The organism is Bordetella sputigena (assembly GCF_965137885.1).
Lineage (GTDB): Bacteria > Pseudomonadota > Gammaproteobacteria > Burkholderiales > Burkholderiaceae_B > Bordetella_C > Bordetella_C sputigena.
In genome coordinates this window covers 56593-513835 of the sequence record NZ_CBCSCA010000004.1, presented here as the reverse complement: position 1 = coordinate 513835, position 457243 = coordinate 56593, and the positions used below count along the sequence as shown (strand labels likewise).

Here is a 457243-nt window from a genome sequence, read left to right as displayed (position 1 = left end):
TATGCCGATCTGCGAACGCTGCCTTTGGTTGTAGGCCAGCAGCGTATCGCCGTAGCCGTTGAAGTACTGCAGGTGCAAATAGCCGTTCATGTTCAGGAAAGTACGCTTCAGCGGCCACGCCAGGTCCAGCTGCGTGGTGCGGCGCGCACTGTCGCCCTGGCGGTACATCACCGATGCGATCAGGCCATTGTCCTGCGCCCACTTCAGGTGGTAATCGACCCAGCCCGTATAGTCGGTGTAGTCGCGGTTCTCATCGCCCAGCGCGAAATATCCCTTGATACGGGGCGCGAAGGTCAGCGTGCTGCCGCCGTCGAAGCGGTAGTTCAAGGCCGGCTGCACGAAGGCATCATTGACCGAACGCGAGTCGTCGCCGGCCTTGCCGTTCGACGCGTGCTCCACGCCGCTGGCCAGTCCGAGGCTCCAGTCGTTGTTCTTGGACCGCCACACGCTGTCCGACAGCCAGAACAGGCTGGGATTGAACGTCGTGTCGATGAAGGGTCGCGAATCGCCCTGCAGGTCCCACACCGACGTTTGCGTATAGCCCAGGTAAAGATGGTCCAGGAAGCCTGGCTGCTCGCCACGGTCTGGCGTGAACAGCCGGTATTTGAAGCTGAACTGGAACTTAGACGTGGTGCGATCGCGCGTGCGCAGATCGAAATAGGTCGGCTCGTATTCCGACAGACCGGCGCGCAGGCGGTCGAAGGCCGGATTGCCGGTGGAGCCGGGCGCCGTGGCGCTGGCAACCTGCGTCGGCGCGGGACCGGCGGTCGGCGACACGCCGCTGGCTTCGACCTCCGCCGAGGGCAGGGGCTTGCCGGTGCGCGCGTCCACCACCGGCACGTCGGCCGGCTTGCCGGCGATGGCCGCGATGCCGCTCGTGTCCAGGGCCATCAGGGCGGGCTCGCCTTCGATCGAGACGGCCTGCAGGCCGGTAGCGGTGGTCGGCACGACCGCCGTCCACGACATGCGCGCGAAATTGTTGACCGGCACGTTGACGTCAAGGTCGTCGCTGTCCGCTTGCGCCAGGCTGCGGACGACGGCGCCCGACGGCGACCGCCATTGCAATACCAGGTTGCGGGGCGGCTGCCAGCGGCCGCCCGCATCGCTGTCGTTGAAGTAAACCGCCTGAATGTGGACAGTGCCGCCGGGCGCCGCCGAGGCGCGGTCCAGCTTGTAGCTGATACCGGCGTGCGCGGTGCAGGCGAACGTCGATGCAAGCAGGGCGGTGATACCGCCCAGGTGCCGCGTAAAGTGAGGGTAGACGGTACGAGGCATGTTGATGATGGCCATGGATTCAGGGTCGTTGCACTCTAGCACCGACCTTGGAGGGGATTGAAACAACCTGTAATGTTGCTGCGGAGCTGGGCGGGCATGGCAATCGTGCGGCGGTGCGGAAATCCGCAAGGCAGCGCGATTTCTCCGTTTTTGAAAACCGTACGACTGGTTACCGCCGGCTGATATTGGATTACACAGTGCGTCCTCGCGACGACAGCAATCCGACTGATTCCATACGCATGCGGCCGGGGCCGGCGGCCGGACAGGGTAAAATCGCGGCGCCGCTGTCCGGGCGGCCATTCCCGGGACCAGGTTTCTTCCTGGCCGCCCTTAGCTCAGTTGGATAGAGCACTCGCCTTCTAAGCGAGCGGTCACACGTTCGAATCGTGTAGGGCGGGCCAATCGACGTTTCACCATCGTTATAGCGCCATCTTCCTCATCAGGTATGCCATTTGCCCACGGCGGGCCGACCTGCCGGCTTGCACGCCGACAGCCCGTCCACACACACGCGGCACGGCATCGCGACGAGGGAGACGCCAGGCATGGAAAGACACGCGGCCTCGCGCCGCCCGGAAGCGCGCCTGGAGCAATGGTTCGCCGCGCGCGGCTGGAAGCCGGCGCCTTTCCAGCGCGAAACCTGGCGTCGCTATCTGGGCGGCGAATCAGGCTTGCTCCACACTCCCACGGGCAGCGGCAAAACCCTGGCGGCTTTTGGCGGTCCCTTGCTGGAAGCGTTGGCGGCGCTTGACGATGCCGCCGAGGCGCGCCCGGCCGGCGGTGAAGGTCCCAAGGTGCTATGGGTCACGCCGCTGCGTGCGCTGGCCGTCGACACCACGCGAGCCTTGAACGAGATCACACAGGCGCTGCGGCTTCCCTGGACCGTGGCCCTGCGCACCGGCGACGCCAGCGCGCGCGATAAACGCCTGGCGCGCCAGGGCAAGGCGGATGTCCTGGTGATCACCCCCGAGTCGCTCGCGCTGCTGCTGTCGTATGCCGACACCGCGCCGCGTTTCCGCGCCTTGCGCTGTATCGTCGTGGACGAATGGCACGAACTGTTGGGAAACAAGCGCGGCGTGCTGCTGCAGCTATGTCTGGCGCGCCTGCGCCGCCTATCGCCCGGCGTGCGTATCTGGGGCCTGTCCGCCACCCTGGGCAATCTGGACGAAGCGCGTGACGTGCTGTTGCCGCATGCCCCGCGCAGCGCCCTTGTGGCGGGCGCTCGACCGCGCCGCATCCGTATCTCCACGCTGCTGCCGCCCAGCGATCGCGGCTTGCCCTGGGCCGGCTATCTGGGCCTGTCCCAGTTGCCGCGGGTGTTCAAGCGCCTGTTCGACGTGCGCGCGAGCCTGCTGTTCACCAACACGCGCGCGCAGGCCGAATTGTGGCACCGGGCCTTGGAGTCCATCTGGCCGGAAGATCCGTCCACGCTGGCGCTGCATCACGGATCGCTGGACGCCACGCTGCGCGCCGCCACCGAGCAAGGCCTGCGCGACGGCCGCATACGCTGTGTCGTGGCGACGTCCAGCCTGGACCTGGGCGTGGACTTTCCCGCGGTGGACCAGGTGCTGCAGATCGGCAGCCCCAAGGGCGTTGCCCGCCTGATGCAGCGCGCCGGCCGCGCCAGGCATAGGCCGGGCGAATCCGGCCAGGTCATCTGTGTGCCGGCGCAGGCGCTGGATCTGATCGAATACGCCGCCGCCCGGCAGGCGATCGAACGCGGCGAAATCGAGTCGCGCACGCCGCCGCGCGGCAGCCTGGACGTACTCGCGCAGCACGCCGTAACGCTGGCCTTGGGCGGCGGCTTCGACGCTGACGACCTGTACGCGGAAATCCGCGATACCCATGCCTATGCCGACCTGGACGCCGCCACGTGGCAGGCCGTGCTGGATTTCATCGTACAAGGGGGCAGGGCGCTGGGCAGCTATCCCGAGTTTCGCCGAGTCGAAATCGACGGCGATGGCAGATACCGCGTGCACGATCGCCGCATCGCGCTGCGTCATCGGCTGTCGATCGGCACCATCACCGCCGATGGCGCCGTCGCGGTCAAGTACCTGCGCGGCGGCGGCCTGGGGTCGGTGGAAGAAGGCTTTCTGGCGCGCCTGCGTCCCGGCGACCGCTTCCAGTTCGCCGGCCGCACGCTCCAGCTGGCGCGCCTGGAGGGGATGACGGCATATGTACGGCGGGCCAAGGGCGGCGATGGCCCCGTCGCGACATGGCAGGGCGGCCGCATGCCGTTGTCCACCCAGCTGGCGCATGAAGTGGAAGCCTTATACGAGCAAGCCGGCACGCAGGGCTCGGCGGCCGCGCCGGAAATGCGCGCCGTCGAACCTTTGCTGCGGATCCTGCGGCATCTCGGCGCGCTGCCGGGCAGGGGCCGCCTGGTGGCCGAGCAGCTGGGCACGCGGCGCGGCATGCATCTTTTTATCTATCCCTTCGCCGGCCGCTTCGTGCACGAGGGCCTGGCGGCGATGATGGCGCTGCGTTGGGGCAGGCTGCGGGCCAATACGTTTGCCTATACCGTCAACGACTACGGACTGATGCTGACGCTGGCGGAACCGGCGGAACTGGATGAGCCGTTGCTGCGGTACTTGCTGCGCGTCGACGGCATGGAAGACGACCTGAGCGCGGGTGTCAATCTGGGCGAGTTGGCGCGGCGGCAGTTTCGCGAAATCGCCCGCGTCGCGGGCCTGCTGACGCCTTCATTTCCCGGCAGGGAATTGCGTTCGCTGCGGCAGGTCCAGGCATCCAGCGGGCTGCTGTATGACGTGCTGCGACGCTACGATCCGGATCATGTGCTGCTGGCGCAGGCCGAACGCGAAGTCTTCGAAATCCAGCTGGAAGCGCCACGCTTGCTGGCCGCCCTGCAGGCGTGCGGGCGCCGATCGCTGGTCCTGCGGCAGCCGGGCGCCCTCAGCCCGCTGTCCTTCCCCTTGTGGATGGAAAGCCTGCGCGGCCAGCTCAGTACCGAAACCTGGCAGGAGCGCGTCAAGCGCGCCGCCGCGCAACTGGAGAAGCGTTATGCAAGAGCCGCCCAGGCCGACGCGGACTGACGAGGCCTTGCCGCTGATGCTGGCCGGCGAGCATGTGGTGATGCTGGGCGCCCGCGCCATGCACTGGCCCGCGCGGCGGCGATTGATCATCGCCGACCTGCATCTGGGCAAGGGCAATGTATTCCGCCAGGCCGGCATCGCCGTGCCCAGCGGCGCCACCGGCGATGACCTGCGGCGGCTCACGCGGCTGATCGCGCAGCTGGACGCGCGTGAACTCTGGATCGTCGGCGATGTGTTGCACGGCCCCGCGTCCCACGCCGCCTGGCGGGATGCCTGGGAGCGCTGGCGCCAGGCGCATGCCGGTGTGGACGTCGCGGCGGTGATCGGCAACCATGACCGCGCCCTGGGCGGCGCGTCGCTCGGCCTACGCCAACTGGGCGATGCCCAGCCCGATGGGCCTTTCCTATTCCGGCACCTGCCCGATCCCGATAGCGGCGGCCGTCACGTGATCGCGGGTCACGTGCACCCCAAGGCCCGGGTGCCGGGCGTGCCGCGCGCGTGGCCTGCGTTCTGGCTGCGCCGCGGTGTGACGGTGCTGCCGGCCTTCTCCGAATTCACCGGCGGCCACGCGGTCGATGCCGGGCAAGGGCAGGCGCTGGTTGCCTGCGTGGAAGGGCATGCTGTGCCATTGGGCCTGGACGACGCGCGCGGCCCGGGGGCGGCACCTGCTGGGCATGCCCCTTGCTGAACCTTGTGCATGCGCCAATTCCGGCGTTTTTTGAAGGAGTAGAGCGATGAACAAGGATCAAGTGAAGGGCGTGGGCGAACAGGTCAAGGGCAAGGTCAACGAAACCGTCGGCAAGGTGACCGGCAACAAGAGCCAGGAATTGAAGGGCGATGTCCAACAAGGCCTGGGCAAGGCACAAAAGGCCGCCGGCGACGTCCGCGAAGACATCAAGAAAAACGACCAGCCCTAAGGGCGATCAGGGGCAGGCGCCGCGGCTTCGCAGCCGCGGCATGCCAAGGGCGGCCTATCCCGGATAGGCCGCCCTCGTTTTATCCGCCTGCGGCGATGCCTGGCCGCTGCCGCCCCGAAGGCGGGCAGCGGCTCCCAGGGGTCAGGGCTTGGCGGGCTCGTCGTCCGTCAGCGCCTCTTCCAGATTTTCCAGTACCCGGCCCGTCTGTCCCTTGGCCTGCAAGGTAAACAGCAGCAGCGAACGGCCGGTCACCTGGTAAACATCCCCCGATCCGAAGCTGGGCAGCTCGGTTCGTACCGGCGCATTCGTGTCTATCATGCAAGTCCATTGATCGCTGCCCGGGATTTCCGGCACCGTGAAATCGACGACATCGTGGTGCGCATTGAACACCAGCATCAGAGTGGCGTCGGACGCGGGACGGCGTATGCCCGTGGCGCGCGCGCGGCCGTCGATGATCAGGCCGAAACACCGCATGGCGGGATCCGACCATTGATCGCCGGCGATATCCACGCCGGCGGGACTGATCCAGCGCACGTCGGCCACATCCAGCAGTTCATCGTAGGCGCCCGTCAGGAAGCGGCCGCGCCGCAGTACCGGCAGGGTATGCCGCAGCGTCGTCAGCTTGCGCGTGAACTCCATCAGCGCCTGGCCTTCCTCGTCGATATTCCAGTTGACCCAGCTGATTTCGTTGTCCTGGCAATAGGCGTTGTTGTTGCCTTGCTGGGTACGGCCGAATTCGTCGCCCGCCACGATCATGGGCGTGCCCTGGGAAAACAGCAGCGTGGCCAGCAGATTGCGCTTCTGCCGTTCGCGCAGGGTGCGGATATCCGGGTCGTCCGTCGGTCCTTCCGCGCCGCAATTCCAGGAGAGGTTGTCCGAATGCCCGTCGCGGTTGTCTTCGCCGTTGGCCTCGTTGTGCTTGTCGTTGTACGAGACCAGGTCGTGCAGCGTAAAACCGTCGTGAGCGGTGATGAAGTTCACGCTGGCCCACGGACGCCGCCCGTTGTGGTTGAACTTGTCGCCCGACGCGGTGATGCGGGCGGCCAGTTCCGCCACGATGCCTTCGTCGCCTTTCCAGTACGCGCGCACGCAGTCTCGGAAACGGTCGTTCCATTCGGCCCAACCGGGCGGGAAGCCGCCCACCTGATAGCCGCCGGGTCCGCAATCCCAGGGTTCGGCGATCAGCTTCACGCTGGACAGGATGGGATCCTGGCGGCAGGCCTTCAGGAAACCGCTCTCATAATCGAAGCCGCCCGGTTCGCGCGCAAGAATGGTCGCCAGGTCGAAGCGGAAGCCGTCGACGTTCATTTCCGTGACCCAGTAGCGCAGGCTGTCCATCACCATCTGCAGCACGCGCGGGTGCGACAGGTTCAGCGTGTTGCCCGTGCCGGTGTCGTTGATGTAGTAGCGCTTCTGGTCGGGCAGCAGCCGATAGTAGGATGCATTGTCGATGCCGCGGAAGGACAGCGTGGCGCCCAGCTCGCTGCCCTCGGCCGTATGGTTGTAGACCACGTCCAGGATGACTTCCAGATTGGCTTCGTGGAAGCGGTCGATCATCTGCTTCAGTTCGGTGATGTCGCTCGGGCCGCGCGCGAAATAGCGCGGGTCGGGGGCGAAAAAACCGATGGTGTTGTAGCCCCAATAATTCGTCAGCCCCTTGTCCAGCAAGTGGCTGTCGTTGACGAAGGCATGGATGGGCAGCAGTTCCACGGAGGTCACGCCCAGCGACTTGATATGGTCGATCACCGCCTTCTGCCCCAGGCCTTCGAATGTGCCGCGCATGGATTCCGGCACGGCGGGATGCAGCTTGGTGTAGCCGCGCACGTGGGTCTCGTAGAAGATCGTCTGTTCCCACGGCACGCGCACCCGGGTCGGATGTTCCCAGCTGAAGCGCTGGTCCACCACCTGGCACTTGGGCATGAAGGGCGCGCTGTCCCGTTCGTCGAAGCCCAGGTCGCCTTCCTCGCCCCCGATGGTGTAGCCGAACACCGCCGGGTCCCATTTCAGTTCGCCTACATAGGCCTTGGCATAGGGATCGAGCAGCAGCTTGTGGTGATTGAAACGATGGCCGTTCTCCGGATCGTAGGGGCCGTACACGCGATAGCCGTAGACCGCGCCCGGCTGCAGGCCGCGCACGTGAACATGCCAGACTTCGTCAGTGAATTCGGGTAGCTCGATACATTCGATTTGTTTCTGGCCCGTGGGGTCGAACAGGCAGACTTCGACCCGTGTGGCGTGCGCCGAGAACAAGGCGAAATTCACGCCTTCGCCATCCCAGGTGGCGCCCAGGGGGAATGGCGAGCCTTCGGTGATGCGTGGCTGGTGGGTCATGGTAATGCTCCGGGGGAATTTGCCGCCGTGGCAATGGATGAGCAGGCGGCGGGGTTATTTAGCAAGTTGCATGCCCGGCGCGGGAATGCCGATTGCACCGCTACCGCATGGCAAACGGAGACGGCAAATGAATACCCTGAAAGACACCATGCAAGGCTTGGCGATGGAGCTGGGCGTCGAATCGCCCCTGGACGCCAAGCAGGTTGAAAGCGGCGCGCCGGCGGCGCACCAGTTCGCCTTGTCGGCCACCGCGGGCCGGATCTACATCCAGAATGCCGCGGGCAAAGTGATCGAGGTGGGCGATCTGCTGGAGGAGCAGGGGCGGTATGGCTACCGGCTGGACCAGGGCGCCATCGTCGGTCGCGATCTGCCGGACCTGGGCAGCGCGCTCAAGCATCTGGCCGGGCAACTGACTTTTCTGTACGTCGATGGCTTGTTCCGGCAGTTGCCGGACAGCGCGGCCGAGGCGTCCACGCACTCCATGTCCGCGGCGCCGGTGTTCGTGACGCTGGCCGACGGTACGGACGAGCTGCGCGGGCCTGGCGGAGTCGAAACAGTGGATCGTTAGGCGCGCCGTTGCCGGGCCGATGGGGCAATGGGCAGGCCGGCGTGGCGGTCCGCCGCGGTCTTCCCGTTAAACCCCTTAAACCCGTTAAACCGCCGCGGCTCGCCGTGCGCGTGCGGCTTTCCCCTCGGCCTCGTCCCGGCGCGCCTCACGGACCAGCTTGGGGTAGACCGTCTTTGCGCCCGTCAGGAAGTTCTCGACCGCGTAGCGCACCTTGTCGTCGAACGTTACCTCCATCGGCGATTGATAGATGGTCTCGCGAATGGCGGTATAGAACAGGCCGTCGTGCAGCGTCCAGTAGAACTCGATCTCCTGTTCCGAGACCGGCGCATCATCCGGCACGCCGCAGTAATGGCGCAGCTCCTGGCAGCAAGGCGCCAGCAAATCCTTCTTGATCAACTGCAGATAGCGGCGGTTCAGGCCGCTGCTCTCCAGCCCGGCGAACATATAGATCCGTATCCATTCCGGCTGGTAGGTTGCCCGCGCGTATTCGCGGTAGAAGCGCACCAGTCTGTCCGGCAGCGGCACGGCACGGTCGCGCAGCAGCGCAACCCATTGCGGCTGCCAGCGTCCCATGAAGACGTGCAGGTAGACCTGATCGATCAGATCCTGCTTGGATTTGAAGTATCGATACAGCAGCGGCTGGGTAATGCCCAGGCGCTGGGATAGCTCGCGGGTGTGGCCGGCAAAGCCTTTCTCGGAAAAGTAGCGGATGGCGCCGTGCAGGATCTGCTGCTGGCGTTCGGCCGCGCGCAGGCGCGGCTTCTTTTCCGTGGATGCCGCGGCGGCGCCCGGCCCGCGCCCATGGGCGGGTTCGCGGACGGTCTTGCGGGCGGATTTCCGGGCCGGCGCGGTCTTGCCGGCGCGGGCGGAGGATGGCTTCGTACGCGGGTCGGGTCGCGCCGCGCGTGCGGATTTGGGCGTGGCAACCATGCTTACAGCGGGTCCCCCGTATCAGGCGTCAGGCCCGCGGCCTGTACCGCGGGGATCAGGCAGCATTCATCATTGTCGGAGGTGTCGCCGGAAATCCCGATGGAGCCGACCACATGCCCCGCCGCGTCGCGGATCAGCGCGCCGCCCGCCACGGGGGCCAGGCGGCCATCGGAGATCGCGTTGAGCGCGGCGAAGAAAGCCGGCGCGCCCTGCGCGCGCCGGGCCAGTTCGCGGCCGCCCAGGCCCATGCCGAGCACGCCCCAGGCCTTGGCCATGGCCAGCTGCGGCCGCATGATGCCCGAGTTGTCGGCGCGCTTCAGCACCACCAGATGCCCGCCGGCGTCCATCACGGCGACGGTCAGGGGCGCGAAGCCGCGCTCGCGGCCCTGCCTGAGCGCCTCATCCGCGATGCGGTCGGCCTGTTCCAGCAACACATTGCTCATTACCGATGCTCCGATTGCGGGCATGCGCGTTCAATCCACGCGTATGCCCTTGTCCTTGATGATTCTCGCGTACTTGTCGGTTTCGGCGCGGTTGAAGCGTACCAGTTCTTCCGGACTGGTATGCGTGGCGTCCACGCCCAGGTCATAGTAGAGCTTGACCAGCTTCGGTTCGGCCATGGCCTTGCCGATGGCGCGTTGATATTCCGCCACCACCGCCTTGGGCGTGTTCGCCGGCAGGTAGACGCCCCAGGAATTCAGCGCCACCATGCCAGGCAGGCCGCTTTCCGCGACCGTGGGGACGTCCGGCAACTGCGCCGAGCGTCGCGCGCTGGTGATGGCCAGCGGCCGCAGCCTGCCCGCCTTGATGTACTGCATGACCGCCTGCGTATCGGCGAAGATCATGTCGATCTGCCCGCCCATGACATCGTTGACCGCCGCCACGCCGCCTTTATAGGGCACGTGCTGCATCTTGATGCCGGCGGCCTCATCCAGCATTTCGCCGCTCAGATGGGCCAGGGTGCCGGCGCCTCCCGAGCCGAAATTCAGCGCGCCGGGCTTGGCCTTGGCGGCCTGGATGACATCGCGCAGGGTCTTGAACGGCGATTTCGGATTCACCACCAGCACCACCGGCCCGGTGGCCACGAGCGATACGGGTATGAAGTCGCGCGCCATGTCGTAGGGGACCTTGCTCAATAGGGGATTGACCAGGGTGGGGCCCATGTTTCCCATCATGAAGGTGTAGCCGTCGGCGGGTTGGCGGGCGGCGTACTCCGTGCCCAGCGAGCCGGCCGCCCCCGGCTTGTTGTCGACGATCACGGGCTGTTTCCAGACATCGGCCAACTGCTGGCCCAGGATCCGCGCCATCAGGTCGGATGCGCCGCCCGGCGGAAACGTGACAACGAGATGGACGGGGCGATCGGGGAAAGCTGCCGCGGCGACGCTCGCCCATAGGGCGAGCAGCACTGCCGCGACCACGCGGGTCGTGATTCGGCGGTACATTCGTTGTCTCCTGGTGGTATGCGGGCGGCACCGTTCTTTGCGGGGCCTTTGCGGATATACTATCGATCGATAAATTAGAAAGCAATCGCTAAATCTTCGAGCGGGAATAACTCATGGCGAATTTCAGCAGTCCCAGCCAGGCCGGCCGCGCCGACCAGACCCTGGCCCACAACATGAAACTGTTGGCCCAGCACGAGCTGGAAGGCTTTGGCGGGCTGGGCGAAGGGATCGCCATGCAGCAGACCGACGACGGGCGCCGCATCCTGTGGATGGCGCATGAGTCGGCTCCCAAGAATTTCACCGCGGTTGACGTGACCGATCCGCGCAATCCGAAAATGGTGGTGCAGACCGAGTTGCCGCACATGAAGGTGCGGTCCAACTCCCTGGACGTGTGCGGCAATATGATGGCGGTGGCTTATCAGGTGCAATCGCCCGGCATGAAGCCGGCGGGCTTCGACCTGTTCGACATTACCGTTCCCGAACAGCCCAAACTGATTTCGCATTTCGACTGCTCGGGTCCGTATTCGCGCGGCGTGCACGCGCTGTGGTTCGTCGACGGCAAGACCGTGCACATGGCCTCCGGCGCCCCGGACTTCCAGCCGCACGATCCCAAGGACGACCAGATCTACCGCATCGTCGACGTCAGCGATCCCGCCAGGCCGGTCGAAGCGGGCCGCTGGTGGTATCCCGGCACCCGCGTGGGCGACAAGGAGCCGCGCCCGCAGCGCCTGCCGGAAAAGTTCGATACGGGTTTCCGCGCGCACAATACCAACGTGTTTCCGCAGCGTCCCGACCGCGCCTATGTCGGCTATATCGACGGGGGCGCCTTCGTGCTGGACATCTCCGACAAGTCGAACATCAAGGTGGTGTCGAATTGGAACCATTCGCCGCCGAACAATGGGTTCACCCATACCGTGCTGCCCTTGTTCGAGCGCGACCTATGGATCGTCAGCGACGAATGCGTGCAGGATGACGGCGCGGACTGGCCCAAGCTGGTGTGGGTAGTGAATGCCAAGTCCGAAGCGCATCCGCTGCCCATCGGCACTTTCCCGATGCCGCCGGTGGAAGCCTTCGCCAAACGCGGCGGCCGCTTCGGCGCGCACAACCTGCATGAGAACCTGCCGCTGCCGGTATCCTTCCAGTCCGAAACCCTGATCGTGGGCACGTTCTTCAACGGCGGCGTGCGCGTCTACGACACCACCGATCCCTATCACGTGGAAGAGGTCGCCTACTATGTGCCTGGCGCGCCCAAGCTGTCGCCGGCCGGCGCGATCCAGTTGAACGACGTCTACGTGGACGACCGGCGCATCGTGTACACCATCGACCGTTTCTCCGGTGGCCTGTACATTCTGGAGCTGACGATCTGACGGGCGATTCTGCATGGCATACCAGCGCGATCCCCTGGCGGGCAAGCTTCCCGTCACGCTCATCACCGGTTTCCTGGGCAGCGGCAAGACCACGCTGATCCGGCGCCTGCTGACCCACCCGGACATGAACCGGGTGGCGGTGGTGATCAACGAGGTCGGCGAGATCGGCATCGACAACGACCTGGTCGTGATGTCCTCGGAAAACGTCAGCCTGCTGGCCAACGGCTGCCTGTGCTGCACCGTGCGTACCGACCTGCAGGAAACGCTGCGCGAATTGTTCGGCCAGCGTCGCGCCGGCCAGATCGCCGATTTCGATCGCGTGGTCATCGAAACGACGGGGCTGGCGGATCCGGCGCCGGTCATCCAGACGCTGGCCAGCGACACCATGCTGGGCGCGCAGTACCGCCTGGACGGCGTCGTGACGCTGGTTGACGCGGTGAACGGCCCCGACCAGTTGCGGACGCAGCCGGAAGCCGTCAAGCAGGCCGCGGTGGCGGACCTGCTGGTGATCACCAAGGAAGACCTGGCGCAGCCCGCCGGCGTGCAGGCGCTGATGGCCGCCCTGCGCGACATCAATGGCAATGCGGCGGTCCGGCATACCCGCATGGGCCAGATCGAACCCGCCGAACTGACCGGGCTGGGCTTGACCAGCGCGCGGTCGCGCGAAGGGGCATTGCGTTTTCTGGGTACGGCGTTCGATGACGCGGGCGCCGCGGGCGAGCAGGGCGGCTACCTGGGCGAGCGCGTGCCCTCGCGGCACGCCGGTATCGAGACCCTGGCCCTGCGGTTCGATGCGCCGTTCACCTGGGATGTGTTCGCCGCGGCGATGGACATGCTGATCGGCATGCGCGGCGTGGACCTGCTGCGCGTGAAGGGCATCGTCAATGTGGAGGGCAAGCCGGTGGTGGTGCAGGCGGTGCAGCACATCATGCATCCGCCCGTCACGCTGGACGAGTGGCCCAGCGAGGACCACGGATCCCGGCTGGTGTTCATTTCCCGCAATATCAAGGCGGCGGCGATAAAAGGGCTGTTCGACGCGGTCGGGGCGATACGGTCCTGAACGGACCTGGAGCGGGCGGCTACGTCCGCGGCGCCGACATCTTTTCCAGCACGTCGTACACCGCGGCCGTGTCGGACTCGGCGTGTCCCATCCCCATCGCGGCGTTGTAGACCGGGACGCAGGCACTGAACAGCGGCGCCGGGACATTGGCTTCCGCCAGCGCGGCCGCGATCAGCTTCATGTCTTTTTGCCAGATCGAGACCTTCATGGTCGCTTCATTCCAGGTGCCCGCCGCCATGGCCGGCCCGCGCACCTGCAGCATGCGCGAACCTCCCGCGCCGTCGGCCAGTACCTTGACCGCGAGTTCCATGTCTATGCCCATGCGCTGGCCCATCAGCAAGGCCTCCGCCGCGGAGATATTGTGGACGGCGACCAGCAGATTGGCCATCAGCTTCATGCGCATGCCGTTGCCGAAAGCGCCGATGTTGTAAGTGACGCGGGCAAAGCCATCGAAGACGTCCTTCATGGCCGCGATGGCCGCGGCGTCGCCGCTGGCGTAGACGGCCAGATCGCGGGTAACGGCCTGGGCGCCCGTGCCGGACAGCGGGCAGTCCAGCAGGACGATGCCGCGCGCCGCCAGCAGATCCGCCGCCTGCTGCTTGCCCGGAATGGGCAAGGTGCTGGTCTCCGCCACGATCAATCCTTCCGCGCCCGCCGCGGCGATCTGCCGTGATACGTCGCACAGCGCGGCATCGCTGGGCAGGCAGAGGATCAGGAACTCCGCCGCGCGTATGGCTTCCTCCGGCTTGGCGCAGGCCTTGCCGCCGGCGGCCGTCAGCGCGGCGCAGGCATCGGACCGGGGGTCGTGGCCGACTACCTGGAATCCCGCCTTGACGAGATTGGCCGAAATCGCCGACCCCATGATACCGAGCCCCAGCACGCCCACGGTGGCGCGGCGCGCGGGTGGGGAAGGGAGGGATGCGGATGATGCGTTCACGGCGTTTCCTTGTGCGTGGCCGGCCGCCCGATCGACGACCTTACAGTTGATCTATCGATAACTTACCGAGTATAACGCCGTTCGCCGCGACTCCCGCCGGCCCTGTGCCGCTGCTGGCCGGGACGCCGCGCGTGCGGGTGGCACCGCGCGTCTTCAGCCGCCGGGGGCGCCCTGCGTGTTGACGTACAAGGAATAGATCGACGTGCAGGACGCCATGAACAGGCGGTTGCGGTGCTTGCCGCCGAAGCACAGATTGGCGCAGCGCTCCGGCAGTTCGATGTGCCCGATGGCCTCGCCTTCCGGCGAGAATACGCGTACGCCATCCAGTTCCGGCGTGCCCATGCCCCAGCCGCACCACAGGTTGCCATGGATATCCACCCGGAAGCCGTCCGGCGTGCCGGGCCCGGCGTCCACCAGGATGCGGCTGTTCTTCAGCCAGGCCTGTCCGGCGCCGGGGGCGCCGGATGCGACGTCGAAGACGCGGATCGTGCGCGGCCGCGCGCGCGACTCGATGACGTACAGTCGGGATTCATCGGGGGAAAACGCCAGGCCGTTGGGACCGTTCACGTCATCGGCCACGACTTCCAGCCGCCCGGAATCCGGGTCCAGCCGGTAGACATTGGCGGGCAGCTCCTGTTCGGCCTTTTCGCCCTGGTAGTAGCCCACGATGCCGAAAGGCGGGTCGGTGAACCAGATCGATCCGTCGGACTTCACCACCACATCGTTCGGCGAGTTCAGCCGCTTGCCTTCGTACGAGTCGGCCAGGACGGTGATCCTGCCGTCATATTCGGTACGGGTGACGCGCCTGCCGCCGTGTTCGCAGGTGATCAGCCGGCCCTGCCGGTCACGCGTGTTGCCGTTCGCATTGTTCGACGGTCCGCGGAAAACGCCGACTTCTCCGGTGGCTTCGTCCCAGCGCATGATGCGGTCGTTGGGGATGTCGCTCCACAGCAGGTAGCGGCCGTCGCCGAACCACACCGGGCCTTCGGCCCAGCGGCTGCCGGTGGCGATGCGCTCCACCGCCGCCAGCGGCAGATGCAGCGCGTGGAATGCCGGCGTCAGGCTGCGCACGGCGGGGTCGGGATAGCGTTGCGTGGGTTCCCACATGATGATGAGGCTCCAGGCGGCGGGGCGGGCCCGCACGTAAGAGGTTGATCGTACGCGCGGCTGCCGCGGTTCGCGCTACATGCGTGCGCGGCCGGGCGCGGCCGCGGCGTCAGGCATACAGGCGGGCCGGGTTGTCCGTCAGCAGCGCACGGGCGGTGGCGGCATCGCCACAAGCGCGGCGAGCCAGGTCCAGCAGGGCGACATCGTTCGGGGCCGCGTACTTGATGTTCACGTGCGGGAAGTCGCTGCCCCAGAGAACACGGTCCGGCGCGGCCGCGATCAGCGCGCGCATCTGCTCGATGGCCTGCTCCGGCTGCCCCTGGGTGACGCGATCCGCGCCGGAAACCTTGATCCATACGTCCGTCGAACCCAGCCAGCGCAGCAGCGCCTGGCCGGCCCTGGTGCGCAGGCCGCCGTCCGCGGGCAGGCGCGCCATATGGTCCACGACCATGGGCACGCCGCAGCCGTCCAGGGCTTCCAGCACGGCGATGGTGTCGTCCGGGCCGGCATGGACCAGCACATGCCAGCCAAGGACGGCTACCCGCGCAATGGCCGCGCGCATGCGCCCGGCGTCGATGTGCGCCGCGCCGCCGCCCAGGTGCGCCAGCACGTTGAAGCGGATGCCGCGCACGCCGGCATCATGCATGATGCGCAGCGTGGCCTCCGGAATTTCCGGGTCGATAACCGCGATGCCGCGGTAGGCGCCCTGGCTGGCGGTCAAGGCGCCCAGCAGCGCGGAGTGATCGGCGCCGTAATTCGCGCCGTGGACGATGACGCCGCGCGTCACGCCCATGCGGGCGTGCAAGGCGCGCGTCGCGTCGAAGGGCGCTTCATCCGGGCGGTAGGAGGGGTTGGGCGGCAGGGGATACCGGTCCCAAGGCCCGAACACATGAAAATGGGTGTCCCAGATATCGTCGCCGTCCACATGCCGCGCGGCGTGCGTTGCCTGGTCTGGCTGCGTATTGGACCCGGTGCTTTGTTCTGCCATGGCGTGTCGCTCTTCGTCCGGTAGGCTCAGTCGCAGCGCACGCTCATGCCGCCGTCGACCACGATCTCCGCGCCGGTCACGAAGCGCGCTTCGTCGGAAGCCAGGAATAGCGCGGCGTTGGCGGTGTCGCGGCCGTCGCCCATGAAGTTCAGCGGGATCCGCGATTGGCGCTGTTGCAGCAGCGTTTCCACGTCGCCGCCGGCACGTTGCTTGGCCAGGCGCGCTTCCACCATCGGCGTGTGCATCTGCCCGGGAATCACGGTGTTCACGCGGATATTCTTCTTGGCGTACTCGACCGCGACGACCTTGGAGAACTGGATGACGCCGGCCTTGGCGGACGCATAGCCCACTTGCGCGGCGCCGGTCCAGCGGATGCCGGAAGTCGATGCGGTGTTGACGATGGCGCCGCCGCCCTGTGCTTCCATGATGGGCAGGACGTGTTTGCAGGTCAGGAAGACGCTTTTCAGGTTGAAAGCGATCTGCGCGTCCCAGGCTTCCTCCGACAGCGTCACGGGACCGCCCTTGGCGGACCCGCCGACATTGTTCACCAGGATGTCGACGCGGCCGTACTGCTTGCGGCACGCTTCCACCATTGCGGCGACTTCGTCGTCCTTGGTGACGTCGCAGGTCCAGGCGGTGACCTCGCCGCCTTCCGCGCGGACGCGCTCCAGCGTCTCCGTCATGGCGTCGGCGTTCTTGTCCACCGCGAAAATGCGCGCGCCTTCCTGCGCGAATCGCACGGCGACGGCGCGGCCATTGCCCCAGCCGGGGCCGACGCATCCCGCGCCGACCACGATCGCCACTTTGTCTTGCAGTCTTCCCGTCATGCCGAGTCTCCCTGGCTATCCTGTTATTTGGTCGTGGAGTTCTTGTGCAAGCCCATTTCGATGGGCTCGCCTTCCGGTGGCATGACCTCGAAGACGTTCAAAGTCATGGATACCAGCGAGTAATAGCCCGCGATGCCCACCAGATCGATGATGCCGGCCTCGCCCAGCACCATGGTGGCTTTTTCGTAAAGCGCATCGGGGATGTGGCGCTGCTCGTGCAGCGTGGTCAGGAATTCGTGGACCAGTATTTCGTCGTCATGGACGTAAGGGATGGGCTGGTCGTCGCGCAGCGCGTCGATCATGGATTCGGCCAGACCGGCCTTCAGGCCCAGTTGCTTGTGCGCCCACCATTCGAATTCGGAGCGCCAGTGCCTGGCCAGGATCAGGATCGCCCATTCGGAAAGGCGGGGCGGCAGGCTGGTCTCGTAGCGGCAGTAGCGGCCCAGCGCCTGCGCGGGCTCGGCCAGCGAGGGGCGGTGCAGCCATACGGCCAGCGGGCCGCGCACCCGGCCGCGAGGGCCACTGGCGATCAGATCATGAATGCGCTGTTGTTCGGCGTTCATCTGGCCGGGTTGCAGCGGTTGTATACGTGCCATGCGGGTCTCCGTTCGTTGTGCCTGCCATCGTGCATCGACGCGGTCCGGCTGGGATTCCGGGTCGGGCGGGGGGTGGTCTGGCCGAGATTCTGGAGGGGCCCGGCGTGTCCGGTCCAATATATTTTTTGGAACGCATCGATCCCAAAACAGAATCACCGCCGGCCGCAAAATTCCCGCCGCGGCATTTCACCGCGCCACCTTCAAGCCTCGGGCTCCGCCCAACCGCGTCGGAGTGCCAGCATACATCGCTACGCGCGGGTCCCGCGATGTGCGCTCCGCGAGTGGGCATGTGGAGGGGGCCGCTTACGATGGCGCCGCACACGGTGCCCGTGACGTGCCAGGCCGGGACTATGTGCCGGTGATACGGCTAGTGCGCCGTACGCGGTGTGCACCCGTGCAGCGTGCGCCGCGATAGCTTTAATGATGAGCTGGCGCCGGCCTGGGCCGTCTATGGCCCATCAATGGGCTCGGCGGGAGTCGCCGTCGCCGCCCGCCGGATGGCATGACGCTTGCGACCTTTGCGCCGTGCCCATCGTTATGCCGATGGGAAAACGGCTGTACACCACCGGGTATCCAGGGAGACTGTTATGGCACTTATCGTGGCCGCACGGTTCACCACCTTCGAGCAGGCCCAGGGCGCCGCAAGAGCATTGTTCGCCCAGGGCTTCGCCGAAGACGACGTGCACATTTTTTACGTGAATATGGCGGGTTCGCACGCCAAATATCCCATCGGGGGCGACCGGCAGGCGGATCCGGATACGGAAGGGACTTCCTATGGACTGCTGTTGGGCGGCGCGGGGCTGGCGCTGGTCGGCGCGGTCGTGGGCGGCTTGATCGGCGGGGCGTTCCAGCTCGCGCCGCTGGGCGTGCTGGCCGTGGCGGCGGTGGGCGCCTATATCGGTTCGCTGATGGGCGCGATGTGGGTGTCGGGGCGTCGCAAGCCCGGCGTGGCGCGCAATCGGGGGGCACCCGCGGACCACCCCGAAAACCGGCATGCCGGGGTGCTGCTGGCGCTGCATACGGATGGCTCTCGCGAGGCCGAGGCGTGCAAGCTGCTGCGGGATGCGGGTGGGATGGACGTGGAACGGGCGCAGGGACGCTGGCAGGAAGGCCGGTGGGTGGATTTCGATCCGCTCAAGCCGCCGGAGCGCGAACCGGAAGCGATGCTCCGCGGCGCCGCGCCCAATGTGCCGCCCGTCGCGCCGAACGTACCGCGCAATGGGCAGGTTACTCCCCGATAGCGCTCGCGAGGCCGGGGCAGTTCGCCAGCGAGGCGTGCACAAGACTGCTCAACACGGCCCGCGCTACGGCCCGCGCGGGGCGGCCGGGAACATCGCAGGAATACGCGTCCCTCGCGAATCGACAGCGTCGGATCGCGGGGATCCAGGAACGTAGAAGAGGACACGCCATGGCGCAATACCGTAACTTCGATATCGAAATGACCATCGTGCCGGACGCGGCGGGGCAGTACGAGGCGGCTTTTGTGCTGCAACAGGCACGCGAGGGCGCGGGTTCAGGCAAGGCGGGCAATGCCGAAGTTGGCCGTTATCAATTTCCGCCGGTGGGCAGCTATCTGACGCCCGATGATGCCCGCGAGCAGACGGAAGCCTGGGCACATAAATGGATAGACGCCAATTTCGGCAAATAGTGGTCCGCGGTGGGGCAGGCGTGGATGGAGCAAGGTACGACAGCCCGCGCGCACCGGGCGGGTCCGGTTCGGCCCGGCCCCGGTCTTTCCCGGCCCCGATCCCTCCCGGCCCAAGCCATGCCCGGCCAGGCCCGAAGGTCAGCTCTGGGCCAGCTCCGGCTCGGCCGGCTTCGCGTACCCGTGCTGGTAGTGATGGCTGAAGGTCTTCAGCGCTTGCAAGGCCTTGACGGGATCATGCCCGGGCTTCACCACGAAACTGTCGAAACCGCACCGCGCCTGGTAGTGGATCGTATCGATCAGCACATCGCCCACCGCCCGCAGCTCACCCTGCCAGCCATGATGGGTGCGCAGGATCTGCGCGATGGAATAGCCGCGGCCATCCGTATACAAGGGGAAGTTGACCGCGATATAGGCGATGCCGGCGGGATCCAGGGTCCGGGCGCCGTTTTCCAGCAGGTCGGCTGGCTCCGCATCCGGTTCGAGCAGGATGGCGACGGGGTGGCGCCGCGCACGCAGCGTGTCGCGCGCCTTCAGCCAGGTGGATAGCGGCACGATCCAATCCGGTTCGTCCGGCGGTGTGGACGTGGCGTCGTCGGTTTCGGCGGGCTCGTAGCGGCGCGCGGTATCCGCCTGCAGACGGCCGTAGCGGATCAGGTTGTCGGGGGAGGTCTGGTCAGGCATGGGCGGCCTCTCCGGTTTTCTGGCTCTTGGCGTCGCCGTACACGTCCGCCTTGAAAGGTTCTATCCCCACGCGGCCGACCACGTCGACGAAGCGTTCTTCTTCGCTGTCGCGCAGGCGCAGATAGGTGTGGATCAGGGTTTCGACCACGCCGGGTACTTCGTCGCGAGCGAAGGACGGGCCGATGATGCGGCCGATGGCGGCGCCGCCGGCGCGCAGCGGATCGACGTCATGCAGATTGTCGCCGGCGCCGTTCTGCCGCCCGCCTATCGTCACCTGGTACCACTCCTCGCCGGCCTTGTCGACGCCCAGGATGCCGATGTGCCCCACGTGATGATGCCCGCAGGCATTGATGCAGCCCGAGATGTTCAAGTCCAGTTCGCCGATTTCGAACAAATAGTCCAGGTCATCGAAGCGGCGCTGGATGGCATCCGCCACGGGAATGGAGACGGCGTTCGCCAGAGCGCAGAAGTCGCCCCCCGGACAGGCGATGATGTTGGTCAGCAGCCCGATGTTGGGCGTGGCCAGTTTTAGCGGCTTCAGGGCGTTCCACAACTCGTACAGGCGGCTGCGGCGCACGTCGGCCAGGATCAGGTTCTGTTCGTGGGAAACGCGCATCTCGCCGAAAGAGTAATCGTCGGCCAGCGCCGCGATGGCGTCCATCTGATCGGCGGTCACGTCGCCGGGCGGGGTGCCGGTGGGCTTGAGCGACAGCGTCACCGCGGCATAGCCGGCGACGCGGTGCGGCCGCACGTTCTTGCGCAGCCAGCGGCCGAAGGCCGGATCCGCCGCGGCCAGCGTATCGGTGGGGTCGTGTTCCCGCGCGGCGGCCGCGTCGTAGGTCGGCCAGGTGAACCGGTCGGCGATCTTGTCCAGATCGGCCTGGGTCAGCTTGTTCGGACCGTCCTTCAGATAGGTCCATTCCTCCTCCACCTGCCGGGCGAAGACTTCGGGCGTCAGGTCCTTGACCAGGATCTTGATGCGCGCCTTGTACTTGTTGTCGCGGCGGCCATGCAGGTTGTAGACCCGCAGGACGGCCTGCAGATAGGTCAGCAAGTCATACCAGGCGACGAAGGGGCGTATCAGTTTGCCGACGATGGGGGTGCGGCCCATGCCGCCACCAACCCAGACGCGGAAGCCCACGACGCCGTCCTGTTGCAGCGCCTGCAGGCCGATGTCATGCACGCCAACGGCCGCGCGGTCTTCGTGCGCGCCGCTGACGGCGATCTTGAATTTGCGGGGCAGGAAGGCGAATTCCGGGTGCAGCATCGACCATTGGCGGATGATCTCGCACCACACCAGCGGGTTGGTCACTTCATCGGGAGCGACGCCGGCGAAATGGTCGGTGGTGGTGTTGCGGATGCAATTGCCGCTGGTCTGGATGGCGTGCATCTGCACCGTGGCCAGCTGGGCCAGGATGTCGGGCACGTCTTCCAGCTTGGGCCAGTTGAACTGCATGTTCTGGCGCGTGCTGAAATGCCCGTAGCCGCGATCGTAGGTGCGGGCGATATGGCCCAGCATGCGCAGCTGGCGGGACGTCAGCATGCCATAGGGAATCGCGACGCGCAGCATGGGCGCGTGCCGCTGTATATAAAGGCCGTTCTGCAGGCGCAGCGTCCGGAAGTCGTCTTCCGAAAGCTGGCCGGCCAGAAAGCGTTGAGTCTGGTCGCGGAACTGGGCCACGCGTTCTTCGACCAGTTGCTGGTCTATGGGGTCATACACGTACATGTCTATGCGCCTCGGTACGCACGCCGGAAGCGGGTGCGGCGGCCCTTTGAATAGGCCGGAAAACGCCATCGTAGCCCGGAAGCGTGGTACCTGTCCCCGCTATTGACCGCAGGTTATTTGCTTAGAAAATCCGCTCATTAAGGGGCCGCCCGCGCCAGGCGGTCGCCCATAGAAAAACCCGCCTTGCGGCGGGTTTTCCGGTGTGACGCACCGCTTCGAAAGCACGCTGCCTTTAATGCATGCTTTTAAAGCTGGCTTCCGAAGTTGCCGCGGCCGAGGCCGCCGACTTCAGAACTTGCGCGGATTACTGCGCGGCGTCCTTCAGCTTCTTCAGCGGGCGGACCTTCACCTTGACCGAAGCGGGCTTGGCGGGGAACCAGCGCTCTTCGCCGGAGAAGGGATCCTTGCCGAAGCGCTTGGGCTTGGCGGGGACTTTTTGCACGCTGACCTTGAACAGGCCGGGCAACGTGAATTCGCCGGAGCCCTTCTTGTTCACGGAAGCCAGGACGGCGCCTTCCAGGCTGGCCAGCACGGCCTTGACCGACTTGGCTTCGACGCCGCTCTGTTCGACCACGTGGGCCACCAGTTGGCTTTTGTTCAGCGCGCTCTTCAGAGCGGTTACGGGCGCGGCGGCCTTCTTGGCCGGAGCGGACTTGGTCACAGCGGCCTTCTTGGCCACGGCTTTTTTGGCCGGGGCTTTCTTGGCAGCAGTCGTGGAGGCTTTCTTTGCAGGAGCTTTAGCTTTAGTGGCCATGGTCGAAAGAATGGTTGGGTTGAAATAGCACAAGGCTTCCGCCGTACGCCTGGCGACGGCTGAACGCGATGATACGTTAAGCCTAGCCGTTATGTACACGATTTGGCGTGTATTGCGCGCGAAAAAGCCTTGTAGAGGCGCTACAACAACGGTTATGCGCCTTCGGAGCCCTTAAAAAAGGGGTTTTTGGCGGCCCGGCGTGTCGCGGCCGTTGAAATCTCAGGCCGCCAGGGTCATGGCGGCGTGGCGCGGCAAGGCGTCTATCAGCGAGACGGCATGGCCGACAACGATAACGGCGGGGCTGGCCATGCCGGCTTCGGCGATGTCTTCGGCCATGCGATCCAGCCGCGTGACGATGTGGCGCTGCTCCGGGCAGGACACGCGGTGCGCCACGGCGACCGGGATATCCGCCGCGAAACCGGCTTCCCGCAGCTCGCGCGCCAGCGTGCCGGCATCGCGCATGCCCATGTAGCACACCAGCGTCAGGCCGCTGGCGGCCAGCGCGCGCCAATCCGGGCGGCTGTCGTCCATGGTGTGCGCGGTGACCAGCGCGACGCCGCGGCTCATGCCGCGATGGGTCAGCGGCAAGCCCAGTGCCGCGCCCACCGCGAGGCCGGCGGTGAGGCCGCCGACCGCTTCGGCGGCGATGCCGCGCGCCGCCAGCCACTGCATTTCCTCGCCGCCGCGGCCGAAAATAAAGGGATCGCCGCCTTTGACGCGGGCCACCATCCTGCCTTGGCGCGCATGGCGCGCCATCAGCCGCAGGATGAAATCCTGCGGCGTCGAGCGGCAACCGCCGCGCTTGCCTACCTTGACGATGCGCGCGCCGGGCGCGGCTAGCGCATGGATGCCGGGTCCGACCAGGTCATCGACCAGCCAGACTTCGGCTTCCCGCAGGATGCGCGCGGCCTTTACGGTCAGCAGATCCGGATCGCCCGGACCAGCGCCGACCAGCCACACCTTGCCATTGGGTTTGCCATCGAGGCGCGCCGCGCCGTGTGCGTCGTTCATTGTCGGGCTCCTTGATGGCTGTGCGCCTGTACCACCATGCGCGCGACCTCCGGACCGCAGGAGCCGCAGCCGGTCCCGCAGCGCAAGGTACGGCGCAGGCCGTCGGCATCGAGGCCGGCGGCGATGCCGGCGTAGATGGCGCGGTCGGTGACGCCGTGGCAGACGCAGATCGTGCGCGCCCGTGGCACCGGCGCCATGCGCCCCATCAGGAGCTGCGCCACGCTGGCGGGGCCGGCGCCGCCGTCAGCCCATGCCGATAGCGTGTCGAGAATGCGTGTGTCGCCGGCCAGCAGGAAGGCCGTGGGCCTGTCTTCGGACAGCGCGACGCGCCGCAGGACGCCGCGATGCGGGTCGTCATAGAAGGCCTGGGGCCGATGCAGCGTCATCGCGTGGCACAGGGCTTCCAATGTGCCTGTGTCCGGCGCTTGCGGCGCCGCCAGTGCGATGCGGATGCCGCCGCCGCCCAGGGCCGTGGGCAGTATGGCGGCATAGGGAAAGCGACGCAGCCAGGGCGCCAGGGCCTGGCGCAGCGCCGATGCATCGCCGCGTATCCACCCCGCGGCCTGCCAGGCGAGATTGGCGGGCCGCACCGCGATCGCGGCATGCTTCAGTTCGGGCTGCCGCGAGACGGGGTCGCGCGCGGGATTGGTCACGGCGTTGATGCCGTTGCCGGCGATGAAGGCGCTGCCCCAATGCATGGGCAGGAAGGCGTGGCCGGGCCGCAGGCCGTCGTCGGCGCGCACGGCGATGTACACGTCTCCGCGCCGGGACGCGACGCGCGCGAGCGCGCCTTCCGCGAGGCCGGCGCTGGCCATGTCGGCGGGATGCATGGATAGCCAGGGCTCTTCGACATGCCGGGTCAGCGCCGGCGATAGCGCGGTGCGCGCCATCGTGTGCCAGTGATCGCGCAGGCGTCCCGTCGTCAGGCGCAATGGGAAGTCGGCGGATACCGCTTCGGCGACCGGCTGGTAGGGGATATCGATGAAACGCGCGCGGCCGCTGGGCGTGGGGAAATGGCCGTCGACGTAAAGTCGTGCATCGGTCCGTGCCGCGGGCTGTTCATGGGCGCCGCTGGGACCGGGCCGATAGGGCCATTGCTGCGGACCGTCATGCTCCAGGACCGCGTACGTCAAGGCGCTGTAGTCCAGGTCGCGGCCCGCGGTGGTGCGCGCATGTTCGGCGAAAACCTCGCTTTCGCCGGCATAGGAAAATAGCCGCGCCTTGTCCGGCGCGATACGGCGGGCCAGCCGTACGGCGATGTCGGTGGCCAGCCGCCAATCGGGCCGGGCGTCGCCGGGCGGCGCGATGGCTGCGCGCACGCGGCTGATACGCCGTTCGGAATTGGTCACCGTGCCGTCCTTCTCCGGCCAGGTCGCGGCGGGCAGCACCAGATCGGCGTAGGCCAGGGTTTCGGTGCCGGCATAGGCATCCTGCACGATGACGAATTCGGCTTTTTCCAGCGCCGCGCGCACGCGGGCCTGGTCCGGCATCGATTGCGCGGGGTTGGTGGCGACGATCCACAATGCCTTGACGCGGCCGTCCAGTACGGCGTCGAACAGTTCCAGGGCAGGCAGGCCGGGTGACGCCGGCAGGCTGTCCACGCCCCACAGGGCCGCGACCTCCGCGCGGTCCGCCGCATTGCCGGGATCGCGATGGCCGGGCAGCAGCGTCGCCATGCCGCCGGCCTCGCGACCGCCCATGGCGTTGGGCTGGCCGGTCAGCGAGAAGGGACCGGCGCCGGGCTTGCCGATTTGTCCCGTCGCTAGATGCAGATGGATCAAGGCGGCATTCTTGGCCGTGCCGCTGCTGGACTGGTTCAGGCCCATGGTGTACAGCGATAGCGTGGCGGGGGATCGGGCGAACCAGCGCGCCGCCTGCACGATATCGGCGGCCGGCACGCCGCAGATCTCCTGCGCCGCCAGCGGCGTGAAATCGGCGATACGGCGTTCCAGGACGGCAAAGCCTTCGGTATGCCGTTCGATATAGTCGCGGTCGACCAGGGATTCGTCCACCATGACGCGCAGCATGGCGTGGAAGAGCGCCACATCCGTGCCCGGCAGGATGGGCAGGTGCAGATCGGCCATGGCGGCCGTATCGGTGCGGCGCGGATCGGCCACGATCACCCGCATGCGCGGGCGCGCCTGGCGGGCGGCTTCCAGGCGGCGAAACAGGACGGGATGCGCATATGCCACGTTGGCGCCGGCGATGAACACCGTATCGGCCAGCTCCAGATCGTCGTAGCAGGCCGGTGGCGCATCGGCCCCGAGCGTCTGCTTGTAGCCGGCCACCGCGCTGGACATGCACAGCCGCGAATTCGTGTCGACGTTGTTGGTGCCCACCAGGGCGCGCGCCAGCTTGTTGAAGACGCTGTAGTCCTCGGTCAGCAACTGGCCCGACAGATAGAAGCCGAGCGCGTCCGGCCCGTCGCGGCGGATGATGGCGGCCAGCCGCTCCGCCGCGATATCCAGCGCCTGGTCCAGCGGGACGTCCATCCTGGCCGCGGCTTTGCCGGCGCGCCACTGCGCCTTCAGCAGCCGGGCCGCGTCGCGACGGACCGTGTCCGCGAGCTGCATGCCCTTGCTGCACAGCCGGCCGCGGTTGGACGGATGGCTGTCGTCGCCGCTGACGGCGATCACGCGGTCGCCCAGGGCCTGGACCCGTACCCCGCAGCCCGTGCCGCAATAACAGCAGACCGACGAAACGGTGCGCGCGCCGTCCGGGGTTTCCAGGGCGGCGATGGCCGTGGGGCGGTAAGGGACGTCCATCTTCAGGATGCCCCCGTCGCCTCGGCTTCGCCATGCATCAGGCGGTCGCGCAACCCGCCCAGCGGCGTGCCTTCCCGAATGAGGCGGAAGTACCAGCCGCCGTCGGCGGTATCGCCGTACAGGCAGGCGCCGACCAGCTTGTCGTCCTTGACGACCAGTTTTTTGTAGACCCCTTCCGCCATGTCCGACAGCGTAATGGCTTGCGTGCCCGCGCCGCCGATGAAGTCGCCGGCGGAGAAAACGTCTATGCCGGTCACCTTGAGCTTCGTCGAGGTGACGCTGCCCGCATAGCGGCCGGTACCGCGCAGGGCCAGATGGTTGGCCGCGACGCGGGCCTGCTCGAACAGCGGCGCCACCAGCCCGTAGGCGATGCCGCGGTGGCTGACGCACTCGCCGACCGCGTAGATCAGCGGGTCGTAGGTCTGCATGGTGTCGCTGACGACGATGCCGCGATTGACGTAGAGCCCGGCGCGTTCGGCCAGCGCCGTATGCGGCCGGATGCCTACCGCCATGATGACGAGGTCGGTGGCGATCTCCTGGCCGTCGGCGAAGCGCAGCGCGCGCACGCGGCCGGCATCGTCGCCGAGGATTTCCGCCGTCTGGCGCGCCATCAGGAATTCGAGCCCGCGCGCTTCCAGGCTGCCGCGCAGCAGATCCGCCGCATGGCTGTCCAGCTGGCGGTCCAGCAGGGTAGTGCCCAGGTGGACGACGGACACCTCCATGCCGCGCGTGGCGAGCCCGTTGGCGGCCTCCAGGCCCAGCAGCCCGCCGCCGATGACGACCGCGCGCCGGTGCGTGGCGGCCGCTTCGATCATGCGATTGACGTCCTGGATGTCGCGGAAGGTCAGTACGCCCCGCAGGTCCTTGCCCGGCACCGGCAGGACGACGGGCGTGGAACCCGTGGCCAGCAGCAGCCTGTCGTAGGGCGCGACCGTGCCGTCCGCGGCATGGACCTGCCGGCGCGCCCGGTCGATGCGCGTGACGGCGCGGCCCAGCAACAGCCGTATGCCGCGGTCCGCATACCATTGCTCATCGTTCAGCACGATATCGCGCAAGGTTTGTTCGCCGGTCAGCACGGGCGACAGCATGATGCGGTTGTAGTTGGGATGCGGCTCGGCGCCGAATACCGTGATGTCGTACAGCCCGGGGTTCAGCGCGAGCAATTCTTCCAAGGCGCGGGTGCCGGCCATGCCGTTGCCCACCACCACCAGTTTCTGCCTTTCCATGTGCCGTTTCCCGCCTTGATCCCGTGTCAGGCGGCGTTGCGCGCCTGGACGGGTTCGAGCCCCGGCTGGGCGGCAAAGACCGCCGGCGTGCTTGCCGGCGCGGCGGCTTCGGCATGGGCCTGGGATTGCGCGGGATGCCCGTAGCGGCGATGCAGGAAATCCACCACGGCCGCGCGGCACGCCTGATAGCGGGCGTCTTCCGCCAGGGCGACGCGGTCGCGCGGGCGCGGCAGCGCGACTTCCTGGATCTGGCCGATGGTGGCGGCGGGGCCGTTGGTCAGCATGACCACGCGATCGGATAGCAGCACGGCCTCGTCGACGTCGTGCGTCACCATGATGGTGGTGGTGCGCGTCTTGGCGACGATCTTCAGCAGCTCGTCCTGCAGGTGCGCGCGGGTCAGTGCGTCCAGGGCGCCGAAGGGCTCGTCCATCAGCAGCACCTTGGGTTCGATGGCCAGGGCGCGGGCGATGCCCACGCGCTGCTTCATGCCGCCGGATATCTCGCGCGGCAGTTTGGATTGGGCGTGGGACAGCCCCACCAGCTCCAGCGCCGCGTGCACGCGTTCGGCCAGCCTGGCCTTGCTTTCGTGGCGGCCGAAGACCCTTTCCACCGCCAGGTGGACATTCTGGAAACAGCTCAGCCAGGGCAATAGCGAATGGTTCTGGAACACGACGGCGCGGTCCGGGCCGGGACCGGTGATCTCCTTTTCCGCGCACAACAGGACGCCGGAGGTGGGACGGGTCAGGCCCGCCACCAGGTTCAGCAGCGTGGACTTGCCGCAGCCGGAATGGCCGATCAAGGTGATGAACTCGCCTTGCGCGACGGTCAGTTCGATGTCGCGCAGGGCGATGAACGGGCCTTTGCGCGTGTCGAAGACCTGGCCGACGTTTTCGATCCGTACGAACTTTTCCATGGCTTATTCCTCGTAGGTGTAGCGCTTGGCCAGCTGCATCAGCAGCACGTCCAGCGTCAGGCCGACGATGCCGATCACGAAGATCGCGATCACGATGTGCTCGACCTTAAGGTTGTTCCATTCGTCCCACAGCCAGAAGCCGATGCCGGTGCCGCCGGTCAGCATCTCGGCCGCGACGATGACCAGCCAGGCCGTGCCGATGGACAGGCGCACGCCGGTCAGCACGTGCGGCAGGGCGGCCGGCAGCAGCACGCGCGTCAGGACTTTCCATTCCGACAGGTCCAGCACCCGCGCCACGTTCAGGTAGTCCTGCGGCACGCGCTGCACGCCGGCCGCGGTGTTCAGGATCATCGGCCAGATCGAGCAGATGAAAATGGTCCAGATGGCCGCGGGATTGGCGGCCTTGAACAGCAGCAGCCCCAGCGGCAGCCAGGCCAGCGGGGACACCGGCCGCAGCAGGCTGATGATGGGCGACGCCAGGGCATTCAGCGCCTTGAAGCGGCCGATGGCGAAACCCAGCGGGATGCCTACCAGCGCCGCCAGCCCGAAGCCGCCCGCCACGCGCAGCAGCGACGCCAGCACGTTCCAGCCTATGCCGCGATCGTTGGGACCGTTGTCATAGAAAGGGTGGGCGAACAGCTCGACCGCCGCGTCCCAGGTCTTGGCCGGCGTCGGAATGGCCGGCGCCAGCAGGGCGATGGTCTGCCACACCAGCACGAAGATGGCGAAGCCGGCCACCGGCCCGACGACGGCGCGCAGCATGTTGTCGAAGTGCTCGCGCCACGGCCAGGCGGGGCGGGGGCCGGTAATAGGTAGCGATCGGTCCATGGCGGTTGTCCTCAGGCTTTGACCTTGAAGCCGTCCGCATACGCGGCCGGATTGCTGCCGTCCCAGGCCACGCCGTCGATCAGCGTGGAGCTGCGCATCTCCTGCGCGGGCAGGGGGGCGCCGACCGCCGCGGCGGCCTGCTTGTAGACGTCGACGCGGTTGATCTGTTTGGCCACGGCCAGGTAATCGGGGTGGTCCTTCAGCAGGCCCCAGCGCTTGTGCTGCGTCAGGAACCACATGCCATCGCTCAGGTAGGGGAAGTTCACCGCGCCGTCGCCATAGAAGCGCATCGCGTGCTTGTCGTCCCAGGTCTTGCCCAGGCCGTTGTCATAGCGCCCCAGCATGCGGTCGACGATCACCGCCACGTCGGTATTCACATACGATTTGGCGGCCACCGTTTCCGCGGTCTTGCGGCGATTCTCGGGGGAGGCGTCGATCCACTTGCTGGCTTCCAGCACGGCGGCCGTCACGGCGCGCGCGGTGTTGGGATAGCGGGAGACGAACTCGGCGGATCCGCCGAGTACTTTTTCCGGATGGTCCTGCCAGATTTCCTGGGTCGTGACGGCCGTGAAGCCTACCTTGTCCAGGATGGCGCGCGCATTCCAGGGCTCGCCCACGCAGAAGCCGTCCATGTTGCCGATGCGCATATTGGCGACCATCTGCGGCGGCGGCACGGTGATGACCTTGGCATCGCGCATGGGGTTGATGCCGTTGGCGGCCAGCCAGTAATACAGCCACATCGCGTGCGTGCCGGTGGGAAAGGTTTGCGCGAAGGTGTATTCGCGTTTCTTTTCCGCCATGACGCGGGCCAGCGATGCGCCATCGGTGACGCCGGCATCCTTCAATTGCTGCGACAGCGTGATGGCCTGGCCGTTCTGGTTCAGCCCCATCAGCACGGCCATATCTTTCTTGGGTCCGCCTATGCCCAGGTGCACGCCGTACACCAGGCCGTACAGGACGTGGGCGACGTCCAGCTCGCCATTGATAAGCTTGTCGCGCACGCCCGCCCAGGAGGCTTCCTTGGACAGCACGAACTTCACGCCGTGCTTTTGATCGAGGCCCAGCACCGATGCCATGACGACCGACGAGCAATCGGTCAGCGGAATGAAGCCGATCTTGACTTCGGTCTTTTCCGGCGCGTCCGTGCCAGCCGCCCAGGCGCCGGCCCGCACGCGCGGGTCCACCATGCCCAGGATGCTCGCGCCCGCCAGGGTGCGGGTCGCCCACCGCATGAGCCGGCGGCGCTGGATATTGGCCGGCGGCGCCGCGAAGGTCGGATGCTGCGGATAGGTCTTGAGCTTCATTCGCTATGTCCTTCGAAGACAAAAAAAAACGTTCCGCGCGCCCAGGACTTATCCTGAGCACGCGGAACGTCGTTGTTCCGGTCGCCGCGCTTGCGGCACATGACGGCCGCCGTTGGCCGTCGCCTTGGTCAAAGCAATAGCTATGCCAATTCCGCGCGTCGCCCCGTCGGCGCGATTTCCGCCCGTGCTTTCAAGCACTTGGCGTTGTTATACGGGCGCGCCCGCGAACCCGATCGCGTTCGGCCGGTCGCGGCGCATGCCGCGAAATGGTGCGATGCGGCGAGGCCTTGCGCCATTGCGGTGCGCGCGGGCTCCGCATGGTGCGCGGCGGACGGTTCGCCCGCCGGCCCTCGCGCCGGGTCCGTGCGGCCGACGATGCCGGCGGGGTCATCGCGATGGCGTCATGGCGCTGAAAAAAATGGCATGCATTTTGCGTTGCACAAGGTGGAGGCGAGGATAGAAACATGCTCAGGGTGATGCTGATCAAGGATGGCGAAGGACGCGTGGCCGAACTCCGCAATACCCTGGAGCAGGGGGGTGTGCGGATCGTGGCGGAAGTCCTGCCGGGCGCCGACTTGCCCGCCGTGATCGCGCGCCATGCGCCCGATGTATTGCTGATCGACACCGACGCGCCGTCCCGCGATACGCTGGAAGGCGTTTGTGTCGCCAGCGCCCACAGCGACCGGCCGGTGGTCATGTTCACCGAGAGCAATGATCGCCAGACCATGCGCGCGGCCTTGCAGGCCGGCGTCGCGGCCTATGTGGTGGGCGAGGTGCCGGCGTCCCGCATCCGCACCCTGCTGGACGTTGCCATCGAACGCTACGCTCTGGATCGCGCGCGCCGCGAGGAGCTGACCGAGGCAAAGCTGCGCCTGGCCGAACGGCAGTCCGTCGAGAAGGCCAAGGGGCTGTTGATGAACCTGCGCGGCGTGTCGGAGGAAGAGGCCTATCGCATGCTGCGCGAACATGCCATGAAGAGCCAGAAGCGTATCGGGGAAGTCGCGCGAGCCATGGTGGAGGCGGCCGGCTGGCTCAAGAGTTGATTCCGGGTTGACCTCGCCTGGCGCGGCGTGGCCGGTCAAAGATACGGCGTCGCCAGCCAGATCACCTTGTTGCGCAGCCGCTTCAGGAAGGGGGTGGTTTCCAGCAGTTCCAAGGTCTGCCGCCTGGACGTCGCAATCGTCGCGTCGATGCGTTTGCCTATTTCCAGCGCAACCGCGCGATCGTAGATTTCCGTATCCAGCTCGAAATTCAGCCGCAGGCTGCGCGGATCCAGATTGGACGATCCGGCATAGGACCAGGCGTCATCCACCGTCATCAGTTTGGAGTGATCGAACATCCCCGTCGTGCGCCATACCCGGCAGCCGCAGCGGATGACCTGGTCCAGCTGCGCCGTCATGGCGTAGTCCACGAGGCGCAAGTTGTTCTTGCCCGGAATCACGATATCCACCCGCACGCCGCGCCGCGCCGCCGTGGCCAGCGCGCCGATCAGCGTCTGGTCCGGCAGGAAGTAGGGCGATTGGATGCGGACGTGGCGCTGGGCCACCGCGAGCGCGCCCAGCAGCATGTTGTGCGTGCTGCCGAGGGAGCGGTCGGGACCCGACGGCACGCAACGCACGGCCGCGGCGCCGGGCGCCGTTTCATCGGGCGTCGCCGCGCCGGGCGTCGCCACGCCGGCACTTGCCGCGTAGTTGAACCACAGGCTGCCCGCCAACGATTCCCCCGTCGTGAAATCCCAATCATGCGCGAATACCGAGAGCAGCTGGATCACCAGCGGACCTTCGAAGCGGAAATGCGTATCGCGATTGGTCTCCCGGCGAGCCAGGGCGCTGACGAAAGCCGCGCGGATGTTCATGCCGCCGGAAAACCCGATACGGCTATCGACGACCAATATCTTGCGGTGGCTGCGCAGGTTGGCGTACGGCATGCGCAGGAATCCCAGCGGATTGGTCATGAAGCGCGCCGTCGGCACGCCGCCTTTCTTCAGCATCCGGATGATGGGCGGACGCGAATAGCGCGCGCCCACCGCGTCTATCAGCACGCGCACCTGTACGCCGCGTGCCTGGGCCTCGATCAAGGCCTGCGCGAACTCGCGGCCGATGGGGTCGTTGTCGAAGATATAGCTTTGCAGCGCCACGGTGTAGCGGGCCTGGCGGATGGCCTGGATCATGGCCGGATACGCTTCATCTCCGCCATCCAGCATCCGCACCGAATTGCCGCCCACCAGCTGGAAGTGGCTGACCTTGTCGGCCAGGGTTTTCAGCGAGGCGAATTGCGGCGCGGACAGCGGCACCACGTCCAGCTCCACCGCCGACGGCTCCCTGGCATAGGCCACCATGGCGTCGTCGCGCTGCTGCGAGACGCGGGTGATGCGTATGCGGTTGACGCCCGCCACGAAGTAGGCCGCGGCGCCGAACAGCGGCGAAAACAGGGTGATGCCGACCCAACCGATGGCCGCCCGTACGTCGTTCTTGGTCATGGCGGCATGCACGGCCGCGCCGGCGCCGGCCACCAGGCTGACCGTGAAAACGATATGCGGCCAATAGGTTTGCAGAATCTGATGCAGTTCGCGCATGGTTCTTTGGTTTGTTGCCGGGCGATTTGCAAGAGCGACAGGCTGGCGCTCCCGCGGAGCAGCCTGCCCCGGAGGATACCAAGCCGCGGCGCGAAACTGTAACGATGGCGCCTTGGGCGTCCCGCTTCGCGTGGCCCGGAACAACACTTGAAATGGCCCAGGCAACTCGTGCTAGAATCTCGCTTCTTTGCTGCGGTGGCTGTAGCTCAGTTGGTAGAGTCCCGGATTGTGATTCCGGTTGTCGTGGGTTCGAGTCCCATCAGCCACCCCACCGAATCCTGTTGTTGCGCATAAGGCCTTGATTTCCTTGGGATTCAAGGCCTTATCGCTTAGAGGCTAAACCGCCGGTGCAACACGGTCTGTCACACAACCTCTGTGGAGCAGACCTTGAAGGCAATTTCCGAAGGCGTTTACGTCCGCGGCAAACATCGCACCTTTTATGTGCGTCGCCGCATCCCCGCCGCTCTCCGGGCCGCGTACCCCGCCCGTCAAGAGCACATCACCCGAAGCCTAAGTACGTCCGACTGGCGCGTGGCCAAGGAACTGGCGCGGGCCGAAAACGCGCGTATCGACGCCCAATTCCGACAGAAGCGCCAGGAGTTGGAGCTGAGTGAAGCTTCTTTGGCTCCCGAGCGCATCTCCAAGCTCGACGACGAGCAACTGCACGCGGTCGCCAAGTACTGGGTGCAGCAAGTGCTGCGGAACGACGAGCGTCGACGCCAGATGGGCCTTGACGATGATGAGTTCGAAGAGCTGGGCGAACAGCTAGCCACGCAACGAGGCGAATTCGGGCGCATGCTCGCCCAGGGCAACAGCCTGAGCATGTTCCCTGCACTGCGTAGCTTCCTCTCTCTCTGCGGGCTCGATTTCAATCCCAACGAGGATGAAGCCAAGCGGGCCAGTTACGCTTTCCTGCGCGCGGTCGTGGAAACGCTCGACTATCAGCTCACCAGGCAGCGCGGCGACATCGTCGACACGGACAAGGTCGTACCGGTGGCTCCCCACCCGCTGAAGGTCATCGCGCCGGAGCGCGCGGCGGAGAGCCCAGACCTGCCCACCTGGGATAAGGTGTTTGAGACGTGGCGCGACTATGTCGAGAACCGTCCGAAGCCAACGACCATCGCCTCGCAGATAGCCCGGCGCGACCTGAGGCGCTTTGCTGCTACCCCAGGGCGTGGATATGCCAGGCGCTGTGACTCCCGAGTTGATGACGGCCTTCGTGGAAGACATGCGACCTCGCCTCGGAGTGCCCACGCTCAACGAGCGAGTAACCAAAATCCGTGGCATCTATAAGATTGCGGTCGGGAAGCACGTCCTGCGCGTGAATCCGGCGGCCGGCACTCTCGGCGTCAAGGAAAGCGGCGCTAAGAAGCGCAAGAAGCGCCGGCTTCCTTTTGACTCAATCGACCTGCAAACGATTTTCGGCTCCGAGATCTTCACGCAGCACAAGCGGTCCAAGGGGCAATCGGGCGAGGCCAGCTACTGGACTCCGGTGCTGATGTACTACACGGGTGCTCGGCCCGAAGAACTGGCGGGCCTGGCGCTGAGCGACCTCGTGGACGACCCGAAGCTGGGGTGGTACCTGAACGTCGTCGACCGTCCCAGCGACGACGACCTCGACCTGTTCGACGACGTTCCGGAGTCCCACCGCCGTACACTCAAGAACGCGGTCTCCATCCGACGCGTGCCAGTGGCTAACGAGCTCATCGACCTCGGCTTGCTGCGTCACGTCGAGTGGTTGCGCGCCCACAAGGCGACGGTGTTCTTCCCAACTCTGAAGAAGGACTTCCACGGAAAGCTGTCGGGAGCGTTCTCAAAGTTCTTCGGGCGATACAAACGGTCGCTTGGCATCGCCGATAAACGTAAGGTGCTGTATTCGTTCCGCCACTGCATGAAGGACATGCTGGAAGCGGCGGGTGTTCCGTCTAAGTACCTGCAGCGCCTGTTGGGCCACACGGGTGACGGCAACGTGACGGACGGTTACGGCTCCGACCTGCCGTTCAATCGCATGGTTAGGTACTTCAAGCGCGTGGAGTTCGCGGCTATCCCGGCGAAGCCTTGGGAGCCGGGTCGCGGTTCCGTGAGCCTGAAGACCGGGGACTGACGTGGAAAGAACACGGGGCGCTCGCGAGCGCCCCGTGATTACCAAGACCTCTCCCGGCTGGGCGTCCGATGCAGGTCGAGCGCCGCATGCTTGATGTCCAGCCACGACATGGCCCGGGGCAGAAGCTCTCTGTCGTCGGTGTAGAGCGTGACACAGTGCCTGGCCCGGCTGATGGCCACGTAATACAGGCTTTGGTTGGCCATCGCCCCGCTTACATCCGCATCCACCAGCACCCGGTCGCACGTCTGGCCTTGCGCTGCGTGCACCGTGCTGCAGTAGGCATGGTCCATCCGCAGCGGCCGGTCCATGTTCAGCGTCAGCGTGCGCTCCGACCCCACATTGACCTTCAACTCGCGGGCAGCGATGTCGATGGAATCGACTGTGCCGGCTTGGCCGTTGACGACGCCGAGGCCATAGTCGTTCGCAGTGAACCGGATGCGGTCGCCGACTGCGACCTCGCGTTGCTCGGCCCGATGCACCGCCACGTGCGGCATGGCAGTCGGGCGCCACTGCACCAGTTGCCCATCCTGCCGGCGCAGGGTGATGCAACCAGGCGCGGTTTCGACCACCTCGGCCGTGTCGCCAGGCCGTAGCCCGATGCTTTTGTAGTGCCGTAGCGCTTCCACGATGTCGCCGGGCGCGTAGCTGAGCGAACTCTGCACTTGCGTCCGCGTGAGGTCGCGCCTTTCCAGCACGGTTACGGCGAAGCCGGTGCCCGCCAGCCCGAGCCGCTGACGCACGCGCTCGTTGATGGCATGCCGAGCGCGGTTTGTGCCGGCGACGGCCAGGGTTTGCAGCCGTTCCTCGAGCAGGCGCGACGCGTAGTCCCTGGCTATGCGTTCGTATCGCTCAGTCGCATGCGGCACCTCGGCAACCGTCGCGGAAAGCTTCTTCAACGAGTCCTCGACCTTGCCTTCCGCAGCATCCATCACGGCGGCCCGCAGCTTCTCATTTTGCTGACGCAGGATGTCGGCCATCCGAACCATCGCCATCCCTTGCTCCTGAAGCTGGCGGAACGGCGCGCCGGCTTCCACGGCTTTGAGCTGGCCGGTGTCGCCGACCAGCACCGCACGGGCGCCGGCTTCCTCCACCTTAGACGACAGCGCATGCATGTCGCGCAGGCTCACCATGCCGGCCTCGTCCACGACCACTACAGTCCGGTCGTCTAGGCGCCGGCCACTGGCAAGAAAGCCCGCGATGGTCATGGCCTCGAAACCGGCGGCAGAAAGCTCACGAGCCGCTGCCGCCGAGGGCGCCAGGCCGATGGCCTTGAACCCGTCCCCCAGGTTCTCGGAGACTGTGCGAAGCATCGCGGTCTTCCCGGTGCCTGCGAGCCCTTGCACGCCCACGATGCGGTTGCGGGTGGACAACACCAACTCCGCAGCCTGCCGCTGGCCTACCGTCAGGTGCTCACCAAGTGACGGCGCCGAGGTCGAGCTCGAATAGGGCGCGCTTGGGCAGCAGGTCTTCCGCGCCCTGCAGGATCTTCTTGTTGTCGTGCGTATCGTTCGAAGAGCCGCCCTTGCTTCGGTTCCCAGATGGCCATCGCCAGTACATCCCTGCCGCGCTGCTCGATGCCCAGAAGCTCCCGCTCCAGGGCCTGCGCGCTTGGTGTCGTAAGTCGCCGCCCATCGGCTGACGCCATCAGCTCGCCACTGGCCAGACGACGGTCGATATCGGCTTGCACGTCGTCTAGCCCCAGGCTGCCGGTGCTGTGCGCCAGCGCCTCTTGTGCAATGGCCAAGCGGCTGACGATGGCGCTGCGTTCGGTCAGGTGAGCCACCGCGAAGTCCACCGCCTCGCGGGTGCGCTCTTCGACCGCTGTATCTGCGCGCGATGCGGCGACCTGCAAGTCAGGCCTCCAGTCCACGCCGAGGCCCGCAGCCCGGGCGCCCCACGCCTCGCGCAGCTCGTCGCGCCGCACGCTGGCGTCCTTGGCTCGCCGCGTGCTTAGGCCTGCGACTTCGCGCATCTCGGCCGAGGCGGTAGCGCGACTCTCGCCCTTCGCGGCCAGCGCTGCGTCAATGGCGCGGCTGCGTGTGCTGAACGCCTCGACCTGCTCGCGCGTGATGTGCGCGAGCTCGAACCGGCCATCCTGGCGCGTGCGGCGAATGCGGTAGCCCAGTTCCTGCACACTCTTGGCCAGCTCGGCACGGTACAGGACGCCGAGCAATTTCTGCTGCTCATACAGCGCATGTGCGTCGAGTGCTCGCCATTGGCCGTCTGGCCGCTGCGTGAAGTTCAACAGGACGCAGTGTGTATGCACCTGCGGGTCCAGCGCCCGGCTCAGGTCGTGGTCGAACCGGGCGGCGACCACGTTCTGGCTGCGCACCGAAACCGTTTCGCCGTTCTGCGTGCTGCGGTACACCGCCAGTTCCTCTTGCACGTACCGCAGCGCGTGAGTGACGGCGTGTTGGTGGGCGTCGAGGAGCTCCGTGGAGCCGCCAATCAGCGCCTGCACGCTCAAGGACTTTGGCGCGCTGAACGTCAAGTCCAGGCCGGCGGTCCGACCTTCGCCGCCGCGATGCATCTCTGCCCCGTCGGGCAGTCGGCCGTCGAGCAGCGCCCGGAAGTCGGCGCTGTCCACCTCTCCGCGCAAACCCAATGCATCGGCTCCTGCGCCCCACCAGCATGAAGGTGCGCGGCCGTCCTCGCTGTAGTAGTCGTCGCTGCCCTCGTAGTAGCTCGCGGCGGACGCGGCCGAAACGACCTTTGCCAACGTCAGCATGCGTCCTCCGGCACGAACGCATCGGTCACGTCCTCGCGGGTTTGCGGCGTCAGGCGCAGCCTGCGCACCGGCTCGTCACCGGCCAGCGCGAGATAGCCGGTGAGGTTCGGCAGGCCGGCGATTTCACTGGCCATCACCAAGCGCTCCTGGGCATGCCGCAGGCTCTGGGACTCGCCCAGCCCGCTGGCCCCGTTGCTGCGGCTCAGCTCGTGCCGCAAAACCTCCCGTTCCCCGAGGGCGCGCGACAGTTCATCAGCGGTGGCCGGGTCGCTCTTGGCAATGGCCAGAACGACGAGGTTTCGGAAACAGGTGCGCAACACCGTCGCCGAATCCTTTCCATAGAGCCGATCAAGCTGTGCCGTGCTCTGCAGGCCGGCGATGACCGCGAGTCCATGCTTGCGGCCGAGCGTCAGCCCGGCCTCCAGTCCATTCAACTTCCCGAGCGCGGCCAACTCATCGAGCACGAGCCATACGCGCCGCGCCGGGTCGGGCGGCAGCGTCAGCACCGCGTTTGTGGTGATGTCCGCCCAAGTCGCCAGCAGCGGCGCAAGTGCCGCTTGCATATCGGCGCGCCACGTCAAGAACAGGCTGCCGCTTCCCTGTTCTAGCCAAGTCCGCAGGCTGAAGTTGCCGGGCTTGATGAATCGGTGAGGTGACAAATGGGCCGTCACGACGAACCGTGTGCTGGCCAGCGCTTTGTCCGCCCCGTCGTCAAAGAGCCCGGCGGCTGGCGTGCCCGCCAGCAGCGCGCCCAGCTCGCGTGCCGGCGCGCTGGTGCACCAGTGCAGCAGGCGCTCGGTAGTTGTGTCTCCACTTCGCACCAAGGCGCGCAGCACCTCGGCCAGCAGCACCTGGGCGTAGTGATGCCAGGGCGCCGACTCGCCATGACCGGCCGGAACGATGCTCGCGGCCAGACGGTCGGCGTCGAAATCCGCGCGCACCTCATTGAAGATGGTCCACCCTTCGCTGCGGGCATCGAACGGGTTCAAAAGCCGGTCGCCGTCCTGTGCGAAGCGGCGCAGATAGCCGCCATTGGGGTCGCAGACGATGGCGCGGTCACCGCGCGCTCCGATGCCGTCGAGCAGCTCTTCTATGAGGGTCGATTTGCCAGCGCCGGTGGTGCCGGCCGCCAGCAGGTGCAGAGTTTCCAATTCGGTGGGCCATGGCTGGCCGCCAAGTGTCAAGAGCCGATGTCCGCTCGCCATGGGCTCGGCGTTGCGCACTTGTGCTCGCCACGAGCAGAGCCGCTTCCACGCAGCGTGCATCATCGGTCGTCCTCCCACCGGACACCCCGAAGGCGCCTCATGTCGAGCTCCGCCCTGCGCTTCCAGCGCCGGAACAACCAGCCGCCGACCAACGTGGCACCCATGACCCCGACGAGAGTGCAGAGGACGAGCAATGTCAACGTCGTGCGGTTGGTCTCCCGCCCCAGCAGGGCGAGCCCGAGCACGCGCCAGCCGTCTAGTGCGGGCAGGCCAAGTCCGAGCGCCCAAACGGTGGCCCAGGTGACTGCCGACAGCACCACGGCGAGCACGGCCCAGACCCGTGCTCGGTCTATCGCACCAAGCAGGTGGCGGAGGAATGCGTCATGCGTTCTCATGCCGCACCTCCGCGCTCGTCAGCGTTACCTACGTGGGCTGCCAGCCGCGCACGAACGCGCGCGAGAATCTGCGCGTCGCGCGCTGCCGCTAGTTCACGCAGCAATAGCAGCATCTCGCGATGCTCGGTGCTCGTACCGTTGACCGGTGCGCCCGGCGCTAGCTTCACCTGCTGGCGCAATGCGGCCAGCTCGACGGCCACATCCAATGAATCGTGCACCGCCGTGACCGTGGCGCGAACGTGCTCCGACATCGTTACGCCCTGGGCATCGGCCCGTTGGCGCAGTGCCTTGTACTCGCCATCGCTGACGCGAACCTTGATGAACCTGCTGCGCGCGGTCATTCTTGGCTCTCCGTGCTCGACAGCGCAAACACTGGGCGGGCTGACTGGAGGGCCACGGAATGTGGACCGCTTCATTCAGGGCCGTGGACCCTGCCGAGCCAATATTGGCGCGGGTTTCCGGCAGTCGACGCCCGCTATCGCAGATTGCAGGGGTGTGTATCGTTCTCAGGACCTGCCTGGGCAGGATGGAAGGCTTCATTTCGGCTTCTCCAAAACGTTTATGGACAAAGCCGTATAGGCATGCGCTTTTTAGTCAGTGGGGGGCACCTGCGCGACCACAGTGGACTTTGAAACAAACTGTGTTACACGGTAAGCTTGTAGGATGCATCTGCCGGGGAGGGCCGCTTCCCAAAACCCCAAGAACAGCGAGCCGCAGGATGAATCAAGACCTAAAGAAAGCGCTGTGGGCCGCCGCCGACAAGCTGCGGTCCTCGATGGACGCCGCCGAGTACAAGCACATCGTGCTCGGATTGATATTTTTGAAGTACATCAGTGACGCCTTTGACGAGCGCCGAACCCAGCTGCTGTCCGCGTTCAAGGACGAGGCCGGCGACCTCTACCTGCCCGACGCGGCGGACCACGCCGAAGCGCTGGAAGAGCGCGACTACTACACGATGGCCAACGTGTTTTGGGTGCCGGCCTCGGCACGCTGGGAAGCCATCCGCGCCCAGGCCAAGCAGGCGGACATCGGCGTGCGCATCGACGCCGCGCTGGAAGCCATCGAGGCCGACAACCCGCGCCTGAAGGGCATCCTCGATAAGCGCTTCGGCCGCACCCAGCTCGAACCCGGTCGCCTGGGCGAGCTGGTGGACCTGGTGTCCACCATCGGCTTCGGCGAAGGCCACCATGCCAAGGACCTGCTCGGCGAGGTCTACGAGTACTTCCTCGGCCAGTTCGCCAGCGCCGAGGGCAAAAAGGGCGGCCAGTTCTACACGCCGGCCTCGGTGGTAAAGGTGCTGGTGGAAGTGCTGGCGCCGCACCAGGGTCGTGTCTACGACCCCGCCTGCGGCTCAGGCGGCATGTTCGTGCAGAGCGAGAAGTTCATCGAGGCGCACGGCGGCAAGGCCGACGACATCAGCATCTACGGCCAGGAGGCCAACCCTACCACCTGGCGTCTGGTGGCGATGAACCTGGCCATCCGGGGCTTCGCGGCCGACCTGGGCAAGGAGCCGGCCGACACCTTCCACCGCGACCAGCACCCCGACTTGCGCGCCGACTTCTGCCTGGCCAACCCGCCCTTCAACATCAGCGACTGGGGCGGCGAGCGGCTGCTGGAAGACCGGCGCTGGGCCTACGGCACGCCGCCGGCCGGCAACGCCAACTACGCCTGGCTGCAGCACATCCTGCACCACCTGGGCCCGCGCGGCCAGGCCGGCGTGGTGCTGGCCAACGGCAGCATGAGCAGCAACCAGAACAACGAAGGCGCCATCCGCCGCGCGATGGTCGAGGCCGACGTGGTGGACGTGATGGTGGCGCTGCCGCCGCAGCTGTTCTTCAACACGCAGATTCCGGCCTGCCTGTGGTTCCTGGCGCGGGACAAGAGCGGCGCGGCCGTTCCGGGCGGCAAGAAGGGGCGCGACCGGCGCGGGGAAGTGCTGTTCATCGACGCCCGCAAGCTCGGCCGCATGGCCACGCGCGTGAACCGCGTGTTCGACGACGCCGACGTGGCGCGCATCGCCGCCACAGTGCACCGCTGGCGCGCCGATGGCGAGGACGGGGCGGACGAGCCCTATGCCGATGTGGCCGGCTTCTGCCGCGCCGTGAAGCTCTCCGAGATTGCCGAGCACGGCCATGTGCTGACGCCGGGGCGATATGTCGGCGCCGAGGAAGCGGATGACGATGACGAGGCGTTCAACGAGAAGATTGAGCGGTTGACCGCACAGCTGGCCGAGCAGATGGTGAAGGGGGCAGAGCTGGATGCGGTGATTCGGGAGAAGCTGGGGGCGATGGGCTATGCGGTCTGAATGGCGAGCAGTGACCCTCGCGGAAGCAGGAGTGAGCCTCATCGACTGCGACCACCGCACTCCTCCAGCTGCTGACGAAGGCTACCCGTACATCGCCATACCGCAACTAAAGGACGGTCACGTTACGCTTGACGGCGTGAGGCGAATCAGCCGCGAACATTTCAACGAGTGGACCAAGAAGCTCAAGCCACGCGAACATGACGTCATCGTTGTGCGGCGTTGCAACTCAGGCGTTAGCGCAGTTGTCCCGCACGGCGCTGAGTGGGCAATTGGTCAGAACCTCGTGGTACTTCGAGCCGATGGGCGTCATGTACGCCCCGAGTTCCTGCGCTGGCTGGTCCGTGGCGAGGATTGGTGGGAGCAGGTTCGTAAGTACGTCAACGTGGGTGCGGTTTTCGACAGCTTGAAGTGCCGCGACATTCCGCACTTTGAAGTGCGTGTTCCGTCGTTGCACGAGCAGGACCGCATCTGCGAAGTACTCAATGCGATAGACCTTCGCATCGACCTCCTGCGCCAAACCAACGCCACCCTCGAATCCATCGCCCAAGCCCTGTTCAAGAGCTGGTTCATCGACTTCGGCCCGGTGCGCGCCAAAGCCGAGGGCCGCGAGCCCGAAGGCATGGACGCCGCCACGGCGGCGCTGTTCCCCACCGAGTTCGAGGAATCGGCGCTGGGGGCGATTCCAAAGGGGTGGCGCGCTTCAAAGGCAGGCGACGTCTTCCGCATCACGATGGGGCAATCACCTCCGGGTGAGACCTACAACCAAGAGGGTGCTGGTGTGCCCTTCTATCAGGGCCGCGCAGACTTCGGTTTCCGGTTCCCATCGGTCCGGGTCTATTGCACCGCACCAACTCGGCACGCAAGGGAAGGGGACGTGCTGGTGAGCGTTCGGGCGCCCGTTGGCGATGTAAACGTCGCACTTGAATCCTGCGCTGTTGGCCGAGGGGTCGCCGCCGTTGGTCTGGACAACGCTCAGTCCTTCGCCTTGTATTCGATGAAGTCGCTGCGGGACAGATTTGCCGAGTACGAGTCGCATGGGACGGTGTTCGGCTCGATTAACAAGAAGCAATTTGAAGCGTTGCCTTGCGTCATTCCCTCGCCTGAGGTGCTTGCCGCGTTCTCATGTACAGCGGGAGCGCTCGACGACCGCGTGCGTGTCAACGAACTTCAGGTCCGGTCGCTAACGGACCTGCGTGACTCGCTGCTCCCTCGCCTCATCTCCGGCAAGCTCCGCCTTCCCGAGGCACAAGCTCAACTCGAAGAGGCCATTGCATGAGCGGGGTCAGCGAGGACGCTGTCGAACAGGCGATGCTCGAATGGCTGGCCGGCCTGGGCTGGGCCACTGCCCATGGCCCCGACATCTCCCCACCCGATGCCCGCACGCCTGGGACCGAGCGCGCCAGCTACCGCGAGGTGGCGCTAGCCGGCCGGCTGCGCGACGCCATCGCGCGGCTGAACCCGCATATCCCGCCCGGCGCCCGCGACGACGCGCTGCGCCGCGTGCTCAGCCCCAACCTGCCGGGCCTTGTCAGCGCCAACCGCCAGATGCACCGCTGGCTGGTGGACGGCGTGCCCGTTGAGTTCCAGAAGGACGGCGAGACGCGCGGCGACCGCGTGCGCCTGCTGGACTTCGCTGACGTGGCGGCCAACGACTGGCTGGCCGTCAACCAGTTCAGCGTGCAGGGGCCGAAGCTGACGCGCCGGCCCGATGTGCTCCTGTTCGTCAACGGCCTGCCGCTGGTGCTGTTCGAGCTGAAGAACCCCGGGGACGAGGACGCCGACATTTGGGCGGCTTGGAACCAGCTCCAGACCTACCAGCAGGACATCCCCGACCTGTTCCATGCGAACGTGCTGCAGGTCATCAGCGACGGCATCCAGGCGCGCATGGGTTCGCTGACCAGCGACCGCGAGCGCTTCATGGCCTGGCGCACCATCGACGGCGTGTCCACCGACCCGCTGGGTGCGATGCGCGAGCTGGAGACGCTGGTGCTGGGCCTGTGCCAGCGCGAGCTGCTGCTGGAGTACCTGCGCCACTTCGTGCTGTTCGAGGACGACGGCCGGCTCGTCAAGAAAGCGGCCGGCTACCACCAGTTCCACGCGGTGCGGGCCGTGGTGCAGAGCGTGCTGGCGGCGTCGGCGCCGGGCGGCACGCGCAAGGGCGGCGTTGTCTGGCACACCCAGGGCGCCGGCAAGAGCATCGAGATGACCTGCCTGGCCGGCGCGTTGATGGCGCACCCCGACATGGGCAACCCGACGCTGGTGGTGGTGACCGACCGTAACGACCTGGACAACCAGCTCTTCGGCGTGTTCGCTGCCGCCAGCGAGATGCTGCGCGAGACGCCGGCCCAGGCCGACACGCGGCCCGAGCTGCGCCGCCTGCTGGCCAACCGCCCTTCGGGCGGCATCATCTTCACGACCATCCAGAAGTTCACGCCAGGCGAGGACGAAGACACTTTCCCCGTGCTCTCCGACCGGCGCAATATCGTCGTCATCTGCGATGAGGCGCACCGCACGCAGTACGGCTTCGAGGCGCGGCTGGTGAACGACAAGGGGCGGCCGGCCGAGCCGGCAGCCAATGACAGCCAGGCGCTGCAGGTGGCCGAGCCCCGCGCCGACTACCAAGCCACCAACGCCATGCGCTATGGCTACGCGCAGCATCTGCGCGATGCGCTGCCCGGCGCGACCTTCGTCGCCTTCACCGGCACGCCGGTGTCCCTGAGCGACCGCGACACCCGCGCCGTGTTCGGCGACTACGTCCACATCTACGACATCGAGCAGGCGGTGCGCGACGGCGCCACCGTGCCCATCTACTACGAGAGCCGGCTGGCCCGGCTGGAGCTGAAGGAGGCCGATGTCTCGCAGCTCGACAGCGAGGTGGACGAGCTGACCGAGGACGAGGAAGGCGACGCGGCCAAGGTGGCCCGGCTGCGCCGCTGGGCCGCGCTGGAGCAGCTGGTGGGCGCGCCGCCGCGCATCCAAAAGGTGGCGGCCGACATCGTGGCCCACTTCGAGAACCGGCTCACGGCGATGGAGGGCAAGGCGATGGTCGTGGCGATGAGCCGCGACATCTGCGTCTACCTCTACAACGCCATCGTAGCGCTGCGGCCCGACTGGCACAGCGACGACCCAATGCAGGGCGCCATCAAGGTGGTGATGACCGGCGCGGCCTCGGACAAGGCGCTGCTGAAGCCGCACATTTACCCCAAGAACGTGCGCAAGGACTTGGAGAAGCGCTTCAAGAAGCCGGCCGACCCGTTCAAGTTGGTCATCGTGCGAGACATGTGGCTGACCGGGTTCGACGCGCCCTGCCTGCACACGATGTACGTGGACAAGCCCATGCGTGGCCACAACCTGATGCAGGCCATCGCGCGGGTGAATCGTGTCTTCAAGGACAAGCCTGGCGGCCTGGTGGTGGACTACATCGGCATCGCCAACGAGCTGAAGGCGGCGCTAGCCGACTACACCCAAGCCCACGGGCGCGGCAAGCCAACCATCGACGCGCACGATGCGCTGGCCGTGCTGCAGGAACAGATGGACGTACTGCACAACATGCTGCATGGCGTCGAATACACCGACTTCCGCAGCAAGGCCTGGCAGTTGTTGCCGGCAGTGGCCAACCATGTGCTCGGGCTGGAGGACGGCAAGAAGCGCTTCGCCGACACGGTGCTGGCCGCCAGCAGGGCGTTCGCGCTGTGCTGCACGCTGGACGAGGCGCTGACCTACCGCGACGAACTGGCCTTCCTTCAGGCGGTCAAAGCAGCGCTGACCAAGCACGCCGGCACCGACAAGAAGCTGACCGACGAGCAGAAGGAGCACGCGCTGCGGCAAATCATCAGCCGCGCGGTGGTCAGCGATGAGGTCATCGACATCTTCTCGGCCGCCGGCCTGAAGCGGCCGGACATCGGCGTGCTGTCTGACGAGTTCCTGGAAGACGTGCGCCACATGAAAGAGCGCAACCTGGCCGTCGAGCTGCTGGAGCGCCTTCTGAAGGGCGAAATCAAGTCGCGCTTCAAGACCAATGTGGTGCAGAGCGCCAAGTTCTCCGAGCTCCTGCAGCAAAGCCTGACCCGCTACCGCAACCGGGCGGTCGAAACGGCCCAAGTCATCGAAGAGCTCATCGAGATGGCCAAGAAGTTCCAGGCCGCTGCGCAACGCGGAGAGAGCCTGGGGCTGAACCACGACGAGATGGCCTTCTACGACGCGCTGGCCATGAACGAGGCTGCGGTTCGCGACTTGGGCGACGAGACGCTGAAGAAGATTGCCGTCGAACTGACGCTGAGCCTGCGCAAGTCCGTCACTGTGGACTGGGCCAAGCGCGAGACAGTGCGGGCCAAGCTGCGCGTGATGGTGAAGACGCTACTGCGCCGCTACAAATACCCGCCTGACCGGCAGGAAGAGGCGACGGAGACGGTGCTGCGGCAGGCGGAGTCGTTGTCGGCGGAGTGGGTTGCGTAATGGCGACTGGAGCCACGACATACGCACCTGACCAGCTCATCAAGGATGCGGCGAAGCATGGCGAGTTGGTTGTCTTCGTCGGCGCGGGGGCCTCAATGCTCTGCGGAAGCCCCGATTGGCGTGGGTTCGCAAGCCAGGTCGTTGGCGCTCTCGAGAGGGGCAACGTGCTCGACTTCTTGGAGGCGGAGCAACTGCGCGGGCTTGGTGACCCACGCAGAACTCTGTCGATTGCGATGGCTCTTGCCAAGGAAAAGGGCATATCCATCGACTTTGATGGCATCTTGCACCCGGGGAAGCCTGCGGCGGTTGGAGAAGAGCTGTACAGATTGCTATCCGAGCTGAGGCCTGTCTTCGTCACGACAAACTATGACAAGTGGCTTGATGACGCCGGCCCGGAGGACCTGTCAACTGAGGTAAAGGAAGGTGGAGAGGCGGAGCCTCCGAAGGGGCCAGCCAAACGACCTAAGTACTACCTTCGCGAACACTTATCGCCTGCGCTTCTCGCTCAGAGAGGGGCTGTCATTCACCTCCATGGTTCCTACATGGACCCGAGCTCGATGGTGGTCTCGCTTAAGGATTACATCGAGCACTACGCCGATTCGAGAGTTCAGGAGTTTCTCGCGGCGATGTTCAAGAACCATACCGTTCTGTTCGTGGGCTACGGTCTTGCAGAACTGGAGGTTTTGGACCACATCATCCGGTCCAACGAGTCGATTCGGACCGGGGCAACGGAGCCCCGACACTTCCTGCTGTTCGCCGTTCGGTCGACGGAATCTGTCCAGACTCGATTCATCGAGCACTTCTTTCGCGACCAGTGTGGCGTCCAAGTTATTCCGTACTGCATCGACACGAAGGGCTACCGGGAACTCGTGGAGGTCTTTAAGGGCTGGGCACCGGAGCTGGATATACGTGGCCCAGCTACGTTGGACTTGCAGGCCCACCTAGACAGATATGTAGCATCGCCCACCGAAGTCAATCGACGCGCGGCGCTAAGCCTTATAGAGAGTCGGCCTGAGCTCGCCTCCTACTTGCTCAACTCTCTGAAGGACCCCGTGTGGTTTGGCGACCTCGATGGCGCGGGCTTCTTCAACCCGGAGGACAACCCGGAGGTGAGGCTCGTCGAAGGCGAACGCGGTACTGTGTATCAGGCGGATGGGTGGCCTGCTCTGCGGTACCTTGAGCAAATTGCCGCGTCAGTAACGGACGTACAGGCTGCCCGCATCGTCAACATAGTTCGAGCTATCAGCGCGGACGCCGACCGTCGCAGTATTGATAACTGGAGAACTTGGTGGTCTCTTGCGACGGTATTTTCGCAGTTGCCGCTGGATGTATTGACGGATGACGACATTGAGATGACTCGCCGATGGCTCGTTAGCCGCTTTGATGCAGACATGGTCGGGCACGAGCTCGGCGTGAAGCTCCTGCCGCGACTTTTGGATAGTCCTAAATCAGGGGACTGGCATAAGGCAACGCTGCTGGCCGATGTGCTCTCAATGGTTCGGCCAACCGGAGAAGCAACGTGAACGACAAGGCGGGAGTTCTGGGCAGCTACTACTTGGGTGAGGCCCTCAAGCCAGCCGCGAGGAAGCTTGGCGAACGTTGCGGTGCCGCCGCCGTCGCCATGCTGGCCCGGCGCCTGACCGAATACATTGGTTCGATAGATGATGACAGGCACTCGTATATCTGGCGCTCTGCAGTTGAGGAACACGAACAAGATGCACATAAGGACGGTTCGAGAGACGTACTTGTTGACGCTGTCCGCGATGCGGCCATAGGCGCCACGGGCACCGGCTCTTCAGCGGCGCTATCCGTCGCCAAGTCGCTCCTTGAATCACCCTACCCGACGCTGACTCGCATTGGAATTTATGTGTGTGGCGAGCACTACGGCACCGTTGGAACGGCCTTTTGGGAGTGCGCCAAAGCAAGGTGGTTCGTCGAGGTTTCCTATTGGCATGAGCTCTATTGGTTCATCAGCAAAGGCTTCTCAAAGTTTTCTTCCTCCCAGAGGGCGAAGTTTCTGGAGTTTGTGGAGCAGCTTAAGGGGGACTGGTCGGACGAGTCGCGGCAAGAGGAATGGGACGAGACTCAAAGGCGAGACCTCCTGCATCCTGCGTTCGGCCAAGGCGATGCGGATGTGGATACGAGGTATGAAGCGCTGGTGAAGCGATGGGGGCCAGTGCGGGACCACCCGGACTTCCACACCTACTCGACTGGCGGCTGGGTTGGAGACCGGAGCCCCATCCCATCCGACGCGCTCGTGGCGATGTCAGGAGAGGAACTGGTGACGTACTTGAGGGGCTTCACCCCGGAGGCCAGGAGTTGGGATGGCCCAACCTACAGAGGGCTCGCTTCGACGCTAAGTGCAGCAGTTAGGGCCAGCGAAGATGGCTTCGCAAGTCGAATCATGCTGTTCGTCGACCTAGCGAGGCCGTATCAGCACGGCGTGCTTCGTGGACTGAAGGAGCGGTGGTCCGACGACAAGCGGGACATCTCCTGGCCGACAACCCTGAAGCTGGTGCAGGCCCTTGTTTCGTCGCCCACCTTCCGAGCCGACTTGACTGCCGAGCAGACGGAGGGTTGGGAACCCTCGGTGCACTGGGTCGTTAGCGACATTGCCGACCTTGTGAAGAGTGCGTCCGAGACTAAGCGTCACATGCCGGCGGACCTCTACAAGCTGTGGCTCAAAGTTCTGTGCCACGTTCTTGAGGCGACGCCTGGTGAAGAAGAAGAATCGAGCGACGCGGTCTCTCACGCAATTAACTCTCCGAGGGGACGGACGTTGGAGGCGCTCATTCGCCTTGCCCTGGCCATGAAACGCGAGGAAGCCGCTGGCGACCCCGCGTCGGACGAGACTTGGATTGCGGTCGGGCCGGTGCTTGAAGCCGAACTCGCAACAAGCGAGGCGGGGCTGAATAACGACTTTGCGACGATGTGCGGGCTGTACTGCGCAAACTTTCACTATCTCAACGCAGACTGGACGGAAGGCAATTTCGACAGACTCTTCTCGTTAACCAACGAGTCGGCATGGAGGTGTGCGGCACAGGGGTTCGCTTACCAGAATCGCCTGTACCCGTGGCTGTACGAACGCCTTGATGCCGGCGGGCACCTGAGGCGAATGGTCTTCTCGGAGGACCTCCCCGACCGCGTGGCGGATAGAGCTCTACAGTTTCTGGGGCTCGCGTATCTCGAAGGCATCGAGAGCCTCGACGGTGACGGCCTGCTCAGCGAGCTCGTTGTCGGGTTAAAGGTCAAAGAACTGTCGGCGCTGTCCTGGTTCTTCTGGACGCTTCGAGGGCAGTTGGAACCGACTGCACGCACGTCGAGAGTGCTGGATTTCTGGATGACGGTGGCAGAGCGGATTCGGGCAACCGGCGCAGTCTTGCCTGGACTTCAGTCGGCCCTCACCCAGCTTGCAGCCTTCGTCCATGAACTCACACCGGCGACGAGCGCGGCATTGCTGGATGCGGCGCCCTACGCACAAGTCGGGCACCACGGCTACATGCTGGTCGAGAATTTGGTGCGGCTCGCGAGCCAGTACCCCAAGGAGGTAGCCGCCATCTTCCGGTCTGCCATGTCGGGCTTCTTGCCGGACTTTCGTCCAGAGGACGTGAAAGGCTGCGTTATTCGATTGGCCGAGGCGGGCCAGGTCGAGGAGGCTGAGTGGATTTGCAACGCGTATGCCGAGCGTGGCTCACCACTCCTGAAGGAGACGTATGAGGCGCTGCGCGCCATGCAACGGTCGGCGTCGGGTTCTGCCGGCGAGGCTGACGGCCGTGCTGGAGAGGGCGGTGCCGGCAACGGTGATGCCTGACCCTCAGCTTAAGAACACGGTGGTCTTGCGGTCGCCATCCGCCTGTTACAATCTGTACCTCAGACCCGTGTCGCACCGGCCGCAAAGCCGCGAAATCACTGGGGTTCCCAGGTGGCCAATTGTCTCCCATCAGCCACCCCACTAGAAATTTATAGATCAGGCGCTTAATGGACCTGGAATTCGTGGACCTGGAGTCCGGCCCGCGAATTCGGGAAACCTAAGCGCCTTTTTTATTTCCCGAAAAAAGGCGCTCCGCCGCTAGAAGCGCCACGCCACGTTGACGCTGCCGGCATTCTGCCGGTTGCCGCCGCCGAACTGGCCGTTGTAGGCCACGCCCACGCTGGTCGATTTCGTCACTCGCATGTCGATGCCCAATTCCATCACGGCGGCGTTCTGCGCGATGGGGGCGCCGGCCACCGTGAAAGGCACGCTGTCGCCGAAGGCCACGGTGGTGGTGGGATCGAGGTCCCCGAAGGCATGGCGCCAGCCGGCCATGGCATGCACGCGGCCCGGCATGCCGGCGGACTCGAAGCGAAACTCGCCGCGTAGTCCCAGCGTGGTGGTGGTGACGGCGCTGCGTTCGCTTTCGCCGTCGAGGGCTGCCACGCCGCCGGATTCGGAGAAACCCCGCACGCGCAGGTCGCTGTAATTGACGCCGGCGAAGGGCTGCAGCGCCATGCCGTCGCCCACCGGCAAGCGGTAGCCCAGTTCCGTGAAGACCTGCGCGGTGCCGGCGTGATAACCGGCCTTCAGCGTGTCGGGCAATCCCGCGGCGGCGGTATCGCGGCGCGTATCGATATCGTGCCAGGTGTAGGCCGCGCCCGCGGTCCATTCGATGTGTCCCGGTCCGGCCTGGAAGGCCTTGCCGCCGTATAGCGTGGCGCTGTAGCTGTCCACGTCCGCGGTGGAAGTGCGGTCGCGCAGGGACACATGGGTGTCGGTATAGCCCAGCGCCCCGCCCAGGCGCCAGCCGGCGCCCAAGGCGCGGTCGCCGCCCACGAACAGGCCGCCGTCCGATTGCCGCACGCGTCCCGCGTTGCCATTGCCGTCCAGCGTGCGCCAGCTGCCGAAGACCTCCGCCCAGAGCGGCTGCGCGGCCGAGCGGGGCAGGGCGATCGCGCCCGATGCCGGCGATCCCGCCTGCGCCGTGGGGGCGCCGGGCGTCTGGCCTGCGTATAGATTCGCGCGCAAGTGCGCCATCGGCAGGCTGGCTACTGTGTCGGCGACTTGACCCAGTGCCGCGATGGTGGTGGCGTGGACCTCACCGGACAATGCATCGAAGGCCGCCGGTGGCGCGCCCACTGGAAGATTCAGTACCTGGGAATAGACCGCGTTGTCCTGCGGCATGGTTTGTACCGCGTTGGCGACGGCGCGCTGGTTGCGGGTGTTCGCGGCGTCGGCAAAGCGGATCGGGCGCGTGCCCCCGCCGCCATTGCCACCACCATCGCCGCCGTTGCCACCACCACTGCTGTTGCCGTTACCACCATCGCCGCCACTGCCACCGTCGCCACCGTCGCCGCCATCGCCGCCATCGCCGCCATCGCCGCCATTGCCACCGTTGCCGCTGTTGCCACCATTGCCCGGCACCTGCTTCAACTGCATCCGCAGGGTGACGTCGTTGGCGCCGTAGCTCAGCTTGGGATCCAGGAAGGCGTAGTTGCTGGCGACGCTGTTGAATGTCCCTTGCAGCCCTCCCGCCGCCGACACGATGGTGTAGTCCCGCGCCAGGCTGAAATTGCCGTCCGGGCCCACGTGCACCACCGAACCCGCCAGCGTCGCCCTGCCGCCCGCCACGATGCGGTCGCTGGCCGAGGAGGCGGAATCCACCTCCACCTGATAGACCGCGCCGGGCGCCATGGTGAAGTCGCCGGTGACGTGCAGCGTGCCGATGGAGTTGCCCGGCGCCACGATGCCGCCGGCGCCGATCACGGCACCGCCGACCGTGCCCTGTCCGCCCAGCGTGGCGCCGTTGGCCACGGTCACGGTGGCCGGCAGAATGGCACCGGCGTGCGTGGCGTCGCCCACCACGAGCTTGCCTGCCTGCAGCGCGAATGCGCCCGTATACGTGCTGGCGCCATTCAGTGTCAGGGTGGCGGCGCCGGTCTTGGCCAGCGCGCCGCCGCCGGAGAGCGTGCCTTGCAGCGTCAGGGACTGCGGCGTGTCGAGGGTGCCCCCGCCCGCGTCCACCACGATGGCGCGCGCCGTATCGATCGCGGCGGTGTTGCGCAGCGTGCCGCCGTTGAACGTCAGGGCGCCGGCCACATCGCCCAGCACCGCGTCCGAGCCGATGGCCAGCGTGCCGGCGCTCACGGTCCACGGCGTGACGCCGGCGTTGACACCCGTCAAGGTCCAGGTGCTGGCGCCCGTTTTTTCGTAGCCATTGAAGCCCTGGTACTGCACCAGGCTGCCCACGGCGCCGATCTGGCCGACGTTGAAGGTGGTGCTGGCATCCGTCGTATCGCCGCCCAGGTCGAGGATATCCCCGCCCAGCGTCGTACCGCTGGTGCTGACGACGTTGCCCAGGATGGTGGACCCTGCCTGCAACGTCAGGCGATTGGCCCCGCCGCTCAATTCCACGGCATTGGCGCGGCCCGTGAAGCTGCCCACGCCGCCTACGATGGTGCCGCTATTGGCAATCGTGACGCCGCCTTGGGCGACCACGCCGGCCCCGCCGGCGGCAGGGATTGCGCCGCCCGGACTGCCCGCGATACCGCCAAAGATGGTTCCGGCGTTCAGCAGGGATCCGCCGGTGTTGATGAAGCGCACGCCGGCCCCGCCGACGCCCGCCTGGCCGCTGGATCCGTCGCCGCCCCTGCCGCCGGTGATCTGGCCGCTGGCGTCGTTGGCGATGGCGGTGCCGTTGACGACGATGGCGTCGCCACCCGCCCCGGCTCCGCCCATCACGCTCGCGTCGCCATTGCCGCCGTTGCCACCGCGGATGGACGCGGCATTGTTTACCGTGCCGCGGTTGGCAAGCACCGCCGCGCCGCCCTGGCCGCCCGCGCCGCTTAAGGCCGCGCCGCCCAGGCCGCCCTGGATGGTGCCGAGATTGTTGAACAGGGTGCCGCCGTCGACCAGGAATACGCCCGCGCCGCCACTGCCGCCGCTCGAGTTCGCACCCAGGCCGGCCGCGCCACCGGTGCCGCCGACGATCACCGAACCGGTGTGCAGGATGGTCCCGCCGGACACCAGCACCAGGGCGGCGCCGCCGCCACCGCCGCCGCCGGGTCCGCCAACCGCCGTGGCTCCGTCGCCGCCATTGCCGCCGGAGATGGAGGTTCCGCCGGTGTTGAGCACCGCATTCGCTCCGGTAAGGATCAGGCCGCCCTGGCCACCGCCGCCGCCACCTCCGCCCGAATCGAAGGAGCCCACATCGCCGTCAAGGCCGTTGAGCCCGTTCATCGCGTTGGGCAGCACCGTGTTGAGGCCCGCGCTGACGTTGCCAGACGGGGTCTGGCTATCGCCACCCTTGCCACCCGCGGCAGCGATGCCGCCGGCACCGCCACCTCCGCCACCGCCGGAGCTCGCATCATCGCCTACGAGCTGGCCGCCCATGCCGCCCGCGGAGCTGGAATTGCCTCCGTTCGCGCCCAGGCCGGCAGCCCCGCCCAATGGCGCGCCGCTGCCGCCGCCACCGCCTGGCACCGATACGGCGGGCAGGGTGCCGCCTTGTCCGCCGCCGCCGCCGCCCNCCNGGNNGNCGNCGNCGCCGCCGCCGCCNTCACCGTTGAAAGCATCCCCGCCATTACCGCCCTGTCCGCCGCCGCTGGCGATATCGCCGGGCGCCGCGAGTGCCATCATCGGCGCCGCGGCCGACAGCAGGGCGGTCGCCAGCGCGACTTTCAGCGTGGACAGGGGCAGGTCGGGAGCGCGTCCATGCCGGGTAATGCGATTTCCTTGCGAGGTGTTTTTCGTTTTCATATCGGCGAGAAAAAAGCAGGAGCGGCGTGCGCGAGCACACGCCGGCACTGGCGAAGCTACAGGGGGAACCAGCCACGTATTGCGGTGAGAAGCGCCGCGGCTTAGGCCGAAGTACGGAGGCGGCGCGCGGCGATTGTAAAAGACAGCGGCTGAAAATGGCGGTTTGTTGCATCCTCGCTCCTTGCGCATAGGGAATCCACCGATGGCCGGGCAAACCGCGCGAATCTAGACTAAATATGTATAAACATAAATATAAGTCTGGTCTATTTCCACGGAGGAGGAAACCATGTCATTGACCGTTCGCGGGATAGCGATCCTGGCGACCCTGTTCGCATGCCTGGCGATGCAGCCCGCCCGTTCCCAGAACATCGATATAAAAGAGCCGCTGACCATCGCGAGCCAGGGCAGCTTCTTCATCGGCGGCAGAGAGGTGAAGTCGGAAACCCTCTCCACGCTGCCGCAGGTGGATCCCAAGGGCACGGTCACCGTCGAGCAGATGTATGTGCAATACCAGGTTCCCGTGCATCCCAAGGCCGCCCGCGTCGTGTTCATCCATGGCTGCTGCCTGACCGGCGCATCGTGGGAGACGACGCCGGACGGCCGCATGGGCTGGTCGGAGTATTTCGTGCGCAAAGGCTATCCGACCTACGTCGTGGACCAGGCCGCGCGTGGCCGTTCGGCCATGAACGCGTCGGTGATCGGCGGGGTCAGGAGCGGCAAGCTGCAGCCCGATACGCTGCCGGTGGGTTTCCAGGCAGGGCGGGAGGTCGCGTGGCCGCTGTTCCGTTTCGGCCCGCGTTATCCCGAAGCCTATGCGGGCTCGCAATATCCGGTCGAGGCCCAGGAGGCGCTTTGGAAGCAGATGGTGCCGGACTGGGCGTATTCGATGTCGACGCCGAATCCCACCGTGCCCGCGCTGAACCTGCTTGCCCAGCGGCTTAAGAACACGGTGCTGGTCAGCCACTCGCAGTCAGGGATTTATCCGTTCCAGGCACTCGCGCGCGGCCGCGACGGGATAGCGGCCATCGTTTCGATAGAGCCCGCCGCGTGTCCCGCGGCCAGCGGCGATCTGGCGCCTTATGCCGGCGTTCCCATCATGGTCCTGTTCGGCGACTACATCGCGCAATCGGCCGTGTGGGCGCCGCGCCTGGCGGCATGCGAGGCATTCGCGCAGGCGGTCAACAAGGCGGGCGGCCAGGCCAAGGTGCTCCAGCTGCCGCAGGCGGGCATGTACGGCAACACGCACATGCTGATGCAGGACCGCAATAACCTGCAGGTCGCCGATCTGCTGTCGAAGTGGATCGACGACAGCGTGCATTGACCGCCGTCGATCCGTATAGGCGTTTTTGAACGCTCGCTTGGGCAAGCTCGAACTGGACGCGGCTGCCGGCGCCTTCCTGGCGGCGCGCGGCCTTGCCGGACGACCATGTCGAGGGCTCGCGGCGCGGGCCGCTCGGTGATACCTGACGGATCAACCCTTCCGCGTCAGCGCCGCATAGGTGTCCTTCACCATCGCCTGCAGGGTCGGCAGCAGGCGGTCGGCCAGATCTTCGCGGTAACCGTAGGGTTCGGTCTCGTCCATGTACACGCATTGCGCCATTTCCAGCTGCACCACGTGAACGCCTTCTTGCGGACGGCCGTAGTGGCGCGTGATGTGGCCGCCCTTGAAGCGGTCATCGATCACCCAGCTGTACGGGCCCGTGGCGGCGGCGGCCTGGGCGGCTTCGCGCAGGGCGGGTCCGCATGCGGCGCCGCTGAAGGTGCCGATGTTCAGGTCAGGCAAGCGGCCCTCGAACAGGTAGGGCAGTTCGCTGGCGATGGAATGTGCCTCCCACATCAGCACGTGTCCATGCTGCCGGCGCAAGCGTTGAAGCTCGGCGCTCAAGGTGTCGTGATACGGCTGCCAGTAATCGCGCACCCGTTGCGCGGTCTCGGCATCGCCGGGCACGTCCGCGGGGTCCAGATAGACTGGTTCGCCATGAAAGGTCGCGACCGGGCAGAGCGTCGTGGTCGTCTGGCCCGGATACAGCGCGGCGCCGTCGCTGGGCCGGTTCACGTCGATCACGTAGCGCGAATAATTCGCCCGCACGAAGGACGCGCCCATCCGCCGCGCGAAGTCATACAGGCGCGACAGGTGCCAGTCGGTATCGGCCAGCCTGCGCGCGGCCGGCGTCATGCGGCGTGCATAGGCCTCGGGCAGGTACTCGCCGCCGTGCGGGATGGAGATAAGCAACGGGATGCTGCCTTGTTCAAGACTGACGATGGGCAGGGTCATGATGTTCGCTCTCTAGGGATTCGGGTTTGAACGCAAAGCGCGGCGCAGCACCTGGCGCGGCGGGCGGCGACGCTCCCAGACTTCGGGCCGCACCATGTGCGGTGGCGGCTGGCCGGAAAGCACCGCGATGATCTGCTCGGCGCACTGGGTGGCCGTGGCCCGCAGCGCCTCCTGGGCGGAGCCGGCCACGTGCGGGGTCAGTACGACATTGGGCAGGCCGGCCACGATGGCGCCGGCGGGCAAGGGCTCGGTTTCGAAGACGTCCAGGCCCGCACCGAACAGATGGCCCTGGCGCAAGGCATCGGCCAGGGCGGTCTCGTCGATGAGCCCGCCGCGTGATGTATTGATGACGATGGCGCCGCGCTTCATGCGGCGCAGCGCGCCGGCGTCCAGCGTGTGGCGCGTATCCGGACGCAGCGGACGATGCAGCGACACGACGTCCGCCACGGCCAGCAGTTCGTCCAGGCTGGCGGCGCGATGTGCGCCCGGCGGCAGCGCTTCGCCGGCGGGCAGGCTGGGCGACCACACCACCACCCGCATGCCCAGCGCCTGCGTCACCATGCCGCACAGAATGCGGCCGGTGCGGCCCAGCCCGACGATGCCCAGGGTCTTGCCGCACAGTGACACCATCGGTTGCTCGTACTTGAAACGCCAGTCGCCCTTGCGCGTGGCGGCGTCGGCCTGCACGGCCTGGCGCGCGGTGGCCAGCATCAGCATCAGCGCGTGTTCCGCCACTGCCTGCACGTTGGCCGACGGCGTGTAGACCACGGGAATCCCGAGTTCGGCGGCATGGGCCACCGCGATCTTGTCGGTGCCGGTGCCGTGGTTGGCGATCACGCACAGATGCGGCGCCATGTCGATGAGATCGGCGGGAAGACTGTCGCGCACCAGCACGGCGTCGGCTCGCGCGATGACCTGCCGCAGCGCGTCCAGGGTGGTGCCGGGCGGTTCGATGACTTCCATGCCGGCGTCGCGCATAAGCTGCGGTCCGCTGGGATGGACGGGTTGCGCGATGACGCAGGTGGGCATGGGCATGTTTCCTTAGCTCGAATGTTCTTCAACCCGCTGGCGACAGGCCCGCGCGCTCGGCCAGCACCAGGCCCAGCACCCGCGCGGCCGCCGCGAAATCCGCCATGTCCATGGCTTCGTCGGGGTTGTGGCTGCCATTGGCATTGCGTACGAACAGCATCGCGGTGGGCACGCCTTGGTTGGCGAACGTCGCGCTGTCGTGTCCGGCGCCGCTGGGCATGTCGCGGATGCTGGCGCCCGTGGCCGCGGCGGCCTTATGCAGGGCCAGGCGCAGGGCGCCGTCCATGATGGCCGGTTCGCTGCCGGACGGCATGCCCCACTCGAAGCTCACGCCTTGCGCGGCGGCGATGGCGCGGGCGGCTTCGTGCAGGCGCTCGTCCATCAGGCGCAAGGTCCCGGTGTCGCGCGAGCGGATGTCGACCGCGAACGACACCTGGCCCGGCACTTTGCTGAAATCCGCCTGCCTGGGATCGGTGTAGACCTGGCCGAAGGTCAGGGTCAGTTCATGGCCGGCGCGCTCCAATTCGGCCCAGACGTCCTGCAGGCGATCGATCAGGGCCGCCAGGGCGACCACGGCATCGGCGCGGTGGCCGCGCGGCGTGGCGCCGGAGTGGGCATAGCGTCCGAGCACGCGCGCCGCGCGATAACGGAGGCTGCCGCAGATGCCGGTGACCGCGCCCAAGGTGTCGCCGGCGCCGACCAGCACCGGCCCCTGTTCGATATGTAGTTCGAGGAAGCAGTCCAGGCCGCCGGCCTGCAGCCTGGACACACCGGCGGCCACCTGTTCCGGCTGGCCGCCGCAATCGCGGATGTGATCGGCCAGGGTCCGTTGGGTATCGGGTCGTTGCACCCGCAGATCCCGCGCCTCGAGCAAGCCGAAAGCGGCCTTGCTGCCGACGTAGGAGATGGGAAACCAGGCGCTTTCCTCGGCGCGTATGCCCATGACGACGACATCGCGTTCGGATGTCGCGCCGGCGCGCACCCAACCCGCCACGACGGCCATGCCGGCCACCACGCCGGCCGCGCCGTCGTAGTTGCCGCCACGCGGCACCGAATCCAGGTGCGAGCCGGTGACGACCGCGGGCAGGTCGCGTCGGCGTCCCGGCAAGGTCAGGTACAGGTTCAATGCCGCATCGCGCGCCACTTCCAGGCCGAGCAGGCGGCCGCACTCCGCCAGGGTTTCGTGCGCGGCCTGTTCGCCCGCGCCGTAGGTGTCGCGGGTGATGCCCACGCCATCGTGGCTTTGCGCGCGCAGCTGCTCGAAGAGGCGTTCGGCGAGGGGGATGTAGGGTTCTATCATGGCTGGGCGATCGCCTCGGCGGTAATGGCCGCCACCGGGTCCCAGTCGCGCCCCGGCATGGCCGCGATCAGCTGGCGGGTGTAGGCGTCGCGCGGGTTGTCGAAGATCTGCGCGGGCGGGCCTTGTTCGACCACGCGGCCGCGGTGCATCACCAGCAGGTGGTCGCAGATCTGCGCCGCCACGCGCAGGTCGTGCGTGATGAAGATCAAGGCCAGTTGCAGCCGCTCCTGCACGTTCTTCAGCAGCTTCAAGACCTGCGCCTGCACGGACACGTCGAGGGCGGACACCGACTCGTCCGCGACGATCAGCTGCGGCTCCATCGCCAGGGCGCGGGCGATGCCGATACGCTGGCGCTGGCCGCCGGAGAACTCGGCCGGATAGCGGTCGAAGGCGGATGGGTTCAGCTCCACCAGCGCCAGCAGCTCGCGCGCACGCGCCTCGGCGTGCGGGCGCGAGACGCCGTTGGCCAGCGGTCCGTCACAAAGAATGCGGCCCACGGTCTGGCGCGGATTCAGGGACGCGAAGGGATCCTGGAAGATCATCTGGATCTTGCCGCGCTGCGGCCGGAACTGGGTTTCCGACAGCGGCGCGATGTCCTGGCCGTCGAACAGCATCTGGCCGCCGTCGATGTCCAGCAGCTTGAGCAGGCATTTGCCTATGGTCGATTTGCCCGAACCCGATTCGCCGACGATGCCCACGGTCTGGCCGCGGCCGACGCTGAAGCTGACGTCGTTGACCGCCTGCACGACGCGCTTCTTCTGGAACATGCCGCCGCCCGAGGCATAGACCTTGTTGAGGTTCTTCACCTGCAGCACCGGCCGTGGGCCGGCCGCGCGGCGTTCCCCGGCGTCGGCATGCTGGCTGGGAACGGCGGCGATCAGGCGGCGGGTGTAGGGATGGCGCGGATGGTTCAGGACCTGGTCCGCCGGGCCTTCCTCGACCAGGACGCCTTTTTCCATCACCGCCACCCGGTCGGCGATTTCGGCGACCACGCCGAAGTCGTGGGTGACGAACATCACGCCCATGCCTTTCTGCTTCTGGATGCGGGCGATCAGGGCCAGGATCTGCGCCTGCGTGGTCACGTCCAGGGCGGTCGTCGGCTCGTCGGCGATCAGCAGGCGGGGCTCCAGGGCCAGCGCCATGGCGATCATCACCCGCTGCCGCTGGCCGCCCGACAGGCGAAACGGCCAGGCGTGGCGCAGGGTCGCCGGTTCGGGTAGGCCGACGAACTCCAGCAGTTCCAGCACGCGGTTCTCGCGCGATCCAGCATCGCCGACATTGTGGACCCGCATGACTTCGTCGATCTGGTCGCCGACCGTCTGCAAGGGATTCAGCGCGGACAGCGGTTCCTGGAAGATCATGGCCATCTCGCGGCCGCGCATGCCGCGCAGGGTGTCTTCGTCCAGCTTCAGCAGGTCGCGGCCATCGAACAGGATCTCGCCGCCTTGCGGACGCAGGTAGTCCGGCAACAGGCCCATGATGGCGTTGGCGCTCATCGATTTGCCCGAGCCGGACTCGCCGACGATGCAGAGGATTTCGCCGGCGCGGATGTCGAAGGAGATGTCCTTGACGGCATGCGGCCGGTCGCCGCCGCTCGGCAAGGCGATGGTGAGATCGCGGATGGAGAGCAGCGGCGCGGCGCCGGGGGTGGAGTCGTCCATGGCTTCAGGCTCCACGTTTGCGCAGTTGGGGATTGAGGGCATCGTTCAAGCCTTCGCCGATCAGGTTGATCGCCAGCACGGTGAGCATGATCGCCAGGCCGGGCCAGAGGCTCATCAGGGGCGCTTCGCGCAGCATGGTGCGGGCCGCGCCGATCATGAACCCCCAGCTCATCAGGTTACGGTCGCCCAGGCCCATGAAGGACAGCGCGGACTCGGTCAGGATGGACGTGGCCGTCATCAAGGAAGCCGTGACGATGATGGGCGAGGCCGCGTTGGGCAGGATCTGCGTGAGGATGATGCGCAATGGGCGCTGGCCGATCACCACCGCGGCCTGCACGAATTCACGGGTGCGCAGGGTCATGAACTCCGAGCGGACCAGGCGTGCCACGGGAGGCCAGGACACGATGGCGATGGCGCCGACGATGGACACCAGATCGGGTTTGAAGATGGCGACCAGCACCATGGCCATCGCCAGCTGCGGGATGGTCTGGAAGAACTCGGTCAGGCGCATCAGGAAGTCGTCCAGGCGGCCCCCGAAATAGCCGGCCAGGGCGCCTACCAGGATGCCGATCAGGACAGCGACGGCGGTGGAGATGACGCCGATCAGCAAGGACACGCGGGCGCCATAGGCCAGGCCGGCGGCGATGTCGCGGCCCAGCATGTCGGTGCCCAAGGGATAGGATGGATCGGAGAAGGGCGCCAGCAGCGGCGAGGCGACCATCATCCAGGGCGACTCTTCGTAAAACAAGGGGGCGAGCAGGCCGGTAAGAATGACGAGGAGCAGGATGACGACACCCGCGGTGGCGCCCTGGTGGGCGCAGAAACGTTTGATGAAGGCTTTCATGAATCAGCTTCCCTGGATGCGCGGATCGACGAAGCGGTAGATCAGATCGGTGAGCAGGTTGAAGACCACCACCATGGTCGACGTGACCAGGAACACGCCCAGCAGCAACTGGTAGTCGCGCGCGTTGAGCGCGTCGAACATGAGGCGGCCGATGCCGGGCCAGCCGAACACGGTTTCCGTCAGCACCGCGCCGCCGGCCATTTGGCCCAGCTGGATGCCGGCGAAGGTGATCACGGGCAGCAGGGCATTGCGCAGCGCGTGGCGGCGGATGATCTGCTGCACGGGCACCCCCTTGGCGCGCGCCGTCTTGATGAAATCCATGCCCAGCACTTCCAGCATGGACGCGCGGGTCAGCCGCGCGTAGATGGCCATGAAGAAGCAGCCCAGCGAGATCGTCGGCAGGATCAGGTGTCTGGCGATGTCGCCGGCGCGGGCCCAGCCGGTCAAGGTCGATGCCACGGTTTCCATGCCGAACGGCGGCAGCCAGCCCAGGGTCAAAGAGAAGAAGATCACGGCCAGCAAGGCCAGCCAGAATTGTGGCGTGGCGTAAATGAGCAGGGCGGCGCTCATGAGACCGCTGTCGATCCAGCGGCGCTTCCCTTCATAGCGCGCACGAGCCGCGATGACCCCTGCCAGCATGCCCAGCGAAACCGAGAAAAGAAAGGCGCAGCCCATCAGCAACAGGGTGGCCGGCAGGCGGTCGAGAATCAGGTCCAGCACCGGCACGCGTTCACGGTAGGAGAAGCCGAGATCCAGACGGGTGATGCCTTTGAGATAAATCCCGAGCTGCACGTAGACCGGCTTGTCCAGGCCGAAATCGCGGCGCAGCTGTTGCACGTAGGCCGGGTCGGAAGCGCCGGCTTCACCGGCCATTACCGACGCGGGATCGCCGGGCGCCATGCGTATCAGCAGGAAATTCAGGATCACCACGCCGAGCACGACGATGATGGCTTTGCTCAGCCGGGAGGCGAAATACGACAGGGTCTTCAAAGCATCGGCTCCAAAGCGGTCAGGCAGAAACGGGGCAGCGCCACGGCCATGACGAACGTGGCCGTGGCGCTGCCGTCGGACGATGGAGCAGCTTATTTGTCGATGTAGACGTCGGCGAAGGTGTCGTTCAAGCCGATGGCCGTGGTCACCAGGTTATGCACCTTGGCGCGATACAGCGTCGGGTTCTCGATCTCGAACAGGTAGCCGTTGGCGACCTGGTCGACCAGGATCTTCTGCACCTGGTCGTAGGCCTGCTTGCGCTCCGCGTCCGACGTGGCCGTGGCGGCCTTGTCCCACAAAGCATCGGCCTCGGCGTTCTTGTAGCCCACGTTGTTGACGAAGGCCGAGCCCTTGACGATGTTGCGGGTCAGGAACAGGCGCGACACGCCCAGCGCCGGATCGCCGTACTGCGAGGTGAAGCTGAAGGTCAGGTCGAAATCGAAATCGGACACGCGCTTGGACCACGTGCCGGCGTCGGCGGCCTCCATGTCCACGTTGAAGCCGATCTGCTGCAGGGCCTGGCGGGTGTATTCACCCAGGCGGTCCCAGGCCGCGCCGTAGGGATAGGCCAAAATCTTCACCGGCGTCTTCGACACGTCCACGCCGGATTCCTTGATCAGGGCGCGGGCCTTCTTGAGGTCGTAGGGGTACTGGGTGACGTCGGCGCTGTAGAAGGGCGTCTTGGACGAGATCGGGCCGGTCGAGACCTTGCCCAGGCCGAAGAAGATGTTGTCGACGATGAACTTGCGGTTCAGCGCGTACATCACGGCCTGGCGCACCTTGACGTTGTCGAACGGCGGCTTGCGCTGATTCATCTGGATGTAGGCCTGCTGCGAGAACATTTCCCAGCCGTTGGTGGTGTAGTCCACGTTGGGCAGCGCTTTCAGGCGCTTGATGTCGACATTGTCCACGTCGCCGCTGCGCAGCACGTCCACGTCGCCGCGCTCGAAAGCCACGGCGCGCGAGGCGGAGTCGGGAATCACGCTGAAGACGATGCCGTCCAGGTAGGGCTTGCCCTTCTGCCAGTAGTCGGGATTGCGCACCAGCTCGATGACCGAACCCTTGCGCCAGCTTTTGAACATGAAGGGGCCCGTACCGATGGGCTTCTGGTTGTTGGGGTTGTTCAGGTAGTCGGTGCCGTCGTAAAGATGCTTGGGCACGATGGGCATGTTGTCGCTGACGAAGGCCTTGAGGAAGGGCGCGAAGGGCGACTTCAGCTTGATCTCGACCTTGTCCGGGGCCAGCGCGGTGACCGATTCGACGAACTGGTTGATGATGACGCGAGCGCGCGGGTGCACCGTACGCAGGAATTTGTCGATGCTGAAGACCACGTCGTCGGCGCTGAAGGGCTTGCCGTCATGCCAGGTCACGCCGTGCTGCAGGTCGAAGGTGTAGGTCTTGCCGTCTTCCGACACATGCCAGGCGCGCGCCAGGCCGGGCCGCGGCTTGAGGTCGGGCGACCACGTCAGCAGGCTCTCGTAGATCTTGCCGGCCACGTATTGCGTGGAGATCTGCTGGTTCAAGCCGAGCATCAGCAGCGGCGGTTCCGGCTGCACGATGGCGCGCAGGGTGCCGCCGTGGGTCTGCGCCTGGGCGCCGGTGGCGCCGGCGACGGCCAGCATGGCGGCCAGGGCGGCTGATAGCAGGGGGCCCTTGACGCGGCGCAGCGCCGAAGGCTTGTGGGTCGAGGTGGAAGACATGCAGGTCACTCCTAGGCTAGGCGGAATTGCGGCGACACTGAGGGCGGCTGGTACAGGGTCGGAACGCGTTCAGGAAAAAACTCCCCGGGCCGTGCGGCAACACGGCTGTTGCGCGGGGCATTGCGTTTGGACAGGCGGCCTCGTCTCCCCTTGAGTACGGGACCGCTATCCGGGTGGACGGTGGTTTACACCGTCCTGACTTCGATTCCTTCTGCTTGCAGGGCGGCGCGGATGTCGCGGGCGAACATCGCGGCGCCGGGCTGGTCGCCGTGGATGCACAGCGTGTCGGCCTTGATCGGCACATCCTTGCCGGACAGGGCGCGCACCACGCCTTCCTTGACCATGCGCTTGACCTGCGCAATGGCCTGGTCGACATCCTCGATCATGGCGTGCGGCTGCGAACGCGGCGTCAAGGTGCCGTCGTCCTGGTATGTGCGGTCGGCATAGACCTCGTGGATCGCGTTCAGGCCCCGGTCCAGCGTGGCCTTGGCGATGGGGGCGTTGGCGACATAGATGGGCAGGGTCGGGTCGACGTCGGCCACCGCGCGCGCCACGGCATCGGCCAGGGCGGGATCGCGCGCGGTCATGTTGTAGAGCGCGCCATGGGTCTTTACATGATGCAGCTTGCCGCCTTGAGAACGGGCCATGGCTTGCAGGGCGCCGACCTGGTAGACGACCAGCGCGTAGACCTCGTCGGCCGTCATCGCCATGACGCGGCGGCCGAAGCCCTGCAGGTCCGGCAGGCCGGGATGCGCGCCGATGGCGACGTTGTGCCTGATGGCGGAGCGCACGGTGGCCAGCATCACGTCGGGGTCGCCGGCATGGAAGCCGCAGGCGATATTGGCGGCGGTGATGTGAGGCATCAGCTGGCTGTCCTGGCCCATGACCCAGGCGCCGAAGCTTTCGCCCATGTCGCAGTTGATATCGATCGAAGGCACGGTGCTCACTCCTGGCTTGGCTCAACGGGGGAGGGGCCGCGCGCTTGCAGGGCACGCGCCGCGGCTGATTGGATTTCGTGCAGGCGGTCATCGGTGGCGCGCCATGCCAGTTCGGCATCGGCCTGGGTGATGGCCTCGAAATGCAGCGCGTCGCCGGGCATGGCCTGCGCCAGCAGCGGCAGGTCGGCGCTGGCGACGTAAGCGATCTTGGGATAGCCGCCGGCGCTCTGGCGGTCGGCCATGAGCACGATGGGCTGGCCATCGGGCGGGACCTGTATGGTGCCGAATGCGGTGGCTTCGGAGATCAGCTCCAGCGGCTCGGTCAGCGCCAAAGGCTGGCCGCTCAGGCGCGCGCCCATGCGGTCGGATTGCTGCGTGACGATGTAGGAACGGGTCGTCAACTGGTCCTGGGCGGCCGCGGTGAAATCGGACCAGTGCGGGCCGGGGATGAAGCGGATAGGGGCGGGCGTCGGGAAGCCGCCGGCTTCGTCGTCGTTGCCGCCGGCTTCCTTGGTTTCGTTGCGGCTGCCGCCCTTGCTTGCGCCGGCCTTGCCGCTGTTGCGTTGCGCCGGTGTGACATCCACTTGTTCCGCGAGCAGGACGGGCATGCCGCTTTGGACCATCAGCTTCTCGATGGGGAGCACCGGCAGGTCGCGCGGCATGCGGCCGACCGCGACCCGGTCGGCGCGTTTGAGCGCACGGCCTTCATGGCCGCCGAACCCCGCGCGGATATTGGTGCTGCGGCTGCCAAGCACGGGCTCCGGCGCGAAACCGCCGCGAACGGCCAGGTAGAGGCGGGCGCCCCGCAGCCGTTCGCCCACGTCGAGCACGGTCCCGCGGCGCAGCAGCACGGCGCGGTCCTGCGGGATCTCCTGGCCATCGGCGGTGATGCGCATGCGCGCGCCGCACAAGGCGACCAGGGTGTGGTCGGCAAAGCGCAGGCGCGGGCCGGTGACCGTGCATTCGAGCACGGCCGCGCCGGCGTCATTCCCCACCAGGGCATTGGCCAGGCGATGCGCCCATTCGTCCATCGGGCCGTTCACCGGGACACCGTACTGCTGCAGGCCCAGGCGGCCGGTATCCTGCAGCGTGCTGAGCATGCCGGGACGTTCCACGGTCATCACGTTCATGGCCGTGGCTCCAGCAGACCGGCGAATTCAGCCGGCGAGATCGGCTTGAAGCGCAGCTGGTCGCCCAGGCGCAGCCGCGTGGGCGGTTGCGCGGTGACGTCGAACAGATTCCATGGCGTGCGCGCAATGACGTTCCAGCCTCCCGGCGACGCGCTTTGATAGATGGAAGACAGGCCGTTGGCGATGGCCACCGACCCGGCTTCCACCCGCGTGCGCGGCGACGCGCGGCGCTTCACGTTCAGGCGCGGGTCGAGCGGACCGGCAAAGGGATTGCCCGGCGAAAAAAAGAAAGCGTAGAGCGTAAGCGGCGTGCCGCTGTGCAAGGCGATCACTTCCTCGGGCGTCAGGCCGCAGCGATCGGCCACGTCATCCAGGTCGGGACCGAAGTCGCCGCCGTAGCAGGCGGGGATCTCGACCACACGGCCGTCGACGGCGACGTCCGGCAGATCCTGGCGCAGCAGGGCTTCGATGCGGCGCGTCAGGTAGACGCTGGGCAAAGCGCCCTCGCGCGGGCAGCGCGACGGCTGGTAATGGACGGCGACGGTCGTGAATGCGGGAACCACCTCGACGATGGCGGCCAAGCCGGCATCGCCGTCGACGGCCGCATTGAGCAGCGCGGTGACCGCATGCACCACCCGGTTGGTGGACAGGTCGACCGAGTCGCCAAGGCGAATGAGCAGGCAGCGATCGCCGACCGGTTCGATGCGCGCGCGCGCCTGAATGCGGGCGCCGCCCCCGACGGACGACGCGTCGGGTTTCAGCGTGGCGGCGTCGGCTGAAGGATCCAAGATAGGGCTCTTTCAGCGGGCCAGCTTGGCGCAGGCGGCCACGATGCGTTCGCAGGCGAGTTTCAGGTGCTCGTCGGCGATGCAGAAGGTCAGGCGCAGATAGGGTTCGAGGCCGAAGGCGCTGCCCGGGACCACCGCCACGCCTGCTTCTTCGATCAGGTAGCGCGCCAGGTCGGCGTCGGTGCCTATGGTTTCGCCCTTGGGGGTGCGCATGCCGATCGCTTCCCGGCAGTCCGCGAAGAAATAGAAGGCCGCCGGGGGACGGCGTACGGCCAGCACCGGCGCGGCTTGCCGCAGGATGCCGAGCGCCATGTCGCGGCGCGCGCGCAGACGTTCACGCCAGCCATCGAGGAAATCGTGCGAACCGTTGAGCGCGGCCACGGCGGCTGCCTGGCTGACGGAGCTGGGATTGCTGGTGCTTTGCGACTGCAGCAGGTTCATGGCCTTGATCAGCCAGGCCGGACCGCCGGCGTAACCCAGGCGCCAGCCGGTCATGGCATGCGACTTCGATACGCCGTTGATGGTCAGGGTGCGCGCCCGCATATCGGGCGCGGCTTCGGCAAAAGAGACGAAGTTGCCTTCATACACCAGCTGTTCGTAGATATCGTCCGACATCACCAGCACGCGCGGGTGCTGGCGGATGACCGCTGCCAGGGCGGCGAATTCCTGCCTGGTATAGAGCGCCCCCGACGGATTGCAAGGCGCATTGAGGATCAGCCAGCGCGTCCTCGGCGTCAGATACCGTTCCAGGAGGGCCGGCGTCAATTTGAAATCGTTGGCGGCGTCCGGCGTGATGACCACCGGGGTGCCGCCGGCGATGCGGGCCATTTCCGTATAGGACACCCAGTACGGCGCCACCACGATGGCTTCATCGCCCGGGTTCAGGGTGGCCAGCAGGGCATTGAAGAGAATCTGCTTGGCGCCGGTGGCGGCGATGATCTCCTCCGGCGCATAGGCCAGGTGGTTGTCGCGCTTGAACTTGGCGGCGACGGCCGTCTTCAGGGCGGGCGTGCCGCCGACGTCGGTGTAGCGGGTCTGGCCTTCGGTGATGCCCTGGATCGCCGCTTCGCGTACGTGCCGCGGCGTGTCGAAGTCCAGTTCGCCTTCGCTGAGACTGATGATGGAGCGGCCTTCGGCGGACAGCCGGCGGGCCAGCTCGCTGATGGCGCCCGTGGCGGAAGGACGCGCCGCCGCTACGCGGTCGGCCAGGCGGACATCGAGTTCAACGGAAGACATCGGGATTTCGGTTCGGCAAGGCTTCTGGGAGTGGTCGCATTCTGACCCTGCCGGCACCGTGAGTACATTAGGTATACCACTTATATACAATAGATGGACCAGGGAGCGAGGATGCGGCTATCCCAGGGAAATCCCGCTTTCAGGCAGGTCCCGGGGCGGCATTCAGGAGCCGTCAACCTGTGCCACACTTCCTTTTTTGCGTATCTCACAAACAGAATTCATGAATCCGGGACACGAGGATCTGGCGCCCAGCCAGGAGCTGGATGGGGGCAACCGCGGACTGGCCAACCAGGCGTATGACGCCCTGGTCGACCTGATCCTGTCACGCGAACTCAAGCAGGGCGAGCAGGTGCAGGAACGGGCGCTGGCCCTGCGGCTGGGCGTGTCGCGCACGCCATTGCGGGAAGCCATGCACCGGCTCGAGGGCGAACAGATGTTGGAGCGCAAATCCAATAACCGTCTGTTCGTGCGGCAGGTGACCTTGCAGGACCTGATGGAAACGCTGCATATCCGCCGTTTGTTGGAAGGCGACGCGGCGGGGCGTGCCGCGGGGAAAGTGCCGGCGGAGACGCTGGCCGATCTGCGTGAGCGGGTCCAGGCCCTGATGGAAGAAGGCGAGCCGGCCAATCCTTTGCATCAGCAGCTGGACGCGGAGCTGCATGGCCTGATATCGGAATACTGCGGCAACGAATTGATGGCGAGCATGATCGCCAAGTTGCGGCAGAAAACCCGGATGTTCTCGCTCAAGCGGCTGGAGAACCGCATGGTGCCGGTCTGTGGAGAACATCTGGCGATGCTGGACGCCCTGGCGCGCGGCGATGCGCGGGCGGCGTCGGAGGAAACCATGCGGCATATCGAGAACATCCGCCAGTCCATCATCGACAAGTTGTCCGGGACCTATTGACGGCGTTCATCAAGCGCCGCGGGGCCAGCCCCCAAGCCATGCGCCGCTTCAAGCCGGCGCGAGCGGACTACGGCTGTGTAGCGTCGGCTACGCCACGTTCAGCGACATCGAGTACTTCATCTTGTCGTGGGGAAAGGTGGTGATGGTGGCCAGCAGCAGCACCCCGCCGCTGCCGTAGTAGCGGCGGGTAATGACGAAGCCCGCCGTCCGCGGTTCCACGTGCAGTTGCCGGGCGATGGGCGCGGCGATGGGCGTGGCCGAGAACTCCTGGTTGACCTCGTGGATGCGGTGGCCGAAGTGGTCCTCGATCAACCGCAGCAGCGAGATGCGCGGCTGGATGTCGGCGCGCAGGTCGGAATGCGCCGGATCGGCGTAGATCAGCGTGCACGCGACCGGCGTGTCCTGGTCGTCCAGCGTCTTGATGGAGTTGATGTGCAGCCACGACTGGCCGGGCTCGGCGCCCAGGGTCTCGGCCAGCCGCTTGGCGAGCTTGACCGTGCGCACATCCTGCACCAGCAGCGCGGCATTGCGCGCGTATTGCAGCAGGTCGGGGAACTGCGAGATCCGCTGCGTGAACCGGGTGCTGGCGTGGGCGGTCTCGACGCGCGTGCCCACGCCCGGGCGGCGCGACACCATGCCCGCCACCGTCAACATGCGGATGGCCTCGCGGATGGTGTGGCGGCTGGCGCCGAATTGTTCGCACAGTTCATGTTCGGTCGGCAGCAGCGTCATGACCGGATAGCGGCCGCTGCCGATGTCGCGCGCCAGCTGCTGGTAGATGCTTTTGTAGCGCGGACCGCCAGCCTCGTCGTCCGGCCCCGCGGCCTGGCCACGGGCCTCGCGCGCGCCGGCCGGTTCGGGCGCGCCTTCGGAGGATCGGGTCATGGGTGGTTCCTTTTCTCGTTCTATCGGGGTTTGTCCGGACAATAACCGATTGACAAGGTCGTGTCCGCGCATCCATTATTTGTCCGGACATTCATGTACGGACAAATTGTACGGCGGACATGAGGTCGCGGGGCAAGCGGGTCCGCAATTTTTTTGCGGGGAGTCCATCCCCGGATTCAGGCGGCATCGGCAGTGCTTGCAGTTCTCTTCCAATAAACGGGGGTTTTCATGGGCAAGGTACTCGCAGTCCTGACGGCGGCCACGGTGGCCGTCGGTGTGTGCGCCAACGCGCAGGCGCAGCAGAAACTGGTGGTCGCCGGCTACGGCGGCTCGTTCGAAGACATCATGCGCCAGGACATCTTCCCGCCCTTCGCCAAGCAGCATGGCGTCGAGCTGGACTACGTGGCCGGCAACTCCACCAACACGGTGGCGCGGCTGCAGGCGCAGAAAAGCAACCAGCAGATCGACGTCGCCATCATCGACGACGGCCCGATGTACCAGGCCATCGCGCTCGGCTTCTGCGCGCCGATCCAGGGCCTGCCGGTCGACGATCTCTACGGCACCGCGCGCTACAAGGACGACAAGGCCGTGGCCATCGGCATCGTCGCCACCGGCATCATGTACAACAAGAAGGTCTTCGACGAGCGCAAGTGGGCCGCGCCCACTTCGTGGAAGGATCTGAAGGATCCCAAGTACAAGAAGCAGCTGGTGGTGCCGCCGCTGAACAACACCTACGGCCTGCACGCGCTGGTGGAGTACGCCCGCGAAGGCGGCGGCGGCGAGAAGAAAATCGATCCCGGCTTCAAGACCTTCAAGGACGAGATCGGCCCCAACGTGCTGGTGTACGAGCCTTCGCCCGGCAAGATGACCGAGCTGTTCTCCAGCGGCCAGGCCACCATCGCGGTGTGGGGCAGCGGCCGCGTCAAGTCCTTCGCCGACACCGGCTTCCCGGTGGGCTTCGTCTATCCGCGGGAAGGGGCCTATGCCCTGTTGTCGTCGGTGTGCCCGGTGGCCAAGCCCAACGCCAGTCCGCTGGCGCAGGCCTTCGTCAACTACCTGGTCAGCCCGAAGGTGCAGGAGCGGCTGGCCAATGCCTATGGCTATGGCCCGGTGAACAAGCAGGCCAAGGTGGTCGACGATCCGCGCGTGCCGCTGCCGATCGGCAAGCGCGCCGCCGACCTGATCGTGATCGACTGGGACACCGTCAACCAGAACCGCGACGACTGGAACAAGCGCTGGACGCGTGAAATCGAGCGATGAGGCAACGGCGGCGCGGGCGCGCCGCCAGCGGGAGTATCCATGAGCTATCTCGTATTGAACCGCCTGTCCAAGCGCTACGGCGACCTGACGGCGGTCGAGGACCTGAGCTTGTCGGTCGAACGCGGCGAGTTCATCTCGCTGCTGGGACCGTCGGGCTGCGGCAAGACCACGACCCTGCAGATGATCGCCGGGTTCGTCGAACCCAGCGGCGGCAGCATCGTGCTGGACGGCAAGGACGTCAGCCGCATCCCGGCCAACAAGCGGGGCCTGGGCATGGTGTTCCAGAACTACGCGCTGTTTCCGCACATGACGGCGGCCGAGAATGTGTCGTTCGGCCTGGAGATGCAGCGCGTCGGCAAGGAGGAGCGGCAGGCGCGGGTGGCCGAGGCACTCAAGCTGGTGGGCCTGTCGCACCTGGCCGACCGCCATCCGGCGCGCATGTCGGGCGGCCAGCAGCAGCGCGTGGCGCTGGCGCGCGCGCTGGTCATCCGCCCCCGCGTGTTGTTGCTGGACGAACCGCTGTCGAACCTGGACGCCAAGCTGCGCGAGGAAATGCAGCTGGAGCTGCGCAGTATCCAGCGCACCGTCGGCACCACCACCATCCTGGTCACGCACGACCAGTCCGAAGCCCTGGCGCTGTCCGACCGCATCGTGGTGATGAACCAGGGCCGGGTCGAGCAGGTGGCCGAGCCTTTCGCGGCCTATGAGGCGCCGTCGAGCCGCTTCGTCGGCGGGTTCCTTGGCAAGGCCAATGTGTTCACGCCCACGGCGCAGGCCTATGCGGGAGAGGTGCGGGCGCGCATCGGCGAGGCCCATATCGCCATGGAAGGCCGGCCGGTGCCGCGGGGCGCGGTGATCGTGCGGCCGGAAAAAATCCTGTTCGCCGAGGCGAGTGCCTGTGCCTTGCCCGGCCGCATGAAGACGCGCGTGTTCCTGGGCAACCACTGGCTATGCCAGGTGGACACCTCCGTCGGCGAGGTGCTGGTGATCCGCCAGAACGATGGCGTGCCGGTGCCCGCCGAGGGCGAGACGGTGCATCTGCGCTGGCGCGCGCAGGATATGTGCGCGGTGGCCGGGCAGGAGGCCGCGCAATGAGCGCGCGCACCAACCCCTGGCTGTTGAGCGGGCCGGCGCTGGCGCTCTACGCCACTTTCCTGGTGGTACCGATGGCGCTGGTATTCCTCATCAGCTTCTTCGACTTCCAGTTCTACGGCGGCATGCAGGCCACCTTCACCTGGAAGAACTATATCGAGATCCTGGGCGACGGCTATTACTACGAAATCTACGCCCGTACCTTCGGCGTGGCGGCGCTGGTGACGCTGGCCTGCCTGGTGCTGGGCACGGCCGAAGCCTATGTGCTGTCGCGCATGGCCAATCCGTGGAAGGGCCTGTTCCTGATGGTGGTGCTGGGGCCGCTGCTGATTTCCGTGGTGGTGCGCACGCTGGGCTGGGCCTTGCTGTTCGGTTCCACCGGTCTTATCAACAAGACGCTAATGGGCATCGGCCTGGTCTCGACGCCGATCGACCTGATGTACAGCAATCTGGGCGTGGGGATCGCGCTCACGCATGTGCTGGTGCCGTTCATGGTGATCTCGGTGTGGGCATCGTTGCAGCGGATCAATCCGTCGACCGAGGCCGCCGCGCTGTCGCTGGGCGCGAGCCAGTTCACCGTGATCCGGCGCGTGATCGTGCCGCAGGTCATGCCCGGCATCCTGTCGGGCTCGATCATGGTGTTCGCGCTGGCCGCCAGTTCCTTCGCCACGCCCGCCATCATCGGCGGCCGGCGACTGAAGAACGTGGCCACCGCCGCCTACGATGAATTCCTGAATACGCTGAACTGGCCGCTCGGCGCGGCGCTGGCGGTGGTGCTGCTGGTGGCGACCGTGGTGGTGCTGTTGTCGGCCAACCGGCTGATCGAACGCCGTTACGGCGCGGTCTTCAATCCGTCGGGAGCCTGACATGAACTTCCGCAACGGCCCCATCGGCCTGCTGTTCCATACGCTCTTCATCCTGTTCATCCTGGCGCCCATCGTGATGGTGTGCGCGGTGGCGTTCACGTCCGAAGGCTTCATCTCGCTGCCCAGCGGCGGGCTGTCGCTGCGCTGGTTCCGCGCCATCCTCGACAACCCGCGCTTCATCGAGGCGTTCTGGTTCAGCCTGGGGCTGGGCACGCTGTCGGCCACGCTGGCGATCGGGCTGGCGGTCCCCAGCGCGCTGGCGCTGGCGCGCAACCGCTTCGCCGGCCGCGAAGCCTTGCTGGCGTTCTTCCTGTCGCCGCTGATGATTCCGCACGTCGTGCTGGGGCTGGCCTTCCTGAAGTTCTTCACCACCGTGGACCTGGCCGGCACCTATGTCGGGCTGGTGGTGGCCCACGTGGTCCTGGTGATGCCCTATGCGCTGCGGCTGGTGCTGGCGTCGGCCACCGGCATCGACCCCGCGCTGGAGCGTGCGGCGCAGTCGCTGGGCGCGTCGAACTGGACCGCCTTCCGGCGCGTGGTGCTGCCGCTGCTGCTGCCGGGCGTGGTGAGCGGCTGGGTGATCGCCTTCATCACCAGCTTCGACGAGCTGACCATGTCGATCTTCATCGCCTCGCCGTCCACCACCACGCTGCCGGTGCGCATCTTCCTGCACATCGAAGACACCATCGACCCGCTGGTGACCGCCGTGTCGGCCGTGCTGGTCTACGTGACCATCATCGCCATCTTCATCCTGGACCGCCTGGTGGGCCTGGAAAAGCTGTTTGTCGGAAAGGGACGTTAATGACGGACGAAACACAACAAGGGGCGCCGCGCGCGCCGGCGCATCGCGGCGTCTACGACGCCGTGGTGATCGGCGGCGGCCTGGTCGGTTCGGCCCTGGCCTACGGGCTGCGGCGCGAACTGGACCACGTCGCGGTGCTGGACGAGGGCGACGTCGCCTACCGTGCCTCGCGCGGCAACTTCGGCCTGATATGGGTGCAGAGCAAGGGCATGGGGCTGCCGCGCTACGGCGTGTGGACCATGACCTCGGTCACCGCCTGGCCGCAACTCGCGGCCGAGCTGCAAGAGCAGACCGGCGTGGACTTGCACCTGGAGCAGCGCGGCGGCCTGCACGTGCTCTTGAGCGATGAGGAAATGGAAGCGCGCGCCACCTTCATGCGCACGCTGCTGGCACAGCCCGGCATGGCGCAGTACGACTGGAAGCTGCTGGATCGCCACGAGCTGGCCGACATGATGCCCGGCGTCGGTCCGGAGGTGCGCGGCGCCAGCTGGACACCGGTGGACGGCATCGCCAACCCGCTCAAGCTGCTGCGCGCGCTGCACATGAGTTTTGCGCAGCGGGCCGTGGATTACCTGCCGCGCCGTCCGGCGCAGCAGATCCGCCAGCGCGACGGCGTGTTCGAGATCACAACCCCGTCCGGCACGGTGCGCGCGCGCAAGCTGGTGCTGGCCAGCGGGCTGTCGAACAAGGCGCTGGGCGAACAGGTCGGCCTGGCGGTGCCGGTGCGGCCGCAGCGCGGCCAGATCGTGGTGCTGGAGCGCACCCGCCGCCTGCTGGAAACGCCGCTGTCCACGCTGCGCCAGACCGATGAGGGCACCTGGCTGATCGGCGATTCGCAGGAAGAAGCCGGCTATGTGGACAACCAGGTAGGCCTGCCGATCCTGGGCACGCTGGCCGACCGCGCCGTGCGCACGCTACCCGCCTTGCGCGAGGTGCGGGTGGTGCGCAGCTGGGCCGCGCTGCGCGTAATGTCCAAGGACGGTTTCCCGATCTATCAACAATCCGAGACGTGCCCGGGCGCTTTCGTCGCCACCTGTCACAGCGGCGTCACCCTGGCCGCCGCGCACGCGCTCAAACTGGCGCCCATGATCGCAGCCGGCCAATTGGCGGACGACATGGCGCCATTTTCGACCCGGAGGTTTCATGTTCAAGAGGCTTGACGAAGCGCAGCGCCAGGCGCAAGGCGCGCCGGTGCGGGTGACCGTCAATGGCGCCGAATTGCAATGCCGCGCCGGCGACAGCGTGGCCGCGGCATTGTTCGCCGGCGGCGTGCAGGCCTGTCGCGATACCGCGGTGGGCGAGGTGCCGCGCGGACCCTATTGCATGATGGGCGTGTGCTACGACTGCCTGGTCACCATCGATGGCCAGGCCAACCAGCAGGGCTGCATGACGGCCGTGCGCGAAGGCATGAAGATCGAGCGCCAGTTGGGCGCGCGCAAGGTGCGGGCATGATCGAGACGACGCAATGCGATTTGCTGGTGGTGGGCGCCGGTCCCGCCGGGCTGGCCGCGGCCACCATGGCCGCGCGGCTGGGTGTGGACACGGTGCTGCTGGATGAACAGCCCGCGCCGGGCGGGCAGATCTACCGCGCCATCACCACCACGCCGGTCACCGACCGCGCCGTGCTGGGGCCGGACTACTGGCACGGCGCCTCGCTGGTCGAGCCCTTCAAACAGTCGGGCGCGCGCTATGTGCCGGGCGCGACTGTGTGGGCGGTGGCCGAGCGTACGACGCCCGCGCCGGCGCTCGGCTTCGAGGTGGCGTATTCGGTGGCGGGCGAGGCGCGCATCGTGCATGCGCGGCGCCTGCTGCTGGCCACCGGCGCGCAGGAACGTCCCTTCCCGATTCCGGGCTGGACGTTGCCGGGCGTCATCACCGCCGGCGCCGCGCAGATCCTGTTGAAGTCGGCGGGTGTGGTGCCGGCCGACCGTACCGTGCTGGCCGGTTGCGGCCCGCTGCTGTACCTGGTGGCGTGGCAGTATCTGAACGCGGGCGTGAAGGTCGATGCGCTGCTCGAAACCACGCCGCCCGACCGCCTGCGCCAGGCTTTGCCGAAGGTGTGGGACTTCCTGCGTTCGCCCTATCTGGGCAAGGGGCTGTCGCTGCTGCGCGCGGTCAAGGCGGCGATACCCATCGTCAAGGGCGTGACGACGCTGGAAGCGCTGGGCCAGGACAAGCTGGAAAGCGTGCGCTACACCACCGCGGCGGGAGAAACCAAGACCCTGCCCGTGCAGCAACTGATGCTGCACCAGGGCGTTGTGCCCAACGTCAACCTGTCGCGCGCCATCGGCGCCGAGCATCGCTGGAACACGGCGCTGGACTGTTGGGAGCCGGACGTGGATGAGTGGGGCCTGACCTCGGTGGACGGCGTCGGCATGGCGGGCGACGGCGCCGGCATCGCCGGCGCGCTGGCGGCCGAGCAACGCGGCCGGCTGGCGGCGTTGCAGGCGGCGCATCTGCTGGGCCGCATCGACACGGCGCGGCGCGACAGCGAAGCCGCCGCGCCGCGCGCCGCGCTGGCGCGGGCGGTGCGCGGACGCGAGTTCTTCGACGTCTTGTACAAGGCCCCGGAGACCTTCCGTCGTCCCACCGGCGACACCATCGTCTGCCGTTGCGAGGAAGTGACAGCGGCGCAGGTGCGCGATACCGTCAAGCTGGGTTGCAGCGGTCCGAACCAGATGAAGGCCTTCCTGCGCTGCGGCATGGGGCCGTGCCAGGGCCGCTTCTGCGGCCTGACGGTGTCGGAGATCATCGCCGAGGAACGCGGCGTGCCGGTGCCGGAAGTCGGCTATTACCGCCTGCGCTTCCCGACCAAGCCGCTGACGCTGGGCGAGCTGGCGTCGCTGCCGCAGACCGACGAGTCCCGCCAGGCCGTGGTGCGCCTGAAGAAGTAGGAGGCCGTCATGACGGACGCTTCGCGTTCGGCCGCCGTCATCATTATCGGCGGCGGCCTGCACGGCAGTTCGGCGGCGCTGCACCTGGCGCGCGCCGGCGTGCCGGCGCTGGTGATCGAGAAGAACTATGTCGGCCGCCATGCCTCGGGGGTGAATGCGGGCGGCGTGCGCACGCTGGCGCGGCATCTGGCCGAAGTGCCGCTGGCGCTGGCCTCGCGCGAGCTCTGGTATCGCGTCGGCGAGCTGGTCGATGACGACTGCGGCTTCGAACAGCACGGGCAGGTGCGCGTGGCCGAGAACGAGGCCGACGCGGCGGCGCTGCGCGAGCGCCTGGCGACAATGCAGGCGCATGGCTATACGCATGAACAATGGATAGACCGCGACGAACTGCTGGCGATGATTCCGGCGCTGGCGCCCACGGTGCGCGGCGGACTGATCGCGCGCGAGGACGCCGCCGCCGATCCTTACCGCACCACCCTGGCATTCCGCCGCAAGGCCGCCAGCCTGGGCGCGCGTTTCCTGGAGGGCGTGCGCGTGCTGCGCACCGCCCATGAGCAGGGACAGTGGCGGATCGAGACCGACGCCGGCGTGTACACCGCGCCGCAAGTGCTCAACTGCGCCGGCGCCTGGGCCGACCGCATCGCCGCCGAATGGGGCGAGCCGGTGCCGCTGACCGCCATCAGCCCGATGATGCTGGTCACGCTGCGCATGGACCATTTCCTGGACGCGGTAGTGCTGGGCACCGGCCGGCCGTTGTCGTTCAAGCAGCGCGCCAATGGCACCGTGCTGATCGGCGGCGGCCGCCGCGCCTGGGTCGACCGCGACGCGGAATGGACCGAACTGGATTTTCATTCGCTGGCCGAAGGCGCGCGCACGGTGTGCGACCTGTTTCCGCACATGCGCCACGCGGTGGTGAATCGCGGCTGGGCCGGCATCGAGGCCGCCATGCCCGACGAGATCCCCGTGATCGGGCGCAGCCGCCGTTACGACAGCGCCTTTCATGCCTTCGGCTTTTCCGCGCATGGCTTCGAGCTGGGTCCGATCGTCGGCCGCATCATGGCCGACCTGATCACCACCGGCGCCACCGATCTGCCGATCGCACCGTTCGCCATCGACCGTTTCGCCGGCGCCACGGGCGCGCCGGTTTCCATTCCCAAGGAGCAGCACCCATGACTGATATCGTGCGCAAGGATTCCAATGAGCGCCTGAGCCGCATCGTGATTCACGGCGACACCGTGTACGTGGCGGGCGTGACCTCATCCGCCGACGGCGGCATCGTCGCGCAGACGCGCGACGTACTGGCCAAGATCGACGGCTATCTGGCGCGGGCCGATACGGACAAGACGCGCCTGCTGTCGGTGCAGATCTGGCTCAAGGACATCGAGCGCGATTTCGCCGGCATGAACCAGGTATGGGCCGAATGGGCGCCGGCCAATGCGCTGCCGACGCGCGCGACCTGCGAGGCCAGGCTGGCTTCGCCCGATCTGCTGGTGGAGATCATCGTCACGGCCGCCAGGCGCCCGGGCTGAGCCGGCGGGCCGGTGGCGCAAGCCTGATCCCGGCCGCGATCGCCGGCTCCCAACCGCAGCCGCGGGATCGCGGTCGGCGCATCAACAAGCCTGGTTACACGACATTACGGTGTCTGGTGGCCGCGAATCTACCTGGCGAGGTCGACCTCTGGCACCATTCGTTCCGCTGGCCGAGGGGATGCACGACGCGATCCCCGGCAGGTCGATTCGAATGGGAGCCCATCATGCCCTTTGCTACCACGGACGCCGACGTCTACATCCGCATCCTGATCGACGACCTGGTCGTTTCCCCGGGACAGACGACGGGCGTCTATTGGGTCGATAGTTCCCAAGCCCGCGTGTCCCGGGGCAGCGTGATCTGCTGGAAGCTCGAGCTGGTGAATCCGAAGTCGCCCGGTATCGCCACCTTCGTCGAAATCGGCGACTGCAGTGCGTGGGGCGCGACCGGAACGCCGCAGCTTGCCAGCGACAATACCGATAACACTGCATACGTCGGATCCGCGACAACCGCCGGGACGTATACCTATGACGTTTCCTTCGATGTCATTGCCAGCACGGGCAACCCGAGCACGATCAAGGTGACGCCCACGATCAACGTTACCTGAACACATCGTCGGTATATCCCGTCACCATAGTGGAGTCCGCCATGCTCATAGACGTACAGGTTTTGCCGCCGGCCAGGGATCTGGCTGCCGCTCAGGCCAAGGTCGCGCTTATTCCCTCGGAAGACTACAGTCCGACCAATCCCCAGACCGTGGTCAGAGTACTGGTTGACACTTCGAGGGTGGCGTCCACGGGCGGGGGTATGGTAAGCCCCGGCCAGGTCTACATGTTCGATAACCGAACCGACAACGGCAGCGCCGGGCAGGGGTCTCTGGAACTGAAAACAGTGGCGCACCCCAGGGACTACATCGGCTTTTATATCGATCCCCTCAACCCGAACCTGGGCGACCAGGTGGCCTTTATGGGTTTTGCGGTCACCAGCGGTGATGTGTTTGGCGGCAGCATCGGCCACCCGAAACAGGACACCTATAACTTCTGGGTAGGCCAGATCGTCAATGCATCGGCATCGACGTACAGGATCAGCTGCTCCTTGACGACCGGCGGGCTCAATCCCCAGACATACTTCTTCTCGTGGGATCCCTACATTTACGTGCAGTAGGGTGGATCGCGTACAGACCAGTTTCCAGAGGCGGCCCGTCATGACTATCGCATTCGGCACCGCGCCCGACGGCACGGATGACGCCATCAATTCCTTCCTCAACAATTTCGTCCAGGGCGGTTGCCTGGAAATGATGCCGGCCAAGGCCCGGTTCGATCCGCAGGACGTTTCCATCTCGGAAAGTTTGCGCATGTACTACCTGCGGACCGACGATATCGCATCGCCACGGCCCCTGGACAAGGCGACGGCCGGCTGCTGGCGCCATTTGCTGTTCTCCGATGGATCGGTAGTGAACGACATCTGCGTGGATGTCGATACCGATGGCAAGCCGATCGTCGTTTCGACCAGCATCGATACGCCGATGACAGCATCCACGGTAGCCGCGCTGCAGGCGGCGGAAGACGATCCACGTACCGCCGGCCAGGATTACGAGGTCCGTGAACTCCATTGCGTCAGGCCGGAATACGTGGCCGCGTTATGGCTGCATGGCGTGGCCGGCGATCTCATCGTTCCGATGGCGCCGACCGTGGTGGCAGGCCCGATCGCGCATCACAAGGTTTACGATGCCGCGGATTTTCTGGCCTGGTTGAAGCGTTGATGAGGACGGCCCATGGATACGACCAATGAACAGCGCCTGCCCAACTGTCTGTCGCTGAAGCGGCTTTCCCTGGAGGGCGCCGCGCCGGCGAAAGGTAGTGAACTCGTCGCAACCCCGGGAGGGGGGGCTTCGACCAGCTACCCCAACTTTTTCCAGGAGCAGCAGCACACCCACTGGTGCTGGGCGGCCGTGTCGACAGCGCTGGGCAATTACTATCAGAGCCAGACTTGGTCGACGTTCACCCAGCTGCAGCTCTATTGCGCGATGTTCGGACTGACGCCATCACAATGCACGGGCACCAGATATACGGATAGCCTCTGCAACCGGGACTACCAACTGATACCTCCGATGCAATATGTAGGTGTCTTCAGGAAGGGCGTGATCGGTACGCCTTCGCGGAATGCGCTCAGGATTGAATTGGTGAACGACAGGCCATTCGCGGTCCATCTGAATCCCAATACGGGTGCTGACGAGGGCCATTTCGTCGTCATCAGCGCATACAGCCCCGGGACCAGCGGCAACTCCTTGGCGCTGTGGTACGTATGCGACCCATGGGCGGCGGGCCTTATGCGCTGGGTCGTCTGCGACACCTTCCCGGAGAGGTATCCGGGCGATCCCAACTCGACCTGGGACTATACCTACTACACCGCCAAGGGCGCGCCCAATCCAGCATCAAGAGGGGGGTAGAACGCGGGCGTGAGGCGCATATCGGACGAGCCGCGCTTATCGGCGCGGCATCATCATTGATCCGGCGCGCCCGCCAGGACCCAGTCGACGAGGACTTGTACATCCGCATCGCTCAGCGTGGGATTGGGCGGCATCGGGACGGGGCCCCATACGCCGGATCCACCGGCCTTGATCTTCTGCGCCAGGTGCGCGCGGGCGCCGCCGTCATCCTTGTATTTCGCGGCGACGTCCTGGTACGCCGGGCCGACCAGCTTCTTGTCCGCGGCGTGGCAGCCCAGGCAGGCATGCTGGGTCGCGATCTGTTTGGCGCGCGCGGCGTCGGGAGCGGCTTGCACGTTGGCGAACGTACAGGAAAACAGCAGCGCGGCGGCGCCGAGCGCGCGGACGGGTAGCGTGTGCATGAGCTTGCTCCGGGGATGAAGGCAGGGATGTCGGTGCCCCGTTGCAGCAACCCGGGTGCCTAGGTCGCCGGCCGCCCGGCGGCATGATCCGCGTCGTCCGCGAGGTCGCGCAGGAAATCCAGCAGCGCCTTGCCGGGGTCGGTCTCCCGCGACGAGATCACTTGTATGCCCCACTCCGACAGCACCGCGCTGGCCACCGGGTTGTCGAGATGCCAGAAAAGATACGACGGCGGACGCTCGGCGACGTGCACGGGCTTGCGCCATAGCTTGGCCAGCTTCCAGAACAGCATGCGGATGTTGATGTCCGAAATGCTATAGCCGATGAACAACACCGGGTACACCAGCAGGTCCGCGCGCAGTTTCAGGTCCAGCGGCGATTCGAAGCTCAAGCGTTCGAAGTAGCTGGATTCGTCCAGCACCATGGAATCGGGATAGTCCAGGTCGCCATGGAACTTGATGATGGGCCGCGCCTCGCTTTCGGCCAGCGCGGCCAGGTCGCGCACGCTGGCGACCTTGATATAGGGCTTGCCGTAGGCATCATGCGCGCACTCCAGCCAGCGGTCGAAGTTGGTGGTGTAGATGCTGCGAAAGCGCGAGTGCACGATCAGCGCATGGATTTCGGATCGCTTGATGTCGATATCGTCGCGGTGCCACTCCGTGGCCATCCATTCACGCAAGGGATCCAGGCCGCAGCGCAGGCGGTAGTACTCCGCCAGCGCCCGCACGTCGCCATACTCGCAGAACTTGCCGGGATCCTCCTGCAGATGGCTGGCCATCTGCATGGCGAGCTCGGGCCCGGTGGGCAGGCCCAGTTCCGCGGATACGCCGGCGCCCGCGAACAGCACCAGGCGCCCGGCCCGGTAGGCTTCCCGCAGGCTGTCTATCGATGATTGCTGACTCATCCTTGGTAGATTTGTCTCGCTCGCGGCGCTCATGGGGTGGCGGGCCGCGGCACGGAAGGCGATGGCCGGGCCCGCATGGCGTCGAACTCATGCGGATCGTGGCTGCAGCAGATGGTGATCTCGCTACCGTGCTGCTGGCGCAGCGCGCGCAGCCGGGCCTGGTTGCCCAGCCGCGCCTTGCGGTCCTTTTCCATCATCCATTGATAGAAGCGCAAGCCCGGCGTACAGCGCGGCCGGTCCGCGTCGAGCTCCTGGTGATAAAAGTACGCGTCGCCGGCCTGCAGCAGCCAGCCGTCGCCGCGGCGTACCGCGACGCCGGCGTGGCCCAGCGTATGGCCGTGCAGCGGCACCAGGGCGATGTCCTCGTGGATGCCATCGATGGCGCGCGTCCCCGCGAATCCGAACCAGGCCTCGCCGCTTGCCGGATATTCTTTCCAGCGCCGTCGGGATGACCATTGCTGTGGCCGATAGCGTTGCCGGTCCAGCCAGGTGGATTGCCGCGCGGCGGCCTCGCGCTCGGGGCGCGAAAGGTGCACCGCGGCTTCGGGGAAGTCATCCAGGCCGCCGGCGTGATCGAAATCCAGGTGGGTGAGCACGATATGCCTGACGTCGCGCGCCTGGTAGCCCAGGCGTTCGATCTGCCGCACCGCCGTCATGGATTCCTTGAAATCCGGCTTCAGCAGAGACAGGAAAAATGCGCTCAGCCGTGTGCGTGGCGCATGTACGTCGCGCAGGCCGAAGCCCGTGTCGATGAGCACCAGGCCGTCGCTCGCGGTCTCGGCCAGGATGCAGTGGCAGCAGAGCGTGCCGCGGCAGAACAGACAGTCGCTGCGTCCATCCATGAGATGGCCGCCCAGCGGGCAGGACGAGATGCAATTCAGATGATGAAGTCGCATGATGGCGCCGTGGTGATACGACAGCGCCGTCGTTGCAAGCGGTATGCCGCGCTGTTTATGCGCTATTTCTTCAGCGCCTGCCGCATCTGGCCGACTTCCGTGCCCGATACGGGCGGTGCGTCATTGCCCCAGGAGCCGCGCACGAAGGTGAGCACCTGCGCGATCTGCGCGTCGGTCAGAATGGTATCGAAGGGCGGCATATGCTGCGACGCCGGCCCATGCTGGGTCGCGGCGCTATGGCCGCCTTCCATCACGATGCGCATCAGCGAGGTTTTGTCCTTGGCCAGGAGGGAAGGATTGCCGGCCAGCCGCGGGTAGACGTTCGGAATGCCGCGGCCGTCGGCCTGGTGGCATTGGGCGCAGAAGGACTTGTACACCGCCGCGCCGACCGACTCCGTGTCCAGCGTGCGGTTGCCCTGGTCCGCGGTAGCTTCCTTGACTTCCGCGCGGCCGGGAATATAGCGGCCCGCGTCTGCATTGGGCGGCAGGCTTTTCAGGTAGACCGCGATCGCCCGCAGATCGTCGTCGCTCAGGTGCTGCAGGCTGGTCTCTATAGTTTCCACCATGCTGCCGTAAGCCATATTGCCGTTGCTGTAGCCGGTCTTCATGAAGGCCGCCAGTTCGTCGACGCCGAGGCGGCCCAGGCCGGAGCCCATGCCGCTGTTCAGGTTGGGCGCGAACCAGTGGTCGTTGACGCCGCCGGTCAGGAAATGCGGCGATGTTTCGTCGTCGCCCCTTTCCTGGAAGGCCGGCCCGCGCGGTGTGTGGCAGGCGCCGCAATGTCCCAGCGCCTGGACCAGATAGGCGCCGCGATTCCATTGCGGGTCTTTCTCCGGCCGGGTTTGATAGGCCTCATCCGGCACGAACATGGCCTGCCAGCCGCGCAGCATCCAGCGCTGGTTGAAGGGGAAGGGCAGCGTGGTGGGTGGCGGCGACCGGTCCACGGGCGGGATATCGTGCATGACGTAGGCGTACAAGGCGCGCATGTCGTCTTCCGTCATCCGCGCGAAGGACGCGTAAGGCATGGCCGGGTAAAGCGGCTTGCCGCCGCGCGCGACGCCCTTGCGCAGCGCGCGGGAGAACTCTTCATAGGTGTAGCCGCCTATGCCGTGCCGGGGGTCCGGGGTGATGTTGGTGGAGATAATGGTGCCGAACGGCGACCAGAGCTCGCGGCCGCCCGCATAGGGCGCGCCGCCCTTTGGATTGGTGTGGCAGCCCATGCAGTCGCCGGCGCTGGCGACGTACTTGCCACGCGCGATGAGCATGGCATCGACGCCGGTGCCGGAGGTCGGGGCGGCGGACGCCGCCCCTCCGGCCTGGGCCGGCGGCGCGGCTTCCGCGCGCGGGGCACCGAACAGCGTCGCCGCCATCAGCGCGCCGGCGGCCGCGAGCAGCGCCGCGCCCGCCACCGACAGCGCGGGCCGCGACAGCCAGCGCCAGGCGACGTACAGCCCGCCAATCAGATAGGCCAGCCCGCCGGGCACCCACATCACCAGCCCGCCCAGCTGCTGGTCGCGCAGCGCATCGATGCCCAGAGCCGCCGCCGGTTCGATGTAGGCCGGATACCAAAGTCCCGGCGCCAGCGTGAGCAAAGCGCCAAGCGCGCCGGTATGGACCATGGTGGTGAACAAAGAGAGCATGGCATAACCGTCCGGCGCCGCGCGGCGCCGCATGCCGAAGATCGGCCACCAGAACAACAGCGCGCTGGCCAGGAAGCTGGCATGCTGCCAGGCGTGTATGGTGGGATCCGCCAGCGCGGCCTGGAAAAAGCGCGGCACGTGCCACAGCCACAACGCGGCGGCATGCAGCAGCCATGCGGCCAGCGCTCCCGTGACCAGATGCCAGGCGCGCAACAGCGGCGCCCAGCGCCAGGCTCGCGCGATGGGCCGCCGCCAGCCGTGCGGGAAGGCCCATAGCCACACGGCCAACGGTCTTCCCATCACCAGCATGGGCGCGGCAACGATCATCAGCATCTCGTGCTGCACCATATGCGCGGAAAAGAGCAGGCCGCTCAGCGTATCCAGCGGCGATGCCAGCGCGATGCACAACGCGACCCAGCCGCCGAGGAAAGCCAGCAACTGCCGGTTGCGGGCGTGGTCGCCTTCATGGGAAGGCGCATCGTGCGCGCGGCGCGCGCGCAGGCGCAGATAGCCGGCCAGATAGAGCAGCAGGCTCAGCCCGAGCAAGGCCGCCACCCAGGGCTCGGGCGCCGCGAAGAGCACCGGCCGGCCGGCCGCGCCGGCGGAGGCGACATGGGCGCGCGCCACGGCCGGTAAAAGCGCCATGGCGGACGATAGCGCCATGACGGCCAGGCCGCGCGGGCCGGGAGGGGAGGTGACCCGTTCCATCATTCCCCCTTAGAGACGCGGCGCCAGGTAAATGACCGCATAGACCGGTATCCAGCTGAACACTACGAAGTACCAGTACATTGCGTTTTCGCTGACATCGACGTAGCGCCGGCCGTCGAACGGTCCGGTGAACAGCAGCACGGTCAGCACTCCGGTGTCGATCGTGTCGGTCAGCAGATGGGTGGTATGCAGGCCCAGCAGGAACCAGACGACCGCGCCGTAGGCGTTCTCGTTCCACAGCACGTTCAAGTGAGTGAATTCCAGTGCGCGCAACACCAGGAAGGCGACCGCCAGGATCAGGCAGACGAACATCCACAAGGCGGCGCGACGGCGTAGCCGGGCCTCCGCCGCCCGCTTCGCCAGGTGGTTGGGCAGCAGGCTCAGCGCCAGCAGAACGGTGTTCACGGTGCCCCAGGCCATCCCGGGCGGATCCGCGCTGATCGGCCATTGCGGCGCCAGGCCGCGCAGGTAGAAGTAGCTCATGATGCCGATGGCGAAGACGGTGCCTTCGATCAGCATCAAGCCCAGGGTGCCCCACCACATCAGGCTGCGATGGCTGAAGCCATAGGTGGGCAGGCTGGATACGTCGATGACCTCGCCCGTCATGCGTTCGTTTCCGCTCATGGCCGCCGCTCCAGTCGCATTGCCTGCCGCGTGCCGTGCCGCCGCGGCCAGAACCACAGGATGAAGGCGGCGGCCACGGGGAACGAGAGCCAGACCACCGCCCAGGGCGTGAAGACCGATCCTATGAACAGGACCGAAGTCGCCACCGCGCTCAGGAAGGGCCAGAGGGACGGCGTGGGGAACAGCACCCGCAGATCGGGACGCGCGTCGACGGCCGTGGTCGACAGCACCTCGCGTGCATCGGCCGCCAGGCCCGCCACGCCGCCGCGGGGGCCGTCTTCCCACAAGGGGTTGGGCGATGCCACGACGGGCAGGCTATCGAAGTTGTGCGGCGGCGGCGGGCTGTCGGTCAACCATTCCAGCGTGCCCGCGCCCCAGGGGTTCGCGCCCGCCGGCACCCCGCGCCGCCGGTTGCGCAGCACGTTGTAGATGAAAAGCAGAACGCCGGCCGCCAGCATGCAGGCGCCGACGGTCGCGCCCAGGTTCATGCCGTTCCAGCCCATATCGGCCGGATACGTCCATACCCGCCGCGGCATGCCTTCCAGGCCCAGCAGATGCATGGGAAAGAAGGTGACGTTGAAGCCGATGAAGAACAGCCAGAAATGCCAGTAACCCAGTTTGTCGTTCAGCAGGCGGCCGGTGAACTTGGGAAACCAGTAGTAGAAGGCGCCGAACAAGGGAAACACGGCGCCGCCGAACAATACGTAGTGCAGGTGCGCGACGACGAAGTAGGTATCGTGTACCTGCAGGTCCAGCGACACGCTGCCCAGCATGATGCCGGTCATCCCGCCCATGACCAGGATGACGAAGAAGGCCAGCACGAAGCACAGCGGCACGCTCCAGCGCAGCCGTCCGGTGGCCAGCGTGACCAGCCAGCAGAAGATCTGGATTCCCGAGGGAATGGCAATCGACAGGCTGGACGCGGTAAAGAAACGCTTGCCCAGCTCCGGCATGCTGGTGGCGTACATATGATGCGCCCACAGCCCGAAGGCCAGGAACGCGACCGCGATCAAGGCCAGCACCATCGCCGGATAGCCGAATATCGGACGCCGCGCGAAGGTCGGAATGATGGTGGAGATGAAGCCCAGCGGTGGAATGAAAATCAGGTAGACCTCGGGGTGGCCGAAGAACCAGAACAGGTGTTGCCACAGCAGGACGTCGCCGCCGCGCGCCGGGTTGTAGAAATGCGTGCCGACCAGCCGGTCCAGGATCAGCGCCGTGCTGCCGAACATGACCGAGGGCATGGCGAACAGCACCATGAACTGCGTCACCAGGGTCGCCCACACGAACAGCGGCATGCGGTTCAGCGTCATGCCGGGGGCGCGCAGCTTGAAGATGGTGGTGATCAGGATGATGGCCTCCAGCAGCGCCGCCAGCTCGGTAAAGGTGATCATCTGCGCCCAGATGTCGACGCCCTTGCCCGTGGAGTAGTCCGGTCCTGACAGCGGCACGTAGGCGAACCAGCCGGCGTCCGGACCGGAACCCAGGACGAAGCCGCCGAACAGGAATAGCCCGCCGAAGACGAAGACCCAGAAGGCATAGGCATTGAGTCTGGGGAAGGCCACGCTGCGCGTGCCTATCATCAGGGGCACCAGATAACCGGCCACCGCCTGCATTACCGGCACGGCGAACAGGAACATCATGGTGGTGCCGTGCATGGTGAAGAGCTGGTTGTATAGCGTCGGGCCGATCAGCCCGTTGTCCGGGCGGATCAGCTGCAGGCGCATGGCCAGCGCCAGCAGACCGCCCAGCAGGAAGAACACGAAGGTGGCCAGCATGAAGCGCAGGCTGATGGTCTTGTGGTTGATGGCGCACAGCACGCCGCGCCAACCGGGCGGATCGCGCCAGGTATCGGCCAGCGCCTTGCGCGCCTGGGCGCAGGCCTCCGGGCCGTCCAGCAGGCGCGGCGCGTCGTCGTCCGGGCCTTGCGCCGCGGCGCTGACGGCGCCGCGGTGACCATCAGGCCGCGGGAGAGTATCGGGCACGGTCGTCATCGCAGGGACCCCAGGTAGTGCACGAGCGCCTGCAGATCTTCGGGCGGGAGCCGGGTGGGCGGCATCGTGGTCGCGGGTTTCATGGTGCCGGGCTGGGAAATCCACTGCGCCAGGTTCCCGGGCGTATTGGCGATGGCGCCGGCGGCGAGCAGCGGCCGGCTGGCCAGGTGCGTCAAGTCCGGTCCCAGGGTGCCGGCGGCCGGCGTGCCGCGTATCGTGTGGCACTGCGCGCAGGCGTTGCCCAGGAATATTCCCATGCCGCGCCGCGCCACCGTATCGTCCGGCCGCGCGGCGTCCTGCCTTTCATGGTCCGCCCAGCCGGCGTAGTCCCGCGCCGATACCGCCGACACCGAAAACGCCATCAAGGCATGTTCGGCGCCGCAGAACTCGGCGCATTGCCCGCGATAGTCGCCGGCGCGGTCGGCGCGCAGCATGATCTGGGCGTCGCGCCCGGGGATCATGTCGCGCTTGCCGTGCAGGTTGGGCACCCAGAAGGTATGGATCACGTCGGAGGACTTCAACGTTATCAGTACCGGGCGTCCCACCGGCAATCGCAGCTGGTTCGCGGTCACGAAGGCCGGACGGTCGCCGTCGGGCTGGTAGCGGGTTTCCCACCACCATTGATGGCCGATCATTTCGACATGCAGGGGATCTTCCATCGGCAGGCGCGACAAGGCGCGGTCGGTGAGGAAATCGGCAAGCACCAGGCCGCACAGCAGGACCACCGAGACGGCGGTGGCCGCCACGACGATGCGCCGTGATCGGCGTTCCGCCCGCGGGTCGGGCGGCGCCGGGTCGGCCTTCGTCGGGTCGCGATGCGTCCGGTCACCCCGCGCCGTTCCGATATGCCCGGCGCGAAGCGCTGCGCCGGTCCCGCGCCGCGCGGCCTCGGCGTCGGAGCGCGCCGCGCGCGTGCCCCGCCGGATGGCGGCGACCAGACCCAGCAGCACGGCGACGAAGACCGCCGTACATACCAGCAGGGTGATGTGCCACAACGCCAGTATGCGTTCGGCCTGGATGCCGGCCGGCGCCAGGACGCTTTGGCCGGGCGCGGCCGCGGCCATGGCGCTCCACAAGCCGGACCAGACTGCGCCGGCCCATGAGCCCGATCCTCGAACCGCCCGCCATAAGGCCCGCTGTCGCGCGGCGTCCCGCGCGGCCGGGCGTCGCTCCCCCACCCGCCGGCTCATGGATGTCTCAGGCCTCCTTGCGCAGCGTGATCGGCACCGATTTGGCGGCCGGCACCTTGCTTTCCTTGGCATGATGCCAAAGCGGGATCAGCGGATTGCATTCCGGGTAGTACGACCACGCGCAACCCGTGGGAATATTGAAGGGCCGCACGCGCAGGCCCCCCACCTCGCGCTTGAAGCCGTCGTGCGCCACCGTGCAGGCGGTCACGACGTCGTCCTCGCGCAGGCCCAGCCGCGCCATGTCGTCCGGGTTCAGCATGATCACCTGCCGCGTGCCATGGATGCCGCGGAAGCGATCGTCCAGGGCGTACACCGTGGTGTTGAATTGATTGTCGCCACGCGTGGTCATCAGGCGGATGACGTCCTCGCCCTGCGCCGGCATGTCGGGATCGCCGTCCAGCGTCTCCGGCACCACGAAGTTCGCCTTGCCGGTTTCCGTTTCCCATTTCCGTTCCGTCGCGCCCAGGGGGCGGTGGAAGCCGCCCGGGTTCCACATACGGAAATTGAAGTCCTTGAAGATTTTCGGGTAGGTCGCCTCGATGGCGTCGCGCACCAGTGCATAGTCCCCGACCCAGCGGTCCCAATCGACGCGGGGATTCGGCGGCAAGGTGGCCTTGGCGATGCCGGCGACGATGGCCGGTTCCGACAGCAGTTTGTCGCCGGGCGGCTCGTGGACGCCGCGCGATCCATGGAAGCAGCCGGTGCTGTCCTCCATGGAGACGGCCTGTTCCCCGGTCGCCTGCCGGTCGATCTCGATGCGGCTCAGGCAGGGCAGCAGGTAGGCATGCCTGCCGTGCAGCAGATGGCTGCGGTTCAGCCGTGTCGTGATGCCGACCGTCAGGTCGAGCCGCCGCCACGCCGGCTCCATGCGGTAATGATCCGGCGTGGCACGGGCGAAGTTGCCGCCCAGCGCCACAAAGGCCGATACCCGGCCATCCAGGATGGCTTCGCAGGCCTCGACCGTGTTCATGCCTTTTTTCGTGGGCGGATCGAAGTGATAGAGTTCGCGCAGCTTGTCGTTGGGGACGTGGTCGGGCTTTTCGGTGATACCGACCGTGCGCTGCCCCTGCACGTTGGAATGCCCGCGGATGGGACAGACGCCCGCGCCCGGTTTGCCGATGTTGCCGCGCAACAGCAACAGGTTGGTGATCATCTGCACGCTTTGCACGCCGTTGCGGTGTTGCGTCAGTCCCATGCCATACAGCAGCATGCAAGCCTTGGCCCGCGCATAGGTCGCGGCCGCCTCGCCCAGCGCGGCGCGCGTCAGGCCCGACTCGCGTTCGATGTCTTCCCAGGACAGCTCGCGCATTGCCTCCGCGAAGGCGTCGAATCCGTGCGTGTGCTCGGCGATGAAGGCATGGTCCAGCACCGGTTCGCCGCCTCGCGCACGGGCCTGGTCGTCCGCTTCTATCAGCCACTTGCACAGCCCGCCCAGCGCCGCGGTATCGCCGCCCAGCCTGAGCTGCAGGTATTGCGTGCTGATCTGCGTTTCCTTGCCCGTCAGCATTTCCACGGGAGACTGCGGGTTGGTGAAGCTGACCAGGCCAGGTTCGCGCAAGGGATTGAAGGTGACGATGGGCACGCCGCGCCGGCGGGCCTCCTGCAACGGATGCAGCATGCGCGGCGCATTGGTGCCCGTGTTGTGGCCAAAGAAGAACATGCAGTCGGTATGCTCGAAGTCTTCCAGCGTGACCGTGCCGACGGGTACGCCTATGGTCTTCGGCAGGCCGACGGACGTGCTTTCGTGGCACATGTTCGAGCTGTCGGGCAGATTGTTGGTGCCGTACATGCGCGCGAACAGCGCATACATGTAGGAAGTCTCCAGCGAGGCCCGGCCGGAGGTATAGAAAACCGTCGAGTCCGGGTCGCGGGCGCGCAAGAGCGCGCCGATCTCGTCGAAGGCCTGCTGCCAGCCGATCTCCACGTACGTGTCGGTGGCGGCGTCCCAGCGCATCGGCGCGGTTACCCTGCCGATAGCTTCCAGTTCATGGTCGGACCAGGACTCCAGTTCGGTGCAGGTGTGTTCGGCGAAGAAGCTCGCCGGCACGCGTTTGCTGGTGATGTCCCAGGCCGTGGCCTTGGCGCCGTTCTCGCAGAATTCGAAGGGATGGGGATGGGCCGGCTTGGCCCAGGAACAACTGACGCACATGAAGCCGTCGGGCTTGTTCTGCTGCATCAGCACGCGCGTGCCATGCATCAGGCGATGTTCCTTGACCAGGATGGACCCGACCGCGCGGGCGGATCCCCAGCCACCGGCCGGCTCATTGTGCGGGCCGGTTGAAGCGTGCTCTTTTGCCATTTGCTCGTACCCTCTTCGCCGGGCGGTCCCAACGCGAAAAGCCGGGAAGGGCGGTCCGGCGTGGCCGGATGAGCATTGGGAACCCGTTTATCGTCTATGGAGCCGAAGCGTTCGTTGGGAACGTCCTCGGCGCGGGTGCGGCGCCTGTAGCAGTTTCCATGCCTGTCGTGCCGAGCCAGGTTTCCATCGCGAGCGCCGGGCTGGTGCCGGCCCCACGCGGCTGATTGCTCAGCAATGACTGATACTTACCTTCGATAGTCCCCGGGGCTCCGGAGCGTGCGCCGGCTCAGCGCAGGTAGGCCGCCTCTATGCTCCGCATATGCTCGTCGCCTTGCAGGCGGATGATTTCCTTGACCGTGGGCAGGTCCTTGTCGACGCCGCGGATGCCGCCCTCCGCGCGTATCCGTGCGAAGACCGCGCGCATGGCGCCTACCGCGGCGCGGATGGCATGGTTGCCGTAGATCACCAGGCCTACCTTCCCCAACTGCTGTATGTCGGCTTCGGTCAGCTCCGGATAAGCCGTCGGCACCAGTACCAGCGGCGTCTTGCCAGGCCAGGCCTTGATGAAGGAAAGGACTTCGGCCGGCGTGGTCTGCTTGGAGTGAATCAGGATGGCGTCGGCGCCGGCCTCTTCGTAGGCCAGCGCTCGTTTCAGGGCTTCTTCCTGGCCCAGGCCGGCGATCAGGGCTTCGGTCCGGGCGATGACCAGGAAGTCCTTGTCGCGCCGCGCGGCGGCCGCGGCGGCGATTTTCCCCTGGAATTCCTCGACGCGGACCAGCTCCTGCCGGCCGCCGGCGCGCAGGCTGGTGTCCTTGGGGAAGGTCTTGTCTTCCATGACGACGGCCGAAGCGCCGGCCGCCTCATATTGCGGCACGACATAGCTGACGTTGACCGCGTTGCCGAAGCCGGTGTCGATGTCGGCGATCAGCGGGATGGAAACCACCGACGCGATGGCGCGCATCATGTCGAGATGCGTACCGGCCGACAGGATGTTGGCGTCCGGAACGGCATGGCTGGCGGAAAGCTCGAAGCCGCTGCCCCATATCGCGCCGAAGCCGGCTTCCTCGGCCAGTTTGGCCGACAGCGGGTTGTGCGCCGACATGGCGGTGAAAAGCTTGCCCGACGTGATGGCCTGGCGCAGCACCTGGTTCTTGTTCATGGATATTTCCGGTTTGATGATGGGATGGCAAGAGCGGTTGACTTGGCGAAGTTTCGCGCAGGCCTCCGCGATGCGCGACATCGATCGATCCCGGGCAGGCTCCGCCGCCGCTATACTGTATGAAAATACAGTATATGCTCATCCATGTCCGTCTCCGCCCGCGCGCCTTCCCGGTCCGAGGCCGCCCCAGCCTCCGCGCCGCCTGACGGCTATGTCGTCGCGGTGCGCGCGCTGTGCGATTTCACCGCGCGGCGCGGCGATCTCGATCTGCGATTCACACCGGCGCCTTCCGCGCAGGAAGGGCAGGCGGGGCATCTGTTCGTGACCCAGCGCCGTGGCGGAGCCTACGAAACCGAACTCAGCCTGACCGGCGCGCATGGGCCGTTGCGGGTGCGTGGCAGGGCGGACGGCTACGATGCCGCGCGCAACCGGCTGGAAGAGATCAAAACACACCGCGGCAGCGTCGACCGCATTCCACCCAATCATCGCGCGCTGCATTGGGCCCAGGCCAAGGTCTATGCCCATCTGCTGTGCCAGCAGCGCGGCTTGGATGGAATGGAGGTCGCGCTGGTGTATTTCGACATCGGCACCCAGCAGGAAACGGTGCTGGTGGAATCGCATGGCGCCGATGCGTTGCGCGACTTCTTCACGGAGCAGTGCGAACGCTTTCTGGCCTGGGCGCGCCAGGAGATGGCGCATCGCCGGGCGCGCGACGCCGCCCTGGCTGGCCTGGCCTTTCCCCACGGCCAATTCCGCGCGGGCCAGCGCGACCTGGCCAAAGCGGTCTTTCGGGCGGGGCGCGACGCGCGCTGCGTCCTGGCCCAGGCGCCGACGGGCATAGGCAAGACCATGGCGACGATCTTTCCCATGCTCAAGGCCGGCGCCGGTACGCTGGACAAGGTGTTTTTTCTTTGCGCCAAGACGGCGGGCCGGCAGTCCGCGCTGGCGGCTTTGCAAGGCCTGCGCCAGGATGCCGTCGCGCTGCCGCTGCGCGTGCTGGAGATGGTGGCGCGCGAACAGGCCTGCGAACATCCCGGCAAAGCCTGCAACGGCGATTCCTGCCCCCTGGCGCGTGGCTTCCACGACCGACTGCCCGCGGCACGCGCCGCGGCGCTGCGCGGCCACGCCATGGACCGCGCCGCCGTCCGCGCGGCCGGGCTGGCCCATGACGTCTGTCCGTACTTTCTGAGCCAGGAGCTGGCGCGCTGGAGCGATGTGGTGGTGGGCGACTACAACTACTACTTCGACTCCAGCGCGATGCTGTACGCGATGACGGTGGCGAACCAGTGGCGGGTGGGGCTGCTGGTGGACGAGGCCCACAACATGGTGGAGCGCGCGCGCCGCATGTACACCGCCGAGCTGCGGCTGGACGATATCGCGGCGGCGCGGCGCGTGGCCCCGCCGGTATTGCGCAAGCCGCTGGACGCGCTGCGGCGCATATGCCGGCAACTGCTGAAGGCGCAGGCGCGGCGCTATGCGGTCCACGAGGAGGCGCCGCCGGCGCTGCTGATGCAATTGCAGCAGACCGCATCGGCCCTGTCCGCGCATTTCGCCGAGCAGGGCGGCGAAGCGCCGGAACCGTTGCTGCAGCTGTATTTCGCTGTGCTGGCATTCGCGCGGCTGGCGGAGGACCTGGGTGACCATTCCCTGTTCGATATCACGCGCGACGACCTCGACGACGCCGGCAAGTCGCCCGGGCAAGGCGATCGGCCACGGGGCACGCTATGCGTCCGCAACGCCGTCCCCGCGCCGTATCTGTCGCCACGCTTCAAGGCCGCGCATGGCGCGGTGCTGTTCTCGGCAACGCTGAACCCCATGGCTTTTTATCGCGATACCTTGGGGCTGCCGCCGGATTGTGGCTGGATCGATGTCCCCGGGCCGTTTCGCGCGGAGCAATTGGACGTGCATCTGGTGGGCAACGTCTCGACCCGCTATCGCGACCGCGATGCGTCGATCCCCGCGATCGTCGATATCATGGCGCAGGCGTATCGGCAGCGTCCTGGCAATTACCTGTGCTTCGCCAGCAGCTTCGATTACATGAGCCGGCTGGCGTGCCAGCTGCAGGGCCGCTACCCCGGGCTGCCTTCATGGCGGCAGGCCGCCGGCATGGACGCGGCTGGACGCGAGGCCTTCCTCGATCGATTCGCGCCGGGCGGCGCCGGCCTGGGCTTCGCCGTGCTGGGCGGCATGTTCGGAGAGGGCGTGGACCTGCCGGGGGACCGCTTGATCGGCGCCTTTATCGTGACGCTGGGCATGCCACAGGTGAATCCCGTCAACGAGCAGATGATGCGGCGCATGGAGGCCCGCTTCGGCAGCGGCTTCGACTACACCTATCTGTATCCGGGCCTGCGGAAGGTCGTGCAGGCGGCGGGGCGGGTGATCCGCACGGAGACCGATCGCGGCATTGTCTACCTTATCGATGACCGGTTCCGGCGGGCGAAGGTGCGGGCCCTGTTGCCCGCCTGGTGGCGCCTGAGCACCCTGCGCTGAACCGTCGCGGGCGGGGGGTACCTCTTCTATGCAGCAGGACGAGGCGGCGGCAACCGCCATGCCTCCGGAGCGGGCACGCACATTGCACGTATCCCGCGCGGATGACAGGCAATGACAACGGATAGGCTTGCGACGATGCCCAAGGATCAGTGCGACACAAGAACCGCGGAGTATGCCGGCAACGATACGGCGGATATGCATGGCTGCCTGCGGCGGCGCAGGGACCGCCTGGCCGCGGGGCTCGCGGCCGTGGCGGCTCGGGCGGGCCGGTCCGGTCATCCGGCCGGCTCCGGCCACCGCGGCGCGGCGGCGGGCAAGCCGCCGTCCAAGCGAAGGAAGTAAACCGGGGCTTCAGACCTTGGCTTTCGCGTCGGGTATCTGCGCGAGTTCCAGGAAACGCCGCGTCACGCTGGCCATGTTGTGCTGCAACCAGTCGGCCATGGCTTGTTCTTCCGTCAGGATGCGCTCGCATATCGCCATGGTCTCGCGATCGCCCACCATGCGCGCCGCTTCGATCAGGTTGCGGTACGAAGCAATCTCGAAGTGTTCGAAGGCGTAGCTCATCATGCCGCCCTTGACGATCTCGTCGCTCGCGAACATGCCCATGGCGCCCTGCATGCCCGCCATGGTCTTGCCCGCCAGGTCTTTTATCGTCGATGTATCGCCGCCGCGGCGCTCGATGCATTGCGCGATCAGCTCGGCCTGGGCGCGCGTTTCCTCGATGTGCTGCTCGATGCGGCGCTTCAGGTCGGGATAGTTCTCGATGCGCTTGGCCATGGCGGTCAACATCGTTTCCGCCTGCTGTTCCATGGCGTGAGCATCGCGCAGCCAGTCCATGTAATGCGACTCCAGGACGTCCCTGTCCATGGTGATGCCTTCGTTGTCCATCGTCGTCTCCTGAGGGATTACCGCCGGCACATGCCGGCCGGGTCGCCAGCCCATGTCCGGGCAGATGCGAGAGGTTCCGCAGGCGCCATACCCGCGGGCCCCGTCTTCGTCTTCCCGCCGACGCGGCAGCGACGAGCGGCGTTGCCAGACGACACACGTCGCCACGATGTCCCTACAACGCAGGGGCAGGCGCTACTCAACCGCCATGCGAACCCGGGTGGGCGTAGCGCGGTTCGCACACACCTGTCCGGTGGTGCCCGCCCATGGCGCGATGCGCGGCGGGGCGCTCGGGAACGTCCTATGCGCCCCCGCCGCGCTGGTCCAGGGAGGGCACACAAATGATTCCGTCAAGACGCAGTTTCCTCAAACGCGCCGGTTTCGCGGCCGCGACCGTCACGACAGCGCCGACCGCGCTGGCCGCGCCCGCGCCGCAAGAGCAGGCGGCTTCCACCTATATTTTCCTGACCGCCGAGGAGGCCGCTTTCGTGCGCGCGGCGGTTGCGCGCCTGATTCCGCAAGACGAAGCCGGGCCCGGTGCCCTGGAGGCCGACGTCCCCAACTATATCGACAAGCAACTGGGCGGCGCATGGGGCGCCGGCGAGCGCCTGTTCCGCGGCGGCCCCTGGAAGCAAGGCCAGCCCACGCAGGGCTATCAATTGCCGTTCACGCCGGCCGAATTGTTCCGCAACGCCTGTCGCGCCTTGCGCGACGAGGCCGCGAAGGGCGGCACGCCTTTCGAGAAAAGATCGCCCGAGGAGCAGGACGCGTTTCTGCGCGATCTGCAGCAGAGCAAGCGCGACTTGAACGGCGTGCCGGCGAATGTGTTCTTCGAATCGCTATGGGGCATGACGGTGGAAGGTTTCCTGAGCGATCCGGTGTATGGGGGCAACAAGGACATGGTGTCCTGGAAGATGATCGGCTTTCCCGGCGCGCACGCCGCCTACTACCACCTGGTGGACCAGCACGGCATCGCCTACAACCGCGCGCCCCTGAGCCTGGCCGAGGACTCGCGCGGCGTCATCCATATCCACCCCGAAGTGCCCGCGACCGCCGGCAGCCCCGACGCCGGCATGCCATCCATGCCGGACCATGCGCCGGCCCGGCAGCAAGGGGGACGCTGACATGGCCACCAAACTACCCGAGACGGATGCCGTGCTGATCGGCGTCGGCCTGGTCGGCACCATGCTAGGCCGCGAATTGACGCGCGCGGGACTGCATGTGGTCGGGCTGGAGCGCGGCGAGCCGCGCTTTACCGTGCCGGACTTCCAGGGGCCGTACATGCACGACGAACTGCGCTACTCCGTGCGCAAGGCGCTGATGCAGGACAACACCAAGGAGGCCGTCACCTTCCGCAATAACAGCCAGCAGGAAGCCTTGCCCATACGCCGCTGGGAGAGTTTCCTGCCCGGAACCGGCCTGGGCGGCGCGGCGGTGCACTGGAATGGGCAGACCTATCGTTTCCAGGACAGCGACCTGCGCATGCGCACGCTGACCGAGGAGCGCTACGGCAAGAAGTTCATGGCGGACGACCTGTTCGTGCAGGATTGGGGCGTGGACGCGGCGACGCTGGAGCCTTATTTCGACCGCTTCGAATATCTGCTGGGCGTGAGCGGCAAGGCCGGCAATCTGAAGACCGGCAAGGTCGAAGGCGGCAATCCTTTCGAGGACGCGCGTTCGCGCGATTACCCGACGCCGCCGATGAAAGAGCCTTATGGTTCCGCCATGTTTCGCAAGGCGGCGGCGGGCCTGGGCTTTCATCCGTATCCGCAGCCGTCCGCGAACCTTAGCCAGCAGTACACGAACCCGGAAGGCATGACGCTGAACACCTGTATGTTCTGCGGCTTCTGCGAGCGCTATGGCTGCGAACACTATGCCAAGTCGTCGCCGCAGACGATATTGCTGCCGGTGCTGCTGAAGGACAAGAACTTCGAGCTGCGCACGCAGTGCCAGGTGCTGCGCATCAACGTCGACAAGGATGGCAAGCGGGCCACGGGCGTCACCTACGTCGACGCCGCGGGACGCGAGTTCGAGCAGCCGGCGAATCTGGTCATCCTGGGCGGTTTTGCGCTGAACAACGTCAGGATGCTGCTGCTGTCGGGCATCGGCCAGCCCTACGATCCGGCGACCGGCAAAGGGGTGGTGGGGCGCGGCTATGCCTATCAGACCATGAGCGCGGTGCAGGTCTTCTACGATGCCAGCGTCAATATCAATCCGTTCATGCGTTCGGGCGCCTGCGGCACGGTGGTGTCCGATTTCGTGTCGGACAACTTCGACCATGGGCCGCATGGCTTCGTGGGCGGGGCGTATATCGGCGAAGTCATGACCAACGGGCGTCCGATCGAATTCCATCCGACGCCGGTGGGCACGCCGCCGTGGGGATCGGAATGGAAGAAGGCGGTGATCCGGCACTACAACCATACGTCGGTGCTGAACGTGCATGGCAGTTCGGTTTCCTGTCGCGCCAATTACCTGGATCTGGATCCCACGTATCGCGATGCCTGGGGGCTGCCGCTGCTGCGGATGACCTTCGATTTCCATGAGAACGATCTGAAGATGTCGGGTTTCCTGACGGATCGGGCGCTGGAGATCGGCAAGGCGATGGGCGGGAAGGAGGTGCACGGGGCGGCGCGTCGGGGGCCTTATACGGTTACGCAATACCAGACCACCCACAATACCGGCGGGACGGTGATGGGCGACGATCGCTCCACCAGCGTGGTGAACCGTTATCTGCAGAGCTGGGACTTGCACAATCTGTTCGTGATCGGGGCGTCCAACTTTCCGCAGAACGCGTCGTACAACCCTACCGGCACAGTGGGGGCGCTGGCCTATTGGGCCGCGGATGCCATCGTGTCGCGGTACCTGAAGTCGCCGGCTCCGCTGGTCAATGCCTGAGGTGCGCCATGAAGATACGAAATCGCTTGTCGAAGGCGCTGGCGCCGGTATTGCTGGGCTGCGCGCTGGGGCCGGCTGTCGCGCAGGGGCAGGACGCCAGGCCCGATACGTCGCTGGGGCAGCGCATCGCCGCCAACGGCAATGCGTCCAAGGGCGTGCTGGCCTGCGTGACCTGCCACGGCGCCCAGGGCGAGGGCAACGCCGCCGGCGGGTTTCCTCGGCTTGTCGGACAATCGGCTGCCTATACGCGGGAGCAACTGGACGCCTACGCCGACGGGCGCCGGCAGAATCCCATCATGGCGCCCATCGCCAAAGGCCTGGCGGAGAATGAGCGGGCCGCGGTGGCGGCCTACTACGAGCAACTGCGCGCGCCGGCGCCGGCATCTGGCGCGGGGGCGCCCGGTGCGTCGACACCCGGTGCGTCGGCACCCGGTGCATCGGCACCCGGTGCATCGGCACCCGGTGGACCTGCACCCAACGCGCCGGCGGCGGGCGCATCCGGCGCGCCGGGGCAGGCGGCGGACGCGCGCAAGCGCGGCGAAACCCTGTTCATGGCGGGCGACGAATCGCTGCACGTGCAGGGCTGCGTGAACTGCCACGGGCCGGGCGGCGCCGGCCTGCCACCCTCTTATCCTTACCTGGGCGGCCAGCACGCCGGCTATCTGGCCGCGGCATTGCGCGAGTTCAAGAGCGGCACGCGCAACACCGATGCGAGCGGACAGATGCCGTACATCGCCCGTCAGCTGGGCGACGCGGACATCGACGCCGTAGCGGGCTATCTGGCGCAGTTGCCCCCACCCGTACGCGACGACGCCGAAGCCGCCGCCATCCGGCAGCGCGCGGCCCAGGGCGCGGCCACGCCTTCGCCGCGCCAGGCGGGTCCCGCCGCGCCCACCGGCACCGGAACGGAACAGGGCTCGCCCTTGACGGGCGGCGGCCAAGGGCCCGGCGGAGGTGGCGGCGGCTCCGGTACGGGCGCGTCGGGCAGCCCCAACGGGCGCTGACCGGGGACGCCGGGCAACCGCCGGCCCGGTTCAATCCCTGGGATCGAAGCCCAGTGCTTTCATGGCGGCGGAAACCGACTGAGGCTGGTAATCCTTCCAGGGATCGTTGCCGGCATCCAGCCGGGTGTGGGCGTTGCTGATGGCCCACTGCGCGCCGCTCTTGATCTCCGGCAGCTCTTCCCAAGCGATCGGCACCGATATCCCCAGCCCGGGCCGCGCGCGCGCCGACCAGGCCGCCACGGTGGTGGCGCCGAAGCCGTTGCGCAGGTAATCGGCGAATATTTTCCCGACCCGATTCTTGGGGCCGCTCTTCGCCACGAACAGCTGCGGCAGGGTGCTGGCCAGATGGCGCACGATCGCCTGCGAGAAATCCTTGACGGTGTCCCAGCCGTATTGCTTGCGCAGCGGCACCACCACGTGCAGGCCCTTGCCGCCGCTGGTCTTCAGCCAGCATTGCAGGCCCAGTTCGCGCAATAACACCTGCACCAGCCCGGCCGCCTGTTGCAGTGCCGCCCATTTCACCCCTTCGCCGGGATCCAGGTCGAACAGCATGCGGTCCGGCTTGTCTATCGCGGCCTTGACGGCGTTCCAGGTGTGGAATTCCACCACGTTCATCTGCGCGGCCGAGATGATGGCGACGTCGCTGGGCACTTCCAGCAGTGAAGGGTGGCCCGGATCGAGGCGCTGCGGCAGCGGTTTGACGCCCGGCATGGCGGCCTCCAGGTGTTTCTGGAAGAACAGCGGTTCCTGAATGCCCCCCGGCGCGCGCACCAGCGACACCGGGCGATTCTTCAGGTGCTCCAGCAGCAGCGGCGCCACCAGACCGTAGTAGCGCGCCAGGTCCAGCTTGGTCAGGCCGGTGGAAGGATCGATGACGCGGTCGGGATTCGAGAGCCGGCCCAGCTTGCCGTTGCTCGCGGGGCCGGCCGCGCGCGGGGCTTGCCGGGTCGCGGTCTCTTGGGGGCGGGCCCGCGGTTCCGTCGAGGCCTCTTTGGCGGTCTCCTTGGCGACCTCTTTGGCGGCTTTCTTGGCGGCTTTCACCGCGGTTTTCTTCGCGGCCTTGCCCTTGCCCGCATCGGCCGGCGCGTCGTGTTCGACGTCCGCCGCGCCGGCATCCTTGCCCACGGCCTTGGCGGGCACCGGTTTTTCCCGCGTGATGGCGCGCGCCGGCTTGTCGCCGCGCAAGCCCCGGAAGACGGAATGGCGGATGTGGCCGGACTTGGTCCATTCGCCGAACGAGACTTCGGCGACGAGTTCCGGCTTGACCCAATGTGCCTTGCGCGGCAGCTCGGGCTGCTGCGGCAATGGCCGTTCCGGGATTTCAATGGCTTGCAGCCGCCTGGCCATTTCGTTCAGCCCGCGCGTATCGAAGCCGGTGCCGACCTTGCCGGCGTAGCGCAGGCTGCCCTTGTCGTCGTGCACGGCTACCAGCAGCGCGCCCAGGCCCGTGCGGCTGCCGGCGGGATCGGTGTAGCCGACGATGATGAATTCCTGGCGCTGCGCGCACTTCAGCTTTACCCAATTGTCCGAGCGCCGCGAGACATAGAAGGAATTCCTGCGCTTGGCGATGATGCCTTCCAATCCCATCTTGCATGCGGACGCCACCAGTTCGGCCGGCGGGGCGTCGAAGGCGGCGCTGAAGCGTACAGGTCCTTCGGATGCGCCGCCCAGCAGTTGTTCCAGCAAGGCGCGGCGCACGGTAACCGGTTCTTCGCGCAGGTCGCGGCCGGCGACGAAAGGCAGGTCGAAGGCGTAATAGACGATGTCGCCCGTATGTTCGCCTTCGAAGGCGTTCTGCAGGGCCTGGAAGCTGGGCATGCCGTTGTCGGCCAGGACCACGATTTCGCCGTCTATCCAGGTTCCCTGTACTTTCAGCTTGGACAGGGCCTTGACCAGGTGGGGCATTTTCGCGCTCCAGTCATGGCCGTTGCGGGTGTAGAGCCTGGCGCCGTCCTCGTCCAGCCGCGCGACGATGCGGTAGCCGTCGAACTTGACCTCGTAGATCCAGTCGGCGGGGTTGGGGGGGACGCCGTCCACCAGGGTGGCGAGTTGCGGTTTGAGGATGGCGGGCAGGGCGCGGGCCACGCCCGGCAGCCGGCGTTCGCTGGCGTCCGTCGCTCCGTCGGCGGGATCCGTGGCGCTTTCCGCCGCGACTGCGCCGGCCGCCCTGGCGGCCCACTTCGTCGCTTTCTTCGCCGCGGTTTTCGTGGCCGCTTTGCCTGCCGCCTTCGTAGCGCTCTTCGTAGCCGCCTTCGTCGCTGCCTTCGTCGCCACTTTCCCCGCCGCTTTCGCCGCCTTCGCGGCGGGCTTGGCGGCCTGGCTTTCATCGCCGTCCGTGGACGCGCGGGCCGCGCGTGCCAGCGCCTTCTTGCGCTGCGCGCGCAGCGGCACGACGCTGTCGGGCATCTCGTCGACCACGCTGAACTCGGCGTCCGGCCGGGCGAACTCGTCGCGGTCCTTGATCAACAGCCAGGGCGGCTGGCGTTCATTCTCCTTGCCGTGCAGCCGCACCAGCGCCCAGCGTCCCTGCATCTTGGCGCCCATCAGATCGAACTTCAGATGCCCTTCGCGATAGCCCTTGCGCGGATCGCCTACCGGTCGCCAGGAACCTTCGTCCCAGATGATGACCTTGCCCGCGCCATACTGGCCCTTCGGAATCTCGCCCTCGAACTGGTTGTAGGCGATGGGATGGTCTTCCACCTGCACCGCCATGCGCTTGATCGACGGATCGTAGCTGGGCCCCTTGGGCACGGCCCAGCTTTTCATGGCTCCGTCCAGCTCCAGGCGGAAGTCGTAGTGCAGCCTGGTGGCCCAGTGCTTCTGTATGACGAAGGCGCGCGCGGTCTCGTTGGGCTTGCCGCCGCCGGCAGGCTCGGACGTGATGTCGAAATTCCGCTTCTGGCGGTATTTGGCAAGGGTGTCCGCCATGATCAGGCCGCCTTGCGAGTGCGTCCGCCGGATTTCGAAGCGGGCTTGGCCGACTTGGAAGCGGTTTTGGCGGCGGTTTTCTTCGCCGCCTTCCTGGCGGGCGTCTTGGCCGGCGCGTCGGCCTTGGCCGCGGTCCGTCCTTTCAGGCTGCGTTGCAACAGCTCGGTCAGGTCGATGACGTTATCGCCGCGGACGTTGGGCGCTTCTTCCTGCGGCTCGATCACGGTCTCGGTCTTGCCGGCCTGCACCTTCTGTTCGACCAGCGCCATGACCGCATGGCGGAATTCATCCTGGAAGTCGTCCGGGTTCCAATCGCCGGACATGTCGTCGACCAGCATCTTGGCCATCTTCTGTTCCTGCGGGCTGGCGGCCAGCGCCTTGGCGCCGACGGCGGGCAGGTCCAGGTCCTCCATGGACTTTATCTCGTCGCCCCAGCGCATCAGGTTCAGGATCATCGCGTCGCCCGACGGCACCAGCGCGGCCAGGTGCTGCTTGGTCTGGATGACCACCTTGGCGATGCCGATCTTGCCGGTCTTGGCCAGCGTGTCGCGCAGCAGCGCGTAAACCTTGTGCCCCTTGTTGATCGGGGCGATGTAGTAGGGCCGCTCGAGATAGACGAAGGACAGCTGTTCGGCCGGCACGAAGCGCTGGATCTCGATGGTCTGCGTGGTGCGCGGATAGGCTTCGGCGATTTCTTCCGGCGAAATGATGACGTACTTGCCGTCCTCGTATTCGACGCCCTTGACGATGTTCTCGCGGTCTATTTCGCGACCGGTGCGCTTGTTGATGCGCTTGTAGCCCACCGGATCCATGCTGCGCTTGTCCAGCCAGTCGAAATCCACGCCCGATTCGACGGCGGCGGTATGCAAGCCTACCGGGATGTTCACCAGCCCGAATGAAATGGCGCCTTTCCAGATCGTTCTTGACGAGGCCATGGCAGCTCCTTTTTTCGCGGGCGCGCGTACCCGCCGCGCGCTATTTTTTTGCGCGTAGCAACTGCCATGCCGGGTTTTCGGACCAATCCGGGTGGACTGGGGGTCAGAAAGCCACGGCCTTGCTGCCTTTCAGCCCCAGCATGGCGCGCGCCTCGTCGGGGCTGGCGATCTCCAGGGACAGCGCTTCCAGGATGCCGCGGATCCGGAGGACCTGTTCCGCGCAGGACGCGGCCAGCTGGCCCTTGGCCAGGTAGAGGCTGTCTTCCAGGCCCACGCGGACATTGCCGCCGAGGATGGCGCCCATGGTGACCAGGGGCATCTGGTGCCGGCCGGCGCCCAGCACCGAAAAGCGGTAGCCGTCGCGGCCGAACAGGCGGTCGGCGGTGGTCCGCATGGTGGCGACGTTCTCCGGGTCCGGACCCAGGCCGCCCAGGATGCCGAAAATCGCCTGGATGAACAGCGGCCCCCGCACCAGGCCTTCGTCGACGAAATGCGCCAGGTTGTACAGATGGCCCATGTCGTAGCACTCGAACTCGAAGCGCGTGCCGCAATCGTCGCCCAGCACTTTCAGGATGTGGCGGATATCGCGGAAGGTGTTGCGGAAGATCAGGTCTTCCATGCCTTCGATATAGGGCTTTTCCCAGTCGTACCGCCATTCCGGGATGCGCCGCGCCGCCGGATGGATGGAGAAGTTCATCGACCCCATGTTCAGCGAGCACATCTCCGGCTTGGCGCGCAGCGGATAAGCCAGGCGCTCTTCCAGCGTCATGCGGGTGCTGCCGCCGGTGGTGATGTTGATCACCGCGTCCGTGGCGTCGCGGATGCGCGGCACGAACTCGTCGAACACCGCCGGGTCGGCGGTGGGCCGGCCGTCGCGCGGATCGCGCGCATGCAGGTGCAGGATGGCGGCGCCGGCCTGTGCTGCTTCGATGGCTTGCTCCGCAATCTGGTCGGGGGTCAGGGGCAGGTGCGGCGACATGGTCGGCGTATGCACGGAACCGGTGACCGCGCACGAGATGATGACCTTGTCTTGGCGGGTTTTCATGGGATGGACCTTCAGTGATGTGGACGGACGCTATGTTGATGGACGGCATCCGGACGGCTGGCGCGGCGGATTACACCGCCAGCCATTGCGAGACGATCTCGTCGTTGGCTCCCAGTTCGTCCGGCGTGCCCTCGAAGACGACCCGGCCGTGTCCCATCACGCACACGCGCGTGGAGACCTTCAGCGCGATGGTCAGCTTCTGTTCGACCAGCAGCACCGATACGCCCTTGCGGTGCATGTCGCGGATGCATTCGCCCACCTGCGCGACGATCTTGGGGGCCAGGCCTTCCGTGGGCTCGTCGATCAGGATGACCAGTGGATTGCCCAGCAGCGAGCGGCAGATGGTCAGCATCTGCTGCTCACCGCCCGACATGCTGCCGGCCTTGGCGTTGCGCCGTTCCTTCAGGCGCGGGAAATAGTCGAACATCTGTTCGACGGTCCAGCGATGGGCGCCGGCCACGGGCGGCTGTTCGCCCATGCGCAGGTTTTCATCCACCGTCAGGTTGGCGAAGACTTCGCGTTCTTCCGGCACGTAGGCGATGCCCGCGCGGCAGATGGCATAAGGCCGCGCGCCGGCCAGCTCGCGCCCGCGCAGGCGGATATGGCCGGACGTGGGGGCCACCAGCCCCATGATGGTTTTCATGGTGGTCGAACGCCCCGAGCCGTTGCGGCCCACCAGGCTGACCACTTCGCCCTGCCGGACCTGCAGGTCGACGCCTTGCAGGACATGGCTCTTACCGTAGTGGGCGTGCAGGTCATGCACGTCGAGCAGTGGGGTGGCGGTGTCGTTCATGCGATGGCCTCGTCGCCCAGGTAAGCCTCGCGCACGCCGGCGTGGGCGCGGATTTCGGCGGGCGCGCCGGTGGCGATGATCTGGCCGTAGACCAGGACGCTGATGCGATCGCTGAGCGAAAAGACGACGTCCATATCGTGTTCGACGATCACCAGCGTACGGCCGGCGGCCACTTCGCGTATCAATTGCGCGGTATAGGCGGTTTCTTCGTTGGACATGCCGGCCATCGGTTCATCCAGCAGGATCAGCCTGGGGTCGGACGCCAGCGTCATGGCGATTTCCAGCGAACGCTGTTCCGAATACGCCATTTCGCCAGCCACGGTATAGGCGCGCGGCGTCAGGCGCACCAGCTCCAGCAGCCGCTCGGTTTCCTGCCTGACGCGGCGGTCGCGATCGATGAAGCGCCAGAAGGCGTATTGCGTGCCGTAAGCACGCATCACCGCCAGCCGCACGTTTTCGAACGTGGTCAGCCTGGGAAAGATATTGGTGATCTGGAAAGACCGCGCCAGGCCTTGCCGGTTGATCGCCTGGGGCGTGTGTCCGCCGATCTCGCGTCCCTGGAACAGGATGCTGCCGGAGGTCGGCGCGAGCTGTCCGGACACCAGGTGGAATATCGTGGATTTGCCGGCGCCGTTCGGGCCGATCAGCGCGTGCCTTTCGCCTTGTTCGATGTCCAGGTCCACGCCGCGGATGATTTCGGTGATGCCGAAGGATTTGCGCAGGTCGCGGATGCGGAGTATCGGGTCGCTCATGCCATCTCCTTCCCGGCCCGGCCGCGCGCCGCGCTCGCATCGGTCCTTGGCGCTGGCGAGGCGGTGCCTGGCGCCGGCGCAGGGGCCGCGGTTGCCGTCGCGGTCCCCGTGCCGGCGCCAGGCCCGCTTGCCTGCGCCGGCCGCGGCGGGCGGACGAACAGGCCGGCCAAGCCGCGCGGCAGGAACATCATCACGATGACGAACAGAATGCCCTGGTAGAGCAGCCACGAACGTGTCAGGTCGGACACCGCGTAGCCGAAGAACGTCATCAGGGAGGCGCCCAACGCCGGCCCCAGAAAGACGCCGACACCGCCGATATAGGTATTGAGCACCGCCGCCGCCGACAGCGCGGGATCGAACACCACATAGTTGGCGGATTCGTTGGACAGCACCTGCAGGCCGCCCGCCATGCCGGCGAACATTGCCGAGATGGCGAACACCAGGGTGCTCAGGCCATGCACGTTGTAGCCCAGGAATCTCAGGCGATGGCTGTTTTCGCGCAGGCCCAGCGTCAGGCGACCCAGCGGCGTGCGCGTGTACAGGTACATCAGCAGCATGGCCAGCAGCACCCAGAACAGGGTCAGGTAGTACACCTGGGTGGTGGAGCCGAAATCCAGCCCCCAGGCCGGCATGCGCATGGTCGATATGCCGGCCTCGCCGCCGAAGGTGCTTTTCAGATGCGGGGCGAGCGAATGCACCAGCTCGGCGATGGCCAGCGTGATCATGGCGAAGTAGGTGCCGCTGCGCTGGGTGGCGAACCAGCCGGCGATACCGCCGAATATCAAGCCGCCGGCCGCGCCGGCCAACGGCATCAAGGGCGTGGGCAGCAGGCCTTCGCCGCCCAGCGCGTTCATCGCGTGCACCGTGGCGAAGGCGCCGATGCCGAAATAGGCCGCGTGGCCGAAGGACAGCATGCCGGCCTGGCCGCACAACAGGTTGTAGGCGGTGGCGAACAGCGCGGCGATCAGCATCTGGATGGCGGCATTGAGCAGCCCTTGCGAGAGCAGGTAGGGCAGCGCCGCCAGCAAGACGACGCCGGCCAGGCAGGCCAGGAAAGTTTTCTTCATCGCGTCATTCCTCGTCGCCCATCATTCCTTGTCCCTCATCATTCCTTGTCCCCCATCAGGCCGCCGGGCCGCACCAGCAGGATCAGCAGCATCAGCGCGAAGGGCAGGGTGGCGGCCAGGCTGGACAGGCTCAGCGTCATCAGGCCGCCGACGCCGCGCGCCCAGTCGCCCAGCCCCACCAGCGCCAGCAGATCGGCCAGGCTGCCGTCCACCGCCACCGCCAGCGACGTGATGATGCCGATCAGCAGCGACGCCAGCATCGCGCCCACCAGCGATCCCAGGCCGCCCACGACGACCACCACGAAAACCATCACGCCCAGTTCCAGCGCCATATTGGGATTGGTGGTGTAGAACGCCCCGGCCACGGCGCCGGCCAGGCCGGCCAGCGCGGCGCCCGCGCCGAACACGCCCATGAAGACCAGCGGCACGTTGTGTCCCAGGGCTTCCGCCATGCGCGGCTTGTGGATCGCCGAACGCACCACGATGCCGACCCGGGTCCGCGTCAGCACCAGGTAGATGGCGGCGAACATCGCCAGCGCGATGCCGCCCATGAGTATCCGGTAGGCCGGGTACTGCGTGCTACCAATGCTGAAGGCGGAAAAATCCAGCGACGCCGGCACGCGATAGTCGACCGGATAGTTGCCGAAGATCAGCTTGATCACTTCGGCGATGATGAAAGACAGGCCGAAGGTCAGCAGCAGTTCATGCGCGTGGCCATGATGATGCACCCGGCGCAGGAACCAGCGTTCCACCACCACTCCCACCAGCCCGACTAGCAGCGGCGAGACGATCACCGCCGGCCAGAAGCCGATCACCCCTTGCAAGGTATAGGCGAAGTACGCCCCCAGCATGTAGAAGGACGCATGGGCGAAGTTCAGCACGCCCATCATGCCGAAAATCAGCGTCAGCCCGGCCGACACCATGAACAGCAGCAATCCGTAGATGATGCCGTTCAACAGGGAAAAGACGATCTGTTCCATGGGATGGGCGCCCCGCCGCTCAGCCGGGCCGCTTCATCTTGCAAGAGGCCGGCGCGGGCGTGGACGCTTCCTGCGCGCTCAGCAGCAGCACCGGCTTGAAGCCCATGTCCGTATTGTCGACCTTGTACCTGGCGTCGCGCGCGACGGTGGACACCACCATCGGCAGCTGCGCCTGGTGGTCGGCGGCGCGCATGCTCATCTCGCCCATGGGCGTGGGAATGCGGGCGCTTTCCAGGTTCTTGGCGAATTCGTTGACGTTCAGCACGCCCTTGCTGGCCGGCGTGCGCTTGAGGGCGTCGGCCACCATCATCATGCCGTAGTAGGTCTGCGGCTCGACGAAGACGGGGATATGGCCGGTCTTGGCCTTGTAGTCGTCGACGAATTTGGCCGCGTCCGCGCCGCCGGCTTCCGCATTGAAGGTATGCGCCACGAAGTTGCCCAGCGCCAGATCGCCCGCGTTGGCCAGGTTGCCCGGCTGGTCCAGATAGACGGTGCCGTAGCGGGCCTTCAGGCCCGCCGCTTTCGATGCCTTCATGAGCAGCAGCAGGTCATTGGACCAGTTGCCCGTGATGACGGTATCGGCGCCGGAGGCGGAGATCTTGGCGACGTAGGGCGCGAAGTCCTGGATCTTGTTGACGTCGTGCAGGGTCTTTTCGACCACGGTGTAGCCACCCACCTTCTGGTTGTCGACGATGGCCTGCTCCATGTCCTGGCCCCAGGAGTAGTTCTGGTTGATGGCGTAGACCTTGGTGCCCAGCGCGTTGGCCTTCTTCATGCCTTCGATCAGGGACTTGGTGCGGACCTGGGCATTGCCGGCGAAGCGGAAATGGTAGAAGTTGCACTTCTCGCCGGTCAGCTCCAGCGCCTCCGCGCCCATGTTGACGTAGACCATCTCCTTGCCGGGATTGCGCAGGTTGTATTTGCGCACGTCCTCGGTGATCTGCCCGCCGATGGCCGAAGACGCTCCCTGCACGACGATCTGCACGCCGTCGGCGGCCGCGGCCTTCAGCTTGTCGGCCGCGCCGGCGGGTCCGCCCTGGTTGTCGTATTCCAGCAGTTGCACCGGCTCGCCGTTCCAGCCGCCCGCCGCGTTGATCTCGTCGATGGCATAGCGCACCGCGGAGCGGTAGGACTGGCCGGTGGAGGCCTGCGGCCCGGACAGCGTTTCCACCAGGCCTATCTTGACCGGGGCGGCGGCGGCGGGCATGGCGCCGCACAGGCCCAGCAGCGCCGCCACCGCGGCGGCGGACAGTTCGAATGTCTTCATGGTTGGTCTCCTCGTTTTTGATTAGGTATGGATGCGGCCGTGCTGAAGCTGGGTCTAGAGATACTCCATGTTGCCGTCCACGCTGATGGCCTGGCCGCTGATGTTTCGCGCGGCCGGTGAACACAAGAAAAGCGCCGTGGCCGCGACATCGTCGGTGGTCACCATGCGGCGCAAAGAGATCTTGTTCAGGTACTCCTGCCGCATCGTGTCCAGCGACACGCCGGCCGCGGCCGCGCGCGCCCCCATCACGGCGGTCATGCGTTCGCCTTCCACGGTGCCGGGCAGGATGGCATTGACCCGCACGCCGTGCGGGCCCAGCTCTATGGCCAGCGATTTCATCATGCCGACGATCGCCCATTTCGTTGACGCGTAGGGCGTGCGCAGCGCGTAGCCCAGGCGGCCCGCCACCGAGCTCATGGCGATCAGGCAGGGGTTGTTGGCGGATTCCTTCAGCAGCGGAACGGCGCGCGACGCGAAATAGAAGTGGCTGTTCAGGTTCACGGCCATCGTGCGTTCCCAATCGGCGGCGCGCAGCTGTTCCACCGGGCCGGTGGGACCGGCGATGCCGACGTTGTTCACCAGCACGTCCAGGCCGCCCAGCGTGTTGCCGACGTCGTCGAAGACCGTGTCGACGTCCCTGGCCAACGAGGCGTCGGCCGTGCTGGTGGTGATTTCCGGCGCCTCGGCCGTCAGCCTGTCCAAAGCGCCGCGATCGATATCGCAGACGTGGACGCGGGCGCCGGCTTCCCGGAAGGCCCGGGCCACGGCGGCGCCGATGCCCGATGCGCCTGCGCTGACCAGTACGCGCAGGCCCGGAACCGGGCGCAAGGAATCGAGGACGCTCGTCTGCACCGTTTTGTCTCCTGCCTTTTTTCTTGAATGGGCACAGTGTCCGGGAAAGAGTCCTACGAGGCTATGTCGGATCCTCACATCAACAAGTGGATGTTGATATGATGTTTGCACACTATTCGCCGCGCTGGCATTGTCGGGCATCTGCCAGGAGCGCCACGGGCGCGGGCTCCGGCCGCCACGCTCCGGCGCCTGTATTACGGCCTATCCCCGGGACGCCTCCATGGACAACCAGGCAGCAAAGACCCAGCAGAAAACCCGGGCGAGCGGGCCGAACACCGAAGCGATCGCCGCCGACCTGATCGGCCTGCTGCATGCGAATGCGCCGGGGGAGGCCTTCGCCGAGCGCCTCGCCGCCCTGGAGGCCCTGCCCGACGGCATGCGCCAGAAAACCGGCCTGATCGAGCTCGTCCGCATGGCAATGGCCTTGCGCAATCGCCTGGACCTGCACGAGCAGCGCGAACGCGGGATGCTGGCGGTGACCGAGTCGGCCCAGGACCTGGCCAGCCGGCTGGACCTGCCGGAACTGCTCAAGGCCATCGCGGCGCGCGCCCGCGATCTGCTGCGGGCGCATCTGTGCTGGCTATCCGTCTACGACGCCGAAAGCGGTGAGTTCAAGGCCCTGGTGGCCGACGGCGCGATCACCCAGCGCCCCGGCAGGATGACCGCCAGGCGCGAGCTGGGCGTCGCCGGCGTGGTGTTGTCCACGCGTTTGCCGTTCTCCACGCCGGACTATCTGCACGACGACCGATTCATCCATGATCCCGAGCTCGACGAAATCTTCCGCGGCGAGGGCGTGGGAGCGGTGGTCGGCGCGCCGCTGATCTGGGACGATGAAGTGATCGGCCTGCTGTTCGTGGCGGATCGCTACCACCGGACCCATACCGCGCTGAACGTCTCCATCCTCTGCACGCTGGCGACCCATGCGGCGGTGGCCATCAACAATGCCAAGGCCTTCGCGGACGCGCAGTCGGCCCTGGAAAACGCCCGCCTGGCGCGTGCCGCGCTGGAGGAGCACGCGCGCGACGTCCAGGACGCGGTGGAAGCGCACGAGCGCCTGACCTCGTTGCTGGCCCGTGGGGCATCGCTGGGGGAACTGTGCCAGGACGTCGCCCAGCTGCTGCAAGGCAGCATCCTGGTGCTGGACGAGGCCCAGCATGTGATCGCCCGCGCCACCGCGCCGGGCTATGAGGGCAGGGCGGCCGATGCCTACGATCCCTACGGCCCTTATGGTTCGGCGATCGCCCGGGCCTTGCGGGACAGCCGCCGCGCGGGCCGCTCGGCCATCGCCTACGAAAGCGACGGTGAAGTCTGCCGCGCCATTGCCGTGATCGGCGGCGACGGCGTATTGGGCGCCGTGCTGTTGTTCCGGCAGGGAGACATGCGCGATTTATCCATCCGTACCTTCGAACGGAGTTCCAGCGTCATCGGCATCGTGCTGCTGTCGCAGGAGCGCATGGAAGCCACCAAGAGCCGCGATGTCTCGCAACTGCTGCAATCGCTGATCTCGCCGCGGCAGGGCGAGCCGGCGCCGACGCGCGACCGCGCCGAGCGCTTCGGGCTGGACCTGTCGCAGCCTTTGTCGCTGATGCTGGTGGAAGCCGGGCAGCGCGATCCCGTGTCCCTGGCGCGGCGGGCGCGCCCCGGCATGGATCTGCCCGGGGTCGTGCTGGACGATGTGGACGGCGTCCTGGTGGTGGTGTGCGGCGCGAATGCCGCGGCCGGCCTGCCGCGGGCCTTCGGCGATTTCGCTCGCCGCGAACTCGGCGACGCCTACCGCGGCGTCCTGTCGCGCCCGGTGCGGAACTTGGCCGACATGCCGGTCCTGTATGCCGCGCTGCGGCGCGCGCTCGCCGTCATGGGCCGACTGGGCATGCGTGGGCGCGTCGTCGGCCAGCATGAGCTGGCGCTCTATTCCGCCTTGTTCGAAAGCCAGGACCGCGCCGGCGTGCGGGCGTTCCTGGACGGCGCCATCGGTCCCATCATCGAGCACGACCGCCGGCGCGGCACGGACCTGGCCGCTACGCTGCTGGCGTATTTCGACAATCACCAGAACGCCACGACCACGGCCGGCGCGCTGGATCTGCATGTGAACACCGTGCGTCAGCGCCTGGCCACGGTCGAGGCGCTGATCGCGGACTGGCGCGATGCCGCCCGGGCGCTGGAGATCCACGTGGCGTTGCGCCTGTGGCACATCGGCATCACGGAAGACCGCGCGCCGGCGCCCGCTTCGTAGCGGCGTCCGGCCGTGGCCGGGCCCGCGTCCACGTGCCGCCCCGGCCCGCGCCGGACATCGTGCGTCATGGGTGACGCGCCCGCCGGCGGCGCGGCCGCCGTCACCGAGATCGTCACCACAGCCATCATCACAGCCGTCACCGAGGCCCTTACCGCAGCATCTCCAGCGTGCGCGCCAGATCTTCCGCGGTGTAGGGCTTGAGCAGGTGGATCGCATCCTCCATGTCGCCGCTGTTGATCTCCGCCCCCGCGTCGTGGCCGGAGGCGAACACGATCCGCAGCCCGGGCTGCCGTTGCCGCGCCTGCGCCGCCAGCTCCACGCCCGATACGCCGGGCAGGCCGATGTCCGTCATCAGCACATCGACCCTGTCGCTGCTCAGCGCCGCCAAGGCGGCCGATGCGTGTTCCGTGGGCACCACCGTATGTCCCAGCGCCTCCAGCATTTCCGCCGTGCTGGAACGGATCAGCCCGTCGTCTTCCACCAGCAGCACGCGCAGCGGGGCCGCCGCCGCGCCGTCGCGCCTGGCGGCGGGCAGCGGCAGCTCGCGCTGGCGCGCTTCATGGGCGGCGTTGCGCTGCTGCTGGTTGCGCAGCACGTGGCGGATCTTGCGCGCCAGCGCTTCGCGCGTATAGGGCTTGCTGAGCAGGTCGATGCCCTCGTCCAGCCGGCCGCCATGCACGATGGCGTTTTCGGTATAGCCGGACGTGAACAGCACCGCCACGTTGGGCAGGCGTTCGCGCGTCTTGCGGGCCAGCTCGGGACTGCGCAGCGGGCCCGGCATCACCACGTCGGTGAACAGCAGGTCGATAGGCACCCCGCTTTCGACGATGGCCAGCGCGCTCTGCGCGTCCTTCGCCTTGAGCACGCTGTAGCCCAGCTCCGACAGCATATCGACGACGGTCGTGCGGACCTCTTCGTCGTCCTCCACGGCCAGGATGGTCTCGGTGCCGCCGGAGATGGGACCGGTCTCCACGTCGGTCGCCAGATCCTCGGGCTGCTTCTCGCGCGGCAGATACAGCCGCACCGTGGTGCCCTGGCGCGGTTCGCTGTAGATCTTGATGTGGCCGTTGGACTGCTTGATGAATCCGTACACCATGCTCAGTCCCAGCCCGGTGCCGCGGCCTTCCGGCTTGGTGGTGAAGAAGGGCTCGAAGACGTGTTCGAGCACTTCGGGCGACATGCCTTCGCCGGTATCGGTCACCGCGACCATGACGTACTGGCCCGGCGTCACGTCGGCATGGCGCAGGGCATAATCGTCGTCCAGCAATGCATTGCCGGCTTCGATGGTGAGCTTGCCATGTCCCTGCATCGCGTCGCGGGCATTGATGGCCAGGTTCAGCAGGGCGTTTTCGACCTGCGACGGGTCGACCAGCGTATTCCACAGGCCGCCCGAAATGATGGTCTCGATTTCGATGCCGTCGCCGAGGGCACGGCGCAGCATATCGTCCAGGCCGCGCACGAAGCGGCCCAGGTTCACCACCTTGGGCGCCAGCGGCTGCCTGCGTCCGAACGCGAGCAGCTGCGACGCCAGCTTGGCGCCGCGCGAAACGCTGGCCAGCGCATTGCGCACGCGCTTTTCCGCGCGCTCGTTGCCGGCCGTGTCCATGGCCAGCAGCTGCAGATTGCCGCCTATCACCTGCAGCAGGTTGTTGAAGTCGTGCGCCACGCCGCCGGTCAGTTTGCCCACCGCCTCCATCTTCTGCGCCATGCGCAGCGCTTCCTCGGTCTGGCGCAGCGTTTCGGCGGCCTCCTTGTCCGCCGTCACATCGCGGCCCACGCCATGCACGGTGCCGTGCTCCGGATCCGCCGACAAGGTCCAGGCGATCCAGCGCCACAGCCCCGCTTCGGTGCGCATGCGGCATTCGAAAGTGACGGACTTGCCGTTGGCGCGCAAGGCCTGCAAGGCGCTGGCGGAAATGGAATGGTCATCGGGATGCAGCAGATCGCGGTAATGCTTGGAGGCCAGCGCTTCGCGACTGTGTCCCAGCACGCGGGTCCACGATGGGCTGGTCCGCAGCAGGCGGCCCTCGTAGTCGCCGATGGCCAGCAGGTCTTCGCTCAGTTCCCACAGGCGTTCCTGCTCGGCCACCGCTTCGGCGACGCGCAGCTCCAGGGTTTCGTTCAATTGCCGCAGCGCCTGTTCGACGCGGCTGCGCTGCGCGATCTCGTTCTGGGCGGCCTGGTACAGGCTGGCGTTGTCGATGGCGATGGCGGCCTGCGCGGCGATGCCGGTGACCAGGCGTTCCGCGGCCTCGTCGAACACGCCCGGTTCGGAATGGCCGAAGAACAGGCCGCCCAGTATTTCGCCGTTGCGCGACTGCACCGGCACGGCCAGGTAGCTGCGCACCGGCAGGTGCCCCGCCGGCATGCCGTGGTTGGGCGCGTTGCGGCCGTAGCGCGGATCCTGGGTGATGTCGTCGGAGCGGACGATGCCCTCGCCCCTGAAGGTCGGTCCGAACACCGCGGTATTGCGCGGCATCGGGAAGCCGGCGAACGCTTCCTTGGGCGCGCCGGACAAGGTGTAGAGCGTATAGCGTCCGCCGGACTCGTCCAGGACGTTGTAGAAGAAGGCGCCGAAGGCGGCGCCCGTTAGTTCGGTCGCCGCGTCCGTCACCACCTGCACGGCGCGGCCCAGGTCCAGCTCGGCGGCGATGGTGGTGCCTACCCGGTTCAGGACCTCCAGGATGCGGGCGTCTTCCTTGATCTGCCGCGCCGTCTCCTGGCGCAGGCGGTACATCTGGATGTTGCTGGCCACGCGGGCGAGCAGTTCGCGCGCCGAAAACGGCTTGGTCAGGTAGTCGTCGGCGCCCGCGCCCAGGCCTTCGACGCGCGCTTCCTCGCCCGCGCGCGCCGACATCAGCAGTACCGGAATATCGCGCAGCGAAGGATTCTCGCGCACGGCCGCCAGCAAGCCGTAGCCATCCAGTCCCGGCATCATGATGTCGGAAAGAATCAGGCTGGGCGCCTGGCGGCAAGCGGCCGCCAGGGCGTCGTGGCCGTCCACCGCGACCTCCACCTGATAGCCGGCCGAACCCAGCATGCGGCGCACGTAGTCGCGCAGGTCGGCATTGTCGTCGACCACCAGCACGCGCGCGGCGTTGCTGGACGCGGCGATGCCCGCGTCCAGCACGGTCGACAGCGTAGGCGCCGCTTCGCCTTCCGGTACCCAGCGCAGCGCGTCGGCGACATAAGCCTGGGCATTGACGCTGGTGCCGCCCGCCGGGTCCACGTGGTGCATGGCGTCCTGCCTGGCATCGGCCGGCGCCCGCGACGCGCCCAACGGGACCCGCACCGTGAACACCGTGCCGACGCCCGGTTCGCTTTGGACGTCTATCGTGCCGCCGTGCATGCGCACCAGCTCCTGCACCAGCGCCAGGCCGATGCCGCTGCCTTCGATACTGCGGCCCACCGCGCCGCTGACGCGGTGGAAGCGGTCGAAGATATGCGGCAGCTCATGGGCCGGGATGCCGATGCCGGTGTCGCGCACGCGCATCTCGGCCGCGGCGCCGTCCGGTGTTCCGCGCAGTTCGATGCGGATCTCGCCTTCGAAGGTGAACTTGAACGCGTTGGATACCAGATTCAGGACAATTTTTTCCCACATCTCGCGATCGACGTGGACCGGGCGCGGCAGCGGCGGGCAGTCGACGATCAACCGCAGGCCCGCTCGGTCGGTCGCGGAGCGGAACAGCGACGCCAGTTCCGCGGTCAACGCCGCCAGGTCGGTGGGCTGGTACTTGGCCTGCACGCGTCCCGCCTCGATGCGGGAGAAATCCAGCAGGCTGTTGACCAGCTTGAGCAGGCGCAGGCCGTTGCGATAGGTCAGATCCAGCAAGGGCCGCTGGCTGTCGTCCTGCTGCGCGCGCTGCAGCAGCTCTTCCAGCGGGCCCAGCATCAGTGTCAGCGGTGTGCGGAACTCGTGGCTGATATTGGAAAAGAAGGTGGTCTTGACGCGGTCGATCTGCTCCAGCGCCCGCGCGCGGCGCCGTTCTTCCTGGTAGGCGTGCGCATAGGCGATGGCCGCGCTGATCTGTCCGGCCACCAGGTTGAGAAAGCCGCGATAGTCGTCGTCGAGCAGCCGATAGGGATTCAACCCGACGATCAGCACGCCGGCCCGGCCGCCGTCGGCGGTGGGCGACACCGGCAGCAGCGCCGCCCGCGACGGCACGTGCCGCCACGGGCCGGACGGCAGCGTATCGCCGAAGCGCTGGCCCAGGTCGTTGAGAACCACCGTGCCCTCGCGCCGCAGCACATCGTCGATGGGCCACGGCGCGCCCGGCTCGGCCTGCATGGAAGCCGGCGCGGCGGGGTGGCCGTCCTCGATGCCGCTGCTGCCGACCAGCGTAACCGTATCGCTGCCGGCCTCCGCGATGTAGAGCATGGCGAAGGGAATGTCGTAGGGGTCCAGGCCCAGGGCCCGGGTGCCGAGCCGGCAGGCGTCGTCCCAGCTGTGCGCCTGGGTGGTCGCCGCGGCCAGTTCGCGCAGCAGGCGGATCTGGCGCGCGGTGATCACGCGGGCAGTGTCGTCGCTATTGGCGCAGATGATGCCGCCCGCCGTGCCGTCATCCAGCGGAATAGGGCTGTACGAGAAGGTGTAGTAGGTTTCTTCCGGGTAGCCGTTGCGCTCCATCAGGAGAAACTTTTCCTCGACATAGGTGCCTTCCATGCCCCCCATGGCGGTGCGCAGCAGCGGCTCGATGTCTCCCCAGATCTCTTTCCATACTTCGATGGTGGGGCAGCCGAGGGCGGTGGGATGCTTGCCGCCGATGATGCTTTTGTAGGGGTCGTTGTAGAAGAAGATCAGTTCTTCGCCCCAGCCTATCCAGATGGGCTGGCGGGACGCCAGCATGATGCGTATGGCTGTGCGCAGGCTTTGTGGCCATAGCCGCGGCTCGCCCAGCGGCGAGGCGGCCCAGTCGTGAGCTCGAATCAGGGCGCCCATTTCGCCGCCGCCGGCCAGGAACGACGGCGCCGGAGCATCATCATGCGGGGAACCGGGGTCCAAGGGCTGCTCCATCTTGCCTTTCACTCCTAGCCGCATTTGGGGAAATTGTTATGGCAGAGCAAGAGCCGACGTGCTTCTGCCGACAGCCAGCGAATATACCAGGACCGGCCCGGGCGGCGTGTCCGGCATATGGTCATGCCGACCAGGTATTTCGCGCCGCGGCGGCGTGATGGCACCATCGATGTCTCATGAGCATTCTTACCCTGATAGGCAGTCCGTCCGGCAAATCCCGTTCTTCAGCGCTCTTGCACCACGTCGCGTCGCGATTGGCCGAGCGAGGCATGGCGGTGGGCGAGGCCGGATTGCGCGACATACCGGCCGATGTGCTGATCGAAGGGCGCTACGCCAGTCCCGCGGCGGAAGCCTTGCGCAGGCGTGTGCATTCTGCCCATGCCGTGTTGATATCGACGCCCGTGTACAAGGCGTCGTTCGCCGGCGGCCTGAAGGCGGTGCTGGATCTGCTGGATGAGAAAGCGCTGGCCGACAAAGTGGTTCTGCCGATCGCCACCGGCGGCAGTCCGGCTCATTTACTGGCCCTGGAATACAGCCTGAAGCCCGTATTGTCCGCGCTGGGGGCGCGCCATATCCTGGCCGGCGTGTATGCGACCGACAAGCAGGTCAGCTTCGATGAGCAGGGCCGGGCGCTGATCGAGACCGATGTACGCCAGCGTCTGGACGAGGCGGCGGAGCGATTGTTGAAGCACCTGGCGCCGCCGCGGCCGGGACCGGGCCCGGAGGCCGTGCCGCTGGGTCCGTTGGCCTTTGCGGGACGGCTGGGGATATAGCGGCCTCGGCCTGTGCGGCCAGGATATCCATCATCTCGTATTCGTAGGGATGCATGAACATGGCGATACGCTCCCGGCCAGGCATGTTGGACAGGATCATTCTTCCACCATCCTGGCCCCGTCGCCACCGCGCATCCTGCATACCGATATGCGCGATATGTCGTTGCCCCGCGCATGCCGATCGATAGAATCGAATCATCCCGTCATCCCACCAGGAGCTCGCCGTGCCCATTCAATCCATAAACGCCCGCAACCAGTTCCGCGGCAGGATCAAGGAAATCATCGAAGGACCCGTCGTGTCGGAAGTCGACATCGACACGCCCGCGGGCATCGTGACCTCGGTCATCACAACGCGCTCGGTCCATGAACTGGAGTTGCAGGTCGGCACGGAAGTGCTGGCTTTCGTCAAATCGACCGAAGTGTCGGTTGCCAAACTGTAGTTCGCGAAGCGTGGCGCTCGGGCGCCGCGCGCCTGGCCCTTCCAACTCGGCGCGATACCGCCCACGTATCGCGATGGCCGTCACCAGGCCATGCGCAAGCGCCGCCTGTCCCGCGGGGACACCACGTTTTCCTCATTCGGCGCAGGCGCGCGCCGCCGGTCATCCGGCTCCAGGAAGTCGCCGAGCACATCGTCGCGCAGGCGGATGAAGCGCGGATCGCTGCGGTCGCGCGGATGCGGCAGGTCCACGCGCACCGTGCGGTGGATACGCCCCGGATGCGGCTGCATGATCACCACGTCATCGCCCAGGAAAACCGCTTCTTCCACATCGTGCGTGACCAGGATCATGGTAATGCGCTCCTGCTGCCAGATGCGCTGCAACTGGATTTGCATGCGCGAACGCGTCAGGGCATCCAGCGCGCCGAAGGGCTCGTCCAGCAGCAGGATGCGCGGCCGGTTCACCAGGCCGCGCGCGATGGCCACCCGTTGCGCCATGCCACCCGAAATCTGGTGTGGATAGGCATGCTCGAAACCCTCCAGTCCCACCAGGGCCAGATGCTCGGCGACGCGCTGGCGCTTCTCCGCGTCCGGAACCGGCGCGTTGCGCAGGCCTACGGCGACATTGCGTTCCACGGTCAGCCAAGGGAACAGGCGGTGTTCCTGGAATACGATGCCGCGATCCAGGCCCGGCCCGGCCACGGGCCGGCCGTCGATGCGTATCGATCCCTGATAATCGCCGTCCAGGCCGACGATCAGGCGCAGCAATGTGGACTTGCCGCAGCCGCTGGCGCCCACGATGCTGATGAAACGTCCCGCGGGGACGTCCAGGTCGATGTCGTCGAGCACGGCCAGGGCCTCCTGTCGTCCCGAGGCCGGAAAGCGTTTACCCAGGCCCTGGATGCGCAAGGCCGAAGCGCCGGTATCGATGGAAGCGATTGCGGACATGGTGGTTAGCGTGTCGTTGAATGAAAGCGGTATGAATCGGAGCGCGGGGACTCAGGCGCCGCGCCAGCGGACCAGGCGGCGTTCGACGGCGCGGGCCACGGCGTTCAGCGCCCATCCCACCAGGCCGACCACCGTCATGCCGAAGATGACCAGATCCATGCGGAAATGCTCGCTGCCGTCGATCAGGGTGTTGCCTATCCCGACGCCGGCGACCAGCAGGTATTCGGCGCCTATCGTGGCCAGCCAGGAGTAAATCAGCGCCAGATAGACGCCCGTGAAAATCGACGGCACGGCGCTGGGCAGGATGACGGAGACGATGGTCTGCAAGCGGCTATAGCCGTGCACGCGAGCCACTTCCAGCAATCCCGCGGGCGTATTACGTATGCCGTCGCAGGTGTTGACCACCACCGGAACCAGTGCGGCCAGCGACAGGAACACCACCTTGGCGGTGTCGCCCAGTCCGAACCACACCGAGATCAGCGGTATCCAGGCGAATAGCGACACCTGCTTGAAGGTATTGAAGCCTGGCCCGGCCACGCGCTGGAATACGCGTGACAGGCCCAGCGCCGCGCCCAGCAGCGATCCCAGCAGCGTGCCGATCGTGAAGCCGGCGAACTCGCGGGCGAAGCTGGCGCCAAATGCCCGCCAAAGCTTGCCGGTCGCGATCTGGTCCAGCGCGGTATCCAGCACCAGCGCCGGCGACACCAGCATGGGTGATTTGCCGGCGCCGGTGCGTACCGCCAGCCACCACAAGGCGACGGCGGCGATGGGGACGACCCAGCCGCGCCAGCGGCCGGACGGTTGCGTGGCAGGCCGCCGCCGATTTCCCGGCAAGGCGCTCATGGCGTCAGTCCCGCGGCGGTAGGACGGCCCGCGGATACGCGCCGTTCCGCCGCATCCAGCAGGCGGTCGATGGCGTAGCCGATGGCGCCGACGATGATGACCGCCGCCATGACCAGATCCAGCTGGAACAGCTGCCGGCCGTAGACGATCAGATAGCCCAGGCCTTCGCTGGACGCGACGAGTTCGACGACGACCAGGGATAGCCACGCCTTGGTGAAACCCAGCCGCAGCCCGGTGAACAGCGTCGGTATCGCGTGCGGCAAGGCAACTTCCAGCACTTCCTGGCGCCGCGTATAGCCGTACACCCGCGCCACTTCCAACAGCCCCGGTGGCGCCTGCCGGAAACCTTGCAAGGTATTCAGCGTGACGGGCACCAGCGCGGCCTTGGCGATCAGGATGTATTTGAGCGGCTCGCCGATTCCGACCAGCAGCAGCACGAAAGGCATCCACGCCAGCACGGGGATCTGCACCAACGCGTTGAAGGTAGGCAGCACATAGGCTTCCATCCTGCGCGACAGGCCCATGGCCGTACCCAACGCCAGTCCCAGTCCGCTACCCGCGACGAAACCGACCAATACGCGCGTCATGCTGGCCTGCGTATTGATCCACAGGTCGCCGCTGGTGGCCAGGTCGCGCAGCGTGTCCAGCACGAAGCGCGGCGATGGCAGCACCTGCGGCGATATCCAGCCGCGGCCATCGCAGTATTGCCACAGGGCCAGGATGGCCAGCGGCAGAATCCAACCCAGCCCCCGGGATCCCAGTCTTGCAAACAGATCCCGGGGGACGATGCGCAGGCGCGGGCGGCGTGCGCCGGCAAGCACGGAAGGCGATGCGCTCATTGGCTGTCCGTATTGTTCGCGATGGTCGTCACGCCATCCACGGCATAACGCGTCCAGTAATTCGCCAGCCCCTGGTTCTTCAGCGCCTGCGCCAGGAATCGCGTGTCGAACCAATCGTCGACACTGACCTCGCGACGGATCAGCCGCTGCTTCAGCGCGTCCGCCACCACGGCCTTGTAGCGGCCGATGATGAATGGATCCACCAGCGGCGAGTTGCGCGCCTTCAGGTCCTGGTCCTGGAATTCCGCCTTGAACGAGTCATAAGGTATGCCGCTGAGCGCCCACAGCTTGAACAGCGCGTCGCGATTGCCTTCGTCGGACGCCCAGCGTGCCGCGCGCACGAATACGTCGACGACGCGCTGCGTGGCCGCCGGATTCTCCTGCGCGAAAGCGTTGCGCACCAGCAGCGCGGCCTGGCGCGTATAGGCCGGGCTTTCCTTCTGCGTCGAATAGATCAGCTTGACCAGCCCCTGGTCGCGCAGCTTGAAATATTCGATGCCGCCGAATGTCGCCTCGACGCCGTTGGAAACGATGGCGGCCTGCGCGCTGCCGGTATCCAGGTTGACGATTTTCAGGTCGCGCTCCGCCAGCTTGTGGGCAGCCAGCACATTGATCGCCACAAGATGGCCGTTGGTCCCGCGGAAAAGCGCGACGGTGCGGCCCTTCAGATCGTCCACCGACTTCAGCGAGGAAGCCGCGGGCACGGCGACGTACAGGTTGTTGCGCGCGCCGCTGACCAGCAGCAGCCGCGTGTCCAGGCCGTTCGCGCGGCCCACGACGGCCGGCAGGTCGCCCTGGTAGGCAAAGTCGATCTGCCGGTTGGACAGCGCTTCGTTCACCGCCGGGCCGGCGCCTTTGAAGAACAGCCATTCGACCTTGACGCCGGACGCCGCGAACGCTTCTTCCACCCAGCGATTGATGCGCGCCACCGATCCGGGCGACCCGCCCCAGGTAATCGGGTCCCCGCCGCCGGCGGTGGCGACGCCGATGCGTATGACGCCGGTCTCCGCTGTCGCGGGCGCCGATGCGCCCAGGACCAAGGCCAGCGCGCCGGCCGCGCCGGCGGCCAGCCGCCGCCAGCCATGCCAGATTCCGCTCATCGTGCCTGCGCTCCCGGCGCGGCCAGCGCGTGTTCGATGGCCGTGCCCTTGAAGAAGTCGGGATTCGCCTGCGTGTAGAAGCGCAGCGGATTGTCGTATACCCAGGCCTTGAAGTCGGCGCGCGAGATCACACCGGCTTCGACCAGGTCCCAGCTTTCCGCCAGTGGTTCGGTGAATTCCGGCACATCCCAATGGCCGACGTCCGACGACCAGATGGCGTTGACCCGGCCGTTCAACGGCAGCGCCCGGCTGTTGAAGGCGGACGCCACCGTGCGGTCGTCGGCTTCCGAACCGAAATAGAAATTATCCAGCCAGCGGGTGCGGATATCCTCTGGCTTTTCGATGCCTGCCGCGGCGAAGTCGTCCAGCTCATCGGCGTTGGGCTCCCGGCTATGGGGCAAGGCGGAAATGCCCAGGCTGTCGCGCAACAGTGTTTCGCGGTTCAGTTGGCCGTTCTTGAGCAGGCTCCCGCCGTAGCGATAGAACAGTTCTTCCAACTGCGCCAGATCGACGTGCGCGGGGTTGTAGTTCTGCACCGCATCGCGATTGCGCTTTTCCCAGCGATCGATCAGATGGATGTAGACGTGCGCGCCCCAGTCGGCGCCGCCTTCCAGCAACGCCACGCGCAGTTGAGGGAATCGCCGTGTGACGCCGCCGAAGAACAGCGCCTTGGCGAACGCCTGCGAACCGTCGGCGAAGTGGCCGATGTGGTTGAACATGTAGTTGCTGATCGACTGCCGGCCCGTCCAGCCCTGGCTGCCGTAGTGCGTGGTCACGGGCACGCCCAGCTCCACCACCTTGGCCCAGAACGGGTCGTAGTCGTATTCGCTGTCTATGCCGAGGAAGTCCGTATAGCCCGCGTGGCGCGCCACGTCCGGGTATTCGCTGGCCGGGTACTTGTCGGCGATGGCGCGTATGGGCCGGCGTATGCCGCCGGGGATGTTGATCACTTTCAGGCCCAGCGTCTTGACCGCGAACTCCAGCTCCTCGATGCCTTCCCGGGGCGTGTGCAGGCCGATCCCCGCCACCGGGGTCAGGCGGTCGGCATAGGGCCGATACTGGTCCGCATGGAAATGGTTGATCGCGCGCTGCAGGGCCTGGCGATTGTCGGCGCCGGCGGCCAGCGGGGCCAGGACGTCGTTGGGAAACAGCACCGAGTAGTCGGAGCCTTGTTCGGCCAGGCGTTCGTACAGCAGCGCGGGCAGGGTATAGGTGGCCAGGTCGTAAGTATTGCGCGTCACGCGCGCCCACCACGGCGAACGCAGCGTGCGATGGTATTGGCGTTCTTCCGGCGTCTGCTGGTACCAGTCCTTGCCGCCGGCGCTGCGGCTGGCGAAGCGGCCGCCCTGGGCCTTGCGCAGCGCGTCGACCAGCTTGCTGCCGCCGTAATGCTGGACATAGTCCTCCAGCGCCGGTGCGTAGGAATTGACGTGGACATCCGTATCGATGACAGGATGGTCCAGCCGTGATTTCACGGCCGCCGATCGGGATGCCTGGACCTGCTTCAAGCGATCGTTCATTGATGATCTCCGGTGAGTGCGTGCCGCATACACTACCGGGCTCCACAGGCAGGCCCAACGAATTCATCCTTATTTGCGTATGGGGCATTTGCTTCTGGCCCATTACCTTATGGGGCATACGCTTATGGGCGCATCACCATAGCCGCATTCCGTATGGACCGTGCCGCTCGGCGAGCCGGCCAATGCGCCGGTCTTGTTGCAGGTTCGCATGCCCAATGCGCGATCGCCTCGGCCCCACTAGACCAGGAAGCCGCTCGTGGGAATACGGGTTTTCCGCTGTCGGACAATGCGGAACGCCGCACCGCCTAACTCCACGTACACGGCCAGGGCACCATGCCCGCGCCTATCTTACGGAGGAGGCCTTATGCAAACAGGAGGAGCAGGACGCTCGGACCCTGGCGTCAACGGTATCGACAACCTTACGCCTCCGCGTCCTCCCGAACGGGAGCGGGATGACCTGGACGGGCTCCTGACGGCCACGCTGTTTCCCAGGGTGAAGGCGCATCGGCCGCGCATCATCGATATGCTGCGCGTCATCCAGGCTACCCAGACCGGCCGCGAACTACTGCACGATTTCCGTATGCTGGCGGAGCGCGGCCGGTATCCGACCATCGAGCTTGCCGACGGCAGGGATACGTCCAGGAAAGAAGCGGAAAAGCCCCACTGCCTCTGCCTTGCGAAGGACATGCTGACCGCGGGGGCGTCGACGATAGGCCTGGCGCCAGAAGTGGAACACGCGCCCTCGATGCTGATGCGGCTGGCGCAAATCCGCAACGCCCTGGCCGAACGCAGCGCCGAAAGCCGCTACACGACATCGCCCACCACGGTGCTGGAGGTATGGATGGACCCGGTCGCCACCGTGGTCAACCTTCGCAACGAGCTTGAGGTGCATCGGCCTTTCCCAAGGGCCGGCGAAGACGCGCCAGGACGCAGGGACTCCGTTTCGACGCCCCTGATCGCGAATCGCGATGCGAGCAGCGTCGATATGCCCATCGTGGCGGGACGCGACAAGGCCTTCTTCTGCCTGCCGCTGCGCAAGGATTCCGCCTCTCCGTATAAGCCCGTCGTCGCGCCGGAGATCGATACCACCGAAACGCAGGGCCCCGGCAAGACGCGGCTGGTGTTCCGCTGGGCGGCTCAGCAGGCGCAGAAGTTCGGCAGTTTCATCGGTCGCCGTGCCGTCGCCGAGGACACCCCGCCGCGCGGAGGACCGGCCACGCTCAAGGAAGCCAAGCTCGGGCACAGACGCACGCCATCGATCATCGATATGGAACAGGTACGCAGACCCGATGAAGGTACCGGAATTTCCACACAAGGCACTCGCAACAATGGCGAGTAAGGAGACCCCATGGTAGTACAGACCCACTACTCCAATCACTGCGTGAATAGCCTGGACAACAGCCCCCCGGAGCGGCCGCCCAAGCCGCAGCGCGATGATTTGAATGGACTGCTGGACGTGTACCTGGCGCAGTCGGTCAAGGAGGCCGGATACCGGGAGCGGTTGATCGATATCCTCGGTGTAATAGACAGGACGTCCGGCGGCCGCGCGGTGCTGGAGTACTTCCGCGAGCGCGCCAGGGAAAACCGTCCGCTGGCGGTGAATCTGCTGGCGCCAGGCACGGCCGTGGCGCCGGATCTCGCCTCGCAGGACCTGTGGCTGCCCAAGGACGTCTTGACCGCGCCCGCGCCGGACATCGGCGTGACGCCGGAAGAACACTACGCGCCCGCCGTCTTCCACGCCCTGCTGGTGGCTCGGAATGCCCGCGTCGTGGAGCAATATACCGAGCAGACCGGGCATGACCTGGCCGAAACCCATGCGCGGTTCGTAAAGGAGCTGGCCGAGCAGGTCGACGCGCCATCCACCAGGCGGACCGTCGTGCTCAGCCAGCAAGCGCTACAGGCCACGCGTGAAGCCATGCTGAACGCGGCGGGTTCCGCCGCCGGGTCGGTGGAAAAGCCCGATGTCGCGGCGCATGAGACGAAGGCCGTTCGTCGCGCGTCCATGCCGGTGGATGTTCCCGGCGCGGACAAGGCGGGTCAGCGCGATCAATCCCTGCCGCAAAAGCCGTCGCGATCATCCTCCGCGCAGGCCTCATTGAATGGACAGAAACCGGACGCGGCTGCCAACGACACATCGTTTCCCGGACAGCCGGATCCCGCCGAAACGGAACAGGAAGCGCCGTCCACGTCCGTACAGACCAAGAAGCGCCGCTTCCGCGCGAAGTGGATATCCCGGCGGTTTGATGCGTTCACCACCGCGGTGATCGAATGGAAGAACGGATTGCGCCGGTCGCGCAAGGCCGACACGTCCGCCGGCAAAACGGATGCCAGCCTGTATTTCGACCCCAACGGCGTGCCGGCCAGAAAGCCTTCGTCCAGCAGCACGACAGGGGAAGGCCAGGCCTAGGCCCGGTCAGGCCGCATAAGGCATCCGCCCACGCCAGGCGCCGGCGCCGCCGTTACCCGCGGCGGCGCCCGCCGAAAGTGTTGACCAGCAGGCCGATCATCACCAGCAGGGCCCCGCCGATCTGCGGCGCCGTGGGCGCCTCGCCCAGCACGGCCGCCGCGGCCGCCAGCCCGATCACCGGTATCAACAACGAAAACGGCGCGACCTGGGCGGCCGGATAGCGCGACATCAGCCAGGCCCATAGGCCGTAGCCCACCAGCGTGGCGACGAACGACAGGTAGACCACCGCGAATATCGACGAACCGTCGATCGACGCCAGCGCGGCGTGGATGCGGTCCGGGCCTTCCAGCCACCAGGACAGCGCGAAAAAAGGCAGCGGCGGCACCAGGCTGCCCCACACCACCAGTCCCAGCATGTCGGCCTTGCCGGCCTTCTTGGTGGCGATATTCCCCAGGCCCCACATCAGCGCGGCGCACAAGGTCAGTACGAACCCCGTCACGGTCATGCCGGCGCCTCCCTCTTCGCCTATCAAGGCCAGGCCCGCCGCGGCCACCAGCAGCCCGACGGCGTTGTGGGCGCGAAAGCGTTCGTGCAGCAGCAGGGCGCCCAGCACCACGGTAAAGAACGCCTGCGCCTGCAGTACCACCGACGCCAACCCGGCCGGCATCCCCACCGCCATGGCGGTGAACAGGAAGGCGAATTGGCCCAGGGATATGGTCGCGCCGTAGGCGATCAGCCAGCGCAGTGGAATCGCCGGCCGCTTGACAACGAAAATCGCCGGCACCGCCGCCAGCAGGAATCGCAGGCCGCCGAGCAACATGGGCGGTATGCCGTGTAATCCCACCTTGATGACGACGAAATTCATTCCCCACACGAGGATGACTACCAGGGCCAGGGCCAGATCACGCAGCGGCATCGCGGTTCCATGATGGAAGAGGAGCTCGATTGTGCTACATCCACAAGATATCGCCGCGCGGTGTGGTGGCTGGCCGGCGCGTGCCTATCGCGTTGACCTCGTTGGAGCGTGCCGATCCGGCGGCGCCGTCCGATGCGGCGCGGCACAGGGCTTGCGAAATGATGGGCAAGTCCTGGCAAACCTCGAGGAGATCACCATGAATCCCATAGGTCCTATCAGCCCCGTAATGCCCGTAAGAGCCGCGGGCGGCGCCAATCCCGTCAATCCCGTGGAGCCCGTGCGGCCGGTCGAACCGATACGGCCGGTCGATCCCGGCCTGCCCGAAAACCCCGATATTCCGCCCAAGGATCCCGTGCCGGGTCCGGGCCGGCCGCCCGTGGGCGCTCCCGTTCCGCCGGAGCCTGCGCGGCCGGGCGGAGAAGAGGCGCCGGTCACGCCGCGTCCCAGCGTTCCCGACGGCGGCTGGGTGGCGTGACCCGCGTCCGCGGGCGGCAATCCGGACAGCCCGCTATCGCGCTATTTCCCCAGCAGTTCGCCTATCGCGCCGCCCAATCCCTTGACCGCCGATCCCACGCCTTCGGCCACCCCTTCGACACTGACGCCGATGGCCTTGGCGAAGCCGCCCACGATGCGCGAGGACACGTCGTCGGTCAGCGAGAATTTCGGGTCTTTCAGGCTGCCCTGCAGCGTGAACTCGAAAGTCACTTCGCCCTTGCGGTCTTCCAGCGCCGCCATGACGGCTTTGCGGGGCAGGGCCCCCAGCCCGCCGCCGCTGAAGTCCAGATCGCGCAGCTTGGCCTTGCCCTGCGCCGACAACTGCTGGTTCTGCACGCGGGTGGTCATATCCAGGTCCATCTGGCCCGCGCTCAATATGGAAGGCGCGTGCTTCTGCAGATAAGGGCTGAGCACGGCCACGTCGGCGCCCGACGTGGTGGTGCGGATGTCGGCATCGTGGCTGGGCAGGGCCAGCCAACCGTCCACGGTGACGGTACCGCGGCGCTGCTTGCCGACCAGCTGGCCTTGCATTTTTATCTGGGTGTGGGTGTCGTCGGCCGGCGCATGCAGCGGCCCGATTTCGGCATGGACGTTTTCGAAAGGCACCCGGTACGGCGTCTTGGCTACGCGCCCATCGAAGAAGTCCAGCCGGCCCTTGTCCAGGATCAGCTGGCCGATCGACGTTGCGCGTTTCGGACGGTCCTGGTCGTCCTGCTGCGTTTCCCCACGGGCCTCGGCGCGCTCGCGCGCGCGCTGCCGCAGGGTAGGCAGGATCCGCAGGCTGCCGTCGTCGGCGCGCAGGATCGAAACATAATAGTCGCTGACGACCACGCGCCGGATGTCTATGCGGTCCGAGAGCAGGGCGCGCCAATCCGGCTCCATGGTTACGCGCGCCGCGCGCAAAGTCTGCCGGGCGGGCCAATCGGGCGGCGCGCCGATCTCCACATCCTGCAGCACGATCTGCGTCCAGCCCACGTCGATATGCGCGGCGTGGCCTTTGTCGCCCATCATGTCCTGGATGCGGCTGACGACCAGCCTGGAGGCCACATGCAGGGCGCCCACGGCGGCGATGGCGATGAGCAGTACGACAAGGGCGAAGATCTTGACCGGTTTTGTCATGGGCGGTTCATGTTGTGGGGGCGCGCCGGACGGCCTTTTGCGGGCAAGGCAGGCACCCCGGACAGGCACAAGAGGATGTTGTGCTTATATGGAAAAGACGGCAAGTCTATCCAGATGGTGGAGGCGGGGGGAAGCCCCGCGGCGCCCGACCCTCCGCCGAAACGACCATGCTAGGATGGCCGGCAACTTAGCCGACGACATGGCGCCGCCGGCCGGAGGCGATACCAGGTGCGGGATCCCAGGCCCCGGAACATCGGCGTCCGCGTCAGGCGTCCATATCAGGCGCCACGTCCGGCACCGACACCGAGGACCAGCATGGATACCGACGAGAAACTCGCGCTGATCGCGCAAACCATCGCACACCAGGGCGGCCAGATCAGCGCCCTGACCGCCTCGCTGCTGTGCGTGCTGCACATTGCGCGCGGATCGCCCGGGCTGCGCGAAGCGGTCGAGAGCCGGCTGGAGCAGAACTATGCGGCCTTGCTGGCCCGCTCGGAAAGCCAGCAGTACGTGGCCGGCTTCGAAACGATGCGGGATTCCGTCATCGCGGCACTGAAGGCCTGATCAGCGGCCGCCGCGCCGGCCCTGTCCTCAATGGTTTTTCTCGGCCTGCCGTGCTCCCGCTCCGGGCAGCACGGCGTCGACGATCGCGTCGCCAAAGCCTTCCCGCAGCCCCAGCGCATCGCGGCCCCGCGGCGTCACCGTGAGGCCGTCGTCGGCCTGCGCGACCAGCCCCCGATCCAGCAGATCCCTGGCCTTCAGGCCATCTATGCCGTGCTCGCCGGCGTGGATTTGTTTAAGCAGTTGTAGTTGTTCCTCGGTCAGCATGTTGCACCTCCGCATGTCGGGCGCCGGACATGCCCGGCGCTTTCCGCGCCCACTGTTGCGCAAGCCTCATACCTGATCCGGTCTTGTTTCGGGGGGCTGGGCGCCCGGTTACCGGGCGGTAGTCGCTTCGGTTTCCGGGGCATTCCCATTCACGCGCGCAAGCCGCCGCCCTGTCCGCCGGGAAAACCCGCGTTAACTTTTTGTCATTTTACGGTTACAAAATATTCCGCGACATGTCATGCGAGGGGGGTATGCTCGCCCCGGACGACTCGTAGAGAGGGGAATAACGCGTGCATCGAAATAACGACGTCTATAAGGGCTATCGGCTGACCGCCAAGGTCGCCAGGGATGTGCCGGAGCCCGCCGACGGCGGGACACCCGTCTTCCGGGCGGTGGTTTGCGTGGCGCCCGCCTCGCTGCAGCCCTCCGATGGCGACGAATATCCGATTCCGCGCTTCGTGGACGGCGGCTTCGTCTACAGCCCGGCGGAAGCCGTGCATGCCGCTGTCGCGCACGGCCGCGAGATCGTCGACGCCTTGTCGGGAGTGCGCCTGGCGGTGTCATGACCGCTTTTGCGCAATCGACGTTGGGGCGCCTGCGCGCCCTGGCTGGGGCGCGGCCCCTGCTGTGTCCTTGCGTGCGCATCGTGCTGGAACGCGCCGACGGGGCGGTCCTGCTGCACGAGCGGGCCGACTTCAGCGGAATGTGGGGCCTGCCCGGCGGCCATATCGAGCTCGGTGAATCCGCGGAGCAGGCGGCGCGGCGCGAAACCAGTGAAGAAACCGGCCTGACCGTGCACGCGCTGCATCCTTTCGGCCACGCATCGAATCCCGCCGTCGAAACCGTCACGCTGCCGAACGGCGACGTCTGCCACTATCAGGCGATGCTTTTCCACTGCCGCGAATTCGAGGGCGCCTTGCGCGGCGATCCCCTGGAAGCGCCGGTATTACGTTGGGTGTCCCTGGACGGCGAGCTGCCGCCCATGATGCCGCACGTGCGCGCCACGCTGGAGGCCTTCCGCCGGTACCGGCGGAATGGCGGGTTCCAGCTGATCTGAGCGCGACGGACCGGCCTCTTAAAGCGACTGGGCGCTGAAGGTGTCGCAGCGGCGGGGGTCGCCGCTTTCCAGGCCGCGCTTGAACCAGCGCACGCGCTGCGCCGATGTGCCGTGGGTGAAGGCGTCCGGCACGACATAGCCCTGGCTTTGTTTTTGCAGCCGGTCATCGCCGATGGCGCTGGCGGCGTTCAATGCTTCTTCCACATCGCCGGCTTCCAGGATGTGCCGCGCGCTGTCGGCGCGCTTGGCCCACAGGCCGGCGTAGCAATCCGCCTGCAGTTCCAGCCGCACCGACAAGGCGTTGGCCTGCCCCGGGTTTTCCTGCTGCAGCGAGGCCACGCGCTGCGATATGCCCAGCAGGTTCTGCACGTGATGGCCGACTTCGTGCGCGATCACGTAGGCCTGCGCGAAGTCGCCGGGCGCCTGGAAACGGCGCTTCATGTCGTCGAAAAAGCTCAGGTCCAGATAGACCTTGCTGTCGGCCGGGCAGTAGAACGGCCCCATGGCGGCGCGTCCGGTGCCGCAGGCGGTGCGGGTGGCGCCCGTGTAAAGCACCAGGGTGGGCGGCACATACGACCGCTTGGCGTGCTCGCGGAAAATCGTCTGCCAGGTGTCTTCCGTTTCGCCCAGGACCTTGGCGACGAAGCGCCGCTGCGGGTCATTGGCGGGCGGCGCCGACGAGCCGGCGGGCGCCTGCTGGCTGGCCGGCTCCTGCATCAGCTGCAGCACCACCGACGGATCGATGCCGAAATAGGCGGCGACGAGCGCCAGGATAATGGCGCCTATGCCCAGCTTGCCGCCGCCGATGGGCAGCCCCATGCCGCGGCGGTCTTCCACATTTTCACTTTCACGCGAATCGTCCAAGCGCATGAGATTCTCCTTCACGCCCAGGCGGCGGGTGCCTTCCTGCAAGATGTTAGGATAGCCGCATGGCGCAATTCTTTACCGTACATCCCGCGAATCCGCAGCCGCGTTTATTAAAGCAGGCCGCGCAGCTATTGCGCGACGGCGGGCTGGCGGCCGTGCCCACGGACTCCAGCTACGCGGTCATCGCGCGCCTGGACGACAAGGCGGCGGCCGACGGACTGCGGCGGCTGCGCGGCCTGGACGATCGCCATCACCTGACGCTGATCTGCCGCGACCTTGCGCAACTGGGCCATTTCGCTCGCGTCGACAACCGCCAGTACCGCATGCTGAAGGCCGCCACTCCCGGTCCCTTCACCTTCATACTCGAGGCCACGCGCGAAGTGCCGCGGCGCGTGTCGCATCCTTCCCGCAAAACCATAGGCCTGCGTGTGCCGGACCATCCCGTCACGCTCGGGCTGCTGGAGCAGTTCGGCGAACCGCTGCTGTCCACCACTTTGATCCCCGCCGGCGAAACCGAAGCCTTGAATGACGCCCAGGAAATCCGCGAGCGCTACGAGCACGCCCTGGCCGCGGTCATCGATAGCGGCGCTTGCCCCAAGGAACCCACGACCGTCGTCGATCTCACCGGCGACGACGCGCAACTCATCCGGGTGGGGCGCGGCGACCCCTCCCAGCTCGGAATCGCCTGATCCATGGACGACATCATTCAGTCGATCGCGATATACGCGATCCCCGTCATTTTCGCCATTACGCTGCACGAAGCGGCGCATGGCTATGTCGCCCGCATGTTCGGCGATCCGACGGCCTACCAGATGGGGCGCGTCAGCCTGAACCCGGCCCGCCATATCGATCCGGTCGGCACGCTGCTCGTGCCGCTGGTCATCCTGCTGGCGTCGAAGCTGCTCGGCAGTCCCGGCATTCTGTTCGGCTGGGCCAAGCCGGTCCCGGTCGATTTCGGCCGCCTGCGCCGGCCCAAGCAGGACATGCTGTGGGTCGCGGCGGCCGGGCCGGCGTCCAATCTGGTGATGGCCATCCTGTGGGGCATCATGCTCAAGCTGGTCTACCAGAGCGGCGGCGCGGAAGGCTACTGGTTCGACATGGCGCAGGCAGGCGTGCAGATCAACCTGGTGCTGATGGCCTTGAATCTGCTGCCGCTGCTGCCGCTGGACGGGGGACGGATCCTATACAGCCTGCTGCCGCATCGGCTGGCCTACCAATACTCCCGCATCGAGCCCTACGGCATGATGATCGTCCTGCTGCTGCTGTTCAGCGGCGGACTGTGGATCTTCCTTAAGCCGATTTTTGCGCTGGGCAGCACGGTGGTCAGCTGGTTTCTATAGGTTTTTTCCTGGTATCCGGTAAACTCGCGGGATTTACAGATTCAAGTCCCCGCCGGGCAGCCCGGCGGGCACCGGAGCCCTTCTCACATGGCATCTTCGGCATCCGCCGCTGGCGTTACTTTCCAGGGCAGCATGGTCGCCCTGGTCACCCCCATGCAACCCGACGGCACGCTCGACTACGCGGCCTATCGCTCGCTGATTGACTGGCACGTCGCCGAAGGCACGGACGCCCTGGTCGTGGTCGGGACCACCGGCGAATCGCCGACCGTGTCGATGGAAGAACATGCGGAGCTGATACGCGTCGCCGTCGAACATGCCGGCGGCCGGGTTCCCGTGATCGCCGGTGTCGGCGCCAACTCCACGGACGAAGCCATCCACCTGGCGCGGCACGCCAAGGCGGTGGGCGCCCAGGCGGGCCTGTCGGTCGTTCCCTACTACAACAAGCCTTCGCAGGAAGGCCTGTACCGGCACTTCCGCCGCATCGCGGAAGCCGTCGATCTGCCCACCGTCCTGTACAACGTGCCGGGCCGCACGGTGGCGGATATGTCGAACGAGACGGTGCTGCGCCTGGCGGAAGTGCCGGGCATCGTCGGCATCAAGGATGCCACCGGCGATATCGGCCGCGGCGCCTTGCTGCTGCGCGAAGCGCCGGCCGGTTTCCAGGTTTTCAGCGGCGACGACCCTACGGCCGCCGCGCTGATGCTGCTGGGCGGACGCGGGAATATTTCCGTGACCGCCAACGTCGCGCCCCGGCTCATGCACGAACTGTGCGCGGCGGCGCTGGCCATGGACGTGCCCAAGGTGCGTGAACTTAACGCCCGCGTCGCGCGTCTGAACAAGGCCCTTTTCGTCGAGGCCAACCCGATTCCCGTCAAATGGGCCCTGGCGCGCATGGGACGCATGCCGCTGGGCTACCGGCTGCCCCTGGTGGAGCTGGGCACGCAGCACCACGCCACCGTAGAAGCCGCGTTACGGGACGCAGGCCTGCTCTAAAAGCATTCAATGAGGATACGTATGAACACGCGCCATGCCGGTTACGCGGCATTGCTTACCCTGGTCATGCTGGCCGGATGCAGCGACGTCAACCAGATACTGGGCAAAGAAGAACCCATCGATTACAAAAGCGCCAGTGCGCAGCAGGCCCAGCCGCTCAGTATTCCCCCCGACCTGACGCAGGCCGCGGCGGATCCGCGTTACAAGGCGCCTCCGGGCGGCACCACCACCTTCTCGCAGTACCAGGCGGAAGGCCGGCAGCAGGCCGCCGCGCAGGCCCAGGGCAAGGCCACCAGCGACGTATTGCCGCAGCGCACCGATATGCACGTCGAGCGCGACGGCGATATCCGCTGGCTGGTGGTCGATATGCCGCCTGACCAGATCTTCGGCAAGGTGGTGGATTTCTGGACCAGCAATGGCTTCACGATCCAGACCAACGATCCGCAGGCCGGCCTGATCGAAACCAACTGGGCGGAAAACCGCGCGAAGATCCCCGAAAGCTGGCTGCGGCAGGCCCTGGGCTTCGTGCTGGAGCAGGCCTACGATAGCGGCGAGCGGGAAAAATTCCGCACCCGCATGGAACGCGTCAACGGCCACACCGAGATCTACATCAGCCACCAGCACATGGTGGAAAAGAACGTCGGCCAGCGCGATTCCGGCAACCTGCAATGGCAGCCCGGTCCGGAAGATCCCGGCCTGAATGCCGCGATGCTGGCCCGCCTGATGGTTTTCCTGGGCACCAGCGTGGACCAGGCCAAGACCATGGTCGCGCGCGCGGAAGCCACGCCGGCGCAACCCAAAATCACGCGTGACGTGGTGGCGGACGGCGCGCGCTTGAACGTGCAGGAGTCCTTCGATCGCGCCTGGCGTCGTGTCGGCGTGGCGCTGGATTCGGGTGGCTTCACCGTCGATGATCGCGACCGTTCGGCCGGCGATTTCTATGTGCGCTATCTGGATACCGACACGGGTGTGCAGCGTGACGAGCCCGGCTTCTTCAGCCGCCTGTTCGGTACGGCGCGGCCCAGCCAGGCGCCGCAATACCGCATCCACGTCGTGGGGCAGGGCGCGAGCACGCAAGTTACGGTGCTGGACGCCAATGGCCAGCTGGACAGCACCCCGACTGCCCAGCGCCTGCTGAGCGTGCTGGCGGACAAGATGTCGGCGGTGCAGTAACAGTGCCGCAAGGGCGGATCGTCGGACCGACGATCCGCCGGATCGCCCCATGGCGACCCGGCCGCGGGGCGGCGCAAGGTTGTGAAAGCTTGTGCACGCCGGCAATAAAAAAAGGAACGCATGTGCGTTCCTTTTTTTATGCCTGCCTTGGGAAGCTGGCTTGCCGATCCGGTTCCGCGGCCGGGCCTGCGAGGCCCGGCCTTGGCGTACCGGATTACTGCGTGGTGCCGCCGGTCGTGCCGCCACCGCTGCCGGCGCCGGGGGTGGTGGTGGCGCCGCCGCCGCCAGCGGGCGGCGTCGTGGTGGACGGAGCCGGGGTGGACGACGACGGTGCCGTGGTGGAAGGCGTGCTGCTGGAGGGAGCCGGCGCTTCGTCCTTCTTGTTGCACGCGCTCAGCGACACAGCCAGGACACTAGCCAGAACCAGGGTTTTCATCATCATTCAAGATCTCCTTTGTGATGGAATCCGTGCGACCCGGGGAGCCTGCCCGCGCAGACGCCTAGCCGGGATGACGGATTCAGGCTACAGGACTTACCCGAATGATTGCGTGTGGAAATTAAAGCTTGCGAGTCATAAAGGAAACAGGCCTTGCTCCCCTGTATAGGGTTTTTCCGGATGTTTCGACTACGGGGGAAAGTGGGGGGAAGTGTGTGTTCTCGAAACCTTTGCAGGTTTCAGAGGCCAGATTTGTCTGATTCGTATGGGTGCCGTGCGCTGCGCGATGCCGTCCGGCAGCGGCGGGGCTCGGCTCGACGGCGCGCGGGCGCTGGTCGCGCGCGTCGCGTGGCTTTGTGCCGGCGGCCTGCGCCCGAGGCCGTATCGGGCGCAGGCCGNCCCGGCCGCGCCAAGCGTCTACGCCTCGTATATCAGCCAGCCATCATCCAGCCACTGCCGCAGGCATTCCCGCTCGTCGCCGGTCAGCGCCCTGGCGGCCGGATCATCGCAGGCCAGGCGCCTGGTGTCGGCCAGGCGCCGCATCGCCGGGCTGGCCGGCATCGGCGCCGTTTCGCCATTGATGAACAGCTGCCTGCCGCGATAGAGCATGCGCGTGCGCCGGTCCAGCCGCAGCACGCCGGCTCGGGGCCATTCCGCCACCAGGTCCGGCCCGTCCTGGGCCGGCACGTCGAATACCGCGGCGGCGCCGGGTTCCGTTAGCCAGCAGCCCAGGAACCGGTGCGCCAGCGCTTTATTGAAGCGGACGCGGCGCACGGCGTCCAGCGCCGCTGCCGCCAGGCCGTCCGGCAACTCCGCCGGCCGTAGGGTGGCGGGCTGGCCCGCATCCCGATACCGCGCCCGCAGGCTCGGCCCGGGCAGGGGTGGCTCGCCGTAGGGGCCGCTGGGTTGGCCGGCGCGCGCCAGTACCTGTTCGGCGGCGGCTTCGAGCATTCCCCGCGCCAGCGTAGCCTGATCCGGCGCGCGGAAGCCTATCGAGATGGTCATGCAATCGCCCCGGGCGATGCCGTCGTGCGCCACCTGCGGCGGCAGATACAGCATGTCGCCCGGCTCTAGCACGTAGGTAGCCTCGGGTTCGAAGCGGCGCAGGATCTTCAGGGGCAGATCGGGCTCCAGGCTCAGGTCGCGTTGCCGGCCGATGCGCCATTCGCGTCGCCCCACCGCTTGCAGCAGGAATACGTCATAGCTGTCGAAATGGGGGCCGACGCCGCCGCCGTCGGTGGCGATGCTGATCATCACGTCGTCCAGGCGCGCATCCGGAATGAAGCGGAAGCGATGCATCAGTTCGGCGGCGGCATCGTGATGCAGGTCCACGCTTTGTACGAGCAGCGTCCAGTCGGGCTCGGATGCCTTGGGCAGCCGGCCGAAGGGGCCGTGCTCCATCTGCCATTGCCCCTCTTCACGCCAGATCAGGCGCGACGCGACGTCATCATTGCGCGCCATCCGTTTCAGCTCGGCGATGCCGAGCGGCGGTTTGAAGCCGGGAATGGCCTGCCGGATCAACAGCGGCTTGCGCTGCCAGTACGACTTCATGAACTGCGCCGGCGTGCGGCCGCCCAGCAGGTCCAAGGGCTGGTCCGGATGCGGATTGATCGGATGGATCATGGGGTATGCCTTGAGCGATGCGAGCGGGCGTTATTGCAGATGGGCTTTCAGCCGATATAGCGTGTCCAGCGCTTCGCGCGGGGTCAGGCTGTCCGGGTCCACGTCGGCCAGGGCTTCCCGCAGCGCCAGCAGCGCTTCGGTTTCCTGCGCGGCGGCCGATTGCGCCGCGGATTCCGCGTCCGCCTGCGCGGCGGCGGCAAACAGGCCCAGTTGCGGCGTCGGCGCGCCTTGCGCCTCCAGGCGCTCCAGTTCGCGGCTGGCCTGGCGTATGACCGCGGCCGGCACGCCGGCGCGCTGGGCCACCTGGATCCCGTAGCTGCGGCTCGCCGGGCCGTCGCGGACTTCATGCAGGAAGACGATGCCGCCGGCCGACTCCGCGGCCGCCAGATGCACGTTGGCGGCGGTCGGCTGTTCCGCGGGCATGCGCGTGATCTCGAAGTAATGCGTGGCGAAGAGGGTCAGCGCGCGGTTGTGCGTCAGCAGCCGCAGCGCGATGGCCCATGCCAGCGCCAGGCCGTCGTAGGTGGATGTGCCGCGGCCGATTTCGTCCATCAGCACCAGGCTGGCCGGCGTGCTGGCCGCCAGGATGGCCGCCGCCTCCGTCATCTCCATCATGAACGTGGAGCGGCCGCCGGCCAGGTCGTCGGCCGCGCCGATACGGGTGAAGATCCGGTCGAGGCGACCGATCCGCGCGCGGGCCGCGGGCACGAAACTGCCGGTCCGCGCCAGCAGGGCGATCAGCGCCACCTGCCGCATGTAGGTGGATTTACCGCCCATGTTGGGACCGGTGATCAGCAGCATGCGGCGCGTGGCGTCCAGCTTGCAGCTGTTCGGCGTGAAGCGCTCGATGGCGCGCTCGACCACCGGATGGCGGCCGGCCTCGATGTCGATCTCGGCGTCTTCCGACAGTTCGGGCGCGTTCCATTCATGGCGGCGCGCATGTTCGGCCAGCGCCGCCAGGGTATCGACTTCCGCCAGCGCCCAGGCGCAGTCCGACAGGGCGCGGACGTGGCTCCCCAACTGGTCCAGCATCTGCTCGTACAGCCATTTTTCGCGCGCCAGCGAGCGGTCCTGCGCGGACAGCACGCGGTCTTCCCAGGTCTTGAGCTCGGGCGTGATGTAGCGTTCGGCGTTCTTCAGGGTCTGGCGGCGGCGGTAGTCTTCCGGCACTTTGTCCGCCTGGCCCCTGCTGACTTCAATATAGAAGCCGTGGACCCGGTTGAACTCGACGCGCAGATTGGGAATGCCGCTGCGTTCGCGTTCCCGGGCTTCGAGCTGGATCAGGAAATCGCCGCCGTCGGTGGCCAGCGCGCGCAGTTCGTCCAGCTCGGCGTCGAAACCCGCGGCGATGACGCCGCCGTCGCGAATCGCGGCCGCCGGTTCGGTGGCGATGGCCGCGGCCAGCAGCGCGTGGACCGCTGGATCGGGGCACAAGTGCCCGGCCAGGGCCGCGAAACGGCCTTCGGTCGCCAGCGCGCGGACCTGCTCGCACAAGGCCGGCAGATCGGCCAGCGCGTCGCGCAGGCTGGCCAGTTCGCGCGGCCGCGCGGAACGCAGGGCGACGCGCGCGGCGATGCGTTCGATATCGGGGAAGCGCTTCAAGGTATCGCGCAGCGTTTCGAGCGGCAGCGCGGCGGCCAGCCCGGCCGGCGTGTCCAGCTTGGCCGCCAGCAGCGCGGCGATGGCCTGCTGGCGTTCCAGCACCGGCGCGTTGTCGCGCAGCGGATGATGCAGCCAGCGGCGCAGCAGCCGGCTGCCCATGGGAGTGCGGCAGTTGTCCAGGATGGAAAACAGCGTGGGCGATTCCTCGCCGCTGAGCGTCTGCGTCAGTTCCAGGTTGCGACGCGTGACCGGGTCCATCAGTACGTACTGCCCGGGGCGGTCCACGCTGATGCCCTGGACGTGCGACAAGGCCTGGGATTGCGTGCGGGCGGCGTAGCGCAGCAGCGCGCCGGCGGCGCGCACGCCGGCCGGCATGTCTTCGACGTCGAATCCCGCCAGCGAATCGGTATGGAAGTGCGCCAGCAAATGCGCGCGCGCGCCGTCGCTTTCGAAGTGCCAGTCCGGTACCCGGGTCTGCGCGCCATCGATGGAGATGCGCAGGTCGGCGCTTTCCGGATAGACGATTTCGGCCGGCGCGATACGGTGCAATTCGGATTCGATCTGCGCCGGGGCGCACTCGGTGACGCGGAAATCGCCGCTGGCCAGGTTCAGCCAGGCCAGTCCCGCGCGCGGAGACCGTCCGGCGCCGGGGAACACCGCGGCGACGCAGCGGTCCGCCTTGGCGGGCAGCAAGGCGTCATCGGTGAGCGTGCCGGGCGTGACGATACGTACGATGCGCCGCTCGACCGGCCCCTTGGACGCGGCCGGATCGCCGATCTGTTCGCAGATGGCGATGGATTCGCCCAGCGCCACCAGCTTGGCCAGGTACTGCTCCATGGCGTGGACAGGCACGCCCGCCATGGGGATGGGGCTGCCGTTGGACGTGCCACGCTTGGTCAGCGTCAGATTGAGCAGCCGCGCGCCCCGTTCGGCGTCTTCATAGAACATTTCATAGAAGTCGCCCATGCGGTAGAAGAGCAGCAGCGGGCCGGCTTCGGCCTTTAGCTTGAGATACTGCTGCATCATCGGCGTGTGGCCGGAGAGATCGCTTTTTTCCATTAATACCGATATAGAGCTTGTTCGCGTCAGGTAGGCGACGCAAAGCAGGGATTGTATCGGGATGAAGAAAGGCGAGTTGAAGAATCCCTTACCCGTGTCCCGGTGTCCGAAAGCGTGGAGTAAACCGTGCCCATTCCGCAAGAACCCTTGATCGAAACCCCGAATTCTCTTTCCGCAGATGGAAGCTTCACGCCAAGAAATATCAATTGGCGGGAGGAATTCAGTGTCGCTGGCGGTTTTCTACGCGACCACTGGGCCTTACTTGGCGTGGCAGGTCTGGTGTTGTCGGCCGTCGCCATGCAAGGCTACCTGATACAGGAAGCCATTCCGCTGAGCATTGTCTCGCAGGAAGTCGTTGCTTGCCTGCCTGTGCTGTTTATCTTAATCGTGATGGCAGTTGTCTCTCTGGGCGGTGCCATCATGTTCCCTACAGCTGTCCTGGTCGGCCGGCAAAACGAAGCGTCCCCAAGCGTGCTCGACGAGATTCTTCGCCGGGCCGGTCATGCCAAGAGGCGCCAACAGTGGGCTAGGGTGCGATTGCTGGCGTGGTGGATCTTGGGTCTTGTTGTCCCGTCGGGGCTCGTTGCCTGGATGTTTCAGTTGCCGGTGTTGTCCAACGCAGCGAGCTTTCTTTTAGTGGCTGTTTCGGCAGTTATCCTTTTCGCGGCTGGCGCGATCGCGGTGGTTTGGGTGACTCTGCCGCACACATGGCATCAGCATGTGAAGAAGCGATGGGGCACGTTTCTGTTATGCGGTTTTTTCCAGATGATGTTTACGATGAGCCTGGCGACCATTTGGGCGACCCGATTCTTTAGCGGTCAGACGGCGAAGCTTTTCATGCTTTTCGTGGGCGCGATGGCGGTTCTGGGGATAGTGCAGATGACGATCGCATGGGCTACGTGGGAGGTGGCGCGCGGACCGCGTGTAATCCTGCGCGCCATGAGCATGGCTGGCGTCGTCATGTCCGCGGTATGTCTGATGCCGCCGTTCAGTCACTTCCTGGTCGGTTACGTCATGCAGAGTTCGGCGACGGGCGGAAGAGGTTGTACCGTCTTCACATGGACGAGTACGGCGGACGTATTGGACGACTTAAGACAGGATGGACGCGGCGCGCGAAGCGTAAAACTGCAGATTCCCATGGCGACTCCGACCGTATATTTCGTGCGCCCGTGGGACGGAACTTGGAATAAGGATGTCGCGCCTATCTCGCTGGGCAACGTAGCCAAAGTCTCCGGATGCGCCAAGTAAGTCAGACTGTCCCCAGGTAGCCGAGGGATGCAGCAGTAATCCTGGCGCGGCCACATTGTTGTGGCGAATTGAATTCCGAAATTCATTTCAAGGCATTTATCCGCGCTCCGTTACCGACAAGAATGACTGCCATGGAAAGATTCAGGGAGATATCCATGGCCTACACCATCCTGGTCACCGGCGCGTCGTCCGGCTTCGGCGCGATGGCGGCGCGCGCGCTCGCGCAGGCCGGGCATGTGGTCTACGCATCCATGCGCGAAACCACGGGACGCAATGCGCCGCGCGTGCGGGAGATCGCCGAATGGTCGGCCGCGCACGCGGCCAAGCTGCGGGCCGTTGAGCTGGACGTTCAGTCCGAGGCTTCCATCGATGCCGCGGTGGCCCGGGTTCTGGCGGAGCAAGGCCGGCTGGACGTGATCGTCCACAACGCCGGCCATATGGCCTTCGGGCCGGCCGAGGCCTTTACGCCGGCGCAGTTCGCCGAGCTGTACGACATCAATGTGCTGGGCACGCAGCGGGTGAATCGCGCGGTGCTGCCGGTGCTGCGCCGGCAGGGCCGGGGGCTGCTGTTGTGGGTGGGCAGCTCCAGCCATCGCGGCGGTACGCCGCCCTATCTGGCGCCGTACTTCGCCGCCAAGGCGGCGATGGATGCGCTGGCGGTGAGCTATGCCGGCGAAGTGGCGCGCTGGGGGATAGAGACCAGCATCATCGTGCCGGGCGCTTTCACCAAGGGCACCAACCACTTTACGCACGCGGGCGCCCCCGCCGACCACGGCCGGCAGGTCGAGTACGACACCGGCCCCACCCGAGGCCTTGCCGACGAGATACTGACCAACCTGGTGGCCTGTGAACCGCCCGACGCCGATCCGGCCAGCGTCGCCCGCGCCATCGTCGATATCGTCGACGCGCCTTATGGCCGCCGGCCGTTCCGCGTGCACGTCGATCCTTCGGACGACGGCTGCGCGGTGGTCGGGGCGGTGGCCGACCGCATTCGCGCCGAATTCCTGCGGCGCGTCAACCTGGGCGACCTGCTGTCGCCGCGCATCGATAGGGAGTCCCTCCATGGCCGGCAATAATCTGGGCAAGCATCTGAAAGTCGTGCTGGGCGAATCGATCGTCGCCTCATCGGCGGCCACGGTCAGCACGCTGGCGCTGGAACTGCCGGTCTGGGCCATGTTCGTCGGCTGGATCGCGTACTTCACCCGTGGGTTGAATCTGCGTAGCGGGCTGGTGAACCTGGCTTGCGTGCTGATGGGCGTGGCCTTGGGCATAGGCGCGGCCCACGTCCTGGGCGCGCTGTCGCCCGTGCTGGGCGAGTATGCGATCAGCGCCGTGGTGGTGGCCGTTACGGCCATCGCGTTGTCGTTGGCCCGATTACCGGTCTTCAACAATCTGCTGGGGTTCTTCCTGGGACTGGTGGCGTATTTCGCGTCGCACATGCCACCGACGCCGACGACATTCGCGACCCTCGGCCTGGCGGCCGCGATAGGCGGCGTCGCGGCGTTCTCCGCCCATGCCTGGCAGCATCGCGTCCATGAGGCCGGGCGCGCGCGCTCCGAAGGCTAGCGTCAGAACTGCCGCGCCTGCACGCTGGCGGTCGGCGTACCGCGCTCGGTCAAGCCCATTTTCGCGATCAGCATGTCGAAGACATAGCGCGTCAGGGGGTTGATCGAATCCGTGCGCATCCACAGAAAGTAGTTGGCGTCCGGCAGCGGCGGCAGCCCGTCTTTTTCGCCCAGCACGCGCATATCCGGTCCCAGGAATTCGATGCTGCGCGCCGTCACCCCCAGCCCGGCGCGCACCGCCGCGCGGATGCCCACCAGGTTGGGCGCGACGTAGTTGGTCTGCCACGGTACGCGCGCCTGCTCCAGCGCGTTCAAGGCCAGCCGCCGGAACAGGCTGGGGTCGTCCGCCAGGACCAGCGGCACCGGCGCGCCGGCGTCATGCACATAGCCCGCGGATGCGATCCAGGCGGTGGGCGACGTCCGCAGGATGACGCCCTCATAAGCGGGATCGAAGCGCGTCGAAATGCTCAGGTCCAATTCGCCGGCTCGCAACGCGTTCATCAGGAAGGGGCTGCGGTCCACGCGTATCTCCAGCCTGACGCGCGGCGACCAGCGCGTGATGTGCGTCAATACCGTCGGCAGCAGCGTTTCCGCCACGTCATGCGGTGAACCCAGGCGCAGTTCGCCTTCCAGCTGGCCATCCTGCATCGCCCGCATCGCTTCGTCGTTGATGGCCAGCATGTGGCGCGCGTAATCCACCAGCTTGCGCCCGTGCGGCGACAGCAGCTTGTTGCGGCCTTGCTTCTCGAACAATGGCAGGCCGACGATGCTTTCCAGGCGCTGCATCTGCTGCGTGATCGCCGATTGGGTCTTGTGCAGCCGCTCGGCCGCGGCCGAGAATGTCTGGGCCTGGTCTATGGCAGCCAGGGTACGCAGCAGATCCAGGTCCAGGTTGCGCATGCCTACTCCGACATATTACGGAAGCTAATGAGTTATTAAATCAATTTAATTTGTCATGCCGCTGGCAGGCCCGTAGAGTAACGCCAAAATCGCATCACCTACAGGAGTTTCCGCTCATGGCTGGCTTACATCCGCATAACAAAGACATTACGGCAGCGATAGAAAACATAAAGGATACTGTACAAACACAGGGCCTGAGCCGGGACAGCCTGGACGATGTCCTGCGCACCGTGATCGGCCTGGCCAGCCATGCCGACTGGTGGGGCGCGGACCGTTACCCCGCCCCGGAAGGCGATGAGCGCCAGGCGCGGTATCTGATCAGCGAGACTCCCGACAAGACCTACGCGCTGTATCTGAACGTGATGCGACCGGGCAAGAAGATCGTCCCGCACAACCACACCACCTGGGCCTGCATCGCCGCGGTGGAAGGCATCGAATACAACTACGTCTACGATCGCCTGGACGACGGCAAGCAGCCCGGCGTCGCGCGGCTCGAAAAGACCGGCACCGTGGTGGTCGAGCCCGGCACCGGCATCGCCCTGATGCCCGACGACATCCATGCCGTGGAAATCCGCGGCGACGGCGTCATCCGCCATCTGCATATGTACGGCCGCGCGCTGGAGACGCTTTCCGAGCGCCTGTCCTTCGACCTGGATGCCGGCACCTGCAAGGTCATGCCCATAGGCGTGCAGACGCGCCGCTGAACGGAATCCCATCATGGATGAACAGTACAAGCCTGGCACGCGGCTATTGCGTGCCGGGCGGCCGCATCGCGGCTGGGTCAACACGCCCGTCACGCGGGCCAGCACCTATATCTACGACAGCGTGCAGCAATGGCGCGATACCCGCGCCCGCCGCGATAAGGAACGCCTGCTGTCCTATGGCGCGCGCGGAACCGACAGCACCCACGCCCTGGAAGACGCGCTGGTCGAGCTGGAAGGCGGCTATCGCGCCAAGGCCTATCCGACGGGCCAGGCCGCCATCGCCGTGGTGCTGCTGGCTTATCTGAAGGCCGGCGACCACGTGCTGATCACCGATGCGGTGTATGAGCCGGTGCGGCGCTTTTGCTCGGAACAGTTGTCCCGCTGGGGCATCGAGTACAGCTACTACCAGCCCGACGGCAGCGATCTGCCTGACCAGATCCGCCCCAATACCCGCATGATCTATGCGGAGTGCCCCGGCTCGCTGGTCTACGAGATGATGGACCTGCCGGCAGTCGCCGAACTGGCGCGACGTCACGATTGCTGGCTGGCGGTGGATAACACCTGGGGCTCGGGCCTGCTGTATCGGCCGCTGACGCTGGGCGCCGATATCTCGGTGACCGCCGCGACCAAGTACCTGGGCGGCCACGCCGACGTGATGATGGGCACGGTGGTCACGAACGAACGGGCCTGGGCGCCGCTGGAGCGGGCCACCGTGGATCTGGGCCAGACCGTGGGCGCCGACGATGCCTATCTGGTGCTGCGCGGTCTGCGTTCCATGCCGGCGCGCCTGGCCATGCACGAGCGGCACGCGCTGCGCGTCGCCGAATGGTTGCAGAAGCGGCCGGAAGTCGCGCGGGTGCTGTGTCCCGCCTTGCCCGATCATCCCGGCCATGCGCTGTGGAAGCGGGATTGCAGCGGCACCAATGGCCTGCTTTCCATCGAATTCACGCGCGGCATCCAGGATGCCGACGTCGAGCGGATGATCGATGCTTTCCAGCTGTTCGGCCTGGGCGCGTCGTGGGGCGGTTTCGAAAGCCTTTGCGTGCCGGCGTATATGACGCGTGCGCGCACGGTGGCGGACTGGTCCGGCCGCGGATCGGTGCTGCGCCTGCATATCGGCCTGGAGGATCCCGAGGACCTGATCGCCGACCTGGAGCAGGCCATGGCCGCGCTGAAACACCAGCCCGCTGAACCGCTGAACCGCTGAACCGCTGAACCGCTGAACCGCTGAACCGCTGAACCGCTGAACCGCTGAACCGCTGAACCGCTGAACGCGGCGCGCACGCGCCGTTGCACACCCACCATCCCGGCACGCCGCGTCCGCGCGGCGTGAGGGGACGTTTTTTTCCTCGATTCTCGCAGACCTACATGACCCAGCCCCATACCGACGCTACGTCCATTCCGCGCATCGACGCCGCCACGCTGAAGCGCTGGCTGCATGACGGCGCCGAAATCGGCTTGCTGGACGTGCGCGAGCACGGCCAGTATGGCGAAGGGCATCCTTTCCTGGCGGTGTCCCTGCCGTACAGCCGGCTGGAGATCGAGGCCCCACGCCTGTTGCCGCGCAAGACCGCGCGCCTGGTCGCCTTCGACGACGGCGATGGCGTGGCGCCGCGCGCCGCGGCGGCGCTGCAAGCACTGGGTTATACGGACGTCCACGTGCTGCAGGGCGGCGCACCCGCCTGGCGAGCCGCCGGCTATACCTTGTTCGCCGGCGTCAACCTGCCCAGCAAGACCTTCGGCGAACTGGCCGAACATATCTGCCATACGCCCCGCATCAGCGCCACCGATCTGGCGGATCGCCAGCGCAGGGGGGACAAGCTGGTGGTGCTGGACGGCCGGCCGTTCACCGAATACGCCAAGATGAATATCCCGGGCGGCATCTGCTGCCCGAACGGCGAGCTGGCCTTGCGCATCCAGGACCTGGTGCCCGATGCGGAGACCACCATCGTCATCAACTGCGCGGGCCGCACGCGCAGCATCATCGGCGCGCAGACGCTCATCAACCTCGGCGTGCCGAATCCGGTCATGGCGCTGGAGAACGGCACCCAGGGCTGGTACCTGGCCGATCTGCCGCTGGAGCACGGTTCCAGCCGCAAATACCCCGAGGCCATGCCGGCCCGCGAGCTGCCCGCGCTGCGTGAGCGCGCGGAGGCGCTGGCGCGCCAGTACGGCGTCGATACCGTGGACGCCGCCCAGGTGCGCGCATGGCTGGCGGATGCCGCCCGCACCACCTATCTGTGCGACGTGCGCACCGCGGAGGAATACGCGGCCGGCACGCTGGCCGGCGCGCAGCATACGCCCGGCGGCCAGTTGATCCAGGCCACCGACCAGTACATCGGCGTGCGCAACGCCCGCATCGTATTGATCGATAGCGAAGGCGTGCGCGCCCCGGTGGTCGGCAGCTGGCTGAAGCAGATGGGATGGGATGTCCACGTGCTGCGCGAAGGCGTCGCCGCCGATGTGCCGGGCGGCGCCGCGACGGCGTCCGGAACCGCCGGGAACGGCGTGGCGGCCGGCAATGCCGTTACCGCATCGACCGGCGTTCCCGCGACGGACCTGCCTGCTCCGCCTCCCATCGCCGCCACCGATCTGGCGGCGGCGCAGCGCGCTGGCGCGGTCCTGGTGGACGTGCGTCCCGGCATGGCCTATCGCAAGGGCCACATCGCCGGCGCGATATGGTCGATACGACCGCGCCTGCACACGCTGGATCTGCCGCGCGATGCGCGCGTCGTGCTGCTGGCCGCCGAGCCGGCCGTCGCCGCGCTCGCCGCGCGCGAACTGGCCGCATCGGGCATCACGCAAACGCAAGTGAACTGCGAGGGCCTGAACGCCTGGCGCGCGGCCGGCCTGAAGATCGAGTCGGGCGCCGATGTGCCGGCCGACAAGGACTGCATCGACTACCTGTTCTTCGTCCATGACCGCCATGACGGCAACAAGGCCGCGGCGCGGCAATACCTGGCCTGGGAAACCAACCTGATCCACCAGATCGACGAGCAGGAGCGGTCGCTATTCCGTTTTCCTGTCGGTTCCGTCGCGGACTGACAGCCATCGCCGGCCATCGGGGCCCGGTGCGAGCCACGCGAAGTACATCACCAAAGAAGGGGAACAACGATGAGAAGCACTGTAAGCCTGTTTGCCGCGGCCGCCGCGCTGAGCGCCGGCCTGGCCCACGCCGATGCGCTGGACACCGTCAAGGCGCGCGGCAAGCTGATCTGCGGCACGCAAAGCGCCAGCGTGCCCTACGCCTACCAGGACACCGCCACGCGCAGCTTCGTCGGCTACGACGTGGATATGTGCGCGGCCCTGGCCAAGGGCCTGGGCGTGGCGCTGGAGCACAAGCCGCTGTCCACCGAGGCGCGCATCCCCGAGCTGAAAATGGACCGGGTGGACGTGGTCGCCGGCTCCATGGCCTACCTGCCGGAGCGCGCGCAGCAGGTCGACTACAGCCTGCAGTATCTGCAGGGCAGCATCAAAGTGCTCGTGCGCAAGAATTCCGGCATCGCGTCGCTGAAGGACCTGGCCGGCCGCAAGGTGTGCGCGTCCAAGGGTTCGAGCTCCGCGGCGATCGCCGCGCGCGTGCTGCCGAACTCGCAGGTGCTGTCCTTCCAGGACGTGGCTTCCTGCTACCTTGGGCTGCAGAACGAAAAGGTCGACGGCTTCACCGCCGGTGAGCTGATCCTGAAGCGCTTCGAACTGGATTCGCAGAAAACCGGCACGCCGGTCGTGCTGCTGCCCGAACCCACCTACGTCGAGCATATCGGCGTGGTGGTCAACAAGGGCAATCCCAAGTTGCTGGCGGCCGTCAACAAGGTGATCCAGGACATGGACAAGGACGGCACGCTGGACGCCATGTACAACAAATGGCTGGGCGCGGATTCCATCTACAAGCTGACCCGCACCTTCAAGGTCGAGCCGGTGGACGCCGAGTAAGGCGGAAGGGAAGCGTCATGCATTTCGATTTCGCTTTCCTGACCGGCGGCAACTACGGCGCCACGCTGCTGGCGGGGGCGCTGACCACGGTGCGCCTGTTCGCCGGCGCCTGGCTGCTGGGCTTCGCGATCGCGCTGGTGCTGGTGGTGCTGCGCACGATCCCGTGGCGTCCGTTGCAGGCGCTGGTGGCGGCTTTCGTCGAGTACCACCGCAACGTGCCCACCGTGGTGCAGATCATGGTCTGGTATTTCGGCATGCCGCAGGTGCTGCCGGATGGCCTGCGCCTGTGGATCAATCGCGGCGACACCGAGTTCCTGTTCGGCCTGATCGCGCTGAGCCTGAACGTCAGCGGCTTCATGTCCGAGGACATCCGCGCCGGCCTGCGCGCCATACCCGGCACGCAGATCGAGGCCGCGCGGTCCGTCGGACTGGGCGCCTGGGGCGCGCTGCGCTACGTGATGCTGCCGCAGGCGATACGCATCGCCGTGCCGCCGCTGATCAATCGTTCGCTGATCCTGTTCAAGGACACCAGCCTGGCGATGGTGATCGGCGTGGGCGAGCTGACCTATCAGGTCAAGGCGATCGAGAACCAGACCTTTCGTTCGTTCGAGGTGTTCGCCGTGTCGACCGCCCTGTATCTGGCGGCCTCGCTCGCATTGATGGGCCTGGGCGCCTGGTTCGGCCGCCGGTATCCGCCGGCTTTCAGGAGATGAGCCATGTGGCAGATCCTGCATGACTATGGCCTGATGTTCCTGGTGGGCGCCTGGCCGCAAGGGCCGCTGGGCGGCATGGCCGCCACGCTGATCCTGGCGGGCGCCGGACTGGCGATCTCCTTTCCGCTGGCCATCTGCCTGGGGCTGGCGCGCACCAGCACGTATCGCGCGCTGCGCTGGCCGGCCACGGCGTGGGTGTATGCCTTTCGCGGCGTGCCGCTGATCATGATCATCTTCTGGGCGTATTTCGTCCTGCCGCTGTTGACGGGCGCCACCGTGCCGGCCTTCGCCACGGCCCTGTGCGCGATCGTGCTGTACGAATCGGCCTTCCTGGGCGAAATCGTGCGCGCCGGCCTGGAGGGCCTGCCGCCGGGCCAGACGGAGGCATCGCGCGCCCTGGGGCTGACCTACGCGCAGTCCATGCGGCACGTGATCCTGCCTCAGGCGCTGGCGAATATGATCCCGTCGCTGGTCAACCAGTTCGTGTCGACCATCAAGGCCACGTCCATCGTCTATGTGATCGGGGTGCAGGAAGTGACGTTCGCCGCGCAGCAGGTCAACAGCATGGAAATGGCCCATGCCCTGCAGACTTTCCTGGTCCTGGCCGCGCTGTATTTCGTGCCGTGCTTCGGCCTGTCGCGCCTGGCGGCCCGCCTGGAGCGCAGCCTGGCGCGCAGGCGGCTGCGCGCCGCATGATCCACCGCGCATAGGAGATTGCCGTGATAGAACTCGACAACGTACAGAAATGGTATGGCAGCTACCACGCGCTGGATAGCATCCACGGACGCGTGGAGCCAGGCCAGGTCGTGGTGGTCTGCGGCCCGTCCGGCTCCGGCAAGTCGACGATGATACGCACCATCAACCGGCTGGAGCCGATACAGGGCGGCGCGATCCGCGTCGCCGGCCAGGATATCCACGCGCCCGGCCGCGACATCAACGCGCTGCGCGCCGGCATCGGTTTCGTCTTCCAGCAGTTCAATCTGTTTCCGCATCTGTCGGTGGCGGACAACATCATGTTGTCGCCGCTGCGCGTGGCCGGCATGCCGCGCGAGCGGGCGGCCGCGCTGGCGCGCGAGCTGCTGGCCAAGGTGGGGCTGGAGCACAAGTTCGACGCCATGCCGGCCAGCCTGTCCGGCGGGCAGCAGCAGCGCGTTGCGATCGCCCGCGCCTTGGCCCAGCATCCGCCGCTGATCCTGTTCGATGAGCCCACCAGCGCCCTCGATCCGGAGATGGTGGGAGAAGTGCTGGCCGTCATGAAGCAACTGGCGGCCGAAGGCATGACCATGGTCGTGGTCACCCATGAAATGGGCTTCGCGCGCGAGGTGGCGGATCGCATCTGGTTCATGGACCAGGGCCGTATCCTGGAGGACACCACGCCCGAACAGTTTTTCTCCAGCCCGGAACACCCGCGCGCGCGCAAGTTCCTGGCCGACGTTTTGCACTGAGTTTTCCATCGTTAACCGTTTCATCAACCATGGCGGCGGCCGCGGCACCGCGGATCGCCGTCGACAAGGGGAAGTGCCATGCAGCTCAAGTCAATTACCGCCTTCGGCGCGGCCGCGCTGTGCGCGATCGCCATTTCGTCCCCGGCCCAGGCCGCCTATCCGGATCCGGCCGTGCCGGTGCGCATCGTGGTCGGTTTTCCGCCGGGCGGCGGCGCCGACGTACTCGCGCGCGCGGCCGCGCTGGGCGTCTCCAAGGCGCTGAGCACCAACGTGGTGGTGGAGAACCGCCCCGGCGCCAGCGGCATCATCGCCACCGACTACGTGGCCCGCGCCAAGCCCGACGGCTATACGCTGTATATCGCCACGCCGGGTTCGCTGACCATCCTGCCCAGCCTGCAGAAGGTGCCCTATAACCCGGCCAAGGACTTCACGCCGATTTCGCTGCTGGTGACGATGCCCAACGTGCTGGTCACCAGTCCCAAGTCGGGCATCAACAGCATCCAGGACCTGATCGCGCGGGCCAAGTCCGGCAAGGACGTCACCTATGCCTCCGGCGGCAACGGCACGATAGGCCAGATGGCGGCCGAGCAGTTCAACATGATGGCCGGGATACGGATGCGCCATATTCCGTACAAGGGCACGACCCCCGCGCTGACGGACGTCGCCAGCGGCCTGGTGGAGGTGACCTTCTCCGATCCCTCGGTGAAGACGCTGGTCCAAGGCGGCAAGCTCAAGGCGCTGGGCGTGACCACGACCAAGGCCTCCGACGAGTTTCCCGGCGCGCCACCCATCGGGCAGGCCGTCCCCGGCTACGAGCTGACGAACTGGTACGGCGTCATCGCGCCCGCCGGCGTGCCGGCCGACATTGTCGCGCAGCTGAACAAGGCCTTCGCGCAGGCAATGGCGAATCCCGACATCATCAAGCAGCTGGCGGCGTCGGGCATGACGGCGACTTCGAACACGCCGACGGAGTTCGGTGAGCTGCTGAACAAAGAGCGCGCAAAATGGGCGGATCTGGTCAAGAAAGCCGATATCCGGCTGGACTGATGGCGGGCGGCGGCCGGTCCGCCGCGGGAGAAGCTGCATGACATCCATTCCGTCCGGGGAACGGCGTTACCCGCAACTGGCGCATTGGGGCGCCTTCACCGCCGTGGTGCGCGACGGCCGGCTGGTCGCCTGCGAGCCGTTCGAGCAGGACCCCGCGCCATCGCGCATGCTGGAAGCGATCGCGCCCATGGTGTATTCGCCCCGGCGCATCGCCCGGCCGGCGGTGCGCAAGTCCTGGCTGGCCACGCGCGGCGGCGCCGGCGGCGAAGCGCGCGGCCGCGAAGAATTCGTCGAGGTCGACTGGGACGTGGCGCTGGACCTGGTGGCCGCGGAGGTGGCGCGGACGCGGGACGAGCAGGGCGCCGAGGGGATTTTCTGCGGCTCCTATGGCTGGTCCTCCGCCGGCCGCCTGCACCACGCCCGGTCGCTGATACGGCGCTTCTATTTCGCGGGAGGCGGCGGCGTCGATCAGGTGGGCAATTACAGCTGGGGCACCGCGCAGTTCCTGCTGCCGCACGTTATCGGCACATACACTCCGCTGACCGGCCGCGTTACCTCGTGGCCCAGCATCATCGCGCATACCGACGTATTCCTGGCCTTCGGCGGACTGGCGCTGAAGAACGGCCAGGTTTCGTCGGGCGGCGCGGCGGAACATACGCAGGAATACTGGCTGCGCCAGCTGGCCGGCAAGGGCGCGCGGGTCATCAACGTCAGCCCGACCCGCGACGATTGTCCCGATTTCCTGAATGCCGAATGGATACCCATACGGCCGAATACCGACGTCGCCTTGATGCTGGCGCTGGCGTACGAGCTGCGCCGCGCGCAAGCCCATGACGCGGCATTCCTGGCCAGCCATTGCGTGGGCTATGAGGCGCTGGAAGCCTATTTCACGGGTACCGCCGATGGCGTGTCCAAAACGCCGGAGTGGGCGGCGCCCATCACGGGCATACCCGCCGGGCGCATCCGTGAACTGGCGCGCGCCCTGTGCGGCACGCGCAGCTATCTGACGTGTTCCTTCGCCGTGCAGCGCGCGCAGCACGGCGAGCAACCGTACTGGATGGCGATCGCGCTGGCGGCCATGCTGGGACAGATAGGATTGCCCGGCGGCGGTTTCGGTTTCGGCCATGGTTCCATGAACGGCGTGGGCAATCCGCGCATCGCCACGCCGGGTCCCGAAATGCCGGTGGGACGCAATCCCGCCGATCTGTCGATTCCCGTCGCGCGGCTGACGGAAATGCTGGAGCGGCCGGGCCAGCCTTATCCCTTCCAGGGTGAAACACGCCACTATCCCGATATCCATTTCATCCACTGGGCGGGCGGCAATCCTTTTCATCATCACCAGCAGTTGAACCGCCTGTTGCGGGCATGGCGCCGCAAGCCGCGCACCATCGTCGTCAATGAAATCTGGTGGACGCCGGTGGCGCGTCACGCGGACATCGTGCTGCCCATCACGACTTCATTGGAGCGCAACGATATCGGCGGCTCGTCGCGCGATCGCTATGCGCTGGCCATGCATCGCGCGATCGATCCGGTCGGCCAGGCGCGCAACGATCTCGACGTTTTCGCGGACCTGGCTGAACGGCTGGGGTATCGCGACCGCTATACCGAAGGCCGCGACGAGATGGCCTGGATTCGCCATATCTATGGGCAGTTCGCCCGGACGCAGCAACATGCCGGCATTACGCTACCGGACTTCGACGCGTTCTGGCGGCAAGGACACGTGAAGCTGCCGTCGCCGGCCAGGGACTACATCCTGTTCGAGGACTTTCGCAACGATCCGGTCGCGCATCCGCTGCGCACACCGAGCGGGCGCATCGAGCTCTACAGCGAAACCCTGGCGTCGTACGGCTGCGCGGATTGCGGGCCGCACCCGCGCTGGATGCCGCCGGCGGAGTGGCTGGGCGCCGAGGCGGCGAGCGCGTATCCGCTGCATCTGCTGACCGTGCAGCCGGCCGATCGCCTGCACAGCCAGCTGGACGCCGCCCCGCTGGCGCAGTCCAACAAAGTGGCGGGGCGCGAGGCCGTGCGCATGCATCCCGCCGACGCGCAAGCGCGCGGCCTGCGCGACGGCGACGTCGTGCGCCTGTACAACGGGCGCGGCGCCTGCCTGGCTGGCGCGCGGCTGGACGATGGACTGCTACCCGGCACGGTGGTGATGGCCACCGGCGCCTGGTTCGCGCCCCCGGCCAGCGGCGATGCGCCGGAAAACGCCGGAACCGCCAACGTCCTGACGCTGGACGTCGGCACTTCCACCCTGACACAGGGACCGAACGCCATGAGCTGCCTGGTGCAGGCGGAGCGCTGGACGGCCGGCCCCACCGATTCGATAGGAGCATGAGCACCATGGGCATCATCAAGGAATTTCTCTCGGTCCGCGACGGCGGCGCGCGTCGCCATGGCGCCATCGCCGTCGGCTCGATGTCGTCCGGCATGGCGGTTGAACTGCCTTATGTCGCGGTGCGCGGTGCGCGGCCCGGCAAGACGCTGTGGCTGCACGGGCAGGTGCATGGCGACGAAATCAACGGCATGGTGGCGGCCCTGCGCTTTGCCGCGCGGCTGGATCCGCAGGCCATGCGCGGAAACGTGGTCGTGACGCCCACGGGCAATCCGCACGCGCTCGACCTCCGGCGCAAACGCAATCCCTACGACGACCTGGATCTGGACCAGTGCTATCCGGGCAATGCGCGCGGCCTGATTTCCGAGCGGCTGGCTTATGCATTGATGAGCGAGATCCGCGATACCGCCGACCTCGTCATCAACCTGCATACGATGAATCCGCTGTTCGATGCGAAACCGTATGCCGTGTACAAGCTGCATCCCGATAGCGGCATCGGCGAGAGCGAGCTGCTGCGCGCCATCGCCTTGTTCGAGCCTAGCGTCGCCTGCCGCATGGATGTGGGCGGCAAGGGCGAGCTACCGGGCAATATCGCCGGCGCGCTCGATTATCAATGCCTGGCGGCGCGGATTCCCGCCTTCATGCTGGAACTGGGCGGAGGCAGCCGCTTCGAGCCCGCCAATGTGGCCCTGGCCGAACGCGGCTTCGAGCGCCTGGCGGCGCGGATGGGCATATTGGAAGGACAGGTCGAGGCGCCCGCGTCGGTGCGGCGGGTGACGCGGCGCGGCTGGATCACTTTCGATCACGGCGGCCTGTTCGTGCCGGAAGCACAGGCCGGCGACGAAGTGCGCAAGGACGGCCTGCTGGGCGCGGCGATGGATATTCATGGCACGGTGCGGGAGCACATCCGCGTGCCCGCCGACGGCATCATCATCGGCCTGCGTCGCGATCCCGTCGTGCATACCGGGGAGCGCGCCGCATTCGTCGGCTACGAGTGGGACAGCTATACGCTGTGACCGACCGCGCCGCTCCGGCGCGGGCCTGGAGCGGCGCGCCATGTCGTTCGGAGGGGCGCCGCCGCGGCCTGGCCGGGTCCTTCAGGAAAGGCGTGCGGGCCTTCCTTGTCTGTCGCTCAGGGAAAAGCCTTGCGCCGCAGCATGTCCTGGAAGGCCGCGAAAATCTTCCGCATGTATGGCGGCTTGTAGGGATACAGATCCTCCGGATCCATCGCGTGGATGACGCCGCAGGTATCGCCTTCGAAGACCAGCAGCCGGCCATCCGGCGTTTCGGCGCAATCCATCACCAGATAGTCCAGTCCCACGCGGCGATGGATTTCGGCGAAGGCCGCCGCATGGCGGCCGCCGAAGCCGCCGTCGAAGTCGCGCATCTGCTCCGCTTCCTCGGCCCGGTTGGCGGCGTTCTCCGCCATGTCGGCGTTCAGGTAATGCACCATCCAGCGCGGCGAGATGCCGAGATGGCCCAGGTAGGGCTTGCCGTCGATCAGCACCACGCGGTATTTGCGGTAGCGGCCGTCGGCGCTGCGGTACTCGACGAAACGCGACAGGTAGAACTCGGCGGCGTCGCTGCCGGCCAGGTACTCCGCCAGCTCGGCGGCGCGGTCGATCTTCGCCAGGCCATGTCCGGCATGGCTATCGACGGGGCGAACGAGTATGGGGTAGTCGATGCCGGGTAGCAGGCTGGCGGGGGCCGCGCCGCCATTGGCGATGGCGTCCAGCGCCGGGCGCTGAACCCGCGCGATCTCCGGCACGACCACGCCCGGCGCGCCTTGCAGCGCCGCCGCCAGGCCATCGCGCGAAGTCTTCAGCACGTGTTCGGGACGATTCACCACGGGGGTGTGCCACTGTCCCACGGGTTCGGCCAGCGCCTGCAGCAGCGGCCGATTCGCGGCCGACTCGCCTATGGCCACGATCAGCGCATCGTGCGGCGGCAGCGCGGCGGGCGCGGGCACGCCTTCCCCCACGTAGAGGATGTCGAGCGACACGTCGGAGTCGGCGACCAGGAATTCCAGCGGCGTGTTGGTCAGGAAGTCGCCGCAGGAAACCAGCGCCAGGAGGCGCACGCCGCCGGGGCGCGCCGCCGGCATGCGGTACAGCGGCTGGGCCTGCACCGCATGGCGTTGCAGCGCCAGCGCCGTGTCGCGCTGGCCCAGCAGCAGCAGCGTCATGGACAGGTCCAGCGCGGCATTGGCGTCGTCGGGGTCCTGCTGCGCGCGGGCCAGCAATTGCTGGCGCAGCCCGTCCAGGTCGCCTTGCTGGAAGGCCAGGGTGATCAGGCGCGCCTTGCCGATCAGCGGCGGGCGTTCGTCGACGGCGGTCGCTTCCGCATCGGTGGGTGGTGTCGTCATGGCGTTCATGTTCGCGGCCTTATCTGCGGCGTCGCCGATACGATGCCGGTCATGGTATGGGTTCCGGTTCCGGCGCAAGGGCTGCCAGCTCGGCGCCGATGCGCAATACCGCGTCGCACAGGCGGTCGACGTCGGCGGGCGTGGTGCGGTGATTGACGATGGCGGCGCGTATGGCGAGCACGCCGTTGACGCGCGTGGTGGACGGTGCGGCGATGCCGGACTCCTGCACGGCCTGCGCGATGGCGGCGTTCAGCAGGTCGCTGGCGGAAAGAGCGTCCACGGCGCCGGCGCCCGGCGCTCCGCGGGTGGCCGCGGGATCGCCGGCTGCCGCGTCATCCGCCGCGGTCTCGTCGCCGTTGCCCCGATAGCGGAAGCAAACGATATTCAAGGCCACGGGCGCCAGCAGTTCCAGCGCGGGCTCCGCCGCGACGCGGCGCGCCAAGTGCGCCGCGACATCGCAGGTGTGCGCGATCGCCGCGCCCAATCGGTCGGCGCCGTAGACCGTTAGCGTGAACCAGGTCTTCAGCGCGCGAAAGCCGCGCGACAAGTCCGGCCCGTAGTCGCACGGCCACGGCGAATCGGCGGCCATGCCGCGGCTTTCCCGGCTCAGGTAGGCCGCGCTCGCCTCGAAGGCCGCGCGATGCGTCGCGCCGTCGCGCACCAGGATGAATCCCGCGTCGTAGGGCACCTGCCCCCATTTATGGAAATCGAAGGCGATGGAATCGGCGCGCTCGATGCCGGCCAGCAAGGGCGCCAGCGCGGGCGACAGCATGGCCAGGGCGCCGAACGCCCCATCCACATGAAACCATGCGCCCGCGTCGGCGGCGATGTCCGCCAGGGTGTCGAGCGGATCGATTGCCCCGACGTCGACCGTGCCCGCCGTACCCGCGATCAGGAACGGCTGGAGTCCGGCGCGGCGGTCGGCCGCGATGGCGGCGCGCAAGGCCGCCGCGTCCATGCGGAAATCGCGGTCGACCGGAATCAGGCGCAGGGCATCCGAGCCCAGTCCCGTGATGTCCATGGCCTGGGCGATGCAGGTGTGCGCGCAGGCCGAGGTATAGGCGACCAGCCGCGGCGTTTGCGCCGCCACGCCGGTGCGGCGTACTTGCCGCCCCAGGGCTGCGGCGCGGGCCACCAGCACGCCCACCAGGTTGGCCATGGAGGTGCCGGTTACGAACAGGCCGCTGGCGGCTTCCGGGAAATTGAACAGTTCCCGCATCCAGCGCGTGATCTGCCGCTCCACCTCGACCGGGATCTGGTTGCGGCCGCCCAGGTTGGCGTTCAGGCCGGCGGCCAGCGTTTCGGCCAGCATGCCGACGGCGGTGCCGCCGCCATGCACCCAGCCCATGAAGCCGGGATGGGCGTTGCCCACGGCATAGGGCAGGATGTCGCGCATGAAGCGGCCGTGCGCGGCCTCCAGGCTGGAGGGCTGGCGCGGCAAAGGTTCGCTGAAGCCGGCGCGGACGCCGGCCGGCGCGGGCTGCCAGACAGGACGCTCGCGCAGGCCGGCCAGGTAGTCGAACATGTCGTCGAGCATTCTGTGGCCTTGCGCGCGCAGGTCCGTCCAGTCGACGGGATCCAGCGAACCGCCGGAAGGCGGCGCGGCGGGGGGAAGGGTCATGCGTATCTGCCGGAATGCAGGCTGCCGGGACAGGGGGGCGCGGGGACGCGCGGCACGGCAAGCAGCCGCAGGCATGTTGCCACTGCCCCGCCAGGAAGGGATACCGGATCAGCGGGCGACTACCGCCCCAGTTTGGGCTTTTGCCCCCCGCCGGGCAGGCCGGGCCGCGCAGGCCCCGCCGGACAGGCCGCGCCATGCAGGCCGGGCCGCGCAGGCCGGGCCGCCGACGCCTCCTGAGGGAAGGGCGCTTGCCAAGGCCGATACAATTTCGGACCGACCCGTAGCCCGCCTTATCGCCCCGGCAAGGCGTTCCGGGCGCCCAGCAGGAGCAAGCGTGAGCATCGAGCAGAAGGAAGGCCCGTCCACGGCCGATGACGCGGTGGATCAAGGCACGTCCCGCGGCGGACGTGGCGTGGCCTGGCTGGTCGCCGGCGCGTTCTTCATGGAAATGCTGGACGCCACCGTCATCACCACCGCGCTCCCCGAAATGGCGCAAAGCTTCGGCGTGCGGCCGGCGGATATGTCCATCGGTATGAGCGCCTACCTGCTGGCGCTCGCCGTGTTCATCCCCGTCAGCGGCTGGGTGGCGGACCGCTACGGCGCGCGCCGCGTGTTCGGCGGCGCGCTCGCCTTGTTCACCATCGCCTCCATTCTGTGCGGCCTGTCGCAATCGCTGCCGCAATTCACCTGCGCCCGCATTTTGCAAGGCCTGGGCGGGGCGATGATGGTGCCGGTCGGCCGCCTGGCCGTATTGCGCGTCACGCCCAGGCAGGATCTGGTCAAGGCGATCGCCATCATCACCTGGCCAGGCCTGGCGGCGCCCGTGATCGGCCCGCTGGTCGGCGGCATCGTCACCACGGCCTTGAGCTGGCATTGGATCTTTTTCCTCAACGTGCCCCTGGGGCTGATCGCACTGGCGGCCAACGCGCGGCTGGTGCGCGGCGGGCCGGGCGGCAGGCGCCCATTCGATCTTCCCGGCTTCATACTCACCGGCGTGGGCTGCAGCGTGCTCATGTATGCCGTCGACTTGTGCGGCAACCTCGACGTCGAAGCGGGGCTGGTGGCCGGCCTGATGGCGCTGGCGCTGCTGTCGCTGGCCCTGGCCGTGCGGCATCTGCGCCGCGCGCCGCATCCGCTGGTGGACCTCTCGCCCATGCGCTACCGCACCTTCGCCGTCACCATGTACGGAGGCTCCCTGTTCCGTATCGCGATCGGCAGCGCGCCGTTTCTGCTGCCGCTGATGTTCCAGGTCGGCTTCGGCCTGTCGCCCGTGCAGGCGGGTTCGCTGATGCTGGCCTTGTTCGCGGGCAATCTGGCGATGAAGCCCGCCACCAGCTGGGTGATGCGCACTTTCGGTTTCCGCCGCGTCCTGGTGGTCAACGGACTGTTCGTCGCCATCGGCTTCGGCTTGTGCGCCACCCTGACGGCGGGCACGCCGGCATGGTGGACTTCGGCGCTGCTGTTCTTCTGCGGCATGAGCCGCTCGATGCAATACACGGCGCTGAATACGCTGGGCTTCGCCGACGTCCCCAAGCCCGCCATGACCGGCGCCACCACGCTGTTCAGCGCTTGCCAGCAGCTCAATGCCGGGCTGGGCATCGCCTTCGGGGCGGTGGCGCTGCGCGTGGCCGAATGGCTCACCGGCCATGGCCAGGCCGCGCCGCAACCGCTGCAATTCCGCATCGCCTTGCTGCTGTCGGCCCTGTTGGCCGCGGTCGCGGTGCTGGACAGCGCGCGGCTGCCCGCCAATGCGGGCGCGGATATCAGCGGACACCGCAAACCCGCTTGAATCGGGCGCCGTATCGGGCCAGGCCCGACGCTCAATCGCCGTCTTCGCTGGCCGTGACGTGGTCCTGTCCCGCTTCCAGGAATCGCTTCAGCCGCAGCAGATCGTCGCGGGCCTGGGCGCCCGGCCGGTCGCCCCACAGCTTGGAGACGATGCGCCCGAGTTCGCCGGCCGGCGGCTCGTAGGCGATCACGGCCTGGATTTCCGTGCCCAGGCCGACGACGTCGCTGAAGGTCAGCGAACCGGTATGCCGCACCGGCGATTCAGGCGTCGACTCCCAGGCGATACGGCTGCCCGGCACATCTTCCGTAATCACCGTGTCCCATTCCAGCGCCCGACCCAGCGGCGCTTCGATGGTCCAGTGGCTGCGCCGGTCGTCCAGCACTTCGACGCTGCGCACGTGTTCCATGAACTGCGGAAGATTGCGGAACTCGCGGCAGAACGCGTAGACCTCGGCGATCGGCCGCTGCACGACGATGCGCTGGGACGACGCCGCCGCGGTGTTCCAGCCGCGTTCGGCGGCGATCGCGCGCTCATGCGGCGTCTTGGCCAGCCGCGCCTTGACGGCGCAGCGGCCGGACAGTCCGCGACTCAATAGCGCGCCGCCGAGCACCGCGGACAGGACGCCGACGATGCCGCCGCGGCGCAAGCCGGCCAGCACCAGCGCGCTGCCGCCGACCCCCGACATCCAGCGTTCGGTCTCATTCAGATTCGCCGGACCCAGCTCCGGTTTGGCGGACAGGAAGGCCAGCAATTGCGACACGTTCTTGGACGTAGTGGAAGCCATGAGGTTCTCCACCGTCCTAGCGCGCATGCTGGGCTTGCCGGTTGGCCGCGCGGGTCTTGGCGGCCTTGCGCGCCGCGGCCGAGCGGCCCGCCGCGCCCTTGGTCTGCGCGGCCTTGCGTGCCGCCGCCGAGCGGTCGGCCGACGTGCGCTTGCGCGCGGCCGTTTTGGCCTGCCCCGACAGCGCGCGCTTGGACGCGCCGGCGGTGCTTTCGCGCTTCAGGGCGCGAGTCGTTGCGGCCGAGCGCTTGGCGGACTTGGTCGCGCCGCGGCTGGCCTTGGCTTCATCCTGCTTGGCCTTCTTCTTGGTCGTCTTGGAAGCGGTGGATTTGGTCGGCACCTTGACGCCGGACCTGCGCGCCTCGGACAAGCCGATTGCCACGGCCTGCTTGGCCGAGCGCACGCCATGCTTGCCTTCGCGTACATGTTCGATCTGTTCACGCACGAATTCGCCGGCCTGGGTGGACGCCGACTTGCCTTGCTTCTTGTCGCGCTCCGCGCGAGCCAGGGTTTTGCGTTCAGGCATGGTCACCTCCATCGAAGAACGAGCCCCGGATGGGCCCGATGGGTGTCCGGCACTGGCAGCAAACCGCATGCCGTCCACTATGCGCCCGAGGGCCGGCGGCTGCGTGCAAGCTGAGCACGGCATTTGCGAAGGCAGCCATCGCGCGTCACTTCCGACGCGGTCGCCGGCGCGGTCCCGCCGCGCGCGGTTTCAAGGAGAACGCAAATGGCCAATCACGTTTACAAGCAGATCGAGCTGGTCGGCTCTTCCACCACGTCCAGCGATGACGCGATTTCGCGCGCGATCGAACGCGCCTCGTCCACCTTGCGCAATATCGAGTGGTTCGAAGTCACCAGCGTTCGCGGGCATATCGAAGAAGGCAAGGTGGCGCACTGGCAGGTCGGCTTGAAAATCGGCATGCGGATCGAAGAGGCCGGGTAGGGGACCGGCCGCGCCCGTTCAAGCGGCCAGTTTTTCCACCCAGGCCACATAGCGGTCCACCCACCCTTGCAGGAAGGCGCGGGTGTCGGCATTGGCGATGGCGCCGTCGGCGTCGAAGAATCCGTCCTTCATCTGCAGGAAGACTTCCGGGAGGGTCAGCGCCATCGACCCTTCCGCCGCCAGGATGTTGCGCAGATGCTGTTGCGCCATGGCCGTGCCGGCGTTGCTGGGCGATATGCCGACGATGCCGCTGGGCTTGCCCGTCCAGACATTCTGCCCGTAGGGGCGGGTACCCCAATCGATGGCGTTCTTCAGGGCCGCCGGAATCGAGCGATTGTGTTCGGGCGTCACGAACAGTACGCCATGCGATTCGCGCACGAGCGCCTTCAAGGCAACCGCCCCCGGCGGCATGGATTGGTCCAGGTCCTGGTTGTACAGGGGCACGTCCAGGTTGGCGTGCGTCAGTTTGAAGTGGGCCGGCATCAGTTTTTCCAGCGCGTGCGCCAGCTGGAGATTGAACGAAGCCTTGCGCAGGCTGCCCACGAGGACGGCGATCTTGTAGTCCATGTATCCACTCCATGAGGTGTTGAAGGCGTCTCAGTGTAGGGGACCAGGCCGGTTGGCGTCGTAACCAAAAGCGCGCACCAGAACGGTGCGAAAAGTCAGGGTTTTCACTGATACGGTGAATTGTGCGGTGCGGGATAAACCGCCCAATTCGTCCCTGGCCCCTGGCGCCCGGGGATATTGCGCTGCAAAAATTGGCACGACTATTGCTCTGGTACAGGCGCCAGTGCTGTATCTGGCCTGTCTCAGGAGTCGTTCGCCATGTCCGCCCCCGCGCTCGCCACGCCGGCCCCCGTCACCATGCTGATCACCCGCCAGATCGCGCCCGAACGCTATAGCGATTTCCTGGCCTGGATGCGCCAGGGCGAGATCCTGGCCGCGGGCTTTCCGGGTTTTCTCGGTTCGGGGGTGCTGCAGCCGCCGGAGGGCGGCGATCAATACCAGATCGTGCTGCGCTTTCACGACGAGGCCAGCCTGTCGCGCTGGGAGAACTCCCTGCCACGCAGGATGTGGCTGGAGCGCGGACGCGATCTGGTACGCGAGAGCCGCGTCCATCGTGCCACCGGCATGGATGCCTGGTTCGGCCCGCAGAAGAGCGCGCCGCCGCGCTGGAAGCAGGCTTTCTGTATCTGGGTGGTGTATTGCCCGTCGCTGCTGTTGTTCAACGTCGCGTTCCAGGAGCAGTTGTCGTCGCTGTCGCTGTTCTGGCGCGTGCTGGTGACGACCTCGACGATGAGCCCCATCCTGTCGTTCGTGCTGATTCCCTTCATCAGCCGGGTGCTGCACCGGTGGCTGCATCCGCGGCCAAGGCGCGCCGCGGCCTGATCGGGGGCTTGCTCATCTGCTAAAGTCCGCGTGCTTTCCGGCCGGCGCGCCGGGGCGCCGGGGTGGCACGGCTGCCGCCATGGACTTTCAGGAGTGACGCATGCAGCTCAATCTGGACGGCTTTGCCGCGATGATCCCCACGATGGTCGATCTCGGCCTGAACCTGCTCTGGGGCGTGGTGACGCTGGGGCTGGGATGGTGGATCGCCGGCGTACTGGGGCGCTGGGTGCGCCGCCTGGCGCAGCGTTCGGACCGCATCGACCGGACCATCGTTCCGATGTTCTGCACGACCGTGGTCTGGGCCGTGCGCATCTTTACGCTGATCGCCGTGCTGGCGCAGCTGGGCGTGCAAACGGCCAGCATCATCGCCGTGCTCGGCGCCGCCGGCCTGGCGGTGGGCCTGGCGCTGCAAGGGACGCTGCAGAACATCGCCGCCGGCATCATGCTGCTGATATTGCGGCCTATCCGGGCCGGCGAATACATCGCGCTGAGCTCCGGCAATGAAGGCACGGTCGAAGAAGTCGGCCTGTTCCTGACGCGGCTGGTGCAGGGCGACGGCATACATGTGACGCTGCCGAACAGCACGATCTGGAACGCCACCATTACCAACTACAGCCGCAATGCCACCCGCCGCTTCGACATGGCCGTGGGCATCCGTTATGGCGATGACCTGGATCTGGCGATGACGACGCTGCGCGATCTCGTCGACACGCATCCGCTGGCGCTGCAAACGCCCGCGCCGGATGTGCGCGTGTTCGAGTACCGCGACAACGTGGTGATCGTGAATACGCGGGTATGGGCGGAGTCGTCGCGCTATTGGGAGTTCCGCTGGGACCTGCTGCACAAGACCCGCCTGGCGCTGGATGCCGCCGGGCTGCGCCCGCCGGTGCCGGTGCGCGAGGTGGTCTACACGAACCGGGAAGAGGGCACGGCGCCCGCCGGGCGGGGTTGACGCGGGCGTGACCTGCCCGATCAGTGCTGCAAGCGCGCCAGCTCGGCCTGGATCCAGCTGGCGATTTCGCGCTGCCGCTGCGCCGGCATGCGGTCGATGATGGCGGTAACGCTGATCGCCAATACCGGCATGCCGTGCGAGTCGAGCAAGGCGCATCCCACCCCGAGCGCGCCCCGCACGGCGTGGTTGCCGACGACGGAATAGCCGCGCGAACGCGTGTTTTCGATCAGCCGCAGCATTTCGTGCGGCGTCATGCCGCCATATTCGTCCAGATGGACGGCGTTGCGTTCGACGATGCTGCGGGCCTCTTCGTCCGGCAGCGCCGCCAGCAAGGCCATGCCGCCCGAGCCCACCCCCAGCGGCTGGCGCTTGCCGGCATAGGTGGCCAGGATCTGGACCGGATAGCCGCCTATTTCCCGATGCAGGCTGACCGATTCATCGCCTTCGCGTACCACCAGGAATACCGCATCGCCGGTGCGCTCGGCCAGGCGCCGCAACGCCGGCAAGGTCTGTCGCAGGCGGGGATCGGAGTCGGGCACGCCGGCATCCTGCGCCAGCTGGGCGCGATAGCGCTTGGTGCCCGCGACCTGCTGCGCCAGGCCGGCTTCCACCAAAGCGGCCATCAAGCGATAGATGGTCGGGCGCTGGATCCCGGTATAGCGGGCAAGGTCGGTGACGCCAAGGCCGCCCGTCCCGTGGTCGCGCAGGGCGGCCAGTACCTGCAGGCCGCGTCGTAGCGTCCGCGGCCCGGCCGCGGTGGGCGTGAAGTCTTCCATAAGCGGGCGGCATGGTGGCCGTCGTCGGTGCGCGGGACACCGCGCGGAAAGCGGAATGAATGCAAAACGTCCGTAGGGCGGACGAAATCGCGACAAGGTGTTGCAGAATAAGCCGTATACGGGAAAATCCGGCGGAAAAAATTCTAAGCGTCCATTGTCTGGACGAGCAATGAGAACGTCCATCACGTGGACGATCAAGTTTAAAACGTCCATCACCTGGACACAACTGGAGTGAGACAGATGAGTCAAAAGCTTGCCCTGTTCCGACGCGCCGCCGCCACGCTGGCCGCCGCCGCCGCGCTTTGCGCCGGCAGTGCGCCCGCCCAGGCCGCCTATCCGGACAAACCGGTGCGCATCGTCGTGGGCTTCAGCGCTGGCGGCACGACCGACGTGATCGCCCGCATCATGGCCAAGGAACTGACCGAAGCCCTGGGGCAGTCCTTCGTCATCGAGAACAAGCCCGGCGCGGGCAGCAATATCGGCACGGAATACGTCGCCCGGTCCGCGCCCGACGGCTACACCCTGTACTTCGTCGCGGTCACCAGCGCCATCAACCAGACCCTGTATTCCAAGCTGAACTTCGACCTGGTCAAGGATTTCGCGCCGGTGGCGCTGGCCGCCAAGGTGCCCAACGTGCTGGTGGTGAACCCGCAGGTGCCGGTCAAGTCCGTCAAGGAACTGGTCGATTACGCCAAGGCCCATCCCGGCAAGCTGGCCTTCGCCTCTTCGGGCAGCGGGACGTCCATCCACATGGCGGGCGAACTGTTCAAGCTGAAAGCCGGCGTCGACGTGCTGCACGTACCGTACAAGGGCAGCGCCCCGGCGTTGACCGACCTGATCGGCGGCCAGGTGCAGTTCATGTTCGACAACATGCCGTCCTCCTGGCCGCACGTGCAATCGGGCAAGCTGCGCGCGCTGGCGGTGACCACCAAGGAACGTTCGCCCACGGCTCCGGATCTGCCCACCATGGCGGAATCGGGCTTCCCGGGCTTTGACGTGTCCTCGTGGTTCGGCCTGATCGCGCCCAAGGGCACGCCGCCGGAAGTCATCAAGACGCTGAACACGGCGATGATCAAGGCCTTGGACAAGCCGGAAGTCAAGGACGCTTTCGACAAGCTGGGCGCCGTGCCGTCCAAGACCACGCCGGAGCAGTTCGGGCAGTTCATCCAATCCGAAGTGCAGACCTGGGCCACCGTGGTCAAGGCCTCCGGCGCGCGCGTCGACTGACACGCCGGCATCGCGTGGGCCGCGGCCTATGACCGGTTCGCGGCTTTCGCGGCCTTCAGCATGGCCGTGCACACCCCGCGCAGCATATCGACTTCATCGCGGGTCAATGCGCTGCGGCTGAACAGGTGGCGCATGCGCGGCATCAGTTTCTTGGGATGCCGCGGGTCCAGGAACTTCACCGCCACCAAGGCCTCTTCCCAATGCGCCAGCAGGGCATGCACGGCCTCCGCCGGCGCCGGGGCGGCGCCCGGGTCGGGCGCCTGGGCCGTCGTCGCCGGCAGCAGGCTGCCGCCTTGCGCGGAAATCAAGGCATAGCGCAGCTCCCAGGCCGCCAGCTGCAGCGCCTGCGCCACGTTCAGCGAGCTGTACTCGGGATTCGCGGGTATGTGGCAGATACGGTGGCAGGCGGCGATTTGCGCGTTGGTCAGGCCCGCCCGCTCCGTGCCCAGGACGATGGCCACGCCGCCGGTCTCATGGGCGCCCAGGTGTTCGCGCGCCAGCACCGCGGCTTCGCGGATATCGCAGGGCGGGGGACCGAGGTCGCGCACCCGCGCGGTCAGGGCGAAGGCCAGCGTCACCGGGCCGAGCGCGGCCTCCAGGGTGTCATGCACGCTGGCGGCCGCCAGCACGTCGCCCGCCCCGCTGGCCAGCGCCACCGCTTCCGGTTGCGCCGCCATATCCGGCAGGCGCGGCGCCACCAGCGCCAGATCGGCAAATCCCATGGTCTTGATGGCCCGCGCGGCGGAGCCCACATTGCCCGGATGACTGGGCGCGACCATGACGAAACGTACCCGCTGGAAGGCCGGCGGGGATGTGGAAGCCTGAGTCATTTAAAATGCCACGTTTGGCGCAGCGGAACCGGCCATCCGGCAGGCGACCGACCGCGCATTAGCGAAATCGTACGGAATTCTATGCACCCGATGCTCAACATCGCCATCAAGGCGGCCCGGCGTGCCGGCACCATTATCAACCGTGCCAGCCTCGACCTGGAAAGACTGAACGTGGCAAAAAAGGGGCCGCGGGATTATGTCACGGAAGTCGATCAGGCCGCGGAGACCTCCATCGTGGAAACCTTGCGCGCGGCGTACCCCGATCACGCCGTCATGGGCGAGGAGTACGGGCTGCAGGGCGATGAGAAGGCCGAATTCCGCTGGATCATCGACCCCCTGGACGGCACCACCAACTTCATCCACGGCCTGCCCAACTATGCGGTTTCGATCGCCCTGATGCAGCGCGGCGTGATGGTGCAGGCGGTGATCTATGACCCGTCGCGCAACGAGATGTTCACCGCCAGCCGCGGCGGCGGCGCCTTCCTGAACGACCGCCGCGTGCGGGTGTCGGGCCGGTCGCGCTATCACGAGGCGCTGCTGGGCGCGCATTGGCCCGGTTCGGCCGGCCCGGACCAGGGCGGCGGCAAGTTCAGGCAGATGGCGCAGGGCAGCGCCGGCGTGCGCCGCATGGGCGCCACCGTGCTGGACCTGGCCTACGTGGCCTGCGGCCGGCTGGATGGCTTCTGCGGGGTTGCGCTCAAGCCGTGGGACATGGCGGCGGGCAGCCTGCTGGTGCTGGAAGCCGGCGGCCTGGTGGCCGACTTCACCGGCGAGCAGGGCTGGCTGGAATCGGGCAATGTGCTGGCCGCCAGCCCCAAGGTCTTCACGCAAATGCTGGGCATTCTTCAGGGCGGGGAATAAGGCCCACCCCCGAAGCGCTGCGCGCTTCCCCCTCAAGGGGGCGACGCGCAAGGACCGGCGGAGCCGGATCCTTGGCGTCCCCGATCGGCGGGCACTTGGCAGTGCGCGCGGGGCGGCGCACTGCGCGGAAATGGTCAGACCCGTCGGTCTGGCTTTGCGTGCGCGGGGCCAACTTGTGGGTAGGCCGGGGGAGAGGGGCCGCGGACGCTCGGGCAGAAAACCGATCGGGTCTGTAGGCGTATTTCAACGCCAGGCCCTTGAACGCGCCATCGTCCAGACGGACTACGGTGCCGGGCCGTCGGCGATGCGCAAATGCGCGGTCATGCGCGCTAATGCGGTATGCGGGGTGCCACGCCCTGCCTGATCGTGCTTTTCCATGACCGGCGTGTTGCCGCTTTTCCAGGTACGATTACCGGTCCCTCACTGCTGGAGTTGCCAATGGAGTGGCTGCTGGACCCCGCTGCCTGGGTCGGCTTGCTTACCCTAGTCATTCTCGAAATCGTCCTCGGGATCGACAACCTTATCTTCATCGCCATCCTGGCGGACAAGCTGCCACCCGCGCAACGGGACCGCGCGCGGATCATGGGCCTGTCCATGGCGCTGGTCATGCGACTGGTGCTGCTGTCCGTCATGTCGTGGCTTGTCACGCTGACAGAGCCGCTGTTCTACGTCGGGCCCCTGCATCCTTCCGCGCGCGACCTCATCCTGCTGGCCGGCGGTTTCTTCCTGCTGTTCAAGGGCACCATGGAACTGCACGAACGCCTGGAAGGCGGCGCGCAGGTCAATTACGGTCCGCGCGTCTACGCCAGCTTCTGGGTCATCGTCACGCAGATCGTCGTGCTGGACGCGGTGTTCTCGCTGGACTCCATCATTACCGCGGTCGGCATGGTCGATCATCTGGCCATCATGATGATGGCCGTGATCATCGCCATCGGCATCATGCTGGTGGCGTCCAAGCCGCTGACCCGCTTCGTCAATGCGCACCCCACGGTGGTGGTGCTGTGCCTGGGTTTCCTGCTGATGATCGGCTTTTCCCTGGTGGCGGAAGCCTTCGGCTTCAAGGTGCCCAAGGGTTATCTGTACGCGGCCATCGGATTCTCGGTGCTGATCGAGGCCCTGAACCAGGTGGCGCGGCGCAACCTGCTCAAGCTGGACGCGCGCCGGCCCATGCGCGAACGCACGGCGGAAGGCGTGCTGCGCATGCTCGGCAAGCGCCCGCCGCAGCCCGTCATGGACGAGCCGGATGACGCGGAATCGGGCGAGCGCGAAGACGCTCCGGCCTTCGGCGTGGAGGAGCGCAACATGGTCAGCGGCGTGTTGACCCTGGCCGAGCGTTCCATCCATTCCATCATGACGCCGCGCACCGATATTTCGTGGATAGATATCAACGATGACGCGCAGACCATGCGCGCCCAGATCGAAGCCGCGCCGCACACGTTCTTCCCGGTCTGCCGCGGCAGCCTGGACGAAGTCCTGGGCATCGGCCGCGCCAAGGAGATGGTCGCTGACCTGATCACCGAGGGCAGCATCCGCCGCAATCGCCTGCGCGAGCCCATCATCGTGCACGAATCCATAGGCATCCTGCGCCTGATGGACACGCTCAAGCGGGCGCGCGGCCAGCTGGTGCTGGTGGCCGACGAGTTCGGCGCCATCGAAGGCCTGGTCACGCCCATGGACGTCTTCGAGGCCATCGCCGGCGAGTTCCCGGATGAAGACGAGCTGCCCGACATCGTCCATGAGGGCGATGGCAAGTGGAAGATCGACGGCGCGGCCGACCTGCGGCACGTGGAACAGGTGCTGGAAACCGACGGCCTGGTCGACGAGGCCCAGGACTACGCCACGCTGGCCGGTTATCTGCTGTCGCGCTTCGGCCATCTGCCGCAGCCGGGCGACAGTTGCGAATTCGTGGCGCCGCACCAGCGCTATCGCTTCGAGGTTCTGCAATTGGACGGAAGGCGTATAGCGTCCGTCGGTGTCGAACGCCTACCCTTCGAACTTTCGCCCACCGACGAAGTCGAATCGTCCTGACCCATCCGAGCCGCACATTGTGACCGACTACACGCTTTATCTGATCAAGGCCTTCTTTCTGGGCATCATCGAAGGCCTGACCGAGTTCATCCCGGTGTCCAGCACGGGGCACCTTATCCTGATCGGCGACTGGATCAACTTCCAGTCGAGTTCGGCCAAGGTGTTCGAAGTCGTCATCCAGTTCGGCTCCATCCTCGCGGTGATGTGGATCTTCCGCGCGCGCCTGTGGCAGCTGATCCACGGCACGTTCACCGGCGTACGCAGCGAAGTGATGTTCACCCGCAATCTGCTGGTGGCTTTCCTGCCCGCCGCGATCATCGGCGCCATCTTCATCCGCGCCATCAAGAACCTGTTCTACCACCCGGGCGTGGTGGCGGTGACGCTGGTGCTCGGCGGGTTGATCATGCTGTACGTCGAACGCCATACGCATCGCACGCGCGGCGCCGCCGCCGGCGCGGGGGGCGACGACAGTGCTTCGCAGGCCCACGCCACGGCGCACCGCCTGGAAGACATCACGTGGAAGCAGGCGCTGGGCGTGGGCGCCGCGCAATGCGTGGCCATGATCCCCGGCGTGTCGCGTTCCGGGTCCACGATCATCGGCGGCATGATCGCCGGCATCCAGCGCAAGACGGCCACCGAGTTTTCATTCTTCCTGGCCATGCCGACGATGCTGGGCGCCGCGGTCTACGATTCCTACCGCAACATGAGCGTGCTCAGCCAGCACGACGTGGTCGGTATCGCCGTCGGCTTCATCGCCGCGTTCCTGAGCGCGCTGCTCGTGGTGCGCGCGGTGCTGCGCTTCGTGGCGAACCACACTTATCGCGTCTTCGCCTGGTATCGCATCGCACTGGGCATCGTGGTCGCGCTGGTGCTGTTCACGCGGTGATATAGCGCGAGCAGCGGGGCATTTCAGCCCCGCTGCCTGCCCGCCGGCAGGCGGGCCTCAGGCCAATTCCAGATCGAAGAACTGCAGCCCGTCGCGGTCGATTGCCAGCCAGCCGCCGCGCGGCGGCTTGGCATGATCGCAATCCCAGTCGGGCAGCACCCAGCGTTCGCGCCGCTTGCCGGCCACGTTCAATACGTGCCGGTCCGGCCGATGGGTATGGCCGTGCACCAGCGTCGGCACGCCGGTATCGCGAAACAGGGCTTCCACCGCGCCGGGATTCACGTCCATGATCTCCGCCTGCGAGGCTTGCAGGGCCTGCGTGGCGGCCTGGCTTTCGCCGCGCGCCTGCTGCGCCAGCGCCAGGCGTTCCGGTATGGATTTGCCCAGGAATTCCTGCTGCCACTTGGGATCGCGCACCATGGCCCGGAAGGCCTGGTAGGCCTGGTCGTCCAGGCAGAGCTCGTCGCCGTGCGTCAGCAGGACGGGGCCGTAGTCCGTATCCAGCAAGGCAGGCTCGGGCAGCAGATGCGCGCCCACGGCTTCGGCCAGCTCCTGGCCGATCAGGAAGTCCCGATTGCCGCGGCCCAGCCAGACGGGAATGGTGGCCGTCGTCCGCTTGATGGCGTGCAGAATGGTCGCCAGCCAGGGCGGCGCCTGCCGGATGACATCGTCGCCGATCCATGCGTCGAAAATATCGCCCGGCAACAGGACGGCCGATGCTTCGGCCGCCGCCGCTTCCAGGAAGCCCAGGAAGGCTTCGGACGTGGCCGGCGCCGCCGGCCCCAGATGCATATCCGACGCCACCCAGATGGTTCCGGGCAGCGTGACCTTATTCAAGGACTTCGGCCTTTTCGATAACGACGTCCTGCGCCGGCACGTTCTGGTGGAAACCGCTGTTGCCGGTCTTGACCGCCTTGATCTTGTCGACCACGTCGGTGCCTTCGGTGACCTTGCCGAACACCGCATAGCCCCAGCCGTTGGCGGTGGGCGCGGTGAAGTTCAGGAAGTCATTGTCGGCGACGTTGATGAAGAATTGCGCGGTGGCCGATTGCGGGTCGCTGGTACGGGCCATGGCGACGGTGTACTTGTCGTTCTTCAGGCCGTTGTTGGCTTCGTTTTCCACGGGCGCGTGGGTTTGCTTCTGCTTCATGCCGGGTTCGAAACCGCCGCCCTGGATCATGAAGCCGTCGATGACGCGATGGAAGACCGTGTTGTTGTAGAACCCTTCCTTGGTATAGGTCAGGAAGTTGGCCACCGTCTTCGGCGCCTTGTCGGCATCCAGAGTAATGACAAAGGCGCCGTAGTTGGTCGTCATCTTGACGCGGGGGGAAGAAGACATGGACTGTTTACCCTCGGTAGTGTGGGTTGAAGCCGCGCCGGTGGGCGCGGCGCCGGCGGTTGCCGGCAGGATCGCGGCAAGCGCCACGCCGCATGCCGCATGGCGCAGCACACGCAGTACAGAAGCTGAGAACATCATTGTTTGCTTGGTCCCTTCAGCAGGTTGTCGACGGCGCGGGCTTTGTTGCCGCTGCCCGTGACGCCGAGTTTCGCCGCTTCGCCATATGAGCGCTTGGCCTGGGCCAGCTGGATGTCGGCCAGGTTGGCTCGCGCGGCCGCGTAATTGGGATCGGCGCGCAGGGCGTTGCGGATGGCGGTTTCGGCGCGATCGATTTCGCCGCGCTTGGCATAGATGACCGCCATGTTATTCCACGGTTCCGGAAGTTCCGGAAACCGGGACGTCATATCTTCGTAGATGTCCAGCGCTTCCTGGTCACGTCCCATGGCCGCCAGCACGCGCGCATGCTGGAATTCCAGCTGCACGTCGGTGCCGCCGGGCGCGGGCGGATTGGCCGTTTCGGCCAGACGCTTTTCGATCATCGCCAGCGCTTCGTCATTGCGGCCGGCGGTGATCAGCTGTTCGATGCGGTCGGTGATCTGCGACGGCGTGGGCTGCAGGCGCGTGTCCACGCCGGGCTTCGCGGCTTCCAGCAGACGCGCCAGCGCGTCCCAGCCGCCTTCCGGCGGGGGTTCGTCCAGCGTGGTTGCGTTGGCGTTGCGGCCGGGGCCGCCGCCGCCCGGCATGCCTTGGGCATGGCTGGAACCCGGGGATAGCCATAGCAGGGCGACTGCCAGCAGGGCCGGAAGGAATCTGGTCTTGATGGTCACTGGTATTTCCGGAGTGGGCCCGGCCTTGCGCGATGGGCGCGCGGCCGGGCTGCTTGCTATACTTGACGACCGCCATTTTAGCCTTGGTTCAGTTTCGAAGTCCGGCTGGTGTCCGGCTGGGTGTCCAGCTGTCCAGGCGAGCTGGGCCCTGTACCAGGGAAATCCCACGAGACCTACCCCAAGGGTTGCTCCAGGAAGCGCCTGGCCGCCCGCGGCGGTCTTCTTTTCTATGCTGCATATCTACGACACGCTATCGCGCACGAAAGTCCCTTTCACCCCTGTCGAAGCCGGCCGGGTGCGCATGTACGTGTGCGGCATGACCGTCTACGACTATTGCCATCTCGGCCATGCCCGGATGCTGATCAGCTTCGACCTCGTGCAGCGGTGGTTGCGGGCCAGCGGCCTGCAAGTGGATTACGTCCGCAATATCACTGACATCGATGACAAGATCATCCGCCGCGCCGTGCAGACCAACCGGCGCATCGGCGACGTAACGTCGTTCTACATCGATGCCATGCATGCGGACGAGCGCGCCCTGGGCGTGCAGCCGCCCGACCACGAACCGCGCGCCACGGCCCATATCGGCGACATGCTCGACATCATCGGCCGCCTGGAAGACAAAGGCCTGGCGTATCGAGCCGAAGACGGCGACGTCAATTTCGCGGTACGCGGCTTCGCCGGCTACGGCAAGCTTTCCGGCAAGTCGCTGGACGACCTGCGCGCCGGCGAGCGCGTGGCGGTCGCCGCCGGCAAGCGCGATCCGCTGGACTTCGTGCTGTGGAAGGCGGCAAAGACCGAAGAGCCCGACGACACCAAATGGCAGTCGCCCTATGGCCTGGGCCGCCCCGGCTGGCACATTGAATGCTCGGCCATGAGCAAAAGCCTGCTGGGCCTGCCGCTGGATATCCATGGCGGCGGTCCGGACCTGAAATTCCCGCATCACGAAAACGAGATCGCGCAAACCGAAGGCGCCTTCGGCGGCGTGCTCGCCAACGTGTGGATGCACTGCGGTCCGCTCATGGTCGACGACGACAAAATGTCGAAGTCCCTGAACAATTTCCGCACCATCCGCCAGACCGTGGCGCTGGGCCAGCCGGACGACAGCCAGGCCGACTACGTCTTCAATCCGCGCGAAGCGGAAATGGTGCGCTTCTTTATTGCGCGCAACCACTATCGCAGTCCGCAGAACTACACGCCCGACAATCTGAACGACGCGCAGAATGCGCTGGATCGCCTGTACCAGGCCCTGGCCAACGTCGCGCCGGACGACCAGGGCGTGGATTGGAATGAGCCGCAGGCCCAGGCTTTCAAGGCCGCGATGGACGACGACTTCAACACATCCGGGGCGGTGGCCGCGCTGTTCCAGCTGGCGGGCGACGCCAATCGCACCGGCAGCGCGCGCACCGCGGGGCAGCTGAAGGGGCTGGCCGCCATCCTGGGCCTGTTGCAGCAGGATCCGCAAGCCTATCTGCGCGCGCCCACCCGGTACAAATTGGGGGCGGCCGCGCCGTCGGCCGCCATGGACGAACAGACCATCCAGGAATTGATCGACGCGCGGACCGCCGCCAAGCGCGAGCGCGACTTCGCCGAGGCCGACCGCATCCGCGCCGCGCTGCGCGAAGCCGGCATCGAGCTCGAAGACAAGCCGGGCGGCGTTACCAACTGGCGCCGGGTTTGAGCCGCATCCAGGAGCCGCCCGTCATGTCGAGCGCCGATGTCGCCGTGAGCAAGCCGCACTATTGGGAAGACGCCGTCGCCCACCTGGTGCGCCGCGACCGCATTTTGAAAAAACTCATCCCCCAGCATCCGGAGGTCTGGCTGACCCCGCTGGGCACGCCTTTCGTCACGCTGGCCCGCTCCATCGTCGGCCAGCAGATTTCCGTCAAGGCCGCGGAAGCCGCCTGGCAGCGCTTCGTGCAGGCGGCCGGCGCGCGGCCGTCGCCGACCTCCGTGCTGCGGGTGGGCGTGGAGGGGCTGCGTGAAGCCGGCCTGTCCAAGCGCAAGGCGGAATACGTGCAGGACCTGGCGGTGCATTTCAGCGAGCGCAAGGTCCATCCGGACCGCTGGCCCCTGATGGAAGACGAGGCGGTGATCGACGAGCTGGTCGCCATCCGCGGCATCAGCCGCTGGACCGCGGAGATGTTCCTGATCTTCAACCTGCAGCGGCCGGACGTACTGCCGCTGGATGATCCGGGATTGCTGAAGGCGATCTCGCTACACTATTTCAGCGGCGAACCCGTCTCGCGCTTCGAGGCGCGAGAAGTCTCGCTGGCCTGGCAACCCTGGCGTACCGTGGCAACCTGGTATCTGTGGCGCAGTCTGGACCCGCTGGCGGTCTAGGCCACGCTCGGATGCCGCATGGCCCAACAACGGAACCACATCTACATGCGCAATACCTTCCTGGATTTCGAACAACCGCTGGCCGAGCTCGACAACAAGATCGAACAGCTGCGTTTCGTGCAAGCCGACTCCGCGGTCGACATCTCCGACGAAATTGCACGCCTGCAGCAGAAAAGCCAGGCCCTGGCCAAGGAAATCTACGGCAAGCTGACGCCGTGGCAGACCGCGCTGGTCGCCCGCCATCCGCAGCGGCCGTACACCTTGGACTATGTCCGGGAAATCTTCACGGATTTCCACGAACTGCACGGCGACCGCATGTACGCCGACGATCAGTCCATCGTCGGCGGACTGGCGCGCTTCAACGGCACGTCATGCATGGTCATCGGCCACCAGAAGGGACGCGACACCAAGGAGCGCGCCGCGCGCAACTTCGGCATGCCGCGGCCGGAAGGCTATCGCAAGGCCCTGCGGCTGATGCGCCTGGCGGAAAAATTCGATATCCCCGTGTTCACCTTCGTCGACACGCCGGGCGCCTATCCTGGCATCGGCGCCGAAGAGCGCGGCCAATCGGAGGCCATCGGCCATAACCTGTACGCGATGGCTGAATTGCGCGTACCCATCATCTCCACCATCATCGGCGAAGGCGGTTCGGGCGGCGCGCTGGCCATCGCCGTGGGCAATGCCGTGCTGATGCTGCAGTACGCCACCTATTCCGTGATTTCGCCCGAAGGCTGCGCGTCCATTCTGTGGCGCAGCGCCGACAAGGCGCCCGAAGCCGCCGAAGCCCTGGGCATCACCGCGCCGCGGCTGAAGGACCTGGGCCTGATCGACCGCGTGGTCAACGAACCCGTCGGCGGCGCCCATCGCGATCCGCGCGTCATGGCGCGCCTGCTGCGGCGCGCCCTTAGCGACACCCTGCGCCAGTTGTCCGGCATGACCGCCGACCAGCTGGTGGAACAACGCCTGCAACGCGTCCTGGCATACGGCCGCGTCCAGGAAGCGCGCGTCTAGGTTCACAGTGAGCGCGCCATGGCGTCCGGCGACGATATTCCAGCCAAGGGCGCCGAGCCGCAGCCGCGGCGGCATGACGATCTCCCGGCCGCCCGGCCGGATCCCGGCATCGCGCTGATCCGCCCGCTGCGGGACGCGCTGGCGTCTATCGTGCCCGAGCCGATCGGCGTCGCCGTCAGCGGCGGCGCCGATTCCGTCATGCTGGCCGTGCATGCGGCGATGGTCTTGCGGAAATTTGTGCCGGGTTTCGGGCCGGCTTCCGCACCGGCGCCTTCGGCGCCTGATAAACCGCTGCATCTCCTGCACGTGCATCACGGCCTGTTCGAAGAGGCCGACGCATGGTCGGACGCCGTGCGGCAGCTCGGCGCCACCCTGGACGCGCCGGTCCATATCCTGCACGTCCAGGTCGACACCGCCGACGGCACCGGCATCGAAGCCGCCGCCCGCCAGGCCCGCTACCAGGCGCTGGCCGCCGCGGCCGCGCGGCACGGCCTGCGTCATATCCTCCTGGCCCATCACCGCGACGACCAGGCCGAGACGGTCCTGCTGCGCCTGCTGCGCGGCGCCGGTCCCACGGGTCTGGCGGCCATGTCGCCGCGCACGGAGCGCGACGGCGTGGTCTACCTGCGCCCGTGGCTGGACGTGCCCCGCGCCGCCATTCGCCAGGCGGCCGCGGCCTACGCGGCCACGCATGGTTGGCAGCCGGTGCAGGATCCTTCCAACGCCGACGCACGCTACACGCGAGCGGCCTTGCGCAATCTGCTGGTGCCGGCGCTGGACGCGCGCTGGCCCGGGTGGCAGGCCATCGTGGCGCGCCACGCCCGCCAGGCCGGCGAAGCCGCCCAGATCCTCGCCGAAGTGGCGCGCGAAGATTTCGCCGGCTTGGAGCCTTCCGAATCCGGCGACAGCTTTTCCCTGGCCCAGTGGCGCCGGCTGTCGCCCGCCCGCCAGGCGCAGGTGCTGCGCCACTGGCTGGCCGGGCAGGGCGCCCGCATGCCCACGGAAGCCCGGCTGGCCGAGCTGCTGAAACAGTTGCGCCAGTTGCACAGCCTGGGCCACGACCGCCACCTGGTGTGGAACCACGCCGATCATTGCGTCCGCTGCGTGCGCGGCCGCGTCAGCGTAGCGTCGCGGGAAGGCCGCTGACGGGCCGCCTGAGCACCGAACTCCGCTGAACGACCAGCGATTTTCCGCGAGCACGCTAAAATACCCAGCTTTGCCTGCCGGGCATGACGGCAGATTTCCAGCCAGAGTACGAGATGTCCCTGATCGTTCACAAGTATGGCGGTACCTCGATGGGCTCGGTCGAGCGCATCAAGAACGTGGCGCGCCGCGTCGCGAAGTGGCATGCCGCCGGCCACAAAATCGTGGTCGTGCCCTCCGCCATGGCAGGGGAAACCAACCGCCTGCTGGGCCTGGCCCGCGAAATCACGCCGCAGCCCGACGGCCGCGAACTGGACATGATCGCCGCCACCGGCGAACAGGCCTCCAGCGGCCTGCTGGCCATCGCGCTGCAGGCCGAAGGCGTCCCGGCGCGCAGCTATGCCGGCTGGCAGGTGCCGGTCCGCACCGACTCCGCCTACACCAAGGCCCGCATTACCTCGATCGATGACGCCCGCATCCGCGCCGACCTGGATGCCGGCCGCGTCGTCATCGTCACGGGCTTCCAGGGCATAGACGAAGAAGGCCACATCACGACGCTGGGCCGCGGCGGTTCCGATACTTCCGCCGTCGCCGTGGCCGCCGCCATCAAGGCCGACGAATGCCTGATCTATACGGACGTGGACGGTGTCTACACCACCGATCCGCGCGTCGTGCCGGAAGCGCGCCGCATGCCGGTGGTGTCCTTCGAGGAAATGCTGGAAATGGCCTCGCTGGGCTCCAAGGTCCTGCAGATCCGCTCCGTCGAGTTCGCGGGCAAGTATCGCGTGCCGACGCGCGTACTGTCCTCGCTGACCGACCCCATGATTCCGCTCGACGAGGAAATGCGCTCGGGCACGCTGATTACCTTTGAGGATGACGAAAAAATGGAAGCCGCCGTTGTCTCCGGCATCGCCTTCAGCCGCGACGAAGCCAAGATCACCCTGTTCGCCGTGCCGGACAAGCCGGGCGTCGCCTACTCCATCCTGGGCCCCGTCGCCGCCGCCAACATCGACGTCGACATGATCGTGCAGAACCAGTCGGTCGCCGGCACCACGGACTTTTCCTTCACCGTCAACCGCAACGAATTCCTGCGCACCATCGACGTCCTCAAGCGCGACGTCATGCCGGCGGTTCACGCGCGTGAGCTGGTCACCGACGACAAGGTCTGCAAGGTCTCCATCGTCGGCATCGGCATGCGCTCGCACGTCGGCGTCGCCAGCCTGATGTTCCAGACGCTGTCGAACGAAGGCATCAATATCCAGATGATCAGCACCAGCGAAATCAAGACGTCGGTGATCATCGACGACAAGTACATGGAGCTGGCCGTCCGTTCGCTGCACAAGGCCTTCGGCCTGGATCAGGCGCCCGGCGAAAAGGCCTGAGGCCGCGCTGCCTGGAGTCTCCCACCGTGGAATCCAGGCCCGCCATCCCGGCGCCTTGACGCAGGCGCCGGTGGGGCGGATGACAGCGAAGCCCCCGATTCTTATGCTAGAATCGCGAATTCTTCGGAGACGTGCCCGAGAGGCTGAAGGGGCTCCCCTGCTAAGGGAGTATGTGGCTAAAAACTGCATCGTGGGTTCGAATCCCACCGTCTCCGCCACCAGCTTTCACAAAGTTGGCTCGCATTGCCCTAAAACCCGCACAGCGCAAGCTCTGTGGGTTTTTTGTTGCCTGGCCGCGAGCGGCCACGTCTCGTGACGTGAGCCGCACACCAATACGCGCGTACCGCGGCTTCGTCGTTCGGATCGTAGGGCTCGGCTTCGGGGGCGCGTAGTACTGGCGCCTCTTTTGCGGCCTCCGTCTTGACGCGCTCCCAGTCAGTTTTGCCGTGCTTCTTCACGCAGCCTTCGCCGCAACCTACTTCCCGCTGCGCCGTTCCCGCACGTAATCCCAGGACGCACCGATAAGCGCGCGGGCGGCGGCTTCGCTGGCGGCGGGGTCGCGCTGGGCGACGGTGCGGGCGAGGGTGGTCCAGTCGGTGGCGGATTGCTGGCGGCGTTCCTTGGAGCCGAAGACGACGCTCTTGCCGCGGACCATGACGCGCCACAAGGACTGGTTGGAGATCAGCTGGTACATGTCCTGCACCCACTTGCTGTTGGACATCGCGATCAGCAGCGCCTGCGCGGATAGGACTTCACGCTTGTATATCGCGGCGCTGGCGTCGTTGTCGGCCAGGATGCGCAGGTGGTGGGTGGCTTCGACAAATCGGTCGATGTCTTCCTGCGATGCCAGGCGCGCCGCGCGCGCCGAGGCCAGGCCCAACAGCATGGCGCGCAACTCATACAGCTCGGCGATTTCCGCCATATCCACTTCGATCACACGGCAGCCGAAGCGGGGCAGTTTCTCGACGAAGTGATGCCGCTCCAGCTGCGCCAGCGCGTCGCGTATGGTCGCCCGGCTGACCTTGTACTCCTCCGCCAATGCGATTTCCGGCAAGCGCGCGCCGGAGGGGATTTCACCGTCCAGGATGGCCTGCAGCAGCTTGTCCGCGACCTGTTCGGGCAGCGAACGGGCGGTGAAGCCGCTGGCGTCGCCGCGGCGGCGGGAGCTTCGGGGCGTGGCAGTGGCCTCGGTCATGGGGCAGTGTAGATGGCAGGAATAGGAGTGGGCAGGGCGCCGGGAACGAGGGGAATCTTACCTCGCCGCCAGCCGCCGGGCGGGCGCCGGTCCTGCGGGAAATCCCCGGGTTCACACCTCATGTCGACATGTCGACAATGGTGCGGACCATCCCGTCACGCACTGGCCCCGGCCAGCGCGGGCGATGGCGGACCGCAATGCGGATCGATCGCGCGCACGTACGCGCATATCGCGGCCTCGAAGCCAGGCCGCATCGTCAAGGGGAATTGACGTGGATAGTGCTGTTTCCAGGCGGTATCGGCCGGGCAGGGTCCTGGCTGTACTGGCCGCGTTATGCGTGTCCCAATCCGCGACCGCGGCCGCGAGTTCGCTGTGCCCCGCGGGGTCGATACAACTTATCGTGCCGTGGCCCGCGGGCGGCGGCACCGATCTGCAGGCTCGCATCATCGCCGAGCCGCTGGGGCAGCGTCTGGGCAAGCAGATCGTGGTGGTGAACCGGCCGGGCGCCGGCGGCGTGGTAGGCACGAATAGCTTCGTCAACAATGCCAGGCCTGACGGCTGCACCCTCTTGTTGGCGACAGGCGCCGCCAATACGGCCGCGCCCTATCTGTTCAAGGATTTGCATTACGACCCGGTCACGGATTTCACACCGGTCGCGTTTATCGCCGCCGCGCCCAATGTCTTGTACGTGGGCAGCAAGTCCGACTACAAGACCGCGCAGCAATTCATCGCGGCCGCGAAGGCGCAGCCGGGCAAGTACACCTACGGCAGCGGCGGTATAGGCGCATCCAGCCATCTGGCGGGCGCCTTGTTCACCAGGCTGGCCGGATTGAACCTGGTCCATGTGCCTTACCAGGGCGCGGCGCCGGCCCTGGCGGCGCTGCTGGGAGGACAGGTGGATATCTCGGTGGACACGGCGGCCCAGATTGCCCAGGTGCGGTCGGGCGCATTGCGCGCGCTGGCGGTGGCGTCCAAGCGTCGCCTGGAAGCGCTGCCCGACGTTCCCACCTTCGATGAAGTGGGCGTCAAGGGGCTCTACTACGCGTTCTGGGGCGGCGTGGCGGGTCCCAAGGGTATGCCCGCGGCGATGGTGGAAGAGCTCAATCAGGCCGTCAACGACGTCGTGCGCGAGCCGAAGGTGCGCGACTATTTCGTCGCCAATGGTGGCGAGGTGAATCCCATGACGCCGGCGGCGTTCATGTCCTTCTGGCAGGAGGAACTGAAGCGCAACAAGGACATCGTCGCGTTCGCGGGCGCGAAAGCAAACTGATCGCTGGCGGGCGGCCGGCATACGGAGGGAGGCAAACGTATGAAAGAAGTAAAGATCGTCGTCACCATGGACTGTGAACCCAGGAAACATGCCGCTCATCCCGAAGCCACGGGGCCCGCGGAATGGTCGCTGGGTCAACGCGCGGCCGAGGGCTATGCGGCCATCGCGGGCCGCTATGGGCTGCCGGTGACTTTCTTCGTCCATCCCGAAACCGCTATCGAGCAGGCGGTGGTGTACGACCGATTGCGCGACCAGGGGGCGTGCCTGGGCCTGCACGTGCATGCGTGGAAGTTCGCCATGTCCTATCACGGCGGCCAGCGCTATATGTCGCACTATGGCGCGCTTTCCGACGCCGAGCAATATGGCGTACTGGGCGAGGCCGGAGCGCTGTGGAAGCAGGCGCTGGGGGAGTGGCCTCTGTACTTCCGGCCGGGCACCTTCTCCGCGAACGACAGTATCTTCAGAATCCTGGCGGATATGGGATTCCGGGGCGGGTCATGCTCGGTGCCGGGCCGCGTCATGCCGGAAATGCAGGCGATCTGGGCCGGGGCGCTGCCTGATGCGCATCGCACGCATGCGAGTTTCCGGCAGATCGCGGGCACGATGGATTTCGTCAACATGCCGGTAGCGGTGGACTTTTCGCGGTCGCTTGCAAGCTCGAAGGGCTGGGCCTTCCATCCCGACCTGCGTCCGGATACCGATTGGGCCGGTCAGTACGGTTTGAGCTATGACGCCATCGCCGAAAGCATGGTGGCGCAGGTCATACAGCGCGCGCCGCGCGTGCCGGTGATCAACCTGATTTCGCATAACCACTACGACTACTGCGACGAGAATGATCCGGCGCGGATCCGGTACGAGCAGTCCCTGGCGGCGCTGCATGCGGCATGCGCCAAGGCCGGTCTCAAGCCGGTCGGGGCGACGCTGCAACAGGTCGTGGACGAAGTATTGGCATTACCGGTGGATGTCGCGGCGCCGGTCTTTGAAGGCAATATCATGGACAAAGACGCGGGTAAGGCCTGAAAATCCGCGACGCAGGATTCATCACTAACCAAGGAAACTGGAATGCCGTACGTACGCATAGAAATGCTGGAAGGCCGCACCGAGCAGCAAAAGGCGGCCATCGCGAAGGTGGTGACGCAGGCCATGGAGCAGCACGCCGGCGCCACGCCCGAGAGTGTTTTTGTGGTTTTCGAGGATGTGGCCCGGGAGAACTGGGCCGTGGGTGGAACGCTGATCTCGCAGCGCAAGCCGGCTGCATCCTAGCGTATGAAAAGGGGAGACCTGGGGTCTCCCCTCGTCCATGCATCCCTCTTGTCGCGGATGTGTCCGCTACTTCTTCAGGTATTCGCGGACCTTGTCCACGGAGTTGCTGCCGGCTTTATGGACGGCGTCGCGCAGTTGCTCGGGCGTGCAGCCGAATTCCTTGGTCCAGTAGCGCATTTCCCAGTCTTCATCCAGCGCGATGCGGGAGCGGTCGCGCGGGCCGCGGTCGGTCAGGTTGTCGGACATTTTTTTCCTCCTTGCTGAGTACGAGTCCGACGTAGAGCAAAACGCGTGCCGAGCCGGCTGGCGCGGCGCGCTACGGCGGCCCAGTGTGGCGACTGGCGGCGAAGGGGCTGCCGGTAGCCTATTCCACCGGAAAGTCGAAGTACGTTTGAGGATAGGGCTCGTCGGCGAGCTGGAAATGCCACCATTCCGTTTCTATCGGCTTGAAACCCGCCTGGACCATCAAGGTGCGCAGCAGCAGCCGGTTGGCCTTTTGCGCCGGGGACAATGCGGGGTATGACGGATGAGATTCCGCGCCGAAGTAGTCGTACGGCGTGCCGAAATCCAGCGTCTCGCCCGGCGCGCCGTCGATCGGGGCGATGACGACATCCATGGCGCTGCCACGGCTGTGGCTGGATCGTTGCGCCAGATAGCCTTGCTTGAACAGGTGCTGTTTGTCGACGTCGGGATAGAACGACGCTTTCATCCGTTCATCGCCTGGGGTCCCGGCCCAGGCGATGAAATCGTCCACGGCGCGTTGCGGGCGATATGCGTCCAGGAATCGCAAGGTCAGGCCGTAGGGCTCCAGCTGATCGACCACCTGCATGGCGGCGCTCGCGGCCGCCTGAGTAAGCAGGCATTTGTTCGCGCCGTATCCCGCTATGGGCCGGCCGATGAAGTTGTCGCTGCCGGCGTACCGCATGTCGATCTGAACGCTGCGCGGCTTGTCCTGGCGGCTGAATGCGGCGACATCGACGAAATCGGCGGGCCGTTCGCGCGTCGGGGACGGGAACGCCGCGCCATCGCGCGCAAGGGTGCACAGGGTGATCAGCGAGCGAAGGCTCGAAGGGCGAAACATAAGCATGTCAGGGTCTCTGCGGTTCAGGGGATTATAGGTATGGCCGATCCGCCGATCGTTCCGCGTCCGCATGAGGTCATCGCGCGCCTGAACAAGGCCGCCAATGCGGTGCTGATGAGCCGCGACGCCGCGCTTCAGGCCTGCGTCGGCCTGGCCGCGTTCAACGCTTTGCTCAAGACCACGCTGCGGTAATTGGCGTGCTTCCATTGCACGTACTCGATGAAGCGGTAGCCGCGCGATGTGTACCAGCGCCTCAAATGCGCGGCCGGCTCCGCCGTATCGAGCGCGATCTCGCTCGCGCCGCATGCTACGGCACGCGCTTCCACCAAGGCCATCAGGCGCGCTCCCAAACCGCGCTTCTGCAGATCGGGATCCACCGCCAATTGCGCCACGCCGGCCACGTCCGGGCGTTCCAGCCATGGACTGCCCCCGGTATGTGCCGGCGGCTTGAACAGGACGGTCCCGGCGTAGGCGCCATCGAGCAGGGCGACATAGCATTCGGCCTTGGCCATGCGCGCCAGCGTGACTTCGACGGACTGATCGACGGCCATGTAGCGCAGGCCCATGTTGCCGAGTTGCGCGTAGGCGCGGTGGAGCAGGGCGGTCAACCGCGCAATATCGTCGTGCGGGGCAGCCAGGCGGATTTCGGTGGCAGAGGGCAGGTGGTGGTCGGCGTGCTGATCGGGCATGGTAGTCGGTTCGGCAGGGCGTCCGGCCGTTTTCGCGTGGCGAGCTGGCAGACTATGATTCTACTTTTCCCCTGCCGGACCGAAGATCATGCCTCAATCCCCCGTTTCCATCACGCCGGATATCGTCTGCGGCAACGACCGGCCTTTCGTGCTGTTCGGCGGCATCAATGTGCTGGAGTCGCGTGAACTGGCGTTGCGCTCGTGCGAGCACTATCAGAAGGTGACGCGCAAGCTGGGCATTCCTTATGTGTTCAAGGCGTCGTTCGACAAGGCGAACCGGTCCTCCATGCATTCCTATCGCGGGCCCGGAATGGAAGAGGGCTTGAAGATCTTCGAGGCGGTGAAAAAGGAATTCGGCGTTCCCGTGCTGACGGACGTGCACGAACCCTGGCAGGCGGATCCGGTCGCCCAGGTTGTCGACGTGCTGCAATTGCCGGCCTTCCTGGCCCGGCAGACGGATCTGGCGGTGGCGCTGGCCAGGACCGGCCGCGTCATCAACATCAAGAAGCCGCAGTTCATGAGCCCGTCGCAGATCCAGAACGTGGTCGAAAAGATCGTCGAGGCCGGCAACGAGCAGGTGATCCTGTGCGATCGCGGCACCAGCTTCGGCTACGACAATCTGGTGGTCGATATGCTGGGCTTCGGGGTGATGAAGAAAGTCAGCGGCAACCGTCCGGTGATCTTCGACGTGACGCACGCCTTGCAGCAGCGTGCCGCCGGCGCGGCCGCGTCGGGCGGGCGCCGCGAACAGGTCGTGGAGCTGGCGCGAGCCGGCATGGGCGCCGGTCTGGCCGGCCTGTTCCTGGAAGCCCATCCGGATCCGGACAACGCCAAGTGCGACGGCCCCAGCGCCTTGCCGCTGGACAAGCTGGAGCCGTTCCTGACCCAGCTCAAGCGCCTGGACGACCTGGTGAAGTCCTTCGAGCCGCTGGACATCCGCTGATTCACCCCGTCGACGTACCCTGGGCCGCGGCGGCCATGATCCAGTTCTTGAATGCGACGACGGCGTCGTTGTCCGCGCGGTCGGTGTTCAAGACCAGGGTGTAGTCGGGGCCGCGCCATGTCGGCTCGGATAAGGGACATACCAGCCGGCCCGTCGCGATCTCGCGTTCGATGAGCGGCAGGGATGCCAGCGTGACGCCCAGGCCTTCGGTGGCCGCGCCCAGCTGCAGATAGACATGGTCGAAATGCAGATCACGCATGCCCCGCAAGCCTGGCGCCCCCGCCTCGCGCAGCCAGTCCGACCACGCGGTGCGCGTGCTTGCGGAGTGCAGCAGCGTGTGCTCGCGCAAATCGGCGACCGTCCTGATGGGCTGGCTTGATAGCACGGCGGGACTGCAGGCGGGCAGGCGCAAATCCGGCATCAATGTGGTAGAGACAACGCTCGCCGCGTCCTCGGGGCCGGAACGCACGCCGATGTCGTACGCGTCGCCCACGTAGCGCAATCTGCGCGAGCTGGTCGAAAGCCGCACCTCGATGTCGGGATAGCGCGCCTGGAAATCGCCCAGGCGCGGGATCAGCCAGCACAAGGCAAAGCTCGCCAGTGCATTTACCCGCACGACGCCGGTGGCGCGCCGCGTGATGGATGCGCGCCGCAGACGGCTGGAGGAATTGTTCAGGCGGGCGAAGGCGCTTTTGACGTCGTTCAGCAGCGCGGCGCCTTCATCGGTCGGTACGACGCCGCGTGGACGGCGTTCGAAGAGCGGCACGCCGAACCAGTTTTCCAGTAACCGGATCTGCTTGCCGACCGCCCAGTGGGTGACGTGCAGATCAGCCGCCGCGGCGGCGAAGCTGCCCAGGCGGGCAACCGCCTCGAAGTGACGCAAGGCGTTCAATGGCGGCAGGTGTTCCGCGTCCGGCGCGTCGCCGGTGTCACGGTGGTCGATGGTCATAGGTGACTTTTTCTCCCGTCTCGGGCGATTTTACGTCAGTTGTACTGGAATTCCGACCCGCCTAGACTGCCTACGTCTCGTACCAATACTCCCGGCACCACCGGGCGCGCCCGCCTGGCGGCCTGGCCGAATCATGCGACGTTTTTCTTTCTCCTCCGCAATGGGTCGCCTGGCTGGCATCCCGAGCCGCCGGGATTCGGGTCCGCGCACGCGTGTGCTGTGGCTGGCTTGCGTGGCGCACGCGCTGCACGACGGGTACACCGACATGATCTATGTCCTGCTGCCCGTATGGCAGGCCGACTTCGCGCTCAATTACGGCGCGCTTGCCATCCTGCGCGGCGTCTACGCAGGCACGATGGCGACGCTGCAATTGCCCGCCGGACGGCTCGCCCGAAGATTCGGGACGCGTGCCACGCTTGCGTTCGGCACGCTGCTGGCGGCGCTGGGCTATGCCGTCGCCGGGTGGTCCGCCACCTTGGCGGGCTTGTGCGTGGCGCTCGCGATTTCCGGAATGGGTTCCAGCACGCAACATCCATTGGCGTCGGGCGCTGTCTCGCGCGCCTATGGCCGCAACGCCAGAGGACCGCTCAGCATCTACAACTTTTCAGGCGACCTGGGAAAGTCCGCGCTGCCGGCGGCCATTTCGCTGCTGATGATCGTGATGCCGTGGCGCCACGCCCTGTGGGCAGCATCGGCGCTGGGTCTCGCAACGGCCGCGCTGATTGCGGTTTTTCTCCCGGCCGTACTGAATCAGCCGGCTTCCGCAAAGGAAGCAGTGAACCCTGGCGTCCAGGGCTCGGGATCGGGTTTCTGGCTGCTGTTCACCATCGGCGCGCTGGATACGGCCGTGCGCATGGGCGTGCTGACCTTCCTGCCATTCCTGTTGAAGGCGAAGGGCATCTCGCAGCCCATGCTGGGTACGGCGCTGGCGCTGATTTTCATCGGCGGCGCGGCCGGCAAATTCGTCTGTGGCTGGCTGGGCGCGCGGGCTGGCGTGATCGGGACCGTACTGGCCACCGAGGGCGGCACGGCGGCCTTGATCCTGGCGTTGGTCGCACTGCCGCTGGCACCAGCGATCGTCCTTCTGCCGGTGCTCGGCCTGATGCTCAATGGCACATCGTCCGTGCTGTACGGAACCGTGCCCGAACTGACGCCCGTCGAGCGCACGGAGCGTGCGTTCGCCCTTTTTTATACCGGCACGATCGCATCGGGCGCGCTTTCGCCCGTCGCCTACGGCGTGCTGGGCGATCACATCGGCGTTAACGGCGCGACGGTGGCGGCGGCGCTCACCGCGCTCGCCATCATGCCGCTGGCACTCGCGCTTGCCTCGCGGCTGCGCCGCATCGACGGCGCTCGCTGAGCGGCGATGCGTCGCATGCCGGCACATCGCTCACCCCGTTACCCGCATCTTCAAACAGGAGGTTCTCTCTCATGGCCAGGACATTGATCATCACCGGCGGCAGCCGGGGAATCGGCGCGGCGACCGCGAAGCTCGCCGCCCAACAGGGATATGCGGTGTGCATCGGCTATCGCGCCGACACGAAGTCCGCGGAAGACGTGGTAAAGGCGATCAAGGCGGCCGGGGGTGAAGCGATCGCCGTGCAGGTGGACGTGGCGAAAGAAGAGGACGTGATCGCGCTGTTCGACACGGCCGAACGCAGCCTGGGGCCCATCGCGGGACTGGTCAATAACGCGGCGATCATCGCCAGCCACAGCCGGGTCGAGAACATCTCTTATGAGCGCCTGCAGCGGATATTCGCGGTCAATGCCATCGGGCCGTTCCTGTGTTCGCGCGAGGCCGTGCGCCGCATGTCGACCCGTCGCGGCGGCGCGGGCGGGGCGATCGTCAACGTGTCCTCTTCATCGGCCCAGATGGGCTCCGCCAATGAGTACGTCGATTACGCCGCCACCAAGGGTGCGCTGGAAACGATGACCATCGGCCTGGCCAAGGAAGTCGCGCGCGAGGGTATCCGGGTGAACGGGGTACGCCCCGGGCATATCTATACCGAGATGCACGCCAGCGGCGGCGAGCCGGGGCGGGTCGACCGGCTGAAGGACACCATACCCATGGGTCGCGGCGGCCAGCCAGAGGAAGTGGCAGAGGCCATCGTCTGGTTGCTGAGCGATAAGGCGTCTTTCGCCACCGGCGGTTTTCTTAACGTCAATGGCGGCAAGTGAGCGCCGCGGGTGCGATGGCGGCAAGCCGGCGGAACTGACCCGGCGGCGGCCGGCCCGCGTTACCCGGCTGCCTCTTCCATCCGTGCCGTCTCCTGCACGATCCACGCTTCGAATGCCTTGATCAGCGGCGAGTCCTGGCCGCCCTTGGGATAGGCCAGGTAATAGGCATTGCCGGTCTGGACGCGCAGGGCCAGCGGCGCGAGCAGGCGACCCGTGCGCAGGTCGTCTTCGACGAAGGCGCGCTGCGCCATGACGATGCCCAACTCGTCGGTTGCCGCCTGGTAGGCCAGCGCGGAGTTTTCGAATTTCAGGCCGCTGTTGCCATCTATCGTCGATACCCGCGCGGCGGCCAGCCAGTCGGGCCAGTCGGAAGCCCTGTGCATGGAGCACAGCAGGACGAAGCGCGCCAGATCCGCCGGTTCGCGCGGCGGCTCGGCGTTCCTGAATAGCCCGGGGCTGCACACCGGCAGCAAGATCTCGCCGAACAAGCGGCGGCATATCGCGCCCGGGATGGGCGCCGGACCCGAGTGTATGCACAGGTCCACGTCGTCGCGGTCGAATTCCACCTGCTGGTGCGAAGTCGTGATGTGTACGTCGATGTGGCGGTGCAGCGCGTGAAAGCGTGCAAGCCGCGGCACGAACCAGCGTATGGCGAAAGTAGGCGGCAGCTTGATGCGCAGGATATTGTCGGTGGGCCGCGCCCGCAGCTGGCGTGTCTGGGTTTCGATCAGGTCGAACGCCGCGCGCAAGGTCGCGGCATAGCTGGCCCCTTCGGCCGTGGTTTCGATGCCGTGCCGCAGGCGCAGGCATAGCGGCACGCCCAGCCACTCCTCCAATTGGCTGACGTGGCGGCTGACGGCGCCCTGCGTTACGGACAGCTCCTGGGCGGCGCGCGTCAGGCTGCCGTTGCGGGCGGTGGCCTCGAAGGCGCGCAGGGCGTTCAAGGGGGGAAGGCGTCTGGCCATCTGCTCTGACTTTTTCTCAGGGGAGCCTGCATTAATTTTGGTTTGAAGCGCCTGGGCTTGCAATTATCCTAACGCAAAACCTCCGCCAAGAAAGCGGAAAACCGCCCGGCCAGGGCCGCGCGGGCCAGGATAAGCCGGGGTGCGCCGCAGCATCCCTGGAGGAGAAAAAATCATGCCACGCACCATGGGCGAGGGTGGCGGCGCCTTGCGCTCCGGCGCAACGGTGGCGCCGGCCGTCGCGCATCCGCGCACCGTCTTCGACAAAATCTGGAATGCCCATCTCATTGCCCGCCTGGACGATGGGCGGGACCTGATCTTCGTCGACCGCCACGTGCTGCAGGAAACCACCAGCGCCGTCGCTTTCGCCAACTTGAAGCGCGAAGGCCGCGCCGTGCGCCATCCCGAGCTGACCATCGCCACGCAGGATCACATCGTCTCCACCCGGCCGGGCCGCGACGAAGACAGCTATGCCGGCGGGCGCGAGCTGCTGACCCTGATGCGCGCCAACGCCTTGCAAGGGCATATCAGGCATTTCGGCATCGACGACCCGCGCCAGGGCATCGTCCACGTCATCGCGCCGGAGCTCGGTTTCGCCTTGCCGGGCAGCATCCTGGCCTGCGGCGACAGCCATACGTCCACGGCCGGCGGGCTGGGCGCGCTCGGCATCGGGGTGGGGACCAGCGAGGTCGAACACGTGCTGGCCACCCAGACGCTGGCCCTGGCGCGCCCGCGCAATATGCGCGTGCGGTTCCAGGGGCGGCCCGGCCCGGGCATCACCGCCAAGGACTTGATCCTGCTTGCCATGGGGGGGCTGGGCGTGGCCGGCGGACGCGGCTGCGCCGTCGAATACGCCGGCGAGGCCGTGCAAAGCTTGGCCGTGGAAGGCCGCCTGACCTTATGCAATATGTCCATCGAACTGGGCGCGCGGCTGGGCCTGGTCGCGCCCGACGCGGCGACCTTCGACTATGTGCGCGGCCGGGAGTTCGCGCCCGTGGGCGCGGACTTCGAACGGGCGTTGCAAACCTGGCGAACGCTGCGCAGCGACGACGACGCGGTGTTCGACCGCGACGTGGTCGTCGATTGCGCGGGCGCCGCGCCGCAGGTGACCTGGGGCACGAATCCCGCGCAGGTCGGCGGGGTGGACGGCAGGGTCCCGGACCCGGCCGGCTATGCCGACGCCAGGCAGCGCGATAGCGTCGCCGCGGCGCTGCGCTATATGGGGCTGACGCCCGGTATGCCGTTGGAAGGCATACCCGTGGACGTGGCCTTCATCGGTTCCTGTACCAACTCGCGCCTTTCCGATTTGCAGGCCGCCGCGGCGGTCGTACAGGGACGGCGCGTCGCGGCCGGCGTGCGCGCCCTGGTGGTACCGGGGTCGATGGCGGTGAAGCGGGAAGCCGAAGCGCTGGGCCTGCACCGGATCTTTCGCGCCGCCGGTTTCGAATGGCGCGAAGCGGGATGTTCGATGTGCGTCAGCATCAACGACGATATGGTGCCCGCGGGCGCCCGCTGCATCGCCACCAGCAATCGCAATTTCGAGAACCGCCAGGGGCCGGGCAGCCGCACCCATCTGGCCAGTCCCGCCATGGTCGCGGCGGCCGCGCTGCGCGGCCACATCACGGATGTGCGCAAGGAGATGCGGTCATGAGGCCAGCCGTCCGCCAGATCGAGGGCGTCATGGCCGTCATGCCCATGGCCAACATCAACACCGACGCCATCATCCCGTCCGTGTGGCTGCGCACCGCGACGGCCGACATGGGCAAGGGCCTGTTCGGCGGCTATCGCTATGACGGGCAGGGCCGCGAGCGGCCGGATTTCGTATTGAACCGCGAGCCTTACCGCCATGCCCGCATCCTGCTGGCCGACGAGAATTTCGGCTGCGGGAGTTCGCGCGAGGCCGCGGTATGGGCGCTGGCGGGCTTCGGCATCGGCTGCGTGGTGGCGCCCGGCTTCGCGGACATTTTCTACGAGAACGCCTTCCGCAATGGGCTGGTCGCCGCGATCATCGATGGCGAGACGTATCGGCGACTGCGCGACGCGGCGGCGCGCGGCGATGCTCCCGCCCAAGCGCGCGAGCCGGCCCCGTTGTGCCGCGTCGATCTCCCCACCGCCACGATCACCGGCCCCGACGGCGCCACCTATCCCTTCTCGATACCGGCTTCGCGCGCGCGGGCCCTGATGCGCGGCGACGACGAGATCGCCATGACCCTGGCCCATCAGCCAGCCATCGAGGCGTATTACGCACGCATGCGCGCCGAGTCCGCCTGGCTGTTTCCCGCCACGCTGCAAAGGAGCTCCACACCATGACCCGTCCCAGCCTACGCGACGCCCTGAAGCGCGAAACGCCGCTGGTCACGCCCCTGGCGCACGACGCGCTTTCGGCGCGCCTGATCGAGCAGGCGGGCTTCCACGCCTTCGCGGTCGGCGGCTCGGCCATGCTGGCCGCGCGCCATGCCTACCCGGATATCGGCCTTATCGGCCTGACCGATATGGTCGACGGCCTGCGCGATATCGCCGCGGCGTCCAGCCTGCCGTTCATCGCCGATGCCGACGATGGCTACGGCGACGTCAAGAGCGTGGCCAGGCTGGTGGCCGCATACGAAGCCATCGGCGTCAGCGGTTTCCTGGTGGAGGACCAGAGCCGCGACCATAAGCAGCAGCGCGCGGACAAGGCCGCCCTGGTCGTCGACGAGGCCATCATCGAAGCCAAGCTGAAGGCCGCCATGCAGGCGCGGCGCAATCCGGAAACCTTCATCATCGGGCGCACCGATGCCTACGGGCCCCTGGGGCTGGACGCGGCGCTGCGGCGCGCCGAGCGCTTCCTGGCGCTGGGCGTCGACGGCGTCTTCATCGCGGGCCTGCGGCGCGAAGAGGACTACCGGCGCGTGGGCGCCGCGCTCAAGGGCGCCTATTTGTCGGCGGCGATGTTCGAGGGCGGCGATACGCCCTGGCTCAGCCCCGCCGAGCTGGGCGCGATGGGCTTTACCCAGGTGTCGTACCCGGCCAGCCTGATCCTGCGCGTGGTGCAGGCGCTGCGCGATGGTTTGTCGGCCCTGCGGCGCCATGCCGACGGCGTCGAGCCGCTGGCGCCCCTGCCGCGGGGCGCCGAACTGCGCCAGGCGCTCGATGGGGCGACCGGCCTGGCGGGCTGGCGCGCCATCGAGGCGGGTCAATAGCAGCAGCCGGCTGGGGCAGCCCGGGCCAGGCCAGAAAAACGGAGGAGACCATGCATAGACCATCCATCATCAAGACACTTGCCGGCGCGGCCGTGCTGGCGCTGGCCCTGAACAGCGCCGCGCGGGCCGAGGATATCGTCGTCAGCAACTACGGCGTTTCCGCCAACGGCATGCCTTTCGCCGTCGCCATGGCCAAGGGCTTCTTCAAGCAGGAGGGCGCCAACGTCACCGGCATCCTGACTTCCGCCGGCGGCGGTACCACGCTGCGCAATATGCTGGCCGGCAACGCGCCGTATGCCGAGGTCAATCCCAACGCCGTCATCGCGGCCGCGCAGCAGGGTGCCGACATCAAGATCGTCAGCGACAACGTGCTGACGGTGGCCGAGTTCGTGTGGGCGGTGAAAAAAGATTCGCCCATCAAATCGGTGCAGGACCTGAAAGGCAAAAAGATGGGCTATACCAATCCGCGCTCCACCAGCCAGGCGCTGGCGACGCTGGTGCTGCAGTCGGGCGGCCTGAAGACCGAAGACGTCGAGCTGGTCAAGACCGGCGGCTTCGGCGAAGGCGTCGCGGCGCTGGATACGGGGCTGGTCGACGCCACCCCCATACCGGAGCCGCTGTGGTCCAAGTACCGCGACACGTATCGCGCCATCGCCGTCGCGCAGGACATGCTGCCGCCCATTGCCAACGTCATCGGCATCGCCGCCGGATCCGGCGTATCGCCGCAGCGCGAGGCCTTCATCAAGGGCGTGATCCGTGGCCGCCGGCTCGCCGTCGAGTACATGGAAAAACATCCCGACGAGTCGGGCGACATCGTGGCCAAGGTCTATAACCTGGAACCGGCTGTCGCGCGCGCCGCCGTGCGCAACCTGGTGAGCAGCCGCACCGGCGGCGTACCGTACTGGGGCGCGGGCGACATCCACATGGACGGCCTGAAGCGCGCCGTCGACGTCCAGAAGATGGTCGGCGCCATCAAGGGCGACGTCGATCTGGACAAGCTGATCGACACGCGCTACCTGCCCGACGATCTGAAAAAGGTGAAGTAGATGGCCCAGGTCGCGCAAGTCTATCCGCATGCTCTTCCCGGCCCGGGCGTCGCGCACGTCTCCATGCGCGGCGTGGACAAGCTGTTTGCCCGGCCCGGCGGCGGTCCCGACGACACCTTGCACGCGCTCGGGCCCATCGATCTGGAACTGCGCCAGGGTGAGTTCTTCGCCGTGGTGGGCCCGTCGGGCTGCGGCAAGAGCACGCTGCTGGAGCTGGTGGCGGGCCTGTCCACGGCCACGCGTGGCGAGGTCGCCTTCGAAGGCGATCCCATCGTCGGCCGCATTCCCGATGGCGTCGGCGTGGTGTTCCAGGAGGACGCATCCTTTCCCTGGCTGACCGTGCGCGACAACATCGCCTTCGGCCTGCGCCGCCTGAAGATCGCCGCGGCGGAAAAAAACCGCCGCGTGGACCGCGCCCTGGCCATGATGGGCCTGGCGCCGTTCGCCGACAGCTATCCGGCCCAGCTGTCCGGCGGCATGCGGCAGCGCGTGTGCATCGCCCGCACGCTGGTCACCGAACCGCGCCTGATCCTGCTGGACGAGCCCTTCGGCGCACTGGACCAGCAGACCCGGCTGCTGATGGGCGACGAGGTCCTGAACCTGTGGCGCAAGACGGGCGCGACGGTGTTCCTGATCACGCACGCGCTGGACGAGGCGGCGATGCTGGCCGACCGTATCGGCGTGATGTCGGCCCGCCCCGGGCGCCTCATCGATATCGTGGAGACCGGGTGGCCGCGCGAGCGCGACAGCCGCATCGTGCAGGACGAACGCTTCGGCGCCATTACCGCGCGGCTGTGGCGCGCGCTGCGCGAGGAATCCATGAAGTCCATCGGCGCCATGCAGGCCGGAGCGCGGCCATGAACCGCGCCCGCCTCTGGCGCATCGCCATCCTGCTCGCCGGCGTGGCCTTGCTGGAAGCGCTGTGCCTGGCCGGCGTCATCGACAGGCTGACCATGCAGCCGCCGCACCGCATGGTCGTGGATATGTTCAATATGCTGGTCTCCGGTACGTTGAACGGCGCGATCGCCAAGACCCTGGGCAATGCCGCGGTCGCCTTCCTGGCGGCCGTCGTGCTTGGCGTGCTGGGCGCCAGCATCATCCACCGGCTGCGCCGCGTGCGCGATACGCTGGAGCCGCTGTTCGCCACGTACTACGCGATTCCCGTATTCGCCTTCTACCCGCTGCTGATCATCATCTTCGGCCTGAACGCGGCGCCGCAGATTTTCATCGGGGCGATGCTGGGGGTGGTGGCGGTGATCGTGAACACCTTGAACGGCCTGGACCGGGTGCCGAACGTGCTGCTGAAGACGGCGCGCATCCAGCATATGGGCGTGCGTGAAACCGCCTGGCGCATCACCCTGCCGTATGCGGCGCCCTATATCCTGACCGGCGCAAAGCTGGCGGTGGCGTACTCCCTGATCGGCATCATCGGCGCGGAGTTCATCATGTCCAACGGCGGCATGGGCTATGAAATCAGTTTCGCGTACAACAACTTCGACAACACGACGATGTACCCGCTGATCCTGCTGATCCTGCTGGTGTCCGTCTCCATCAATATGCTGTTCGCCCGCTGGGAAAAAGCCATCCTGGCCCGCAGGGGGCTGCGATGAACCGGGACACCTCGATACTGCGCAATACGCTGACGCTGCTGGTGGCGGTGGTGGCGCTGTGGCAGCTGCTTTACTGGCTGGTCGGCGACGTGGCGCTGCGTTCGCCGGCGCAAACCCTGGAATTCACGCTGCGGTTCGTGACCACATCGCAATTCGCCGGCCATCTGGCCGAAACGGCGAGCGCGTTCGGCATGGCCCTGGTGCTGGCCGTCGTGATCGGCCTGGGCGTGGGTTTCCTGCTGGGCGGCCATCGCTTCCTGGGCGAGGTGTTCGAGCCCATGCTGATCGCCCTGTATTCGATTCCGAAGATCACCTTGTATCCCATCCTGCTGTTGGCCTTCGGGCTGGGGATCTCGTCCAAGGTGGCGTTCGGCACCATCCATGGCGTGATTCCCATCGCCTTGTTCACCGTCAACGCGGTGCGCAATGTGCGGGCGGTTCATCTGAAGACCGGGCGGGTGATGGGGCTGGGGCCCTGGGATAGGGTGACGCGGATCATGTTTCCCTCGGCCCTGCCCGAGATCTTCGCCGGCCTGCGGATCGGGTTTTCCCTGACCCTGATCGGGACCTTGCTGGGGGAGATGTTCGCGTCGCAGCGCGGGCTGGGCTTCCTGCTGATGAGCGCGATAGGCTTGCACAACGTCGACCTGATCATGACCCTGACGCTGCTGCTGACCTTGTTCGCCGGAACGGCCAGCGTGATCCTGCTGGCGATCAACCAACGCTTGCGGGCAAGGGCGAGCGCCTGATCCGCGGAACCAGGACAATTTGTCCAAGCCGGGCCGGGGCATGGGCGGTTAAACTCGCGCCGCCCATATCCCGCCATCATGACCTACCACGCTCGCCGACACTTGACCGCCTGGCTTGGCTTGATCGCCATGTGCCTGGTCGCGTTCGCGCCTACGGTCAGCCATTTCGCGCGGGCGGCCCGGACCGTCATGATCCCCGTGTGTACCGCTGACGGCGAGCAGACGGCGCGCCGCGTGAGCCTGGTCGCCGGCTCGATGCCGGCGATGAGCGCGACCGCCATCGCGATCATGGCGACCCGCGCGGCCATCGAGGCGGCCGGCGGCGTGACCGGACCGAGCGTCGCGCACGACATGGGCACGCTGGACGGCATGCCGTCCACGCATCACGGTCCATCCGCCGGCCATGCCATGGGTGGCCACGCCGACCACGGCTCGCAGCCCATGGACGATTGCGGGTATTGCGATCTGCTCAATCACGCGCCGGCGATGGCAATGGTGCCGCCGGCGCCTGTCGGGGCCCTGTTGCTGTTGTTCGCTGTCTTCGTGCTGCCCGCCTTGAGGCGCTACACCCCCCTGGGCGCTTTCCCGTCGGGCCGTCCACGCGCCCCGCCCGCCATTTCCTGACCCCAACTGGTAACCCGAATGCCGCTTCGTCGCGAAGCGCGTGTTCGCCTGTCCATTCCTGTCGGGAAATCTCATGTCCTATGCTTACCCTTGCCGCGCGCCGTCGACGACGCGCCGGGCGGCCGCGCTCATGGGCGGTGCGCTGCTACCCTTGCTGCTCCTGGCCCGTCCCTGCCTGGCGCAGGGCGCCGAACAGCCGGCGCCCGCGCCGGCGGTGTTGCCGACCGTCAGCGTGACCGCCGATGCGGATGCCCCGCCGGCCACCGATCCCAACCTGCCGGCGACCGTCGAATCGGTCACTCGCGACCAGTTCAACAGGTGGAACGTCGTCAACAGCGAAGACGCGCTGAAATACATGCCCAACCTGGCGGTGCGCAAACGCTTCATCGGCGACCAGAACGCCATCATTGCCGTGCGCGGCACCAGCAATAGCCAGAGCGCGCGCGGGCTGGTCTATGCCGATGGCCTGCTGCTCAGCAACCTGCTGGGCAACAGTTTCAGCTTCCCGCCGCGCTGGTCCATGGTCGCGCCCGACGAGATCGATCGTGTCGATGTGATCTATGGCCCGTACTCCGCGCTCTATCCCGGCAACTCCCTGGGCGCCACCGTCCTGATCACCACCCGCATGCCGGACAGCTTCGAGGCGCATGCCGATGCCAGGGGCTATAGCCAGCATTTCAGCCTGTTCGGCGTGGACCGCGACTACACCGGCGGCCAGGCGTCGGCGTCCATCGGCGACCGCATCGGCAAGCTGTCGTACGTCCTGGGGGTCAGCCATCTGGAGAACACCAGCCAGCCGCTGCAGTTCGCCACGCTGCCGCGTTCCAGCGCGCCCGCGCGTCCTGGCGACACCCCCGTCACCGGCGCGCGCTACTACAACAACCAGACAGGCGCGCCCACCGTTGTCCTGGGCGTGAACGGCGAGGGCATGGAACGCACCATCGAAGACCAGTTCAAGCTGAAGCTGCGGTACGACTTCACGCCGACGCTGCAGGGTGGCGCCACGCTGGGTTATTGGCGCGACCGCTACCGCAGCGATACGTCGAGCTTCCTGCGCGACGCCGAGGGCAACAAGGTTTACCAGGGCAGGGTGGACATCGGCGGCTATGAATACAACATCCCGGCGTCCGCGCTGGCGCCCAGCCGCGGCGACAGCGAGAACTATCTCTATGGGTTATCGCTGAAGACCCGTCATCCCACGGGCTGGAATGCCGAAGCCATCGCGTCCTATTACGACGTTGCGCGCAACGTCGCGCGCAACGCCAACCAGGGCGGGCCGGGCGACGGTCCAGGGACCGTCACTTATGGCGATGGCACCGGGTGGAAAACGCTGGACCTCAGGTCCACCTATACCCAGGCGCCTTCGGTGTCCGGGCTGACCGCGCACGACCTGGCTTTCGGCTACCACGTCGACAGCTATTTTTCGGATAGCCGGACCTTCAACACGGATGATTGGTCGGACGGCGGCGCCGGGTCCTTCGCCAATGCCTTCAAGGGGCGCACACAGACACAGGCCTGGTACGCGCAGGATGCCTGGCGTTTCCTGCCGCGCTGGAAGCTGGTGTACGGCCTGCGCTACGAAGACTGGCGCGCCTACGGCGGATCGCAGGCGGTGGGCGGCGTGCGGGTGCCTTATGCGAACGCCGACCAGCGGCACGTGTCGCCCAAGGCCTCGTTGTCTTTCGACGCCACCGATGACCTGACGCTGCGCGCATCGTTCGGCCGGGCATACCGCTTTCCGACGGTGGGCGAGTTGTTCCAGGGCAAGCTCAATGGGTCGACGCTGGTGAATAACAACCCGAACCTGCAGCCGGAAAACGATCTGTCCAAGGAGCTGACGGCGGAATGGACGCACCCCAGCGGCATCTACCGCGTGTCGCTATTCCAGGATGACGTGAAGAACACCATCTTCAGCCAGACGGATACCACCACCATCCCGAACGTGACCAGCTTCCAGAACATCGACAAGGTGCGTTCGCGCGGCGTGGAAACCAGCTACCAGGGCCAGGACGTGGGCATCGAGGGCCTGGACGTCATCGCCAACATTGCCTATACCCGATCGAAGATACTGGCCAATTCGCAGAACCCGGCATCGGTGGGCAAATACTTCTATCGCATCCCGCTGTGGCGGGCGAACCTGGTGGGTAGCTACCGCTTCGGCGACAAGGCCTCGCTGACCGGGGCGGTGCGCTATTCGGGCCGCCAGTACAACACGCTGACCAACGAAGACAGCAATCCGGATGTGTTCGGCGGCACCAGCACGTACACCGTCGTCGACGCCAAATTCACCTACAAGCTGAATCGCTACAGCGAGGTCAGCGTGGGCGTGGACAATCTGTTCGACGAACGGTATTTCGTCTACCACCCTTATCCGGGCCGCACCTTGTACGTCGAAACCCGCTTGCACCTGTAGCAGGCCGTCCTAGGGTATCCACCAATCGCCTCCTCGTTGACATAGTGCGGCGCCGGTCCGGATAATTTGCCCAGGTTCTCGACAGGACAGTCGGGTGCCGAACGCAGCAGGATTGCTGCGCAAACCACCGGCTATGAAAGCCCTCGATCCGCGCCTACCGGCGTGTTCGAGGGCTTTTTTGTTTTTGGAGTTGCCATGTCGTCTTACGATTCCGCCGGCCCGGCGGGGCCGGGCGAGCGCGTGTTCCCCGACACGCTGGTCGCCGCGGTGCAGATGGATTGCCGCATCGGCCACAAGGCCGCCAACGTGGCGCGGTCGCTGGCATTGATGGAGCAGGCGGCGGGGCAGGGCGCGGCCATCGTCGTGCTGCCGGAGCTGTGCAATACGGGCTATGTATTCGACAGCCGCGCGGAAGCGTTTGCCGTGGCGGAAAGCGTGCCGGACGGTCCCACGGCGCAGGCCTGGATCGCCGCGGCCGCGCGGCTGGGTATCCATATCGTGGCGGGTATTACCGAACGCGCGGGCGAGCGCCTGTACAACGCGGCGGCGGTGATCGGTCCGCGCGGTTATCTGGGCACCTACCGCAAACTGCATCTGTGGGGCGAGGAAAACCTGTTCTTCGAGCCGGGCGATCTGGGCCTGCCGGTCTTCGATACGGAACACGGCCGGCTCGGCGTGGCGATCTGCTATGACGGCTGGTTCCCGGAGGTCTATCGGCTGCTCGCCGACCAGGGCGTCGACATCGTGTGCATGCCCACCAACTGGGTGCCGATGCCGGGGCAGGATCCGCGCCATCCGACCATGGCCAATACGCTGGCGATGGCGGCGGCGCATAGCAATGGTGTGAACATCGTCTGCGCCGACCGCGTGGGCGTGGAGCGCGGCCAGCCCTTCCTGGGGCAGAGCCTGGTGGTGGGCGCGCAGGGCTGGCCGCTGGCGGGACCGGCAAGTCCGGACCGGGAAGAAATCCTCTACGCCGCGATCAATCTGAAACGGTCGCGCGCCGCCCGTCATCTGAACCCGTACAACGTCGTGCTGCGCGACCGGCGCGATGACCTTTACCGGATCGTGTCCGGGCGCGAACCCGCGCGGACGTAGCGTCAACCCAGGCCTGGTGACGGCCGGCGCGGCCGAGGCCGATATCGCGCCATGCCGCAGTTTCTATCCCTCTTGAAACAGGATCGACGATGAAAACCCCCGCGACTTCCCTTCTATCCCTCGTGCTGGCCGCGGCCGGCGTGCTGACGCTGCCGGCGATGGCGGCGGAGCCTATCCGCATCGGCGTTGCCGTCGGCTTGTCCGGCGCCAATAGCGTGGTCGCGCCGGCTGCCGTGCAGTCCTCGCAACTGGCCGTCGACGAAATCAACGCGGCCGGCGGCATCCTGGGCCGCCAGGTGCAGTTGGAAATCGCCGACGACGGCTCCGGCGCGGTCGGCGCGCAAAAGGCGTTCGACACGCTGGTCTTCCAGAAGAAGGTCGATGCCGTCATCGGCATGGAAACCAGTGCCGCGCGCAGCGCCGGACTGCCCGTGGTGGCGCGCGGCAAGACGCCGTACATCTATACCTCGTTCTACGAAGGCCGTTCCTGCAGCAAGTGGCTGTACGTCAACGGCTGGGTACCGGAGCAGCAGGTCGCGCCCGTCGTCGATTACTTCACCGGGCATGAGAAGGCCAAGACCTTCTTCCTGGTCGGCAGCGACTATTCCTTCGGCCGCGGCATGCTGGGCTTTACGCGGAAATACATTGAACAAAAAGGCGCCAAGGTCGTGGGCGAGGAATACCTGCCGATGGACGGCAGCGATTGGACCGCGGTGATCGCCAAGATCCGCGCCGCCAAGCCCGACGCGTTGATCAGCTCCACCGCCGGCGGCGCCCCCAATGTATCGCTGGCCAAACAGCTGAAGGCGGCGGGTATCGCCATTCCCTACGGCAATCTGGCCATCGACGAGGGCACCGCCAAGACGATGGGCGACGTGGCGTCGGGCATGTATTTGTCGGCGTCCTATCTGACCAGTATTGATAACGCGCAGAACAAACGTTTCCTGGAAGCGATGCGCAAGAAATTCGGCGCCGAGCTGAAGACGCCCAACGAGTTGTCGGAACCGCAGTACGAGGCTTTCTTCCTGTACAAAGCCGCCGTCGAGAAGGTCGGCACGACCGACTCGGACAAGGTCATTCCGGCGCTGGCGCAGGTGTCCTACGATGGTCCCCGCGGCCCGGTCAGCATGGACAAGAGCCGGCACGCGGCCTTGAATATGCACCTGGGACAGATTCAGGCGGACGGCTCGGTGAAGATCCTGCAGACTTTCGCCGCCGTCGATCCCGGCCCTCAGTGCCCCAACATTAAGTAAACGCGGCATCGCGCGGACGGCGCCGGATGCCGACGCCAGCGCGAGGAGAACGAGATGGGTCTGTTGCTGGATGTGCTGACCACGGCGGCCATGCTGTTCGTCGTGACCGTCGGCCTGATGGTGATCTTCGGCGTGATGAAAATCGTGAACTTCGCGCACGGATCGCTGATTACGTTGGGCGGCTACGTGAGCTACGTGGTGACCCGCCTGGGCCTGGATCCCTGGCTGGGATGGCCCCTGGCCGTGCTGTGCGGCATCCTGGCCGGAATGGCGATCGAGTGGCTGGTGGTGCGTCCGTTGTACAAGCGGCCCCTGGACGCCATCCTGGCCACCTGGGGCCTGGGCATCATCATCGGGCAGTTGATCGTGCTGGCATTCGGGCGCGAGGTGCAGTTCGCCGATGCGCCGCTGGCGGGCATCCTGAACCTGGGCGATACGGGTTATTCCGCCTATCGCATCCTGCTCATTCCCGTGGCCCTGGTGCTGTGGGCGGTACTCGCCGCATTGCTGAACGGCACACGCTTCGGCGTGCGGACGCGCGCGGTGATCATGAACGAAGCGCTGGCCAGCGGGCTGGGCATCAATGCCGCGCGCATCCGCTTCGTTACGTTCAGCCTGGGCGCGGGACTGGGCACGCTGGGCGGGGCGCTGGTCACGCCGCTGTCCAGCGTCGATCCGAATATGGGCGTGGGCTGGCTGATCAGCGCCTTCATGCTGGTGATGGTGGCGGGGCATTCCATCTCCAGCCTTATGCTCACCTGCCTGGTGTTCGGCGCCTGCCAGGTGCTGGTCAGCATCTACGTCAATCCCGTTCTGGGCGGCCTGACGATCGCCGTATTGGCCGCGTTGACCTTGCGCGTGCGGCCCAAGGGGTTCGCGCATGAGTGACGCCATGATCGATCGCAAGGAACCCGCGGCGTCCGGCCCGGCGCGCCGGGCGGCAAGCGGGCATGGTCTCGCGGGACTGGCCGTCGCCGGCCTGGTGCTGGTGGCCGCGGGTCCGTTCCTGTTCGACACCTATCTGCTCAATGTCCTGATCAAGGCCTATTTCTTCGCCATCGCCGCCCTGACCGTCGATGTGCTGTGGGGGTACACGGGTTACCTGACTTTCGGGCAGTCGGCGTTCTTCGGCTTGGGCGCCTATGCGGCGGGACTGGCGTTCACGCATTACGGATTTACGCCCGGCGTGGTGGCGCTGGCCCTATTGGCGGCGGTCGCCGGGACGGCGCTGCTGGCCGGTATCGTCGGCTGGCTGTCCTTTTATCGCGGCGCCTCGCCGTTCTTCGCCACGGTGATTTCGCTGGTGCTGCCCATCGTGTTGACGCAGCTCGTGCTGTCGGGCGGCGAATGGACGGGTTCCAGTTCGGGGCTGACCGGCTATGACAGCTTCGATCTGTCGCTGCAGGGATGGTATTGGGTGGCGGGCGTCGCCCTGGCGGTGGCCGGCGCGGCGGGCTGGCTGCTGGTGCGCAGCGATGCCGGCCGCGTGCTGACGGCGATCCGCGACAACGAAACGCGCTGCGAATACCTGGGTCTGCGGGTGTCCCGTGTGCGCATCCTGCTGCTGGTGGCGATGGCCGTGGTCGCGGGGCTGGCGGGCTTTGGCTATGGCGCCTTCAGCGGGGTCGTGGCGCCCGAGCTGACCGGTTTCGTGCTGGGCACGGAGCTGATCATCTGGGTGGCGCTGGGCGGACGCGGCACGCTATGGGGGCCCTTGATCGGCGCCGTGCTGATCAATGTCGCCACCGCGTACCTGAGCGGCAGCATGCCTTTCGCCTGGCAGCTGATACTGGGCGTGGCATTCGTGGCGGTCATCCTGCTGCTGCCGCGCGGGCTGGTGCCGGTGCTGCTGAGCCCCTTCGGCCTCGGACGCCTGGCGCCGCGCATTCCGACGCTGGCGCAGCGCGATGGCCAGGCGCCGCCGCGGGCGGACGCGCCCGCGCTCGAGATGCGCGAGGTCAGCCGCAGCTTCGGCTCCCTGCACGTGCTGCGCGGCATTACGCTGACGGCGCGGCCTGGAGAACTCGTGGGCCTGATCGGTCCCAACGGGGCCGGCAAGACCACGCTGATGCGCGCGTTGAGCGATGGCGCCGAACGCAGCGGCGGCAGCGTGGCGCTGTGCGGCCATGACATCGGGCGCCAGCCGCCGCAGGACTGCGTGCGCGATGGCCTCGGGCGCAAATTCCAGAATGCCAATATCTTCGAGACGCTGACTGTCGCCGACAGCCTGCGGATCGCCAGCGCCCTGCACGACAGGCCGTCGCCATGGCGGCGGTCCGATACGCTACGCCTGCCGACCTATGCCCTGGAGGTGCTGCGCGCCACGGATCTGGACCGCAAGCTGGACGCCGTCGCCAGCGATCTTGCGCATGGCGAGCAGCAGGCGCTGGAACTGGCGATGGTGCTGGCCCTGGCGCCGCGCATCGTCTTGCTGGACGAACCCACCGCCGGACTGAGCAGCCATGAGCGCGCCCGCGTGGGCGAGATCCTGGCTTCGCTCGCGCATCGCCACGGTTTGTGCTGCCTGCTGGTGGAGCACGATCTGGATTTCGTCGAGCAGGTGGCGACGCGCATCGTCGTGCTGCATCAAGGCGCCATCGTCATGGATGGCAGCTTCGCCGACGTGGTGGGGTCGGAACTGGTCCGGACCATCTATGCGGGCACCGGGCAGGCGGAGATCGCGCAATGAGGGGGCCGGGCGGCCCGGGCGCGGCTCCGCTCCGGGGAGCGGAACCGCCCAGTGACGGGAGGGCACATCGATGATTGCGTTGAAACTCGACGGGGTAACCAGCGGCTATGGCGCCTCGGTCGTCCTGCGTGACCTGTCGATGCACGTCGACGCCGGCCAGGCCGTGGCGCTGCTGGGCAAGAACGGCATGGGCAAGAGCACCTTGCTGAAGACGCTCATGGGCTATCTGCCCAAGCAGGCCGGCAGCGTGGCCCTGGACGGCGAGGACATCACCCGCCTGCCGCCGCACCGGGTGGCCCGCAAGGGCGTGGCCTATGCCGCCCAGGAACAGGCGATATTCACGGAGCTCAGCGTGCGCGACAACCTGCGCCTCGGCCTGGCCCGCGAAGCGGATTTCCCGGCGCGCTTCGCCGCCATCGAGCCCATTTTCCCCGTGTTCAAGGACCGGCTCCGGCAGCCGGCCGGCACGCTGTCGGGCGGCGAGCAGAAAATGCTGCTGGTGGCGCGCGCCCTGATGCTGCGCCCGTCCGTTATCCTTCTGGATGAGATCACGGAAGGACTGCAGCCTTCCGTGATCGACCGCCTGGCGCAGGCCTTGTTGTGGGAACGCAAGGAAAACGGCACCACGATGCTGCTGATCGAACAGAACGTCGCCTTCGCCTTGCGCGTGGCGGACCGCTTCCTGGTGCTGAAGCAAGGGCGGATCGTCGAACAGGGCGACGCCAGGGCGGACACCGCGGCGGAAACGATATTTGCCCACTTGCGCGTGTAGCCGCGCGACGGGCCGGGATGGAGTCATGACGGGAAGCAGGGGATCATCGGCGGATTGGCGCATCGGCATATTGTTCTCGCGCACGGGCGTGACCCGGGTGACGGGATCGGAACACTTCCTGGGCACCGCGCTGGCGGTGGAGGAGATCAACGCCGCCGGCGGCGTGCTGGACCGCCAGCTGGCGCCGGTCTGCTACGACCCGGCCAGCGACCCCGCGGAATACCGGCGCCTGGCGACCAAGCTGATGGCGGACGACGACGTCAACGTCATCTTCGGCTGCTCGACCTCGTCCAGCCGCAAGGCGGTCCTGCCGGTGGTGGAGCGCAACAACGGCCTGCTCTGGTACTGCTCCTTCTACGAGGGCTTCGAATATTCTCCCAACGTGGTGTACACGGGCGCCGTGCTCAACCAGAACGCCATGCAGCTGGCGGCCTATCTGCTGCAGCACAACGGCTCGCGTTTCTTCCTGGTGGGATCCGACTACATCTACCCGCGCGAATCCAACCGCGTCATGCGCGACATGGTCGAACAGCATGGCGGTGAAGTGCTGGACGAGGTCTATCTGCCGCTATCGGCCGGCGCTTCGGAAGTCGCGGAGGTCATCCGCGACATACGCGCGGCGCAGCCGGAAGTGGTGTTTTCCACCGTGGTGGGGGACTCCGCGCGCATGCTGTACCGGCAGTACGCCGAAAGCGGCCAGGATCCGCGCCGCGTGCCCATCGCCAGCCTGTCGATGGCCGAAGAGGAAATCCGCCTGGTGGGGCCGCCGCTGTGCGCCGGCCATATCACCGCCGCCACCTATTTCAATTCGCTGGATAACGAGAGCAACCGCCGCTTCACCGCCCTGTGGCGCGCACGCTATGGCGACCGGCCGACCAGCACCTGGTCGGAGTCCGCCTACAACCAGGTCCATCTGTTCGCGCGGGCGCTGGAACGCACCGGCAGCCTGGACCCCGCCAGGCTGGTGCGCATGGCGCACTCGGTGCGTTACGATTCGCCGGAAGGGCCCCTGGCCATCGATTCGGAAAACAATCATTGCCTGCTGACCCCGCGTATCGGGGTCTGCCGCGAGGACGGCCAGTTCGATGTGGTGTGGCAGGGGGCGGGGCCGGTCAGGCCGGATCCCTATCTGTCCACCTTCGGCCTGGCGGAATTCTGGCTGAAGTAACGCCATGAGCAGCATACGCCGCCTCTACGAAGATCTGCGCAGCATCAGCGTCGCGGTCGTCCATCCGCCGGGCGAAGACCGCGATTTGCTGATCGAGCAGCTCAAGCGCATCGGCTGCCGCCTGCAGGTCTTCTGGCCGTATTGCCAGGAGCCGCCGCGCGGCGCCGACGTGGTGTTCTTCCACTTGTCGCAGGATATGCCGAGCGGCGGCATGTGGTGCGCCAGCGCGACCGAGGCGACCTTGATCGCGCTGTCCGATTATGAAAGCCCGACCACCCTGAAGCTGCTGCTGGACAGCAGCGCCCACGGCGTCCTCACCAAGCCTTTCCGCTCGTCCGGCGTGCTCAGCACGCTGGTGCTGGCAAGGTCGGCGCAAGGTTTCCAGCAGCGCCAGCAGGCCAAGATCCACAAACTGGAAGCCACCATCAAGTCCCGGCGCCAGATCGACAAGGCGATCAAGGTACTGGTGGACCATCAAGGCATGGACGAGGTCAAGGCCTACGAGCATATGCGCTCGCGCGCGACCAGCCTGCGCGTGACGGTGGCGGAAGTCGCCGCCATGGTCATCGACGCGCAGGAGGTCATGGAAAAGCTGGGACTGGGGCGCCCGGGGTAGCGGTCCGCGGTCCTGCTCCGATCAGGTGACCGACAGAACCGGCTCGCCGTCCTGGCCCACGCTGCAGACGCCCAGCAATACATAGCGTGCATGGCGTTCGGCGTCTTCCCTGGAGTCGAAGCGTTGCGTGGCCACCGACCGCCACGCCAGCGGCTCTGTCGCGCCCTGCAGTCCCTGCCGGGACGTGCCGATGGCGACGGTGTAGCCGCGGTCTCCCTGCCGGCTGATACGGCAGATCACACGGTATCCGTCGATAACGATCTCGCTGTTGGCTTCCATGTCTGTTCCCCCGGTCGACGCATCGATACATGGCGCGTGTCACGTTACTCTGTTTGGAGGCAAACTATGCTACCAACGGTGAGCGCCGCGGAGCAGGCGCCGGGCGCCCGTGCCATGTATACCCTGTAAGGACACATCCTTGCGCGGGCGGTGTGTCTGATGTCCCGACCTGTGACCGGGCAACGGCAGGCAATTTGCTGGCATCCGGCCGGATGCGCATGGAGGCGTGATGAGTCAAGTCGACAAGGAGCGCCGCAAGCGGCGCGAGGCTACGGACCGCGTCGCGCGCGCCTTGATGGAAAGCGCGACGGACTTCGCTATTTTCACGGCGGATCTGGCCCTGAACATCACCAGCTGGAACGTCGGCGCCCGCAACCTGTTCGGTTGGGAAGAGGATGAAGCGCTGGGCCGCGACTCGTCGATGATCTTCACTCCAGAGTCCCGCGAGCGTGGCGATCATCTGGCGGAAGCCGAAACGGCGCGCGTGCGCGGCCGTGCCGAGGACGAGCGCTGGCACCTGCGCAAGGATGGCTCCAGATTGTGGGCATCGGGCCTGATGCAGCCGTTCCTGGATGACCGCACGGGCGAGCATATCGGCTATCTGAAGATCGTGCGCGACCGCACGGAACAGCATCTCGTCGAAAGCCGCGCCCAAGCCATCGATGCGCGTTTTCGCGCGCTGGTGGAAAGCTCGCCGCAGATGACGTTTTTTACCGATGCCAAGGGCCGTGTCATCTACACCAGCCCCTATTGGGCCCGCTATACCGGCTGGGGGGAAGCCGGCCCGCAGCGCGGCGATTGGATCGCGTCCATCCATCCGGACGATCGCGCGCCGTTGCAGGAAGCGTGGCGCCAGGCCATGGCGAACGGAACGGGCTGCGAAATGGAAATCCGCTTCCATTGCGCCGCGGACCATAGCTGGCGCTGGTTCATGGCCAGGGCGGCGCCCATCGAAGGCGATGGCCGCGTGAGCGGCTGGCTGATCATTGCCTTCGACATCGACCTGGTGGTCGCCGCGCGCAACGACCTGCGCCGCAGCCAGAAGCTGCTGTTGAACGAGGTGGCGCGCGGCAGGGCGGAGCGCGATCGTACCTGGCAGCTGGCCAACGACCTGATGGTCGTGACGGATTTCGACGGCTACGTGCTGGACGCCAATCCGGCCTGGACCGCGCGCCTGGGCTGGCGGCATGAAGAGCTGCTCGGCAATAACATGCTGGGGCTGGTCCATCCCGACTATATTTCGCTGGCCCAGAACCAGCTGAAGCGACTGCATCGCGGGCACGCGACCTCGCGCTTCGTCTGCGAATGCCGGCACCGTGATGGCAGCTACCGCACGCTGTCGTGGACGGCGGTGCCCGGCGATGGCCTGGTGCACGCGGTCGCCCAGGACGTCACGGCGGAGAACGAGGCGACCGCCGAATTGGAGCTGGCGCAGGAGGCGCTGCGGCAATCGCAGAAGATGGAAGCCGTGGGACAGCTGACCGGCGGCATCGCCCATGACTTCAACAATCTGCTGACCGGCATCATCGGCGCGCTGCAGCTCATGCAGAAGCGAGCGGAACGCGGGCAACCGATGGACCTGCTGCGCTATACCGACATGGCGATGGAGTCGGCCAAGCGCGCCGCCGCCTTGACGCACCGGCTGCTGGCCTTCGCGCGGCGCCAGCCATTGGCGCCCAGGCCCACGCAGCCGAACCAGCTGATCGGCACGCTGACCGATCTGTTCGAGCGCACCTTGGGCGAACGGATCGCGCTGGACGTCGATCTGCAGGACGATCTGTGGAATGTGCTGTGCGACGCGCACCAGCTGGAGAACGCCATCCTGAACCTGGTGATCAACGCGCGCGACGCTATGCCCGATGGCGGCACCCTGACGATCACGACGCGCAATGTGGACCTGGACAATATCGCCGTCGCGCATGCCGTCATCCTGGCCGCGGGCGAGTACGTCAGTATCTGCGTGGCCGACACCGGGGTGGGCATGCCGCCCGAAGTCGCCGCCAAGGCCTTCGAGCCCTTCTTCAGCACCAAGCCGCAGGGCGAGGGTACGGGCCTGGGGCTGTCCATGGTCTATGGCTTCGTGCGCCAGTCCGGCGGCTATACGGACCTGGACAGCCGGCCCGGCGAAGGGACGGCCATCCGCATGTATCTGCCGCGCTACGCCGGGCCACTGGTCGATAAGGCGGATACCGACGCGAACCATGAGGATCCCGCCGCGCCGCCACCGGCGCGGCAGCCGCTGGTGCTGGTGGTGGAAGACGACCCGCGCGTGCGCAACCTGCTGGTCGAGGTCCTGCAGGACCAGCAATGCCGCGTGGTCGAAGCCGCCGACGGGCTGTCCGGCCTGCGGATCCTTCTGGAGACGCCGGGCGTCCAGCTGGTGCTCAGCGACATCGGCCTGCCCGGCATGGACGGCCGGCAGATGGTGGAGAAAGCGCGCGCCGCCAATCCGAACCTGAAGGTCATCCTGACGACCGGCTACGCGCAAAGCCTGGCGCTGACCGAGGGGCTGCGCGAGCCGGGTATCGAGCTGATCACCAAGCCCTTCGGCATCGACGAGATCACGCGGCGCATCCGGAATATCCTGAGCACTTGAGATAAAGAATCTCTTTGCTCGAATTCGACAATTATTCGCTTTCGCTTTTCATCGGCGTCCGTCCACAATACGAGCCACCAGAGGCCGCTTCCGCACCGTGGACGAGAACGTCATGGATATGTTGCAAGCAAGGATATGGCGTAGCGCCGGCGCGGGCGCCTTCGTCACCTACCGCGTGCCGCGCCACACCAGCCAGACCGTGCTGGATGTCGTGACGTACATCCAGCGTGAATTGCAGCCCGACCTGGGTTACCGGTACGCGTGCCGGGTGGGCATGTGCGGCTCCTGTGCCATGACGGTCAACGGCAAGGCGCGCTGGACCTGCCGCACCCACGTAGCCAAGGTGGCGCCCGAAGGACGCCTGGAGATCGCGCCGCTGTCCAACCTGCCGGTCATCAAGGACCTGGTGACCGACATGAGCGGCTTTTTCGACAAATGGAGCCAGGCCAAGGGCAGCTTCGCCGGCTCCTTGTCGCGCCACGACGACTTCGCGCGCGTGCCGCCCGCGTCGCCCCAGCGGCAGGCGGTGGACGCCGGCATCGAATGCATAGGATGCGGCGTGTGCTATGCATCCTGCGACGTGGTGACATGGCGTCCCGATTACCTGGGTCCGGCTGCGCTGAACCGCGCGTGGACCTTGATGAACGACGAACGTGATGTCGAAGGCGCGGCCCGGCTGCGCGCCGTGGCGGGCGACGCCGGTTGCCATTCCTGCCATACGCAGGGCAGCTGCACGGAGCGGTGCCCGAAGGCGCTGGCGCCCACCGCGGGCATCGCCGGCCTGAAGCGCCTGGCCGCCAAGGCGGCGATGAAGGGCGAACTGTGATGGCCGGGATAACGAGGCGCGCACCATGACGACGGCGATGAGCGTACGCACGCAGGCCCGGCTGTGGTATCTGCAACGCCTCAGCGCCATGGCGCTGGCGCTGTTCGTCGCCGTCCATATCGCGATCATCGTCTATGCGGTGCGTGGCGGACTCAGCGGAGCGGAGATCCTGGCGCGCACGCGCGGCAGCGTGGGCTTCGCGGCATTCTATGGGCTGTTCGTGCTGGCCTGCGCGGTGCACGTGCCGATCGGCTTGCTGCGCATCGCGGAGGAGTGGCTGCGCTGGCGCGGGCGCTCGGCCGTCGTGGCCGCGCTGGCCTTCGCCGTGCTGCTCGCGGTCATGGGATTGCGGGCGGTGTACGGGGTGGTGGCGTGATGCGGCGCAATGACGCGCGGGCGCGCAATCATCCCGCTTATTGGGCGTTCCTGGTGCATCGCCTGTCCGGCCTGGCGCTGGCCTTGTTCCTGCCCGTGCATTTCTGGGCGCTGGGCCAGGCGATCGCCGGCGAGCAGGCCCTGGACGGCTTCCTGCGCTTCGCCGACCGGCCGCTGTTCAAGTTCGCCGAATGGGGGCTGGTGGTGTTGCTGTCGCTGCACCTGATGGGAGGCCTGCGCCTGCTCGTGATCGAATTCGCCCCTTGGACTCACCTGCGCAAGGATTGGCTGGCGGTGGGCCTGGGCGTCGGCGCCTGTACGGGCCTGGCTTTCCTGCTTGCATTGCTGCAGTAACGATACGACCGATGTGTCATCGCGGCCCCCGGCCGATGGCCGGGCGCACCAAACGCAGTACGAGCTTCGCCCCCGATGCGAAGCCGCAAAACCAAGGAGACAAGCATCATGCACGACTATCTGTACGAGCTGTCCCAACGCGCGCTGCAACGCGGTCCCCGGCGCTGGCTGCACACCTGTATCCTGGCTTTCGCCGCAAGCGCCCTGGCGATGTCGGGCGCCGTCTTCGCCGACGCTCCCTGGCCCGATAAGCCGGTGCGCATCATCGTCCCCTTCACGGCGGGCGGCACCACGGATGTCGTGGCCCGCGTGGTGGGCGCCGAACTGGGACAGATGTGGCACCAGTCGGTGGTCATCGACAACCGCCCGGGCGCCGGCGGCGCCATCGGCGCCACGATGACGGCCAAGGCGCCGCCCGATGGCTACACGCTGCTGATGGCGTCCGGCAGCATGTTCACCGTCAATCCTTACCTGTACCGCAACCTGCCCTACACCCTGAAGGATTTCGACTACATCACCAACGTCGCCAGCGGCCCCATGCTGGTACTGGTGAACAATGCGGTGCCGGCGCACGACCTGAAGGAACTGATCGCGCTGGCCAAGGCGCAGCCGAAGAAGCTGAACTTCGGCTCGGCGGGCAACGGCAGCCAGGTGCATATGGCGGGCGAAGCGCTGGCCGACGCGGCCGGGATCCAGCTCACGCATGTCCCCTACAAGGGCGAGGCCCTGGCCTACAACGACCTGATCGCCGGCCAGGTACAGCTGGTGGTGGGCAACATCGCCGCGGCTTCCGTCTTCGCCAAGAGCGGCAAGGCGCGCGCCCTGGCCGTTACCGGCCCCGCGCGCTCGCCCATGATGCCCGACGTGCCGACCGCCAAGGAAGCCGGCCTGCCCGGCTACGAAACGACCGGCTGGTTCGCCCTGGTGACCGCCGTGGGTACGCCCAAGGACGTCATCGACAAAATCCAGCGCGATACCGCCAAGGTCCTGCAAAACCCCGCCGTGCGGGAGAAGCTGGCGGGGCAGGGCATGACGCCGGTGGGTAACACGCCGGCGGAGCTGGTCAAGAGCATCCAGGACGAGTCCGGAAAGTGGAAGGCCATCGTCGCCCGCCGCAATCTTTCCATTGAATGAGCGCGGCGCCGGTCGCGGCGGCAACGACCGCCGCGACCGCGCCAGCGCTGGGAGCAGCAGCATGAATCCAGATCTCGCGGCGGTGGAAGCAGCCGCCAAAGACCTTTACATCCGCGCCTTGAAGATCCTGCCGCCGGACATCAAGGCCGGCATAGACAGGCTGGCCGCGGAAGAAACCTCCGATGTCGCGCGCGGCGTCCTGCAGACCATGCGCACCAATATCCGTGTCGCCGAGGACCAGGAAAACCTGCTGTGCCAGGACACCGGCATACCGATCTACAACGTGGCCATCGGCCGCAACGTGCAGGTCGACGGCCACGCCCTGAAGCAGGCCATACGCCGGGGCTGCGAGCGGGCCACGCGCGAACACCCGCTGCGATCGTCGGTCGTGCATCCCTTGACGCGCAGGAACAATCACACGTCCTGCGGCTTCGACGTGCCGGTGATCCATATCGATTTCGACGACGCGCCCGACCAGTTGTCCATCGAAATGATTCCGAAGGGCAGCGGCTCCGAGAACAATTCCTTCCTGAAAATGGCGGTGCCCGCGGAAGGTATCGACGCCATCAAGACCTTCGTGGTCGACTGCGTCATCGCGGCGGGCGGCAAGACCTGTCCGCCCACCATCGTGGGCGTGGGTGTGGGCGGCACGTCGGATCTGTGCGTGGCGCTGGCCAAGCGCGCGGCGACTCGCCCGCTCGGCACGCAATGTCCCGATCCGGAGGGCGCGCAACTGGAGCGGGTGCTATCCGGCGCCGTGAACCAGCTGGGCGTCGGGCCGCAGGGCCTGGGCGGCGACGGCACGGCTTTCGCGGTGCACATCGAGCTGGCCCACACTCACATCACCATGAACCCCGTGGCCGTGAACATGCAATGCCACTCCGCCCGGCGGGCCAGGGCCGTCATCACGCCGCAAGGCATAGCCTACGGATTCTGACCATGGCGCACCACGAACTGACCATGCCCATCACCGAAGCGCAGGCGCGGCAGCTGCGCGTCAACGATACGGTTACGCTGCAGCGCACCTTGTACGGCATCCGCGACGCCACGCAGATCCATATGTTCGACAAGGGGCGCACGACGCGCATGGACCTGAACGGCCACGCGGTCATCCATACCGCGCCGAATGTACGGAAGGTCACGGCCAGCGAGGCCCATCCCGCGGGCTATGAGCCCATCTGCATCGGCACGACCACATCGGATCGCATGGAGCGCTTCACGCGGCCGCTGATGCAGCAATACGGCGTGCGGCTGGTGGTCGGCAAGGGCGGCCTGCGGCAGGACTCGCAAGATGCCTTCCGCGAACTGGGCGGCGCCTACCTGGCCATCATCGGCGGCACGGCGGCGCTGGAGACCACCTGGATAGAACAGATCGAGGACGTCGACCTGGACGACCTGAACCCCGAGTCGCTATGGCGCTTCCGCATCCGCGACTTCGGGCCCTTGCTGGTCGCCATGGACAGCCATGGCGGCAGCCTGTACGACAGCGTCAGGCAGGACACCGCGGCGCGCCGCGCCGCGGTCCTGGCCGGCCTGGGAGTAAGCGCATCATGAGCCTGGCCCTGCCTATCCAGCGCCTGCGTACCGATATCCTGATCCTGGGCGCGGGCGGCGCGGGACTGTTCGCCGCGCTGCACGCGCACCAGCGGGCGCCCGAGCTGTCGATCACGGTGGCCGTCAAGGGCCTGCTGGGCAAATGCGGCTGCACGCGCATGGTGCAGGGCGGCTACAACGTCGCCCTGGCGCCCGGCGACTCCGTGGAGCGCCACTTCATGGACACCATCGAGGGCAGCAAGTGGCTGGCGAACCAGGACCTGGCATGGACGCTGGTCAGCACGGCCATCGAGCGCATCCACGAACTTGAGAACGAGCTGGGCTGCTTCTTCGATCGCAACCCGGACGGCACGGTGCATCAGAAGGCGTTCGCCGGCCAGACCTTCGACCGGACCGTGCACAAGGGTGACCTGACGGGCATCGAAATCATCAATCGCCTGGCGGAGCAGGTCTGGCGGCGTGGCATCGGCCGGCTGGAGGAGCATCGGGCCCTGGCCCTGGTGCGCGGCGCGGACGGCCAGTCGCTGGCGGGCGTGCTGATGATAGACGTGCGCACCGGCGGCTTCGTTTTCGTGCAGGCGCGCGCCGTGCTGCTGGCCACCGGCGGCGGGCCGACCATGTACAAGTACCACACGCCGTCGGGCGACAAGAGCTGCGACGGCCTGGCCATGGCGCTCGCCGCGGGACTGCCGCTGCGGGATATGGAGATGGTGCAGTTCCATCCCACCGGCCTGCTGGCCGGCACGCAGACGCGCATGACCGGTACGGTGCTGGAGGAAGGCCTGCGCGGCGCGGGCGGCTATCTCTTGAACGGCGACCAGGACCGCTTCATGCAGCGCTACGATCCGCGCGGCGAGCGGGCCACGCGCGATATCGTGTCGCGTGGGATTTATGCCGAAATGCGCGCCGGTCGCACGTCGCCCAACGGCGGCGTTTATATCCAGATGCACCACCTGGGCATAGCCGAGGTGCGCCGCCAGTTCAAGGGCATGGTGGAGCGCTGCGCGGACTGCGGGTTCGACCTGGCCGGCGGCCTGGTCGAAGTGGTGCCCACGGCCCATTACATGATGGGCGGCGTGGTGTTCCAGCCGGACTGCCGCACGGCGCTGCGCGGCCTGTTCGCCGCCGGCGAGGATACCGGCGGCGTGCATGGCGCCAACCGGCTGGGCGGTAATGGCGTGGCGAACTCCACGGTGTTCGGCGGCATCGCCGGCGACAGCATGGCGGACTGGGTGCGGCGCGAAGGGCAGTGGCAGGCGCCCGACGAATCCGTCATCGCCGCCGCGGTCGACGATGCCCTGGCGCCGTTCACGCGGTCCGCCGACGGACTCAACGCCATCCGCGAGGCCTTGTACGACTGCATGTGGACCGACGTGGGGATCATGCGCGACGCCGCCGGCCTGCGGCGCGCGCGCGGCACGCTGGCCGCCTTGCGCGAGCAGCTGGCGCATACCGGCGTGGCGGGGGAAGACCGGGCGTTCAATCCGACCTGGCATGATTGGCTGAACCTGCGCAGCCTGATCACCGTCAGCCAGGTCATCACCGAAGCCGCGCTCGCGCGCGAGGACTCGCGCGGCGCGCATTTCCGCGAGGACTTTCCGCAGGCCGGCGACATGCTGGGTTCGGCGTATACCGTGGCGACGTGGCGGGACGGCGGCGTGCGCATCGCGCGCGAGCCGGTCGGCTTTACGCGCGTCGCGCCCGGAGAAACGCTGCTGCGGGACGCCGCCTGATCGCGATCCCGCTCCCATTCATCCGGCGATCGCGTTCGCCAGCAGGCTGATGCTGCCGACGATCAGCACCGTCCACAGCATGCGGAAGATGTACAGCGCGGGCACGCGGTGCCGCAGCCACGATCCCGCGCGCACGCCCACCAGGCAACAGGGCACCAGCCATACCATCAGCGCCAGCACCGCGGGCTGCAGCAGCAGTCCCGTGGCCGCGAACAAGACCAGCCGCGTCACCCCCGTCAGCATGATCAAGGTGCTGACCGTGGCGCGCAATGCATGGCGGTCTTCCAGGCGGCCCGCCAGGTAGATCGTGTACAGGGGACCGCCGGTGCCGAACATCGCCGTGAACCCGCCGCCGCTTACTCCCAGGGGTATCGCCCAGCCGGTGCCCAGGCGCCGGAACACGTCGCCGCCGCGCAGCCGCCATAGCGAATAGGCCAGCACGCCGACGCCCAGCACGATCAGCAGCGGGCGTTCCGGCACGTACATCAGCAGGCCCAGCCCCGCCACCATGCCGAGCAGCATCCAAGGGACGATGCGCCGCAGTTCGGTCATCTCCACATTGCTGCGGCTGGTCGCGCCCAGCAGCAATCCGGAAATCATGTCGCACACCAGCATGACCGGCACCGCGCGATGCAGCGGCATGACCTGCGTCAGCAAGGGCATGGCGACGATGGCCGAGCCGAAGCCGGTCATCCCGAAGATGGTGTAGCCACCGGCCAGCGCGATGCCGGCGATCAGCAGCGCCCACGCGTCTATGCCGGTGGCGGATGCCCCCAGATTCGATATCAAGAAATCCCACATCGTCCGGTATCCTCGCGCGGCTCAGGCGCTCGCCGGGCGGGTGACAGTGGGCGCGGGCAGGCCCTCGATCATGATGTTCAGGCAGGCCGGCAATCCCGAACGCGCGGCCTCGTCGATCGCCGGAGCGACCTGCGCCGGTTCGGTGACCTGCCTGCCGAAGCCGCCGAACGCGGCCGTCACCGCGTCGTAACGGGCCGGCAGCAGTTCGCAGCCGATCAACCTGTCCTTGCCATAGTCGCGCAGCTGGATCTGGTATTCCGCGTTCCAGCGCGCGTCGTTGCCCACCACGGCGATGAAGGGCAGTTGATAGCGCACCGCGGTGTCGATTTCGGCGGTGTGGAAGCCGAACGTGCCATCGCCCATGACGGTAACGACCGGGGCGTCGGGGCGCGCCAGGCGCGCGGCCAGCGCGAAGGGCAGGGCGGCGCCTATGGATCCCGCCACGCCATTGACGACGCGGTTCGGCGCATGCAGGCAGGCTTGCGCCCATTGGCCGATTTCGCCGCCGTCGGCGATGAACACCGAATCGGGATGGCTATCCAGCAGTTTCTGCAGGGGCGCCAGCGCCTGCACGGGATGCATCCGCCCCGGCATGGAAGAGCTTGCCGTTTGCCACGCCGCCGGGCGATAGGCCACGGCTTCGCGCACGTCCTGCGTCCAGGGCATGGACCGCCGCGCGGCGGTGAGGGCGGAGCCGTCCCGCGCCGTTTCAGCCGCGGTGGCCGCGGCATGCAGCAGCGCGTTCAGGGCCGACACCACGTCGGCCAGGGCCCACGCCGCCAGCCGCGGTCCCACCGCGCGACGGGTGCGCTCGAATTCGATGGCATCGGCATCGACCTGCAGGAATTCGCAATCGGCCGCGATGGCTGGCGCCTTGCCGAACTTCAGCGTGAAGTCCAGGCGCTTGCCCAGCAGCAGGATGCAATCGGCCTGCGCCAGCATCTGCGCGAAGGCGCCCAGGCTGGGGTCGGCGACGCCGCGCGGGCTTTCCATGCCTATGACGGGAATGCCGCAAGCCGCCTCCAGTTCGCGCGCCCGTGCGCGCGCCAGGCCCATCATGGCGGCCGGGCCGGTCAGGATCAGCGGCCGCCGTGCGGCTTGCAGCCGGCGGAGCAAGGAAGCGGCCATGCCGGGCTCCAGCGCCTGAGGCACCGCATCGAAGGATTGCGGCGCGTCCGCCGGCGCCGTGCAGGCCGCCTCCAGGGCGTCGGTCGGCAGGCCCAGGCTGACCGGCCCGGGCCTGCCGGACCGCGCGATGCGCATGGCCATGCCGACCTCGCGCGACATGGCGTCGGCGCTGGCCGCCGTGCCGGACCATTTCGTCAAGGGCTCGGCGACATCGGCCTGCCGCATTTCCTGGAAGGCGCCCATGCCGATCTGGTTGTTGGGCGCGTGGCCCGACAACAGCAGCACGGGCGCTTCCGCCATGGCCGCGGTGTACAGGGCCGACACCGCGTTGGCATGGCCGGGTCCGCCCGTGACCATGGCCACGCCGACCTCGCCGGTCAGGCGCGCCCACGCGTCCGCCATATGCACGGCGGCAGCTTCGTGCCGGACGTGGACCAGATCGATGCCGGCATCGATGCAGGCGTCGAACACCGGCATGATGTGGTTGCCGGACAGTGTAAAGATGCGCTTGACGCCGGCGGCTGCCAGGGTCTGCACGAGCGCGTCGGCGCCATTGCGGGATCGGGTCATGATGCAGTCTTCCTCCGTTCTATTTGATCTGTATGTTCAGCTTGCCGCCCAGGTCGCGGAACAGGCGGTATTGTTCTTCCGCGAAGCGCGCGGTGGCGGCCGGCGTCATGACGTTCGGCACGGAGCCGATATTCTGCACCCCGGCAAGCCACTCCTTATCCTTGGACAAGCGTAGCAGCACGTCGGCCCATAAGCTCACCAGCGGCGCCGGCATGTTCGGCGGTCCGTAGAGCGCGCTCCAGCCGCTGATGCGCTCCAGTTGCGGATAGCCGGTCTCTTTGGCCGTCGGGACGTCGGGCAGTTCCGGCAGGCGTTGCGCGGTGGTGGTCACCAGGGCGCGCAGGCGGCCCGCTTTCACATTGCCGATCAATGCGGTGACGTTGTTGCAGCTGAACTGCACTTCCCTGGACAGCACCGCCGCCGTCGCCTCGCCGCCGCCCTTGTAGACGATCTGCGCGGCGGCCTGGGGCGGCAGGCCGGCGGCGTCCAGCAGCATCTGCGTGGCCAGGTTCAGCACGGTGGCGGGGCCGGAGGTGCTGTAGTTCAGCTTGCCGGGCTGCGCGCGGATGGCTTGCACCAGTTCAGCCAGCGTACGGTAGGGCGCATCGCCGTTGACCACACAGACCATGGGGTTCAGGTCGAGCAGGCCCAGCGGCGTGAAGTCGTCCCACTTGTATTTCAGGTCTGCCTGCAAGGCGGGCAGAATGGCTTGCGAGCCGACCCGCGCCAGCAGCAGGGTATAGCCGTCGGGCGCAGCTTCGCGCACGAACATCGAGCCGATCGCGCCATTGGCGCCACCTTTGTTCAGCACCACCATGGGCTGCGGCAGCATGTTCTGCGCCGCCTTGGCCAGGTTGCGCGCCGCCAGGTCGGCATCGCCGCCCGCGCTGAAGGGTACGACGATCGTGATGGGATGTTCGGGGTAGCGGGATTCGGCAGCGCCGGCCGGTACGTGCGGCGCGCACGCGAACAGGCCTGCGGCGATCGCAAGGCACGCGATGCGATTCATAGGGTCTCCTCCGGCGGCGTGCGCCCGTCCGCGGGCCCGCCACGCTGTTATGGATTCTTTTACCGACCGGAGCCGCATTGCAGCCGGCAGCCCCGGGGGCGCCTTAGGGATAGCGATGCATGCGCCCGCCAGCGGCGCCCTTCATTGTTCTATATGATCTATATAAATAGAAAGCCAAATATTCTTCGGTCGAGACAAAGCAAATCTTCCTCTGCGCGGCACCCTTGCGCGCGAGGCGGGTGCCCGGGCCAGCCATGTCCTCCATACGCACGCTGAAAACCTTCCTGGCCGTGGCCCGTCACGGCACCTTTGCCGCCGCCGGCAAGGAGATCGGCCTGACCCCCGCGGCGGTGGGCCTGCAGATACGGGCCCTGGAAGAAAGCCTGAATTGCAGGCTGTTCGACCGCACCGCCCGGTCCGCGGTGCTGAACCCGGCCGGGCGCGCGCTGGTGCCGGAAGTGGCCGACATCGTGCGGCGCTATGAATCCCTGGGTACGGAGGCGGGCGGCGATGGCATGTCGGGCACCATGGTGGTGGGCGCGCTGGTATCCGCCTTGATGGGGGCCTTCGCCGACGCCTTGTGGACCGTGCGCCAGCGCTACCCGCGCCTGGACGTCCGCCTGTTCGCCGGCCTGTCCAGCGATTTCGCGATGCGGGTCGAGCGCGGCGAACTGGATGCCGCCATCGTGACGCAGCCGCCGCATCCCTTGTCGTCCAACCTGTTGTGGACGCCGCTGTATGCGGAACCCATGATCCTGATCGTGCCGCGCAAGCCGCATTTCCCCTTGGCGTCCAAGGTGGACGCGGTGCTGGCGGACTCGCCGTTCCTGCGCTTCGAACGCAATACCTGGACGGGCATCCTGGTCCAGGAGGTCCTCGACCGGCTCGGCGCGCAGGTGCGCGAAAGCATGGAGCTGAATTCGGTGGAAGCCATCGTCGAGCTGGTGCGGCATGGCTTCGGCGTATCCATCGTGCCGCGCCTGGCCAATGTGGCCTGGGCGCAGGACAGGGCGCTGCGGGTCGTGCCGCTGCCCGGCGTGGAGGTCTATCGCCGCGTCGGCCTGCTGGAGCGCGGGCGGCACAGCCGCACCGCCTTCACTGAAGCGGTCAAGGAATACTTTGCCCAGGTGTCCGTGGAAAGCGCGCCGCGCCGCCCGCCCGCAGGCGGGAAGCGCGGGCAGGGCCGCGGCGGCTTTCTGCTATAGTTGCGCCCTTCCCGCGTAGCCGGGTCCCGCTGTGCACCAGCGGGCACGAGCGAAAAACGCCGGGGACTTGAAGGGAAAGAAACTCGTGCTATAATCTTTCTTCTTTACTGAAGCGACGCCAAAAAGTAGTTCGGAACCTAGGTTTCAAGGACTATTTCCGCGGAACTTCAGCAGTAGTACAAAGCAGTACCAAAGCGCCCGTAGCTCAGTTGGATAGAGTACTTGGCTACGAACCAAGGGGTCGTGGGTTCGAATCCTGCCGGGCGCGCCAGAATTTCTAGCTTGATCAGCGACTTAGAGCGGCTTGATGGATGTCTCCATCAAGCCGCTTTTCTTTTGTGTTCTTTCGGTCTTCGGCGCCGCGATTTCATCGCCCCGGCTTGTCAGTGGAAGGCCCGGCCGGAACGAAGGACTTGAGAACCAGGTCGCACAGCGTGACGAGCAGGCCGGCGATTACCGTCGCCATAAGCCGATCCGCCAATAGGGACCAGTCCGGAGGCTGCCCTGCATCGATGATGAGCACGACGAGCGGGGTCATCAGCATCGAATAGGCGAGATAGTTGCCTTGCCGGAAATGGCTGCGCGCGCCGGCCAGCCCTCCGATCAGGACGACCAGCACACCAGCCGGCAGCGGCGAGCGCGGCAGCAATCCCGCCAGCAAGACCCCGATGCCCGTCCCCAGGGTACGCTGCGTCGTCCTGACGGCCCCCGGCTCCGGTCGCCGCGAAATCAGGAGAGCGACGGTCAGGCCGATCCAGTGAAAATGATGATCAGGCCAGATCCATTGCAGGAGGGCCGCGACGGACAGGCAGCCGCCGAGTCGCAGGGTATAGGTCCACCCGGCCAAGGTGCGTAAAGCGCGCAGACCATGCCTGAGCCGTTGCGCCACGGACGGCTGGCGCATCGATGCTTCCTCGCGCGGCTTCGGATTACGCCCGCGCATGAGCGCCGCAAAGCCCAGCCCCAACGCGGATGTCCAGATCGCACCGAGCGCCATCATGCCCAACAAGCCCGGGCCATCGTGGAGCGACAGGTCTGGCACCGCGCCGACAATCATCAGGAAGATGATGAAGCGGGTCGACGCGACCGCCATAGGCCGGCTGACACCGCCGATCAGGGCAGCGATCATCACCGTCGCGACCAGAAAGACGGCGGCGAGGTTTTCGTCGGCCGCAAGCGCAATCGCTACCATCGCCGCCAGGAAGGCGGGAGCCACGGCCCCGATCTCGTGCCGGACATGGTCGCGGACGCTCGTACCGCTTTCGACCCTGTTCACGGCGAGGCCGCCGAGGGCCGCGGCAAATCCCGCGGCTTCGTGTCCGGACACGAGCCCGGCAAGGACAGGGCCGGCCATGCCGAAGCCTGCCGCCAGTACGTCCGCGACCTCGAACCGCGCTTCGGGGCGCCAAAGGAAGACATCCCGGAAATGCCGGACGACGCGCTGCTTCACCATGGCAAGGGCGGACTCACTTTTGTCCAATTAGTACGCTATGCTTAGCATATGGCAAAAGACCTCGATGCGGAAGCCCTCTCCCTGCTGCGTGCGGTCCTCGCGCTCGGGCGGCGCCTGCGCGCGGAACGTCCGGACGGCGCGGTGACGCTCGCGGCGATCAGCCTTCTGGGCACGCTCAGCCGCCTCGGGCCGATGCCCGCTGTCCAGCTCGCCGCCGAGGAGCGGCTTCAACCGCAATCGCTGACGCGGATCATCGCCGGCCTCGAACGAGACGAGCTGATCGAGCGCCGGAAAGACCCCGCCGATCAGCGGGCGCTGATCATCGCGCTGACGGATAAGGGCAAGACCGTGCTCGCGAACGATCTTCGCGCCCGCCAGGCATGGCTGCGCGACGCAATGCTGACGTCTCTTTCGGGAGACGAGCGAGCCGCCTTGATCGCGTCCGCCGACATCATGCTCAAGCTGGCTTTCGATGCGCGCGGCAAACCGGACGCCGGGGACCCATGAGGCGTTCCAGGGGCGCCGTCGCGTTGTCGTCCCTCCCTGCCACGGGCGCGGAACGCGGCCCGCATCGGGCCGTTGGGTGTCAATCGATCGTAGCCCCCGACCGCTTCACCAGCAGGACCCATTTATCGATGTCGCCCTGGATAAAGCCCGCGAATTGAGCCGGCGTGTCGTCGCGGTACACCTCGTAGCCCAGCGCCGTCAGACGCTCTCGCAACGCAGGGTCCCGCATCACCGCCCGCGCGGCTTCGTTCAGGCGGTCGATCACGGGCTGCGGGGTACGCGCCGGGGCCAGCAGGCCGAAATCCACGGAGATCACATATCCCGGCACGCCCGCCTCGATCATGGTGGCGATGTCGGGCAGCAGCGGCGATCGCGCCTCGCCGGTGGTGGCCAGCGCCTTGACCTTGCCTTCCTTCACCAGCCCGGCGACGCTGGGGGTGTTGTAGAAGCCGAAGTCCACTTCTCCCGCGATGACCGCCGTCACGCCCTGCGGCGCGCCCCTATATGGAATATGCGTGGCGTTGGTGTTGGTCAATGCTTTCAGGTTTTCCGCCGATAGGTGATGAGTGGTGCCATTCCCGCCGGAAGAGAACGTCAGGCGGCCCGGATGCTCGCGCATGGCGTCGATCAGCGCTTTGACGGAGCCGTACTTGCCGTCCTGCTTGACGATCAACACATTCGATCCGCCGGCCAGATAGGCGACGGGAGCAAAGTCCTTCTGTGGGTCGTAGGGCAGCGTCTTGAACAGCCCCTGGTTGATGGCCCAGGTATTGTTGGATCCCATCACCAGCGTGTAACCGTCCGGGGCGGACCGGGCCACGTAGTTCATGGCGATCAGGCCGCTGCCGCCGGCCTTGTTTTCCACCACGACGCTCTGCCCCAGCCGTTCGGAAAGCCCCGGCTGGATGGCGCGCGCCAGGATGTCCGCGGTGCTGCCGGCGGCCAGCGGCACGACGAGCGTGATGGGACGTGACGGGAAATTGTCCGCCTGCGCCGTAAAGCCATAGCCGGCCATCGCGGCCAGGCAAACCCCTAATAGTTTTTTCATGACGACTCCGACGGTCGATATTGGCGATACGCGGGGAAACCGCGACCTGCCGGCCGCTGGTTTGCGCAACGCACCAAAGCTCGGCCAGCGTATCGGACACGGCGCCCGGTCCCTAGGCCGCCGCGCTTATATCGTCATGTCGTCGCGTTATGCACCCGCGGTCTTGCCGTAGGCCTTGATCGTGGCGCGCGCCACGGATGCGAAGGCTTGCGCCGCGGGCGACAGGGGATAATTCGCCAGCCGCACTAATGAAATCGGCCACTCGAGTTCCGGTTTGCTTAAGGGTATCCCCTTGATGCCGCGGGGCATGACCATGGTCGCGATGCGCGGCATCATGGCCACGCCCATGCCCGCCTGGATCAGGCCCAGGGCCGTGGAAACCAGCACGACGCGCTGTTCCACCCGCGGATAAATATTGTGGGCAATCAGTTTGCGGCTGATGGCCAGCCAGGCATGCGCGTTTGGATTGAGCTGGATACAGGGGATTTCCGCCAGGATCCGGGCGTCGATCGTGGTACGCCGCGCCAGGGGGTGGTCGTCGCGCACGAACAGCGACATTCCGCAATCCCACAGGTTTTCGACGACCAGCTTGGAATCGTCCGGAGCGATCAAGGCCCCCAACCCGATATCCGCTTCGTGCGCCAGCAGCCTGGCGCGAATGTGGTCGACCACGCAATCCACCACGGTCACTTCCAGTTCCGGGTGCTTCTTGTGGAAGCGGCGCAGGATTTCCGGCAGCAGGGTGGCGGCGGTCACATGCCCGACGGCGACATTCACCGAGCCGGCCTTCAACTGCGTCATGTCGCGGCATTCGCGCAGGGCGCCGTCGATGGACAGCACGGCGCGGCGAGCGACGTCGACGATGGCGCGTCCCTGCGGGGTCAGGGAGGTGTCTCTGCCACGTACCACCAGGGTTTGCCCCAGTTCGCTTTCCAGACGCCGGATCAAATGGCTGACCGACGGCTGGGACATGCCGAGTTGTTCGGCGGCGCCCGTGAAACTGCCCGTTTCGCCCACGGCGATCAGCGCGCGCAACTGTCGCAGCGAAACGGGTTCGGAGATGTCTTCCATAGCGTGGCGTCATGGAGAAATAGCTTGTATACCATAGGAGCATGGAATGCGCGCCATTAGGATGGACTGGTATCCATTGCACCGTGAGTCCTCCATGCCGCATTCCCAGTACGCCCGCCATCTGATGGGCTCCGCCACCATCGACCCGACCGGCGAATTCGAGGCAGGCAGCTTCGCTTGTTTTACCTTGACGTATACGGCGGGATACTTCGGCATCGACGACACCGGCTCGCTGAAGATCGTGCACCGTTTCGCCAGCGATATGGGCAAGCCGCAGTTCGACGATCCCAAGGGCTGGAACTACACGACGGTCGAGGCCAGCAATGGCGCCGTATTGCAGGTCGAATACGACGGCAAGCGCAACATCCGTCCGTGGGACAAGACGCTTTTCATACGTGTCGTGCGCGGCTATCTGGAAGAGGGCGATCGCATCGTGGTGCGTTTCGGCGACACTCGCCAAGGCTCGCCGGGCATGCGGGTCCAGACTTTCCACGAACCCACATTCGAATTCCGCGTGCTGGTCGACGCCTTCGCCACCTACAACTACACGGAGCTGCCCAGCTCGCCGACGATATCGATCGTGGCCGGCCCCGCGGCCACCTACAAGGCGATCCTGCCCACCTTGGCGGAGCTTGGCCAGCCGGTGCGGCTCGGCTTCAAGGGCGAGGACAAATGGGGCAATCCTTCGCATCGCGTGTCGGGGACATTCACGTTGCGCGGCAACCTGGCCGTCGCGGGAATGCCGGCCGACTTTACGGTGACGGCAGGCGACTACGCCACCGTGATCGGGAACATCGTGCCGACGCAGGAAGGTGATCTCGAAATCGAAGTGCTGCACGAAGGCCGCGTCGTGGCGCGCAGCAATCCCTGCCGCGTGGCGGCCCGTCTCGAACGCCGCCATTTCTGGGGCGACCTGCATGGCCAGTCGGAAGAAACCATAGGCACCAATTCCGCGGAGGAGCTGATCGTCTTTGCGCGCGACCGCGCCTTCCTGGACGTGATGAGCCATCAGGGCAACGATTTCCAGATCACCACCGATTTCTGGGAACAACTGAACGGCCTTACCGCCCAGTACAACGAAGACGGCCGCTTCGTCATCTTTCCGGGGTATGAGTGGTCCGGGAACACCGGCCTGGGGGGCGACCGCAATGTCATGTACTTGCGGGAGGGCCGCCCCATCCACCGTTCCTCGCATGCGCTGGTGGACGACTTGACGGACCTGGATAGCGACTGCAACAGCGCCGACCAGTTATTCGAGGCGCTCAAGGACGAGGACGCCGTGGTCTTCGCGCACATCGGCGGGCGGTATGCCGACATTACCCTGTCGCACGACGCGCGCATCGAAAGATCGGTGGAAATCCATTCCGACTGGGGCACCTTCGAATGGCTGCTGGAGGACGCCTTCAAGCTGGGCTATCGCGTGGGCATCCTGGCCAACAGCGACGGCCACAAAGGCCGCCACGGCGCGAGCCATCCCGGCGCCTCGCTGTTCGGCGCTTATGGCGGCCTGAGCTGCCTGATCGCCGACGAATTGACGCGTCCCGCGATCGCCGAAGCGCTACGCCAGCGGCGCCATTACGCGACTACCGGCTGCCGCGCCTATCTGGACGTGCGCGCGCATTTTCCCCGGCCGGCGCGGCGCTGGTCGGATGACCCGAATCTGGGCCAGGCGGTAACGCACCGGCAGGTGCAAAGCGCCGATATGGGCGCGATCATCGAATACGACGGCGACGTCGTCGAGTTCGAGTTCGACGTCGCCACGCATGGGGCCATCGAGCGTGTCGAGGTCCGCAATCGCATGGAAGTCGTGCACACTTTGCATCCCTATGCCGCCGGCGATCTGGGCAGCCGCATCCGTCTGGTATGGGAGGGATCCGGCTATCGCGGGCGCGGTCGCCAGACCGTGTGGGACGGCGAGGCGTCGCTGAGCGGCAACGCCTTCGTCGATCCAAGGCCGATCAATTTCTGGAACCTGGATAAAACGCTGGATCATCCGGAGCCCGGCCGCCTTTGCTGGAAATCGCTGACGACAGGCGGGTTCAGCGGTGTCGACGTGCGCCTGGCGGATTCGAACGCCGGTGTCTTGAAGGTGCATACCCCGCTTATCGACGTGGAGGTCGAGGTGGCGGACATCGGGCTGGCGCCTGTCGTGCGCGAGAACGGCGGCATACAGCGGCGCTTGCAAATCTATCGCCTGCCGGATGCGAACGAGGTGCGCCGCATGCGCCGCAAGGTACAGGTTCCGCTGCACGCCGGCATGGACAATGCGATTTACGTACGCATCACGACCGAGGACGGCTTCTTCATTTATTCCAGCCCTATCTATATCGCGAAGAAATAAGCCTGCTCCGGCCGGTGTTCCCGCGGATGCGGACCCGGATACGGGCAGGCCTTCAGGCGGCATCAATAAATGATGTTCGGCGCCAGCTTTTCCCCCGTCAGGAAGCGCTTGTGGGTCAGATGCATGAGGTCAGGCGCCGCGTTGCCGTTGACGATCAATTCGGCCAGCATCGTTGCCGCGCCCATCGAACTGCTGAACCCGTGCCCGCTGAAGCCGGTGCACAGATAGACATTGCGCATGCCGTCCACCTCGGACACCACCGGGATGCCATCGGGCGTGTTGTCGATCGCGCCGCCCCAGGCGATATCGAGCCGCTCCGGCCCAAAGCCGGGAAATACCTTTTCCGATGCCTCGTATGCCGACCGCACCAGGGACATATCCGGGGCGGGATCGAGCACGCGGTTGCGTTCGAAAGGAGAGCGATTCAGGTACAGGTAGTTGAATTCGTTCCAGAGCTGGCGGAAGAATTCACGGCCGAATCGCAGTTTGATGCTTTTGCGGCGGCTTGCATACAGGCCCATGAAACGGGTCCCGTAGCGCAGGCTGTTGGGCACGATGGGCACCGACCCGCGCCCGCTCTTGGCCAGGATGTATCCGCCATCCGGCCGCTCGCGCAGCGAGAACTCGGGCGCTTTCAACGGGCCGCGGAAATCCAGCTGCATGTCGTCGCGAGTCCTGGACGCGGACGAGTATACGTTCAGCGTCGGCAGCACGATCTTGTGCTTGACGCAGAACAGCGACGACCAGGCGCCGCCGGCGATGACCACGGCATTGGCCCGGACGAGGCCCCGTTCGGTCCTGACCCCGGCGATTTTGCCGCCTTCGAAATGCAGCTCGTTGACGGCACAGTTCTGTTGCACCGAAACCCCCATGCGGGCCGCATGGCGGGCAATAAGCGGCACCGCGCATGATGGATCGGCGTATCCGTCGTGGAACGTCCGGACGCCGCCTATCCAGGGGCTGCCGTTTTCCGCGTAGATTTTGTTCGCCTGTTCGCGGCTCAGCATTTCGGCGGCAACGCCGGAGCGTTGCGCGAACCTGAACCATTCTTCCCAGCCCGCGAGCTCGGATTCGCTTTGCGTGACAAAGGTGATGCCCGTCTCGCGAAAGCCCACGTCCGCGCCGATCTCCTTGGATATTTCGGACCAGCGCTTTACGCTCAGCTTGGCCATGCCCAGCTCGCGTGTGTCGCGGCCCAGCGTACGGCACCAGCCCCAATTCCGGCTGCTCTGCTCGGCGGCGATTTGTCCTTTTTCGAAAACGCCGACGGTTTTCCCTCGCTTGGCGAGCTCATAAGCGGTGATCACCCCCGCGGCGCCCCCGCCTATGACCGCGATGTCCACGCGTTCGGGAAAAGGGGTATTAAAGTCTACCTTCAGTAACGGCTGTCTCATGATGCTGATCGTTGGGCCTATGCGGTAGCGGGCTGCAGTTGCGGATATTGCTTCTTCAAGTCCTCGAAGATCGCCGAAATCACCGCGGCGCCTGGCGGGACCGCGCCTTCCCGTTCCCTGGCCTCCAGCGCGTCGAAAATCTTGATCTTCAGGAAGTGCCGCCAATTCGCGGGTACGCCGGCGAGCACGGACGTCAGCACGTCATAGCGCTCCTCGGTCCAGGAACGTTCGAATTCGTCCCGCCCGGGGCCATAGTCGAAGTGCCCGGCTCGCGGCTCGCGTGCCCTGGCCGCCGTGGCCCGCAGGCGCTCGGTCGCCGCGGCGTCTACCGCGCCGCCGGAAATCACGACGAAATAGTCGTTCCTGGCCGATTCCACCGACACGTAGCCGCAACGGACGTCGTGCGCCACGCTCTCGGGGTCGCGTTCGATCGCGGGACCATAGCCGCCACCGCCGCAGCCTTCCAGGCGGATCACGTCGCCCGGCTGGCAATGGATCAGATCATTGACGCCCAGGTTCTCTTCCCGCGGCGAGTCGGGGTTGCGCAGGAATCGGGACACCGAACCCGCCTTGCCACCCAGCACGCCCCAGGAGGCGAAGCGGGACTTGTCGCGATTGCGCGCGGTCACGATGGAGTTGGGCGCGAAGACCTTGAATTCCATCACGGTACCCAGGCCGCCACGGAATCTGCCCACGCCCGCGCTGTTCGGCACCAGGCCATACCGGGTGATCCGTATGGGGACTTCGGCTTCGTTGATCTCGACGGGCGTGTTGCGCAGGAAGGCCACGATGGCGCCGGATGCTTCCGATCCATCGCCATCGAGCGCGCCACCGGCGCCCCCGCCCACCGGGCCGATCGCGGCGATGACATTGTGGCCGCTGCTCGACGTCGTGCGGACGTTCATGATGCTCATGCCGCCCGCCGGCGACGCCGGCATGCGGTCGGGCAGCGCCAGCGAGAACGCGCCTATCGTCGCGTATTGCACCAGTTTGCACGTCAGGCTGCGCATGCCCACCGCGGCCGGGGGCAGCGGGTTGACCACCGTGCCTTCGGGCAGGACGCAGCGCGCCACGCGGATCATGCCGGCGTTCAGCATGATGCCGGGGTTCAAGGTATAGAGCACGTAGTTCAGGCCGACCAGGGCCAGCACGTGCCTTTCCTTGCCGCCTGTCGGCATGTTCAAGGACGAATTCAGTTGGGGATCGCTACCGGTGAAGTCGAATTCCAGCTCGGACCCGCGTACGCGCAGGCACAGCGCGACACGCAAGGGCTTGCCATTGACGGAATCCTCGTCGGCGAATTCGGAAAAGCGGTATTCGCCGTCCGGGATATCCGACACCAGCACGCGGGCCTGCTCCTCGGCGTAGTCCAGCAGCGCCTGGATGCCTTCCCTGAATGCGGCGACACCGAACCGCTCGACGATTTCCAGGACGCGCCGTTCGCCGGTCATGAGCATGGAGATCTGCGCGTTCAGGTCGCCCCGATTCTGTTCCGGCGACCGTACGTTCACCTCCATGACCTTCATCAGCTCTTCGTTCAGCACCCCGCCGCGTACGATCTTGCTGGGGATGAAGCGGATGCCTTCCTGGTGGACTTCGGTCAGGGTACGGGACAGGGACGCGGGGACCGCGCCGCCCATATCGGTGTTGTGCACGTGGCCGCCCACATAGCAAACGATCTCGCCCTCGTAAAAGACCGGCTTCCACATCATGACATCGGGCGTATGCGTGGCGACATAGCCGCTATACGCGTCGTTCGTCATGCCGATGTCGCCCGGTTCGTAGGGGCCGGCCATCTCGATAACGGAGCTGAAGTCCAGGCCGGGATACCATGTCGCGCCCAGCGTTTTCGGCGAGGCGAAGGTCAAGCCTTCCGGCGTCATCAGCGTGCAGGAGAAGTCCTCGGTTTCCTTGATGAACGCGGAGTGCGCGGTCCGGACCAGGGTATAGGCCATGCTTTCCGCCGCGGCCACGCAATAGTTGGCGAAAATTTGCAGCGTGGATTTGTCGAAACTCATTTGTCAGTGCTCCTCGCTACCGCGGGCTTGGATTTCCAGGTTGCCGTACGCGTCCACATCGACGACGTACCCGGGCAGGACCGTGGTGGTGCAATCGTCTTGCGCGATGACGGCGGGCCCTTCCAGGCGATGCCCGCGCAGCAGGTCGGTCCGGCGATACAGGGGGACATCCCTGGTCTCGCCATCCATCCATACCGGCATGTGCTTGAGCGGCTGGGGGACGCCCGTGCCGCGCTCCACCTCGCGCAGGCTGGGCTTGGGAGTGCGGGACGTGATCACCAGCCGCAGCGCGACGATCTGCAATGCGGCGTTGGCATCGCTGTGGCCGTACAGGCGGCGGTGCTCCGCATGGAACGCCGCGCCGATGCTGGCCATGTCGCCGCTTCGTATCCACTCGCTGTCCAACGGGGTGTCGATCTCGAAGGATTGCCCCCGATAACGCATATCCGCCGAAACGGCGACGGTCGCGCTACCCGTGTCGCCGCCTTCGGCGGCCAGCCACTCGCGCGCCTGGGCCTCCAGCAGCGCGCGTTCGCGTTCCAGCGCTTGCAGGGTCTGCGGTGTCAGGTCGTAGTAGGTGGTCTTGACGAAGTCGTTCTTCAGGTCCGCGATAAGGCCGCCGAGCGCCGACAGCACGCCCGGCGTGGTGGGAACCAGCATCTTGCCGACGTTCAAGGCGCGCGCCAGGTAGCACGCCATCATCGGGCCCGCGCCGCCAAAGGGCATCATGGTGAATTCGCGCGGGTCGATGCCGAAGCGCGACACGATGCGGCTGACACCGGCGTACATGCTCGATACCGACACATTCACGATCGCTTCCGCGGTTTCGCCCAGGCTTTTGCCGAGCTTTTGCGCCAAGGGCGCAATGGCGTCGCGCGCGGCCTGGACGTCGACCTTGACGGCGTTGTAGCCCAGTTCGGCGCCGCCGATGATGCCCAGCGCCGCGAAGGCGTCGGTAATGGTCGGTTGCGTGCCGCCCCGGCCGTAGCAGACCGGCCCGGGGTTCGAGCCGGCGCTGTCGGGCCCGACCTTCAACACGCCGAAACGATCGACCCAGGCGATGGACCCGCCACCGTCGCCGACCGACGAGACTGAGACGGAAGGAATGTGGATCTGGAAATCGCCGATGTATTCGCCGGTGGCGTACTGCGGTTCCCCGTCGATGATCAGGGCCATGTCCGCGGTCGTGCCGCCGATGTCCAGGCTCATGCAGCGCTTGATGCCGCATTGCTGCGAGACGTAGGCGGCGCCGATCACGCCGGACGCCGTGCCCGACAGGATCATCTGCACGCAGTTGCTCTTGCCGTATTCGGCGCTCATTACGCCGCCATTGGATTTCGTGACCTTCAGGTCCACGCCCACGCCGGCCTGCGCGAGGGCGCCCTGCAACTTGGTCAGGTAGTTCGCCACGCGCGGCTGGACATAGCCGCCTATGACGGCGGTAAGCGTCCGCTCGTACTCGCGGATGATGGGCCAGACCTCGTGCGAGCAGGATACGAACATCCCGGGGAGCGCGGCTTCGATCAACTGCCTGACCTGCTTTTCATGAGCGGGATTGCGATACGAATGCAGCAGCGAGATCACGATGCCTTCGCAGCCGGCGGCCTGCGCGGCCTTGGCCGCGGCCAGCACGCTTGCCTCGTCCACGGGCGTTTCTTCCGTGCCGTCCGCGGCAAGGCGCTCGATGATGCCGAACACGCGGTCTCGCGTGATCAGGGGCGCGGGGCGCTTGGACGTCAGGTGATACATGTCCGGGATCTTCAGCCGGGCAATATCCAGGACGTCTTCGAAGTTGCGCGTCGTGATCAGGCCCAGCTTGAGTCCCCGCCGCTGCACCACCGCGTTGACGCCGACGGTCGTGCCATGCGTGAAGTAAGCGACGTCTTTCGGGTCTATGCCATAGCGCTCCCCGAGCTTGGCCATGCCGGCCAGCACCTCGCTGCCGGGTTCATCCGGACGCGAGAAGACTTTCAGCGTGCGGATCGTGCGTGTTTCGTCGTCCAGGACGGCGAAGTCGGCGAAAGAGCCACCGATGTCGACCCCGATTCTCAATCCCATTTTCTGTAGTGCCCCATGTAGATTTCCTACGGTAGCGGGCAGTTTAAGTAGCGCCGCCATATAGCGACAAATTCGAATACATCAGGAGGCTATACATTTTCGGTATGCGGGCGCGCCGCGGGCTTCGCGAGGCGTTCGTCCGTCGCCGCCAGGCGCGCGGGACATGCCGGCGGGCGGCATGTCCCGCGTATATCAGAAATGTATGCCCCCCGCAGATATTCGAATTTGAGGTGGCTGCGACACGGTCCTATGCTTATTTCCCGGGACTTGCGTCGAATCCGGCATCTCGCCCGTATTTCGCCTTCCCGACCATCCGGCATAAGCCCAAGAGGCGAAAAGGGGAACACAAATGAAGACCACCAGAAGAGATTTTTTCTCGGTGTGCGGTTCGGTGGGCGCGCTTGCCGGCCTGCCGTCGTTCGCATGGGCGCAGGAAACTCCCAAGAAGGGCGGCCACGTGCGGTTCGCGGTGCAGAATGGCTCGGTATCCGACACCCTGGATCCGGCCAAGGGCGCGCATTCCGGGGACTGGACCAAGCAGTTCTGCATTTTCAATGCCTTGACCGAGTTCAATGATTCATTGATACCGGACCTGGCGCTCGCCGAACGCCTGGAAAGCACCGACGGCATGCACTGGAACGTGACGATCCGGAAAGGCGTCCAGTTCCACGATGGCGCGGAGTTGTCCGCCGATGACGTGGTGTATTCGCTGGTACGGCACAAGGATCCCGCCGCGGCGTCGAGGGGCTTCTCCATTGCCAAGGATTTCGCCGACGTCAAGGCGAACGGCAAGTACGAGCTCTCGATCACGCTCGTGCGCCCGAACTTCGATTTTCCGTCCGTGCTGGGCGCCAGCTACTTTCTGATCGTCAAGAACGGCACCACCGACTTCGCCAAGCCAGTCGGCACGGGGCCTTTCATGGTCGACACCTTCACGCCGGGGCGTGGCTTTTCCGGCAAGCGCAACCCCAACTATTGGAAGCCCGGGTTGCCTCATCTGGACACGGTGGAAATCGTCAGCGTCCCGGATAATGCCGCGCGGGTCAATGCGGTCCTGGCGGGCGACATCGATATCTGCTCCCTGGTCACGCACGGCTACGCCGACCAGGTGAAGCGCAGCAACAACACGGATCTGGTCGTCAACAAGCTGGGCCTGTACACCGACTTGATCCTGCGGCAGGACAATCCGATCGCCGGCAACCCCGACTTTGTCGCCGCGGTGCGCTACATGCAGGACCGCAAGCGCATGGTCGACTATGTCATGCGCGGCTACGGCCTCATCGGCAACGACCACCCGGTGGCGCCTTGGGACCCGTACTATCTGGAAGGCCTGCCGCAGCGGCCTTTCGACCTGGACAAAGCCAAGTTCCACATGAAGAAAAGCGGCCTGGCCGGCCAGACGCTGGAAGTCATCTGCCAGCCCGGCATCGCCGGGTCCGTGGAAGGCGCGCAGTTCCTGCAAGGCTTCGGTGCGGCGGTGGGCTTCAACTTCAAGGTCAAGCAGGTGCCGACCGACGGGTATTGGTCGACCTACTGGGCCAAGTTCCCCATCACCTATGGGTCGATCAACAACCGTCCGAATGTCGGGATGATCTTCGAGCTGTTCTATACCTCGACGTCGCCGCTGAACGAAGCGAAGTGGGTCAATCCGAAACTGGATCAACTGCTGGACGCCGCGCGCGCTCAGGGCGATTTCCAGAAGCGCAAGGCGATCTATGGGGATATGCAGACACTCGTGCACGAGAGCTCCGGGACGATCGTTCCGGTTTTCGACGTGATCCTGGACGGTGTGTCGAAGAAGGTGCGAGGTTATAAGCCCAATCCGTCGGGAATGAGCATGGGATACCGGTTCGCGGAAGCCGTCTGGCGGGCGTAGCCGGCCGGGCAGCCCGGTGCAATTGCAGGGCCACGATCGATCACACGATCGTGGCCCTTTGCATGCATGGTCCGAAACCGCTTGTCAGCCGATGGATTGCAAGGCCCTACGCTGCTCATCGATGCGGGCGCAGGAGTCCTCCAGCCAGCCGGGCCGCAGCTCCGGTACGGAGTCGACCAGCAGGCGGGTATACGGGTGGCGCCCCTGGCCGTACAGCCCGGTCCGCTCACAACCGTCCACCTTGCGACCCTTGTAGAGCACCGTGATGTCATCGCACGTCGTGGCGACGGTCGATATGTCGTGGCTGATGAACAGGTAAGTCACGTTCAGGGCGCGCCGCAATTCCACCAGCAGGTCCAGGATGGCGGTCGCCACGACGGTATCCAATGCCGAAGTCACCTCATCGCAGATGATGAGGTCCGGTTCCGCGGCGAGGGCACGGGCCAGGTTGATGCGCTGCTTCTGGCCGCCCGAAAGTTCGCCGGGCCGCCTGCGCGCGATCTCCGCGGGTAATTTCACCATGTCGAGCAGCTCGGACACGCGGCGCGGGACCTCGTTCCTGGCGCAGCGTTTGAAAAGCAGCAGCGGACGTGAAAGGATGGTCGCGACGTCGTGGGCGGGATTGAGAACCTTGTCGGCGTTCTGGAATACCAGCTGGATGCGCCGGTGCAGGTCGGCGCTGCGTTGCGTCACATTGCCCGCGATCGCTTGCCCGGCGAATTGCACCGAGCCGCCGGCGGGCGCCAGCAGTCCGGCGACGACGTAGGCAAGCGTCGACTTCCCCGAGCCCGATTCGCCGATGACGCCCATGGTCGAGCCCCGGCGCACCGTCATGTTGACGCCGTGCAGTATGGGGACGGCCGGCATGCCGTCGCGATTGCGGCGACCGTAGCCGGCCGTCAAATCATTGACCTCCAGCAGCACCGGCTGTTCGGCGGCCGCGCGCGCGTCGGCATCGCTCAGCCGCTCGACGGGCGCGGCCGCCGCAATCAGGCTGCGCGTATAGGCATGGACAGGCGCCTCGATGATCTGGTCCAGCTTGCCCATCTCCTGCACCTGGCCATCGCGCAGAACGATGGCGCGGTCGGCCACCTGCGCTACGACGGCCAGATCGTGCGAGACATATACCGCGCTGATGTGATGTTCCTTGATGGCCTTCTTGAAGGCGAGCAACACTTCTATCTGCGTCGTGACGTCCAGCGCCGTCGTCGGCTCGTCGAAAATGACCAGTTCCGGATCCGACATCAGCGCCATCGCGGCCATCAGCCGCTGTAGCTGTCCGCCCGATACCTGGTGCGGATATCGGTCGCCTATGGTTTCGGGCGAAGGCAGCGCCAATGACCTGAACAGGTGTACCGCCTTGGCCCGGGCCGCATCGGGGTGCATGATTCCCTGGACCCGCACGCTTTCCGTGACCTGGTCGATGATGCTGAGGGAGGGATTGAACGACGCCGCGGCGCTCTGCGCCACGTAAGCGACTTTGTTCCCGCGCAAGCGGCGCAGCTTGCCCTCGGGTGTCCGGGCGATATCGATCCCGCCGACGACGATGCTGCCGCCCGCGATGCGGCAGTTCCTGCGGGCGTAGCCCAGCAAGGCCAGCGCGATGGTGGTCTTTCCGGAGCCGGATTCGCCGATCAGCGCCAGCACTTCGCCTTTGCCGACCTTGAAGCTGACGTCCTTGACGATCGCGGTGTCGCTTGTCGCCGTGGCGCGCGCGACGACCCGCAGGTCCTGTACCGAAACCAGATCCTGTGTCATGGCTGCTCCTGCGCACCGGCGGATTTTCGGGAGGCCAGGCTGTCGATGAACAGGTTCACCCCTATGGTGAGCGTGGCGATGGCCAATGCCGGCATCAGGATCGCCAACGCCCCGGTCGACAGGCCGGACAGGTTTTCGCGCACCAGCGAGCCCCAGTCGGCGTCGGGCGGCTGGACGCCCAGGCCCAGGAAGCTGAGGGCGCTGAGCATCAGCACATTGAAAACGAAGCGCAGGCCGAAGTCCGCCAGCATGGGGTGGATCATGTTGGGAAGGATGTCGCGGCACGCGATGTACAGATGGCTTTCGCCGTTCAGCCGGGAGACCGTGACGTACTCCATGGCATTGAGGCCGACCGCTTGCGACCTGGCGATCCGATAGGCGCCCGGCATGTACGTCACCGCGGCGGTCAGTACCAGGACCGGCAGGGATGACCCGTAGATGGCGATCATCAATAACGCCAGGATCTTGCTGGGCAGGACGAGCAGGGTGTCGACCAGGCGGCTCATGATCTCCTCGAACCATCTGCCCGCCACGGTCGATAGCAGCGCGAGCAGCGTGCCGGAGGTGCTGGCCAGTACGGTGGCGGCCAGTGCGAGGCCGATCGAGTAGCGCGCGCCGTAAAGGATGCGGCTCAGCATGTCGCGTCCCAGATAGTCGGTGCCCAGCGGAAAGGCCGCGCTCGGCGAGCCGAATATCTCGCCGCCGGAAAAGTCCGTGATGCCGTAGGGGGCGATCCAGGGGCCTATGACGGCGACGACCAGCCACATCGTGGTGAGGCAAAGGCCCAGCCGGCCGGTGCCGGAAAGGGATAGAAAGAACCGCCAGGGTCGGATAGCCATATTCCTGCCTTTGCGTATCAGCGCAGTTTCGGGTTCAGCACGATGGTGCAGATATCGGCGACCATCAGCAGCAGCAGATAGCAGGTGCTGAAGAAGATCACGCAGAACTGCACGACCGGCAGGTCCCGGTTGCTGACGGCATCGACCAGGGTGCTGGCCAGGCCGGGATAGGAAAAGATCGTCTCGACGATAATCACGCCGCCAAGCAGATACGACAGGCTCAGCGCCATCGCGTTGACGATAGGTCCGACTGCATTGGGCAGCGCATGCCGCAGGACGGCCCGCGTCATGCGCAGGCCTTTCAGCACGGTCATTTCGATATACGGCGCATCGAGCTGGTTGATCAGGGCGGCGCGCGTCATGCGCGACATTTGCGCGACCACGACGCAGCACAGTACGAGCACCGGGAGACTGTAGCCCCGCAGGAAGGCGACCAGGCCCGCGTCCTGCGGCCCGAAGGACAGGGCGGAGGCCCAATGCAGCTTGACCGCGAAGATCAGTACGGCCAGCGTCGCGACGAGGAATTCCGGTACGGCCACGACGGACATCGTCGACAGCGCAATGATCCGATCCAGCCGCGAGCCGCGGTACATCGCCGCCAGTATGCCCAGGATGAGGGCGACGGGCACGGATACCAGCGTGACGACGGCGGCCAGCGTGAGCGTATTGGGAACGCGGGGAAGCACGATATCCCGGACGGCCATGCCGTTGGCATAGGAAGTGCCGAAGTCGCCGGTGGCCAGGCCGCTCACCCACTTCACGTAGCGCCAGAGCGCGGGCTGGTCCAGTCCGAGCTTGTGCCTGAGCGCCGCCACGGTTTCCGGCGTGGCGGCTTGGCCCAGCGACATCTGGGCGGCATCGCCGGGCAGCAGGCTGGCCATGAAAAACACCAGCGCCGAGACAAGGAAGAGCGTAAGCAGCCCAACGCCGATGCGTTGACCGATCAGACGCAGGATCGGGCCATTCATATGAGATCTCCATCCTTGGGTTGTCGGGACGATACGAGGCGCCCCGGCCGCGTGTCGCGGATCAATACAGCAGATCCTTGATCCGGTAATACGCGCCGATGACAGGCAGGAACCAGGTTCGGCCGGCGTAGCCGGGCAAGGCCGGCCAGTTCCGGCGCTCCCATGGGTTCGTTCTGCGCTTGCCCATCAGCATATCCGCCATCAGGTTGCCCATGTAGACGGACATCTGCGTGCCGTGCCCGCTATATCCCATGGCGTAATAGAGGCCTTCGTGCTGGCCCGCGGATGGCAGTCGGTCGGCCGTGGCTTCGACCTGGCCGCCCCAGCAGTAGTCGATACGCACGTCCTTCAGCGCCGGGAGCAGGCGTGCCAGGCTGGCCTCCAGAATGCGTCCGCTCTTGGCGTCGGAAGCGGGATTGCTGCGCGCGAAACGCGCGCGGCCGCCCCAGACCAGCCGGTGATCGGCCGTCGGCCGGAAGTAGTTCCCGAAGTTCAGGCTCGTCACATAATTGCGCCGGTTCGGCAGGGCCTGGTCCAGGAGGTCGGGAATAGGCTCCGTGACGATGACGAAGCTGCCCACCGGCACGATGCGCCGTTGCCACCAATCGAAGGGGCCATGGTTGGAGCAGCCGGTGGCCAGCAGGACCTTTCCCGCTTCGATATCGCCACGGCGGGTGGTGACCCGGAACCGGTCCCCGCCCAGCGGCGTCAGGCCGGTCACTGGGGTTTGTTCATATATGCGAGCGCCCCGGCGGGCCGCCGCGGTGGCCAGGCCGGTGCCGAATTTGCCCATATGCATCTGCGCGGCGCGCGGGTCCAGCAATCCGCCGTGGAACCGGTCGGTGTCCAATTCGCGCCGCACGTCGGCGGCGGACAGCAGCTCGACCGGCAGGTCGAGATGCCTGCGCAGTGCATCGTAATTGCGGGCCAGGCCGGCGACGTGCTTGGCCTTGCTTGCGAGTTTTATCTTCCCCCGGCGCACGAAATCGCAGGCGATCCGCTCTTCCGCCACGGTGCGCTCCACGAAGTCGACGGCGTCATCGTAGGCGCGGTAGTAACGCGTCGCGGCCTCGGCGCCGTACTTGTCGACGAGCTCGGCCAGCCCCTGGGCCGTGCCCGGACTGCAGTGGCCGCCGTTACGGCCGGAGGCTTCCCCGTGTATGCGCCCGGACTCCAGCAGCACGGCTTCGACGCCCTGGCGGGCCAGGGTCAGGGCGGCCGACAGTCCCGTGAACCCGCCGCCCACGATCACGACGTCGGCGCGGGCGGGCGGATCGCCGGCGGCGCCGGCTTCGAAGGCCGGGGCGGTGGCCAGCCAATACGATTCGAACCTCATGGTCAGAGTCCGACGACGGCGGCGAGCCCGCCGATATCGCGGATTTCGGTATAGCCGTAGTACGGGGTGGAAGGCTCATGTCCGCGCGCCACGAACACCTTGTTCCGGATCCCCATGTCGTGGGCCGTCATGAGGTCGTAGCGCAGGCTGGACGACACGTGAAGAATGTCTTCCGGGCCGCAGCCCAACTGGTCGAGCAGGAATTCGAAGGCCTGCATGCGGGGCTTGTAGGCTTGCGCCTGTTGCGCGGTATAGACCGCATGGAAAGGCACCCCGATTTTCTCGATGTTATGGGGAATCTGGGCGTCCATGGCGTTGGTCAGCGCCACCAGCGGAAATTCGCGCGCGACCTTGCGCAGGCCGGCCGTGGTGTCGGGATGGGGACCCCAGGTGGGAACCAGGTCATAGATGAATTTGCCGTCGCCGTCCCGGTACTCCACGCCGCACCGCCGGCAAGTGCGCCGGATGGCGTTATCGACGACATCGAGGTACGGTTTCCAGGCGCCCAGCACCTCATCGAAGCGATACGCCGCGAACACGTCGGTGAACTGCTTCATTCGTTCGGCCGGCACGCGGTCGGCAAACCGCTGCGCGGCGGCATTCGCCATTTCGAAATAGATCAGCGTGCCGTAGCAATCGAACGTGATGTACTTCGGTTTGAAAGTGCTCATGATGTGTCCCGGGATGGAGGCAGGAAAAGTTTAAGAACCGGCCTTCGAGAAAACAAATGCGGATATACTCGCGGGGCATACATTTTTGATATAGGGTCGCCCGTGCTCAACTTTCGCCAGATCCAGGCCTTCCGGACCGTCATGCTCTCCGGTTCCATGACGCAGGCCGCGAAAGAGCTGCATACCTCCCAGCCGCACGTCAGCCGCGTAATCGGCGAGCTCGAACGCCGCATCGGCCTGAAGCTGTTCGAGCGGCATTCGGGCAAGCTGATTCCGACGCTGGAGGGCCAGGTGTTCTTTCGCGACGTCGAGCACACTTTCGCCGGGATGCGCAGCCTGGAGGACGCCGCGGCGGCCATACGGCGCCGGGGCGCCGGCCGTCTGCGGCTGGCGTCCGTCCCGTCCATGGCCATCGCCGTGGTGCCGGAGGCCATCAATGTATTCGCGCAGCAGTATCCGGACGTCGACGTCACGCTGCAGGTGACCGATTCGCTGACCGTATGCCAGTGGGTCGCCAGCGGCTATGCCGACGTCGGGGTCGCCTCGGAGATTTTCAACGCCACCGGGGTCGAATCGGAATTGCTGCAGCGTAACGTGGGCGTCCTGATCGCCCCATTGGATCATCGGCTGGCGCGGCGCAAGAAGACGATCACGCCGCGCGATCTGGTGGGAGAGAAATTCCTGTCGCTGAAATCCAGCGATATCGCGCGCAAGCAGATCGACGACGCCTGCCTGATCGACGGCGAAGAGCGGCGCATACTCGCCTATGAATCCCACTTCGCCGCGGCGATATGCCATATGGTTTCGCGCGGCATGGGCGTCAGCATCGCCAATCCCCTGGTGGCCAAGGCCTATGCGGACCGCGTGGCCATCCGGCCCTTCACGCCCAGGATCGAGTTCTCCACTCACCTGGTCTATCCCCTGAACAGCCCGGTCAACATGCTGGCCAAGTCTTTCGCGGTGGGACTGCGCGGCTGCTGCGATTAGCGGTATATCGGAGCGGCCACGGCGTCGGGCGTGGCGCCCGGGCCGGGCCCGCATCGGCGCGTCAAGTCGTCAGGTCCGCTTCCTTCACGAAGCCCTTCCAGCGCACGATCTGCTCTTTCATGAAAACATTCACCTCTTCCACCGACATCCTCGGCATCAGCGGCGTGCCTTGATTCTGGAACTGCGTGACCATCGCCGGGACATCGTGGCCGGCGGCCATGGCGTCATGCAGACGCTTGACGATATCGGTCGATATGCCTGCCGGCGCCCACAGTCCGTTCCAGGTCGTGGTGTCGAACTCCTGGCCCAGCAGCTCGCTGGCGGTGGGAATATCCGGCGCGACCGCGAGCCTGTCCTTGGCGATCGTCGCCAGTCCGCGCAGGCGCCCTGACTTGATATGCGGGCCGACGACCGACCATGCGTCCACGGCGAACGTAAGCCGTCCCCCCATGATCTCCGTCATGACGCCTTGCGAGCCCTGCTTGAAGGGGACGTGCAGAAGATTGGGCGCGCCCATCCGGTTGGCCAGCAGCTTCGAGGTAATGTGGCTATGCGCGCCCACGCCGTTCGAACCATAGCTGTACTTTTCCGGATGCGCCTTGACGCGCGCCGCCAGGTCCTTGAAGTCCTTGATGTCGCTATCGCCACTGACGACAAGCACCGTGGGGATGGCGATGGTCACGGCGATCGGCGTGAAATCGCGGGCGGGATTGTAGGAGAGGTCAGGGTAGACGAACGGTGCGATCGCCCAGGTCGTCGCGGTGCTATACAGCAGGTTGTATCCATCGTTGGCCGCGCGCGCCACCACGCTCGCCCCGATCGTGCCGCCCGCGCCGGCGCGGTTTTCCACGAATACCGATTCCGCCGACAACTGCTTGGACATCAGTTCGGCATAGGTGCGCGCGGCAATATCCGTGCTGCTGCCGGGCGAAAAGGGGACGAGCAGCTTCACGGGACGTGACGGGTAGGTTTCCGCGGCGCCGGCGCGTTTGGCCGCCAGCAGGCTACCGGCGGCGAGCGGCGTGGCGGCCATGGATCCGAGGAATTTTCGACGCGAGTAATGCATGATGAAAACGCTCCGCTGATTTGTATTAATGCGTTCGAGGTTTGGCGTGGCCGGACGTATGCGCTGCGGCATTGGCGATCCCCTTGATCCGGTCACAGGCGGCAGACTAAAAGCAAGCCTGTGGTGGGTCAAATAGGTGTTTGGCGCGGGGGTATACATTTCTGATATGTGGGGTGGGTGCCGCCCGCCCCGCCGCTGGCGCTGCCGCCCGGGAGACGCGACGCCGGCCGGGATGTCGCCCGCGGCGAAACGATGTAGATTCTGGGCAGAGCCGCGCGGGAATCGGACTGCCGATTCGCATCGGGACGCAGGCCATAACGGAGGGAGACCGAGCATGACCACGGAGATCTGGGCGGACCGCACCATCCTGATTACGGGCGCGGCGGGCGGGATAGGGGCGGCGTGCGCGCGGCAGTTGGACGCCTTGGGCGCATCGCTGGTGCTGCTGGACCGGGATGGCGCGGCCTTGCATGAAGTCGCCGCGACCCTGCGTTCAGGCGGCGGCCATCGCGTCGTTACCGCCGATCTCGGCGATCAGCAGGCGTGCTGGAAGGTAATGGACACCGTCGGCGATCTGTACGGGCTGATTCACATGGCGGGCATCTATCAGACCGACGACCTGTCTCCGGAAAGCCGCGCGGTGTGGGACAGGACGATGGCGGTGAATCTGGACATGGCGTTCGATCTGGCCAGCGCCGCGGCGCCGCGCCTGCGGGCGGTGGGGGGAAAGAGCGCGCGTATCGTCATGGCCGCGTCGCTCGCATATCGGCGCGGATCGTTCGACCATCTGGCGTACTCGGCGTCCAAGGGCGGCATCGCGGGCCTGACGCGCGCGTTGTCGCGGCGGCTGGCGCCCGATGTACTGGTGAACGCCGTCGCGCCGGGCATCATCGACACCGCGATGCCGGCGCAGGTCATCGCGGCGCGCGGCGACGCCATCCGCCGGGAGATTCCGCTGGGGCGCTGGGGTACCGCCGAGGAAGTCGCCGGCGTGGTCGTGTTCCTGTGCAGCGATGCGGCCGGCTATGTCACGGGACAGATCATCAATATCGACGGCGGGATGGTGAACGGCTGAGGCGCCTTCCACAAGGCGGCCCCGATTCTGCGCCGCTCGGCGGGTCGTCAGGGTAAACCCTATATCAATAATATTGACCGATTGTATGACGAGATTTAGTCTTGCGTGAGTTGGCGCGAGCGCCGCATCGCACATGCTCCGCGCCCCTTCATCACGCCTACACAGACAAGGTTTCCCCATGACGCAATCCCCCCCGCATCGCATCGGTTTCATCGGCCTGGGCATGATGGGAGCGCCGATGTCGCGCTGCCTGGCCAACGCGGGGTTTTCCCTGTTCCTGGCGGATGCCGACTTGAGCCGCACCGACGCCCTCTGCAAGGAGCTGAATGCCGCCGCGTTGACCGAAGACAATGCCGGCTCCGTGGACGCGCTGATCACCATGCTGCCGAATTCCGCCATCGTCGAAAGCGTCCTGCTGGGCGACGGCGCGTCGGGCTGGGCGCGGCGCCTGAAGCGGGGCGCGGTGGTCATCGATATGAGCTCGTCCGAACCCGCCCGTTCGCGCGACCTGGGCGCCACCTTGCGCGGCATGGGCCTGTCCTATCTGGATGCGCCCGTATCCGGTGGCGTCAAGCGCGCCAGGGACGGCAGCCTGGCCATCCTGGTGGGCGGGGACGCGGCGGTGCTGGAGCGCTGCATGCCTTTGCTGCAGTCCATGGGCAAGAGCATCCTGCACATCGGCGATGCCGGCGCCGGCCATGCCGCCAAGGCCTTGAACAACTATGTTTCCGCCGCCGGCCTGCTGGCGACGGTCGAAGCGCTGCACGTGGCGGCGCGCTTCGGCATCGATCCGGCCGTCATGACCGACGTCCTGAACGCCTCCACCGGCCGCAGCAATACCTCGGAGAACAAGGTCAAGCAATTCATGTTGAGCGGATCGTATGCATCCGGCTTCTTCATGCAGCTGATGAACAAGGACCTGAAAATCGCGCGCGCGCTGGCCGCCACGGTGGACTATCCCTTGCGCGTGGGCGAGACCGTGACCGACGTCTGGGACCAGGTATCCCAGGACGCCACGCCGACCACGGACCATACCGAGATGTATCGAATGCTGGACCCGGACGCCCGCGCCCGCCATTCCTGACACCCGATCAGGGCCGCCGGGCACGCCGGCGGCATTTTTTTGCCCAGGATTCGCATCAGACAATCCGTCAATAAGATCAATAACCAGGAAGGAGCAACATGGCTACCTATGTACAAGCCGGTCCCGCGCCCGTTGCCGAGGCCGCCGTCGAGCAGAAGCGCCGCAACGCCATCAAGGGCGCGTTCTTCTCCGAATTCATCGACATGTTCGACATCTACCTGCCCGTCGTGGTGCTGGCGCCGGTACTCTTCTATTTCCAGCCGCGCGACGTGGCGCCGGCCACCGAGGCGATCCTGGCGTCGCTGGTGTTCATCACGACCTTGCTGGGCCGGCCCATAGGCGCGCTGATCTTCGGCATGGTGGCCGACCGCATCGGCCGGCGCAAGGCGTCGATCTGGTCCGTCTCCGGGTTCGGCGTGGTGACGCTGTTGATCGGCCTGCTGCCCGGCTACGACAGCATAGGCATCGCGTCCTACCTGCTGCTGGTGGCGCTGCGTTTCATCGACGGAATCTTCCTGGGCGGCGGCTACACCGGCGCGATGCCGCTGGCCATCGAGTATTCGCGCAAGTCGCAGCGCGGCTTTGTCGGCGGCCTGATATTGGCGGGTTTCCCCGCGGCCTATGTGTGCATCAATCTGGTCGCGATGCTGATGTTCGCGCTGTTCCCGCTGGATGGCGCCCAGTCGCCTTACGCGCAGGTGGGATGGCGCATCCCCTTCCTGATCGGCGCGGCGCTGGCGGGCGTGCTGGCCTGGTATTACATCCACAAGGTCGCGGAATCGGAAATCTGGCAGACCGAGGTGAAGAAGGGCGCTGCCGGCAAACAGCAAGCCATGGAACAGGCCAAGGAAAAACTGCCCCTGATGGATCTGGTGCGCGGCCGCAGCGGCCGCAATCTGCTGCAGGTGCTGCTGCTGATGACCGGCTTCTGGCTGACGCAGAACCTGATCACGATCTATATGCCTACCGGGCTGCTGTCCGGCGTCCTGCACCTGAACGCCTTCGATACGGCGGCCACGCTGCTGGTCTGCTATGCCGCGCTGTTCTTCAGCTATATCGCTTCCGGCGTGCTGGGCCAGCGCATCGGGCGCCGCCGCTTCTTCCTGCTGGCCGGACCGCTGATCGCCACCGTCGGGGCGGCGCTGTTCTACGCCCTGTCGCACGCGAACGGCTGGCCGCTGCCGGCGGTCATGCTGGTGGTGGTGCTGTTGTCGGTGCTGGTCACGTCGCCGTGGGGCGTCATCGTGACCTATATCAACGAACGCTTCGTAACGGATGTGCGCGCGACAGGTTTCGGCGTGGGATTCAGCCTGTCCGTGATCATTCCCTCGTTCTACGCCTTCTATATGAACTGGCTGGGACGCTTCATGCCCATGCGGGCCACCCCGGTGGCCTTGCTGATCATAGGCGCGGTGATAGGGACGATAGGCGCGCTGATGGGTCCCGAAACGCGGGACGTCGATTTCTGAAAGGACGGTGGCGATGCGCAATGACAAGGTGGGCTTCATAGGCCTGGGCAATATGGGCGGCCGCATGACGCGGCGTCTGGTGGACGCCGGTATGCCGGTGCTGGGCTTCGATACGGATCCCTCGCGCGCCGCCGCGTGCGGCGCGACGGCGGCCGGCAGCGTGCGCGAAGTCGTGCAAGACTGCGACGTCGTGCTGATGTCGCTGCCGGACAGCAACGTCGTCGAAGCGGTGGTGGAAGGCGCGGATGGCGTGCTGGCGCATAGCCGGGCCGGACAGACCGTTATCGATCTGAGCACGGCGGCCGCCAGTTCGACCCAGCGGCTGCACGGCCTGTTTCGCGACAAGGGCGTGCACTACATCGACGCCGGCATCTCCGGCGGCGCGGCGGCGGCGGAGAAGGGCACGCTGACCCTGATGATAGGTGGCGACGCGCAGGCCGTCGAAGCGATACGCTGGGTTTTCCAGCCCTTCAGCACCAAGGCGCTGCACATGGGCGCCAGCGGCGCCGGCCACACCACCAAGTTGCTGAACAACTTCCTGAACGCCGTCAGCCTGGCGGCCACCGCGGAAGTCATGGTGGCGGGCAAGAAGGCGGGGCTGGACCTGCATCAGTTGCTGGACGTATTGAACAGCAGCAGCGGCGTGAACTTCGCCACGCAGAACCGTTTTCCGCACATCGTCGACGGCAACTATCTGGAGGGCGGCCTGACCAGCAAGCTGATGACCAAGGATGTGGTGCTGTACGTGGACCTCGCGCATGAACTGGGCGTGGCGTCGCTGAACGCGTCGGGGCCGCTGTCCTGCTTCGGCCTGGCGACGGCGCTGGGCTACGGCGACAAGATCAGCAACCGCGTGGTCGATGCGATCGGCGACGTCTCGGGCGGCATCCGGTTGAAGGACGCCGGGCACTAAGGGGACCAGCGATGGAAATGACGGAACGGCAGCGCGAACTGAAGGACGCCTTCGTGCGGCTGCGCGGCACCTGGGCCCCGGAGTGGGAAAGCATCCTGCGGCTGGACCCCGGTTTTTTCGAGGCCTGCCTGAACCTGATGGCGGTGCCCTGGAAGAAGAACCACCTGGAAGACAAGGTCAAGGACTTCATCCACATAGCCGCGGACGCTGCCGCCACGCAGCTGTATCGGCCGGGTATCCGCGCCCATATCGAAGCGGCCATCCGCCACGGCGCCACCCGCGAGGAACTGGTGGAAGTGATGGCGCTGACCAGCACCCTGGGCATCCACGCGGCCAACGTGGGCGTGCCGGTGCTGCTGGAAGTCATGAAGGAAGAAGGGCTGTGCGACGGCCCCGCGCCGCTGGATGCGCGCCGCGAGGCGCTCAAGGCGGACTTCCGCGAGAACCGCGGCTATTGGCATGAGACCTTCGAAGGCCTGCTGGAGCTGGACCCGGAGTTCTTCCAGGCCTATCTGGATTTTTCGTCCGTGCCCTGGCGCACCGGCGTGCTGCCGCCCAAGGTCAAGGAGCTGATGTACTGCGCTTTCGATGCCTCGGCCACGCATCTCTACGTACCGGGGCTGAAGCTGCATATGCGCAACGCGCTGGGCTATGGCGCCACGCCTTACGAGATCATGGAAATGCTGGAAATCGTCAGCACCATAGGGATCCACGCCGCGGAAGTGGCGGCGCCCATTCTGGAACAGGCGTGGGCGGCGCGCCGCGATCCGCTTTAGCGGCGCAGGGCCTAGCGCCGCGGCGGAGTCACCCGCTGTGGATGCCGCGGGGCGCGGCGTCGCGGCGGCGCCCGGGTTTACTGCCGGGGCGGCACGTGCAGCGTCGCCACCAGCCCGGCCAGGGCGGGCGACGGCGGCGGGTAGCGCAGCAGCACCTGGGGATCATGCCCGGGCACGACATGGGCGTGGCTGTCGGCCAGTTCATCCAGCCGGCGATGCCCTTCCAGCATCTCGCCCACATTGAAGACGGCCGGGAAGGGCCGGCCTTCTTCCATATTGCGGTAGTAGTGCGATGCGTCGGACGCCAGCACGACCCAGCCCCGCGCCGTATGCACTCTTACCACCTGCAGGCCGCGGGTATGGCCGCCGACACGATGCACCGTCATGCCGGGCGCGATCTCGGCGTCGCCGTCATGGAACCTGACGCGGCCGGCATAGACCTGTTCCACCATCTGCAGCACGTCGCGCAGATTGAAGGCTTCGGCGATGCAGTGGTGCGCCATGTAGCGACCGGTGGCGTACTCCATCTCGCGGTCCTGCAAATGGAAGGTGGCATTGGGATATGCCGCCAGGTTGCCGACGTGGTCGTAATGCATATGGGTGACGATCAGGTCGCGCACCGCATCCACGTCCACGTCCATCAGCTTCATCGCATCGCGCATGGGATGGATCAGCTTGCGGCCCCGCTTGGCGGCTTGTTCGGCATCGAACCCGGCGTCGACCACCCAGACCCTGGCGCCGTCGCGGATCAGCCAGACGAAATAATCCATGGGCATCGGGCCGTTGTGCGGGTCGCCGCCTATGAAGTTGGCGCTGGCCGTGCGCTGATGTTCGCCGTACTTGATCGCGAAGACTTCGTACTCGGGCAGCATGGGGGTCTCCTCCATTCTTCGACTATGGTATCGGGCGATGATAGGTGAATATCAGACAGTCAGTCAATAATACAATTATGTGCGCGGCACGCGGGTATCATGGCGGGCGCCGCGAAGGCAACCCGGGGCGGCGGATGGCTGCTTCGAATACCAGGAGATGAACGGATGATCGTCGAAATGCGTGTCTACCACTGCGCTCCGGGCCGGCTGCCGGCCCTGAACGAGCGTTTCACCAACATTACGCTGGGCTTCTTCAAGAAGTACGGCATCGAACAGATCGGCTTCTGGACGACGCTGGTGGGCGGGAGCAATCATGCGCTGACCTATCTGTTGAAGTGGGAAAGCCTGGCCGAGCGCGAGCAGAAGTGGAACGCTTTCCAGGCCGATCCGGAGTGGATACGCCAGCGCAATGCGACGGAAGCCGAAAAGCCCATCGTCGAGCGCGTCGAAAACCAGTTCCTGTCGCCCACCGCGTATTCCGCGATGCGCTGATGAGGCGGTCGCGGCCTGGCATGCCGCTTGCTGCCGGACGCGGTTCACTTCCGGGAGAAGCACCATGGACTCAGGCCGCGACGGGCGCACGGTAAAACACGGCGGTAGTTTTTACCACTTCCGTACCGTCGAACAGGCGGCCGGCTTCTACCGTGGCATCCAGGAAGGCAAAAGCGTCGAGTCCTGCCGGCAGCGCTGGCGGCCCAGCCTGGTGCAGGTGGCCGCCGCCGCGCGCGCCGGGCAGGAGGCGCGCAACAACTGACGACTATTTGACCGCCACCAGGACGGGCTGCTCCTGGTAGATATCCGCGAACAGGCGCTTCAGGTTGTCGACCTTGGGCAGGTCGTTGAACACGATGTAGGGGTAGCGCGGATTGTTCACCAGGAAGTTCTGGTGATAGGCCTCGGCGGGGTAGAAACCCCGCAGATTTTCCAGCGTGGTGACGATCCGCTTGCCATAGACGCCGGTTTGATCCAGCTGCGCGATATACGCCTGCGCGACGCGGCGCTGCATTTCATTGCCGACGAAGAGGGTGGAGCGGTATTGCGTGCCGGTATCCGGGCCCTGGCGGTTCAACTGGGTGGGGTCGTGGGCCACCGAGAAATACACCTGCAGCAGCTTCCCGTAGCTGACCTGGCGCGGGTCGTAGGTGACCTGCACGGATTCCGCATGGCCGGTGTCGCCGCCGCTGACCTGGTCGTAAGTCGCCGTACCCGGCTTGCCGCCGGCATAGCCGGACACCGCCTGCGTGACGCCGCGCACGTGCTGGAACACGCCTTGTACGCCCCAGAAGCATCCGCCTGCAAAGACCGCCGTTTCGGTCGCGGCCGTCGTTGCGGGCTCGTCCAGCGCCGGCGGCGGAATGGCGACGGCGTCTTCGGCGGCCAGCGCGGGGGCGTGCCCCGCGAACAGCGCGGCGGCGATCGCCGCGCCGGCGGCCAGAGCCAGGGCAGGCCATCGGGCCCGGGATAGTGCGGCGTTCGGCATGGCGGACTCCTTTGACGGGTACCGGCGCATTATCACGCGCGCTCCCGGGCGCAAACTTAAATTAACCGTGATATTCGCCGGCGGACGCGGCTGGCGGCGTCCGGCTGCGCGACAATAGCCGGCCAGAACGCCGCCGAGCCTCGGTGCCTAGGGCAGGACGCCCTTATGCCGGCCCCGGCGCGCCATTCCCGTCGACCTGATCCCGCGCCATGACCGCCTCGAAACGCATCCTGATCGTCGAAGACGACGCCCACATCGCCGAACTGCTGCGCCTGCATCTGCGCGACGAAGGCTATGACGTAGTCCATGCGGCCGATGGCGACGCCGGGCTGCGCATGCTGGAAGGCGGCGGCTGGGATCTGCTGGTGCTCGATCTGATGCTGCCCGGCGTCGACGGCCTGGAAATCTGCCGCCGGGCGCGCGCGATGAGCCGCTATACGCCCATCATCATCACCAGCGCCCGCGCCAGCGAAGTGCATCGCATCATCGGGCTGGAGCTGGGCGCGGACGATTACCTCGCCAAGCCATTTTCCATGATGGAGCTGGTGGCGCGCGTGAAGGCCTTGCTGCGCCGGGTGGATGCGCTGGCCAGGGATGCCCGCATGGAAGGCGGCGTCCTGGAGCTGGCCGGCCTGCGCATCGATCCGCTGGCGCGCGTGGCGCAGGTCGACGGCAAGGACGTCGACCTGACGCCGCGCGAATTCGATCTGCTGTATTTTTTCGCCCGCCATCCGGGCAAGGTGTTTTCGCGGATGGAGCTGTTGCATCACGTCTGGGGCTACCAGCACGACGGCTACGAGCACACCGTCAACACCCACATCAACCGCCTGCGGCTGAAAGTCGAGGCCGATCCGGCCGAACCGCGGCGCATTCTGACCGTATGGGGCAAGGGCTATCGCTACGCCACCGGCGCGGGGGATGACGCATGAAACGCCTGAGCCTGTCGCAGCGCCTGTCGCTGGTCTTCGCCCTTTTGCTGCTGGCGTGCACCGCGGCGGCCGCGTGGCTGCAGATCGGCGCCAACCGCCTGCGCGAGGAAGAAACCGCGCAGCGCCTGTCCAGCGGTTTGGCGCGGCACATCGCCGAAACCACGCCGCTGATGGACGAGGGCGGCCTGCGTCCCGGCGCCGTGCGCGACCTGTTCGCCAAGCTGATGGCCGTGAATCCCAGCGTCGAAGTCTATCTGCTGGACAATACCGGCCGCATCATCGGCGATGCCGCGCCGCGCGGCCGCCTGAAGCGCGATCGCGTGGACATCGAGCCGGTGCGGCGGCTGCTGGCCGGCGCGGCGCTGCCCATCTTCGGCGACGATCCGCGCAGCGAGGCGGGGCGCAAGGTCTTCGACGCCGCGCCCTTGCAGGTGAACGGCCGCGACGCCGGCTACGTCTATGTCGTGCTGCAGGGCGAACGGCTGGAAGCCGTCGCCGCCAACCTGGCCGCCAGCGGCGTGCTGCGCACGACGCTGTGGTCGCTGGGCCTGGTGGCCCTGTGCTGCCTGATCGCCGGCCTGGTGGCCTTCGGCCTGATCACCCGTCCGCTGCGGCGCCTGACCGACGTGGTCAGGAATTTCGACGGCAACGAGGCCGCCGCCACGGCGACGCTGCAGGCCTCGCCGGCCGCCACGATGCCGCCGGCGGGTGGTGACGAAATCGGCGTGCTGGAGCAGGCCTTCCGCCAGATGGCCGCGCGCATCGCCGAACAGTGGCGCGAGCTCAGCCACCAGGACCAGCAGCGCCGCGAGCTGGTCGCCAACATCTCGCACGACCTGCGCACGCCCCTGACGTCCTTGCACGGTTATCTGGAAACGCTGCTGGTCAAGGCCGATACGCTGGATGGCGCCGAACGTCGCCGCTACCTGGAAACCGCGCTGGGCCAGAGCCGCAAGGTCGGACGCCTGGCGCAATCGCTGTTTGAGCTGGCGCGGCTGGAGTCGGGATTGATCCAGCCGGATAAGGAAGTCTTCGTGCTGCCGGATCTGGTGCAGGATGTCTTTCAGAAATTCGAACTGGCGGCCGAGGCGCGCGGCGTACGCCTGGCGGCGGGCTTCGATCGCGACCTACCCCCGGTGGAGGCGGACGTCGGGATGATCGAGCGCGTTCTTACCAACCTGCTCGACAACGCCATCCGCCATAGCCCGTCGGGGGGTACCGTGGACGTTCGCATGAGCGCGGCCGACGGCGCGGTCCTGGTCACCGTCAGCGACGACGGTCCCGGCATCCCCGAAGCCTTGCAGGCGAACCTGTTCACCCGGGCCTCGGTGTGGCGCGCGAATGGCGCGCAGACCGGCGGCCTGGGCTTGCTGACGGTACACCGCATACTGGCGCTGCACGGGCGCGGCATACGGCTCGCGCGGCAGGCCGGCCGCGGGGCCGTCTTTGAATTCCAATTGCCCGCGCGCGCCGCCTCTCCGGCATCGCCGGGCGCATAGCATCGGGTTGCCGGCCGGGCCATCGGTACGCCCAAGACCCGCCGCGCCCCGTCCTGTCCATCGATAGTTGTATGGCCGTGCTTTCGATCTAGGAGGCGCCGCGCGGCCGCTCGCTCGTCCGTCCTAGGATGAACGCATTCTGGAGCTCTCGCATTACTGCGAGCACTATCTGCGCGGAGTAGGTATGACTGAACTCCCCAATCGGATACGACATGGACAAGAAGACCGTTGCGTTACTCGTGAATGCCACGAACCAGGCGGGGTGGATACATGAGATCGCCCAGTGGCTTGCACGCGAAGAGGATTTTCACGTTGCCGCGCTGATCGTCGCCTGGGACGACACGCCATCGGCGGAGCGCAGCCTGCCCTGGACGCGCGATCCGCTGGGCACCGTCGCCAGGCTGGAATCGCGCATGCTGGAGACGCGCCATCGCGCGCAGCTGGCGACCAGCGATCTGGGGGATTCGCTGCCGCCCGACACGCCGGTGCTGGACCTGGCCATCACGCGCGGCGCCGGCGGCCGCGTTGCGGCGGATGCCGAACAGCTGCGCGCGCTGATGGCGCTGCATCTGGACGTGATCCTGGTGCTGGGCACGCCGGCCGTACGCGGCGAGCTGGCTTCGCTGCCGGCGGCGGGGGTCTGGATGCCCGTGCATTCCGAACTGAAGGATCAGCAGGACGTCGCGCACGCCGGCTTCTGGGAGGTTTACCAGCGCGCCGATCACACGACCGTCAAGCTCTGGCGCCTGGGCGCCACCGAGCAGGCCGACGAACTGATCGACGCCCGCAGCTTCAATACCGAAGTCTTCTGGCTGAAGAATCGCGCGCGCGCCCTGAGTCTGGGCAACCTGATGATCTTCGACACCCTGCAGGCCATGGCCCGCCCCGAGCGGCGCAAGCAGCTGTCAACGTCCCTGCAGATTCATACCGCCATGACGCGGCCGCAACCGGCGCAGCGCGACGGCATGGCCTACCTGGCGCGCCAGGCCTGGCTGGCGTCGAGCATGGTGTTGCGGCGGGCGATGAAGCGCAACGTGCGCTGGCGCATCGGCATGTGCCCCACGGGCCGGGAGGAGGTCGTGACGTCCGAGGCGGCCGTCATGGTGCCGCCCAAGGACCGCTTTTTCGCCGACCCTTTCGTCTATACGCGCAACGGGCAACCCTATATTTTCTTCGAGGATTATTACTTCCGCGAACGTAAAGGGAAGATATCCGTGGCGACCTATATCGACGGCGCCTTCCGCTTTCTGGGGGTGGTGCTGGACCTGCCGTACCACCTGAGTTTTCCCTACATATTCGAATATGGCGGCGCGACCTACATGGTTCCGGAAACGTGCGGTAACCGTACCATCGAACTGTGGAAATGCACCGAATTCCCCCTTAAATGGGAATTGCATTGCACGCTGATGAATAATATTTCCGCGGTGGATACCATCGTTTTCCCCTACGGCGGCCGCTGGTGGCTGTTCACCAATATTGACCGTACGGATGGGCTGAGCCATTGCGACGAGCTGTTCGCCTTTCATGCGGACCGCCCGGATACCAACCAATGGCAGCCGCACGCGCTGAATCCGATCGTTCACAGCCCCGTCAAGGCCCGTAATGCGGGAATGATCATGGCCCAGGACGGCAGCGTCGTGCGCTGTGCGCAGTCGCAGGGCTTCCAGCACTACGGCAAAGGCGTTTCGCTGAACCGGATAGAGGAGCTGACGCCGCATACCTATCGCGAAGCCGACGGGCCGGTGCATTACCCCAATTTCCTGCGCAAGCCATTCGCGTCCATGCACCATTGGCACCATCACGGCGGGCATACCGTCTTCGACTTTGCATTTATGGAATAACAAATACTATGAAACGTTACGGCGCGCGGTGCGCCGGTAAACCGTTGGTCCCCGCAGCATAATCGCGGCGAATTGCAAGAAGCAGTAGCAGCGCTTCGTCGTTCCCCCTTGAAACCCGCATGAAATAAGGCTTGGAGATCCAAATGAAGACACAACTCGCCCTGGACCGCTTGCAAAATCTTGCAGTCCGACTCCATTCAAAACTTTTTTAGTTCCGCTTTTAAACCGGCGCGGCAGTGCTGTTTATTCGTGCGGAAAAAATCAGGAAGGGGTAGTGGGGGAGCATCCGGTTGATACTAACGGATGACTTCGCTTCCTGTCGGTTTATGTCCATTGGACAAGCTTGATTTTGAAGCGGCCTAACCATAACATGGTGCGTCATCCTAACGATGACTACTCAAGTTTCGGTCGGTTCGCCAACATCTCGTCCAAGTGGTCGGCAGGCACACCGAACAATAAAATTAGCCGCCGTGTGTTTGCGCTACGTACCATTCACTGCTGCATCTCTTGTTGCATCTAATGATGTCTTATGGGGAAAGCTATGTCGAAAATGGTCTTGATCGAGGCTCATCCACTCTTGCGGTTGGGCCTGCGTCAAATTCTGGGCAAGGTTGAGGGCGTGTGGGAAATCGTCGGATTGGATCTGGCGAATTTGGACGAAGCCGCCGAGCAGAACCGCGGTGCCGAATTGCTTATCTTCGGCCTGCCGATTGAAACCGAAACGGGCTGGCAAGCGCTGGCCGATGTGCGTCGGGTGTTGGCGCCCAAGCGCATCCTCCTGCTGGTGGACAACATGCCTATGCAGGCGCTGTCCCGTCTACCGGAAGGAAGTATCCACGGTTGCCTCATGAAGACGGCCTCGATCGAGGTGCTTGAAGCAGCCATACGGCTGGTGATGGCGGGCGGGCAATGCTTTCCCAGCGGCCAGATGGGGCAGGCGCCGGCGAACGCCGACGCGCCCGTGGCGGCGCCCATGCAGCATGCCTCCGCGAGCGCTTCCATGCTGATGGCGAATGACGGCGATCATGGCAATGGCCAGAAGGCCATGCCGATCACGGCCGGCGCGCAATTGCTGAAGATCACGCCGCGGCAATACGAAGTCCTGGTGCTGCTGTCGCGCGGCTATCCGATCAAAACGGTAAGCCGCATGCTCAATATCTCCGTGGCGACGGCGAAGACCCATGCCTGCACGCTGTACCAGCGGCTGCAGGTAAAAAACAAAGGGGAGGCGGTATATACGGCCTTGCAACGTGGCGCCACGCTGGATTGGGATGCCGGTGGCGCCAATGGATCCAGCTATGAGCGCAACCGGCTCTAGCACGGCAGGATCGCCGCCAGGCAAGTCGGCAATCGAAGCAAGCCTTCCGACGCGAGTCGGGGCTTGCTTTTTTGCTTCGGGACGACGGTCAAGGTAGACGCACCCGTCCCCATACGTCTGCCGTCATCCGCACGGCCGAGATGCACGGGGACGCGCCGCTGATACGATGGCGCAGGCAGTTCCCTAGCAGGCCGCGATCGATCCGATCCCGTGCATGGCTGGGACGCTCAGCACATCGTGAGAGGCTCCCGGCGAATGACTACCGTCCTGATCGAGGAATATGCCATTCTGCGCATTGCCATCCAACACATACTGGAAACGGCACGCAGTCCTGAAAGCGTCATGGCAATGGCGCCCATGAAATTGAACGAGTTATCGCTGTCCGCCGTCAGACCGGTCGAGCTGCTGGTGTTGGGCGTTACGGGGATGACTGAAAACGATCTGCATATGATGGCCGCCGCGATGACGCTGCTGGCGCCGCGCCATACCCTGGTGCTGCACGATACGCTGGATCCGCGCTTCATGCTGGAGGCCGCGCGCGCGGGAGTCTGCGGGCTGCTGCCGAAATCGTCGACGCCCGAGGCGATTACCGCGGCCGTGCATCTGGTGCTCGCGGGCGGGCAGTGTTTTCCGCGCACCATCGTTGAAGCGACGCAGGCGACGCCGCATGTGCCGGGGCGCGGGCACGCGGCCATACGGATGCTGACGCCGCGCCAGGAGGAAATACTTCGCCTGCTGGCCAAGGGCCGCACGATGCGCGAAATAAGCCGCGAGATCGGCATATCCGTGGCTACCGTGAAAAGCCACGCGCGCACCTTGTATTGGAAGCTCAATGCGCGCAATCAGGCCGAGGCGGCTTATATCGCCGTGCAGGAAGGGCTATTGCGCGACGAGCCCGCGGCGCCGGCGTCGGGCAATCACGAGAATGGCGAAGCGCCGTCTGGGTAGAGGCGGCGGCGCGCGCCGCGTCGCGCGTTTATCCGGCATGACACGCATTCGGGAATCCGAACGCCAGGGCAATTCGCTGCCCGCCAGGGCCGGAAGGCCGGCGGGCAGCAGAGCCACGGGGGCGAGGCTTTATTGGTTGCGGTCGAAGGTCTTGGCCACCGCCGCCGTACGCTCGCCGAGCAGCGCCATGAGTTGCTGTTCCAGACGATCCAGAACCGTGTCCGTATGCAGCTGGGTCTGCGCATACTCCAGCGCGGCCCGGCCCAGTGCCGCGCGCCTGGCGGGCGACGCGGCAAGACGCAGCACCGCGCGTGCCATGGCGGGCGCATTCTCGGGCTGCACGATGATGCCGCATCGCGAGACCACATGGGCGAGCTCGGTGCCGGCCGCCGTGCCGCAAATGACGGGCTTGCCGCTGGCCAGCATGCCGGTCAGCTTGGACGGCATGACCAGGTCGGCGGCCCCGGCGCGCTGGGGCAGCAGATGCATGTCCGCGGTCGCAAGCAGGGCAGCGAGCCGTTCCGCCGGCTGCAGCGGCAGGAAATGGACGTTCGGCAGTCCGGCGCAGCGCCGCTGCAGATCCTCGCGCTGGTGCCCTTCGCCGCAGAAGATGAAATGGATGTCGCTCCGGCGCCGCAGTATGCGAGCCAGGTCGGCCAGGGTTTCGAGCCCTTGCTTGCCGCCCATGTTGCCCGAGTAGACGGCCACCACGTCGTCGCGGCCGATGCCCAGCAGCGCGCGATAGTCGTAGGCGTCGCGGCCGTCGCGCGCCGCGGCGACATCGATCCAGTTGGGAAACAGCACCAGGCGCGCTTCGTCGACGCCCTTGCGGCGCGCCAATGCCAGCATGCGCGTGGAGATGGTCGACACGCGGTCGAAGCGGCGCATGAGCCAGCGTTCCATGCCGGCGACGAGCCGCTTCAATGCGCGTCCCTTGAGCAGGCCCAGTTCGAAGGCCGCATCGACCTCGTAGTCCTGTATGTGCAGCCATGCGCGCGCGCCGCACAGGCGGGCCATGGCGGCGGCGGCGGGCGCGCAGAAGAGCGGGGGCTCGACGACGAGGATGACGTCGGGACGGCGCGCGGCGCAGGCCAGCAGCAGCGGCAGGCTGGACAACGCGAAGGTGGCGAGATGCAGCAGCCGTTTTATGCCGCCCGGCTTGGGCGGTACCCACAGCGGCGCGCGCAGCACCTTGACGCCTTGACTGACCTGCGTCGCGTAGCGGCCGGCCCGATAGCCGGGTTGCACCTTCCACTGCGGGTAGTAAGGCGGCGCGGTGATCGCGGTCACCTCGTGCCCGCGCGCCGCCAGCCAGGCGGCCATTTCGCCGGTGTACTTGCCGGTGCCGGTCAGTTCGGGCGCGAAGTTGATGCCGTACAGAACGATTTTCATGGGAGGGTCCGCACCCGCGGACGTACCGGGCGGCAAGGCGTGCCGTGGCAGACCATGTCGGACGGCATGTCCTTGAAGACGGAGCTGCGCGCACCCACCACCGCATTGCGATGGATGGTCACGCCCGGCGCGATGAAGACGTCCGTCGCGATCCAGGCGCCGTCCTCGATGACGATGGGTTTTCCGCGGATGGGGAACTCGGGCAGGGCGGCGTCGTGATCGCCGGCGCACAGATAGCCGCGCTGCGACACGACAGCATGATTGCCGATATCGATATCGGCCAGGCTGTATAGCACCACGTCGTCGCCGATCCATGAGTAGTCGCCGATGCGCACCTTCCAGGGATAGGTGATTTTGGCGCTGGCGCGCACCAGCACCTTCTGTCCCACCCGCGCGCCGAACAGGCGCAGCAGGAAGCGGCGGAAGCCGTAGGCGAACTGGGGCGAATAGCGGAATGCGGTGCTCTGCACCATCCACCACAGCTGCACGTACAGAGCGTTCCTGCCGCGGAAGCCAGCCGGCATCTGGAATTGGTTGAGTCTCTGGAAAGTATCCACGGCCGGCTCCTTCTTTCAGTGGGTGCCGCCACGCAGGGCGTCTGCTTCCGCGTCGGCGGCGGGTGAGGCGGCGGCCATCGCCGCGCGCAGCTCGCGCGACTTGATGCCGATCTGCCAGTAGTACATGGAGCGCGCCACCGCATAGTCCAGCCCGGCCTTGCCGTCCAGGAAGCCCAGGCGCAGGATGTAGCAGTGCACGAAGGCGGTGGCGGCCTTGAAAGGCATCGCCGCGAAGATCCGCTTCATGATCGAACGCATGCCGATGTTGGCCTCGCGCGGGTCGTTCAACAGGCCCTTGACCCGCAGGTTCGCTTCCCAGTCGGAATACTTGTTGTGCTTGTCAAAGTAGTGATAAAGGCCATCATGGTCGTGGTGCGCCATCCGGCCCTTGAGCAGGAATACCGGTCCACTGACCTGCGGCTGGTAGTGGCCTTCGACTTCCCACATATTGGCTACGTCCAGATCGTTGTAGTCCAGGAAGCGCGAGCGCGCGCGGGACAGCAGGATCAGCTTGTAGACGCGATGGCCGTAGTTCAGCTGCTTGCCGCAGAAGACATAGTTGAAGCCGACGAATGCGCCGCCCGCGCCCTGGGCGAAGCGCGGCAGGCATGCGTTGATCTCGCGCGCCAGTTCGGGGCTCATGACCTCGTCGGCGTCGACGTACAGTACGACGTCATGCTTGAAGGGCAGGTTGTCCAGGCACCATTGCTTCTTCTTGGGGTAGCGCTGGTTCCATTGGAACTGCACCACATGGGCCCCCAGGCCGGCGGCGATATCCACGGTGCGGTCGGTGCTGTGGGAATCGACCACGAAGACTTCGTCGAAATCGGCCAGCGCCCTCAGGCACTTCTCGATGTTCCGCTCCTCGTTCTTGGTCATGACGATGACGGATACCGGTACGCGGGTCATGTGCGTGCTCCTACGCGGTCCAGGCCCTGTTTGCGCAGCAGGGGCTGGAAAAGGTCCGCCACATTGCGGCAATGGCGTTCCAGGGAAAAGTCCGCGGCCCGCTGGGGACCGAGGTCGGAAAGATGTTCGCGGCGCGAGCGGTCGGCGGCCAGCGACTGGATGGCCTGGGCCACGGCGGCGGCGTCGCCGACCGGGACGAGTTCGCCGAACTTGCCGTCTTCGAGGATCTCCGCGGGTCCCGAGGGACAGTCGGTCGCCACCACCGGGACCCCCAGGCACAGCGCCTCCACCAGCACGATGCCGAAGCTTTCGCGCTCGGAACACGACAGAAAGATGTCCGCGCTGGCCAGCATCGGAAAAGGATTGTCGACATGGCCGATCAGCCTGACCGGACTGCCGGGCTGGCGCGCGGCGATCTGGGCCTCGAATTCCGCCCGCTGCGGGCCTTCGCCGATGACCGTGAAGACGACGTCCGGATCGTTCAGCCGGCAGGCGGCGTCGATCAGGGTCTGGAAGCCCTTGGTGCTGACCAGGCGGCCGACGGATACCACGTGCAGCTTGCCGTCGTCCGGCAACGCCTGGCCGGGGGCGCGCGCCTGCGCGCGCACCTCTTCCAGCGGGATGCCGTTGTAGATATGCCGGCACTTGTCCCGCAGCGACGGCACCATGGCGACCAGGTCGCGCACCACGCCGCGCGATACGCCCACCACTTCGTCATGCGCGCCGTAGCAGATGCGCAGCAGCGTGCGCTTGAGCGCGCCCAGGCTGGTGGAGCGATAGTGCGCCGACGGGCTGTTGTGCTCGAAGGCGACCGTGCGGAAGGTGGCCGGCATCAGCAGGCGCGCGGTGGCCACCAGGATGTTGCAGATCAAGCCGTGCGAACACACCACGGCCGGTTGTTCACGGCGGATCGTCGACATCAGCTTGAACAGGCTCCAGGGCGCGGACAGATACATCGCGCGGTTGCCGAGCTTGCGGGCGACGCCGCGCGTGACGCGGGCTTTGCTGGGCGTGAACTCATGCTCGATTTCGCGCATGCAGAACAAGGAAGTGCTGAGCCCGTGCTTGGGCAGTTCTTCCAGCATGAAATGGACGCATCGGCCCACGCCACCGCGATGCAGGTCCGGAACAACGAATAGGATATCAACCATGGTGCGGCAACCTCGGGTAGGCGGTTTCTCCGGGCGACTGCCCGGTTACGGTCGGACGCGGGTCGCGCCGGGGCGGCCACGCGGGCGGAACAGGCCGTACCGGCGCCACTGGCCCCGCCACGGTGGCCCCGAAAGGCGCCGGTGGCGGCTGGTAGTTGCGCAACAGGGATAGGCAGTAGGTCAACAGGAAACCGGTCAGGGCGGTCTTGGGCGCGTAGGCCAGGCCGCCGGAAAGGGAGTCGATGAAGATGTAGATGGGCACGCAGGCGATCAGGTAGCGGCGATGCATGTCCAGGCCGACGTTGCCGTTGCGGCGTAGCAGGGAGATCAGCAACAGCAGCAATGGCGGTCCCATGATGACGATGGTGCCGACCAGCCCGAACTTCATCAGGTAGAAGGCCCAGGAGTTGTGCGCGAAGGTGCCCAGCTCGAAGCCGTCCTCGCCCATGACCCAGAAGCGGTAGCCCGCGCCATGGCCGAAGAAGGGTTTTTCGCGGAACTGGCCCATCTGGCCTTCGTACTCCTGCACCCGCGCGCCATAGCTGGAATCGTCGTCCAGCGCTTCGACCGTCAGCACGCGGTCGGCCAGCACGTCCAGATAGCCGATGGCGTAGAACACCAGCAGCCCCGCGATGATGGCCGGCGCGAAGATCATCGTGACGCGCTTGAAGGCGCCCACCTTGCCGCCCAGCACCACGGCGATGCCCACGGTAATCGCCAGCTGCAGGTACTGGCTGCGGTTCAGCGAGAACACCAGCGCCATGAACATGAACATGATCATGAAATACGCCGTGCGCGACTTCAGGCCCAGTACTTCGCGGAAATACAGGATGGACGTGATGGCCATCGGGATGCCCCAGATGCCCAGGTTCACGTCGCGGACCGGGTCGACCGTGCTGAAGCCGATCGCCACCTTGACGATCATCTGCGCCGCCACGGCCATGCCCGCCGCCACGATGGCCCATTGCAGCTTGCGGTACGCCCGCGGGCCGTCGATGTCCTTGTAGCAAAGGTAGGGCGTGATCAGGAAATAGACGACGATGCGCATGTCGCGCAAGGTATCGCTCAGTTCGATGCCCGGGGGCGGCGGCGCCATGTAGATCAGGTAGCCCCATGCCAGCAGGTTCAGCGTCATCAGCGCGGTGATGGGCGCGGAAGGCAGGCGGTAGGCATCGGGATCCGCCAGCCGGAAGAACTTGACCGCCAGGATGGCGACGAAGATCAGGTCGAAGAACGACAGCTTGAACCCGCCTACCGCGATCACCAGCGCCTCGTTGCTCATCGCAAGCGAGGTGAACAGGAAGGCGCAGAGCAGCGGGACGGTCGAATAATGCCGTTGGACGTGGCGCATGGCGGGCCCCTAGTGCGCGTTCCAGTCGTCGCGACCGGCTACTTTGTGCAGCAGCTTGTCGAACAGATAATCCAGGTCGCCCTGTCGCGCATGCGCCGCCACCTTGGCGGCGCGGCAGGACAGGCCGAACAGCGGGCCGATACCGCGTTCGGTGGCGCGGATATCGCCGATGATCTGCTCGCGTTCGCGTTCCAGCACGTCCTGCAGCAGCGCGGTCTTGGTTTCCTCATGGGCCGTATAGACGCCCATGGCGGATGGCACGATCACATTCGGGCCGTCGTGCAGCAGGCGGCTCCACAGTTCCAGGTCCATGCAGTAGCGCATTTCCTCTTTCAGCAGGCCATGCCGTTCCAGGCAGTCGCGGCGGAACAGCGCCACCTGGTTGGGAATGGACGCCCTTATCACCGTGAGCTTGGAGCGCGTCAGCGGGATGTAGTAGACCTGCCGGAAGATGCGGTTGTCGGCGTCGGCGATGTATAGATGGCCGTTGACGATGGGCGGGCGGCGCTTGGCGGCGGCGCGGCCCAGCTTGACCAGGGCGCCGGCGCAATACAGGTCGTCGGAGTTCTGCCAGCCGACATAGTCGCCGGTCGCCATGGCGAAGCCCTTGTTGATGGCATGCGACTGGCCGCGGTCCTTCTTGCTTTCCCAGTAGGTCAGGTAGGGTTCGTACTTGCGGATGATGTCCACGCTGCCGTCGGTTGAGCCGCCGTCCATGATGATGTACTCCAGGTTCGGATAGCCCTGGTTCAGCACCGACAGAATGGTGCGCTCCAGGAAGCGGGCCTGGTTGTACGACGGCGTGACGACGGTGATCTTCGGCAGGCTGTCGGCGTCCGGCGGCGGCGGCGGGATCCGCAGCCGGCTGACGAAGTCGACCAGGTCCCGGGTGGATTTCAAATGGCGCTTGCGCATCAAAGACCTCAGCATGGGCGTGAAACTTATCGTGTTGCGGTTGTGACGGGCCGTCCGGCGTGGGCGACCAGGGGCGGCGGCCGCGACTGGCGCAACGCCAGGTAGATGCCGTACAGCGTCGTCACCGAATAGGCGATGCGGGCCCAGCCCGCGGCGCTTTCGCCCACCGGCGCCACCAGCATGAACAGCACGCAGACCATGCTCAGGCCGGCGAGTCCGTTCAGCACGGCCACCGCGCGGCTATTGCCCATGCCCAGCAGCGAAAAATGCGCCACGACATTCAGCGACAGCAGGCCCGCGGCGACGATCAGCAGGCGGAAGGTCGTCAGGTGGCCGGGCGTGTAGGCATGGCCCAGCATCAGGGAAAGCACGGGCGCGCTGATCGCCAGCGCGAACGCGGTGCCGAGGAAAGACAGCGTCAGGTTGACGGCCATCAGCCGGCGTACCTCGCGGTACACGGCCCGCACGCCGTCGGCGCCGGCGGCCAGGTGGCTGATGCGCGGCATGGTCTTCTGGAATACCGCCACGGACGCGGTATGGATCATCTGGCCGATCTGGGCGCCCACGGTGTAGATCGCCAGCGTCGCGGGACCCAGCAGCGACCCCACCAGGATGCGGTCCACCGAGCCGAAGGCCACCGCGCTCAGGCTGTTCAGCCAGGACCAGCGCGAGAAGCGGAAGGCCGCGCCCATGGCGTCGCGATCCATCAGCGGACGCACCACGTAGTGGCCTTCGCGGCGGGCGAACAGGTGCATCTTGATCAGGCCGGTGGCCAGCAAACCGCCCGCCTGCGTCATCGCGGCCAGCGTGGGGGACTGCGTCAGGAGAGCCGCCGTGCAGGTGACGGTATAGGCGGCGAAGCGGCCGCCGACTTCGCACAGGGCGGTGGTGGCGAAGGCCTCGCGTCCTTTCAGGCAGCCGGTGAACAGCTGGTCGAACTGCTGGCTCAGGTAAACGATCATCGCCGGCAGCGCCAGGGTCGAGACCGCGATGCCGCCGAAGGTGGCGCGCGGCCACAGCCAGGACACGCCGCCCCAGGCCAGCAGGGCGATCGCCATCACGAAGACCAGGGCGCAGCCCACCAGGGCAAAGCTGACGCCGGCGCCGCGCATGGCGCCGCCGGGCTCGTGCAGCCGTTCGGATACCAGCTTGGTCCCGGTGACGGCCGCGCCCAGGTTGGCCACGTTGCCGAAGCCGGCCAGCGCCATGATCATGGCGAACTGGCCGAATCCCACCGTGCCGAGCTGGCGCAGCAGGATGGGCGTGGCCGCCAGCGCGATCAGCGGCCCCAGGCCATATTCCATCAGCCCCCAGAACGATGCATTTCCGGAGATGTATTTCCTGACGAGCACACGCATGAGCGCGATTCCCCTACGTCGGTTGTCGGTTGCGCGAGCCCTGGTGCCGGGCCTGCCTAGGCAAGCGGTAGCGCCTGCCGCGGGGCGTGGCGCAGATAGTCGTGATAGGTCGATTCGATGCCTTGGCGCAGGCCCATTTCCGCGCGCCAGCCCAGGCCATGGATACGGCTGACGTCCAGCAGCTTGCGCGGCGTGCCGTCGGGCTTGCTGGTGTCGTAGACCAGCTCGCCGTGATAGCCCACCACCTGCGCCACCATGGCGGCCAGTTCCGCGATCGATACGTCGGTGCCGACGCCGATGTTGTAGACGCCCTGCGCGCTGTCGGATTCGGCCAGCGTGACGCAGGCGCGCGCCAGGTCGTCCACGTGCAGGAACTCGCGGCGCGGCTGCCCGGTCCCCCAGATCGTGACGGTGGGCGAGCCTTGTTCACGCGCTTCATGGAATTTGCGGATCAGCGCCGGCAGTACGTGGCTGCTTTCCAGGTCGTAGTTGTCGTTCGGACCATACAGGTTGGTCGGCATGGCGCACAGATAGCGTGCGCCGTACTGGCGGTTGTAGGCCTCGCACAGCTTCAACCCGGCGATCTTGGCGATGGCATAGGGCTCGTTGGTCGGCTCCAGCGGTCCGGTCAGCAGCACCTCCTCGGTCATGGGCTGCGGCGCCAGCTTGGGATAGATGCAGGACGACCCCAGGAACAGCAGCCGCTCGACGCCCGCCGCGTGCGCCGCGTGGATGACATTGCATTCCATCATCAGGTTGCGGTACAGGAAGTCCACCGGATAGTCCCGGTTGGCCAGGATGCCGCCCACCTTGGCCGCCGCCAGGTAGACCGTATCCACCTTCTGCGTGCAGAAGAAGCGATTGACCTGGTTCTGGTTCTCCAGGTCCAGCTCGCCGTGCGTGCGCGTGATGATGTTGCGATAGCCGCGCTGGCGCAGTTCGCGCTCGATGGCCGAGCCGACCATGCCGCGATGGCCGGCAACGAAGATATGCTGATCCAGGTCCGCCATGGTGCTACTCCTTGTAGGCGTACACTTCGTAGCCGTTCTGCTCGACCAGGGCGTCGCGCTGGGCTTCCTTCAGGTCGCTGGCGATCATTTCCTTGACCAGGCCCTCGAAGCTCGTGCGCGGCGTCCAGCCCAGCTTCTCGCGGGCCTTGGTCGGGTCGCCCAGCAGGGTTTCCACTTCGGTGGGGCGGAAGTAGCGCGGGTCGACCCGCACGATGACCTGGCCGGGCTTGACGGCGTCATAGGCCGGGCTCAGCAGCACCGTGGCGGTCTCGTTCACGCCTTCGCCTTCCCAGGCCAGCAGCAAGCCCAGTTCGCGCGCGGCGATGTTGATGAAATCGCGCACGCTGTACTGCATGCCGGTGGCGATGACGAAGTCTTCCGGCTTGTCCTGCTGCAGCATCAGCCATTGCATTTCGACGTAGTCGCGCGCATGGCCCCAGTCGCGCAGGGCGGACAGGTTGCCCAGGTACAGGCAGTCTTCCAGGCCCAGGGCGATGCGGGCCAGCGCACGGGTGATCTTGCGCGTGACGAAGGTTTCCCCGCGGCGCGGCGACTCGTGGTTGAACAGGATGCCGTTGCAGGCGTACATGCCGTAGGCTTCGCGGTAGTTCACGCAGATCCAGTAGGCGTACAGCTTGGCGACCGCATAGGGGCTGCGCGGGTAGAAGGGCGTGGTTTCCTTCTGCGGCACTTCCTGCACCATCCCGTACAGCTCCGAAGTCGAGGCCTGGTACAGGCGGGTGCGGTCTTCCATCTTCAGGATGCGCATGGCTTCCAGCAGGCGCAGCGTGCCCAGGCCGTCGGCGTTGGCGGTGTATTCCGGCTCTTCGAACGACACGCCCACATGGCTCTGGGCGGCCAGGTTGTAGATTTCATCCGGCTGCACGGCCTGGACGATGCGGATCAGGCTGCAGGCGTCGGTCATGTCGCCGTGGTGCAGCACGAAGTTGCGCGGGCTGGTGTGCGGATCCTGGTACAGATGGTCGATACGGGCGGTATTGAACAAGGAGGCGCGGCGCTTGATGCCGTGCACCTCATAGCCCTTGTCCAGCAGGAATTCGGCGAGATAGGCGCCGTCCTGGCCGGTAATTCCCGTAATCAATGCCCGTTTTGGCATGGCTGTGTCCTTAAGGCTGAGAGGTCCAAGAAGGTTACTGAGGTCGTGCTAGCCGGGGTATCGGCCGGAAGGTGTAATGACCGGCCGGGAGGGCCGGCCACACGGAGTAGGGCGCGGGAGCCGGATGCCCGGCCTCCCGCCGGCGCGCTTCATACGCGCCCGTACATGTCCTCGAAACGCACGATGTCGTCCTCGCCCAGGTAGGCGCCGGATTGCACTTCGATCAGCTCCAGCGGGATCTTGCCGGGGTTCTCCAGGCAGTGGACCTCGCCCAGCGGGATGTAGGTGGACTGGTTTTCCGTCAACAGGAAGGTACGGTCGCCGTTGTGGATGCGCGCCGTGCCCGACACCACTACCCAGTGTTCCGCGCGGTGATGATGCATTTGCGACGACAGGCGCGCGCCCGGCTTCACCGTGATGCGCTTGATCTGGTAGCGCGGGCCCTGGCCTATGGAGTCGTAGGAACCCCATGGGCGCTTGACCTCCCGGTGATGCGTCATTTCATGCCGATGCTGGGCGCGGAAGCTTTCCACCACGCGCTTGACGTCCTGGGTGTGGTCCTTGTGCACCACCAGGACGGCATCGGCGGTCTCGATGACGACGATGTTGTCCAGGCCGATGGTGGCGACCAGGCGGTTGGTCGAATGGACCAGGCAGTTGCGCGAGTCCTCGATTACCACATCGCCCGCGGTGGAGTTGCCGTCCGCGCACTTGTTGGTGGCGATGTCCCACACCGCGTCCCAGGCGCCGACGTCGCTCCAGCCGGCATCCAGGGGAACGGCGACCGCGCTATCGGTGCGTTCCATGACCGCGTAGTCGATGGAATCGCTGGGGCAGGCGGCAAAGGCGTCGGCGTCCAGGCGGAAAGCGGCGTCGTCGCCGGTGCCGTCGCGTACCGCGGCGCGGACGGCTTCCAGCATGGCCGGCGCGTACCGTTCGAGTTCCTGGACGAAGACGGAAGCGCGGAAGGCGAACATGCCGCTGTTCCAGAAGTAGCCGCCATCACGTAGGAACTGCTGGGCGCGCTCGGCGTCGGGCTTCTCGACGAAGGCTTCGACGCGGCGCCAGGCGGTGTCGGCGGGCTCGGTGCGCAGATAGCCGTAGCCGGTCAGCGGCGCGGTGGGGCGCACCCCGAAGGTGACCAGCGCGCCGTTGCCGGCGGCTTCATGAGCCACGCGGAAGGCCGTGCGCAGCGCCTCGCCTTCTTCCATGACGTGGTCGGAGGGCACCACCAGCATGACCGGATCGTCGCCGTCGCGCATGGCGCGCAGCGCGGCGGCGGCGATGGCGGGCGCCGTATTGCGCGCGCACGGTTCCAGCAGCAGCTCGGGCTGGATGCCCTCCAGCTCCTGCAACTGCTCCGCCGCGATGAAACGATGCGCGTCGTTGCATACCAGCAGCGGGCGGGTGGCGTCGGCGTTCTTCGCCAGGCGCATCACGGTGTTCTGCAACAGGCTGCGTTCCCCCGTCAAACGGATGAACTGCTTCGGCAGCAGCTCACGGGAAAGCGGCCACAGCCGCGAGCCGGATCCGCCGCAGAGGATGACGGGGCGAAACTCGGGATAGGGTCCAGTCATGGATGTTGCTCCGTGAAGTAGGCCTTCGTATAGGGATGCACGTCCGCGTCGCGCGCGGCATCCTCGGGGGTGTCCCAGCGGTAGCCCAGGTGCTGGGCCGCGGGCAGGGCCGCGGCCAGGGGACCGGGCGGCAGTTGCGCGTGGTACGCCAGCACCACGTAATGCGTCGGCATGCCGGACTCGCCGGCGAAGTTGACGTCGTAGAAGTGTTCGTAGACGCCGCGCAGGCGCCAGCTGGCGGGCGGCAGCTTCATGCCCAATTCTTCATCGGCCAGGCGATCCAGGGCTTGCGCCAGGGCTTCGCCCTTGCGGATGCGGCCGCCCGGTACGAACCAGTGCCCCCGGGCCGGCGGGTTGCCGCGCAGGCCCAGCAGGTAGCGGCCCCGCGCATCGCGCAGCAACAGGTCGATGGAAACCAGCGGCAGCATGTCCACCGCCTCGCGAAAGCGCTCGGCGCTGAGACGGCCGGCGCCGGTTGAAGCGTGCCGCTCAGTAGACATTTTTTCCGGTCCAGCCCGACACGGCGGTCTTGGCGATGATGCGCAGGTCCATCAGGAAGGTCCAGTTCTGGATGTAGTACAGGTCGAACTCGACGCGGCTGCGCATCTTGTGCACGGTGTCGGTCTGGCCGCGATAGCCGTTCACCTGCGCCCAGCCGGTGATCCCGGGCTTGACGCGATGGCGCATCATGTAGCTCGCCACGACGTCCTTGTATTGCTCGTTGTGCTCCAGGGCGTGCGGACGCGGCCCTACCACCGACATTTCGCCGCGCAGCACATTGATGAACTGCGGCAGCTCGTCCAGGCTGGTACGGCGCAGGAAAGCGCCGATGGGCGTGACCCGCGCGTCGTTGCGCGTGGCCTGCGTCACCGTGCCGTGTTCCTGGTGCACGGTCATGCTGCGGAACTTGTAGACCTGGAACACCCTGCCGTCCACGCCCAGCCGCTTTTGCGTGAACAGCACCGGGCCGCGCGAGGTCAGCTTGATCAATAGCGCGATCGACAGCAGCACCGGCGACAGCCCCAGCAGCACGAAGAAGGCGAAGACGCGGTCGAACACTTCCTTGGCCATGCCGCGGATGCCGGCCGCCGGCAGGCTATTCAGTTCTATCGCGGGCACGCCCAGGAATTCGTCGACGCGATGCCCCAGCAGCCGCACCGACATAACGTCGGGAATCCAGCGCACGTCGATGGGATCGTGGCGCAGGTGATAGATGGCTTCGCGCACCAGCTGGCTGGATTCCACCGGCAAGGCGATCCATACCTCGCGCACTTCGTGCTCGCGTATGAACGGCGACAGTTCGTTCAGCGCATTCAGGCGATGGGCGCGCGACGGCAGTTGTTCCTTGGTGTTGACGTAGATGCCGGCGATCTCATAGCCGCTGCTGCGCGCGGCGGCGGCGCGGCGCCACAGGTCATGGCCCAGCGTGCCGAAGCCGATCATTACGACGCGCTTGCGGTCCAGGCCGCGATCGCGCGCCTCGCGCAGTATGCCGTGTACCGCCAGGCGCAGGCCTATCAGCCCCGCCGCCGTACCGACGTACCAGGTCAAGGCCCACAGCCGCGAGATCGCGCCGACCTGGTGATTCAGGAAGCTGATCAGAATGCCCAGCGCGAACACGGTGGTCCATGCGGCGAAGCTGCGCGCCGATAGATCGAACAGGCTGCGGCCGCGCCAGGAGGTGTACAGGCGAAAGGCCGGAAAGATCGCGATGGTGCCGAAGCTGCAGAGATACACCAGCATCGCATGTATGGGCGCGACGTCGAGACCTTGACGCGCGTCCAGCCACGTCGTCGCGATCAATCCCACCGCCGCGACGACGGCGGCATCGGTCAAGCGAAACAGCAGGCTGGTATCGGCAAGCCTGCCCGATACGTTCACCGACGAAGTGTCCATGATGTGCTCCCAGGCGATTCGGTCGGCGCGCCTCGCGGGTTGCGCGGCGCCGCAATAAGGCGACCGAAAAATCATAGGGAGCGCTCATCCAGGTCGAAACGTCCAAAGGGCTTATGCGAGGTATTAGGCCATCAGCCCAATGTGCGGCACCGCGGAAATCGCGTGCAATGTCGCAACCCGTTACGCGGCCGTAGTACCGCGAAACAGTAGGCCTAGAAAGGTCTTTAACCGTGGAAAGCCAATGAATACGATCCTTCGCACGCTTTGCCGGGGCGGCCTTATCGTCGCTCTTGTTTCGTTGTTGGGCGCCTGCGCATTCGCGCCGGGCATGCGCTACAAGGCGGATTTCCTTGTTGATCCCAACGATCCCAATTCGCGTGTAGCGGTGAAGGACATCACGCCGACGCTGGCGATGGAACAGACGCAGGCGCGCGAGCAACCTGTCGGCGATAACGTTCGTAAACTTATCGGCACGCCCAAGCCCTATGTTATCGGTCCGGGCGACATTCTTTCTATCGTGGTCTGGGACCATCCCGAACTAGTGCTTCCGACGCAGACCTACAGCATCGGCACTGGACCTACCGAACTCACCTTTGGGGACACCGGCGCCGGCATTCCGGGCTATCCCGTGTCATCGGATGGCTACATTCAGTTCCCATACGTAGGCCTTGTGAAGGTAGCCGGGCTGACTGAGTCGCAAGTCCGCAGCGGCTTGATACGTGGATCGGCCAACTTTATTCAGGATCCTCAAATCACGGTGCGCGTGCTAGGTTATCGCAGCAAACGCGTATTCGTTGAAGGCGAGGTAAAGACCCCCGGTCCGCTGCCGATCACCGATGTGCCCATGACGCTGCCGCAGGCCATCAACACGGCGGGCGGCGTCCTGCCCACCGCCGATCGCAGCCGCGTCTATGTGACGCGCGATGGCCAGACGACGCGTGTGGATCTGCCGGCGCTGCAGCAGGCGGGTATCGATCCCACGTCCATCCTGCTGCAGTCCAACGACATTGTCCGCGTCGTTCCGCGCGACGAGAACAAGGTCTATGTGATGGGAGAAGTAGTGCAGCCGCTGGCGCTGACCATGCGTGACGGCGTGCTGACGCTGGGCGATGCACTGGGCGAAACCGGCGGCCCCAGCCAGCTGACCAGCGAACCCGCGGATATCTATGTTGTCCGGTCCATGCCCAATGCCACACCGGAGGTGTTCCGTTTGAACAGCGCATCGCCCCAGGCCATGGCGGTGGCCCAGAAGTTCCCGCTGCAATCGAAGGACGTGGTGTTTGTCGATGCAGGCAACCTGGTGCGGTGGAATCGCTTTATCTCGCTCTTGTTCCCCAGCGCGCAGACGGTCCAGACGGTGGACGCCGTCCGCAGGCAGTAACCCTTCCGCACGCGGCCCGCACGGCATGACGTTGCGGGCCCCCGTGTGCCGGCCTCGGCCGGCGCGATGTTTCTTCCTATTAGCGAGTCGACAATGAAGCAGCCTCCTCTCCAGCTGGAATACGCCAACACCGGCGGCGCGGCCCCCGACACTCCGATGATGTCGTACGTGGACGTACTGCTGGCGAACCGTTTCCTGATCATCGTCCTGACCGTGATCGCCGCCCTGATCGGCGTGGCGTACTACATGATCAAGCCGCCCGTGTATCAGTCGGACATCGCGGTGCAGGTGGAAGAGGAGCTGCCCAGCGGACAACGCACCAGCACGCTCAGCGATGTGTCGTCGATCTTCGACATCAAGCAGGCCGCATCGGGCGAAATGGAAATCCTGCGTTCGCGCATGGTGGTGGGCCATGCCGTGGACTATTACCAGCTCTACGTGCACGCCACGCCGGACTACTTTCCGGTGATCGGCCGCTGGCTGGCCAAGCGGCACGAGAGCTTCGCGCTGCCCGCGTCGATCACCGACGCGATCCCCGGCGGCTGGGCATGGGGAGGCGAGCGCATACAGGTCAATCGCATCGATGTGCCGGACGACCTGATCGGCAAGAAGCTGCGCGTGGTCGCGCTCGGCGGCGGCGCGTATGAACTGGTGGATCCGGTGCACGATCGCCGCTTCGAAGGCCGTGTCGGCCAGCTGGAGCGCTTCGAAGTGCCTGGCGGCGCCATCGAAATGCAGATCGACACGCTGCAGGCCCGTCCGGAAACCAGCTTTACGGTCGTGCGCGATTCGCGCCTGGAAGCAATCGAGTCGCTGCAGGCCCGCATGGGCATCTTCGAGCGCGGCCGCCAGTCCAACGTCATAGGCGTCAACCTGACCGGCCAGGATCCCGTGCTGACCGCGGCGGTGCTGAACGAGATCGGCCAGGAATACGTGCGGCAGAACACCAACCGCAAGACCGCGCAGGCGGAGAAATCGCTGGCCTTCCTGGACCAGCAGCTGCCGGTGTTGAAGAAACAGCTGGAAGACTCCGAGACCCGTTACAACGCTTTGCGTAACTCGCGCGGCACCATCGACCTGACGGAAGAGGGCAAGCTGGTGCTGGGCCAGTCGGTGCAGACGCAGAACCGCATCTTCGAATTGAAGGCGCAGCGCCAGGAACTGATCACGCGCTTCGCGCCGTCGCATCCCAGCATCACCGCGATCGATCGGCAGATCGCCTCGCTGACCGGCGACATGAACAAGCTGAACAGCAAGATCCGCGAACTGCCCGACCTGGAGCAGGATGTGGTGCGGCTGACGCGCGACGTCAAGGTCAACACCGATCTGTACACCGGCCTGCTGGCCAACGCCCAACAGTTGCGCATGATCCGCGCCGGCAAGGTCGGCAACGTGCGCGTGGTGGATACGGCGGTCGCGGCGGAGCGTCCGCTCAGCCCGAAAGCGCCCATCGTCATCGGCGTGGCGGCGCTGGCCGGCCTGATCCTGGGCGTGGTCGTGGCCTTCCTGCGCAACGCGCTGTTCGGCGGCCTGACGGATCCGGACGAGATCGAACGCTATACCGGCCTGCCGGTGCTGGCGACGGTGCCCTATAGCGATCTGCAGGATCGCCTGTGGCGCCGCGCCCGCCGCAAGAACACGCGCATTCCCGCGCTGCTGGCGCAGAGCAACGGCAGCACGCCGCCCATCGAGAGCCTGCGCAGCTTCCGCACCGTGCTGCAGGTGGCGATGCGCGATTCGTCCAACAACATCGTCGTCTTCACCGGGCCGCTGGCCGGCGTGGGCAAGTCCTTCCTGTCCGCCAATTTCGCCTTCATCCAGGCCGCGGTGGGCAAGCGGGTACTGCTGATCGACGCCGACTTCCGCCGCGGCACCTTGAACCGGTATTTCGCGACCTCCGCGGAAAACGGCTTGTTCGAAGTGCTGGCCGGCACGGTACCGCTGGAGGCCGTCACCAAGCGGAACATCATGAACGGCGTGGACTTCATTTCCACCGGCCGCGTTACCTTCGATCCGTCCGAACTGCTGGCCTCCGAGGCCTTCGGCGAGTGCCTGCATGCGCTGGCCGCCGATTACGACATCGTCATCGTCGATACCGCGCCGGTGCTGTCGTCGTCGGATGCCGCCGTGGTCGGCGCCCATGCGGCGGCCGTTATGTTGGTGGTGCGTTCCGGCATGAATACGGTGGGCGAGATCCGCGAGACCAACAAACGCCTGCAGCAGGCCGGCGCGCCCGTGGCCGGCGTGGTCTTCAACGGCTTGAAACTGCAGTCGGAAGGCTGGGGCTACCGGTCCAAGTACGGCCCGTATCGCTACTCGCGTGCGTCGTACTACGGCGAGAACCAGCCCTAGCCCATCGGAGACGTCATGGATTCACTGGGTCTTCCGGAGATGCCCGGATTCCCGCCGCACGTCTTCCGTTCCGATGACATACGTGGCCGCGTCGGCCAGGAAATCGACGCCCGCTTCGCACACGCCCTCGGCCTGGCCGTGGGACGGTGCGCGGCGGAGCTCGACCGGCGCGCGGTGGTGGTCGGCAAGGATGCGCGGCTGAGCAGTGTCGAGTTGGGCGCCGCCTTGCAAGCGGGCGTGCGGGAGTCGGGCATGGCGGTGATCGATATCGGCATGGCCGCGACGCCGCTGACCTGGTTCGCGGCGCGCCTGACCGATACGGCGGCGGCGGTGTCGGTCACGGGTGGCCAGGATGACGATGCCTACAACGGCTTCAAGATCGTGCTGGACGGGGAAGTCCTGGGACAAGCGGCGCTGCAGGCCCTGCGCGGGCGCATGCATGCGCAGCCGGTGCAATCGGCGCGCTCGGCGCGTTCCGGCGGCCGCGCCAAGATCAATACGGCGCAGTGCTACATCGCACGGGTCGCCAGCGACGTCCGCCTGGAACGCTCGATGAAAGTGGCCCTGGACTGCACGCGCGGATCGGCGGGCAGCCTGGTCTCCGACTTGTTGCTCGAGCTGGGCTGCGAGGTCGCCGAGATCGCCGGCGATATGACGGGCGCCTATCCGGATGACATACGGCATCGCGGCGACGACCGTTATCTGGCCGACCTGGCGGCGGCCCTGCGCTATGGCGATTGCGAGCTCGGCTTGTCCATCGCCGGCGACGGCGATCGCTTGACAGTGATCAGCAAATCCGGCGCATGCATCAGCTCGGATCGCCTGCTCATCCTGTTCGCGCGCGACATTTTGAACGGGACGCACGGCGGCGCGGTCGTGCATGACGTGAAGAGCAGCCGCAATGTCGCGCGCGAGATCCGCGCGCTGGGCGGCATGGCGGTGGTCAGCCGTGGCGGCGATATGCACATCGGCGCACGAATGCGCGAGACCGGCGCGCTGCTGGCCGGCGAAACCGGCGGCGGCATCCGTTTCAAGGATCGCTGGTACGGCTACAGCGACGGCACCTACGCGGCCGCGCGCCTGCTGGAGCTGCTGTCCCGCGATGACGATGCATCGGCCGTACTGGATGCGCTGCCGCAGTCCTGCGCGACGCCGGAGCTGCGCCTGGACACCGCGGACGGTGAACAGTACCGGCTGATCGAAGCGCTGCGGGCCAACGGCCGCTTCATGGGCGCCCGCGAGATCCTGCACCTGGACGGCGTGCGCGTCGAGTACGAGGACGGCTTTGGCCTGGCGCGCCCGGCGAGCGCGCAACCCGCGGTGATGCTGCGCTTCGAGGGCGACAACGGCATCGCGCTGTCGCGCATCCAGGAGGACTTCCGGCGCCAGCTGCTTAGCGTGGCACCAGGCTTGCGGCTGCCCTTTTAACGAACGATCCATGGAAAGGCAATGACGACGCTATTGGTCACCGGCGGCGCCGGCTACATCGGCAGCCACACCCTGATAGAACTGATAGGCGCGGGATACCGCCCCATTGTCATCGACAACCTGTGCAATGGCAGCCGCGCCGCCGTGCGTCGTGTCGAACGCATCGTCGGCACGCATATCTCGTTCGTGGAAGGCGACATCCGGTCCGCGGGGTTGCTGGATGGCTTGTTCGCCTTGCAGAAGCGGCAAGGCCAGCCCATCGAATGCGTGCTGCACCTGGCCGGCGTCAAGGCGGTGGGCGAATCCGTGCGCGATCCCATCAAGTACTTCGACAATAACGTCTCCGGCACCGTGGCGCTGCTGTCGGCCATGCGCGACCATGGCGTTCGCCGCCTGGTCTTCAGCTCATCCGCGACGGTGTACGGCGTGCCGCGCTTCCTGCCCTTTACCGAGGAGCATCCGCTGCATCCGACCAATCCGTATGGACGATCCAAGCTGATTGTCGAGCAGATGCTGCAGGACGCCTGCGCCGCCGATACCGGGTTCAGCGCGGTGACGCTGCGCTACTTCAATCCCATCGGCGCGCATCCGAGCGGGATGATCGGAGAAAACCCGCGCGACGTGCCGAACAATCTGTTCCCCTTCATCACGCAGGTGGCCGTGGGCAGGCAGCCCCACCTGAAGGTCTTCGGCGATGATTACGATACCGAGGACGGCACGGGCGTGCGCGATTACCTGCACGTCATGGACCTGGCCGCGGGACATGTGCGCGCCGTCGACTACGCGCTGGGCCATGCCGGCTTCGTGGCCGTCAACCTGGGCACGGGCAAGGGCACCAGCGTCATGGAATTGGTGCGCACCTTCGAACGCGTCAACGGCCTGCGTATCCCGTGCCGGATCGAGGCGCGGCGGCCCGGCGACGTGGATCGCGTGTGGGCCGACGCCAGCCTGGCGCGGCGGCTGTTGAACTGGCAGACCACCCACGGGGTGGAGAGCATGTGCCAGGACGGCTGGCGCTGGCAGCAGGCCAATCCGGAAGGGTACGGCGCCACGCACTGAGCGCCGGCGCGGACACGGTGGCGCCGCGCCCTGGACGGCCGGGGTGGCGGAAAAAGGGGTGCGGGAAGAAGGAGGCCAGCCGGGGAGGGCGGGCACGGAGCTTGCTCTGCAGGCGCACCGATAACCCCACGACCCGAGGGCCGTGGCTCCCCGCAAGACTTCCGCTTACCGCATCCCATGAGCTCTCAGCCTCGCGTGCCGTCCGCCCCCGCGGCGACCGTGTCAGAAGCCGCCGTGCAGACGGTCCAGGCTGCCGCCTCCGCGCCCAACGATAGTCCCACGACGATGGCGCCGCCGCGCGCCTTCGACCGCCGGCACGCCGCGCTTTCCATCATCGCCGTGCTGGCCGTGGTGTTCGCCCTGCAGCAGGCGCGCGATTTCGTGATCCCGGTAGTGCTGGCGATCATCCTGTCCTATGCGCTGGACACGCCGATGGCCTTTCTGCATCAGCGCATGCGCCTGCCGCGCGTGATCGCGGCGACCGTCGTCGTGCTGGCCTTGCTGGGGGTGGTCGTGTTCGGCATCTTCGCCTTGCGCGGACAGGTGATGTCCATCGTGGACAGCCTGCCGCAGACGGCGCAGAAGGTCTCGCGCTCGCTGGCAAGTTTCAGCGGCGGCAACGGGTCCATCGTCGACAAGGTCCGCTCGGCGGCCAATACCTTGAGCACACCGGAAAAGCCGCGCGCCGGCGGCGAGCGCGTGGTGGTGACGCGACCCGCGGACAAGCTGGAAGACATGTTGCTGGCCGGATCGCTGGGCATCGCCGAGTTCCTGGGGCAGTCCTTGATGGTCACCTTCCTGGTGTTCTTCCTATTGATGGCCGGCGACACGTTCAAACGCAAGTTCATCCATTTATGCGGGCGGAACCTGAGCGAGAAAAAGGTCAGTGTGCACATGCTCGGCGAGATTCACCGGTCCATCCGCCTGTACATGATGATGATGGTCGTGACGAACGCCTTGCTGGGCGTGCTGACGTGGCTGGCCTTCCGCGCCATCGGCCTGGATAACGCGGGAACCTGGGGCGTCGTCGCGGGCGCGCTGCACATCGTTCCTTATTTCGGCCCCCTGCTGGTGGCGTTGTTCACCGGGGTGGCGGCGCTGGTGCAGTTCGGCGAGCTCGGGCCGGCCATCCTGGTGGCCGGCGTATCGCTGCTGATCGCGGCCTTGATCGGCTTCGTCGTGCAAACGTGGATGACCGGACGGATCGCCCGGATGAACCCGGTGGCGGTATTCGTGATCCTGCTGCTCTTCACCTGGGCCTGGGGGCTGTGGGGGACGCTGCTGTCGATCCCGATCGCCGTGATCGTCAAGGTGGTGGCCGACCATGTGCAGGGCTTCGAGGGCGTGGCCGAGTTCCTGGGCGAATAGGGTTATCCCCAGCTTCTGTGGACAACCCTATGGATAGTCTGCGAACAGCGGGCAAAAACCCTTTGTAGATAAGGACTTGCCGTTCGAGGTCAAAATCCGGCCAGGTCCGGCGCGGGCCTGCCGGCGGCCGGCACGACAGGCAGCAGCGGCACGAGCGCTCCGAGGGCGTCCGCGCAGGGCTGTTCCAGTTTCAGCGCCAGCAAGGGATCGGCGCGGGTGCGCCCCAGGTTGATGGCGGCGATGGGCTGCCCGGCGCGGCCGGCCGCCGCCACGAAGCGATAGCCCGAATACACCATCAGCGACGACCCCACCACCAGTACCGCATCGGCCCGCGCCAGCGCCTCGTTGGCCCGCGCCACGCGATCGCGCGGCACGGTTTCGCCGAAGAACACCACGTCAGGCTTGAGGATGCCGCCGCAGACAGGACAGGGCGGCACCTGGAAACCGGAAAAGTCCAGATCGTCCAGGTCGGCATCGCCGTCCGGCGCATCCCCGGCGGACAGATCGCGCCATAGGGGATTCAGGGCTTCCAGGCTGTCCTGCATTTGTTCGCGCGGCAGCAAGTGTCCGCATTGCGTGCAGATAACGCGATCCAGGCGTCCGTGCAGGTCCACGACGTCGCGGCTGCCGGCTCTTTCGTGCAGGCCGTCGACGTTCTGCGTGACCAGCAGCGAGAACCGCCCCTGGCGCTCCATTTGCGCCAGCGCCAGATGGGCAGCGTTGGGCGCCACGTTGCCGAATGTGCGCCACCCTATCATTCCGCGCGCCCAGTAGCGTGAACGGGACAGCGCGCTACCCATGAAGGTGGCGTAATTCATGGGCGGACGGCGCTTCCAGGCGCCTTCGCTGTCGCGATAGTCGGGGATGCCGGAACCGGTGCTGCAGCCGGCGCCGGTCAGCACGAACAGGCGTGGATGCGCCAGCACGAAGTCGCGCAGGGCATGCAGGTCGTCCGCCATCGGCGCGTCAGCCGCCAAGGCCGGCGTCCGGAGAGGTATTCAGCGTGCCCGCTTGCGTGACGTTGGAGCCGGGCGGCACGTCGCGCGTCAGCCACACGTTGCCGCCGATCACCGAACCACGGCCTATCGTGATGCGGCCCAGGATGGTGGCGCCGGCATAGACCACCACGTCGTCTTCCAGCACCGGGTGGCGCGGCAGCCCTTTCTTGAGCTCGCCGTTTTCGCCCGGCGGAAAGCGCTTGGCGCCCAGCGTCACCATCTGGTACAGCCGCACGCGGTCGCCGATGACGGCGGTTTCGCCGATCACCACGCCCGTGCCGTGATCGATGAAGAAGCTGCGGCCGATGGTCGCCGCCGGGTGTATGTCTATGCCCGTATCGGCATGCGCGATTTCGGCGACGATGCGCGCCAGCAGCGGCACGCCCAGCAGATGGAGCTCATGCGCCAGGCGATGATGGATCATCGCCATGACGCCGGGATAGCACAGCAGCACTTCGTCGACGCTGCGCGCCGCGGGGTCGCCTTGATAGGCCGCAATGACGTCCGCGTCCAGCTTGCGGCGGATGCCCGGCAGCTGGGCGCCGAACGCGCGCACGATTTCCTCGGCGCGTTGTTCCGTTTCGGGCCGGATGGGACCGTGATTGCGCTCTACCGAGTTCAGCTCCAGCCGCACCTGATGCAGCAGCGCGTCCAACGCGGAGCCTATGGTGTGGCCGACGTAGTAATCCTCGACTTCCGCGCGCAGGTCGATCGGCCCGAGCCGCATGGGAAACAGGGCGCCGCAGAGCGCGGCGACGATCTGGCGCACGCTTTCCTGCGAGGGGTATTCGCGCACGCCGCTATCGCGCAGGCGTCCCAGGGGCTGGCGCCATTCGGTACGGACGGTGCGAAGTTCGGAAACGATGCGGTCCACATTCCAGGACGCGCTGCGGTGATTCAAGGGTGCGTTCATGGCGCTCCGGCTGGGGGATACGAGAGGCACGCGTGCCGACGCGGATCGCGACGGCCAGCGCGGCCGTCTGCGGGACAGCGCTAATTTACCCCGATGGCGCAGGGCTCGCCCGGGCAAACCTTGCGGCGTACAGGGTTTATGGGTGGGTGGACCGCGCACCGGCGGACGCGTCGGGTGCTGCGCGTACCGGTTGCCTGTCGACCGTGCTGCTGGCCTCGCAGCCGTCAATGGGCCGGGGGCAGCGAGCGCCAGGGCTTATTCGTCGCCCAGCAGCAGCCGGCGCGCGGCTTTCCAGCTGCCGGCGTCCGGCGCATACAACAGTCCGCCGCCGCGATGCGTGGGCTTGTAGGGAGAACCATCGAAATGCGCGCTATAGCCGCCGGCTTCGTGGTGCAGCAGCCAGCCCGCCGCATGGTCCCACGGCATCAGGCGACCATACAGCAGCACGTGCGCGTGGCCGCCGGCGATCATGCGGTATTCGTGGGCAGAACAATTGAGTATGTTCGAAGACGCCAGCCCCAGGGCGTTCGCATTGACGATCCCGCGCAGCGGGTCGTCCAGATGGCCCACGGCGATCAGCCCCGTCATATCCTGGACCGGCGCCGGGTCGGCCACCCGCAGCGGGGTCTGCGCGCCGTGTTCGTTTTCCAGCCACGCGCCTTCCCCGCGCACCGCGATGGCGGCGTCGCGGCACAGCGGGTCGTAGATGATGCCGGCCATGACTTCGCCGCGGCTGACCGCCGCGACCATCACGCCGAACAAGGGCAGGCCGGCGACATAGTTGCGCGTGCCGTCGATGGGATCGATAAGAAAGGCCAGTTCGGCATCGATCCAGACGTTCAACAGCGCGGGATTGCGCGAACAGGCTTCCTCGCCGACCAGCACGGCGCCCGGATAGGCGCGCGCCAGGCGCTCGCCGATGAAGCGCTCCGCCGCCTCGTCGGCGTCCGTCACGAGGTCCAGCGGGGATGTCTTGCTGCGCACGGCATCCGTCGACAGGCGACGAAAACGCGGCATGATCTCGGCATCCGCGGCTTCGGCCATCAACGCGGCAATGCGGCGTGTTTCTTCGCGTGTAATCGATCGGAGCATGGCGGTGGATAGGCGGCCCGGGCCGCGCATGGCGGCGGGCGGCGCATGAAGCCGGGGAGGGGCTCGAATCTACCATGAGCGCGCGTCCCGTGGCTGACACGATCGCACGGGCGGCGCTGCACCGATTCTGACCGGCCGTGCCAAGTGCTTGAGCAACAAGGCATTTTTGAATCTGCCCCAAAGCTATCCCAAGGGTTGTCCACAAAACGTGGGGATAAGGGCGGCGGCATGGTCCCTGGGCCATCCCTGCGCGCCCGTCGCAAGTGCTTGTCAGGCCAGGGATTTTCCGACCTGCTCAGCCGCTATCCCAAGGGTTGTCCACAAAAGGTGGGGATAAATAGCTAGGAAGAATCGTAGGGGCGTTGAAATGCTCGATGTCCGCTTGCAATAGTGCGAGAACATTCTTAAACCATGCGCAATGACCCTATGATTTAATACCTCGCCACGCGCCGGGAGGGGCCGATGTGTCGATGTGTGCGGCGCCCCGTGCTGCCGTCCCACCGCTACGCGTGAGCGGAAACCGCGCCATGCGATGGCGCGGATAAAACAAAACGGAGACAAAGGAAGCCACGATGGACACGACACGACGGAAGTTAATGTTGGCGGTTGCCGGCGGCGCGGTGGTCGCTGCCACGCCCGTGCGGCGCGCCATGGCCGCGCCGGAATTCCGCTACAAGTACGCCAACAACCTGCCTGCCACGCACCCCATGAACGTGCGCGCGCGCGAAGCCGCCGCCGCCATCGCCAAGGACACCAACGGCCGTTTTCAACTGGATGTGTTCCCCAGCAGCCAGCTGGGCTCGGATACCGATACGCTCAGCCAGTTGCGCGCCGGGGCCGTGGAATTTTTCACCTTGTCGGGCCTGATCCTGTCCACGCTGGTGCCCGCCGCGTCGATCAGCGGGGTGGGCTTTACCTTCCCCGATTACGACACCGTATGGAAGGCCATGGACGGCCCCCTGGGCGCCTTCATCCGGCAGGAAATCCAGGCCAAGGGTCTGCTGGTGATGGACAAGATCTGGGATAACGGTTTCCGGCAGGTCACCACCAGCACCCGGCCCATCAATGGGCCGGGGGACTTCAAGGATCTGAAGATCCGCGTGCCGGTCAGCCCGCTGTGGACGTCGATGTTCCAGGCCCTGGGCGCGGCGCCGGCCAGCATCAACTTCAACGAAACGTATTCGGCGCTGCAGACGCGGATCGTCGATGCGGAAGAAAACCCCCTGGCCATTATCCAGACCGCCAAGCTGTACGAAGTGCAGAAGTACTGCTCCATGACGAATCACATGTGGGACGGCTTCTGGTTCCTGATGAACCGTCGCGCCTGGGAGAAACTGCCCAAGGACATCCAGGGCATCGTCACGACGCACATCAACGATGCCGGCATGAAGATGCGCGCCGACACGTTCAAGCTGAACGGCGAACTGCAGACCCAATTGGCCCGGCAGGGGCTGGTCTTCAACACGCCCGATCCCGCGCCTATCCGCGAGGCCCTGCGCAAGGCTGGCTTCTACAAGGAATGGCAGGGCAAGTACGGCGATAAGGCCTGGGCCATCCTGGAACAGTCGGTCGGCAAACTGTCGTGATGCCCGACGTGCGCCCGTCGGCCGCCGGCGGCGGCGCCGCCGCCGGGCCCGGCTGGGTCCGCGGGCTGGATGCCGCGCTGGGGTGGCTGGTCGAAATTCCCGCGGCCATGCTGGTCGTCGCGGAGATCGTCGTGCTGTTCGCCGGCGTCGTGGCGCGCTACGTATTCCATACGCCGCTGGTCTGGTCCGACGAGCTGGCGTCCATCCTGTTCCTGTGGCTGGCCATGCTGGGCGCCGTGGTGGCGTTCCGCCGCGGCGAACATATGCGCATGACGGCCCTGGTAAGCCGCGCGTCGCCGGCGGGGCGCGCTTTCCTGGACGTGGTGGCCATGGCGGGCGCGCTGGCCTTCCTGCTGATGATCGCCATGCCGGGCTATGAGTACGCCATCGAGGAACAATACGTCACCACGCCGGCGCTGGAAATCTCCAATATCTGGCGGGCCGCCGCGTTGCCCGTCGGCACCGCGCTGATGATATTGATCGGGCTGCTGCGCCTGGCGGGCCGCGCGCGTTGGCGGGTAACGCTGGGCGCGGTTGTGCTGGTGGCGGCCATCGTCGCCGGCATGATGGCGCTGCAGCCGGTGTTCGCGCAGCTGGGCAACGCCAACCTGGTCGTCTTCTTTGTCGGCGTCGTTGCCGTGTGCGTGTTCGCCGGCGTGCCCATTGCCTTCTGCTTCGGCCTGGCCACCTTCGGCTATCTGGCCTTGAGCACCGGCACGCCCATGATGGTGGTCGTGGGGCGCATGGACGAGGGCATGTCGCACCTGATCCTGCTGGCCGTGCCCATGTTTGTTTTCCTGGGCGTGCTGATCGAAATGACGGGCATGGCCGAACGCATGGTGGGGTTCCTGGCCAGCCTGCTGGGACATGTGCGCGGCGGCCTGTCGTATGTGCTGATCGGCGCGATGTACCTGGTGTCCGGCATATCGGGCGCCAAGGCCGCCGACATGGCGGCCGTCGCGCCGGTGCTGTTCCCCGAGATGCGCAAGCGTGGCGCCCGCGAGGGCGATCTGGTGGCGCTGCTGTCGGCGACCGGCGCGCAAACCGAGACGATCCCGCCCAGCCTGGTGTTGATCACCATCGGTTCGGTGACGGGCGTGTCGATCACGGCCTTGTTCACCGGCGGCCTGCTGCCGGGCGTGGTGCTGGGGCTGATGCTGTGTTTCGTGGTCTGGCGCCGCAGCCGCCATGAAGACATGAGCATGGTCACGCGGGCGACGCGCGGGCAGATCCTGCGCGCGTTGCTGATCGCGCTGCCGGCCTTGGCGCTGCCCTTCGTCATCCGCGCCGCGGTGGTGGAAGGCGTGGCGACCGCCACGGAAGTATCGACCATCGGCATTGTCTATTCGGCGCTGGTCGGCCTGCTGGTGTATCGGCGTTTCGACTGGAAGCGCCTGTGGCCCATGCTGATCGACACGGCCAGCCTGTCCGGCGCTATTCTGCTGATCATCGGCGCCGCCACCGGCATGGCCTGGGCGCTGACGCAATCCGGCTTTTCCCATCAGTTGGCCGACATGATGGCCGGGCTGCCGGGGGGCGCCTTCACTTTCATGGCCGTGTCCATCGTGGCCTTCGTCATCCTGGGCAGCGTGCTGGAAGGCATACCGGCGATCGTGCTGTTCGGCCCCTTGCTGTTTCCGATCGCCAGGCAGATCGGCGTGCATGAAGTCCATTACGCTATGGTGGTGATCCTGGCCATGGGCATAGGCCTGTTCGCGCCGCCGTTCGGCGTCGGCTATTACGCGGCCTGCGCCATCGGCCGCGTCGCGCCGGACCGCGGCATGCGGGCCATCGTCGGCTACCTGGTGTCCATCGCGATCGGACTGGCCATTGTCGCGGCCGTGCCCTGGCTGTCCATCGGTTTCCTGGGCAGCGCGGCGCCGTGAGCCGCGGGCTATAGCGCCGCCTGCAGCGCGCTCATCAAGCCCTGCGCGTTGCGCATGCCCTGGTCTTCGAAGTTGGTGTTCAGGATGACATGCGTCTTGCGCACGCGCTCGGCCAGGGCGCGTACGCGGCGGGCCAGATCATCCAGTTCGGCCCCGCTGTATTCATAGGTGAAGCGGCTGGACGATGCATTGCCGGAGGCCGTCCATGCCGCCGCGTTGCGTCCATGCATGCGGACCACGGCCACGTCGTCGCGCGTCGTTTCCCATATCGGCGGTACGGTGTCCTGGAATCCTGGCGGCGCATCGACCACGGTGTGCGCCGCGCGAAGGTCGCGCAGGAAGTCCAGCGTGGACGCCCTCGCGGCGCCGTCGAACCAGCCGCGATCGCGAAACTCCACCGATGCGATATGGTCTTCCAGGCGTTCGACGCAATCGGCCACGCGCGCGCGGCCGCGCGCATCGGGCCTGACCCAGCGCGGAAACTGGAAATGCACCGTACCCAGCTTGCCGGACATGCGCAGGGGCTCCAGGGCGAATACGAAGCGGCGCCAGGTTTCGTCGACGACGTCGCGCGGTAATTGGTCGATGAAAACCACGTCACCGCGGGTGTGGGCGTTCGCGCGGGTGCCGGCGTCGAATAAGGCATCGGGCAGCGCGTCGCGCAGATCTTCATCCAGCGCCGACACCGGCGTCTGATGGCCGGTAAACAGGCGGAATGCCTTGATGCTGAAGACGAAGTCGTCCGGCGTGCGGGTGGCCCATGCCTGGGCGTTGCGCGCGGAGGGCAGCGCGTAATAGCTCGAATCGATCTCCGCGATGGGGAACCTGGACGCGTAGTAACGCAGCCGGGCTTCCGCCGTGGATGCGTCGGCCGGATAGAAGCGGCGGCAGGCCAGCAGGGTGGGATCGGTCCAGGAGGCCGTGCCTACCAGGATGGACGGCACCGTCGGCCGGGATCGCGGAGGCGGTACTTGCCCCGCGCGCTGGGGATGAATGGGTTCTGTCGTAGACATGGCGCTCGCGTCGGGTCGCGGCGCATTATCTCAGGACATGCGGTGTCACGGTGGTCCGGTTCCCGAAGGCTCCGTCGCGGGGCCCCTGGCGATGGGGCTGGCCGGGACGGACGCGCGGCGTCGACGTCCCGGGCGGCGGAGTTTCAGGCACCGGCCGGGCATACCGGCGTCAGGCGTTGGCGCGGTAACGGTCGCGCAGGGCGCGCACCTGGTCATGGTTGCGCAGCACACCTTCGTACTGCTTTTGCACCACGGCGCGGATGTCTTCCGGCAGGGGCTCGCGCAGGGCGTCGGTGTAGTCGTGCTTGGCGACGTCCTCGCCGCGTTCGCATTCTTCCAGGATGGCGGCGTCGGTGCGGCCCGCGACGGCGGCCTTCAGATGGACCCAGCCGCGGTGCACGGCGCCGGCGACGCTGCCGCTGGTTTCAGGCTTGCCGCCCAGGCGGGCCACGATGGATTGCAATTCCGCGGCGCCCGATGCGCAGTCGCTGGCGCGATTCTGGAACAGGCCGCGCAGTTCCGGGTCCTTGGTGTCCTCGGCTGCGGCCAGAAAGCCCTTCTCGCCGTTCTTGCAGGTTTCGACCAGGTTGTTGAGCAGTTTGACGATACGATCGGCCATGGCATTTCTCCTTCGTGGTTGAATCGGCGCTCCGCCCGCCGCGGCAGCGCATACGCGGGGCTGCCCCGCAAACCACGTACCTGGTTGGGCAGGCTCTCCGCCGCACGCCGTTGGGCTTGCCGTGCCGCCGCCGCGGCGATCGCGCGCCGCTGCAGCGCTGATCGCGGTGGCCGCGGCTACCGCTGCTACCGCCGCTACCGCTGCTACCGCCGCTACCGCTGCTACCGCCGCTACCGCTGCTACCGCCGCTACCGCTGCTACCGCCGCTGCTGCCGCTACCGCCGCTGGCGTCCATGCCGTCCATGCCGCGGCCATCGTGGCCGCCGGGCCGGGCCGATGGTCGTGGACTGAGGTTTTATCCAGTATCATGGCGGCCTCGCACCCCCGCTGCGGGTGCGTGCCCATCCTTACCGCCCTGGCCCCGTCGCCCTCATGTCAGAACGCCCCGGCGCCGCCGCGCCCGATCCTCTCGCCGACCTCAATCCCAGCCAGCGCGAGGCCGCCGAATACGGCGCCACGCCGGAAGGCGGCGGGCCGCTGCTGGTGATCGCCGGCGCGGGTTCCGGCAAGACCAGCACCCTGGCGCACCGCGTCGCGCATTTGATCCTGAAAGGCGCCGACCCGCAGCGCATGCTGCTGCTGACGTTCTCGCGCCGCGCCGCGATAGAAATGGAGCGGCGCGCCGGCGCCGTCCTGCAGAAAGTGCTGCGGCAACACGCCGGCCATACGCCGCCCGCGCTGCCGTGGGCGGGTACCTTCCATGCCATCGGCGCGCGCCTGCTGCGCGAGTTCGCGCCCCGCATCGGCCTGGCCGAGGCCTTCACCATCCACGACCGCGGCGACGCCGAAGACCTGATGGGCATGCTGCGCCACGAGCTGGGATTATCTTCGACGGAATCGCGCTTCCCGCTGAAAGGCACTTGCCTGTCGATCTATTCGCGCGTGGTGAACAGCCAGTCGCCGCTGGACGGCATCCTGAAGGACGTCTACCCCTGGTGCGCGCAATGGGAAGAAGAGCTCAAGCGCCTGTTCCGCGCCTATGTGGAAGCCAAGCAGGCGCAGCAGGTACTGGATTACGACGACCTGCTGCTCTACTGGTCGGAGATGATGGCCCATCCCGAAATCGCCGGCGACGTCGGCGGGCGCTTCGACCATGTCATGGTCGACGAATACCAGGACACCAACCGCCTGCAGGCCGCCATCCTGCTGGGCATGAAGCCCGACGGCAAAGGGCTGACGGTGGTCGGCGACGACGCCCAGGCCATCTATTCCTTTCGCGCGGCGACGGTCCGCAACATCCTGGACTTTCCCGGCCAGTTCAGCGCGCCGGCCAAGGTCGTTACGCTGGAGCGCAACTATCGTTCGACCCAGCCCATCCTGGATGCCTCCAATGCGGTCATCGCGCAGGCGCGCGAACGCCATGCCAAGCAGCTGTGGACCGAGCGCAAATCGTCCAACCTGCCCAAGCTGGTCAGCGTCAGCGATGAAGCGGGCCAGGCGCGCTGGGTGGCGGACCAGGTGCTGGCGCAACGCGAGGCCGGCGCCACGCTGAAATCGCAGGCGGTGCTGTTTCGCGCTTCCGGACACAGCGCGGCCGTGGAGCTGGAACTGACGCGGCGCAATATCCCTTTCGTCAAGTTCGGCGGCTTGCGCTTCCTGGAAGCCGCGCACATCAAGGACCTGCTGGCGCTATTGCGATGGGCGCAGAATCCGCGCGGCCGGATGTCGGGTTTTCGGGTGGCGCAACTGGTGCCGGGCATCGGACCCGCGACGGCGGGCAAGCTGCTGGACGCGATGGACGCCGCCACGGATCCGCTGGCGGCGCTGGACGGCTTCAAGCCCGGCAACGCCGCGCGGGAGGACTGGCAGGCATTCGCCCAGGTGTACAAGGATCTGTGCGCCCCCGGCCTGGCATGGCCGGCCGATCTGGATATTGCATTGCGCTGGTACGGACCCCACCTGGAACGCCTCTATGAAGACGCCCGCGTGCGCAAGTCGGACCTGGACCAGCTGGCGCGCATCGCGTCAGGCTATGGCTCGCGCGAACGCTTCCTGACTGAATTGACGCTGGACCCGCCGGACGCCACCAGCGCCGAGTCCGGCGCGCCGCTGCGCGACGAAGACTACATGATCCTGTCCACCATTCATTCGGCCAAGGGACAGGAATGGAAGTCGGTCTACGTGCTGAACGTGGTGGACGGCTGCATACCTTCCGACATGGCGACCGGTTCCGCCGAGGAAATCGAGGAAGAACGTCGCTTGCTTTACGTCGCGATGACGCGTGCCAAGGAAGACCTGCATTTGATCGTGCCGCAGCGCTTCTATGTGCACCAGCAGACGGGAATGGGCGACCGTCACGTCTATGGATCGCGTACGCGGTTCATACCGGACGGCATGGCGTCATTGTTCGAGTTCCTGCCCAAGCTGCCGGAGCTGCCGGCCTCGCGCGCCGCGGCGCCGGCGCCAACCGCGCAGCTGGATGTGGCGGCACGGCTGCGCAAGCTGTTTTGAGGTCTTGGTTTTAAGGCCTTATTTCTTCTGGCCGCCCTTGTCCTTCGGCGCCTTCCAATCGACGTCGTCCTTGGGGGTGGAAATCTTGCGATCCGCCTTTTCCGCCGCGCTGGGCGAGATCGGATCGCTGGCCGGGAAGGTTTCCTCGATGGCTTCGTCCAGCGATTCCTGGTAGGTATGTACCTTGTCGTCCGCATGGCCGGCATTCTTGTCGGCTTTGTCCTGGCGACCTTGCTTCGGGTCTTCTCGCGTCATGATGTTCTCCGTTAGGCGCAGTGGATCGGCCCGCACCGCCACCGCGCGCACTGTTTCGGGGACGACGCCGGGTTGACGGCGCCACCGCCTGCCCATCAGCAAACGGCATGCCTTTGCCGCACGCCCGCACGCGCGGCAAGGCTCAATCGGGCACCGGTTCCATCGGCAAGCGCAGCGCGCTCATCAAGGCGCGGGCGTCGCGTGGCGCCATCACCTTGGCGTCGTTGTCGAAATAGCAATAGACATCGCGCGGCCCCGTCGATGCCGTGCGCGGGCCGGCCAGCCGGGCGCCACGCGGGGTGGTGCCCCGCGTCCAGGCGGCGATGCGCCGTGCCCGGTCGGCGATGGCTTCCTCGCTGTAACCGCTGGTGTACAGGGCCTGATCGCCATGCAGGCGGATATAGGCGAAGTCCGCGGTGGCGTCTTCCAACAACGGATACTTGCCCGCGGTGTCCGCGGTCACCAATGCGACGCCGCGCTGTCGCAGCGACTCGATGAAATCCGGACAGGCAAAGCTGGGATGGCGTATTTCCAGCGCGTGACGCAAGGGACGCCTGGCGTCCGTTGCGGTGTAGTCGCGCCCGTTCAGCCGCGCGCCGTGCCGTCCGGCCATCCGCGCCGCGGCCTCGGTATCGCGCGGCAGCATATCCAGGAAGGGCTCGATCCGCGCCGGGTCCCATTGCAGGGTAGGCGGCAACTGCCAGAGAAATGGCCCGAGCTTTTCGCGCAAGGCCAGCACCCCGGACGCGAAAAAATTGGCCAGCGGCTCATCCAGATTGCGCAGGCGCAGCGTATGCGTGATGAAACGCGGGCCCTTGACCGCGAAGACGAAGCCGCCGGGCGTCTCGTCGCGCCAGTGTTCGAAGAAAGCCGGTTTCTGCAACGAATAGAAGGTGCCGTTGATTTCGACAGTGCAGACCTTGCGCGAGGCATAGGCCAGTTCCTTGTCCTGCGGCAGGTCCTCGGGATAGAAGCGGCCGCGCCATGGCGCGTAGCGCCAGCCGGAAATGCCGATGCGTATCGCGCCCTTGCCGCCGCCGGGTCTTCGCCTGTGTTCAGCCATGCGTGGGTTCCATACGTGACAATGTCGGGCCGGGTCGCTGCAAGCGCCATGCCGTGCACAACCTTGGCCGCGTAGCGGATGCTCCGCACCCCGGTGCTATCATCGTCGGCTGCCCGAAACGGACCGGCCGCCGCGCGGTGCACGGGACGCTTTGAAAGCCATGAAGGAATTGCCATGCAGGATCCCGAACCGAAGCCGGCATCAGCTCCGGATACGGCGCCCGCCGCGGGCGCGGCGACGCCCGGCACCGAATACAACGGCGAGGTCGTCGCTTCGATCTCATACGTGAAGGGCCGGCGCGACTCGGCCGTCCCGATCGAGCAGATCCATTCCTATGTGGGCCAGTCGGAGCGCCTGTTGTGGCTGGGGGTGAAGAATCCGCATCCCGAATTGCTGACGCGCGTGGGCGAAGAGCTGCGGCTGGGGCCGAAGGCCATGGAAGAAATCCATCAGCCGCACAAGCGCCCGAAGATCATCGATTATGGCAACGTCGTACTGGTGGTCGCGGTCACGCTGGAAGTGGACGGCGATCGGCCCCTGTTCGGCGAAACGCAGCTGATCATCGGCGACGGCTTCCTGTTCACCGTGCGGCGCGGGTCGACGGCGCCCTATAGCGCGCTGCGGGAGCGCCTGGAAGCGGCGCCCGACCTGCTGGCGCGCGGCAGCGATTACGTCGCTTCGGAACTGCTCGATTTCCTGGTCGACCGCTATGTCCAGGCGGTGACCAAGCTGGAAGGCCTGGTGGAGAACGCGGAGCAGAAACTCTTGATCCGCGGCGCGAAGGACACGGATATCCGCAGGCTTTACCGGCAGCGGCGCGACCTGCTGCGCATCCATAACGCCATCGCGCCGATGGCGGAAATCTGCCGCCGGCTGGCGCGGGTGGAAATGACGGCCATCGACGAGCATGCCAGGCCTTATTTCGCGGAAGTGGCCGACCGGGTGATGCGCATCGATGAACTGGTGGCGGCGCTGCGCGACGCGCTGGCCTTCGCATTCGAAGCCAGCCTGATGATCGGGCAATCGCAGCAGAACGACACGACCCGCCGCCTGGCTTCGTGGGCCGCCATCCTGGCGGTGCCCACGGCGGTGGCGGGCATCTACGGAATGAACTTCCAGCACATGCCGGAATTGAGCTGGGAATATGGTTACCCCGTCACGCTGGCCGGCATCGCCACGGCGTGCGGGTTGTTGTATTGGCGTTTTCGGAGAGCAGGGTGGTTGTAAGGGCAGGACGGGGAGTACGAGGTTTGAGTACGGTGTTGCGGCGCTTGGGTGTGTCGCGACCCATCATCGCGGTGGTGGCGGCGGTGGCGAGCGTGGGCGTGGCGTATTGTTCGTCGTCGCGCGGCCCCGCGGTCAAGACCAACACGGCCTACACCCTGGAAGGACGCATCGTCCGCGTCGCCGACGGCGATACGGTAACCCTGCTGGGCGCGAACAACCGGCAGTACAAGATCCGCCTGGCCAGCATAGACGCACCCGAGACGGGCCATGGCAAGGACAAGCCGGGCCAACCCTACGCGCAGGCCTCGCGGCAGAATCTGGAAAGCCTGGTCGCGGGCCGCACCTTGACGGCGCGCTGCTACGAGCAGGACCGCTACGGCCGGGATGTGTGCGACCTGCCGGCGCCGGACGGCGAAACCGCCAACCGCAAGCAGGTGGCGGCCGGTTATGCCTGGGCCAACACCGCCCGCCACGGCGAGTATCTGCGCGATACGTCGCTGCCGGCCGCGGAGCGGGCGGCGCGCGAGGCCCGCAAGGGTTTGTGGGCGCAGCAGGGCGCCGTCGAACCCTGGGTGTGGCGCTTCCAGTGCTGGAACGAGCACAAGTGCGCCGTGGCGGCGCAATCGCGTCCTTGAAACCCAATAGGCCCTGTGGCGGCGCAATCGCGCCAACATGCGCCCTGGCGGCGCAATCGCCATTGACGCGGCAGCGGTCCAAACGCGGGGCTTCCGTGGCGCTGCAAGCGTGACGCCGACGCCAGGGATTACCCCTGGTTCCTGATCCAGGGCGATTCTCGGGCGGTCAATCCGTCCTATATCGGAGGCCAGTTTGCTATCCTTGCCGCGACATCGACTTGCGGCGGGATCGAGGCAAATGGGGAGCATCAGGCGGCTTTGGGTCATGGCGGCGCTTTGCGTCGCCGCGCTGGCGGGCTGCGGACAGGAAAGTCCGATCAACAGCCCCTATCCGTCCGGCGCGGAAAAGGACAATACGCTTTACACCGCCTTTACCCGGAATTCGCCGAAATACCTGGACCCGGCCAGTTCCTATTCGGTGGACGAGACGCCGTTCACCTATAACGTCTACGAGACGTTGTACGGCTACGACTACCTCGCGCGGCCGTACAAGCTGATCCCGCGCGCGGCCGCGAACATAGACGTTCCCAGCTACCTGGACGCCCAGGGCAAGGCACTGCCGCGGGATGCCCCCGGCGAGAGCATCGCCGAAAGCGTGTATGAGATCCCCATCCGTCCGGGCATACGTTTCCAGCCGCATCCGGCCTTCGCGCGCAATGCGGATGGCAGCTATGTCTATTTCCCACTGCGCCCCGGAGAACTCGACGATAAATCGGCGATTCCCGATTTTCCGCAAACGGGTACGCGCGAGCTGACCGCCGACGACTACGTGTATGCCTTCCGCCGGCTGGCCAGCCCGCGCATCGTGTCGCCTATCTATTCCCTGATGGCGGACTACGTGATCGGGATGAAGGACTATGGCGACCGCCTGCGCGCGCTGGATCAGCAGGCCCGCGCGCAACTGCCTCCGGGCGAGCGCGACCTGCCCTGGCTGGATCTGCGGCAGATCGGTTTCGACGGCGTCACCGCGCCGGATCCCCACACCCTGCGCATCCGCATCAAAGGCAAGTATCCGCAGTTCAAGTACTGGCTGGCGATGACCTTCACCGCGCCGGTGCCGTGGGAAGCCGAACGCTTCTACAGCCAGCCGGGCATGGCCACGCGCAACCTGTCCTTGAATACCTGGCCGGTGGGCACGGGCCCCTACATGATGGTGGAGTCCTTGCAGAACCGCCGCCATGTGCTGGCGCGCAATCCGAACTTCCATGGCGAACCCTATCCCTGCGACGGCGAGCCCGCCGACCGCGCCGCGGGGCGGCTGGCCGATTGCGGCAAGCCCACGCCCTTCATCGACCGCGTGGTATTCAGCATCGAAAAGGAATCGACCCCGCTGGCCGGCAAGTTCATGCAGGGCTATTACGACATTCCGCAGGTGGAGCGCGGCGAGTACGGCGTGGCCATGCTGGTGGCCGCGGGCGATTCGCCGGACAAGGCCGCGCGCTATCGCGAACACGGCATCCAGCTGCCCACCACGGTGGAAACGCAGAACTGGTATATGGGCTTCAACTGGAACGACCCGGTGGTCGGCAAGGGCGATACGCCGGAAAAGCAGGAGCGCAATCGCAAGCTGCGGCAGGCCATCAGCATCGCCTTCGATTGGGAGGAGTACATCGCCATCTTCGAGAACAGCCAGGCGGCGGTGGCCTACGGTCCGGTGCCGCCCGGCGTGCTGGGCTACAAGGCCGCGCCCGAAGGCATCAATCCGGTGGTGTACGACGTGGTCGACGGCAAGCCCGTGCGCAAGTCCATCGAGCGCGCCAGGCAACTGCTGGCCGAAGCCGGCTACCCCGGCGGCCGCGATGCCGTGACCGGCGAGCCGCTGGTGCTGCACTACGACGCCATGACGGGCATGGGCGCCAGCCCGATGTTCGACTGGATACGGCGGCAGCTGGACAAGCTGGGCATCCAGCTGGACGTGCGCTCGACCGATTACAGCCGCTTCCAGGACAAAATGCGGCGCGGTACGGCGCAGATGTTCATGTGGGGCTGGAACGCCGATTATCCGGATGCCGAAAACTTCCTGTTCCTGCTGTACGGTCCCAATGCCAAGGCCTCCTCGGGGGGCGAGAACGCCTCGAATTACGCCAACCCGGAGTTCGACAAGCTGTTCGACCAGATGAAGTTCCTGGACGACGGGCCCGCCAAGGCCGCCATCATCGACCGCATGGTGGCCATCGTGCAGCGCGACGCGCCGTGGATGTTCGGCTACTTCCCGATGTCCGGCGGGGCCTACCAGCAATGGGTGGGCAATGCCAAGCCGACGCAGATGGTGCGCAATACCCTGCAGTATATGAAGCTCGATCCGGCGCTGCGGGTGCGCAAGATAGACGAATGGAACCGGCCCATCTGGTGGCCGCTGGTGCTGCTGGTGGCGCTGATCGCGCTGGCGATATGGCCTTCGTACCGCGCCATGCGCAGGCGTGAGAAGCAGACGGCATTCGGCGACCGTGCCGCCTCCGCCGGGGAATCGACATGACCGCATACATCATCCGCCGCCTGCTGTACGGCGTCCTGATCCTGATCGGGGTGAACCTGTTCACCTTCCTGCTGTTCTTCGCGGTGAACACGCCGGACGATATGGCGCGGCTGTCGATAGGCGGCCAGCGCGTCAGCCAGGACGCCATTGATAAGTGGAAGGCCGAGCGCGGCTACGATAAGCCGCTGTTCTACAACACCGCGGCCGACGGCGGGGGCCGTTTTACCGACACCATCTTCTACCAGCGTTCGGTGCCCTTGCTGCGCATGGATTTCGGCGCCTCGGACGCCGGCCGCGACATCGGCCGCGAGATACGCACGCGCATGTGGCCCAGCCTGGCGCTGGCGGTGCCGACCTTCGTGCTGGGCCTGTGGGCGAGTATCGCGTTCTCGCTGCTGCTGGTGTTCTTCCGCGCGACGCGGCTGGATTTCTGGGGTGTGGTGCTGTGCGTGGTGCTGCTGTCGATATCGGGGCTGTTCTACATCATCGCGGGCCAGTGGATGTTCTCGAAAATACTGAGCCTGGTGCCGTATTCCGGCTACGCCGGCGGGCTGGATGCCGTCAAATTCCTGGCGCTGCCGGTGGCGGTGGCGATCGTGTCGCGGCTTGGGCCGGAAGCGCGCTTCTACCGCACGTTGTTCCTGGAGGAAATCAGCAAGGATTACGTGCGTACCGCGCGCGCCAAGGGTTTGACCGAAACGGCGGTGCTGTTCCGCCACGTGCTGCGCAATGCGCTGCTGCCGATCCTGACCGGGACCGTGGCCACGCTGCCTTTGCTGTTCATGGGCAGCCTGATCGCCGAGTCCTTCTTCGGTATTCCCGGGCTGGGCAGCTACACCATAGACGCCATCAACGCGCAGGATTTCTCCATCGTGCGGGCCATGGTTTTCCTGGGATCGGCGCTGTACATCGTCGGCCTGATCCTGGCGGATCTTTCCTACACGCTGGCTGATCCCCGCGTGCGTTTCGAGTAAAGCGCCATGCCTTTGATCGTTCTGCTCTGGACCGATGTCGCTTTGTACCTGATCGTCGCCGCGGTGCTGGCGTATGCCTGGCATGTGCGGCGCACGCCGACGCTGCGCTCCACCTGGCTGCGGGTGGCGCAGGATGGCCCGGCGATGTGCGCGGCGGCCGTGCTGGCGGTGTTCGCCGTCATCGGCCTGCTGGATTCGGTGCATTACCGGCCGCGCCTGCCGCCGCTGCCGGGCGCCGCCGCCGATGCGCCCGCCGCCTATGCGCCGTCGGCCAAGTCGCTGCTGGATGCGCTGTTGGCCGGCACGGTGCTGACCCGGCCGGAGAAAACCTATTCCGCGCCGCTGGCCGCGCGCCAGTTCACCAAGGAGACCGTGCTGGTGGATGGCCAACCCGTGCGCGATTTTCCGAGGCTGCGCGCGGGCGCCGCGCACCTGAAGAACCCGGACGCGGAACGCCTGCCCGATGTGGCATGGCGCGCGGCGGCGGGATTGGCCGGCGGCGTGGCGGCCGCGCTGGCGGCCGGGGGCCTATTGAGCCTGGCGCTGGCGCGGCGCCGCGCCTCCTGGCGCGCCGCGCTGCGCGATCTGCTGCGCGGCGATACGGACGTACGCTGGCGGCCCATGTACGTCACCCTGTGCGGCTTGTGCCTGCTGGGCGGCATCCTGGCCGGCCTCGCGACGGGCTACCACCCGCTGGGCACCGACCGCACCGGCAACGACGTGCTGTGGCAGGCCATCAAGAGTGTGCGCACGGCGCTGGTGATCGGCAGCCTGACGACCCTGTCCATGCTGCCGCCGGCGCTGGGTTTCGGCATCGCCGCCGGCTACTTCAAGGGCAAGATCGACGACGCCATCACCTATCTGTACACCACGCTGACCTCCATACCCGGCGTGCTGCTGGTGGCGGCCTGCGTGCTGATGATGCAGGTCTATATCGACAACAATCCTTCGCGCTTTCCGACTTCCGCCGAACGGGCGGACCTGCGGCTGTTCCTGCTATGCCTGATCCTGGGATTGACCGGCTGGGCCGGCCTGTGCCGGCTGGTGCGCGCCGAGGTGCTGAAGCTGCGCGAACTGGAATATGTCCAGGCCGCGCGGGCCTTCGGCGTATCGAAGTGGGGCATCATGCGGCGCCATCTGGTGCCCAACGTTATGCATATCGTGCTGATTACGGTGGTGCTGGAGTTCTCTTCCCTGGTGCTTTACGAGGCCGTGCTGTCGTACCTGGGGATAGGGGTGGACCCCAGCATGAATTCCTATGGCTCGATGATCAATTCCGCGCGGCTGGAAATGTCCATGGACCCCATGATCTGGTGGAACCTGGGCACGGCCTTCGTTTTCATGCTGGCGCTGGTGCTGTCGGCCAACCTGTTCGCCGACGGCGTGCGCGCGGCGTTCGATCCGCGCACGCGCAAGTTCAGGGCGCGCCGTACGCCGGTACTGGCGCCGCCGCCGACCGGCGGGCTGTTCGCCATGTCGCCGGTCGGGGCGGAAGGGCGTGAAGTCACGCGCCAGCAAGGAGAATCCCGATGACCGCCGACACCGTTTTGCGCGTGCAGGATCTGCGTGTCGAAATCGCCGGCGAGCGCGGCGTGGCGGTCGCCGTCAAGCGCCTGGCGTTGGCGATCGCGCGTGGCGAAACCTTCGCGCTGGTCGGCGAATCGGGCAGCGGCAAAAGCATGACGGCCCTGGCGTTGCTGCGCCTGCTGCCGGACGCCGGGCGCATCGTCGCCGGCCAGGTGGACCTGCGCGGCGAGGATCTGAACCATCTGCCCGAAAGCGCCATGCGCCGCGTGCGCGGCGGGCGCATCGGCATCATCTTCCAGGAGCCTTCCACCAGCTTGAATCCGGTGATGCGGGTAGGCGACCAGATCATCGAAACCCTGGTGGCGCATACCGAGCTGCGCGGCGCGGCCGCGCGTGCCCGCGCCATCGATTGGCTGCGGCGCGTCGGCATTCCGGAGCCCGAGCGGCGCATCGACGACTACCCCATGCAGTTTTCCGGTGGGCAGAAGCAGCGCGTAATGATCGCCATCGCGCTGGCCGCCGAGCCGCTGCTGCTGATCGCCGACGAGCCGACCACGGCGCTGGATGTGACGGTGCAGGCGCAGGTGCTGGATCTGCTGGCGGGCATCCAGCGCGACATGGGCATGGCCATGCTGCTGATCACCCACGACCTGGCGGTGGTGCGCAATGTGGCGCAGCACGTCGCGTTGATGCGCGCGGGGGAGATCGTCGAATGCGCGCCGGCTGAAGAGTTTTTCACCGCGCCGAAGCATCCCTATGCCAGGCAATTGTTCAACGCCATCCCCGCGTTCGAAAAGCGCGGTCGCCGCCTGTCTGGCGGGCAGGGCGGCGACGAGGGCGCCGCGCCGCGGACCGCCTTCCATACGAATGGCGCGAGCGAGGACGCCCCGGCGGCGGTGGCAGGAAGCGATGCCGCCCCCGGCAACGTCGTGCTGGAGGTGCGCGACCTGTCCGTGCACTATGCGATCCGCAAAGGGCCCCTGCGGCGCGTCAAGGCGTGGGTCAAGGCGGTCGATGGCTTGAACTTCAGCTTGCGCGCGGGCGAGACGCTCGCCCTGTTGGGCGAGTCCGGCTGCGGCAAGACCACCACCGGCAAGGCGCTGCTGCGCCTGATCGAAGGCGCGCGTATCGGCGGGCAGGCCATGCTGGACGGGCAGGACCTGATGCGCGCGCGCGGACGTACGCTGGCGCGTTTGCGTGAAAACATCCAGATCGTTTTCCAGGATCCCTTCGCGTCGCTCAATCCACGCATGCGCGTCGGCGACATTCTGCTCGAAGGCGTGCTGGCGCTGCGGCGCGATCTGCCGCGCCAGGCCTGCGCCGACCGCGTCGCCCGCCTGCTGGCGCGTGTGGGTTTGCCGGAGGACACCGCGACCCGCTATCCGCACGAGTTTTCGGGCGGGCAGCGCCAGCGCATCGCCATCGCGCGGGCGCTGGCGGTCGAACCCAGGGTATTGATCTGCGATGAACCGACGTCAGCGCTGGATGTGTCGATCCAGGCGCAGATACTGGATCTGCTGCGCGATCTGCAGCGGGAACTGGGCATCGCGTATCTGTTCATCACGCACAACTTCGGCGTGGTCGAGTATCTGGCCGACCGTATCGCCGTTATGCATGGCGGCCGCATCGTCGAGTTGGACGATACGGCCACCGTGCTGCGCCAGCCCAGGCACGAGGTAACGCGGCGCCTGCTGGCGGCGGTGCCCCGGCTGGATTTCGGCGCTACGCCGTCCGGCGGCGCCGCCCGGCCGTGACCGGCGCGGGCCGGGCGTGACCGGCTCAGCGCCGGCCCAGCAGCCCGCCCAGCAAACCGCCCACCAGGCCGCCTTGCTGCTGTTGCTGCGTGGTCGCGGCGGACCCCGTACTGGTGGTGGCCCCCGCGGTGGCCAACAGGCCGCCCGACGGCGCGCCGCTCGATGTAGTCGCGCCCGCGCCCGCACCCGCGCCGGCGGTCACGCCAGCCGCCGGCGCACCGGATGTTCCAGCGGCCGTCACGCCCGCGCCGGCGCCCACGCCCACGCCCACGCCCACGCCCGCGGCGGGAGCGCTGCCCGCCACCCGGGTCACGCCCTGGATCAGGCCCCCCAGCAAGCCGCCGTTATTGCCGGCGCCATTGGCGGGATCTCCCGTCACCGAACCGACCAAGCCGGTGACCGGCGCCAGCAGGCCCGCGTTGCCCGTACCGCCGGCCGGCGTCCCGGCCACGCTGCCCAGTACGCCATTGATCGGCGCCAGCACGCCGTCGGTGCCCGAGCCGCTGGCGCCGCCGGTCAAGGCCGCCACGCCGCCTGTCGCATTGGCCAGCGTATTGCCGACCGGATTGGCATTGGCCGGTCCGCCGTGCACCAACCCGCCCGCGCTGACCACCGCGCCGCCCACGCCGTCCAGCAATCCATTGACCCCGTTCAAGGACGTATTGGTCCCGCCCGCATCGATGCCGGCGATGCCGGTGCCCACGTTCGTCAGCAGGTTGCCGACAGGCGCGCCGACGCCCAGGTTGTCGCCGGTCGTCTGCGTAATGGACGTGACCTGGCTGACGACCGGCGCAACCGTGGGATCCAGCGCGGCGCCGGTGCCGTCCAGCGGCGCGGTCAGGCCCAGCGAAGCCAGGTTATCCACGCCCGTGCCGGTGTTCTTCAAGGCCGGCTGCAGGATAGGCATCGACGGCTTGTCCAGCAAGGACCCGGTCAAGGTGCCGGTCAGCGCATTCACCGGCTGCAGCAGTCCCCCTTGGCCGCCTTGCGAACGCGTCAATGCGCGCACCGCGCCGGTGGCGTCGGCGGTAACCGAGGCCAATGGCGACTGCAGCGTGGAGTCCGGATTGAGCAGGTCGCCGGTATCGGCCACGGTGGCGCCCAGGCCGCTGACCACGCCGCCCAGTCCCGTCGTCAAATTGGCTGGAGTGTCCGTGCCCGCGATGCGCTGGCCCGTCGCGTCCAGGGTCGATCCGACCTGGTTCAGCAAATTGTCCGTGGGTACGCCCAGCCCGGTCGCGCCGCCGACTTCCTGTGTCAACGTGGTGGCGTTGGCGACCAGCGGCTGCACGGTGCCGTCCAGGGCTCGTCCGGTATCGGAGAGCGCGGAGTCCGTGCCTATCGGTACGACATCGTTGACGGCGGTCCCCGTACCGCCCAGCGTGTTCTGCAATACGCCCGATGTCGTGGCGGACCCGCCGCCCGTACCGTCACCCGGCGTTCCGCCGCCTGGATTGCCGCCTGGCGTTCCGCCTCCCGTACCGCCGCCTCCCGTACCGCCACCGCCCGTGCCATCGCCGGGCGTTTGATTGCCCGGCGTGCCCGCGCCGCCGCCACCACCGCTGCCATCGCCACCCCCACCTTGCATCCCACCATCCGGCATGCCGGCGGATGCGGTGCGGTCGTGATGATGGCCGCCGCCACAGGCGGACAGCGCGCCCAGCAACGCGATGGCGATCGCGGTGCGACGCAAAGTATGTTCGACATGAGAAACGGAAGGAACGACGGATCGCATGGTGGTCTCCTTATGCGGATTTCATGGCAGCCCCACGGGCCGATGCAAGATGGCATGCGAAATCCATGCCAGTTCAAAGAACGCCGTATTCCCCGAGGGAATCGGCAACGTCAGGCCCCGTGTGTCGTTACGGTGTTACGTGACGCACGTAACGCGCGTTACCCCGTGGCCTTATCCATCCGCGTCATCGCATGCGCGGCGCCTCAGATCGCGTTGTAGTAGAACGAATAGTTGGCGTTGAACCGCCACCCACGCCCGTCGCCTTCGGAGCTGGCCGCCGCGATCGGCTTGGCCACATTGAAGTCGAACATGTAGTAGCGATCGTCCGTCACGCGCATGCCGATGGCCACCGACGAAAGATGCGCCGTGTTGTAGGGCTTGAGCTCCGCGGCGTTGTACCAGGTGCGCGCATAATCGATCAGGAGGTACGGTTGCAGGGCCGACAGCAAAGGCATGCCGATGACGAAACGCCGATTCACTTCCGCCGATGCGCCCACGCCTTTGTCGCCGCTTTGCTCGCCCTGCGGATAGCCCATCCCGAAGCGCCAGCTCCCGAAGGAAATCTGTTCGGACGTGGGCAGTACGTCGTCGCTGTATTGGCCAGCCGCCGACAATGTCAGGCCGAATTGCGCCGGCAGCACGAAGCTTTGCTTGGCATTCAGATTCCAGCGCGTGAAGTCCAGGTCGACGTTGGGCACCGCCGAGTAGCCGTAGTTGGAATCGATATGCTTGTCCGCGCCAAACTTGTCGAAGCCCCGCGACACGCTCAGGGCGATGTCGGTGCTGCGCGCCGCGGCCACCGTGATGTAGCGCAGTTCGGCCGTGGCCGCGCGCACGCGCGTATCCTGCCGCAGCCACAGATCGGAGCCGCGCAGATCGTAGCGATCCTGCGCATTGACAGCATAGACCCCCAGCGTGCCGGTCAGCGATTGGCGATTGTCCAGCAGGAAGGGATAGCTGACCCCGATGCCGACGCGGTCGGTCTTGACGGTGCGATCGAAGCCCAGTTGTTCGACGGCGTCGTCTTCCGGTCTGGCCTTGTAGTGAAAGCCATCGATCTTCAAGCCCAGGCCGTCGTTGCCTATCGGCAGGGTGATATCGCCGGCGATGTAGCGCACGTCATCGGTGCCCAGGGGGACGCTGCCGGTCAAGCGGGTTTGCTCGCCCAGCGGCGTCAGGCTGTTGGCGCTGGCCGACAGCAGCGGCTGCATGCCGGTGCCCAGGTCGACGACGCCGCCGTTTGCGCCGAAGGCCTTGTGGCGCGTATCCAGCACCAGCTCGGTGGCGCCGTCGGCGCGGCGAGGCAGCTCCAGCGCGGGCTTGAAGCTCACACCAGGCACCATGCGCATGAGGTTGAGCACGCGTTCCAGCGTGGCCGCGGTCAAGGGTTTTTCGCGCAACAGAGGCCGCGCCAGCGCGTTCAGGCGCGGCGCCGCGCTGCCGGCGTCGCCATCGATGCGCACATTGGAGATGTAGCCCTCCACCACGGTCACCACCACGCGGCCTTGCTCGAAGCTCTGGTTCTGCACGACGGCGAAGGACAGTGGATAGCCGCGCTCGCGATACAACGCGGTAATGCGGTCGGTATGCTGAACCAGCTGCCCGACGGAAATCTCCTTGTTGGCCAGCGGCGCGAGCAGCGCCGAGACTTCCGCGAAGGGGATGGCGTGCACGCCGCTGACGTCGAAATGGCGCGGCACAATGCGCTGCGCCAGGCGGGCCTCGACGGCGGATCGTTCGGGCGTGCGGCCCTCCAGCCGCGCGGGCGGCGGCTGTGTCCGGGGTTTCTCCAGCGGCGGCAGCGCATCGACGGGATTGCCGCGCAGCGGACCGTCCGCATGTGCCGCGGTACAGATGCCGGCGGCCAGCATGCCGGCGCACATAGGGCCGCGCAGCAGGTCTGGCACGCTGCGCGACAGGCTCCAAAAGAAAATCCGGCGGGGTCGTACCATGGGCTGATGCTCGGCCATAAGGATGGTGGGTGTGTTTCCCCAAAAGCATGCCCAGCACAGATGCCGTTTTTTGCTTGCCGAATGTGTTAGGTGTCTACCACCTGCTTCCATGGCAGAGCTGAGTAGGCGCGAATTGCGAGAAACCCACGCCCCGATCGGGCCCGGAGCGGTGCTCGTTACAGTTTTGTAAATTCAAAATCGGCTTATAGATCAAACGGATGCATCCTCAACCATGGGGTTTTGATTCAATTCCATCCTTATGACCTAGGACTTTCCCGGATGCCATCCACCTTGCCTTGGTAAAGACTGATCGGGCCGATACTCAGGGAAACTTGGCGGCGGCCCGCGCCTCTCGGTGTTCCCCAGGCAGACTGTCATGGACAACCTCTCCCTACCGCAGGAAACCGATTCCTGTCGCGGCCCGCGCGGGCGCCAGCTGGTCGCGGTATCCGCGGCGATGCGCAATCTGCTGGACGACGTACGCGCGTATGCCGATGCGCGTGCCAGTGTCCTGGTCCTGGGGGAAACCGGGGTCGGCAAGGAATGCATCGCGCGCCTGCTCCACGACAACGCGTCGTGGTCGCGCGGACCCTTCGTCGCGGTGAATTGCGGCGCCGTGCCGGAAGGCCTGTTCGAGGCGCATTTCTTCGGCCATGCGAAAGGCGCGTTCACTGGGGCGCTGGGCGCGCACAAGGGCTATTTCGAGCAGGCCGACGGTGGCACGCTGTTCCTGGACGAAATCGGCGATATGCCGCTGTACCAGCAAGTGAAATTGCTGCGCGTGCTGGAGCACAAGGTCGTGACGCGGCTGGGCGCCGCGGTCGATACGCCGGTTGATTTCCGGTTGGTGGCCGCGACCAACCAGGACCTGCGCGCACGTGTGGCGCAGGGCGCTTTTCGCGCCGATCTGTATTACCGGCTGGCGGTGATCGAGCTGCGGGTGCCGAATCTGGAGGAGCGCGGGCCGGCGGAAAAGCTGGCTATTTTCAAGGCGTTCATCGACCGCGAGCTGCCGGGGCAAGGCGAGTTGCTGCCCGGCTGGCTGCAGGATCGCGTGGCCGGGACGCGTTATCCCGGCAATGTGCGAGAACTATGCAACCTGGCTGAACGCATTGCCCTCATGCGCCGGCGGGCGGGGGGCTGGGACCAGGCGCGCATCGAGACGGTGCTCGCCAGCAGCATCCAGCTGCCCGCCGAAACACGCGCCTTGCCGCCCGCATCGTGGCTGACGCCGGCGCAACGGGCCGAGCGCGAACGCGTGCTGGCGGCGCTGCGCGCCCATGAATGGCGCCGCCAGGCCACCGCGGCGGCGTTGGGCATCAGCCGCAAGGTGCTATGGGAGAAGATGCGCAAGTTCGAGTTGAGCGAAGCCGCCGAACCGGCGGCCGTGGCGGCGGCGGGCTCCTAGTCCAGCCCGGCCGGCGGCCGGGTCGCCCGCGTCAAGGCGGCATGCCGTCATCGCGGCTGGCATCGCGGCCGGCGGCGTTGGCCGTTGCGGTGGCGCGACATCGAGACCCTGGTCCGGGCCGCCTGGGGTACGGCGCACCGCATTGGCGTACTATTCAGCGGTTTCCCCAGCCGGGATCCTCCGGCGCAGCGTCGGGCGGCGACGGGGTTTTGCGGAAGGGCTTCCAGGAACGACTCCCGGAACGTCCTCGATTGCAGGCCTTGCAACGCGCGCCCCGTGCCGCCATATCCCTCTTATGAAAGTATTCGATCTGCAGTGCGACGAGCAGGGCCATCTATTCGAAGGCTGGTTCGCCTCGCATGAAAACTACGACGAGCAGCAGGCGCGTGGCCTGGTTTCGTGCCCGATATGCGGCGCGAACAAGGTATCCAAGCGCCTGTCCGCGCCGCGCTTGAATGTGTCCCATCTGAAAGCGGCCAAGGCCGCGCCGCAGCCACCCGCGCAGTCCGCGCCCGCTGCAGCCGCCGGCGAGCCCGCCGACATGGCGCGCCTGCAGGCTGCCATCCTGCAGCAGGTGCGTGACATGGTGCGCAAGGCCGAAAACGTCGGCCCGCGCTTCGCCGAGGAAGCGCGCCGCATCCATGAAGGCGAAGCGGACGAACGGCCGATACGCGGCACGTCCACGCCGGAAGAGCGCCAGGCACTGGCGGAAGAGGGCATCGATTTCCTGGCCCTGCCGGATATTTTCGACGACGACCGCCTGCAGTAAGCCGGCGCGGCCCGCCTCATTGGCGGCGTGCCTCCCCCGACGAGGGGGTTGCCCGTGGCCGGACATGCATGGCCTGGCCATCCGCCGATGGCGTGACGTCGTAGTGGCTGGCGACGGCGCCTTTTCCGCTCAGCCGCAGAATATCGACGATGTGTTCCAGGTCGCGCGGCCCGGCGGGCAGGTAGTATTCACCTGTCAGGCCGGGCCGTATGCGCCAGTAATCGCCGCTCCTGTCGACGTCTCCCGCCATTGCTTGGCCTGGCATTCCGATCTTGCGGAAAAGCACGCCGCTCCAGTATCCGAGCGCCATGCCAGCCTGTTCGGCCAGGGCGGACAGCCGCTGCTCGGTGGCGGCGTGGCCATTGGATGGGTCTTGCGGCATCGCCGCGGCCGAACCGCCCGCCGACGTCGCGGCCGCGCGGGCGGCCTGCCAGGCTGCCTCGCCCCCGGCGGTCTTGGTGCCATCCTTGTTGTAGATCATATAGACGGCGGTGCAGTCGAAACCGAACAGGTCACAGAACTGCGTGCGCGATAGCGCGCCGGCCCGGATGCCTATCAGGCGATCGGCAAGGGCGAAGTCTCCCGCCGTCAGCGTCGCCCGGCGTTCGATGGGTGGCATCCGGTTCGCCCGCCGGTCACCAGGCGCCACTAGCGTGCCGTTGTCTATGAGATATCCGACATCGGTCAGGCTGCCGGTAGCCGTGACGAAGCTGCGCAGGACGCTTTGCGATAGGCCGAATCGCCTGGCGCACGCGCGCATATCCGTGGCGCCGTCCGCCAGAAGCTGGCTGGCCTCCCGTATGGCCTTGAGCGTGATTGCGCGCCGGTCGCTGATGGCGCGTACGGCGGCGAGATTGCCGCGGCGCGATGACGGCCGGGCCGCCCGCATGCTGGCGCGTGCGGGCGGCCCGCTTTCTGCCTGGAAGCGTGGGCTTATGTCCGGGCCGTGGACCGGAACCGCATGGGTGGCGGGGCCGTTGATGGCATTGGAATACATGCGTCGACCTTTCGCGTCACGCCGGGGTGGTGGGCGTGCCGGCGGCTTTGGGCGTTACCAGCACCGCCTGCCCGATGCCGGACGGTCTTAGCACGTAGGTGGCCGCCAGCGTATCGATGCCCGGGTGGCCTTCGGCATGCAGGCGCAGAATGTTGACGATGTGCTCCGGCGACCGCGCGTCCGGAATCAGGCGGTATTCGCCGGCGTCCGCCGGTCGTATGCGCCAATAGCCGCCGGCTCTGTCCACATTGCCCGCCAAGGGCGACATGAGGCGTCCCAACTTCTGGAACGTGTCGCCGCGCCAATACCCGATGGCAATGCCCGCGTCGCTGGCGACGTCGAACAGGCGCTGTTCCATGGCGGAGCAGTCGGCGTCCGAAACGATCGGCGCCGCACTGGCGCCGGTCGTGCTTGCCGCCGCTGCCCCCGCCTGCCCGCGCGGCGCCGCGTCGCGGGACTTGCGTCCCCACTCGGTCAGTGAACCGTCGCCGTTGTACGCGAAATAGACAGGGTCGTAGTCGTAGCCGAACAGGTCGCAGAACAGGGATCGCGACATCTTGCCCATGGTGGCGCCTATCAGTTTTTCGGCCAGGGCGTGGTCCTCCGGATGCAGCACGGCTTGCCGTCCCACCGGCGGCAGGCTGCCGGCCTGGCGGTCCAGGGGCGTCATGATGTGCCCGGCATTGAGCGCACGGCCTACCGCGGTGAGCCGGCCGTCCGCTTCGACGAAGACGCGGACAGTCTTCAAGGCAAGGCCATGCGGCTCGGCGCAGACACGGATGATGGACTCGCCGGCCAGCACGCGCCGGCTGATCCGCAGAATGACGTCGCGCGTCACGCCGCTCCTGGGCGTCTCCTTCTGTACGCGGCCCTCGCTCGTCGGCCGCGGCGGTTCGGTGTATGGCTGGGGCCTGGCCTCCCTGCGCACGGGCTTGCGCCGCATGGGTCCAGGCGAGGCCGCCTGCGCCGCCGCGGCTTGCTGGCTGTCGATGTCCAGCCCCGGCGGGCTATCCGTGTCCGCGGGCAGTTCGGGCACGGGCCGTGGGACGACGCGTTGCGGCGCGGCGCGCGTCGGTTGCGGTCCGCGGTCCGGTTCGGGCTCCGGCATGTCCCAGGCCGGCTGTTCCCACGGATCCCGCAGACGGGCCACGTCTTCCGCGATCGTCAGCATGGACGGGCTGAGCGCGCCGAGCAGGGCGTCGATCTCCGTGAAAGGAATCGATAGCGGGGAGCTGGGCGCGCTATCTGGCGAGGCGGGCACGGCGGGCGCGCTCGGCGCCGCTGGCGCAGCGGGCGTGGAGGGCATAGGCCTTGATGGCGGGCGCGGCGACACGGCCCGGTTGGCGCGGCCGGCGTCGAAGCCCTGGATCGCGGCCGGCGCCGAGGACCACGTGGGCGGCAGTCTGTCCAGGCTGGCCTGGCCAGGATGACGCCCGCGTGCGCGCGGCTGCGACGCGGGATGGCTGGCGCCGCGGAATGGGGCGGTGTCTGTCTGGCGCTGTTGGCCCTGTGTGGGCGGGAGCGGCTGGGTGGCGTGGGGGTGGGGCTGATAGCCCGCGTTGATGGAATACATGGGGCCGACCTCGTGCTGTGTGCGGTACCCGACTGGGTAGTCGGCACAGGCCGGGGGTTCCGGATAGCGTGGCCCATGCCGAGGCCATGGCGCCCGAAAAAAAAAGCCCTCCTGAGGAGGGCTTTTTATGCGAAGAGACGCGGGCTCAGCCGTTCACGCGGCTGCGGTACTCGCCGGTGCGCGTGTCGATTTCGATCTTGTCGCCGATTGCGCAGAACAGCGGCACGTTGATGTCGAAGCCGGTGTTGATCTTGGCGGGCTTCAGCACCTTGCCGGACGTGTCGCCGCGCACCGCCGGTTCGGTATAGGTGATTTCACGCACGACGCTGGTCGGCAGTTCCACCGAGATGGCGCGGCCGTCGTAGAACACGACTTCGACCGGCATGCCTTCTTCCAGGTAGTTGAGCGCGTCGCCCATGCTTTCGGCTTCGATCTCGTACTGGTTGTATTCTTCGTCCATGAACACGTACATCGGATCGCCGAAGTACGAGTACGTGCATTCCTTGCGGTCCAGCACGACGACGTCGAATTTTTCATCGGCCTTGTAGACCGATTCGCTGCCGGCGGCGGTCAGCAGGTTCTTGAACTTCAGCTTGACCACGGCCGCGTTGCGGCCCGACTTGTTGTATTCGGCCTTCTGGACCACGAGCGGATCCTTGCCGACCATGACCACGTTGCCGACTCGCAATTCCTGAGCGGTTTTCATCGATTCAAAACTCCGGGAGATTTCTGGTTCTGCCCGGTCCGCCACGGCGCCGCCGGGCGAATCAAAATTGATCGAAACCGGCTGGCCATACGGCTAGGCTAGGGGCAGGGCTGGCCTGCAAAACTCGGTATTCTAGCATTTTTGCCGGCCGGCCTGCATCCCTGCCGGATCGCCACGGCCGGGCGGAAGCCGGGAGAGCGTCCCCCGGAGTATTGGACGCCGTCCGCCGCCGCCGTTTCCCTGGCGCTACTTCGCCAGTGCGGCGGCGCCCGCCTTGGCGATGTCTTCGTCATGCTCGGGCGTATCCGCCGAAACGCCGACCCCGCCGACCACCTGGCCGTCCACGACCAGGGGCACGCCGCCCCGCATCAGCACGAAGCCGCGCGCGGTGATGGCGGCCGGGCGTGGCCCGTTGATGGCGTCCTCCAGCGCGCCGCTGGGGCGCCGGAAAAGGGCGGCCGTGCGCGCCTTGCCGGGCGCCAGTTCGACACTGGCCGGCATGGTGTTGTCCATGCGGATTAGCACGATCGGCAGTCCGCCGTTGTCCACTACGGCAATGACGCCGGGCCAGCCGGCCTGTTCGGCGCGTGCCTGCGCCGCGGCGGCGACTTTTTGCGCGGCCTCCAACGTCAGGTAGGGCCGTGTGGGAAGTCCGGCGGCATGCGCCGCTGCATTCCAGGTGTGGGAGCTGATGGCCAGCGCTATTGCTGCCGCGGCGCGTATGTGGGCTTGCATGATCGTCCTCCTGTTCGGTCGATTTAGCCCGCCCATGCCGCAAGCGCCGTGCGTTGCCGGCAAAATGCCCGGAGGCGTTGTCTGCGTCGTCCGCCGGCGCCTTGCGCGGCCGCGGCCGGTATGGGATGGGACGCACCGGTCAGGGGGCAAGATCGGGCCAGGATAACAGTGATATCATTCGCGGATGGTCAATTTTCTTCCCCGGCGGGTGGTTGCCAAGGCACCTCCTATCAAGATTCAAGGCATCAAGACGAAGCTTGTGCCCTGGATTGCTGATGCGATCAGTTGGCATGGCGACGGTCGCTGGGTCGAACCTTTCATGGGCTCCGGTGCGGTGGCGCTCAACATAGCCCCGCGACGGGCGCTGTTGGCGGATACCAACCAGCATATCGTCCGCTTCTACCAGCAGATTCAGGACCGCACGATCACCCCGGCAGTAGTGAAGCAATTTCTCGAAGACGAAGGCGCTGCTTTGCTTTTGAAGGGCGAGGAGCACTACTACAACGTGCGCAAGCGCTTCAACGAGCATGCGAACCCGCTGGACCTTCTGTTCTTGAACCGTTCCTGCTTCAACGGAATGATGCGCTTCAACACGAAGGGTGGTTTCAACGTCCCTTTTTGCCGCAAACCCGACCGTTTCCGTCAAGCGCTTATCACCAAGATATGTAATCAGGTAGCCCGAGCGCAAAGTGCCATTGGCGATAAAGACTGGGTCTTCAAGTGCCAGTCCTGGCGAGAGACGTTTGCTGAAGTCAGGGGCGAGGATTTCGTCTATATGGACCCGCCGTATGTCGGCAGGCATGCGGACTACTACACCAAATGGTCGGACGAAGAGGCCACCGAGCTGGCCAAGGCTATCAGGGCGCTGCCGGCCGGATTCGCGTATTCGATGTGGAAGGAAAACCAGTATCGCGAGAACGCTCATCTGACGGAGCACTTCTCTGACTTCGCGGTGGAAACGTTTTCCCACTTCTACCACCTTGGCGCAAGCGAAAGCATGCGCAACGAGATGGAAGAGGCGCTTGTCCTGAGCCATGGCAACCTGGCTGACGCGGCCAGCCGTCCCGCTCCCCCGGAGTTAAAGGACGACGACGATGACGCCGAGTTAACCGAGCCGCCTCAGCAACAGCTATTCGCCTAGATGGCTTCTACGCCACGCCAGCGGCGGTAAGTTTCGATGTCCTTGAAGCGTTCCCGGTCAGCAGCCTTGCGCCCGTAGTTCCGCCAGTAGTCCAAGAACTCCTGTTCGCTCCGGAACGGGCCGTTCCCATTTCTGAAGTCTTCTATACGGCCGGTGATGCTGCCTATGTTGGTCGTGTTGCCGCTTCCTGCTCGATAGCTGGCAATGCGCCACTTCTCCTGTACGAAAACCCGGACGTTTCGGTACGGCAGGGGAATATCCGGAAGCTGGTCCAGCGTGTAGTACGCGTGCTGGGCCGCCTTTTTTTCGGCTACCCGTTCGTAGACGTATCCGACCACCCAATGCTCCACGTAGTCCGAGAACGGGAAGACGATGTTTTTGCGCTCATTGCCCGGCCGGATGAAGCTGGTGTAGCCGCCCAGGGTGAAATTGAACGATTGCCCGGGATGATTGATATACGTGGTTTTGACGTCTACAGCAATTTTTCGCCGGCAAGCCGCGCCCGCGCATAACGTAAAGTCGGGATAGTGGTTTTGGACGGAAGGCTCGACGAGGTCCAGTCCCAGTTCGGCAGCGGTCTCGATCATCAACGGCCGCGTGTAGAGTTCGAAGATAGTGCTCAACACCTTCGTGTCGCTACCTAGCGGGTACACAACTCCGTCTTGTGAGACAACGCCACTGATGGCGTAACGCTGCACGGTCGAAAGCAGTTTGCGCTCGAACACTGCCTTGAAGTCACTCACGCTGCTGCCTCGCTGCGGGGATGAAGTTGTCGAGTAACCCAAGTATACATTTAGAAATTTTGTGATGTATAACTTGGCTTATCTCGACCGTACCGGATCGGCATGACCAAGCCTGGTTTGCCGCCTTCCGGCGAACCAGGCTCAGGCTTGTTTCGCCCCGCGATGCTCCGCGCAGAAAGCAATAAGGCTGGCGGCGAGCTCGGGCACTTGCGACATTCGCGCATCCCACGCTTTGGCAGTTTCCCGCCAGGCCGCCCATGCTGTTTGCGTGGTTGCGTCGCGCCATGCCGATGCCATCGTATCGGTGGCGGGGCCGGCGGCCATTGCGCCGTTCGCGATGGGAGCCGCCGCGGTGGCATTCCAGGCCTCGAACAGGGCACGGGCCTGTGGTGGGGGCCGATACAGATCCAGCCATGCGCGTAATTTATTCAGGTGCGCTTCATCCGTTTGCGGATAGATCTGCCACACCAGCGGCCGGCCTGCCCAGCCGGCTCGCACTACGGAGTCCTCGCCGCGAACGAAGTTCAGGTCGGCGCACCACAAAAGCCTGTCATAGTCGTCCTGCGGCAGGAAAGGAATGCGGCAGATCTCGAGGCGTGAAGGAACATCTCCCGCGGCGGTTTCCAGGCGTGGCGCGACGCCTTGCGGCACCAGCAATAGGGTCGGCCCAGGATCGGCGCGCAAGCCGTGGACCAAGCCTTCCAGTGGAGCTTCCGGATAACAGAATAGGCTGATCAGTCGGGCCTCCCCCAGCTTCGCGATACTCGCCGGCCCGACGCCTATATCGCGCAGAAATGCCAGTTGCGCCTCACGCGAGCGCTGGAATGCGTCGCGTCGCGCGGCCAGTCCCGCCTCGCGCAGCAAACCACCCGTCGCCGGAGTAAAGCCAGGAAAGAAGAAATACTTCATCAGCCCATCGGGCTGCGGCGACGGCAACCGATGATGAGATTCCACCCAGGGTTCCGCGCTCAGGTACTCCAGATTGATCCAGACGGGCGGACGCTGCCGCATGGCCGCGCGAAATGTCTCGGGCGGATCGCAGGCGAACGCCTCGATGACCACCTCACCCGGCGGCAGGGCCGGCGGGTGGTCGGACCAGGCGACGATGTCGATGCCGCCCACGTCCTGCAGCTCCAGCGCCGGATCGCAGCGCGGCTCCATGCGGGCGAATGTCGCCAGATCGTCGATCCACAGGCGTACCCGCCAACCGCCGGCCTGGCGCAGCGCCCTTGCCAGCCGCCAGCAGACGCCGACATCGCCGTAGTTGTCGATGCGGCGGCAGAAGATGTCGGCGCGCACTGCGGATGTCTGCATGCCAAGCCGGCAAATGGGACCGCGTCGGCTAGTGGAACCGGGCCGGCGCCGATTCGGCGTCTTCCGGCAGCTCGGCGTGCACCATTTCGCCCAGCGGATTGGGGAAATAGGGCGTGCCGCAATCCTCGCAATATTCGGCCGCCAGCACGCCCGGAATGCGGCGCACTTCGTTCACGCCCAGCTCCTTGAGCAGGGCGGCGATTTCCTCGACGGGATCGGCCCGTTCATCCTCGCCGCCGGTTTCGTCCTCGCGGCCATAGAGCGGCCAGACGCAACCGTAGATGACGTCATTGCTATTGCGGGCGGTAAAGCCGACGCGGTATTCGTCGACGCGGCCTTCGCCGCAGCCCGCGACCACCGCGCGCAGGCGCGACGGTTCCAGGTTGACCGAACCCTCCAGCCACGTGACGGCCGCGCGCAAGGCCAGCGGCCGCACGCGGCGGTCCGCTTCGCGGTTGCTGACGTAGTAGGCATCCGGCAGCAGGCATTCGAAGCTGCAGCCCGGCAGCAGCGTGGCCAGCGTGGGCTGCGCCTGCTCCACCCACTTGGCCAGGCAGGCTTCGCGCGTGGCGCCGGCATCGCCCGGGCTTTCCTGCCAGCGGAAGATGGCCGCGCCGCGCGGCACCGCGACGGCGCCCACCAGATAGCGGGTATCGGCCAGCATATTGGCCGTTTCCGCCTCTTCGGCGATGGCCGGCTTCATGGTTTCGGCGCCCAGCGCCTGCGAACCCAGGCGTTGCAACCAGTGCCAGGTTTCCGAGAAGGTGCGCGGCATCTGGTCGATGCTGACCAGATACGGCATCAGCGCCAGACGCGCGCCTTGCGCCAGGACATGGCCGTGCAACTGCGCGGTGAGCGCCTGCAGGGCGCTGGCAGTGATCGGTCCGGTGGGAATGGTGTAGCGCGTCCAGGCGACCATGGGCGCCACGATCAGCAGCACATCGTAGCTGGCGCCGTTCTTTTCGATGACGGTGGACTCGGTGAAAGTCTCCGCCTGCTCGATCAGCACCTCGTAGGCGCCGGGGTGGGTCTGCGACAAGTGATCGAGCGCCGATTCCAGCGGCGCGTCATTGCCGGCGCGCAGCAGCTTCGGAATCGATGCACGCAGCTGCTCTTCCCAAAAGATATCTTCGACCCGGCTGCCCGAACTGTTCAACGCCAGCGCCAACGTGGCAAGCCGGGAGGCATCGCGGGTCAGGCGAGAGGATGTGTGGCTGCGGGTGCGAGGCATGACGATGAATGGGGGAACAGAAGGAGAACCATATAGTGTACCCGTGGCGGAGCCGCCGATGCCCCGGCATCCGGCCGCCTGGCGGGCAGAACGCCGGCCTTTCACTCTGCTGCGCGGTTATCGTACGTCATCGCGGCGGTGTGTCCGGATTGACGAGGCGGTTGAACCTGTGCAGAATCGTCTCGGAACTTATATGATGTCCTATAACATATTCCAACAATCAGATTATTGAGGAGACCAGGACCATGCCCCTATCCCGCCGCTCTTTCCTGGCCGCCGCCGGCGCGGCTGCCCTCTATGGCGCCGGACCCGTGGCGAAAGCGCAGCAGAACTGGCCGGAGCGCAATGTGCGCCTGCTGGTGCCGTATCCGGCCGGCGGCTCTTCCGACATCATCGCGCGGGCCATCAGCCAGCCGCTGTCGGAAAGCCTCAAGCAGACCGTGATCGTGGACAACCGGCCCGGCGCCAATGGCAACCTGGGCGCCGCCATCGTCGCCCAATCGGGCGAAGACCGGCACACGCTGTTGCTGTGCGACGTCGGCGCGCTGATGATCAGCCCCTCGGTCTATACCAAGTTGAACTTCGATCCCAACAAGGATCTGCGCGGCGTGAGCATGCTGGCCTATTCGCCGCACATCCTGGCCGTGCATCCCTCGGTGCCGGTCAACACCCTGGCCGAACTGGTGGCCTTGTCCAAGCGCGAACGGCTGAACTTCGCCGTGACGGCCATGGGCAGCGCGCCCCACGTCGCCGGCGTGGCGGTAGAGCAGGCCACCCAGGCCCAGTGGCAGTACGTGCCCTACAAAGGCGGTTCGCAAGCCATCACCGACACCATCGGCGGCCAGACCCAGATCATCATGAACGGCATGCTGGCCACGCTGCCTCACATTCAGAGCGGCAAGTTGAAGGCGATCGCGGTCTCCAGCCGCAATCGCATGCCGCAGGTGCCGAATGTGCCGACCATCGCGGAGTCGGGCGTCCCGGGCTTCGAGTCCGGCACCTGGCAGGGACTGATGGCGCCGACCGCCATGCCGCCGGACATCGCGGCGCGGCTGAGCAAGGAACTGGCGCGCATCATGAACATACCGGAGCTGAAGGCCAAGCTGGCGGAGCAGGGCGCCGACGTCGTCACCATGACGCCCGCGGAAATGGACAAGTGGCTGGTGGCCGAGCGCCAGCGCTGGGCGGCGGTGGTGCAGAAGGCGGACATCCGGCTGGATTGACCGCCTTGCGGCGACCGCCTCCGCCGGGCGGGTCTGCGCCGCGCGCCGCGTAACGCGCGGGTCGCGCGGCATCGGAAACGAAAAGGACCGGCCCATGCGGGTCCGGTCCTTTTCGCATGCCGCCGCCATCCGGCCGGCGGCATCGCGGCTGGCGCCGATCAGGCGGCGAGCAACTGACGCAGCACGAAGGGCAGGATGCCGCCGTGCTGGTAGTAGTCCACCTCGATAGGCGTGTCGATCCGCAGCAGCACCTGCACCTGCTGCGACGAGCCATCCTTGCGATGGATGGTCAGCGTCACGTCCTGCTGCGGCTTGATGCCGTTTTCCAGCCCGGACACGTCGAAGGTTTCCTCGCCGGTGATGTTCAGCGTCTGCGCGCTGTCATCGCCCTTGAACTGCAGCGGCAGCACCCCCATGCCGACCAGATTGCTGCGGTGGATGCGCTCGAAGCTGCGCGCCACCACGGCCTTCACGCCCAGCAACTGCGTGCCCTTGGCGGCCCAGTCGCGCGACGACCCGGTGCCGTACTCCTCGCCACCGAACACCACGGTCGGCACGCCGGCGTCGATGTACTTCATCGCGGCATCGTAGATGGGCATTTGCTCGCCGGACGGCTGGTACAGCGTTTCGCCGCCTTCGAAGCGGCTGCCGTCTTCACGCGGCGGGATCATCAGATTCTTGATCCGCACATTGGCGAAGGTGCCGCGCATCATGATTTCATGGTTGCCGCGGCGCGAACCGTAGCTGTTGAAGTCGGCCTTCATGACGCCGTGCTCCTTCAGCCACTTGCCCGCGGGCGACGATTCCTTGATCGAGCCAGCCGGGGAAATGTGGTCGGTGGTGACCGAATCGCCGAAAATACCCAGCGCGCGGGCGCCCTTGACGGTGGGCATGGCTGCCGGCTCCATGCCGAAGTCCTTGAAGAACGGCGGTTCGGCGATGTACGTGGACGTCGGCCAGTTGTAGACCTCGCCCGTCACGCCCTTGATGTTCTCCCACAGCTTGCCCGGATTGGTGCGCACGTCGCTGTAGTTCTCGCGGTAGACGTCCGAATCCAGCGCGAACTTCAGCAGATTCTGCACTTCTTCCGTGGACGGCCAGATGTCGCCCAGCCACACATCGCCGTTCTTGCCCTTGCCGACCGGTTCGGTCATCAGGTCGCGCAGCATCGTACCGGCCAGCGCGTAGGCCACGACCAGCGGCGGCGAAGCGAGGAAGTTGGCCTTGATGTTCGGATGGATGCGCGCTTCGAAGTTGCGGTTGCCCGACAGCACCGCGGCGCATACCAGGTCGTTGTCGTTGATCGCTTCATTCAGATCGGCCGCCAGGTCGCCCGCGTTGCCGATGCAGGTCGTGCAGCCATAGGCGGCCACGTCGAAGCCCAGTTTTTCCAGATAGGGCAGCAGGCCCGTCTTGGTCAGGTATTCCGTGACCACGCGCGATCCGGGCGCCAGCGAGGTCTTGATCTTGGGCGACACCTTCAGTCCGGCTTCGACGGCCTTCTTGGCCAGCAATCCGGCCGCCAGCATGACGCTGGGATTGGACGTGTTGGTGCAGGACGTGATGGCCGCGATCAGGATGTCGCCGTTCTTGACCTTGGTGCCGGCGCTGGTGGTGAACGTCTGCTGAAGTTTTTCGGCGGGCTGGTTGAAGCCGTTCTCGGCGACCGGCGCGGAAAACAGCGTGGTGAAGGTGTTCTTCACGTTGCCGATCTCGATACGGTCCTGCGGGCGCTTCGGGCCGGCCAGGGAAGGCGCCACCGTGCCCAGGTCCAGGGTCAGCAGCTTGGTGAACTGGATGTCCTTGGCCTTGGGCACGCCGAACATCTTCTGCGCCTTGAAATAGGCCTCGAAGGCGGCGATTTCCTGCTCCGTGCGGCCGGTGCCCTTGAAGTAGTCGATGGTGCGCTCATCCACCGGGAAAAAGCCCATGGTGGCGCCGTATTCCGGCGCCATGTTGCCGATGGTGGCGCGGTCGGTCACGGACAGGCTGGCCGTGCCTTCGCCGCAGAATTCGACGAACTTGCCCACTACTTTTTCACGGCGCAGCATTTCGGTAATGGTCAGCACCAGGTCGGTGGCGGTGACGCCGCCGCGCAACTGGCCCTTCAGTTCGACGCCGACCACGTCGGGCGTCAGGAAGTACACGGGCTGGCCCAGCATGCCGGCTTCGGCCTCGATGCCGCCCACGCCCCAGCCGACCACGCCGATGCCGTTGATCATGGTGGTGTGGCTATCGGTGCCCACCAGCGAATCGGGGTAGTACACATTGTTGGCCTTGTCCAGATGGACGCCGCGGGCCAGGTATTCCAGGTTGACCTGGTGCACGATGCCGAAGCCCGGGGGCACGACGCGGAAGGTGTCGAAGGCTTCCATGCCCCACTTCATGAACTGGTAGCGCTCCTGGTTGCGCTTGAATTCCAGCTTCATGTTCAGGTCCAGGGCCTGTTTGGTGCCGAAGTAGTCGATCATGACGGAGTGATCGACGACCAGGTCCACCGGCACCAGCGGCTCGATGCGCTTGGGGTCCGCGCCCATGGCCTGCGCCACCGAACGCATGGCGCCGATATCGGCCAGCAGCGGCACGCCGGTGAAGTCCTGCAGCACCACGCGGGCCACCACGAAGGGGATTTCTTCTTCGCGTTTGGCGTTGGGCTGCCAGTTGGCCAGCTGCTTGATGTGTTCTTCGGTCACCTTCTGGCCGTCACAATTGCGCAGGACCGACTCCAGCACGATGCGCAGCGACACGGGCAATCGTTGCACGTCCACGCCCAGCGCCTTGCCCAGCGCCGGCAGCGAATAGTACTGACAGGCCTGGTTGCCGATCTTGAATGTCTTCAGTGTGTCGAACACGTTGTGCGGCATGATGAACTCCAATGTAGGTGACCGCGAAAAAGCAGCCATTTTCATGCGTTTCCCCGCGCTTGTCATGTGTGCCCAAGCCGGGAGAATCCTCGGTCTTATATCTTATGTCTTATATAAGACATTGCCAACCTGAAAAAGTTCGGGCCGCTCTGCAAGGAGCGTACCGCGCGCCGTTTCAGACCGCCCGATAGCATAGCCAAAACCGGTGGCAAAACACATGGCAAAACGTGCAATACCGCCGGGCGGCGCCTGGAGTCCGCATTCATGCCTTGCCGTCGCGCCACAGACGGACCAGCGGTTCGGGCGCGGATGCCTCCGGGACGTCGAAGCGCAGCGGCTCGGCCTGGCCGTCGCGCAGGATCTCGACGGTGAAGTAACGCTGGTCGCCCGCGCCGCGGGATTCATGGGCCAGGGTCGCCGCCTGGGCGAGGGCCGCGCATACGCGGCCGCGCTCATCCTGCGGGCATAGGCGCAGCGCAATCGTGCGGGGCCGCGCCAGCGCCGGAACGGCCGCCACCCCGCCCTGGCGTTTGACCTGGACCGCAACGACCGTATCCCATGGAGGCAAAAGGGTCATGGCAGCACTCCCACGTCGCGCCAGGCCCGGCGCACCGCGTCGCGCGCACCCAGCACGCCGGCGTGTTCCAGCGTCAGCGCGGCGAAGGCGGCGAAGTCCGCATCCCGGGCCAGCTTGCGATCGCACAGGGTGTCGTACCAGACACGGCCGGCTTTATCCCAGGCCGGGCCGCCCAGCTCGCTGGCGGCCAGGTAAAAGGCGCGATTCGGTATGCCCGAATTCAGGTGGACCCCGCCATTGTCGTCCTCGGTGCGTATGAAGTCGCGCATATGCGCCGGCTGCGGGTCTCGCCCTAGCAAGGGGTCGTCATAGGCCGTACCGGGAGCGCTCATGGAGCGCAGCCCTTGCGCCCGGATGGCGTCGGTGAACAGTCCCTCTCCCACCAGCCAGTCCGCCTGCCCGGCGGTCTGTCCCAGCCGGTACTGCTTTACGAGCACGCCGAAGACGTCGGAAATCGATTCGTTCAGCGCTCCCGCCTGTTCGCGGTAGACCAGGGCGGCTTCGTAGTCGATGACCCCGTGCGACAGTTCGTGCCCGACGACATCCATGGCGATGGTGAAACGGTTGAAGACTTCGCCGTCGCCATCGCCGAAGACCATCTGCGCGCCGTTCCAGAACGCGTTGTCGTAATTCTGGCCGTAGTGCACCGTACCGATCAGCGCCATCCCCTTGCCGTCCAGGGAATCGCGGCCATACACCTCGGCGAACAGGGCGCGTGTCGCGCCGACGTAGTCGTAGGCTTCGTCGGCCGCGGCGTCGCCCGTGGCCGGCTGGCCTTCGCCGCGCACCGGTTGCCCGGGCAGGGAAGTGCCGCCGGCGGCTGTGTGGATATGGCGGGCGGCATCGCCGGTCGTCCGGGGCCTGGACGCCAAGGCGCTGGCCTGGGCGAGGCCGCGCACGGAACCGTCGTCACCGCTCAGCGTCAACGTGGCGGTCGCGCAGGCACGGACATGGGGACTACCCTGGCGGGCCAGCCGATCCAGCAGATAGGGAGGCACGACGGCGTGCCTGGATGGATAGGGGCAGGGCGGGCGCATGGCGTGGTCCTCATGAACCACCCCAGCATAATGCGCGCGGGCTGGCGGGGCGAGCCCGGTTGCGCGCTGTTTCGTGGACCCGAGGCGCGTGGAATCGTAGGCTTCATCCGATGCAAGCGCTATTCAGACCAGGCTGCTCCACTTACGTACCCAACATCGTGGTCGCCTCAGAAGGCGATGCTGGTCGAGAACGTGTAAGTGCGCGGCGAGCCTACGAACAGATAGCCGGCCGTGGCGGTGCCCCAGTAATTCCGGTTGAACAGGTTCTCGACGTTGAAGCGGAAGGTGACGGGGGTGCCGCTGATCTTCGTCTCGTAGCGGGCGCCGGCATCGACGCGGGTCCAGCTTGGCACCGACAGGGTGTTGTCGGCGTCGGCGTACGTCCTGTCGGTGTAGATGACGCGGCCAAGCAGCGTCAGGCCGGGGACGAAGGGGGTATCCCACTCGGCGCCCAGGTTCAACTGCCAGTCGGGGACGCCGACGGCTTTGTTGCCCTGCAGGTCGGGCGTGGTGGCCTTGTTGACGACGGCGTCGATGTAGCTCATGCCTCCCAAGAGCCGTACGCCCCTGGTGACTTCACCGGCGAAGCTGGCTTCGACGCCGCGGTTGCGCTGTTCGCCGTATTCGCCGAAGGTGTTGCCCGAGATGCCGGAGCTGGGACGCGTCAACTCGAAGAGCGCGACGGTGGCCAGCATATCGTCGTTCAGGTTGTACTTGACCCCGATTTCCTTCTGCTTGGACTTGAACGGCGACAGGGTCTCGCCCGGGTTGGTGATGGCCGCGCTGGTGGGCGCCGTATCGCCTTGGGACAGGCCTTCGACGTAGCTGGCGTAGACCGACACGTCAGGCAGGATCTTGAAGACGACACCCGCCAGCGGCGTGATGGCGCTCTTGTCGTAGCGCGGGCCGCTGGGTTCGCCATTGGCAAAGTTGTAGTTTTGGCCCTGCACGTTCTGGTGGCGTGCGCCCACGGTCAGCTGCAGCCGGTCGTCCAGGAATCCCAGGGTGTCGGCCAGCGCATAGCTGGTCAGTTTGGTGCTCTGGTAGCGGTTCAACGGATTGCTAATGCCGGAGATGGACGGCGTGTCGAAGGTGTTGCCCGCGTAGATGTTCGAGTTGCCGGACGGAAAACCGGTGTAGAAGCCCAGATCGGACTTCTGGTCCAGCAGGGTATAGCCGAACGCGACCTTGTGGCTCACGGGGCCGGTCTGGAAGTTGCCGCGCAGGCCGGCTTCGGTGGACTTGCTGTCCACCGTCATCCGTTGCCACCCGCCGAAGAAGGAGTAGTCGCCCTGCGTGTTCTGCAGCACGGGGTTCGCGGCGAAGGCGTCCCAGTCCAGCTTGCGCTGACCATAGCCGGCGTAGGCGGTGAAGTGGTCGGTGAGGTCGTATTCGACCTTGAAGATGCCGGCGGTATTGCGGCCGTCGCTCCAGCCCAGGCCGGGATACGGATTCTTGTTGCTGGGCGCCTCGGGAATCGACGTCAGGTCCGAACCCAGCTGGAACTGACGCACTACGTTGTCGATGCGTTCCTTCTGCCAGATCAGGTCCAAGGACGATCGCAGTCTTTCACCGCGATAGTCCAGCGCGACCGATCCCAACTCTTCGCGCGTGGACTGGTCCTTGATAGGCGTGTCGCCGTCGCGCAGCATTGCATTCACGCGGATGCCGAACGCATTGTCCGGGCCAAAGCGGCGGCCGACGTCGGCGTGCACGCCGAAGACGGAATCCGACATGACGGAGCCGGTCACGCGGGTGATGGGATCGTCGGTGGCGCGCTTGGGCACCAGGTTGACGACACCCCCGACGCTGCCGCCCGGCGTCATGCCGAAAAGCGCGGCCGACGGCCCCTTGATGATCTCCACGCGTTCCAGGGTCTCAACCGGTGCGCGCCAGTACGGCGTCAGCCCAAACATGCCGTTGAACGCGAAGTCCGCGGTCGGCACATTGAAGCCGCGGATGGTCAGGTCTTCGTTGATGTTCGAGCGCGCGCTGCTCATGCGGACCGACGGATCCATGGTAGCCACGTCGGCGACGGAACGCGCTTGTTCGTTCTCGATGGTTTCGGCGGTGTAGCTGGTCACGCTGAAGGGCGTGTCCATGACGGACGTGTTGCCCAGGATCCCCATCCGCGCGCCCCCACCGATCAGGCCGCCCGCGATGGGCGCGGGCGCTTCATCCAGGGCGACCGGTGCACTGGTCACCGTCACGGTGGGCAGGACGGTGATGGCGGCCGGGGCCGATGTCTCTGTCTGCGCCGAAACCGCCGCCACATAGAGCGCCGCGCTTCCCGCCAATGCCTGCTTCACGGCCTTGCCGAGGCCCTTCTGGGCGCCATCCCGCCCTTGAAATGCTTTACCCAAAACCCCACCCCGCGCGTTCTTTTATAAAAACGCGCATGATAATCATTATTATTTGTTTTTGCTACTGGGCTTGTCTGAATGTGGTGCCTGCACCTCAATGACGCTGACGTCGTTGGCGCGTATTCGTCTGGAATTCCCGCTGGCTGGCTTTGCCGGGCGTGCGCCGCGGCCACCACATCGCAAGGGCCCCCATGCCAGCTTGGCAGCCCCTTACGATCAATCAAATCCTTTATGCATAGGGCTAGGACCGCTGCCTCGCCCCTGCAGCGAGGCATGGCGTCAGCGGCAAGCCGGCTTACTGTGTTCCGGTTTTATTCCGCGGGTCTTGTTCCAGCACGAGATTCCAAAGCGCCTTTCCAGTTGGGACTTCTTTCTCCTCAAGAATATGACCGAGCAACCCCGCGCACCGCCCCACCAGGGCCAGCCCACGAGCCATCGATACCGGCAGCCCCATGTCAGCCACAATTGCGCCCACGGCGCCGCCTGCATTGACGGGCAGGCGGCGTCCCGTGATTGCTTGACTTGCTGCCGAAATCGCCTCAATGGCTCGCCAGTGCGGGCCGTAAAAGCCATTATCCTGCGCAAGCTTTTTAAGCTTTGGGGTTCGAGGGTCGCCATGCACATGGATGTTGTGGCCAATGCCAAACACCGCGGTTCCTGCCGCCGATTGCTTTGCGAACAAGGTGCGCACGGCCTGCCCCAGCTCATCCTCCGAGCCTAAGCGAGCCTCGTTTTCATCCACGAAATCACGGAGCATCTGGGTCGCGTTTTCCATAGCGCCCAAGAACACGCTCCCGGCCCCGAGAAGGCCCGCAGCAACAGCCGCCTGAGGGGCTTCAGGAGCGCCCAAGTATGTGAGGCGAGCAGCAAGCGCGCTTGGCGTCAATCCATGATCAGTGACCGTCACCAAGATGGCATTGAGCATGTTGCGCTCCTCCTGAGAGGCGCGGCGCCCCAACACAACGAGCATGATCATCTCAACAAAATCGACCTCGCCGAGTAGCTCGTCGGCCAGATCAAAGCCGCGGACGTAAATACGTTCAGTAGTGCAATAGCCGATTTCGGTCTTGATAGGGGTAGTCATAACTGCCTCACTTGGCTTGCGTCATCTGTTCCTGCACTTGCTTTTTGATCGCGACCTTATCGACCTTTCCGACGGGATTGCGCGGCAGCTCGTCAAAGAACGAAATAGCTTTGGGCGCTTTTACCGAGCCCATCTGACCTTTGGCATACCGAATGATCTCATCGGCAGTTGTGCTTGCTTCTTTCCTCAACTGGATCGCCGCATGCACGGCTTCGCCCCACTTTGGATCGTCGACGCCAAACACCGTAACAGAGAGAACGTCGGGGTGCTGATTAAGAACCTCTTCAACATCATTGGGATAGACATTAAAGCCGCCCGTGATGATGACGTCGCGGTTCCGGCCACGTAGGAACAAGTAGCCATTCTCGTCCATGTAACCGAGATCTCCCGTGTGGAGCCAGCCGTCTACGATGGTTTCTGCCGTCTTTTCCGGCAAGTCGAGATAGCCGGACATGATCATGGGCCCGCGGACCACAATCTCGCCCGTCTCGCCGGCCGGCTGAATCTTGCCGTCCGACCCCATGATGGCCATATCGCTGAACAGCGAGGGACGTCCCACCGAGCCCACATAGGTGTCGGTGGCCAGGTCCTCCCCCGTAAGGAAGGTGACAATCTGAGGTGCTTCGGTTTGGCCGTAGGTAACGCCCACGACGGGGCCGAAGAATCGCTGCGCCTCTCGAATCTTAGTGACTGGCATCGGTGCGCCACCGTAGATCAGATGGCGAATGGCCGGGAATTCATAGCTGCGCTTTCCGGCAGCTTCGATCACCATGTAGAACAACGTGGGGGGCATGAATACGCATGAGATCCCCTGCGTCGTCAGCGCATCGAGGACGGCCGTGGCGGAAACCTCTTCGAGGATCACATGACAACCACCCCGTGCAAGAATCGGAAGCAGATACGTGCCCGCCCCATGCGTAATCGGCGCGGCCAACAAGTTGCGGTCAGCTTGCGTATAGCCATAGGCATCAATCAGATTGGCAATTGTGGTCTGCCAGGCCCGATAAGACTGCATAACACCTTTGGGCGTCCCCGTGGAGCCACCCGTAAATTTGATGGCCTGGAGATGGCTTTCACTTCCATAGCAGCGCTGCGGCGTGTGGCCACGATGCGCATCAGTCAACGCGGAAATCGAGTCCGGCACATTCCCGTCAAGTTGCAGCATTCGCTGCTGGGACGTCAAGTACAGTCCGTCGCGATGCTTGCTGTCAGAGATGACAATGCTCGGCGCTGTAAACTGAATGATGCGATTCAGCTCGGGTACGGCACTGCGGGCATTGAGCGGTATCCAGACTTTCCCCGCCGCCAATACTGCCAGGAACGCGATCACGTGTTCCAGAGTGTTGGTGCCGCAGATCGCCACTCGGCTTCCTGGCGACGGGTCGATTTGCTGCAACCCATGAGCGACGGCCCGCACTTCATCTGCTAGTTCGGCATAGGTGAGATCGCGTCCCGGGGACTGGATTGCAAGATTCTTCGGGTAGAGCCGAGCGGCCCTGAAAAAGAACTCAATCGGGTACATGTTGTTTGGACTCCGTCTTTCTTGTCATTCCAGCTTGGCGTCAGCGTTCTTGACGATTTCCGCCCATTTCGGGATCTCATTTTTCACGAACTGACTGACTTCCGAGACATTGCCGTGCATCGGCTCGACACACATCTCGACAAGGCGTTTACGCACACTTGCATCGCTCAGGACCTTGTTCACGGCCTCGTTCCACCGAGTGCCCACTTCCTTCGGTGTGCCCACCGGCACGAAGAATCCCAGCCAAGCCGTGACGTCATAGCCTTTGAGGCCGGACTCTGCAATCGGCGGAATGTCCGGCGCGCAAGAAACGCGATTGCGACTGGTCACTCCAAGGGCCCGGATCTTCTTGGCCTGAATGTTTGCCAATGCGGAAGGCGCGTTGTCAAACATCATCTGGATGGAGCCGCTCAGCAGGTTTGTCACCGCCGGAGCACTTCCGGTGTAGGGAACGTGCGTCACCGAAACACCGGCCATCTTCTGGAATTGCGCGCCCGCAAGATGTTGCGATGAACCGATGCCCGACGTGCCGAAGTTGAGTCTTCCCGGCTCCTTTTTCGCTAAATCGATCAGCTCCTTTACCGACTTGGCCGGCACAGAGGGATTCACCACCAAGATGTTCGGCAAGGACACCGCCATCGCAACCGGTTCAAATTGCTTGGCGAAATCGAACGGCAACTTCTGGTACAGCGCGATGTTAGTCACGTTGTTAGACCCGCCGAAGAGGACCGTGTAGCCGTCGGGCTTCGCTCTCGCCACGTAGTCTGTTGCAATGTTCCCGTTGGCACCCGCGCGATTCTCCACAATCACGGTTTGCCCCAGGTCCGCGGCGACCCGATGGGCGATCAGGCGCGCAACCGTGTCGGTAGCCCCCCCTGCCGCGTAGCCGACGACTAGTGTCACCGGCCGACTCGGATAGCCGGTTGTTTCGGCGGAACTTGCGGTGGCGGAAATTAGGCCAGCCATGGAAATGGCGCCGATGAGCGCCGTGCAATGATTCATAAAGTCTCCTCGTTCGAAGTCGATCCGTATTACGATACGGATTCGCGGTCATGCGCCTTTTTCGAAGCATATTAAGAGCAAGAATTTTTCGATGCGACAGTAAAAATCCACAATGCGAGACGATAGGGAAAACGATATGGGCTCGGATGCGGTGCAGAGTGTTGGTCGGGCTATCAGATTGCTAAGGCTCGTGTGCGGACGGCGTGGGGGGGCGGCGAGATTGAGTGAGTTGATCAGTGAGGGAGGGTTGAACAAGCCGACGACTCATCGATTGCTGAAGCAACTTGTTCAAAGTGGCATGTTGATGCAGGCCCGCGACCATCGTTACTACCTGGGCCCGACCGCGTTAGAGCTTGGATACTCAGCCGACCACGGCTTTCCTATCAGGGAACGGGCCGCGCCAGTGTTGGCAGAGATCGCTCGGGTGACGGAAGACTCGGTCTTTCTTGTCGTTCGAGTTGGATGGGATTCACTGTGCGTGGCTCGACACATGGGTGCCTATCCAGTGAAAGTCTTCACTGTCGAGCCGGGTCATAGACAACCCATGGGCGTCGGCGCAGCCGGCCTGGCAATGCTCGCTGCGCTGCCCGCCCACGAACAGGAGCTGGCGCTCAACGCAATTGAGCCGCAACTGGTCCGCTATCCCAGACTCACGGCTGAGCGTCTTCGGAGTTTGATCGAGGTCACTCGATCGAAAGGATGGTCGGCAGCATCCGACGTCGCAATCGAAGGAGTGAGCGCAGTGGGAGTGCCACTTCTAGACCGAACGGGGATGCCTTTTGCTGCATTGAGCGTTGGAGCTGTTTCTCTCCGCATGACCAAAGCTAGAGGGGCATACGTCGCAGCTATGTTGATAGAACATGCTAAGACTCTGGAGAACTCATTGCTCGATAGTTTTCAGGTGGAGCCTGAATGACACTATTGGCTGGCGTGCGTGGCGCTCACCGGCGGATGTGCCGAGCAGGTTGTAGTAGTTTGCCTCAGCCTCGGCCGGTGGGATATAGCCGATGGATGAGTGCAGGCGCTTATGGTTGAACCGGGCGACCCATTCCAGCGCTGCCAGCTCGAGCAACAAGCGCACCGCGCGCTCGCGCACTTCAGGGGAAAACCTGTTCGCGTTGTTTTTGCTCATGGCTCGCATCCTCTCAAGAGGAGGAGCCTCCGCAAAACCCGGGGCGATTCAGCCCGCGGCAGCGGCGTCAGGCAGCCTTGCGCCGCCGCAGCAGGGCCTGGAACTCGCCGACGATACCCCGGCGGAAAGCCATGACGCAGATCACGAAGATCAACCCGATCACGATGGTGACCGATTCGCCCAGCTGGCGGAACCAGTCGATGCCGGTCATGGCCGTCAGGGCCTGGCCGAAATCGCCGACCTTGTTTTCCAGCAGCACCACGATGAAGGCGCCCAGCACCGGCCCCAGGAAAGTGCCCATGCCGCCGATCAGCGTCATCAGAATCACCAGGCCCGACATCTGCCAGGTGGCGTCCGACAGCGTGGCCGACACGAAAACCAGGGTCTTGGCCGAACCCGCCAGTCCGGCGATGGCCGCCGACAGCACGAAAGCCAGCAGCTTGAAGCGTTCGACGTCATAGCCCAGCGAGATCGCGCGGGGCTCGTTCTCGCGCAGGGCCTTCAACACCTGACCGAAGGGCGAGTTGACCGCGCGCCAGATGATGGCGAAGCCGATCACGAATACGGCAAACACCACGTAGTACAGCGTCAGGTCGCTGCTCAGGTCGATCAGGCCGAACAGGCGGCCGCGCGGCACCTGCTGCAAGCCGTCCTCGCCGCCGGTGAAGCGCGCCTGCAGGAAGAAGAAGTACACCATCTGCGCCATCGCCAGGGTGATCATGGCGAAGTAGATGCCGCTGCGCCGTATCGCCAGGCCGCCGACGACCAGGCCGAGCAGCGCGGCAACGATAACGCCGAACAGAATGCCCAGCTCGGGCGTCAGCCCCCATGCCTTGACCGCATAGCCGGTCGCATAGGCCGCGCTGCCCAGGAAGGCCGCGTGACCGAAGGACAGCAGCCCGGTGAATCCCAGCAGCAGATTGAAGGCGCAGGCGAACAAGGCATAGCACATCACCTTCATGGCGAAGATGGGATACACGCCCACGAAAGGCAGCAGCGCGACCGCCACCGCCAGAACCACATAGCCGGCAATGTGTCGATTCATTTTTCCTTCCCGAACAGGCCCGCGGGGCGCAGCAGCAGCACGATCGCCATGATGACGAACACGACCGTATTGGACGCCTCGGGCCAGAACACCTTGGTCAGCCCTTCGATCACGCCCAGGCCAAGGCCGGTGACGATGGCGCCCATGATGGATCCCATGCCGCCGATTACCACGACGGCGAATACCACGATGATCAGATTGGATCCCATCAGCGGCGATACCTGCAGCACGGGCGCGGCCAGCACGCCGGCGAAGGCGGCCAGCGCGACGCCGAACCCGTAGGTCAGCATGATCATGCGCGGCACGTTGACGCCGAAGGCCTCCACCAGCTTGGGGTTTTCCGTGGCGGCGCGCAGCAGCGCGCCCAGCGGCGTACGCTCGATGACGAACCAGGTGCCGAAGCACACGACCAGCGACGCTACCACGACCCAGCCTCGGTAATTAGGCAGGATCATGAAGCCCAGATTCGTGGCGCCGCGCAGCGCGTCCGGCGTGGGAAAGGGCTGGCCGGACACGCCGTAGAAGCTGCGGAACAGCCCTTCGATCAGCAGGGTCAGGCCGAAGGTAAGCAGCAGCCCGTAAAGATGGTCCAGCCGATACAGGTGGCGCAGCAGCAATCGTTCGATGACGATGCCGAAGGCGCCCACCACCAGCGGCGCGAGCACCAGCATGAGCCAGTAGTTCAGGCCCAGGTACTGCAGCCCCATCCAGGCCACGAAAGCGCCCATCATGTACAAGGCGCCATGGGCGAAATTGATGACGTTGAGCAGGCCGAATATGACCGCCAGGCCGAGCGACAGCATGGCGTAGAAGGAACCGTTCACCAGGCCCAGCAGCAATTGCCCGAACAGGGCCTGCATGGGGATGCCGAAGAAAGTCATGTTGTCTGGAAGTCCTGCGCCGGTTAAGCAAGGGCGATCGATGACAGGCAAGGCGGCGGCGCCGCCGGCCATGCCGGAGGACGCCGCGTCGCGATGCCGCGCCGATTATTTCTTGACCAGCTTGCAGGTCGATTCGGACAGCTTGGTGTACACCTGGTCCCCGGGCAGGGTGGCGACGACCTTGTAGTAGTCCCAGCGGCCCTTGGATTCCTTGGGCGTCTTCACCTGCATCAGGTACATGTCGTGGACCATGCGGCCGTCTTCGCGTACGTAGCCGCCCTGGGTGAACATATCGTTGATCTTGTTCGACTTCATCCACTTCATGACGGTGTCGGCGTCATCGGTGCCGGTCGCCTTGACGGCGCTCAGGTAGAAGGACACCGACGAGTAATCGCCGGCCTGCAGCATCGACGGCTTGCGGCCCACCTTGGCTTCGAACTTCTTGGCCCAGGCGCGCGAGGCGTCGTTCTGGTCCCAGTACCAGCCGTCGGTCAGGTACATGTTCTGCGTGGCCTGCAGGCCCAGCGAATCGATGTCGTTGATGAAGACCAGCAGGCCGGCCAGCTTCATGGTCTGCGTCACGCCGAACTCGTTCGCCGCCTTGACCGAGTTGATCGTGTCGCCGCCGGCGTTGGCCAGGCCCAGGATCTGCGCCTTGGACGCTTGCGCCTGCAGCAGGAAGGACGAGAAGTCCGAGGCGCCCAGCGGCGCGCGCACCTGACCCTTGACCTCGCCGCCGGCGGCCTTCACCACGTTGGCGGTATCGCGCTCCAGCGCATGGCCGAAGGCGTAGTCGGCCGTCAGGAAGAACCAGCTCTTGCCGCCGTCCTTCACCACCGCGGACCCGGTGCCGCGCGCCAGCGCGACGGTGTCGTAGGCGTAGTGCACGGTGTAGGGCGAGCATTGCGCATTGGTCAGGTCGGAGGCGCCCGCGCCGATGGCGATGAAGGGCCTTTTCTTTTCCGCCGCGACGGCCGCCATGGCCAGGCTGGTGGCGGAATTGGTGCCGCCGATCAGCACGTCCACCTTCTGCTGGTCGAACCATTCGCGGGCGCGCGACGACGCTACGTCGGCCTTGTTCTGGTGATCGGCATAGACCAGTTCGATCTTCTTGCCGTTGATGGCGCCGCCGGCGTCCTCGATGGCCATGCGGATGGCCTCGACGCCGCCCTTGCCGTCGATGTCGGAATACACGCCCGACATATCGGTAATGAAGCCTATGCGGATGACATCATCGTTGATGCCTTGCGCCTGGATGGCCGGCGCGGCGGCCAGGCCGAAACCGGCCAGCGCCAGTGCGGCGGGTAGGGTATGCAGCTTCATTTTGACTCCTCTCCCTCTTGTAGGGGGTTGCCGGCTTTCCGGCGGTTGGCACATTCAAACGCCCAACAGGTCGTTGAGCGATTCCTGTTTTTCATGCAGCTGTGAGGCTTCGAAATGTTCGACGATCTGGCCGTGTTCCATGACATAGAAACGGTCGGCCAGCGGCGCCGCGAAGTGGAAGTTCTGTTCCACCATGACGATGGTGTACCCGCGCTGCTTCAGCGCCGTGATCATGCGGCCCAGCGCCTGCACGATAACCGGGGCCAGGCCTTCGGAGATCTCGTCCAGAAGCAGCAGGCTGGCGCCGGTGCGCAGGATGCGCGCCACCGCCAGCATCTGCTGCTCGCCGCCCGACAGGCGGGTGCCGGGCGAATGGCGGCGCTCATGCAGGTTGGGGAACATGTCGTAGATTTCCGCCAGCGACATCCCGCCGCCCAGCGCGCCGCCGACGACCGGCGGCAGCAGCAGGTTTTCCTCGCAGGACAGGCTGGCGAATATGCCGCGTTCCTCCGGGCAATAGCCGACGCCCAGATGCGCGATGCGAAAGGTCGGCAGGCCGATGGACTCGGTGCCATTGATGCGTACCGAGCCGCGCCGGCTGCCCGTCAGCCCCAGGATGGCGCGCAGCGTGGTGGTGCGGCCGGCGCCGTTGCGTCCCAGCAGCGTGACGACCTCGCCCTGGCCCACGCTCATGTTCACGCCATGCAGAATGTGCGATTCGCCGTACCAGGCGTGCAGGTCGGAAATTTCCAATGCCGGCGCTGTCATGCGTGCGCTCCTTGCAGTTCGCCCGCGGTGGTGCCCATATAGGCCTGCATCACGTCCGGATTGCGCGAGACCTCGGCATAGCTGCCTTCGGCCAGGACGGCGCCGCGCGCCAGCACGGTGATGCGGTCGGCAATGGACGACACCACGTTCATATTGTGTTCCACCATCAGGATGGTGCGGCCCGCGCCGACCCGCTTGATCAGCTTGGTGACGCGGTCGACGTCCTCATGGCCCATGCCCTGGGTGGGCTCGTCCAGCAGCATCAACTCCGGTTCCATCGCCAGCGTGGTGGCAATTTCCAGCGCGCGTTTACGGCCGTAGGGCAGGTTCACCGTCATTTCGTCGGCGAAGCCGCCCAGGTCCACTTCATCCAGCAGCTCGCGGGCCTTGCCGTTCAGCTTGTCCAGCGGCTTCTCGCTGCGCCAGAAGTGATAGGACAGCCCCGTCTTGCGCTGCAGCCCGATGCGAACGTTTTCCAGCACCGTCAGGTGTGGGAATACGGCGGAAATCTGGAACGAGCGGATGATGCCGCGGCGGGCGATCTGCGCCGGCCTTTCGCCGGTGATGTCGTTGCCGTTGAAGACGATGCGGCCGGCGCTGGGCGCCAGGAATTTGGTCAGCAGGTTGAAGCAGGTCGTCTTGCCGGCGCCGTTCGGGCCGATGAGGGCATGGATGTGTCCGCGCCGGACGCGCAGATCGACCCCCTTTACCGCGACGAAGCCGCGGAATTCCTTGGTCAGCCCCTGTGTCTCCAGAATGGCGTCTTCCATACTCCACCATCGTTCATTGTGCGTAATTGTTGCGGCGAGTATGCGGACGGCAGGGGCAAAATACTATGCGGGTTTTACATAGGTTTTTCCTAAGGAATATCGCAGCTTGACAGCCGTGTGACAAAGGGGGCAATCAGGCCGGCTTCGGCGGCGTTTTGTGCTTGTATTCGCACAGGTCGGCGATGCCGCATTGCGGGCATTTGGGCGTGCGGGCGACGCACACGTAGCGGCCATGCAGGATCAGCCAATGATGGGCATCCTGCAGGAATTCCTTGGGCACCAGCCTGACCAGTTTCAGTTCGACTTCCAGCACATTCTTGCCGGGCGCCAGACCGGTACGGTTGGCCACGCGGAATATGTGCGTATCCACGGCCATCGTGGCCTGGCCGAAAGCGGTGTTCAACACGACGTTGGCGGTTTTGCGGCCTACGCCGGGCAGGGCTTCCAGGGCCTCGCGGCTTTGCGGGACTTCGCCGCCATGCTGTTCCAGGATGATCCGCGCGGTGGCGATGGCGTTCTTGGCCTTGGTGCGGTACAGGCCTATGGTTTTGATGTATTCGGCCAGTCCTTCTTCGCCCAGATCGAGCAGGCCTTGCGGCGTGCCGTGGTGGGGAAAGAATTTGCGCGTGGCGATGTTCACCGATTTGTCGGTCGCCTGCGCGGACAACAGCACGGCGATCAGCAACTGGAACGGCGTGGTGTATTCGAGCTCGGTGGTGGGCGTGGGGTTGGCGGCTTGCAGGCGGGCGAAGATCTCGCGGCGTTTGGCGGCGTTCATCGGGGCTGTTGGTCTATTGCATGCGGCGCGCGCGGGCGCGGGCCAGGGCGTTTTCGATGGCGGCGCGGCGGCGGCTGGCCGCGTCGTCCATGGCGGGATCGGCCGCCGGGCTTGACGGTATGGGGCCGCCGGCTTCCGCCGCCGCGGGCGCCGGCGGCAAGGGTTCGGCCGCCGCCGGGCTGGCGCGCAGCGCTTCGGCCGCCAGCGGCGCGCCGGCGCGGCGGGCGCCCGCGCCCGTATCGGCGTTGGCGCCGGCGATCTCCAGCAGCCGCCGCGCGCGGCGATCATGGCGTTCACGTGCCTGACGGGCGTCGTCCACGCCCCAGGCGCGGCCCGCGGGCACCATGGCGATGCAGTCGACGGGGCAGGGCGCGACGCACAGATCGCAGCCGGTACACAGCTCGTCCACCACCGTATGCATGCGCTTGGCCGCGCCGACGATGGCGTCCACCGGACAGGCATCGATGCACAAGGTACAGCCTATGCAATGCGCTTCGTCGACCACGGCCAACATCAGCGGACCCGGCTGTCCACGCGACAGGTCCAGTGGCGGGGCCGCCCGGTCCAGCAGCGCCGCCAGGGCCCGCACGCCGTCCTCGCCGCCCGGCGGGCAGCGATTGATATCGGCCTGGCCGTCGGCGATGGCGGCCGCGTACGGCCGGCAGCCGTCGTAGCCGCACTTGGTGCACTGGGTCTGGGGAAGCAGGCCGTCGATGCGGTCCGCGAGCGTAATGGTCGACATGAAAAAAACCGGGGCCTGAACGGCCCCGTCGTGGTGACCCGCGGCCGCGCCGCCGGGGCGCGGCCTCAGGCGTATTGCCGTATGAAGTCGGCGATTTTAGGACAGATGATTTCGCGCCAGCGGCGGCCGGAGAAGATCCCGTAGTGGCCGCACTTCTGCGCCGTGTAATGGGTCTTGCGGTCGGCCGGGATGCCGCTGCACAGATCCAGGGCCGCGCGCGTCTGGCCCAGTCCGGAAATATCGTCCAGTTCGCCTTCGACGGTCATCAGCGCGACGCGCTTGATGTCCGCCGGCTTGACCAGCTGGCCATCGACCTTCCATTTACCCTTGGGCAACTGGTACTCCTGGAAGACCATCTTGATGGTGTCCAGGTAGAACTCCGCCGCCATGTCCAGCACCGCGTTGTACTCGTCGTAGAAACGGCGATGCGCTTCGGCATCGCTATCGTCGCCGCGCACCAGGTCCTGGTAGAAATCGTAGTGCGATTTCAGGTGGCGGTCCGGGTTCATCGCGACGAAACCGGCATGCTGCAGGAACCCCGGGTAGACCGGGCGCCCGGCGCCGGGATAGCGTCCCGGCACGCGGTGTATGAGCTGGTTCTCGAACCACGAGTAGGGTTTTTCGGTGGCCAGGTTGTTGACCTGCGTCGGGCTCTTGCGCGGGTCGATGGGGCCGCCCATCATCACCATGGAGCGCGGCTGACAGGGATCGTCCTGCGACGCCATCAGCGAAATCGCGGCCAGCACCGGCACGGTCGGCTGGCATACCGAAATGACGTGCGTGTCGGCGCCCAGGAAGCGCAGGAAATCCTGCACGTAGCGCACGTAGTCGTTCAGGTGGAAGGGGCCTTCCGACAAGGGCACCATGCGGGCGTCGACCCAATCCGTCACATAGACGTCATGCCGCGGCAGCAGTGCCCGCACGGTGTCGCGCAGCAGCGTGGCATGGTGGCCCGACAGGGGCGCGACCAGCAGCACTTGCGGATCCTTGCGCTTGCTCACGCCCTGGCGTTCGAAATGGACGAGGCGGCAGAAGGGTTTATCGACGGCGATCTTTTCGACCACCTTCACCTGCTTGCCGTCGATCTCGGTCACCGGCAGGCCCCACGCGGGCTTTTCGTACTCTTTGCCGATGCGATGCATCAGCTCGTAGCCGGCCGCCAGCTGGCGCGAGACGGGCGTATAGGCCCAGGGGCTGTAGGGATTGGAAAACAGCTGCGACCCGACGTCCGTAAAGGCGGCGAGGGGCGTCAAAAAGGCGCGCTGCAGCTCATGTAGTTGATACAGCATCGAATATTCTTCCTTACCAGGCCTACGGGGCGATCGGCCTTGTACGCCTGAAGCTGTCCTGATGCCGGGTTGGACCGGTCCGTGGCGACTTCGTGCGGGGTATTTTACGCACTGCAACAGAACTGACGGTATGTAGGACGGATTCTGAGGGTTTTCTGGTCTGATTTGTGTTGCCAAAAAGGGAAATTCCCTCGCGGTCCTGGCCCTCCCGGGCGGGCTGTCTCAGGGAAAAACGCCGGTCTGTCGCCCTGAATCCAGGCAAGCCGCGTGCCGCCGATGTTGCCGTTTATTGCATCGTGGCGATGTGCCGGTCCGGGCGGTTAACCAGTAGTCCCGCCCGTGCGGTTTACCAATAGTTCTCGACGGCGAGGTTGCCCGGCACGCCCCGGCGTCCGGGCGCGAAGCCTCTTTCCGCCAGCAGTTTACGGGCGTCCGCCAGCATGGCGGGATTGCCGCAAAGCATGACCTTGGCATGAGCCGGGTCCAGCCTTTCCCCCACCAGCGTTTCCAGCCGTCCGTCCTCGATCAGCGTGGTCAGCCGCGCCTGGGGCACGCCTGCCAGCCTTTCGCGCGTGGCGACGGGCAGGTAGATCAGCTTGCGCGGATCGGCCCGGTAGATGCCGGCGAACTCGGGCAGGCTGGACCAGCCTTCGATTTCCTGGCGATAGGCCAGTTCCTGGGCTGTGCGCACGCCATGAACCACGATGATGCGGCGGAAGCTCGTCCATGTGGCGGGATCGCGCAGGATGGACAGGTAGGCGGACAGGCCGGTGCCGCTGGCCAGCAGCCACAGGTCGCTGTAGGCGCCGGCCTGTCCGTGGACACCGCTGGTGCCGGGATGGCCGCTTTGGGCGGACTGCGTCGGCTGCGCGTTGACCGCGCCGAAGCGGTCTATCGTCAGGAAACCATAGGGGTTCTTTTCGACATACAGGGCGTCGCCGGGCCGCAGGGCCGCCAGCCGCGGGCTGAACGCGCCTTCCGGGACCACGATGGAATAGAACTCCAGTTCGTTGTCCAGCGGACCGGAAACCATCGAATAGGCGCGCCACAGCGTCGGTTCCGCGCCGGGCGCGTTGCTTTCCGGCAGGCCGACCCGGGCAAACTGCCCCGCCTTGAAGATAAAGCCGGGATCCCGCGTCACGCGCAAGGAAAACAGCTTACCGGGTACCCAGCTGCGTACCTCGGTGACGATCTGGCGCGTGTACTTGCTCTCGGTCATGGGCAATGGCGGCCCGATTATTTTTCCAGGTACTGCAGCTTGTCCGGCTTGCCGTTCCACTCGTCCGCGTCGGGCATGGGCTCCTTGGCGCGGCTGATGCTTTTGAATTCCGGTGACAGCTCCGCATTGATCTGGATGAATTTGAGCTGATCCTGCGGCACGTCTTCTTCGGCGTAGATGGCGTTGGCCGGGCATTCAGGGATACACACGGCGCAGTCGATGCATTCGTCCGGGTCGATGACCAGGAAATTCGGGCCTTCGCGGAAGCAATCAACGGGGCACACGTCGACGCAATCGGTGTACTTGCATTTAATACAGTTTTCGGTGACGACGTGAGTCATGCGGCAACTCCCGGATGAGGCGCTTTTTATTCTGCTGAAAGAAGGGGATTTTACCCAATTGCGCACCGCCACTCCCCGCATACCCCTGAACCGGGTAATGTCGCTCCCCCGTAGTGACCGGTATCCACCGCGCGCCACCGCCGGTGCCGTCCGGTGCGGCCGCCCTTCACCGTGAATCGATCGCCGGAACGCATACTATGGTTGAATATCGTTTCGCAAGCGATCAATCGAACCATGATAATCACCTCGCTGTTAGATACCGACCTCTACAAGTTCAGCATGATGCAGGTGGTCCTGCATCATTTTCCGGCCGCGCAGGTGGAGTACCGCTACAAATGCCGGACGCCCGGGGTGAACCTGCGGCCGTACATGGACGAGATCCGCGCGGAAATCCATGACCTGTGCCAGCTGCGCTTCAGCGAGGACGAGCTGGACTATCTACGCAGCCTGCGTTTCATCAAGAGCGACTTCGTCGATTTCCTGGGCTTGTTCCATCTGCCCGAGCGCTGCATCGAGGTCGCCGAAGGCGAGCTTCCCGGCGAAATCTCGATCGAGGTGGAAGGCCCTTGGCTGCATACGATTCTTTTCGAAATCCCGGTGCTGGCGATCGTCAACGAGGTGTACTTCCGCAATACCCGCAAGCATCCCGACCTGGAAGAGGGGCGCGCGCGCCTGCAATCCAAAATGAACCTGGTGGTCAGCGCGCCGGACATGGCCGACTTCCGGGTGGCGGAGTACGGCACGCGCCGGCGCTTTTCCAAGGTCTGGCACGACGAAGTCGTGGCCACCATGAAAGCGACCATGGGCAAAATGTTCGCCGGCACCAGCAACGTCGCGCTGGCGCGCAAATACGATGTGTTGCCGCTGGGCACCATGGGGCATGAATACCTGCAGGCCTGCCAGGCGCTGGGCCCGCGCCTGCGCGATTCGCAGGTGTTTGCGCTGGAGGTCTGGGCCAAGGAATATCGCGGCGACCTGGGCATCGCCTTGTCGGATGTCTACGGTACCGATGCGTTCCTGCGCGACTTCGATATGTATTTCTGCAAGCTGTTCGACGGTGCGCGCCATGATTCGGGCGACCCTTTCGTGTGGGGCGAACGGATGATCGAGCACTACAAGGCCAACCGCGTGGATCCGCGTACCAAGACGCTGGTATTCTCGGACGCGCTGACGTTCCCGCGCGCCATCGAGCTGGCGCGGCGCTTCGCCGGGCGTTGCCGCGTGTCCTTCGGCATCGGCACCAACCTGACCAATGACCTGGGACACCAGCCGCTGCAGATCGTCATGAAGATGGTCCGCTGCAACGGCCAGCCGGTCGCCAAGGTTTCGGATTCGCCGGAAAAGACCATGTGCGACGATCCCGCCTATCTGGCGTATCTGCGGCAGGTTTTCCAGCTGCCGCCGATTCGGGAAGAAAGCGCGTCGAAGTAGAGATTTTTCACATCGGGCCCCCGCGGCCCGGATTCAACCCAGAAGGAAACCCGCATGAGTTCCATCAAGCGCTTCAACGTCGAAAAACGTCTTTCCGATATGGCCGTGTACAACGGCGTGGCCTATCTGGCCGGCCAGGTGCCGGACGATGCCAAGCTGGACATCACCGGCCAGACCCAGCAAGTGCTGGCGACCATCGATCGCCTGCTGGCCGAGGCCGGTACCGACAAGACGAAGATTCTGATGGCGCAGATTTATGTCGCCAACATGAAGGAATTCGACGGCATGAACAAGGCATGGGACGCGTGGGTCGCCCCCGGCAACTCGCCCCCGCGCGCCACGGTGGAAGCTCGCCTGGCCAACCCCGACTACAAGGTCGAAATCGTGGTGACGGCAGCGATCGCCTAACGCCGTACGTGCGCGGCCGCCTGTTGCGCGGCCCGGCCTGACGCGGCCCGGCCTGACGCGGCCCGGCCTGACGCGGCCCGGCGCGGCGCCGGGTGCGCCGGCACGACACGGGCGAGCCGCGCCCTCACGTCACTTCACAGCCGCGGCCGGGACTGCACGGCGCCCTGCGGCAACCGCTGCAAGGGGTCCTGCCGGTAGTAGGTCCGCAACAGGCCATACCATTCCGGCAGCGCCGCGGCCAGCGGCGCGGGATCGACGAAAAACGATTCCGAACTGACCGCGAAAAACTCCCCTTCGTCCGTCGCCGCATAGGGATCCATGGGCAGCTGCCCGTACCAGGGATCGGCCTCCGGCCCTTCGGGATCGACGTGCGGCGGAATGGCCGCTTCCACGGCCTCCAGCGCCTGCGTGAACCGCTCCAGGCTGTCTTCCAGCACGCGGCGCCACAGGCGCGCATCCAGTTCGGGACGCCCCGCCAGGCTGGGCATGCCGTCGGCGTCGCCGCCCATCAGGTCCAGCTTGTGGGCGAATTCGTGGATGACGACGTTGAACGCGCCTTCGGACAGGCGCGCATCTTCCCAGGACAGCACTACGGGCCCGCCGTCCCAGGCCTCGCCGGCGGCATCCTCGGTGTATTCGTGGACGATGCCGATGTCGTCCTCGCGGCGGCGCGGGATCGCGAAACCGCCGGGATAAACGATGATCTCTTCCCAGCCCTCATACAGCGCGGTCGACAGCTTAAGGATGGGCAGCGCGGCCTGTACCGCGATGGACAGGCGCATGAAGTCCGTCAGCGCCAGGCCGCTGGCGCCGTTCATGGTCTTGCTGGCCAGCAGCCAGGCGGCGCGGGCGCGCAGTTCTTCGACGTCGGCGGCTGGCAGCCCGCCCAGAAAGGGATATGACTGCAGCACTTCATCCCATAGCGCGGGTTCGATACGGGCGCGCATATCCGCCACGCGGGCGGCCGGCGCGCCGCGTCCAAGCAGCCATCGCAGCATAAGGGGCATCCTCCGTACTTCCAGGCTCGACAGGCGCTAGTGTAGAGTGTCGGGCTGAGTCCGCGCGGCTGTCGATGCGGACCGCCGCCGTATCGCCTATCCGTTCGCTTTACAGTGCCTCGCGCCGATGCCCGAGCTTCCCGATCACGATATCTTGACGCCCTTCGACGACGCGTGGCTGGACAGCGCAGCCGCCGGCCTGGACGCGCAAGGACGGGCGCAGCTGGGCAAGGCCGCCGCCTGGGCGTGGCCGCGCTTCAACGACGAACAAGCCCTGACCGGCGAGCCGCTGGCCGGCCATGCGGCGGGCGTCACACGTATCCTGGCCGGCTTGCAGACCGACGGCGCGACCCGCGTGGCCGCCGTGCTGGCGGCCTTGCCCGCCGATCTGTCGGCGCCGGCGCCGCACGCGCGGCACGATCCCCTGGGAACGGAATTCGACCCCGAAATCGCCCGCCTGGTGCAGGGCGCGCGTGCCCTGCTGCGCCTGGGCGCGGTGGCGCGGCTGGCCAGCGACAGCGCGGCCGAGACCGGCTCGCAAAAGGAAATGCAGCGCAAGATGCTGCTGGCCATGGCGGCCGACCTGCGCATCGTGCTGATGCGCCTGGCCTCGCGCCTGCAGAGCCTGCGCTGGCATGCGGCCACCAAGACCGCCTGCCCGCCGGAGCTGGCGCGGGAGACGCTGGACCTGTACGCGCCGCTAGCCAACCGGCTGGGCATATGGCAACTGAAATGGGAGCTGGAGGACCTGGCGTTCCGCTTCCTGGACCCGGACCGCTACAAGCAAATCGCCCGGCTGCTGGAAGAAAAACGCGTGGAACGCGAGGCCTTCATCGCCGACGCCGTGGAGCGCGTGCGGACGGCCCTGCGCAAGGCCGGCATCGAGGCGGAAGTCAGCGGGCGTCCCAAGCACATCTACAGCATCTGGAACAAGATGCGCATCAAGAAGCTGGACTTCAACCAGATGTTCGACCTGCGCGCCCTGCGGGTCATCGTCAAGGACGTGCGCGAATGCTATACGGCGCTGGCGCTGGTGCATGAACTGTGGACGCCGCTGCTGGACGAGTTCGACGACTATATTTCGCGTCCCAAGCCCAACGGCTATCGCTCCTTGCACACCGTGCTGGTGGACAAGGATGGCCGGCCTTTCGAAGTGCAGATCCGTACGCAGGATATGCATAGCTTCGCGGAATACGGGATGGCGGCGCACTGGCGCTACAAGGAAGCGGGTCCCAAGGGCGGGCAGGTGGCGGCTTCCAGCGACTACGATCGCCAGGTGTCCTGGATGCGGCAGTTGCTGGCCTGGAACGCCGATCTGGAAGCGGCGCAGCCGGCGGCGGCCGGCGCCACGGCTGCTGGCGTCTCGGCCGCCGCGGGTGCGCCGGGCGCGGCGCTCGCCGCGGGCGTCAAGACCGCCGCGGAGCACATCTACGTCCTGACCCCGCAGGCGCGGGTGATTGAGCTGCCGGCCGGTTCCACGCCGGTGGATTTCGCCTACCACCTGCATACCGACCTGGGCCATCGCTGCCGCGGCGCCCGCGTCGACGGACAGATGGTTCCGTTGCAGACGCGCCTGGCCACCGGCCAGACCGTGGAAATCATTGCCGCCAAGGCCGGCGGCCCGTCGCGCGACTGGCTGAACCCGCAACTGGGCTTCCTGGCCAGCCCACGCGCCCGCGCCAAGGTGCGCAACTGGTTCAATGCCATCGAGCTGCAGCAGCGCATCACCCAGGGCCAGGCCCTGGTCGAAAAGGAGCTGCAGCGCCTCGGCAAGACCGCGGTGAACCTGGAGCATCTCGCGCAGCAACTGGGCTTCGCGCGGGCCGACGATCTGTACGTCGCGGCGGCCAAGGATGAATTCAGCCTGCGGCAGATCGACACCGTCTTCCAGCAGACCGCCGAGCCGGCCGACGAACCCGGCGTGGTCACGCATGCCAGCCGTGCCGAAAGCACCGAGAAGGGCGGCAAGAGCGGTGTGCTGGTCGTGGGCGTGGGATCGCTGATGACTCAGCTGGCGCGCTGCTGCCGGCCGGCGCCGCCGGACCCCATCGTGGGCTTCGTCACCCGCGGCCGCGGCGTTTCCATCCACCGCGCCGATTGCCACAGCTACGCGGCCCTGGCCGAGCGCGAACCGGAGCGCGTCATCGAGGTCGCCTGGGGCGACACCGGCAATACCGTGTATCCGGTCGATATCAGCGTGCGCGCCCATGACCGGCCTGGCTTGCTGCGCGACCTGTCGGAAGTCTTCGCGCGCCTGCGCTTGAACGTCATTGGCGTCAATACGCAAAGCCGCAACTCCCTGGCGCACATGGTGTTCACGGTCGAAGTCCATGGCGGCGAGGCCCTGGCCCGCGCCCTGGACGCCCTGCGCGAAGTCGCCGGCGTCACGGGCGCGACCCGCAAATAGGCGGGCGCGCCGTCGGCGGGGCGCCGGCCGGTGTAGGGGCGGCCGGCCCTGGACTCCGTCCTGATCCGCGGCGGCGCCCGTCCGGTGGCGCAACGCGCCTGCCAGGAGCGGGGGGCCAGGACCGGGCCGCCATGGACGGGCCGATCGGCGCCGGCCTACACTGGCGGTTTTGGCAGACAAGGCGCTAGGCATGGATACCCGTCGCTGGCTGGAAACGCTGGTGGGCTTCGACACCACCAGCCGCAACTCCAATCTGGCTCTCATCGAAACGGCCCGCGATTGGCTGAAAGAACAGGGCGTGCAGGCCTGGCTGGCCCATAACGACGACCGCAGCAAGGCCAATCTGTTCGCCACGCTGCCCGCGCGGGATGGCGGCGAGCAGGGCGGCATCGTGTTGTCCGGCCATACCGACGTGGTGCCGGTGGACGGGCAGGATTGGACCGCCGACCCCTTCGTCCTGCGCGAACAAAGCGGCCGCCTGTACGGCCGCGGCGCCTGCGACATGAAGGGATTCATCGCGACGGCGCTGGCCATGGTGCCCGAATTCCTGTCCATGCCGCGCGCCAAGCCCTTGCATCTGGCCTTTTCCTTCGATGAGGAAGTCGGCTGCGCGGGCGCGCCCTATATGCTGGCGGACCTGCACGAGCGCGGCATACGGCCCGAAGGCTGCGTGGTGGGGGAACCGACCGGCATGCAGGTGGTGGTCGCGCACAAAGGCATCAATCTGTACCGTTGCCGCGTGCACGGCAAGGCCGCGCATTCGTCCCTGACGCCGCACGGCTGCAATGCGATCGAATACGCCGCCCGCCTGATCTGCCACATCCGCGACCTGGCCGACGCCTACAAGGCCAAGGGGCCGTACGACACGTTCTACGACGTACCCTTCAGCACCTTGACGACCAACCTGATCCGCGGCGGCATCGCCGTCAATACCATCCCGGAGGACTGCGAATTCGCCTACGAATTCCGCAATCTGCCCGGCATGGCCCCGGATGATATCCAGCGCGAGGTCCAGCACTACGTGGACGAGGTGCTATTGCCGCGCATGCGACAGGAATTCCCCGAGGCTCGCATCGACCTGGAACGCGGGCCCGCCGCGCCGGGGCTGGAGGCTTCCGAACAGGCGGCGATCACACAACTGGTGCGCGCCCTGACACGCGATACCGCCACACGCAAGGTGGCTTACGGCACGGAAGCAGGCCTGTTCCAGGGCATGGGCATTCCCACGGTGGTCTGCGGTCCGGGCCATATCGCGCAGGCGCACAAGCCGGACGAATATGTCGCCGTGGATCAGTTGGAGGCCTGCGCGGCCTTCCTGCGCCGCGTCGGCGAATCCATCTGACGGCGGGCCCGGCCAGGTCGCCGGCGCCGCCCGGCGGTGCGGCCGCCCAAGGCGCGCTTACGCCCGCCGGCGGCGGGGGGCGCGGCCCGGGCGCCGCCTGGGGCGAAGGATTGCCTGGCCTCAGGTAAAATAGCCGGTTGCTAAAAAGGTGGCGAACAGGGTGGTGAACAAGGTGGCTAAGCCTTACGATTTTCCGGATGCCCAGGGCCATTTCGGCCCCTACGGCGGCGTGTTCGTGGCGGAAACGCTCATGCACGCGCTCGACGAGTTGCGCGAGGCCTACGACAGGTGTCGTGTGGACCCGCAATTCATCGAGGAATTCAACTACGAGCTCAAGCATTTCGTCGGCCGCCCCAGCCCGGTCTACCACGCCCGCCGCTGGTCCAGCGAGCTGGGCGGCGCGCAGATCTGGTTCAAGCGCGAAGACCTGAACCACACCGGCGCCCACAAGATCAACAACTGCATCGGCCAGGCCCTGCTGGCGCGGCGCATGGGCAAGCCGCGCGTCATCGCCGAAACCGGCGCCGGCCAGCACGGCGTGGCCACCGCCACCGTGGCGGCCCGCTACGGCATGGAATGCATCGTCTACATGGGCAGCGAAGACATCCGCCGCCAGGCGTCCAACGTCTACCGCATGAAGCTGCTGGGCGCGACGGTGGTGCCCGTGGAATCCGGCTCGCGCACGCTCAAGGACGCCTTGAACGAAGCCATGCGCGACTGGGTCACCAACATCGGCAATACCTTCTACATCATCGGCACGGTGGCCGGGCCCGACCCGTATCCGCGCATGGTGCGCGATTTCCAGACCGTCATCGGCAAGGAATGCCTGTGGCAGATGCCGGAAGAAGCCGGCCGCCAACCCGACATCGTCGTCGCGGCGGTGGGCGGCGGCTCCAACGCCATGGGCATCTTCCATCCCTATATCCCCTACGAAAACGTCCAGTTGATCGGCGTGGAAGCCGCGGGTGAAGGCATGGACAGCGGCCGGCACGCGGCCTCGATCGCGGCGGGCCAGGTCGGCGTGCTGCACGGCAACCGCACCTATGTGATCCAGGACGCCAACGGCCAGGTGCAGGAAACGCATTCGGTCTCGGCCGGATTGGACTACCCCGGCGTCGGTCCCGAACACGCCTGGCTGCAGGACAGCGGCCGGGCTTCGTACGTAGGGGTGACGGACGACGACGCCCTCAAGGCTTTCCATGACTGCTGCCGCATCGAAGGCATCATGCCGGCGCTGGAGTCCTCGCACGCCATTGCCCACGCCGTGCGCATCGCGCCGACCTTGCCGCCGGACACCCATATCCTGGTCTGCCTGTCCGGACGCGGCGACAAGGATATGCACACCGTGGCCGAGCGCGCCGGGCTGACGCTGTAAACGATAGTGATAATGACAGCATGACCTCACGACAAGACCGTATCGCCGCCGCCTTCTCCCGCGCCCGCGGCGATAAGCGCGCGGCCCTGATTCCCTACGTGGCCGCCGGCGATCCCTCGCCCGCTTCCTGCGTGCCGCTGATGCATGCGCTGGTGCAGGCGGGCGCCGACGTCATCGAACTGGGCGTGCCGTTTTCGGACCCCATGGCCGACGGCCCCGTCATCCAGCGCGCCACCGAACGCGCCATCGCCCAGGGCATGAGCCTGCGCGGCGTGCTGGACGCGGTCCGGCAGTTCCGCGCCGACGACGATCGCACCCCGGTGGTGTTGATGGGATACGCCAATCCCATCGAACGCATGGGGCAGGCCGCCTTCGCCGACGCGGCGCATGCCGCCGGCGTGGACGGCGTGCTGGTGGTCGACTACCCGCCGGAAGAAGTGCAGGCTTTCGCCGATCTGCTGGGCGACAGGGGCATCGCGCCCATCTTCCTGCTGGCGCCTACCAGCACCGACGCGCGCATCCAGGCGGTCGGCAAGGTCGCGCGCGGCTATGCCTATTACGTTTCGCTGCGCGGCGTGACCGGCGCCGGCCATCTCGATACCGAAGATGTCGCCAAGCGGCTGGCCGATATCCGCCGCCACGTCCATATTCCCATCGGCGTGGGCTTCGGCATCCGCGACGCGGCCAGCGCGCGGCGGGTTGCCGAGGTGGCCGATGCGGTGGTTATCGGCAGCAAGCTTATCGAGACCATGGAACAGGCCGTCGCGGGCGCGACGGCCGATCGGCGCGACGAGGCCGCCATCGCGGCCGCTCGTGAATGGCTGGGCGGCATCCGCTCGGCATTGGACCAGGCCGGACCCGGCGCGGCCGCGGCCTGAGGCTGTCCGCGGCCCGCCGCGCATGCCTTCCTCCCCATCAGGACAAGAAACGAACAAATGAGCTGGATCGAAAAACTCCTGCCCCCGCGCATCAACAAGACCACCGAACCCAGCGCGCGCCGCGTGCCCGAGGGTTTGTGGGTCAAGTGTCCGGCTTGCGAATCGGTGCTGTACAACGAAGACCTGGCCGCGAACCTGCACGTCTGCCCCAAATGCGACCATCACATGCGCATTGGCGCACGCGCGCGCATCGATTCCCTGCTGGACCTGGAAGGCCGCGTGGAGATCGGACAGACCATCCGCTCCGTCGATACGCTGAAGTTCAAGGACAGCCGCAAGTACCCCGAGCGCATCCAGGAAGCCGTCAAGCAGACCGGCGAGACCGATGCGCTGGTCGTCGTCAGCGGCTCCATCCGCAGCGTGCCGGCGGTGGTGGCCTGCTTTGAGTTCGAGTTCATGGGCGGATCCATGGGCTCCGTCGTCGGCGAACGCTTCGCGCGCGGCGCGCAGGCGGCGCTGGACCAAAAGACCGGCTTCGTCTGCGTGGCGGCTTCCGGCGGTGCGCGCATGCAGGAAAGCCTGCTGTCGCTGATGCAGATGGCCAAGACCAACGCCATGCTGACCCGCCTGGCGTCCGCCGGACTGCCGTTTATCAGCGTGTTGACGGATCCCACGATGGGCGGGGTTTCCGCCAGCTTCGCCTTCATGGGCGACGTCGTCATCGCCGAGCCCAAGGCGCTTATCGGTTTTGCCGGCCCGCGGGTGATCGAACAGACCGTGCGCGAGAAGCTGCCCGAAGGGTTCCAGCGCGCCGAATTCCTGCTGCAGAAGGGCGCCGTGGATATGGTCGTCGACCGCCGCCAGCTGCGCGAGGAAATCGCCCGCCTGCTGGCGCTGCTGACACGGCAGTCGGCGGACGTCGTCGCGGCCTGATCGCGCGCCTTATCGGGGCGGCCGTATCGCTGTTTGTCGCGCTTCCTCGCCCTTTTTCGGTTCCGGGCAGCCCTCGCCGCGCTTTGTTCGGAGGGCGTCCGCCGGGAATGCCCGTCCCGCGCCACGGGATTGGTCGTCCTGGTGGAACACAGTTTCCCTCGCCGCCGTGGCGTTTCGGAACACATCCGCTTGGTCGGCATACGGATTTTCTGATAAGTTACAACGTCTTTTTGTTTCTTCTCATCGCTGGAGTTGCTCCAATGAACCGTGGTCATAAAAACAAAATCATTGCCGGCACGCTGACCGTCCTGGCAATGGCATGCGCGGCGCTTCCGGCGCAGGCACAGCAAGCGCGCAATAACGGCGGCGTAAGCGTGCAGATGGGCATCGGTGATAAGTACAACCGTAGCACCATCAACTACGAAACCGCGCCGCTGTGGAATTACGATTTCGGCGGCGGCTGGGGCCGGCTGGACCTGACCGGCGAACTGGGCGTGTCCTACTGGTGGGCGCACCAGGGCGCGCACCCCAGCAGCGCCTGGCAGCTCAACGCCATTCCCATGTTCCGCTGGTGGCTGACCGACCGCTTCTTCTTTGAAGGCGGCGTGGGCCCGACGGTCTTCAACAAGACGCGCTTCGCGGACAAGACCATCAGCACGGCCTTCCAGTTCGGCGACCATATCGGTTTCGGCTATCAGCTGACCGACTCCAGCCGTCTCAGCCTGCGGTATTCGCACTTCTCTAACGCCAGCATCAAGACCCCCAATCCGGGCCTGGATGTGACGCAGCTGACCTACACCTATCTGTTCTGATCTTTCCTGATCTGCCGCGTTCCGGCGCGTTGCGCCGGAACGGAAAAGGCTTGTACCGCGCGCAGCTTTGCGGCTGGCGCGGTACAAGCCTTTTGGCTTTCATGCGGTCAGGCCGGTCGGCCGTTGCCGACCGCGTGCGCGCGGCCGGCTTTCGGCGCCGGGCCTAACGGCCTTTGACGATGCCGTGGTCCAGGGCGTAGGTGCCGCCGCCTCGTCCGGCCATGTACAGCGCCAGCACGCCCATCAGCACCGGATACTCGATGCCCCGGTCTATCCACGGCCAGGTCGGGCCCAGCGCGTAGCTGATCGCCGCCATCTCGATGGCGAACAACAATGCCATCGCCCGCGTGCACAGCCCCAAGGCCAGCATCAGCGCGCCGCCGGTTTCCAGCAGCATGACCAGGAAGGCCAGCTGGGGCGCGAAAGGCAGCCCCATCGCCGTCCGGATCAGGTTGATCGAACCCGCCATGGGATCGGCCATCGATCCATGCGAGGCCCCCAGTGCCTTGGGCAGGCCGTGCGTGAACAGGACGATGGCGAAGGCCACGCGCAGCACGGCGTAGAGCATGGGCTCCCAGCCCGTCATGCGGGTATTGAAGTGCGCGAGACGTCCGCGCCAACCGGGCAGTTCCTTGGTATTCATGGCGGCTCCTTTGGGTGGTGGGTGGTCAGCTCGACTTATCCTGGCCCGCCTTGGGCGCGAGTCCCATCTTGGCCAGGGTCAGGGTTTCATCGGCTCGGCCCCAGCCGCCATCGGCGACTTCCTCGACCAGCACCATGGAATAGGGGCGGACGGCCTCGCCGAAGTACTCGACGAACATGGCCGTGGTGCGGTGAATGATTTCTTCCTTGCGGGCGTGGTCCAGAATCCCTTCCGGAAATTTGTAGTTGGCGAATGGCATGATGTTTTCCTCGAAAAGTTGGGAATGCGGCGGCGACGCCGCCGCCGGGTGAATCGACCGCCTTGCCGGCGCGAGGCCGGCATCGCGCGAGGGCGGGGGCCGGCAGGGAGCCACGAGTTCCGTGGCCCGCCTGGCGTCAGGCAAAGCCGCCGTTGGCGCGCAGGACCTGGGCGTTGACCCAGCCGCCATCCGGGCCGGCCAGGAAGGAGACCGCGCCGGCGATGTCTTCCGGCGTGCCCAGGCGCTGCAGGGGCGCCAGGTTGGCGATGTGCTCTATCTGCTCCGGCGTCTTGCCGTTCAGGAAGAGCTCCGTCCCGACGGGGCCGGGTGCGACGGCGTTGACCGTGATGCCGCGGCCGCGCAACTCGTTGGCCAGTACGCGCACCAGGCCCTCCACGCCGGCCTTGGACGCGATGTAGGGACCATAGGCAGGAAAGGACTTGGCGATGACGCTCGTGGACAGCGCGATGATGCGTCCGCCTTCGCCGACCTGCGCCGCGGCCTGGCTCAGGACCAGGAAAGCGCCGCGCAGGTTCGTGGCGATCACTTTGTCGAAATCGGGCAGCTTCTCGGTCGCGATGGGCGCCATGGGCATGATGCCGGCGCTGTTGACCACCACGTCGATGCGTCCGTAGGCCTTCCGCGTTTCGGCGAACAGGGCGGCCACGTCGTCGGGGCTGGCGACGTCGCCCCGTATGGCGATCGCTTTGCCGCCGGCCGCCTCGATGGCCGCGACCGTTTCGCCGGCCGCGGCGGCATTGCCGGCGTAATTCACGGCGACGGCAAAGCCGTCCGCCGCCAGCCGGACGGCGATGGCGCGGCCGATGCCGCGTGAACCACCGGTGACGATGGCGGCTTTCTCTGGTGTTGCGCTCATGGTGAATCTCCTTGTTATGTAGGGCGGCGCCCGATGGAGTACATTGTTCTTGTTTATCCTCCTGGGATAAATGCTCTTGGATTGCTATCTAAATTCAACCGACCACAATAATCTCCGTGGACCGCTTCGAATCCCTACAGCTTTTCACCCGCATCGTCGAATCCGGCAGCTTCAGCCAGGCGGCGGCATCCCTGGACATCCCGCGCGCGACCGCGACTCATGCCATCAAGGCCCTGGAGTCCCGCCTCGGTACGCGCCTGCTGGAGCGCACCACGCGCCACGTGCGGCCGACCCTGGACGGGCGGGCCTTCTACGAGCGTTGCGTGTCGGTGCTGAGCGAGCTGGACGACGCCGAGGCCTCGCTCCGGCACATCGCCTCCAATCCGCGCGGAATACTGCGCGTGGATATGCACGGCACCCATGCCACGCAGATCGTGCTGCCCGCCATCCCGGAATTCCGGGAAAGGTATCCGGGCATCGATCTGGTGGTAAGTAGCGGCGACCGCCTGGTCGACCTGGTCAGGGAAGGGGTGGATTGCGTCATCCGCGCGGGCACGCCGCGCGATTCGTCGCTGGTGGCCAGGCGCCTGGCGTTAATGCCGCAGGCGATCTGCGCCAGCCCGGAGTACCTGGCGCGGTTCGGCACGCCCACGCATCCCGACGATCTGGCCCAGCACCAGGCAGTGAAGTTCTTCTCCAGCAGCGGCGCTTCCGATTACCCGCTGGAACTGGTCATCGATGGCAAGGTGCAGGCGTTTACGCTGGACGGCTGGATGTCCGTCAACGATGCGGAAAATTATTACGTCTGCGGACTGCGTGGGTGCGGACTGATCCAGATCCCACGGTTCCATCTGGAAGACGCCCTGCGGGAGGGGCGGCTGGTGGAGGTGCTGGCCGACTGGCGCAGCCCGGACATGCCGCTGGCGGCGCTGTATCCGCATCATCGGCAGCTGTCGCCGCGGGTCCGTGTGTTCATCGATTGGCTGACCAAGTTGTACGAGGCGCGCTTCGGGCCTTTGCCTTAAGGCGGCGGTACAAAGCAAAAGGGCTGGCCCGACGGGGCAGCCCTTTTGTTCGTTCCACCAGCGTTTAGTGGCGCGTTTCAACCTGGACCAGCGGTGCCGACGACACCGGCGCCACGGGCTTGCGCTCGCGACCCAGGCGGACCGGCGTATGGCTGGCGGCCATGCGTTGCTGCGTCTGGGCGTGGCGGTCGGGGTCCGTTTCCACCCAGGTCAGGCCGGCGGCATTGACGACGTCCTGCAGGTTTTGCTTCGAACCCGACTGCGCGGGCGCCGGCGCGGCGCCGGTCACCTCGGTCGCGGCAGGGGCGGGCTCGGCCGCGGCCTGATGGTGGCGCTCGGCCGCCTCGGTCACGACCGTCCTGGCCGCATACGCGTCGCCGGTTTGCGGGGCGGCGTACGAAGGCGCGGCAGCGGGCTGCGCTTCCTGAGCCGGTGCCGGCTGCGCGGGTGCGGCTTCCTGGACAGGCGCCGGTGCCGGGGCAGCCACGGGTGCGTCGCCGCCAGGGCCACCGACAGGAGCCGCCGGCGCGGCATCGGCGGCCACGGACGGAGCCGCGGGCATCGAGGTGCTGACCGGCACGGGCTGCGCGGGCGCCTGCGGCGCGACGGGCGCCGAAGCGGGCACTTCCTGGCCGGCGACCGTTTCCACCGGCGCTACCGTGGGGATAGGCTGGGTAGCGGTGGCCGCGACCGGCTGAGGCGTCATCGAACCCGGCTGCACGGTCTGCACAGGCGTGGGCTGGGTAGCCGGCTGGGCCATGGGGGCCGTGCCGGCGGCGGACGGCTCGGCTTCGAACCGCGGACGCTGCTCGGGCTGGACCGGCGTGGCGACTTCCGACAGGGCGGCCTGGGCTTCCGATGCCAGGGCGTCCTCGCCTTCCGGCAGGGCCTCCTGGCCGGCTTCGCCGTTCACCCCGGTGCCGTCCTCGTTGGCGCGGCGGCCGCGGCGGCTGCGACGGCGGCGGCGCTTGCGCTCGGGATCGGCTCCCTCGGCGCCCACGCCTTGCTCGTCGGCGTCCAGGGACGTATCGGCGGCATTGTCGGCCGCCTCATCTGCGGCGTCCGGCGGTAGCGCGGCGGCCACCGTTTCAGCCAGGGCCGCGACCATGCTTTCCTGTTCGCTCATGGGCGCGTCGGCCTGATCTTCGCGGCGGCCACGTCCACGGCCGCGGCGTCCGCGATTGCCGCGGGCCGGCGTGGCTTCATCGGCGGCTTCCGGCGCCAGGGCGCGTTCGGGATGCGCCTGGGCCTGGGCGATGATCTCGCGATCGGCGCGCTGCTGGGCTTCCGCATTGCGGGCGGGGCGTTCGCCACGTTCCGCGCGTTCCGGACGGTCGCCGCGCTCGTTCCTTTCGGTGCGCTCACCGTCGCCGCGGCGGCCGCCGCGTACGTGATGGCGCAGGCCTTCGCCTTCGGCCGCTTCCGGCCGGGCTTCATGCCGGCGGTTGCGGTTGCGATCGGAGCCGTGGCGTTCGCCGCGGCGGTCCTGGCCGTCGTGGGTGCGGGACTTGGCGCGGGTGCCGGCGCGGCGGGTATCCGCCGGCTGGGCGGGCTCCGCCGCGGCGGGAGCGGCCTCGCCGCCGGTGAACCAGCCCACCAGGCGCTTGAACAAGCCCCCCAGGCCAGGCCCGGCGGGCGCCGCCGACGTGGCGGCCGCGGCGGGCGCGGGCGCGGCGGATACAGGCGCCGGCTGGGCCGGGGTGATGCCCTTGACCAGCGCTTCGGGACGGGCCTTGATTTCCTGTTCGCGCGGCGCCCAGGCGACTTCGGTGGCGGGCGCATCGGCCAGCTCGAAGCTGGTCTTTACTTCCTCCAGGCGCGGGTCGTCGTGGCGCAGCCGTTCGATGTGGTGATGCGGGGTTTCCAGGTGCTTGTTGGGAATCAGCACCAGGTTGACCTTCAGGCGGGCTTCCATCTTGGCGATGTCGGCGCGCTTTTCGTTCAGCAGGAAGGTCGCCACGTCCACCGGCACCTGCGCGTGCACGGCGGCGGTGTTTTCCTTCATGGCCTCTTCCTGCAGCAGGCGCAGGACATGCAGGGCGCTGGACTCGGCGTCGCGGATCACGCCGGTGCCGTTACAGCGCGGGCAGGTGATGTGGGAGCCTTCGTTCAGCGCCGGACGCAGGCGCTGGCGCGACAGTTCCATCAGCCCGAAGCGCGAGATCTTGCCCATCTGCACGCGCGCACGGTCGAAATGCAAGGCGTCGCGCAGGCGCTGTTCGACGGCGCGCTGGTTCTTGCCGTCTTCCATATCGATGAAATCGATGACGATCAGGCCGCCCAGATCGCGCAGGCGCAATTGGCGGGCGACTTCGTCGGCCGCTTCCTGATTGGTGCGCAGGGCGGTTTCCTCGATGTCCGCGCCGCGCGTGGAGCGCGCCGAGTTCACATCCACCGCCACCAGCGCTTCGGTATGGTCGATCACGATCGCGCCGCCGGAGGGCAGGGTCACCGTGCGCGAATACGCGGTTTCTATCTGATGTTCGATCTGGAAGCGCGAAAATAGCGGGACATCGTCGCGATAACGCTTTACGCGCTGGACGTTGTCCGGCATCACCACGCTCATGAACGCGGTGGCTTGATCGGCGATCTCGTCGGTATCTATCAGGATCTCGCCGATTTCAGGCGAGAAGTAGTCGCGGATCGCCCGGATGACCAGGCTGGATTCCAGGTAGATCAGGATGGGGGCGGAATTGTCGCGGGCGGCGCCGTCGATGGCCGTCCACAGCTGCATCAGGTAGGCAAGGTCCCACTGCAGTTCTTCGACGCTGCGGCCGATGCCCGCGGTGCGGGCAATGATGCTCATGCCCTGCGGCACCTGGAGCTGTTCCATGGTGTCGCGCAGTTCCTGCCGGTCTTCGCCTTCCACGCGCCGCGATACACCGCCGCCCCGTGGATTGTTGGGCATCAGGACCAGGTAGCGGCCGGCCAGGGAGATGAACGTGGTCAGGGCGGCGCCCTTGTTGCCGCGCTCTTCCTTTTCCACCTGGACGATCAGTTCCTGGCCTTCGCGCAGGGCGTCCTGGATGCGGGCCGTGCGTACGTCGACGCCTTCCTTGAAATAACTGCGGGCGATTTCCTTGAACGGCAGGAAACCATGGCGGTCTTCGCCGTAGTTGACGAAGCAGGCCTCGAGGCCTGGTTCGATGCGGGTGATGATGCCTTTATAGATGTTGCCTTTACGCTGTTCGCGGCCGGCGGTTTCGATGTCCAGATCGATAAGCTTTTGCCCATCGACAATGGCAACGCGCAACTCTTCAGGGTGCGTTGCATTGAACAACATGCGCTTCATGAGAGGGTTCTCCGTAGTCATGACACGCCGATATCGGCGCGTGACCTCGGGTCACCCGGGCTGCGGACTGCGGCAGAGCAAGCGTGCGGACGAACCTGAGCGCTGCCCAGGCCTGTCCGCGCCGGTCAGGCAGGCACTGCGTGCCAAATGGCACGTGGTTCGGTCAGCAGGGGAGTCAGGTTCACGAATTGTGGTTGACGAATAATTGCTGTGAACGACAGGCGCGGCAAAGGGGTACGGCGCGCGCCTGGTGCTTTAATACGACGGTATTGCTTGTTTGCTTCAGAGCCGCGCGCGGCATGCAACGGACCTGGCTGGGAACGCGTCAGGGAACTTGGCCTTCGCGTACTTGCCAGGGCGCGGTTGCGCCGGCGACCGGATGACCCCGAGGCTGAATCTGGCAGACGGTACAATAACGGCCTGCGCACCGGACGGAATCGTCCCCCGACGGAGTTGCTCAGGAAAGTGCATCTGAACGTGCATCTCTACGCCAGGCGGCCATTCAGCCCCACAATTCAGCCCCTTAAGGCTGTCCCGATTATATGCCGCTTTTCGCAATGCGCAAAGAAGACGCTTCCCACCTCCGCCGCAAGCCAAAAGAAGACTCCGCCCCGGCCCCTCCGGCTGTTCGGGCGGCCCCCGCCGTGCGATTGATAGAGATCGGGGAAGAGCAGAGCGGGCAGCGGCTGGACAACTTCCTGTTCCGCGTCTGCAAGGGCGTGCCGAAAAGCCATATCTACAAAGCGATCCGCGACGGCCAGGTCCGGGTGAATAAAGGCCGCATCGCCGTCGATCACCGGCTGGAGGCCGGCGATCTGGTGCGCGTGCCGCCGCTGCGCCTGCCGCAGCCCGGCGAAACCCGCGCCGTGCCGCCGGCCGAATTTCCCGTCGTCCACGAAGACGACGCCCTGCTGGTGATCGACAAACCCGCCGGCATTGCCGTGCATGGCGGCAGCGGCGTGGCGTTCGGCGTCATCGAACGCCTGCGCGCCGCCCGGCCCCAGGCGCCCATGCTGGAGCTGGCGCACCGGCTGGATCGGGAGACCTCCGGCCTGCTCATGGTGGCCAAGAAGCGCAGCGCCCTGCTCAGCCTGCACCGCATGCTGCGCGAAGGGCAGGGCAGCAAGCGCTACTACGCGCTGGTGTACGGGGACTGGGTCAACGACCGCCAGCACATCAAGCTGCCGCTCACCAAATGGACGACGGCATCCGGCGAGCGGCGTGTCCGCGTGGATCGTGACGGGCAGGCCGCCCATACCATCGTCACGCTGAAGCAGCGCTACGGCAAGTTCAGCCTGGTGGAGGCCGAGCTGCGCACCGGCCGCACGCACCAGATCCGCGTGCACCTGGCCTCCATGGGCTTTCCCATCGTGGGCGATGATAAGTATGGAGATGACGCCATCCGGCAGTCATTCGCCCGGAAAGGCTTCGCGCGCATGTTCCTGCACGCTCATCACCTGGCTATACCGCATCCCTTGACCGGGGATCCCCTGACGCTGGAGGCCCCATTGCCTCAAGCCTGTGTCGATATTCTGAAAGCACTGGAATCCGCCTGATATGTCTTATTCGCTGGTAGTGTTCGATTGGGATGGGACGCTGATGGACTCCACGCACAGCATCGTCGCGGCGATCCAGGCGGCTTGTCGCGACCTGGAGCTGCCGGTGCCGTCGGCCTCGCAAGCCAGCTGGGTCATCGGCCTTTCCCTGGAAAGCGCGCTGCGGCGCGCGGTGCCCGACCTGACCAATGCGATGCTGCCGCGCTTCCTGGAGCGATACCGCGTGCACTACCTATTGCGCGATCCTGAATTGAAGCTGTTCGACGGTATTCGCGAGTTGCTGGCTGAACTGGCCGACAAGGATGTTCGCATGGCGGTGGCGACGGGCAAGAGCCGGGTGGGGCTGAACCGTGCGCTGGCGGCCAGCGGGCTGGTGGATGCCTTCGACGTCACCCGCTGCGCCGACGAAACCTTCAGCAAGCCGAATCCGACCATGCTCTACGAGATCATGGAAGAGCTGGGCGTGCAGGGCGAACAGGTGGTGATGATCGGCGACACGTCGCACGATCTGCAGATGGCCGCCAATGCCAAGGTTCATGGCGTCGGCGTGACCTACGGCGCGCATTTGCGCGATGAGCTCGAAGCCCAGGCGCCGCAGGCGGTGATCGAGTCGGTGCCCGGTTTGCGGGAGTGGCTGCTGGCGCGCGTCGGCTGACCGCCATCCTGGAGGACGCTGCGCGCCTGGGCCTGCGCGGCCCGGCCTGCGCGGCCCGGCCCAATACAGCGGTCTATAACGGAAAATTGAAACCCGGCGTTGGGCGGCTGCGGCACAATCCTGTCATATAACCTGCACGCCACCCATGCGGGACGCCATGTCCCCGCCGGAGATCGCCATGCTGATACGCAAGCCTTCCGATGTACTGCCTTCGGAAATCACGCCCGAACCCGTGTGGCAGTCGCGGCGCGCCTGGATGGCGCGCGCGGCCGCCGGCGCCGCCGCCCTGGGCGCGTCCGGCCTGGGCGCTCGACAGGCCCATGCGGCGGACGGCGCGCTGGCGCCCCTGCCCGGCACCCCGGACAAGCAGTTCGCCATCATGGACAAGCCCACGTCCTACGAAGACATCACTTCGTACAACAACTTCTACGAATTCGGCGTCGACAAGGGCGATCCCGCCCGCTACGCCAAAACCCTGCGCACCCGCCCGTGGACGGTCAGCATCGAAGGCGAAGTCCAAAAGCCGCAGACCCTGGACATCGACGCGCTGCTGAAACTGGCGCCGCAGGAAGAGCGCACCTACCGCATGCGCTGCGTCGAAGGCTGGTCCATGGTCATCCCCTGGGTCGGCTATTCGCTTTCCGCGCTGCTGAACCAGGTCCAGCCCACCGGCAACGCCAAGTTCGTGCAATTCATCAGCGCCGCCCAGCGCGACACCATGCCGGGCCTGCGCTATCCCGTCATCGACTGGCCCTATGTCGAAGGCCTTCGCCTGGACGAGGCCATGCATCCGCTGACGCTGCTCACCTTCGGCCTGTACGGCAAGGTGCTGCCGAACCAGAATGGCGCCCCGCTGCGGGTGGTGGTGCCGTGGAAATACGGCTTCAAGTCGGCCAAATCGCTGGTCGCCATCCGGCTGGTGGAGAAAATGCCGGTCAGCGCCTGGATGAAAGCGGCCTCCAATGAATACGGCTTCTATGCCAACGTGAATCCCAATGTCCCGCACCCGCGCTGGAGCCAGGCCACCGAACGTCGCATAGGCGAAGACGGCCTGTTCAGTCCCAAGCGCAAGACCTTGATGTTCAATGGCTATGACCAGGTCGCTTCCCTGTATGCCGGCATGGACCTGCGGGCCAACTACTGATATGCCGACTGTCATCCAGCCGCCCCGCGGCCAGCGGGCGCGTCGGCAATTGCCGGCGGCGACGGTAAACCGCTTCAAGCCCATCCTGTTTCTGCTGGGGCTGTTCCCGCTGGCGCGCTGGATCTGGCTGGGCACGCACAACGGCCTGACGGCGAATCCGGTCGAGTTCCTGACCCGCTCCGCCGGCACCTGGACCTTTGTCTGCCTGCTGGTGACCCTGGGCATTACGCCGCTGCGCCGCTTGACCGGCCAGCCGGCCCTGGTGCGTCTGCGTCGCATGTGTGGGCTATTCGCCTTCTTCTACGGCTTTCTGCACTTCATGTCCTGGGTGGCGTGGGATCGCGGCTTCGACCCGGCGTCCATGCTGCAGGATGTAGGCGAACGGCCCTTCATCACGGTGGGCTTCGCGGGCTTCGTACTGATGACCGCGCTGGCCTTGACCTCCACCCAGGGCGCCATGCGACGCATGGGCAAGCGTTGGCAACAGCTGCATCGCGCCGTGTATGCGATCGGCATACTGGCCTGGCTGCATTTGTTCTGGCACAAGGCCGGCAAGCACGATTTCGAGCAGCCCATTGCTTACGGCGTCGTATTGGCGGTATTGCTGGCGTGGCGGCTCGTGGCCTGGGCGGCGGCGCGGCGCAAGACCGGCGCCGCGTTGACGGCGTAAGCCGCGCGCTGGCGCCCGGCCTTTCAGCGTCCCAGATCGGTCAAGGGCACCGTGGCCCGGGCGGTATGGGTGCGTCCGTCGGCGCTTGCCTTCGGCGCGCCGAAAAAGGCCTCGTAATGGGCGATGGGCGTGGCGCCGTCCGGGCAATCCCAGCCGCCCGCCTGGGTCGAATATCGGCAACGGCCTCCTTTGTAGCCGCCGTAGGCCGAAGCGGTCCTGGCCAGGTAGGGCGCGACCGCATGCCATTGCCCGGCGGCTTCGCAAGCCGTTAGCGCGTAATCGCCGTCCTGTTCGCCGGCGCGGGCGAACGTGCAGGTATAGGCGACTTCGCCATTGCCTTCGCGGTCCTCGGCGGGGAAACGATCGACGGCGTGTTGTATCCAGCCCAGATGTTGCGCAACGTCAGTGAAAATCGCGTATCGGTTGACATCGCTATCACCGTCGCCCACCCGCTTCCAGGCGCGCGATCCCACGCCGGCCTGGCGGACGATGGTCCCGTCGGGCGACATGATCAGTAAAGGGCCCCCGGAATCGCCCGGCAATGCGTTGGTGAATTCGGATTCCTGGTCCGGATTGCCGACGCAGATCTCGGCATGGCCGATGTCGCCGCAATGCGAGCGGCTGTCCACCACGCTGACTTCGCCTTGCTGCAGCGTGCTGGCCCCCTCCAAGGCGTTGTGCCACTTCTTGCCGAAGCCGATGATCATGGCGCGCTGGCCGAGCGGAGGGCTTTCCCTGCTCAAGGGCACGACCTGCAAGCCCAGGATGTCAGGCGCGATGGGCGTGGTCAGGTGGACCAGCGCGATATCGTTGTCCATGACTTTTTCGCCTTTACCTTCAGCGTAGGCGTCGGGCTGGATGGGGAAGACGAGCTTGTCGTAGCTGGCCTGGTATATATGCCGGCCGATCTTCCACATACCCACCTGGATCTCGTCGAAGGATTTCACCAGCTCGATGCGCCCCGAGTTCGGCTTGGAAATGCAATGCGCGGCGGTGAGCAGCCACCGGGGCGCGATCAGCGTCGCGCCGCAGGCCGTGACGCCGTCGTTGAAGCGCGGCGCGATGTAGGTGTAGTAGGGAAACCTGCCCTGGGGCGCGTCGGCGCCGTTGGAAACGCGCCGCGCGCGGGGCCGGGGCGCGTCGCCCGATTCCGGATCCGGGGTGGCCGCCGCGGGAAGCGCCGCGCTCGCCAATAGAAAACCGATTGCGATGGTACTGACTGCTTTTGCGAAGATGATCATGATGCCAAGGATGAAGCGCGCCGTGCCGCTGGCGCAGGAAGGTCGCCGGCGGCATGGTCCGCGCGCAAGCCGCGCGCGATCGTCCACCGGGACGCGCTTCGTCCGTTTAGCGGATCATCCGGTTCCATCCGCCGGCGGCGTTTCCTGTACCGCGATGGGCAGGGCCAGCAACAGCGCGGCGGTTTCCGCATCGGGTATGCCGTCATAGCGGCCGGGGCGGTAATGCATCTGGAAGGCGGCGATGACGCGGCGGGTCTGGTCATCCAGGATGCCGCTGTCCGGCACCGCATAGCCGGCCAGCCGCAGGCGGTGCTGGAACCAGCTCGCATCCGGTACGCCGTTCTTCTCGAAGAACGCCTGGAAGAGGGGAGCCGCCTTTTCGTCGTACCAGCGCCCCAATCCCGCGGCGGCCAGCCGGCGCCACGGAAACAGCGGTCCGGGGTCGACCTTGCGCTGCGGCGCGACGTCGCTGTGGGCGACGATGTTCTCCGGCCGTACGCCATGGCGCCGGGCGATGTCGCGCAGCAGCAGCACGACGGTCCGGATCTGGTCTTCGTGGAAGGGCTCCCAGCGCAGCGTGCCGTCGGGCGCGCGGGTGTCCCCCCGGTTGACGATCTCTATGCCGATCGACGCATTGTTGATGGCGGTATGTCCGTACCAGCTGCTGGCGCCCGCATGCCAGGCATTGCGGTCTTCGGGCACCAGTTGGTACACGTGGACTGGCTGGGTGTCGGTGATCAGATAGTGTGCGCTGACGTCGCCGCGCGACAGCGTCAGCAGGGACGCGCGATCGTCGCCGGCCGTGTAGTGCAGCACGATGAAACGCACGCGGCTGTCCTGGCTGACGGCCTGGATCGAGCGGTCGATGTCCAGGCCGCCCGTTTGGCGCGACGCGCAGCCCGCCAGCGCCAGCATGGCCAGGAGCGCGAGGCTGGCGCGCAAGAAGCCAGGCCCGGTCCTTGTGGTCCTCATCGTGCCAGATACAGGAAGAGCGTGGGTTTCTTGTCCAGGTCCGGTGCCGGGCCTTTTTTCCAGTCGGCGATGGTACGGGTGCGTATCCACTCGTCCCGCGTGGTCAGCGAGCGGGCCACGCACAGCCGGGTATCGCCCCGCAGCGTCTCCACCAGGGCGGCGAACATGGCGGCGTTGCGATACGGGGTTTCGATCAGCAGCTGCGTCTGGTTGGCGCGGCCGGAGTGCTGTTCCCAGGCGCGCAGCTGGCGCACGCGTTCGTTCGGCTCGACGGGCGCATAGCCATGGAAGGCGAAGCGCTGGCCGTCCAGTCCGCTGGCCATGAGCGCCAGCAGAATGGACGAGGGGCCGACCCAGGGGCGTACCCATAGGCCCATTCCGTGGGCGATGTCCGCCACGCGCGCGCCAGGGTCCGCCACCGCGGGGCAGCCGGCCTCCGACACCAGCCCGATCTCACCGCCCTGCTTCAGGGGGCGCAGCCAGGCCTGGATCTGCGCGCTGTCGGTTTTTTCCGTCAGCGTATGGATGGTGATGTCCTGCAGCGGGCGGATGGCGCCGACCTGTTTGAGGAAGGCGCGGGCAGTCTTGGCGTTCTCGGCGATGTAGGTGTGCAGGCGGGCGGCCAGGGCGCGTACCTCGGGCGGCAGCCAGCGGTCCACCGGCGCGTCGCCCAGGCCGACGGGGATCAGATGCAGTTGTCCCGGTTCGCCCGCCGGCCCGCCGGCGGATTTTTCAGCCGGCGGGCCGGCGGGGTTTTCCGGCGAGTCCGGGCGCGGTTGCGAACCTTCCTGGCTCATTGCCTGGCCTCCACCTGGATCAGCGGATTCAGGCCGAACTCCGCCAGCATGCCGGTCAGGGCGATCAGGGGCAGTCCGATGATCGCCGTGGGATCGTCGCTGCGTATGCTTTCCATCAGCGCGATGCCCAGGCTTTCCGCTTTGGCGCTGCCGGCGGTGTCGTAGGGCGTTTCCGCGCGCAGATAATTGTCGATGGCGGCGTCCGACAGGGGCCGGAAGCGGCAATGGGTGACGATGTCCGCCCGGGTGGTGCGCTGCCCGTCCGTAACCGCCAGGGCGCTATGGAATTCGACGTCGCGTCCGGACAGCGTGCGCAACTGTGCCCGCGCGCGCTCGAAGTCGCCGGGTTTACCGATCGCCTTGCCGTCCACGGTGGCGACCTGGTCCGAACCGATGACAATGGCGCCCGGCCGGGTCGCGGCGACTGCCGCGGCCTTGGCGACCGCCAGGCGTAGCGCGAGCTGCGCCGGCGCTTCGCCGGGCAGGGGTGTTTCATCGACGCCCGGTGCGACCGTGTCGAACGGCAGGCGTAGCCGGGTCAGCAATTCCCGGCGGTAGGGGGAGGTGGATGCGAGGATCAGGCGGGGAGCGGACAAGGGCATGCGGGGTTTGACGGTGAGACGTAAGTCACGGTATTATCTAACCCGGCAAGCATGGCGAACCGCTGCTGCACCTGCATGTGCGGGCCGCGCCGGTGCTGGTTTGCCAGCGCTGCGTGGAGCCCTTTGTTTACCCCATCGATGCGAACGTAAGTCTGCATCTGGTGAAATCCGAAGCCGAACTCGATGACGGCGCCGATGACACCGCCCAGGAGGCGGACGACGCGGCGGACGTCGACGAGGCGCCGGAAAAAGTGGTCGGTTCGCGCCACTTCGATGTGCTGGAGCAGGTCGAAGACGAACTGATCCTGAATATTCCCTACGTGCCCAGGCATGATGTCTGCCCGGGCGCGCCGCTGAAGACCAGCGCCGGCGAGCCGGCGCAAGGCGCCGATGCGGACAAGCGTCCATCGCCGTTCGCGGTGCTGGAAAAATTGAAGCAAAAACATTGAGGTCAACATCGGGCCGCATCGCGTACAATGCGCCCCGTTTCTAGGAGTCATCATGGCTGTTCAACAAAACAAGAAGTCCCCGTCCAAGCGTGGCATGCACCGCTCGCACGATTTCCTGACCGCGCCGTCCACGGCCATCGAACCCAATACGGGCGAAACGCATCTGCGTCACCACATCAGCCCGAACGGTTTCTACCGCGGCCGCAAGGTCATCAAGACCAAGAACGACGAATAAGGTCGTTCCGCCTCGCGTGAACCGGAACCGTACTGCTACGGCTGGCGCTGATACTTGGCACCCGTGATACGCATCGCCATCGACTGCATGGGCGGCGATATTGGCCTGCCCGTGACCATACCCGCGTCGGTCGAGTTCGCCCGCCGGTTTCCGGACGCGCGACTCCTGCTGGTCGGGTTGCCCGACGCGATCGAAAAGGCCCTGGCCGGGTCGCGCGACGTGCCGCGCGACCGTCTGGAAATCGTGGCGGCCTCCGAGGTCGTCACGATGGACGATTCCGTCGAAGTGGCCCTGCGCCGCAAGAAGGACTCGTCCATGCGCATCGCCGCGCAGGCGGTCAAGGACGGCCGCGCCGACGCCTGCGTTTCCGCGGGCAACACCGGTGCCTGGATGGCGATTTCGCGCTACGTGCTCAAGACTCTGGACGGCATTGATCGTCCCGCCATTGCCACGTCGATCCCCAATCAAAAGGGCAAGTCCACCACCGTGCTGGACTTGGGCGCCAACGTCGACTGCACGGCCGAACACCTGTTGCAGTTCGCCATCATGGGCGCGGCCCTGGCGCAGGCGCTCGACCATTGCGAGCGTCCCAGCGTCGGCCTGCTGAACATCGGCGAAGAAGTCATCAAGGGCAATGAAGTCGTCAAGGAGGCCGCGGAGCTGCTGCGCGCCAGCCGCCTGAACTTCTACGGCAACGTGGAAGGCAACGACATCTTCAAGGGCACGGTGGACGTCGTCGTCTGCGACGGCTTTGTCGGCAATGCCGTGCTCAAGTCCATCGAAGGACTGGCGCGGATGCTGTCGAGCATCATCCGCGAAGAATTCAAACGCAATCCGATCACCCTGCTGGCGGGCGCCATCGCGTCGCCGGTCCTGAACCGCCTGCGCAAGCGGGTCGACAACCGGCGCCACAACGGCGCCGCCTTGCTCGGCCTGCGCGGCGTGGTCATCAAAAGCCATGGTTCGGCGGACAGCTATGCTTTCGGTTTCGCGCTTCAGCGCGCGCGCGAGGCCGTAGCCAGCAAGCTGCTGGAACGCACCAACCTGAGCATGGCGCAGATCAGGCAGCAGGGCATACCGACCAACACGCACACCAACGACGCGGCCATATCGCTGCCGCGCGCGGCAGGGGACTCCGCCTGATGAACCGCAATCCGCAGTATTCGGTGATCGCCGGCACCGGCAGCTATCTGCCGCCGCGCGTCGTATCCAATGACGACCTGGCGGCCGAACTGGCCACGCGCAATATCCAGACCTCCGACGAGTGGATCGTCGAGCGCACCGGCATCCGCCAGCGGCATATCGCCGAGCGCGGGGTGACGACCAGCGACCTGGCGGTGGAAGCCGCGCGGCTCGCCATCGAAGACGCCGGCCTGCAGGCGGCCGACATCGACCTGATCATCGTCGCCACGTCCACCCCCGATTTCGTTTTCCCCAGCACGGCCTGCCTGGTGCAGAGCAAGCTGGGCATCAAGGGCGGCGCGGCTTTCGACGTCCAGGCCGTATGCAGCGGCTTCGTCTATGCGCTGACCACGGCGGACAGCTTCATCCGCGCGGGCCGCGCCCGGCATGCGCTGATCATCGGCGCCGAGGTGTTCTCCCGCATCCTGGACTGGAACGATCGCGCCACCTGCGTGCTGTTCGGCGACGGCGCCGGCGCGGTGGTGCTGTCGGCGTCGGAACAACCCGGCATCCTGGCCGCGCAGCTGCATGCCGACGGCAGCCAGACCAAGATCCTGTGCGCCGCCGGCAACGTCGCCTATGGCGAAGTCGTGGGCGACCCCTTCCTGCGCATGGACGGGCAGGCCGTGTTCAAGCAGGCGGTCACCGTGCTGGAGCGCTCCGCGCGCGACGTATGCGAGGAAGCCGAAGTGACGCTGGACGCGGTCGATCTGCTGATCCCCCACCAGGCCAACGTGCGTATTCTGAACTTCCTTGCCCGCAAATTGGATCTTCCCGCGGACAAACTCGTCGTCACCGTCGACCGCCATGCCAATACGTCGGCCGCCAGCGTGCCGCTGGCGCTGGACGTCGCGCGCCGCGAAGGACGGGCCAAGGCCGGCCAGCTGGTCTTGATGCAAGGTGTCGGTGGCGGCTTCACCTGGGGTTCGGTGCTGGCGCGCCTGACCGCCTGAGCAGCCTCTACAACGCAATCTGATCTGATCGCTCTCGATGAAAATCGCTTTCGTATTTCCCGGCCAGGGTTCGCAATCGGTCGGCATGCTGGACGCCTGGCAGGGCAACGCGGCCGTGGCCGACGTAGTGGCGCGCGCCTCGGCGGCGCTGTCCCAGGATCTGGGGGCGCTGATCGCGCAGGGACCGGCCGAGCAGCTCAACCTGACGACCAATACCCAGCCGGCCATGCTGACGGCCGGCGTCGCCATGTACCAGGCCTGGCTGGCCGCGGGTGGACGCGCACCGGATATGGTGGCCGGCCACAGCCTGGGCGAATATGCGGCGCTGACCGCTGCCCGCGCCTTGGCGCTGGAAGACGCCGTCCGGCTGGTGCGTATCCGCGCCGACGCCATGCAGGCCGCCGTGCCGGTGGGCACGGGCGCCATGGCGGCCGTGCTGGGCCTGGCCGATGACGCCGTGCGCGCCGCCTGCGCCCAGGCGGCCCAGGGCGAAGTGGTCGAAGCAGTGAATTTCAATGCGCCGGCCCAGGTCGTGATCGCCGGACACAAGGCCGCCGTCGAGCGCGCGTGCGAAGCCGCCAAGGCCGCGGGCGCCAAGCGGGCGCTGCTGCTGCCGGTTTCCGCTCCTTTCCATAGCAGCCTGCTGGAACCGGCGGCGGCCGTGCTGTCCCGCGCGCTGGCGGAAGTCGACGTCGCCGCGCCGGCCATGCCGGTGCTGAATAACGTGGACGTCGCCACGCCGTCCGAGCCGGCCGCCATTCGCGATGCGCTGGTGCGCCAGGCCTGGCATCCCGTGCGTTGGGTCGAAACCATACAGGCGATGAAGGCGCGGGGAATTACGCACATCATCGAATGCGGTCCGGGCAAGGTGCTGACCGGCCTGGTCAAGCGCATCGACGGCGAGTTGACCGGCCTGGCCATTACCGATCCCGCCTCGCTGGAAGCGGCGCTGGCCGCCGTCGGCTCGAACTAAGGAAGCCTCCATGGAACTGCAAGGAAAGATCGCACTGGTCACCGGTGCCACGCGGGGCATAGGCAAGGCCATCGCCCATGAGCTGGCCACGCGCGGCGCCACCGTCATCGGCACCGCCACGTCGGCCGCCGGCGCGGACACCATCAGTGAGGCGCTGGCGCCCTTCAAGGGCCGTGGCGTCATCCTCGACGTCACCGACGCCCAGGCCTGTGACACGCTGGTGGAAGAGCTTGCCAAGGAAGGCGGCCCGCACATCCTGGTGAACAATGCCGGCATCACCCGCGACACGCTGGCCATGCGCATGAAGGACGAGGACTGGGACGCGGTCGTCGATACCAACCTGAAGGCGGTGTTCCGCCTGTCGCGCGGCGTGATGCGTGGCATGATGAAGGCCCGCTGGGGCCGCGTCATCAATGTCACGTCGGTGGTCGGTTCCAGCGGCAATGCCGGACAAGCCAACTACGCCGCCGCCAAGGCCGGCGTGGCGGGCATGTCGCGTGCGCTGGCGCGCGAACTGGGCAGCCGCAACATTACCGTCAATTGCGTGGCGCCCGGCTTCATCGATACCGATATGACCCGCGTGCTGGGCGAAACCCAGACGGCGGCGCTGCTGCAGCAGATTCCCCTGGGCCGGCTGGGTTCGCCGGCCGATATCGCCCATGCCGTTGCGTTTCTTGCCGGTCCCCAGGCCGGTTACATTACCGGGACGACGCTGCACGTCAACGGCGGCATGTATATGTAATTTCCGGATCCCGAATGGCTCGGCGGAAGGCCTGCCTATCGGGAATCCATTTTTGTCACAGCCCGGCGTTGGCATTAAGCTGCGCTTGGCTATAATTCGCGGGATTTTTCCCAATTGGAGATCTGCATGGAAAGCATCGAACAGCGCGTCAAGAAGATCGTCGCTGAACAACTTGGCGTCAATGAAGCCGAGATCAAGAACGAGTCTTCCTTTCTTGACGACCTCGGTGCCGATTCGCTCGACATGGTTGAGCTGGTCATGGCCCTCGAAGACGAATTCGAGACCGAGATCCCCGACGAAGAGGCCGAGAAAATCACGACCGTGCAACAAGCGATCGACTACATCAATTCGCACGGCAAGCAGTAAGCGATCAGCCTGTCTTTCCTTGCCGCGGCGCGCGTCGCCACGTCGGGAACCAGGGCGGTTTTTGGACTATGCCGCGCGGGTGCTGCGCGGGGCGGCGACAGCCTGCCTCGTGACGCTCTTTTCCGCGCAAGCGGCGTATTCCAGGCCGCCTTTCTTTTGTCTGTTTAGGAGTCATCCGTGAAACGACGCGTCGTCATCACCGGACTCGGCATCGTGTCCCCCGTGGGCAATGACGTGTCCAGCGCCTGGGACAATATCGTCAACGGACGTTCCGGCATTAGCCGTATTACCCGTTTCGATCCTTCGGCGCTGACCACGCATATCGCGGGCGAAGTCCGCGATTTCGACGTCACGCAATACGTGCCTGCCAAGGAAGCCCGGCAGATGGATACCTTTATCCATTACGGGCTGGCGGCGGGCATCCAGGCCTGGCGCGACAGCGGCCTGGAAGTCACCGAGGCCAATGCGGAACGCATCGGCGTAATCATCGGCTCCGGCATCGGCGGTTTGCCGCGTATCGAAGAAACCCAGACCGATCTGCTGGCGCGCGGTCCGCGCCGCATTTCGCCGTTCTTCGTGCCGGGCGCGTTGATCAACCTGATCTCGGGCCAGCTGTCCATCATGTACGGATTCAAGGGCCCCAGCTACGCCGTGGTCTCCGCATGCACCACCGGCCTGCACAGCATCGGCGATTCCGCCCGCATGATCGAGTACGGCGATGCCGACATCATGGTCGCGGGCGGCGCCGAATCCACCGTGTCCCCGCTGGGCATCGGCGGCTTCGCGGCGATGCGCGCGCTGTCGACGCGCAATGACGACCCCGCCACCGCGTCGCGTCCCTGGGATCGCGATCGCGACGGCTTCGTACTGGGCGAAGGCGCCGGCGTGGTGGTGCTCGAAGAATACGAGCACGCCAAAAAGCGCGGTGCCCGCATTTATGGCGAATTCGTCGGCTACGGCATGAGCTCCGATGCGCACCACATCACGGCTCCCGACAAGGACGGCCCGCGCCGCGGGGTGATCAACGCCCTGCGCAACGGCGGCCTGAATCCGGAAGACGTGCAGTACGTCAATGCGCATGGCACGTCCACGCCGCTGGGCGACAAGAACGAGTCGGATGCGCTGAAGCTGGCCTTTGGCGATCATGCGCACAAGCTCGTGGTCAATTCCACCAAGTCGATGACCGGCCACCTGCTCGGGGCGGCCGGCGGTATCGAAGCGGTGTTCACCACACTGGCCGTCTATCACCAGGTCTCTCCGCCTACCATCAATCTGTTCAACCAGGATCCGGAGTGCGATCTGGACTACTGCGCGAACGAAGCCAGGGAGATGACCATCAACGTTGCGCTGTCCAACTCGTTCGGGTTCGGCGGCACCAACGGATCGATGGCCGTGCGGCGGATGTAAGGGAGCGTGCGTGCACCCGGATTGGACGTTGCGCGTACCTATCTTGCGGCCCCGGCTGGCCGCATGGCTGGACGGCGCCATGCTGGCGTCGGCCGTGGCCGCGGCCCTGCTGGCGCTGTCCTGGCAGGGCGTTCTTTCATTGCCCTTGCTGGCCGCCGCGGCGCTGCTTGTCGCCGTCCTGGCCATCGTGACGTCGGCGCGCGCGGTACCGCGGCGATCCGGCATACGCGGGCGCAGGCCGACCCGGCCGCGCCGCCTCGTCGCCCCGCATGGGCCCGTCAGCGCCGTCCGCATGGAGCGGGACGGCACTTTTTACTTGCGGCTGCGCAACGGCTGGCATCCGGCTGAATGGGTATCTGCGTGGCGCGGCCCGCGCTGGCTGACGCTGCGGGCGCGCGTGCAGGCCGCCGCCGGCGATGCCGCGGCCAGCCCCCGGCGTTGCGTCACCTTTACCGTCTGGCAGGATGCGCTGCCCGCGCCGGCCTGGCGCCGTACCTGCATGCTGACCGCCCGCCGGCTGTGCCGGACGCCGTCGCGCCGCGTGGTGGGAGCGCCATGAGCGAACGCGACATTGACGCCGAGCTGGTCGCCCGCGTTCAGCGCGGCGACAAGAAAGCCTTCGACCTGCTGGTCCTGAAGTACCAGCGCAAGATCATGCGGCTGCTCTCGCGCATGATTCGCGACCAGGCGGAAATCGAAGACGTGGCCCAGGAAGCCTTCATCAAGGCATACCGCGCCCTGCCGCAATTCCGCGGGGATAGCGCGTTCTATACCTGGCTGTACCGGATCGCCATCAATACGGCACGCAACTGGCTGGCATCCAATGGCCGACGCCCCAGCGCGCCCAATGCCCTCGAAAATGAGGACGGTGAAACTTTTAATGAAACGGACAACCTAAGCGATATCAGCACCCCGGAATCCATGGTCGCCAGCCGCGAAATCGCGGAAACCGTCAACGCGGCCATACAGGGCTTGCCCGAGGAATTGCGCACGGCTATTGTCCTGCGGGAAATTGAAGGTATGAGTTACGAAGACATCGCCCAAAGCATGGGTTGCCCGATCGGTACCGTCCGGTCCCGCATATTCCGCGCTCGGGAAGCGGTGGCCGCCCGTTTGCGGCCCCTGCTTGGAAACGATGCCGATCGTCGTTGGTAAGGAGCTGGAGTCATGCAAAGATCATCTGCTTCCGTCCGCGCCGAGGACACCAGCTGGGAAAATTCGGTGTCGGCGTGGATGGACGGCGAAGGAGCCGAGGACTGGCTGGACGGCCTGGAAGTGGCCGAAGGCCGGGAAACCTGGGACACGTATCACCTGATAGGTGATGTGCTGCGTAATCCGGAGCTGTCCATCCGCCCGTCGGCGGCTTTCCAGGCCCGCCTGTCGGCTGCCCTGGCCAATGAACTGCCGATCGTCGCGCCGCGCCGGCGCCGTTCGCTGCGGCCCACGTGGCGCTTCGGCCTGTCCGGTTTCGCCGTGGCCGCCGCGGTGGCTTCCGTGGCCTGGGTCGCGCAGCCTTATCTGGCTGGCTCCAGCGACGCGCCGACCGCGGAAACCCGGGTGCTGGCCGATGCCAGCGCCGTGTCCGCGGACGATCCCAGCCTGAGCGACTATCTGGAAGCGCATCGGCAATTGGCCGGCCCTTCGGCGATCCGCCAGGTGTCTTTCGATGTTGGAGCGGGACGCTGATGACCGTTGCGGCGGTCGTTGCTCCCCCATTCCGGCCCTTATTCCGTCCGGCGGCCGCCTTGCCGGGCAAGGCGGGCCGCGGCCTTGCGGCGACGGGCGCGCCGGTGGCCGCCGCGTTGGCCGCCTCGCTGGCCGCCGCGCTCCTCGTGCTGGGCACCGGCCTGGCGCATGCCCAACCGGCGCAGCAGCCAGCCATCGTTTCCGTCCCCGAGGCCGAAGCCCAGGCCCTGCTGGCGCGCATACAGGATGCGGCCTCCAAGCTGGATTATTCCGGCATCTTCACCTATCAGCAGGGTGAAACCATCCAGTCTTCGCGCGTGGTTCACGTGGTGGACGGCAGCGGTGAACGCGAACGCATCGAGGTGCTGGACGGCCAGCCGCGCGAATACCTGCGGCGCAACGACGATATCCAGTGCCTGGTGCCGGAACACAAGACCATCCTGATCCAGCACAAGCGCGCGGAACAATTCCCCGGCCTGCTGCTGGGATCGCCGGCGGCGCTGACGAAATACTATCGCGTGCTCATGCAGCCCACGCCCCATAGGGTGGCCGGGCGCGAGTGCCGCATCATCACCATCGAGCCGCTGGACAAGGACCGCTATGGCTACCGCCTGTGCGCGGACACCGAAAACGATCTGCTGCTGAAGGCCCAGACCTTGTCCAGCGCGTCCAATGTGCTGGAGCAGGTAGCCTTTACCGCGTTGCGACTGGGACCGGCGGTCGACCACGCCCAGCTCGAATCGCACTGGAATACCAAGGACTGGAAGGTCCTGCAGGGCAGCATGACGCCGCTGGACCTGGCGGCGCAGGGCTGGCGCATTCCCTATCCCCCCGGGTTCAACCCCGTTTCGCAGGTGGGGCGCACGATGGCCCATGGCGACCCTGTCAGCCAGTTGGTATTGTCCGATGGCCTGGCCGCGATTTCCGTGTTCATCGAGCCCTATGACAAGAAGCGCAACCGTCATCAGCCTCATGGTGCCTACCGGCGCGGGCCGGTCAACGTGTACGGTATGCGGATTGCGGACTTCTGGGTCACCGTGCTCGGGGAAGTCCCCGCAGCCACGCTGGAACAGCTCGCCAAGGCCACCGAATACGTGCCGCCAGCGGCGCCGCCCAAATAAACAGCAGACTGCCCCCCAGGGGGCATGCCCGGAGCATTGAATGATTCTGTCCACCGTGTCGAAATTGCCCGTCCGGCGGTTTTTCTCTTTTGAACAGCCCCTGGAAGCCACCCGCGCCATCGGCCGCCGATCCTTGCGCCGTGGCCTGGCCGCGCTGCTGGCCGCCCTGGTCGCCGGTACCGTGGTGCACGCACCTGCCAGCGCGGCGCAGACCGCCACCGGCAACCCGGCGATGATGCTGCCGGACTTCACCTCCATCGTGGAAAAGGCCGATCCGGCCGTGGTGAACATCCGCACCACCGCGACGGTGCCGGTACGCAGCGGCCCGCAGGATCCCTATGATCTGTTCCGTTTCTTCTTCGGTCCGGATTTCCAGCCCCCCGGCATGCCCGAAATGCCCGGCCAGCGTCCGCGCGACCGCCAGCAGCAACCCAAGCAGCAGCCGCAGCAGCCGCAGGAACGTACGGTGCCGCGCGGCGTGGGCTCGGGTTTCTTCATTTCCGCCGACGGTTACGTGCTGACCAATAATCACGTGGTCAGCGACGCCACGGACATTTTCGTCACCCTGACCGACGGCCGCGAATTCAAGGCCAAGGTGGTCGGGACCGACGACCGTACCGACGTTGCGCTGCTGAAAATCGACGCCAAGGATATGCCCTTCCTGCCGATCGGCGACGACACCAAAATCAAGAAAGGCCAATGGGTGCTGGCCATCGGCTCGCCCTTCGGCCTGGATTCCACGGTGACGGCGGGCATCGTCAGCGCCATCAATCGCGATACCGGCGAATATCTGCCTTTCATCCAGACCGATGTGGCGGTAAACCCCGGCAACTCCGGTGGACCGCTGCTCAACCTGCAGGGCGAGGTGATCGGCATCAACTCGCAGATCATTTCCCGCAGCGGCGGCTTCATGGGCATTTCCCTGGCCATCCCGATCGATGAAGTGATGCGCGTGGTCGACGAACTGCGCGCCACCGGCAAGGTCACCCGCGGCCGCATCGGCGTGCAGATCGGCGAAGTCACCAATGAAGTCGCCACCGCCCTGGGCCTGGCCCGGGCCGAGGGCGCGCTGGTCAGCAGCGTGGAAGGCGATAGCCCGGCGGATGCCGCCGGCGTGCAGCCGGGCGACGTCATCCTGCGCTTCAACAACAAGCCGATCGCCCGCTGGTCCGATCTGCCCCGCATGGTCGGGGAAACCAAGCCGGGCACCGCGGCGCCCCTGCAGGTCTGGCGCAAGGGCAAGAACCTTACGCTCAACGTGAAGGTCGCGGAGATCCCGCAGAGCAAGAGTCCCGCCGCGTCCAAAAAGCCCGAGCCGGAGAAGGAGCCCGCATCCTCCACCGCCCTGGGGTTGACGGTGGTGCCGGTCCCCACGGCCACCCAGGGCAAGCTGAAGATCAAGGGCGGCGTGATGGTGCGCGCCGTCTCGGGCCAGGCCGACCAGGCCGGCATCCAGGAAGGCGATATTGTGTTGTCGGTGGGCGACACCGATATCACGGCGCCCGACCAGTTCGTGCAGGTCGCGGGCAAGGTCGACAAGGCCAAGCCGGTGCCGGTCCTGATACGCCGCGGCGACCAAACCCAGTGGGTGGTCATCCAGCCCGGCAAGTAGCCGCAAGACCGGCTAAAATCGCTGGTTGCCACAAGAAGGGGGCGCATGGCGCCCCCTTCTTATTGGTGCACCCGGGTGCGCCGAGGTGTACCAGGGGCGCCATTCCCCCTTTTTCCGATCCGTTTTATGCGCCACATCCGCAATTTTTCCATCATCGCCCACATCGATCACGGCAAGTCGACCCTGGCCGACCGCCTGATCCAGCGCTGCGGCGGATTGGCGGATCGAGAGATGTCGGCCCAGGTGCTCGATTCCATGGACATCGAGCGCGAACGCGGCATCACCATCAAGGCGCAGACGGCGGCGCTGCAATACAAGGCCGCCGATGGCCAGGTCTACAACCTGAACCTGATCGACACCCCGGGACACGTGGACTTCTCCTACGAAGTCAGCCGTTCGCTGTCGGCCTGCGAAGGCGCGCTGCTGGTGGTCGACGCGTCGCAGGGGGTTGAAGCGCAGACGGTGGCGAACTGCTACACGGCCATCGAGCTAGGCGTGGAGGTACTGCCGGTACTGAACAAGATGGACCTGCCGCAGGCCGATCCCGAAGGCGCCCGCCAGGAAATCGAGGACGTCATCGGCATCGATGCGTCGCGCGCCATCGCGGCCAGCGCCAAGACCGGTATGGGCATCGATGACATCCTGGAAGCCATCGTGCGCGACGTGCCGCCGCCCAAGGGCAGCCCGGACGATGCCCTGCAGGCACTGATCATCGATTCCTGGTTCGACAACTACGTCGGCGTGGTCATGCTGGTGCGCATCGTCAACGGCGTGCTGCGGCCCAAGGACAAGATCCTGCTGATGGCGTCCGGCGCCACGCACCTGTGCGAACAGGTCGGCGTGTTCACGCCCAAGTCCGTCCAGCGCCAGGCGCTCAGCGCCGGCGAGGTCGGCTTCGTCATTGCCGGCATCAAGGAGCTCGCCCATGCCAAGGTGGGCGATACCATCACCTTGGCGGGCCAGCCGGCCGCCCAGGCGCTGCCGGGCTTCAAGGAAGTCAAGCCGCAGGTGTTCGCCGGGCTGTACCCGGTGGAAAGCAGCGAATACGACCAGCTGCGCGATTCGCTGGAAAAGCTCAAGCTCAACGACGCCGCGCTGATGTTCGAGCCGGAAGTCTCGCAAGCCCTGGGCTTCGGCTTCCGCTGCGGCTTCCTGGGGCTGCTGCACATGGAAATCGTGCAGGAACGCCTGGAACGCGAATTCGATATGGACATCATCACCACCGCGCCGTCGGTGGTGTACGAAGTCGAACAGCGCGATGGCCAGGTGCTGACCATCGAAAGCCCGTCGCGCATGCCGGAGGTGGGCAAGATCGCGGAAATCCGCGAGCCCATCGTCAAGGTCACCCTGTTCATGCCGCAGGAGTACGTCGGCCCGGTGATGACCCTGTGCAACAACAAGCGCGGCGCGCAGGTCAACATGAGTTATCACGGCCGCCAGGTGCACCTGGTGTACGAGATCCCGCTGGCGGAAATCGTGCTGGACTTCTTCGACAAGCTCAAGTCGGTGTCGCGCGGCTACGCGTCGATGGACTATGAGTTCCTGGAGTACCGCCCGGCCGACGTGGTGCGGGTGGATCTCCTGATCAATGGCGACAAGGTCGATGCTCTCTCCATGATCGTCCACCGCAGCAATGCGCGCTACCGCGCGCGCGACGTGGTGGCGCGCATGCGCGGCCTGATCCCGCGCCAGATGTTCGATGTGGCGATCCAGGCGGCCATCGGCGCCGAAGTCATCGCCCGCGAAAACGTCAAGGCGCTGCGCAAGAACGTATTGGCCAAGTGCTACGGCGGCGACATCACCCGCAAGAAGAAACTGCTGGAAAAGCAGAAGGCCGGCAAAAAGCGCATGAAGCAGGTGGGCAGCGTAGAAATTCCACAGGAGGCGTTCCTGGCCATCCTGCAAGTGGAAGACAAGTAATAAATAAAGAGCGAGAAGGCATCACATATGAGCTGGAACTTTGCGCTGATCCTGTTTGTCCTGCTGGTCGTGACCGGCATCATCTGGCTGCTGGACATCACCGTCTTGCGCAAGGCGCGGCGGCGCAAAGGGGAAGAGGCGGCGGCCCGTTTCGATCCGGCCGTGATCGGCGACGCCCAGGAAGCCGAAAGGCTGCGGCGCGAAGCCGTCGAGTCCGCCACCCGCGTGCCGTGGTGGGTGGAGTACGCGGTCAGCTTCTTTCCGGTCATCCTGTTCGTCTTCATGCTGCGGTCCTTTGTGGTCGAGCCTTTCCGCATTCCGTCCGGTTCGATGCTGCCGACGCTGGAATCCGGCGATCTGATCCTGGTGAACAAATTCAGCCGGGGCATACGCCTGCCCATCATCGACAAGAAGGTGCTGAACACCGGTGACCTGCAACGCGGCGACGTGATCGTGTTCCGCTACCCGGTGGATCCGGACGTCGACTACATCAAGCGCGTGGTCGGGCTGCCGGGTGACGAAATTGCCTACCTGGACAAGAAACTATATGTAAACGGCCAGGAAGTGAAACATACGCGGGACGGCAATTACTTCGAGCCCGACCGGGTCGCCTATATCAACCGGTATAAAGAGAAATTGGGCGACGTTACGCACGACATCCTGTTGGATGAAGACAAGTTTCAGGAATATGGCCCCATATGGCAATTCCCGCACCTGGACAATTGCCAGTACAGCCGCAACGGCGTGCGCTGCAAGGTTCCGCCCGGGGAATACTTCGCCATGGGCGACAACCGCGACAATAGCGCGGACAGCCGCTACTGGGGATTCGTTCCGGACGGTAATATCGTGGGCAAGGCCTTCTTCATCTGGATGAATTTTTCCGATCTAAGCCGGATCGGACGATTCAATTGACATGTCGCTCGACGCGCTTCAAACCCGTCTGGACCACCGTTTCCGCGATGCGGCCCTGTTGGAGCAGGCGCTGACCCATCGCAGCCACGGTGCGCGCCACAATGAACGACTGGAATTCCTGGGCGATGCCGTCCTGAATTTCGTCGTGGCGTCCATGCTGTTCGAGCGTTTCAACAAGATCGACGAAGGCGACCTGTCGCGCCTGCGCGCCAACCTGGTCAAGCAGGCCTCGCTGGCCGACATCGCGCAAAAGCTCGATCTGTCGCAGGACCTGCGACTGGGTGAAGGCGAACTGAAAAGCGGCGGCTTCCGCCGTCCTTCCATCCTGGCCGATACGCTGGAAGCCATCTTCGGCGCCGTCTTCCTGGACGGCGGCTTCGATGCGGCGCGCCGCGTGATCGCCAAGCAGTACCAGCCCGTGCTGGCCACGGTGGACCCCAAGACCTTGGGCAAGGATGCCAAGACGCTGCTGCAGGAATTCCTGCAGGGCCGCAAGATGGCCTTGCCCGTTTACACGGTCGTCGCCACGCATGGCGCCGCGCATAGCCAGCAGTTCGAAGTCGAATGCGCGATCGCGCCGCTGGATATCAAGGTGACCGCCCCCGGCGCCAGCCGCCGAGCCGCCGAGCAGTCCGCCGCCAAGCTGGCGCTGGACGCCGCCCTGGCCGCCAGTCCTCCCAAGGCCGGCCGCCGGGCGCCGCGCGCGCGCAAGACCGCGCAGCTGTCGCTGCCGGTCGCCGTAGCCCAAGAAATCAAATGACCGATCAACAACAACCCACGCGATGCGGCTTCGTCGCCATCGTGGGACGGCCGAACGTCGGCAAGTCCACGCTGAATAACGCGCTGATCGGTGGCAAGGTGTCCATCGTGTCGCGCAAGGCGCAGACGACACGGCATCGCATCCATGGCGTCCTGACCCGCGGCGCGGACCAGTTCGTGTTCGTCGACACGCCCGGTTTCCAGACCCGTCACGGCGGCACCATGAACCGCATGATGAACCGCGTGGTGACCCAGGCGCTGGCCGACGTCGACGTGGTCGTGCACGTGGTCGAAGCCGGCAAGTGGTCGGAAGGCGACGCCAAGCTGCTGCCGCTGCTGCCGGCCGGCGATCGCGCCATCCTGGCGGTGAACAAGGTTGATGCCTTGAAGGACAGGAACAGCCTGTACCCCTACGTCGCCAAGGTCAGCGCGCTGCATGATTACGGCGCCGTCATACCCATCAGCGCCGAGCGCAACCGGCAGCTCGACGACCTGCTGGACGAAATCGCCAAGCGCCTGCCGGAAGGCGAACACATGTTCGAAGCCGACACGCTGACCGACCGGCCGATGCGCTTTATCGCGGCCGAACTGGTGCGGGAGAAAATCTTCCGCCTGGTGGGCGACGAATTGCCCTACGGCTGCACCGTCGTCATCGAGCAGTGGGAAGAGACCGGCAAGGGCGCCCGCGTGGCGGCCTGTATCGTCGTCGAGCGCGACAGCCACAAGCCCATCCTGCTGGGCGCGGGCGGCCAGCACATGAAGCGCATCGCCACCGAGGCGCGTCTGGAAATCGCCAAGATGCTGGACAAGCCGGTGCACCTGGAAATCTACATCAAGGTGCGCAAGGGCTGGTCCGACCGCGAAGAGGCGCTGCGCGACCTGGGATATGAGTAAACGCGGCACGCGCGTTCAGGACACTGCCGGCTACATGCTGCACGCCACGCCGTGGCGCGAAACCTCGCTCATCGTGCAGACGTTTTCGCGCGATCACGGCTGCGTGGCCCTGGTCGCCAAGGGGGCCAAGCGGCCGTATTCGGCGCTGCGGCCGGTGCTGTCGGCCTTCCAGCCGCTGATGCTGTCGTGGTCCGGCGCCGGCGAAGTGAAAACGCTGACGCGCGCCGAAGTGGCCGGCATCCGGCCGCTGAGCGGCGCGCCGCTGATGTCGGCCTGGTACATGAACGAATTGCTGCTGCGGCTGCTGCCGCGCGAAGACGCGCACCCGGTGCTGTTCGATGCCTACGATACCGCGTTGACGCAGCTTGCCGGCGGCACGCCGGCGGCCGGCGCGCTGCGGCGCTTCGAATGGACGCTGTTGAACGAAACCGGCTACGGGTTGGACGCCGCCACGCCGGACTTCGACGATCCCGCCGGTGAACCCAGGCTGCGCCAGGCTCTGCGCGACCGCCTGGGTGAAATCCTGGCGGGACGGCCGCTATCGACGCGGCGCGTGCTGCTGGATTTTCAGACGCGGCGCTTGTCGGTGCGCCTGCCCAGCAAGTAGCCGCAGGCGGCCCACACCGCGGCGCAGGCCGCGCCCACCAGCGCCACCAGGGCGGCGCCATGGCCCAGCGCATCCACGCCGGTCTTCGCCCATGCGCTGGCCGCATCGCCGGCGCGGTAGACCACGGTGTCGATGAAGTTCTTCGCCTTGTACTTGGCTTCCGCGTCGACGGTGGTGAACACCATCTCGCGGCCCGGCCGCACCAGGGCATATTCGCCCACCCGGCGCAGCACCATCACGACCGCCAGGACGGTGAAGACCGGCGCCACGGCCAGGACCAGGAAGCCCGCGCAGATGACCAGCGGGACCGCGGTCAACAGGAAGGTGACCCCCAGGCGCTGCGCCAGACGCCCGGTCAGGAACAGCTGGGTGGCCATGGACAGCGCCTGGACGGCGAAGTCCAGCGCGCTGAACACGCGTATGCGTTCGGCGGAGGAGGTGAAGGCATTGGCCACCAGCCGCGCCTGCTCCATGTACAGAAAGGTGCTGGCCGTGGCCAGCAGGATGACGAACGCCGCCACGCCCAGCAGCAGCGGCGAGCTGAACGTACGGGTCGCGCCGGCGAGTATGCCGCCGCCGATGGGACGCGCGGGCGAGTCGGCGTCGCCCTTGGCGGCTTCCGCGTCTTCGTGGGCGGCCCGGGCTTGTCCTATTTGAGCCGGCTGCTCCTGTTCCGTTGCGCCTGGCGCCGGTGCGGCGGCTGGCAGCGCGCCCGCGCCAGCCACCTCCCGCCACCGCATCAGCCATGATTTCATCGGCAGCGTCAGCCCCAGGAACATCGCGGACAGCAGGATCAGCCCCGAGGCGCCCAGCGTACCGGCCAGCGCCGCACCGAGCACCGGCCCCGCCAGGCCGCCCGTGCTCGCGCCCGCGGCGATGAAGGCGAAGAGCCGCTTGGCCTGCGCGGTGCGGAACACGTCGGCCATCAGGCTCCATGCCACCGACACGACGAACAGGTTGAATACCGACAGCCAGACGTAGAACGCGCGCGCCGCCCATAAATCGTCCGGCCGCGCGTACAGCCAGGCGGCGAAGCCGACCAGCGTCGCGGCGAAAAACGCATACGTCCAGGTGACGAAACCGGCTCGCGGCACGCGCCGCGCCAGCCAGCCGAAGCATGGCACCGCCGCCAGCATGACCACGAAGGTCGCGGTGAACAGCCATTGCAGCTTGTCCACGCCGGCGGCAATGCCCAGCGTTTCCCGGATGGGCCGCAGCATGAAGTAACCGGTGAACAGGCAGAAGAAAAAGGCGAAGCCGCAGACCGCCGCGGCGCCTTCGCCGGGATAAATGTTCACCGCCCGCTGCAAGCGCCGCCGAAGCCACCCGGCCGCCGCCCGCGGCCCAGGCCGATGCTTCTGGCCCTGGTCACCGTCACGCGAACCGGATGAAGGCGCGTCCTGCATGGCGTGTCAGGAGAACACGCCGGCGATGCGCTCCCGCATGGCCGCGTCGGGCAGCCGGCCGTAGCCCGCCTGGAGATTGTCCTGCATGTTGGCGGGCTTGGACGTAGCCGGTATCACGGCGGTGACGGCCGGATGGCCGACGATGAACTTCAGGAAGATCTGCGCCCAGGAGGTGCAATCGATGTCGGCCGCCCAGCCTGGCAAAGCCTTGCCCTTCACCTGGCGAAACAGCGCGCCGTCCTGGAATGGCCGGTTGATCAGCACCGCCACGCCGTGGGCCTGGCAAGCCGGCAACAGACGCTTTTCGGCGCCCCGGGCCGTTACCGACAGGTTGATCTGGACGAAATCCGGCTTTTCGCGCTCCACCAGCGCCGTCAGCTCGTCCTGCGCGGACTCCGTGTAGTGCGTGATGCCGATGTAGCGCGTTACGCCCTGCTGCTTCAGTTCGCGCAGCAAGGCCAGCTGCGTGGCCGTATCGATCAGGTTGTGGACCTGGATCAGGTCCAGCTTGCGCGTGCGCAGCGCCGTTTCCGAATTGCGTACCTGGCGCATGCCGCCATCGCGGCCGGTGGTGCCTATCTTGGTGGCCAGGAAGACCTTCTCGCGGGCCTGCAGGCGGTCCAGCAATTCCCCCGTCACGGCCTCGGCATTGCCATAGCTGGGCGCCGTATCGATGATGGCGCTTTTGCCGGCGGCGGCCAGCAGCCGCTGCGTCACATCCTGCAAGGGCGCCAGTTCGGCGGCGCTCTGTGGCGACACGTCGAAGGTATCCGCCGTCCCCAGGCCGATGACGGGCAGGGTTTCGCCCGTGGAAGGAATGGGGCGCCGGTGCATGGCGGGTGCCGCCTGCGCCGACGCGGGCGCGGCATGCAGCAGCCAGCCGGGCGCCAGCGCGGCGAGGGGAGCGTTCAGCAGAAAGCGTCGGCGAGACGGCATCGTGTACTCCGAAAAGAAAAGGGGCTCACGAAATGCGAGCCCTGACTTATCGGCGGCGGGGCGTCGCCCCGCCGCGGTACAGCTTGTGCTTATGCCGTCAGCCGGCCATCAGTTGCGGTTGCCGCCGCTGAACGCGCTGAGCAGCATCAGCAGGTTGGAGAAGACGTTGTAGACGTCCAGGTAGATGGCCAGCGTGGCGGACACGTAATTGGTTTCGCCGCCGTTGACCACGCGCTGCAAGTCCACCAGCATGAAGGCCGAGAAGATCACGATGGCCAGGACCGAAATGGTCAGCATCAGCGCGGGCAGCTGCAGGAAGATATTCGCCAGCGCGGCCATCAGGATGATGATGGCGCCGGTGAACAGCCACTTCTGCATATTGGACAGATCGCGCTTGATGGTCGTCGCCATGGTGGCCATGGCGCCGAACACCACGGCAGTACCGCCGAAGGCCATCATGATCAGCTGAGAGCCGTTGCCCAGCCCTAGCACGAAGCCCAGCAGGCGCGACAGCATGACGCCCATGAAGAAGGTAAAGGCCAGCAGCAGGGCTACGCCCAGGCTGGAATCCTTGTTCTTCTCGATGGCGAACATCAGGCCGAACGCGCCCAGCAGGAAGATGATGGCCGACAGGCCGGGGCTGGCGCCCATGACCTGGTTCAGTCCGGTGTACAAGCCCACCGCGGCGCCCAGTACCGTGGGAACCATGGAGAGGGCGAGCAGCCAGTAGGTATTGCGCAGGACGCGATTGCGAACCACCTCGCCCGGTACGCCGGCGTAGGTGCCGGCGCGATTGAAGGGGGAAGGACGATAATCGTTCATGTTACGAGCTCCTGATAGGGGGCCATTCCGCGATGGCTACGGTGCTTTGACGCCTGAGCGGCCTGACAGTTCCCTGAATTATAAAGACAGGTGAACACAGGTTAACGCAGCCGGCGCGCCGGGGGTAGTCCCCCGACCGGGCGGGGTATCCCCGGGGCAGGGCGGTGCGACCACGGAAGCCGGTTCGCCCAGTATGCGCTCATTCCAGGGCGCCCGGGCGGCCGACCGCGGCTTCAACCCGGGCGCAAGCGCCGGACGACCCGGTCGACCAGATCCGGCAGTTCCGCTTCCAGCGACTGCCGGACATGCGCCATGGCCTGGTCCAGGGCCTGTTGGACGGTATGCTCCAGCTCCGCCTGCAGGGCGGCGCGCAGGAGCGGGTCGGGCGGCAGGGCGGCCGCCGGCCGCGCCACCACGTCGGTCAGCACCGGCGGCTCGTTCATGGCGTCGATTTTCTGTGTCAGGGTCGGAATGGCGGGATCGGTATCGCGGTATTCCATGGTTTCTCCTGGTGGCCACGGCCCGGCGGCGGGATATGGCGCGTCCTGGCGTCAAGGCGACGCCGGGCTGGTCGGCAGGTCAGTTCTGGGTCTTGCCGCCGATCGCGTGGCTGTGCGGCGTTTCGCCCTGGGCCACGTAGGCGCGCCAGCGTTGTCGTGCCGCGGGACGGTCGTCGCCTTCGGCGGACACGATTTCCAGTATGCGCGCAAATGCCTGGTAGTTCGGCGGGCAGTCGTCATCCAGGTTGAGCAGCCAGGCGGCGGGGCGGTCGGCCGCGGCGGGCGTGGCGGCGGCGGACGGATCCGCCGCGGTCAGCACCACCGGGGTCGCGGCCGCCAGCGGGTCGGTCGCCAGGACGTGCGGCACAAAGGAAATATCGTCGAACGCCCACAGCATGCGGTCGAAGGCGTTCAGCCGGACGGGGTCCGCGCAGTACACCACCAGCGGCTGCCCGGCCAGGTATTGCTTGCGCGCCACCTGGCAGGCGGTGCGCAGTCTGTCCGGGGCGCCGAAGGCGAAGTCGATGCGTGCCATGAGGGTTGCGTCGGTCTGGCGATTCCGATCAGAGCTGGTTCAACAGGTATTGCATCAGCAAGGGCACCGGACGCGCCGTGGAGCCCTTTTCCTTGCCGCCGCGCCAGGCCGTGCCGGCGATGTCCAGGTGCGCCCAGGGATAGGCCTTGGCGAAGCGCGACAGGAAGCAGGCGGCCGTCACGGCGCCGGCCGGCGGGCCGCCGATATTCGCCATGTCGGCGAAATTGGACTTCAGCTGCTCCTGGTAGGCATCGTCCAGCGGCATGCGCCACGCGGTGTCCAGGGATTCCCGGCCGGCGCGCAGCAGGGCGTCCGCCAGCGCGTCGTTCTTGGAGAACAGGCCGCTGTTGACGTTGCCCAGCGCCACCACGCAGGCGCCTGTCAGGGTGGCGATATCCACGACCGCGGCGGGCTTGAAGCGTTCGGCGTAGGTCAGGGCGTCGCAGAGGATCAGGCGGCCTTCGGCGTCGGTGTTCAGGATTTCGATGGTCTGGCCCGACATGCTGGTGACCACGTCGCCAGGCTTGTTGGCCTTGCCGCTGGGCATGTTTTCGCACGTCGGGATCAGTCCGATGACGTCCAGGGGCAACTGCAACTCGGCCAGGGCGCGGAAAGCGCCCAGCACGCTGGCGGCGCCGCACATGTCGAACTTCATTTCGTCCATCGTGGCGGCGGGCTTGATCGAGATGCCGCCCGAGTCGAAGGTGATGCCCTTGCCCACCAGGACGATCGGACCGGCATTGCCGTCCTTGGCGGGCTTGCGCGCCGCCGGCTTGCCGGCATGGCGCAGGACGATGAAGCGGGGCGGCTCGTCCGAGCCGCGCGCCACGGACAGGAAGGCGCCCATGCCCAGGGCTTCGATCTGCTTGCGGTCCAGGACCTGGACCTTCACGGTCTTGTAGGTGCGCGCGAGCTTTTGGGCAGTCTCGCCCAGGTAGGTAGGCGTGCACAGATTGCCCGGCATATTGCCCAGCGTGCGCGCCAATTCCATGCCGTTGGCGATGGCGCCGCCTTCGCGCAGGCCGGCCTGGACCTGCGTGGCGTCGCCCCGTTCGATGCAATGGACGATCTTGCGCAGCTTGGGCCTGGCGTCGCGATCGGGCTTGCCGAAGCTTTCATCGTAGTGATACGCGGCGTTGCCGGCGCCGATCGCGGCCAGGCGCGCCCGGGTGCGGATGGGGGTGTCTTCCAGCGGCACGGAAACCAGCGTGGAGGCGCCCTCGGTCAGCTGCGCGCCAACGCAATAGGCGGCGAAGGACTGCTCGGCGGCGGCGTGGACGCGGGCCGAATATTCTTCCTGTTTGCCCAGGCCGACCAGGATTACGCGCTGCGCGGAAACGCCGGGCAGGGAACGCAGGACCAGGGTGCTGCCCTGGCGGGCGCGGAATTCGGTCTTTACCACCGTGCGGAGCGCGCCGTTGCTGGCGCGGTCGATCAGGTCCGCCGCGGCGGTCAGTACGCCTTCGGCGAAGACGCCGACCGCCAGGGCGGCCGTCTTGACCTGGTGCAGGGAGGCAGTGCTGTGTGTGCTAAATTCCAGTGACATTGAAGGCGTTCCCTTGTGCGTCGATAATAGTCAGCGATTATCCCGCATATTTTCCCATGTCCCTATTCAAGCGATCTGTCGTCAGCGAGATCACGAGTCACGCTGGCGTTGTGTTCTCCACCCTGGTGGTGGTGTGGCTCAGCGTCCTGCTGGTCCGTCTGCTTGGCGACGCCGCCAGCGGCAATATCGGCCCCGACGTGGTGCTGGGCCTGGCCGCCTTCTCTACGATTACCGCGCTGCCGACCATCATGTCCGTGGCGCTGTTCATCGCCGTGCTGACCACGGTGACCCGCAATTACCGTGAATCCGAAATGGTGGTCTGGTTCGCCAGCGGCCTGTCGCTGGCCGATTGGCTGCGCCCCGTCATGCGCGTGGCCGTGCCGGTGGCGGTGATGGTCGCCGTGCTGACGCTGGCGGCGTCCCCCTGGGCTTATCGCCAGATCGGCGAATACCGCGAGCGTTTCGAACAGCGCTCCGATCTATCCAAGGTCACGGCCGGGCAATTCGGGGAATCGCAGGATGGCGCGCGCGTCTTCTTCGCCGAAGAACCTACCCAGAAAGGCGATGAACTGGGCCATGTGTTCGCGCGCGTCATCGATCCGGAATGGCTCAGCGTGCTGACCGCCGCCAGCGCGCGCACGGAAAACATGCCCAATGGCGACCGCTTTCTGGTGCTGAACGCGGGCCATCGCTACGATATGAAGCCCGGCTCCGCGGAATTCCGCATGTCGACGTTCGATCACTATGGCGTACGCCTGGAAAGCAAATCCACGCAGGATCCCGCCGCCGAAGCGCGCGCCGCCGCCGAGCGTTCCAGCAAGGCGCGCAGCACGCTGCAATTGATGGAAGACAACACCGTCAATGCCTGGTCGCAGGTGATGTGGCGGATCTCCATGCCGCTGGCTGCGCTGATATTGGCCATCATGGCCATTCCGCTGGGTGCCGTGAATCCGCGCCTGGGCCGCTCCGGCGATCTGCTGATCGCCGGCCTGGTGGCGCTGCTGTACATGAACCTGATCAACCTGTTCCGCGCCTGGATCGGCGATGGCCGCATTCCTTTCGGCCTGGGCTGGTGGCCCGTGCATGCGGCGGTGCTCGGCTTTGCCGCGTATCTGTTCATGCGGCGGCTGCGTGTGAAGGCGCCCAAGGATACTGGCGGCCCCAGGCCGCCCGCGCCGGGGACGGCAGCCACCTGATCGCGCGTTATCTCCATCTTGCTCCTGGTTGGGTCCGCCTCTACACTGGCCCAACAACGGCCGGGTCCGTCGCAACATGACGGATACCGGCACCACGATTCCCACAAGGAAACAGGAGGAGACCATGAACGAAGCCCCGCGCATCCCGCTGCTGATCGGCGGCGAACGCGTCCAGTCGCGTGCAACCGAATGGCGCGACGTCGTCAACCCCGCCACCCAGGAAGTCGTCGCCCGCGTGCCCTATGCCACGCGGGAAGAACTGGATCAGGCCGTCGCCAATGCCAGGGAAGCCTTCAAGACCTGGCGCAATAGCGGGCAGGCCACGCGCATGCGCGTCATGCTGAAACTCCAGCAGTTGATGCGGGAGAACACCGGCAAGCTGGCGGAACTGATCACGCGCGAGCACGGCAAGACCTTGCCCGACGCCGAAGGAGAGGTGGGCCGCGGCCTGGAAGTGGTCGAACACGCCTGCTCCATCGCCAACCTGCAGCTGGGCGAGTACGCGGAAAACGCCGCCTCGGGCATCGACGTCTACACGCTGATCCAACCGCTGGGCGTGTGCGCGGGCATTACGGCTTTCAACTTCCCGGTCATGCTGCCGTGCTTCATGTTCCCGATCGCCGTGGCCTGCGGCAACACCTTCGTCCTGAAACCTTCCGAACAGGATCCCTCTGCCTCGCTGTTTTTGGCTGAACTGGCGCTGGAAGCCGGCCTGCCGCCGGGCGTCCTGAATGTCGTGCACGGCGGCGCGGATATCGCCAACGCGCTGTGCGAGCATCGCGACGTCAAGGCGGTGTCCTTCATCGGCTCGACGCGCGTCGGCACGGAGATTTATCGGCGCGCTTCGGATGCCGGCAAGCGCTGCCAGGCCATGATGGGCGCCAAGAACCATTGCGTGATCCTGCCGGACGCGGATCCCGAAGTCGCCCTGAACCAACTGCTGGGCGCCGCTTTCGGCGCTGCCGGCCAGCGCTGCATGGCGACGTCGGTCGCGGTTTTCGTCGGCGCCTCGCGCGACTGGCTGCCTGAATTCGTCGCGCGCGCCCGGCAATTGAAGGTGAATGCCGGCACGGATCGCACGGCCGACCTCGGGCCGCTGGTGTCGCAGGCTGCCAAGGCGCGCGTCGAAGGCCTGATCCAGCACGGCGTGGAAGAGGGCGCCGAACTGCTGCTGGACGGCCGCGGCATCCAGGTGGCGGGCTTCGAACAAGGCAATTTCGTCGGCCCCACCGTATTCGGTGGTGTGCGCGGCGATATGAAGATCTACACGGAGGAGATCTTCGGCCCGGTGCTGTGCGTCACCGGCGTCGACACGCTGGAAGAGGCCGTCGAGTTCATCAATGCCAATCCCAACGGCAACGGCGTGGCCCTGTTCACCCAGGACGGCGGCGCGGCACGCTACTTCCAGAACAACATCGATGTCGGCCAGGTGGGGATCAACATTCCCATTCCGGTGCCGGTGGCGTGGTTCAGTTTCACGGGATCGCGCGGCTCCAAGCTGGGCGACCTGGGGCCCAACGGCAAGCAGGCGGTGCAGTTCTGGACGCAGACCAAGACGGTAACGGCCCGCTGGTCGGCGCATGGGCGCACGGTGAATACAACCATAACGATGCGTTGAGCGCCGGCGCCGCTCGCTGCCCGCTGGCGGGTCCATCGCCAGCGGGACGTCATGCCACAGGCTGACTATTTACTGACTCGTGCCCTTCTCAAGCCGTGATGTGCATCGAGGCGTTGTAATGCTTGGTATCGCTTACGAAGCTATGGCACTATTCTGAATGCAAGCAAAGAATTCAGAACGGTACTAATACTTGCTGTTTCTCCATTTTGTATCTTCATAGATACATTCAGCAAGGAAGTTTCGTTAAGGGATGTCACTTAATCATGACAAATTGCAGCGCCCAAACAGGCGAGGGAATCCCGCGCGGGGCCACGCATCGGCTTCTTCCCATTACGCTGTCCGTCTGTCTTGCCACGCTCGGACTGAGCGGATGCCAGACCTTGCCGGGTGATACCAACTCGCTTCAAAGCACATTCGCGAGCAACGATCCCTGCGCCGCTAGTTCCCGGAACACTGGCGCCGTTATCGGCGGCGTGCTGGGCGCGGTGGCGGGCGCGCTGCTGGCCGGAAAGAACGGGAACAACCGGGCCGTTGTGGGCGCCATCGGTGCCGGGGCAGGGGCGTTGGTAGGGGGGGCCATCGGGCACAACATCGACCAGCGCCGCTGCGCGCTTTCAAAAGTAGCGAAGGCCAACAATCTCGACTTGCTTGTCTCCAGCATCAAGATCCCACAAGCACAGGTTCCTTCCGCCACGCAGGTCCCCGGGTCTTCTCAAGTCCCGGGGCCGGACAGGGATGCGGCTGGCCTGAGCGTTTCGATCATTGATAAGGGGGGGCAGTTCGCACCCGGTTCGGTCACCCTTTTGCCTGAGGCCGCGAAAGCGATGGCCGAGCTGGCGGAGACATATCGGCGCGACGTGCCGCCCAATGCCAGTGCGAACGAACGGAATGAAATCGAAGCTCAGAATAAAGCGATGCGTATCCTGCTGGTGGGCCACACTGACGACACCGGTTCTTCTCAGGCCAACGCGGACCTCTCCGAGGCGCGTGCCCGCTCCGTGGCCCGCATCTTCGTGTCACAAGGCTTCTCGGAAGACCAGATTTTCTACCAAGGCGCGGGCGAAACTCTGCCGATTGCGGACAACCATAGCGAAGAGGGCCGGGCGCGCAACCGCCGTGTGGAAGTCGTGGACCTGAGCAAGGATGCAGCCCTGGCCGGCTATCTGGCCAACCGTAAGCCCATCCTGGCGTATTACCGCGCCGCGGAGAAACCCGCGGCAAAACCGGCTCTTGCCTCTGCGCGGGGCGCGGTGTCCACCGCGTCATCGGTGCCGTCCGCGCAGGCGCCATCCGAAAAGCCTGCAGCGGACCTTCAGGCGGAGACGGGTGCGCGGACATCCTCCGCCGAATCGGCTCGCGTAGCGACGCCTCGGGCAGGTGGCCACGACATCGACTTTGGCGGATCGCCAGTCAATGGCCGCTACACGCAAGTCAGCATCGGCAATCTGCCAGCTCAGAAATCGGCTCTCAGTTTCCTAAGGGTCGCACACGCCGACGCCGCACCTATCGCGGGAAGTTGCGCGGATGACCGGCCACGCATTTCGAATGGCGTGAAGTCGCTCAAGAATGATAGAGAAGCCAACTTCGTGACGAGTGATTACTTGCCTGGCGTGTACGACTCCAGCTGGACGGCGAACGTCAACGGACATCTGGTGGCCTTGATTCACGTCGCGGTTCTGCGCGATGGTGGCTCGCCCGCTCGTCGTCCCGAGCTCCTGGTCTATGCCAATTATTCCGGCGACAGTAAAGTTGCCCCCACTTTCCGCAGCACGCCGGAAGTCAATGCCTACCAGGGATCGGAAGCCCTGCTGTACAGGGTGTTCGTGGACGATTCCCTGCAATGCATGGACATCGTCATCCCGAACAAGGATCCGAGCCATGCGCCCAACTCGAATCTGGCTTATGCCCTCGCAGGGCGGCCCTACCAGACCACCTTCTCGCCCAGTTTGGTAAGGCAATAGCCCGGCCAGGATCAGCACATATATACCGAGGACGCGCCATGCTCGACTCCCTGAATAATCTCTACGCCGCAAACACAGCAGTTGTCTATTTCGTCATCGCCATGATTTTGCTGGGGATCGCGGTGGCGCTGTTCCGGTTCAATCTATGGTTTCGCGACTTGTGGGTGTCATTGCCCCTGATCGGTAGCCTCGCGCGCCTTTCCAAAGACCGCACGAAGGGCAATGACGGCTGGTTGCGTGCCGAAGAAAGCCTTTGCGCGATTTACAAACCCTTCTGCAACTTCATGTCGGAAGCACAGTTCGCGCACTACAGTGAATATCTGCGCAAGGCGTCGGACAAGGGGCAAAAGCCCGCTCCGCTCTCTATCTGGACGCTGCTGGTAGTGCTCGTCATCGCGGAAGGCATCGGGTTCTCCTATATGCTTTCATCCTGGATGGCGACCGAAGCCAGCAGCAACATGGTCGCCATCATTTCAGTCTGTGTTGTCTTCGTCATATGCGTAATCATGGTCATGATTACGCATCAAGCCGGCCATCAATATCGTCGCACCAAGTTGCTGCGCGCCTGTTTCGCTCAGTTCAAGGAAAACGACAGCAGCGCGAATCTGGAGGTAGAGCAGGTCGGCCTAAACGATCGCGGCCGCGACGACCACGCTCCCTATTACAACCAGATCCTTAATCGCATCGCCAAGAATCCCTACGATCGCGGCAGTTACGGCTGGGTCTATGCGGCTGTCATCCTGATCGTGGGCATTGCGGTGCTGTCCACGGGTTTGCGGTATATGCACATGTTGAATGAGCAGACCCGAGAATCCGCGCAAATGACTGGCAGTTCCGCGAGCTTCAATCCATTCTCCGCCGCCTTGCCGGATGCGGTCACCGCACCGCAAAAGGCGGCGGACGACAAGGCCAGGAGCGAAGTCGAAAGCGGGACCTCGGTTGAAGGAATGACGGCTTTCCTCATGCTGAGTCTTATCTACATCGCGACCCAGGCGATCGGCCTGCTGCTCGGCTACAAATATGGCTTCGTGGGGAACGAATCCAGAAATGCGTACGATTCGACCGGTGGGTTCAGCGATTACGGAGCCTACAAGAATCACTACCAGCCTATCCGCGATCTGGTCAATGGGCGGCTCAAGGACCTTCAGCAGCGGTTGGAGGCGAACGCCAACAATCGAATGAAACTCACCAAGACTTTCGATGATTATCTGAGGGAGGCAAATCAGCGGTCCTCCGTGCTCGACATGGCCGATCACGCGGCCCGCGCGCCAGCGCCAGCAGCTGCCGGCAGTCCGCATATGGCGACTTCGCAGACATCGGACATGGACCGAATAAGGGCTCATATCGACGCCTTGAACGATCCGGAGCAGGAGAAAGCCTACTTTCTCTCGCTGGATGCCACAGTCCGGAATGATGCAGGCTTGCGCGCGTGGCTGAAGGCGCGGAAGGACCGCCGCGAACAGGAAGCGCAAAACGCAGCGGCTGAAGGGTTGTTCTGAGAGTTGGGATACACGATGAAGATTCTGACGGCCTGCGTGGCCGGCCTTTTCAGCGTGGCGTTGTGCGGTAGCGCGCATGCCGGTGTGGAAAACAGCGTACCGAGCTGCTACGAGGCCAGCAAGATCGGCCTTCCAGTCCCCCAGCCGCAGGTCGAGGTGTTCATCCTTGTTGACCAGACCACGCCGTTTGACGCCACTTTGCAGGCGTCCGCGAACGAGAACGCTGGTCGCCTTATCAGACAGGGGAGTGCCTACGTCGTCGCAACTTTCTCGTCTTTCGGACAAGGGCGGTACATGCAGGTCTTGAGCGCGGGCACCATCGAGGCACCCGTCGATGAAAAGGTACGCAACGGCATCGGTATGAAGATATTGCGCACCTTCGATGAATGCATGCGCGATCAACTCGGTTTCGGCCGCACGAAGGCGGCCACCGCGCTCAGGACGGCATTCGGTGGAGTCAGTGCGGGGCTGGCCAAATCGGACATTCTGTCCGCCCTCAAAGAGTTGTCCAGCCGCGTGAAGCAGTCGGTCGCACAGGACAAGATTGTTTTTCTTCTATCGGACATGCTGGAAAACTCCAGCATCTCCAGTTTCTATGCCAACCACAACGTCCGCAGTATCGATCCGGCCGCCGAGATGAAGAAGGTCGAGGCCGCGCAGCAATTCGGCGATTTTGGCGGAGCCCGGGTGTTCGTCCTTGGCGCCGGTCTGATACAGGATGACGGAAAGACAGGGAAGGATAGGGGCGTTTACCGCGATCCCAAGACCATGGGCCGCCTGCGGCTGTTTTGGGAACAGTACTTCGTACGCAGCAATGCCCGCCTTATCGACTTTGGCGCGCCGGCGCTGCTCTCCCCGATTAATTGATGACCGGTGCCGCCGCAGCCTTGGCGCCGGGGATCGAGGTGCGGGTCCATGGCCGGTTTCATCTCGTGTTGCCTCGTCTTCCCATACGTCGCGCCTGGGCGAGGCGAGCGGGATTTCCATACCAGCATGGAGCTTATATTGATGAAGGTTTCCAGGTTTGCGGGCATTGTTTTCCTGACGGCGCTGATGGCGGGATGTGTGACCACGAACACCACGATGCAAGCCCTGCAGCCTGTCACGGGCGGACGGCCGGGCTATGCGCTTGGACATTCGCCCGTGCTGGCGGCGAGCTACAGCTATATGCTGCAGCCGCTGGACGACGCCGGCTCCATCTTGTACGTGCAGCCATTCGGCGGCTCCGCCACTGTCGGCGTGTTGTTTGGCACCTTGGGCGTCGCCGCGAATATGGCGTCGATCAACATGAAGACGAAGGCGGATGTGCTTGCGCTACACGGTAAAGTGGGCGTGGACCCGGCCGCGGTGTTCGGCAAGGTCGCGACTGCCAAGGGTGTCGACATCCGCGAAAAGGATGCGGACGCCGCGCAGATCACCCCCTACATGTACATCGTGAAGCAGGAAGACGAGCAGTTATTGATCGCGTCCGCCCTTCTGATCGAAAAGGGGCAAGGCGACGCCAAGTGGACCGGAAAGTATATGTATGAGCTGCCGTTGCGCTACTCCTTCACGCAATTCGGCTCGCCCGATGAGAAGCAGACCGCTGCGCTTCGGGACGCGATGACCGCTGGCTACGCGAAGCTTATCGACCACATACGGTATGAAGATCCTCAACGCTACCTTCAGGAAAAGCGCATCGTTTTCAAAACGCCGTTCTTCGCGCCGTTCGCCAATGTCGATACATTGGGCCAGCTTGTGGACGAGACCGACGACATGACTTGGATTCGCACCATAAGTGGCGTGTACGCGCTGCGTAAGGGCGACGTTTCCATCAAGCCGCAGTCCTGATGGTCGCGTCCGGCGCCTCGGTATTAGCGCCAGTGCGAGCAAGGCTTGCCATTTGCCGCCGCAGGGCAGAAGCATAGAATTTTAAGTAATTTAAGGATATTCCCTTATTACTTATAATTGGGTTCCTTCAACGGGAACCGCTTCATGAACCTGCAACAGTTCCGTTTCGTCCGCGAGACCATCCGCCGGGATTTCAACCTGACCGAGGCCGCGCGCATGCTGTATACCTCGCAGCCCGGCGTCTCCAAGGCCATCATCGAGTTCGAGGATGAGCTTGGGATCAAGATCTTCGAACGCCATGGCAAGCGCATCAAGGGCCTGACCAAGCCTGGGCTGGCGGTGTCGCAGGTGATCGACCGCATCATGCGGGAGGTCGACAACCTGAAGAAGGTCAGCGACGAATTCGCGCGCCGCGACGAAGGCGGGCTGATCATCGCCTGCACGCATACGCAGGCGCGCTATCTTCTGCCCCGTGTGATTCCGGCGTTCCGGCGGCAATTTCCCAAGGTGCATTTGTCGCTGGCCGAAGGCAGCCCGGGGCAGTTGGCGGAGATGGTGTTGCACGAGCAGGCCGATCTGGCCATCGCCACGGAGTCGCTGGCATTGACGCCGGGGCTGGCGACGCTGCCTTGCTATACCTGGGAGCACACAGTGGTGGTGCGCCCGGATCATCCGCTGGCTGAACTGACGTCCAGCGAGGCCAAGCGGCTGACGCTGCAGCAGCTGGCGGCTTATCCTTTGGTGACCTACGATCGCGCCTTTACTGGCCGGACAACCATTGACGAGGTCTTCGCCGCGCAGGGCGTGCATCCGGACATCGTGCTGGAAGCCATAGACGCGGACGTGATCAAGACCTATGTCGATGTTGGCCTGGGGATAGGGATCATCGCCGGCGTGGCCTATGATCCGCGCCGTGACAGCAACCTGGTGGGCCTGCCGGTGGGACATTTGTTCGGCACGCATACCACGCGTGTCGGGATCAAGGCGGGTGTGTTCCTGCGGGACTATGTCTACACCTTCATCGAGATGCTGTCGCCGGCGCTGATCAGGAAGGTCGTGCTGGATGCAGTGCAGGGCGTGCAGGAATAAGGGGAAGGCGGCGCCGCGCGATAGGTGGCGCCCGCTATTGCGGGACGGGCCCAATAGTTAAATTAAATGAGAATCCATCTCATTTACTTGCCCTAAAAAACAAGAATCATTATCATTAACCCACGATCAACGACGCAACGAGGTCTGTCATGTCGACGGCACTTAGCGCAGTGGTGGTGGGCGCGGACCGGCTGGGCAATATTCCCGATCTGCTGAAGGGCCACAATATCGCGATCACGCATCACATCAGCGGACGCGATCCTTCCCACCAGAAACGTGGCCTGCAGCTTCCCACCGGGACTCAGCTGGTCATTCTGCTGACCGATTTTCTCGGCCACAACGTGATGAAAACTTTCCGCCAATCCGCGCAGCGTTCCGGCATACGCGTGGTGGCCTGCCGCCGTTCGGTGTGCAGCATGCAGCAGGCGCTGGCGCAATGCGGCTTGTGTGGGCGCGGGGCGAACGCCGCGTCGTAAGGCCCCGGATTTGCCGGTACTTCGCGGCTATAGGTAGTCGCGATTTCCCCAATCGGCATGCAAACCGCGAACAGCGGGACGTGGCGGTCGGCTACGATACGGCGTTCCGCACCGGCAATAGGTCCGCTCAAAGCCTGATGTTGTCGGCCGACTATCGCTTCTGACGGCGCATCCCCATGCCGGGCACACCAGGCAGCACGCAACCGGATCTCTTCTCGCTGGACGCCCTGATCGAGCAGCACCGGTGCACGTTGGCGCGGGATCCGCACGATGCATCGGCGCATCTGGATCTTGCCGAAGCCCTGCTGCTGTCCGGCCGGCTGGAAGAAGGCTGGACGGAATATGAATGGCGATTCGCGCTGCCCGGCGTGCCGCCGCCGATGCCGATCGCCCAGGGCCAACCCTTATGGGACGGTGCGCCCATGTCGCATGGAACCTTGGTGCTGGTGGCGGACCAGGGCTACGGCGACGTTATCCAGTTCTGCCGCTATATACCCGCCGTCATGGCGCGTTGCGCGAATTTGACGGTGGCCTGCAGTCCCGAAATGCTGCCCGTCGTCACGCAAGTGGCGTCCGGCGCGCGCTGCGTGACGCGGTGGGATGACGTCGGGGCTTTCGATGCATGGTGCCCGCTTTCGGGCCTTCCCATGCGTTTCGGCACGGTGCTGGAAACCATCCCGCGGGCCCACGCGTATCTAGCGGCGGATCCCACGCGGGTGGCTGCCTGGCGCAAGGGATTGGACGAGTTGATACCCCCCCGCTACCGGCGCATCGGGGTGGTGTGGGCCGGCCGCCCCACTCATCGCCACGATGCCCGGCGCTCGCTGCGCCTGGCGCAATTGGCGCCGCTGGCGAACCTGCCGGACGTCGCGCTGGTGGCACTGCAACTGGGGCCCGCGCAGCAGGAGATCGACGGCTATCGCGGCGCGGCGCCGCTGGTCAATGCCGGCGGCGCCTTGGGCGGCTTCGGCGAAACGATGGCTGCCATCGCCTGCCTGGATCATGTGGTTTCGGTCGACACCGCGCCCGCGCACCTGGCCGGCGCCCTGGGATGCCCGGTGTCCCTTTTGCTTGCGCATATGCCGGACTGGCGCTGGCTGCTGGATAGGAATGACACGCCGTGGTATCCAGGGATGTCGCTGTACCGGCAGCCCGCGCCGGGGCAATGGGACCCGGTGATTGCCGCCGTGGCAAGGGACCTCGCGGCCCGCTGAAATGGACATGGGCCCCGACCGGGGCCCATGCAGGCATGCACTTTCGTATCTGAGGTTTTATCTTTGCGCGCGCGCCGAGGCTACCAGCGTCGTGTCGATGCGGCGCGCGCCGTTGTAGCGCGCGTTCCAGTACGCCATGTCCATGCGCTCGATGCGCACCACGCCGCCCTTGCTCGGCGAATGTACGAAGCGGTCTTCGCCCAGATAGATGCCGACGTGGGAATAGCGGCGGCCCATGGTATTGAAGAACACCAGATCGCCGACCTGAAGATCGTTGCGGGCCACCGGCATGCCGACCTGGAACATTTCCGCGGCGGTGCGCGGCAACTTCAGGCCCAGCGATTGTTCGGCGACGTAGCCGACCAGGCCGCTGCAATCGAAACCGGTGTTGGGGGAACCGCCGCCGGAACGGTAGCGGATGCCAAGATAATTCAGTGCTTCGCCGGCCAGCAGGGTGTTGTCGGTGGCGGCGGCGCTGCCGGGATAGCTGGCGGTGCGGCTGCCGCGGCGAAGCTTCTGGGCCAGCAGCATGCCGATGGGATCGTCGGCGTCGGCGGTGGTCCAGGCGGCGTCGTAGGCGTCCTGGTCAAAGCCGGTATATGCGGTGTTGCGCGGCGCGCCGGTGTTGGCGCAACCGGCCAGGATGGCCAGGGCGGCCATGATGCCGCCGATGCGCAGTGCGCGCCCCTGTCGGGCGAGAAAACGATAAAAGGAGAGTGTGCGGTAGTCGTATCGTTGCATTGTTCGCTTGAAGGCAGGAGTGACTCTGCCTGGAAGACGACGGACGACCGCCGTGTAAGAAATTTCTGAGGGGCGATTCTATCAAAACTTGCGTATAGCTCTAGATCGAGCAGCGTATACGCCAGACCTCATCCCATGCGCGCTTTGGCGCAAAACATCGGACGGATAGAATCGGCGAGAAATATCCGAAAGAGCGTGCTGCGGAGGCGGGGACGTGCCCAGCGGCACGGGCAACTGCGTTGCAACTTCCCGCGGTGCAGACTCGGACGGACGTAGACAACTCGTAAACATCGTCAAAATCTGCAACAAGCGCAAGATAACAGGAGACAGCGATGCAAAAAACCCGGGTTTTCCACTACTCGTCTGTTAATCATCCAGAAACATTTTGGCACAAAGAGTCGGGCCGGATCCATTGGGACGTGCCACCGGAAACGATCCTGGATTTCAGCCGGCCGCCGTTTGCCCGCTGGTTCGTCGGCGGACGCACCAATTTGTGCTTCAACGCCGTGGATCGCTGGCTCCCCCAACAGGCGGATAGACAAGCGCTGATCTGGGTGTCCACCGAGGTCGATGAAGAGCGGATCTATACGCGCGCGCAGCTGTTCGATGAGGTCAACGTCGCCGCCGCGATGCTGCGCGAGCAGGGCGTCGAGCCGGGCGATCGCGTGCTGATCTACATGCCCATGGTGCCCGAGGCGGTATTCATGATGCTGGCCTGCGCCCGGCTGGGGGCCGTCCATTCGGTGGTGTTCGGCGGGTTCGCCTCGCACAATCTGGCGCAGCGCATCGACGACGCCCGACCCAAGGTCATCGTCTCGGCCGACGCCGGCTCGCGGGGCGGCAAGGTGATTCCCTACAAGCCGCTGCTGGACAGGGCCCTGGAGATCAGTAGCGCGCAGCCGCGGGCGGTCATCCTGCTGGATCGGGGACTGGTCCGCAAGGGCGATGGCGGCAAAGAGGCCGGCGACGGCGCCGGTCCGGCCGGGCGCGACGCGCGCGAGCATGACTACGCCACCCTGCACGCGCGCCATGCCGGCGCCCGCGTGCCGGTGGCCTGGATGGCGTCGGATGATCCCAGCTATATCCTGTACACCTCCGGCACCACCGGCAAGCCCAAGGGCGTGCAGCGCGACATCGGCGGCTATGCCGTGGCGCTGGCGGCCTCGATGGAGTACATCTTCGACGGCAAGCCGGGGGAGACCTTCTTTTGCACCAGCGACATCGGCTGGGTGGTCGGCCACTCCTATATCGTCTACGGGCCCCTGATCGGCGGCCAGACCACTGTGCTTTACGAGGGCACGCCGGTCCGCCCGGATGGCGCCATCCTGTGGAGGCTGGTCGAGCGCTTCAAGGTGAATACGCTGTTTTCCGCGCCGACCGCGGTGCGCGTGCTGAAACGGCAGGATCCCGCGCTCTTGCGGCGGCACGATGTATCGTCGCTGCGCGCGATCTATCTGGCCGGAGAGCCGCTGGATGAACCGACGGCCCGCTGGATAGGCGAAGCCCTGGGCAAGCCGGTGATAGACAACTATTGGCAGACGGAGAGCGGCTGGCCCATTCTGTCCGGCCAGCCCGGCGTGGAGCGGGTCGCGACCCGCTTCGGCAGTCCCTCCTTTCCCTGCTACGGCTTCGACGCAAGGGTGGTCAGCGAGATCACCGGCGAGGACCTGGGGCCGGGGCAGAAGGGCGTGGTGGCCATCGTGCCGCCCCTGCCGCCGGGCGCGATGACGACGATCTGGGGCGACGACGAGCGCTTCGTGCGCACCTACTTCGAATCGATTCCCGGACGCCAGCTGTATTCGACCTTCGACTGGGGCATGGTGGACGAAGACGGCTATTGGTACATCCTGGGGCGGACGGACGATGTGATCAACGTGGCCGGGCATCGCCTGGGCACGCGGGAAATCGAGGAGGCGGTAAGCAGCCATCCCAATGTGGCCGAATGCGCGGTGGTGGGCGTCGCCGATGCGCTGAAGGGCCAGGTGGCGGAGGCCTTCGTCGTTCTCAAACAGGAACCGGAGAATGCCGCGGCCTTGGCCGCCCTGGAAGGCGATATGATGCGCGTGGTCGAAGAGCAGCTGGGCGCGATCGCGCGGCCGGCGCATATCCGCTTCGTCGCGGCCTTGCCGAAAACGCGTTCGGGCAAGGTGCTGCGGCGGGCAATCGTCGCGGTCTGCGAAGGCCGGGATCCCGGCGATCTGCCGACCATCGAAGATCCGAATGCGCTCGAAAAGATCAAGGAGTCTCTTACATGATCAGCAAGCCCGTCCTGACCGCGGACGACGTCAAGAAAATCCTGGCCGCGGCCGAAGCCCATGCCCTGAAGAACCAATGGCCGGTGACGATCGCCGTCGCCGACGACGGTGGTCATCTGCTCGGCATGCTGCGGCTGGACGGCGCCGCGCCGGTCAGCGCGCACATTGCGCCGGCCAAGGCCCATACCGCGGCCATCGGGCGGCGCGAGTCGCGCCTGTATGAAGAGAGCATCAACGGCGGACGCTATGCCTTCCTGTCGGTGCCGGCCATGAGCGGCTTGCTGGAAGGCGGCGTACCCATCGTCGCGCAGGGGCATGTCATCGGCGCGGTGGGTGTGTCCGGCGTCAAGGCGTCGGAGGACGCGGAAACGGCGAAGGCGGGCATCGCGGCGCTGGGGCTATGAGTTCGTCGTCCAGGCAGGAACCGCCCGCGTCCCTGCCGCCCACGCCGGCGCCCGCCGCGGCCCAGCAGGCCGCGGCGTCCACGCCGGAGCCATCCGGGCCAGGGGCGTCCGCCCCCGGACCTGCGTTGCAGGGCAGCCTGAACGCCGGCGTCACGCGGCGCGAAGTATGGTCCTGGGCGATGTACGACTTCGCCAATTCCGGCTACACCACCGTCATTCTGACGACGGTTTTCAGCGCCTATTTCGTCGGCGTGGTGGGCGGCGGCGCCCATTGGGCGACGCTGGCCTGGACCGGCGCGCTATCGGTTTCCTATCTGGCGATCATGCTGACCATGCCTACGCTGGGCGCGCGGGCGGATGCGCGCGGCGCCAAGCGCAGGCTGCTGTTCGCCAGCACGGTGGGCTGCATCCTGGCCACGCTGACCTTGACCCAGGCCGGACCCGGCGACGTCTGGCCGGCGCTGATCGGCATCGCGGTGTCCAACTATTTTTATTGCGTGGGCGAGTCCGCGGTCGCGTCCTTTCTGCCGGAGCTGGCGCGTCCCGACGCGCTGGGGCGGGTGTCCGGCTGGGGATGGAGCTTCGGCTATTGCGGCGGCATGCTCAGCCTGGGCCTGTCGCTGGTCGTCGTGTCGCTGGCGCAGGCGCGTGGCGAAAGCGCGCCGCAATTCGTACCCTGGGTGGTGGCCGTGACCTGCGTCGTGTTCGCGTTGTCGGCGCTGCCTTCTTTCCTGTGGCTGCGCGAACGGGCGCGTCCGCGCGAGTGCGCCGAGGCCAGCCCCGATATGCTGGGCCAGTTGTTGCGCGCCTGGCGCGACACCGGGCGCCATTATCCGCAGTTCCGGCGCCTGCTGATGTGCGTCGCCTGCTATCAGGCCGGCATCGCCGTCGTGATCACGCTGGCGGCGGTGTATGCCGAACAGGCCATGGGCTTCAAAATGGCCCAGATCATGATGCTGGTGTTCGTGGTCAATATCGCGGCGGCGGCCGGCGCTTTTCTGTTCGGCTATTTACAGGACCGCATCGGCCACAAGCGGGCCCTGGCCATGACGCTGTGCGGCTGGATCGCCATGGTGCTGATCGCTTATGCGGCCGTGACCGTCAGCGTGTTCTGGGTCGCCGCGACGCTGGCGGGCCTGTGCATGGGCACCAGCCAGAGCGCCGGCCGCGCCATGGTGGGGGCGCTGGCGCCGGAACAAAGGCTGGCGGAATTTTTCGCGCTGTGGACCTTTTCCGTGCAACTGGCGGCGGTGATCGGTCCGTTGACCTATGGCCTGGTGACCTGGGTGACCCATGGCAACCACCGCCTGGCCATCCTGGTGACCGGCCTGTTCTTCGTCGGCGGCCTGATCCTGCTGCGCCGCGTGGACCTGGCGCGCGGCATGGCGGAGCGGGACACCGTGCATCACGCACGGCCTTAGCGGGCCGGCACCGGGTGCCGGCATCGGGCGTTAGCATTAAGGCTACTATCGTCGAATCCTCCCACCGTACGCGACACAGTCATGACTTCCCATACCTTCTTCTGCGTGGACGGCCATACCTGCGGCAATCCCGTACGCATGGTCGCCGGCGGCGCGCCCGTGCTGCAAGGCGCGAACATGGTCGAAAAGCGCGCGCATTTCCTGCGCGAGTTCGACTGGATACGCACCGGCCTGATGTTCGAACCGCGCGGGCACGACATGATGTCGGGCGCGATCCTGTACCCGCCGACGCGGCCTGACTGCGACATCGCTTTCCTGTTCATCGAGACCTCGGGTTGCCTGCCGATGTGCGGCCACGGCACCATAGGGACGGTCACCATGGCGCTCGAACGCGGCCTGGTGACGCCGCGCGAGCCGGGCGTGCTGCGCATCGATACGCCTGCCGGCCTGGTCGAAGCGCGCTATGAGCAGGATGGTCCGTACGTAAACAGCGTGCGCATCACCAATGTGCCGTCCTTCCTGTACGCCACGGGGCTGGAAGCCGAAGTGGAAGGACTGGGGCTGGTCAAGGCCGACGTGGCCTATGGCGGCAACTTCTACGCCATCGTCTCGCCGCAACAGGCCTTCGCCGGGCTGGAACACGTGCAGCCATCGGACCTGCTGCGCTGGAGTCCGCGTCTGCGGCAGGCGTTCGGTAGCAAGTATCAGTTCGTCCATCCGGAGAACCCGGCCATCAATGGCTTGTCCCACGTGCTGTGGACAGGTACGCCGCGGCATCCCGAAGCCCACGCGCGCAATGCGGTGTTCTATGGCGACAAGGCCATCGACCGTTCGCCTTGCGGCACCGGCACGTCGGCGCGCATGGCGCAATGGGCGGCACAGGGCAAGCTCGATGTCGGCAGCGACTTCGTGCACGAGAGCATCATCGGTACGCTGTTCCGCGGCCGGGTCGAAGCGCGCACCCGCGTGGGCGACCTGGACGCCATCGTGCCCTCCATCGAGGGCTGGGCGCGCATGACAGGCTACAACACGATATTCATCGACGACCGCGATCCGCTGGCGCACGGCTTCCAGCTTAAGGACAATGTGTAGCGGTCCCCCGCGCGGCGCGGCGGCGCCGGCGCCCGCCGGCGCACCGTCGAACCGCGGCAACATCTTATTGGCGGCGTTCTCGCGGGCGAGGCCTTGATAGGAGAGGTATTCATGGAAATCAGGCAAGCATCACTTTCACATTGGCGCGTGCTGGCGGCCCTGTTGTTGACGACGCTGCTGGCGGGCTGCGGCGTGAACACCATCCCCACGCTGGACGAGCAGGTCAAGGCCGCCTGGGCACAGGTGGAAAACCAGTACCAGCGGCGTGCCGATCTGATTCCCAATCTGGTGGAAACCGTCAAGGGCTATGCCAAGCAGGAGCAGGACACCCTGACGGCGGTGGTCGAAGCGCGCGCCAAGGCGACCTCCATCCAGGTTGACGCCAGCACGGTGGACGATCCACAGAAGCTGCAGCAGTACGATCAGGCGCAGCAACAGCTGGGCAGCGCGCTGGGCCGCCTGCTGGCGGTTTCCGAGCGCTATCCGGATTTGAAGTCCAATCAGAACTTCCTGGCGCTGCAGTCGCAGCTGGAGGGCACGGAAAACCGCATCGCGGTGGCGCGGCGTGACTATATCGCCGCGGTGGAGCGCTACAACACCGAGATCCGCACCTTCCCCGGCCGTCTGTGGCATATGGTGATGTATCGCGACCTGCCGGTGCGCGAGACCTTCAAGGCCAGCGCGCCGCAGGCGGACCAGGCGCCCAAGGTCAAGTTCTGATGATGAAAGGCGCGTTGCTGCGTTGTCTGTTGTGCTTGCTGCTGGCGGGGGCGGTGCCCGCGGCGGGCGCCCAGTCGTCGCCCGCCGCTCCCGCTCCTCCAGCACCCGCCCCATCGGCCCCGGCCGTACCCGCCCCGCCGTCAGGGCCTGCCGCCGCTGACGGCGGGGCGGGCGGGACGGCATCCACGCCTTCGGCCGGCGCTCCGGCCCCCGCCTTGATCGGCCGGGTGGTCGACAATGCCGGACTGCTGGATCCTGCCACCAGCGCGCGCCTGACCGAAATGCTGGCCGCGCATGAGAAGTCCACCGGCCAGCAGGTCGTCATCGTGACGGTGCCCAGCCTGGGCGGGGTTTCCATCGAAGATTTCGGCTACCAACTGGGACGCCGCTGGGGCATAGGCGAAAAGGGCAAGGACAACGGCGCCCTGCTGATCGTCGCGCGCGACGATCGCAAGGTGCGCATCGAAGTCGGCTACGGCCTGGAAGGGACACTGACGGACGCGGCGTCCTCGGCCATCATCAACCAACTGATCATTCCGGCATTCCGCCAGGGCGATTTCAACAAAGGCATCGTCGACGGCACCACCGCCATGTTGAAGGTGTTGAGCGGCGATCCCGACGCCGTGCCAGCGCAGCAGGTGGCGGCCGAGCGGGATGGGCCGACATCGATTCCCGTCTTCGTCATTCTGCTGTTCATCGTCATCGTCGTGATTTCGCGGATGGGTGGCGGCATGGGAGGCAGGCGGCGGGGAAGCGTGCTGCCGGGCGCCATCCTGGGCGGCATCGCGGGCAGCCGCGGCCGGTATGGTGGTTCCGGCGGGTTCGGCGGCGGAGGCGGCTTCGGTGGTGGTGGCGGCTTTTCGGGCGGCGGCGGCAGTTTCGGCGGCGGCGGCGCGTCGGGCAATTGGTAGCCGCCTGTTCCGCCCGCCGGATGCGACGTATGAAGGGCAATCCATGACACTGCTGAATGAAACCGAACTGCAACTGGTGGCGCAGACCATCGCAAGAGTCGAGCGCGACACCGATGCCGAGATCGTCACGGTGCTGGCCGAGCGCGCCGATGACTATGCCTATATCCCCTTGCTGTGGGCAAGCTTGATTGCGCTGGTCGTGCCTGGCATCTTGAACTACGGCATCGTGGCCCTGGGCCCGCACCAGTTGCTGTTGACGCAATGGGCCGTGTTCGTGGCGCTGGCGCTATTGTTTCGCGTGCCGGCGATCACGGCGCGGCTGATTCCCCGTCACGTGCGGCGCTGGCGCGCCGGCAACCTGGCGCGACGCCAGTTCCTGGAACAGAACCTGCACCATACACGCGGTGAAACCGGCATGCTGATCTTCGTATCGGAAGCCGAGCGACATGTCGAAATCCTGGTGGATCGCGGCATCAGCGCGCTGCTTCCCGATACGACATGGGAACCCATCATTGCCGACTTCACCCGCCAGGTGCGGCAGGGCCAGACCATACAGGGCTTTATCGGCTGCATCGAAAGCTGTGGCGCGCTGCTCGCGCGCCATCTGCCCAGTTCGTCGCAACGGGACGAATTGCCTAATCGGCTGGTGGTCCTGCGCTAAACGCGCACGCGGTCCTCATGGACCGCGATGGCCGCGCCCAGGTAGCCGCGATGGTCATCCATCAGATTGTCGCGAAAGGCGCGCCGGGCCAGGTCCAGGTCCAGTCGCTGCCCGGGTTCTACGCGCGGCGCCGCCACGTTGTGGTCTCTTTGCAGGGATTCCCAGCTTTTTCTCAGGATGTCGAAGGCGGCGCACGCTTCGCGCTGTTCCTGTGTCAAGTCGTCGTCCGTCACTTGCAGCAGCGCGCCGTGCGCGGTGGCGGCGCCTACGTTGTAGTACCAGTGCACGCTGGCATCGAGTCCCAGCAGGACCCCGGCATCGCGCGCAAGGTCCACATGGTAGACGTGCAGGGTGTGGCCGGCGATGACGTCCGCCAGATCCTTCAGCAACTGGCAGCCCAGGGGGATGCCGCGCAGCGTGACCAGCGCGCGGTGGAAGCCGTCGCGGTATGGGGCCATGTTGTCGTTCAGCTCGAAGCGCAGGCCGACATGGGCATGCCCGTTCTGCGTGGACTTCTCGGCCGTGGCGATGGGTGCGTGCCGCATGATATCCAGCAGCGACTGGCGGAACGCCATGGTTTCGGGATGCAGATGCAGGCGGTCCGATGGGGCCATCGCGCCGCATTCGAAATGGTTCATCGCGCACAGCAGGAACTCGAACAGTCCGCAGGCGTATTGTTCGCGTGCTGAAAACGGCTCGCGGCCGCCATGCGCCTGCATCGACGCGCCGCGAGAAAGCAGCGTGTCGGGGTAGAGCGCCATGCGCAACCCGCCGCGCGGATCGGCGCTCAGGCCGGCCTGTTGGGGGCGGGTGGCGCGCGTGATCCTGATGGGGCGGTGCCCCAGCTTGCGGGACAGGTCCGTCAACAGCATCTCGCCGGTCATCGTCGTGCCTATGATCGCCAATGCCTCCATCAGCGGTTCTTCGTTGCGGCGGATGTCGTCGGCGACGTGCAGTTCCAGCGCGAGTCCGCGTCCGAATGCGGCCTGGCCCGCCGCGGCCGGGCCGGGCACGGATGGCCCGCCACGGCCCAACGGGTAGCTTACGATCCAGCCCGGCTGCCACGACGGTCCGGATGGCGCCGCTGGCGGCAGGGTGCCGTGGGTGTCGAAGTCATCCGGCGGAAAGCGCGTTTGGCTGGTGCAGGCGGATGCGGTCGTCGAAAACATTCAATCTCCATGTGGATTGCGGACCCGGGGCCGGCCATGCGAGGGGCGCCGGACCCCGGTGGCGGGACGCGGCTGGGTAGGGCGGGCAGGCCGCTGCGTTCCTGTGTCGGGGGTATTCCCGAGATGAAATGAAGACGGATTTACGGCGCTGCTGCTATCCTTCTTTTTTGTCGACGGGCCACCCCGAGGCAAAAAGCCCCTAGGGGGTAGCAAGCCGGTTTTACCGGTGCCGCGTGGGGGCTCTTTTTGTCGACAGGCCGCCTTTCTGCCTGTATCGGTGGGGGGCGTCGTGATGTCCCGACAACGCGCGTGCCGCGCCGCCATCCGCGGGCGCAGGCACGCCAGCCAACGCAGCAAAGAACAACAGAACTACGCGCATCGTCCTCAGGAGACCGCCATGTCCAACGCCATCCAATCCGTGCTGGTTGAAAACCGGGTATTCCAGCCGCCCCAGCGCGCCTCGCAGGGAGCGTCCATTCCCAGCCTGGAGGCCTATGAAAAGCTGTACCGCGAGGCCGACCAGGACAGCACGAACTTCTGGTCGCGCATGGCGCGCGACAACCTGGTCTGGACCAAGCCCTTCACCCAGGTGCTGGACGACAGCAACCCGCCTTTCTATCGCTGGTTCGCCGATGGGGAACTGAACGTCTCCGCCAACTGCCTGGACAAGCAGGTACAGAACGGCAACGCCGGCAAGGTCGCCATCATCTTCGAAAGCGACGACGGCAAGGTCGACAAAGTGACCTACGCCGACCTGCTGGCGCGGGTATGCCGTTTCGCCAATGGCCTGAAATCGCTGGGCTACAAGAAGGGCGATCGCGCCATCATCTATATGCCCATGTCGGTGGAGGCGGTGGTCGCCATGCAGGCCTGCGTGCGCCTGGGCGTCACCCATTCGGTGGTGTTCGGCGGCTTTTCCGCCAAGAGCCTGCAGGAACGCATCGTCGACGTCGGCGCATCGCTGGTCATCACCGCCGATGAACAGGTGCGCGGCGGCAAGGTCATTCCCTTGAAGCCGGCCGTCGAAGAAGCCTTCGGCATGGGCGGCTGCGACGCCGTGCGCCAGGTCATCGTCTACCGCCGCACCGGCGGCCAGGTGGCCTGGAATGCCGGCCGCGACCTGTGGATGCACGAGGTCGCCGCCAATCAGCCGGATACCTGCGACCCCGTGCCGGTGGAAGCCGAGCACCCGCTTTTCATCCTGTACACGTCCGGCTCCACCGGCAAGCCCAAGGGCGTGCAGCATTCCTCGGCGGGCTACCTGCTGTGGGCGCTGCTGACGGTGAAGTGGACCTTCGACGCGCGCGCCGACGACGTCTACTGGTGCACCGCCGACGTCGGCTGGATTACGGGGCACTCCTACATCGCCTACGGACCGCTGGCCGCCGGCCTGACGCAGGTCGTGTTCGAGGGTGTGCCCACCTATCCCAACGCCGGCCGCTTCTGGGACATGATCGCGCGCCACAAGGTGACGACTTTCTATACCGCGCCGACCGCCATCCGTTCGCTGATCAAGGCGGCGGACGCCAATCCCGACACCCACCCCAGCCGCTACGACCTGGACAGCCTGCGCATCCTGGGCACCGTCGGCGAACCCATCAATCCCGAAGCCTGGATGTGGTACCACAAGAATGTGGGCAAGGAGCGCTGCCCCATCGTGGATACGTGGTGGCAGACGGAGACCGGCGGCCACATGATCACGCCCTTGCCCGGCGCGACGCCGACCAAGCCGGGGTCCTGCACGCTGCCCCTGCCGGGCGTCGCGGCGGCCATCGTCGACGAGACGGGCGCCGACGTCGATCAGGGCAATGGCGGCTTCCTGGTCATCAAGAAACCCTGGCCGGCGATGATCCGGAATATCTGGGGCGATCCGGAGCGTTTCAAGAAAAGCTATTTCCCGCCCGAACTGCGCGGCTATTACCTGGCGGGCGACGGCGCGCAGCGCGACGCCGACGGCTACTTCTGGATCATGGGCCGCATCGACGATGTGCTGAACGTTTCCGGCCACAGGCTGGGCACCATGGAAGTCGAATCCGCGCTGGTCGCGCATCCCCTGGTGGCGGAAGCCGCGGTGGTGGGCCGGCCCGACGACACCACGGGCGAGGCCGTGGTCGCCTTCGTGGTGCTCAAGCGGACCCGGCCGGAAGGCAGCGAAGCCACGGAGATCGCACGCCAGCTGCGCGACTGGGTCGGCAAGGAGATCGGTCCCATCGCCAAGCCCAAGGACATCCGTTTCGGCGACAACCTGCCCAAGACGCGTTCGGGCAAGATCATGCGCCGCCTGCTGCGCGTGGTCGCCAAGGGCGAGGAAATTACGCAGGATGTGTCCACGCTGGAAAATCCGCAGATTCTGGAGCAGTTGGCGAAGTCGGTGTAGCCAGAGGCGGTGGCCGGGGCCGCGTAGAATGCCTGCTTTCGCCGGCCCCCGGCGCCGGCCCTAGCGAGGAAAAATGAAAGCGCGACACGGCGCGGTCGACGGCGTCGCATGGGTGCTGATGGTGATCACCGTCCTGGCCTGGGCGGGCAGCTGGATCGCCATGAAAATGGTGGTCCCCTACATCGGCCCCTTCGATTTCGTGGTCGTGCGCTATGTCTGCGGCGGCGCCGTGCTCCTGGCGGTAGCCATGGCGACGCGCCGGCGGCTGTCCATGCCGTCCTGGCGCGACACCCTGCTGGTGGGGCTGACCCAGACCGCCGCCTTCCAGGGCATGGTCCAGCTGGCGCTGGTACACGGCGGCGTGGCCAAGGTATCTCTGATGGCCTACACCATGCCTTTCTGGGTGGTGCTGTTCAGCTGGATGGTGCTGGGCGAAACGCCCACCCGCCGTCACTGGCTGGGCATCGCGCTGGCCGCGCTGGGCCTGGTCTGCATCATCGAACCATGGAAGCAGCTGGGCGACAATGTCAGCGTGCTGCTGGGCGTGGCCGGCGGCCTGTTCTGGGGCCTGGGCACCGTGCTGGCCAAGCGCGGCTTCAACCGCCATCAGCCGGACATCGTCGTCTTCACGGGCTGGCAGATGTTCATCGGCGGCGTGGCGATGGCGCCCGTCGCCCTGGCCGTCCCGCAGATCGCCGCGGTCTGGAACACGCAACTGCTTCTGGGCATGGCCTACATTATCCTGGCCGCATCGGCGGCGGGATGGCTGTTGTGGCTGATCGTCGTGCGGCGGGTGCCGGCCTCGGTGGCCGGCATGTCCAGCCTGGGCACGCCGGTCATCGCCGCCTTGCTGGCCTGGCCCATCTTCGGCGAACGTCCCGCGCCTGTCGAAGGCGTGGGCATGGTCCTAATCCTGTGCGGCCTGATCGTGGTCGCGCGCGCGGCGGGCCGGTCCCCGCCGCGTCCCTTACCGGCATGAAAGGAAATAAGATGATTGATTTGCGCAGCGATACCGTGACGCGCCCCACCGCGGCCATGCGCGCCGCCATGGTCGACGCCCCCGTGGGCGACGACGTCATGGGCGACGATCCCACCGTGCAGCGCCTGCAGGCCGAGGTGGCCGCGCGCGCAGGCAAGGAGGCCGCGCTGTACTTCCCTTCCGGCACGCAGAGCAATCTGGCCGCGATCATGGCCCATTGCGGCCGCGGCGACGAGTATCTGGTGGGGCAACTGGCCCATACCTATAAATACGAAGGCGGTGGCGCCGCGGTCCTGGGCAGCGTCCAGCCGCAACCCATTGAGCACGCGGCGGACGGCAGCCTGCCCCTGGACAAGCTGCGCGCGGCGATCAAGCCCAAGGGCGATCCGCACTTCGCGCGGACGCGGCTGCTGGCCCTGGAAAATACCTTCCATGGCCAGGTCATCCCGCAGGCTTACGTGGAGGAAGCGGCGGCTTTCGCGCGCGGCCAGGCGCTGGCCGTGCATCTGGACGGCGCCCGGGTTTTCAACGCAGCCGTGGCGTCCGGCCTGGATCTGGCCCAGGCGTGCGGGCCCTTCGACTCCGTATCCATCTGCTTTTCCAAGGGGCTGGGCGCGCCCGTCGGTTCGGTGCTGGTGGGCAGCCGCGATCTGATCGACACCGCGACGCGCTGGCGCAAGGTGCTGGGCGGCGGCATGCGCCAATCCGGCGTCCTGGCGGCCGCCTGCCTGTACGCGCTGGAGCATCATGTCGAGCGTCTGGCGGAAGACCACGCGAATGCCGAGCGCCTGGCGCAGGGCCTGCGGCAGGTCGAGCAAGTCACCGTGTTGCGTCAGTCCACCAATATGGTGTTCGTGCAAGTGCCCGAGCGGCACTGCGATGCCTTGACCGCGCACGCGCAATCGCGCGGTGTATTGTTGAAAGCCGTCTATGGCGGCCCGACCCGGCTGGTCACCCACCTGGATATCTCGCGCGAAGACATCGATGCCGTGGTGGCCGCGGTCAAGGATTATTTCGCGAGCGCCTGAGGCGCGCGGGCATCGCGGCCCCCAGCGGTGCGTCCGCGCCTGGGGGGCGGGCGGGCGTCAGGTCTCCTGCATCACATGCAGCAGATGGTGGCGCATGAGCGCCGCCGCCCATTCCCTGTCGTCGTCTTCCAGCGCCTGGATGATCGCCAGGTGCGCTTCTATGGACGGCCGGAAGCGCGGAGAGGTCCGGGCGAAGGCGCCGCGGTTTTCCAGCCGCCGCAACTGGTTCTGCTGCTGGATGGCCTGCAGGAAGAACCGGTTGCCGGAGAAACGCCCCAGCGTTTCGTGGAAATCCGCGTTCAGATTGAAGAAGACGTCCGTCGGCAGGTCGGCGACGGCGCTGTCCCGCAAGACCGCTTCGTGGGCGGCGCGCAGCCGCCGCAGCATCGCGGGGTCGGCCTTGAACGTCGGCTGCGACAGCGCGGCGCACTCGATGGCCGCCCGGAAACGATAGCTTTCCAGGCGCGCCTCGCACTCCAGCAGCGAATAGGTAAAGCGCCAGCCGTGGCCCTGGCGCTTCTCGATCATGGCTTCCGCGCTCAGGCGCACCAGGGTCTTGGCCAGCACGCTGCGCGTGACGCCGTAGCGCTGCTGCAGATCGCGATCGGTGAAGCTGTCCGGGATCAGGCGGTCGGCTCGATCCTGGATCAATCTGCTGTACAGATCGTCCGCGGTCATCCCGCAGGCGTGCAGCAGCGGCGGGGCCTTGCCGTCGGGGACTTCGCCGACGTAATAACCGTTGCTGGGCCGCGATTCGATGAAGCCTTCGGCGGCCAGCAGCTTCAGCGCTGCCCGGACGGGCGTGCGGGACACCTGGTAGCGTTTGGCCAGCGACTCTTCCGACAGATGCGTGCCGGTCTGGTGGATGTGGGAAATGATGTCGCCGGCGATGCGGCGAGCCAGATCGACTTGCAGCCCTGTCGGCCGTGAAACGAGTTTCTGCGCCTGCATGGTGCTCCCTGTGATGGGTCACGACTGCTGCGAACGGCCTACCGCGGTATTTTTCTTATTTATTGTGAGCCCGCACTTACATGCGATGGCAAAAACGATTGCAGAACAGGTTTGGAGCAAGGGGTTTCGAGCACGGAGAATACGCGGAATAAGTCGGGATGGCGACTGCCGCGCGATGCTTGTTGGGATTCTCGCAACATCGACGTGGCGTCAATGGAGCGTCAACGGGGCGCCCATGCGGTCTCGACGCAGCATCAACTTGGCATCAGCAGGGCGGCATAGCCGGCGCGGGCGTCGGGCCACGCCAGCGCATAGCCGCTGGCGCGTAGCCGCGCGTTGCTCAGTTTCTTGCTGCCGATTCCGGCCGGCGGCGGCCCGTCCTGGGGCCGCGCGCAACCTAGCTGGTCGGCCAGAAAGTCGTACAGGACGTCGATGCGCAGCGGCGTGTCGTCGCTGCCGATGTAAACGGGCAGGGCATCCGGCAGCATCAGCAGGTGAGCGATGGCGCCGGCGGCGTCGTCGGCATGCATGCGGTTGGCCCAATGCGGCGTCGCGCGCGGCACCCGCGCCTGGCCGGCGCGCAGGCGGTCCAGCAGTTGCAGGCGCCCGGGGCCGTACAGGCCCGACAGGCGCAGCACCGTGGATGGCAGGCCCTGGGCCAGCAGCCACTGTTCAGCCTGCAGCAGCACGGTGCCGTTCATGCCGGGCGGCGCGGGGGGCGTGGCTTCGTCCACCCAGTCCCCGCCGTGATCGCCATAGACCGCGGACGACGAGACGAATACCAGGCGGCGCAGGCTGCGCCGGTCCAGTCGCTCGACCACATTGCGCAGGCCGTCGATGAATACCGCGCGATAGGCGGTTTCTTCGCGCCGGCCGGGGCTGAGCGCGACGACCACCCGGGTCGGGTCCGGCGGCAGCGCCGGCAGCGTCTCCGGGCGGGTCACGTCGGCGGCCAGCCATTCGATGTCCGGCGACGACGACGGCGGGTTGCGCCGCGCCGCCCAGATGCGGGCCGGCGGCTGGGGCAGCTCACGCAGCCGGCGCGCGACGCGCTGGCCCAGATCACCGCCGCCCACCAGCAGGATGCGTTCGTCGCCGTCCCGGGCGTCGACCATGGGTATTGTCCTCCTGTCGCTACGCGTATCCTTCCCAAGGGAGGATGCGCGCTTGGGGGCGGCCCGGCGCGCGCATGCTACATCCCGTTATAGACCGGCCCTTCGCCGCCCTGCGGCGCGACCCAGACGATGTTCTGCGTGGGGTCCTTGATGTCGCAGGTTTTGCAATGCACGCAGTTCTGCGCGTTGATCTGCAGGCGGTCGGCGCCGTGGTCGTCCTTGACGAACTCGTACACCGCGGCCGGACAGTAGCGGGCCTCAGGGCCGCCGTATTTGGCCAGATTCACCGCCACCGGCACACTGGGGTCCTTGAGCGTCAGGTGAACCGGTTCATTCTCATCGTGGTTGGTGTTCGAAATGAACACCGAGCTGAGCCGGTCGAACGTCAGCTTGCCGTCCGGCTTCGGATAATCGATGCGGGCGCATTGCGAGGCCGGCTGCAGACAGGCATGGTCCGGCTTGGTGCGGTGGATGGTCCAGGGAAAATTGCCCTTTAGCAGCCATTGTTCGATGCCGGTCATCAGGGTCGCCATCGTGCGGCCCTTCTTGAACCATTGCTTGAAATTGCGCGCCTTGTACAGCTCCGCGCGCAGCCATGACGTTTCGAAGGCGGTCGGGTAGGCGGCCAGCACGTCCTGGCGGCGGTCGGCCACCACGGCCTGGAAGGCGGCTTCCGCGGCCATCGCGCCCGACTTGATGGCGGCATGGCTGCCCTTGATGCGCGGCGCGTTCAGGAAACCGGCTTCGCAGCCGATCAGCGCGCCGCCCGGGAAAGCCAGCTTGGGCAGGGACAGCAGCCCGCCCGCGGTCAGCGCCCGGGCGCCGTAGGCGATGCGCTTGCCGCCTTCGAAGGTCGGCCGGATCGCCGGATGGGTCTTGTAGCGCTGGAATTCCTCGAAGGGCGACAGCCAGGGATTGGCGTAGTCCAGGCCGACAACCATGCCCACGGCCACCAGATTGTTGTCCAGGTGGTAAAGGAACGATCCGCCATAGGTATCGGAATCCAGCGGCCAGCCGGCCGTGTGCACCACCAGCCCGGGATGGGATTGGGCCGGATCGACTTCCCACATTTCCTTGATGCCGATGCCGTAGCTTTGCGGGTCCCGGCCTTCGTCCAGGCGGAAGCGCTCGATCAACTGGCGACCAAGCTGGCCGCGCGAGCCTTCGGCGAACAGCGTGTAGCGCGCCAGCAGCTCCATGCCGGGCTGATAGTTGGCGGTGTGGCTGCCGTCGCGCGCCACGCCCATATCGCCGGTGACCACGCCGCGTACCGCCCCCTGGTCGTCGTAGAGGACGCCGGCGGCCGCGAAACCGGGGAAGATGTCCACGCCCAGGGCCTCGGCCTGTTCGCCCAGCCAGCGCACCACGTCGCCCAGTCGCACGATGTAATTGCCTTCGTTGCGGAAGCAGTCCGGCAGCAGGAAATGCGGCGTCACGCGCGCGCCGGTGCGGCTCAGGAACATGAATTTGTCCCGCGTCACCGGCACGTTCAAGGGCGCGCCTTTTTCCTTCCAGTCGGGGATCAGCTCGGTCAGCGCCCGTGGGTCCATCACCGCGCCGGACAGGATGTGAGCGCCCAGTTCCGCGCCTTTTTCCAGTACGCAGACGCTGATGTCATGATTTTTTTCCGCGGCCAGCTGCTTGAGCCGGATGGCGGCGGCCAGGCCGGCGGGTCCGCCGCCGACGACCACCACGTCGTATTCCATCGATTCCCGATCTGACATGCGCCTTGTCCCCTGATGCGATGTGGGCTGGAAGTATATGATTTGGATGAACCCTGGATTGTATTGCAGCTCTCCATGACCACATCCGACACCCCCCTACTTGCCCCCGGCAGCACCCATATCGTCGAAATGCCCCTGCGCTGGGGCGATTCCGATGCGCTCAACCACCTGAACAACACGCTGTACTTCCGCCTGATGGAAGAAGCGCGCATGCAGATCCTGTATGCCGCCGGTGTCACCCTGCCGGCCGATGCCGGTCCCATCCTGGCGCACGCGTCCTGCGATTTCCTGCGTCCCCTGACGTATCCCGCCTCGGTACGGGTCACGCACACCTTGACGCGGGTGGGGCGATCCAGCATGGAGTTCGAGCTGACGCTGGACAAGGTCGGCGACGCGCGTGGTCCGTATGCGCGCGGCCGCAATGTGCTGGTCTGGCTGGACTATCTGGGCAACCGGCCCGAGCCCTGGCCCGAGCGGGTCCTGGCCAGGCTGGCGGAAATCCTGCGGCCCCCCCAGGCCCGGTAGATCCCCGTAAAATCGACCGCGTCGCAAGACGCACAACGTCAAATCGACCGTCCGCGCCCTTACCACCGGGCCGGGCAGGTACGTTAATCCCTATTCTGGAGCTGGAGCGATGGACAAGGTTTACGCGAGCGCCGCGGAGGCGCTGGCCGGAGTCGTCAAGGACGGCCAATTGATCGCCGTGGGGGGCTTCGGCCTGTGCGGTATCCCGGAAGCCCTGATCGCCGCCCTGCGCGACACGGGCGTCAAGAACCTGACATGCATCAGCAATAACGCCGGCGTGGACGGCTTCGGGCTGGGCCAGTTGCTGGCCACCCGGCAGATCCGCAAGATGATCGCCTCCTACGTGGGCGAGAACAAGGAATTCGAACGCCAGTACCTGGCCGGCGAACTGGAACTGGAATTCACGCCCCAGGGCACGCTGGCGGAAAAGCTGCGCGCCGGCGGCGCCGGCATTCCGGCCTTCTACACGCGTACCGGTGTAGGCACGCTGGTAGCCGAAGGCAAGGAAACGCGCGAATTCGACGGCCAGACTTACATCATGGAACGTTCGCTGGTGCCGGATGTGTCGCTGGTCAAGGCCTACGCGGCCGACCGCAGCGGCAACCTGATCTTCCGCAAGACGGCGCGCAACTTCAATCCCAATGTCGCGATGGCGGGCAAGGTCACCATCGTTGAGGTGGAAAAGCTGCTGAATACCGGTGATATCGATCCGGACCAGGTGCATCTGCCCGGTATTTTCGTGCATCGCATCGTGGTCAACGCCAATCCGGAAAAGCGCATCGAGCAGCGCACCGTCCGCACCGCTTGAGGAGAAAGAATCATGGCATGGACTCGTGACGAAATGGCCGCGCGCGCGGCGCGTGAACTGCAGGACGGCTTCTATGTGAACCTGGGCATCGGCATGCCGACCCTGGTGGCCAATCATGTGCCTCCGGGAATCGAGGTCTGGCTGCAGTCGGAGAACGGCTTGCTGGGCATCGGGCCTTTCCCGACCGACGATCAGGTCGACGCGGACCTGATCAACGCCGGCAAGCAGACGGTGACGACGCTGCCGGGATCGTCGATTTTCTCTTCCGCGGACTCCTTCGGCATGATCCGCGGCGGCAAGATCAATCTGGCCATCCTGGGCGCCATGCAGGTGTCCGAAAAAGGCGATCTGGCCAACTGGATGATTCCGGGCAAGATGGTCAAGGGCATGGGCGGGGCCATGGATCTGGTCGCCGGGGTAGGGCGCGTGGTGGTGCTGATGGACCATGTCGCGCGCAAGAAGGACGGCACGGAAGACTTCAAGCTGCTGCCGGAATGCACCCTGCCGCTGACGGGCGTCGGTGTGGTGGACCTGATCATTACCGACCTGGGCGTGCTGGAAGTGGGCGCCGATGGCCTGAAGCTGGTCGAGCTGGCGCCGGGGGTGTCGGTGGAGGAAATCAAGGCCAAGACACCGGCCGCGCTGGATACCAGCGGAGTGAAGGCGGCAGCCTGACCTGTCTTGCCCATGCGGCCCGGCCGGATTCGGCCTGGCCGGCCAGCCGCAACTGGCAAAAAAGCGGTCCTCCCGGGGACCGCTTTTCTTTTCCACGGTCCTTACTGCCGGGCACGGTTTTTGCGCCCGGCGGTCATCCCGAATTCGACCGTGGGACGGTATGTCTGTTGCGAATGCGCCGCTCGCCCTGAAAATCCTGACCGTGAATACCCATAAGGGGTTCACGTTCTTCAATCGCAAATTCATCCTGCCGGAATTGCGCGATGCCGTCCGGGCAGTCGCGCCGGATCTGGTTTTCCTGCAGGAAGTGCTCGGCGCGCATGAAGCCCATGCGGCGCGCTTCAAGGGCTGGCCCGAGACTTCGCAATACGAGTTCCTGGCGGACAGTATCTGGAAAGACTTCGCCTACGGTCGCAACGCGGTGTATCCGCATGGCCATCATGGCAATGCGGTCCTGTCCAAATTCCCGATCGTGCATTACGAAAATATGGATGTCTCCGTTGGCAATCACGAAAAGCGCGGGCTACTGCATTGCGTGATCCAGCCGCCCGACCGCGCCGAGCGGCTGCATGCGATTTGCGTGCATCTGGGCTTGCAGGAAAAGCACCGGCAGCAGCAGCTGGATCTGCTGTGCGAGCGTGTCGACCGTCATACGGCGAATGGCGAACCGGTGGTCATCGCCGGCGATTTCAACGACTGGCGCCTGCGCGCGCACGCCAAGCTGAGCCGCTGCGCCGGTCTGAAGGAAATCTTCGTCGCCACGCAGGGCGTGGCGGCCCGTACTTTCCCGGCCCGCTGGCCCCTGCTGCGACTGGACCGCATTTACGTCCGCAACATGGCGCGCTTCCGCCCCCTGGCCCTTGCCACCCGGCCGTGGACCCATTTGTCGGATCATGCGCCGTTGGCCGCGGAGGTGGTGATATGAGAAGGGCCGGCCGTCCCAATCGCGAAGCCGCTCTTCGCGAAGATCCGCGCAGCGACAGGAGGGTAGCTCCATGAGCGCGCGCTGGATTCCGGGGAATCATTTCACCCTGCTCGAAAACGGCGAAGCCTATTTCCCCCGTGTATTCGAAGTCATCGAGCAGGCCCGTACGGAAGTTCTGGTGGAAACTTTCATTCTGTTCGACGACAAGGTCGGGCAGGGTTTGCGCCGCGCGCTGATCGCCGCCGCGGGGCGTGGCGCGCGCGTCAGCCTGCTGGTCGACGGTTATGGTTCCGAAGGACTGTCCGAAGATTTCCTGGGCGGCCTCATCCGGGCGGGCGTCAGTATCCGCCTGTTCGACCCGCGCGCCAGGATAATGGGCTTGCGCACCAATGTATTCCGCCGCATGCATCGCAAGATCGTCGTGGTCGACGGCGAGATCGCCTTCATCGGCGGCATCAACTTCTCCGCGGACCATCTGGGGGATTTCGGTCCCCAGGCCAAGCAGGACTATGCCGTCGAAGTGCATGGGCCCGTTGTCGCGGAAATCCATCGTTTCGCCCGCCGCACCATAGACCCGGAGAAGCGCCGCCGCTGGTGGCCGCGCCGCCTGCAGCGCGGCGCGCCGGCGCGGCACGCGGGCAAGGCCGAAGCCATGTTTGTCGTGCGCGACAATGAGCGCCACCACACCGATATCGAGCGGCACTACCGCGCGGCCATACGCCTGGCGCAGCGCGATGTGACCATCGCCAACGCCTATTTCTTCCCCGGTTATCGCCTGTTGCGCGACATACGCAATGCCGCCCGGCGCGGAGTGCGCGTCCGGCTGATCCTGCAGGGCGAGCCCGACATGCCCATCGTCAAAGTCGCGGCAGGCATGCTGTACGACCATCTGACCGCGGCCGGCGTGCAAATCTACGAATACTGCCAGCGCCCATTGCACGGCAAAGTGGCTTGCGTGGATGGCACCTGGGCGACAGTCGGGTCCAGCAATCTGGATCCGCTCAGCCTGGCCTTGAACCTGGAAGCGAATGTCATGATTCGCGACCAGGGCTTCGCCGCGGTATTGCATGAGCGGCTGGAGTGGCTGGTGCGGAACCATTGCCGCGAACCCGAGCCGGCGCCGCCAGGCAGCCGCAAGCTGCGGCGCCTGCTGTGGGGCATCTTCGTCTATCACTTCCTGCGTCGCTTTCCATCCTGGACGGGCTGGCTGCCCGCGCACAAACCTCGTCTACTTACGGTGGCGCCGCCGCCGATCGCCACCGATGCAAAGGAACCGCATGAGCAGCGACCCGCTTAGCGCCGCGCCGCCCCGCCACGGCGGCCTGATCCGCGGGCTGCGCGCGCGTTGGCCGCTGCTGCGCAAGGTTATCTTCATCGCCTTCGCCTTGCTGGTGATCGGCCTGCTGGTGAACCAGGCCCGCGAAGTGGAATGGGACAAGGTGATGGAGGCGGTGAAGGCCAATACCTGGCCCGTGCTCCTGCGCGCGTGCGGCGTGGCTGTGCTGAGCTACCTGATCTACGCCTGCTTCGACCTGCTGGCGATTCCTTACCTGGGTCACAAGATTCCTCCGTTCAGGGTGATGGCGGTGGGCATCGTTGCCTACGCCTTCAACCTGAATATGGGCTCGCTGATCGGTAGCGTGGGCTTCCGTTTCCGGCTGTACCTGAAACTGGGACTCCAGGCCGCCGAAATCACCCGCATCGTCGGGCTTAGCCTGACGACGAACTGGCTCGGCTATTTCTGGGTGGCGGGCGGACTGTTCGCCTGGGGCGTCCTGCCGATCCCGGACAACTGGAATATCGGGGCAGGGGCGCTGCGCCTGATCGGCGCGGCGATGGTGGTCGCGGCCGTGGTCTATGTGGCGCTATGCGCGTGGTCGCGGCGCAGGTCGTGGACGATACGCGGGCATGAGATCTTCCTGCCTTCGGGCAAGATCGCCATTGCCCAAAGCGTGCTGGGCAGCGCCTGCTGGATGTCGATCGGGATGGTGGTGTGGGTCCTGATGCGGCACGACGTGCCGTATCCACTGGTGCTGGGGGTGCTGCTGCTCAGCGGCATCGCCGGGGCGGTGACCCATATACCCGGCGGCCTGGGCGTGGTGGAGGCCGTGTTCGTGGCCATGCTGTCGGGTCAAGTCCCGCATTACGAAATCCTGGGGACGCTGCTTACGTATCGGGCGGTGTACTACCTCGGGCCATTCGCCATCGCCGCCGTGCTGTATTTCATTCTGGAAGCTGGCATCCGCAAGGGCGCGGAGCTGCCACCGGCGCCTGAGTCGGCGCGCTAGCCCGGTCGGGCTTCCCCCGAGCCCTTTCCATCCCCCACCGCGGCGCCCGAAGGGCGCCGCTTTGTTTCATGTTGCGCTGCGGCAGGGGTAAACCCGAGTGTGAAAATTTATTTTCATGAATAAAATATCACTCGAAATCCATTTACATTTGCGTTGACTCAACGGTCCATCCGCCACCCCGCTCTGTGCCGCCCGCTCGACCCGTCCGCCGGCCCCAGGCCGCCGCAGCGCCCCGCAGGCCGCGAACCCCGCCCCGCATGAACCAGCCCGCCGTCACCATTGCCGATCGCATCGCGAACGCGCAGCCCACGCTGAGTCCGACGCAGCATCGATTGGCGGAATACGTGCTGGCGCATCAATTCCGCGCCGCGACCATGACCATCGACGAGTTCGCCGCGGCCAATGGCGTGTCGGTGGCCACGGCCAACCGCTTCGCCCGTACCCTGGGCCTGCCGGGCTACCCGCAATTCCGCGCCGAACTGGCGCGCGGCTTCGAATCGGCGCTGGCGCCGGTCGAGAAACTGCGCACCCGGCTGGCGCACCCGGCCACGGCGGCCGAGGTGTTCGCCGCATCGCTGCAGGAAGACGTCCGCAATGCCGAACGCTCGCTGCAGTCGCTGGACGCAGCCGCGTGCGAGCGGGCCGTGGACGCCGTCCTGGCCGCGCGGCGCATCTACATCGTCGGCTTCGGTGCCAGCGGGTTCCTGGCCGGACTGATGCACCGCTCGCTATTCATGCATTGCGACATGGTGGAGTCCCTGGCCGGCCCGGGCGGAGTGTCCCAGGCCGCGCGCCGCCTGCCGCGCATGAAGCCGGACGACCTGATGGTCGTCATCGGTTTTCCCCGCTACGTCAACGACACCGTGACGCTGGCCGCCGCGGCCAAGCAAGCCGGCGTGCCCGTCCTGGCGCTGACCGACAAGCCGACCTCGCCGCTGGCGCCGCTGGCGACGGTAGCGCTGTACGCGCACGCCGAACGCCAACTGTCCGCGAATTCCGAGACGGCGGCGCTGGGCCTGATCGAAGCCCTGGCGGCGGCGGTGGCCTTCCGCGCCAAAGACTCGGTGACCTCCGCGCTGGAGGCTACCCAATCCATCATGCCGTGGCTGCTGCACGGCTCAGGAGAAAGAAAGCGATGATCCAACCCGTAGTGGCCATCCACGGCGGCGCCGGCACCATGTCGCGCGCCTCGATCACGCCCGAACAGGAGCGCGAGTACCTGGATGCCTTGAACGAAATCCTGTCCGCCGCCCAGGCCGTGCTGGCGCGCGGCGGCAGCGCCCTGGATGCCGTGACGGAAGCCGTTACGCGCCTGGAAGACTGTCCGTTGTTCAACGCGGGGCACGGCGCGGTCTACACCAGCGCCGGCACCCACGAACTGGACGCGTCCATCATGGACGGCGCCACCCTGCGTTCCGGCGCGATCGCCAATGTGAACTGCGTGCGCAATCCCGTGCTGGCGGCGCGCCGCGTCATGGAAAACAGCAAGCACGTGTTCTTCGTCGGCCAGGGCGCGGAAGCCTTCGCCCGCGAACAGGGACTGGAAATCGTCGACCCGTCGTATTTTTCGACGCCGGCGCGCTACGAGCAGCTGCTGCGCGTGCAGCGCGAACAGCCCGGCGCCGCCGTGCTGGACCATGATGGCCAGGCCATGGTGGCCGGCGTGCAGCCGGCCGCGTCGGCGCCGATCGATCCCGATCGCAAGTTCGGCACGGTGGGCGCGGTGGCGCTGGATGCGCAGGGCAACCTGGCCGCCGCGACGTCCACGGGCGGTGTGACCAATAAGCAGGTGGGGCGCGTCGGCGACGCGCCGCTGATCGGCGCCGGTTGCTATGCCGCCAACGCGACCTGCGCGGTGTCCACCACGGGCACCGGCGAAATGTTCATCCGCATGGTGGCGTCCTACGACGTGGCCGCGCAGATGGAATATCGCGGCGTATCGCTGGAAGAAGCCGCCCATTCCGTCATGCACGAAAAGCTGCCGCGCATCGGCGGCAAGGGCGGCCTGATCGCCGTCGACGGCAAGGGCAATGTATCGCTGACCTTCAATACCGAAGGCATGTACCGCGGCTATGCCCGCGTGGGCGAAGCCCCGGTGGCCGCCATCTATCGATGATGCGGCAGCGGGCGCGACGCTTGTTTTATGTGTTTTGCTAGGGGATGAATATGGCCGATAGCAGGATGGCCGAGCGGGCAGGCGCCCGCCGCGACGATCGGTCGGCAATGCCGGAGAACCGCGTGGTGCAGGTGCGGGACCTGACCGTGCGGTTCGCGACCGCGGAGCGGACCGTAGAGGCCGTGCGCGACTTGTCCTTCCACGTGGATCGGGGAGAGACCCTGGCCATCGTGGGCGAGTCCGGCTCGGGCAAGTCGGTGACGTCGCTGGCGCTGATGCGCCTGGTCGAGCACGGCGGCGGGCGCATCGCCCAGGGCAGCATGCTGCTGCGGCGGCGCGGGGGCCAGGTCATCGAATTGGCCGGCGCCAGCCAGCGCGAGATGCGCGGCGTGCGCGGCGCCGACATGGCGATGATCTTCCAGGAGCCGATGACGTCGCTGAACCCGGTCTTCACGGCCGGCGACCAGATTGCCGAATCGATCCGCCTGCACCAGGGCAAGGACGGCGCGGCGTCGCGCGCCGAAGCGCTGCGCATGCTGGAGCAGGTGCGCATCCCCGAAGCGCGTTCCATCATGGACCGCTATCCGCATCAGCTGTCGGGCGGCATGCGCCAGCGCGTCATGATCGCCATGGCGCTGGCCTGCAAGCCCGCGCTGCTGATCGCCGATGAACCGACCACCGCGCTGGACGTCACCATCCAGGCGCAGATCCTGCAGCTGATCCGCGCCCTGCAGGACGAGATGCATATGGGCGTGGTGTTCATCACGCACGATATGGGCGTGGTGGCGGAAGTCGCCGACCGCGTGCTGGTGATGTACCGCGGCGATAAGGTGGAAGAGGGGCCGTCCGCCGAGATCTTCAGCGCGCCGCGACATCGCTACACGCAGGCGCTGCTGTCAGCCGTGCCCCGGCTGGGCTCCATGCGCGGCACGGACTTGCCGGAGCGCTTCGAGCTGGTCCGCATGGACGCCGGTTCGCCGACCGCCGTCGCCGATGCCGTGGCCGATGCCGCGGCGGATGCGGCCGCCGATGTCCCGACGCCGTCGACCACCAAAGCGCCTATCCTGAGCGTACGCGACCTGGTCACCCGCTTCGACCTGCGCGGCGGCATCTTCAGCCGCGTGCGCGGCCGCGTGCATGCGGTGGAGAAGGTCAGCTTCGATCTCTACCCCGGCGAAACGCTGGCCTTGGTCGGCGAGTCCGGCTGCGGCAAGTCCACCACCGGACGCTCGCTATTGCGCCTGACCGAAAGCCAGGGCGGCAGCATCATCCTGGAAGGGCGCGATATCGGCAAGCTCAAGGGCGCCGAACTGCAAGCCTTGCGCCGCGATATCCAGTTCGTGTTCCAGGATCCCTTCGCCTCGCTGGATCCGCGCGTCACCGTCGGTTTTTCCATCATGGAGCCGTTGCTCGTGCATGGCGTGGCCAGCGGCAAGGAAGCCGAACGCCGCGTCGCCGAACTGCTGGAGCGCGTCGGCCTGCCGGCGGCCATGGCGCAGCGCTATCCGCATGAGTTCTCGGGCGGGCAGCGCCAGCGTGTGTGCATCGCGCGGGCGCTGGCGCTGAACCCCAAGGTGGTGATCGCCGACGAATCCGTGTCCGCGCTGGACGTCTCCATCCAGGCGCAGATCGTCAATCTGCTGATCGACCTGCAACGCGATCTGGGCGTGGCCTTCCTGTTCATCTCGCACGATATGGCGGTGGTCGAACGCGTTAGCCATCGGGTGGCGGTGATGTACCTGGGCCAGATCGTCGAAATCGGTCCGCGCCGCGCGATTTTCGAGAATCCTCAGCACGCGTACACCAAGAAGCTGATGGCCGCCGTACCGATCGCCGATCCGGCGCGGCGCCACCTGAAGCGCACGCTGCTGACCGAAGAAATCCCCAGCCCGATCCGCAAGCCCGGCGACGAGCCCGTGGTCGCGCCGCTGGTGAATGTCGGCCCCGGCCACTACGTCGCCCGGCACGCCGTGGGTGGCTTGTATTGAAGTACCGGAGTTTCGCGGCTGAAGAGTTTCTCCAAGCCGCATCGTCGTAGTTCATCGTTGTCGTTTCAGTCCACCAACTCTCCTTTGAACCTCAGGAGTGCATCACATGAAAGCATTGCGCCCCACTCGTCTGATGGCCGCCGCCGCGCTGGCCTTCGGCGTCGCCGCGTCGCCCCTGGCGCACGCGACGAAGGATGTGACCTTTGCCGTTTCCATCGCCCTGGAAACGCTGGATCCCTACAACACCAACAGCACCCTGAACCAGGCCGCCGGCAAGGCGTACTACGAAGGCCTGTTCGAGTTCGACAAGGACCTGAAGATCCAGCCCGTGCTGGCCACCGGCTATGAAGTCAGCCCCGACGGCCTGGTCTACACGATCAAGCTGCGCCAGGGCGTCAAGTTCCAGGACGGCACGGACTTTACCGCCGACGCCGTCAAGGTCAACTTCGACCGCGTGTCGAATCCGGAAAACCGCCTGACGCGCTATACGCAGTTCAACCAGGTCGCAAAGACCGAAGTGGTTGATCCCTATACGGTGCGCATCACGCTGAAGCGTCCGTTCTCGGCCTTCATCAATGCGCTGGCGCACCCGGCCGCGATGATGATTTCGCCGGCCGCGCTGAAGAAGTGGGGCAACAAGGACATCGGCTTCCACCCGGTCGGCACCGGCCCCTTCGAATTCGTCGAATGGAAGCCGGCCGAATACCTGAAGGTGAAGAAGTTCGACGGCTACTGGCGCAAGGGCTATCCCAAGGTCGATACGCTGACCTTCCGCACGGTCACCGATAACAACACCCGTGCCGCCGTGGTGCAGACCGGCGAGGCCCAGTTCGCCTTCCCGGTGCCTTACGAGCAAGCCGCGTCGCTGAGCAAGAACGACAAGATCGACGTGGTCGACCGCAAGAACTCGATCATGGCCCGCTACATGTCGATGAACGTGCAGCAGAAGCCCTTCGATAATCCCAAGGTGCGCCAGGCCGTCAACTACGCGATCAACAAGGAAGCCCTGATCAAGGTCGCCTACGCCGGCTACGCCAGCGTGTCGACCGGCGTGATTCCGCAAGGCGTCGAATACGCCTATGAGATCGACAAGAAGGGCTGGTCCTACGATCCGAAGAAGGCGCGCGAACTGCTGAAGGAAGCCGGCTACCCCAACGGTTTCGAAAGCACGCTGTGGTCGGCCTATAACGACGGCACGTCGCAGAAGATCGTCCAGTTCCTGCAGCAGCAATTGGCCCAGGTCGGCATCAAGGTCTCGGTCGAAGTGCTGGAATCCGGCCAGCGCGTGCAGCGCGTGCAGCAGGTGCAGAAGCCCGAGGACGCCAAGGTCCGCATGTACTACGCGGGCTGGTCCTCGTCCACCGGCGAAGCCGACTGGGGCCTGCGTCCGCTGCTGGCCACGGAAGCCTTCCCGCCGCAGCTGAACAATACGGCGTACTACTCGAACCCGAAGGTGGATGAGGACATCAAGAAGGCCCTGACCACCACCGACAAGAGCGAGAAGACCGCGCTGTACAAGGATGCGCAGCAGACCATCTGGAACGATGCGCCGTGGGCCTTCCTGGTCACCCAGGGCAATGTGTACGTCAAGTCGAAGAACCTGAGCGGCGTCTATGTGATGCCCGACACCAGCTTCTGGTACGGCGACGTCGATCTGAAGCAATAAAGGCAGTGCGGTAAACGCAGTGCAGTAAACCACCGCGCGGATGCCCGGCATCCGCGCGCAGGAATTCCTTATGCTTACCTACATCGTCAAGCGCCTTCTGGGCATGATACCCACGCTGCTGCTGGTGATCGCAGTGGTGTTCATGTTCGTCCACATGCTGCCCGGGGATCCCGCGCGGCTGGCGGCGGGCCAGGATGCCGACGAACAGACCGTGCAACTGGTGCGCCAGGAACTGGGGCTGGACCTGCCCCTGCCGCAGCAGTTCGTCCGTTACTTCACGCATATGCTGCAGGGCGACCTGGGCGTATCCCTGCGCAGCAAGCGACCGGTCAGCACCGAGATCGCCGACCGTTTCATGCCGACGCTGCTGCTGACGGTGACCAGCATGGTGTGGTCCGTGCTGTTCGGCATGATCATCGGCATCGCATCGGCCGTGTGGCGCAATCGCTGGCCCGACCGCCTGGGCATGACGCTGGCCGTGTCGGGTATTTCCTTCCCCGCCTTCGCGCTGGGGATGATGATGATGCAGGTGTTCTCCGTGGAGCTGGGCTGGCTGCCGACCATAGGCGCGTCCAGCTGGAAGCACTACATATTGCCTTCGATTACTTTGGGCGCGGCCGTCGCCGCCGTGATGGCGCGCTTTACGCGCGCGTCCTTCGTCGAAGTCATACAGGAAGACTTCGTGCGCACCGCGCGCGCCAAGGGCCTGGCCGAGTCGGTGGTGGTGGCCAAGCACACGCTGCGCAACGCCCTGATCCCGGTGGTCACGATGATGGGCCTGCAGTTCGGCTTCCTGCTGGGCGGCTCCATCGTGGTCGAGACCGTGTTCAGCTGGCCCGGCCTGGGCGCGCTGCTGGTCGACGCCGTGACGCAGCGCGACTATCCCGTGATCCAGGGGCTGGTGCTGCTGTTTTCCCTGGAATTCATTCTGATCAACCTGGTGGTCGACGTGCTGTACGGCGTGATCAACCCCAGCATCCGGTACAAGTGAGGCGGCCATGACGCAACTCGACAACACCGCCGCCGCCGGCGCCGCGACCGCCGCCGTGCCCGCCGGCGCCGAAGCCGTGCGCACGCCGTTCACGGAGTTCTGGCGCAAATTCAAGAAACAGCATCTGGCGCTGGGCGCCGGAATCTTCGTGCTGCTGCTCGTCCTGGTGGCGATATTCGCGCCGTGGATCGTGCCCTTCGACGCGGAAAACTATTTCGACTACGACAATCTGAACGCCGGTCCCTCGCTGACGCACTGGCTGGGCGTTGATGCGCTGGGCCGCGACATCTTCAGCCGCATCCTGATGGGCGCGCGCATCTCGCTGGTCACGGGCTTCGTGTCGGTGGCCCTGGGCGCGGCCGTCGGCACCTTCCTGGGCCTGATGGCGGGCTATTACGAAGGCTGGTGGGAACGGGTCAGCATGAGGCTGTCGGATGTGCTGCTGGCCTTTCCGGGCATGCTGCTGGCGATCGGCGTGGTGGCCATCCTCGGCTCCAGCATGGTCAACGTGGTGGTCGCCGTGGCGGTGTTCAGCGTGCCGGCCTTCGCGCGGCTAGTGCGCGGCAACACGCTGTCGATCAAGCACATGACTTATGTGGAAGCCGTGCGCAGCATAGGCGCGTCGGACTGGACCATCATCATGCGGCACATCCTGCCCGGCACGATATCGCCCATCGTCGTGTACGGCACCATGCGCATCGGCACGTCCATCATCACGGCGGCCAGCCTGTCGTTCCTGGGCATGGGCGCGCAGCCGCCCACGCCGGAATGGGGCGCCATGCTGAACGAGGCGCGCGCGGACATGGTGACCTCGCCGCACATCGCCGTGTTCCCGGCATTGGCTATCTTCCTGACGGTGCTGGCCTTCAATCTGCTGGGCGACGGCTTGCGCGATGCGCTGGATCCCAAGATCGATCGGCGGTAGGCGATGGCGACGGGTATGACGGCTGGTTCGGTCGCGTCGTCAGGCGCGGTGTCGCGAGGCGCGGACGCAACGGTCGGGACCAATGCAGCCGCGGCGTATCCGCGCGTCGGCACGCTGGCTTCCGGACCGCTGGATACGGCGTGCGATGTGGGCGGCGTCACGGTGGGCCATGTCACGCTGGCGCATGACGCCATCCAGACCGGCGTGACCGTCGTGCGGCCGCACGGCGGAGACCTCTACCGGGACAAAGTGCCGGCCGGCCTGGCCGTGCTGAACGGCTTCGGCAAGAGCGCGGGGCTGGTGCAGGTGGAAGAACTGGGCGTGCTGGAAACGCCCATCGCGCTGACCAACACCTTTGCGGTGGGCACCGTGGCCAACGCCCAGATCCGCCAGGCCGTGGCGGCCAACGCGGAGATCGGCCGCGCATGGCCGACCGTGAATCCCCTGGTTTTTGAATGCAACGATGGCTACCTGAACGATATCCAGGCCATGGCGGTCGCCGAATCCGACTATGCCGCCGCCCATGATGCGGCCGGCGTCGACTGCGCCCAAGGGGCGGTGGGCGCGGGCCGCGGCATGTCGTGCTTCGGTTTCAAGGGCGGCATCGGCAGCGCGTCGCGGATCACGCGTCCGCTGGACGGCAGGAGCTGGACAGTGGGGGCGTTGGTGCTGGCGAACTTCGGCCGCCAGCCCTTGCTGACCGTCGCCGGCCGGCCGTTCGGGCAGTGGCTGGAGAGTGATCATGCGCAGCGCCGCCAGGCTGGCGGCGCTGCCGCGGAAGGTCGCGAGGGCACGCCGGCGGATCTTGCCCGCGGCGACGAGGCGGCCGGCCCGGAGAAGGGCTCCATCATCCTGCTGCTTGCCACCGATGCGCCCCTGGACGCGCGCCAGCTGCGCCGCCTGGCCCTGCGCGCCGGCGCCGGACTGGCCCGCACCGGTTCCGTATTCGGCCATGGCAGCGGCGACATCGCGCTGGCCTTTTCCACGGCGTACACCGTGCCGCACCTGGCGGAACGTCCCATGCCGGCGATCGCCATGCTGCATGAGACCCGCATCGATCCGCTGTTCGAGGCCGCCGCCGAGGGCATCGAACAGGCCATCCTGAATGCGTTGTGGCACGCCGACGGCGTGACCGGCCGCGACGGCCACGCCCGGCGGGCCATACGCGAGGCCATTCCGCACTGGCGCGACTGGCTGGACGGCGGGCCTTGAACGCCGCGGCGGCCGCGCGCTCCGACAGAGCCGAACGCGACTCGCGGGCGTGCCCGGGCGGCGGCCCGGCAAATTCCACGACGTCGATCGCCACGCATCGGTGACGCGACGCCGACCACACACGACATCGATCATCAGGAAGCTTGCACCATGCGCATACTGGTCTCCACCGACATCGAAGGCGTCGCCGGCGTCTTCCATTCCCAGCAGGTCACCGCCGGCAATCCCGAATACGAACGTGCGCGCGCCTGGATGACCGGCGAAGCCAATGCCGCGGTGGCCGGCGCTTTCGACGGCGGCGCCGACGACGTGCTGGTCAACGATTCCCATGGCGGCTTTCGCAATCTGCTGCCCGACGGCATCGACGAACGCGCCCGGCTGGTGCTGGGCAAGCCGCGCTACCTGGGCATGATGGGCGGCCTGGAGGAGCCCTGCGACGCGGTCTTCATGATCGGCTACCACTCGCGCGCCCAGGGCCGCGGCGTGCTCGCGCACACCATCAACGGCTTCTCCTTCGCCAAGGTTCGCATCAACGGCATGGAACTCGGCGAAGCCGGCTTGTACGGCGCGCTGGCGGGAGAGCTGGGCGTGCCCGTCGCGCTGGCCAGCGGCGACGATGTCTTCATCGGCGAAACCCGCGAACTGTTTCCCGGCGCCGTCTGGGTACAGACCAAGATCGCGCGCGGGCAGGGCAGCGGCGTATCGCTGTCGCCGGCCGCCGCGCGCGCCGCCATCCGTGAAGCCGCCCGGCAGGCCATGGACAATATCGGCACGCTCAAGCCCTGGCGTATCGAACCGCCTATAGAATGCGTGCTGCAGACCCAGAACCCGGCGCTGGCCGATCTGTTCTGCACCTGGCCCGCGCTGGAACGCGTGGACGGCGTGACGCTGCGCTTCACCACCGACAGCATGCAGGCCGCCATACGCACGCTCAACAGCCTGGCCGCCATGTCATTCATGCTGCGCTGATAGCGCCCAAGGATTTCCATGCCGCCTACCGACGCCCGTATCGCCGCGCTGCGCCACGCCATGGCCGCGCGCGGCCTGTCCGCCTACGTCGTCCCCTCCGCCGATCCGCATCTGTCCGAATACCTGCCGGCACGCTGGCAGGGGCGGCAGTGGCTGTCCGGCTTTACGGGGTCCGTGGGCACCCTGGTCGTCACCGCGGATTTCGCCGGCGTATGGGTGGATAGCCGTTATTGGGTGCAGGCGGAAGCGCAATTGGCCGGTACCTGCGTCAGGCTGATGAAACTGGGCGACCCGTCGGTGCCCGCGCATCCGGAATGGCTGGCGGCGCATTGCAAGGCGGCATCCGCCGCCGTGGTGGGCGCGGACGGCCAGGTGCTCTCGCTGGCGGCGCACCGCGTCCTGTCCGACGCCGTGACCGGGGCGGGCGGGCGGCTGGATATCGGCCATGACCTGCTCGGCGAAATCTGGCCCGACCGGCCGGGACTGCCGGCCGCGCCGGTGCGCGAACATCTGGCGCCTTACGCCTGTGTGAGCCGCGCGGACAAGCTGGCGCACGTGCGCGCCGCCATGCAGGCGAAGGGCGCCACGGCGCACTTGATCAGTTCGCTGGACGACATCGCGTGGCTGTTCAACCTGCGCGGCGCCGATGTGGACTACAACCCCGTCTTCGTCGCCCACGCGCTCATCCTGGCCGATCGCGCGGCAATCTACACGGCGCCTGGCAAGATCGACGCAGCCCTGGCGCGTCGCCTGGACGCCGACGGCGTGTCCGTGCATGCCTACGACGCCTTCGCGCAAGCCTTGGCCGCGCTGCCGGCGGACGCCGCCGTCCTGGTGGATCCGGCGCGCACCACGGTGGGCGTGCTGGCGGCCTTGCCCGCCGGCGCGCGCCGCGTGGAAGCCATCAACCCGAGCACCCTGGCCAAATCCCGCAAGACCGACGACGAATTGGCCCACGTGCGCGCGGTCATGGAGCAGGACGGCGCCGCGCTGTGCGAATTCTTCGCCTGGTTCGAAGGCGCCGTGGGGCGCGAACGCATTACTGAACTGACCATAGACGAAAAGCTCTCCGGCGCCCGCCGGCGCCGGCCCGGATTCGTGTCGCTCAGCTTCGGCACCATCGCCGCCTACAACGCCAACGGCGCCATGCCGCACTACCGCGCCACGCCGGAGTCGCACGCCGTGATCGAAGGCGACGGCCTGTTGCTGATCGATTCGGGCGGCCAGTATGAGGGCGGCACCACGGACATCACGCGGGTGATCGGCGTCGGCCAGCCGACGGCGGAGCAGAAGCGCGATTTCACGCTGGTGCTGAAGGGGATGATCGCGCTGTCGCGCGCCCGTTTCCCGCGCGGCGTGCTGTCGCCGATGCTGGACGCCATCGCGCGCGCGCCGATCTGGGAAGGCGGCGCGGAATACGGCCATGGCACCGGCCATGGCGTGGGCTACTTCATGAATGTCCACGAAGGGCCGCAGGTGATTTCGCATCGCGCCCCGGTCACGGCGCATACCGCCATGGAGCCCGGGATGATCACCTCCAACGAGCCGGGTATCTACCGGCCGGGACGCTGGGGGGTACGGATCGAAAACCTAGTCTGCAACCGGCCCGCGCAGACGACGGAGCTGGGCGAATTCCTGGCCTTCGAGACCCTGACGCTGTGTCCCATCGATACGTCCTGCATCGTCACGGACATGATGCGGCCGGACGAGATCGCCTGGCTGGACGGCTATCACGCGCAGGTGCGGGAGCGCCTGTTGCCGCATGTGGACGGCGCCGCCCGGGATTGGCTGCTGGCGCGCACGCTTCCGCTGGCGGCGGCCGAGTAGGCGGGGGCCGGAGGGCGCGGTCGCGCGCGTGCCGGCCGCCCCGCGCCAGGCGAGGCGTGCCGGTCACACGTTCGGCGCAGGCGGCCGGAAAGGGCGTCCGCCGTTGTTACTTCGCGACGCGATGGGAAATACCGGGATTCGCCGGCTGCCCGGCTATAATCCAAATTTCCCGCACGCGCCCGGCCGCCCGGGCGCTCTTCACGATGACCAAATACGTATTTGTCACCGGTGGCGTAGTGTCTTCCCTGGGGAAAGGCATCGCCGCCGCGTCCCTTGGCGCGATCCTGGAATCGCGCGGTCTGCAAGTCACCCTGCTCAAGCTGGACCCCTATATCAACGTCGACCCCGGCACCATGAGCCCCTTCCAGCATGGCGAGGTATTCGTCACGGAAGACGGCGCGGAAACCGACCTGGACCTGGGCCACTACGAGCGCTTCATTTCCACGCGCATGCGCAAGGTGAACAACTTCACCACCGGGCAGATCTACGAGTCCGTGCTGCGCAAGGAACGCCGGGGCGACTACCTGGGCAAGACGGTGCAGGTCATCCCCCACATCACGAATGAGATCCAGGACTTCATCGCGCGCGGCGCCGAAGCCGGATGGGATGGCAACACCGACGTGGCCATCGTCGAAATCGGCGGTACGGTCGGCGATATCGAGTCCCTGCCTTTCCTGGAAGCCGCGCGGCAGATGAGCCTGCGCATGGGCCGCAACAACGCGGCCTTCATCCACCTGACGCTGGTGCCCTTCATTGCCTCGGCCGGCGAGCTCAAGACCAAACCGACGCAGCACTCGGTGCAGAAACTGCGCGAAATCGGTATCTATCCGCACGCGCTGCTGTGCCGGGCCGACCGTCCCATCCCGGAAGACGAGCGCGCCAAGATTTCACTGTTTTCCAACGTGCCCCTGGACGCCGTCATTTCCGTCTGGGACGCGGACTCGATCTACAAGATTCCCGCCATGCTGCACAAGCAGGGGCTGGACAACCTGGTGTGCGACGCCCTGGGCCTGACGCCGCCCCCGGCCGACCTTTCCATGTGGGACGACCTGGTCGACGCCCTGGAGCATCCGGTGCACGAAGTCACCATCGGCATGGTCGGCAAGTACGTCGACCTGACGGAATCGTACAAGTCGCTGACCGAAGCCCTGGTCCACGCCGGCATCCACACCCGTTCGCGCGTCAAGATCGAATACATCGACTCGGAAGACCTGGAAGCCCACGGCACCGACAGCCTCAAGCACCTGGACGCCATCCTGGTGCCGGGCGGTTTCGGCAAGCGCGGCACGGAAGGCAAGATCGCCGCCATCCGGTATGCGCGCGAAAACGGCGTGCCCTATCTGGGCATCTGCCTGGGCATGCAGCTGGCCGTCATCGAGTTCTCCCGCCATGTGGCCGGCCTGGGCGGCGCGAACAGCACGGAATTCGATCCCGCCGCGCCGCATCCCGTGGTGGCCCTGATCACCGAGTGGATGGACCGCGAAGGGCGCGTGGAAAAGCGTGACGCCAATTCCGACCTGGGCGGCACCATGCGCAAGGGCGCGCAGCGCTGCCCGGTCAAGCCCGGCACGCGCGCCGCGCAAATCTACGGGCCGGAAGTCAACGAACGGCACCGCCACCGCTACGAAGTGAACAACGTCTATGTGCCGCGCCTGGAAGAGGCCGGCATGGTCATCAGCGCGCGCACGCCCACCGAGAATCTGCCCGAGATGATGGAGCTGCCGTCCCACCCGTGGTTCGTGGGCGTGCAGTTCCACCCGGAATTCACCTCGACGCCGCGCGACGGGCATCCCTTGTTCTCCAGCTACATCCAGGCCGCCATCGACAGGCAACAGCGCCGTGCGGCGGATGCCGCCTGATGGCGCGCGCCCGCAAACGCCATGGCCGTTTCACGGCCGTTTGATGCCAGGTGGCGCCGGCCGGTCCGGCGCCATCGCCTAACGTTTTCATCGATCTCAACGACTTAGGGAAGACCATCATGAGTGCAATCGTCGACATCATCGGCCGCGAAATCCTCGATTCGCGCGGCAATCCCACCGTGGAATGCGATGTACTGCTCGAATCCGGCGCCATGGGCCGCGCCGCCGTGCCGTCGGGCGCCTCCACCGGCACGCGCGAAGCCATCGAATTGCGTGACGGCGACAAAGGCCGCTATCTGGGCAAGGGCGTGCTGCGCGCGGTCGAAAACCTGAACACCGAAATCTCCGAAGCGCTGATGGGCCTGGACGCCCAGGAACAGACCTTCGTCGACCGCACCCTGATCGAGCTGGACGGCACCGATGCCAAGGAACGCCTGGGCGCCAATGCCATCCTGGCCGCCAGCATGGCGGTGGCGCGCGCCGCGGCCGACGAATCCGGCCTGTCGCTGTACCGTTATTTCGGCGGCAGCGGCCCCATGAGCATGCCGGTGCCGATGATGAACGTCATCAATGGCGGCGCGCACGCCAACAACACGCTGGACCTGCAGGAATTCATGATCCTGCCGGTGGGCGCGGCCAGCTTCCGCGAAGCGCTGCGATGGGGCGCGGAAGTCTTCCACGCGCTCAAGAAGCTGATCAACGCCCAGGGCATGTCCACCGCCGTGGGCGACGAGGGCGGTTTCGCGCCCAACGTGGCCAATCACGAGGCCGCCATCCAGCTGATCCTTAAGGCGATCGGCGAAGCCGGCTACGAGCCCGGCACCCAGATCGCGCTGGGCCTGGACTGCGCCAGTTCGGAATTCTTCAAGAACGGCAAGTACGTGCTGGAAGGCGAGGGCGGCATTTCGCTCAGCTCGCAGGAATTCGCCAATCTGCTGGCCACGTGGTGCGACAAGTACCCCATCATCTCCATCGAAGACGGCATGGCCGAAAACGATTGGGAAGGCTGGAAGCTGCTGACCGACCAATTGGGCAAGAAGGTGCAGCTGGTGGGCGACGACCTGTTCGTCACCAACACGCGCATTCTCAAGGAAGGCATTTCCAAGGGCGTGGCCAATTCCATCCTGATCAAGATCAACCAGATCGGCACGCTGACCGAGACCTTCGCCGCCATCGAAATGGCCAAGCGCGCCGGCTACACCGCCGTGGTCTCGCATCGGTCGGGCGAAACGGAAGACTCCACCATCGCCGACATCGCCGTGGCGACCAACGCCATGCAGATCAAGACCGGTTCGCTGTCGCGTTCCGACCGCATGGCCAAGTACAACCAGCTGCTGCGCATCGAGGAAGAGCTGGCCGAGGTCGCGTCCTATCCCGGCCTGGAAGCCTTCTACAACCTGCGCTGACCTGGTCGCGCGTCCGGCGGCCGTTCCTGAAGGGGCGGTCGCCGTTCAACCCCACTCGGATACCGCATGCGCCTGTTGTTCCTGGTTCTACTGGCCCTGGTCTGCCTGATCCAGTACCCGTTGTGGCTGGGTAAGGGCGGCTGGTTCAAGGTATGGGACCTGCAGAAACAGGTGGCGGCGCAGCGCGCCGTCAATGAGGGCATGCGCGCCCGTAATGCCGCCCTGGATGCGGAAGTGCGCGATCTGCAGACAGGCACCGGTGCGCTGGAAGAACGGGCGCGCAGCGAACTGGGCATGATGAAGGAAGGCGAGGTCTTCGTGCAGATCGTGCCGGCCGGCAGCAATCCCCCTGTGCCGGCGCCACCCGCCGAGGCGGCGAATCGCCAGGGTTCCCCCGGCGGCGCGCCATCCGCGAATCGTGCGTCCGGCGCTAATGCGTCCAACGTCTCGTCGACGAACCGTCCCGCGACCGGGCCCAACGCGGCGCAGGGCGCGCGCCGCTAGCGGTCTACCACGCGGGCTGGAAGCGCCCCGCACGTCGTCATTAACGGTCCACGCAACATATAAGTACCCCGCACGCCGGGTCATCCGACCGCCGATGATCCGCGTTCCGGGATGCGCCTTGCGCTCCTGGATCGGGCTGTCCGGAGACGGCCGCACTTTCCTCGCCCCGCCAGGGCGGCAGGACTTGAAGCCGATCGCCGGCGCCGGCCCCTGGGGCAGCCGGCCGCCCTACGCCCTCGGACCGCCAGGGCCGGCTCGCGCCGCCGGCAGCGATCCGGTGCCATAGTACGGGATGCGACTGCATGGGCAAGGCCATTTCCATTTCCATCACCAGCATGCCCGCGCGCGCCGCCGGATCGCGGCTGCCTCGCCCGGCCGCGAGCCGCGCCAACAAGGCGCGCAGGCCCGGCAGCCAGGGTGGATGCGCATAAGCCAGCCGCAGACGCAGCATATTCGCCTCGAAAACCGTCTGCCCTGACCGCGGCCCGCGCCCCGCCTGCCACCCCATGCGGCGGCGGCGCAGATGCTGTTCGGCCTGGTAGTCGTTGCGTATGGCCGGCAACCCCGGCGCGCCCGGCACGCGCAGCGATGCATCGCCGAAGTCGGCATAGGCTTCGGCCGTCGGGGCGAGCACCTCGATACGCCAGGGCGCGGCGCCGGTCTGCTGCGCCACGTACAGGAAGCTGGCGCGCATGCGAGTGCGCGCATCGCCATGTCGGCCGGGAGGGTGGAACAGGGGCAGCAGGGCGGCTTCAAAAGCCTGCTCGATCGCCGCCGGGCGCGCGTGCGCCGTGGTGCCGGCACGGGCCGCTTCCAGGAGCGCCAGGTTCAGCATCTGGCGGGTCATGTGCCAGCGGGCGGCTTCGATGATCAGCAGCCCGCAGAAGAATAGGGGCAGCGCGCTTGCGGTAAAGGCCGCCATGGCCGCCCCGCGCTGGCGGACCGCCGCGCGCGAGGTCGGTGGATGCATGACGCGAGTCTGCCGCGCCGGCCGGCGCGCGTCGATTGCGATATATACGCGTGCTGGAACGGGCGCACATGGCCGAGCACGCCATTGCCCGCATTGCCCGCATTGCCCGCATTGCCGCAGTGCGCCGCGCCGCGGCACGGCGCCGCAGCGCGCCGGCACGCGCACCGCCGGTGCGTCGCATCGTCCCGGCAGGCGCCTGGACTAGTGCACCGTCGGCGGATCCTGCCCAGGCAGTGCCTGCGACTCCGTGAACAGCCCCGCGCAATCCACCGCATCGAATACATACGGCTTGCCGCAGAAGTCGCAGGCGACTTCCACCTCTCCGCGCTCGGCCAGGATGTCCTCGATTTCCGCGCGGCCCAGCATGCGCAGCATATCGGCGACCTTGCCGCGGTTGCAGGGGCAATGCCAGCGCACCCCGGACGGCTCGAAGGTCAGCAGGGTTTCATCCCAATACAGGCGGTGGATCAAGGTATCGATGTCGGTGCCCAGCAGCTCATCCGATTTCAACGTCTGCGTCAGATGCACCGCCCGGTTCCAGCTTTCCTCCGCCGCCTCGGGTGTCTGCGCGACGCCGCCCTGTCCGGGCAAACGCTGCAGCAGCATGCCCGCCGCATGGTTCTCATCCGCGGCCAGCCACAAGCGGGTTTCCAGCTGTTCCGACTGCTGCATATAGTGGCTGAGCGCATCGGCGACGGTCTCGCCGACGATAGGCACGATGCCCTGGTAGGGCTGCTGCCCGGGCGCTTTACGCTGCGGATCCAGCACCACGATGAAACGGCCATTGCCGCCGGGGTTCATCAGGCTTTGCATGGTCCCGGTATCCGGCACCACCTGCTCCTGGCGCAGCTTGACGGTCGCGCGCAGGCTCAGGTCGGCGCGGCATTCCACCACCAGCAGCGCGATGGGCCCGTCGCCCTGGACCTGCATGACCAGCGAACCGTCGAACTTCAGGTTGGCGGCAAGCAGGGTGGATGCGGCGATCAATTCGCCCAGCAGGCGTTTGATCGCGGGAGGGTAGTCGTGATGGACCTGGGCGGCGCGCCAGGTGTCGTGCAGCCGTACCGCCTGCACGCGCACGGTACGGTCCTCGAACAGGTATTTCTTGAGAAGATCGGTCATGCACGAATGTTAGCCGATACCGTCTTCCCGCCGCCCGCTCCGGCCCCGCGGCCGGCGTCCGTTTCAGGGCAACCGTGAAGGATGAGTACGGCGACGCCGGTAGCGGCGCACGTCACCCGATGCGTTTCAGCACGCGCTTGTATTGGCGACCGCGCTCCACATAACCCTGCGTATTCAGGTGCATGCGGTCGATCTCTTCCTGGGTCAGTTCGCGCACCACCTTGCCGATGCCTATGACCAGGCTGTTGTCCGGGATGACGCGGCCTTCCGGAATGATGGCGCCGGCGCCGATCAGGCAGTTGCGGCCCACCACCGCGTCATTCAGCACGATGGCCTGTATCCCGACCAGCGCGCCGGCGCGTATGGTGCACCCATGCAGCATCGCCTGGTGACCGACCGTGACGTGTTCTTCGACGATCAGCCCATGGCCCTTGTCGACATGGAGCACCGACGATTCCTGGATATTGCTGCGCTGGCCGATAACGATGGGCGCGTTGTCGCCGCGTATCGTCACTTGCGGCCAGATGCTGACGTCCGCTTCCAGGGTGACGTCGCCGATGATGTCGGCGCTATCGGCGATATAGGCGCTGGCGTCGATGCGCGGCGCGACGCCTTCGAGTTCGTAGATGGCCATGCTGTCTCCCTGCGTCAGGCGGGCTGGCCGCCGCTCGCCCTTTCTGCTTTTTCCTCTTCACGCTGCCGCAGTATCCGGCGCTGCACCTTGCCGGTGGTCGTCATGGGCAGTTCGTCCAGGAACTCGATTTCCTTGGGATATTCATACGGCGCCAGCCGTTCGCGCACATGGTCCTGCAGGGCCTGCACGATGCCGTCGTGAGCCTGGGCGGCGTACTCCGGCGTCAGGACGACATAGGCCTTGACCAATGCGCCCCGCTCCGGATCCGGCTTAGGGACCACCGCGGCATTGGCCACCGCCGGGTGCCCCAGCAGGCAACTTTCGATTTCACCGGGCCCGATGCGATAACCCGCCGATTTGAAGACATCGTCGCTGCGTCCGGCGTACCAGAGGTAGCCGTCTTCATCCATGCGCGCCAGGTCGCCGGTACGGCACCAGTCGCCGCTGAATTTCGCCGCTGTCGCGGCCGGGTTGCGCCAGTACTGCAGGAACAGGACGGGATCGGGATGGCCGTGAATGTCGTAGCGGTTCAGCGCGACTTCGCCGATTTCGCCCGCCTTCACCGGTTGGCCTTGTTCGTCGATGACGCCGACGCGGTGACCCGGATAAGGGCGGCCCATGCTGCCGGGCTTGGCCGGCCAGCGTGCCTGGCTGTTGCCCACCAGGTAATTCATTTCAGTCTGGCCGAACATCTCGTTCGGCGTAACGCCCAGTGCCGACTGGCACCAGCCGAACACGGTCTCGCCCACGCTTTCCCCGGCGCTCATGATCGCCCGCAATGCCAGCTTGTAGCGTTCGCGTGGCGCCGGCACCGCCTTCATCATGGCCTTCAGCGCGGTGGGGAACAGAAAGGTGTTGGTGACCTGATAGCGCTCCAGCAGCTCGAACGAGCGTTCCGGCGAGAAACGCCCACGCGTGCCGACGATGGGGTGGCCGAAATACAGCGTAGGCAACAGGGCGTCCATCATGCCGCCGGTCCAGGCCCAGTCGGCCGGCGACCAGAACACATCGCCCAGCTTGGGAAACCAGTCCTGCGAGGCCACAAAGCCGGGCAGATTGCCGATCAACGCGGAGTGGGGCAGCAGCGCGCCCTTGGGCGCGCCCGTGGTGCCGGACGTATAGAGCAGGATGGCCGGGTCCGTGGCCAGGGTGGCGATGCGCTTGAATTCCGCGGGCTGGCGCGCCAGCAGGCTGCGCCAGGGCAGCACCCGTTCGTCGGCGAACCCGATGCCGATGATCTGGTGCAGGGCGGGGCATTGTTCCGCGATGGACAGCAGATTGGCGCTGGACGCCGCATCCACCACGGCCACCCGCGCTTCCGAGTCGCGCAGGCGGGATTCCAGCGCTTCGGGGCCGAACAATCCGGACAAGGGCACGATGATGGCGCCGACGCTGTAGGTGGCCATGTGCACCACCACGGTCTCCGGTCGTTGTCCTAAAACAACACCTACGCGGTCGCCTTTTCCGACCCCCATGCGCACCAGGCCGTTCGCCAACTGGTTGGCCGCTTCCGCCAGGCGTCCGTAGGTCCAGACCTCTCTGTTGCCCGCCTCGTCTTCGTAATAAATGGCAATGCGGCGCGCGTCGAGGCCGCTTTCGGCCCAACGGTGGCAGCACACCTCGGCGATGTTGAACTGCGTGGGTACTAGCCAGCGGAAAGAGTCGTAAAGCGCCTGGTATTGATCGTTCATGGCCCTGTTGTGAGCGGTTACAACGATGGTACTCGTCGGCAGTGCTTTTGGGGCCGGATTGCCCCAGACGCAAGCATGACCTAGAGGGCCACGATCCGCAACATTCGCGTGCAACGGCCTGTCGCGCCTAGGGTTATTACCGATGTTGCTGCGCGTGCCGCCCTACGGCGCCAAACGGCGCGCCAGCGCGGGCCGGTTGGCCCAGCAGGCTGGGGCGTGGCAAGCCGGTGCATCACCTGGCAGGCGCCATCCGGCCGATGCGTCGCTTTATGGATGCTTGCCCTGCCGGCGCAGGGCCGAGGGAAGCGCGGGCAGCGATACCGGCCGAGGCGTGCGCGCCGCCGGCGCGCCGGCCGCGCGGTCCGCCAGCACGGTGGCCCAATCGAGCAACTGCAACTGGCCCGCATGATCTTCGGCCAGGGCTGACAGGCTCTCCACCCAGTCGCCATCGTTGCAATACAGCACGCCGTCGATGTCGCGCAGTTCGGCTTTGTGGATGTGGCCGCAGACAACGCCGTCCAAGCCGCGCCGGCGGGCCTCGCCGGCCAGCGCGTGCTCGAAGTTGGTGATGAAGGCAACCGCGTTCTTGACCTTGTGCTTCAGGTATTGGGACAGCGACCAGTAGTGCAGTCCCATGCGATGGCGCATGCGGTTGAAGTAGTGATTCAGCCAGAGCGCGAACTGATACAGCGAATCGCCCAGGTGCGCCAGCCATTTGCTGTGCTGGATCACGCCGTCGAACTGATCGCCGTGCAGCACGAGCAGCTTGCGTCCGTCGGCGGTCTCGTGGACGTCTTCGTCGACGATCTCGATATCGCCGAAGGCATAGCCGATGAACTCGCGGGCGAATTCGTCATGGTTGCCGGGTACGAATACGACCCGGGTACCTTCCCGCGCCTTGCGCAGGATGCGCTGAACGACGTCGTTGTGCGCGCGCGGCCAGTGCCAATGCTTGCGAAGCTGCCAGCCATCGACGATGTCGCCGACCAGGTACAGCGTTTCGGCTTCGTTGTGGTCCAGGAAATCCAGGAGGAATTCGGCCTTGCACCCCGTCGTGCCGAGATGCAAATCGGAAATCCACACAGTGCGCCAATGCGTCGGGCGAATCTCGTTCACAAATCCCTCGTTCGCGCTGTCATGTACGCATGACATCACCCGGCGATGACGTCGATGTGAAATTCGGATGGCGCTTTCATGACAGCGGCGCGGGACGATGCCTGCCGCGGGCGGCACGATGTGCGCGGCAGGGGCCGCCGTGGGATGCCAGGGCGATACGGCGGGCGCTAACGCCACCGGGGACCGCCGGTCAGGCTATGCGCCGGCCGGACTCTTGCGCGCGGCGCGGGTCGACGCCGGCACGGTCACCAGGCGCGTTCCGGCCCAGCGATCGTGCAGGAACTGGCCTTCCGGATCCAGCCAGGAGCCGATGAAAATCGCGAACGGCGCGGCGACGATGAACATCAGGGTAGCGGGCCAGCGGGTCAGCGACTCCAGGCCCCAGACTGCCAATGCCGCGATCAGCGGCAGCACCCAGGCCAGGCCGTAGCGCCATACCAGGCGGGTCAGGGACGGCGCCGAGCCATCCCTGGTCACCAGCCGGATGTTCCAGGTCTTCATCGGCAGCGTCTGTCCGGACCGCCGCCAGCACACGACGAAATACAGGCCGATGGCCATGAAAAGCCATAGCTGGCGGGCCGGCCGCAGCATCAGGCCGCTGCGGCTCTGGGTCAGGGTGTCGAAAAGATAATCCGCCAGGAAAACCACGCCGAACAGCAGCACGGCTTCGTACATCATGCAGGCAAAACGCCGCAGGCGGGGCGGCGCGGGCAGGGCAGTCGGGGTGTTCATAGCGGCGTATTATCCCCGGCAAAAAAAAAGCCCGCCACGAGGGCGGGTTTTAAAAGGGGCTTGTGCAGCCCCCAAGGGGATCTGTCGCTGTCAGGCGCGCTTTTCGGTTTCAGGCGCGGGCTGCTTCGCCGCTATGGCGGGCATCCGGGGCGCGGAAAGAGCGGCCGAGCTTGCTGATCATCTTAGCCAACGCGCGGAACGGGCGCGGGCGGAATTGTTCTTCAATAGCCTGACGCATCAATTCGCGTTCCAGTTCGTCGGTCAGGCGCAGGGGTTCACGTTCGTTCACGATAATATCCTGGGTGCTAAAAGCAAGCGCTGCGTTCCATCCCGAGGATCGGTTTCATCGCGTGCGCTCTAGGGATAACCCGAATTATAGGGGTTAACCCTAGCGCGCGCAAGTCGCAAAAAAGCAACAAGTTCAACTGCATGGAAAGCCAGGCCGAGCCCCATTTCCCCGGTCGGATCGATCCCGTCGGCGACCGTTGTCTGCTGGTGACCCTGGGCAACCAGGTGGACGCCGCGGTCAACCGGTCGGTGCTGGCGCTGGCGGCGGATCTGCTGGCGGACCCGCCGCCGGGCGTGATCGATGTGGTGCCGGCGTTCACCACGGTCGCCTTGCATTACCTGCCGCAGGCCTATGCCGGCCAGCCCGATACGCCGTTCGCCTGCCTGGCGGCCATCGTGCGGGACCGCCTGCGCCGCGGCATCCCGGATATCGACGCCGAATCGCGGCTGGTGGAGATTCCCGCCTGCTATGGCGGCGCGTACGGCCCCGATCTGGACGAAGTGGCCGAGCGCTGCGGCCTGACCACGGGCGAGGTCATCGAATTGCATGGCGCTTCGCCGCTGGTGGTGTACACCTTCTTTTTCGCGCCCGGCACGCCGTTCGCGGGCGGACTGGATCCGCGACTGGCGGTGCCGCGCCGCGCTACGCCTCGCACCGAGGTTCCGGCCGGCTCGGTGGCCATCGCCAACGGCCTGTCGATGATTTACCAGTTGGCCATGCCGGGCGGGTGGAACCTGATCGGACGCACGCCATGGAATCTGTTCGATCTGCGGCGCGACCCGCCGGCCCGGCTACGCCTGGGCGATCGCCTGCGCTTCGTGCCGATTTCGTCCGCCGAATTCGACCGGCTCTACGAGGCGCGCCCGTGATACGCGTCCTGAAGCCCGGCGCGCTGACGCAACTGCAGGATCTGGGACGCTACGGCCACCAGCGGTACGGCGTGCCCGTGAACGGCGTCATGGATGAATGGGCGCACAGGCTGGCCAATATCCTGGTCGGCAACCCCGACGACACCGCCACGCTGGAATGCACGCTGACCGGTCCCACGCTGCGTTTCATGCGGGAGCGGCTGATCGCGTTGTCCGGCGCCGATTTGCGGGCGCGTATCGACGACATGCCGGCGCCTATGAACCAGCCCCTGCTGGTGCGGGCAGGCGCCACGCTGGCCTTCGGTGAACGCCGGCGCGGCGCCCGCGTGTACCTGGCGGTGCGTGGCGGTTTCGACGTTCCCTCGGTCATGGGCAGCCGCAGCACCTTCGCGCGCGGCGGCTATGGCGGCTTCCATGGCCGGCCGCTGGCGCGGGATGACAGACTCGCATTGTGCGCGGCCGATGCCGGCTACGCGGGCGCCACGCGGCTGCTGGTGCAGTGCGGACTGCCGTTCGTCAGCGCGGCGCAATTCGACTTGCCGGCGCTTCCCGGTAGCCTGGATGGCCTGCGCGCCATGCCGGGACCGCAATGGCAGGCCTATACGGAGGAAGCCCGGACGGCGTTCCGCGAGCAGGCCTTCCAGATCGACAGCCGCTCCGACCGCATGGGCTATCGCTTGAACGGGCCGCGGCTGGCGCTGTCCGCGCCCCTGGAAATGGTGTCGGAGGCGGTGTCCTTCGGCACGGTGCAGGTGCCGCCCGACGGCAATCCGATTGTCCTGATGGCGGATCGCCAGAGCGCCGGCGGCTATCCCAAGATTGCCTATGTCGCCAGTGTCGATCTGCCGCTGCTGGCGCAGGCCTTGCCGGGCGATGCCCTGCGTTTTTCCATGATCACGCTGGAAGAGGCGCAGGCCTTGTATCTGGAACGCGAACAGTCGCTGGAGGCGCTGCGTGCGCAGGTGACGGCCGCGATGTCGCGCGCCGGCGCGGCGTTTGACGCTTCCTGACGGGGGGATGCGGTGTTGACGCCGCCCGGCGGGTCCGAGCGGTGTCGCTGCCTTCAGCGATCGTCGTCCGTTTCGTCCGGGTCGTCGGCGGCCATGTCCGCGTTCGCGTCCACGCCGGCGCCGGCGTTCACCCGCTTGTCGCGATAGCCGGCGCTGACCAGTTCGAAGCTGAACAACCGGCAATCCAGCGCGCCGTTGTGCAGGGGAATCCGCCGCCGCGGTTTCAGGCGCATCTTCTGGGGCAGCGCCATATCGCTGGAGATGGCATCCACCTGCCATCCGGCGAATTGCCGCTTCAGGCATGCGGCCCAATCGCTCCACAGGTTCTCGTCGTGGCCTGCCTGCAGCCGCTCGCCATAGGGCGGGTTGGTGACGATCCAGCCGTGTTCGGCGGGCGCCTGCAGCGCGCGGGCGTCGCCGACCTCGAAGCGTATGCTGTCTTCCGTCAGCCAGGCGCGTTCGGCGTTGCGGCGCGCATGCTCGATGGCCTGCGGATCGATGTCGTAGCCGAACAAGGGCGTGTCCAGCTGGGGCTGGATGCGCGCCCTTGCATCGTCTTTCAGGTCCCGCCAGCGCCGGGCGTCGTGGTCGCGCAGCCGCTCGAAGGAGAAGGGCCGCGCGATGCCGGGCGGTACGCCCAGCGCGATCCATGCGGCTTCGATCAGGATGGTGCCGCTACCGCAGAATGGGTCCAGCAGCGGCGCGGCGGGATCCCAGCCCGCCAGGGCCAGCATGCCGGCCGCCAGGTTCTCGCGCAGCGGCGCTTCGCCCTTGTCCAGCCGCCATCCACGTTTGAACAGCGATTCACCGCTGGTATCCAGGTATAGCGTCGCGGTGTCGGCGGTCAGGAAGGCGTGCACGCGCGCATCGGGTCGCACGGTGTCGATGTCAGGGCGGGCGCCTTCGCGGTCCAGCAAGCGGTCGCAGATACCGTCCTTGACGCGCAAATTGCAGTACTGCAGGCTGCGCATGGGGCTTTTGATGGCGGATGTATCGACCCGCAGCGTCTGTTCGGCGCCGAACCAGCGCTCCCACGGCGTGGCATAGGCCAGGTCCAGCAGATCGTTTTCATCCTGCACCGGAGCCTGCGCGACTTGCACCAGGATGCGCGTCGCCAGCCGCGAATACAGGTTGGCCTGCTGTACGCCGGTCCAGTCGGCGCTGAAGTGCGCGCCGGCCCGGCCGGTGCGCGCGTCGTCGAAGCCCAGGGCGCGCAGTTCGATGGCCAGGACTTCTTCCAGGCCCTGGGGGCAGGGGGCGAATACCTGGAATCGCTCGCTGGCGCGCGGTCCCGGCCCGGGGCGTTTGCGCGGCCGCTCCGCCTGTTGGGCGTGTTGCGCGTGTTCCATGTCATGGGCTTGGGCGGGCGCATGGCTATCGGCCTGGCGCGGGCCGCGGCGGGCGGGAGCGCCAGCGTCCGGCCGCGCCGGTACGCGACGTTCGACGCGGTCTTCTTCCGCGCGGCCGCGCGGCGCATCCGCGGCGGCCTTCGCCGGCCTGGTCTTTTCGCGCTGTTTCTCCTGCAAGGCGACCAGTTTGGCGCGCGCGCCGCTGCGCTTGCGCTTGGCGTCCGCGGCAGGCGCGGCGGCGCCGGCCCGCTTGGTCAGGGTCAGCGTTTTGCGCGGGCGTTCGGAATCGTCAACGGACATGGAATGGATGATCTGGAGATGCTAATGCTCAGAACGGCTTGACGACGACCAGCGCCACCACGATGAACAGCAGCAGTACCGAGATCTCGTTGAACCATCGGTAGAAGGTATGGCTGCGCGTCTTGCCGCCTCGTTCGAATTTGCGCAGCATGACGCCACAGGCATGATGGTAGCCGATGATCAACAGCACGAAGAACAGCTTCGCATGCATCCAGCCGTTGCCTGGCCCCATGCCGATGCCATAGCCGATATACAGCCACAGCCCGAAAACGATGGCGATCACGGCCAGCACGGTGGTAAAGCGGAACAGGCGCCTTGCCATGCCCAGCAGCACCGTGCGCACCGCGGGTTCGTCCTGCTGCGCCAGGTTCACATAGATGCGCGGCAGGTAGAACAAACCGGCGAACCAGGAGGCGATAAAGACGATGTGCAGGGTCTTGATCCAGAGCATGGGCCGCTACCTTTGAGGAAAACCGGCATTGTAGGGCGATACGTGGCGCCGGGTAGGCGCGACCGGCGTGGGTACCGCGTGTCGGCCTTGGGCCGTCGCCAGGCCGCCTGGTGGCTAGCCCGCCGGGTAGCCAAGCCCGCCAGGTAGCCAGGTAACCGCCGGCGCTCAGCCGCGCAGCTGCCCTTCGCCCGTCAGCACCCACTTGTAGGTCGTAAGGCCTTCCAGCCCTACCGGGCCGCGCGCATGCAGGCGATTGGTGGAAATGCCGATCTCCGAACCCAATCCATATTCATAGCCGTCCGCGAACACCGTCGGCAGGTTGACGTACACCGAACTGGAATCCACCTCGCGCTGGAAGCGTTGCGCGGCACCCAGGTTTTCGGTGACGATGGCATCGGTGTGGCCCGAGCCCCAACGGCCGATGTGATCCATGGCGTCATCGAGCGAGTCGACGATGCGGATCGCCAGGATGGGCCCCAGGTATTCTTCGGCCCAGTCCGCGTCGGTGGCGGCGTGGGCGGCCGGAACCAGTTCGCGCGTGCGCGGACAGCCGCGCAGTTCGACGCCATGACGCGTCAAGGCATCGGCCAGGCGCGGCAGGATCGTATCGGCTACCGCCGCATGTACCAGCAGCGTTTCCATCGACCCGCAGACCCCGTAGCGGTAGGTCTTGGCATTGAACGCGATGGCATGGGCTTTTTCCGGATCCGCGTCGGCGTCGATGTAGACGTGGCAATTGCCGTCCAGGTGCTTGATGACGGGTACGCGGGCCTCCGCGCTGACGCGCTGGATCAGGCTCTTGCCGCCGCGCGGCACGATGACGTCGACATGTTCGGTCATGGTGATCAGCTTGCCGACCGCGGCGCGATCCGCGGTATCGACGACCTGTACCGCGTGGGCGGGCAGTCCGGCGGCATCCAGGCCCTGGCGCACGATGGCGGCCAGCGCCAGGTTGGAGCGCAGGGCCTCGCTGCCGCCGCGCAGGATGGCGGCGTTGCCGGATTTCAGGCACAGGGCGGCGGCGTCTATCGTGACGTTGGGGCGCGATTCATAAATGATGCCGATCACGCCCAGCGGCACCCGCATCTGCGCGACCCGCATGCCATTGGGCCGGATGGTCGTGGGACCTATGCTGCCCACGGGATCGGGCAGGGCGGCGACCTGGCGCAGGCCTTCCGCCATCAGGTCCAGGGTGCGGTCGGACAGGGTAAGGCGGTCCATCAGCGCCGGCGTGAGGCCGTTTTCGCGCGCCGCATCCATGTCCTGTCGGTTCGCGGCTTTGAGGGCGTCGCGGCTGTCCCCGAGGGCATCCGCCATGGCGGTCAGCGCGCGGACTTTGGCGGCGCCGCTGGCGGACATCATCAGGCGCGCGGCGCGGCGGGCGTTCTCGCCCAGGGCGAGCATGGCTTGTTCTACGGTCTGGCTGGACATGGCTATCGATGGAATCGGCATGCGCCGGGGCGGCCGGCGGTAAGCTCGTAGTGTATCCGGCGCCGGCGGCTCAGGTTTCCCGTCTGCCGGCGGCGGCTACCCGCAGCGCCAACCGGGTCATCTCTTCCCACGGATCGGCCAGGCGTCCCGGCACGGACAGCCCCTTGATGATGCGGTCGACCTCGTGCGCGTGCTGCACGGCGGCCGGCCAGGCACGCGCGGGCACGCGCGACAGCGCCTGCAGCGCCAGCCTTTCATGGGCGCCGAAAATACGCAGCTTGCGCATGACGGCGCCGCTGTCCTGTCCGCTGGCGCGGGCCTGCGCCACGCGGGCCAGGATGCGGATTTCCTCGCCCACCGCCCACAGCACCAGGGGCAACGCTTCGCCTTCGGCGCGCAGGCCGTCCAGCATGCGTACGGTGCGGCCGACGTCGCCCGCCAGCATGGCGTCGCGCAGGCCGAACACGTCGTAGCGGGCAACGTTCAGCACTGCGCGTTCCACGGCTTCGGCTTCCAGCATGCCTTCGGGATACAGCAGCCCCAGTTTCTGGATTTCCTGATGCGCCGCCAGCAGGTTGCCCTCGACCTTGTCCGCCATCCATTGCAGCGTGGCGGCATCGGCGCGCTGGTTCTGGCGCGCCAGGCGTTCGCCTATCCAGGCGGGCAATCGCCCGCGTTCGATGTTCGCGATGTCGACCAGGACGCCCCGCGCCAGCGCGGTCATCCAGCGGCTTTCGCGCGTGGCCTTGTCCAGCCGCGGCAGCCCGATCGCGATCACCGTATCGGGGTCGCCGCCGTTGGCGTCCGCCTGTTCGGCCAGGCGGGCCAGCATGTCGCCGCCAGCCTTGCCGGGCTTGCCGGTGGGGATCTTGAGTTCCAGCAGACGGCGGTCGCCGAACAGCGAGACGGTCTGGGTGGCGGCGACCACGGCGCTCCAGTCGCTGCGCGCGTCCATCACCATGGATGTGCGCTCGGTGTAGCCGGCCGCGCGCGCCGCCGCGCGCAGGGCGTCCATGGCTTCGGTGACCAGCAGCGGCTCGTCGCCGCTGATGGTGTACAGCGGCGCCAGCCGCGCCCCCGCGCGCCGCAGATGATCGGCGAAGCGGTCGGCGTCCAGGGTTTGCGCCATGGCCAACTAGAAGCTGCCGTCGTCGTCGGGGCTGGCCGGGCCGTTGGTAATGCTCGGGCGGTTCCACGGCAGCCGGTCGTTCTGCTGCGGCGTCGGTTGCGTGATGTTGTAGACGGGACCTTGCTCGTCGCCGGGCTTGGTGGCTTCCAGCTTTTGCGCGGCAAGCCGTACGTCGGGGGCCGTCAAGCGACGCACGATGCGGCTGACCAGGCTTTGTTCCATATTCCGGTACAGGCTCTCGGCCTGGCCTTCCTTGGCCTGTACGACCTGGTCGTTGTACTGCATTTCCCGATAGGCTTCGAGCGTCGTATCCGGCAGCAGGGCGCGGCCCTTGGCGTCGATGACGCGGAAGGTGAACACCAGGCCCAGTTCGTATTCTTCCACCCGGCCCTGCGCATTCAGGGAGACTTCGCGCATCGAGCGCGAGTTGCGTACCTGTTGCAGGATAGCTTCGGCGTCCTTGGGCGCGTCCACCAGCTTGGTATCCGGCGATGCCGCCGCGATGGCCCTGCGCACCTCCGCGCCGAAGCGCGAGTTCGGCGCGATGCCGATGTACAGCGAATCGAAGGGCAGGGGCGTGGTGCCCCGCATCTGGAAGCCGCACGCCGACAGCAGCGCGAGCAGGGCCAGGCCGGCGACGCGCAGCGCCCAGCCCGGGCCGCCGCGCCGCGCGCCCATCGAGCCCTTGGTTTGCCTGGCGAAATTCATGCGGTACCTCATTAACCTACGACGTTGACCAGTTTGCCGGGCACAACGATAACCCGTTTGGGCGGCCGGCCTTCCAGAAAGCGGGCCACCGCTTCGTGCGCCGCCGCCTGGGCTTCGATCTGCTCGCGCGCGGCCTGCGCCGGCACGCGCAGCGCGCCGCGCAGTTTGCCGTTGACCTGCAGCATCAGCTCCAGTTCGTCGGCCACCAGCGCGGCTTCGTCGACTTGCGGCCACGGCGCGTCCAGCAGGTCGCCGTACAGGTCCGCATAGCCGAGCTCCCACCACAGCTGCCAGGTGATGTGCGGCACGACCGGATAGAGCACGCGCAGCAGGATGCCCAGGCATTCGGCGCGCGCGGCATCGCACGCCGCATCGGCCGGCAGCTCGGCGTTTTCGATGGCGTTCAGCATCTTCATGCAGGCCGACACCACCGTGTTGTACTGGATGCGCTCGTAGTCGTAGTCGGCCTGCTTGAGCAGCGTATGGATTTCGCGGCGCAGGTCCTTGGCGGCGTTGGGCGCGCCGCGCCAGTCGACGTCGCGGGCGGCCAGGCCCGCCGCCACGGCATCGCGCCGCGACCAGGCATGCGACCACAGGCGGCGCAGAAATCGATTGGCGCCTTCCACGCCGGAATCCGACCACTCCAGCGTCTGCTCCGGCGGGCTGGCGAACATGACGAACAGGCGTGCCGTGTCGGCGCCCAGGGTGTCGATCAGCGATTGCGGATCCACGCCATTGTTCTTGGACTTCGACATGGTGCCGACGCCGCCGTAGGCGACCTCGGTGCCGTCGGACTTGCGCCGGGCGCCGACGATGGCGCCCTTGGCGTCGTAGACGTTTTCGACTTCGTCGGGCCAGAAATACTCGATGCCGCCGTGTTCGGTTTTGCGCGAATAGATGTGGTTCAGCACCATGCCCTGGCAGAGCAGTCGCGTGAACGGTTCATCGAACTTCAGCAGGCCCAGGTCGCGCATGACCTTGGTCCAGAACCGCGCATACAGCAGATGCAGCACGGCGTGTTCGATGCCGCCGATGTACTGGTCCATCGGCATCCAGTAATCATTGCGGGCGTCGACCATCGCGCCGTCGTTGCCGGGCGAGGTATAGCGCATGAAATACCACGACGAGTCGACGAAGGTGTCCATCGTGTCCGTCTCGCGGCGCGCCGGCTTGCCGCACTTGGGGCAGGCGCAGGACAGGAAGGCTTCGTTCTTCGCCAGCGGGTTGCCGCTGCCGTCCGGAATCAGGTCTTCCGGCAGGACCACGGGCAGGTCTTTTTCCGGCACCGGCAGCGGACCGCAGTCGGCGCAATGGATGATGGGGATGGGCGTGCCCCAATAGCGCTGGCGCGAAATGCCCCAGTCGCGCAGACGCCACGTGGTCTGCTTTTCGCCCAGGCCCAGGGACGCCAGGTCGGCCGCGATGGCGTCCACCGCTTCCTTGCTGCTCAGGCCGTCGTACTTGCCGGAATGGATGAGGCGGCCGTTTTGCTTGTCGGCGTACCACTCCTGCCAGGCATCGGTGGAGTACGTCTTCCCGGGCACGTCGACGACCTGGCGGATCTCCAGGCCATATTTGCGCGCGAAGGCAAAGTCGCGCTCGTCATGCGCCGGCACGCCCATGACGGCGCCGTCGCCGTAGCTCATCAGCACATAGTTGCCGACCCATACGTCGACGGGCTGGCCGGTCAGGGGGTGCGTCACCGACAGGCCGGTGGGCAGGCCTTCTTTTTCCCGGGTGGCCAGTTCGGCTTCCGTGGTGCCGCCGAGTTTGCAGCGTTCGATGAATTCGGCCAGCTCCGCGTTGTCGCGGGCGGCCAGCGTGGCCAGCGGGTGCTCCGGCGCCACCGCGCAGAAGGTCACGCCCATGATGGTGTCGGCGCGGGTGGTAAAGACGTAAAGCCTGCCGTCCTGCACCAGCTGGCCGGACTCGTCGCGTATGTCATGCGTGAAGGCAAAACGCACGCCTTCGCTCTTGCCTATCCAGTTTTCCTGCATCAGGCGCACGCGCTCGGGCCATCCGGGCAGGCCGGTCTTGACTTGTTCGAGCAGTTCTTCGGCGTAATCCGTAATGCGCAGGTAGTAGCCGGGGATCTCGCGCTTTTCCACCAGCGCGCCGGAGCGCCAGCCGCGGCCGTCGATGACCTGTTCATTGGCCAGCACGGTCTGGTCCACCGGGTCCCAATTGACCACCTGGGTTTTGCGGTAGGCGATGCCTTTTTCCAGCATCTTCAGGAACAGCCACTGGTTCCACTTGTAGTACGCCGGGTCGCAGGCGCTCATTTCGCGCGACCAGTCGATCGCCAGCCCCATCGCCTGCATCTGCTTCTTCATGTAGGCGATGTTGTCGTAGGTCCACTTGGCGGGCGGCACCTTGGACTTGATGGCGGCATTTTCCGCCGGCATGCCGAAGGCATCCCAGCCCATGGGCATCAGCACGTTGTAGCCGCGCATGCGCAGTTGCCGCGCCATCATGTCATTGATGGTGTAGTTGCGGACATGGCCCATGTGCAATTTACCGCTGGGGTAGGGCAGCATGGAGCACGCGTAGAACTTCGGCTTCTCGGCGCCGCTGGCATTGCGGGCGTGTTCACTGACGCGATAGACGTCGTTACTGCGCCAGACGTCCTGGGCGGCGGCTTCGACGGCATTGGGGTTGTAGCGTTCCTGCATGGGCTCGGTGGGATCTGGATGGATCGATAACGAATAAAGGGCCGGCCCGCCGGCGGCAGGGGGACGGTCAAAACCCTTGATTATAGGTTCTGCAACCCGAAGGCAGGCGCGGCGAGCGCTCGGCTTCGCCTTAAACGCCTGCCCGGGCGTAATAGTTGCTGGCAAATGGCCTGGCATTTTGTGTCGCGTGGCGAGCATATACGGCCGCCTCGGCACATGGCGTCACTTTCGTACCAGCGGGCATGCGCATTGCAGCCCGTCGGGCTCGTGAATCCACCTCCACCGACAAGGGGTTCGATATGACCGACAGCCAGGACCAGAAACCAGCACGCAAGCCACGCGGTTTCGCCGCGATGGGCCCGGAATTCCAACGCGAGATCGCGGCGCAGGGCGGCCGGGCGGCGCACCGCCTGGGCAAGGCGCACCGTTTTACTTCGCAGGAAGCGCGCGCGGCCGCCACCAAACGGCACGCGGCGCGCCAGGCGCAGCATACGGGTTCGGCGGAATCCGGCGGCGCCACGGCCGACCCGACCAAGGAACGTTGAGGGTTCGGCCCGCCACGGGCGGTGCGGCCCGTGGCCTTCGCAGGCCGGCCCGTAGGGGCGGAAGCGCCGGGCGTTTGAAACGCCGATCCTTGAACGGGACTTGACTCTCAGCCGCCGTTCAAGGGATCGGCAGCTTCAAGGTGCGGGTGTCGGGGTCGGCTTCGAAGCCGGTCACGGCGAATTCCCGTGACTCCATGAATCCGTCGGCGTGGAAGCGCACGTGCGTCGGCACCCAGGAAAAATCGGCGAGCGAGGCGACGTCCACGCCGCTGACCAGCAGATAGCCCGGCGCCGTTCCGTCGTCCCTCGACGGCGGTATATCGCTGGGCGATTGCCACGATACGGACTCGCAAGGCACGTCGGCGTGACGCTCCGGCTGGCCGGGGTATGCGCGGGTGATGAAGGTGATTGCACGGGTATTCCAGTGTTCCATGGCATGTCTGTGAAGGACGCCCGGCGGGCGGGCAACGCCGGGCAGGCGGCAATCAGCGTACCCGCGCCGGGATGACCTCGCTTCCGCCAAATAAATCGCTTGCAATTAGATTGTGTGCGATTTAATATTCTTCCCAGGCGCAGAACCGCCGACCATTCCGGATCAAGAGCACAACCCGGCCAGCGGCCATCCGGCCCGGCCCAACGACCGCAAGGAGTTCGCCATGTCCATCGAAAAAGTCCTGTACCGTGCCCAAGCCACCGCCAACGGAGGCCGCGACGGCCGCGCCCGTTCCTCCGACGGCGTTCTCGACATCCAGCTCAGCACCCCACGCGAACTGGGTGGCGCCGGCGGCCCCGGCACCAATCCCGAACAGCTTTTCGCCGCCGGGTACTCGGCCTGCTTCCTGGGCGCCCTGAAGTTCGTCGCCGGCAAGGAAAAAGTCGCGCTGCCCGCTGAAACCAGTATTACCGGTTCCGTCGGCATCGGCGCCATCCCGACCGGCTTCGGTATCGAAGTCGAACTGCGCGTCTCCATCCCGGGGCTGGACCCCGCGCAGGCCCGCCAACTGGTCGACAAGGCCCACGTTGTTTGCCCGTACTCGAACGCGACGCGCGGCAACATCGACGTGACCCTGACGGTCGTTTAAGCATCCTTGCGGCACCGGCCGCCCGGCGGGCGGCCGGGCTGGCATATGGATCGCACACGATTTAATATGTCCGCCATGTCACACACTCCCTCTTCGCGGGGCGATGCCGCCTTGCTGCTGGAAAACCAGCTTTGCTTTGCGCTGTATTCCACCAGCCTGGCCATGAGCAAGGTTTACCGCAAGCTGCTGTCGCAGTTGGACCTGACCTATCCCCAGTATCTCGTGATGCTGGTGCTGTGGGAACAGGATGGCTTGACGGTGTCGGCGATAGGGGAACGGCTGTTCCTGGATAGCGCCACGCTTACTCCATTGCTGAAACGGCTGGAGGCCGCCGGCCTTGTGCAGCGCGCCCGCGATGCGCGGGACGAGCGACAGGTCATCGTGTCATTGACCGAACAAGGGCGGCAGTTGAAGAACAAGGCGCGCGCGGTGCCGCCGGGCGTCGCGGCCGTGGCGCATTGCAGCGTGGCCGACGCCGGCGCCATGATCAAGCGGCTGGATGCCCTGCGCGCGGCCTTGCAGGAAGCTACATGCCGATAGCCAAGCAGAATACCCAGGCCAACCTGGCCTACCAGGAGCTGAAGAAACGCATCTTGATGGGATTCTTCGGCGCCAGCGATCGCCTGCGGGAAATCGAGGTGGCCGAGCTGCTGAATATGGGGCGCACGCCGGTGCGCGAAGCGCTCAAGCGCCTGGAAGACGAGGGCCTGCTGACGCACGAGCCGCGCCGCGGGCTGGTGGTGACCTCGCTGGACCAGCAGTCGGTCACCGAGCTGTACGCCATGCGCGAACTGCTGGAAGGCGGCGCCGCCCGTTTCGCGGCCAAGCACGCCAGCGAAGCGGAGATCGACAACATGGCCCACATCCTGGAAGAAGGCAAGCAGGGCGGTGATCCGGTCGCGGCCAATCTGGCGTTTCATCAGTCCATCTACGGCGCCGCGCACAATAAATTTCTGATCCGCGCGCTGCGGTCGCTGACGGATTCCACCTATCTGTTGGGGCGTAGCACGCTGGAAATGGCGGGACGGCCCGAAGCCGCGCATGGCGAGCATCGCGCCATCTACGAGGCCATCCGCGACGGCGATCCGGCGCGGGCCGAGCAGGCGGCGCGCGAACATATCCGCAATGCCTTGCTGGAACGGCTGAAGATATTGCGGTCCAAGCAGGCGCCCGGCAACTGATCGATCGCGCCGGTCGTCCCTTCAGTCGTAAAGGGCGAGCGGATTTTCCCGCAGGATGCGCTGGAAATCCGCATCGCCGACCGAATCCCGCAGCAGCGCCACCAGATCGCCGTAAGGCATGGGCCGTCCATGCGCGGGATCGAAGAACCACGTGTGCGGCCAGTCGGATGCCCATACGATGCGTTCGGGGTAGCGCCGCGCCAGCTCGCGCAGCAGATCGCCGAAGTGCGCTCGCCATGTGGCGACGGGATAGCCATAGCGATAGAAACCCGAGGCTTTGAGCCAGACCCGGCCGGTATCCAGCAGCCGGAATACCGCCTCGCGGATAGCGGCGTATTCCGGGCCGTCCGCCGCGCCGCCCAGGTGGTCTACCACGACATTGGGGCCGCCTTCTGCGCGTACCGCGTCGTACACCTGGCTCAGTGTCTCAGGCGCGACGAAGAACTGCGCATGCCAGCCCGCGTCGCGCAGACGCGGCGCAAGGCGGGCATAGCCCGCGATGCCGTTTCCGCTGCCCGACACGGCGTTGAAACGCACGCCGCGGGCGCCTCGCTCGCGCCAGGCCAGGAATTCCGTTTCCGTGGTCGCGTCGGGTAGGACCAAGACGCCGCGCGCGCGCCCCTTCGATTCGTCCAGCGTGTCCAGCAGCAGGCTGTTGTCCATGGCATAGACGCTGGGCTGGATCAGAACAAAGCGTTCGATGCCGTGCGGCGCGCCGACGGCGGACATGTCCTGCCAGGTCCGCACCGGCGGCGTGTAGTGCGACCCGGGCGCCAGCGGGCGGCGCGCCGCGTCGTCGAATACGTGGGTATGGCAATCCCAGGCGGGCAGGGTGGCGGGTGACATGTGGCTGGACTCCGTGATGGGGATCAATGAGGGAAGCCAGGGCCCGATGGCCTCGGATGCAGGCATCGGGTCCCGATGGCCGGGCGGCGTCAGTCCAGCCGCACCCCGGTTTCCTTGATGATTTCCTGATAACGGCTACGTTCGCCCGCCAGGAATTGCGTGAACTGCTCCACGGTGTTCGGCTTCACCACCGCGCCTTCGGCCTCCAGCCTCTGCTTGGTCTGCGGGTCCGCGATGATGGCGTTGACCTCGGTATTCAGCTTCTGGATGACATCCGCCGGCGTTCCCTTGGGCGCGAACAGCCCACCCCAGAGGCTGAAGGAAAAGCCCGGCAGCCCGGATTCCGCCACGGTGGGCACCTTGGGCAGGGCCGGCGAGCGTTCCAGCGTGGATACGGCGATGGGCTTGAGCGTGCCGCTCTTGAAATGCGGCAGTACGCCCGGCGCGCCGGAGAAGAACATATCGACGTGGTTGCCCAGCAGATCGCTCAGCGCCGCCCCGCCCCCTTTGTAAGGCACGTGGGTCAGTTTGGCGCCGGTCTTCATGGCCAGCGCCGCGGCGGCCAGGTGCCCCGGCGTACCGGTGCCCGAGGAGGCGTAGTTATAACCCTGCGAGCGCTGCTTGCTCTGGGCCACCATCTCCTGCAGGGTATTGAAGGGCGCCGACGGGTGGGCCGACAACACCAGCGGGGAATCGCCGACCAGCACGACGGGCAGCAGATTTTCCGGCTTGTAGTTGAGCGTGGTGGACAGCAGCGGCGTGACGATGATTTCGCCGGTTTGTCCCAAGAGCAGGATGCTGCCGTCCGCCGGCGCGTCGGAGACGTAGCGTGCGCCGATGGCCCCGCTGGCGCCGGGGCGGTTTTCAACGATGAAGGTCTGGCCCAGCCGGCTGGTCAGTTTCTCGGCGATCAGGCGCGCGAACACGTCGCCGGAGCCGCCCGGCGCGTACGGCACGATGATGCGCACGGTCTTGTCTGGATAGGCGGCTTGCGCGCCGGCATGCAGTCCCAGTGTCGCGGCCGCGCAAACGGCGGCGGCCAGCAGGCCGCGCCTGGTCCGGTGGAATGGCTTCATCGAGTGTCTCCTAAAGTGGCCGCGCGCGGCCGCAAATGGTGAAAGCTATGGATCTGCCGGGCCGGGGCGGCCACCGGCCGCCAAGCCGGCGTTGAATCTCGGTTTGGTTTTTATATATTTTTGCATACATAAATATGTAGAACAAACGGGCGAGGGCGCCGGCCTCGTGGCGAGGAGGCGCGTCCTACCGGCCCACGCTGCGCAGGCGCAGCAGCGACTGGTAGACCTCGTTCAGGCCGCTGTGCAGGCGCTTGTCGCGCCGGATGACCACGGCGAGCGTTCTATGCAGCGGTGGGCTCAATGGGCGCACCGCGACGTCCGGGCGCCGTGCCTCCCCTCGTACCGCAAGACCGGGCAGGATCGCGCAGCCCAGGCCCGCCGCTACCAGGCCTTTGATGGCTTCCACGCTGCCCAGCGACATGACGGGCGCCAGGCCGGGACCGTGTCGGCCGGACCACTCGTCCGTGATGCGGCGCGTGTTTCCGCCGGGCTCGAACAGCAGCACCGGTTTATCAGCCAAGGCCTGCGCGGAAATGCGTCGCGGCAGCGGCATCCCGGAAGGGGCGAGCAGGAAAAATTCATCTTTCAGTACGGGCGTGACTTCCAGCGCCCGGCCCGCGGCCGGCAGGGTAACGAGCCCGATATCCAGCATGTTTTCTTCGATCTGTTTCACGACATCCGCGGTATTGCCCGTGGTGACCGTGATCGCCAGTTGGGGAAACCGCTGCCGCAGGTCCTTGAGTATGGGCGGCAGCAGGAAGATGCAGGCGGTGGCTCCGGTGCCGAGCCGCACCGGGCCGCTCGGGCTGCTGGCGCGGCGCGCCACCGCGTCGATGGCGGCGTCGACAGCGTCCTCGATGCGCGCCGCGTGGGCGAGCAGGTCGGTCCCCGCGGCGGTGGGACTGGCCTTGCGGCCTACGCGGTCGATCAGCGGCACGCCCAAGCTGCGCTCCAGCTGCCGTATCTGCTGGCTTACCGCTGGCTGCGATATACCCAGCCGCTCGGCCGCCGCGGAAAAACTGCCATGTCGCACGATCAGGACAAAGGTGCGCAGATAGTCCAGGTTCAGGTTTTTCATAAAAGAATTGCTTATGCGCTGCATAAGAGCATAAAGCTTAATTTATGGGCTGAGGTGCGGCATGATTTGCGTGAGACGATTTGCGCGGCGGGGCGTATATGACTGGCGATTCACAGGGAAGGGCATGCGGAGGCTCGCAAGGCCTTTTGATACGGGATGCACGGCCGGACGACATGGCCTGGATTCAGGCGATCTACGCGCATCACGTTACGCAGGGGCTCGCGTCTTTTGAGTTGTCTCCGCCGTCCGTGGAGGAAATGGCGGCGCGTCGAACCGCGGTGCTGCGCAATGGCCTTCCTTATCTCGTGGCCGAGATCGGCGGGTGCGTGGTGGGCTACAGCTATGCGACCGCGTATCGGCCGCGTCCCGCTTATCGCTACACCGTGGAGAACTCCGTTTATGTGGCGCCGGACTGCGCCGCCAGGGGTATCGGTACCGCCTTGTTGGGAACGCTGATACAGCGTTGCGAGGAAGGTCCATGGCGTCAGATGCTGGCTGTCATCGGCAATAGCCGCAATGCCGGATCGATCGCGCTGCATCGCAGGATGGGCTTCGAGCCGGTGGGCACCCTGAAGGCCGTCGGTTTCAAGTTCGGGCAATGGGTCGATACGGTGTTGATGCAGCGGCCGCTTGGCGAGGGTTGCACCAGTGCGCCGGCCGACGCGGACGAGGTCGCGCGGTGATCGCGCCCCATACCGTTATCTGCCTGGCGCTATCTCAGCTGATCTCCTGGGGCGTTTCCTATTATCTGATCGGCGGGTTCGGGCCCGCCATCGCCGCCGACTTGCGGTGGAGCGCCGACGCCATCCACGGCGGATTCGCGCTGGGCCTGCTGGTCATGGGCCTGGCGTCGCCGCTGGCGGGACGGCTTATCGACCGCTATGGCGGACGGACGATGATGGCCGCGGGCTCCGTCCTCAACGCCGCCGGATGCGGGGTATTGGCAAGCGTACACACGCCGGCCGCCTACATCGTCGCCTGGCTGTGCCTGGGCTTGGGAATGCGGCTCTCGCTGTACGACGCGGCCTTCGCGGCGCTGGCGCGCCTCGGCGGTCCGTCCGCCAGAAAGGCCATGGCCCAGATTACCCTGCTTGGCGGCCTGGCTTCCACGGTATTCTGGCCGCTCGGCCATCTGCTGTCGGAGCAGCTGGGATGGCGCGGCGCCCTGGCGGTGTATGCCGCGCTGTCGCTGCTCGCGATCCCGCTGTATTTCGCCATTCCCGCGTCCCGCCATGACCAGGCGCCGCCGGGAAGTCCTCACGCGGCGCCCGTGGCAGGGATGGCGGGCGGTGCCCGGTTGAAATGGGCGGCGGGGCTTTATGTGCTGTTGATCACATTGGCCAATTTCCTCAACGCGGGGATGTCCGCCCATATGATCGCCATCCTGGGCGGGCTGGGGCTGGGCGCATCGCTTTCCCCATGGGTGGCAGCATTGCGGGGCGTCGGCCAATCGCTCGCACGATTTTGCGAGATCCTGTCAGGCGGGCGCCTCGATCCGCTGAAGCTGAACCTCTATGCCTGTCTGGTGATGCCGATGGCATTCCTGGCGGCCACCTACGCCGGTACATCGGACATCGCGGCGATCTTCTCCATGTTCCTCTACGGAGGATGCACGGGCATTCTTACGATTACGCGCGGAACGCTGCCGCTTGTGCTGTTCGACCATCGCGTGTACGGGGCGCTGGTCGGCAAGCTGATCGCGCCGGCATTCATGTTGTCCGCGGCGGCGCCGGTCGTCTATGCCTCTTTGATGGAACGCTTGGGCGACCGTTGGGGCTTGTACCTGTCCATCGCCTGCTCGGCCGCCATGCTGGCCGCCGGCTTGCTGCTCTGGCTATCCTTCGGGCCGCGCTCCGGGCGAGGCAAGGCGGCCTGACGGAAAGGGCGTGCGTGCCGCATGCTCCTACAAGACCCACTTCATGGTGGATTCCTTCAGTTTGATTCCACCGCCGGACCGCGGACTTCGACTGTGGGGCCGGCCCCGCTACGGCAGGGCAGCGGCGAACGCCGGCGGGAATGCGGTCGGGCGCAAACACGTTAGCGGTATCATTTCCGGTTGACACCGGCCCGGCTGGCGCGCATCTGCGCGCGGCTCGCCGGTACGAGGGACTCGCGCCATGACGGCCCGGATAATCATAGGAGAGAGAGTGTGAGCAACCCCACAACCGCCATCACGGGCGAAATCCTGATCGGCCAGCGCGCCGTCGACAATGGCCAGCGAACGCTGAACGCGGTGAACCCCGCGACGGGTGAGAAGCTGCAGCCCAGCTTCGCCCAAGCCGGCGCCGCCGAGGTCGACGAGGCTTGCGCCCTGGCCTGGGAGGCCTTCGACGCCTATCGCGAAACGTCGCTGGAAAGCCGCGCGCGATTCCTCGAAGCGATTGGTGAACAGATCATGCAACTCGGCCAGCCGCTGGTCGACCGCGCGGTTGCCGAAACCGCGCTGCCCGCGGCCCGCATCGAAGGCGAGCGGGCTCGCACCGTGGGCCAGTTGCGGCTGTTCGCGCAGGTCGTGCGCGCCGGCGAATTCCTGGACGTGCGTGTGGATCCCGCCATGCCGGATCGCCAACCCCTGCCGCGTCCGGACCTGCGCCTGCGCAATATCGCCCTTGGCCCGGTCGCCGTATTCGGCGCCAGCAATTTCCCCTTGGCATTCTCGGTCGCGGGCGGCGATACGGCTTCCGCGCTGGCGGCCGGCTGCCCGGTGGTGGTGAAGGGCCATCCCGCCCATCCCGGCACGGGCGAGCTGGTGGGACGCGCCATCCAGGCGGCGGCGCGCGAATGCGGCATGCCGGAAGGCGTTTTTTCGCTGCTGCTGGGCGGTATCGAAACGGGCGCGGCCCTGGTGCGCGATGAGCGCATCAAGGCGGTGGGCTTTACCGGCTCTCGTGGCGGCGGCCTGGCGCTCGTGGATGCCGCGTCCAAGCGCCGCGAGCCGATTCCGGTCTTCGCCGAGATGAGCAGTATCAATCCGGTATTCCTGTTTCCCGCCGCCCTGGCCGCTCGCGCGGAAGACCTGGGCAAGGCCTTTGTTGCGTCGCTGACGATGGGCTCCGGGCAGTTCTGCACGAATCCCGGCATTGTCGTGGCGCTGGAAAGTCCCGATCTGGATCGTTTCCTGAAGGCGGCCGATGCGGCCTTGTCCGCGCACGTGCCCTCGGCCATGCTGACGCCCGGGATCCACGGCGCCTATGAAAAAGGCGTGCAGGCGCTGGAGAAGGCCGACGGCGTGCGCGTGTGCGGACGCGGCGGCGCCGGCGAAGGCCCGAATCGCGGGCGCGCGGCGCTGTTTTCAACCAGCATAAGCAATTTCCTTGAGCAGGAGTCGTTGCAGCAGGAGGTCTTCGGTGCGTCCAGCATGGTGGTGCGCTGCAAGTCGGTCGACGATATGCGCGATATCGCCGAACACATCGAAGGCCAGTTGACCGTCACGCTGCATCTGGACGAAGCGGACTACGAGTTGGCGCGCGGCCTGGTGCCGGTGCTGGAGCGCAAGGCGGGCCGGATACTGGCCAATGGCTGGCCCACCGGCGTGGAAGTGGCGCATGCCATGGTCCACGGCGGACCGTTCCCGGCGACGTCGGACAGCCGCTTCACGTCGGTCGGTACGCTGGCGATCCGGCGTTTCCTGCGTCCGGTGAGCTATCAGGCGCTGCCGCCGCAGCTGTTGCCGGAGGCCCTGCGTCCGGAAAACCTGGGCCGCGTACCGCGCCTGGAGGATGGCAAGCGCCTGCTGCCGTAGCTGTAGCGGGGCCGCCGTCAGTGCGCGGCGGCGCCGCGCTGGCTGACCTGGTCCGGCCAGTCGGCCATGGCGGGGGTTGAGGTACCCACTCCCGGCCTTGCCTCGCGCACGGGATGTCCATCGGTGGCCGATGGATTCGTCGCAATCCCCGATACGGCGCTGGCGCCCGATGGCGCTCCCGTATTCTGCGTGCCGGTAGCCGCGGGCGCGGCGCCTGGGCGGGCGGCGCGCAGCCGGCTCGTCAGGCCCGTATCAGGTCGCGGGGTCGGCCTGGCTGGCGTTGCAACCGGATGGGCCGCGTCCGCCGCGGGACCTGCGCCATCGCCTTGCCCGGCGGCTTTTCCCCCGGCAGCCGCCGCCGCGGCACTGCCGGCGGCAGCGGCATCGGTTCCCGTCGAGCTACGTGCCGATTGCACGCGCAGCCTTCGTATCTGCTCGTCCAGCGGCTGCAGCCGGGCGCCGGTGGCGTAGACGAAACGATCCATGGTCAAGCGGCCATCGACGTGTCCGGTATAGCCCAGGTAGATGCCCAGCGTGGACTGATGGTCCAGATTCCGGTATTCGATGGTGCCGAACGGGGTCGGCACTTGCAGGCGCGGAAAAGCCGACGCCAGCGCTTCGCGATCCGGCGTTCCCGCGCGCTTCAGCGCTTCGGTGATCGAACGCAGCGCGGAGTAGCCGAGCACCGCCGCCATGCCGGGCGCATCCCCATAACGATCACGATAGGCTTGTAGGAAAGCCTGGTTTTCCAGCGTATCCACCGCATCGCGGGGATAGCCTGTAATGATCCAGCCATCGGGGATGGCGGCGCTTGACGCCTCGTCCAGCGCGCCCAGGTTCTCAGGGTCGCCCATGAATAGCGATACGACCCCAAGGCCATTGAACAGATTGGCCGCCGCGCCTGCCCGTACCAGCGCCGCCAGTTGCTGGCCGGTCAGCATGTTGAAGATCGCCTCCGGCCTGGCCGCGCTCAATGCGGCGACGGTGGCCACGGCGTCGAATTTCCCCGCCGGCACCGCGATCTCATCAACGAATTCGGTTTTCGATTGGAAGGTTTTGACCAGTCCCTTGAAGGCTTCCGCCGTCGCGCGGTCGGATTCGGTGTCCTGATAGACCAGCGCCCAGCGCAGCTTGCGCAGGCCCAGCGCTTTCGGCGCGACGGCGGCGGCTTGCATCCATGCGCCGGGCCGCAGGCGGAAGGTATAGCGGTTGCCGTCCTGCCAGGTCAGGCGCTGGCTCAGGGGCGCCACGGCCAGATACGGCACCTTCGCGGTATCGGCATAGCGGGACAGCGCCAGGCCGACTTCCGACGAATAGCCGCCGAACAAAGCCACCGCGCCGTCCTTGTCCACCAGCGCCTGGGCGGCCTGCACGGCATCATCGGGGCTGCCGCGATCGTCACGCGAGCGGACTTCCAGTTTGCGGCCCAGCACGCCGCCGTCGGCGTTGATCTGCTCCAGCGCCAACGTCCAGCCGCGGCGGTAGTCTTCCGAGAACGCCGGCAGCGTCTTGTAGGTATTGATTTCGCCGATCCGCAAGGGCGGTGGCGGCGGGGCGGGGCGCGCGGCCTTGCCGGCAGGCGCCGCGTATGCCGCCTGCGACGCGATGAGCATCGCGCAGGCCAGCACTGCGCGCCCCAGCATCACCCACGAAACGGCGGACGTGGTGGATCCGCCGCCGAACGGCGAGCGCGGCCGCAAGGCGGACCCACGAAAAAAAGCCGACATTGCTGTCGGCTTCTTCGCGTGGAAACCCGGTTTCATTCGCATGTTCGCTGATCGTCGCGGTAGCGGCGGGGCGGTCGGCGCGATGGTTCCGGCGGCTCGATTACTTGAGCTTGGTTTCCTTGTAGTCCACGTGCTTGCGCGCGACCGGATCAAACTTCTTGATCAGCATCTTTTCCGGCATCGTGCGCTTGTTCTTGGTCGTGGTGTAGAAGTGTCCCGTGCCGGCGGTCGACTCGAGCTTGATCTTTTCGCGGTTGCCTTTGGCTGCCATGTCGTACTCCTGGATAGTCTGAGGGCGGGGATGGCTTAGATCGCTTCGCCGCGGGCGCGCAGTTCGGCCAGAACGGCGTCGATGCCCTTCTTATCGATGGTGCGCAGGGCCTTGGTGCTGACGCGCAGCGTGATCCAGCGGTTTTCGCTTTCGACGAAGAAACGACGCGACTGCAGGTTGGGCAGGAAGCGGCGCTTGGTCTTGTTGTTGGCGTGGGAAACGTTGTTGCCCACCATCGGGCGCTTGCCCGTCACTTGGCATACGCGTGCCATAAATGCACCTCAAAAAATTCAATGCTTGCCGCGTATGGCCTGGGGACGGGAGCTTAGCCGCCGGTTCCCTTTGTGTTGCTTGTGCTGGGTTGCCGGCCATCCCGTATTTCAAGGATGTCGGGCCGATGGTCATATTGCCACGCGGCCCAAGTGCTTGTGCCCGCCGCCCCTGCTGGCCGCAGTAGTACATCACTGCCGGGAGTACCGACTGCTGTACGTCCTGCTACGCGTCCGCGGGGTGGAAGTGCCGGCTACAAAGCATAGTAGCGGCACGGGTAAATTCGTAAGCCAGCGATTCTACTACGAAAAATCGTTGGGCATCAAGCCCCCGTGCCGGCGGCCGCCGGCCGGGCCGCGCCCGTCCGGGCGACGCGTCCGGCCAGCCAGGACAGGCAGGCGCAGGCGGCCAGTACGCCCGTCAGCGGCAGCGGCGTGTCATCCTGCCACAGGCTGACGCACAAGCCCGCCAGCGCGCCGCAGGACAACTGCAGCGTGCCCAGCAGCGCGGAGGCCACTCCCAGACGCTTGCCCTGCTCGGCCAGGGCCAGCGCCGCGGAATTCGGATTCACGAAGCCCTGGCTGCTCATGTAGCCGATCAGGCAGACCATCAGCAAGGGCAGCGTCATCCACCCCGCCAGCGTCAGCAGCACGCTGGCCAGGCTCGCCAAAGCCAGGGTGACCAGGGCGCGGCGCTGCAGGGTCTGCGGCGCCATGCGGCCCAGCAGCCGCGCGCTGACCTGCGACCCGACGATCAGGCCGGCGGCGTTCAGGCCGAAGAGCAGGCCATAGTGCTGCGGGTCGACGCCGTACAGTTCGATGAACACGCGCGGCGATCCGACGATGTACGCGAACATGCCGGCCTGCCCCAGGCCGCCCGCGAGGCTGTGCGCCATGAACTTGCGATGCCGCAGCAGTTCGCCGTAGTTGCGCGCGATGGTGCGCCAATGCAGCCGTACCACGCGTTCGGGCGGCAGCGATTCCTTCATGATGAACAGCATGGCCGCCATCAGCGCGACGCCCGCGGCCAGCATCAAGCCGAATATTCCCCGCCATCCCGTCAGCAGCAGCAACTGACCGCCCACCAGCGGCGCGAGTATCGGCGCCAGGCCCATGATAAGCAGCAGTAGCGACAAGGCGCGCGCCGCTTCCTGGGTGTCGTAGTGGTCGCGTATCACCGCGCGCGGGATCACGACGCCGGCCGCCCCGCCCAGTGCCTGTACGGCGCGCCATGCCGTCAGGCTTTCGATATCGACGGCCAGCGCACATCCCAGCGACGCGATGATGTACAGCGATAGTCCCACCAGCAGCGGCGGCTTGCGTCCATAGCGGTCCGCCAGCGGCCCATAGAAAACCTGCGCCGCCGACAGCCCCAGCAGATAGGCCGCCATGGTGCGCTCCACATCG

General features: G+C 66.2%; 403 protein-coding genes, 4 tRNA genes and 6 pseudogenes (2 of these 413 running past the window's edge). 221 read left to right on the top strand and 192 right to left on the bottom strand.

The annotated features are described in order from the left end of the window. Positions 1-1281, bottom strand: the 5' portion of a protein-coding gene (locus ACNA0R_RS10955) for a phospholipase A (protein ID WP_415826072.1). The gene continues 21 nt to the left of window position 1, outside the view; only the first 1281 of its 1302 coding nucleotides appear in the window; it begins with the start codon at positions 1279-1281; the stop codon falls past the left edge of the window. Positions 1282-1599: 318 nt separating this feature from the next. On the opposite strand from ACNA0R_RS10955, the gene ACNA0R_RS10950 reads away from it, so the two are divergent. The 4 genes from ACNA0R_RS10950 to ACNA0R_RS10935 all read left to right on the top strand — a co-directional run bounded on the left by ACNA0R_RS10950 (position 1600) and on the right by ACNA0R_RS10935 (position 5242). Beyond that, positions 1600-1676: transfer RNA gene (locus ACNA0R_RS10950), tRNA-Arg, on the top strand. A gap of 141 nt (positions 1677-1817) precedes the next feature. After that, positions 1818-4325, top strand: a complete 2508-nt coding sequence (locus ACNA0R_RS10945; protein WP_415826013.1) for a ligase-associated DNA damage response DEXH box helicase — start codon at positions 1818-1820, stop codon at positions 4323-4325. Then, on the top strand, positions 4294-5013 hold the full coding sequence (gene pdeM, locus ACNA0R_RS10940) for a ligase-associated DNA damage response endonuclease PdeM (protein ID WP_415826012.1): 720 nt from the start codon (positions 4294-4296) through the stop codon (positions 5011-5013). The genes ACNA0R_RS10945 and pdeM overlap by 32 nt, the downstream gene beginning before the upstream one ends. Positions 5014-5059: 46 nt before the next feature. Further along, on the top strand, positions 5060-5242 hold the full coding sequence (locus ACNA0R_RS10935; RefSeq protein ID WP_415826011.1) for a CsbD family protein: 183 nt from the start codon (positions 5060-5062) through the stop codon (positions 5240-5242). Positions 5243-5383: 141 nt separating this feature from the next. Here ACNA0R_RS10935 and glgX read toward each other — a convergent pair whose 3' ends face one another. Further along, complete coding sequence (glgX, locus tag ACNA0R_RS10930) at positions 5384-7573, bottom strand: glycogen debranching protein GlgX (RefSeq protein WP_415826010.1); 2190 nt, start codon at positions 7571-7573, stop codon at positions 5384-5386. Between the two features lie 127 nt (positions 7574-7700). Here glgX and ACNA0R_RS10925 point away from each other — a divergent pair, with 127 nt between their 5' ends. Then, entirely contained in the window at positions 7701-8141 is a 441-nt protein-coding gene (locus ACNA0R_RS10925; protein WP_415826009.1) for a hypothetical protein, read from the top strand. An 84-nt stretch (positions 8142-8225) separates the two neighbouring features. On the opposite strand, the gene ACNA0R_RS10920 is transcribed toward ACNA0R_RS10925, so the two are convergent. Genes ACNA0R_RS10920 through ACNA0R_RS10910 form a run of 3 tightly spaced genes read right to left on the bottom strand, consistent with a single transcriptional unit; the run spans position 8226 to position 10513 of the window. Then, entirely contained in the window at positions 8226-9071 is an 846-nt protein-coding gene (locus ACNA0R_RS10920) for a TetR/AcrR family transcriptional regulator (RefSeq protein WP_415826008.1), read from the bottom strand. Positions 9072-9073: 2 nt separating this feature from the next. Further along, positions 9074-9514 (bottom strand): GlcG/HbpS family heme-binding protein, encoded by a 441-nt coding sequence (locus tag ACNA0R_RS10915; protein ID WP_415826007.1) that lies wholly within the window; start codon positions 9512-9514, stop codon positions 9074-9076. A 30-nt stretch (positions 9515-9544) separates the two neighbouring features. Then, a complete protein-coding gene (locus tag ACNA0R_RS10910; RefSeq protein WP_415826006.1) occupies positions 9545-10513 on the bottom strand; it encodes a Bug family tripartite tricarboxylate transporter substrate binding protein in 969 nt (322 codons plus the stop codon). 113 nt (positions 10514-10626) lie between these two features. Between ACNA0R_RS10910 and ACNA0R_RS10905 the strand changes: the two genes are divergently transcribed. Together ACNA0R_RS10905 and ACNA0R_RS10900 are read left to right on the top strand one after the other, a co-directional pair. Continuing rightward, complete coding sequence (locus ACNA0R_RS10905; RefSeq protein ID WP_415826005.1) at positions 10627-11880, top strand: LVIVD repeat-containing protein; 1254 nt, start codon at positions 10627-10629, stop codon at positions 11878-11880. Positions 11881-11893: 13 nt separating this feature from the next. Next, positions 11894-12940, top strand: coding sequence for a CobW family GTP-binding protein (locus ACNA0R_RS10900; protein WP_415826004.1), 1047 nt, complete (start codon positions 11894-11896; stop codon positions 12938-12940). Between the two features lie 19 nt (positions 12941-12959). Here ACNA0R_RS10900 and ACNA0R_RS10895 read toward each other — a convergent pair whose 3' ends face one another. The 5 genes from ACNA0R_RS10895 to ACNA0R_RS10875 form a co-directional block, all read right to left on the bottom strand. Continuing rightward, complete coding sequence (locus ACNA0R_RS10895) at positions 12960-13877, bottom strand: NAD(P)-dependent oxidoreductase (RefSeq protein WP_415826003.1); 918 nt, start codon at positions 13875-13877, stop codon at positions 12960-12962. A 153-nt stretch (positions 13878-14030) separates the two neighbouring features. Then, on the bottom strand, positions 14031-14984 hold the full coding sequence (locus tag ACNA0R_RS10890) for an SMP-30/gluconolactonase/LRE family protein (protein WP_415826002.1): 954 nt from the start codon (positions 14982-14984) through the stop codon (positions 14031-14033). Between the two features lie 109 nt (positions 14985-15093). Then, positions 15094-15972, bottom strand: coding sequence for an amidohydrolase family protein (locus ACNA0R_RS10885; protein WP_415826001.1), 879 nt, complete (start codon positions 15970-15972; stop codon positions 15094-15096). Between the two features lie 26 nt (positions 15973-15998). Next, positions 15999-16799, bottom strand: coding sequence for an SDR family NAD(P)-dependent oxidoreductase (locus tag ACNA0R_RS10880; RefSeq protein WP_415826000.1), 801 nt, complete (start codon positions 16797-16799; stop codon positions 15999-16001). A 23-nt stretch (positions 16800-16822) separates the two neighbouring features. Continuing rightward, positions 16823-17395 carry a carboxymuconolactone decarboxylase family protein gene (locus tag ACNA0R_RS10875; RefSeq protein WP_415825999.1) on the bottom strand — a complete coding sequence of 191 codons (573 nt, stop codon included), beginning with the start codon at positions 17393-17395 and terminating at the stop codon, positions 16823-16825. Between the two features lie 587 nt (positions 17396-17982). Here ACNA0R_RS10875 and ACNA0R_RS10870 point away from each other — a divergent pair. Together ACNA0R_RS10870 and ACNA0R_RS10865 are read left to right on the top strand one after the other, a co-directional pair. After that, a complete protein-coding gene (locus ACNA0R_RS10870) occupies positions 17983-18636 on the top strand; it encodes a hypothetical protein (protein ID WP_415825998.1) in 654 nt (217 codons plus the stop codon). 167 nt (positions 18637-18803) lie between these two features. Continuing rightward, the gene (locus ACNA0R_RS10865) at positions 18804-19043 is read left to right on the top strand and encodes a hypothetical protein (protein ID WP_415825997.1); all 240 of its coding nucleotides are present in this window, start codon (positions 18804-18806) and stop codon (positions 19041-19043) included. 138 nt (positions 19044-19181) lie between these two features. Here ACNA0R_RS10865 and ACNA0R_RS10860 read toward each other — a convergent pair whose 3' ends face one another. From ACNA0R_RS10860 to ACNA0R_RS10820, 9 genes and pseudogenes are all read right to left on the bottom strand, one after another. Beyond that, positions 19182-19724, bottom strand: a complete 543-nt coding sequence (locus ACNA0R_RS10860; RefSeq protein ID WP_415825996.1) for a DUF934 domain-containing protein — start codon at positions 19722-19724, stop codon at positions 19182-19184. Next, positions 19717-21450, bottom strand: coding sequence for a nitrite/sulfite reductase (locus tag ACNA0R_RS10855; RefSeq protein WP_415825995.1), 1734 nt, complete (start codon positions 21448-21450; stop codon positions 19717-19719). Before ACNA0R_RS10855 ends, ACNA0R_RS10860 begins: the two co-directional genes overlap by 8 nt. A gap of 304 nt (positions 21451-21754) precedes the next feature. After that, on the bottom strand, positions 21755-22204 hold the full coding sequence (locus ACNA0R_RS10850) for an HU family DNA-binding protein (RefSeq protein ID WP_415826071.1): 450 nt from the start codon (positions 22202-22204) through the stop codon (positions 21755-21757). A 219-nt stretch (positions 22205-22423) separates the two neighbouring features. Then, a complete protein-coding gene (gene cobA / locus ACNA0R_RS10845) occupies positions 22424-23215 on the bottom strand; it encodes a uroporphyrinogen-III C-methyltransferase (protein ID WP_415825994.1) in 792 nt (263 codons plus the stop codon). Continuing rightward, positions 23212-25980 (bottom strand): nitrate reductase, encoded by a 2769-nt coding sequence (locus ACNA0R_RS10840; protein WP_415825993.1) that lies wholly within the window; start codon positions 25978-25980, stop codon positions 23212-23214. Before ACNA0R_RS10840 ends, cobA begins: the two co-directional genes overlap by 4 nt. A 26-nt stretch (positions 25981-26006) precedes the next feature. Continuing rightward, a pseudogene (locus ACNA0R_RS10835) lies at positions 26007-27206 on the bottom strand (NAD(P)/FAD-dependent oxidoreductase); the annotation flags it as partial. 26 nt (positions 27207-27232) lie between these two features. After that, positions 27233-28120: an ABC transporter ATP-binding protein gene (locus ACNA0R_RS10830; protein WP_415825992.1), complete on the bottom strand. Its 888-nt coding sequence runs from the start codon at positions 28118-28120 to the stop codon at positions 27233-27235. 3 nt (positions 28121-28123) lie between these two features. Beyond that, positions 28124-28948: a nitrate ABC transporter permease gene (ntrB, locus tag ACNA0R_RS10825; RefSeq protein ID WP_415825991.1), complete on the bottom strand. Its 825-nt coding sequence runs from the start codon at positions 28946-28948 to the stop codon at positions 28124-28126. Positions 28949-28959: 11 nt separating this feature from the next. After that, positions 28960-30252 (bottom strand): CmpA/NrtA family ABC transporter substrate-binding protein, encoded by a 1293-nt coding sequence (locus ACNA0R_RS10820; RefSeq protein ID WP_415825990.1) that lies wholly within the window; start codon positions 30250-30252, stop codon positions 28960-28962. A gap of 464 nt (positions 30253-30716) precedes the next feature. On the opposite strand from ACNA0R_RS10820, the gene ACNA0R_RS10815 reads away from it, so the two are divergent. After that, the gene (locus tag ACNA0R_RS10815) at positions 30717-31295 is read left to right on the top strand and encodes an ANTAR domain-containing response regulator (RefSeq protein WP_415825989.1); all 579 of its coding nucleotides are present in this window, start codon (positions 30717-30719) and stop codon (positions 31293-31295) included. Between the two features lie 35 nt (positions 31296-31330). Here ACNA0R_RS10815 and ACNA0R_RS10810 read toward each other — a convergent pair whose 3' ends face one another. Continuing rightward, positions 31331-32827, bottom strand: a complete 1497-nt coding sequence (locus ACNA0R_RS10810; protein ID WP_415825988.1) for a phospholipase D-like domain-containing protein — start codon at positions 32825-32827, stop codon at positions 31331-31333. A gap of 195 nt (positions 32828-33022) precedes the next feature. On the opposite strand from ACNA0R_RS10810, the gene ACNA0R_RS10805 reads away from it, so the two are divergent. From ACNA0R_RS10805 to ACNA0R_RS10795, 3 genes are all read left to right on the top strand, one after another. Further along, positions 33023-33098 (top strand) — tRNA-His (locus ACNA0R_RS10805). 116 nt (positions 33099-33214) lie between these two features. Continuing rightward, positions 33215-34120 carry a DUF6538 domain-containing protein gene (locus tag ACNA0R_RS10800; RefSeq protein WP_415825987.1) on the top strand — a complete coding sequence of 302 codons (906 nt, stop codon included), beginning with the start codon at positions 33215-33217 and terminating at the stop codon, positions 34118-34120. Continuing rightward, positions 34074-34931: a site-specific integrase gene (locus ACNA0R_RS10795; protein WP_415825986.1), complete on the top strand. Its 858-nt coding sequence runs from the start codon at positions 34074-34076 to the stop codon at positions 34929-34931. Before ACNA0R_RS10800 ends, ACNA0R_RS10795 begins: the two co-directional genes overlap by 47 nt. A gap of 38 nt (positions 34932-34969) precedes the next feature. Here the strand turns inward: ACNA0R_RS10795 and ACNA0R_RS10790 are convergent, their stop codons facing one another. From ACNA0R_RS10790 to ACNA0R_RS10770, 5 genes are read right to left on the bottom strand one after another with little or no spacing between them, the layout of a single operon-like run. Then, complete coding sequence (locus ACNA0R_RS10790; protein WP_415825985.1) at positions 34970-36301, bottom strand: ATP-dependent DNA helicase; 1332 nt, start codon at positions 36299-36301, stop codon at positions 34970-34972. A 32-nt stretch (positions 36302-36333) separates the two neighbouring features. After that, the gene (mobF, locus tag ACNA0R_RS10785) at positions 36334-37659 is read right to left on the bottom strand and encodes a MobF family relaxase (protein WP_415825984.1); all 1326 of its coding nucleotides are present in this window, start codon (positions 37657-37659) and stop codon (positions 36334-36336) included. Continuing rightward, positions 37653-38882: a type IV secretion system DNA-binding domain-containing protein gene (locus ACNA0R_RS10780; RefSeq protein ID WP_415825983.1), complete on the bottom strand. Its 1230-nt coding sequence runs from the start codon at positions 38880-38882 to the stop codon at positions 37653-37655. Before ACNA0R_RS10780 ends, mobF begins: the two co-directional genes overlap by 7 nt. Positions 38883-38923: 41 nt before the next feature. Further along, on the bottom strand, positions 38924-39259 hold the full coding sequence (locus ACNA0R_RS10775) for a hypothetical protein (RefSeq protein WP_415825982.1): 336 nt from the start codon (positions 39257-39259) through the stop codon (positions 38924-38926). Further along, positions 39256-39600: a plasmid mobilization protein gene (locus tag ACNA0R_RS10770; protein ID WP_415825981.1), complete on the bottom strand. Its 345-nt coding sequence runs from the start codon at positions 39598-39600 to the stop codon at positions 39256-39258. The genes ACNA0R_RS10775 and ACNA0R_RS10770 overlap by 4 nt, the downstream gene beginning before the upstream one ends. Before the next feature lie 377 nt (positions 39601-39977). Here ACNA0R_RS10770 and ACNA0R_RS10765 point away from each other — a divergent pair, with 377 nt between their 5' ends. The 5 genes from ACNA0R_RS10765 to ACNA0R_RS10745 are packed head-to-tail and all read left to right on the top strand — an operon-like array spanning position 39978 to position 49830. Next, positions 39978-41564 carry a type I restriction-modification system subunit M gene (locus ACNA0R_RS10765; RefSeq protein WP_415825980.1) on the top strand — a complete coding sequence of 529 codons (1587 nt, stop codon included), beginning with the start codon at positions 39978-39980 and terminating at the stop codon, positions 41562-41564. Between the two features lie 31 nt (positions 41565-41595). Continuing rightward, entirely contained in the window at positions 41596-42840 is a 1245-nt protein-coding gene (locus ACNA0R_RS10760; RefSeq protein ID WP_415825979.1) for a restriction endonuclease subunit S, read from the top strand. Next, the gene (locus ACNA0R_RS10755; RefSeq protein ID WP_415825978.1) at positions 42837-46019 is read left to right on the top strand and encodes a type I restriction endonuclease subunit R; all 3183 of its coding nucleotides are present in this window, start codon (positions 42837-42839) and stop codon (positions 46017-46019) included. The genes ACNA0R_RS10760 and ACNA0R_RS10755 overlap by 4 nt, the downstream gene beginning before the upstream one ends. After that, the gene (locus ACNA0R_RS10750; RefSeq protein WP_415825977.1) at positions 46019-47542 is read left to right on the top strand and encodes an SIR2 family protein; all 1524 of its coding nucleotides are present in this window, start codon (positions 46019-46021) and stop codon (positions 47540-47542) included. The genes ACNA0R_RS10755 and ACNA0R_RS10750 overlap by 1 nt, the downstream gene beginning before the upstream one ends. Further along, entirely contained in the window at positions 47539-49830 is a 2292-nt protein-coding gene (locus tag ACNA0R_RS10745) for a hypothetical protein (protein WP_415825976.1), read from the top strand. Before ACNA0R_RS10750 ends, ACNA0R_RS10745 begins: the two co-directional genes overlap by 4 nt. A gap of 258 nt (positions 49831-50088) precedes the next feature. On the opposite strand, the gene ACNA0R_RS10740 is transcribed toward ACNA0R_RS10745, so the two are convergent. Beyond that, entirely contained in the window at positions 50089-52731 is a 2643-nt protein-coding gene (locus tag ACNA0R_RS10740; protein ID WP_415826070.1) for an autotransporter family protein, read from the bottom strand. Positions 52732-54037: 1306 nt separating this feature from the next. Here ACNA0R_RS10740 and ACNA0R_RS10735 point away from each other — a divergent pair. Further along, a complete protein-coding gene (locus ACNA0R_RS10735; protein ID WP_415825975.1) occupies positions 54038-55072 on the top strand; it encodes an alpha/beta hydrolase family protein in 1035 nt (344 codons plus the stop codon). Between the two features lie 150 nt (positions 55073-55222). Here the strand turns inward: ACNA0R_RS10735 and hutG are convergent, their stop codons facing one another. The 11 genes from hutG to ACNA0R_RS10680 form a co-directional block, all read right to left on the bottom strand. Beyond that, a complete protein-coding gene (hutG, locus tag ACNA0R_RS10730) occupies positions 55223-56026 on the bottom strand; it encodes an N-formylglutamate deformylase (RefSeq protein WP_415825974.1) in 804 nt (267 codons plus the stop codon). A 12-nt stretch (positions 56027-56038) separates the two neighbouring features. Next, entirely contained in the window at positions 56039-57055 is a 1017-nt protein-coding gene (locus tag ACNA0R_RS10725) for a hydroxyacid dehydrogenase (RefSeq protein ID WP_415825973.1), read from the bottom strand. A 28-nt stretch (positions 57056-57083) separates the two neighbouring features. Further along, positions 57084-58355 carry a Zn-dependent hydrolase gene (locus tag ACNA0R_RS10720; RefSeq protein WP_415825972.1) on the bottom strand — a complete coding sequence of 424 codons (1272 nt, stop codon included), beginning with the start codon at positions 58353-58355 and terminating at the stop codon, positions 57084-57086. Next, positions 58352-60016, bottom strand: a complete 1665-nt coding sequence (locus tag ACNA0R_RS10715; protein WP_415825971.1) for an ABC transporter ATP-binding protein — start codon at positions 60014-60016, stop codon at positions 58352-58354. The genes ACNA0R_RS10720 and ACNA0R_RS10715 overlap by 4 nt, the downstream gene beginning before the upstream one ends. Positions 60017-60020: 4 nt before the next feature. Continuing rightward, positions 60021-60860, bottom strand: a complete 840-nt coding sequence (locus ACNA0R_RS10710) for an ABC transporter permease (protein ID WP_415825970.1) — start codon at positions 60858-60860, stop codon at positions 60021-60023. 3 nt (positions 60861-60863) lie between these two features. Beyond that, positions 60864-61850, bottom strand: a complete 987-nt coding sequence (locus tag ACNA0R_RS10705; RefSeq protein ID WP_415825969.1) for an ABC transporter permease — start codon at positions 61848-61850, stop codon at positions 60864-60866. Positions 61851-61942: 92 nt separating this feature from the next. Further along, positions 61943-63550, bottom strand: coding sequence for an ABC transporter substrate-binding protein (locus ACNA0R_RS10700; RefSeq protein WP_415825968.1), 1608 nt, complete (start codon positions 63548-63550; stop codon positions 61943-61945). Positions 63551-63735: 185 nt separating this feature from the next. Next, positions 63736-64488, bottom strand: coding sequence for a LamB/YcsF family protein (locus ACNA0R_RS10695; protein WP_415825967.1), 753 nt, complete (start codon positions 64486-64488; stop codon positions 63736-63738). Positions 64489-64493: 5 nt separating this feature from the next. Then, on the bottom strand, positions 64494-65618 hold the full coding sequence (locus tag ACNA0R_RS10690; protein WP_415825966.1) for a 5-oxoprolinase subunit C family protein: 1125 nt from the start codon (positions 65616-65618) through the stop codon (positions 64494-64496). Then, positions 65615-66406: a 5-oxoprolinase subunit PxpB gene (gene pxpB / locus ACNA0R_RS10685; RefSeq protein ID WP_415825965.1), complete on the bottom strand. Its 792-nt coding sequence runs from the start codon at positions 66404-66406 to the stop codon at positions 65615-65617. Before pxpB (ACNA0R_RS10685) ends, ACNA0R_RS10690 begins: the two co-directional genes overlap by 4 nt. Before the next feature lie 12 nt (positions 66407-66418). Continuing rightward, positions 66419-67642 (bottom strand): pyridoxal phosphate-dependent aminotransferase, encoded by a 1224-nt coding sequence (locus ACNA0R_RS10680; protein ID WP_415825964.1) that lies wholly within the window; start codon positions 67640-67642, stop codon positions 66419-66421. A 220-nt stretch (positions 67643-67862) separates the two neighbouring features. Here ACNA0R_RS10680 and ACNA0R_RS10675 point away from each other — a divergent pair, with 220 nt between their 5' ends. After that, positions 67863-68546: a GntR family transcriptional regulator gene (locus tag ACNA0R_RS10675; protein ID WP_415825963.1), complete on the top strand. Its 684-nt coding sequence runs from the start codon at positions 67863-67865 to the stop codon at positions 68544-68546. Between the two features lie 87 nt (positions 68547-68633). Here the strand turns inward: ACNA0R_RS10675 and ACNA0R_RS10670 are convergent, their stop codons facing one another. Further along, positions 68634-69431: a GntR family transcriptional regulator gene (locus ACNA0R_RS10670; protein ID WP_415825962.1), complete on the bottom strand. Its 798-nt coding sequence runs from the start codon at positions 69429-69431 to the stop codon at positions 68634-68636. Between the two features lie 228 nt (positions 69432-69659). On the opposite strand from ACNA0R_RS10670, the gene ACNA0R_RS10665 reads away from it, so the two are divergent. The 13 genes from ACNA0R_RS10665 to ACNA0R_RS10605 all read left to right on the top strand — a co-directional run bounded on the left by ACNA0R_RS10665 (position 69660) and on the right by ACNA0R_RS10605 (position 80321). Next, entirely contained in the window at positions 69660-70691 is a 1032-nt protein-coding gene (locus ACNA0R_RS10665; RefSeq protein WP_415825961.1) for an ABC transporter substrate-binding protein, read from the top strand. Positions 70692-70730: 39 nt separating this feature from the next. Continuing rightward, a complete protein-coding gene (locus ACNA0R_RS10660; RefSeq protein WP_415825960.1) occupies positions 70731-71786 on the top strand; it encodes an ABC transporter ATP-binding protein in 1056 nt (351 codons plus the stop codon). Further along, entirely contained in the window at positions 71783-72649 is an 867-nt protein-coding gene (locus ACNA0R_RS10655) for an ABC transporter permease (RefSeq protein WP_415825959.1), read from the top strand. The genes ACNA0R_RS10660 and ACNA0R_RS10655 overlap by 4 nt, the downstream gene beginning before the upstream one ends. A 1-nt stretch (position 72650) precedes the next feature. Beyond that, positions 72651-73451, top strand: coding sequence for an ABC transporter permease (locus ACNA0R_RS10650; protein ID WP_415825958.1), 801 nt, complete (start codon positions 72651-72653; stop codon positions 73449-73451). Then, positions 73451-74611: an NAD(P)/FAD-dependent oxidoreductase gene (locus ACNA0R_RS10645; protein ID WP_415825957.1), complete on the top strand. Its 1161-nt coding sequence runs from the start codon at positions 73451-73453 to the stop codon at positions 74609-74611. The genes ACNA0R_RS10650 and ACNA0R_RS10645 overlap by 1 nt, the downstream gene beginning before the upstream one ends. Further along, positions 74595-74903 (top strand): (2Fe-2S)-binding protein, encoded by a 309-nt coding sequence (locus ACNA0R_RS10640; protein ID WP_066347865.1) that lies wholly within the window; start codon positions 74595-74597, stop codon positions 74901-74903. The genes ACNA0R_RS10645 and ACNA0R_RS10640 overlap by 17 nt, the downstream gene beginning before the upstream one ends. Continuing rightward, positions 74900-76345, top strand: a complete 1446-nt coding sequence (locus ACNA0R_RS10635; RefSeq protein ID WP_415825956.1) for an FAD/NAD(P)-dependent oxidoreductase — start codon at positions 74900-74902, stop codon at positions 76343-76345. Before ACNA0R_RS10640 ends, ACNA0R_RS10635 begins: the two co-directional genes overlap by 4 nt. 9 nt (positions 76346-76354) lie before the next feature. After that, on the top strand, positions 76355-77518 hold the full coding sequence (locus ACNA0R_RS10630) for an NAD(P)/FAD-dependent oxidoreductase (RefSeq protein ID WP_415825955.1): 1164 nt from the start codon (positions 76355-76357) through the stop codon (positions 77516-77518). Beyond that, positions 77515-77874 carry a RidA family protein gene (locus ACNA0R_RS10625; protein ID WP_415825954.1) on the top strand — a complete coding sequence of 120 codons (360 nt, stop codon included), beginning with the start codon at positions 77515-77517 and terminating at the stop codon, positions 77872-77874. Before ACNA0R_RS10630 ends, ACNA0R_RS10625 begins: the two co-directional genes overlap by 4 nt. A 224-nt stretch (positions 77875-78098) precedes the next feature. Then, positions 78099-78479 carry a hypothetical protein gene (locus ACNA0R_RS10620; protein ID WP_415825953.1) on the top strand — a complete coding sequence of 127 codons (381 nt, stop codon included), beginning with the start codon at positions 78099-78101 and terminating at the stop codon, positions 78477-78479. A 41-nt stretch (positions 78480-78520) separates the two neighbouring features. Next, positions 78521-79036, top strand: coding sequence for a hypothetical protein (locus ACNA0R_RS10615; protein WP_415825952.1), 516 nt, complete (start codon positions 78521-78523; stop codon positions 79034-79036). 40 nt (positions 79037-79076) lie between these two features. Next, the gene (locus tag ACNA0R_RS10610) at positions 79077-79634 is read left to right on the top strand and encodes a hypothetical protein (RefSeq protein WP_415825951.1); all 558 of its coding nucleotides are present in this window, start codon (positions 79077-79079) and stop codon (positions 79632-79634) included. Positions 79635-79646: 12 nt separating this feature from the next. Continuing rightward, positions 79647-80321 (top strand): hypothetical protein, encoded by a 675-nt coding sequence (locus ACNA0R_RS10605; RefSeq protein WP_415825950.1) that lies wholly within the window; start codon positions 79647-79649, stop codon positions 80319-80321. Positions 80322-80374: 53 nt separating this feature from the next. On the opposite strand, the gene ACNA0R_RS10600 is transcribed toward ACNA0R_RS10605, so the two are convergent. The 9 genes from ACNA0R_RS10600 to ACNA0R_RS10560 all read right to left on the bottom strand — a co-directional run bounded on the left by ACNA0R_RS10600 (position 80375) and on the right by ACNA0R_RS10560 (position 92134). Then, positions 80375-80722, bottom strand: a complete 348-nt coding sequence (locus ACNA0R_RS10600) for a c-type cytochrome (protein ID WP_415825949.1) — start codon at positions 80720-80722, stop codon at positions 80375-80377. Positions 80723-80781: 59 nt separating this feature from the next. Further along, complete coding sequence (locus tag ACNA0R_RS10595; RefSeq protein WP_415825948.1) at positions 80782-81624, bottom strand: SIR2 family protein; 843 nt, start codon at positions 81622-81624, stop codon at positions 80782-80784. A 29-nt stretch (positions 81625-81653) separates the two neighbouring features. After that, entirely contained in the window at positions 81654-82520 is an 867-nt protein-coding gene (locus tag ACNA0R_RS10590; RefSeq protein WP_415825947.1) for an MBL fold metallo-hydrolase, read from the bottom strand. 62 nt (positions 82521-82582) lie between these two features. Next, entirely contained in the window at positions 82583-84871 is a 2289-nt protein-coding gene (locus ACNA0R_RS10585; protein WP_415825946.1) for a cytochrome c oxidase assembly protein, read from the bottom strand. A gap of 6 nt (positions 84872-84877) precedes the next feature. Continuing rightward, positions 84878-85492 (bottom strand): cytochrome c oxidase subunit 3, encoded by a 615-nt coding sequence (locus tag ACNA0R_RS10580; protein ID WP_415825945.1) that lies wholly within the window; start codon positions 85490-85492, stop codon positions 84878-84880. After that, positions 85489-87393, bottom strand: coding sequence for a cytochrome c oxidase subunit I (gene ctaD, locus ACNA0R_RS10575; protein ID WP_415826069.1), 1905 nt, complete (start codon positions 87391-87393; stop codon positions 85489-85491). The genes ACNA0R_RS10580 and ctaD overlap by 4 nt, the downstream gene beginning before the upstream one ends. 89 nt (positions 87394-87482) lie before the next feature. Then, on the bottom strand, positions 87483-88550 hold the full coding sequence (gene coxB, locus ACNA0R_RS10570) for a cytochrome c oxidase subunit II (RefSeq protein WP_415825944.1): 1068 nt from the start codon (positions 88548-88550) through the stop codon (positions 87483-87485). A gap of 133 nt (positions 88551-88683) precedes the next feature. After that, positions 88684-90975, bottom strand: a complete 2292-nt coding sequence (locus ACNA0R_RS10565) for an FdhF/YdeP family oxidoreductase (RefSeq protein WP_415825943.1) — start codon at positions 90973-90975, stop codon at positions 88684-88686. Positions 90976-91261: 286 nt separating this feature from the next. Beyond that, positions 91262-92134, bottom strand: coding sequence for a phosphonopyruvate hydrolase (locus ACNA0R_RS10560; protein ID WP_415825942.1), 873 nt, complete (start codon positions 92132-92134; stop codon positions 91262-91264). 144 nt (positions 92135-92278) lie between these two features. Between ACNA0R_RS10560 and ACNA0R_RS10555 the strand changes: the two genes are divergently transcribed. Then, complete coding sequence (locus ACNA0R_RS10555) at positions 92279-94624, top strand: ATP-dependent DNA helicase (RefSeq protein WP_415825941.1); 2346 nt, start codon at positions 92279-92281, stop codon at positions 94622-94624. 351 nt (positions 94625-94975) lie between these two features. Here ACNA0R_RS10555 and ACNA0R_RS10550 read toward each other — a convergent pair whose 3' ends face one another. Beyond that, positions 94976-95512 (bottom strand): ferritin-like domain-containing protein, encoded by a 537-nt coding sequence (locus tag ACNA0R_RS10550; protein WP_415825940.1) that lies wholly within the window; start codon positions 95510-95512, stop codon positions 94976-94978. Between the two features lie 338 nt (positions 95513-95850). Here ACNA0R_RS10550 and ACNA0R_RS10545 point away from each other — a divergent pair, with 338 nt between their 5' ends. The 3 genes from ACNA0R_RS10545 to ACNA0R_RS10535 are packed head-to-tail and all read left to right on the top strand — an operon-like array spanning position 95851 to position 99408. Further along, a complete protein-coding gene (locus tag ACNA0R_RS10545; RefSeq protein WP_415825939.1) occupies positions 95851-96633 on the top strand; it encodes a gluconate 2-dehydrogenase subunit 3 family protein in 783 nt (260 codons plus the stop codon). 1 nt (position 96634) lies between these two features. After that, positions 96635-98404, top strand: a complete 1770-nt coding sequence (locus ACNA0R_RS10540) for a GMC family oxidoreductase (protein ID WP_415825938.1) — start codon at positions 96635-96637, stop codon at positions 98402-98404. Between the two features lie 8 nt (positions 98405-98412). Then, complete coding sequence (locus ACNA0R_RS10535; RefSeq protein ID WP_415825937.1) at positions 98413-99408, top strand: c-type cytochrome; 996 nt, start codon at positions 98413-98415, stop codon at positions 99406-99408. Positions 99409-99438: 30 nt separating this feature from the next. Here ACNA0R_RS10535 and ligD read toward each other — a convergent pair whose 3' ends face one another. From ligD to ACNA0R_RS10490, 9 genes are all read right to left on the bottom strand, one after another. Beyond that, positions 99439-102336 (bottom strand): DNA ligase D, encoded by a 2898-nt coding sequence (gene ligD, locus ACNA0R_RS10530; RefSeq protein WP_415825936.1) that lies wholly within the window; start codon positions 102334-102336, stop codon positions 99439-99441. 2 nt (positions 102337-102338) lie between these two features. Further along, positions 102339-103271 carry a non-homologous end joining protein Ku gene (gene ku, locus ACNA0R_RS10525; RefSeq protein WP_415825935.1) on the bottom strand — a complete coding sequence of 311 codons (933 nt, stop codon included), beginning with the start codon at positions 103269-103271 and terminating at the stop codon, positions 102339-102341. Between the two features lie 103 nt (positions 103272-103374). Next, a complete protein-coding gene (gene kce, locus ACNA0R_RS10520) occupies positions 103375-104316 on the bottom strand; it encodes a 3,5-dioxohexanoate:acetyl-CoA acetone transferase (RefSeq protein ID WP_415825934.1) in 942 nt (313 codons plus the stop codon). A gap of 70 nt (positions 104317-104386) precedes the next feature. Next, entirely contained in the window at positions 104387-105109 is a 723-nt protein-coding gene (locus ACNA0R_RS10515; protein WP_415825933.1) for an ABC transporter ATP-binding protein, read from the bottom strand. After that, complete coding sequence (locus ACNA0R_RS10510; protein WP_415825932.1) at positions 105106-105861, bottom strand: ABC transporter ATP-binding protein; 756 nt, start codon at positions 105859-105861, stop codon at positions 105106-105108. Before ACNA0R_RS10510 ends, ACNA0R_RS10515 begins: the two co-directional genes overlap by 4 nt. Beyond that, positions 105858-106928: a branched-chain amino acid ABC transporter permease gene (locus ACNA0R_RS10505; RefSeq protein ID WP_415825931.1), complete on the bottom strand. Its 1071-nt coding sequence runs from the start codon at positions 106926-106928 to the stop codon at positions 105858-105860. The genes ACNA0R_RS10510 and ACNA0R_RS10505 overlap by 4 nt, the downstream gene beginning before the upstream one ends. A gap of 38 nt (positions 106929-106966) precedes the next feature. After that, positions 106967-107908: a branched-chain amino acid ABC transporter permease gene (locus tag ACNA0R_RS10500; protein ID WP_415825930.1), complete on the bottom strand. Its 942-nt coding sequence runs from the start codon at positions 107906-107908 to the stop codon at positions 106967-106969. 19 nt (positions 107909-107927) lie between these two features. After that, a complete protein-coding gene (locus ACNA0R_RS10495) occupies positions 107928-109175 on the bottom strand; it encodes a branched-chain amino acid ABC transporter substrate-binding protein (protein WP_415825929.1) in 1248 nt (415 codons plus the stop codon). Positions 109176-109229: 54 nt separating this feature from the next. After that, the gene (locus ACNA0R_RS10490) at positions 109230-110027 is read right to left on the bottom strand and encodes an SDR family oxidoreductase (protein WP_415825928.1); all 798 of its coding nucleotides are present in this window, start codon (positions 110025-110027) and stop codon (positions 109230-109232) included. Between the two features lie 220 nt (positions 110028-110247). Here ACNA0R_RS10490 and ACNA0R_RS10485 point away from each other — a divergent pair, with 220 nt between their 5' ends. Further along, a complete protein-coding gene (locus ACNA0R_RS10485; protein ID WP_415825927.1) occupies positions 110248-112260 on the top strand; it encodes a helix-turn-helix domain-containing protein in 2013 nt (670 codons plus the stop codon). A 148-nt stretch (positions 112261-112408) separates the two neighbouring features. Here the strand turns inward: ACNA0R_RS10485 and ACNA0R_RS10480 are convergent, their stop codons facing one another. Further along, positions 112409-117274, bottom strand: coding sequence for a response regulator (locus ACNA0R_RS10480; RefSeq protein ID WP_415825926.1), 4866 nt, complete (start codon positions 117272-117274; stop codon positions 112409-112411). Positions 117275-117450: 176 nt separating this feature from the next. Here ACNA0R_RS10480 and ssuE point away from each other — a divergent pair, with 176 nt between their 5' ends. Further along, positions 117451-118047, top strand: coding sequence for an NADPH-dependent FMN reductase (gene ssuE / locus ACNA0R_RS10475; RefSeq protein ID WP_415825925.1), 597 nt, complete (start codon positions 117451-117453; stop codon positions 118045-118047). A gap of 224 nt (positions 118048-118271) precedes the next feature. Further along, positions 118272-118487: a TOBE domain-containing protein gene (locus tag ACNA0R_RS10470; RefSeq protein WP_415825924.1), complete on the top strand. Its 216-nt coding sequence runs from the start codon at positions 118272-118274 to the stop codon at positions 118485-118487. Positions 118488-118567: 80 nt separating this feature from the next. Here ACNA0R_RS10470 and ACNA0R_RS10465 read toward each other — a convergent pair whose 3' ends face one another. Genes ACNA0R_RS10465 through ACNA0R_RS10445 form a run of 5 tightly spaced genes read right to left on the bottom strand, consistent with a single transcriptional unit; the run spans position 118568 to position 123733 of the window. Beyond that, positions 118568-119431 carry an ABC transporter ATP-binding protein gene (locus ACNA0R_RS10465; protein ID WP_415825923.1) on the bottom strand — a complete coding sequence of 288 codons (864 nt, stop codon included), beginning with the start codon at positions 119429-119431 and terminating at the stop codon, positions 118568-118570. 51 nt (positions 119432-119482) lie between these two features. Continuing rightward, positions 119483-120274: an ABC transporter permease gene (locus ACNA0R_RS10460; protein WP_415825922.1), complete on the bottom strand. Its 792-nt coding sequence runs from the start codon at positions 120272-120274 to the stop codon at positions 119483-119485. Next, a complete protein-coding gene (locus tag ACNA0R_RS10455) occupies positions 120271-121113 on the bottom strand; it encodes an ABC transporter permease (RefSeq protein ID WP_415825921.1) in 843 nt (280 codons plus the stop codon). Before ACNA0R_RS10455 ends, ACNA0R_RS10460 begins: the two co-directional genes overlap by 4 nt. Then, on the bottom strand, positions 121110-122213 hold the full coding sequence (locus ACNA0R_RS10450) for an ABC transporter substrate-binding protein (protein ID WP_415825920.1): 1104 nt from the start codon (positions 122211-122213) through the stop codon (positions 121110-121112). Before ACNA0R_RS10450 ends, ACNA0R_RS10455 begins: the two co-directional genes overlap by 4 nt. Continuing rightward, positions 122210-123733, bottom strand: coding sequence for an amidohydrolase family protein (locus tag ACNA0R_RS10445; protein ID WP_415825919.1), 1524 nt, complete (start codon positions 123731-123733; stop codon positions 122210-122212). The genes ACNA0R_RS10450 and ACNA0R_RS10445 overlap by 4 nt, the downstream gene beginning before the upstream one ends. Before the next feature lie 364 nt (positions 123734-124097). On the opposite strand from ACNA0R_RS10445, the gene ACNA0R_RS10440 reads away from it, so the two are divergent. Together ACNA0R_RS10440 and ACNA0R_RS10435 are read left to right on the top strand one after the other, a co-directional pair. Next, positions 124098-125072, top strand: coding sequence for a hypothetical protein (locus tag ACNA0R_RS10440; RefSeq protein ID WP_415825918.1), 975 nt, complete (start codon positions 124098-124100; stop codon positions 125070-125072). 9 nt (positions 125073-125081) lie between these two features. Next, positions 125082-126140, top strand: coding sequence for a hypothetical protein (locus ACNA0R_RS10435; RefSeq protein WP_415825917.1), 1059 nt, complete (start codon positions 125082-125084; stop codon positions 126138-126140). A 52-nt stretch (positions 126141-126192) separates the two neighbouring features. Here the strand turns inward: ACNA0R_RS10435 and ACNA0R_RS10430 are convergent, their stop codons facing one another. Then, positions 126193-127056 carry an EamA family transporter gene (locus tag ACNA0R_RS10430; protein WP_415825916.1) on the bottom strand — a complete coding sequence of 288 codons (864 nt, stop codon included), beginning with the start codon at positions 127054-127056 and terminating at the stop codon, positions 126193-126195. A gap of 196 nt (positions 127057-127252) precedes the next feature. Between ACNA0R_RS10430 and ACNA0R_RS10425 the strand changes: the two genes are divergently transcribed. After that, the gene (locus ACNA0R_RS10425; RefSeq protein ID WP_415825915.1) at positions 127253-127531 is read left to right on the top strand and encodes a hypothetical protein; all 279 of its coding nucleotides are present in this window, start codon (positions 127253-127255) and stop codon (positions 127529-127531) included. A gap of 41 nt (positions 127532-127572) precedes the next feature. Here the strand turns inward: ACNA0R_RS10425 and ACNA0R_RS10420 are convergent, their stop codons facing one another. Then, positions 127573-128670 (bottom strand): DUF748 domain-containing protein, encoded by a 1098-nt coding sequence (locus ACNA0R_RS10420; protein ID WP_415825914.1) that lies wholly within the window; start codon positions 128668-128670, stop codon positions 127573-127575. A 315-nt stretch (positions 128671-128985) separates the two neighbouring features. On the opposite strand from ACNA0R_RS10420, the gene ACNA0R_RS10415 reads away from it, so the two are divergent. Then, positions 128986-129234, top strand: coding sequence for a hypothetical protein (locus ACNA0R_RS10415; protein WP_415825913.1), 249 nt, complete (start codon positions 128986-128988; stop codon positions 129232-129234). 27 nt (positions 129235-129261) lie between these two features. Here ACNA0R_RS10415 and ACNA0R_RS10410 read toward each other — a convergent pair whose 3' ends face one another. Continuing rightward, on the bottom strand, positions 129262-129498 hold the full coding sequence (locus tag ACNA0R_RS10410; protein WP_415825912.1) for a hypothetical protein: 237 nt from the start codon (positions 129496-129498) through the stop codon (positions 129262-129264). 290 nt (positions 129499-129788) lie between these two features. Here ACNA0R_RS10410 and ACNA0R_RS10405 point away from each other — a divergent pair, with 290 nt between their 5' ends. Together ACNA0R_RS10405 and ACNA0R_RS10400 are read left to right on the top strand one after the other, a co-directional pair. Then, positions 129789-130064, top strand: a complete 276-nt coding sequence (locus ACNA0R_RS10405) for a hypothetical protein (RefSeq protein WP_415825911.1) — start codon at positions 129789-129791, stop codon at positions 130062-130064. Then, a complete protein-coding gene (locus tag ACNA0R_RS10400; protein ID WP_415825910.1) occupies positions 130061-130555 on the top strand; it encodes an NUDIX domain-containing protein in 495 nt (164 codons plus the stop codon). Before ACNA0R_RS10405 ends, ACNA0R_RS10400 begins: the two co-directional genes overlap by 4 nt. An 18-nt stretch (positions 130556-130573) precedes the next feature. On the opposite strand, the gene ypfJ is transcribed toward ACNA0R_RS10400, so the two are convergent. Continuing rightward, a complete protein-coding gene (ypfJ, locus tag ACNA0R_RS10395) occupies positions 130574-131425 on the bottom strand; it encodes a KPN_02809 family neutral zinc metallopeptidase (protein WP_415825909.1) in 852 nt (283 codons plus the stop codon). Between the two features lie 59 nt (positions 131426-131484). On the opposite strand from ypfJ, the gene ACNA0R_RS10390 reads away from it, so the two are divergent. The 4 genes from ACNA0R_RS10390 to bamC all read left to right on the top strand — a co-directional run bounded on the left by ACNA0R_RS10390 (position 131485) and on the right by bamC (position 134928). Continuing rightward, the gene (locus tag ACNA0R_RS10390) at positions 131485-132111 is read left to right on the top strand and encodes an L-threonylcarbamoyladenylate synthase (RefSeq protein ID WP_415825908.1); all 627 of its coding nucleotides are present in this window, start codon (positions 131485-131487) and stop codon (positions 132109-132111) included. Positions 132112-132114: 3 nt separating this feature from the next. Next, positions 132115-132762 (top strand): site-2 protease family protein, encoded by a 648-nt coding sequence (locus ACNA0R_RS10385; protein ID WP_415825907.1) that lies wholly within the window; start codon positions 132115-132117, stop codon positions 132760-132762. Between the two features lie 87 nt (positions 132763-132849). Next, positions 132850-133755 carry a 4-hydroxy-tetrahydrodipicolinate synthase gene (gene dapA / locus ACNA0R_RS10380; protein ID WP_415825906.1) on the top strand — a complete coding sequence of 302 codons (906 nt, stop codon included), beginning with the start codon at positions 132850-132852 and terminating at the stop codon, positions 133753-133755. Between the two features lie 21 nt (positions 133756-133776). Further along, on the top strand, positions 133777-134928 hold the full coding sequence (gene bamC, locus ACNA0R_RS10375) for an outer membrane protein assembly factor BamC (RefSeq protein WP_415825905.1): 1152 nt from the start codon (positions 133777-133779) through the stop codon (positions 134926-134928). Positions 134929-135142: 214 nt separating this feature from the next. Here bamC and ACNA0R_RS10370 read toward each other — a convergent pair whose 3' ends face one another. The 3 genes from ACNA0R_RS10370 to mutS all read right to left on the bottom strand — a co-directional run bounded on the left by ACNA0R_RS10370 (position 135143) and on the right by mutS (position 139648). Continuing rightward, positions 135143-135370 (bottom strand): endopeptidase, encoded by a 228-nt coding sequence (locus ACNA0R_RS10370; protein WP_415825904.1) that lies wholly within the window; start codon positions 135368-135370, stop codon positions 135143-135145. Between the two features lie 411 nt (positions 135371-135781). Beyond that, on the bottom strand, positions 135782-136987 hold the full coding sequence (locus ACNA0R_RS10365; protein WP_415825903.1) for a JmjC domain-containing protein: 1206 nt from the start codon (positions 136985-136987) through the stop codon (positions 135782-135784). A gap of 30 nt (positions 136988-137017) precedes the next feature. Continuing rightward, positions 137018-139648, bottom strand: coding sequence for a DNA mismatch repair protein MutS (gene mutS / locus ACNA0R_RS10360; RefSeq protein WP_415825902.1), 2631 nt, complete (start codon positions 139646-139648; stop codon positions 137018-137020). 126 nt (positions 139649-139774) lie between these two features. On the opposite strand from mutS, the gene ACNA0R_RS10355 reads away from it, so the two are divergent. The 3 genes from ACNA0R_RS10355 to ACNA0R_RS10345 all read left to right on the top strand — a co-directional run bounded on the left by ACNA0R_RS10355 (position 139775) and on the right by ACNA0R_RS10345 (position 142462). Then, positions 139775-140896 (top strand): hypothetical protein, encoded by a 1122-nt coding sequence (locus tag ACNA0R_RS10355; RefSeq protein WP_415825901.1) that lies wholly within the window; start codon positions 139775-139777, stop codon positions 140894-140896. A gap of 155 nt (positions 140897-141051) precedes the next feature. Then, positions 141052-141972, top strand: a complete 921-nt coding sequence (locus ACNA0R_RS10350) for an SDR family NAD(P)-dependent oxidoreductase (RefSeq protein WP_415825900.1) — start codon at positions 141052-141054, stop codon at positions 141970-141972. Next, the gene (locus ACNA0R_RS10345; protein ID WP_415825899.1) at positions 141959-142462 is read left to right on the top strand and encodes a DUF1097 domain-containing protein; all 504 of its coding nucleotides are present in this window, start codon (positions 141959-141961) and stop codon (positions 142460-142462) included. The genes ACNA0R_RS10350 and ACNA0R_RS10345 overlap by 14 nt, the downstream gene beginning before the upstream one ends. A 2-nt stretch (positions 142463-142464) precedes the next feature. On the opposite strand, the gene ACNA0R_RS10340 is transcribed toward ACNA0R_RS10345, so the two are convergent. Then, entirely contained in the window at positions 142465-143361 is an 897-nt protein-coding gene (locus ACNA0R_RS10340) for a LysR substrate-binding domain-containing protein (RefSeq protein WP_415825898.1), read from the bottom strand. 116 nt (positions 143362-143477) lie between these two features. Here ACNA0R_RS10340 and ACNA0R_RS10335 point away from each other — a divergent pair, with 116 nt between their 5' ends. The 10 genes from ACNA0R_RS10335 to ACNA0R_RS10290 all read left to right on the top strand — a co-directional run bounded on the left by ACNA0R_RS10335 (position 143478) and on the right by ACNA0R_RS10290 (position 154554). Then, positions 143478-144065, top strand: coding sequence for a cysteine dioxygenase family protein (locus tag ACNA0R_RS10335; RefSeq protein ID WP_415825897.1), 588 nt, complete (start codon positions 143478-143480; stop codon positions 144063-144065). 13 nt (positions 144066-144078) lie between these two features. Continuing rightward, positions 144079-145272, top strand: a complete 1194-nt coding sequence (gene metC, locus ACNA0R_RS10330) for a cystathionine beta-lyase (protein WP_415825896.1) — start codon at positions 144079-144081, stop codon at positions 145270-145272. Between the two features lie 161 nt (positions 145273-145433). Then, the gene (locus tag ACNA0R_RS10325; RefSeq protein ID WP_415825895.1) at positions 145434-147110 is read left to right on the top strand and encodes a rhodanese-like domain-containing protein; all 1677 of its coding nucleotides are present in this window, start codon (positions 145434-145436) and stop codon (positions 147108-147110) included. 69 nt (positions 147111-147179) lie between these two features. Further along, on the top strand, positions 147180-147998 hold the full coding sequence (locus ACNA0R_RS10320; RefSeq protein WP_415825894.1) for an ABC transporter substrate-binding protein: 819 nt from the start codon (positions 147180-147182) through the stop codon (positions 147996-147998). 17 nt (positions 147999-148015) lie between these two features. Further along, positions 148016-148711 carry an amino acid ABC transporter permease gene (locus tag ACNA0R_RS10315; RefSeq protein WP_415825893.1) on the top strand — a complete coding sequence of 232 codons (696 nt, stop codon included), beginning with the start codon at positions 148016-148018 and terminating at the stop codon, positions 148709-148711. 3 nt (positions 148712-148714) lie between these two features. Beyond that, complete coding sequence (locus tag ACNA0R_RS10310) at positions 148715-149407, top strand: amino acid ABC transporter permease (protein WP_415825892.1); 693 nt, start codon at positions 148715-148717, stop codon at positions 149405-149407. A 23-nt stretch (positions 149408-149430) separates the two neighbouring features. Beyond that, complete coding sequence (locus ACNA0R_RS10305) at positions 149431-150156, top strand: amino acid ABC transporter ATP-binding protein (RefSeq protein WP_415825891.1); 726 nt, start codon at positions 149431-149433, stop codon at positions 150154-150156. Positions 150157-150234: 78 nt separating this feature from the next. Beyond that, the gene (locus ACNA0R_RS10300) at positions 150235-151203 is read left to right on the top strand and encodes a Bug family tripartite tricarboxylate transporter substrate binding protein (protein ID WP_415825890.1); all 969 of its coding nucleotides are present in this window, start codon (positions 150235-150237) and stop codon (positions 151201-151203) included. 37 nt (positions 151204-151240) lie between these two features. Continuing rightward, on the top strand, positions 151241-153541 hold the full coding sequence (locus tag ACNA0R_RS10295) for a molybdopterin guanine dinucleotide-containing S/N-oxide reductase (RefSeq protein ID WP_415825889.1): 2301 nt from the start codon (positions 151241-151243) through the stop codon (positions 153539-153541). Continuing rightward, the gene (locus ACNA0R_RS10290) at positions 153538-154554 is read left to right on the top strand and encodes a M14 family metallopeptidase (RefSeq protein ID WP_415825888.1); all 1017 of its coding nucleotides are present in this window, start codon (positions 153538-153540) and stop codon (positions 154552-154554) included. Before ACNA0R_RS10295 ends, ACNA0R_RS10290 begins: the two co-directional genes overlap by 4 nt. Before the next feature lie 116 nt (positions 154555-154670). On the opposite strand, the gene ACNA0R_RS10285 is transcribed toward ACNA0R_RS10290, so the two are convergent. Both ACNA0R_RS10285 and ACNA0R_RS10280 read right to left on the bottom strand, forming a co-directional pair. Then, positions 154671-155903, bottom strand: a complete 1233-nt coding sequence (locus tag ACNA0R_RS10285) for an ATP-grasp domain-containing protein (protein WP_415825887.1) — start codon at positions 155901-155903, stop codon at positions 154671-154673. Between the two features lie 49 nt (positions 155904-155952). Next, on the bottom strand, positions 155953-157524 hold the full coding sequence (locus ACNA0R_RS10280) for a pyridoxal phosphate-dependent decarboxylase family protein (protein ID WP_415825886.1): 1572 nt from the start codon (positions 157522-157524) through the stop codon (positions 155953-155955). Between the two features lie 334 nt (positions 157525-157858). Between ACNA0R_RS10280 and ACNA0R_RS10275 the strand changes: the two genes are divergently transcribed. After that, on the top strand, positions 157859-159313 hold the full coding sequence (locus ACNA0R_RS10275) for an MFS transporter (protein ID WP_415825885.1): 1455 nt from the start codon (positions 157859-157861) through the stop codon (positions 159311-159313). A gap of 31 nt (positions 159314-159344) precedes the next feature. Here ACNA0R_RS10275 and ACNA0R_RS10270 read toward each other — a convergent pair whose 3' ends face one another. Both ACNA0R_RS10270 and ACNA0R_RS10265 read right to left on the bottom strand, forming a co-directional pair. After that, the gene (locus ACNA0R_RS10270) at positions 159345-160097 is read right to left on the bottom strand and encodes an SRPBCC family protein (protein WP_415825884.1); all 753 of its coding nucleotides are present in this window, start codon (positions 160095-160097) and stop codon (positions 159345-159347) included. A gap of 16 nt (positions 160098-160113) precedes the next feature. Continuing rightward, positions 160114-160620 (bottom strand): DUF6496 domain-containing protein, encoded by a 507-nt coding sequence (locus tag ACNA0R_RS10265; RefSeq protein ID WP_415825883.1) that lies wholly within the window; start codon positions 160618-160620, stop codon positions 160114-160116. Between the two features lie 204 nt (positions 160621-160824). Between ACNA0R_RS10265 and ACNA0R_RS10260 the strand changes: the two genes are divergently transcribed. Further along, a complete protein-coding gene (locus ACNA0R_RS10260) occupies positions 160825-161040 on the top strand; it encodes a dodecin (RefSeq protein WP_415825882.1) in 216 nt (71 codons plus the stop codon). An 18-nt stretch (positions 161041-161058) separates the two neighbouring features. Here the strand turns inward: ACNA0R_RS10260 and ACNA0R_RS10255 are convergent, their stop codons facing one another. Next, the gene (locus ACNA0R_RS10255) at positions 161059-161607 is read right to left on the bottom strand and encodes an NADPH-dependent FMN reductase (RefSeq protein ID WP_415825881.1); all 549 of its coding nucleotides are present in this window, start codon (positions 161605-161607) and stop codon (positions 161059-161061) included. 258 nt (positions 161608-161865) lie between these two features. On the opposite strand from ACNA0R_RS10255, the gene ACNA0R_RS10250 reads away from it, so the two are divergent. Together ACNA0R_RS10250 and ACNA0R_RS10245 are read left to right on the top strand one after the other, a co-directional pair. Beyond that, positions 161866-162429, top strand: a complete 564-nt coding sequence (locus ACNA0R_RS10250) for an antibiotic biosynthesis monooxygenase (protein ID WP_415825880.1) — start codon at positions 161866-161868, stop codon at positions 162427-162429. A 100-nt stretch (positions 162430-162529) separates the two neighbouring features. Continuing rightward, the gene (locus ACNA0R_RS10245; protein ID WP_415825879.1) at positions 162530-163381 is read left to right on the top strand and encodes a mechanosensitive ion channel family protein; all 852 of its coding nucleotides are present in this window, start codon (positions 162530-162532) and stop codon (positions 163379-163381) included. A gap of 20 nt (positions 163382-163401) precedes the next feature. On the opposite strand, the gene ACNA0R_RS10240 is transcribed toward ACNA0R_RS10245, so the two are convergent. Continuing rightward, positions 163402-164157, bottom strand: a complete 756-nt coding sequence (locus tag ACNA0R_RS10240; RefSeq protein WP_415825878.1) for an IclR family transcriptional regulator — start codon at positions 164155-164157, stop codon at positions 163402-163404. A gap of 240 nt (positions 164158-164397) precedes the next feature. On the opposite strand from ACNA0R_RS10240, the gene ACNA0R_RS10235 reads away from it, so the two are divergent. Then, on the top strand, positions 164398-165384 hold the full coding sequence (locus tag ACNA0R_RS10235; RefSeq protein ID WP_415825877.1) for a Bug family tripartite tricarboxylate transporter substrate binding protein: 987 nt from the start codon (positions 164398-164400) through the stop codon (positions 165382-165384). A gap of 26 nt (positions 165385-165410) precedes the next feature. Here the strand turns inward: ACNA0R_RS10235 and ACNA0R_RS10230 are convergent, their stop codons facing one another. Next, a complete protein-coding gene (locus ACNA0R_RS10230) occupies positions 165411-166163 on the bottom strand; it encodes an RNA methyltransferase (protein ID WP_415826068.1) in 753 nt (250 codons plus the stop codon). Between the two features lie 132 nt (positions 166164-166295). On the opposite strand from ACNA0R_RS10230, the gene ACNA0R_RS10225 reads away from it, so the two are divergent. The 3 genes from ACNA0R_RS10225 to ACNA0R_RS10215 all read left to right on the top strand — a co-directional run bounded on the left by ACNA0R_RS10225 (position 166296) and on the right by ACNA0R_RS10215 (position 169989). Further along, positions 166296-167075, top strand: a complete 780-nt coding sequence (locus ACNA0R_RS10225; protein ID WP_415825876.1) for an inositol monophosphatase family protein — start codon at positions 166296-166298, stop codon at positions 167073-167075. A gap of 438 nt (positions 167076-167513) precedes the next feature. Further along, the gene (locus tag ACNA0R_RS10220) at positions 167514-169103 is read left to right on the top strand and encodes a TerC family protein (protein WP_415825875.1); all 1590 of its coding nucleotides are present in this window, start codon (positions 167514-167516) and stop codon (positions 169101-169103) included. A gap of 19 nt (positions 169104-169122) precedes the next feature. After that, positions 169123-169989, top strand: a complete 867-nt coding sequence (locus tag ACNA0R_RS10215) for an undecaprenyl-diphosphate phosphatase (RefSeq protein WP_415825874.1) — start codon at positions 169123-169125, stop codon at positions 169987-169989. A gap of 57 nt (positions 169990-170046) precedes the next feature. Here the strand turns inward: ACNA0R_RS10215 and ACNA0R_RS10210 are convergent, their stop codons facing one another. The 3 genes from ACNA0R_RS10210 to ACNA0R_RS10200 form a co-directional block, all read right to left on the bottom strand. Further along, positions 170047-170826: a UDP-2,3-diacylglucosamine diphosphatase gene (locus tag ACNA0R_RS10210; protein WP_415825873.1), complete on the bottom strand. Its 780-nt coding sequence runs from the start codon at positions 170824-170826 to the stop codon at positions 170047-170049. Then, positions 170819-171328 carry a peptidylprolyl isomerase gene (locus tag ACNA0R_RS10205; RefSeq protein WP_086067731.1) on the bottom strand — a complete coding sequence of 170 codons (510 nt, stop codon included), beginning with the start codon at positions 171326-171328 and terminating at the stop codon, positions 170819-170821. The genes ACNA0R_RS10210 and ACNA0R_RS10205 overlap by 8 nt, the downstream gene beginning before the upstream one ends. Positions 171329-171462: 134 nt before the next feature. After that, a complete protein-coding gene (locus tag ACNA0R_RS10200; RefSeq protein WP_415825872.1) occupies positions 171463-172155 on the bottom strand; it encodes a tetratricopeptide repeat protein in 693 nt (230 codons plus the stop codon). Between the two features lie 229 nt (positions 172156-172384). Here ACNA0R_RS10200 and cysS point away from each other — a divergent pair, with 229 nt between their 5' ends. From cysS to ACNA0R_RS10170, 6 genes are all read left to right on the top strand, one after another. Continuing rightward, positions 172385-173833 carry a cysteine--tRNA ligase gene (gene cysS, locus ACNA0R_RS10195; RefSeq protein ID WP_415825871.1) on the top strand — a complete coding sequence of 483 codons (1449 nt, stop codon included), beginning with the start codon at positions 172385-172387 and terminating at the stop codon, positions 173831-173833. Between the two features lie 23 nt (positions 173834-173856). Further along, a complete protein-coding gene (locus tag ACNA0R_RS10190; RefSeq protein ID WP_415825870.1) occupies positions 173857-174495 on the top strand; it encodes a DNA-3-methyladenine glycosylase family protein in 639 nt (212 codons plus the stop codon). A gap of 45 nt (positions 174496-174540) precedes the next feature. Continuing rightward, entirely contained in the window at positions 174541-175506 is a 966-nt protein-coding gene (locus tag ACNA0R_RS10185) for an acetyl-CoA carboxylase carboxyltransferase subunit alpha (RefSeq protein ID WP_415826067.1), read from the top strand. A gap of 36 nt (positions 175507-175542) precedes the next feature. Continuing rightward, positions 175543-176652 (top strand): tRNA lysidine(34) synthetase TilS, encoded by a 1110-nt coding sequence (tilS, locus tag ACNA0R_RS10180; protein ID WP_415826066.1) that lies wholly within the window; start codon positions 175543-175545, stop codon positions 176650-176652. Between the two features lie 113 nt (positions 176653-176765). Then, positions 176766-178031 (top strand): aspartate kinase, encoded by a 1266-nt coding sequence (locus ACNA0R_RS10175; protein WP_415825869.1) that lies wholly within the window; start codon positions 176766-176768, stop codon positions 178029-178031. A gap of 125 nt (positions 178032-178156) precedes the next feature. Then, positions 178157-178249, top strand: a tRNA-Ser gene (locus ACNA0R_RS10170). A 257-nt stretch (positions 178250-178506) separates the two neighbouring features. Here ACNA0R_RS10170 and ACNA0R_RS10165 read toward each other — a convergent pair. Continuing rightward, positions 178507-179226: a GntR family transcriptional regulator gene (locus ACNA0R_RS10165; RefSeq protein ID WP_415825868.1), complete on the bottom strand. Its 720-nt coding sequence runs from the start codon at positions 179224-179226 to the stop codon at positions 178507-178509. Between the two features lie 337 nt (positions 179227-179563). Here ACNA0R_RS10165 and ACNA0R_RS10160 point away from each other — a divergent pair, with 337 nt between their 5' ends. From ACNA0R_RS10160 to ACNA0R_RS10150, 3 genes and pseudogenes are all read left to right on the top strand, one after another. Beyond that, positions 179564-180496 carry a Bug family tripartite tricarboxylate transporter substrate binding protein gene (locus ACNA0R_RS10160; protein ID WP_415825867.1) on the top strand — a complete coding sequence of 311 codons (933 nt, stop codon included), beginning with the start codon at positions 179564-179566 and terminating at the stop codon, positions 180494-180496. Between the two features lie 39 nt (positions 180497-180535). Continuing rightward, complete coding sequence (locus ACNA0R_RS10155) at positions 180536-181516, top strand: polysaccharide deacetylase family protein (protein WP_415825866.1); 981 nt, start codon at positions 180536-180538, stop codon at positions 181514-181516. Positions 181517-181555: 39 nt separating this feature from the next. Continuing rightward, positions 181556-181759 (top strand): annotated as a pseudogene (locus ACNA0R_RS10150) (2-hydroxymuconate tautomerase); the annotation flags it as partial. A 66-nt stretch (positions 181760-181825) separates the two neighbouring features. Here the strand turns inward: ACNA0R_RS10150 and ACNA0R_RS10145 are convergent. The 3 genes from ACNA0R_RS10145 to ACNA0R_RS10135 form a co-directional block, all read right to left on the bottom strand. Further along, on the bottom strand, positions 181826-182005 hold the full coding sequence (locus tag ACNA0R_RS10145) for a DUF3606 domain-containing protein (RefSeq protein ID WP_415825865.1): 180 nt from the start codon (positions 182003-182005) through the stop codon (positions 181826-181828). A gap of 118 nt (positions 182006-182123) precedes the next feature. After that, positions 182124-183047, bottom strand: a complete 924-nt coding sequence (locus ACNA0R_RS10140) for a M15 family metallopeptidase (RefSeq protein ID WP_415825864.1) — start codon at positions 183045-183047, stop codon at positions 182124-182126. Then, on the bottom strand, positions 182975-183529 hold the full coding sequence (locus ACNA0R_RS10135; protein ID WP_415825863.1) for a GNAT family N-acetyltransferase: 555 nt from the start codon (positions 183527-183529) through the stop codon (positions 182975-182977). Before ACNA0R_RS10135 ends, ACNA0R_RS10140 begins: the two co-directional genes overlap by 73 nt. Before the next feature lie 88 nt (positions 183530-183617). Here ACNA0R_RS10135 and kdsA point away from each other — a divergent pair, with 88 nt between their 5' ends. Beyond that, positions 183618-184472, top strand: coding sequence for a 3-deoxy-8-phosphooctulonate synthase (gene kdsA / locus ACNA0R_RS10130; protein WP_415825862.1), 855 nt, complete (start codon positions 183618-183620; stop codon positions 184470-184472). A gap of 1 nt (position 184473) precedes the next feature. Here kdsA and ACNA0R_RS10125 read toward each other — a convergent pair whose 3' ends face one another. After that, positions 184474-185421, bottom strand: a complete 948-nt coding sequence (locus ACNA0R_RS10125) for a LysR substrate-binding domain-containing protein (RefSeq protein WP_415825861.1) — start codon at positions 185419-185421, stop codon at positions 184474-184476. Between the two features lie 160 nt (positions 185422-185581). Between ACNA0R_RS10125 and ACNA0R_RS10120 the strand changes: the two genes are divergently transcribed. Both ACNA0R_RS10120 and ACNA0R_RS10115 read left to right on the top strand, forming a co-directional pair. After that, entirely contained in the window at positions 185582-186781 is a 1200-nt protein-coding gene (locus ACNA0R_RS10120; protein WP_415826065.1) for an MFS transporter, read from the top strand. 71 nt (positions 186782-186852) lie between these two features. Next, the gene (locus tag ACNA0R_RS10115) at positions 186853-187599 is read left to right on the top strand and encodes an SDR family oxidoreductase (RefSeq protein ID WP_415825860.1); all 747 of its coding nucleotides are present in this window, start codon (positions 186853-186855) and stop codon (positions 187597-187599) included. A gap of 59 nt (positions 187600-187658) precedes the next feature. Here ACNA0R_RS10115 and gcvA read toward each other — a convergent pair whose 3' ends face one another. Then, positions 187659-188564 (bottom strand): transcriptional regulator GcvA, encoded by a 906-nt coding sequence (gcvA, locus tag ACNA0R_RS10110; protein ID WP_415825859.1) that lies wholly within the window; start codon positions 188562-188564, stop codon positions 187659-187661. Between the two features lie 172 nt (positions 188565-188736). Between gcvA and leuC the strand changes: the two genes are divergently transcribed. From leuC to ACNA0R_RS10030, 16 genes are all read left to right on the top strand, one after another. After that, complete coding sequence (leuC, locus tag ACNA0R_RS10105) at positions 188737-190212, top strand: 3-isopropylmalate dehydratase large subunit (RefSeq protein ID WP_415825858.1); 1476 nt, start codon at positions 188737-188739, stop codon at positions 190210-190212. After that, a complete protein-coding gene (leuD, locus tag ACNA0R_RS10100; protein ID WP_415825857.1) occupies positions 190209-190871 on the top strand; it encodes a 3-isopropylmalate dehydratase small subunit in 663 nt (220 codons plus the stop codon). Before leuC ends, leuD begins: the two co-directional genes overlap by 4 nt. Next, positions 190868-191740 carry an isocitrate lyase/PEP mutase family protein gene (locus tag ACNA0R_RS10095; RefSeq protein ID WP_415825856.1) on the top strand — a complete coding sequence of 291 codons (873 nt, stop codon included), beginning with the start codon at positions 190868-190870 and terminating at the stop codon, positions 191738-191740. Before leuD ends, ACNA0R_RS10095 begins: the two co-directional genes overlap by 4 nt. 50 nt (positions 191741-191790) lie before the next feature. After that, positions 191791-192786 carry an ABC transporter substrate-binding protein gene (locus ACNA0R_RS10090; protein WP_415825855.1) on the top strand — a complete coding sequence of 332 codons (996 nt, stop codon included), beginning with the start codon at positions 191791-191793 and terminating at the stop codon, positions 192784-192786. Continuing rightward, a complete protein-coding gene (locus tag ACNA0R_RS10085; protein WP_415825854.1) occupies positions 192787-193647 on the top strand; it encodes an ABC transporter ATP-binding protein in 861 nt (286 codons plus the stop codon). Further along, positions 193644-194396: an ABC transporter permease gene (locus ACNA0R_RS10080; RefSeq protein WP_415825853.1), complete on the top strand. Its 753-nt coding sequence runs from the start codon at positions 193644-193646 to the stop codon at positions 194394-194396. The genes ACNA0R_RS10085 and ACNA0R_RS10080 overlap by 4 nt, the downstream gene beginning before the upstream one ends. After that, complete coding sequence (locus tag ACNA0R_RS10075; RefSeq protein WP_415825852.1) at positions 194393-195145, top strand: ABC transporter permease; 753 nt, start codon at positions 194393-194395, stop codon at positions 195143-195145. Before ACNA0R_RS10080 ends, ACNA0R_RS10075 begins: the two co-directional genes overlap by 4 nt. A 102-nt stretch (positions 195146-195247) precedes the next feature. Further along, complete coding sequence (locus ACNA0R_RS10070) at positions 195248-195769, top strand: DUF2946 domain-containing protein (protein ID WP_415825851.1); 522 nt, start codon at positions 195248-195250, stop codon at positions 195767-195769. A 73-nt stretch (positions 195770-195842) separates the two neighbouring features. Further along, positions 195843-198182 carry a TonB-dependent receptor gene (locus ACNA0R_RS10065; RefSeq protein WP_415825850.1) on the top strand — a complete coding sequence of 780 codons (2340 nt, stop codon included), beginning with the start codon at positions 195843-195845 and terminating at the stop codon, positions 198180-198182. 195 nt (positions 198183-198377) lie between these two features. After that, positions 198378-199280, top strand: a complete 903-nt coding sequence (locus ACNA0R_RS10060; protein WP_415825848.1) for a nitrilase family protein — start codon at positions 198378-198380, stop codon at positions 199278-199280. An 89-nt stretch (positions 199281-199369) separates the two neighbouring features. Then, positions 199370-200533, top strand: coding sequence for a substrate-binding protein (locus ACNA0R_RS10055; protein ID WP_415825846.1), 1164 nt, complete (start codon positions 199370-199372; stop codon positions 200531-200533). A gap of 54 nt (positions 200534-200587) precedes the next feature. Then, a complete protein-coding gene (locus ACNA0R_RS10050; protein WP_415825845.1) occupies positions 200588-201421 on the top strand; it encodes a branched-chain amino acid ABC transporter permease in 834 nt (277 codons plus the stop codon). Next, a complete protein-coding gene (locus ACNA0R_RS10045) occupies positions 201414-203222 on the top strand; it encodes a branched-chain amino acid ABC transporter ATP-binding protein/permease (RefSeq protein WP_415825843.1) in 1809 nt (602 codons plus the stop codon). The genes ACNA0R_RS10050 and ACNA0R_RS10045 overlap by 8 nt, the downstream gene beginning before the upstream one ends. Before the next feature lie 70 nt (positions 203223-203292). Continuing rightward, positions 203293-203994 (top strand): branched-chain amino acid ABC transporter ATP-binding protein, encoded by a 702-nt coding sequence (locus ACNA0R_RS10040; RefSeq protein WP_415825842.1) that lies wholly within the window; start codon positions 203293-203295, stop codon positions 203992-203994. A 25-nt stretch (positions 203995-204019) separates the two neighbouring features. Next, entirely contained in the window at positions 204020-205162 is a 1143-nt protein-coding gene (locus ACNA0R_RS10035) for a transporter substrate-binding domain-containing protein (RefSeq protein ID WP_415825841.1), read from the top strand. Between the two features lie 4 nt (positions 205163-205166). After that, a complete protein-coding gene (locus ACNA0R_RS10030) occupies positions 205167-205778 on the top strand; it encodes an ANTAR domain-containing response regulator (protein ID WP_415825839.1) in 612 nt (203 codons plus the stop codon). Positions 205779-205799: 21 nt separating this feature from the next. On the opposite strand, the gene ACNA0R_RS10025 is transcribed toward ACNA0R_RS10030, so the two are convergent. Then, complete coding sequence (locus ACNA0R_RS10025; protein ID WP_415825838.1) at positions 205800-206057, bottom strand: hypothetical protein; 258 nt, start codon at positions 206055-206057, stop codon at positions 205800-205802. A gap of 229 nt (positions 206058-206286) precedes the next feature. Here ACNA0R_RS10025 and ACNA0R_RS10020 point away from each other — a divergent pair, with 229 nt between their 5' ends. The 8 genes from ACNA0R_RS10020 (at position 206287) to ACNA0R_RS09985 (ending at position 214629) form a co-directional block, all read left to right on the top strand. Beyond that, positions 206287-208653: a hybrid sensor histidine kinase/response regulator gene (locus ACNA0R_RS10020; protein ID WP_415825836.1), complete on the top strand. Its 2367-nt coding sequence runs from the start codon at positions 206287-206289 to the stop codon at positions 208651-208653. A gap of 112 nt (positions 208654-208765) precedes the next feature. Then, entirely contained in the window at positions 208766-209479 is a 714-nt protein-coding gene (locus tag ACNA0R_RS10015) for a succinate dehydrogenase/fumarate reductase iron-sulfur subunit (RefSeq protein ID WP_415825834.1), read from the top strand. Between the two features lie 25 nt (positions 209480-209504). Then, on the top strand, positions 209505-209855 hold the full coding sequence (locus ACNA0R_RS10010; RefSeq protein ID WP_415825832.1) for a succinate dehydrogenase: 351 nt from the start codon (positions 209505-209507) through the stop codon (positions 209853-209855). Beyond that, positions 209855-210208 (top strand): succinate dehydrogenase, cytochrome b556 subunit, encoded by a 354-nt coding sequence (gene sdhC, locus ACNA0R_RS10005; RefSeq protein WP_415826064.1) that lies wholly within the window; start codon positions 209855-209857, stop codon positions 210206-210208. The genes ACNA0R_RS10010 and sdhC overlap by 1 nt, the downstream gene beginning before the upstream one ends. Positions 210209-210316: 108 nt before the next feature. Beyond that, positions 210317-211342, top strand: coding sequence for a Bug family tripartite tricarboxylate transporter substrate binding protein (locus ACNA0R_RS10000; RefSeq protein WP_415825831.1), 1026 nt, complete (start codon positions 210317-210319; stop codon positions 211340-211342). Between the two features lie 61 nt (positions 211343-211403). Next, entirely contained in the window at positions 211404-212279 is an 876-nt protein-coding gene (locus tag ACNA0R_RS09995; protein ID WP_415825830.1) for a fumarate hydratase, read from the top strand. A gap of 2 nt (positions 212280-212281) precedes the next feature. Continuing rightward, positions 212282-212896, top strand: a complete 615-nt coding sequence (locus ACNA0R_RS09990; RefSeq protein WP_415825829.1) for a fumarate hydratase C-terminal domain-containing protein — start codon at positions 212282-212284, stop codon at positions 212894-212896. Beyond that, positions 212893-214629: an L-aspartate oxidase gene (locus tag ACNA0R_RS09985; RefSeq protein ID WP_415825828.1), complete on the top strand. Its 1737-nt coding sequence runs from the start codon at positions 212893-212895 to the stop codon at positions 214627-214629. Before ACNA0R_RS09990 ends, ACNA0R_RS09985 begins: the two co-directional genes overlap by 4 nt. 18 nt (positions 214630-214647) lie before the next feature. Here ACNA0R_RS09985 and ACNA0R_RS09980 read toward each other — a convergent pair whose 3' ends face one another. The 3 genes from ACNA0R_RS09980 to ACNA0R_RS09970 are packed head-to-tail and all read right to left on the bottom strand — an operon-like array spanning position 214648 to position 218137. After that, the gene (locus tag ACNA0R_RS09980; RefSeq protein WP_415825827.1) at positions 214648-215430 is read right to left on the bottom strand and encodes a sulfite exporter TauE/SafE family protein; all 783 of its coding nucleotides are present in this window, start codon (positions 215428-215430) and stop codon (positions 214648-214650) included. 21 nt (positions 215431-215451) lie between these two features. Beyond that, positions 215452-217128, bottom strand: coding sequence for a thiamine pyrophosphate-binding protein (locus ACNA0R_RS09975; RefSeq protein WP_415825826.1), 1677 nt, complete (start codon positions 217126-217128; stop codon positions 215452-215454). Between the two features lie 19 nt (positions 217129-217147). Further along, a complete protein-coding gene (locus tag ACNA0R_RS09970; RefSeq protein ID WP_415825825.1) occupies positions 217148-218137 on the bottom strand; it encodes a Bug family tripartite tricarboxylate transporter substrate binding protein in 990 nt (329 codons plus the stop codon). Positions 218138-218391: 254 nt separating this feature from the next. Between ACNA0R_RS09970 and ACNA0R_RS09965 the strand changes: the two genes are divergently transcribed. Next, a complete protein-coding gene (locus tag ACNA0R_RS09965) occupies positions 218392-219342 on the top strand; it encodes a LysR family transcriptional regulator (protein WP_415825824.1) in 951 nt (316 codons plus the stop codon). Between the two features lie 194 nt (positions 219343-219536). After that, positions 219537-219613: transfer RNA gene (locus ACNA0R_RS09960), tRNA-Arg, on the top strand. Positions 219614-219709: 96 nt separating this feature from the next. Here ACNA0R_RS09960 and ACNA0R_RS09955 read toward each other — a convergent pair. Beyond that, positions 219710-220795 (bottom strand): FUSC family protein, encoded by a 1086-nt coding sequence (locus ACNA0R_RS09955; protein ID WP_415825823.1) that lies wholly within the window; start codon positions 220793-220795, stop codon positions 219710-219712. A gap of 48 nt (positions 220796-220843) precedes the next feature. Here ACNA0R_RS09955 and ACNA0R_RS09950 point away from each other — a divergent pair, with 48 nt between their 5' ends. Continuing rightward, on the top strand, positions 220844-221302 hold the full coding sequence (locus ACNA0R_RS09950; protein WP_415825822.1) for a MarR family winged helix-turn-helix transcriptional regulator: 459 nt from the start codon (positions 220844-220846) through the stop codon (positions 221300-221302). 79 nt (positions 221303-221381) lie between these two features. Here the strand turns inward: ACNA0R_RS09950 and ACNA0R_RS09945 are convergent, their stop codons facing one another. Both ACNA0R_RS09945 and ACNA0R_RS09940 read right to left on the bottom strand, forming a co-directional pair. After that, entirely contained in the window at positions 221382-222350 is a 969-nt protein-coding gene (locus ACNA0R_RS09945; protein ID WP_415825821.1) for a Bug family tripartite tricarboxylate transporter substrate binding protein, read from the bottom strand. 147 nt (positions 222351-222497) lie between these two features. After that, positions 222498-223421, bottom strand: coding sequence for a LysR family transcriptional regulator (locus tag ACNA0R_RS09940; RefSeq protein ID WP_415825819.1), 924 nt, complete (start codon positions 223419-223421; stop codon positions 222498-222500). A 94-nt stretch (positions 223422-223515) separates the two neighbouring features. On the opposite strand from ACNA0R_RS09940, the gene ACNA0R_RS09935 reads away from it, so the two are divergent. Continuing rightward, positions 223516-225762: a DUF3604 domain-containing protein gene (locus ACNA0R_RS09935; protein ID WP_415825818.1), complete on the top strand. Its 2247-nt coding sequence runs from the start codon at positions 223516-223518 to the stop codon at positions 225760-225762. A 62-nt stretch (positions 225763-225824) separates the two neighbouring features. Here the strand turns inward: ACNA0R_RS09935 and ACNA0R_RS09930 are convergent, their stop codons facing one another. The 3 genes from ACNA0R_RS09930 to ACNA0R_RS09920 are packed head-to-tail and all read right to left on the bottom strand — an operon-like array spanning position 225825 to position 231232. Further along, positions 225825-227165, bottom strand: coding sequence for an NAD(P)/FAD-dependent oxidoreductase (locus tag ACNA0R_RS09930; RefSeq protein WP_415826063.1), 1341 nt, complete (start codon positions 227163-227165; stop codon positions 225825-225827). An 8-nt stretch (positions 227166-227173) separates the two neighbouring features. Next, a complete protein-coding gene (locus ACNA0R_RS09925) occupies positions 227174-229174 on the bottom strand; it encodes a hydantoinase B/oxoprolinase family protein (protein ID WP_415825817.1) in 2001 nt (666 codons plus the stop codon). A gap of 3 nt (positions 229175-229177) precedes the next feature. Further along, complete coding sequence (locus ACNA0R_RS09920) at positions 229178-231232, bottom strand: hydantoinase/oxoprolinase family protein (protein WP_415825816.1); 2055 nt, start codon at positions 231230-231232, stop codon at positions 229178-229180. A gap of 349 nt (positions 231233-231581) precedes the next feature. Between ACNA0R_RS09920 and ACNA0R_RS09915 the strand changes: the two genes are divergently transcribed. Further along, on the top strand, positions 231582-233108 hold the full coding sequence (locus tag ACNA0R_RS09915) for an ABC transporter substrate-binding protein (protein WP_415825815.1): 1527 nt from the start codon (positions 231582-231584) through the stop codon (positions 233106-233108). A gap of 84 nt (positions 233109-233192) precedes the next feature. On the opposite strand, the gene ACNA0R_RS09910 is transcribed toward ACNA0R_RS09915, so the two are convergent. The 5 genes from ACNA0R_RS09910 to ACNA0R_RS09890 form a co-directional block, all read right to left on the bottom strand. Next, positions 233193-234866 (bottom strand): ABC transporter ATP-binding protein, encoded by a 1674-nt coding sequence (locus ACNA0R_RS09910; protein WP_415825814.1) that lies wholly within the window; start codon positions 234864-234866, stop codon positions 233193-233195. After that, positions 234863-235705: an ABC transporter permease gene (locus ACNA0R_RS09905; protein ID WP_415825813.1), complete on the bottom strand. Its 843-nt coding sequence runs from the start codon at positions 235703-235705 to the stop codon at positions 234863-234865. The genes ACNA0R_RS09910 and ACNA0R_RS09905 overlap by 4 nt, the downstream gene beginning before the upstream one ends. 17 nt (positions 235706-235722) lie before the next feature. Beyond that, positions 235723-236673 (bottom strand): ABC transporter permease, encoded by a 951-nt coding sequence (locus tag ACNA0R_RS09900; protein WP_415825812.1) that lies wholly within the window; start codon positions 236671-236673, stop codon positions 235723-235725. 61 nt (positions 236674-236734) lie between these two features. Beyond that, entirely contained in the window at positions 236735-238009 is a 1275-nt protein-coding gene (locus ACNA0R_RS09895; RefSeq protein ID WP_415825811.1) for an NAD(P)/FAD-dependent oxidoreductase, read from the bottom strand. A 2-nt stretch (positions 238010-238011) separates the two neighbouring features. Beyond that, entirely contained in the window at positions 238012-238680 is a 669-nt protein-coding gene (locus tag ACNA0R_RS09890) for a haloacid dehalogenase type II (RefSeq protein WP_415825810.1), read from the bottom strand. Between the two features lie 102 nt (positions 238681-238782). Here ACNA0R_RS09890 and ACNA0R_RS09885 point away from each other — a divergent pair, with 102 nt between their 5' ends. Beyond that, positions 238783-239667 carry a LysR substrate-binding domain-containing protein gene (locus ACNA0R_RS09885; protein WP_415825809.1) on the top strand — a complete coding sequence of 295 codons (885 nt, stop codon included), beginning with the start codon at positions 238783-238785 and terminating at the stop codon, positions 239665-239667. Between the two features lie 61 nt (positions 239668-239728). Here the strand turns inward: ACNA0R_RS09885 and ACNA0R_RS09880 are convergent, their stop codons facing one another. Further along, complete coding sequence (locus tag ACNA0R_RS09880; RefSeq protein ID WP_415825808.1) at positions 239729-240733, bottom strand: Bug family tripartite tricarboxylate transporter substrate binding protein; 1005 nt, start codon at positions 240731-240733, stop codon at positions 239729-239731. 334 nt (positions 240734-241067) lie between these two features. Here ACNA0R_RS09880 and ACNA0R_RS09875 point away from each other — a divergent pair, with 334 nt between their 5' ends. The 5 genes from ACNA0R_RS09875 to ACNA0R_RS09855 all read left to right on the top strand — a co-directional run bounded on the left by ACNA0R_RS09875 (position 241068) and on the right by ACNA0R_RS09855 (position 246050). Continuing rightward, positions 241068-241808 carry an SDR family NAD(P)-dependent oxidoreductase gene (locus tag ACNA0R_RS09875; RefSeq protein WP_415825807.1) on the top strand — a complete coding sequence of 247 codons (741 nt, stop codon included), beginning with the start codon at positions 241068-241070 and terminating at the stop codon, positions 241806-241808. A gap of 178 nt (positions 241809-241986) precedes the next feature. Next, positions 241987-242892, top strand: coding sequence for an NAD(P)-dependent oxidoreductase (locus tag ACNA0R_RS09870; protein WP_415825806.1), 906 nt, complete (start codon positions 241987-241989; stop codon positions 242890-242892). A 98-nt stretch (positions 242893-242990) separates the two neighbouring features. Further along, positions 242991-244361, top strand: coding sequence for an MFS transporter (locus ACNA0R_RS09865; protein ID WP_415825805.1), 1371 nt, complete (start codon positions 242991-242993; stop codon positions 244359-244361). A gap of 13 nt (positions 244362-244374) precedes the next feature. After that, positions 244375-245274 (top strand): NAD(P)-dependent oxidoreductase, encoded by a 900-nt coding sequence (locus tag ACNA0R_RS09860; protein WP_415825803.1) that lies wholly within the window; start codon positions 244375-244377, stop codon positions 245272-245274. A gap of 11 nt (positions 245275-245285) precedes the next feature. Further along, the gene (locus tag ACNA0R_RS09855) at positions 245286-246050 is read left to right on the top strand and encodes a carboxymuconolactone decarboxylase family protein (protein WP_415825802.1); all 765 of its coding nucleotides are present in this window, start codon (positions 245286-245288) and stop codon (positions 246048-246050) included. Between the two features lie 77 nt (positions 246051-246127). Here ACNA0R_RS09855 and ACNA0R_RS09850 read toward each other — a convergent pair whose 3' ends face one another. Next, the gene (locus ACNA0R_RS09850) at positions 246128-246922 is read right to left on the bottom strand and encodes an N-acyl homoserine lactonase family protein (protein ID WP_415825801.1); all 795 of its coding nucleotides are present in this window, start codon (positions 246920-246922) and stop codon (positions 246128-246130) included. A gap of 165 nt (positions 246923-247087) precedes the next feature. Here ACNA0R_RS09850 and ACNA0R_RS09845 point away from each other — a divergent pair, with 165 nt between their 5' ends. Further along, the gene (locus ACNA0R_RS09845) at positions 247088-247414 is read left to right on the top strand and encodes an NIPSNAP family protein (protein WP_415825800.1); all 327 of its coding nucleotides are present in this window, start codon (positions 247088-247090) and stop codon (positions 247412-247414) included. A 64-nt stretch (positions 247415-247478) separates the two neighbouring features. Then, the gene (locus ACNA0R_RS09840; RefSeq protein WP_415825799.1) at positions 247479-247676 is read left to right on the top strand and encodes a hypothetical protein; all 198 of its coding nucleotides are present in this window, start codon (positions 247479-247481) and stop codon (positions 247674-247676) included. 3 nt (positions 247677-247679) lie between these two features. Here ACNA0R_RS09840 and msrA read toward each other — a convergent pair whose 3' ends face one another. Further along, complete coding sequence (gene msrA, locus ACNA0R_RS09835; protein WP_415825798.1) at positions 247680-248402, bottom strand: peptide-methionine (S)-S-oxide reductase MsrA; 723 nt, start codon at positions 248400-248402, stop codon at positions 247680-247682. Between the two features lie 209 nt (positions 248403-248611). On the opposite strand from msrA, the gene ACNA0R_RS09830 reads away from it, so the two are divergent. The 5 genes from ACNA0R_RS09830 (at position 248612) to ACNA0R_RS09810 (ending at position 254937) form a co-directional block, all read left to right on the top strand. Next, positions 248612-249331 (top strand): response regulator transcription factor, encoded by a 720-nt coding sequence (locus ACNA0R_RS09830; protein WP_415825797.1) that lies wholly within the window; start codon positions 248612-248614, stop codon positions 249329-249331. After that, the gene (locus ACNA0R_RS09825; protein WP_415825796.1) at positions 249328-250830 is read left to right on the top strand and encodes a sensor histidine kinase; all 1503 of its coding nucleotides are present in this window, start codon (positions 249328-249330) and stop codon (positions 250828-250830) included. Before ACNA0R_RS09830 ends, ACNA0R_RS09825 begins: the two co-directional genes overlap by 4 nt. A gap of 212 nt (positions 250831-251042) precedes the next feature. Next, positions 251043-252671: a glucosamine inositolphosphorylceramide transferase family protein gene (locus ACNA0R_RS09820; protein WP_415825795.1), complete on the top strand. Its 1629-nt coding sequence runs from the start codon at positions 251043-251045 to the stop codon at positions 252669-252671. A 541-nt stretch (positions 252672-253212) separates the two neighbouring features. After that, positions 253213-253989, top strand: coding sequence for a helix-turn-helix transcriptional regulator (locus ACNA0R_RS09815; RefSeq protein ID WP_415825794.1), 777 nt, complete (start codon positions 253213-253215; stop codon positions 253987-253989). Between the two features lie 255 nt (positions 253990-254244). Next, complete coding sequence (locus ACNA0R_RS09810; RefSeq protein WP_415825793.1) at positions 254245-254937, top strand: helix-turn-helix transcriptional regulator; 693 nt, start codon at positions 254245-254247, stop codon at positions 254935-254937. Between the two features lie 129 nt (positions 254938-255066). Here ACNA0R_RS09810 and ACNA0R_RS09805 read toward each other — a convergent pair whose 3' ends face one another. The 12 genes from ACNA0R_RS09805 to ACNA0R_RS09750 form a co-directional block, all read right to left on the bottom strand. Then, positions 255067-256329 carry a glycosyltransferase WbuB gene (locus ACNA0R_RS09805; protein ID WP_415825792.1) on the bottom strand — a complete coding sequence of 421 codons (1263 nt, stop codon included), beginning with the start codon at positions 256327-256329 and terminating at the stop codon, positions 255067-255069. Further along, a complete protein-coding gene (locus ACNA0R_RS09800) occupies positions 256326-256886 on the bottom strand; it encodes a putative colanic acid biosynthesis acetyltransferase (protein ID WP_415825791.1) in 561 nt (186 codons plus the stop codon). Before ACNA0R_RS09800 ends, ACNA0R_RS09805 begins: the two co-directional genes overlap by 4 nt. A gap of 15 nt (positions 256887-256901) precedes the next feature. Continuing rightward, on the bottom strand, positions 256902-257795 hold the full coding sequence (locus tag ACNA0R_RS09795; RefSeq protein WP_415825790.1) for a glycosyltransferase family 2 protein: 894 nt from the start codon (positions 257793-257795) through the stop codon (positions 256902-256904). After that, the gene (locus tag ACNA0R_RS09790; RefSeq protein ID WP_415825789.1) at positions 257792-258946 is read right to left on the bottom strand and encodes a glycosyltransferase; all 1155 of its coding nucleotides are present in this window, start codon (positions 258944-258946) and stop codon (positions 257792-257794) included. The genes ACNA0R_RS09795 and ACNA0R_RS09790 overlap by 4 nt, the downstream gene beginning before the upstream one ends. Continuing rightward, positions 258939-260297 carry an O-antigen ligase family protein gene (locus ACNA0R_RS09785; protein ID WP_415825788.1) on the bottom strand — a complete coding sequence of 453 codons (1359 nt, stop codon included), beginning with the start codon at positions 260295-260297 and terminating at the stop codon, positions 258939-258941. Before ACNA0R_RS09785 ends, ACNA0R_RS09790 begins: the two co-directional genes overlap by 8 nt. Positions 260298-260306: 9 nt before the next feature. Beyond that, a complete protein-coding gene (locus tag ACNA0R_RS09780) occupies positions 260307-261212 on the bottom strand; it encodes a glycosyltransferase family 2 protein (RefSeq protein ID WP_415825787.1) in 906 nt (301 codons plus the stop codon). A gap of 26 nt (positions 261213-261238) precedes the next feature. Then, positions 261239-262570, bottom strand: a complete 1332-nt coding sequence (locus ACNA0R_RS09775) for a lipopolysaccharide biosynthesis protein (protein WP_415825786.1) — start codon at positions 262568-262570, stop codon at positions 261239-261241. Positions 262571-262626: 56 nt separating this feature from the next. After that, complete coding sequence (gene fcl / locus ACNA0R_RS09770; protein ID WP_415825785.1) at positions 262627-263580, bottom strand: GDP-L-fucose synthase; 954 nt, start codon at positions 263578-263580, stop codon at positions 262627-262629. 4 nt (positions 263581-263584) lie between these two features. Continuing rightward, positions 263585-264697, bottom strand: a complete 1113-nt coding sequence (gmd, locus tag ACNA0R_RS09765; protein ID WP_415825784.1) for a GDP-mannose 4,6-dehydratase — start codon at positions 264695-264697, stop codon at positions 263585-263587. 149 nt (positions 264698-264846) lie between these two features. Beyond that, the gene (locus ACNA0R_RS09760) at positions 264847-266274 is read right to left on the bottom strand and encodes a mannose-1-phosphate guanylyltransferase/mannose-6-phosphate isomerase (RefSeq protein WP_415825783.1); all 1428 of its coding nucleotides are present in this window, start codon (positions 266272-266274) and stop codon (positions 264847-264849) included. After that, the gene (locus ACNA0R_RS09755) at positions 266271-266774 is read right to left on the bottom strand and encodes a GDP-mannose mannosyl hydrolase (RefSeq protein WP_415825782.1); all 504 of its coding nucleotides are present in this window, start codon (positions 266772-266774) and stop codon (positions 266271-266273) included. Before ACNA0R_RS09755 ends, ACNA0R_RS09760 begins: the two co-directional genes overlap by 4 nt. Beyond that, the gene (locus ACNA0R_RS09750; RefSeq protein WP_415825781.1) at positions 266764-268170 is read right to left on the bottom strand and encodes an undecaprenyl-phosphate glucose phosphotransferase; all 1407 of its coding nucleotides are present in this window, start codon (positions 268168-268170) and stop codon (positions 266764-266766) included. The genes ACNA0R_RS09755 and ACNA0R_RS09750 overlap by 11 nt, the downstream gene beginning before the upstream one ends. 241 nt (positions 268171-268411) lie before the next feature. Here ACNA0R_RS09750 and ACNA0R_RS09745 point away from each other — a divergent pair, with 241 nt between their 5' ends. The 5 genes from ACNA0R_RS09745 to ACNA0R_RS09725 all read left to right on the top strand — a co-directional run bounded on the left by ACNA0R_RS09745 (position 268412) and on the right by ACNA0R_RS09725 (position 275758). Next, positions 268412-269551 (top strand): polysaccharide biosynthesis/export family protein, encoded by a 1140-nt coding sequence (locus ACNA0R_RS09745; RefSeq protein ID WP_415826062.1) that lies wholly within the window; start codon positions 268412-268414, stop codon positions 269549-269551. A 93-nt stretch (positions 269552-269644) separates the two neighbouring features. Continuing rightward, entirely contained in the window at positions 269645-271903 is a 2259-nt protein-coding gene (locus tag ACNA0R_RS09740; RefSeq protein WP_415825780.1) for a polysaccharide biosynthesis tyrosine autokinase, read from the top strand. 15 nt (positions 271904-271918) lie between these two features. Then, positions 271919-273331 (top strand): phosphomannomutase/phosphoglucomutase, encoded by a 1413-nt coding sequence (locus tag ACNA0R_RS09735; RefSeq protein ID WP_415825779.1) that lies wholly within the window; start codon positions 271919-271921, stop codon positions 273329-273331. 21 nt (positions 273332-273352) lie between these two features. Continuing rightward, positions 273353-274390, top strand: a complete 1038-nt coding sequence (gene galE / locus ACNA0R_RS09730) for a UDP-glucose 4-epimerase GalE (RefSeq protein ID WP_415825778.1) — start codon at positions 273353-273355, stop codon at positions 274388-274390. A 219-nt stretch (positions 274391-274609) separates the two neighbouring features. Continuing rightward, positions 274610-275758 carry an AI-2E family transporter gene (locus ACNA0R_RS09725; protein WP_415825777.1) on the top strand — a complete coding sequence of 383 codons (1149 nt, stop codon included), beginning with the start codon at positions 274610-274612 and terminating at the stop codon, positions 275756-275758. 89 nt (positions 275759-275847) lie between these two features. On the opposite strand, the gene ACNA0R_RS09720 is transcribed toward ACNA0R_RS09725, so the two are convergent. The 3 genes from ACNA0R_RS09720 to ACNA0R_RS09710 all read right to left on the bottom strand — a co-directional run bounded on the left by ACNA0R_RS09720 (position 275848) and on the right by ACNA0R_RS09710 (position 278761). Then, entirely contained in the window at positions 275848-276717 is an 870-nt protein-coding gene (locus tag ACNA0R_RS09720) for an NAD-dependent protein deacetylase (RefSeq protein ID WP_415825776.1), read from the bottom strand. Between the two features lie 7 nt (positions 276718-276724). Continuing rightward, positions 276725-277669, bottom strand: coding sequence for a serine O-acetyltransferase EpsC (gene epsC / locus ACNA0R_RS09715; protein ID WP_415825774.1), 945 nt, complete (start codon positions 277667-277669; stop codon positions 276725-276727). Positions 277670-277924: 255 nt separating this feature from the next. Next, entirely contained in the window at positions 277925-278761 is an 837-nt protein-coding gene (locus tag ACNA0R_RS09710) for an inositol monophosphatase family protein (protein ID WP_415825772.1), read from the bottom strand. A 572-nt stretch (positions 278762-279333) separates the two neighbouring features. On the opposite strand from ACNA0R_RS09710, the gene ACNA0R_RS09705 reads away from it, so the two are divergent. Continuing rightward, a complete protein-coding gene (locus ACNA0R_RS09705; protein WP_415825771.1) occupies positions 279334-280347 on the top strand; it encodes a TRAP transporter substrate-binding protein in 1014 nt (337 codons plus the stop codon). Then, complete coding sequence (locus ACNA0R_RS09700; RefSeq protein WP_415826061.1) at positions 280347-282233, top strand: TRAP transporter large permease; 1887 nt, start codon at positions 280347-280349, stop codon at positions 282231-282233. Before ACNA0R_RS09705 ends, ACNA0R_RS09700 begins: the two co-directional genes overlap by 1 nt. Before the next feature lie 8 nt (positions 282234-282241). On the opposite strand, the gene ACNA0R_RS09695 is transcribed toward ACNA0R_RS09700, so the two are convergent. Both ACNA0R_RS09695 and ACNA0R_RS09690 read right to left on the bottom strand, forming a co-directional pair. Beyond that, the gene (locus tag ACNA0R_RS09695) at positions 282242-283246 is read right to left on the bottom strand and encodes a DUF72 domain-containing protein (protein ID WP_415825770.1); all 1005 of its coding nucleotides are present in this window, start codon (positions 283244-283246) and stop codon (positions 282242-282244) included. Between the two features lie 169 nt (positions 283247-283415). After that, positions 283416-283865 carry a PA2169 family four-helix-bundle protein gene (locus tag ACNA0R_RS09690; RefSeq protein ID WP_415825769.1) on the bottom strand — a complete coding sequence of 150 codons (450 nt, stop codon included), beginning with the start codon at positions 283863-283865 and terminating at the stop codon, positions 283416-283418. Between the two features lie 432 nt (positions 283866-284297). Between ACNA0R_RS09690 and ACNA0R_RS09685 the strand changes: the two genes are divergently transcribed. Continuing rightward, on the top strand, positions 284298-286376 hold the full coding sequence (locus ACNA0R_RS09685) for an ATP-dependent helicase (RefSeq protein ID WP_415825768.1): 2079 nt from the start codon (positions 284298-284300) through the stop codon (positions 286374-286376). Positions 286377-286394: 18 nt separating this feature from the next. On the opposite strand, the gene ACNA0R_RS09680 is transcribed toward ACNA0R_RS09685, so the two are convergent. Beyond that, on the bottom strand, positions 286395-286631 hold the full coding sequence (locus ACNA0R_RS09680; protein WP_415825767.1) for a hypothetical protein: 237 nt from the start codon (positions 286629-286631) through the stop codon (positions 286395-286397). Positions 286632-286773: 142 nt separating this feature from the next. Then, entirely contained in the window at positions 286774-287694 is a 921-nt protein-coding gene (locus ACNA0R_RS09675; protein ID WP_415825766.1) for a DUF72 domain-containing protein, read from the bottom strand. A gap of 174 nt (positions 287695-287868) precedes the next feature. On the opposite strand from ACNA0R_RS09675, the gene ACNA0R_RS09670 reads away from it, so the two are divergent. The 6 genes from ACNA0R_RS09670 to ACNA0R_RS09645 all read left to right on the top strand — a co-directional run bounded on the left by ACNA0R_RS09670 (position 287869) and on the right by ACNA0R_RS09645 (position 296287). Beyond that, positions 287869-288921, top strand: coding sequence for a magnesium and cobalt transport protein CorA (locus ACNA0R_RS09670; RefSeq protein ID WP_415825765.1), 1053 nt, complete (start codon positions 287869-287871; stop codon positions 288919-288921). A gap of 23 nt (positions 288922-288944) precedes the next feature. Then, on the top strand, positions 288945-289556 hold the full coding sequence (locus tag ACNA0R_RS09665; RefSeq protein WP_415825764.1) for a thermonuclease family protein: 612 nt from the start codon (positions 288945-288947) through the stop codon (positions 289554-289556). Between the two features lie 238 nt (positions 289557-289794). Next, a complete protein-coding gene (locus ACNA0R_RS09660; protein WP_415825763.1) occupies positions 289795-292032 on the top strand; it encodes an ABC transporter substrate-binding protein in 2238 nt (745 codons plus the stop codon). Then, positions 292029-293006 carry an ABC transporter permease gene (locus ACNA0R_RS09655; RefSeq protein ID WP_415825761.1) on the top strand — a complete coding sequence of 326 codons (978 nt, stop codon included), beginning with the start codon at positions 292029-292031 and terminating at the stop codon, positions 293004-293006. Before ACNA0R_RS09660 ends, ACNA0R_RS09655 begins: the two co-directional genes overlap by 4 nt. 6 nt (positions 293007-293012) lie before the next feature. Further along, positions 293013-294539 carry an ABC transporter permease gene (locus ACNA0R_RS09650; RefSeq protein WP_415825760.1) on the top strand — a complete coding sequence of 509 codons (1527 nt, stop codon included), beginning with the start codon at positions 293013-293015 and terminating at the stop codon, positions 294537-294539. Further along, entirely contained in the window at positions 294536-296287 is a 1752-nt protein-coding gene (locus ACNA0R_RS09645; RefSeq protein WP_415825758.1) for an ABC transporter ATP-binding protein, read from the top strand. Before ACNA0R_RS09650 ends, ACNA0R_RS09645 begins: the two co-directional genes overlap by 4 nt. A 25-nt stretch (positions 296288-296312) precedes the next feature. Here ACNA0R_RS09645 and ACNA0R_RS09640 read toward each other — a convergent pair whose 3' ends face one another. Continuing rightward, entirely contained in the window at positions 296313-298022 is a 1710-nt protein-coding gene (locus ACNA0R_RS09640) for a collagen-like triple helix repeat-containing protein (RefSeq protein WP_415825756.1), read from the bottom strand. 203 nt (positions 298023-298225) lie between these two features. Then, positions 298226-299941: a ShlB/FhaC/HecB family hemolysin secretion/activation protein gene (locus ACNA0R_RS09635; RefSeq protein ID WP_415826060.1), complete on the bottom strand. Its 1716-nt coding sequence runs from the start codon at positions 299939-299941 to the stop codon at positions 298226-298228. 469 nt (positions 299942-300410) lie between these two features. Here ACNA0R_RS09635 and ACNA0R_RS09630 point away from each other — a divergent pair. Both ACNA0R_RS09630 and ACNA0R_RS09625 read left to right on the top strand, forming a co-directional pair. Next, positions 300411-301382: pseudogene (locus ACNA0R_RS09630) on the top strand (sigma 54-interacting transcriptional regulator); the annotation flags it as partial. Between the two features lie 295 nt (positions 301383-301677). Next, complete coding sequence (locus ACNA0R_RS09625) at positions 301678-302151, top strand: DUF1178 family protein (protein ID WP_415825755.1); 474 nt, start codon at positions 301678-301680, stop codon at positions 302149-302151. A gap of 16 nt (positions 302152-302167) precedes the next feature. On the opposite strand, the gene ACNA0R_RS09620 is transcribed toward ACNA0R_RS09625, so the two are convergent. From ACNA0R_RS09620 to ACNA0R_RS09605, 4 genes are all read right to left on the bottom strand, one after another. Then, positions 302168-303148, bottom strand: a complete 981-nt coding sequence (locus ACNA0R_RS09620) for a hypothetical protein (protein ID WP_415825754.1) — start codon at positions 303146-303148, stop codon at positions 302168-302170. Between the two features lie 16 nt (positions 303149-303164). Beyond that, entirely contained in the window at positions 303165-304409 is a 1245-nt protein-coding gene (locus tag ACNA0R_RS09615) for a hypothetical protein (protein WP_415825753.1), read from the bottom strand. 457 nt (positions 304410-304866) lie between these two features. After that, complete coding sequence (gene efp, locus ACNA0R_RS09610) at positions 304867-305427, bottom strand: elongation factor P (RefSeq protein ID WP_415825751.1); 561 nt, start codon at positions 305425-305427, stop codon at positions 304867-304869. A gap of 246 nt (positions 305428-305673) precedes the next feature. Continuing rightward, the gene (locus ACNA0R_RS09605; protein ID WP_415825750.1) at positions 305674-306162 is read right to left on the bottom strand and encodes a GlcG/HbpS family heme-binding protein; all 489 of its coding nucleotides are present in this window, start codon (positions 306160-306162) and stop codon (positions 305674-305676) included. 184 nt (positions 306163-306346) lie between these two features. Here ACNA0R_RS09605 and ACNA0R_RS09600 point away from each other — a divergent pair, with 184 nt between their 5' ends. Further along, positions 306347-307303: a DNA adenine methylase gene (locus tag ACNA0R_RS09600; RefSeq protein ID WP_415825749.1), complete on the top strand. Its 957-nt coding sequence runs from the start codon at positions 306347-306349 to the stop codon at positions 307301-307303. Here ACNA0R_RS09600 and ACNA0R_RS09595 read toward each other — a convergent pair. The 3 genes from ACNA0R_RS09595 to ACNA0R_RS09585 all read right to left on the bottom strand — a co-directional run bounded on the left by ACNA0R_RS09595 (position 307300) and on the right by ACNA0R_RS09585 (position 310591). Beyond that, a complete protein-coding gene (locus tag ACNA0R_RS09595) occupies positions 307300-308046 on the bottom strand; it encodes a type II restriction endonuclease (RefSeq protein WP_415825748.1) in 747 nt (248 codons plus the stop codon). The two genes, ACNA0R_RS09600 and ACNA0R_RS09595, sit on opposite strands and share 4 nt — an antisense overlap. A gap of 141 nt (positions 308047-308187) precedes the next feature. Beyond that, complete coding sequence (earP, locus tag ACNA0R_RS09590; protein ID WP_415826059.1) at positions 308188-309345, bottom strand: elongation factor P maturation arginine rhamnosyltransferase EarP; 1158 nt, start codon at positions 309343-309345, stop codon at positions 308188-308190. A gap of 43 nt (positions 309346-309388) precedes the next feature. Next, the gene (locus ACNA0R_RS09585; RefSeq protein WP_415825747.1) at positions 309389-310591 is read right to left on the bottom strand and encodes a DUF2863 family protein; all 1203 of its coding nucleotides are present in this window, start codon (positions 310589-310591) and stop codon (positions 309389-309391) included. 245 nt (positions 310592-310836) lie between these two features. On the opposite strand from ACNA0R_RS09585, the gene ACNA0R_RS09580 reads away from it, so the two are divergent. Beyond that, on the top strand, positions 310837-311814 hold the full coding sequence (locus ACNA0R_RS09580) for a Bug family tripartite tricarboxylate transporter substrate binding protein (protein WP_415825746.1): 978 nt from the start codon (positions 310837-310839) through the stop codon (positions 311812-311814). A gap of 158 nt (positions 311815-311972) precedes the next feature. On the opposite strand, the gene acnA is transcribed toward ACNA0R_RS09580, so the two are convergent. From acnA to ACNA0R_RS09545, 7 genes are all read right to left on the bottom strand, one after another. Next, positions 311973-314678: an aconitate hydratase AcnA gene (gene acnA, locus ACNA0R_RS09575; RefSeq protein WP_415825745.1), complete on the bottom strand. Its 2706-nt coding sequence runs from the start codon at positions 314676-314678 to the stop codon at positions 311973-311975. A 262-nt stretch (positions 314679-314940) separates the two neighbouring features. Then, positions 314941-315255, bottom strand: a complete 315-nt coding sequence (locus ACNA0R_RS09570; protein ID WP_415825744.1) for a protealysin inhibitor emfourin — start codon at positions 315253-315255, stop codon at positions 314941-314943. Next, the gene (locus ACNA0R_RS09565; protein WP_415825743.1) at positions 315252-316292 is read right to left on the bottom strand and encodes a M4 family metallopeptidase; all 1041 of its coding nucleotides are present in this window, start codon (positions 316290-316292) and stop codon (positions 315252-315254) included. The genes ACNA0R_RS09570 and ACNA0R_RS09565 overlap by 4 nt, the downstream gene beginning before the upstream one ends. A gap of 167 nt (positions 316293-316459) precedes the next feature. Next, positions 316460-318601 (bottom strand): TonB-dependent receptor, encoded by a 2142-nt coding sequence (locus tag ACNA0R_RS09560; protein ID WP_415825742.1) that lies wholly within the window; start codon positions 318599-318601, stop codon positions 316460-316462. A gap of 349 nt (positions 318602-318950) precedes the next feature. After that, the gene (locus ACNA0R_RS09555) at positions 318951-319739 is read right to left on the bottom strand and encodes a citryl-CoA lyase (RefSeq protein WP_415825741.1); all 789 of its coding nucleotides are present in this window, start codon (positions 319737-319739) and stop codon (positions 318951-318953) included. 7 nt (positions 319740-319746) lie between these two features. After that, positions 319747-321261, bottom strand: coding sequence for a class I adenylate-forming enzyme family protein (locus ACNA0R_RS09550; protein WP_415825740.1), 1515 nt, complete (start codon positions 321259-321261; stop codon positions 319747-319749). Between the two features lie 24 nt (positions 321262-321285). Beyond that, entirely contained in the window at positions 321286-322263 is a 978-nt protein-coding gene (locus tag ACNA0R_RS09545; RefSeq protein WP_415825739.1) for a Bug family tripartite tricarboxylate transporter substrate binding protein, read from the bottom strand. A gap of 112 nt (positions 322264-322375) precedes the next feature. Between ACNA0R_RS09545 and ACNA0R_RS09540 the strand changes: the two genes are divergently transcribed. Next, positions 322376-323179, top strand: a complete 804-nt coding sequence (locus ACNA0R_RS09540) for an IclR family transcriptional regulator (RefSeq protein ID WP_415825738.1) — start codon at positions 322376-322378, stop codon at positions 323177-323179. On the opposite strand, the pseudogene ACNA0R_RS09535 reads toward ACNA0R_RS09540, so the two are convergent. The 11 genes and pseudogenes from ACNA0R_RS09535 to fdxA form a co-directional block, all read right to left on the bottom strand. Continuing rightward, a pseudogene (locus ACNA0R_RS09535) lies at positions 323144-323332 on the bottom strand (hypothetical protein); the annotation flags it as partial. The gene ACNA0R_RS09540 and the pseudogene ACNA0R_RS09535 sit on opposite strands and share 36 nt — an antisense overlap. A gap of 130 nt (positions 323333-323462) precedes the next feature. Next, entirely contained in the window at positions 323463-324440 is a 978-nt protein-coding gene (locus ACNA0R_RS09530) for a branched-chain amino acid ABC transporter permease (RefSeq protein WP_415825737.1), read from the bottom strand. Next, positions 324437-325321 (bottom strand): branched-chain amino acid ABC transporter permease, encoded by an 885-nt coding sequence (locus ACNA0R_RS09525; protein WP_415825735.1) that lies wholly within the window; start codon positions 325319-325321, stop codon positions 324437-324439. Before ACNA0R_RS09525 ends, ACNA0R_RS09530 begins: the two co-directional genes overlap by 4 nt. Before the next feature lie 105 nt (positions 325322-325426). Next, entirely contained in the window at positions 325427-326644 is a 1218-nt protein-coding gene (locus tag ACNA0R_RS09520) for an ABC transporter substrate-binding protein (protein WP_415825733.1), read from the bottom strand. Positions 326645-326698: 54 nt separating this feature from the next. After that, the gene (locus tag ACNA0R_RS09515; RefSeq protein ID WP_415825732.1) at positions 326699-327412 is read right to left on the bottom strand and encodes an ABC transporter ATP-binding protein; all 714 of its coding nucleotides are present in this window, start codon (positions 327410-327412) and stop codon (positions 326699-326701) included. Then, positions 327409-328182, bottom strand: coding sequence for an ABC transporter ATP-binding protein (locus ACNA0R_RS09510; RefSeq protein WP_415825731.1), 774 nt, complete (start codon positions 328180-328182; stop codon positions 327409-327411). The genes ACNA0R_RS09515 and ACNA0R_RS09510 overlap by 4 nt, the downstream gene beginning before the upstream one ends. 133 nt (positions 328183-328315) lie before the next feature. Beyond that, the gene (nth, locus tag ACNA0R_RS09505) at positions 328316-328960 is read right to left on the bottom strand and encodes an endonuclease III (RefSeq protein ID WP_415825730.1); all 645 of its coding nucleotides are present in this window, start codon (positions 328958-328960) and stop codon (positions 328316-328318) included. 13 nt (positions 328961-328973) lie between these two features. Then, positions 328974-329702 (bottom strand): electron transport complex subunit RsxB, encoded by a 729-nt coding sequence (gene rsxB, locus ACNA0R_RS09500; RefSeq protein ID WP_415825729.1) that lies wholly within the window; start codon positions 329700-329702, stop codon positions 328974-328976. Between the two features lie 65 nt (positions 329703-329767). Further along, complete coding sequence (locus ACNA0R_RS09495; RefSeq protein ID WP_415825728.1) at positions 329768-330991, bottom strand: polyhydroxyalkanoate depolymerase; 1224 nt, start codon at positions 330989-330991, stop codon at positions 329768-329770. Positions 330992-331337: 346 nt separating this feature from the next. Next, complete coding sequence (locus tag ACNA0R_RS09490) at positions 331338-332210, bottom strand: ferredoxin--NADP reductase (RefSeq protein ID WP_415825727.1); 873 nt, start codon at positions 332208-332210, stop codon at positions 331338-331340. 17 nt (positions 332211-332227) lie between these two features. Then, complete coding sequence (gene fdxA, locus ACNA0R_RS09485; RefSeq protein WP_415825726.1) at positions 332228-332551, bottom strand: ferredoxin FdxA; 324 nt, start codon at positions 332549-332551, stop codon at positions 332228-332230. A 234-nt stretch (positions 332552-332785) separates the two neighbouring features. Between fdxA and pncB the strand changes: the two genes are divergently transcribed. Beyond that, the gene (pncB, locus tag ACNA0R_RS09480; protein WP_415825725.1) at positions 332786-333982 is read left to right on the top strand and encodes a nicotinate phosphoribosyltransferase; all 1197 of its coding nucleotides are present in this window, start codon (positions 332786-332788) and stop codon (positions 333980-333982) included. A gap of 54 nt (positions 333983-334036) precedes the next feature. Further along, a complete protein-coding gene (locus tag ACNA0R_RS09475; protein WP_415825723.1) occupies positions 334037-334390 on the top strand; it encodes a RidA family protein in 354 nt (117 codons plus the stop codon). Positions 334391-334524: 134 nt separating this feature from the next. Here ACNA0R_RS09475 and ACNA0R_RS09470 read toward each other — a convergent pair whose 3' ends face one another. Beyond that, on the bottom strand, positions 334525-335388 hold the full coding sequence (locus ACNA0R_RS09470) for a M90 family metallopeptidase (protein WP_415825722.1): 864 nt from the start codon (positions 335386-335388) through the stop codon (positions 334525-334527). Positions 335389-335515: 127 nt separating this feature from the next. On the opposite strand from ACNA0R_RS09470, the gene ACNA0R_RS09465 reads away from it, so the two are divergent. The 6 genes from ACNA0R_RS09465 to ACNA0R_RS09440 all read left to right on the top strand — a co-directional run bounded on the left by ACNA0R_RS09465 (position 335516) and on the right by ACNA0R_RS09440 (position 343135). Next, positions 335516-337795 carry a RelA/SpoT family protein gene (locus ACNA0R_RS09465; protein ID WP_415825720.1) on the top strand — a complete coding sequence of 760 codons (2280 nt, stop codon included), beginning with the start codon at positions 335516-335518 and terminating at the stop codon, positions 337793-337795. Between the two features lie 190 nt (positions 337796-337985). Next, a complete protein-coding gene (gene argE / locus ACNA0R_RS09460; RefSeq protein ID WP_415825719.1) occupies positions 337986-339137 on the top strand; it encodes an acetylornithine deacetylase in 1152 nt (383 codons plus the stop codon). Positions 339138-339309: 172 nt separating this feature from the next. Then, positions 339310-340512, top strand: coding sequence for a tryptophan synthase subunit beta (gene trpB, locus ACNA0R_RS09455; RefSeq protein WP_415825718.1), 1203 nt, complete (start codon positions 339310-339312; stop codon positions 340510-340512). Positions 340513-340532: 20 nt separating this feature from the next. Then, positions 340533-341390 (top strand): tryptophan synthase subunit alpha, encoded by an 858-nt coding sequence (gene trpA / locus ACNA0R_RS09450; protein WP_415825717.1) that lies wholly within the window; start codon positions 340533-340535, stop codon positions 341388-341390. A gap of 57 nt (positions 341391-341447) precedes the next feature. Further along, positions 341448-342323, top strand: coding sequence for an acetyl-CoA carboxylase, carboxyltransferase subunit beta (gene accD, locus ACNA0R_RS09445; protein WP_415825716.1), 876 nt, complete (start codon positions 341448-341450; stop codon positions 342321-342323). A gap of 260 nt (positions 342324-342583) precedes the next feature. Then, a complete protein-coding gene (locus ACNA0R_RS09440) occupies positions 342584-343135 on the top strand; it encodes an acyloxyacyl hydrolase (protein ID WP_415825715.1) in 552 nt (183 codons plus the stop codon). A 163-nt stretch (positions 343136-343298) separates the two neighbouring features. On the opposite strand, the gene ACNA0R_RS09435 is transcribed toward ACNA0R_RS09440, so the two are convergent. The 3 genes from ACNA0R_RS09435 to ACNA0R_RS09425 all read right to left on the bottom strand — a co-directional run bounded on the left by ACNA0R_RS09435 (position 343299) and on the right by ACNA0R_RS09425 (position 344914). Beyond that, positions 343299-343778: a DoxX family protein gene (locus ACNA0R_RS09435; protein WP_415825714.1), complete on the bottom strand. Its 480-nt coding sequence runs from the start codon at positions 343776-343778 to the stop codon at positions 343299-343301. 25 nt (positions 343779-343803) lie between these two features. Further along, entirely contained in the window at positions 343804-344037 is a 234-nt protein-coding gene (locus ACNA0R_RS09430) for a tautomerase family protein (protein ID WP_415825713.1), read from the bottom strand. Between the two features lie 136 nt (positions 344038-344173). Beyond that, positions 344174-344914, bottom strand: coding sequence for an SDR family oxidoreductase (locus tag ACNA0R_RS09425; protein ID WP_415825712.1), 741 nt, complete (start codon positions 344912-344914; stop codon positions 344174-344176). Positions 344915-345030: 116 nt separating this feature from the next. On the opposite strand from ACNA0R_RS09425, the gene ACNA0R_RS09420 reads away from it, so the two are divergent. Next, positions 345031-345939 carry a LysR family transcriptional regulator gene (locus ACNA0R_RS09420; protein WP_415825711.1) on the top strand — a complete coding sequence of 303 codons (909 nt, stop codon included), beginning with the start codon at positions 345031-345033 and terminating at the stop codon, positions 345937-345939. Positions 345940-346003: 64 nt separating this feature from the next. Here the strand turns inward: ACNA0R_RS09420 and ACNA0R_RS09415 are convergent, their stop codons facing one another. Further along, on the bottom strand, positions 346004-349231 hold the full coding sequence (locus tag ACNA0R_RS09415) for a ribonuclease E/G (protein WP_415825710.1): 3228 nt from the start codon (positions 349229-349231) through the stop codon (positions 346004-346006). 542 nt (positions 349232-349773) lie between these two features. Here ACNA0R_RS09415 and ACNA0R_RS09410 point away from each other — a divergent pair. The 4 genes from ACNA0R_RS09410 (at position 349774) to msrQ (ending at position 353256) form a co-directional block, all read left to right on the top strand. After that, positions 349774-350787, top strand: coding sequence for an RluA family pseudouridine synthase (locus tag ACNA0R_RS09410; RefSeq protein WP_415825709.1), 1014 nt, complete (start codon positions 349774-349776; stop codon positions 350785-350787). A 1-nt stretch (position 350788) separates the two neighbouring features. Then, positions 350789-351442, top strand: a complete 654-nt coding sequence (locus ACNA0R_RS09405) for an HAD-IA family hydrolase (RefSeq protein ID WP_415825708.1) — start codon at positions 350789-350791, stop codon at positions 351440-351442. 178 nt (positions 351443-351620) lie between these two features. After that, the gene (msrP, locus tag ACNA0R_RS09400) at positions 351621-352586 is read left to right on the top strand and encodes a protein-methionine-sulfoxide reductase catalytic subunit MsrP (RefSeq protein WP_415825707.1); all 966 of its coding nucleotides are present in this window, start codon (positions 351621-351623) and stop codon (positions 352584-352586) included. Between the two features lies 1 nt (position 352587). Then, a complete protein-coding gene (msrQ, locus tag ACNA0R_RS09395) occupies positions 352588-353256 on the top strand; it encodes a protein-methionine-sulfoxide reductase heme-binding subunit MsrQ (protein WP_415825706.1) in 669 nt (222 codons plus the stop codon). 23 nt (positions 353257-353279) lie between these two features. Here the strand turns inward: msrQ and ACNA0R_RS09390 are convergent, their stop codons facing one another. The 4 genes from ACNA0R_RS09390 to ACNA0R_RS09375 form a co-directional block, all read right to left on the bottom strand. Next, the gene (locus ACNA0R_RS09390) at positions 353280-354497 is read right to left on the bottom strand and encodes a S1 family peptidase (protein ID WP_415825705.1); all 1218 of its coding nucleotides are present in this window, start codon (positions 354495-354497) and stop codon (positions 353280-353282) included. Positions 354498-354611: 114 nt separating this feature from the next. Continuing rightward, positions 354612-355469: an N-acetylmuramoyl-L-alanine amidase gene (locus tag ACNA0R_RS09385; protein WP_415825703.1), complete on the bottom strand. Its 858-nt coding sequence runs from the start codon at positions 355467-355469 to the stop codon at positions 354612-354614. Next, the gene (locus ACNA0R_RS09380; RefSeq protein ID WP_415825702.1) at positions 355466-356266 is read right to left on the bottom strand and encodes an SAM-dependent methyltransferase; all 801 of its coding nucleotides are present in this window, start codon (positions 356264-356266) and stop codon (positions 355466-355468) included. The genes ACNA0R_RS09385 and ACNA0R_RS09380 overlap by 4 nt, the downstream gene beginning before the upstream one ends. After that, positions 356263-356868, bottom strand: a complete 606-nt coding sequence (locus ACNA0R_RS09375) for a Maf family nucleotide pyrophosphatase (protein WP_415825701.1) — start codon at positions 356866-356868, stop codon at positions 356263-356265. Before ACNA0R_RS09375 ends, ACNA0R_RS09380 begins: the two co-directional genes overlap by 4 nt. A gap of 53 nt (positions 356869-356921) precedes the next feature. Here ACNA0R_RS09375 and ACNA0R_RS09370 point away from each other — a divergent pair. The 18 genes and pseudogenes from ACNA0R_RS09370 to recO form a co-directional block, all read left to right on the top strand. Next, a pseudogene (locus ACNA0R_RS09370) lies at positions 356922-357317 on the top strand (YceD family protein); the annotation flags it as partial. A 52-nt stretch (positions 357318-357369) separates the two neighbouring features. Beyond that, a complete protein-coding gene (rpmF, locus tag ACNA0R_RS09365; protein WP_415825700.1) occupies positions 357370-357552 on the top strand; it encodes a 50S ribosomal protein L32 in 183 nt (60 codons plus the stop codon). A 63-nt stretch (positions 357553-357615) separates the two neighbouring features. Beyond that, entirely contained in the window at positions 357616-358695 is a 1080-nt protein-coding gene (gene plsX, locus ACNA0R_RS09360) for a phosphate acyltransferase PlsX (RefSeq protein ID WP_415826058.1), read from the top strand. Next, on the top strand, positions 358695-359687 hold the full coding sequence (locus tag ACNA0R_RS09355) for a beta-ketoacyl-ACP synthase III (RefSeq protein ID WP_415825699.1): 993 nt from the start codon (positions 358695-358697) through the stop codon (positions 359685-359687). The genes plsX and ACNA0R_RS09355 overlap by 1 nt, the downstream gene beginning before the upstream one ends. 37 nt (positions 359688-359724) lie before the next feature. Continuing rightward, positions 359725-360660, top strand: coding sequence for an ACP S-malonyltransferase (fabD, locus tag ACNA0R_RS09350; protein ID WP_415825698.1), 936 nt, complete (start codon positions 359725-359727; stop codon positions 360658-360660). Positions 360661-360670: 10 nt separating this feature from the next. Next, the gene (fabG, locus tag ACNA0R_RS09345) at positions 360671-361402 is read left to right on the top strand and encodes a 3-oxoacyl-ACP reductase FabG (RefSeq protein ID WP_415825697.1); all 732 of its coding nucleotides are present in this window, start codon (positions 360671-360673) and stop codon (positions 361400-361402) included. Between the two features lie 126 nt (positions 361403-361528). Continuing rightward, positions 361529-361768: an acyl carrier protein gene (acpP, locus tag ACNA0R_RS09340; protein ID WP_003813816.1), complete on the top strand. Its 240-nt coding sequence runs from the start codon at positions 361529-361531 to the stop codon at positions 361766-361768. 177 nt (positions 361769-361945) lie between these two features. Continuing rightward, positions 361946-363175 carry a beta-ketoacyl-ACP synthase II gene (gene fabF, locus ACNA0R_RS09335; RefSeq protein WP_415825696.1) on the top strand — a complete coding sequence of 410 codons (1230 nt, stop codon included), beginning with the start codon at positions 361946-361948 and terminating at the stop codon, positions 363173-363175. Positions 363176-363203: 28 nt separating this feature from the next. Continuing rightward, positions 363204-363734 carry a hypothetical protein gene (locus ACNA0R_RS09330; RefSeq protein ID WP_415825695.1) on the top strand — a complete coding sequence of 177 codons (531 nt, stop codon included), beginning with the start codon at positions 363204-363206 and terminating at the stop codon, positions 363732-363734. Then, on the top strand, positions 363731-364330 hold the full coding sequence (gene rpoE, locus ACNA0R_RS09325) for an RNA polymerase sigma factor RpoE (RefSeq protein WP_415825694.1): 600 nt from the start codon (positions 363731-363733) through the stop codon (positions 364328-364330). Before ACNA0R_RS09330 ends, rpoE begins: the two co-directional genes overlap by 4 nt. A gap of 12 nt (positions 364331-364342) precedes the next feature. Further along, positions 364343-364861: a sigma-E factor negative regulatory protein gene (locus tag ACNA0R_RS09320; protein WP_415825693.1), complete on the top strand. Its 519-nt coding sequence runs from the start codon at positions 364343-364345 to the stop codon at positions 364859-364861. Continuing rightward, positions 364861-365982 (top strand): MucB/RseB C-terminal domain-containing protein, encoded by a 1122-nt coding sequence (locus ACNA0R_RS09315; RefSeq protein WP_415825692.1) that lies wholly within the window; start codon positions 364861-364863, stop codon positions 365980-365982. The genes ACNA0R_RS09320 and ACNA0R_RS09315 overlap by 1 nt, the downstream gene beginning before the upstream one ends. 40 nt (positions 365983-366022) lie before the next feature. Next, positions 366023-367594 carry a DegQ family serine endoprotease gene (locus ACNA0R_RS09310; protein ID WP_415825691.1) on the top strand — a complete coding sequence of 524 codons (1572 nt, stop codon included), beginning with the start codon at positions 366023-366025 and terminating at the stop codon, positions 367592-367594. Positions 367595-367720: 126 nt separating this feature from the next. After that, positions 367721-369514 carry a translation elongation factor 4 gene (gene lepA, locus ACNA0R_RS09305; RefSeq protein WP_415825690.1) on the top strand — a complete coding sequence of 598 codons (1794 nt, stop codon included), beginning with the start codon at positions 367721-367723 and terminating at the stop codon, positions 369512-369514. 27 nt (positions 369515-369541) lie between these two features. Beyond that, positions 369542-370426 (top strand): signal peptidase I, encoded by an 885-nt coding sequence (gene lepB / locus ACNA0R_RS09300; protein ID WP_415825689.1) that lies wholly within the window; start codon positions 369542-369544, stop codon positions 370424-370426. A gap of 1 nt (position 370427) precedes the next feature. Next, positions 370428-371186 carry a ribonuclease III gene (rnc, locus tag ACNA0R_RS09295; RefSeq protein ID WP_415825687.1) on the top strand — a complete coding sequence of 253 codons (759 nt, stop codon included), beginning with the start codon at positions 370428-370430 and terminating at the stop codon, positions 371184-371186. Next, positions 371183-372079, top strand: coding sequence for a GTPase Era (era, locus tag ACNA0R_RS09290; RefSeq protein ID WP_415825686.1), 897 nt, complete (start codon positions 371183-371185; stop codon positions 372077-372079). Before rnc ends, era begins: the two co-directional genes overlap by 4 nt. After that, positions 372072-372686, top strand: a complete 615-nt coding sequence (gene recO / locus ACNA0R_RS09285) for a DNA repair protein RecO (protein ID WP_415825685.1) — start codon at positions 372072-372074, stop codon at positions 372684-372686. Before era ends, recO begins: the two co-directional genes overlap by 8 nt. Here recO and ACNA0R_RS09280 read toward each other — a convergent pair. From ACNA0R_RS09280 to ACNA0R_RS09255, 6 genes are all read right to left on the bottom strand, one after another. Beyond that, a complete protein-coding gene (locus ACNA0R_RS09280; RefSeq protein WP_415825684.1) occupies positions 372647-373984 on the bottom strand; it encodes an NTP/NDP exchange transporter in 1338 nt (445 codons plus the stop codon). The two genes, recO and ACNA0R_RS09280, sit on opposite strands and share 40 nt — an antisense overlap. Positions 373985-374098: 114 nt before the next feature. Further along, positions 374099-375028 (bottom strand): aldo/keto reductase, encoded by a 930-nt coding sequence (locus ACNA0R_RS09275; protein ID WP_415825683.1) that lies wholly within the window; start codon positions 375026-375028, stop codon positions 374099-374101. Positions 375029-375136: 108 nt separating this feature from the next. Beyond that, positions 375137-375850 (bottom strand): Bax inhibitor-1/YccA family protein, encoded by a 714-nt coding sequence (locus ACNA0R_RS09270; RefSeq protein WP_415825682.1) that lies wholly within the window; start codon positions 375848-375850, stop codon positions 375137-375139. A gap of 233 nt (positions 375851-376083) precedes the next feature. Next, complete coding sequence (locus ACNA0R_RS09265; protein ID WP_415825681.1) at positions 376084-376350, bottom strand: hypothetical protein; 267 nt, start codon at positions 376348-376350, stop codon at positions 376084-376086. Positions 376351-376429: 79 nt separating this feature from the next. After that, positions 376430-376885, bottom strand: a complete 456-nt coding sequence (locus ACNA0R_RS09260; RefSeq protein WP_415825680.1) for a DNA polymerase III subunit chi — start codon at positions 376883-376885, stop codon at positions 376430-376432. Positions 376886-376913: 28 nt separating this feature from the next. Beyond that, positions 376914-378425 (bottom strand): leucyl aminopeptidase, encoded by a 1512-nt coding sequence (locus ACNA0R_RS09255; protein WP_415826057.1) that lies wholly within the window; start codon positions 378423-378425, stop codon positions 376914-376916. A gap of 62 nt (positions 378426-378487) precedes the next feature. Between ACNA0R_RS09255 and lptF the strand changes: the two genes are divergently transcribed. The 9 genes from lptF (at position 378488) to ACNA0R_RS09210 (ending at position 389314) form a co-directional block, all read left to right on the top strand. Further along, on the top strand, positions 378488-379627 hold the full coding sequence (lptF, locus tag ACNA0R_RS09250; RefSeq protein WP_415825679.1) for an LPS export ABC transporter permease LptF: 1140 nt from the start codon (positions 378488-378490) through the stop codon (positions 379625-379627). 124 nt (positions 379628-379751) lie between these two features. After that, complete coding sequence (locus tag ACNA0R_RS09245; RefSeq protein ID WP_415825678.1) at positions 379752-381245, top strand: CoA-acylating methylmalonate-semialdehyde dehydrogenase; 1494 nt, start codon at positions 379752-379754, stop codon at positions 381243-381245. Positions 381246-381625: 380 nt separating this feature from the next. After that, entirely contained in the window at positions 381626-383206 is a 1581-nt protein-coding gene (locus tag ACNA0R_RS09240; RefSeq protein WP_415825677.1) for an OmpA family protein, read from the top strand. Between the two features lie 38 nt (positions 383207-383244). Further along, positions 383245-384705, top strand: coding sequence for a hypothetical protein (locus ACNA0R_RS09235; protein WP_415825676.1), 1461 nt, complete (start codon positions 383245-383247; stop codon positions 384703-384705). A gap of 15 nt (positions 384706-384720) precedes the next feature. Beyond that, the gene (locus ACNA0R_RS09230; RefSeq protein WP_415825675.1) at positions 384721-385572 is read left to right on the top strand and encodes a hypothetical protein; all 852 of its coding nucleotides are present in this window, start codon (positions 384721-384723) and stop codon (positions 385570-385572) included. A 48-nt stretch (positions 385573-385620) separates the two neighbouring features. Next, a complete protein-coding gene (locus ACNA0R_RS09225) occupies positions 385621-386535 on the top strand; it encodes a hypothetical protein (RefSeq protein WP_415825673.1) in 915 nt (304 codons plus the stop codon). Between the two features lie 144 nt (positions 386536-386679). Beyond that, positions 386680-387624 carry a CysB family HTH-type transcriptional regulator gene (locus tag ACNA0R_RS09220; protein WP_415825672.1) on the top strand — a complete coding sequence of 315 codons (945 nt, stop codon included), beginning with the start codon at positions 386680-386682 and terminating at the stop codon, positions 387622-387624. Between the two features lie 149 nt (positions 387625-387773). After that, positions 387774-388100, top strand: coding sequence for a DUF2325 domain-containing protein (locus tag ACNA0R_RS09215; protein WP_415825671.1), 327 nt, complete (start codon positions 387774-387776; stop codon positions 388098-388100). 176 nt (positions 388101-388276) lie between these two features. Continuing rightward, positions 388277-389314: a glycosyltransferase family 9 protein gene (locus ACNA0R_RS09210; protein WP_415825670.1), complete on the top strand. Its 1038-nt coding sequence runs from the start codon at positions 388277-388279 to the stop codon at positions 389312-389314. Positions 389315-389371: 57 nt separating this feature from the next. Here the strand turns inward: ACNA0R_RS09210 and ACNA0R_RS09205 are convergent, their stop codons facing one another. Beyond that, a complete protein-coding gene (locus tag ACNA0R_RS09205) occupies positions 389372-389974 on the bottom strand; it encodes a C40 family peptidase (protein ID WP_415825669.1) in 603 nt (200 codons plus the stop codon). A gap of 413 nt (positions 389975-390387) precedes the next feature. On the opposite strand from ACNA0R_RS09205, the gene ACNA0R_RS09200 reads away from it, so the two are divergent. From ACNA0R_RS09200 to ACNA0R_RS09170, 7 genes are all read left to right on the top strand, one after another. After that, the gene (locus ACNA0R_RS09200; RefSeq protein WP_415825668.1) at positions 390388-392310 is read left to right on the top strand and encodes a propionate--CoA ligase; all 1923 of its coding nucleotides are present in this window, start codon (positions 390388-390390) and stop codon (positions 392308-392310) included. Further along, a complete protein-coding gene (locus ACNA0R_RS09195; RefSeq protein WP_415825667.1) occupies positions 392307-392714 on the top strand; it encodes a GlcG/HbpS family heme-binding protein in 408 nt (135 codons plus the stop codon). The genes ACNA0R_RS09200 and ACNA0R_RS09195 overlap by 4 nt, the downstream gene beginning before the upstream one ends. Positions 392715-392893: 179 nt before the next feature. Then, complete coding sequence (locus tag ACNA0R_RS09190) at positions 392894-394135, top strand: MFS transporter (protein ID WP_415826056.1); 1242 nt, start codon at positions 392894-392896, stop codon at positions 394133-394135. An 81-nt stretch (positions 394136-394216) separates the two neighbouring features. After that, a complete protein-coding gene (locus ACNA0R_RS09185) occupies positions 394217-395227 on the top strand; it encodes a 4-hydroxyproline epimerase (protein ID WP_415825666.1) in 1011 nt (336 codons plus the stop codon). Between the two features lie 111 nt (positions 395228-395338). Then, on the top strand, positions 395339-395947 hold the full coding sequence (locus ACNA0R_RS09180) for a LemA family protein (protein ID WP_415825665.1): 609 nt from the start codon (positions 395339-395341) through the stop codon (positions 395945-395947). Then, a complete protein-coding gene (locus ACNA0R_RS09175; RefSeq protein ID WP_415825664.1) occupies positions 395947-396858 on the top strand; it encodes a TPM domain-containing protein in 912 nt (303 codons plus the stop codon). The genes ACNA0R_RS09180 and ACNA0R_RS09175 overlap by 1 nt, the downstream gene beginning before the upstream one ends. 43 nt (positions 396859-396901) lie before the next feature. Continuing rightward, entirely contained in the window at positions 396902-397519 is a 618-nt protein-coding gene (locus tag ACNA0R_RS09170) for a TPM domain-containing protein (protein ID WP_415825663.1), read from the top strand. On the opposite strand, the gene ACNA0R_RS09165 is transcribed toward ACNA0R_RS09170, so the two are convergent. Next, a complete protein-coding gene (locus ACNA0R_RS09165; RefSeq protein WP_415825662.1) occupies positions 397516-398688 on the bottom strand; it encodes a hypothetical protein in 1173 nt (390 codons plus the stop codon). The two genes, ACNA0R_RS09170 and ACNA0R_RS09165, sit on opposite strands and share 4 nt — an antisense overlap. A 397-nt stretch (positions 398689-399085) precedes the next feature. Between ACNA0R_RS09165 and acs the strand changes: the two genes are divergently transcribed. From acs to ltaE, 3 genes are all read left to right on the top strand, one after another. Continuing rightward, positions 399086-401065, top strand: coding sequence for an acetate--CoA ligase (gene acs, locus ACNA0R_RS09160; protein ID WP_415825661.1), 1980 nt, complete (start codon positions 399086-399088; stop codon positions 401063-401065). A gap of 73 nt (positions 401066-401138) precedes the next feature. Continuing rightward, complete coding sequence (locus ACNA0R_RS09155; protein ID WP_415825660.1) at positions 401139-402044, top strand: DMT family transporter; 906 nt, start codon at positions 401139-401141, stop codon at positions 402042-402044. Between the two features lie 11 nt (positions 402045-402055). Next, positions 402056-403072, top strand: coding sequence for a low-specificity L-threonine aldolase (gene ltaE, locus ACNA0R_RS09150; protein WP_415825659.1), 1017 nt, complete (start codon positions 402056-402058; stop codon positions 403070-403072). A gap of 57 nt (positions 403073-403129) precedes the next feature. Here the strand turns inward: ltaE and ACNA0R_RS09145 are convergent, their stop codons facing one another. The 3 genes from ACNA0R_RS09145 to ACNA0R_RS09135 form a co-directional block, all read right to left on the bottom strand. After that, positions 403130-404023, bottom strand: a complete 894-nt coding sequence (locus tag ACNA0R_RS09145; protein ID WP_415825658.1) for a GntR family transcriptional regulator — start codon at positions 404021-404023, stop codon at positions 403130-403132. Positions 404024-404277: 254 nt separating this feature from the next. Next, the gene (locus ACNA0R_RS09140; protein WP_415825657.1) at positions 404278-405138 is read right to left on the bottom strand and encodes an NAD-dependent epimerase/dehydratase family protein; all 861 of its coding nucleotides are present in this window, start codon (positions 405136-405138) and stop codon (positions 404278-404280) included. Positions 405139-405215: 77 nt separating this feature from the next. After that, complete coding sequence (locus ACNA0R_RS09135) at positions 405216-406862, bottom strand: electron transfer flavoprotein-ubiquinone oxidoreductase (protein WP_415825656.1); 1647 nt, start codon at positions 406860-406862, stop codon at positions 405216-405218. A 75-nt stretch (positions 406863-406937) separates the two neighbouring features. On the opposite strand from ACNA0R_RS09135, the gene ACNA0R_RS09130 reads away from it, so the two are divergent. From ACNA0R_RS09130 to ftsB, 18 genes are all read left to right on the top strand, one after another. Continuing rightward, positions 406938-407387 carry an acyl-CoA thioesterase gene (locus ACNA0R_RS09130; protein WP_415825655.1) on the top strand — a complete coding sequence of 150 codons (450 nt, stop codon included), beginning with the start codon at positions 406938-406940 and terminating at the stop codon, positions 407385-407387. 109 nt (positions 407388-407496) lie between these two features. Further along, positions 407497-408195: a CoA transferase subunit A gene (locus tag ACNA0R_RS09125; protein WP_415825654.1), complete on the top strand. Its 699-nt coding sequence runs from the start codon at positions 407497-407499 to the stop codon at positions 408193-408195. Between the two features lie 12 nt (positions 408196-408207). Then, a complete protein-coding gene (locus ACNA0R_RS09120; protein WP_415825653.1) occupies positions 408208-408870 on the top strand; it encodes a CoA transferase subunit B in 663 nt (220 codons plus the stop codon). Positions 408871-409030: 160 nt separating this feature from the next. Beyond that, the gene (locus ACNA0R_RS09115) at positions 409031-409795 is read left to right on the top strand and encodes an endonuclease/exonuclease/phosphatase family protein (protein WP_415825652.1); all 765 of its coding nucleotides are present in this window, start codon (positions 409031-409033) and stop codon (positions 409793-409795) included. 70 nt (positions 409796-409865) lie between these two features. Further along, on the top strand, positions 409866-411092 hold the full coding sequence (gene clsB, locus ACNA0R_RS09110) for a cardiolipin synthase ClsB (RefSeq protein WP_415825651.1): 1227 nt from the start codon (positions 409866-409868) through the stop codon (positions 411090-411092). Then, positions 411073-412083, top strand: a complete 1011-nt coding sequence (locus ACNA0R_RS09105) for a lysylphosphatidylglycerol synthase domain-containing protein (RefSeq protein WP_415825650.1) — start codon at positions 411073-411075, stop codon at positions 412081-412083. Before clsB ends, ACNA0R_RS09105 begins: the two co-directional genes overlap by 20 nt. A gap of 257 nt (positions 412084-412340) precedes the next feature. Next, a complete protein-coding gene (locus tag ACNA0R_RS09100) occupies positions 412341-413222 on the top strand; it encodes a MurR/RpiR family transcriptional regulator (RefSeq protein ID WP_415825649.1) in 882 nt (293 codons plus the stop codon). Then, positions 413219-414199 carry an isoaspartyl peptidase/L-asparaginase family protein gene (locus ACNA0R_RS09095; protein WP_415825648.1) on the top strand — a complete coding sequence of 327 codons (981 nt, stop codon included), beginning with the start codon at positions 413219-413221 and terminating at the stop codon, positions 414197-414199. The genes ACNA0R_RS09100 and ACNA0R_RS09095 overlap by 4 nt, the downstream gene beginning before the upstream one ends. A gap of 50 nt (positions 414200-414249) precedes the next feature. Further along, positions 414250-416187, top strand: coding sequence for a dipeptide ABC transporter ATP-binding protein (locus ACNA0R_RS09090; protein WP_415825647.1), 1938 nt, complete (start codon positions 414250-414252; stop codon positions 416185-416187). 106 nt (positions 416188-416293) lie between these two features. Further along, entirely contained in the window at positions 416294-417853 is a 1560-nt protein-coding gene (gene gsiB, locus ACNA0R_RS09085; RefSeq protein ID WP_415825646.1) for a glutathione ABC transporter substrate-binding protein GsiB, read from the top strand. 70 nt (positions 417854-417923) lie between these two features. Continuing rightward, positions 417924-418844 carry a glutathione ABC transporter permease GsiC gene (gene gsiC / locus ACNA0R_RS09080; protein ID WP_415825645.1) on the top strand — a complete coding sequence of 307 codons (921 nt, stop codon included), beginning with the start codon at positions 417924-417926 and terminating at the stop codon, positions 418842-418844. Between the two features lie 7 nt (positions 418845-418851). Next, positions 418852-419769 (top strand): glutathione ABC transporter permease GsiD, encoded by a 918-nt coding sequence (gene gsiD, locus ACNA0R_RS09075; RefSeq protein ID WP_415825644.1) that lies wholly within the window; start codon positions 418852-418854, stop codon positions 419767-419769. A 3-nt stretch (positions 419770-419772) separates the two neighbouring features. Then, positions 419773-420981: a DmpA family aminopeptidase gene (locus tag ACNA0R_RS09070; RefSeq protein WP_415825643.1), complete on the top strand. Its 1209-nt coding sequence runs from the start codon at positions 419773-419775 to the stop codon at positions 420979-420981. A 150-nt stretch (positions 420982-421131) separates the two neighbouring features. Continuing rightward, the gene (locus tag ACNA0R_RS09065; RefSeq protein WP_415825642.1) at positions 421132-421950 is read left to right on the top strand and encodes a M55 family metallopeptidase; all 819 of its coding nucleotides are present in this window, start codon (positions 421132-421134) and stop codon (positions 421948-421950) included. Positions 421951-421968: 18 nt separating this feature from the next. Beyond that, the gene (locus ACNA0R_RS09060) at positions 421969-423777 is read left to right on the top strand and encodes a M24 family metallopeptidase (RefSeq protein ID WP_415825641.1); all 1809 of its coding nucleotides are present in this window, start codon (positions 421969-421971) and stop codon (positions 423775-423777) included. Between the two features lie 203 nt (positions 423778-423980). Next, positions 423981-425636, top strand: coding sequence for a CTP synthase (locus ACNA0R_RS09055; RefSeq protein ID WP_415825640.1), 1656 nt, complete (start codon positions 423981-423983; stop codon positions 425634-425636). Positions 425637-425755: 119 nt separating this feature from the next. Next, positions 425756-427042, top strand: coding sequence for a phosphopyruvate hydratase (eno, locus tag ACNA0R_RS09050; protein WP_415825639.1), 1287 nt, complete (start codon positions 425756-425758; stop codon positions 427040-427042). Positions 427043-427108: 66 nt separating this feature from the next. Then, the gene (ftsB, locus tag ACNA0R_RS09045) at positions 427109-427546 is read left to right on the top strand and encodes a cell division protein FtsB (RefSeq protein ID WP_415825638.1); all 438 of its coding nucleotides are present in this window, start codon (positions 427109-427111) and stop codon (positions 427544-427546) included. A 40-nt stretch (positions 427547-427586) separates the two neighbouring features. Here the strand turns inward: ftsB and ACNA0R_RS09040 are convergent, their stop codons facing one another. From ACNA0R_RS09040 to ACNA0R_RS09010, 7 genes are all read right to left on the bottom strand, one after another. After that, complete coding sequence (locus tag ACNA0R_RS09040) at positions 427587-428516, bottom strand: TadE/TadG family type IV pilus assembly protein (RefSeq protein ID WP_415825637.1); 930 nt, start codon at positions 428514-428516, stop codon at positions 427587-427589. Between the two features lie 201 nt (positions 428517-428717). Continuing rightward, positions 428718-429638 (bottom strand): Hsp33 family molecular chaperone HslO, encoded by a 921-nt coding sequence (gene hslO / locus ACNA0R_RS09035; RefSeq protein ID WP_415825636.1) that lies wholly within the window; start codon positions 429636-429638, stop codon positions 428718-428720. Positions 429639-429750: 112 nt separating this feature from the next. After that, positions 429751-430272 carry a gamma carbonic anhydrase family protein gene (locus ACNA0R_RS09030; protein WP_415825635.1) on the bottom strand — a complete coding sequence of 174 codons (522 nt, stop codon included), beginning with the start codon at positions 430270-430272 and terminating at the stop codon, positions 429751-429753. A 14-nt stretch (positions 430273-430286) separates the two neighbouring features. Next, positions 430287-431963 (bottom strand): acyl-CoA synthetase, encoded by a 1677-nt coding sequence (locus ACNA0R_RS09025; protein ID WP_415825634.1) that lies wholly within the window; start codon positions 431961-431963, stop codon positions 430287-430289. A 267-nt stretch (positions 431964-432230) separates the two neighbouring features. Then, the gene (locus tag ACNA0R_RS09020) at positions 432231-433079 is read right to left on the bottom strand and encodes a UDP-2,3-diacylglucosamine diphosphatase (protein WP_415825633.1); all 849 of its coding nucleotides are present in this window, start codon (positions 433077-433079) and stop codon (positions 432231-432233) included. A 195-nt stretch (positions 433080-433274) separates the two neighbouring features. Beyond that, positions 433275-433811 (bottom strand): RDD family protein, encoded by a 537-nt coding sequence (locus tag ACNA0R_RS09015; protein ID WP_415825632.1) that lies wholly within the window; start codon positions 433809-433811, stop codon positions 433275-433277. A gap of 109 nt (positions 433812-433920) precedes the next feature. Next, entirely contained in the window at positions 433921-434100 is a 180-nt protein-coding gene (locus ACNA0R_RS09010) for a hypothetical protein (RefSeq protein ID WP_415826074.1), read from the bottom strand. A 140-nt stretch (positions 434101-434240) separates the two neighbouring features. Here ACNA0R_RS09010 and pxpB (ACNA0R_RS09005) point away from each other — a divergent pair, with 140 nt between their 5' ends. Both pxpB (ACNA0R_RS09005) and ACNA0R_RS09000 read left to right on the top strand, forming a co-directional pair. Beyond that, entirely contained in the window at positions 434241-434969 is a 729-nt protein-coding gene (pxpB, locus tag ACNA0R_RS09005) for a 5-oxoprolinase subunit PxpB (protein ID WP_415825631.1), read from the top strand. Next, on the top strand, positions 434966-435979 hold the full coding sequence (locus ACNA0R_RS09000; protein ID WP_415825630.1) for a 5-oxoprolinase subunit C family protein: 1014 nt from the start codon (positions 434966-434968) through the stop codon (positions 435977-435979). Before pxpB (ACNA0R_RS09005) ends, ACNA0R_RS09000 begins: the two co-directional genes overlap by 4 nt. 140 nt (positions 435980-436119) lie before the next feature. Here ACNA0R_RS09000 and ACNA0R_RS08995 read toward each other — a convergent pair. The 6 genes and pseudogenes from ACNA0R_RS08995 to leuS all read right to left on the bottom strand — a co-directional run. Next, positions 436120-437628, bottom strand: a pseudogene (locus ACNA0R_RS08995) (THUMP domain-containing class I SAM-dependent RNA methyltransferase); the annotation flags it as partial. 28 nt (positions 437629-437656) lie between these two features. Next, a complete protein-coding gene (locus ACNA0R_RS08990) occupies positions 437657-438079 on the bottom strand; it encodes a CopD family protein (RefSeq protein WP_415825629.1) in 423 nt (140 codons plus the stop codon). 165 nt (positions 438080-438244) lie between these two features. Further along, the gene (locus tag ACNA0R_RS08985; RefSeq protein WP_415825628.1) at positions 438245-439510 is read right to left on the bottom strand and encodes a glutamate-5-semialdehyde dehydrogenase; all 1266 of its coding nucleotides are present in this window, start codon (positions 439508-439510) and stop codon (positions 438245-438247) included. 70 nt (positions 439511-439580) lie between these two features. Next, entirely contained in the window at positions 439581-440639 is a 1059-nt protein-coding gene (gene holA, locus ACNA0R_RS08980) for a DNA polymerase III subunit delta (protein ID WP_415825627.1), read from the bottom strand. Positions 440640-440645: 6 nt separating this feature from the next. Beyond that, a complete protein-coding gene (locus tag ACNA0R_RS08975) occupies positions 440646-441317 on the bottom strand; it encodes an LPS-assembly lipoprotein LptE (protein ID WP_415826055.1) in 672 nt (223 codons plus the stop codon). Positions 441318-441358: 41 nt separating this feature from the next. Continuing rightward, positions 441359-444019: a leucine--tRNA ligase gene (gene leuS, locus ACNA0R_RS08970; RefSeq protein ID WP_415825626.1), complete on the bottom strand. Its 2661-nt coding sequence runs from the start codon at positions 444017-444019 to the stop codon at positions 441359-441361. Between the two features lie 299 nt (positions 444020-444318). Between leuS and ACNA0R_RS08965 the strand changes: the two genes are divergently transcribed. Next, positions 444319-444564 (top strand): KGG domain-containing protein, encoded by a 246-nt coding sequence (locus ACNA0R_RS08965; protein WP_415825625.1) that lies wholly within the window; start codon positions 444319-444321, stop codon positions 444562-444564. A gap of 118 nt (positions 444565-444682) precedes the next feature. Here ACNA0R_RS08965 and ACNA0R_RS08960 read toward each other — a convergent pair whose 3' ends face one another. Further along, on the bottom strand, positions 444683-444997 hold the full coding sequence (locus ACNA0R_RS08960; protein WP_415825624.1) for a hypothetical protein: 315 nt from the start codon (positions 444995-444997) through the stop codon (positions 444683-444685). A 223-nt stretch (positions 444998-445220) separates the two neighbouring features. On the opposite strand from ACNA0R_RS08960, the gene ACNA0R_RS08955 reads away from it, so the two are divergent. The 3 genes from ACNA0R_RS08955 (at position 445221) to ACNA0R_RS08945 (ending at position 446827) form a co-directional block, all read left to right on the top strand. Then, positions 445221-445646 (top strand): organic hydroperoxide resistance protein, encoded by a 426-nt coding sequence (locus tag ACNA0R_RS08955; protein ID WP_415825623.1) that lies wholly within the window; start codon positions 445221-445223, stop codon positions 445644-445646. Between the two features lie 75 nt (positions 445647-445721). Next, a complete protein-coding gene (locus tag ACNA0R_RS08950) occupies positions 445722-446186 on the top strand; it encodes a MarR family winged helix-turn-helix transcriptional regulator (protein ID WP_415826054.1) in 465 nt (154 codons plus the stop codon). After that, positions 446177-446827: a GntR family transcriptional regulator gene (locus tag ACNA0R_RS08945; RefSeq protein ID WP_415825622.1), complete on the top strand. Its 651-nt coding sequence runs from the start codon at positions 446177-446179 to the stop codon at positions 446825-446827. Before ACNA0R_RS08950 ends, ACNA0R_RS08945 begins: the two co-directional genes overlap by 10 nt. 21 nt (positions 446828-446848) lie before the next feature. Here the strand turns inward: ACNA0R_RS08945 and ACNA0R_RS08940 are convergent, their stop codons facing one another. The 3 genes from ACNA0R_RS08940 to ACNA0R_RS08930 form a co-directional block, all read right to left on the bottom strand. After that, on the bottom strand, positions 446849-447673 hold the full coding sequence (locus ACNA0R_RS08940; protein WP_415825621.1) for an amidohydrolase family protein: 825 nt from the start codon (positions 447671-447673) through the stop codon (positions 446849-446851). Positions 447674-447762: 89 nt separating this feature from the next. Then, the gene (locus ACNA0R_RS08935; protein ID WP_415825620.1) at positions 447763-448749 is read right to left on the bottom strand and encodes a Bug family tripartite tricarboxylate transporter substrate binding protein; all 987 of its coding nucleotides are present in this window, start codon (positions 448747-448749) and stop codon (positions 447763-447765) included. Positions 448750-448933: 184 nt separating this feature from the next. Beyond that, complete coding sequence (locus tag ACNA0R_RS08930; protein ID WP_415825619.1) at positions 448934-449827, bottom strand: LysR family transcriptional regulator; 894 nt, start codon at positions 449825-449827, stop codon at positions 448934-448936. Positions 449828-449925: 98 nt separating this feature from the next. On the opposite strand from ACNA0R_RS08930, the gene ACNA0R_RS08925 reads away from it, so the two are divergent. The 3 genes from ACNA0R_RS08925 (at position 449926) to ACNA0R_RS08915 (ending at position 453569) form a co-directional block, all read left to right on the top strand. Beyond that, positions 449926-450510 (top strand): GNAT family N-acetyltransferase, encoded by a 585-nt coding sequence (locus ACNA0R_RS08925; protein ID WP_415825618.1) that lies wholly within the window; start codon positions 449926-449928, stop codon positions 450508-450510. After that, positions 450507-451703, top strand: coding sequence for an MFS transporter (locus tag ACNA0R_RS08920; RefSeq protein ID WP_415825617.1), 1197 nt, complete (start codon positions 450507-450509; stop codon positions 451701-451703). The genes ACNA0R_RS08925 and ACNA0R_RS08920 overlap by 4 nt, the downstream gene beginning before the upstream one ends. A gap of 273 nt (positions 451704-451976) precedes the next feature. Continuing rightward, on the top strand, positions 451977-453569 hold the full coding sequence (locus ACNA0R_RS08915) for an aldehyde dehydrogenase (NADP(+)) (protein WP_415825616.1): 1593 nt from the start codon (positions 451977-451979) through the stop codon (positions 453567-453569). A 17-nt stretch (positions 453570-453586) separates the two neighbouring features. Here the strand turns inward: ACNA0R_RS08915 and ACNA0R_RS08910 are convergent, their stop codons facing one another. The 4 genes from ACNA0R_RS08910 to ACNA0R_RS08895 all read right to left on the bottom strand — a co-directional run. Continuing rightward, complete coding sequence (locus ACNA0R_RS08910; protein WP_415825615.1) at positions 453587-455296, bottom strand: ABC transporter substrate-binding protein; 1710 nt, start codon at positions 455294-455296, stop codon at positions 453587-453589. Between the two features lie 100 nt (positions 455297-455396). Next, entirely contained in the window at positions 455397-455567 is a 171-nt protein-coding gene (gene rpmG / locus ACNA0R_RS08905; protein ID WP_066346920.1) for a 50S ribosomal protein L33, read from the bottom strand. A gap of 35 nt (positions 455568-455602) precedes the next feature. Then, a complete protein-coding gene (gene rpmB, locus ACNA0R_RS08900; protein ID WP_066634352.1) occupies positions 455603-455839 on the bottom strand; it encodes a 50S ribosomal protein L28 in 237 nt (78 codons plus the stop codon). Positions 455840-456159: 320 nt separating this feature from the next. Further along, positions 456160-457243 carry the 3' portion of a multidrug effflux MFS transporter gene (locus ACNA0R_RS08895; RefSeq protein ID WP_415826053.1) on the bottom strand. The gene runs 92 nt beyond the window's last position, so 1084 of the gene's 1176 nt are visible here — the last part of the coding sequence; its start codon lies beyond the right edge, outside the window — the gene reads right to left on this strand; its stop codon occupies positions 456160-456162.

Coding starts and splice junctions, on each gene's coding strand:
- ACNA0R_RS10945 (WP_415826013.1), top strand. CDS start 1,818: ATGGAAAGACACGCGGCCTCGCGCCGCCCGGAAGCGCGCCTGGAGCAA.
- pdeM (WP_415826012.1), top strand. CDS start 4,294: ATGCAAGAGCCGCCCAGGCCGACGCGGACTGACGAGGCCTTGCCGCTG.
- ACNA0R_RS10935 (WP_415826011.1), top strand. CDS start 5,060: ATGAACAAGGATCAAGTGAAGGGCGTGGGCGAACAGGTCAAGGGCAAG.
- glgX (WP_415826010.1), bottom strand. CDS start 7,573: ATGACCCACCAGCCACGCATCACCGAAGGCTCGCCATTCCCCCTGGGC.
- ACNA0R_RS10925 (WP_415826009.1), top strand. CDS start 7,701: ATGAATACCCTGAAAGACACCATGCAAGGCTTGGCGATGGAGCTGGGC.
- ACNA0R_RS10920 (WP_415826008.1), bottom strand. CDS start 9,071: ATGGTTGCCACGCCCAAATCCGCACGCGCGGCGCGACCCGACCCGCGT.
- ACNA0R_RS10915 (WP_415826007.1), bottom strand. CDS start 9,514: ATGAGCAATGTGTTGCTGGAACAGGCCGACCGCATCGCGGATGAGGCG.
- ACNA0R_RS10910 (WP_415826006.1), bottom strand. CDS start 10,513: ATGTACCGCCGAATCACGACCCGCGTGGTCGCGGCAGTGCTGCTCGCC.
- ACNA0R_RS10905 (WP_415826005.1), top strand. CDS start 10,627: ATGGCGAATTTCAGCAGTCCCAGCCAGGCCGGCCGCGCCGACCAGACC.
- ACNA0R_RS10900 (WP_415826004.1), top strand. CDS start 11,894: ATGGCATACCAGCGCGATCCCCTGGCGGGCAAGCTTCCCGTCACGCTC.
- ACNA0R_RS10890 (WP_415826002.1), bottom strand. CDS start 14,984: ATGTGGGAACCCACGCAACGCTATCCCGACCCCGCCGTGCGCAGCCTG.
- ACNA0R_RS10885 (WP_415826001.1), bottom strand. CDS start 15,972: ATGGCAGAACAAAGCACCGGGTCCAATACGCAGCCAGACCAGGCAACG.
- ACNA0R_RS10880 (WP_415826000.1), bottom strand. CDS start 16,799: ATGACGGGAAGACTGCAAGACAAAGTGGCGATCGTGGTCGGCGCGGGA.
- ACNA0R_RS10875 (WP_415825999.1), bottom strand. CDS start 17,395: ATGGCACGTATACAACCGCTGCAACCCGGCCAGATGAACGCCGAACAA.
- ACNA0R_RS10870 (WP_415825998.1), top strand. CDS start 17,983: ATGGCACTTATCGTGGCCGCACGGTTCACCACCTTCGAGCAGGCCCAG.
- ACNA0R_RS10865 (WP_415825997.1), top strand. CDS start 18,804: ATGGCGCAATACCGTAACTTCGATATCGAAATGACCATCGTGCCGGAC.
- ACNA0R_RS10860 (WP_415825996.1), bottom strand. CDS start 19,724: ATGCCTGACCAGACCTCCCCCGACAACCTGATCCGCTACGGCCGTCTG.
- ACNA0R_RS10855 (WP_415825995.1), bottom strand. CDS start 21,450: ATGTACGTGTATGACCCCATAGACCAGCAACTGGTCGAAGAACGCGTG.
- ACNA0R_RS10850 (WP_415826071.1), bottom strand. CDS start 22,204: ATGGCCACTAAAGCTAAAGCTCCTGCAAAGAAAGCCTCCACGACTGCT.
- cobA (WP_415825994.1), bottom strand. CDS start 23,215: ATGAACGACGCACACGGCGCGGCGCGCCTCGATGGCAAACCCAATGGC.
- ACNA0R_RS10840 (WP_415825993.1), bottom strand. CDS start 25,980: ATGGACGTCCCTTACCGCCCCACGGCCATCGCCGCCCTGGAAACCCCG.
- ACNA0R_RS10830 (WP_415825992.1), bottom strand. CDS start 28,120: ATGGAAAAGTTCGTACGGATCGAAAACGTCGGCCAGGTCTTCGACACG.
- ntrB (WP_415825991.1), bottom strand. CDS start 28,948: ATGGACCGATCGCTACCTATTACCGGCCCCCGCCCCGCCTGGCCGTGG.
- ACNA0R_RS10820 (WP_415825990.1), bottom strand. CDS start 30,252: ATGAAGCTCAAGACCTATCCGCAGCATCCGACCTTCGCGGCGCCGCCG.
- ACNA0R_RS10815 (WP_415825989.1), top strand. CDS start 30,717: ATGCTCAGGGTGATGCTGATCAAGGATGGCGAAGGACGCGTGGCCGAA.
- ACNA0R_RS10810 (WP_415825988.1), bottom strand. CDS start 32,827: ATGCGCGAACTGCATCAGATTCTGCAAACCTATTGGCCGCATATCGTT.
- mobF (WP_415825984.1), bottom strand. CDS start 37,659: ATGCTGACGTTGGCAAAGGTCGTTTCGGCCGCGTCCGCCGCGAGCTAC.
- ACNA0R_RS10775 (WP_415825982.1), bottom strand. CDS start 39,259: ATGAGAACGCATGACGCATTCCTCCGCCACCTGCTTGGTGCGATAGAC.
- ACNA0R_RS10770 (WP_415825981.1), bottom strand. CDS start 39,600: ATGACCGCGCGCAGCAGGTTCATCAAGGTTCGCGTCAGCGATGGCGAG.
- ACNA0R_RS10765 (WP_415825980.1), top strand. CDS start 39,978: ATGAATCAAGACCTAAAGAAAGCGCTGTGGGCCGCCGCCGACAAGCTG.
- ACNA0R_RS10755 (WP_415825978.1), top strand. CDS start 42,837: ATGAGCGGGGTCAGCGAGGACGCTGTCGAACAGGCGATGCTCGAATGG.
- ACNA0R_RS10750 (WP_415825977.1), top strand. CDS start 46,019: ATGGCGACTGGAGCCACGACATACGCACCTGACCAGCTCATCAAGGAT.
- ACNA0R_RS10740 (WP_415826070.1), bottom strand. CDS start 52,731: ATGGGCGGAGCCGGGGCGGGTGGCGACGCCATCGTCGTCAACGGCACC.
- ACNA0R_RS10735 (WP_415825975.1), top strand. CDS start 54,038: ATGTCATTGACCGTTCGCGGGATAGCGATCCTGGCGACCCTGTTCGCA.
- hutG (WP_415825974.1), bottom strand. CDS start 56,026: ATGACCCTGCCCATCGTCAGTCTTGAACAAGGCAGCATCCCGTTGCTT.
- ACNA0R_RS10725 (WP_415825973.1), bottom strand. CDS start 57,055: ATGCCCACCTGCGTCATCGCGCAACCCGTCCATCCCAGCGGACCGCAG.
- ACNA0R_RS10720 (WP_415825972.1), bottom strand. CDS start 58,355: ATGATAGAACCCTACATCCCCCTCGCCGAACGCCTCTTCGAGCAGCTG.
- ACNA0R_RS10715 (WP_415825971.1), bottom strand. CDS start 60,016: ATGGACGACTCCACCCCCGGCGCCGCGCCGCTGCTCTCCATCCGCGAT.
- ACNA0R_RS10710 (WP_415825970.1), bottom strand. CDS start 60,860: ATGAAAGCCTTCATCAAACGTTTCTGCGCCCACCAGGGCGCCACCGCG.
- ACNA0R_RS10700 (WP_415825968.1), bottom strand. CDS start 63,550: ATGTCTTCCACCTCGACCCACAAGCCTTCGGCGCTGCGCCGCGTCAAG.
- ACNA0R_RS10690 (WP_415825966.1), bottom strand. CDS start 65,618: ATGAACGTGATGACCGTGGAACGTCCCGGCATGCTCAGCACGCTGCAG.
- ACNA0R_RS10680 (WP_415825964.1), bottom strand. CDS start 67,642: ATGTCTTCCGTTGAACTCGATGTCCGCCTGGCCGACCGCGTAGCGGCG.
- ACNA0R_RS10675 (WP_415825963.1), top strand. CDS start 67,863: ATGAATCCGGGACACGAGGATCTGGCGCCCAGCCAGGAGCTGGATGGG.
- ACNA0R_RS10670 (WP_415825962.1), bottom strand. CDS start 69,431: ATGACCCGATCCTCCGAAGGCGCGCCCGAACCGGCCGGCGCGCGCGAG.
- ACNA0R_RS10665 (WP_415825961.1), top strand. CDS start 69,660: ATGGGCAAGGTACTCGCAGTCCTGACGGCGGCCACGGTGGCCGTCGGT.
- ACNA0R_RS10660 (WP_415825960.1), top strand. CDS start 70,731: ATGAGCTATCTCGTATTGAACCGCCTGTCCAAGCGCTACGGCGACCTG.
- ACNA0R_RS10655 (WP_415825959.1), top strand. CDS start 71,783: ATGAGCGCGCGCACCAACCCCTGGCTGTTGAGCGGGCCGGCGCTGGCG.
- ACNA0R_RS10650 (WP_415825958.1), top strand. CDS start 72,651: ATGAACTTCCGCAACGGCCCCATCGGCCTGCTGTTCCATACGCTCTTC.
- ACNA0R_RS10645 (WP_415825957.1), top strand. CDS start 73,451: ATGACGGACGAAACACAACAAGGGGCGCCGCGCGCGCCGGCGCATCGC.
- ACNA0R_RS10640 (WP_066347865.1), top strand. CDS start 74,595: ATGTTCAAGAGGCTTGACGAAGCGCAGCGCCAGGCGCAAGGCGCGCCG.
- ACNA0R_RS10635 (WP_415825956.1), top strand. CDS start 74,900: ATGATCGAGACGACGCAATGCGATTTGCTGGTGGTGGGCGCCGGTCCC.
- ACNA0R_RS10630 (WP_415825955.1), top strand. CDS start 76,355: ATGACGGACGCTTCGCGTTCGGCCGCCGTCATCATTATCGGCGGCGGC.
- ACNA0R_RS10625 (WP_415825954.1), top strand. CDS start 77,515: ATGACTGATATCGTGCGCAAGGATTCCAATGAGCGCCTGAGCCGCATC.
- ACNA0R_RS10620 (WP_415825953.1), top strand. CDS start 78,099: ATGCCCTTTGCTACCACGGACGCCGACGTCTACATCCGCATCCTGATC.
- ACNA0R_RS10615 (WP_415825952.1), top strand. CDS start 78,521: ATGCTCATAGACGTACAGGTTTTGCCGCCGGCCAGGGATCTGGCTGCC.
- ACNA0R_RS10610 (WP_415825951.1), top strand. CDS start 79,077: ATGACTATCGCATTCGGCACCGCGCCCGACGGCACGGATGACGCCATC.
- ACNA0R_RS10605 (WP_415825950.1), top strand. CDS start 79,647: ATGGATACGACCAATGAACAGCGCCTGCCCAACTGTCTGTCGCTGAAG.
- ACNA0R_RS10600 (WP_415825949.1), bottom strand. CDS start 80,722: ATGCACACGCTACCCGTCCGCGCGCTCGGCGCCGCCGCGCTGCTGTTT.
- ACNA0R_RS10595 (WP_415825948.1), bottom strand. CDS start 81,624: ATGAGTCAGCAATCATCGATAGACAGCCTGCGGGAAGCCTACCGGGCC.
- ACNA0R_RS10590 (WP_415825947.1), bottom strand. CDS start 82,520: ATGCGACTTCATCATCTGAATTGCATCTCGTCCTGCCCGCTGGGCGGC.
- ACNA0R_RS10585 (WP_415825946.1), bottom strand. CDS start 84,871: ATGATGGAACGGGTCACCTCCCCTCCCGGCCCGCGCGGCCTGGCCGTC.
- ACNA0R_RS10580 (WP_415825945.1), bottom strand. CDS start 85,492: ATGAGCGGAAACGAACGCATGACGGGCGAGGTCATCGACGTATCCAGC.
- coxB (WP_415825944.1), bottom strand. CDS start 88,550: ATGGCCGCGGCCGCGCCCGGCCAAAGCGTCCTGGCGCCGGCCGGCATC.
- ACNA0R_RS10565 (WP_415825943.1), bottom strand. CDS start 90,975: ATGGCAAAAGAGCACGCTTCAACCGGCCCGCACAATGAGCCGGCCGGT.
- ACNA0R_RS10560 (WP_415825942.1), bottom strand. CDS start 92,134: ATGAACAAGAACCAGGTGCTGCGCCAGGCCATCACGTCGGGCAAGCTT.
- ACNA0R_RS10555 (WP_415825941.1), top strand. CDS start 92,279: ATGTCCGTCTCCGCCCGCGCGCCTTCCCGGTCCGAGGCCGCCCCAGCC.
- ACNA0R_RS10550 (WP_415825940.1), bottom strand. CDS start 95,512: ATGGACAACGAAGGCATCACCATGGACAGGGACGTCCTGGAGTCGCAT.
- ACNA0R_RS10545 (WP_415825939.1), top strand. CDS start 95,851: ATGATTCCGTCAAGACGCAGTTTCCTCAAACGCGCCGGTTTCGCGGCC.
- ACNA0R_RS10540 (WP_415825938.1), top strand. CDS start 96,635: ATGGCCACCAAACTACCCGAGACGGATGCCGTGCTGATCGGCGTCGGC.
- ACNA0R_RS10535 (WP_415825937.1), top strand. CDS start 98,413: ATGAAGATACGAAATCGCTTGTCGAAGGCGCTGGCGCCGGTATTGCTG.
- ligD (WP_415825936.1), bottom strand. CDS start 102,336: ATGGCGGACACCCTTGCCAAATACCGCCAGAAGCGGAATTTCGACATC.
- ku (WP_415825935.1), bottom strand. CDS start 103,271: ATGGCCTCGTCAAGAACGATCTGGAAAGGCGCCATTTCATTCGGGCTG.
- kce (WP_415825934.1), bottom strand. CDS start 104,316: ATGAAAACCCGCCAAGACAAGGTCATCATCTCGTGCGCGGTCACCGGT.
- ACNA0R_RS10515 (WP_415825933.1), bottom strand. CDS start 105,109: ATGAACGACACCGCCACCCCACTGCTCGACGTGCATGACCTGCACGCC.
- ACNA0R_RS10510 (WP_415825932.1), bottom strand. CDS start 105,861: ATGAGCGACCCGATACTCCGCATCCGCGACCTGCGCAAATCCTTCGGC.
- ACNA0R_RS10505 (WP_415825931.1), bottom strand. CDS start 106,928: ATGAAGAAAACTTTCCTGGCCTGCCTGGCCGGCGTCGTCTTGCTGGCG.
- ACNA0R_RS10500 (WP_415825930.1), bottom strand. CDS start 107,908: ATGGAACAGATCGTCTTTTCCCTGTTGAACGGCATCATCTACGGATTG.
- ACNA0R_RS10495 (WP_415825929.1), bottom strand. CDS start 109,175: ATGAAGACATTCGAACTGTCCGCCGCCGCGGTGGCGGCGCTGCTGGGC.
- ACNA0R_RS10485 (WP_415825927.1), top strand. CDS start 110,248: ATGGACAACCAGGCAGCAAAGACCCAGCAGAAAACCCGGGCGAGCGGG.
- ACNA0R_RS10480 (WP_415825926.1), bottom strand. CDS start 117,274: ATGGAGCAGCCCTTGGACCCCGGTTCCCCGCATGATGATGCTCCGGCG.
- ssuE (WP_415825925.1), top strand. CDS start 117,451: ATGAGCATTCTTACCCTGATAGGCAGTCCGTCCGGCAAATCCCGTTCT.
- ACNA0R_RS10465 (WP_415825923.1), bottom strand. CDS start 119,431: ATGTCCGCAATCGCTTCCATCGATACCGGCGCTTCGGCCTTGCGCATC.
- ACNA0R_RS10460 (WP_415825922.1), bottom strand. CDS start 120,274: ATGAGCGCCTTGCCGGGAAATCGGCGGCGGCCTGCCACGCAACCGTCC.
- ACNA0R_RS10455 (WP_415825921.1), bottom strand. CDS start 121,113: ATGAGCGCATCGCCTTCCGTGCTTGCCGGCGCACGCCGCCCGCGCCTG.
- ACNA0R_RS10450 (WP_415825920.1), bottom strand. CDS start 122,213: ATGAGCGGAATCTGGCATGGCTGGCGGCGGCTGGCCGCCGGCGCGGCC.
- ACNA0R_RS10445 (WP_415825919.1), bottom strand. CDS start 123,733: ATGAACGATCGCTTGAAGCAGGTCCAGGCATCCCGATCGGCGGCCGTG.
- ACNA0R_RS10440 (WP_415825918.1), top strand. CDS start 124,098: ATGCAAACAGGAGGAGCAGGACGCTCGGACCCTGGCGTCAACGGTATC.
- ACNA0R_RS10435 (WP_415825917.1), top strand. CDS start 125,082: ATGGTAGTACAGACCCACTACTCCAATCACTGCGTGAATAGCCTGGAC.
- ACNA0R_RS10430 (WP_415825916.1), bottom strand. CDS start 127,056: ATGCCGCTGCGTGATCTGGCCCTGGCCCTGGTAGTCATCCTCGTGTGG.
- ACNA0R_RS10425 (WP_415825915.1), top strand. CDS start 127,253: ATGAATCCCATAGGTCCTATCAGCCCCGTAATGCCCGTAAGAGCCGCG.
- ACNA0R_RS10420 (WP_415825914.1), bottom strand. CDS start 128,670: ATGACAAAACCGGTCAAGATCTTCGCCCTTGTCGTACTGCTCATCGCC.
- ACNA0R_RS10415 (WP_415825913.1), top strand. CDS start 128,986: ATGGATACCGACGAGAAACTCGCGCTGATCGCGCAAACCATCGCACAC.
- ACNA0R_RS10410 (WP_415825912.1), bottom strand. CDS start 129,498: ATGCTGACCGAGGAACAACTACAACTGCTTAAACAAATCCACGCCGGC.
- ACNA0R_RS10400 (WP_415825910.1), top strand. CDS start 130,061: ATGACCGCTTTTGCGCAATCGACGTTGGGGCGCCTGCGCGCCCTGGCT.
- ypfJ (WP_415825909.1), bottom strand. CDS start 131,425: ATGCGCTTGGACGATTCGCGTGAAAGTGAAAATGTGGAAGACCGCCGC.
- ACNA0R_RS10390 (WP_415825908.1), top strand. CDS start 131,485: ATGGCGCAATTCTTTACCGTACATCCCGCGAATCCGCAGCCGCGTTTA.
- ACNA0R_RS10385 (WP_415825907.1), top strand. CDS start 132,115: ATGGACGACATCATTCAGTCGATCGCGATATACGCGATCCCCGTCATT.
- dapA (WP_415825906.1), top strand. CDS start 132,850: ATGGCATCTTCGGCATCCGCCGCTGGCGTTACTTTCCAGGGCAGCATG.
- bamC (WP_415825905.1), top strand. CDS start 133,777: ATGAACACGCGCCATGCCGGTTACGCGGCATTGCTTACCCTGGTCATG.
- ACNA0R_RS10370 (WP_415825904.1), bottom strand. CDS start 135,370: ATGATGATGAAAACCCTGGTTCTGGCTAGTGTCCTGGCTGTGTCGCTG.
- ACNA0R_RS10365 (WP_415825903.1), bottom strand. CDS start 136,987: ATGATCCATCCGATCAATCCGCATCCGGACCAGCCCTTGGACCTGCTG.
- mutS (WP_415825902.1), bottom strand. CDS start 139,648: ATGGAAAAAAGCGATCTCTCCGGCCACACGCCGATGATGCAGCAGTAT.
- ACNA0R_RS10350 (WP_415825900.1), top strand. CDS start 141,052: ATGGCCTACACCATCCTGGTCACCGGCGCGTCGTCCGGCTTCGGCGCG.
- ACNA0R_RS10345 (WP_415825899.1), top strand. CDS start 141,959: ATGGCCGGCAATAATCTGGGCAAGCATCTGAAAGTCGTGCTGGGCGAA.
- ACNA0R_RS10340 (WP_415825898.1), bottom strand. CDS start 143,361: ATGCGCAACCTGGACCTGGATCTGCTGCGTACCCTGGCTGCCATAGAC.
- ACNA0R_RS10335 (WP_415825897.1), top strand. CDS start 143,478: ATGGCTGGCTTACATCCGCATAACAAAGACATTACGGCAGCGATAGAA.
- metC (WP_415825896.1), top strand. CDS start 144,079: ATGGATGAACAGTACAAGCCTGGCACGCGGCTATTGCGTGCCGGGCGG.
- ACNA0R_RS10325 (WP_415825895.1), top strand. CDS start 145,434: ATGACCCAGCCCCATACCGACGCTACGTCCATTCCGCGCATCGACGCC.
- ACNA0R_RS10320 (WP_415825894.1), top strand. CDS start 147,180: ATGAGAAGCACTGTAAGCCTGTTTGCCGCGGCCGCCGCGCTGAGCGCC.
- ACNA0R_RS10315 (WP_415825893.1), top strand. CDS start 148,016: ATGCATTTCGATTTCGCTTTCCTGACCGGCGGCAACTACGGCGCCACG.
- ACNA0R_RS10310 (WP_415825892.1), top strand. CDS start 148,715: ATGTGGCAGATCCTGCATGACTATGGCCTGATGTTCCTGGTGGGCGCC.
- ACNA0R_RS10300 (WP_415825890.1), top strand. CDS start 150,235: ATGCAGCTCAAGTCAATTACCGCCTTCGGCGCGGCCGCGCTGTGCGCG.
- ACNA0R_RS10295 (WP_415825889.1), top strand. CDS start 151,241: ATGACATCCATTCCGTCCGGGGAACGGCGTTACCCGCAACTGGCGCAT.
- ACNA0R_RS10290 (WP_415825888.1), top strand. CDS start 153,538: ATGAGCACCATGGGCATCATCAAGGAATTTCTCTCGGTCCGCGACGGC.
- ACNA0R_RS10285 (WP_415825887.1), bottom strand. CDS start 155,903: ATGACGACACCACCCACCGATGCGGAAGCGACCGCCGTCGACGAACGC.
- ACNA0R_RS10280 (WP_415825886.1), bottom strand. CDS start 157,524: ATGACCCTTCCCCCCGCCGCGCCGCCTTCCGGCGGTTCGCTGGATCCC.
- ACNA0R_RS10270 (WP_415825884.1), bottom strand. CDS start 160,097: ATGGCTTCCACTACGTCCAAGAACGTGTCGCAATTGCTGGCCTTCCTG.
- ACNA0R_RS10265 (WP_415825883.1), bottom strand. CDS start 160,620: ATGCCTGAACGCAAAACCCTGGCTCGCGCGGAGCGCGACAAGAAGCAA.
- ACNA0R_RS10260 (WP_415825882.1), top strand. CDS start 160,825: ATGGCCAATCACGTTTACAAGCAGATCGAGCTGGTCGGCTCTTCCACC.
- ACNA0R_RS10255 (WP_415825881.1), bottom strand. CDS start 161,607: ATGGACTACAAGATCGCCGTCCTCGTGGGCAGCCTGCGCAAGGCTTCG.
- ACNA0R_RS10250 (WP_415825880.1), top strand. CDS start 161,866: ATGTCCGCCCCCGCGCTCGCCACGCCGGCCCCCGTCACCATGCTGATC.
- ACNA0R_RS10245 (WP_415825879.1), top strand. CDS start 162,530: ATGCAGCTCAATCTGGACGGCTTTGCCGCGATGATCCCCACGATGGTC.
- ACNA0R_RS10240 (WP_415825878.1), bottom strand. CDS start 164,157: ATGGAAGACTTCACGCCCACCGCGGCCGGGCCGCGGACGCTACGACGC.
- ACNA0R_RS10235 (WP_415825877.1), top strand. CDS start 164,398: ATGAGTCAAAAGCTTGCCCTGTTCCGACGCGCCGCCGCCACGCTGGCC.
- ACNA0R_RS10230 (WP_415826068.1), bottom strand. CDS start 166,163: ATGGTCGCGCCCAGTCATCCGGGCAATGTGGGCTCCGCCGCGCGGGCC.
- ACNA0R_RS10225 (WP_415825876.1), top strand. CDS start 166,296: ATGCACCCGATGCTCAACATCGCCATCAAGGCGGCCCGGCGTGCCGGC.
- ACNA0R_RS10220 (WP_415825875.1), top strand. CDS start 167,514: ATGGAGTGGCTGCTGGACCCCGCTGCCTGGGTCGGCTTGCTTACCCTA.
- ACNA0R_RS10205 (WP_086067731.1), bottom strand. CDS start 171,328: ATGTCTTCTTCCCCCCGCGTCAAGATGACGACCAACTACGGCGCCTTT.
- cysS (WP_415825871.1), top strand. CDS start 172,385: ATGCTGCATATCTACGACACGCTATCGCGCACGAAAGTCCCTTTCACC.
- ACNA0R_RS10190 (WP_415825870.1), top strand. CDS start 173,857: ATGTCGAGCGCCGATGTCGCCGTGAGCAAGCCGCACTATTGGGAAGAC.
- ACNA0R_RS10185 (WP_415826067.1), top strand. CDS start 174,541: ATGCGCAATACCTTCCTGGATTTCGAACAACCGCTGGCCGAGCTCGAC.
- ACNA0R_RS10175 (WP_415825869.1), top strand. CDS start 176,766: ATGTCCCTGATCGTTCACAAGTATGGCGGTACCTCGATGGGCTCGGTC.
- ACNA0R_RS10165 (WP_415825868.1), bottom strand. CDS start 179,226: ATGACCGAGGCCACTGCCACGCCCCGAAGCTCCCGCCGCCGCGGCGAC.
- ACNA0R_RS10155 (WP_415825866.1), top strand. CDS start 180,536: ATGAAAGAAGTAAAGATCGTCGTCACCATGGACTGTGAACCCAGGAAA.
- ACNA0R_RS10145 (WP_415825865.1), bottom strand. CDS start 182,005: ATGTCCGACAACCTGACCGACCGCGGCCCGCGCGACCGCTCCCGCATC.
- ACNA0R_RS10140 (WP_415825864.1), bottom strand. CDS start 183,047: ATGGAAGCACGCCAATTACCGCAGCGTGGTCTTGAGCAAAGCGTTGAA.
- ACNA0R_RS10135 (WP_415825863.1), bottom strand. CDS start 183,529: ATGCCCGATCAGCACGCCGACCACCACCTGCCCTCTGCCACCGAAATC.
- kdsA (WP_415825862.1), top strand. CDS start 183,618: ATGCCTCAATCCCCCGTTTCCATCACGCCGGATATCGTCTGCGGCAAC.
- ACNA0R_RS10125 (WP_415825861.1), bottom strand. CDS start 185,421: ATGACCATCGACCACCGTGACACCGGCGACGCGCCGGACGCGGAACAC.
- ACNA0R_RS10120 (WP_415826065.1), top strand. CDS start 185,582: ATGGGTCGCCTGGCTGGCATCCCGAGCCGCCGGGATTCGGGTCCGCGC.
- ACNA0R_RS10115 (WP_415825860.1), top strand. CDS start 186,853: ATGGCCAGGACATTGATCATCACCGGCGGCAGCCGGGGAATCGGCGCG.
- gcvA (WP_415825859.1), bottom strand. CDS start 188,564: ATGGCCAGACGCCTTCCCCCCTTGAACGCCCTGCGCGCCTTCGAGGCC.
- leuC (WP_415825858.1), top strand. CDS start 188,737: ATGCCACGCACCATGGGCGAGGGTGGCGGCGCCTTGCGCTCCGGCGCA.
- leuD (WP_415825857.1), top strand. CDS start 190,209: ATGAGGCCAGCCGTCCGCCAGATCGAGGGCGTCATGGCCGTCATGCCC.
- ACNA0R_RS10095 (WP_415825856.1), top strand. CDS start 190,868: ATGACCCGTCCCAGCCTACGCGACGCCCTGAAGCGCGAAACGCCGCTG.
- ACNA0R_RS10090 (WP_415825855.1), top strand. CDS start 191,791: ATGCATAGACCATCCATCATCAAGACACTTGCCGGCGCGGCCGTGCTG.
- ACNA0R_RS10085 (WP_415825854.1), top strand. CDS start 192,787: ATGGCCCAGGTCGCGCAAGTCTATCCGCATGCTCTTCCCGGCCCGGGC.
- ACNA0R_RS10080 (WP_415825853.1), top strand. CDS start 193,644: ATGAACCGCGCCCGCCTCTGGCGCATCGCCATCCTGCTCGCCGGCGTG.
- ACNA0R_RS10075 (WP_415825852.1), top strand. CDS start 194,393: ATGAACCGGGACACCTCGATACTGCGCAATACGCTGACGCTGCTGGTG.
- ACNA0R_RS10065 (WP_415825850.1), top strand. CDS start 195,843: ATGTCCTATGCTTACCCTTGCCGCGCGCCGTCGACGACGCGCCGGGCG.
- ACNA0R_RS10060 (WP_415825848.1), top strand. CDS start 198,378: ATGTCGTCTTACGATTCCGCCGGCCCGGCGGGGCCGGGCGAGCGCGTG.
- ACNA0R_RS10055 (WP_415825846.1), top strand. CDS start 199,370: ATGAAAACCCCCGCGACTTCCCTTCTATCCCTCGTGCTGGCCGCGGCC.
- ACNA0R_RS10050 (WP_415825845.1), top strand. CDS start 200,588: ATGGGTCTGTTGCTGGATGTGCTGACCACGGCGGCCATGCTGTTCGTC.
- ACNA0R_RS10045 (WP_415825843.1), top strand. CDS start 201,414: ATGAGTGACGCCATGATCGATCGCAAGGAACCCGCGGCGTCCGGCCCG.
- ACNA0R_RS10040 (WP_415825842.1), top strand. CDS start 203,293: ATGATTGCGTTGAAACTCGACGGGGTAACCAGCGGCTATGGCGCCTCG.
- ACNA0R_RS10035 (WP_415825841.1), top strand. CDS start 204,020: ATGACGGGAAGCAGGGGATCATCGGCGGATTGGCGCATCGGCATATTG.
- ACNA0R_RS10030 (WP_415825839.1), top strand. CDS start 205,167: ATGAGCAGCATACGCCGCCTCTACGAAGATCTGCGCAGCATCAGCGTC.
- ACNA0R_RS10025 (WP_415825838.1), bottom strand. CDS start 206,057: ATGGAAGCCAACAGCGAGATCGTTATCGACGGATACCGTGTGATCTGC.
- ACNA0R_RS10020 (WP_415825836.1), top strand. CDS start 206,287: ATGAGTCAAGTCGACAAGGAGCGCCGCAAGCGGCGCGAGGCTACGGAC.
- ACNA0R_RS10015 (WP_415825834.1), top strand. CDS start 208,766: ATGGATATGTTGCAAGCAAGGATATGGCGTAGCGCCGGCGCGGGCGCC.
- ACNA0R_RS10010 (WP_415825832.1), top strand. CDS start 209,505: ATGACGACGGCGATGAGCGTACGCACGCAGGCCCGGCTGTGGTATCTG.
- sdhC (WP_415826064.1), top strand. CDS start 209,855: ATGCGGCGCAATGACGCGCGGGCGCGCAATCATCCCGCTTATTGGGCG.
- ACNA0R_RS10000 (WP_415825831.1), top strand. CDS start 210,317: ATGCACGACTATCTGTACGAGCTGTCCCAACGCGCGCTGCAACGCGGT.
- ACNA0R_RS09995 (WP_415825830.1), top strand. CDS start 211,404: ATGAATCCAGATCTCGCGGCGGTGGAAGCAGCCGCCAAAGACCTTTAC.
- ACNA0R_RS09990 (WP_415825829.1), top strand. CDS start 212,282: ATGGCGCACCACGAACTGACCATGCCCATCACCGAAGCGCAGGCGCGG.
- ACNA0R_RS09985 (WP_415825828.1), top strand. CDS start 212,893: ATGAGCCTGGCCCTGCCTATCCAGCGCCTGCGTACCGATATCCTGATC.
- ACNA0R_RS09980 (WP_415825827.1), bottom strand. CDS start 215,430: ATGTGGGATTTCTTGATATCGAATCTGGGGGCATCCGCCACCGGCATA.
- ACNA0R_RS09975 (WP_415825826.1), bottom strand. CDS start 217,128: ATGACCCGATCCCGCAATGGCGCCGACGCGCTCGTGCAGACCCTGGCA.
- ACNA0R_RS09970 (WP_415825825.1), bottom strand. CDS start 218,137: ATGAATCGCATCGCGTGCCTTGCGATCGCCGCAGGCCTGTTCGCGTGC.
- ACNA0R_RS09965 (WP_415825824.1), top strand. CDS start 218,392: ATGTCCTCCATACGCACGCTGAAAACCTTCCTGGCCGTGGCCCGTCAC.
- ACNA0R_RS09955 (WP_415825823.1), bottom strand. CDS start 220,795: ATGGTGAAGCAGCGCGTCGTCCGGCATTTCCGGGATGTCTTCCTTTGG.
- ACNA0R_RS09950 (WP_415825822.1), top strand. CDS start 220,844: ATGGCAAAAGACCTCGATGCGGAAGCCCTCTCCCTGCTGCGTGCGGTC.
- ACNA0R_RS09945 (WP_415825821.1), bottom strand. CDS start 222,350: ATGAAAAAACTATTAGGGGTTTGCCTGGCCGCGATGGCCGGCTATGGC.
- ACNA0R_RS09940 (WP_415825819.1), bottom strand. CDS start 223,421: ATGGAAGACATCTCCGAACCCGTTTCGCTGCGACAGTTGCGCGCGCTG.
- ACNA0R_RS09935 (WP_415825818.1), top strand. CDS start 223,516: ATGCCGCATTCCCAGTACGCCCGCCATCTGATGGGCTCCGCCACCATC.
- ACNA0R_RS09925 (WP_415825817.1), bottom strand. CDS start 229,174: ATGAGTTTCGACAAATCCACGCTGCAAATTTTCGCCAACTATTGCGTG.
- ACNA0R_RS09920 (WP_415825816.1), bottom strand. CDS start 231,232: ATGGGATTGAGAATCGGGGTCGACATCGGTGGCTCTTTCGCCGACTTC.
- ACNA0R_RS09915 (WP_415825815.1), top strand. CDS start 231,582: ATGAAGACCACCAGAAGAGATTTTTTCTCGGTGTGCGGTTCGGTGGGC.
- ACNA0R_RS09910 (WP_415825814.1), bottom strand. CDS start 234,866: ATGACACAGGATCTGGTTTCGGTACAGGACCTGCGGGTCGTCGCGCGC.
- ACNA0R_RS09905 (WP_415825813.1), bottom strand. CDS start 235,705: ATGGCTATCCGACCCTGGCGGTTCTTTCTATCCCTTTCCGGCACCGGC.
- ACNA0R_RS09900 (WP_415825812.1), bottom strand. CDS start 236,673: ATGAATGGCCCGATCCTGCGTCTGATCGGTCAACGCATCGGCGTTGGG.
- ACNA0R_RS09895 (WP_415825811.1), bottom strand. CDS start 238,009: ATGAGGTTCGAATCGTATTGGCTGGCCACCGCCCCGGCCTTCGAAGCC.
- ACNA0R_RS09890 (WP_415825810.1), bottom strand. CDS start 238,680: ATGAGCACTTTCAAACCGAAGTACATCACGTTCGATTGCTACGGCACG.
- ACNA0R_RS09880 (WP_415825808.1), bottom strand. CDS start 240,733: ATGCATTACTCGCGTCGAAAATTCCTCGGATCCATGGCCGCCACGCCG.
- ACNA0R_RS09875 (WP_415825807.1), top strand. CDS start 241,068: ATGACCACGGAGATCTGGGCGGACCGCACCATCCTGATTACGGGCGCG.
- ACNA0R_RS09870 (WP_415825806.1), top strand. CDS start 241,987: ATGACGCAATCCCCCCCGCATCGCATCGGTTTCATCGGCCTGGGCATG.
- ACNA0R_RS09865 (WP_415825805.1), top strand. CDS start 242,991: ATGGCTACCTATGTACAAGCCGGTCCCGCGCCCGTTGCCGAGGCCGCC.
- ACNA0R_RS09860 (WP_415825803.1), top strand. CDS start 244,375: ATGCGCAATGACAAGGTGGGCTTCATAGGCCTGGGCAATATGGGCGGC.
- ACNA0R_RS09855 (WP_415825802.1), top strand. CDS start 245,286: ATGGAAATGACGGAACGGCAGCGCGAACTGAAGGACGCCTTCGTGCGG.
- ACNA0R_RS09850 (WP_415825801.1), bottom strand. CDS start 246,922: ATGCTGCCCGAGTACGAAGTCTTCGCGATCAAGTACGGCGAACATCAG.
- ACNA0R_RS09845 (WP_415825800.1), top strand. CDS start 247,088: ATGATCGTCGAAATGCGTGTCTACCACTGCGCTCCGGGCCGGCTGCCG.
- ACNA0R_RS09840 (WP_415825799.1), top strand. CDS start 247,479: ATGGACTCAGGCCGCGACGGGCGCACGGTAAAACACGGCGGTAGTTTT.
- msrA (WP_415825798.1), bottom strand. CDS start 248,402: ATGCCGAACGCCGCACTATCCCGGGCCCGATGGCCTGCCCTGGCTCTG.
- ACNA0R_RS09830 (WP_415825797.1), top strand. CDS start 248,612: ATGACCGCCTCGAAACGCATCCTGATCGTCGAAGACGACGCCCACATC.
- ACNA0R_RS09825 (WP_415825796.1), top strand. CDS start 249,328: ATGAAACGCCTGAGCCTGTCGCAGCGCCTGTCGCTGGTCTTCGCCCTT.
- ACNA0R_RS09820 (WP_415825795.1), top strand. CDS start 251,043: ATGGACAAGAAGACCGTTGCGTTACTCGTGAATGCCACGAACCAGGCG.
- ACNA0R_RS09815 (WP_415825794.1), top strand. CDS start 253,213: ATGTCGAAAATGGTCTTGATCGAGGCTCATCCACTCTTGCGGTTGGGC.
- ACNA0R_RS09810 (WP_415825793.1), top strand. CDS start 254,245: ATGACTACCGTCCTGATCGAGGAATATGCCATTCTGCGCATTGCCATC.
- ACNA0R_RS09805 (WP_415825792.1), bottom strand. CDS start 256,329: ATGAAAATCGTTCTGTACGGCATCAACTTCGCGCCCGAACTGACCGGC.
- ACNA0R_RS09795 (WP_415825790.1), bottom strand. CDS start 257,795: ATGACCCGCGTACCGGTATCCGTCATCGTCATGACCAAGAACGAGGAG.
- ACNA0R_RS09790 (WP_415825789.1), bottom strand. CDS start 258,946: ATGGTTGATATCCTATTCGTTGTTCCGGACCTGCATCGCGGTGGCGTG.
- ACNA0R_RS09785 (WP_415825788.1), bottom strand. CDS start 260,297: ATGCGCCACGTCCAACGGCATTATTCGACCGTCCCGCTGCTCTGCGCC.
- ACNA0R_RS09780 (WP_415825787.1), bottom strand. CDS start 261,212: ATGCGCAAGCGCCATTTGAAATCCACCCGGGACCTGGTCGACTTCGTC.
- ACNA0R_RS09775 (WP_415825786.1), bottom strand. CDS start 262,570: ATGCGTGTGCTCGTCAGGAAATACATCTCCGGAAATGCATCGTTCTGG.
- fcl (WP_415825785.1), bottom strand. CDS start 263,580: ATGGCGGACCTGGATCAGCATATCTTCGTTGCCGGCCATCGCGGCATG.
- gmd (WP_415825784.1), bottom strand. CDS start 264,697: ATGCCAAAACGGGCATTGATTACGGGAATTACCGGCCAGGACGGCGCC.
- ACNA0R_RS09760 (WP_415825783.1), bottom strand. CDS start 266,274: ATGACTGGACCCTATCCCGAGTTTCGCCCCGTCATCCTCTGCGGCGGA.
- ACNA0R_RS09755 (WP_415825782.1), bottom strand. CDS start 266,774: ATGTCTACTGAGCGGCACGCTTCAACCGGCGCCGGCCGTCTCAGCGCC.
- ACNA0R_RS09750 (WP_415825781.1), bottom strand. CDS start 268,170: ATGGACACTTCGTCGGTGAACGTATCGGGCAGGCTTGCCGATACCAGC.
- ACNA0R_RS09745 (WP_415826062.1), top strand. CDS start 268,412: ATGAATACGATCCTTCGCACGCTTTGCCGGGGCGGCCTTATCGTCGCT.
- ACNA0R_RS09740 (WP_415825780.1), top strand. CDS start 269,645: ATGAAGCAGCCTCCTCTCCAGCTGGAATACGCCAACACCGGCGGCGCG.
- ACNA0R_RS09735 (WP_415825779.1), top strand. CDS start 271,919: ATGGATTCACTGGGTCTTCCGGAGATGCCCGGATTCCCGCCGCACGTC.
- galE (WP_415825778.1), top strand. CDS start 273,353: ATGACGACGCTATTGGTCACCGGCGGCGCCGGCTACATCGGCAGCCAC.
- ACNA0R_RS09720 (WP_415825776.1), bottom strand. CDS start 276,717: ATGGCGGACGACCTGCATGCCCTGCGCGACTTCGTGCTGGCGCATCCA.
- epsC (WP_415825774.1), bottom strand. CDS start 277,669: ATGAACGCACCCTTGAATCACCGCAGCGCGTCCTGGAATGTGGACCGC.
- ACNA0R_RS09710 (WP_415825772.1), bottom strand. CDS start 278,761: ATGCTCCGATCGATTACACGCGAAGAAACACGCCGCATTGCCGCGTTG.
- ACNA0R_RS09705 (WP_415825771.1), top strand. CDS start 279,334: ATGGACACGACACGACGGAAGTTAATGTTGGCGGTTGCCGGCGGCGCG.
- ACNA0R_RS09700 (WP_415826061.1), top strand. CDS start 280,347: ATGCCCGACGTGCGCCCGTCGGCCGCCGGCGGCGGCGCCGCCGCCGGG.
- ACNA0R_RS09695 (WP_415825770.1), bottom strand. CDS start 283,246: ATGTCTACGACAGAACCCATTCATCCCCAGCGCGCGGGGCAAGTACCG.
- ACNA0R_RS09690 (WP_415825769.1), bottom strand. CDS start 283,865: ATGGCCGATCGTATCGTCAAACTGCTCAACAACCTGGTCGAAACCTGC.
- ACNA0R_RS09685 (WP_415825768.1), top strand. CDS start 284,298: ATGTCAGAACGCCCCGGCGCCGCCGCGCCCGATCCTCTCGCCGACCTC.
- ACNA0R_RS09680 (WP_415825767.1), bottom strand. CDS start 286,631: ATGACGCGAGAAGACCCGAAGCAAGGTCGCCAGGACAAAGCCGACAAG.
- ACNA0R_RS09675 (WP_415825766.1), bottom strand. CDS start 287,694: ATGGCTGAACACAGGCGAAGACCCGGCGGCGGCAAGGGCGCGATACGC.
- ACNA0R_RS09670 (WP_415825765.1), top strand. CDS start 287,869: ATGCAGGATCCCGAACCGAAGCCGGCATCAGCTCCGGATACGGCGCCC.
- ACNA0R_RS09660 (WP_415825763.1), top strand. CDS start 289,795: ATGGGGAGCATCAGGCGGCTTTGGGTCATGGCGGCGCTTTGCGTCGCC.
- ACNA0R_RS09655 (WP_415825761.1), top strand. CDS start 292,029: ATGACCGCATACATCATCCGCCGCCTGCTGTACGGCGTCCTGATCCTG.
- ACNA0R_RS09650 (WP_415825760.1), top strand. CDS start 293,013: ATGCCTTTGATCGTTCTGCTCTGGACCGATGTCGCTTTGTACCTGATC.
- ACNA0R_RS09645 (WP_415825758.1), top strand. CDS start 294,536: ATGACCGCCGACACCGTTTTGCGCGTGCAGGATCTGCGTGTCGAAATC.
- ACNA0R_RS09640 (WP_415825756.1), bottom strand. CDS start 298,022: ATGCGATCCGTCGTTCCTTCCGTTTCTCATGTCGAACATACTTTGCGT.
- ACNA0R_RS09625 (WP_415825755.1), top strand. CDS start 301,678: ATGAAAGTATTCGATCTGCAGTGCGACGAGCAGGGCCATCTATTCGAA.
- ACNA0R_RS09620 (WP_415825754.1), bottom strand. CDS start 303,148: ATGTATTCCAATGCCATCAACGGCCCCGCCACCCATGCGGTTCCGGTC.
- efp (WP_415825751.1), bottom strand. CDS start 305,427: ATGAAAACCGCTCAGGAATTGCGAGTCGGCAACGTGGTCATGGTCGGC.
- ACNA0R_RS09605 (WP_415825750.1), bottom strand. CDS start 306,162: ATGCAAGCCCACATACGCGCCGCGGCAGCAATAGCGCTGGCCATCAGC.
- ACNA0R_RS09600 (WP_415825749.1), top strand. CDS start 306,347: ATGGTCAATTTTCTTCCCCGGCGGGTGGTTGCCAAGGCACCTCCTATC.
- ACNA0R_RS09585 (WP_415825747.1), bottom strand. CDS start 310,591: ATGCCTCGCACCCGCAGCCACACATCCTCTCGCCTGACCCGCGATGCC.
- ACNA0R_RS09580 (WP_415825746.1), top strand. CDS start 310,837: ATGCCCCTATCCCGCCGCTCTTTCCTGGCCGCCGCCGGCGCGGCTGCC.
- acnA (WP_415825745.1), bottom strand. CDS start 314,678: ATGCCGCACAACGTGTTCGACACACTGAAGACATTCAAGATCGGCAAC.
- ACNA0R_RS09570 (WP_415825744.1), bottom strand. CDS start 315,255: ATGACCCTTTTGCCTCCATGGGATACGGTCGTTGCGGTCCAGGTCAAA.
- ACNA0R_RS09565 (WP_415825743.1), bottom strand. CDS start 316,292: ATGCGCCCGCCCTGCCCCTATCCATCCAGGCACGCCGTCGTGCCTCCC.
- ACNA0R_RS09555 (WP_415825741.1), bottom strand. CDS start 319,739: ATGACTACCCCTATCAAGACCGAAATCGGCTATTGCACTACTGAACGT.
- ACNA0R_RS09550 (WP_415825740.1), bottom strand. CDS start 321,261: ATGTACCCGATTGAGTTCTTTTTCAGGGCCGCTCGGCTCTACCCGAAG.
- ACNA0R_RS09545 (WP_415825739.1), bottom strand. CDS start 322,263: ATGAATCATTGCACGGCGCTCATCGGCGCCATTTCCATGGCTGGCCTA.
- ACNA0R_RS09540 (WP_415825738.1), top strand. CDS start 322,376: ATGCGAGACGATAGGGAAAACGATATGGGCTCGGATGCGGTGCAGAGT.
- ACNA0R_RS09530 (WP_415825737.1), bottom strand. CDS start 324,440: ATGAATCGACACATTGCCGGCTATGTGGTTCTGGCGGTGGCGGTCGCG.
- ACNA0R_RS09525 (WP_415825735.1), bottom strand. CDS start 325,321: ATGACTTTCTTCGGCATCCCCATGCAGGCCCTGTTCGGGCAATTGCTG.
- ACNA0R_RS09520 (WP_415825733.1), bottom strand. CDS start 326,644: ATGAAGCTGCATACCCTACCCGCCGCACTGGCGCTGGCCGGTTTCGGC.
- ACNA0R_RS09515 (WP_415825732.1), bottom strand. CDS start 327,412: ATGACAGCGCCGGCATTGGAAATTTCCGACCTGCACGCCTGGTACGGC.
- ACNA0R_RS09510 (WP_415825731.1), bottom strand. CDS start 328,182: ATGGAAGACGCCATTCTGGAGACACAGGGGCTGACCAAGGAATTCCGC.
- nth (WP_415825730.1), bottom strand. CDS start 328,960: ATGAACGCCGCCAAACGCCGCGAGATCTTCGCCCGCCTGCAAGCCGCC.
- rsxB (WP_415825729.1), bottom strand. CDS start 329,702: ATGTCGACCATTACGCTCGCGGACCGCATCGACGGCCTGCTTCCCCAG.
- ACNA0R_RS09495 (WP_415825728.1), bottom strand. CDS start 330,991: ATGCTGTATCAACTACATGAGCTGCAGCGCGCCTTTTTGACGCCCCTC.
- ACNA0R_RS09490 (WP_415825727.1), bottom strand. CDS start 332,210: ATGACCGAGAGCAAGTACACGCGCCAGATCGTCACCGAGGTACGCAGC.
- fdxA (WP_415825726.1), bottom strand. CDS start 332,551: ATGACTCACGTCGTCACCGAAAACTGTATTAAATGCAAGTACACCGAT.
- pncB (WP_415825725.1), top strand. CDS start 332,786: ATGATAATCACCTCGCTGTTAGATACCGACCTCTACAAGTTCAGCATG.
- ACNA0R_RS09475 (WP_415825723.1), top strand. CDS start 334,037: ATGAGTTCCATCAAGCGCTTCAACGTCGAAAAACGTCTTTCCGATATG.
- ACNA0R_RS09470 (WP_415825722.1), bottom strand. CDS start 335,388: ATGCTGCGATGGCTGCTTGGACGCGGCGCGCCGGCCGCCCGCGTGGCG.
- ACNA0R_RS09465 (WP_415825720.1), top strand. CDS start 335,516: ATGCCCGAGCTTCCCGATCACGATATCTTGACGCCCTTCGACGACGCG.
- argE (WP_415825719.1), top strand. CDS start 337,986: ATGGATACCCGTCGCTGGCTGGAAACGCTGGTGGGCTTCGACACCACC.
- trpA (WP_415825717.1), top strand. CDS start 340,533: ATGACCTCACGACAAGACCGTATCGCCGCCGCCTTCTCCCGCGCCCGC.
- accD (WP_415825716.1), top strand. CDS start 341,448: ATGAGCTGGATCGAAAAACTCCTGCCCCCGCGCATCAACAAGACCACC.
- ACNA0R_RS09440 (WP_415825715.1), top strand. CDS start 342,584: ATGAACCGTGGTCATAAAAACAAAATCATTGCCGGCACGCTGACCGTC.
- ACNA0R_RS09435 (WP_415825714.1), bottom strand. CDS start 343,778: ATGAATACCAAGGAACTGCCCGGTTGGCGCGGACGTCTCGCGCACTTC.
- ACNA0R_RS09430 (WP_415825713.1), bottom strand. CDS start 344,037: ATGCCATTCGCCAACTACAAATTTCCGGAAGGGATTCTGGACCACGCC.
- ACNA0R_RS09425 (WP_415825712.1), bottom strand. CDS start 344,914: ATGAGCGCAACACCAGAGAAAGCCGCCATCGTCACCGGTGGTTCACGC.
- ACNA0R_RS09415 (WP_415825710.1), bottom strand. CDS start 349,231: ATGAAGCGCATGTTGTTCAATGCAACGCACCCTGAAGAGTTGCGCGTT.
- ACNA0R_RS09410 (WP_415825709.1), top strand. CDS start 349,774: ATGCCGCTTTTCGCAATGCGCAAAGAAGACGCTTCCCACCTCCGCCGC.
- ACNA0R_RS09405 (WP_415825708.1), top strand. CDS start 350,789: ATGTCTTATTCGCTGGTAGTGTTCGATTGGGATGGGACGCTGATGGAC.
- msrP (WP_415825707.1), top strand. CDS start 351,621: ATGCTGATACGCAAGCCTTCCGATGTACTGCCTTCGGAAATCACGCCC.
- msrQ (WP_415825706.1), top strand. CDS start 352,588: ATGCCGACTGTCATCCAGCCGCCCCGCGGCCAGCGGGCGCGTCGGCAA.
- ACNA0R_RS09390 (WP_415825705.1), bottom strand. CDS start 354,497: ATGATCATCTTCGCAAAAGCAGTCAGTACCATCGCAATCGGTTTTCTA.
- ACNA0R_RS09385 (WP_415825703.1), bottom strand. CDS start 355,469: ATGAGGACCACAAGGACCGGGCCTGGCTTCTTGCGCGCCAGCCTCGCG.
- ACNA0R_RS09380 (WP_415825702.1), bottom strand. CDS start 356,266: ATGAGCCAGGAAGGTTCGCAACCGCGCCCGGACTCGCCGGAAAACCCC.
- ACNA0R_RS09375 (WP_415825701.1), bottom strand. CDS start 356,868: ATGCCCTTGTCCGCTCCCCGCCTGATCCTCGCATCCACCTCCCCCTAC.
- rpmF (WP_415825700.1), top strand. CDS start 357,370: ATGGCTGTTCAACAAAACAAGAAGTCCCCGTCCAAGCGTGGCATGCAC.
- ACNA0R_RS09355 (WP_415825699.1), top strand. CDS start 358,695: ATGAACCGCAATCCGCAGTATTCGGTGATCGCCGGCACCGGCAGCTAT.
- fabD (WP_415825698.1), top strand. CDS start 359,725: ATGAAAATCGCTTTCGTATTTCCCGGCCAGGGTTCGCAATCGGTCGGC.
- fabG (WP_415825697.1), top strand. CDS start 360,671: ATGGAACTGCAAGGAAAGATCGCACTGGTCACCGGTGCCACGCGGGGC.
- acpP (WP_003813816.1), top strand. CDS start 361,529: ATGGAAAGCATCGAACAGCGCGTCAAGAAGATCGTCGCTGAACAACTT.
- rpoE (WP_415825694.1), top strand. CDS start 363,731: ATGAGCGAACGCGACATTGACGCCGAGCTGGTCGCCCGCGTTCAGCGC.
- ACNA0R_RS09320 (WP_415825693.1), top strand. CDS start 364,343: ATGCAAAGATCATCTGCTTCCGTCCGCGCCGAGGACACCAGCTGGGAA.
- ACNA0R_RS09315 (WP_415825692.1), top strand. CDS start 364,861: ATGACCGTTGCGGCGGTCGTTGCTCCCCCATTCCGGCCCTTATTCCGT.
- ACNA0R_RS09310 (WP_415825691.1), top strand. CDS start 366,023: ATGATTCTGTCCACCGTGTCGAAATTGCCCGTCCGGCGGTTTTTCTCT.
- lepA (WP_415825690.1), top strand. CDS start 367,721: ATGCGCCACATCCGCAATTTTTCCATCATCGCCCACATCGATCACGGC.
- lepB (WP_415825689.1), top strand. CDS start 369,542: ATGAGCTGGAACTTTGCGCTGATCCTGTTTGTCCTGCTGGTCGTGACC.
- rnc (WP_415825687.1), top strand. CDS start 370,428: ATGTCGCTCGACGCGCTTCAAACCCGTCTGGACCACCGTTTCCGCGAT.
- era (WP_415825686.1), top strand. CDS start 371,183: ATGACCGATCAACAACAACCCACGCGATGCGGCTTCGTCGCCATCGTG.
- recO (WP_415825685.1), top strand. CDS start 372,072: ATGAGTAAACGCGGCACGCGCGTTCAGGACACTGCCGGCTACATGCTG.
- ACNA0R_RS09275 (WP_415825683.1), bottom strand. CDS start 375,028: ATGCCGTCTCGCCGACGCTTTCTGCTGAACGCTCCCCTCGCCGCGCTG.
- ACNA0R_RS09270 (WP_415825682.1), bottom strand. CDS start 375,850: ATGAACGATTATCGTCCTTCCCCCTTCAATCGCGCCGGCACCTACGCC.
- ACNA0R_RS09265 (WP_415825681.1), bottom strand. CDS start 376,350: ATGGAATACCGCGATACCGATCCCGCCATTCCGACCCTGACACAGAAA.
- ACNA0R_RS09260 (WP_415825680.1), bottom strand. CDS start 376,885: ATGGCACGCATCGACTTCGCCTTCGGCGCCCCGGACAGACTGCGCACC.
- lptF (WP_415825679.1), top strand. CDS start 378,488: ATGTCCCTATTCAAGCGATCTGTCGTCAGCGAGATCACGAGTCACGCT.
- ACNA0R_RS09245 (WP_415825678.1), top strand. CDS start 379,752: ATGAACGAAGCCCCGCGCATCCCGCTGCTGATCGGCGGCGAACGCGTC.
- ACNA0R_RS09235 (WP_415825676.1), top strand. CDS start 383,245: ATGCTCGACTCCCTGAATAATCTCTACGCCGCAAACACAGCAGTTGTC.
- ACNA0R_RS09230 (WP_415825675.1), top strand. CDS start 384,721: ATGAAGATTCTGACGGCCTGCGTGGCCGGCCTTTTCAGCGTGGCGTTG.
- ACNA0R_RS09225 (WP_415825673.1), top strand. CDS start 385,621: ATGGCCGGTTTCATCTCGTGTTGCCTCGTCTTCCCATACGTCGCGCCT.
- ACNA0R_RS09220 (WP_415825672.1), top strand. CDS start 386,680: ATGAACCTGCAACAGTTCCGTTTCGTCCGCGAGACCATCCGCCGGGAT.
- ACNA0R_RS09215 (WP_415825671.1), top strand. CDS start 387,774: ATGTCGACGGCACTTAGCGCAGTGGTGGTGGGCGCGGACCGGCTGGGC.
- ACNA0R_RS09210 (WP_415825670.1), top strand. CDS start 388,277: ATGCCGGGCACACCAGGCAGCACGCAACCGGATCTCTTCTCGCTGGAC.
- ACNA0R_RS09205 (WP_415825669.1), bottom strand. CDS start 389,974: ATGGCCGCCCTGGCCATCCTGGCCGGTTGCGCCAACACCGGCGCGCCG.
- ACNA0R_RS09200 (WP_415825668.1), top strand. CDS start 390,388: ATGCAAAAAACCCGGGTTTTCCACTACTCGTCTGTTAATCATCCAGAA.
- ACNA0R_RS09195 (WP_415825667.1), top strand. CDS start 392,307: ATGATCAGCAAGCCCGTCCTGACCGCGGACGACGTCAAGAAAATCCTG.
- ACNA0R_RS09190 (WP_415826056.1), top strand. CDS start 392,894: ATGTACGACTTCGCCAATTCCGGCTACACCACCGTCATTCTGACGACG.
- ACNA0R_RS09185 (WP_415825666.1), top strand. CDS start 394,217: ATGACTTCCCATACCTTCTTCTGCGTGGACGGCCATACCTGCGGCAAT.
- ACNA0R_RS09180 (WP_415825665.1), top strand. CDS start 395,339: ATGGAAATCAGGCAAGCATCACTTTCACATTGGCGCGTGCTGGCGGCC.
- ACNA0R_RS09175 (WP_415825664.1), top strand. CDS start 395,947: ATGATGAAAGGCGCGTTGCTGCGTTGTCTGTTGTGCTTGCTGCTGGCG.
- ACNA0R_RS09170 (WP_415825663.1), top strand. CDS start 396,902: ATGACACTGCTGAATGAAACCGAACTGCAACTGGTGGCGCAGACCATC.
- ACNA0R_RS09165 (WP_415825662.1), bottom strand. CDS start 398,688: ATGTTTTCGACGACCGCATCCGCCTGCACCAGCCAAACGCGCTTTCCG.
- acs (WP_415825661.1), top strand. CDS start 399,086: ATGTCCAACGCCATCCAATCCGTGCTGGTTGAAAACCGGGTATTCCAG.
- ACNA0R_RS09155 (WP_415825660.1), top strand. CDS start 401,139: ATGAAAGCGCGACACGGCGCGGTCGACGGCGTCGCATGGGTGCTGATG.
- ltaE (WP_415825659.1), top strand. CDS start 402,056: ATGATTGATTTGCGCAGCGATACCGTGACGCGCCCCACCGCGGCCATG.
- ACNA0R_RS09145 (WP_415825658.1), bottom strand. CDS start 404,023: ATGCAGGCGCAGAAACTCGTTTCACGGCCGACAGGGCTGCAAGTCGAT.
- ACNA0R_RS09140 (WP_415825657.1), bottom strand. CDS start 405,138: ATGGTCGACGCCCGGGACGGCGACGAACGCATCCTGCTGGTGGGCGGC.
- ACNA0R_RS09135 (WP_415825656.1), bottom strand. CDS start 406,862: ATGTCAGATCGGGAATCGATGGAATACGACGTGGTGGTCGTCGGCGGC.
- ACNA0R_RS09130 (WP_415825655.1), top strand. CDS start 406,938: ATGACCACATCCGACACCCCCCTACTTGCCCCCGGCAGCACCCATATC.
- ACNA0R_RS09125 (WP_415825654.1), top strand. CDS start 407,497: ATGGACAAGGTTTACGCGAGCGCCGCGGAGGCGCTGGCCGGAGTCGTC.
- ACNA0R_RS09120 (WP_415825653.1), top strand. CDS start 408,208: ATGGCATGGACTCGTGACGAAATGGCCGCGCGCGCGGCGCGTGAACTG.
- ACNA0R_RS09115 (WP_415825652.1), top strand. CDS start 409,031: ATGTCTGTTGCGAATGCGCCGCTCGCCCTGAAAATCCTGACCGTGAAT.
- clsB (WP_415825651.1), top strand. CDS start 409,866: ATGAGCGCGCGCTGGATTCCGGGGAATCATTTCACCCTGCTCGAAAAC.
- ACNA0R_RS09105 (WP_415825650.1), top strand. CDS start 411,073: ATGAGCAGCGACCCGCTTAGCGCCGCGCCGCCCCGCCACGGCGGCCTG.
- ACNA0R_RS09100 (WP_415825649.1), top strand. CDS start 412,341: ATGAACCAGCCCGCCGTCACCATTGCCGATCGCATCGCGAACGCGCAG.
- ACNA0R_RS09095 (WP_415825648.1), top strand. CDS start 413,219: ATGATCCAACCCGTAGTGGCCATCCACGGCGGCGCCGGCACCATGTCG.
- ACNA0R_RS09090 (WP_415825647.1), top strand. CDS start 414,250: ATGGCCGATAGCAGGATGGCCGAGCGGGCAGGCGCCCGCCGCGACGAT.
- gsiB (WP_415825646.1), top strand. CDS start 416,294: ATGAAAGCATTGCGCCCCACTCGTCTGATGGCCGCCGCCGCGCTGGCC.
- gsiC (WP_415825645.1), top strand. CDS start 417,924: ATGCTTACCTACATCGTCAAGCGCCTTCTGGGCATGATACCCACGCTG.
- gsiD (WP_415825644.1), top strand. CDS start 418,852: ATGACGCAACTCGACAACACCGCCGCCGCCGGCGCCGCGACCGCCGCC.
- ACNA0R_RS09070 (WP_415825643.1), top strand. CDS start 419,773: ATGGCGACGGGTATGACGGCTGGTTCGGTCGCGTCGTCAGGCGCGGTG.
- ACNA0R_RS09065 (WP_415825642.1), top strand. CDS start 421,132: ATGCGCATACTGGTCTCCACCGACATCGAAGGCGTCGCCGGCGTCTTC.
- ACNA0R_RS09060 (WP_415825641.1), top strand. CDS start 421,969: ATGCCGCCTACCGACGCCCGTATCGCCGCGCTGCGCCACGCCATGGCC.
- ACNA0R_RS09055 (WP_415825640.1), top strand. CDS start 423,981: ATGACCAAATACGTATTTGTCACCGGTGGCGTAGTGTCTTCCCTGGGG.
- eno (WP_415825639.1), top strand. CDS start 425,756: ATGAGTGCAATCGTCGACATCATCGGCCGCGAAATCCTCGATTCGCGC.
- ftsB (WP_415825638.1), top strand. CDS start 427,109: ATGCGCCTGTTGTTCCTGGTTCTACTGGCCCTGGTCTGCCTGATCCAG.
- ACNA0R_RS09040 (WP_415825637.1), bottom strand. CDS start 428,516: ATGCATCCACCGACCTCGCGCGCGGCGGTCCGCCAGCGCGGGGCGGCC.
- hslO (WP_415825636.1), bottom strand. CDS start 429,638: ATGACCGATCTTCTCAAGAAATACCTGTTCGAGGACCGTACCGTGCGC.
- ACNA0R_RS09030 (WP_415825635.1), bottom strand. CDS start 430,272: ATGGCCATCTACGAACTCGAAGGCGTCGCGCCGCGCATCGACGCCAGC.
- ACNA0R_RS09025 (WP_415825634.1), bottom strand. CDS start 431,963: ATGAACGATCAATACCAGGCGCTTTACGACTCTTTCCGCTGGCTAGTA.
- ACNA0R_RS09015 (WP_415825632.1), bottom strand. CDS start 433,811: ATGAACACCCCGACTGCCCTGCCCGCGCCGCCCCGCCTGCGGCGTTTT.
- pxpB (WP_415825631.1), top strand. CDS start 434,241: ATGGAAAGCCAGGCCGAGCCCCATTTCCCCGGTCGGATCGATCCCGTC.
- ACNA0R_RS08990 (WP_415825629.1), bottom strand. CDS start 438,079: ATGCTCTGGATCAAGACCCTGCACATCGTCTTTATCGCCTCCTGGTTC.
- ACNA0R_RS08985 (WP_415825628.1), bottom strand. CDS start 439,510: ATGTCCAGCCAGACCGTAGAACAAGCCATGCTCGCCCTGGGCGAGAAC.
- holA (WP_415825627.1), bottom strand. CDS start 440,639: ATGGCGCAAACCCTGGACGCCGACCGCTTCGCCGATCATCTGCGGCGC.
- ACNA0R_RS08975 (WP_415826055.1), bottom strand. CDS start 441,317: ATGGGCGCGCGGCGCGGCGGCCCGGGCTGGGCGCTGCGCGTCGCCGGC.
- leuS (WP_415825626.1), bottom strand. CDS start 444,019: ATGCAGGAACGCTACAACCCCAATGCCGTCGAAGCCGCCGCCCAGGAC.
- ACNA0R_RS08965 (WP_415825625.1), top strand. CDS start 444,319: ATGACCGACAGCCAGGACCAGAAACCAGCACGCAAGCCACGCGGTTTC.
- ACNA0R_RS08960 (WP_415825624.1), bottom strand. CDS start 444,997: ATGGAACACTGGAATACCCGTGCAATCACCTTCATCACCCGCGCATAC.
- ACNA0R_RS08955 (WP_415825623.1), top strand. CDS start 445,221: ATGTCCATCGAAAAAGTCCTGTACCGTGCCCAAGCCACCGCCAACGGA.
- ACNA0R_RS08950 (WP_415826054.1), top strand. CDS start 445,722: ATGTCACACACTCCCTCTTCGCGGGGCGATGCCGCCTTGCTGCTGGAA.
- ACNA0R_RS08945 (WP_415825622.1), top strand. CDS start 446,177: ATGCCGATAGCCAAGCAGAATACCCAGGCCAACCTGGCCTACCAGGAG.
- ACNA0R_RS08940 (WP_415825621.1), bottom strand. CDS start 447,673: ATGTCACCCGCCACCCTGCCCGCCTGGGATTGCCATACCCACGTATTC.
- ACNA0R_RS08935 (WP_415825620.1), bottom strand. CDS start 448,749: ATGAAGCCATTCCACCGGACCAGGCGCGGCCTGCTGGCCGCCGCCGTT.
- ACNA0R_RS08930 (WP_415825619.1), bottom strand. CDS start 449,827: ATGAAAAACCTGAACCTGGACTATCTGCGCACCTTTGTCCTGATCGTG.
- ACNA0R_RS08925 (WP_415825618.1), top strand. CDS start 449,926: ATGACTGGCGATTCACAGGGAAGGGCATGCGGAGGCTCGCAAGGCCTT.
- ACNA0R_RS08910 (WP_415825615.1), bottom strand. CDS start 455,296: ATGTCGGCTTTTTTTCGTGGGTCCGCCTTGCGGCCGCGCTCGCCGTTC.
- rpmG (WP_066346920.1), bottom strand. CDS start 455,567: ATGGCAGCCAAAGGCAACCGCGAAAAGATCAAGCTCGAGTCGACCGCC.
- rpmB (WP_066634352.1), bottom strand. CDS start 455,839: ATGGCACGCGTATGCCAAGTGACGGGCAAGCGCCCGATGGTGGGCAAC.